Below are 449,151 nucleotides of genomic sequence, written 5' to 3'. Positions count from 1 at the left end.
CGAACTGGTCCGAGACACTGGCGGCACGTCGCGCTACTACGACGTTCGTGAAGCCGTTCTCGGCAGCGAGGACGACCCGAAAGGTCGACTGTACACCCTCCGCGACGTGACCGACCGCCGCCAGACCGAAGAACGGTATCGAACCCTGCTGGACCGGTCGCTCGACATCATCACGGTCATCGACGAGACCGGGACTATCACCTACGAGAGCCCTTCTATCGAACCGGTACTCGGCTACGATTCGGCCGACCTCGTCGGCGAAAGCGCCTTCGACTACATCCACCCGGAAGACCGCGAGGCGGTGTTTACAGTCATCACTGAGGCACTGGACGACCCCGGCAAGGAAGACGGCGTCGAGTTCCGGTTTCGAGACGCCAGCGGGAGTTGGCGCTGGCTCGAAGCCCGTGGCCGAAACCTGCTGCACGACCCGGTCGTCGAGGGACTCGTGGTCAACTCCCGCGACGTGACCGAGCGCAAACAGCGCCAGCAACTGGTCGACGTGATGCGCCGACTCCTTCGACACAACCTCCGGAACGACATGACGCTCGTGCGTGGCTACGCCGATGCGCTCGCCAGTGACGCGAACGCGAGCGACCGGACCGAGTACGCACGGACCATCGCCGAACTCGCCGAGAAGACCGTCGACCGGAGTGATACGCTCAACCGGACCATCGACGACGTCGCTGCGGCCGACGACAGTGAGTGCGACTTCGCGGCTATCGTCGGGGCGGCTGTCGACCGTGTCCGACATACGCATCCGTGCGCGGTCGTCGACGTCGACGTCGAGGACGACATCGCCGTCCGGGGCGGTCGCTCGCTCCAGCTCGCCGTGGAAGAACTGGTCGAGAACGCGGTCGAACACGGCTCCGATACCGGGAGCCCTACGCATAGCTCGGCGGAGACAGCCGAGTCGGGCGTCACCGACGGTGGTGACGACGAACCTGTGGTGGTCACGCTGCAACGCGTGGACGAGCACGCAGTGCTGACCGTGGCCGACGACGGCCCGGGCATTCCACAGGCGGAACTCGACCCACTGCTGATTCAGAGCGAGACGCCGCTCGAACACACCAGCGGATTGGGTCTCTGGGTCGCCAATTGGGTCGTCCGACGCCTCGGTGGTGACATCAGCTTCGACAGCGAGCAGGGGACGCGAGTCGTGGTTCAGCTTCCGTTGGCCGACACGGCACAGTAAGCGGCGACACAGCAGGCCGCGACACGACCGCGGTCGACAGGATCAAAAGTGGGTCGACCACGGACGGAGCGACAGTGGTTAGTTGGCCGCCCGACTAGCCCGATTCGATGAGTCTCGCACGCGACGCGGCACTCGACCGGGTCGAGGAAATTCTGGACATGGTCGACGACGAACCGATGCCGGTCCCGGTCCGCGAGGTGTGGGTCTACGGAGACGTGGCACTCGGCCTCGACCCCGTCGACCGCCTCGACGTCTACCTCACGAAAGACATCCTGCTGGGTGGCGATGCCTCTCGTGCCGAGGAGTTCGAAGCCAGCCACGGCATCAAGGGCGTCGGCCAGACCGTCCGCGACGAGTGGGCCGACGAGTTTCCACAACACCTCCGCGCGAACGCGAACGGCCATGCCGCGCCGGAGAAGTGTCTCGCGGCCCACCTGCTCTCTGACGACGAACCGGTCCACCTCGAAGTGTGCAACGCCAGTTTCGAGGACAACGTCACCCAGCGACTTGCTGGGGCGAAACGCCGCGAAGACTGGACGACGCTGCTCGACCCCCGCGGTGTCTGTCTCTGGGTCGACGGCCAGCGCAGCGACGAGGCGATGCGCAAGCTACGCGAGTCCGAACTCGCCCTGCCGACGCTCTCGCGGGCGCTCGGCATGCTCGGGCTGGAGGAAGCACAGGCCGACGAGGCCGCGAAGGAACTCCACGCGTGGCGCGAGCAGCAAGAGGGCGCGACGGTCCGCGGCGACGTTGTCTAACTGAACGCAAGGCTACCGGATGGCGAACAGGCGACGCAGTTCCGACCGCGAGGTATCGCGTCGCGCGACCGCTGTCCTCCTCGCGGCTGTGTTCAGTGGATGACGGTGGTGGACCCGTCTTCGGATAAAAATAGTCGGAGGCGCGCCGAACGGTCAATTGGTCCGCGATTACGCTTCGAAGGCGTCTTCGAACCAGAACGCACCATTCCGCTGGATGACTTCGCCGTCGACCTCGATGTACGAGTCCTCGCTCATGTCGACGATCATGTCCATGTGCATCGCCGAGTCGTTCTTCTCGTTGCCCTCGCCGACGGTGTCGTCGTAGGCGCGGCCGAGCGCGAGGTGGACGGTGTCGCCCATCTTCTCGTCGAAGAGCATATTGTACGTGAACTGGTCGATGTCGCGGTTCATCCCGATACCGAGTTCGCCGAGGCGCTTCGCGCCCTCGTCGGTGTTGAGCACGGCAGCGAGGACTTCCTCGTTCTTCTCGGCTTCGTACTCGACGACTTCACCCGCTTCGAAGACGAGGCGGACGCCGGTAATCTCGCGGCCCTGGGCCATGAGCGGCTTGTCGAACAGCACCTCGCCCTCGACGCTGTCGGGAATCGGCGCGGTGAACACTTCGCCGCCGGGGAGGTTGTGCTCGCCGTAGTCGTTCTTCATCGGGTTGCCCGCTTTGGACATCGTCAGGTCCGTCGTCTCACCGGAGACGATGCGGACCTCGTTGGCGTCGTCCAGCCGGTCGACGACCTGTTGCTGCAGTTCGCGCTGAGCATCCCAGTCCTTGTTGACCGCGCCGTAGACGAACTCCTCGTAGGCGGGTGTGCTCATCTCGGCCTTCTGCGCGTCGCCTGCTGCGGGGAACTGTGTGCCGACCCAGCGCTTCTCCATGACGGCCTCGCTGATGGGTTTCTGGAGTTTCGCCATCGCGGCGTTCTTCTCCGGCGGGATGTCGCTCGTCTCGTACTTGTTCTCGCTCGCGCGGAGTCCGATGAGCACGTCCGTCTCGTCGACGAGCGCCTGGAGGTGCTTCGGGAGTTCCTGCTCTTCGGGATCGATGCTGGAGAGCCACGCCCGCATCGCCTTCGGGTCCTGCGTCAGTTGCATCGGGGAGGCACCGACTTCCCCCAGTTTCTCGTACACGGCCCGGGCGAGTTCCTGCGCTGCCGGCGGGCCCGCCACGACGACGTGGTCACCCTGTTCGACGCTGACGGAGTGGTTGACGATGATGTCCGCGTGTTGTCGGATTCGTTCGTCCATGTCCCTGTCGTGGAGAGGGTGACGTGTAAGGGTTTGCAGAACGGTGGTTCTGTATGGGTTCTGCCAGGTACGGGCGAGAAAATAGGTGCACTATTCGTAACCGATGCTAGGGGCGGGTTGCGTTGCTTCCCCGCTCACAATCTCGGGGAAGGCGGCTGAAGGGAGACTTTTCCGCTATCCTTCGAATCCGTCTTCACGGCTCACTTCGTTCGCCGTTCAGATACGCGGTTCTCGCTCGCTCCGCTCGCTCCGAACCGCGCTACTGCTCGCGGCTACGCCGCTCGCAATTCCGAGGGCCCTCACTCCGTTCGGCCCCTCGCTACTCCTCGAACCTGAACGTCCCATCGCGCTGGACGACTTCGCCGTCGACTTCGATGAACGAATCCTCGCTCATGTCGACGATCATGTCCATGTGCATCGAACTCTCGTTGAACGGCTGGTCTTCGGGCACGGTGTGGCGGATGGCCTGTCCGATGGCGAGGTGGATGGTGTCACCCATCTTCTCGTCGAACAGCATGTTGTAGGTGAAGCGGTCGATGTCGCGATTCATCCCGATACCGAGTTCGCCGAGGCGACGGGCACCCTCGTCGGTTTCGAGGACGGCAGTCAGCACGTCTTCGTTCTTCTCGGCCGAGTGGTCGACGACTTCGCCGCCTTCGAACTTGAGCCAGACGCCGGTCATCTCGCGACCCTGTGCCATCAGCGGCTTGTCGAACAGCACCTCGCCCTCGACGGAGTCGGGCACGGGCGCGGTGTACACCTCGCCGCCGGGTAGGTTGAGTTCGCCGTAGTCGTTGGCCGTGACCATCCCCTTCACACTCATGCGGATGTCGGTCGTATCTCGACTCTTGATGCGGACTTCGTCGGCGGGGTCGAGGATTTCGACCATGTTCTCCTGGAACTCGCGCTGTTCGTCCCAGTCCTTGCCGACGGCGCGGTAGACGAAGTCTTCGTAGGCCTCGGTGCTCATCTCGGCCTCTTGCGCGTTGCCGGGTGCGGGGAACTGGGTCCCGACCCAGCGCTTGCTCAGTCGCTCTTCCTGAATCGGGTGTTGCACCTGCCCGTAGGCAGTCAGCGTCTCGGGGTCCACGTCACTCATCTCGTTCGTGTTCTCGCTCCCGCCGATGAGGATGACTACGTCTGTCTCTTCCATCTGGGCGAGCGAGTGCTCGTTCAGGTCGAAGTCGTCGCTGTCGGACGCTCGCATGAACGCGCGGGCGGCCCGCGACGACCGCATCGAGAGTGTCGGCCGGGCACCGATTTCGCCCAGTTTCTCGTGGACGGCGACGACGAGGTCCTCGGCGACGGGCGGTGCAGCGACCAGCACTTTGTCACCGGGTTCGACGGCGACGGAGTGGTTGACGATGACGTCTGCGTGTCGTTCGATTCGTGGGTCCATACCTGCCCTGTGTTTGGTATCGAAAAAAGGGTTCGCCGAACGACTCTTCGGTCAGTGAACTGATTGGTCTGCCGCCGGTTCCGCGTCCGTTCGCCGAGTTTCGAGGACCTGTCCTGCATCGTCGAGCGTCGCTTCGAACGTCTCACCATCGACGGTACAGGCGATGCGATAGCGCGGCGGGTCCGACGCAATCTCCTCGGCCGGAGCCTGCACGATACCGAGGAGCCACGGGTGTGCGTCTCGCACGTCGATGCCGTGGTCGCGGTAGAACGTGGCGAGGTCGGGGTCGTGGAGTAGGGAGATACCGAGCGAGGAAGTCGACTGCATTCCACAGCGCCCACACGTCGAGACGAGTGCGTAGAACTCCGAATCGTTGAACGTGAGCATCGACACCCCGTTCTCGATGGTGGCGTAACACTCTGGGCAGACTTCGCGAGTGTGCAGCATCAGCCGCCCGTGCGTCAGGTCGAGGGCGAAGTCGAGCAGTTCGGTGACCGTCCGACCCACGGCGGCAGCCGGTGGCACCGGCGTCTGGAACAGTCGGTGGGCGCACTCGCAGGTGACGGTCAACTGGCCGGACTCGTATTCGACCGCCATCGGTACGTCACAGATGGGGCACGGGTCGTCCAGCGAGACGGGGTCCAGTGCCTCGGCCTCGTCGAGTGTTCCGGCGAGAATCGCGGCGGCGACCTGGCGACCTGCGTAGTTCAGTTCGTAGCCCGCGTCTGATTTCTCGACGAACCGGTCGCGGAGCTTCTGGAGGTGGTAGTTGAACCGCCCGGAGTCGTCCACATCGACCCGGTCACGTAGGGCGGAGAACGAGAGGGTGGGCTGTTCCGGGTCCTCGCGTCGGGCCGCGACGAGCGCCTCGACGATGGCGATTCGGGTCGGGTCGCTCAGTGCGTCGAAGGCGTCGGAGTGTTCGAACGTATCGTCCACGCCGCTCGTTGGTGGGCGCAGGCGAAAAAGTGTTTGACCCGCTCACGCCGACAGGGAGCGTGTCGGGGAATCAGAGTGTGTCGGGAAGTCGTCGGTGGGGGCGGGGAGTGTGTCCGTCTTCGGAATGGATGTCGGTGTCGGACAGTGCATGGTGCGTGAGGGGGATTCGCGGTCGGGTCGCCGGGTTATCGCATCGACTCTAAGTCGTAGCTCACGTTCGCCTGAATCCACGCTTTGAACTCGCCGTTCTGGTAGATGACGGTTTCTTCGTCGGAGATGTCGAACGCACCGAACAGTGCGTCTTCCGCGTCGGTACCGGCTTCGACTGGCATGATTTATTCTTTGAACCGGGGTTGATTCAGTACCGACCCTATTCGGTTCGGTTACCCGGATGGAACCAGCACCTGCGTGCCCAGTGTGACCTACGTCTGTATCCCAGCCAGTCAGACAGTACCGACCGTGACGAAGAAGGGGACAGTCTCCTGCCGGCGGTACGATTCGGTCTGCATCTGTTCGATGACGTCCCGACCCATGGCGCGCCAATCGGCGCGAAGGTCGTCGTACTCTGCGCCAGAAAGCGTCCGCCGGAGTTCCGTTTCGTCGCTGGCGAGGCTCGCACCACTCGCTTTCTTCGCCGCCGCGTCGAGGGCAACTTGCGAGTATGGCGGTTCGACAGTTCGGGTGTGGTCGTACCGCCGCGTCCGGACGTTCGCAAGACCGGCGTCCGAGAAGAGGTCACTCGCGTCCGCGCCGAGGGCCACGTCGGTAGCTACGCCGTCGAGATACGCCGCGCGAGCCTGCGCTGCCAGCGTCGACTCGGCGTCGACCGTCGACTCGACGGTCACGAGGCCGTTGTCGGGTTCGACCGCGGCGACTGCGTCGCTCGCCACGCGACGGAACTCCCGAACCGCGGCGGCCGGGTCGGGCAGGTTGATGAGCAGTGCTTGACACACCACGAGGTCAAAGCTGTCGTCGGGGAACGGGAGCCGGGTCGCGTCGCCAGCGACGACCGGGCCGACCTCGTTCGCGTGCGCGAGCAGTCGGGTGTCGGCGTCACAGCCGACGACCTCGCCGTCGGTCTCGTCGGCCAGCACGGCCGTCAGTTTCCCCGTCCCACAGCCCACGTCGAGGATACGGTCGCGCGAATTCAGGTCGAGCGGTGCGAGCGCGTCGCGTGAATCTGCCCACATCCCGTCGCGGGTCTGGTCGAGATACTCGGCGTCGAATCGGCGCACGGGCGCGCTTGGAGCGGGCGAGACAAAAACGAGTCGGTGGGGAGCGTTGGCCGGGCGGAGCGCGAAGCAGGAGCAAGCACGGCGACGAGTCAGTGCCGGAGATTGGCCGCGATAGCCGTGATTGCGATGGCCCCGGCGACGACGCCGACTGGGCTGATGCCAGTCACACGGTACGCGTCGGACGGTGCGGTGACGGAGACTGGTTTCGACACGTCGCCAGAGAGTGGCTCACCGTGCGACCCACCCACGTCTTCCGGGGGCGGTATCGAGTGTGACCGGTCGTGCGTGCTACTTCCGTCAGGTGCCATCCCACTGGCGTCCACCGGCGTGGCACCCGCCGTCGGGATGAACGAGATACCCGCCGCGGCCGCGAGCAATAGGGCCGCGAGGACGACGAGGACCGAACGAAACGAGGGCATACACTCTACACTGGCGTACACTGATAAGGCACCTTCCCTGGCTAAAAGAAGTCTTTTAGTAGGGGTGAGAGACTGTCTCTATTCCCGTAATTTCTTGACGCGGTCGATGTTCCACGCGAAGCCTTTGCCGTCCTCAGTGGGCGTCTCCAGCACCAGCGGGACGTCCTCGATGAGGTCGTGGTTGACGAACGCGCGCATGCCCTCCTCGCCGATGTAGCCCTCGCCGATGAGTGCGTGTTCGTCCTTGTTCGTCCCGCACTCGTGTTTCGAGTCGTTCAGGTGGACGCACTTGAGGTGTTCTGCGCCGACCACGTCGTCGAACGCCTGCATGGTCTCGTCGACAGCTTCGGGCGTCGAGAGGTCGTAGCCCGCCGCGAACATGTGCGCGGTGTCGAGACACACGTCGAGGTCCTGGTCGCTCTTCGCCAACACGTCGGCGAGATGTTGGAAGTCGCCGCCCAGTTTCGTGCCCGACCCGGCGTCGGACTCGATGAGGACGGTCACGCCGTCCGGAATCTCGAGTTCGTCGAGCGCGCTGGCCGCGTTGTCGAGGCCGCCTTCGACGCCCGCACCCGTGTGCGCGCCGAGGTGGACGTTCACGTACGGAACGTCGAGTTTCGCGGCAGCGTCGACTTCCTTCTGCATGGAGTCGATGGACTTCGCGCGAAGGTCGTCTTTCGGCGTACAGAGGTTGACGAGATACGAGGAGTGGATGACCCACGGCCCCACGTCGTTCTCCGACGAGAGGTCGCGGAACTGCTCGGCTTCGTCGTCGCCGATGTTCGGGTCTTGCCACACCTGCGGCGAGTGTGTGAATATCTGTCCGCAGTTCCCGCCGTCGTCGAGCTGGCGATTGACGGCCTTGTACACGCCACTGGCGATGGACTCGTGCGCACCGACTCTGAGCATACACGGGGGTTGGCCGGGGGGCAAAAAGGCGTATCGAAGCGCCGTCGCTCGGCGATGCGGAACAGGTCGTGCAGAGGTGGGCTGCACGGGATGGGAGTGTCGCGCAGTGGGTAGGGCTGCGCGGGTCAGGTGGGATGGGACAGAACGCAGCGGGTGAGACTGCGTGGGGGTTTTCGTGCAGTGGTGGGCTGCACGATGGGGGTGGCGCAGTGGGTAGGGCTGCGCGGATTTGTGGGGTGGAGCGTGTGTCGACTGGCTATGCTGACTGGTCCGGAACGGCGTGGATTAGGTGGGCGAGCCGACGTCCGGCTCCGAGACGGCGTCGTCTAAGCCGTCCATGCGAGCCTCCTCGAAGAACTCCTCGTCCTCCTCGGTGGCGGTGTCGTGACTGACGCTGTCTTCTTGCGTTTCGGTCAGTTCCGTCTGACCGGTGAGCTTCTGGAACAGTGCGGCGGCGTCGGGTGCTTCTGACTTCGACATACCTCTGCCAATCAGTGCCAAGTGGATGACGATACAGCCTACTCAGGTAGGGTCTTCTCGATTCCCGTACCATGTAGGGTTCTTATACTTATTCGCTGCAAGGTCGGTCGCGTCGGCGACCTCGCTCTCGGCCCACGCGCCCTCGTCGGCGTCGGCCCACTCGGCCAGTTCGGCTTCGAGTGCAGCGACCGCCTCGTCCCGGTCTATCCCCGATTCTGCCCGGATACTGGTGACGCGGTCGGTGAAATCGTCGACGCTGGGCTTGCCTGCGAAGACCCCGCAGTGACGCTCGGGCGCACGGTCGAACGAGAGCGACCCGTGCTGGATGACGGCGTCGCGCTGGCGGTACTGGGCGTTGCCAGAAATCTTCAGTCCCGACGCGAGCACGTCGTGCGCGGGGTGGATGTCCCGCAGGTAGCACGCCGGTTCGTGGATGGCGGGGTAGGGCTGGTCGGCGAAGTCGGCGTCGACGCCCATGCGCGCGAAGGCGTCAAGCACCGGTTCACACAGCAAGTCGTAACAGTCCATCAGGTCGCCCGGCAGTTCCTCGGCGGGCGCGATGATGGAGTAGGAGATGTCGGCGTGCTGGTCGTGGTAGATGCCGCCGCCGCCGGTCTGGCGTCGTGTCACGTCGATGCCTTCGCGTTCGCAGAACTCCCAGTCGACGCTCTCTTTCGCCTGCCCGTAGCCGAGCGAGAGACAACTCGGTTCCCACTGGTACACGCGCAGTGTCCGCACGCCGTCTTCGCTGGCCGACTTCGCAGCGATTTCGTCGAGCGCCATGTTCGTCGGGCCGTCCCACGCCTCTTCGCGAATCAGCCGCCACTCCCGCGATGCGACCTCGGTCATGCGTCGGGCTTGGGACCCCCGGACCATGGCGGTTCCGGGACGACGTTCGGGCGGACGACGACAAGGTTACAGTCGACGCGGGTGAGGTGTGTTCCATGGAACTCTCCGTCCACGGTGGCTCGTTCGACATCGACGAGTCACTCCTCGGGGCCGGTGCAACGGAGGTCGAGGCGCAGGTCCGCGAGTACGAACGCGGCGAGCGCGAGTCGTTCGACCTCGACGTCGACTTTCCCGACGACTTCACCGGGCGCGTGATGCGCGCGATGTGCGAGATACCCCGCGGCGAGACGCGAACCTACGGCGAGGTCGCAGAATCACTCGACACCAGTCCGGTCGCCGTCGGACAGGCCTGTGGCCGCAATCCGGTTCCGGTCGTCGTGCCCTGTCACCGCATCGTCGGCACCGACTGGCTCGGGGGCTTCTCGAACGAGACCGAAGGCGAGCGCGTCGACCTCAAACAGCGACTCCTCGAACACGAGGGTGCGCTCCCTGCCGGCGAGGCTGGCGATGCTAGCGACGCTGGCGAACAGACGACACTCGCCGACTCCTTCTGAATCGGCTCGGTTCTTGGGCGGCAGACCCGCACCATTCAATAGCACGGCCACGACTCTCGGTCACATGACCGCCGACACCGCCGACCGGGAACTGCTCCGCGCCACGCTCGACGTCTGGCACCCCGACTGCTGGGGTATCGAGTCCAGCGAGCAGACGGGCGCGTGCGTCGTCGGCCACGGCGCGGCCACCGACGGCCGCTCCGCCTACGAACATTGCACCATCTACGGCGACTCGGCGGACAACCTCGAACAGGCCGTCGAGGCCGCCTACGACTCCTCGTTCATCACGGCTATCGACGACCTTGGCGACTGTCGCCGGGCGACACTCGACACGCCCGCCATCGGGCAGGCCGCCCGCGACGTGTTCATCGAGTACGAAGCGACTGACGGCGTCGGCGCGGCCTTCGTCTCTCGCGGGTTCGTCCTCGACAGCCACTACGAGGTTCGGGCCGGTCGCGAGACGTGGAACCTGCTCGTGCGCACGACCCGCGACGAGTTCGGGCGTACGGTCGACGCCGTCTCGGAAGCCCTCGACGCCGACATCACACTGGACCGACTCGCCCCCGCCGAGCAGGCCCCGCCACCGGAGCGTCCGGACCCGCACGCGCAGGTGCTCACGCCCCGCCAGCAAGAGGCACTCGCGCTGGCCCGTCGCCGCGGCTACTACTCGTGGCCCCGTGAGGTGACCACCCGCGAACTCGCCAAAGACCTCGGCGTCTCGAAGACGACTTTCCTCGAACACCTGCGCCGGGCCGAAGCGACGTTGTTGGGACCGAGTGACGGACCGAAGTGACACCGATTTCCCCGGATTCAGGTCGACGCGAGCCGTCGCAACCGGTTTGGCGCGCGCTGGTTCGCGTGACCGAACGAAGTGAGGTTCGCGAGTCAGCATCGCGCGAGGGATGTGGCCAGAAACGTAGTTTCTGGCTGCTAACCGGAATCTTCGATTCCGGTGATGACGAAGTGAGCCAGAGCGAAGCGACGGCGAACGAGGAATCGGTTGGGGAGGTAGTGGCTGCGGTATCTTCCGCCGGCAGTCGTGAACGAAGACTCGCCACAGAGACGGATTTCGACGCCCGAGCTCACTGCGAAATACATCGACGCCCGTACCAACCACGACTCTCGCGGACATCCGTCCATGGGAGGGTGACCTTCACACCCCACGCCACCAACATCGTCGTAATGACCGACGCACCACCCGCGACCGATACACCGAATCTCCAGACCATCGGCATCCTCGGCGGTATGAGCGCCGAATCGACCGTGACCTACTACCAGCGTCTGAACGCGGGCGTCAACGAAGCCCTCGGCGGCCACCACTCGGCCCCTGTCCTCATCAGCAGCGTCGACTTCGGCGTCGTCGAGGCGTGCATCAGCGACGGGCGGTGGGACGACGCGGGAGCCTATCTCGCGGAGAAGGCGCAGGGACTCGAAGCCGCTGGCGCTGACTTCGTCATTATGGCGACGAACACGATGCACCGGGTCACGCCAGCAATCACCGAGGCCATCTCGATTCCGTTCTACCACATCGTCGATGCGACGGCCGACGCGGCGCACGCTGCAAGTGTCGAGACCGTCGGTGTCCTCGGGACGAAACCGGTCACCGAAGCCGGGTTCTACGGCGACCGCTTCGAGGAGAACGGCATCGACGTGGTGCTGCCGGACGCCGAGGCCCGCCACCGACTCCACGATATCATCTTCGACGAACTCACGCAGGGAATCATCACCGACGAGTCACGCGAGGCCTACGTCGACATCATGGCCGACCTCGTCGACGCGGGCGCGGAGGGTATCGTCCTCGGCTGTACCGAAATCGAACTGCTCGTCTCAGAAGAGGACTTCGACCGCGTGTCGCTGTTCGACACGACCGACCTGCACGTCCAGCGCGCGCTGGAACTGAGTCTGTCCGAGGAAATCCCGACGCCGACGCCGGCACCCTGAACGAGAACAGTCGGCTGGGTTCGTTACTCCGGGCCGTTCTCGCGCCGCACGCGGTAGTCCGGCAGCATGTCGTCTTGCATCACCTGCGAGCGGCCGCCGTCGACTAGCACCGACTCGCCGGTGACGTACCCGGCGTCGTCGCTGGCGAGGAAGGTGACGACGCCAGCCACGTCTTCGGGCGCGCCGACCCGACCGACTGGATGTATCGATTCCAGGTACTCGCGGTACTCGGGCTCCATCTCGTCGGTGGTCCGGTCGATGGCGACCCAGCCCGGATTCACCGTGTTCACGCGCACGTGCGGGCCGAAGTCGAGTGCCATCGCGCGAGTCATCCCGTTGATGCCCGCCTTCACGGCGTTGTAGGGGAACAGTTCGGGCATCGTGAGGAACGCGTGGTTCGACGAGACGTTGACGATGGCTCCCGCGTCCATCCGCGCGTATGCGTACTTCGCACAGAGCCAGTACGACCGGAAGTCGGTCTCCAGTACGAACTCCCAGTCGTCCATCGTGGCTTCGTCTGCGCCCGTGTTCGTCTCGACGCCGGCGTTGTTCACCAGCACGTCGATGCCGCCGTAGTGCTCGACGGTGGCGTCGACGAGGGCCGTGATGTCGTCCGGGTCGCGCATGTCCGCGCGGACGAACGTCGCTTCGCCGCCGTCGTCCTCGATGGCCGCGACGGTCTCCTCGCCCGCTTCGACGGTTCGACCGGTGACGACCACGGTCGCACCTTCGCGTGCGAAGCGTTTCGCGATGCCTTCGCCGATGCCGCGGGTCGAGCCAGTGACGAGGACGGTATCGCCTTCGAACCGGCCGGTAGCGTGTCCCGACATGTTACCACTCCGCGACGCTGCCGTCGTCGTGACGCCAGACCGGGTTGTGCCAGTCCACGTCGCCGGCCTGGTCGCGCACGTGGGCTTCGTCTATCTCGATACCGAGGCCTGGCCCGTCGGGCAGGTCGATGTAGCCGTCGTTGAACTCGAAGACGGACGGTTCTTCGAGGTAGTCGAGCACGTCGCTCGTCTCGTTGTAGTGGATGTCGAGGCTCTGTTCTTGAATCAGCGCGTTCGGCGAGCAGGCGTCGACCTGGATACAGGAGGCGAGCGCGATTGGGCCGAGCGGGCAGTGTGGCGCGAGCGCCACGTCGTAGGCCTCGGCCATGTCGGCGATCTTCTTCACCTCGGTGATGCCGCCGGCGTGGCTCAGGTCTGGCTGGATGACGTCGACCGCACCCGACTCGAACACCTCCTTGAAGTCCCACCGGGAGAACATCCGTTCGCCCGTGGCGATGGGTGTCGTGGTGTGCTGGGCGATTTCGGGCAGCGCGTCGTTGTGTTCGGGCAGCACCGGCTCCTCGACGAAGAACGGGTCGTACGGTTCGAGCGCCGCAGCGAGTTTCTTCGCCATCGCCTTCGAGACGCGCCCGTGGAAGTCGACGCCGATATCGACCTCGTCGCCCACGGTCTCGCGGACGGTCGCCAATCGCTCGACCGCGTCGTCGATGGCGGCCGGATTGTCGACCCGCCGGAGTTCCGGCGTGGCGTTCATCTTCAGCGCCGTGAACCCGGCGTCGACCTTTTCGGCAGCCGCCTCGGCGACGCCCGCGGGCCGGTCGCCGCCGACCCACTGGTAGACACGGATGCGGTCTCTGGCCTTGCCGCCGAGGAGTTCGTACACTGGCGCGCCGAAGCGCTTCCCCTTGATGTCCCACAGCGCCTGGTCGATGCCGGCGATGGCCGACATGAGGATGGGGCCGCCGCGATAGAAGCCGCCGCGGTACATCGTCTGCCAGTGGTCCTCGATGGCTGCGGGGTCCTCACCGAGCAGGTACGTGTCAAGGAGTTCCTCGACCGCAGCCTTCACCGTCCGCGAGCGACCCTCGATGACCGGCTCACCCCAGCCGACGAGGCCGTCGCTCGTCTCCAGTCGGAGGAACAGCCAACGCGGTGGGACCTCGTACAGTTCGTAATCGACGATATGCATCTACCGGCCCTCCGTGGTCCGGACTGGCCCCAGTGTTGCGGTTGGAGCCACTCGCTCTGTCGTCGTTGTCATACCGTATTCTCCCAGCGGCACCCGGAAAAGCGTATCCGGACAGGCGACACCTGCCTCGGCGGCGGCCTTCGAGGCCTCAGAGTAGCCGAGGTTCGGCCGAATCTCCACATTTGCTATCGCAGCATATGGTTTATGCACTGGCTTAGCGCCCCGACGCGGGGGGCTTTTACCCGCCGCCCGGCTACATGCGGCACATGGTGCAGAACGTCGCTCCACTGATGACCGACCTCGAAGCCGAGGACTTCTATCTGCTCTCGGGCGTCGAGCAGGGGATGCGATTCTCCGAGTGGGTGCAGCGAGAGAAGATTCCGGACTTCTCGCGACTCACCATCGAGAACGTCGACTATCGGCTCGACCGCTGTCTCGACCGCGGACTCATCCAACGCAAGACCATCCAGTACGTCGGCTACAAACTCACGCCGGAGGGGTACGACGCGCTCGCGTTGCACACCTTCGCCGAGCGAGAGACTATCCAGGGCTTCGGCTCCTCACTCGGGGTCGGCAAGGAATCCGACGTGTACGAGGTCCAGTCGTACAAACCGCTGGCACTGAAGTACCACCGCGAGGGCTACACGAACTTCCGCGAAGTGATGCGTGAGCGCGACTACACCAGCGACCGCGACCACGTCTCGTGGCTCTACACCGCGCGCAAGGCGGCCGAGCGCGAGTACGAGCGACTCGAAGAGTTGTACCCCGATGTCTCGGTCCCACGGCCCATCGACCACAACCGCCACGCCATCGTGATGGAGAAGATGGCGGGTGTCGAACTCTCGCGTGCGAAACTGGAGGACGATCAAGTCGTCGGCGTCCTCGACCTGGTTCTCCGCGAGATGACGACGGCCTACCGCGAAGGCTACGTCCACGCCGACATGAGCGAGTACAACGTCTTCATCGCCGAAACCGGCGTCACGGTGTTCGACTGGCCACAGGCGGTCCCCACCGAACACGACAACGCCGACGAATTCTTAGAGCGCGACCTCCGCAACATGGTCGGCTACTTCCGGCGGAAGTACCCCCAGCACGTTCCAGACGTGGATATCTCGAGCGTGGCTGCGGCCATCGTCGACGACTCGTTCGACAGCGTTCGCGCACACACGAAGTAGACCCGAGCTCCCGCGCTCGGCGTAGACGCTCACGAACGCGAGTATTCGGGGTCCTACGCAATTATTCGGCGCCCTACGCGAGCAACCGTCGGCGCTACCCGCGACATTCGACTCTTTCTCGGTCGGTATCGCACGTCGGCCAGTATCGTCTATGCCGACAGTGCCGATTGTCGTGCTGACCCCACGACCGAGGTGCTCAGCACTGCTAGTCGGTTCCGTGTCGGAAAACTGCCCAGCGAACGAACTCGATACCGTGTTTCCCGTCGTCGTCGGCTTCACGAAGTCGAGAACGGACGCGAACGGACTTGTGGCCTCGCTCCTCGCCGTCTTCCAGAATCGAAATGAAATCTGGCCCGACGACGCAGTACACTGTATACGACTATACGAAATGGCTGTGGGCCATCCGACCCTGCCTGCTGTCGCTGTGAGTTCCGTTCTGGACACGGTCAGTGCAGGAAAGCGCCTAGATCCATGTGCCTTCGTCTCAATCGTCTACCACGATGACCGAGGTGGTACTCATGGTCGGCACTCGCAAAGGCGCGTTCTTCCTCGAATCCGACGACGACCGGACGGACTGGTCGGTTCGAGGACCGAAGCTGAAGGGGTGGGAAGTCTCGGACCTGCTGTACGACGACCGAGACACGCCACGGCTGTTCGCCGCGATGGGGCACTTCGTCTACGGCCCGGCGATTCACCGTTCGGACGACTTCGGCGACACGTGGGAACAGGTCGCCCAGAGTCCGGCATACGCTGAAGACAGCGACTTCGAACTGAATCAGGTCTGGTGTCTCGAACCCGGTCGGGAGCAGGACCCAGACGTCCTCTACGCGGGCGTCGACGAAGCGGGGCTGTTCGTCTCTCGCGACGGCGGCGACACCTGGGACCACGTCGAGGGGTTGGCAGGTCACGAGACGCGAGACCGATGGTACCCTGGGAACGGCGGCCTCTGCTGTCACTCGGTCCTCACGGACCCGGAGGACCCGGACCGTCTGTGGGTCGGCATCTCGGCCGTCGGAGTGTTCCGAACCGACGACGGCGGCGAGTCGTGGACACTCGCGACCGACGGTCTGGAGTTCGTGACGGATGAAGACGACCACGGCGGTGTCGGGTCCTGCGTCCACAGCCTCGCCCAGGACCCGAGCGACCCCGAGCGAATCGTCCAGCAGAACCACATGGGTGTGTTCAGAACGACCGACGGCGGCGACCAGTGGGAAGCCATCGGCGATGCCCTCCCGTCCTCGTTCGGCTTCCCCATCGAGATGCACCCAACTGACCCGGACACGTTTTTCACGTTCCCGCTGGAGAGCGACGAGTACCGGATCGCCGAGGGCGGTGAACCGGCCATCTATCGGACGACCGACGGTGGTGACTCGTGGGACCGATGTGCCGACGGCCTGCCGACCGATAGCTGGGTGACGGTCCTCCGGCAGTCGATGGCGGTCGATTCGCTGGACCCAGCAGGTATCTACGTCGGCACGACCGGCGGGAGCATCTTCTACAGTCGCGACGGGGGCGACTCGTGGGCAGAAATCGACTGTCACCTGCCGCGAATCACGAGCGTCAGTGCGGTCGTGGTCGAGTAGATGAATCGCGTCACCGTCCGGATTCCCGGACTCCTGACACGGTTCACCGACGGGGCGCGAACCAGCACGGTCGACGCGTCCACCGTCGAGGACTGTGTCTCGGCGCTCGTCGACACGTATCCGGCCCTCGAAACGCACCTCTTCGACGGCCGGGGCGACCTCCGGTCACACATCCACCTCATCTGCAACGGCCGCCGAATCGAGTGGCCGGCGCCGACCACGATTTCGCTCGACGATGGCGACGAGGTGGTCTTCTTGCAGGCAGTGTCGGGTGGGTAAGCCGTCGCAGCGGCCCACACGACCCTCCTCGTCGAGTGCTACGTCACCGCCGAACACGAGTCTACCGTGACAGGAAGATTCGCTCGGATAATACGGCAGACGGCAAAAATTACTGCTGCATGAAAAGTTATTAGCCAAATACTGCCGTTTTCGTAAAGCATGAACAACGGGGAACACTCGAAGCGCTTCGAGACGCTCGCAGTCAGTCGTGGCGAAGAGCCGACGCCCGGTGAACCACAGGTCGGTGACGTCGTCTCGCCGATTCATCTCTCGTCGACGTTCGCCCTGCCGGGGCTAGACACCTCGATGAGCCTGGAGGACATCGACCCCTCGAACGGCGAGTTCGTCTACTCGCGGCTCTCGAACCCGACCAGACACGCACTCGAAGAGCGACTCGCGGCGCTCGAAGGCGGTGAACACGCGTTCGCGTTCTCTTCCGGGACGGCCGCCATCGCGTCGGTCGTCATGTCCGTCGTTCGCCCGGGCGACCACGTCGTCGCGTTCGACGACCTCTACGCCGGGACGCGCCGGATGCTCGAAGACCTCTTCGAGTCGCGCATGGGCGTGGACGTCTCGTTCGTCGACGCGACGGACACGGACGCAGTGGCCGACGCCGTTCGACCGGAGACCTCGCTCGTCTGGATGGAGACACCCACGAACCCGCGGATGAAGATGTGCGACGTGGCGGCTATCGCCGACATCGCCAACGAGGCCGAGGCAGTTTTCGGCGTCGACAACACGTTCATGAGTCCGTACTTCCAGAACCCGCTCGACCTCGGTGCGGACGTGGTCGCCCACAGCACGACGAAGTACCTCAACGGCCACTCCGACTCCGTCGGTGGCGCGGTCGTGCTGAACGACGCGGCGCTCGCCGACCAACTCTCGTTCGTCCAGCAGATCGGCCTCGGCGACATGCTCTCGCCGTTCGACAGCTATCTCCTCCTTCGTGGTATCAAGACCCTCCCACTGCGAATGCGCGAACACGAGGCGAACGCGACGGTCATCGCGGAGTACCTCGAAGGGCACGACCTCGTCGAGTCGGTGTACTACCCCGGCCTGAAGAGTCACCCACAGCACGACCTCGCACGCGAACAGATGCACGGCTACGGTGGCGTCCTCAGCTTCGAACTCACGGGCGACATCGACGACGCGAAGGCGTTCCTCGAAACGCTGGAGGAGTTCACTCTCGCCGTCTCGCTCGGTGGGGTCGAATCGCTCATCGAACTCCCGGCGGGGATGACCCACGAACCGCTGCCCAAAGCAGAACGCGAGGCCATCGGTATCACCGACACACTGATTCGCGTCTCCGTCGGCATCGAACACGTCGAAGACCTCGTCGCCGACCTCGACCGCGGGTTCGACGTCCTCGAAGACCGCCTCTCAGTCGTCAACCGCTGACCCCGTAGACTAACTCGTTAGGCGATACAACTAACAAGGGGAAGTTTCAAAGGTGCCGAGACCCATGATTAGATATAACAAATGTCTCGGCAATCGGACAATACCGTCGGGCTCGAAATCATTGCCGAGCTATCGCTGACACACGAGAGTCTCGCACTGTCCAACGTCGTCGCAACACACCCCGATGTCGACATCGAGATTACCGCACAAGCACCGGGGACGATGCAAGAGTGGCTCCTGTTCTTCACTGCCGGAGAGACCGACTTCACGGAGTTCGAGTCGTCTATCCTCACGGACCCGACGGTCGCAGAGCCGTCGCTCGTCTCGGTCCTCGACGACCATCGGGTGTACCGAGTACGCGTCGAGTCTGGCATCCACGTCGCGGGCGTCCTCGCGGACCTCGGCTTTCGCGTCCTCCAGATAGAGAGTGACGGTGAAGGGTGGCGGTTTCGCGTGCAAGGACCGAACCAGCGCCGGTTAGCGACCTTCTTCGAATACTGCGAAGAAGCTGGAATCGGGTACACCCTCGACCGGCTGTACGAGACGACGACGACCACCGACCTCGCCCAGCCAGCCTCGACGCCCACGCCGTATCAGGACACGCTCGAACTCGCCCACGAGGGCGGTTACTTCGAGGTGCCACGTCGCATGACGCTCGACGACTTGGCGGGTGAACTCGACATCTCCCGACAGACCGCGTCGGAGCGGGTCAGACACGGTGTCCAGTCGTTGCTGGACGAGAGCTACTAGTTTCGAACCGAAACGAACTTGCTTGCGACCCCCCGAACCTCGCGCAGTGACAGACGACGAACCAAACTTCCTCGCTCTGTATCTCACACGCTTCGCGACGGGGTTCGGCTTCGCGTCGCTGGTCGTCTTCTTGCCGACGTACATCAACCTCTTCGAGCCGTCGGGACTCGTCATCGGCCTGTTCACGACGGGATTCACGGCCGCCCAGACGCTCGCGGTCGTTCCGCTCTCGTGGGCCGGTGACCGGTACGACAAACGACTCGTCTTACTCGCGAGTCTCTTACTCGGCGTCGTCGCCTACGTCGCGTTCGCGGCCATCGCCGTCTTCGACGGCGCGGAACTGGAGTTCGTCCTCGCACGTGGTGTCCAAGGCATCGCCGTCACCGGGTCGGGCCTGATGTCGCTCTCGCTCGTCGGGGAACTCGCGGCGTACGACGAGCGCGCAGAACGCATCGGGAAGGCCAACGCGTGGCGGTTTGCGGCCGGCATCATCGGTGGTCTCTCCGCCGGCGTGTTGTACCAGCAGTACGGGTTCACGTCGGTGTACGCCATCATCGTCGTGCTGCTCTGTGCCGCCGTCTGTTTCGTCTGGCTCGGGCTCCCGGAGGACGAGACTCGCATCGAGGGCTTTCCGTTCTCCGACCTCGCACTCAACGAGCGCATTCTCACACTGACGAGTTTCCGCGCGCCGTACGCCGTGGCTGTCACGCTCGTGCGGACGTGGGTGCCCATCTACGCCGGAGTCGCCGCCGCACAGGGTGGCCTCGGCTACGTCGAGGGGACGCTCGCCGTCGCGGTCGTCTACACCTCGGAAAAGGCGACCAACATGCTCCTCCAGCCGTACACCGGCAAGCTATCCGACAGCTTCGGCCGCGCGTTCTTCGTCATCCTCGGCGGCTCGATGTACGCCGCTGTCGCCGTCCTCGTCCCGTTCTCGCCGCTGGCCGGTGAGGCGCTCGGTCTCCCGTCGACGTACCCAATACTCGGCGACCTCTCGCCTGCGTTCCCCGTCCTCGTCGGGCTGAACATGCTCCTCGGCGTCGCCGACTCCTTCCGCGAACCAGCCAGCATGGCACTGTTCGCCGACGAGGGGACTGACGGCGCAGGCGTCGCCTCCAGTTTCGGCGTCCGCGAACTGGTCTGGCGACCGGGGAGCGTCGGCGCGCCGCTGCTCGGTGGAATCCTCATGACCGGCGTCGGCATGCAGTGGGTGTTCATGGTCGGCGGCGTCTCGGCGATGGCCGGCGTCCTCGCCTTCCTGAGTTCGCTCTGGTACACGCAGGGGGCAGAAGCACTGACAGACTGGTGAAAATAGGAGCGGGGACGCGGCGTGACCGATTCAGGCGACCGACGAGTCGCCCTTACTGGTTCCTTCCGACTGCTGTAACGTCTCCGCACGCGGGAGCGAGACGACGAACTCGGTGCCGCCGTCGGTGCGGTCACGGACCTCGATTTCGCCGTCGTAGGCGTTGAGCGTCTCTTTGACGAGGTAGAGTCCGAAGCCAGTTCCGGAGCTTCGAGAGCCCTTCTTGCCCTTCTCGAACAGGTGGTCTTTGATGTCTTCGGGGATGCCGGGGCCGTTGTCCGCGACGACGACGTCGACGGTCGGGCCGCCCGAGGTTTCGACGCCGACGGCTATCTCTGGCGTCTCCTTGTCGTTGTGTTCGACCGCGTTGACGAGCAGGTTCTCGAACACCTCCGGCAGGAGGTCGTCCGCGGCGACTTTCACCGGCGGGAGCGGGTTCGACAGGGTGACCCGGGCGTCGTCGTAGGCGGTCCGAACCTTGGTAATCTCGTTTTGAAGCGTCGCGTCGAGCGTCACCGGTTCGAGTTCGTGCGACTCTTCTTCGACGAGGATACGCATCAGCGAGCGCATCGTCTCGACGAGGCCGATCATGTCGTCGAGTCGCGTCTGAACCGTGTCGAGATGGCGTTCCATGTCCGGGGTGACCGAGCCAGTGAGGATGTCGGCACGGGCGTGCGCCACGTTCAGGCCGTTCAGCAGGTTGTGTCGCAGGAGCCGGTTGACGTACTCCAGTCGTTCACGCTCGTGTTCGAGTTGCCGACGGCGTTCTCTGAGCTTCTCCTCGCGCTCTATCGCACCGAGCGCGAGGCCGACGATTTCACCGAGTTGGCCGACAACGTGGCGCTCTCTACCGAGGAAGGCGTCGTCGCGGTCGGCGTACAGCGTCAGGACGCCGTAGAACTCGCCCTCGTAGTGGATGGGAATCGCCGCGGCCGACCGGTACGTGAGGTCGTCGATACGCCCGCGTATCGGCGCGTCGTCGCTCAGGTCCGAGTCCGACTCGAACTGCATCTCACCGGTCTCGAACGCGCGCCCCGGCGGGTCCTCACCGGAGGGAAGCGTGACTCCGTCGAGGTCCTGTTCGGTCGCTGCTTCGCGGACACGAATCTGTTCGTCGTCCGTCGGCGCGCCGATCCAGGCGAACGAGTACGATTCTGAGGCCTCGATGCGGTCGACGACGAGCTGTTCGACCTCTTCACGGGTCGATTGGTCGGCGAGTGCGTGGTTGATGTCCGTCACCACGTCGCTCAACTGGTTGATGGCGGCGAGCCGCTCGTGCTGGCGACGGAGTTCCGTCTCGTGTGAGATTCGCGCGATGGCCGTGGCGAAGACTGCCGAGATGTTCTCTAAGAACCGCCGGTCGGTCGTCGATATCGTCGCCACGTCGGCGACGTGGACCAGCAAGACGCCCCAGAACGTACCAGCGGAGCCGATGGTGACCGCGATGGCGTCGTCGTCGGGACAGCCAGCGAGGTCGTGGTTCGATGCTGGCACCGCGTCGTCTTGGAGGACGGAAAGCGGGTCGATGATTTCGGTCGCAGCGCTCGCCAGTGTCTCGGCCTGTATTTCGGTCACGTGTTCCGAATCGCCCAGTCCGACCGAGAACTGCGCTTGGAGCGTCTCGCCGTCTGCGGCGAGTTCGTACACCTCACAGGCTGCCGCGCCGAGTGTCTCTACCACTCGTTCCGTGGTCTCTGCGACCAGCGAGTCGAGGTCGCCACCTTCGAGTCCGCGCTGGCCGAGGTCGGCGAGGACACTCTGTTGTTGCACGCGAGTGTTCAGTTCGTGCTTTTGCTCGATGCGCTCGCTCACGTCGCGGAAGTACACGGAGAGACCACTGTCCGAGGGGAATGCACGGACTTCGAACCAGGTGTCGAGCGGTTCGAAGTACTCCTCGAAGTGGACCGCTTCCTGTGTCTCCATCGCTCGTCGGTACTCCCGTTCGAACGTCGTGTCGAGTGCTTCGGGGAACGCGTCCCAGACGCTCTCACCGAGGAGGTCGTCGGCGTCCATCTGGACGAGGCGCTCTGCCTCGTCGTTCACGAGCGTGAACGTCCAGTCGTCGTCGAGCGCGAAGAACGCGTCAGTGACGCGGGCGAACACTTCGGTGAGTTCGTCTTCGAGTTCTGCACGGCGCGTCTTGAGTCGCTTGCGGCGCTCTCGCTCCTTGGTGATGTCCTCGAACGACACGAGTGAGCGCTCGATGACGCCGCGGTCGTCTCGGATGGGGACGACACTGGAACGCATCCAGTGTCTGTCGCCACCACGGAGACTGACACGCCCTGTCCAGTCGAACAGTGGGTCACCTGTCTCGAACACGTCTCTCGCGGGACGCATCTCACCGCCAAGCGGTTCACCGTCTTCGGTGAAGAGTTCGACGACGTCGAACACCGATTCAGTCTCGTCTCCGAATCCGTACTTCGTCCTCGCTGTCGCGTTCGCTCGTCTGACGTAGCCCTCGCGGTCGATGACTAGCATACTCGTGGGGGCGGCGTCGAACACCTGTTCGACGAGCTGGTCGTTGAACACACGGCGGCGACGCGTCGCTTCGTCGCTGACCGCGTCACCGACCAGTGACGCCAACCGGTCGACTGCGTCGTCACTATCGTCGAGGACGTATTCGGTGACGTTCGCACTGATCGCACGCCGGGCCAACTCCGCGTCGTCCTCGGCTGTGTACAGCACGAACGGTCGTTCGTCTCCATCCTGTCGCAGCGTCTGGGCGAGTTCGAGCCCATCGCCGTCGGACAGGTCGTAGCGACTCACGACGCAGTCGGCGTCGGTTTGGCGCAGTCGGTCGAGTGCACCCTCGTACCCACGGGCTGTGGCCACGGTACCGTCGACGGCAGCTTCCACCTTCTCGACCACCACGTCGGAAGGGGACGCGTCGACGTACAGACAGCGAACCGACGCCTTCGTCGGTTCGTTCATACAGAGGGAGACAACGTATCCTACATAAAAAGGGGAGCCTACAGGGATTGGTGACTATCGTATATCCATCGCACACGCGACGCGCGCAATCGCACGTGCGAGGCAGGCCAGTCGAGACGAGACACCCCAGCGAACCGCAAGAGTCACCCTACCGCTTCCCTACCGTTCGGTCGTGCGACTTCCATCGAGACCCTGGCTCGTCCGTGGTGCCGTCCTCGTGCTGGTCGTGTCGCTGTTCGCACCAGCAGCCGTCGGCGCGATGACGTACGACCCCAGTGGACAGAAGGCCCTCCAGCCCGGAACGGTCACGAGTCCCGCCAACGGGACGACCGTGGTGAGCGTACAGGGGTACACGTTCAACGGACAGACGAACCCGAAGAAACCGGCCCGGCTCGTCGCCGCCGACGAGCGAGCCAACACGAAGTGGGTGTACAACAGCAGCGAAGGTAAGAACGCGTGGTTCTTCGACGTGGACCCGCTGCCCGGCGGGAACTTGCTCGTGGTCTCGCCACGTTCCGGCAAGACCGTCATCTACGAGTTGAACCCGGAGACTCGCGAACGCGTCTGGGAACGGACGTTCCCCTTCGAGGACACCCACGACGCCGACATGCTGAGCGAAGACGAACTCATCATCTCGCACATGCGGGCCTGGGACGGCGAGAACGGGGTCAGCGAGGACGAAATCGTCGTCTACAACCTGACGACGAACGAGCGAACGTGGGAGTGGAAGTACAAGAACCACTTCCCGGAGAACACCGACGGCGGCATGAACGCCGACTGGTCTCACAGCAACGACGTGGACCCAATCAGCGACGACCGCATCGTGCTGTCGCCGCGGAACTTCGACCAAGCCGTCATCGTCGACATGGAGACGAAGGAGGTCACAAACACGCTCGGTGAGGACGGTGACCACTCCATCCTCAACGAGCAGCACAACCCGGACTACCTCGTGAGCGAGAACGGGACGCCGACGATGCTCGTCGCCGACTCTGGCAACAACCGCATCGTCGAGTACGCCTACGAGAACGGCGAGTGGGTCCGGACGTGGACCGTCGGCCGCAACACGCTCAACTGGCCGCGTGACGCCGACCGACTCCCGAACGGGAACACGCTCGTCACGGACACGCTGAACCACCGCGTCCTCGAAATCACCCCGACCGGCGAGGTCGTCTGGGAGTACTACGCGACGTGGGGGCCGTACGACGCGGAGCGAATCGCCCACGGCGACGAGTCGAACGGCCCGACCATCCGCGACATGGGCAAGAGCGGGACGTACCCGATTACGGGGAGTGCAGAACTCACGGCTGGCGGTGACGAGAGCCTGACGTTCAAGCAGACGGTCCGGAACGCGTTCGCGGGCACACCACTCGACGGCTACGCCGACTCGTTCGCGCGACTCTGGGGCCACTACGCACCGTGGCTTCGCCCGGTGTGGATGACTGGCTGGGACATGGCGTTCGCCTTGTTCGGCGGCGTCCTGTTGCTCGGCTGGGTCGGCACGGAGTCGGTCCTCGGTGTGCGCCGACTGGCGGGTGACCGCTGGCCGACGTTCGGCATCCGCGACGGCATGCGTGAGCGACTCGACGACCTGCGAACGAAGTAAGGGTTCGGTACTCACTCCGAGTCGGATCTCTCGGACGATTTTCACGCGACTGAGAGGCGGACCATTCTGTCACGAACGATAATTCATAGTGCTGCCCTGTGAAGGTTCGATTATGCACAAGCCACTGCTTGTCACAGATTTCCTCGACCGAGCACGGCGGCTGTACGGCGACCACGAGGCGGTCGTCGGGACCGACGGCGAGCGTTTCACCTACGACGAGTTGGGCGACCGGGTGGACCAGTTCGCCGCCGCGTTGCAGGAACGGGGCATCGAGAAGGGCGACCGTGTCGCAGTGCTGGACCCGAACACGCACTACCACCTCACGGCGGCCTACGCCATCATGCAAGTCGGCGGCGTTCACACACCGCTGAACTACCGACTCACGCCGGACGACTTCGCGTACATCCTCGAAGACGCCGAGGTCGACGCGGTGTACGCCGACTACGAGTACGCCGAGAAGATAGAGGCGGTCCGTGACGAGGTGCCGACCGAGGTGTTCGTCACGAACGACGCCGACGCCGTGGCGGGAGAGTGGGAAGACTTCGAAACCGTCCTCGACGACACCGACGGTGAGTGCGAGCGACCCGAGATGAGCGAAGACGAAGTCGTCACCATCAACTACACGTCCGGGACCACGGGCGACCCGAAAGGAGTCATGCGGACCCACCGGACCGAGACGCTGCACGCCTACCTCGTCACCGTCCATCAGGAACTGCGTGACGACGACGTATACCTCTGGACGCTCCCGATGTTCCACGTCAACGGCTGGGGCCACGTCTACGCCGTCACCGGAATGGGCGCGAAACACGTCTGCACCCGCGGTGTCGAACCCGACGAGGTGTTCGACGCCATCCAGACCGAAGACGTGTCGTACTTCTGTGGCGCACCGACCGTGCTCAACATCCTCGCGAACTACTACGACGAACACGAGCCAGCAGTCACGGGCGCGAACCCGGTTCGCGTCGCCACCGCAGGAGCCTCGCCGCCGGAGGCGACCATCCGCGTGGTCGAAGACGAGTTCGGCTGGTACCTGAAACACGTCTACGGCGCGACCGAGACCGGCCCGCTCATCACGACATCGGACTTCCGGCGGTTCTTCGACGACGACGAGGACGCCCGCTTCACTATCAAGAAGCGACAGGGGATGGGCTACCTCGGCACCGAGATTCGCGTCGTCGACGAAGACGGCAACGACGTGGCCGAAGACGACTCCAGTATCGGCGAAGTCGTCGTCCGCGGCAATCAGGTGATGAAGGGCTACTGGAACCAGCCCGAAGCGACCGAAGAGGCGTTCAACGACCGCGTCGAGGGCTACTACCACACCGGCGACCTCGCCACGGTCGACGAAGACGGCGCAATCGCCATCCGCGACCGGAAGAAAGACATCATCATCTCCGGCGGCGAGAACATCTCCAGCATCGAACTGGAAGACACGCTGTTCGACCACCCCGCCGTCAAGGACGTGGCGGTCATCCCGTCCCCGAGCGAGCAGTGGGGCGAGACGCCGAAAGCGTTCATCGTCCCCGAGAACGGCGACGTGAACGACCCAGGCGTCACGCCGCAGGAACTCACCGACTTCACCCGCGAGCGACTGGCCAGCTACAAGGTCGTCCGCGAGTTCGAGTTCGTCATGTCGCTGCCGACGACGGCGACTGGGAAGGTCCAGAAGTACGAACTGCGGGCGAAAGAGTGGGAGGACGAGGAGGAGATGGTTGGACAGGGGTGAGACCGTCACCGAAAGCCGATAGACCCGCGACCGTCACCGACACGGATTCACGTCGTCCTTTGGCGCGGGCGCTGAGTTAGTGATCTCTCTGTCTCCGCGCCGGAGATACATCGCGTAGTGCTTGTCGTTGTACCGGAGGTAGGTCTTCACCTGCCGCGGTCGTTCGGCGAACGATTTGAACGCGACACCTCTCGTCTTGTCGGTCAAGCAGAGTCTGAGAACGTTCTTCTCCAGTGCTTGCTCGACGAGCGCCTGCTCCGCCGCCGGTAGCGTCGAGAACGTGAGAATCGACCCAGCCAGCGGTTGCCTGTCGGTCGACTGAATGACCAGCACGCCGTCGCCTCGCTCGCTCGAACCGAACACGTCGAGACAGCCCGCCAGTGCGAGCGCCCCGGTCCCTGCACCGACGCGAAGTAGGTCTCGGCGGGTGACGCTGGTAGACACGCTGTTAGGAGGCTGAGAGGTCGAATAAACCTTCTGCGGGGGTAATTACCGTCGCGTCGTCTCGGCGCCGTAGCCGGGTTCAACCGTGGCCTCGCGCTACAGCAACAGACAGAACACGAGAAAACCGACGCCGGCCACCGTTCCGAAGATACCAGCCCAGCGAGTCAGCGACACTTTCCAGTCGGCGGGCTCCACGCTGCCGCTCGACTTCCGCCCGATGGCGTCGAAGAACTCGTCCCACTTCGCCAGTTTGTACGGCCAGCGGGCCATCGGGGGTCCCCAGAAGAGGCCGGTGAACGCGAACACCGCGATTTCGCTGGAACACATCGGTACGTTGCTCCATACGTCGGTGAGGGTAAGTCTCTTCGGGAGCGTGAGTACGTTGCAGTCTCTAGGCCGACTACGAGGTGCGGTCCCGGCCGCGACTGCTCGTCGACGGCAGGCACCGAGCCCATACATCTTGGAGACAGATACTTGTCACCGCATGCCATGGGCTCTAGTGCATAGCTATGAAACCGTGCCACAGCTGTCAGGCGGTTATCGACGAGTACACTTTGGACAAACAACTCGAACCCCTGCGTGACCTCACAGTCGACGACTTCAACGTCTGTGCGGACTGTACGACTATCGTTGCCGATGCGTGCGTAGAGTGTGGCGGCGCGGTGTATGTTCCACGAGGTGAGTCCACCACTCCCGACTACTGTCCGGCATGTCGGTCGGACCTCCTCGTTCGGACCGGAAGCGACCCGGGCTGGACCCGTGGGACGCAGTCCCTCTAACCTGTCCTTCAGCCCTCGCTAACGACGTCTTTTTCACGTGATCGGCCAAGCCCACGGCTAGCAGTCCTAGTTTAAAGATAAGTGTCGTCTGTCACCGTCGCGAGCGACGGCGATGGTCGGTGTCCGTCGTTACTTCCGAACGACGTTCGTCGCGCGGGGTCCCTTCGGGGACGATTCGATGTCGAACTCGACTTCCTGTCCCTCTTCGAGGTCCGGGCCGCCGACGTCTTCCATGTGGAAGAACACGTCTTCGTCGTCGTCCACGTCGTCGTCGTCAGTCGAAATGAAACCGTAGCCGCCAGTGTCGTTGAAGAAGTCAACGTTGCCGTTTGCCATTACGGCAAAACACAACGGCCAGCGACGCATAACACTTGCGAGGGTCGAGGTACCACGACCCGTCACAGCGATCGAGCTGGTAAAAACGGTCGGAGCGTCCTCAGACTCGCGGCTGATACTCCATCTCGTCCGCGACGGCTTCGCCGATACCGGCCTCACACTCTTGGCGCACGAGGTACAGCGCGAGGTCGAGTCCAGCCGACACTCCGGCCGCCGTCAGCACGTCGCCGTCGTCGACGATGCGTTCCTCCTTCACAGTCGTGAACACACTCAGGTCGTCCATCGCCGAGTGGTGCGTCGTCGCGGGGCGGTTCGCCAGCAGGCCGCCCGCCGCGAGCAACATCGCGCCGGTACAGACGCTCACGACCAGCGTGTCGTCGCCAAGGGCGGCGAGCAGGTCCGGAATCGTCCCGTCTTCGAACTCGTGGCGGGCGCCCGGTTCGGTCGCCGGTTGGTTCCAGCCGCCGCCAGGGACGAGGACGATGTCCGTCTCGTCCTCGACTTCGGAGAGGGGTCCGTCTACTTCGATGGTGAGGCCGTGGCTCGCGGTGACCCTCTCGCGCTCGTCGACCGTGTGAAGCGACGCGGACACGTCGGCACCGAGGTCGCCGGCGGTCTGGAACACTTCGTAGGGGCCGATGGCGTCGAGTTCGTCGAAGCCGTCGTACACTAAGATAGCGACTCGCATGCCCCGAGCTAAGAGTGTAAGCCTCTTATCGGTCCGGGTCGAGACTCGTTGTATGAGCGACGACGACACCAAGGGCAACGTCATTCCGGGGTCCGACGAAGAACTCCAGACACCCGACGTGCGCGGCTACGACTATTCGGGCGAGTTCGACCTCGGTGAACTGCTCGAAGCCTACGCGACGACCGGCTTCCAGGCGACGCACCTCGCCGAAGCCGTCGACATCGTAAAGCGGATGCGCGACGAGGGCGCAACTATCTACTTGACCTACACCTCGAACATCGTCTCCTGTGGCCTTCGCGAGACGGTCGCCTACCTCTGCCGCGAGGACCTCATCGACGTGATGATCACCACCTCTGGCTCCATCACCGAGGACGTCATCAAGACGGAGAAGCCGTTCAAGATGGGACAGTGGGACGTCGACGAGGCGAAGATGCGCGAGCGCGGTATCAATAGATTAGGAAACATCTTCGTTCCCTCGGACCGCTACGTCTGGCTCGAATCCTACCTCAACGACTTCTTCGAGGACTTCTTCGCGGAGAAGAAGGTCCGCACCCCGGTCGAGTTCTCGCGCGAACTCGGCAAGACGCTCGACGACGAGAACTCCATCCTGAAAAACGCCGCCGACAACGACATCCCCATCTTCTGTCCGGCGCTCACCGACGCCGAAGTCGGTAACTTCCTCTACTACTACAAGCAGGGCTACGACTCCGAAGTCGGCATCGAGATTCTCGAAGACTACGACGACCTCATCGAACACGGCCTGCTCGCGGACAAGACCGGCCTCATCGTCCTCGGCGGCGGCATCCCGAAACACCACGCCATCATGACGAACCTGTTCCGCGGGGGTGCGGACTACGCGGTCTACGTCTCGACCGGCGTCGAAGGCGACGGCTCGCTCTCCGGCGCGCCGCCGGACGAAGCCGTCTCGTGGGGCAAGATCAAAGAAGAGGTCACGAACCACGTCGAAGTGAAGTCCGAGGCGACGCTGGTCACGCCCCTGCTTATCGCGGAAGCCTTCCAGAACTACGAGCCCGAGCCGGTCGACGAAGAGGCTGAAGCCGTCGAAGCAGACGACTGACCCGGTCGGGTTTCGGGCCTTTAGTCGCGATAGTGACTCAGTTCGTACTATCAGTCAATTCGTACTCACAGGGGCGTGGGATGAATGTGGAGTCCAGCCAGTCCGGACCGAACATACCGACCTCTACGTTCAATATCGCACACTCGGTCTCGGAGTCGATATCACCACTACTGGGTTCGAGCTGTTTCCAAGGGCCGTCGTTCAGCCGAATCGAGTAGGTGTACTCTGCAATCGTTCCCCACTCGGAACTCCGATGACGATAATACGTATCGTCGTATCCCCTCACCTTCGGCTCCAGTTCAGACCGGTCTTCGAATACCGTCGTCTCTCCATCCTGCATTTTCACGCGAACGGTTTGGGGCTCGTCTTTCCAGTTGATGACGCCGAACGCGAGTAGCTGAGGTGGTGACGATAAGAACCCGGTCACGGCCGAACACCCGGAAAGCGTTCCCACTCCGGCGACAGAGAGCGACTGGAGGACTTCTCGACGATTCATTGCGGTGGTTGCTATTGCAACGAGAGCGTAATATCAACGTGGGGTCGTCTCGACATAACTCGTTCCCGCATCCACCGACAATAGATTCGAGACCGAATGGTCTCTCCTCTCAATCCTCCAGCAGTGCCTCGTCACCGAACTCGGCACGCAACTCGTCGAGGTACGCCTGCTGTTCTCTGAGCGCCCGCGGCATCTCCGCGTAGACGTTCGCGAAGATGTCGTGCGGGTCGGTTTCGGTCTCCTCGGCCTCGGCAACCGCCGCGTCGATGCGCTCCTCGATTTCGGCTTCGATGGCCTCGACGCCCGCTTCGTCCAGTCGACCAGAGTTGAGCATGAACTGCTCGAAGCGCGGTACCGGGTCCATCTGCTTCCACTCCTCGGTGCGCTCCTCGTCGCGGTAGACGCCCGGGTCGTCGGAGGTCGAGTGCGCACCGAGACGGTACTGGACCGCCTCGATGAGCGTCGGCGCGGGGTCGTCGCCCGGATTCTTCGCGCGCTCTACGGCCTCGCGCGTGACCTGATACACCGCGAGTGGGTCCATCCCATCGACGCGGATGCCTTCGATACCGTAGGCGTCGGCCTTCTGTGCGATGGTCGCCGACGCGGTCTGGTTCTCCCGCGGGACCGAGATGGCCCACTGGTTATTGTTGCAGAAGAAGACGACCGGTGCGTCGAACACGCCGGCGAAGTTCAGCCCCTCGTGGAAGTCGCCTTCGCTCGTCGCGCCGTCGCCGAAGTGGACGAGCGCGGCGCGCCCGTCGGTCTTCAGCTTCGACCCCCACGCGAGGCCGGTCGCCAGCGGAATTTGCGTCGCGATGGGGTTCGTGATGGTGAAGACGTTCCGCTCGCGCAGGGCGGCGTTCCCGGTCTCCGAGCCCATCCAGTACTCCAGATTCTTCGACATGGAGACACCGCGGGCCAGCATCGCGCCGTTCTCGCGGTAGCTGGGGAACAGCCAGTCCTCGTCGTCGAGTGCGTGGACGCTCGCGACCTGTGCGCCCTCCTGTCCGTAGATGGGCGGGTAGGTGCCCATGCGGCCCTGGCGCTGGAGGGCGACTGCCTTCCGGTCGAACCGCCGCGCGAGTTTGAGGTCGACGTAGAGGTCGTGCAGTCCATCGTCGTCGAGTGAGACCGTCGCGCCGTCGACCAGGTTGCCGTCGGCGTCGAGCACGCGATACAGGTCGTCCGAGTCGGGAGAGACGAGGTGAGACATGTACGGCTGGGCGAACGAACGCCCGACTCGCCGATAAAACTGCCGCCAGACCGATGCGTTCGATGCGAATTTACGAGGAAGCGAGTTGTAGTTGGTGACTCTGAACAGTGGACGGATTACGACCGTGGTGTCGCCGTTTCTGGTTCGGGGAAGCAGTCCACAAATCACGATGGCAGATACCGCAGCCACACCCTCTCCATCCGATTCCGCTCCTCGTCATCACCGGAATCGACGATTCCGGTTAGCAGTCAGCGGCTCTGCCTCTGACGACATTTCGGGACTGCGTCCGGCAGGCAGCCAGAAACACGGTTTCTGGCCACATCACGAAACGGCTTTGCCGTTTCGAACGACTCCACTTCGTTCCGCTCCGGTACTCATCCCTCGTGAGAGCACGCTCTCACTTGCAGTCGTTCGCAGGCTCACGACGACCTCGCGCGATATCGGCTCGCAGCCTTCGGCATGCTCGCCAGCGCGCGCCAGACCGGTTGCGTCACCCCACGTCGAACGGTAAATTCGCAAACTCAGACCCGCGCCGCGAGTCGGCGCAGTTGCTCAGCGCCCATGTCTCGCAGTGGACTGCCGTGGCCCATGCAGGCGATTTCGAATTCAGGAGCACGCTCGGCGAGGTCGCGGATGCTCGCGGCAGACTGGTCGCGGTCGGCGTCGAAGAACCGGGGCACACGTCCGAGCGTCCCGTCGTCGTCGCCCGAGACGAGGTCGCCGAGCAGGGCGACGCCGAGGTCGGGACTGACGAACGCGGTGTGGCCGGGAGTGTGGCCCGGCGTCGAGAAGGCGACGAAGCTCCCGGCGCGGTCGCCGTCGGCGACCGATTCGACCGGGAGGTCGGGAAGCGTGACGAGTCGGCGAGAGACGTGTCTCGTCAGGAAGCCTTTCGCCCCAGCCGCGTCCGGTTTGCGGTCACCGCGCAGGACCGCGGCAGTGTGTTCACCGGCGACGATTGGTGCGCGCAAGTCTGGCTGAAGCTTCGCGTAGGCTCCCACGTGGTCCATGTCGTAGTGCGTGCAGAGGCAGCGGTCGATGTCGGAGAGCGTGTAGCCCGCGTCGCGGACACCACTCTCGATTTTTGCGGCGTCCCACGGCGTCCCGGCGTCGACCAGCGTGAGGTCGTCGCCGTCTTCGACGAGGTAGACACTCACGCCGCGACAGGGAATCTGCCAGACGCCGTCGGCGAGTCTCGTAGTCATAGCTGGGGCTACTTCGGCGAGGCACAAAGTCGTAGAGGAAGCGGTCGGTCGTCAGTTCACTGCACCAGCGAACGAGCCCTGCTGTTGTGCCGGACGTGCCCGTCGGACGGCGAGGATGAATCCGAGGTTGACGGCCAACACGACGAGGCCGACGACGAGCAGGCCGGTCGCCATCGCGCCGAGTCCGAGCAGGCTGTAGAAGCCGTGGACGGCCATCGCGCCGCCGTAGGCCCACGGCTCGTCACGGAACAGACCGTAGGCGAAGACGGCTTGTGCGGCGAAGAGGCCACTGAGGACGAGCGAGCCGATGCCACCGATCTGTGTGAGGATGCCGGCCAATCCCACGACTGCGACGAGTCCGTCGATGATGCCGACGACAGCGATGGAAGAATCTGGTGTGTCCATACAGACACAGTCAGATTCGGCCGGAAGAGGCCTTTGGTCTCCGCTCATGGGGGTTCACGCTGTGACGGTCGAGGCCGGCGGAGTGGCGAACAGGTGGCTTCTCCCAGTCCCGACGACGGCGAGCCACGCAACCGCTGGCCGTCGTCGGGCGATTTTCAGACGATAACCGGTCTGGCTGCGGTATCGGAGATAAACCATCGTCTGCCGACCGGCGACAGCAGTCGTTCCGGAATCCACGCACCTTCTTACCTTCCGGCCCTAGAGAGCGGCGTGACCACTCGTCGCGACCGAACCGTCCTCGCAAGCGTCGTCTTCGTCGTCTTGCTCGCGCAGGTCCTCCTCTACCCTGGCATCGACACGCTGGTCGCCGTCTTCGACGGTGGTTCGGCGTTGCAGTCTGGGATGTGGTTCCTCGCTGCCGAGTTCGCTGCGTTCGTCGCCTTCGCTGGGGTCTGGGGCGCACTGAGCGACGCGGCCGGCCGTCGGGCACCGTTCGTCGCGGCCGGTGCGCTCGGCGGGGCTATCGGCTACGGTGTGCTCGCGGTTCTCCCGTCCGTCGCGTCAGTCTCGTTCGGCGTCGTCCTGGTTATTCGGCTGGTGCAGGGCGCGGCCACTATCGGCGCGTTCTCGTTGGCGATGACGATGCTGATGGACTTAGATGGCGGCCACGGCCGTAACATGGGCGCGGCTGGCATCGCCATCGGTTCGGGGACCGCACTCGGCGCGCCGCTCGGCGGGCAACTGTACGAAATCGGCCCACTCGTGCCCGTCGCTGCGGCGAGCGTCCTTCTGTTCGTCGTCGCCGTCCTCGCGGCGGTAGTGCTCGTCGGCCAGGAGCAGCAGGTCGGCGACGCCGGCGGTGGCAGCGACGCGGGTGAAAACCACGAGTCGACGCTCTGGAGTGCCGTCACGGGCGTCCGCGATACACCCATTCTGCTCGTCCCGTACGCCTTCGGCTTCATGGATCGGCTGACTGCGGGCTTCTTCGCACTGGTCGGGACGCTGTACTTCCGCGAGGTGTTCGGCCTCGACCCTGGCACGACCGGGCTGATGCTCGCGCTCTTCTTCGCGCCTTTCGCGCTCTTACAGTACCCGTTCGGTATCGTCTCGGACCGCATCGGGCGAGTGATTCCGGTCGTCGCCGGGTCGACCCTCTACGGAATCGTCGTCATCGCGGTCGGCTACGCCCCGACGGTCCAGTTGGCCGGCGCAGCCATGGTGGCTGTCGGCGTCGTCGGTGCGCTGATGTCTCCCGCGACGATGGCACTCGTCACGGACTTCGCCCGCGAGGAGGACAGAGGCGTGGCGATGGCTGGCTTCAACGCCTTCGGAAGCACTGGTTTCCTCGCTGGTGTCCTCGTCGGCGGCACGGTCGCCGACCGCTTCGGCTACGAGGCAGCGTTCGTCACGGCTGGCGGATTCGAAATTCTCCTCGCGGTCGTCACCGTGCCGTTCTTTTTGCGACTGCGGTCTAGGGCAGTCATCGGCGCTGGTCAGTAGCGCGAGACCGACCAGCACACCCGACGGCGGTTCGACACGCTTAAAGACCGAGGAACGAAAACACACGATAACTCGCTGGACGACACGGGCACCAGTGGGCACCTGTCGACGACAGGTCATCGGAATGTGGTTCGCGACACGCGGACTGAACCGGCAAACGCCCGTGGTGATACACCATGACAAAAAGCTTCTACTCCCACATCAAGGAAGCGTGGCAGAACCCCGAGGACAGCAAAGTCGCCGAACTGCAGTGGCAGCGAAAGCAGGACTGGCGTAAAGAGGGCGCTATCGTCCGCGTCGACCACCCGACTCGCCTCGACAAGGCCCGCGAACTCGGCTACAAGGCGAAGCAGGGCGTCGTCGTCGCCCGCGTCTCCGTCCGTAAGGGTGGCGCGCGCAAGCAGCGACACAAGGCTGGCCGCCGTTCGAAGCGCCAAGGTGTCAACCGCCTCGGCCGCCGCAAGAACATCCAGCGCATCTCCGAGGAGCGCGTCTCGCGCAAGTACCCGAACATGCGCGTGCTCAACTCCTACTGGGTCGGTGAAGACGGTTCGCAGAAGTGGCACGAAGTAATCCTCGTGGACCCGAACCACCCCGCCATCCAGAACGACGACGACCTCAGCTGGATCTGCGACGAGACCCACAAGAGCCGTACCTTCCGTGGCCTCACCAGCGCGGGCAAGCAGAACCGCGGCCTGACGTTCAAGGGCAAGGGTACCGAGCACACCCGTCCCTCGAACTCCTCCGGCAAAGAGCGCGGTAACTAAGCCGACGACCGTTCTTTCGTTTTCTCTTCACTCGCGTAGCGACGACTGTTTCGGATATTCCAAACGAACGTTCCTGCGAAATTTCGAGAACCGAACCGTACTTCCCCGACCATGCGTGACGGTCCGGTGTGAACGGAGTCCTCCTCGCCGGGTTCGCCGCCGTCCTCTTTGGGACGTACCTGTTCGTCGTGAAGCGGTACTTCTCGGACTACGCGGTCCCCGTCTATCTCTTCGGCGTGTACACCGCGGCGGTCGCGTGCTACACACCCGTCGCCGTCGTCACGACCGACGGCGGCGTGCCGCTGCCACAGACGACACCGGCGTTGCTTGGCAGTATCGCCGTTTCGCTCGGCGTCGTCGCCGCGTTACTGGCGTTCTTCCACGCGCTGTCGCTCGGTGAGGTGAGTTACGTCGCGCCAATCAGTAAGGTCGTGCCAGCGTTCGTGCTTCCCATCGAGGTGCTGGCACTCGGCGAGCACCTCGGTACGTTGCAGGTCGCCGGCGTCGTCGTCGTGACGGTCGGCCTCTACCTCGTGAACTACGAACCTGGTGAGTTGTTGACCCCGCTGAAACGCGCAGCGACGGCCCGACCGGCCCAGCTCGCACTCGCCAGTGCGGCGACGTTCGGCGTGGTCGACGTGGGAAAGCGCGTGTTGTTGCAGGAGATGGCGGTTACACCGACCGCGTTCGTCGTCGTGATGCTGGCGACGACGCTGGCCGCAGTCGTCCCGCTCGCGCTACCGAAGATGGATTTCGACCGGCTCGCCGCCGACTGGTGGAAGTTCGCCGCGGTCGGCGCGCTGGTCGCCGGTGGCCAGCACATCGTGGCGATGGCGTTCACGACGCTGCCCGCCAGTGTCGCCTCGCCCATCGTGAACGCGCAGGCAGTCGTCGCGGTCCTCCTCGGTGGCGTCCTCCTCGACGAGCCACAGTTCCGGACCCGACTGGTCGCGTCGAGCGTGGCCATCGCCGGTGTCGCGCTCATCACGCTCGGGTGAGAAGAGACCGACCGGAAGGACCGCCACGTCTCAGGCGACGACGCGCTGCCACCGTTCTTCGAGTTCAGCACTCACCGTGACTGGGAGGGCCGCCAATTCGGCGTCCACGTCCACGTCGGCGAGTGCGGTTCGGGCGACGTGCGTGTGTGCCGTCTCGATGAGTGTCGCGAGGTACGAGACCCAGAGCAGCCAGACGGCGTGGTCGACGCCATCAGTGTCGACGACCCGGAACGAAGTCCAGCCGGCGTGGGGGTGGAGGTGGTGTGCGTCGGTGTAGCCGTCGACGATGAGCCGGTCGCGGAGCGGGTGTGCGAACTCGATGTCGACGAGGCCGGACCGATGGACGTGACCGAACTCGTGGGTACCGATAGCGAAGAGGCGACCGCCGTTTCGGTAGTCGTCGTCGGTTACGCACGGCCAATCGGACACCCTAGCGGCGATTCCGGCGACGAACTCTCCAGTTCCATGTGGGGCGACGACATCCTTCATGATAGTATAGACGCGCCCATTGAACATTACCGTCTCGTCGGAACGTCACAATGAAGTTAGATGTTTCTCTGAAGAATCGGCGACGAAGAAAGGAATCGAAGATGTCGAAGGACCTTACAGTTCGTCTTCGTCCGGGAAGCCGTCGAACTCAGTGATGTCGACGCCGTCGGACGTGACTTCACAGAGGACGAGACCGTTACCGGAGCCGGTGTCACGCTCTGCTGCGGAGCGGACCGCACGGGAGGCTGCGCGCTTGGCCTCGGCCATGGTCATGTCTTCGTGCCACTCGCCTTCGAGCAGGCCGTACGCGACCATCATGCCGGAGCCGGTGACGGTGTAGTCGTCCTTCATGACGCCGCCGGCCGGGTCGATGGAGTAGACGTGGCTGCCCTCTTCGTCGACCCCACCGATGATGGGGTTGATGGCGAAGAACGGGCCGCCGCGGGCGAAGTTGCCCGCGAGCGTCGCCAGTGCGGGGATGCTGATGTCCTCGCCGCGGCGGGCCTCGTAGAGGTTGACCTCGGCGCGGAGCGAGCGGATGAACGACTGTGCGCCGCCGACGCTGCCGACCAGCGTCATCGCACCGGTCGGGTGAATCTGCTCCACCTTCACGACGTTCTTGTTCGAGACGAAGCGGCCGCCGAGGCTGGCACGGCGGTCGGTCGCGATGAGGACACCCTCGTCGGTGGCGATACCGACCGTGGTCGTCCCGGTCTTGTTGACCGTGCTCTCGTCTCGTTCCTGATCTCTCCACTCGGCGTTGCCGAGTTCCGGTTCGTACGGGTTCGTGTTCTCTAGACTCATTCGTCGTCACCCTCCGACAGGAGGTCGAGTTCTTCCAGACGTTCTGCGATTTCGTCCGTGTTCAGGGTCCGGTACTGCTCGCCCTCGGTCTCGATGGTGGCGATGGCGAGACCTTCCGGGGCGAACCCGTCTTCGGCGTGCGTGGCCATCGCCTGGATAGCGAGGTCGATGCCGCCTTCGAGGCCGAGTTCGTCCGAGTAGTTCTCTTCGAGGTAGGACTGGGTCTCCTCGCGGTTGCCGCCGATTGCGATGGCCTTCCACTCGTAGGGGGTCCCCGAGGGGTCGGTCTCGAACAGACGCGGCTTGCCGTTCTCGATACCGCCGACGAGGAGCGCGACGCCGAACGGTCGTGCGCCACCCGTCTGGGTGTACTGCTGGATGTGGTCGGTGACCGCCTTCGTCAGCGTCTCGACGCCGATGGTCTCACCGTAGCGAAGCTGGTTGACCTGTGCTTCGCGGCGAGCCACGTCGATGAGCTGGCGGGCGTCGGCCACGTGGCCGGCGCTGGCGATACCGATGTGGTCGTCAATCTTGTGGAGTTTCTCGACGGAGTCGCGCTCCATGAGCGGCGAGCGACTGTGACGCTCGGCCACGAGGACGACACCTTCAGATGTTCGGACGCCGACGCTCCCTCTACCACGCTTTACCGCTTCGCGTGCGTACTCGACTTGGTACAGGCGACCGTCCGGAGAGAAGATGGTGATACCCCGGTCGTACGCCTGCTGCTGATTTTGTCCTTGCATTGTCTGCCTTTACCTGAGGTAAGGCTCTGCTTTTTAAGTACCTTTTGTGTTCCCCTCGAATCTCCGATAGTAAACAGGGGACGGCGCTGCGTGCCTGACCCGAGGAATCCCAGACTCATAATACCGCCGCACTCGGCAAGCCATCGCTTCGCACGACCGCCACGAATCCGCCGACGCACGAAGGTTTACCCACCCTCCCGTGCCACTCCGAACCATGGACGAGCGTGCACACGAGCCAGCCCACAGCGTCTGCCCGTTCTGCGGTGTCGGGTGTGGCATCGAGTACGACCCGCTCACCGGCAAGGCGACTGGTTGGCGCGGCCCCGTCAACCCCCGCGGGGAGGTGTGTCCGAAGGGCGTCGCGGCCTACGAGGCCGTCACCGACGCCGAGCGCCTCAGGGAACCATTGGTCCGGCGCGGGACCGCCCTCGCCCCGGCCTCGTGGGAAAAAGCGTGGACCTACATCGTCGACGAGTTCGCGAAGGTCCACGCCGACCACGGTCCAGACGCGCTGGCCTTCTTCGCGTCTTCGAACTGCACGAACGAGGAGAACTACCTGCTCCAGAAGACGGCGCGACTGTTCGGCACGAACAACGTCGACAACTGTGCGCGACTCTGTCACTCTTCGACGGTCGCCGCCATGGCGACTCGCTTCGGCGCGGGCGCGATGACGAACACACTTGACGACCTCCGCGAATCGGACTGCTTCCTCGTCGTCGGTGCGAATCCCGCCGCGAACCACCCGGTCATCTTTCGTTCGTACCTCCTCCCGGCCATCCGGGACGGGACGACCATGATTCACGTCGACCCACGGGAGACCGAGACGACGAAAGCCGCCGACCATCACCTACCCGTCCGACCCGGCTACGACATCCCACTGCTCAACGCGCTGGCTGCGGTGCTCGTGGAGGGCGGCTACGTCGACGACGAGTTCGTCCAAGAACGGACGACCAGGTTCGACGATTTCCGGACCTTCCTCGATGGCCTCGACCCCGCCGCCGAAGCCAAGCGCGCTGGCGTCGATTACGACGACCTTCGCACCGCGGCCCGCGCCTACGGCGAGGCCGACGCCGCGGCCATCTTCACCGGGATGGGCACGAGCCAGCACCACTGCGGCACAGACAACGTCCACGCCCTGCTCAACCTCGCACTCCTGACCGGCAACGTCGGCAACCCCGGCGCTGGCGTCAATCCGCTCCGCGGGCAGAACAACGTGCAGGGCGCGAGCGACGTGGGTGCGCTTCCGGACGTGCTCCCCAGCTACGAATCGGTCACCGACGCAACTGCCCGCGCGGCCGTCGCTGACGTGTGGGGTGTCGACCCCGACACGATGCCAGCGGTGCCCGGCCTCACCGAAGTCGAGGCGACACACGCTATGGGCGAGTCGGTCCACGCCGCGTACGTCTTCGGCGAGAATCCCGCTGTGACAGAACCGAATCAGTCTCGTGTCCGTGAGAAACTGGCCGACTGCTTCCTCGTCGTCCACGACCTCTTCCGGACCGAGACGACCGAATACGCCGACGTAGTCTTGCCTGGTAGCGCGTGGGCAGAGAAGGCAGGCACTGTGACGAACACCGACCGACAGGTGATGCGGATGCGCCCCAACACGACGACGCCCGGTGACGCGAAGACCGACCTCGAAACTCTGCAAGAACTCGGACGACGGCTCACAGACCGAGTCGGCCGCGAAGGCGGGGGCAGTCAGTTCGACTTCGACGGCCCCGAAGCCGTCTTCGACGAACTCCGCAGAACCTGCGCCAACTACGCCGGAATGAGCTACGACGGCATCGGCGATGGGAGCCAGCGATGGCCCTTCCCCGAGGGCGCAACCGAAGGAACCGGCGTCCTCCACGCCGACCGATTCGCGTCCGGTTCGAAGACGGCCGAGTTCCGCGTCGTCGAACACGTCGACCCGGTCGACTCGGTCGGCGACGACGAACTCGTCCTCACGACGGGGCGCGTCCTCCAGCAGTTCAACAGCGGGGCAGTCACGCGACGGTCCGACGTGTTGACCCGCTTGCGCGGCGAAGACTCGCTCCAGATGCACCCCGACGACGCGACGGCTCGGAACATCGAGGACGGCGACCGGGTTCGCGTCACCAACGACCGCGGCTCGGTGACGGTCGCGGCCGAGGTGACGGAAGCCATCCGCCGCGGGACCGTCTTCTGTACGTTCCACTACGCGGAACCACTCGTAAACATGCTAATTGGCGACGACCTCGATCCGGTGGCGAAGATTCCCGAGTACAAACACAGCGCGGTCCGCGTGGAGGTCGAACCGTGCGACTGACCGAGGCGCTGCCCAGTGAAGGGTTGGTCTGCGTCGTCGGCGCGGGCGGGAAGAAGTCGACCCTGTACGCACTCGCCAACGCGCTCGACCGGGCAGTCGTCACCGCGACGGTCCGCATCCCCGTCTTCGACGACCATGTGGCTCGCGTCGAAGTCACCGACCAGCCAGTCGCGGCGGTTCGCGCCGCGAGCGAGGCTGCCGAGACAGGCGACGGAAACTGGCCGCTCGGCCTCGTCCCCGAACAGGAGCGCCCGGACCGCTACCGCGGCTACGACCCAGAAACCGTCGCCGACCTCGCCGCGAACGTCTCAGTTCCGGTGCTGGTCAAAGCCGACGGCGCACGCAGTCGCTGGCTGAAAGCCCCGAACGAGCGAGAACCGCAGGTCCCAGCGACGGCCGACGCAGTGTGTCCCGTCGCCAGCGTCCGCGTCGTCGGCGAACCCCTCGCAGAAGAGCGCGTCCACCGGCCGGAGCGAGTCGCCGCCGTGACTGGCCGCGCCGTCGGCGACGAACTCACGGCCGACGACGTGGCGCGAGTGCTTACCCATCCCGACGGTGGACTGAAAGACGTACCCGACGATGCGACTGTAGTGCCGATTCTGAACATGGTGGACGACGCCGAACTCGCCGCGACCGCTCACTACATCGCAGCACGAATCCACGACTACAGTGACCGAATCGACCGCGTCGTCCTGACGTGCTTCGCCGACGAGGACCCGGTCGTCGACGTGGTCTGAGCCAGAATCCGTCTCCTACTGGAGGTCGTCCTGCTCGTTCACGTCGGTGAACGTCCGCATGTCCGGCACTTCGTCCTCGGTCAGTTCTGTGAGGGCCAGTCCGTCGAGCGCGGCCAGAATCCGGGCGTCGTCGCCACCGAGTGCGGCCTCGCAGCCGGCCCGCATCGCCTCGGTTCGGTACACGGCTTGTGTCGTCTGGAACCAGCCGTCGTCGGTGCGAACGAGCGCGCCGTCGTGGCCCGCCGCGCGCTCGAACAAGAGTTCGAGAAATGCCGGGTCGACTGCGGGCATGTCACAGGCGACGACAGCGGTGTAGGGCGCGCGGATTACGCGAAGTCCGGCCCAGATGCCGGCCATCGGCCCAGCGTCCGGCGCGGGGTCGACGGCGAGCGCCACGTCGTCCCGGCCGGCAAGTGCCTCGCGGAGTGCTGGCACCTGCTCGGCCCGGCAGTTCACCACGACGCCGTCGGTCACGCGCGAGAGTCGGTCGACGACCCTGCGGACCATCGGCTCGCCGTCGTAGTCGGCGACCGCCTTGTCTGCGTCACCGAAGCGGGTCGAGAACCCCCCGGCGAGAACGAGGCCGGCGCGTCGGTCGGTCATGCCCGGGACTGCGCCTGCGAGCGTGAAATACCCGCCGGGGGAACGGCCATCATCTCGGGCCTCCTACTCTCAGCCATGGAACACGTCGAGTACGTCTACACGTTCGGCATGGACGACGAGGAACTGGAGCGCCGACTGACCGAACACGGTCACGGCGTCCTCTCACTGGCAGACGGCGGTGACGCTTACGCAGTCCCAATCTCGTACAGCTACCAGGACGGCCGATTCTGCCTCCGACTGGCCGCCCGCGAAGGGAGCGAGAAGATGGCCTACGCCGACGCTACCGAGACGGCCTCGCTCGTCGTCTACGGTTCTGACTCAGCAGACGAATCGTGGAGCATCGTCGTACGTGGAGACCTCGTACGTGCCGACGACATCACCGAGACCGAAATCAACGAACGCTACCAGCCACTGCGCGTGTTCGGCGAGGACGTCGCCGAACTCGAGCCGACGGTCTGGGAGTTGCGCCCGAGCGAAGTCACCGGTCGGCGCACGGGCGGTGCCGACGCTGACGAGCCGAACAAGTAATTCTGCTGTCGTTCGACACCGACAGCCAGACCAGAACACTTACTTGAACGATTGAAGAATCGTTCAATCATGTCCGACACCCAGCGGCTGGAGCGACTCATCTCAGACGAGTGTGGCGACTGCTGTCAGGGCGACGTTGACGAGCGCGTCGCCGACCTGCGCGCACTCGACGACCGTGCGTCGACCGTCGACCCGTACCGCGACGTCGACCTGTTCTCGGCACTGGCCAACGAGACGCGCTATCGCATCGTCCGGTTGCTCGTCGCCGCCGAGGACGAACTCTGTGTCTGCGAGTTCGACCCACTACTCGACGTGAGTGAGAGTGCCATCAGCCACGCGCTGTCGAAGCTGACCGACGCGGACCTCGTCTCGCGCCGAAAAGACGGGAAGTGGCGCTACTACCAGAGTACAGCACTCGCGGAGCGACTGCTCGCCGCGGTCGACGACTCCGAAGCGGACACGGAGGTGTCCCGATGACGACCCTCGGCTTCGTCTGCGTCCAGAACGCTGGTCGCAGCCAGATGGCGACCGCCTTCGCAGAGCGCGAAGTCGCACGCCGGGACCTCGACTGGAACATCGTCACGGGCGGAACACTGCCCGCCGACCACGTCCACCCAGAAGTCGTCGAGTCGATGCACGAACTCGATATCGACGTCTCGGACCGGACGCCGCTCGAAGTCACCGACGAAGCACTCGAAGCCTGCGACGTGGTGGCGACGATGGGTTGCTCGACGCTCAGTCTCGACGCCGACGTGGACGTGCGCGACTGGGACCTCACCGACCCCGACGGGAAGTCGCCCGAGGAAGTCGCGGAGATTCGCGACGAGATAGAGCAACGAGTCATCGACCTGTTCGACGAGGTAGCCAGTGGCAGTCGGTGACCTCTGGGCGCTCGAACTCGTGCTGGCCGCGTTCGCCGGTGGCGTCTTCGGCGCGGCCGTCGGAGCGTTGCCCGCGTTCACCCTCACCGGCGTCCTCGTGGTCGTCGGGGAACTGTACGACCTCGGCCGCGAGACGCTGGCGACTGGCGCACCAGACCTCGCACTCACCGGCACGCTCGCCTTCGGCCCGGTGTTCGGCCCACACGTCAGCTTCGGCGGCGGTGCGGCGGCGGTCGCCTACGCCGCGAAGCAGGGCTACATCGACACCGATTTCGACTACCACGAGGCGAAGAACGTCACGCAGGGCCTCGGGACCCGACTCGACGTATTGCTCGTCGGCGGGGCCTTCGGCGTCCTCGGCCACTGGTTGGCGACCGCCTCGGCAGTCGTCGCCCCGTGGGACCCGGTCGCCTTCGGCGTGGTCGCGTCGGCACTCGCACACCGGGCCGTCTTCGGCTACTCGCTCGTCGGCGCGCGACGGGGCCTGCTCGACATGACGCCGTACGAGCGCGACGAGCCGAAACTCGCGGCCGATGGCGGGGCCGCGGTCGATGGCAACACTGTCGTCGACAGCTCCGCCGCCCGCCACACCGTCGAACCGTGGCTCCCGTACCAGTACAAGTGGCCGGGTGTCGCCGCGCTTGGCCTCGTCTTCGGTGGCATCGGTGGTTTCCTCACGTACCACACCGCGAGTGTCTTCCTCGGCTTCGGTGTAAGCGTCGTCTTGCTCGTGTACGTGGTCGCTGGCGTCGCCGACATCCCCGTCACGCATCACATGACGCTGCCTGCCGGATTCGTCGTCGTCGCGGCCGCCGGTGGCGCGTCCTCGCCCGGAGCACTCGCGGCAGCGTTGCCACTCTCGCAGGCGATTCTGCTCGGTGCGGTGGCCGGCCTGGTCGGCGCGGTCGTAGGCGAACTCGGCCAACGCGTCCTCTACGCCCACGCCGACACGCACCTCGACCCGCCGGCGGCGAGCATCATCGTCACGACGCTGTTCATTGGGATGCTGACCGCGGCGGGTCTCCTCGGTGACCCGAACGTCCTGCCGGACCCGGCGTGGCTGGCCTGAGAACTGGACTCGACTGGAGACAGCACTCGTCAGAGAACAGCACCCCTTTGACCGATCGGGTGGTAGCACCGAGCGATGACCGACCGAGGGAAGATAGACCGCGCGTTCTTCGACCAGCACATCTACCCGAACCTCGGAGCCGACCGCGACGACGTGGCCGTCGGGCCGCGACACGGCGTCGACTTCGGCGTGCTGGACGTAGCTGACCGCGCGCTCGTCACGGCGACGGACCCCATCTCCATTCTCCCCGGTCTCGGCTGGGAGCGCGCCGCGCGCTTCGCACTGGGCGTCGTCCTCGCCGACGTGGCCGTCTCCGGCATCCCACCGAGTCACCTCGCCATCGAGTTCACGCTCCCGCCCGAGATTCGCGACGAGGAGTTCGCCGCGGTCTGGACCGCGATGGCCGACGATTTGGACGACCTCGGCGTCTCCGTCCTCACGGGACACACCGCCCGCTACGACGGCTGTTCGTTCCCCTGGGTCGGCGGCGCGACGGTGTTGGGCGTCGGCCGCCACGAAGACGTGATTCGGCCGGACGGCGCGCAACCGGGCGACCACTTGCTCGTCACGCACGGCCCCGCGGTCGAGGCGACTGCCCTGTTCGCGAGCCTCTTCCCCGACCAGTTACGCGAGCGTGGCGTCGACGCCGACCTCGACCGACTCGCGGAGCGACTGCCACAGACCGGCCACGTCAGGGACGCACTCGTGGCGGCCGCGTCCGGGCCGGTGACCGCGATGCACGACGCCACCGAGTGTGGCCTGCACGGGGCAATCGCGGAGCTGGCGGCGACCGCAGATGTCCGCATCGACGTGGAGCGCGAGTCGATTCCGGTCGATTCGGACGTCCGAGCTGTCTGTGACGGCCTCGGCATAGACCCGTGGGCATCGACCACGTCGGGGTCGCTGTTGCTCGCGGTGGAACCCGACGGTGTCGATTCGGTACTCGATGCACTTCGAGGGCGAGACACACCAGTCGCTGCTGTCGGTCGAATTTCTGCAGGAGACGGGTTCTACGTCGACAGTGAACGCGTCGAACATCCGGACGAAGACCCCGCGTGGGATGTCTGGGGCGACCTCTCCGGACTGGCCGAGTAGTACCGCGTCAGTCAGCTAGCCTCGTCGACGAGCCGACGACCCTCCAGTTTCGGAAGGACCGCACGTGAAGAGAGCGACATCGCGTACTCTCGCACGTCTCGGCTCCTGACTTCGTGCTTGTCCGGGTAGTTCGGTCCCTTGGCGTACTCCAGTTGCTCGCGCCAGAGGTCGGCCTCGACAGGTGCGACCGGTAGGTCGGCGAGGTGACGCGCGATGAGCATCGCGCCGATGGTGTCCTCGGTCGCCGCGGCACCGTCCTTCCCGGCGGCGACGATGTGGACGGGGTCGTCACTCCCACGAAGGTGATTCCCGAGCGCGGCCGCGTTCGTGGTCGACCCGATGTACACCGACGTGTCGGTAGCACCGGCGAGTTTGTCGACGGCTCGACCCCCATTCGAGGAGGTCATCGCGACCGGCCGGCCGTCGAGGTCGAGCGACTGCACGTAGCTCGGCGAGTTGAAGAAGTCGTAGCCCTCGGTGGGTTCGTAGTTGGGCGTCGCGCTCCCGCCGATGACCGTCTCTGGCGTCGCGTCGCGGAAGTCGAACTCGTCGCCTCGCTCCTCGGTGATGTGGATGTAGTCGGCCCCGTTCGCCAGTAGTTCGACGACGGTGGTCGAGAAGTGCATCACGTCGACGACGACGTACGTTCCTGGGTCTGGGTCTGCCGGTACGTCCTCGATTCGTTCGACCAGTCGGTTCGTCAGAAAGTCGTTCCAGTCTGCTGTCCGTCCGCTCACGACTGTGCAGTCGGCACCGAAGGATAAGAGCGTGTCCTGACTCTCGCGCCGCGTGACAGATTTTGGTCGGTGGAGACCGAAAACGACCACCGGCTCCGGTGTCAGGGTTGGGACGATGGCTCTCCCGGCGTCGAGTGTGCTGCGCTACTACCTGTACAAGGCCACCAAGGCGGTGGAGTTCTACCGCCCGGTGATGTACCTCTACTTCCTGTCGGCCGACCTGACGTTCACACAGATTACGGCGCTGGAGGCCACGTACAACCTCGTGACGGTGCTCGGGGAAGTACCGACGGGCTACGTCGGTGACCGTGTGGGTCGACGGAACAGCCTCCTGCTCGGGACGGTCGTCATCACGCTCACGCTGGTCGGCCTCGGCTTCGCGTCGACGTTCCCAGCCTTTCTCGCACTCTACGCCTGCTGGTCGGTCGGCTACGCCTTTCGGTCCGGAACCGAGGACGCGTGGCTGTACGACACACTCACGACCGAACTGTCGGCCGACGACTTCGCGCGGGTTCGCGGCCGAGGCGAATCGGTCGCACTGCTCACTGGCGTCGTCGGGGCAGTCGTCGGGGGCTACCTCGGCGGCATCGACCTCCGCTACCCGTTCTGGGTCGCGGCTGGCATCACCGGACTGGGGATTCCGGTCCTCCTCTCGCTGTCCGAACCGAGTGTGGCCGACGACGAAGCTGGGACCACTGAAGTATTCTCGCTCCGCCGTGCGCTCGCCATCACCCGCGGTGTCCTCACTCAGCGCCGGGTTCGCGCGTTCGTCCTCGCGTACTCCGTCCTCTTCGCGGCCGTTCTCTACCTCGTGTTCATCTTCGTCCAGCCGGTGTTCGAGACGGTCGTGGTCGACGCTGGCCTCCCCGAGACCGAGGTCGAGTGGGCACTCGGCTGGTACTACGCTGCCATCAGTCTCGTCGGGGCCGGTCTCAGCTACAACGCGGGAGTCATCGAAGACTGGGTCGGCCTGCGCGCGTGGTTCTTCGGCCTCCCGCTCGCCGTCGGTGGCGCGCTCGTGGGGATGTGGGCTGTGCCGCTGCTCGCACTCCCCGTCATGCTCTGCATCCGTGGCGTCGCAGACACGGCGCGCACGCTCGCGAGTCAGTACGTCAACGACCGAATCGAGTCGACCGGTCGTGCGACCGTGTTGAGCGCGATGGCGATGGTCAGCGCGCTCGCCGTCGTACCGTTCCAGTTGGCGAGTGGTGTCCTCTCGGACCTCTCGTCGCCGCTGTTCGCGCTCGCACTCGCCGGTGCGGTCCTCGTCGTCGGGACGCTCGTCGTGTGGGCGTGGGAGGCCCCCATCGCACGGGCACGCTGAAGTCGATTGGACGGTCTTACTGCGGTAGTGTAGTCTGGCCGACGAAGCAGTCTGATTTCAGAGCGTTCCGCATCTACTCGCAACGAAGTGATTCTGTTCTGTTTCGTTTGGTTCCTCGCTGGTAACCTCGTATCCGCCGCGAAAGTTACTTTCGACAAAAATAACTAAGAAAGTATATATTCTCGCTCGTCGTATCGTACTACTGGAGATTCTACATGGCAGCGAACGATTCACAGCTCATCGAGCGGTACGGCGAGATACTGAACGCCATCATCGGCGGGGTCAACGAACAGGACCTCGACGGACTGGACGAGTACTTCGCCCCCGAACTGGAGACCGAAATTCCGTATGGATGGAGCGGCGAATACGTCTCGAATTACGACGAGTTCGCGGACCTGCTGTCGACGTACTTCGAGGCGTTCCCGGACTTCTCGATGCAGGCAGAGTCCTTCACCGCGAGCGGCGAGTGGACGTTCACCTGGGTCTCGTTCGCGGGCACCCACGAGGGCGACTTCTGGGGCTACGGCCCGACCGGCGAGTCGTTCCAGACGACCGGATTCTGGGTCAACCGCTTCGAGGACGAGTGTATCACCGAGAGTTACGGCTGGTTCGACATGTTCGACCTGCTGTGCCAACTCGGCTACGAGTTCTCGTTCGAGGACTGACCACGACTCACTCCCCACTGCCTCCTTTTCGTGGTTCATCACTCATTTGTACTACTGGGTAGTATCATCGTCGTATGACCACGCGACAGCCAGCGACCGAGACCCGGCCAGTGGCACTGACCGTCGCCGGCAGCGATTCCGGCGGTGGGGCCGGAATACAGGCCGACGTGAAGACGATGGAAGCACACGCCGCGTTCGCCACGAGCGCACTGACGAGCGTGACGGCCCAGCACACCCGCGGCGTCGAATCGGTACACGTCTTGCCCGAGACCGAAGTCCTCGCCCAGATAGACGCCGTCTGTGGCGACTTCGACGTACAGGCGGTCAAGACCGGCATGCTGGCGACCGAGGGCATCGTCCAGACCGTCACCGACCGACTCGCAGGACTCGATGGCCCGCTCGTCGTCGACCCGGTGATGGTCGCCACGTCAGGTGACAGACTGCTCGACCATGCGGCCGAGCGCGCCTACGAGTCGCTCGTCGCCGCCGCGACGCTGGTCACGCCCAACGCCGACGAAGCGGCGGTCCTGACCGATATCGAGCCGACGGACGTCGCGAGCGCCCGCGAGGCCGGCGCCGAACTGCTCGCGATGGGTGCCGACGCGGCGCTGGTCAAAGGCGGGCACGTCCCCGGTGACGAGGTCGTCGACGTCCTCGTAACGGCCGACGACACGACGACGTTCCGACATCCACGCATCGCCGACGCGACCACCCACGGCTCCGGTTGTACGCTCTCGGCCGCGATTACGGCCAGACTCGCACAGGGCGACGACCTCGAACCGGCCGTCGCGTCGGGAATCGAGTACATCCAGCGAGCGATTCGCTACGCGACCGACGTGGGGGCGGGTGACGGCGCAGTCAACCACTTCGTCGACGTGCGAAACGACGCGGCCGCCCGTGAGACGCTCGCAGCCGTCGAATCCGTCGTGGCGACGTTCGTCGACCACGATATCGCCGTACTCGTCCCCGAAGTCGGGATGAACGTCGTCGGGGCGCTTCCCACCGCGGAGACGCCCGAAGAGACGGTCGCGGTCGACGGCCGTATCACACGCACTCGCTACGGTGTCAGGCCGAACGGCGGTGTCCGCTTCGGCGCGTCGAGCCACGTCGCTCGGTTCCTCTGCGCGGCGCGCGAACACGTCCCCGACCGCCGGTTCGCCGTGAACTGCCGGTTCGGTGACGACGTCGACCGCGCGCTCGCCGACCTCGGCTGGCCCATCGCCGAGTACGACAGAGCCGACCAGCCGACGCCCGACGAAGAGGGGAACACGATGGGCTGGGCAGCACGCCACACGTTCGGCGGCGACGCGCCGACCCCGTACGCGGTCCTCGACCGGGGCGCGCCGGGGAAAGAGTCGATGTGCAAACTCGTCGCATCAGACGCTGACACGCTCACCGAACGGACGCTTGCGCTCTGTGAGACGTTGTCGGCATCGAGAGAGACGGGTTCGGAGGCAGCGTGACGCTCACGTCAGCAGCACGTCCTCAGCACGTGTGTCCAATCGTTTCGAACTGTGTGACCATGTCGTCGAGGCCCGAGACTGACGCTGCGAGTGTCTCGTGTAGGTGGTCTCGCCGTTCGCAGGCGTCGAGATAGCGCTCTTCGCGTTCCAGTTCGATGGACGACTTCTTCGCCGCGAGCACGGAGAGCGTCGCGACCAGTGACAGATACTCTCGAACCTGTTCGTCTTCGTCTCCGACCGAAAGCTGGAACTCTATCGCGTCTCGGAGCGTCTCCCTGTCGACCGGTTTGCACAGATAGTCGTCGAAGCCCAGGTCGAGCACGTCCACGTGGGGGTCGACCGCGGTCACCATGATGACTCGCGTCCGGGCCCCCGATTCGTGCAGTTGGGCCAGTACGTCGTCGCCCGATAGGCCGGGCATCCGGCGGTCGAGGAGCATCACGTCCACGTCGTCGTCGACCGCCTCCAGCGCTGCTTCTCCCTCGTACGCGACTCGCGTTGCGTACCACGTCCCCAGTCTGAGCGCGTAGGCATCGGCGACGGCTTGCTCGTCGTCGACGACCAGCACGCACGGTTCAGACTCAGCATCCATTGTCGTCACAGAGGAGACCATCAGCCATAGCTCTCGCGCCGCCGAACGCTCAGAGCCCGGCCGTCGCCAGCAAGAACGTCGTGACGATCATCATGAGTGAGACACCGGTCGACTGTAACAGGGCGACGTCGGTGGGAACCTCGAACAGCACACCCATGCCGAGTGTGACTAAAAAACTGAAGACAGCGTAGACGAGTGCGCGAACGAGTCGATTCGGGTCGGCGGCCATACGGCAACCGCGTGGCCGGGGCTGATAAATCGTCGTGTGATATCGAGTCGTGACTCGCGCGAACCCGCAGGACTTTACCGCGTTTACCGCCCACACTCTCGCATGACAGAGGCGACGGGTATCGTCGGCGAGTTCCTCGCACTCAAAGACGAGACCGAGGCGGACGTGTTGGCGATGCAGTGTGGCGATTTCTACGAGTTCTTCGCTGACGACGCCGAACTGGTCGCCGCGGAACTCGACCTGAAGGTGAGCAAGAAGTCCAGCCACGGCTCCTCGTATCCGATGGCCGGCGTCCCGCTGAAGGAACTGACGCCGTACCTGAAGGCACTGGTCGAACGCGGCTACCGCGTCGCCGTGGCAGACCAGCACGAGGCGAACGGCGACATCTACCGCGAGATAGAGAAGGTCGTCACGCCGGGGACGCTGCTGGAGACTACCGCCGCAGACGCGCAGTACCTCGCGGCTCTCGTCCGCGACGGGAGCGAGTTCGGTCTTGCGTTCGCCGACGTGACGACCGGCCGATTCCTCGTGACGAGCGTCGCGGACCCCGACACCGCCCTCACGGAACTGTACCGATTCTCGCCGGCAGAGGTCCTCCCCGGCCCCGACGTGCGCGATGACGAGGACTTCTGTGACCGAATCCGTGACCGAACTGGTGCCCGAATCAGCACGCACGTCGCGGAAGCCTTCGCCCCCGGAAAGGCCGCGCACACCGCCCGCGAGCACTTCGGCGAGGAGACGTTTGACAGCCTCGGCGTGACCGATTTGGCAGTGCGGGCTGGCGGGGCGGTCCTCGACTACGTCGCCGAGACCGGTACCGGCGTCCTCGCGTCGATGACGCGGGTCCAGCCGTACCACGGCCGCGACCACGTCGAACTCGACGCGACGACGCAGCGCAACCTCGAACTCACCGAGACGATGCACGGCGACCGGAAGGGCAGCCTGTTCGCCACCATCGACCACACCGTCACGAGTCCGGGCGGGCGACTGCTCAAGGAGTGGATACAGCGACCCAGACAGGACCTCGCGGTGCTCCGAGAACGACAGGAGTCGGTCCGCGCGCTGGCGGCCGGTGCGCTCGGTCGTGAAGACCTCCGCGACGTACTCGATTCGGCCTACGACCTCGAACGACTCGCCTCGAAGGCCGTGAGTGGCAGCGCCGACGCTGGCGACCTGCTGCGAGCACGAGACACCCTCGGCGTCCTTCCGCAACTCGCCGAGACCATCGATGCCTCGCCCGACCTGTCGGACTCGCCACTGGCCGCGGCCGTCGACCGGCCCGACCGCGAGGCGGCCGCGACGCTCCGCGAGGAACTGGCCGACGCACTGGTCGACGACCCACCGCAGACCGTCCGTCAGGGCGGGTTGTTCCGCCCCGGCTACGACGACGACTTAGACGAACTGCGCGAGCGCCACGAAGCCGTCCAGGAGTACTTCGACTCGCTCGCCGACCGGGTCAAACGCGAATACGGCCTGAGCCACGTCACGGTCGACCGGAACAAGACCGACGGCTACTACGTGCAGGTCGGCCGGTCGGTCGCCGACCAGGTTCCAGAGCACTTCGAGCACGTGAAGACGCTCAAGAACTCGAAGCGGTTCGTCACTGACGAACTCACCGAGAAAGAGCGCGAACTCGTCCAACTCGAAGACCGACGCGGCGACGTCGAGTACGAACTGTTTCAAGAACTGCGCGAGCGTGTCGCGGCGCAGGCCGAACTCTTGCAGGACGTTGGCCGCGCCGTGGCCGAAGTCGACGCGCTCCAGAGTCTCGCCACGCACGCCGTCACGAACGACTGGACGTGTCCGACACTCACCGAGGACCGAGAACTCGACGTGCGACAGGGCCGCCACCCGGTCGTCGAACAGTCCGTCCAGTTCGTCCCGAACGACTGCCGAATGGACCCCGAGAACACGTTCACCATCGTCACCGGGCCGAACATGAGCGGGAAGTCGACGTACATGCGCCAGTCGGCACTCATCGTCCTGCTGGCCCAGGTCGGCAGTTTCGTCCCGGCGAAAGAGGCCACTGTCGGGCTGGTCGACGGTATCTTCACCCGAGTCGGCGCGCTGGACGAACTGGCACAGGGTCGCTCGACGTTCATGGTCGAGATGCAAGAGTTGAGCAACATCCTCCACTCCGCGACCGAGGATTCGCTCGTCATCCTCGACGAAGTCGGCCGCGGGACCGCGACCTACGACGGTATCTCCATCGCGTGGTCGGCGGTCGAGTACCTGCACAACGAGATTCGGGCGAAGACGCTCTTTGCGACCCACTACCACGAACTGACGGCACTCGCGGACCACCTCGACCGGGTTCGGAACGTCCACGTCGCGGCGGACGAGCGCGACGGCGACGTGACCTTCCTCCGGACGGTTCGCGAGGGACCGACCGACCGGTCGTACGGGATTCACGTCGCCGATTTAGCCGGAGTCCCTGGGCCGGTCGTCGACCGAGCACGACACGTGCTCGACCGACTGCGACAGGAGAAGGCCATCGAGGCGCGCGGCGGGTCATCCTCGGGCGGTGGCACGCAGCAGGTCGTCTTCGACCTCGGGAGCGGGAGCATGGCCACTGCCGACGGTGGCGAGTCGCGCGAGGAATCTGGTGAAGACGGCGACGACGGCGACGACGAACCAGCACTCGACCCAGAGACCGAAGCCGTGCTGTCCGAACTGTCGGACCTCGACGTGAGCCACGTCTCGCCCATCGAGTTGATGGGGCAGGTGCAGGAGTGGCAGGAGCAGCTGAACCGAGAGAACCGAGAGTAACCGACTACCCCACGAAGGGGTTCTGCTCTTCGACCAGATTCGTCTTGTAGACCCCGCGGGTCGTTCCGAGCCGTCGGTCGTCCTCGTCGAGGAGTTCGACCTCGACGACGCCGGTATCGCTCCCGTAGCGGGCGACTTCCGCCTTCCCGTAGATGTCACCGGTGGCCGGACGCATGTAGTCGATACGCACGTCGAGGGTCGGTCCCGGATTGCCTTCGACCGAGGCGAGTGCGGCCGCCGACAGCGAGTCCGCCAGTCCGAACGCGACGCCGCCGTGGGCCAATCGTGTCGTGTCTGACAGTGAGTGGTAGTCTTCGAGTTCTATCTTGCCCTCGACGTAGCCCTCTTCGACGTGGGTAATCTCGACGCCAAGGTGTTCGCCGAACGGGTACCGCTCGTTGAATCGCTCCAGAACGTCCATGCGGGTGTCAGGACTCGGTGAAGAGATCTCACTGTTTCTAGGGTTTCGACCGATGGCGACGACGCCCGGGACGAGTCGTAGAGATGGCGAACAGGGACCACGTGGACGGCTGTTGCACGCGACGGCGTGGCCCACACCCGCCTCGACCGACGCGCGACCGGTTGTCAGGTCACGAGGGGGCTGGGTCGGCTTCCGGTATGAACCTCAGTAGAACGGGTCCATCTCGTCCAGCGAGACCATCCCGACTGCGTGGCAGACGAGGGCGACCCCGGCAGCCAAGATGGGGGCATACAACAGACCGGCGACGAGTGGGGCACCGTCGGGCCGGAACAGCGAGAGTGCGACCGTCCCGAGAACGAACACGGCCGCAGCACTGAGGACCAGTCCGAAGAGGCCGAGGACGAACCGGCTCGTCAGGTCACGACTCCAGTAGCTGTCGAAACGCACCGAGACCCGGGTAGAGAATCGCTCAGTGACGCCTCGGCGTGCGAGCCACTGCAGTGTGATGGCCGCTGCGAAGGCCGCTTCGAAGCCAGCGATCCACGGACTGGCCGAGCCGAACACGTACTCCCAGATTGCCAGCCCGGACAGGACTGACACGGAGAGCGCGTACCCGACGGTGACGAGCGTGTCGCCCTCGGTGATGCTGGTCGCGATGAGGAGCGTTCCGGTGACGGTGGACAGCGCGAATCCGACGAGCGACAGCCGACCGAGTGCTGTCTCTACGCCCATCGACATGTGGTCGTAGAAGAAGACCCCACCGCCAGCGATGAGGAACGAGCCGAGCAGCGTGTATTCGGGAACACGCGCCTCCCACCAGTCCCACTGCTTCATCGCGACGAAGCCGAGCGAGACGACCAGGTACGCGCTGTCCCAGACCGAGAGCGGGTCTCTGAACGGCTGGATGAACCCCAATAGCGAGATTCCGTGGAAGAGTAGCCACTTCTTCGTCGGCTTCTCGTCGAAGTCCATACTCGTGTTTTCTCAGTGTTTAGTAAGAATGGTCGATACATTCGGGATTCCGAACCGGTCCGTCGCTCGGCGTCGGCCGAGACGGCTGGGCGCACTGGCCGCGACCACGGTACGTTTTTTAGGTCCGGGTCGAAGGCTGTGCCAGCAAGCATGCCGGACACGGACATCCGCCGACTCGACCAGGCCACGATAGAGCGTATCGCGGCCGGTGAGGTGGTCGAGCGCCCGGCCTCGGTCGTCAAAGAACTCGTCGAGAACAGCCTCGACGCCGACGCGAACCGGGTCACGGTTTCGGTCGAAGAGGGCGGCATCGAGGGCATCGAGATTTCGGACGACGGCATCGGCATGAGCGAGACGGACGTTCGTGCCTCGGTGCAAGAACACACGACGAGCAAGATAGGCGACATCGACGATTTAGAGGGTGGGGTGTCGACGCTCGGCTTCCGCGGCGAGGCGATGCACACCATCGGGGCCGTCTCGAAGACGACCATCCGGACGAAACCGCGCGACGACCCCGCTGGCGAGGGGACAGAACTCGTCTACGAGGGCGGCGAGGTCGAGTCGGTGAAACCGACTGGCTGCCCGGCAGGGACCACCATCACGGTCGAGAACCTCTTCTTCAACACGCCCGCCCGGAAGAAGTACCTGAAGACGCGAGCGACCGAGTTCAGTCACGTGAACCGCGTCGTCACGCGCTACGCGCTGGCGAACCCGGACGTGGCCGTGACACTCGAACACGACGGCCGTGAGGTGTTCGCCACGACCGGACAGGGCAACCGTCGCTCGACCGTGATGAACGTCTACGGCAGCGAGGTCGCTCGCGCCATGCACCCGGTCGACCTCGACGCCGACGAAGACCCGCGTGAGGACCCACTCGACGCGGTGTCTGGCCTCGTCTCACATCCGGAGACGACGCGGAGCACCCGCGAGTACGTCTCGACGTTCGTTAACGGCCGGTACGTCACCTCGAAACTGGTTCGGGACGCGGTGCTCGATGCCTACGGCGGGCAACTGGCCTCGGACCGGTATCCCTTCGTCGTGCTGTTCCTCGAACTGCCAGCAGGCGAAGTCGACGTGAACGTCCACCCGCGGAAGATGGAGGTCCGATTCGGCGACGAGGCTGGCGTCCGCAGACAGGTCCGGAACGCGGTCGAAGACGCGCTGTTGGACGCTGGGCTGTTACGGTCGTCCGCGCCCCGCGGCCGGTCGAAGGCGGCAGAGGCGGAGGTCCGGCCGGAGTCGGATGTCGGTGAGGAGTCGGCATCGGCCGGCGATACTGTCGACTCGGCGGGAGCGACCGAACCGGCAAGAGAGGGCACTGCTGACTCGGACTCGGCTGCCGAGGGAAGTGGAAGTACGAACACGGCGAACACGACTCGCCAGACGACGGAAACGCAGTCGACGACTACGGAGCCGACCGACCGCTACGCCGACCAGGGCTGGGTACCACCAGCAGAGCGAGAATCGGCATCGTCAGGTGAGCAGACACGCCCGGACCCGGACGACCTCGGCGACTTCGGCCCGAGTGGGGGTTCGCTGGAAGACTCGGGAACGACGGAGGAGCGGACTGCCGACGACACCGACGAAACTGAGACCGACAGCGAGGGTTCCGAGGCCGAGACACGTACTGAATCGGTGACCGAAGACGCCGTATCCGGCCCGGAGCCCTCACAGGCCCACGGTTCGACTCGAACCGACTCGGCTCGGAAGTTCGGCGGCGGCCAGACACAGACGACGCTCGGGGGCGTCGAGGCGACCGACCCGAACGACTACGAGACGCTCCCGTCGCTCGACGTGCTCGGGCAGTACCGCGAGACGTACCTCGTCGCCGAATCGTCCGAAGGACTCGTCCTCGTGGACCAGCACGCCGCCGACGAGCGGGTGAACTACGAGCGCCTGCGGACAGCCTTCGCCGACGGCGTGACAGCGCAGGCGCTCGCCGCGCCGGTCGACCTCGAACTCACCGCGGGCGAAGCCGCCGTCTTCCCGGACTACCGGGACGCACTCGCCGAACTCGGCTTTCGGGCCGAGCAAGGCGACGGAAACGAGGTTCGGGTCACCGCAGTCCCAGCTGTCTTCCGGAAGACGCTTGACCCCGAGGACATCCGCGACGTGCTCGCGGGATTCGTCTCGGAGGAGGCTGGCGGCGACGAGACGGTCGACGAACTCGCCGACGCCTTCATCGCAGACCTCGCGTGCTACCCGTCAATCACGGGCAACACGTCGCTGACCGAAGGCTCAGTCGTGGACCTGCTCGCCGCGCTCGACGACTGCGAGAACCCGTGGGCCTGCCCGCACGGCCGCCCGACCGTCGTCAAGTTCGGCGAGGGAGAAATCGAGGACCGGTTCGAGCGGGACTACCCGGGCCACGGCGGGCGACGCGACCGCTGAGAGCGTCGCCACGTCCGCTCACCCGCGACAGCACGCGACACACCACCGGAACGTGTTTTTCCCGACAGGTCGAACCCGTGTCGTATGCGAGTCATCGACGGCAGCGACGGCGGCGGCCAGATTCTCCGGTCGTCGCTCACCCTGTCGGCACTCACGGGGGAGCCTGTCCGCATCGAGCACATTCGAGGGTCGCGCCCGACACCTGGCCTCAAGCCACAGCACCTCGCGGCCGTCGAGACCATCGCGGCCGTCTGCGATGCGACGGTCGAGGGGGCAGCCATCGAGAGTGAAGAACTCGTGTTCGAACCGGGCGACCTCACTCCCGGCGAGTATTCTGTCGACGTGGGCACTGCCGGGAGCATCACGCTCGTCTTCGAGACGCTGCTCCCGCTCGCGGTCGCCCTCGACGGCCCACTCTCCGTGACTGTCACCGGCGGGACCGACGTGAAGTGGTCGCCGACGATGGCACACTACCAGCACGTCAAACTCCCGCTCTGCAGGCGGTTCGGGCTGTTCGCGGCGGTCGAAGAGCAGCGAGCCGGCTTCTACCCACGCGGTGGCGGCGAAGCGACGCTTCACCTCGCGCCCTCGGACCCGGACCCCATCGCCATCCCCGAGCGTGGCGAGTTGCAGGGAGTTCGCGTCTACTCGACCGAGTCGGCGGACCTCGCAGGAGCGAACGTGGCGGCGCGGCAGGCGACTGCTGCCGTGCCCGACCTCGACGTACCGACCACCGAGCGCGTCGTCCGGACGGTCGACTCGCCGTGTGCCGGGTCCGCAGTCTGTGTCCGACTGGACTACGCGGAGACGACGGCGGGGTTCGACACGCTCGGCGAACCAGGGAAACCGGCCGAAGACGTCGGAAAAGTCGCCGCGACCGAGGCCACCGAATTCCGCGAGCACGCGGCTTCCCCGGTCGTCGACGAGCACACGGCGGACCAGCTCGCACTCCTCCTCGCGCTCTGCGGCGGCGAGTTGCGAATCCCGCGTGTCACGCCGCACGTCGAGACGAACGTATCGGTCATGCAGGCGTTCGGCTACGAGGTGCGGGTCGCAGAGCACGACGCCGGCGCAATTCTTTCCGCCTGAGGAGGGGACACTTATACTCGGCCCGTCCGTCCACGCGAGCATGATGCGTGCGAGTAGGACTGTCGTACAGCAGGGTGGGACCGTGCAATCAGGAGCGGGTGAGACCGATGAGTGACGACCTCGTCACCTTCGGCGAGTCGATGTTACGACTCTCGCCGCCGGACGACGGCCGGGTCGAGACGGCGCAGTCGCTGGAGGTTCACGCGGCTGGCGCAGAGTCGAACGCGGCTATCGCGGCCGAGCGCATGGGCGCGGTCGCGTCGTGGATGTCGAAGCTCCCGGACAATCCGCCGGGGCGGCGAGTCGCCAACGGCGTTCGCCAACACGACATCGACGTGGACGTGGTGTGGGCCGACGAGGGTCGCGTCGGGACGTACTACCTCGAACACGGTGGCAAGCCGCGTGGGACAAACGTCGTCTACGACCGGGCGGAATCGGTCGTCTCACAGGCTGAGGCGGGCGAGTTCAATCTGGACCGCATCCGACAGGCCAGCGCGTTCTACACGACTGGCATCACGCCCGCGCTGTCGAAGACGGCGCGCGAGACGACGATGAACCTCATCGGCGTGGCCCGCCAGGCCGGGACGATGACCGCGATGGACGTGAACTACCGGGCGAAGCTGTGGACGCCCAAAGCGGCGCGTTCGACGCTCACGCGTCTCTGGAAGGGCATCGACGTGCTCATCATCGGGATGAAAGACGCAGAGCGCGTCCTCGACTACGAGGGCAAGCCCGAACAGCTCGCACATCACCTCGCCAGCGAGTACGACTTCCAGACGGTCGTCGTCACGCGCGGAGCCAACGGCGCGCTCGCGTGGCACGACAACGTCATCCACCGACAGGACGCGTTCGAGACGGACACGCACGACCCCATCGGCTCCGGTGACGCCTTCACGGGGGCGTTCCTCGCGCGGCGGCTCTCGGGCGACGACGTGCCGAAGTCGCTGCAGTACGCCGCGGCGACCGCGGCGATGAAACGGACCATCCCTGGCGACGTGGCCACGGTCACGAAGCGGGAGGTCGAACAGGTCATCAGCGAACGGGCCGGCTCTATCTCGCGGTAGGGCGCTCGGTGCCCGTAGCGGCGAATCGATTTATCGCGGTCCAGTACGGACGTTCTCGTATGACTTTTGTCGTGCCTTACGACGACGGCCCGCTCTCGCGGGCCGCACTGGACCGCGCCGTCGCGTTGAGCGAGCCACTGGACGAGGACGTCCTCGTCGTGACCGTGGTGCCCAACAGTGACGCGTACGCGAGCGACCACGGCTGGCTCGACGCCGACACGCCGTTCTCCATCGAGGCGGCGGCCGAAAGCCTGCGAACGGCCGTCGCGTCCCTCGCCCCAGACGCCTCGTTCCAGTACGTGCGTACCGGCGCGTCGCCGTCGCCCGGAACCATCGCGACCAAGCTCCGACAGGTCGCTCGGGACGCCGACGCGTCGGTCGTCTTCGTCGGGAGCGACGACGCAGGACGACTCGTTTCCTCGCTCGGAAGCGTCGGTAGTACAGTCGCCGCGGACGACGAGTACGACGTGTACATCGTCCGGCACCCGCTGGAACGGACGGACTGACAGACGGACTGACGGCAGCACGCACCGCCCCGCCGGCACTCTCAACGTCGGGAGAAGGTGCAACCCACGCACACGAGGCCAACGGCTTTAGCCCTCGCTGTCGACCGTTTCGACCATGCCACACGTCGCTATCATCGGTGCGTACGGGAGCGCAGGCGCGGCCGTCGCGGGCGAACTCGCCGACGAGCCCGGCGTCGAACTGACGCTCGTCGACGACGGGGAGCCGGGCGGTGGTCTCTGTATCCTGCGAGGTTGCATGCCCTCGAAAGAGGTCCTCTCCGCGGGCGCACACCGGTTCCAGGCCCGACACGACCACCGGCTGGTCGGCGACCTGCCCGACGTGGACTTGGAACGGGTCGTCGCCACGAAGGACGAACACGTCTCCTCGTTCGCCGAACACCGCCGGTCGTCGATTCACGAACTGGCCGAACGAGAGAACGTCGAGTTCGTCCACGACACGGCGCGGTTCGTCGACGACCGGGTCATCGCGGTGGGTGGCGAGACTATCGAACCAGACTACGTCGTCATCGCCACGGGGTCCGTCCTCAACGTCCCCGAGTTACCCGGCATGGAGGACGTGTCGTTCATGTCGAGCGCGGACGTGCTCGATGCGACCGACCTCCCCGACTCGGGCCTCGTGATGGGCTTTGGCTACATCGGTATGGAACTCGTGCCGTACATCGCGGAGGCAGGTACCTCGCTCACCGTCGTCGAACACGACGACCGACCTATCGACGAGGCTGACGCGCCGTTCGGCGACGCTGCACTCGACATCTACGAGGACAACTGGGACATCGACGTGCTGCGGAACACCCACGAGAAGCGACTCGAACAGATGGACGACGGCGGGGTTCGGCTGTACGTCACCGACGAAGACGGCGACGAGCAGGTCCACGAGGCCGACGAACTGTTCCTGTTCACTGGCCGCCACCCGAACTTAGACAGTCTCGACCTCTCGAACACCGCACTCGACCCCGAGGCGGACTGGGTCGAGGACACGATGCAAGCGCGCGACGACGAGCGTGTCTTCGTCGTCGGCGACGCCAACGGGCGAGAGCCGATTCTCCACGTCGCCAAAGAACAGGGCTTCACCGCGGCCGACAACGTCCTCGCGCACGACCGCGGCGAGGCACTCACCCATTACGAGAACGTCCACCACCACGTCATCTTCTCCGGCCTCGGTGTCTACCCGTTCGCCCGCGTCGGCCACTCGAAGGAGTCGGCCGAAGCCGCCGGCCTCGACTTCGTCCACGTGTCGCGCGAGGCGAGCGACGACGGCGTGTTCAAGACGAAAGACGTGCCCGAAGGGTTGGCCTCGCTCGTCGTCGACGCCGACGACGGGACCGTTCTCGGCTATCAGGGGCTGCACTACCACGCCGACGTGATGGCGAAGACGATGCAACTTGCCGTCGAGATGGGCCTCGACGTGCGCGAGGTGCCGGACCGGTCCTACCACCCGACGACTCCAGAAATCCTCGACGGCCTGTTCCGGGAGGCTGCCGACTCGCTGGAGTAGCCCTAGAAGTAGCGATAGTCATGGTCGAAATTGTGTTGGATTTTGATACGTCTTCGAATCTTGATGGTGTTTTCGATGAAATATTGTTGTCATTTGCTGTGGTGTTGCTTAACATAAATCGCCTCTATTCCGGGCAGTCCTCCACGTTCTGTAAATTCCCTAATATGGCCAGGAGGGCCGAATATGGGGGTTTAAGCACGAATAAATCATAGCGTGCCATGACCGCTCAACCGCTCTTATTTCATTGGGTAGCTACAGACTATCTCACCTTGACATAACTTTATATTGGTAATACACCTATGTTCTGATGCTTATGGCAACCCGAACAACGCCAAACGCAGACCGCATGTACAGTCAATTCGAGCGATTCTACAACGACATGGGCCGGTTCTACGACATGATGCGAGAGAACTGGTACGACTTGCCCACAGACTACGACGGTCGTGGTGATCGATCGTGGGACGAGTCCGGCCGTGGCCGGTCCGAGTACGGGCCGCGAGGAGGCTATATGCCTCGATTCTTCGAGGGCTATCCGATGGGCTCCTACGGCGCGTATGGCTACGCACCGTACGGCTACGAACCCAACGGCGGCTACCAGGGTCAGAGTATGAGCTACCAGGGCCAGGGTGCCGGCTATCAGGGCCAGGGTGCCGGCTACCCGGGCTACAAGCCGCAAGGGTTCGAAGGCAGCAACGGCGGTTACCAGGGAGGCTCCTACCAGGGCCAGGGCGCCGCCTACCAGGGTCAGGGAACCACCTACCAGGGCTACAAGCCCCAGGGCTACGAGGGCGGTAACGGCGGCGACTACCAGGGATACGGCTACAACGCTCCGCAGTGGTACGGCAGCCGCTCGCAGGGCCAGTACTCCCCGTACGGCGGCTACATGCCCGGTGCGTCCGGTGGCTCGGGACGCCGCGACATCGAGGGAACCGTGCTGTACGCTCGCCCGGGCTGTGAGCTCATCGAGCGCAGCGACGAGTGCGTCTTCCTGCTCTACCTGCCGGGCTTCGAGAAGTCCGACATCGAGTGCACCTACGAGGACGGGTACTTCTACGTCGACGCCCGCCGCGAGGGTCGTGACGGTGCCGACAACTACTGGATGCGCCGCGCCGGCCGCGTGAGCGAGCGCGTGTACATCCCGCGTGACATCGACACCGACGAGATCAGTGCGACCTACCGCAACGGTGTCCTCGAGGTCCACCTTCCCTTCGGGTCAGGGTCCCGCAGGACTGGGACCACGGTCTCCATTCGCGACTAAGCGACACGCAGAGTGGATTCGACTTCCCTGACAAATCGTGGCCGCGAGACGTGAACCCGCGGCCACGTTCGTAACGATTATTTTGTTTTCTGCTCTACCTAGTTAGAAGACATTTTTTACCGTATCCTTCCAAAATAGACTTTAGAACTGTGTTAACAGCTGTCCACACATATTTATCTACTTATGGGTTGTACTACTGTTCGATCACCATGGCATTCAACAGATTCGACGACATGAACCGCGTATTCGACGACATGAACCGTATGTTCGAACAGATGCGTGCCGGCCGAATGGGCATGACACCCGAGTACGACGGCCGATACGACGACGAAACCGACTCGGGCCGCAACTGGCTCGGTATGCGTGGCTACGACCGAAGCGGCATGAGCCTCACCGAGGACGAGGGCTGCTACGTCTGCGTTCTCGACATGCCGGGCTACGAGAAGTCCGACATCGACTGCACCTACGAAGACGGCATGCTCTACGTCTCCGCAGAGCGCGCGGCCGCTGAGTCCGCCGACAACGTCTGGATGCGCAGCGCCCGCCGCATGAGCGAGCGTGTCAGCATCCCGCGCGAAATCGTCTCCGACGACATCAGTGCGACCTACCGCAACGGTGTTCTCGAAGTCCGCATGCCGCTGGTCGAAGCGGAGTCGCGCCGCTCGGGCCGCAGCATCGACATCAACTGAGTCGATTCGCTCGACCGAGGCGAACCCTCGGTCGGGGCCGAATCTGACTCGGTCATCAGGTCCACGTACCTCGCTGTTCTTTTCGGCTGTGCAGTTTCCTACCCAGCCACGGGCGCCCGTGGCGTAGTTATCGATTTCCCGATGCGACGAGGAAGAAGCCGAACGCGACGCCGACGAGGCAGAGGATGGCACCGCTGATACCGTACAGCTCGGCCGCAGTGAACCGGAACTGATCGCCGTACTTCGTGATTCCGGCCGAGAGCAACAGCGTCACGCCGGAACCAGTCAACACCGTGGCGAGGTCGAACCCGGCGGGGTTTCCGATGTCTGCCATACCGTCTCTTCACTTGTCGACTGGATGCGGCTGGCCGTTGCGTGTGAAAGGCGGTTTTCCCCGCATTCGTGCGCCGTCGTCGCTTCGTGAAACGAATCCTTCTTTCCGACGGAGAAATTTGCAGTATATTTAATTTTATGGCCGGTGAGCGACAGGACATGGGACGGATATTGGGAACGCTGCTCATGCTCGTCGGTACCGTCGTGACACTCGGTTCCGGCTGGTACGTCGCGAAGGGGCCGTTTTTCGGCTACGCGACACCGCCACTGACACACGTACTCGCCGCCGCCGGCGTGTTCGTCGCCGGAATGCTCGTCTTCGCCTGGGGACTCGGCGGCCGGGTCACGGCGAACACCGGCGACGAGCGCGTGATTCCGAGCAACAAAAAAGTCTGATTCTCCGCAGTCGCCGACCGATTACGACCACTCCGCGTCCGAGAGCGTCTTCTGGACGAGTTCGTCGCCGACGGCCGCAGCCAGCGTCTCGAAGCCGGTCCGCTCCACCCGGTCGTTGGCGTTGGCGACCAGCCGCGAGACGATGAACTCCGGCGTCGACTTGCCTAACTCGTCGAAGCGGGGCTGGTAGTCGACTTCGAGTTCTAAGTCTGGCGTCAGGCCCTCCGCGAAGATACCGTCGACGCGGGCCTCCGGCCCGAGCGGTTCGAGGTCGTCCGCGAGGTGGGTGACGAACGCGCCGAGCGCGTCCCGGTCGACCGTCAGCGTCACGAGCCCGTGAAGCAGGTCGGCCGCGCTGCCCGGTTCCGTGATGGCCTCGAACTCGTCGACGAGCATCAGCGTCCGGCCGTCGCCGGTCAGCGGTGGAACGACCGATTTGAGCGTCGATTCGAGGACGCCAGCGTTGAAACTGGCGTGACGCCGATGGAACACCACGTCGTCGAACGTGGTGAGTTCGGTGCGGTCGGCCGGGACAGGGAGACCCATGTGCGCCAGCAGGACGACCTGACACACGGTTTCGAGCAGCGTCGTCTTCCCGCCTGAGTTCGCCCCGGTGACGACCGCGACGCGCTCGCCGCCCGGCGGGGTTCCGAGGTTGTGGTCGCCGAGCGCGTAGCGAATCGACTGCACGTCCTCGCCGCGGGAGACGAGGTCGAGATTTCGCGCGCTCTCGACGGCGACGGTCGCCTCGCCGGAAACGAATTCTGGCCGACTGAGGTCGTACTCGCTGGCGAAGCGCGCCAGCGAGAGCGAGAGTGCGATATCGCTCACGGCACTCACAGCCCGGTCCACGTCGCCGCGTGCGTCGCTGATGGCGTGCTGGAGGTCGACGCGTACCTCGCGTTCGCGGTCGTCCACCGCCTCGCGGAGCGACGAGGAAAGACTTCTGAGGGTCGAACTCACGAAGTCGGTCACGTCGCGGGCGTCTTCCGACACGGCGTCTCGGACGAGTTCGCTATCCGCGCCGGTCTCCGCGCGAACGTGGTCGACGAACGCCTCACTGAACTCGCCGGTCGTGCGCGCCCCGTCGTCTCGGACCCGCTCGATGACCGAATCCGCGTTCGCGTCCATCGTCTCGATGGCCGCCCGCGCGTCGCGCAAGCGGTCGAGTCTGTCGTCAGCGCCTTCGGAAACACGCCCATCACGCAGCGCACCGAGTGCGGTCGCAGCGTCCTCCAGCCCCTCACGGTCGAGGTCGGCGAGCGGGGCGAACACCCCGCCCGAGACGCCCGTGTCGAGGAGGTCCAGTGCGGCTTCGACCGCCGCTTTTTCGCCACCGCCGGCGTCGTCGTAGGCTTCGAAGGCGGCGAGGACGGTTGCTGGTTCCTCCGCGTCGAGCGAGTCCCACGTCTCGCGCGCAGTGGTCACGTCGTCCAGCCGTGCCTCCATCGCGTCTTGCGAATCGAGCGGCGTAAGCACGCGGATGCTGTCGGCCGCGTCCTCGGTGACCGCACGGCGACTGGCGAGGTCGATGAGGTCTTTGTACACCGACCGCGCGTCGCCCGTCGACAGCACGTCCATCCCGGCCCCACCGGTCGCCCGTCGGAGGATGCGCGTGGCCCGACCGCGGGCGAGTCCGGTCGTCACCAGCGTCCGAACGTCGGCCGACTCGATGGCCTCGATGGCGCGGTCCTCCCCGAGTTCCGACGCGAGGAGGTCGCGCGTCTTCGGCCCGACACCCCAGTAATCGTCGAGTTGCGTCATCGATTGTCACGGTATGACCAGAGCGGGATACGTCCGCCGATATCGACCGGGTGAGAACATCCCATAACTTTGAACGGCGGTAGAATTTTTCACCCGGCGTGCGAACTGTGACACATGACCACAGCCTTCGACCCCGACGGCGGTATCGACCCTGAGAGTCGGTCGTACCGCTACTACCGGAACGCGGTCGAGCGCCACTGGGACCCCGCCGACGTCGACCTCGACACGGACCGCGAACACATCCAGCGACTCGACGACCCCACCCTGACGCGACTGCGCGCGACGCTCGCGCTGTTCGGTGCGGGCGAGACGGCCGTCACGGAGGACCTCGCGCCCCTCGGCGTCGTCCTCTCCGACGTGAACGACCAGTTGTTCGTAACAACGCAGCTGTACGAGGAGGCCAAACACGCCGACTTCTTCGACCGGTACTGGAGCGAGGTCATCAACCCCGAAGAAGCCCGACGCGGACAGGAAGAGACTGACCCACGCGACCCGAAGTGGTTCACCGACGCCTACAGAGAACTGTTCGAGCGAAACGACGCCGCGATGCATCGCCTGCTCGACGACGACTCACCACAGGCCCGTGCCGAGGCGTACTGCCACTACCACCTGACCATCGAGGGTATCCTCGCTCAGACCGGCTACTACGGCGTCCAGCACAGTTTCGACGGGAGCGTCGAGGGCGTCCCCGAACTGCCCGGACTCGTCGACGGCTTCCAGCAGATTCGCTCGGACGAGGGTCGCCACGTCGGCTTCGGCATGGCGAAGCTGAAGGAACTGGTCGACTCGGATAAGGTCGACCCGCAGGAACTGTACGAGTTGACGACGGAACTGGCGTTGCTCACTCAGCGCGTCGTCTCCGGTGCGGCCGCCGAGGACCAGCCGGGCGTCGCGCCCAGCGGACTAGCGGCGTACGCCGCTCGGAAGCATTCTGAGCGTATGAGCCAGATTACGGAGTCGAGCGAGGTGATTCCGACTGTGGACGAACTGGTCCGCGTCGACGAGTAACTTGAACGTTTCGTCGGTCTGCCGGGACAGCGACACTGGTCACGCCCCTTTATCTGCAGGCCGGGAAGGAGAGCGTGATGGACTCGCGACGTTTCCCACGCCCGACGCGACGTGCTGCCCTCACCACTCTCGGGACGACCGGTCTGTCGGCGCTCGCCGGCTGTGCGGCTCTCGGTCTCGGTACCACCGACTCTTCGAACGAGCGTTCCGGTGCAGGCGGCACCGACGACTCAGGAGCGCCGACTGCGAACGGCTCGTCTCAGTCCAGTAGCGACGAGTCGAACAGTACCACGGTCCGGACCAGTTCCCAGACGACACCACTTGGCGTGTCGCTCGACGGGAACCCCGTGCAGGGGTCGGCGGACGCACCCGTCGACCTCTACTACTGGAGCGACTTCCAGTGTCCGTTCTGCAAGCGCTTCGAGGTGAACACTCGGCCGAAACTCGTACAGGACGCGGTCGCCGGCGGGACCGTCCGACTCGTCTATCTAGAACTCCCGAACATCGGGTCGGCGTCGTTCCGTGCTGCCGCCCACTCGAAGTGTGTCTGGCGGCAGGTCCGCGACGACGACCCATCGGTGTACCTCGACTGGCACGAGGCCGTCTTCGACGCCCAAGAGAAGCCGAACTCCGGGTGGGCGACGAAAGAACGACTCTTGGGTATCACCGAATCGGTCGACGGGGTCTCACGCGACGCTGTCGCGTCCTGTCTCGACGGCGAGAAACAGTCGGTGAAGTCGTCGATGCGTGCGGACGTGGACCGGGCGAAGGACCACAGCATCGCCGTCACGCCGTCGTTCCTGTTCCACGACCGCGACGCCGACGAGACCCAGACCATCAACGGGGCACAGCCGTACACCCGGTTCGCCAGCGTCGTGAAGTCGATGACGGGTGAGTGACTGTGGCGGTCTCGGACAGCCGGTTCCGGTCGTTCGGCACGGACCTCTGGGCCGCCGTGACTTACCCGTTCGGGTCACTCGGCCGCGCCACCGCCGCCCTCGCGGTCGCCGTCCTGACGTACTGTGTGCTCGTGCTGAGCACCTTCCCGTCGTACAGCGCCCAGATGCTCGGCGCTGGCCTCCACTACTTCGACACGGTCCTGGTCTCGCTGACGCGCCTAACACTCCGTTCGAACGGGCAGTTCGCACTCGCACTCATCGTCGTCTACGCGTTGTTGACGGGCATCGCAGTCGTCGATGCCGTCGCCCAGATACGTACCCAAGGACTCTCCGGAACGAGCGGACTCGGGGGCACGATTCCGGGACTCCTCGCGTCCGGCTGCGCCGGTTGTGGGGCGGGCGTCCTCGGCCTGTTCGGCTTCGCCGGGGCGCTCGCTGCGATGCCGTTTCACGGGGACCTCCTCCGCGTCGGCGGCGTGCTGTTGCTCCTGTTCTTCCTCGGGAGAGCCGGCGACCCGACGACGTGTCGGCTCCGGTGACGCGACGTGGCCGACTCACCGATACAGCGAGAGGGCGACGGTTCCGAGTCCGACCGTGGTGAGACAGGTCGGCAGGTAGCCACCGAGCGGTTTCGTGACGCCCAGTGCCCCGTACAGGCTGCAGTCTGCGGCCCCGCCGAGGCTGATGAACACGAAGCCGATGGCGAGGTAGAGCATCGGCTCGCTCTCGTTGCGGCGATAGCCACGATAGCTCTGGACCGCGACGAACAGGCCGAGTGCGACCGCGAACAGTTTCGCGGCCAGCAGCGGTGTGCTCATCCGTCGTCACCTCGGACACCGCGCCAGAGACTGGTGAATCGGTCCGCCGCGTCGGCTTCCCCCGTCGACTGGTCGTCTTCGTCACCCTCGACCGTCGCGGCGAGGTCACCGTCGTCGAACTCGAATTCGACCCGTGAGACGGTGGCCTCGTACACGGTGTGGTGGTGGCCCTCGGGGTCCGGGCGCGTGTACGACCGGAGTAATCCGTGATCCGAGAGGTCGTCCACGCGCCGGTACACCGTCGAACGCGACATGTCACAGGTCTCACTGAGTTCGCTTGCAGACATCGGTTGGGCACTCGTGCTGAGCAGTATCGACCGCGCGTACTCGTCGTGTAACAGCGCGAGGAGGTCGGCGGGGTGGGTGCTCACTCGTGTACGGTTACTCCACAACTACACTTAACCATTTACGACCGGCTCCCTCGACGCGGGCGTACACTCATTACGCCACCGTGGGAACAACTGACACATGCGAGCCGCAGTCCTCACCGAGCACGGCGAACCACTGGAGATACAGGATGTGGACTACCCCGAACCAGCCCCCGACCAGGTGGTCGTCGAGACACGCGCCTGTGGCGTCTGCCGGAGCGACTGGCACGCGTGGCAGGGCGACTGGGGCTGGGTCGGCGCGCAGGCACCACCTGGGCAGGTCCTCGGGCACGAGCCCGCCGGGGTCGTCGCCAGCGTCGGCGAAGACGTGGAAACGCTCGCAGCGGGCGACCGCGTCGCCGTCCCGTTCCACCTCGCCGACGGTACCTGTCACCAGTGCCGAACCGGCCACGCGAACGTCTGCGAGAGCGTGATTCCGCTCGGCTTCGCCGACGTGGCCCCGGGCGCGTTCGCCGAGGCGTTCCCCGTCCGAAAAGCGGACGTGAACGTGGCGAAGTTGCCAGACGGCGTCGACTTCCGCGACATGGCCAGCCTTGGCTGTCGGTTCATGACGGCGTTCCACGGCCTCGCTCACCGCGCCGACCTCGCGCCCGGGGACTGGGTCGCAGTCCACGGCTGTGGCGGCGTCGGCCTGTCGGCGGTCCACATCGCCGACGCCCTCGGCGCGAACGTCGTCGCGGTGGACATCCGCGAGGACAAACTCGAAAAGGCGCGTGAACTCGGCGCGCGAGAGACGCTGAACGCGGCGGATTCGGAGCGTGTTCCGAGCGACGTGAAAGCACTCGTCGGTGGCGGCTGTGACGTGTCGGTCGATGCGCTCGGCGTGCCCGAGACGTGCCAGAACGCCATCGGGTCGCTCGGCCGTCGCGGCGAGCACGTCCAAATCGGGCTGACGACGGGGAACGAGCAGGGGAACCTGACGATTCCGAGCGACGCGATGGTGATGCAGGAGATAGACTTCCTCGCCTCCTTCGGCATGCCGCCGACCGACTACGAGGAGATTTTCCGGATGGTCGATTCCGGAAAGCTGGAACCGGGACGACTGGTGAGTGAGGAACTGTCGCTCGACGACGTGCCCGAGACGCTGTCGCGGATGAGCGACTTCGACACCGTCGGGATTCCGGTCGTCACCGAGTTCTGACGCGGCCTGGTCCGCGTGGTCGGCTCACTACAGCTCTCGAACGTCGCCCGTATCGTCGGTACTGCTCACGACCCACGCGAACTCGTTGTTCGCGTCGACCCGTCCACCGAGGAAATGTCCACGCTGGCTGTTTGATTGGGTCGGACTGAACGAGACTCGATTGTGTGGTGGTTGCTCGTCGTCGACAGTGAATTCGACGAGATACGTGGTGTCGAAATGGAAGGCTTCTTCGTACGTCTTCGTCTCGCCGGGTTCGAGCCACGCGCCCGCAGTCTGGCCGCGAAGCCACGGATACTCGGACTCGCTGTCGTTCTGCGGTCCCGTATCGTCGCCGACACTATCGCCGACGGCGATGACGACGAACTCGACCGAGTGCGGCAGGTCGTGCTCGTTCACGAACTGGATACTCCCGGCTGGCGGTTCGCCGGAACCGGAGACGGTGTCGTTACACCCTGCGAGACCGGCAGTCGCGGCGGTCCCGAGTGCTGCGAGTAGTCGACGGCGACTGGTGGAGGGCATCTACGTTCGACTTCACCGCAGCCACAGAAAATACTGTCGGTATTTCTATATTTGTCGCACCAATGTCGGTAGAATCCCGGGTGGATATCTTCGAGACGCTCGACAGTTCACTCGCCGTACGTCTTTTCGATGTACTCCAGAATGTTCGCCGATTCGTTCATCGTCACGCCGTAGTCGTCGTCGACGAGCACGGGAACTGCGCGCTGTCCGGAGACGCGTTTTACCTCGTCGCGCTTCGAGTGCAGGCCCTCGACCCAGACGCTCTCGTAGTCGATACCGCGTTCTTGCAAGTCTTCGTTGACCTTCTCGCACCACGGGCAGCCTTCCAGTTCGTACAGTGTGAGTGCCATGGGCAGGCCTACGACGGCCATCGGAAAACGCCTTGCGGGGAATCGCCTGCCAGCCGCCAGCGGTGCGGACCCGAACAGTGACGTGAGTTCGGGTGAACCCATCGCGTATGAGCGACCTCATCGGGCACCTTCTGGGGTTTCGGAAGTTCATCGCGGTCGTCGTCGGACTGGGGCTGACACTCGCACTATTGCTCGCGTCCGTCGCCCTCAACGAGACCGGGATGGCCCTCGTCTACCTGCTGGTTTCCTTTGTCGTCATCGTCGTCGTCGTCGGCTGGGTCTACCTGCGAATCGTCGCCAAGGAGAGTGCCGAGGTCCGCGACCCTGCGCCGGAGTGGGAGCGGCGTGAAGACCGCTGACTCGCGTCCTCAGGCAGTCGAAACGGTCGTGTTCACAGTAGTACTGTTCCCGTCGTCGACGCGGACCACTTCGATGGCGTTGACCATCGGGTGATTCGCCGCGCCGTGGCGGAACGTGACGCTCAGCATGTCGTCCGCTGGCGTGACTTCGAACGACACCATCCCGCCGGTGTCGTCTCCGAAGCGGTCGATGGTGTCGAAGTCGGTGAGGACCGACTCGCCTTCTGCGGTCACGTCGAACACTCGGTCGCCGGGATTGCTCGTCTTGTAGTAGCTGTCGTAGACGTACAGCCGGACTTCGTACGTCTCGCCAGCCTCTGCGTCGAACGCCCAGCGCATCTCCTCGCCGCTGCTCGGGTCCCAGCGCTCGCTCTCCCAGAGTTCGCCGGGCGTTCCGGCGGGCACGGAAGCGTCGATGGTTCCTGGCTGCGCGAGGCCAGTCGACGCACGGCCGCCAGCGACGAGATACTGGCTCGGTGAATTGCTCGTGTCGGCGCTCCAGTCTGGCCCGCCGTCGGTCGCCGCGACGGTAGACCCGGCCGCATTCACGCGGTGGACTATTTCGTCCTCGTCGGGTGCATCGGGCGCGTCGGCTACCTTCACGACTTCGATGGCGTTGGCCATCGGGTTGTTCGCGAGTCCGTGCAGGAAGTCCACGTCGAGGGTGTCGTCGCTCGGCGTGACCGTCACTGACAGCACCGTGCCGGTGTCGTCGCCGTAGCGCTCGATGACGTCGAAGTCGGTGACGGACTCGTCTTCGACAGCGAGGTCGAACACGCGGTCACCAGGAGCACTCGTCTTCCAGTAGCTGTCGTAGACGTACAGACGAACTTCGTACGTCTCGCCAGCCTGCACGGGGAAGTCGTAGCGCATCTCCTCGCCGCTGCTCGGGTCCCAGCGCTCGCTCTCCCAGATGGTGCCCGGCGTCCCGGTGGGTACCGAACCGTCGATGGTTCCGGGCTGTGCGAGGCCGGTCGACGTGCGTCCACCCGAGGTCAGATACTGACTCGGCGAGTTCGCGGAGTCGGCGGTCCAGTCCGGCCCGCCGTCGGTCGCCGAAACCGTGGGACCGGCCGCGTTCACCCGGTAGACGACTTCGCCCTCGGCTGGCTCGTCCGAATCCGTGTCTCGAACTGTCACGGACACCGTGTCGCTGTCGGTCGCACCCGAACCGTCGGTCACCTCGACTGCGAACGTGAGCGTCGTGTTAGCGTCGACGCTCGGGGCGTCGAACGTCGGGGTCGCCGCGGTCGCGTCTGAGAGGGTGACACCGGTGCCGCCGTCGTCGACCACTGTCCACCCGTAGGACAGGCCGTCACCGGTCGAGCCGGTCGCGTCGAGTTGGACACCTGCGGTGCCTTCGTCGACCGACTGGTTTGCACCTGCGTCGGCCGTCGGGCCGCCGCTATCGCCGCCACCGCTACCGCCGTCACCGACCTGCACGACTTCGATGGCGTTGACCATCGGATTGTTTGCCGCGCCGTGCAGGAAGTCCACGTCGAGGCTGTCATCCGTCGGCGTCACGGTGAACGAGACCATCGCGCCGGTGTCGTCGCCGTAGCGCTCGATGACGTCGAAGTCGGTGACAGCGTCGCCTTCGACGGCCAGGTCGTACACGCGGTCACCCGCTTCGCTCGTCTTGTAGTAGCTATCGTAGACGTACAGCCGGAATTCGTACGTCTCACCGGCCTGTACGGGGAAGTCGTAGCGCATCTCATCGCCACTGCTCGGGTCCCAGCGCTCGCTCTCCCAGACTGCGCCGGGCGTGCTGGAAGGGACCGACGAGTCGATGGTTCCCGGCTGTGCGAGACCGGCCGACGCGCGCCCGCCCGAGGTCAGGAACTGGCTCGGGGAGTTCGCGCTATCGGCGCTCCAGTCCGGCCCGTCGTCGGTCGCGGCGACCGTGGGACCGGCCGCGTTCACGCGGTGGACGACCTCGCGCTCGGTGGGGTCGTCCGGCTCGTCTGGTTCGTCTTCGACGAGCGAGACAGAGAGTCGGTCCCACGACGCCGAGAACGTCGACGAAGCACCGTGAGCGGTGCTGACGAGACCGACTGCGGTGCCCTGCGACGTGTCGGTGACCCAGGACGCCGGCACGGCGAACGGCTCGTCGAAGGCGACACGCTGGCCGCCGTCGATGGCGTATTCGGCGGTCACCGCGACGTGGTCGGTCCCGTCGTCCGGCGTCGGGTCGGTCGTCGGATCCACGGTCAGGTAGAGGTCGGTGGTCTGGCCGCTGCCGACGACGGCCGGTTCGGACAGCGTCGTCGTCTCGGCGACGCCGTCGACCTCACGGACGACCTGCACGCCGCCAGTGGGGTTTCCGTCGGCGTCGGTCGCAGTCGCGGAGATGCTGAGGTAGTTGTCCTGGTCACCCGGGCCGAACTGGATGCCGACCGCCTGCCCGTTCTCGGGGGTCATGTCGTCGGAGAACGGCGTGACGACGGTCCCGTGAATCTCGAACGGATTGGCCGGGGCGGCGACCCCGTACTGGAAGCCGTAGGTCAGGGAGTTCTCGTCCCCGAGGGCCGTCCCGAACGGCACCTCGTCGACGGACATCTTCTCGGCGGCCCCGCCAGCGCGGACCTTCGAGGCGTTGTACAGGGCCGAATACGGGCGTTCACCGTCAGTCAGCAAGCCGGTGAACCCAAGGCCGAACAGCGAGTTCGGGTGTTGTCCCGGCTCGAACTGCCGGTCGACCGGGAGCGTCGTATCGAGACCGTTCGCCGGGTCGATGGCGAACGGGTCGACCGCGTCACTGAGGCCGTCCTCGTCGTCGTCGCTGTCGAGCGAGTCGGGCACGAAGTCGTTGTCCCTGTCTGCCGGTTGCGAGGCCTGCGAACACGGATTCGTTCCGACTTTGTTCTCGTCGCCGTTGGTGTAGCCGTCACCGTCGTCGTCGGCTTCTGGGTCGTACGCCGGGTCTGACGGGTCGTCGGCGATACAGGCTGCACTGGCACTGCCGTCGTAGTCGTTCGGTTCGAACACCGTTATCTCGTTGCTGCCGTAGGTGGCGGCCCACACGGTGCCCGGGAACGTCTCGTCGTCACCCTGTGCGTGGACGTCGAGCGGGTTGTTCCCGATGTGTTCGAATATCGGTGCGGACGCGACGACGCCGGTCCCGGATGCGTTCAGTTCGACGCGCTGGACTGCGCCCGTGTTCCACATCGCCAGCAGGAGGTCGCCCTGCATCTGTCCGCCGAAGTTCGAGGCGGTGTAGACGTCCATCCCCTGCGGCGACGGGTCGTACACTTCGAGTGCAGCGCTTTCGGAATCGCCGGTCGGCGACCGATAGTCACACTCGGCCGAATCGTGCAGACCGGCCTCGACCGCCGCGCCGAAGGTGCTGTTCGGGTTCCCGCGGGTCGGGTTCGGGTGGCCGTAGTAGCCATCCTGCTCGACACGGTAGAGGCCTGGTGGCGAGAACTCGTCCTGTTCGTTCTGTTGGTTCGTACAGATGCCGGCCGGGCCCTCGTCGGCGACGATGCCACCCCAGCCGGGGTTCGCGCTGTTGTCGGTCGCGTACAGCGTCCCATCCGGCGTCAGCGCCACGTCGTAGGGGTTCCGGAATCCTGCAGCGAACACGTCGACGGGACTGTCTGCGGTCCACATCGCCATGTTCTGGCCGTCTTGCCCGCCGAAGGGGGTCTCGGTCCCCTGTAGCGTCGGCAGGTCGTACAGGTACGTCGCGTTCGAATTGGCGGCGTCTTTCGCTGCCAGTCCATCGAGCTGGTCGAGGTCGACTTCGATGACCGCAGCAGTGAGCGCGTACTCGGGCGTCAGCGCGAAGTTGTCCGAGGGCGCGCCCTTGTTCGTGTGGCCGCCCTGCCCGACGTAGAGGACGTTTCGCTCGGCGTCGTACTCCAAATCGTTCGTCGCGTGATTCAGTTCGGAGCGGGGCAGGCCGCGGACGAGCATGACGTGGTCCCAGCCGCCGTCGCTCGCTCTCGTCAAACGCGAGACGGTCCCCGAGTTCGTGTCGAGGCCGCTGTCTGCGTGGCTGCTCCCGGCACCGACGCGCGGGTCGCTCGATGTGGCGTAGACGACTGGGTTCGACGCGTTCCCGACGACGGTGATGCCGGTGACCTGCCGGGTCGTGACGTTCGGGTTGTACGTCCCGTCGTCGTCGTGGTTCGGGATTCGTTGGACTTCGTCGATGACCTCGGTATCGGTCACGGTGTAGTTGTTCGGGCCCTCTCGCGTGATGGTGAACGCCTTGATCGCGCCAGTCATCTCGGCAACGTAGAGCCTGCCGTCCGGGCCGAAGTCGAGCGACGTGGGGTTCGCCAGGTCGATACCGTCCAGTCCGCTCAGTCCGAAGCCGACCGGCACGGTCTCGGAGCCCTCGCCAGTGAGTTCGACCGGCATCGGTGAGTTCGACCCGCTGTGGTCGATTTCGAGCGTCCCGTTGGCGTTCGTCGCGGTCGTCGGTGCGAACGTCACCGGCACGGTGGTCGACTCGCCCGGAGCGAGCGTCACGTTTCCAGTGAACGCGGTCGTGAAGGCGTCGTCGCCAGTCGTGGTCGCACCGTTCAGCGTGATGTTCGTGTCGTTGGCCCCGCCGAGATTCGTGACGGTGACTCGCTTCGTCACCGTCTCGTTCGTGACGACGGTTCCGAAATCGACGCTCGACCGGCCACCGAGTCTATCCGGTTGTGGCTCCACCGTCGCCACTTCGATGGCGGCGACCTGCGGGTTCTCGACGACGTGTGCGAAGTCCACGTCGACCGTCCCGTCGCTCGTGACGTTCGTCGACACCATGCCGCCGGTCTGGTCGCCGAATCGGTCGACGATGTCCACGTTCGAGAACGTCTGATTCTCGAAATTGACGTCGAAGACGCGGTCACCCGGCTGGTTCGTGCCGCTGTAGGAGTCGTAGAGGTAGAGTCGCACTTCGACGCGCTGGCCCGCCTGCACGTCGAATTCGAACTGCATCTCCTCGCCGCTCGCCGGGTCCCAGCGCTGGTACTCCCAGATGGACGCCGGTGCCCACGCCGGCACCGAGTCGTGAATCGCGTCCGGTGGCGCGGGGGCGCTCTTCTGTTCGCCACCGGCGACCAGATACCGGTCGTCGGTCTCCCAATCCGGGCCGTCGCCGCCAGCGATGCGTGGCCCGCCGACGTTCGTCCGATAGATCACGGCCCCTTCGGACGATGGCAGTGTCGTCGGCGGCGACTGTGTCGACGTGGTCGATGCCGTCGTCTCTAGCTGTGTAGTCCCAGACTGTACCGTGGTGGTCGGTGCTGCGACGGCACCGGTGCCGACGACCGTCGACGTTACCAGCAGTAACGCCACCATCACCACCGAAACTCCGTTAGCTGTGTTTCGTCCCATTCTCGTACTCCCCAGTAGGTCGCTCAAATCGACGACCAGTGTCGTTGTAATTATATACTTGATAATATGCCATCTCGACTCTCCCGCCGCCGCCGCTTGCCGGTAAGGAGCGATTACTCACGAAAACGAACGCACGAATCGGAGTACTGTCCGGTCGGCTTCACCCACGCGCGTCTCTCGTTTTACTCAGCCGTAAGTCAAATACGCTTGACTTATACGATATAGAACGGTTCTGGAGACGATATACTTCTCGTCGCTGCGACCGCGAGTACCGTATTGGTGCCAGTGTGGCCGCGTCAGTAGCCGTTCGTGATTCGCGTGTGTGCGCCGATGAGGGCACCAGAGAGGTCGAGATTGTCGAGGTGTGTCTGCTCGTCGATGATGGAGTCGTGAATCTCCGTCTCCTTGATGGTCGCATCGGGGAAGATGACCGACCCTTCGATGGTGCTGTCGACGATGGTCGCGTCGGCCATCACGTGGACGTTGTCGCCGAGCGTCGACCCCTCGATGGTCGCCGACTCGTGGATGTAGTTCTCCCCATCGAGGTACCACGCGACGGCGTCGAGGTAGGACTCCGGCGTCCCGATGTCGAACCACGCGCCCTCGAAGGTGTAGGCGTACGTCGTCTCGCGGTTCTGGAGCCACTGGACGAACCAGCCCGGTTCGTCCGGGTTGTTGTCGCCGGCGAGGTACTCGTCGAGGAGGCCGACCGTGTCGGCGGTGAAGGCGTAGCAGGCGATAGAGACGAGGGTGCTGTTCGGGTCGTCGGGCTTCTCCTGGAAGTCGACGATGCGCTCGCCGTCGAGTTCGACGAGGCCGTAGGACTTCGCGAGTTGTTTCGAGCCCACGTCGTAGGCGGCGAGCGTCGGGGCGTCTTTCGCCTCGAAGAAGTCGATGAAGTCGGAGACGTCGAAGCTGATGAGGTTGTCACCCGCGATGACGAGCAGGTCTTCGTCGACGCCTTCACGGTCGACGAGTTGGGCGAGTGCGCCGACGACGCCGAACTTCTCGTCTTCCGCGGAGGTGTCTTCGACGGAGAGCTTCGGCTTCTCGAAGTCGCTGTCGGCGAGGTGGGCTTCGAACTCGGGCGCGAACTTCTCGTTCGTGCTGACGAACACCTCGTCGACGCGGTCGTCGTCTTCGAGTTCCGCGAATATCTGGTCGATGACGGTCGAGTCGCCGACGGGGAGGAACATCTTGGGCCGATTTTTCGTGATGGGCCACAGTCGAGTCGCATACCCCCCAGCGAGGACGACAGCTTTCATACTCGCGGCTTCAATAGCCGTTACTAAGTCCTTTATCCTTTCTGACGCACAACCAGAGAGTGTGGCAACCCGACTCGTGGGCGTGAATACCAGCGTACGGCGGGAGGACCCGAATTGATTCGGTGTCCCTGCCCACTTTCGTGGGAACAAGACGTTTACCGTCTCGGTTCCCACACTCTGGCATGCGCCAGGCTGACGAAACCACCCGCCAGCGCATCACCGACAGACTGCGACAGGGCGCAGACACGCCCAGCGGACTCGCGTCCGAGTTCGACGTGACGGCCGGCACAGCCCTCCGGCACGTCGAGCACATCTCGCGGTCGTTAGACCACGCCGACGAGCAACTGCTCGTCGCGCCCCCCGAGTGCCGCGAGTGTGGCTTCACAGACTTCGACGACCTCCTCAATCGGCCATCGCGCTGTCCCGACTGCAAGAGCGAGGCCATCGAGGAACCGGCGTTCCGCGTCGACTGAGCGTCGAGACGAGGCCATCTCCTCGCTATACGCCGTCGAACCCGATTCGACCGCCGCCAGAAGAGAGATCTACGTCGGTCGCTTTCCCGACGTGGTCGAATCGGTAGTCGTCGTCCGTGAGGTACACGTCGCCGTCGTCGACCGCGATATCGACGGGTTCGAGCACCGCGCCCTCGCACGGGCCGTGCGTGCAGACGCCATCGTCCTTGCGGAACGTCGCGGCGTGGCGGGTACAGACGAGTTCGTCGTCTCTGACCTCCGCGCCGGAGCCTTTGTCGATGCGCACGTCGGTCCAGTGCTGACAGTAGTTGCGCCACGCGGTGACGGTGCCGTCGTCGAGTTTCGTGAGGACGACCTCTCGCTCGTCGAACCCCTCCATCACGGTGAAGAGGAAGGTGCCGTCGACGGGTACCTCGTCGACGGCCGTGATGTGGCTACCCTCGTCCATAGTCCGCGTTACGCGGCCGTTGGTTTGAACGCCACGATTAGTGCGAGATTCTGTGTTAGTGTGTTTTCGTGCTGTTCTGTGAACTGCTGTCGGTGTGGACACAGACTGTCCTGTCAGTTGTTCCACCGGGCAGTTCACGACTCACGACGGTACATGACCGCAACCGCACAGCACCGCGTCCACAGCCTCCCCATCCGATTCCGTCCCCAGAAATCAGAGATTTCTGGTGTCTCGGAAACCGACGGTTTCCGACGAGTCCGCAGAATCTGTGATTCTGCGAGATGCTCACGAGACGCATTGCGTCTCGTGACCGGTCCTCACCGCCACTCGCTTCGCTCGTTACGGCTGCGGTCCTCATCCCTCGCGCGATGTCGCCTCGTGGCCCTCGCTTCACTCGGGCACACTCGAAAGCGCGCACCATGCCGGTTGGTCGGGTCGAGTCCCAACAGTCCACACGACGGGATGGTGACACACGTTTATGCGATGCGCACGAATTTTTACGTAATATGACAGACCTGCTCGTCTACGGGTCCTACGGCTACACGGGTCGGCTCATCGCCGAGAAGGCGGTTTCGAAGGGGCTGAACCCTATTCTCGCGGGACGCGACCCCGAAGCCGTCCACGACCACGCGGAGGAACTCGACTGTCGTGCTCGCGTGTTCACCGCCGACGACCACCGGACCGTCGCGGACTTCTTAGAAGGCGTCGACGTGGTTCTCAACTGCGCCGGGCCGTTTTCGAAGACGGCCGATCCAGTCGTTCGGGCCTGCATCGACGTCGGTGCGCACTACCTCGACATCACCGGCGAGTGGCAGGTGTTCGAGGCCATCGCCGCGCGCGACGAAGCCGCGAAAGACGCGGGCGTGATGCTCCTGCCCGGCGTCGGCTTCGACGTGGTACCCTCGGACTGCCTCGCGGCGCACCTCCACGACCGACTGCCCGAGGCGACCCAGTTGAGACTCGCACTAGGCTCGCTCGGTGGGATGTCTCGCGGAACCGCGCTCACGATGGTCGAGAGCCTCGGCGAAGGCGGCGTCGTCCGCGAGGACGGTGTCATCACCGAGGTTCCGCTGGCCGAACACGACCGCGAGGTCGAGTTCAGCTACGGCGAGCGAAGCGTGATGTCCATCCCGTGGGGCGACGTGTCCACGGCGTACCACTCGACCGGCATCCCGAACGTCGAGGTGTACAGCGAGACCCACCCGAAGACCATCGCTCGCCTCCGAAAACTCCGCAAAATCTCCCCGATTCTCGCCGCCGGCCCCACCCAGAAACTGCTCAGCCTGCTCGTCAACTGGCGCGTGAAGGGCCCGGACGAGGAGCAACTCCACGAGGGCCGCGGCGAAGTCTGGGGCGAAGCGACCGACGGCATCGACCGCGTCGTCTCGCGACTGCACACGCCCAATGGCTACGCGCTGACGCGCGATACCGCCGTCCTCACCGCGAGGAAGGCCCTCCGCGGGAACGTCAAACCCGGTTTCCAGACGCCGTCGACGGCCTACGGGAAAGACCTCGTCCTCGAAATCCCGGGCGTCGAGCGCGTCGACGTCGGTGGAATTTAAGTACGAATCCGCGGCCACCGTCGGCGTGTCCTGACCCCCTGCCGCACACGGTGGCGCGGTTGTGCGACGTGCTCGTGTGCGATTCTGAAACCGGATTCACGTCGCCTGTTCGCCAAAACGAGGTTGCGAGTCAGTCCTGCGTAACCGATTCTTCGCCGTCTGAGAGTCGCTCGCCGCCGTAGTGACGACGCTCGACGAGGTCGTCGAACCGGTTCCGGAGCAGGTTCGTCACTGGGCCGCCGCCGACTGCCATCCCGTCGACCGTCTCCACAGGCCTGATCTCCCACGTCGTGTTCGTCAGGAACGCCTCGTCTGCGGTTCGCACGTCCTCCGGCGAGTAGCGACCTTGCCACACCGGAACACCCTCCTCCCGCGCGAGGTCGAGCACCACCGTACGAGTGATACCCGGCAAGAGCGGCAGGTCTGCCGTCGGCGTGTGCAGGCCGTGTTCGTTCACGAAGAAGAGGTTGCTCGTCGCGCCTTCGCAGACGTTCCCCTCCTGGTCGCGGAGCAGGGCTTCGTCGACGCCCTCGACGAGTTCGTTCCGCGCGAGGATACCGTTCAGGTAGTTGTGGGTCTTCGCACCTGGCGGAAGCGAGTTCGCCGGGGGCTTTCGCGTCTTCGTCGTCTGGAGCGTCGCCGAGCCGTCCCACACTGGGTCGCTCTCTGCGCCCCCACGCGGCAGTGGCTTCACCACGACGATGACCGTCGGGTTCACGTCCGGCGACGGCGTGAGCTTGCCGGATTGCACGCCGCGCGTCACCGAGAGCCTGACGTAGGCCTCTTCGAGGTCGTTCGCGGAGAGCGTCGCGTCCACCCGCGCACGGAGGTCGCCCGACTCGACACCGGGGTCGAACCCGAGCGCGTCGCACGAGCGGCGCAACCGGTCGACGTGGGCTTCCCACTCGAACACGTCGCCGCCGTAGGCGCGCATCGTCTCGAACGCGGCGTCGCCGTAGCGAAAGCCACGGTCGTCGACGCTGACGCTCGCGTGCGCTGCTGGGACCAGTTCGCCGTCTACGTGGTAGTGCATTCGTCGAGGAAATTCTTGACCAGTCGTTTGCCCACCCGTAGCGACAGGTGTGCGCCGGATTCGGGTTCGCTCACGTCGCCCGTGAGGATGCTCTCGGGGTGGAACTGCACGCCGACGTGCGGTTTTTCGCGGTGTCGAACCGCCATCAGCACGGATCGCTCGTCGGCGGTCGTCGCCGTCTCCACGAGTGAGTCGGCCAGTCCGTCGCGCTCGACCGACAGCGAGTGATAGCGTCCGACGCGGATCTGCTCGGGGAGTTCCGTGAAGATGCCCTCGCCATCGTGGCTGATGACCGAGGGCTTGCCGTGGACGACATCGGGAGCGTGGACCACAGGTGTCCCGTTCGCCAGACAGAGCGCCTGATGGCCGAGACAGACGCCGAGCGACGGGTACGCGAGGTCGCGGAAAACCGGCACGGAGACGCCAGCTTCCTCGGGCGTGCCCGGCCCCGGTGAGACGACGATGGCGTCGGGGTCGAGTTCGCGGATGTCGTCGACGTCGATGGCGTCGTTCCGTCGCACGACGACTTCGTCGGCGAGCTCGCCGACGTACTGGACGAGGTTGTACGCGAACGAGTCGTAGTTGTCGACGACGAGGACTTCGGTCTCAGTCATCGCTCGCCTCCCCGACCGTGAGGCCGGCCCGGTCGCCGAGGGCTTCGTCGACTGCGGTGACGAGTGCCCGCGCTTTGTCGAGCGTCTCTTCGTACTCACGTTCGGGCACCGAGTCGTGGACGATGCCCGCGCCGACGCGGAGGAAATATTCGTCACGATGACGCACGAGCGTCCGGATGACGATATTCAGGGTGGCCCGGTCGTCGAAGCCGAAGATGCCCATGCTGCCAGTGTAGGGGCCTCGTCTGGTGGCTTCGAGTTCGTCGATAATCTCCATCGTCCGGGGCTTCGGCGCGCCCGTGATGGTCCCGCCCGGAAACACCGCAGCGATGGCGTCGGCGAGTGATTCGCCGTCGCGCAACTCGCCGGTCACGTCGGAGACGAGGTGCATCACTTCGGAGTAGCGGTCGACGCGGCGGTACTCCGCGACGTCGACGCTGCCGTACTCGCTGACCTTGCCGAGGTCGTTGCGTTCTAAGTCGACGAGCATCGCGTGTTCGGCGCGCTCTTTCTCGTCGCTCGTGAGGTCGACCGCGAGGTCGCCGTCTTCCTCGGGCGTGTTCCCTCGCGGGCGGGTACCGGCGATGGGTTCCGTTCTGATGTAGCTGCCGTCGCGTTCGAGCAGGAGTTCCGGACTCGCGCTCACGAGGTCGACACCGCGGAACTCCAGCAATCCAGAGTACGGGGCTGGGTTCACGGTCCGGAGCGCGTCGTAGGCGGCGACCGGGTGGACCGCCGCCGGCGCGACGAGTCGCTGTGAGATGTTCGCCTGGAAGGTGTCGCCGTCGTGGACGTACGCTTTCACGCGGCGGACTCGGTCGGCGTAGGCGTCGGGGCCACAGTCGCTCTCGAACGTCGCATCGTGGGTTTCGGTGCGTGGGCGACCGATGCTGGGGTCGCCGTCGGCGATTCGTTCGGCGAGGTCGAGCGCTCGCTCTATCCCGCGGTCGTACGCGGCATCAGGGTCGTCGCCGACCACGGGACACGCCGTAATGCGGAGCGTCGTCGGCCCGTCGTCGTCGGGCGTTTCCCACGCGGCGAGGCGGTCGTACACCGCGAGCTGCAAGTTCGGTACGCTGCGGTCGTCTCTCGCCTCGCTCGGAAGTGCTTCGAGTTCGCGGACGGTGTCGTAGGAGAGCCAGCCGATAGCGCCGCAGGGAAACGGCACGTCACAGTCGCCTCGAGCCAGCGTCTCGCCGTCGAGGACGCCTTGCAGGGCGTCGAGCGTCGGCGATGTGGTTTCGACATCGCTGTCGTTTGCTCGTCGGCAAGCCGACCCGGGTGAGACGGTCAGCGTCTCGATTGGGTCGACTCCGAAGTAGCTCCAGCCGGGTTGGCCACCGGTCGTCTCCAGATACGCGTTCCACTCGCCGTCGTCGGCGCGGGCGCGCCGATACGCGTCGAACGGGTCGGCGACGCGAACCGACACTTCCACTGGAACACGCGCCGCGGGGGAAGCGGCCGAGGCCGCCGCTTCGAAGGAGCGACGGCTAGTCTCGACGCGTGGGTCTGTCATGGCCGGAGGAAAGAGAACTGCACGTAACCGTGTTGCGGTCCTCGCGCTACCGACGGGCGCGAGCCCGTTCGATCCAGCCTTCGACGCGAGCCGCCGCGATGTCCGTCTCCTCTGCGACTTCGTCCGGGTCGGCGTCGGCCAGTTGCGCGACGGTGGTGATGCCCATGTCGGCGAGGCGGTCGGCGTACGCTGGGCCGATGCCTTTGATGTCCTGTACCGGTTTGGAGTCGTCTTCGGGTTCGAGTTCCGGTTCCGGTTCTGGTTCCGGTTCAGCGTCGATTTCCGCCGCTGGTTCCACTTCAGGTTCGACTTCTGCGTCGACCTCGGATTCGACTTCCGCGACTTCCGTCTCGGGTTCTGCCTCGACGACGCCGGTGTCGACGTCCTCGTCGGTGTCGGCCGTTGTAGTGTCCGTATCCGCGGATACCGTTTTCGCAGACGCCGCGACGGCGTCTTCGGCGGTGTCTGCGTCCTCGGTTCTCTGCATTGCCGCGTCCGTGTCAGACTCACTTCGGTCGGGCGTCTCGGTCGTCGGTTCCACCCCTGTCGCACCGGTGTCAGCCGACTGCTCGGGCGGCGAGTCGGACTCGCGCCGCTCCTTCTCCACCGTGACGCCGACGTCACGAGAGGACCGCGGCTGCGAATCGTCGCCTAGCCCCAGCAGCGACTTCAGCTTCTCGAGCAGTGCCATTACACGGGGATATCGGGTCACGATACTTAAACCCGCGACATGCGGGACTATCCGACATACGTTTATCTGTCGTATAGCGGTTCTAACGACCCCGCTACCTGTCGCCTCGTAAGTTGGTCCGCAGGGCGTCGTTCATCGCATCGATTGGGGCTTCGAGTCCCGTCCAGCGTTCGAACGCTTCCGCACCCTGATAGAGGAGCATCCACGCGCCGTCGACCGTCGTCGCGCCGGCAGCGGCGGCGTCTCGCAGCAATCTGGTCTCGAGCGGGCTGTACACCGCGTCGAGAACGACGAGGTCACTGTGAAGACAGTCAGCGGGTACTGGTGTCGCGTCTTCGTCCATGCCGACGCTCGTCGCGTTGACGAGTACGTCGGCCGCCGGGACCAGTTCACCGAGCGCGTCGAGACCGTGCCCTGCTGCGCCGGGAACCGCAGCTGCGAGGTCGGTCGCGCGCTCGACGGTCCGGTTGACGACGTGGACCGTGCTCCCAGCGTCGGCCAGCGCGAACGCAACTGCGCGGCCTGCACCCCCCGCTCCGACGACGACTGCAGTCGCGCCGTTGAGGTCGGCGACACCCTGTTCACGGAGCGACCGCAGCGCGCCGCCAGCGTCGGTGTTGTGGCCGGTCGGGCGCTCGCCTGTGAAGTCGATGGTGTTCACCGCACCGATGCGCGCGGCGAGGTCGTCCGGTTCGACGAGGCCGAGCACGTCCTGCTTGAACGGGATGGTGACGTTCAGCCCGCTGATGCCGAGCGCTTCGGCACCCTCGATTGCGCCGTCGAGGGCCGCCGGGTCGGGTTCGAACGTCACGTACCTGGCGTCGAGTCCGTGTTCGGCGTACGCCGCCTCGTGCATCGGTGGCGAGAGCGAGTGGCCGACCGGGTTTCCCACGAGTCCGAAGACCTGCATACGCTGTGGGCACGTGTCGGTCGGTGAAAAGTCGTCCGTCGCGTCGGGATATTGCGCGAATCCAGTCCGCCGTTCACCGGGTGGGGTGGACGACGAGCACTGGCCGGTCGATGGTTCTGAGGACGCGCTCTGTTACACTCCCGAGCAACTGCCCGGCGAGGCTCGACTCGCCGGTCGAGGCCATGACGACGAGGTCGATGTCGTGGTCGGTGACGTAGTCGACGATACCCGCACTCGGGACTCCCTTCAGCGCCGCCGCTTCGACCACGAGGTCTTCCCCGCCGCGGGCGCGACAGTCGTCGACGAATTCTGTCAGTCCGTCGCGTGCCGTGGCGAGCAACCCATCGACGTATTCCGTATCGACGCCACCGGCACTGAACGGGCCGGCTTCCCTGCGGACATCGACCAATGTGAGGACGTGCAGGGCCGCGTCGTAGCGGGTCGCGAGGTCGACTGCTGGTGGGATTCCAGCAGTTGCGGCGGTGCTCCGGTCGGTCGGCAGGAGAATCGTCTGGAAGTCGTCCACTGGCGTTTCGCCCTCGGGAACCGTCAGGACGTTTCGCCGGGTGCTCCGCAGGACTCGTTGCGTGACGCTGCCGAAGAATCGGTCTCTGACACCGGTGTGGCCAAGTCTCCCCATCACGATGAGGGCTGCATCTATCTCGTCGGCGACGGTGACGATGGCTTTGACAGGATGTCCAGCGACGAGACGTGATTCGACCGGAACGCCGGTGTCGGCACCGAGTTCGACGACCGCGTCGAGGGCTCGCCGTGCGTCCGCTTCGTCGAGTCCCCCGTTGACCGCGGTGATGGCAGTGACGTCGCTGCCGTACGTCGCCGCGATTTTCACACCGGCGCTTGCAGCGCGAGTGGCGCACTCACTCCCGTCGACTGCGATAAGGACTCGGTCGAACATCGCTCCTCTAGAAATTGGTCGACTTGCTACAAAAGGGATATTGCAGTCTGCCGAGGTAACCAGTTCCGCGACTGCTGTGGCCCGTTTTCCGGCGTTCGTCCACGTCGACGCTCGGTGGGTGGCTCGGGGCCCCGAGTTCGCAGCGAATGTCACACGCGGGTCGCGGTTTCGCACTCCCAGCCGTGGACGTTGCTGACACGCCGCTATCCTCGGCAAATCACAAGCGTTACGTTCGCGTTCGCGGTCGGTTTTGGTATGTTGAAGCAACGGCTCCAGCACCCGCTGGCCGCCCTGGTCTTCGCCGCCTTACTCACCGCTCCATGGGTGGGTGTGGAGGTGCTCGGTGGCCCCGATGCACTCGGCCTATCGCCTCTCGGGACAGTCGCAGTGAGTGGTCTCTCGGTCCTCGGCGCGTCCTTCATGCTCGCGTGGGGGGCAGAGACGGCCGAGAAAGACGTACCGCGTGCGTTCGCAATCGCTGTTCTCGCGGTACTTGCAGTTGCCCCGGAGTACGCAGTCGACGCACTGTACGCCTTCGGTGCCGGTAACGGCGGCGCGACCGCCGAGGCCTGTGAGCAGTTCACGAAACAGCAGATAGAGAACGGTGCGACGCCGGTCGCCGCCGCCTGTCACGACGCGAACCTCGCCGTGGCGAACATGACGGGTGCGAACCGCATCCTCATCGGCCTCGGCTGGTCCGGTATCGCGCTGTTCACGGTGTATCGAGCCCTGAGTTCGAACGACCCCGCGGTGAACCGGAAATCGGGCTTCCTCGGGAGCAGCGTCTCGCTCGACCGTGACCTCGGCCTCGAAATCGTCTTCCTCCTCGCGGCGACCATCTTCGCGTTCGCCGTCCCGCTGAACGGCGGTATCGGCGTCGCCGACACAATCGTCCTCCTCGGACTGTACGTCGCCTACATCGCCATCATCGTCCGCGGCGACGTCGAGGACCACGAAGAGCAGGTGGGCGTCCCGGCGTATTTGCAGGCGCTCCCGTTCGGCTACCGCGCCCTGTCCTCCATCACGCTGTTCCTCTACTCTGGACTCATCATCTACACGGCCGTCCACCCGTTCGCACACGGGCTGGAGGTAATCGGTGAGAACGCGGGCATTCCGCCGTTCTTCATGATTCAGTGGATTGCCCCGCTGGCCTCCGAGAGTCCGGAACTCATCGTCGTCGCCTACCTCGTGAACAAGGCGCGCTCGACCGCCGGGTTCAACGCGCTCATTTCCTCGAAGCTGAACCAGTGGACGCTCCTCATCGGGACGCTCGCCATCGTCTACAGCTTCGCACTCGGCGAAATCGGCTCGCTCCCGTTCGACGACAAACAGTCGGCCGAGATCTGGATTACGGCCGCACAGAGCCTGTTCGCCATCGCCATCATCACCAACTTCGAGATTAGTCTGCGCGAAGCTGTCGCGCTCCTCGTGCTGTTCGTCTCGCAGGTCGCCATCGAGTACGGTATCATCGTGTTCGCAGCGAGCGATACGGCAGCTACAAACCTGAGTATGGACTTGCTGCACGGCTACACGGTCGTCTACCTCGTCCTCGCTGTCGCACTGTTCGTGCGCCGCCGGGAGGCACTCGTCGGTATCTTCTACTCGACGGCGGACCGCGTCGGCGGCGAGAGTCCCGCCGCGGACCACTCGGACTGACGCAGGCGAGTCGTCGGTCCGCCGCGAACAGGTCCCGCGACCGACCCGACATTCACTTGTTTTCCTGTCGCTAACGCCCGGCCGTGATTGCCATCGTCGTGAGCTGCGCCGATTCGGCCTCCGAGCACATCGGCGAGCACCTGCTCGATTTGGCCGACTGGGACCGGCACGAAGACGAGTCGCTGGCGGACGCCGACGGTGGCGGGACAGTGTACCGGACAGACGGCTTCGAGTTGCGCGAGTTCGACGGCCTGCACCTCGAACTAGACGACGTAGCCGACGCTTTCGACGACCCCGACTTCCTCGTGTTCGCGTCGCGCCACGCCGGTGACACCGGTGCACTCTTGACCGCGCACTTCACGGGCAACTTCGGGCCGGCCGAGTACGGTGGAGCCGACGACGCGCTCGCCGAGACCTGTCCGAACGCCCACGCCGAACTCGTCGCGGCGTTCGACCGACACGCGCCCGACGAGTACGAGGTCGGGATGGAGTGTACCCACCACGGTCCCAGTTCGGTCGGTGTCCCCTCGATGTTCGTCGAGTTAGGTAGTGACGAAGAACAGTGGTCAGACCCGGCCGGTGCCCGAGCAGTCGCCCGTGCCATCCTCGACCTCCGAGACACCGATGCGCACCGCGAGCGGACCGTCGTCGGCTTCGGTGGTGGCCACTACGTGCCGCGGTTCGAGCGAGTCGTCCGAGAGACCGAGTGGGCCGTCGGGCACATCGCGGCCGACTGGGGCCTCGACGCGATGGGCCACCCGGCCGAACACCACGACGTACTCAGACAGGCCTTCGAGACGAGTGGAACCGAGTACGCACTGGTCGACGGTGAGAAGCCGGTCTTGCGCGACGAACTCGACGCCATGGGCTACCGAGTCGTCAGCGAGACGTGGCTCCGCGAGGTCGACGGGCACGACCTCGACCTCGTTTCGACCGTCGAAGACGCGCTGTGTTCCGTCGACGACGGTCTCCGCTTCGGCACCCAAGCGAGTGCCGACGCCGATCGGTCGGTCGTTTCCCTTCCAGCCGACCTGTTCGACGCTGTGCAGGGAATCGACCGCGAGCGGACACGCGAACTCGTCGCGGCGCACGCGGTCGCCTTCGAGACGGTCCAGAACGGGAGCCGTGTCGCTGGCCGGGCCGCACTCCCCGACGGTCGGTTCGACGCGCTCGTCGACGACGTGCTCGACCTGCTCCGCGAGAAGTACGACGAAGTTCGACGTGAGGACAGCGTCGTGGTCGCGACCGAGCGCGGATTCGACCCGGAACTGGCCGCCGCCGCGGGTGTGCCCGAGGGGCCAGCATTCGGCAAACTCGCGGGCGGGCAGGCAGTCGAGGTCGACGGGACCGCCGTCGCGCCCGAAGACGTGTCGAGCGAACGGACCGACCGCTTCGCATTGTCCGGTGACCAGTAGTTACTTTCATTTTGTCTCGTCTGCGTCGAATCGTCTGACGACCGTCCGACAGTGGGGGGAAAGGTAATTAACCTCCATAAAATAATGAGGTGTTAAGGATGGACTCCATTGTCGAAGACGCTATCGACGAGGCCGAAGGCGGGTCTGCGCAAGACACCGCCGACCGCTCCGGGGGGAGCGGCCAGACGGGCGAACCAAAGCGAACGGGCAAGATGACCGACGACGAGCTGCAGGACGTTCTTCAGGAACTCCAGACCGACATCACCGTCGTCGGCTGTGGCGGTGGTGGCGGCAACACCATCGACCGGATGCACGAGGAAGGCATCCACGGCGCGAAACTCGTCGCCGCGAACACCGACGTGCAACACCTCGTCGAAATCGAGGCGGACACGAAGATACTGATGGGCGAGCAGAAGACCGGCGGGCGCGGTGCCGGGTCGCTCCCACAGGTCGGCGAAGAAGCCGCTCTCGAATCGCAGGAGGAAATCTACGAGTCCATCGAGGGCTCCGACATGGTGTTCGTCACCGCTGGTCTCGGTGGCGGTACCGGCACCGGGTCGGCTCCCGTGGTCGCCAAGGCGGCCCGCGAATCCGGCGCACTCACTATCTCTATCGTCACGACACCCTTCACCGCCGAAGGCGAGGTCCGTCGCACGAACGCGGAAGCCGGTCTCGAACGACTCCGCGACGTGAGCGACACGGTCATCGTCGTCCCGAACGACCGCCTGCTCGACTCGGTCGGCAAACTGCCGGTCCGCCAGGCGTTCAAAGTCTCGGACGAAGTGCTCATGCGCTCGGTCAAGGGCATCACCGAACTCATCACCAAGCCCGGCCTGGTCAACCTCGACTTCGCCGACGTTCGCACCGTGATGGAACGCGGTGGCGTCGCGATGATCGGTCTCGGCGAGTCCGACTCCGGGTCGAAGTCGACGGACTCCGTGAAGGCGGCGCTCCGCTCGCCGCTGCTCGACGTGGACATCTCCGGCGCGTCGTCCGCGCTCGTCAACGTCACCGGCGGCAACGACATGAGCATCGAAGAGGCAGAAGGCGTCGTCGAGGAGATTTACGACCGCATCGACCCCGACGCCCGCATCATCTGGGGGACCTCCATCGACGAGACGCTCGAAGGCAGCATGCGCACGATGATCGTCGTCACGGGCGTCGACTCGCCCCAGATTTACGGCCGCACCGAGGAACAGCAGGCCCAGCCCCAGCAGCAACAGGCTAACGCCCAGCAGGACATCGACTTCGTCGACTGACTCGGTCACCGCGGACTAACTCGTTTTTCGTCTCTTCGAAGCTGTCGAGTCGTGACTCCACCTGCGACGCTATCAATAGATAGAAAAGCACGGATGACGAAGCCGCCCGCATGCAAGTTCCCAAAGACCTGAACTCCTACGTCAGAGTACTCAAAATGGCGAGTACTCCCTCTTGGGAAGAGTTCTCCCAGATCGCCAAGATTGCCGGGGCCGGCATCCTCTTCGTCGGCCTGATGGGCTTCACCATCGCCTTCATCATGCAGTTCATCCCCGCATAACACAATGCCTATCTACGCCGTCAAGACGACCGCGAGCCAGGAGCGAACGGTCGCAGACATGATTATGAACCGGGAAGAGCCGACGATTCACGCTGCGCTCGCTCCCGATTCGCTCACGAGTTACGTTATGGTCGAGGCCGAGGACTTCAACATCATCGAGCGCGTCCTCGAAGAGATTCCCCACGCCCGCTCCGTCATCCCCGGCGAGTCCGACATCTCGGAAGTGGAGCACTTCCTCTCGCCGAAGCCGGACGTCGAGGGCATCGCGGAGGGCGACATCGTCGAACTCATCGCTGGCCCGTTCAAGGGCGAGAAAGCGCAGGTCCAGCGCATCGACGAGGGCAAGGACCAGGTCACCGTGGAACTGTACGAAGCGACGGTCCCGATTCCGGTTACCGTGCGTGGTGACCAGATTCGGGTGCTGGACAGCGAGGAGCGCTGAGCGGAGCGAAGCGGTCCTCGTGAAGCCGAGCGGCGTAGCCGCGAGACAGCGAGAACAGTTTCTTCTTCGGTGGCATCGTCGTTCGCCTCGTCTTCGAGGAGTGGTAGAGCTAGCAATATGTTAGGTGATGAGATGATTAGTGCACCGGCCATCTCGTAGACAATGTCCGGAATGCGGCATCGGTCAAAGGTGCGTCTCACTCTGGCACTCTGTTCGCTACTCGTCCTATCTGGTTGCCTTGGAGGGGTTTTCGGTAATTTCGGCAGTCAAGACGAACCGGTGAACGTCATCGTCGAGAACGGCGCGGATTCGACACAGGTGTTCGAGGTCGTGCTCGTTCCGATTTCTGACAACGTCACGATTCACCATCCAGAGGGACCTACCCGGTCGCGTGTAAATCATACCGTTAGTGAAGGATTTTCGAACGTGAACTCGGGTCCGTACCGGAATTTCGAGGATGTTCTGTTCCCAGAATCTGCTCGGCGACACGGCAATTATACACTCACGCCCGGAGAAACGGTCCGAAGAAACGTCACTGAGTTCTCTTCAGGGTTAGCAATCGTCGTCGTCGTTCACCAAGAGGATGGAGGAATAATCGCCTTTGCGAGCGGAACTTGTACGGATAGCGTGTTTCACGCGCTGAACGTTTCGAGTTACCCGAACCCCGATAATGGAGTCAGCATCGTCCAGACCTGCGGGTGAGTGGTTCGCTGCTGCAAGTGCTACTCGACTAGCTACACGTCGATTTTCACGGCCGCTTCGACCCTACGCCCCACCGAGCCGCTCGACCACGGCTTGCAGGTCGGCGTGTTCTTCGACAAGGTCCTTTATTTCTTCACGCTCTCTGACTTCGGCGGAACTCGCGCCGTAAGAGCGGACGTACTCCGCGCGGGAGTGTTCCGTGAACGCGTGGCGGATGGCGAGGTAGCCGTCGGGGACGACGACGCCACACACCTTGCACTCCTTTCGCTCGTGTTCTGCGCTCTGGTGGACGATGAGGTCTTCGACGAGGTCGTACGTCCCGTTGCACCCCTCGATTCCGCATTCCCACGGCATTGATTGTCGGGAATACGAGAGAGTCCTATTTGATTGTTATCCCCAATCCCGAAAGCGGAACCCCTAAAATATCCGTGGCGGTACATCACTGCGTGAGTGGGAGCGACGGATTCAGGGTGGACATGCACGTCAAAGTCCTCGACGAGGCGGTCGTCGAGCGGGCGAAAGCCCACGATATCGACGCGCTCGTCTACGCGCCGCACTTCGTCAGGCTCCCAGAAATCGAGCGACGGGCAGCGCACTTCTCCGACGACGACCTGCTCGTCCTGCCGGCGCGCGAAGTGTTCACCGGGCCGTGGCGCAACCGGAAACACGTCCTCGCGCTCGGGCTGTCGGACCCGGTTCCGGACTTCATCTCGTTGGAGGGAGCGATGCGCGAGATAGACCGACAGGATGCGGCGGCGCTGGTTCCGCACCCGAAGTTCCTCAACGTGAGCTTCAGCGAGCCCGACGTGAATGAGTGGAACGGGCTGGTCGACGCCGTCGAGACGTACAACCCCAAACTCCTGTTCGGGACGGCCGAGACGGCGCGCGAAATCGCCGAGAACACCGACCAGTCACCGTTCGGGTCGTCGTACGCCCACCTTCGCCGGAGCGTCGGTGAGGTGTGGACGGAGTTCGACGAGTCGTTCGACTCGGGCGCGGCGTTCGTCGACGCGCTCAAAGACGGCCTCACGGGCGAGGTCGAACGGAACACGGGACTGAAACACAAACTCCACTGTCTGGCCGAGTTCGCACACCTCGGCTGGGAGAACTCGTGGCAGAAGATAGACCGACTGTTCTTGCAGGGGACCGAACCGACTCACCCGCGTCACATTGCGTACAAGGGGCGGTTCGACGACGTGGCGGTGTACTGATTCCGGCTGACTACTTCAGGGGCCGACTCAGATGAGCCCGGCCAGCCCGAGCGTCTGCGTCGCATTTCCGAGTTCCAGCGACGCCCACGGCACGTGGTAGACGAGCAGGTAGCAGACGACGAGTTCGAAGCCGGTGATGACGACGGTCATCAGGTCGGCGTGGTCGCTCTTGACCGCGACGCCGATGGGCAGGCCGTACTCCTGCGAGTAGGGGTAGAACAGGGCGATACCCCGCTTGCTCCCCATCACGTCCAACACGTAGTGCGTGAGGACGCCGATCCAGACGTACTGGAGGTTGCCATCGAAGGCCATCGGGAACGCGATGAAGACACCCAGCACGCCGAGGTTGTGCAGCGTCTTCCGGTGTTTGCCGAACTCGGTGTCGACGTCGGGAAAGAGTGCCCCGAGTGTGACCGGGAGCCCGACTTCGACGATTTTGACGAACGTCGCCTCGGTCCCGGCCGGTTCGAGGATGTAGCCGAGGCCGATGCTGAGCAACACCGCGTTCATCACGTGGCCCTTCTTGTTCATTCCTGCCTCGTGAGTTCGTCGAGGACGTTCGTGAGCGCCTGTTCGACGGTCTTCTCGCGAACGGTCTCGCGGTCGCCGTCGAACTCGTAGCGTTCGACCGTCGCGTAGGAGGATTCGCTGCCCCACGGTCCCGCGTAGGCGACGCCGATGTACACCGTCCCGACGGGCGTCTCCTCGCTGCCCCCGGACGGCCCGGCGATGCCGGTCGCCGAGACGCCCCACGTCACGTTAGCCGTGTCGCGCACGCCCTGCGCCATCTGGCGCGCGACCGGCTCCGAGACTGCGCCGTGCGCGTCGAGGTCCTCGCGGTTCACGCCGAGTCGTTGCTCCTTCGCGCCGTAGGCGTACGTCACCAGCCCCTGCTCGAAGTAGTCAGACGAGCCGGGGACCTCGGTGAGTCGTGCACCGATGAGGCCACCGGTGCAGGACTCGGCTGTCCCAATCGTCTCTCCGCGCTCGCGTAACGCGTCGCCCAGTCGTCGTTCCACAGGCTCCATGTCGGTAGTCGAAGAGAGCATCCGATTTAGAGGCAGTGGCTTTCGTGTGGATCTCCTGCTGTTCTCTCTCCGGTCTCGGGTGACAGCTTGGAGAATCGCGTCACTGTCGTCGCTGGAGTTGTGGGTGTCGAGAAGCAGACCTCGAATGCCGACGGAACATGACCGCACCTCCCACGTATCCTCCGCCACAACCTCCCCATCCGATTCCTCACTCGGCTCACTCCGTTCGCCTCATTCGTCATCCCTCGCGCGATTTCGGCTCGCGGCTTCGCTCCGCGAAGCACACTCGCCAGCGCGCGCCACGTGGTTCGGTTCGACCAGCAACGAAAGAACGACACTGGATGCGGTCGCACCCTGTGGTATGGAGTACGACAAGCCGCTGTTCTTCGAAATCATGTCGTACGCGGTCAACGCGGACCGCGACGTGGTCGACATGGTGAGCGGAAACCCGGACTGGGAGCCACCGCAGTCGCTCCGTGACGGCCTGCACGACTACGCCGACCGAGAGACGCTGGAGTTCCAGTACCCGCCGTCGGAGGGCCTTCGGAGTCTGCGCGAGGAGGTCGCCGCCCGGCGGAACGTCGACGAGTCACAGGTCGTCATCACGAACGGTGGGGCCGAGGCGAACTACCTCGGGATGGCTCGGGCGCTGGAGCGCGGCGCGGGCGACGAGGTCATCCTGACCGACCCTGTCTATCCGTACTACCCCGGCAAGACCACGATGCTCGGTGGCACACAGCGATTCGTCTCGGCCGACGACGAGGGTCGCCTCGACCCCACTGATGTGCGTGAGGCTGCGAGCGAGGACACCGCCGCTATCGTCGTGAACACGCCGAACAACCCGACCGGCGCGGTGTACGGCGAGGAGACGATGCGCGAACTCGTCGCTATCGCCGAGGAGTACGACGCCATCCTCGTCAGCGACGAGGTGTACGACCATTACGACCTCTCGGGGCGCTTTACGAGCGCGCTCGCGTTCGACTCCGACCACCGAATCGTCACGAACTCGTTCTCGAAGACGTTCGCTATCACGGGCTTCAGAGTCGGCTACGCCATCTTTCCGGAGGAACACGTCGAGGCCGCCAAGTCGCGGCACATGCTCGTCAACATCTCGGCCTCGCGCCCGGCACAGGTCGCCGTCGATCACGCCTTGCGCGAGACTGACCCGGCGTACTACGAGGCGAATCGGGAACTCTTGCGCGAGCGCGTAGAGACGTTCACCAACGCCCTCGACGAGGCAGGAGCCGAGTACAGCCGCCCGGATGGCGCGTTCTACGTGATGGCCCGCTTCGGCGACACCCCGGGCAGCATCGAGAACACGAAACGACTCATCGACGAGGCCGGTGTCGCCGGGATGCCCGGCGAAGCCTTCGGCGACTCGCGCACGGACTGGTTCCGGTTCGCGCTCGTCTCGCCCCGCGTCGAGGAGGCCGCAGACCGGCTCGCAGACTACTTCGACTGACAGGACACAGCCTCATGGAGTGCCCGGCCGAGCACTCAGACCGGGAAGTACACAAGCCCGCGTGCGATACTCGGGCGTATGAACGACATCACCGTCGAGCCAGTCGACGAGGTCGAGGACGCCGACGCCGGGGACAGCGGGGAAGCCGCTGGCGACACCCACGGCGCGGTCGACGTTGGCGTCGCCGACGAGACGCAGCGACAGACCACGGACGACGTGGCCCTCGACGGCGTGGACGCGCCGGACTACGTCCTCTACGGTGGCAAAGGTGGCGTCGGGAAGACGACGATGGCCGCCGCGACGGCGCTCGCCAGCGCCTCTGACGGGTCGGCCACGCTCGTCGTCTCGACGGATCCCGCGCACTCGCTCTCGGACACCTTCGAGTGTGACATCCCCGCAGAGCCGACGCGCATCCGCGACGACGTGCCGCTCTACGCGGCGGAAATCGACCCCGAGGTCGCCATCGAACAGGGAACCGCAGTGTTCGGCGGTGGCGCTGGCGGGCAGGGAGACGCCGGAGCCGGTGCTGGTGCGGGTGCAGCCGGTCCCGGCGGTGCAGGCCCACAGGGCGGCCCGATGGGTGGCCAGAACGGCCCGATGGGCGGGCTCGGCGACCTTTTAGGTGGTGACGGCGGCCCGATGGAACAGCTCATGGGCGGCGCGATGCCCGGTGCGGACGAAGCCGCCGCGATGCAGCTCTTCTTGCAGTACCTCGACGACCCCCGGTTCGACCGCGTCGTCGTCGACACGGCTCCGACTGGCCACACGCTGCGACTCCTCGAACTCCCCGAGTTGATGGACTCGATGCTCGGTCGGATGCTCAAGATGCGTGAGCGACTCAGCGGAATGATGGACGGCCTCAAGGGGATGTTCGGCGACGCGGCCCAGCAACCGGACGACGGAATGCCGGACGACCTCGAAGCCCTCCAGAAGCGCATCGAGAAGCTCCGGACCATCTTGCGCGACCCGACGAAGACAGACTTCCGCGTCGTCATGGTCCCCGAAGAGATGAGTGTCTTCGAGTCGAAGCGCCTGCTCGCGCAACTCGACGAGTACGGCATTCCGGTCGGCACCGTCGTCGTGAACAAGGTGATGGAAGACCTCGCCGACGTGACCGACAAACTCGACCCCGACGAGTTCGTCAAGCCGAATCTGGACTCCTGTGAGTTCTGCCAGCGACGCTGGGACGTCCAGCAGAAAGCCCTCGGTGAGGCACAGGACATCTTCCGTGGCCACGACATCAAGCGCGTGCCGCTCTTCGCGGAGGAGGTCTGTGGCGAGCGGATGTTGCGTATCGTCGCCGCCTGTCTGGACTGACTAGTCGGGTTTCGGCGTTTCTGAGACGGTTCTCTCTTCGTTCGTCGTCGGCCGCGGTTGGTCAAAGAACTGGTCCACGACTCCCCACTCAAAACGACCGCACAGCACCGCAGCCACAGCCTCCCCATCCGATTCGGTAACAAAAATCACAGATTTCTGGTTCCTCATCCCTCGCGCGTCCTGGCGGTTTCGCGCGTGGCGCGAAACACGCTCGTCTACGCGCCAGAACGCCAGTTCGGACTCTTTCGACGGGAGAGAAAGGTCACCCATCGACGCCCCACGGTTCAAGTACTAGGACGCGGCCAGCGTCGCCGTGCGCTAACCAGTCATCTCGCGCTGTCCAGCGGTTGCACGGTACAGCAGCGCGAGAACGGTCCGTATCGTCTGTTCGCCACACATTGCCACCGTCACCCGCACCAGCGACGGCTCACGTCGCGAATTTCTGAACCAGTCGGAACAGCGTGTCTCGAACGCTGTCGGGCAGGAACCGCGCCATGATGAAGTACTTCGTCCCGGTGCCGACGGGGTAGCGCGCGTCGGGCTCCGTGCTGCTCGCTGCGTTCAGGATGGTGTCTGCGACTTCTTCGGGGCCGACGGACATCGGACCGCCGCCACTGACGAGGTTCGCGTCGTCGTACATCTCGTAGAGGTCGCTGTAGGCGTCTGAACGCGGCAGACCGTCGATTTCGTCGTCTGCGCGCTCGTAGAACGCCGTCTCGACTGGCCCCGGTTCGACGACGACCACGTCCACGTCGAACTCGGCGACTTCGCCTCGGAGCGCGTCGCTCAGCCCTTCGAGTGCGAACTTCGAGGAGGAGTAGACCCCAGAACCGGGGAACGTGATGCGCCCAAGCGCGCTGGAGATGTTGATGATGGTGCCCTGTTCGGCCTCACGCATGTGCGGCAGCGCCGCGCGCGCCAGGCGATGCGGCCCGTACAGGTTCACGTCGAACTGCTTGTGCATCTTCTCGGTCGGGACGTCCTCGACCGGTCCCATCTGCGCGAAGCCAGCGTTGTTCACGACGCAGTCGATGCGGCCCGACTCGTCGACCATGCGGTCGACGACGCGCTCGACCTGCCCACGATCGGTCACGTCGAGTTCGGCCGTCTCACAGCCGATCTCGGCGAGGTCTGTGATGTCGTCGGTGTCGCGAGCCGTCGCGTACACCAGCCAGCCTTCGTCGTTGAACGCCTTCGCAGTCGCGCGGCCGATGCCGGACGAGCAACCAGTGATGAGTACCGTCTCCAGCTTCGGCTCCGGGCGGCCAGCCGACGCCCCACCGTCCGCAGTGTCCGCCGTCTCGTCGGCGGTCGATTCGCTCATGGACCGGCGTTCTCACGCCGGGTACCTAAGTGTCGATGGTTTGTTTCGCTTCGTCGGCGTAGCTGTCGGCCAGCCGCGTCGGTTCAGGGAGCTTGTAGCGCGTCGAGAGCCGCGCCACCCAGTCGGCAGCGGTCTCCGGTCCGACGCGATGGCCCGGACTGACGTACAGCGGGTTGATGTGCCGGTCCGGGCTATCGTACTGGCGCGTCTGGACAGCGTAGCCGACGACTGTGCCCGGCGGCGCGTCCATCCGGCTGTTGGCCTCGATAGCGACGCGCGAGCCTGCAGGCAGGTTCTCAGTCGAACTGACTGGGTTCCCACAGAGCAGGCTCTTCGCGACGCCGACGCTCGGCACGTCGAGAATCACGCCCATGTGTGTCGCCAGTCCGGCCTGTCGGTAGTGGATACGCCCGCTTCCGTCGAAGAACACGAGGTCGGGGTCCGAGTCGAGGGTCTCGAACGCATCGAGGATGGGCCCGCCTTCGCGGAACGAGAGCAAGCCCGGAATGTACGGGACTGAAAGCGGCGTCACGGCGTAGGTTCGCTCCACGACTGTCTCGCCGCGAGTGACGACGATGGCGCTCACTGCGCGGTCGTCCAGAAACGCCTGGTCGACGCCCGCGACGAGCGGGCCAGTCTCGGAGCCGACTGTGTCGGGGTCGAAGTCGAAATCGTCCGCGAACAGGGCGGCGTCGGCCACCTCGCGCTGTTGCGCTTCCCAGACCTCGCGGTCGGCGGCTGGGTCGGGAACGAATTCCTCGCGCATCTCAGAACGGGCCGCGACGACGGCCGCCGCCACCACCGAAGCTGGTCTCGCGCGGGAGGTTGATCTGGTCTTTGACGTGCTGGCCGTACAGGAGGCCGAGGATGAGGCCGACGAGGTGGGCCTGGTGGGCCACGTTCGGCTGGAAGCCAGCCCCGAGGATACCGGTGACGCTCAGCAGCGCGTACAGGCCGGTGATGAGCCAGATCGGCGCTGGGAGGATGAACCAGATGAGGACGGTGAGGTTCGGCCGGATGATGGTCAGTACGCCCATCATGGCGAGTGCCGCACCGCTCGCACCGAGGAGGATGGTCGGGTTTCCGGTCAGGAGAGCGAAGCCGACCTGCCCGAGCCCGGCGAGCGCGCCGCTGCCGAGGAACAGGAGCGTGTAGTCACGTGAGCCGATGTACTCCTCGACCAGTCGGCCGAAGAAGAACAGCACGATGCTGTTGCCAGCGATGTGGTAAAATCCATCTGCGTGTGCGAAGATGGAGGTGAACCACGCCCACACGTACTCTGGGTGGGCGCTCTGGAGCGTGAAAATGTCGTACCAGAGTTCTGGATTCTCCGACCCCGTGTACGGCGAGATGCCTGTTAGCGAGGGCAGAATGTACCACTGGAGCGCCCAGGTAACCCACATCAGTGCGAGGAACAGGTAGGTCATGTTCCCGCGGAAGTAGCTCATGAGGCCGCCACTGCCGAACCCGAGGCTGGACAGTACACCCCCCGAGCTCTCGCCCTTGCTGGTCGCACTTCCCGACCCACCTTCGTTCCACACGCCCTGTGGGTCGTTCCACTGCAACCCGGGGCAGTCGTGGTTTTCCGGCAGGCGATGTTTCCCGCAGAACTTCTCGCCGCACCGGTTGCACGTGTACGGCATACTCACGTGGTCGCCGCACTCGTCGCATTCGGCCATTGCGGCAGGCTAAGAAGGCAGGACGCAAATGCGTTTGGGAACGGGTGCTGTGTGGTAATTTCGGCAGATTGGGCTCGTGGACGATACTCGCGTCTCGTCGAATAACCTGACAGCGGTGCTATCGGTCGTCGAGGGTCGCAGAATGGGGTGAATCGTGCGGGCGCGCTGTGAACGCCCGCCGATGTTCGTAACGGATTTCCGGGAATTGGATCAGTCTGATGCCTTCTGTCGAAGGTACTGACCGACCGCCATGTCGGGTCTGAACGAACACACGTCGCGAGCGTCGGCGGCGGTCCGGGGATGGAACGGGCCGAGCGGTCGCGCGCAGCGTGTTTGGGCCGACATGGCTGCCTGGGAACGTGTGTTCCCTATCGAGTAGGTGGGACGGTGAGACGGTAAAGGTATCAACGAGTACGAACGTCGAATCGAGTCTCGATACGGGGGTGAAAGCGCGCGGCGGCGGCGTCACGGGAGGGTTTTTGCCGGGGCGGACCGGAGTATCGGGTGTGAAAGCGTACGAGCAGAAGCGACTCCTCGCGCGACTCGACCGCGAGGGGGCGACGGTGGGGGCGACCATCCCGGACCGTATCGAGGTGCAGGGTGAAGAGTTGGACCTGCACGAGTTCGTCTTCGAGATAAAACGACGGGACACGATTCCGCCGGGCGAGCGCGACCGGGTCCAGCAAGCGAAGCGAAACCTGCGGCGCGAGCGCTTGCAGCGCAGACAGCGCATCGAGGACGACTGGGAGGCGCTGTCGGTCGAAGAAGGCGAGGAACTCGTCGAGGCCGTCATCGGCATCGACCGGGCGCTCAACGCGCTTGAAAACCTCGGCACGACCAACCTCGAAGGCGAGGCGAAGGCGAAGGAGGCGGCGGACCAGAAGCGGTGGATGAGCTTCCTGAAGAAGGCGCTGGGCCACGGCGACGACGGCCCGCGCTGAGTACACGACGACTGATTTCGATTTACCATGGCACTGCAAGACGACGTGGCGGCGAGACTGGAAGAGATGGCTAACCTGCTGGACGCCCAGGGCGTGTCGTACAAGCCCAACGCGTACCGGCGCGCGGCCGAGAATATCCGCGACTACTCGGGGTCGTTCGACGACCTCGTCGCCGACGGACAGGACGCGGTCGAAGAACTCGATGGCGTCGGCGAAGCGATCGCCGCGAAAGTCGTGGAGTACGCCGAGACAGGCAGTATCGACGAACTCGACGAGCTTCGCGAAGAGTTGCCAGTCGAGATGGGCGCACTCCTGCGCGTCGAAGGCGTCGGCCCGAAGACGGTCGGCACGCTGTACGAAGAACTCGGTATCGAGACGCTGGACGACCTCGAAGCGGCCGCAGAGGCCGGGAAGATTCAAGCGGTCAAGGGCTTCGGCGCGAAGACCGAGCAGAACATCTTGGACAACATCGACTTCGCTCGGTCGGCCGGTGAACGGACGCTGCTCGGCGACGCCCGGCCGGTCGCAGACAGCATCGTCGCATATCTCGAAGACTTCGACGCCGTCGATTCGGTCGAAGTCGCCGGCTCGCTCCGACGCTGGAAGACCACCATCGGCGACGTGGACGTGCTGGTCGGTACCGAGTCTGGCGAACGTGTCGTGGACGCCTTCACCGACTGGGACCGCGCCGACCGCGTCATCGAGGCCGGGACCGAGAAGGCGGCCATCCGCGCGGAAGGCATGCGCATCGACCTGCGCGTCGTCGTCGACGAAGAGTTCGGGTCGGCTCTGCAGTATTTCACCGGGAGCAAGGAACACAACGTCAAACTGCGGAGCTACGCCATCGACCGCGAGATGAAAATCAACGAGTACGGCACCTTCGACGTGAGTGCGGTCGACGACCCCGACGCGGGCCAACGCGTCGGCGAGCGCGTCGCGGGCGACACCGAAGAGTCGATGTACGAGGCACTCGGACTGCCGTGGATTGCACCGGAACTCCGCGAGGACCGCGGCGAGATTACGGCGGCTGCGAACGGCGAGTTGCCGGCCCTCCTGACCGAAGCCGACATTCGCGGCGACCTGCACACGCACACGAACGCCTCCGACGGGAAGAACACCATCTCTGAGATGGTCACTGGCGCGGCCGAGTTCGGCCACGACTACATCTGTATCTCCGACCACGCGACCGGACCCGGCGTCGTCGGTGGTGTCGGTCTCTCCGACGAGGAGTTACTGGAACAGATAGAGGAAGTGCGAGCGGTCGCCACCGATGCACCCATCGACGTGTTCACCGGCGTCGAAGCGAACATCGACGCCGACGGTGATCTCTCGGTGGGCGACGATGTCCTGGCCGAACTCGATATCGTGGTCGCCTCGCCACACGCCGCACTCGATGGCGACGGGACCGAGCGACTGGTCACGGCGATGGAACACCCATCGGTCGACATCTTGGGCCACCCGACGGGACGCCTGCTAAACCAGCGTTCCGGCCTCGACGTGGACTACGACACGCTCGCCGAAGCCGCAGTCGAGACCGGCGTCGCGCTCGAAGTGAACAGCAACCCGCATCGACTCGACCTCTCCGGCGGCCCGGTCAAAGCGGCCATCGACGCCGGGGCGACAATCGCCGTCAACACGGACTCGCACCGGCCCGAGACGTTCGAGTTCGTCCGATACGGTGTCCACACCGCCCGGCGCGGGTGGGCCGAAGTTGCTGACGTGCTGAACGCCCGTGACGCCGACGGTGTCCGGGACTTTTGTCACTGAACGGGTTCTTTCGATGGCCCGGTACCTCCTCGACGCGATGCTCGGAAATCTGGCGGTCTATCTGCGACTCTGTGGCCACGATACGGTGTACGCACTGGATAGGGACATCGAGGCCGACGACCGGTTGCTCGAACTGGCCGCCGCGGAGGGGAGGGTGCTCGTCACTCGTGACGAACAGCTCGCGGCTCGTGCCGCCGCCGCGTCGTCTCGTGCTGCACCGGGGTCGATTCTGCTTCGCACACGCGAGACGGAAGACATGCTGCGCGAACTCGCGTCGGCGGGCGTCGCACTGTCGCCGACCGACGAACCGGCGTGGTGTGGGCGCTGTAATGGCGAACTCCGCCGAGTCGAGCGAGACGGCACCGCGGCAGTTCCGGAGTACGTCCCCAACGAGAGCGAGAACCACCGACTCTGGCGTTGTCGCGCCTGTGGGCAGTACTTCTGGAAGGGCGGGCACTGGGACCGAATGGTTGCGACGCTGGACCGGGCGCGAGAGTGCTGAAAACGAGACCGCTTCGGTGTCGTTGCGTCCTCAGTTGTTCGGCTCCCACGCCGAACAGGCTTCCATGTCGTCCATGAGTTCGTCGTGCTTCCCGCAGTAGGGCTGCATGCCGCGGTTCGTCCGTACGTAGTCGAAGTGCGCGCAGTTGCCGCAGTAGCGGTCCGCGAGGTTCTTCGGCTCCGGTTCGGGCGTTGGCTCGGTGCGCATGACCTCCGCGCCGTCGTCCAGCGGGGAACTGATGTCGTTCGTCGCCGCGCCGCCGTCGCTGGCTGCGCGGTTTCGCGCTGCGGGATGGGCCGGCGTGTCGTTGCGCGGCCGCGAGCGCGTCGGGTTCGGGTGCTGGCGGTTCGTCTGCGTCTCGACGTTCCCGTCCGGCTGTTTACCGAACATACCGACGCTCCCGTACTTCGCAGCGTCTGCGACCGCTCCCTCGGGCAATTCTTCGGCCTCGGCGACCCGTTCTTCGGGGACCTCGACGTAGCGCGTCTCGCCCTCGCGGGTGACCTGCATCGTGACGGTTCCGCCAGGGTCGTTGCGCGTCTTGAACGTCACGACCGCACTGAACAGACAGCCGATGGCCGTGAACACACCGAGGAAGTACACGACGGAGACGAGCAGCGTCAGGCCCACGTCGGCAGTGGTCGAGCCGATCCAGTCGTTCGGGTAGACCCGGCTGAACAGTGCGACGCCGAGTACGCAGACACTCGACGCGATGGCCGCGACGGCGCGGATGCGCCGACTCGCCGGCAGTACCGTGAACACGCCGACGAGCACCGCTGGCACGCCTAATCCACCCATGATTCCCGCGATTCGACGCGACCCGTACAGGTCGATGCCGAACCCGGAGAGGACTTCGGTCGCCCCGACGACGATACCGAAGACCGTCAGCAAACTCCCGACGACGAACAACGCCACACCGAGGTAGAACCGTTGGCGGTTCTCTACCTCCCCCACGTTGTCCTCGTACACGTCCGTGAGGCTAGTCATGTCCCTTCGTTACCTCTCATCACACAAAACAGTACGTCAGACAAATCGGTTCGAAATGGAGACTGGTTCACCGTCGGCGACGGGATTTTCACGACCACTCTGGCGCGCGCTGGCGAGCATGTCGAAGACTGCGAGCCATAGTCGCGCGAGGGATGAGGAACACAGCGGAACGAAGCGGAGCGAAGTGACGCGAGTACCGCAGTCGGTTGGGGTGGGTGTGGCGAGGGACGCGGGGGAGGGTTGCGGTGCGGTCGTGTTCCATCGTGATTCGTAGACTGCTCTTCGTCACCAGCAACTCCAGCGACGACAGGGCCGGAATTCGTGAACGAACCGTCGCCGCCGGTCCCGAGAACAACGAAAACCGCAGTAAAACCCAGCCTACGAACTCAATAACCCACAATCGACGACGGAAATGGAAGCGAAAGCTTGAATCGACGGGGTTGCCAACGCCCGCACATGGCTGACGACGAGGAAGCGGAAGAAGAACCCGCCGTCGAACTCGGGGAGGGAGCAACCGTCGAGGGTGCGCCGCTGGCACAGGTCTCGTCGCGACTGACGTGGCCCATCAAGCAGAGCCGCCTCGCCGCGCTCGAAGGCGACTCGACCATCCGAACGCCCGACGGTCCCCAGACCATCGCCGATGTGCTCGAACACGTCGACATCACGTACTTCGAGAAGCGCCAGGAGTTCGAAGCAGCAGTCCGTGACGTCATCGGACGCGGTCCCGTCGCGACCGAAGACGAGTAAGCACTCGTGTTCTCGACGGTCGTTCGCAGCGTCGGTGACGCCGTTGCATCGGTACGCGAGCGACTGTCTTCTGCGGGTCCGGAATCGCTCGCACCGTCGAACCTGACGTGGACGCAGAAGTCGCTACTTCTCGGTGCGGTACTCTCGGTCCTCTGGATGACGTACACGCGCCCCGGCCTCGAAGAGCGACTGGTCACCGACACGCTCATCTTCTTCGTCGGGCCGATGGCGCTCGCGCTGACGCACGGGAAGAACATCGGGTACAAAATCGACCGGGCGGCGATTCGCAACACGCTGTTACTCGCGGCGTTCGTCCTGCCTTTCTACATCGTCGGGTCGTCGCTGCCGGGTATTCGGTCGTTCTACCCGATGTGGGAGACGAGCGCGGCGCTGTCGGACTTCGTCCCGCACGCCATCAAGCAGTTCTGTCTGGTCGTCGCGGTCGAGACGTACTACCGCGGGCTGCTCTGTGTCGGCGTCGGCGACCGCTTCGGCGTGAAGGCGGCGTTCATCAGCCCAATCGTCTACGCGCTGCACCACGCGGGCAAGCCGCCCATCGAGGTCGCGCTCTCGGGGCCGACGGACGTGCTGTTCGGCGCGGTCGACTACAAGAGCGACTCGCTGTTGCCCTCCATCGTCGCCCACGGGGCGGGACTCGTGTTGCTCGACTGGCTCGTGCTGCACGAGCCGCTCATTCCGCCGGAGACGGTGGTTAGCTGGCTGCGGTGGCTGCCGATTCCGCTGTGACGTGACGGTGGCGATTTCGGCTGTTTCTCACACCATGTGGACGATCGCGCGCTTCCCCCGGTAGAGTTCCGGCAGGTCGCCGATGCCCCAACCGACGCCGGTCGTTTCGACGTAGAAGTAGCGCCGGCCATCGCGTTCCCAGTAGTAGCCGGGTGAGTCGTCGGCGGCGTACACCCCGACGGCCATGTGCCCCGGTGGCTGGACGAGGACGGCGTCGTAGCCGAAGGGTGGGGACTGGAGGACACTCGCGAGCAGGATGCTCGAATCCTCGCAGTCGCCACCGCACTCGACCAGTGTCTCCAGACTGTACTTCGTGTAGTCGTCGAAGCCTTTGCTCAAGTCGTCGGGCACGTACGGGAGGTGCTGGACGAAATCGACGAGGAACTCGACCTGGTCGCGTCTGTCGATGAAGCCGTGGCGGCGCGCGGTCCGGGCCAGAACCGTGGCGATTTCGGGCGCGAAACCGGCGGTCATCTCGTAGTCGACGAACTCGGGGCGAGCGCGGCCGTGGTCACGCCGGACTGCCTGCACGTACGCCGCTTTGAACACGAAGAACTCGGTCTCCCACGGACGCCCTTTCGTCCGTCCAGAGAACGTGAGTCGGAACGCGCCTTCGACGCTCTTGCGGCGGTGATGCGGGCCCGAATCGTCGGCCAGCGCGTCGAGTTCCGGCGTACTGGTGCGCTCGATGCGGCCGTCTGCGTCGAGGACGAACGGGTCCGTCTCGTGGACGTAGGCGACTTCGTCCGGGACGACCGTGGCGAAATCCTTCCCCGCAGGGAGTGCGAAGACGGCGAACTGGAGCGGGAGACCGGTCGGGACCGTCGAACAGTCGACTGGAACGGTCACGTCCTGCGGGTTCGAGTCGCCGAGCGTGTCGTGTTCCCCGAAGGCGAGAACGTCGCCGCCGGGATACTCTCGAACGACGGCGAGCAGCGACGCTCGGTCGAGGTCGAGGCTGGCGAACTCCACGTCCGACGGGACGAGGTGGACGCCGACCCCGCGAGAACTGTAGTCGGTGACGTGTGAGACGGTGAACCCCTCGGGCACGGTGATGCTGTTCGGCGGTGGCGTCGCGGGGTCCCAGTGCGGTTCAGTCACCGCGGGCCGCGTCTCAGCGCCGGCACCGGCGTTCGGTGTCGAATCCGGGAGCGGGCCGGTCGTGTCTCCGTCACCACGGAGGTCGCTCGCGGCCTTTCGAACCTCCTGCAGGCAGCCAGCGAAAGTCGACAGCGCGAGTGTGCCAGCACCTGCCAGTAGTCGGCGACGTGAGAGGCAGTAATGATGGCTGGCGTGGCGGCGACGAGCGGTGGACTGCCGAGTGAGAACCTTCCGACAGGGGACGGAGCGGTCGCTCTCACGCTCCGTCTCCTCTCGCGACGACTGCTCGGCTGGTCGCCGTGCCATACGGTAAGTACGTTACCGACCGGGAAGAACGGTATCAGCGGTTCGCTGGGGATTCGGGCCCCGAAACGGCCGGTCCGTGACTACTTGTGACTACTCGCCTTCGGCACGCGATCCGGCCTCGGGGTCGGGTTCCTGTACCCACACCGTCTTGCGGTTCACGAACTCGCGGATGCCCTCACCGGCGAGTTCGCGGCCGTAACCGGACATCTTCACGCCGCCGAAGGGCAGGCGCGGGTCGGACTTCACGAGTTGGTTCACGTAGGCACAGCCGGCCGCTAGCTGTCGAGCGACCTTGTCGCCGCGCTCTAAATCGCTCGTCCACACGGACGCACCGAGACCGTAGTCGGTGTCGTTCGCGAGTTCGACGGCTTCCTCTTCGCTGTCGACGCGGAACACGGCCGCGACGGGGCCGAACGTCTCCTCGCACGCTGCGGCGGCGTCGCGGGGCACGTCGGTCAGTATCGTCGGCGGGTAGTAGTACCCCTCGCGGTCGAGCGGTTCGCCACCCATCGCGCAGGTCGCGCCAGCGTCGATGGTCGACTGGACTTGCTCGTGCAGGTCCTCCATGAGGTCTTCGCGGGCCTGCGGGCCAACCTCAGTGTCTTCCTCCATCGGGTCGCCCACGGTCCACGACTCCATCTCGGCCATGAACGCTTCGAGGAACTCGTCGTACACGTCGTCGTGGACGATGAATCGCTTGGCGGCGATGCAAGACTGGCCGCTGTTCTGGAGCCGGGCGTGGGCCGCTTTCTCGGCGGTCGGGCCAACGTCGGCGTCGTCGAGCACGACGAACGGGTCGGACCCACCGAGTTCGAGTACGGTCTTCTTCAGTTCCTCGCCGGCTGTCGCGGCGACTTTCTTCCCGGCGAACTCGCTCCCGGTCAGCGCCACAGCTTTGATGCGGTCGTCGCGGATGACTTCTTCGGCGCGGGACCCGCCGATGAGGAGCGTTTGGAAGGCCCCCACGGGGAACCCGGCTTCGAGGAACACGTCCTCGATGACCATCGCACACTCGGGCACGTTCGACGCGTGTTTGAGCAGGCCGACGTTGCCGGCCACGAGGTTGGGCGCGGCGAACCGGAACACCTGCCAGAGCGGGAAGTTCCACGGCATCACGGCCAACACGGGGCCGAGCGGCTGGTACGTGACGTAGGTGTCCGCCTGCTCGGCCGCGCCGATGGTCTTGTCCTGCAGATACTCGGGTGCTTTCTCGGCGTAGTGTTCACACAGCCACGCACACTTCTCGACCTCGGCACGTCCCTGCGATATTGGCTTGCCCATCTCCTCCGTCATCAACCGAGCGTACTCGTCTTCGTTCTCGCGGAGCACGTCGGCGGCGTCGCGGAGCAACTGTCGGCGCTCCGTCATCGGAACGTCGCGCCACGAGTCGAACGTCGCTGTGGCACGCTCCAGTGCACGGTCCACCTCGTCGTCGGTGTGTTCCTCGACTGTGCCCAACTGCTCGCCGGTTGCTGGGTTGACGCGGTCCATGTCCGGGACTACTCGCGGGAGTCGCATGTAGGTGGGGCCATACCACGCAGGCCGACGAAAAGCCAACCAACGTGGCTCCCCGAAGACGGAGAATCAGAGGTCGTACAGGTCGTCGTACTTCTCGCGAACGTGGACGAGGTAGTACTCGGCGGTCAGCGGTTCGCCGGTCGCTTCCTCGATGAGTTCGTCGGTCGTGTACCGGCAGCCGTGTTCGTGGACGTTCTCGGTCAACCACTCGTGCAGCGGGTCGAAGTCGCCGTCGCGGATGTAGTCGTCGAGGTCGCCGAGGTCTTCCTCCATGGCGGCCTCCAACTGTGCGGCGAGCACGCTGCCCACGGTGTAGTTCTGGAATCCGGCGAAGCTGTACGACCAGTGAATGTCCTGCAGGCAGCCCGCAGCATCGGTTTCGGGTTCGATGCCGAGGTAGTCGGCCATCTTCTCGTTCCACATCGCGGGAATCTCGTCGACCGAGAGGTCGCCTTCGACGAAGGCGCGGTCGATTTCACACCGGAGGATGACGTGCATGTGGTAGGTCACTTCGTCGGCTTCGACGCGAATCAGGTTGTCCGGGCGGACCTTGTTGACGGCCTGATACAGTTCGTCGGCGGTCACGTCGTCGTGCTGTGGGAAGCGGTCGGCGAATTTGGGAAGGAACGTCTCCCAGAACGCGCGGGTCCGACCGACGTGGTTCTCCCAGAATCGGCTCTGGGACTCGTGGACACCGGAGGAACGCGGTTCGCCGAGCGGGTTCGCGTAGGCGTCTTCGCGCAGGCCGAGTTGGTACGTCGCGTGGCCGAACTCGTGGATGGTCGCGGTGAGCGCGTCCAGCGGTTCCTCGTCCTTGCACCGGGTCGTCACGCGGGCGTCGAACTGGTTGCCGGACATGAACGGGTGCGGGGCGGTGTCGAGGCGGCCGCGGTCGAAGTCGAAGCCGAGGAAGTCGAGGGCGTCCCGCGACAGGGCCATCTGTGCCTCGTCGTCGTACTCGCCCTCGAACGGCCACGCGACTTCGCTGTCCGACTCCCGAATCGCGTCGATGAGGTCGGGCAGTTCGGCGCGCAACTCGTCGAACACCTGCTCGACGCGCGAGAGCGGGAGGTACGGTTCACCGTCTTCGAACATCACTTCGTAGGGCGATTTCGCGTCGTCGATGTGGCCGGCGCGCTCGCAGTGGATGTCGCGGAGTTTCGAGAGCGTCGGTGCGAATCGCTCGAAGTCGTCGTCGGCCTTCGCGGCCTGCCAGGTCTCCTGTGCGTCGGCTTGCGTCCGGGCGAGTTCGTCGACGAGTTCGCTCGGCACGTCGGTCTCGCGGTCGTACTCACGGCGAATCTCTCGGACGACGGCTGCCTCGTCGTCGTCGAGCGAGTCGGCTTCGGCCGCGTCGAGCAGCGCCGCGGTCTCCTCGTCCACGAGCAACTCGTGTCGCGTGGTCGAAAGCGCCGCGAGTTGTTGCGAGCGCGCGGGTGTCCCACCGCTCGGCATCATCACCTGCTGGTCCCAGTTGAGCAAGCCGGCGGCGTTGCGGAGGTTGGCGAAGCGACCGTAACGGTCACAGAGGTCGTCGTATGCGGCCATGTCTCTCTCGCCGCGCGGAACGGTACTAAAGCCACGGGCTGAGTGAGACTGGGGCAACGAGCGGTGGACGAAATACGTGTTCCACCGTCCGAAGACGGCGAAAGCGGGAGAGAAACTCCGGCTTACAGGTCGTACAGTTCGCCGTACTTCGCTTCGACGTACTCGACGAAGTAGTCCGCCGTGAAGTCCTCGCCGGTGGCCTCACGCACGAGGTCGTCCGTCGTGTAGCGCTTGCCGTGGGCGTGGACGTGCTTGCGGAGCCACTCGCGGAGGTCGTCGAACTCACCAGCGCGGACCTGCGAGTCGAGCGTTTCGAGGTCGTCGCTCGCGGCGTCGTAGAGTTGTGCGGCCATCACGGAACCGAGCGAGTAGGTCGGGAAGTAGCCGAAGCTGCCGTGGCTCCAGTGGATGTCCTGCAGGCAGCCTTCGGCGTCGTTCTCGGGGCGGATACCGAGGTACTCCTCGTACTTGTCGTTCCAGGTCTCCGGGATGTCCTCGACGTCGAGGTCGCCCGAGATGAGTTCCTTCTCGATTTCGAAGCGCACGACGATGTGCATGTGGTAGGTGAGTTCGTCCGCTTCGACGCGGATGAGGTTGTCCTCCTTCACCGTGTTCGCAGCCTCGTAGGCGTCGCGCGTCGTCGCGTCGCTAAGCTGGTCGAATCGCTCCTGCATCGTCGGGAGGAACAGCTCCCAGAAGTCCTCGGAGCGGCCGATGTGGTTCTCCCAGAGGCGGGACTGCGACTCGTGGACCGAGAGGTCACGCGACTCGCCAAGCGGCGTGCCGTAGTGTTCGTCCGGCAGGCCGAGCGTGTACTGCGCGTGGCCGAACTCGTGGATGGTCGACGTGATGGCTCCGAGCGGGTCCGCGGCGTCGAACCGGGTCGTCACGCGGGCGTCGAACTGCGTGCCGGTCGAGAACGGGTGCGGTGCCTCGTCGATGCGACCGCGGTCCCAGTCGTAGCCGAGCGTGTCGAGCACGTCGCGAGAGAGGTCCATCTGGACGTCCGTGTCGAACTCGCCCTCGAACGGGGTGGCGAGGTCGGCGTCGGACTCGCGAATCTGGTCGATGAGCGGGACGAGGTCCTCGCGGAGTTGCGTGAGCATCTCGGCGGCCGTGTCCATGCCGAGGTACGGCTCGTAGTCCTCGAACAGCACCTCGTAGGGGTCCTTCTCGTCGTCGATGTGCGCCGCGTACTGGCGCTTCAGCTCGACCAGCTTTTCGAGGGTCGGCGCGAAGATGGAGAAGTCGTCCTCGTCCTTCGCTTTCTTCCACTTCGGGTGGGCCTCGGAGGTCGTCTGCGAGATCTCCTGCACGAGTTCGGTCGGCACGCGTGTCGCTCGCTCGTAACGTCGTCGAACCTCACGGACGACCGCTTCCTGCTCCTCGTCGAGGTCTGCTGCCTCCAGTTCGTCGAGATACTCGCCCATCTCGTCGTCGGTCAGCAGTTCGTGCCCGAGCGCGGAGAGCGTCGAGAGTTGCTGCGAACGGGCTTGAATGCCGTCGTCGGGCATCATGACCTCCTGGTCCCAGCTCAGCACCTGCTGGGCGTTACCGACGTTCGTGATACGCTTGACCTGCGAGATGAAGGCGTCGTAGGTGTCACCCACTTCGTCCGTGGCGGCTTCAGTTGCCATGCCCCTACCTTTTCGGTTCGAAACTATCAATCCCGCGGTGCGGGCCTCGCTACCGCCCGACACAGTGTTGCAGACCGACGAGCGCGGTCAGAGTCGGTCCCATCGACCGCTTATCGTTCCGTCGTCGTTGCCGAAGACGTAGGCCGCCTGTTCGGACGAACTCGACGTATCGAGTGCGTACTCGACCGTCGAGTCGTCGAACTCGACCGTCACGTCGTGCACGTGTTCGTCGAGTGCGAATCGGAACGTCGCACCGGTTCCAGCCCGGAGTTGCCACGTCTCACTCGCCTGCCAGTCCGTCTCCCGATCCGTGATGGAGACGGTGACCTCGACTTGTGCTTGCCCGAAATTCACCACGTCGAGGGAGTGGTCGCGAGGATAATCCCGGCCGAGTCGCTCGCCGACTGTGACCTGTTGCATCGCGTTTGAGTCGACTCGCGTGAAGGTTCCGTCACTGACCTGGTACAGTCCCTCGGTGACGCCGTCGCCTTCGACTTCGTCGCCGCTGTAGCTATAGCTCTCTCTGACGGCGACGAAGAACGCCGTGTTGGTCGCTGTGATGACCGTCGAAGCGTCGTCCGCTGTCACGCCGTACGCCGAGAACGTCTCGTACTGACAGCCGTCGTTGTAGGCCACGGCGTACTCGTAGGTTTCAGCGAAGCCGCGTGCGGTGCCGGCCGTGGGGTTCGTCGGTGGCTCTGGGTATTCGGTCGGACAGTCGCTATTTGGTTCGGTCGTCGTTCGTGGGTCGCCCGTCGAGTCACGGGTCGACGACCCAGTGCTGTTGCTTCCAGCCGGGTCGCTCGCTGTCCCGAGGCAGCCCGAGAGTACAGGGAGCGCGAGACCGAGGGAGCAACCGAGGTTACGGAGGACACGTCGGCGGGCGGGCATAGCTCTGACTCCGTATTCTTCATCGAGTGTCTAAATAATTGACATAGGTGCAGTAGCGATTGCACCTAGTCTCGTCTCTCACTCACGACCACGATTCGGCGAGTTCGAGGTACGCCTCGTAACACGTCTCCAGCACGTCGAGACTCACGCTCTCGGTCTTCGTGTGGGCTTCGCCCGGTTCAGACGGGCCGCAGATGATGCACTCGGTGCCCGCTTGCGCCAGCCACCCGGCGTCGGTAGCGTGCGGTTTCGTCACGTGCTGGCCGTCGCCGGACTGGACCGCCTGCACCGCCGAGAGTACGGCGTCGGCGAACTCGTCGTCGCCACAGCGCATCGGTGGCAAGTCCTGCTCGACGGTCCACGACACGCCGTCGATTTGCTCGACTCGTTCGAGGGCTGCGCGCTCGCCTGGGACCGTTCGTTCGTCAACCGTAACGGCACAGGACTCGGGCACGACGTTCCACGCCGACCCGCCCTCGATTTCGGTGACGACGACGCTGCCTTCGAGTTCCTCGCCCGCGACTTCGGTCCGTGGCCAGTCGAGGTTGCGAACGATGTCGACCGCGTCACAGGCACGATAGACGGCGTTCTCACCGAGGTGAGGGTCGCTCGCGTGGGCCGCACTTCCCTGCGCCGTAATCGTACTCCCGCGGCGACCTTTGTGCGCGACGGCCACGTCGAGGATGCCCGGTGGCGAGGCGTAGCCGGTCGATCCCTCGGCGACGAGCGCGTGGTCCGGCGCGAAGCCCTCGTCGATGGCGTAGCGCGCGCCGATACCGCCCAGTTCTTCGCCGACGAAGGAGATGAAGACGAGTTCGCAGTCTGGGCTGGTTTCGGCATCTCGGAACGCCAGCAGCATGGCTGCGTCTGCGCCTTTCATGTCGGCACTGCCGCGGCCGTAGAGGCGACCGTCTTCCTCGGAGACGACGTAGCCGCCGTCGTCGGTGACCTGCGAAGCGTCTGGCGGGACCACGTCGTGATGGCCGACGAGGGCGAGCGTTCGCGCGTCCGCGTTCTCGCCGCCCTTGCGAGCGAAGACGTTTCCGCCGCGGCCGTCGGCGGCACCGGCGTCGTCGCGGGTCACGTCGGCGTCGGTGTGTTCGCGCAGCCACTCCGCCATGTAGTCGCCTGCGGCGGCCTCCGCCTCGTGGCTCGGAATCGAGACGAGGTCGCGGGTCAGGTCGGCGAGTTCGGTCATAGCGTGGTCGACGTGAGCCGAGGTGAAAAGTGCGGGCGTCGTTTTCGGGGTCTCTGGACGACTGTGGCTGTCCAACCGGTATGGCGCGCGCTTTCGAGCGTGCTTCGCGCAGCGAAGCCGCGAGCAGAAATCGCGCGAGGGATGACGAACGAGGCGAGTGGAGTGAGCCGAGTGAGGAATCGGATGGGGAGGTAGTGGCTGCGGTGCTGTGCGGTGCGGGAATATACCGTCGTGACTCGAGAACTGCTCTCCAGAACCAACAACCGTGACATCTGGGTCGTGATTCGGGAACTGCTTCTCGACACCAGAGTCACCACCAACACCCGTCCAAACGTCCACGACATCGCAGTATGCCCAGTGCTATCGTGCCTGTTCGCGTCCGTGGCCTTAAGAACGGGCGGGGTCCTACATGCGAGCATGAACGTTGTTCCGGACACGAGCGTGGTCATCGACGGCCGCGTGTCCGAGAAGGTAGCCGACGGCGACTACGAGGGGGCGACTATCTCTGTCCCCGAAGCCGTGGTCGCCGAGTTGGAATCGCAGGCGAACGCCGGGTACGACACCGGCTGGGAAGGGCTGGAAGAACTCCAGCGCCTCGCCGAACTCGCCGACGAGGGGACCATCTCCCTCGAATACGTGGGCAAGCGCCCCGACGACATGGACATCAGCAAGGCCGACGAGGGCGAAATCGACGCCCTCATCCGCGACCTCGCGGCCGACATGGGCGCGACCTTCCTCACCAGCGACGTGGTGCAGGCCGAGGTCGCCAAGGCGAAAGGCCTCGACGTGGAGTTCGTCTCCGCCGAAACGCGCTCCATCGAGCGCTTGCAGGTCGAGAACTACTTCGACGAGGACACGATGAGCGTCCACCTCCGAGCGGGCGCAGTTCCGAAGGCCAAACGCGGGGCTATCGGCGACATGCACTACGTCGAAATCGCAGACGAAATTCTCGACGAAGCGACCATCCGCGAGTACGCCGACGAGGTCGTCGACGCGGCGAAGGAGTCCTCCGAGGGCTTCCTCGAACTCTCGCGTAACGGCATGGACATCGTCCAGTTCCGTCACTACCGCATCGCGGTCGCCCGCCCGCCCTTTTCGGACGGTATCGAGATTACGGCGGTCCGACCCATCGCGCAGACGGACATGGAGGACTACGAGCACTCGCAGGAACTCAAAGACCGCATTCTGGAGCACCAGCGCGGTATCCTCATCTCGGGTGCGCCCGGTGCGGGTAAGTCCACCTTCGCGCAGGCGGTCGCTCGGTTCATCTCCGACAACGACTATTCCGTCAAGACGATGGAGAAACCGCGTGACCTGCAGGTCGGTCCCGAAATCACGCAGTACACCGAACTCGACGGGCAGATGGCCAACACGGCCGACGCGCTGCTGATGGTCCGACCGGACTACACCATCTACGACGAAGTCCGGAAGACGAACGACTTCGAGGTGTTCGCGGACATGCGCCTCGCGGGCGTCGGCATGATCGGCGTCGTCCACGCGACGCGGGCCATCGACGCACTACAGCGCCTCGTCGGCCGGGTCGAACTCGGCATGATTCCCCAGGTCGTCGACACCGTCGTCTACATCGAAGCCGGTGAAATCGCGAAGGTGTACGACGTGAAGACCGAGGTGAAGGTGCCCGCCGGTCTCACCGAAGAAGACCTCGCCCGGCCCGTCATCACCATCAACGAGTTCGAGACGGGTACGCCAGAATACGAGATTTACACCTTCAACCGGCAGGTCGTCACGGTCCCGCTCAAGGAAGACGAGGGCCGCAAAGACTCCGGCGTCGACCGCATCGCCAAACAGGAGATAGAGCGCGAGATTCGCTCCATCGCCCGCGGCCACGTCTCGGTCGACCTGAAGAGCCAGAACACCGCGGTCGTCTACGTCGAGGAGAACGACATCTCGGCGGTCATCGGCAAGGGTGGCGGCCGCATCACCGACATCGAGAACCGCCTCGGCATCGACATCGACGTGCGCACCCACGACGAGAACCCGCACTACAACACGGGTGGCTCCGGCGGTAACAGCGGTGGCGGCACGTCCGGCGGCGGCAAGTCTGGTGGGTCGGCACAGGACACTGGCCAGCTCGTCACGCCCGAAATCACGTCTCGGCACATCGTCATCCCGGTCGACGGCCACACCGGGGAGACGGTCGAAGTCCGCGCCGCTGGCGACTACCTGTTCACGGCGACGGTCGGCCGGGGGGGCGAAGTGCAGGTGTCGCGTGGCTCCGCCATCGCCGACGAACTGGAGCGCGCCATCGACCACAAGAACTCCATCACGGTCCACACGGCCTGAGAATCGGACCGAGAGCCGCTTTCTGCAATCAGTCGGTGCGCGACGTGTCGAGAATTATGCGACGCGCCGGTCGTAGATGAACAGACCGAAGCCGACCAGTAGCGCGAGGTCACCGACAAGACCGAGCCCAGCGAAGGCCGGTACAACCGTCAGCGTGGCGAGACCGTCGTAGAGGAGGAGAACACCGCCAATCAGCAACGCCACACCTGCGGCGAACAGCGTCCGAAGCGCCGTCCCGAACTGGAGTAGCCACGCCGCGAACCCGAGGACGACCAGCCCACCGAACAGCGTCGGTGCGGCGTCGGTCGCTGGCGAGTCGAAGACGGCCGACGCGGCGAGGAGGACGACGCCGACGGCGAGGACTACTGGCAAGGTGTACTCGCGTTCGAAGGGGTGCATGCGGCAATGCTCGACTGCGGGGATGATGGCTGTTTCGGCAGGTTTAGCCCCCATCCTGTTCCCGACAGGCGACGACCGCTGCTAGTCGTCGGGGAAGCAGCGCAGCCCCAACCGATGAGTCGCTCCGAGAAATCCGCCACCGAGACAGCCACCGAGAAGAGTCAGCCCACTGGCGAGGATCGCACGACGTTGCATATCTGTCTTCTTGCAAACAACTACAAGTGCTTTCTGTCGGCGCTCGCCCGCCGTCGGCTACTCGTCGTCTTCTACGTTCGGGTCGTTCAGGTAGTCGTTCGCGCGCCACATGAACGTCGTGAACGCCGCGAGATAGCCCGCACCGGCACCGACCCAGCCGGCAGTCGCCCCGAGCATCCCTTCGAATGCGGCCGCCAAGCCGAGGCCGACGATGATGGCGGCGAACTCGACGAAGACGAGGTCACCGAACTTGGCCGCGCCAGAGCGGTCGTCGATGTAGCCGTCTAAGTCGAAATTGCTCCCGACGATACCGAAGACGAGCAGGCCGACAGGCGTCGAGACGGCGATTCCCAGCGCGGTCCGCTTCGCTTCCGAGATACCTTCGATCGGTGTCGCCTGAATCGTCCCGGCGATGATACTGGCGAGAAAGAGCGCGATGACGACGATGACGACGCGTTTCGGCTTCATGGCGTGGCCTACGACAGCGGGAGGCCAAATGCGGTTCGGTGTGTGTCCGAGAGAGCGACGGGTATTTTCGTTGCTGCGTGTGTCGACTCGACCGGTTCGATGTCGTGGATACACTCGATGGTCGACGTCGCTGCTGTCGGCTTCTTCCTGCTCATCGCAGTCGCGTGGCAGCGTCGCGTCCTCCAGTTCTACCGCGACGGGCGGATTTCCGTCCGCTCTCTCTCGCTGTTCACTGTCCTCACGGTCGTCTTCCTCGCTTCGACCGGAGAGTTGTTTCTGCACAGTTCTGCTGCGGGGTATCCACCCAGTGCCTTCGTGCTCAACGGGTGTCTCTTCCTGATGGCCGTGGTCGACGTTGCAGCGAGAAACGGGCGCTTTTGACTACGCTCTACCGACTTCGAACTCGCCGACGACGAACGTCTGTTCGCCCCGGTCGAGGACGACGGTGACGGTATCACCTGCCGAGATACCTGAAATCGTCGTCGAGTCGCCCTGTGTAAGTTCGTCACTGGGGTCGATGCTGAAGTCGGTCTGTGCCCACGTCGTTCGGCCGTCACCGACGAGTATCTCGACGTTTCCGGCACGAAGGGAGTCGCCGCCGTCGTGTGTGATGGTCAATTCGGACCCGTCGTGATGGTCGAACGCCAGTTCGGTCTCCGGCGGGTCGATGGGGTCGGCCCCGCCGTAGACGTACGCCCCGGCGACGCCGAGGACGCTCGACGCGATCATCACGAACACGGCCGCGATGACCCACATCCGTCGCTGGCCACGGGGCTGTTCCGGCGGTGACGAACCGTCTGCCATACCCGGTTGTCGTCACCGACCGACAAGAAGGATACGGCCAGTCGAGACAGCAACTGCTCAGCGAGCGTGAAAGACGAAAGGAGAGTCGAGATTATTCGGCGGCGCAGGCTTCGCCACCGGACTCGGCTGCCATGACCTCCTCGTCGATTTCGTAGAGGCTCTGGCGAGCGTCGGCGAAGTAGACGTCCTGGTTGACCAGGTCGATATCCTGCAGGCGTTCGAGTGCATAGCGGACGGTGCGTGCCGAGAGCATAGACTCCTCGACGATCTGTTTCTGTGTGAGTGGCCCGTCGTACTCGAGAACTTTGAATACGAGTTTCGCACTCGGTGGTAACTCCTCGAGTTCTTCCCCAGTTGTAGCGGCCATCGTTACGAATCGAAAGCGCCCACGTTCTTAAAGATTCACCCCAACGAGATAGCCCTAAACGACCGAGTTTGGCCGTTCGGGGCGACGACGTTCCGACGGAGACCGACAGTCTGTAAGCGAACGCCTTTTTACGCACGCTCTCGGACCAACGTACATGGCTACCGACACAGCTGACCCCGAGGTCGACGCGGACCGTCAGCACTTCGAGACGGTAACCCGCACGACACTATCGGCGGTGGCGGGTGTCGCGGCGGCGTTCGCCTCGTCGCAGCTCACGGCCGGTGCGGCGACCCCGGAAGCTGCTGCGTTCAATCAGACCGCACAGTTCGTCGTCATCCTCGCCATCATCGTCCAACCGCTCGTACAGCGGGTAATCGGTGTGTACAAGGACGACTTCGGCGCGAAAGACTTCCTCTTCATCGCGTTCATGACCTTCTCCTTCTGGTTCGTCACCTGGGGAATCATGCTCAGCGCGCAGGCCAACTGACAATGGCAGATGACAGTATCGCGGTCGTGGACTTGGAGCGCTGCCAGCCCGACCGCTGTAACTACGAGTGTAAGAACTTCTGTCCCCCGAACCGGACGGGGAAGGAGTGCATCACGCTCCGCGGCGAGGACACCGTCGACGGGAAACCCGACCAGGTCCGCATCTCCGAGGAGATTTGCCTCGGCGAGACGTGCGGTATCTGTGTCGAGAAGTGTCCCTTCGACGCCATCGAGATCATCAATCTCCCGCAGGAACTCTCGGAGGAGCCGGCACACCGCTACGGCGAGAACGCCTTCTCGCTGTACGGCCTGCCCGCCCCCGAAGACGGGCAGGTGACGGGTATCCTCGGACCGAACGGTATCGGGAAGACGACCGCGGTTCGCATCCTCGCGGGCGAGATTCACCCGAACCTCGGCGACTACGGCCGCGAGCCGACGTGGGAAGACGTCCTCGAACGCTACCGCGGCACCGAGCTACAGAACTACCTCCGCGAACTGCGTGACGGCGACGTTACAGTCGCGCGCAAGCCACAGTACGTCGACCAGATTCCGCGCCAGTTCGACGGCGTTACCCGCGAACTGCTCGACTCCGCGGACGAACGCGGGGTCGTCGACTACCTCGCGGAGCGGCTGTCCATCACGCCGGTCATGGACCAGGCCATCGACAACCTCTCCGGCGGGGAACTCCAGCGTGTCGCGCTCGCCGCGACGCTCGCCCGTGACGCCGACTTCTACTTCCTCGACGAGATTACGCCCTACCTGGACATCGGCCAGCGCGTCACCGCGGCGCGACTCATCCGCGAACTCGCGGAAGAGGAGAACCGGTCGATGCTCGTGGTCGAACACGACCTGGCAATCCTCGACCTGCTCGCGGACAACCTCCACATCGCCTACGGTGAACCCGGCGCGTACGGTGTCGTCACGACGCCGAAATCCGTGCGAAACGGCATCAACGAGTACCTGAAGGGCTACCTCGAAAACGAGAACATGCGTATCCGGCCGAAGGCCATCAAGTTCGAGGAGCACGCGCCCCGCACCGTCAGCAAGGGCGAGGTGCTCGCGGAGTACCCGGACATGTCGATGAGTTACGGCGAGGGCGAGTTCAGTCTCGAAGTCGAGGGCGGTGCCATCCACGACAACGAAGTGCTCGGCATCGTCGGCCCGAACGGTATCGGTAAGTCGACGCTCGCGAAGATGCTGAACGGCTCCATCACGCCGGAAGGGGGTGACCTCGACTTCGAACTCGATATCTCCTACAAGCCACAGTACATCGACATCGACCAGCCGATGCGCGTCGACGCGTTCCTCGCGTCGATTACGGACCAGTTCGGCTCGTCGTACTGGGAGACGGAGATCGCGAACCCGCTCCAGCTACACCGTATCATGGAGCAGAACCTGAACGACCTCTCCGGCGGTGAGCGCCAGCGTGTCGCCATCGCGGCCTGTCTCTCCGACGACGCCGACCTCTACCTGCTTGACGAGCCCTCGGCCCACCTCGACGTCGAACAGCGCGTGCAGGCCACGCGCGCAATCCGTCGCTACGCCGAGAGTCAGGACGCGACGGTCATGGTCATCGACCACGACATCTACATGATCGACCTGCTCGCCGACCGCCTGATGGTGTTCGACGGCGAACCGGCCGAACACGGTCACGCCGGCACGCCGCAGGCCATGCGCTCGGGCATGAACGAGTTCCTCGCGAACCTCGACGTGACGTTCCGCCGTGACGAGCGCACGAAGCGCCCACGGGTGAACAAGCCCGACTCGCAACTCGACCGCCAGCAGAAGTCCGACGGCGAGTACTACTACTCCGGGTAAGACCGAACTGACTGGAACCGAAGGCGTCAATTAGACACGCTCCTTCCTCCCGGTCGTGAATCGGTTCCGTCACGCCCTCCGACGCGTCCGTCCCGCGTTCGCCCGTCTACGCGAACCAGATGGGCGTATACGTCTGTTCGCGCTTCTCGCACTCGTCTGCCTGCTTATCGCACTCACCGGCTACCTCACTGCACCACAGCACCCGCAGTTGACGGTGGACGACGATCGTCCCGAACACAACACACTCGTCGGCCTGCAAGGCTACGCCGACGAGGGTCGCGCCGTCGAACTCAGTCCAACAGGAGAAGTCGTCTGGGAGTACCGCGCGGATGACGTGTTCGACGCCGAGGCCGTGAACGAGACGACGGTGCAGGTCTCCACGGCGGAGACTGTCGCCGACGAGAGCTGTCCCGAACCGTACGCGAGCGACGACTACGACGGCTGTGTTCGTAACGCGCTCAAACACGTCGACCGCGACACGAAAGACCTCGTCTGGGAGTACGCGTGGTACGACGTGGAGAAGCACGAACACGAACTCCACGACGCCGACCGGTACCTCGTCGACGGCGAGCCACGCTACGCCATGGTCGACATGGGTAACGACCGCGTGTTCGCGGTCGATTCGGCGGGCGAAATCGTGTGGCAGTGGAACGCCTCGGACACCTACGAGCGGCCCGAGGGGATGGACGTTGAGGGCGACTGGACGCACGTGAACGACGTGGACCGGGTCGAACCGGGCGTGTTTCAGGTCAGTCTGCGCAACTTCGACACCGTGGCCGAACTCCACGTCGCCGACGACGGCTCCGTCTCGGTCGAACCGGTCCTCGGCCCGAACCAGTACGAAGGACAGGCCGGGCCGCTGTACGAACAGCACAACCCGGACCGACTCGACGACGGCTCGCTCCTCGTCGCCGACAGCGAACACGACCGCGTCGTCGAGTTCGACCCGAGCGGCGAGAAGGTGTGGGAAGCCGGCGGCAGCGCGACGTTCGACTGGCCGCGCGACGCCGACCGCCTCCCGAACGGGCACACGCTCGTCGCCGACTCGTACAACGACCGCGTGGTCGAACTGAATCAGAAGGGCGAGGTCGTCTGGGCGGTCCGAACCGGGTCGCTCCCGTACGAAGCCGACCGTGTGACCCCGCGCGACCCCGCGGCCGCCGACGGGAGCGCACCGGGGCCGTCGGCGAGCGAAGCCGCGTTCGAACGCAACGTCGAAGAGACGTGGTCCGTGAGTCGCTGGCTGGCCTTCGGCGTCTCCGTGGCGAAGTACGTCCTCCCGAACGACATCGCTGAACAACTCTACCCGCTCGTCGCGGCGCTCCTGTTCGCCGCCGTCGGCCTGCTCGACGCGGGCGTCAGGCGATGGCGACGCTCGGCGAACTGAGCGGTCGAGCAAGCCGTCGCTGACCGTTTTCGACGAATTTCTCACGACCACTCTGGCGCGCGCGGTGTTGGCCATCGAGCATTGTGAGATGGCCAACTCGAACCCGCGCGAGGGATGAGCACCACAGCGGAACGAAGTGGAGTCGTTCGAAACGGCTTTGCCGTTTCGTGATGACGAGAGAGCGTTGCTCTCTCGAACCACGTGGAGCGCAATCGGTTGGGGAGGTTGTGGCTGCGGTATGTACCGTCGTGATTCGTGGACTGCTTGTCGAACGCAGAAGCCGTCGCAATAGCGTCGTGACTCGTGAACTGTGCGCCTCCACAGGAATCAGCAGCGCGAACACAGACGACAGCAATCGAACGAACCGCTGCTTAGTTCGGCCGTCGTCTGAGTAATTCGGCCGTATCTTCGAACAACGCCGGCACAGAGAGCGCCGTGTCCGGGGCGAAGTAACAGAGGGTCCCACAGTCGGGGTCACCGTCGGGCGTGACCCAGACCGCGGTTCCGCCGTCGGTCGTGACCAGCGCACCGGTCGACGAGCTATCGCCGTCGCTCCCGACCGACCCCACCGAGACGCCACGAACCGAGTCGTACAGCCGCGCGGCGAGTTCGTCCGTAAACCCGCTGCCGTCACGCTGGTAGACGACGTCGACGCTGTCGGGCGAGCAGTGCGCGACGCCGCGCAGGCCCCACTTCGTGCGGGACTGGACCACGTCGACGAACAGGTCGTCGGAGTAGTCGGCGACAGCAGAGAGCGCCTCGATGGCGAGCGAATCGTCCGTCGCGCCGCGGCGGAGGAACTCGCTGGTGAACTGCTCCATGTACCGGGTCGCGAGTTCCTTCGCGGCCGGGAACGAGTCGGTGAGACCGACGGTCAGCGGCGTGGTGAACTCCGAGGAGAACAGGCGATGGACCCGGACGAGGTAGCCACTCGGCTCCATCTGACTCGCACGCGAGCCCGGCGAATCGTAGCGCGGGAGTACGCTGACGGTCAGGTTCCGGGGTTCGTAGAAGTATTCGACGCCGTGACGACCGTCGTACTCTCGCTGCCAGCCGGCTGGCAACGCGCCCTCAGCCACGAGTTAGAGCACCTGTCGCTGGCACGAACCACAGAGGTTCTCCTCTTTCACGTCGACTTCACGAACCGTGGGCGAGAAGTTCATCACGCAACGGTTGTTGTCGCAGTGCTCCAGCCCCATCGTGTGGCCGATTTCGTGGACGATTTCCTTGCGGATCCTGTCCTCGAAGACGGCTTCTGAACTCCGGTGAGAGAACCCACCGTCGCTGGAGGTTTGGAGGCGATACGTCGAGACGACGCTGCCGCTCCCGTCCAGATAGGCGAGTCCGAAGACGTAGTTGCGGCGACGATAGAAGAGGTCCTTCGCAGTGACCGCGATGTTTTTCTGTCCACTGCCGACTCGCTCGGCCAGTTGGATGAACTCTTCCGCTGAATATTGGTTCCGCTTCGGGTCGTAGGCCCCACTCGGTAGCGACTGCGGCTCGTGGACAGTTACGTCACAGCCATAAACCGACCGAAGTCCCTCAGATGCGGCCCGCTTGACGTGAGCGGGCACTTCCCCCACGGGAACGATGTCGACGAGCATAGGAACCGATAAGTCACCTTCGGGCATAAATATCCCGCCATGGCGACCGATTCCACCGCCGCACTCGTCGACCGCCTCGCCGTGTTCGAGCGGGTCGTAGAGGTCGGTATCGGCCATCGAACGGACGTCGCGGCCGAACTGGCCGAGCGCGGGGTGACGGTCACCGCGACGGACGTTCACCCGCGAGACGTTCCGGGCGCGATACACTTCGTGCAGGACGACGTGACCGCTCCGACGCCGTCGGTGTACGCCGATGTCGGCGCAGTGTACGCGCTCAACCAGCCGCCAGAGCTTCACCAGCCGACCGCGGCTGTCGCGCGGCGCGCGGGCGCGCAGTTCCTCTTCACGACGCTCGGCGGCGACCAGCCCGCGATTCCGGTCACGCGCGAGACGATTCCGGGTGATACGGTGTTCGTCGCGAGCGACGGGCCAGGCCGGTAGTCACGGCCTCGTTGCCCAGTTCGTCGGTCCCGCGTCGGGAAATCGGCAACTCACGGTGGTGCCGATGTGCAGTTCGGCACTCGGTGAGCCGTGGTTCCCTCGGCACTCCCGTCGCTCCGTTAATCCCTTTACCCACCGTGCCGATTCCGATACCATGAACGCCGACACGGTCGTCCTCGACATCGACGGGGTACTCGTGGACGTGGCGGACTCCTATCGCCGAGCCATCCTGGAGTCCGTCGAACGCGTCTACGGGCAGACGATTCGCAAGGAGGACATCCAGTCGTTCAAAGACGCAGGTGGGTTCAACAACGACTGGGAACTGACGTACGCCGCGGCGCTGTACGTGCTGGCAACGCGAGAGGGGATGGACCTCTCACTCGACGAGTTCACCGACGAGATTCACCAGCACGGCGGCGGTCTCGACAGCGCGGAACTCGCTGTCGGCGCGGCGGTCGGTGCCAACGCGCTCGAACGAATCCGCGACGAGTGGGACAGAGAACGACTGCGTGACGTGTTCCAGCAACTCTACCTCGGGTCCGACCTCTATCGGAGCATCGAAGGCGGCGAGCCGGACATCGACTGCGAGGGCTTCATCCACGACGAGCCGGTCATCATCGAACCCGAGACGGTCGACGCACTGACCGAGAACTGGAACGTCGGCGTCGTCACCGGGCGACCGGCGGACGAGGCCGACATCGCGCTCGCGCGCGTCGGACTCGACATTCCCGACGAACATCGATTCACGATGGACGACTGGGAAGCGGGCAAGCCCGACCCGCACGCGCTCGTCACACTGGCGGAGCGTTTCGACAGCGACTCCATCGTGTTCGTCGGCGACACGCTCGACGACGTGACCTGTGCGCGCAACGCCGCGGCCGAAGACACCTCACGCGGGTACACCGGTATCGGCGTGATGACGGGCGGCCTCGCCGGCGTCGAGGGCAAAGAGAAGTTCGTCGCCTACGGCGCAGAGGCAATTCTCGAAGACGTGAACCTGCTCCCAGGTCTGTTGCAGGGGTGAGTAACACCCGCCAGATGGACCGTCCGTGTGGACGACCCACCGACAGCCCGCGACGGAAAGATTCTCGGTCCGGGTGTCGGTAGAGGGACGTATGTCAGGTTCGCCGCCCGTCAGCCGCACGTTGCCGCCACTCGCGTTGCTCGCGTTCGCACTGGCGGCCATCTTCTCCCCGACCGACCTCTCTTCGCAGCTACTGTGGTACGGCTCCGGCCTGGTCCTCGCCGTCGTCGGTGCGGTGTGGTTCGCACGGCAGGGCTCCGACGTGCTCTCCGCGACCGTCGCCGACCTCTGGCTGTTCGCGATGCTCGCGTTCGCCGTGGTGTTCCTCAGTCTCGTGATGCTGCCCGAACCGGTGTTGTCGCCGCTCGAAGGCGTGCTGGTCACGGGGCTCGTCGCACTCGTCGCGGGCGGTATCTCCTTTGCGGGACCTGCCAAGCCGATTCGACGGCTCTTGCAGGGACAGCAATAACCCTTCGAACGTTCCCGAATTCGGTAGTCTTTTGCCGATTTCTCTCCCCAGTGGCGTACCATGAGTACTCGCCGTACCCGACTCGCGTGGGCGCTCCCGCTCGGTCTCGGCCCAGCCGTCGTCGCCGGGTCGACGTTCAGCCCACCCGAGACGACTATCTCTCTCACGTACGTCGGCGCGCTGTTACCGCTGACGCTGGTTCTCGGCTACCACGTCGCCACGATGGAGACGCCGAAGACGGGTCGAAGCCCCGGCCGCCTGTGGCTGTTCACCAGCGTGTTGCTCGTGTTGCTCATCGGCGTCGGGGCCGCGTTCACCCGCTTCGACCAGGCACTCCTGTGGGACCTTCGCGGTGACTACCAACTCGGCGCGGTCGCAGCGTCGATGGCCGTCGTCTGGCTCGTCGCCGAAGGAGTCGCGTACTTCGGCGGCTTCGAGCGAATCCGTGGACTCGTCCCCTGAATCGCGCACCGATTCTGTGGCTCGTGATTGCGACTCGAGTTTGCGGCACGAACTGTCGACTCCGAACCCTTATTTCGCGCCCGGTCCCACCTGTTCGGTATGCGAATCGCACTACTCGGCGGAACTGGCGACATCGGGCAGGGGCTCGCGCTTCGGTGGGCCTACGACACGGACCACGAGGTTATCATCGGCTCGCGCGACCCGGAGAAGGCGCGAACAATGGCCGAAGAGTACGAGACAGAACTCGACAGCCGCGGCGTCGACACGAAGGTGCAGGGCTTCGTCAACGAGATGGCAGCCGACCGCGCCGACGTCATCGTGCTCGCGGTCCCGCCGTACCACGTCGCGGACACGGTCGAGAGCGTCGCCGACAAACTCGATGACGACGACATCCTCGTCTCGCCTGCTGTCGGCATGAAGGGCGACGAAGACGGGATGCACTACCACCGGCCGAAGGCTGGCTCTGTCACCGCGCTCGCGGCCAACGCCGCCCCGGACGGCGTCTCGACAGTCGGTGCGTTCCACAACCTCTCAGCTGACCGACTGGCCAACCTCGACGCAGAACTCGACCTCGACACGCTCGTCATCGGCGACGACCCAGACGCGAAGGACATCGTGACTCGTCTCGCCGACGAAATCGAAGGTCTCCGGCCGCTCGACGCTGGCCCATTGGCGAACGCGGCCGAAGTCGAGAGCGTCACGCCGCTCGTCATCAACATCGCGCGCTACAACGACGGGATGCACGACGTCGGCGTCAAGTTCGAGTAAGTCGGAGAACTGTCACGAACGCTCCGCACGAAAAAACGGCGCAGTGGAGGTCGGGAAGCCGCCCCTGTGTCGACGACTTCCGAGCGACCAGCGACGGGTGAGTTCGCCCCCCCTTCGGACGGATTCCCCCTTTCTTCTCGCTGCCACCTCCATCTCGACTTTCGTCTGTTCTGGAAGCGCTTCGCCTCCACGTCCGTACGGTGGGTCTCAGCAGGGACGAGGGTTGCCTTCGAGTTCGAGAGCCCACGGCTGAGTTACTGTGAGACCGTGTGAGCTAGAACAGTGAGGCCGGCGATGCTTCCCTTCTGCTCGTCGTGCGACACTCCGAATACGACCGATTACCATCACCAGTCCCGGCCGCAGTGGCTCACGACGCTGTGACTTGCGGAGAAAATACAGACGTACGTCCTGTTTACGCGCCAGCCTTCTCCAGCGCGTCTTCGAGGTCTTCGCGCTGGGTGACACCGACGAAGCGCTCGACGACGCCGTCGTCGTTCTCGATGATGAGCGTCGGGAGCGAGCGTACCTGATACTCGTTTGCCACGTCCTGTTCCTCGTCGACGTTGATCTTCTCGACTGCGAAGCGACCGTCCCAGTCGTCTTCGAGCTCTTCGAGGATGGGGTCCTGCGTCTTGCACGGGCCACACCAGTCCGCGTAGAAGTCCTTGAGCGTGACTGCCATAACGAATCAGCGTTCCCTCGCGCCGCGCATAAGGGTTTGGTTCGGCGATGGAACGGCGTCACAGACGCACGACCGCGGCTGATTCTGTCGGTGGCTTCACTCGGTCGCTGGGGCGTCGCTGTGTCGAAAGGTTTAGAGTCACGCAGATTGGATGGACCACCATGAGCAAGGGCCAGAACTCCGGTGGACTCATGTCGAGTGCCGGACTCGTCCGCTACTTCGACGCCGAGGACCGAAACGCCATCCGAATCGACCCCAAGACCATCGTCGCGTTCGGGGTCTTCTTCGGCGCGCTCGTCCTCGTCCTGCGCGTCGCGCTGTAAACGCGGTCGACGCACGGAGGACGCGAACTTTTTTGCCACCCAGTCGCTACCGGCAGGTATGACACTCACTGCGGGCGTCGTCGCGGTGCAAGGCGACGTCTCCGAACACGCCGACGCGATTCGCCGGGCGGCCGACGCGCACGACGAGGACGTGGTCGTCCACGAGATTCGTGACGCGGGCATCGTCCCGGACTGTGACCTCCTCTTGCTTCCGGGCGGGGAATCGACGACCATCTCTCGCTTGCTCCGTGACGAAGGCATCGACGAAGAGATTCGTCAGCACGTCGCCGACGGGAAGCCCCTGCTCGCGACCTGTGCGGGCCTCATCGTCTCCTCGACCGACGCGAAAGACGACCGCGTCGCGACACTCGACCTGCTCGACGTGACGGTCGACCGGAACGCCTTCGGCCGGCAGAAGGACAGCTTCGAGGCCCCGCTCGACGTGGACGGCCTCGACGAACCGTTCCCGGCCGTGTTCATCCGCGCCCCGCTCATCGACGAGGTCGGCGACGACGTCGAGGTGCTCGCGGAGTGGGACGGAAAACCGGTCGCCGTCCAGCAAGGGCCAGTCATCGGCACCTCGTTCCACCCTGAGCTTACGCCCGACGTCAGAATCCACCGCCTCGCGTTCTTCAAGGAGTCAGCGGAACCACTCGCTCGATAGCGAAAGAGAGCGCAGGCTTTTCACGGTGGCCCCCTTCGGTCCGGCTATGGATGCAGCAATAGACGCAGTACGCGTCGCCGGGACACAGGACGGTCCCGTCCCGGTCGTCGTCCTCACCGTGGACGACGAACCCGACGAGATTCTCCCTATCTTCATCGGCTTCGACGAAGCTATCGCAATCGTGCGAGGACTGGACGCCGAGGACATCGGCCGCCCCCTCACCCACGACCTGCTGCTCGACGTGATGGAAGAACTCGGCGGCCGCGTCTCCAAAGTCGTCGTGAGCCGTGTCCAAGACGGCACGTACATCGCCGACCTCCACGTCCAGACGCCCCGCGACAACGTCGTCGTCGACGCACGCCCGAGCGATTCACTCGCCCTCGCCGCCCGCACGAACGCCCCCCTGGAAGTCGCCGAAGAAGTGTTCGAAGACGGCCGCCGCCCCCGCGACGACTTCGACATGCTGGACGACATCCGCGACGTCGCCGACTACGCCTGAGCCATGACCGACGACACCGACGAAATTCTCGACGACCTGTTCGCCGTCATCGAAGACCGCAAGGAAACGCTGCCGGAGGACTCCTACACCGCGAGTCTGTTCACCCACGAGAAAGGCGAGAACGCGGTGCTGGAGAAAATCGGCGAGGAAGCGACCGAAGTGATTCTGGCCGCGAAAGACGACGACCACGACGAACTCGCCTACGAGAGCGCAGACCTCGTCTATCACCTGCTCGTACTGCTCTCGATGAAGGACATGGACGTGAGTGAGTTGCGGGACGAGTTGGCGAGTCGGCGGTAGTCTGTTCGGGAAACATTTTCAGGACGTGACGTTTTCTGGACCGGTACCGTTTATCGGGGTATGGGCCGGCGAGTCACGCTGGACGAGGTTCACGTCGCTCAGTACTCGCTGAAGGTCTTCGGTAGCAGCGACAGGTCTTCCGTACTGAACCTCCCCCGGACCGAAGACTTCGGTTCCGAAACCGCGATGATACTCACCGCAGCAGCCAAGGCTGGTCACTACGAAACGTTCGACCCACCTACAGAACTGGTCCAGTGGCTAGACAGACACGAAACGAACCCGTTCCACGACTCGCCTCTGTATCTCCGGCACGAAGGAGCGTTCTATCGCGTCGACGCCACTGGCCCGATGCACGTTTTCACCGTGACACCGGAACCAGAGGCGAACTCAGCCGACGTAATCTCGATGGACGCTCCCGAGATTCACGAAAGAGCGGGCCAGCACTCCCAGTTGCTCTCTCGGCTCAGGCCGGTGGTCGAAGGGATGCGAGATAAATACCGGACTCGGTGGCGGCCAGCAGTCGAAGTCTCGTTTCTCGATGGACTGCTCGTCGAGGGGCTGTCAGGCGTCAGGCGAATCGAACATCACGTCGAGAACGAGGGAGACCCGTTTGTTCTCACCGTGACTCGCGTCGACGAGGAAGAAGCGCGTGGGTACAGGACGGTACAGGAGTCGGAGTTGACGGAAGACCACAAAACTGTGCTGCGGGCTGCGAAACCTGTCTGGGAGTACGACCGCTACCAACTCGACTCGCCACCCGAGGGTTTCGTCGAGGTGCTGGGTGGTGCCGAGTACGTCTACCTCGACGGGCAACTGCACTCGGTGGACGTACAGGAATCACGGCCAGACTGGTTCGACTTCGCGGTCGAGGTGCTCGACCCGGAGATAACCGAGGACGACCCGGCGACACTCCGGTTCTCCGTGACGAACGTCGCCGGTCGAACGTTGGAGGTTTTCGGCGGCATCGTTTTCCCGTTCTTCATCCTGCGCGCCTACAGAGACGGCGACGACGCTGCTGAGTACGTCCACCTCTGGAACGACGAGTACGACGGTCGGTGTCACGTCGACGAAGATGGGAATCTTGGTGCGTTCCCAGACCTCGGGACCGAAGCCGAGGTCGAACCAGGAGAGACCCTCTCACAGACGTACTCCCTCCGCCACCGCGACTTCGAACCGGGGGCCTACACGACGACGGGGTATTTCACCGCGGAACGCTCGCCGAAGGCGACGCTGGACACGTCTCACCCGTTCCCGTTTCGCGTCAGGTTCACCGTCGAAGATACCTCGTACGCTACGGAAACCGACTAGTAACCAATGGCCATTACCAAAACAAACTTCTGTGAACTAGGGTAAGATTCCAAATATCTTTTCAGGCTCGCCGTGCCACGACTTCCCACGCCATGCAACCCAACAGGCGTTCATTCCTGAAGTCGACCGGCGCGACGCTCGGTTCAGTCACCCTGCTCGGCGCGACGGCCTCCACCGCTTCGGCCTCGGTCCACGACCGGTGGGAACCGGCCGATTCGAGCAACTACTCCAACGCGAGTCGCACGTCGAGCGACATGCGCTGGCTGGTGATGCACACCGTCGAAGGCTCCTACGAGGGGTGCATTAGCTGGTTCCAGAATCCCGACGCCAACGTGAGTTCGCACTACGTCGTCGGCAACCAGTCCGGTCAGATAACGAAGATGGTGCAGTTGGAAGACATCGCGTGGACGCAGGGCAACTGGGAGTACAACCAGACCGGCGTCTCCATCGAGTTGGAGGGCCACGCGAACGAGACGAACTTCAACGACACCATCTACCAGCAGGCCGCCGAGGTGGCTCGGCACGTCTGTGACACCTTCGGCATCCCGAAGCAGCACCCGACGTACGACCTCGCGCCGTGTTCGGCGTACTCGGGCGAGGGCGGCATCATCGGGCACAATCAGGTGCCCGACCCGAACGACTGTTCGCAGGTCACCGGCGGGAAGTACGACCCCGGCAACACGTGGGACTGGGACTACTTCATGTCGCTCGTGAACGACGGCTCCGGCGGCGGTGGCGGCGGGGGCGGCTGGTCCGACGGTGACATCGTCCACTGCACCGCGGACCTCAACACGCGCGAGCAACCCGGCACCGGCTCGCCCGTCGTGGCGACGATGCCGACTGGGTCGAACGCAGAAATCGTGAACGGACCCACGGACAAAGACGGCTACACCTGGTGGGGCCTGCACTGGCTGGATGACGACATCTGGGGCTGGTCGGTCGAAGCGTACCTCGACGCCGGGTACGCCTGACCAGACAGTTGTCGGGAGCCGACCGGGGCTCCTGCGGGTTCCGACCGGGGCTCCTGCGGGTTCCGACCGGGGCTCCTGCGGGTTCCGACCGGGACGTTCGAGTGCGATGCGGACTGTTTTCGTGGTAAGTTATGCGAGTCTTGAGCGAACAGCATCGCAGCGAGCACGTCGACGCCGTTACAGATTGGTGATGCACTCTTTTAGCGACGGCTCCCCCAAAGCATAATGAATGTGTTTATTCTCAAAATTTTATGACTAGTGGTGAATGTTCTACTCTTTCCTGCTTTGGTGACATTCAGAATGGTGGATTTGTGGGTCTATTGTGGGATAAATCCTCGGGGGTCATTTACACTTAACCCCGCCACCAACTTATCTGGTTTCTTAGAAGATTAACTAAATTCCATTTCTCCACCAGATTTCTCATGCCGCATGTTTATCCACATTTCGCTGCGATATCGAATTGCATCCCTTCGGACGCAATCTACAATGAGTCAACAATATCGTGACGAAGACCGGGAAGAGTCGACGCAGGAACAGCGACGAGAGGCAAGCTTGCAGGAAGAACAGGCACGAGAGAGAGACGAGAGTCGGCGAGCACAGGACCAACAGCGTGCTGAACGGCGCGGCCAACCGTCGTCCGAGATGCGCCCGCCAGAGAGACAGGGCGGGTACGTCGGCGGTGAGTCGAGCGGGCAGGTCGGCTACGGACCAGGGCCGCAGGGCCAGCAGGGTGCCCAGTGGCGCGGTCAGATGCAGTACGGACCACAGCAGCAGCAGCACGGACCACAGCAGCCACCGCAGGGCCAACAGTTCGGTCGACAGCCGTCGTACGCGCAGGCGAACGGCCCGCAGTGGCGTGGCCAGATGCAGGCCGGTCCGCAGGGGTACGGTAGCCCCCAAGCGACTATCGAGGGTCGCTTCGACTCCGGGGGACGCGCCCAAGGGAACGGCCGCCAGCAGGGACGAACGACGTTCGAGGAGACGATGACGTTCCCGGTGACGCAATCGATGCAGTTCCTCCGGAACCTCGGCCAACTGTCGATGGTCGGGTTCAACGTCATCGAACAGATGCAGCGCCAGAGCAACCAGGTGACGCGGTCCATGCTGCACGGGTACCTCCGGAGCTTCGACGAGGTGACGCACGAAATCCAGCAGATGGCGCCACCACAGATGCACGTCGAGACCCAGATGGGCGGCCAACAGCCGCAGGGCCACCCCGGTTATCCACAGGAGCAGGGCTTCAACGGCGGTGGACGCTGGCAGGCGTCTGGGCGATTCGGCGACCAGCAGGCCCAGTCCGGGACGCAGTACGACCAGCAAGGGAGACTGCGTGAGCAGCAGATGATGGGTCAGTACGACCAGTCGATGTCGCAGCAGGAGCAGTACGGTGTCGGCTGGCAGATGTCCCGCCAAATGGGTGGGCAACCGCCCCAGGACATGGAGGAGTCTGAACAGCGCGGCCCGAGTGAACGCCCCGAGGACGAGCAGACGAAGCAGAGTTCGAAGTCGTCAGACGACAACTAGCGGGTCCGTCATCGGGAGCGATTCGCTGTCGGTGGGGTCGCTCTCGACAGGAGGGTCGCTTCGTTCTTCCCCCTCGCCCGATTCGGTCCGAACAGGGCTCCGTACAGCCGGATGAACGCGCTTTTATGCCCGGCTCGCATAGCACCCTCCATGATTTTCGAGAACCTTCCGACCACACCGCGGTCGGAGGAGCTCATCGACAAGGCGTTCTCGCGGGCTTCTCGCACCGGGCGAGCGAAGTCCGGCCACGACGCCCAGACGTCGATGCTCCAGACGGCCTCCAACATCCTCTCGGACAACTTGGAGAACGTCGTCACCGCGTGGCCCGACTTCGACGACGTCGACCCGTTCTACCGCGAACTGGCCGACGCCGTCGTCAGCGCCAAGGCGAACGAAGCCGCCGGCGCGAACGACCCGGTCCTCGGTGGCGTCGACGAAATCCGCAAAGCACTCTCCGAGGTCACCTGGGCCTCGCGCAAGACCGCAGACATCCGCCGCGAGTACGAGGGTCGCATCCGCAACAACGACATCGAAACCGCGCGGAAGTTCCGCCGGCAGGCGTTCGCCCGTCTCGCCGACGTGGTCGAGGAAATCGAGGACGACCTCCTGCTCATCGGACAGGCGCGTGACGCGCTGAAGGGGCTGCCGGACATCCGGCCGGACGAACCGGCCATCGTCGTCGCCGGCTACCCGAACGTCGGCAAGTCGTCGTTCGTCAACTCGGTCACTCGTGCAAGCAACGAGACTGCCTCGTACCCCTTCACGACGAAGGGCATCGGCGTGGGCCACTTCGAGCGAGACCGCGTCCGCTACCAGATTATCGACACGCCGGGCCTGCTCGACCGGCCGGCCGACGAACGCAACGAAATCGAACAGCAGGCCGCCTCCGCGCTGACCCACCTCGGCGACTGCCTCATGTTCGTCCTCGACCCGAGCGGGAACTGCGGCTACCCGCTCAGTTCGCAGTTGGAACTGCTCGATTCGGTGCAAGAACAGTTCCAGGACGTTCCGGTTCTCGTCGTCGCGAACAAGGCCGACGTTTCCCGTGACGCCGACGCCGACTACTACATGAGCGTCACCGAAGACGAGAACGTCGACGAGGTGCTGACGGCCGCTGTCGACGCCACCGGCTTCGAGCCGAAGCTGCCGTTCGAGGAGTAACGAATACGCTCGTTTTCTGTCGCAGCTCAAAATACCGAGACCGTTCTACCGCAGTACTCCGCTACCGTAGTCGTCGACTGGTAGCGGCTACTGTACTTACTGCACTTCGTACACGATGTTGACCGACACCCGAACCTCGACTGGGCCGGGTTCGAGCGTCGTGCTGGCCGCTGCAGCGCCGTCTTCCGCGCCACGGTAGTACACCGGGTACGGCGTGACCGAGTTGCCCGAAACGGTCGCGCTCTTCAACTGGACGATGCTGAGGTCTGCCGCGGCGACGAACGCGTCGGCGTCAGCCTTGGCGGCGTCGACAGCCTTCGTGATGGCGTCGCCACGGAGTGCTTGCTGCTGCTCGTCGCTCAACTGGAAGGAAACACTGTCGACGCGGGCGGCCCCGTTCTGGACGGCGAGGTCGATTATTTCACCAGCCTGTGCGACGTCCGCCGTCGTCACGTCGTAGGTGTGGATGGCGCGGTAGCCGACCAGTTCGCTCGACCCGTCTTTGTAGTTGTACCGGGGCGAGAGGTGGTACGTGACGGTCTTCACGTCGTCGTCGGGAATCCCAGCGGCGCGGAGCGCGTCACGCATCGACGTGGCGTCCTCCGCGGTGAACGTTCGCGCTTCGTCGGCGGTGCGACCGTCGCGCTCGACCGTGATGCGGATGACCGCTTCGTCCGGTGCGGCTTCGACGGTTCCGACACCACTCACCGAGATAGTCTGCTTCGTGTCGGCGGCGTCGCCGTCTACATTGGATGCGGCATCACCGACCGGCGAAACGCTTCCGAGGCAACCAGCCATCGCGACCAGTGCCACCACGAGCACGGCTGCAAGCTTCAGCTTCATTACGGTAGAGATACGCCAGCTATCGGGATTAACAGTGCAGTACCGACCGCTCAGGGAGTTACGCGAGACTCCAGCGGTTCGCTGAGAGGTGTGGTTTCTGTCCCGTCTGGTCGACGCCGACGGGCCCTGCTCGGTAACTCGACTGGTCACCCGCACCGGGCGAGTCGACTGCCGTCCCGTTCGTCGCTGGTTCGCCACCGGAGGTCTGGTACTCGACGAATCGGACTTCGACGGTCACGTCGTTCCCGTCGATGACCGCGTCGTAGATTCGCTGAGCCATGTCGGGGTACGTCTCGTCTGGTGGTTTGGCCACGGAGACGACGACGCGCTCCGGTCGCGGGTCGAACGCTCGCTGGTAGAGGTTCTCCTCGTGGACGAGCGACACTTCGACGAGGTGTGCCTCTGGGTAGTCGTTGAGGGCCTCGTCGACACCCGCGCGCATATCGTTCTCGATGTCGGCCGTCTTGTAGGACATGTAGGTGACGCCACCGAGGAAGACCGACAGGATGGCGATTGACCCGACGAGGATGGCGACACGCTTGATTGCAGCCGCCCGTGCTTCGTCCAGCCTGAACCAGTGCTCCGGTCGGTAGCCGGAGTACCACAGCGTCGCGGTCGCCGCGAGGTTGATGGAGAGGACGTTCACCATGACGAGGACCGTCGCCCCCAGCACGACCAGCGGTTTCATGTAGGCGATACCGATGCCGATGACGGCCGTCGGCGGAACGAGCGCGACGGCGATCATGACGCCGACGAGCGAGGCCGAGACGCCCGAGCGCAGCGACATCGCGCCGGCGATACCCGCCCCGAGGGCGACCGCGAGAGAGAGCATGTCCGGGCGCAGACGCTCCTGTACCTGCCCGACCAGCAAGATGTCCATCGGCGGAATGAGGTGGAGCGTTCTGAGGATGGCAGTGAACGCGGCCGCAGCGACGATAGCCACGACGAGTCCGAGAATCTGCAGTCGCGCACCGCGGGCGAACAGGTCGGCGTCGTCCAGCACCGTCCCGACGCTGGTCGCCATCGCCGGGCCGATGAGCGGCGCGATGACCATCGAGCCGACGACGACAGCCGCGGAGTCGAGCAGGACCCCGGCCGTCGCGATGACGACGCTCACGACGGTCAACAGGACGTAGGAGGGAATCTCCGGGGCCATGTTCTCTGCCTGCGTCTTCAGTTCCTCGCGGGCGATGCGGTCGGACCCCTCCGACTCCGCCTCGAAACGCTCTTTCAGTCGCTCGAACTTCTTCGAGACGACCGTCTCCGCGTCGAGGACGACCGTGTAGGACTCGCGTTCGACGCCTGCCTCTCTGAGTTTCTGCAGAACGGGTTCGACGGCGCCGACCGGGAGCGGAAACGAGACGACGCCGGTGTACTGGCGGCCACTCGTCTCGTCCGTGAGGACGTAGTCGATGCCTTCCTCGTCCAGCAGGTCGAGGATGGCCTCGCGTTTGCCCGCCGGAATCATCACCTGTACGAGTCGCACGTCTGATTCGACGCGCAAGTGATAGAAATAAGCCCCGGCTCGCGGTGCAGTCGTCGGGTCTCGAATCGGTGCTTTCGGGCCGGTTCAGGGTACGAGGCCACGTCCCGTCCGCAAGAGCCACTTCGTCGCGGGGAAGAGGCGACGCCCGTGTCTGAACCGGTTGAAACCGTGGCCGGTCAGGCCGACGAAGACGATGCCCGTGAGCAAGACGGTGAACCAGAGGGCAGTCGTGGTCGGGAGTGCGAGGACGGCCACGAGGAAGCCGACGACTCCGGCGAGCATCGTCGGCACCAGCGCGTCGACGACGCCAAGCGAGAGGGCTGCGAGTGGTTCACCGAGTGCCATGGGTGGGTCGAGGGTCGCATCCGAAATAGTCCCCACGCTTCCGAAGGGGGCCGTCGCGGGTCGAGGCGCAACCGAGCTAGCCAGCCCGACGCCACAGCTTTCGTCTCTCACGGTGACGTGTGGATAGCGATGACCTACTGTCTGGAACCGGGTGTGTGGGAGCGACGGGAGGAGGACGACGACCCGACGGGCGAGCCGACAGAGACACTGGTGGTTCGGGAGTGTCTGGATGGCGCATGTCACCAGACCGAGCGCGAGACCGATGCGGGCGCACGGCGTCTCGGCCTGACGTTCACCGACCCGTCGACAGACGAATGGGCTGAGACGCGAGCCACGGACGACGGGGAACTCGTGGAGATACGCGGACAGTTCGACGACGGGCGGATACGGGCGACCGGTCGCCGGGTCACCAGTAGCGGAACTGCACAGCGCTATCGCCAGACGCTCACGGTCGAGGACGACGGCTCTGTTGCGGTGGTCGAGGAGGCCGCGGAGGCGAATACTGACGAAGACTGGTCGATATCTGGGAGGGCTCGATACGTCCGAGTCGACGACGCGCCATCCTCACCGGAACCGACTGCGGAACCACTGGAGACCGCGACCGCCGGGACCGGAAGCACGACCACCGGCACCGCGACGCTCGACTCTCGCCGACAGTTCGACTTCTGGGTCGGCGAGTGGGACGTCTCGACGGTCGATGGAAACCCGGCAGGCCGGAACGTCATCGAGTCCGTCCTCGACGGGTACCTGCTCGTCGAACACTGGGAGAGCGCCGGCGGCGGTGCCGGTCTCAGCCTCAACTGCTACGACGCGGCCGCAGACGAGTGGCTCCAGACGTGGGTCGACTCGACCGGTGGCTGTATCGAGACACGTGGGACGTTCCGCGACGGCGCGATGCGCCAGTCTGGGGTTCTGGTCAACGGCGACGGAACGCGACAGGACTACCGCGGGACGTGGACGCCCGAAGCCGATGGGACGGTCACGCAACTCCTCGAAACGTCCGACGACGGCGGCGAAGCGTTCGACGAGTGGTTCCACGGGACTTACGTCCGGTCGACCGAGTAGCCCGTCTGTCCCGACTTTGTCTCGACGAGTGCCGCCACGCAACCCAACCAGACACGCTTTTCCCCCTCCCCCGGCTACGACCGTCCATGTTCGAGACCCGCCCAGACCGTGCAAGCGAAATCGTCCTCGTCGGGCGGTCCAACGTCGGGAAGTCGACGTTGATGCGCCACTACACCGGCAAGTCGTTCGACACGGGTGGCAAACCCGGCGTGACACGCTCGCCGAATCACTACGACTGGGCATCGGAAGACTTCGTCCTGACCGACCTGCCGGGCTTCGGTTTCATGTCCGGTGTCGAAGAAGACCGTCGCGAGGCCATCAAAGACGACATCGTCCACTACCTCGACGACTACGCCGACAACTTCCTCGCTGGCATCCTCGTCGTCGACGGCAAGAGCGTCATCGACATCATCGACCGTCACTCCGGCCCGGACTCCATTCCCTACGACGTGGAGATGTTCCACTTCCTGCAAGAACTCGGCACCCCGACCATCGTCGCCGTCAACAAGATGGACAAAGTCGACGACCGTGACGACCGCCTGAACGACCTCTGTGACCGCCTCGGCCTCTACCCGCCCTGGAAGCAGTGGCAGGACACCATCGCGCCGATTTCGGCCAAGCGTGACCAGACGGCAGCCCTCGACGAAGCGATTCGGACCGTCCTTCACGAACAGAAGCGCGACGACCTCCTGAAGTTCTTCTGAGTCACGTAGCAAGCGTTCTCCGTGCGGTTCTCTGACACACGATGGCCGACGGTGATAAGTGCCCGGGCACGACAGTCAGCCAACATGAGCGACGCGACCTACGCCGTCAACGTCGAGGCGGCCATCTTCCGTGACGGCGAATACCTCCTCATCGAACGCGCAGCGAGCGAGTCTCACGCTGCGGGCCTGCTCTCACTCGTCGGCGGGACAGTCGAAGAAACCGACCACGAGACCGGCGCGCTAGAGGCGACGGCCCGCCGAGAAATCCGCGAAGAAGTCGGCGTCGCCGTCACGGACCTCTGTTACGTCCAGAGCAACGCCTTCGTCACCGACGAGGGGACGCCCTGTCTCAACGTGGTCTTCCTCGCCCGCCACGACGACGGCGACGGAACCATCGAAGCCCCTGACGAGGTCGCCGACGTCCACTGGCTCACGCCGGGAGCAGTCGAGACGAACCAGGACACACCCGAGTGGACCGCCGCGTTCGTCGCCCTGGCAGAACAGCGCCGACAGTCACTCGACTGGACCTGAACAGACTACTCGACCGTCTCGAAGTCTTTCTCCATTACCCGAACCGGTAGTGCAGCCGTCACGCCGTCGCCGCTCGTCTCGACCGTCTCCTCGTCGACGACCGACCACCCTGCCTGTTCGTAGAACGGAACTGCGTTAAGTGACGCATACAGGTAACAATCGACGTGCCCGTCGGCGCGGGCTATCGATTCGAGGTGGTCGAGTAACGCCCGCCCAACACCTCGCCGGGCGAAGTCTGGGCTGACGTACACCGCCCGTACTTCACCGTCTTCGAGTCGGAGGTGGCCGTACCCCGCGAGTTCGTCGTCGAATTCGGCGACGACGAGATATTCGTCTTCCTCGCCGACGGGATACCGCTCCGGCCGTTTGTTGCCCGCCCACGCACGGACCTGCTGCTCGTCGTAGTGTGTCCGCCCGAGTCGCCTGATGGATGCCGCGTGCATCGTCGCGATTGCCTGTCTGTCGTCGCGTGTCGCAGGCCGGAGGGTGACCATATCGGACAGTCGTCGCTTGACAGTAAGAGTGCAGCGACCGTACAGGTCTGTGTGCAGGACTGGTCGACGTGTAGAACGGGCGGCTCGGGATTGATGCCTCGTCACAAGGGGCTCAGTGGGGGTAACCTTCGTCACCGCCGCCCATCGGTCGCTTGGACCGGTTCCGGTTTCCCTGTTTCGACTCAGCCCGTGGTTCAAGTACCAGTCCGGCGCAGGTCCGGCGTGCGCTGAGAAGTGCCGTCCGGCGAGCCGAGGCGAGTGTGCGACACGCCGCCGGACGATGGAGTCACGTGCCGCCTATTCGCAACCCCATCGGCCCAGTGATGTCTCTCCGTCTCACTCCTGCCAGTCCTCGAACGTGGCGAGTTCCTCGGCCAGTTCCCGAACCTCGCGTGGTGAGCGTTCGCCCTGTTCGGTGACGATGGCGTCGACGAGGTGTCCCGGAGTCTCGTCGAACAGCGGGTTGAACACCGACAGCGGTGTGTCACCCTGATACACGTCGGAGCGGCGGCCAGTCTCCAGGTTCACTGTCTCCGCCGTGCTGACCTTGTCCGTGGCAGCGACGACGTACAGTGGCAGTTCCTCGTGCGCGGCCGCCAGCGCCGTCGTTCGGGTACCGGTCTTGTTCACGACTGTCCCGTCGGGGAGGACGGTATCCGCGCCGACCAGTATCGCGTCTACGTCTTCGGTCGCCAGCACCTGCGCGACGGCCGCGTCGGGGACGAGTGTCACAGGGAGGTCGTCGAGCAGCGATTCGGCGACGGCCACGCCTTCGCCGCCGGGCCGGGATTCGAGGACGAACACTTCAGTCGGGTCGGCGTCCTGCAAGGCGCGAAGGACCGTACTCGACCGAGAGAGCGTCAGCACCGACCGACCGCCGACGAGTGCCGACGCTCTGACTGCGGCGTCGGTGTCGGCGGTCGCGGCGCGTTTGATGCCGTCGATGGCTTGTTGCTCGACGCTCTCGGCAGTTCGGGTTGCGGTGGACAGCGTCCGGTTCACCCGGTTGTGCAGGACGGCCATGCTCGGGCGTGCGCGAACCAGTCGCGCCCCGAGGTCGGCGAGTTCGTCCCACGCTTCCTCGTCCTCGGCGTCTTCCGAGACGAGCAGTCCGGCTCGGTCACGAAGCACTTCCAGTGCGCGGAGCGACAGGTAGGCTGCGCCGTGCTCGCTGTCCGCGGTCACGCTCCGGACCGACGGTGCGACACGTTCGTACGCCGTCCACAGTTCCGGGACGGTGTCCTGTCGAAACAACTCGGTCGCCGGAACCCACTCGAACTCGGTGTGTTCTTCGCTCAACGTCACGTCACCATCGGCGGCGTCGAACAGGTACGGGTGGACCACCCAGTCTCGGTCGAGGTCCTCGTCGGTGAACCGGACGGGCATGCCGGAGCGGACCAGCGTGACACTCGACTCGTCGAGACCGGTCTCCTCACGAATTTCGACCAGCACCTGCTCGTCGGGGTCGTTCTCGGCGAAGCCCGAGACGCCGCCCCATCGGCCGGCATACGTCCCGACAGCGTCGCTCCGTCGCAGTAGCAACAGCTCACCTTCGTTCCGGAGGAACGCCGTTACGACGTGGGTTCCGTCGCTCATACACGGAGCGATGGCCGCCTGCATCCTCAACGTTCCCCTCTGTCTCGGCGGGATTTTTCACCACTGAACGTGGACTGGTAGCCATGGTCAGACTCGCCATCATCAGTGACACGCACGTCCCATCACGAGCGACAGCGATTCCGGAGTGGGTCCGGACGGAGTGTGAGCGAGCGGACCACGTGATTCACGCAGGCGATTTCGACTCACCCGAGGCGTACGAGACGGTTCGCGAGTACGCGCCGGCACTCACCGCCGTCGCTGGGAACGTCGACCCTGACTCGCTCGATCTTCCCGAGGTTGCGACGGTCGAACTTGGGGATGTCACGTTCGTCGTGACGCACGGGTCCGGACCGCTCGATGGATATCGAACACGCGTCGTCGAGACAGTTCTCGACCACGGTGGGACGGACGCGGTCGGCGTCTCGGGCCACACCCACCAGGTACTCGACGAGACGATTCGTGGTGTTCGAGTGTTGAACCCGGGCAGTGCGACTGGTGCAGAACCAGCAAGTAGGACGACGATGTACGTCGTGACCATCGAGGGCGGTGAGGTGGATGTCGAACTGCGAGAGAGCTAGTACAGGTTCGTGAGTAGTGTTCGAGAACGAGAAAGAGGGGGACTGACAGCGTCTCCAGAGAGTGACGAAGCGGTGAGAGCAAACTGCAGCAGTTAGCCAACGAACGGCTCGTTCAGAATTTCATCGTAATCGGCGTGTTGCCAGCACTGTTCCAGTGGGCCGAACACGATACGTTCGCACGATGTCCCATCTTCGCACGTTGCCCCGCATCGTTTTTCTCGAGCGCTTGTCTCCGCTGTGAGTGGCATACACCGAAACCAACTAATGTATAATATATGAGTATGTCGTACGTTCAGATGATTTCATTCGGTTTAACATAGGGTATCGGGGCCGTATGCGGCCGAAAATGGGTTAATAGCGGGTTCTAACTGCGTAAGGGGCAATTACCGGTGTGCGTTGCTCTCAGATGGTTGGAAATCTTGGTAGGGGAAACATGGCAGAACGAGTTATGCAGTAACTACTCCACGAATACTGATTCGACGGCTGCGCTCCGAGGCACGAGTCGGACGGTCAGGATTCGTTTCCAGATCTGTCCCGAAGGGCGGGCACGTCACGTCGACGTACTGTGGAGGGCGGGAGGACGCCGCGTCGAGATAGGCTCCGAGTCCCCGGCACGCGTTTCCAGCATCGGGGGCCTTTTTGCCCGCGCTGTCACAGGAGGGTGCATGGAACTACTACCCGTCCCCGACGTGCCCGAGATTCGGGAGGGGGACGACCTCGCTGCGGTCGTGACCGACCGGTTCGACCTTCAGCCCGACGACGTGGTGGTCGTCGCGTCGACGGTCGTCTCCAAGGCAGAGGGCCGGTTCGCGGACCTCGATGAGTATCCGTCTGGGCCCCGTGCGAGAGAAATCGCGCAGCGGCTCGAGGCCATCACGGGCGAGGAGAAAGACCCGCGTTTTGCACAGGTGGTCCTCGAAGAGTCGACCGAACTGGTGATGGAAGAGCCGTTTTTACTGACAGAGACGCGGTTCGGCCACGTCGGGGTCAACGCCGGTATCGACCGGTCGAACGTCCCCGAACACGACCTGCTGTTACTCCCGAAGCGACCGTCTGAGAGCGCGGCACGCATCCGTGAGGGGCTGGCGGACGAGAATCCCGTCGTCGTGACGGACACGAGCGGGCGACCGTTCCGCCACGGCCAGACTGCGGTCGCCATCGGTTGGGCGGGAATGTCCGCGAGCCGTGACTGGCGCGGCGAACACGACCGGGATGGCCGGGAACTGGGCGTCACGGTCCAGTGTGTCGTCGACGAACTCGCAGCCGCAGCGAACCTCGTCGCCGGCGAGGGGGCGGGCGGCACGCCGGTCGTCGTCGTGCGGGACTGGGAGTTCGGTGACCACGAGGGGCACGACGACGTGTTCCGTGACGTATCGTCGGACCTCGTCCGCCAGGCGCTCCGGGGGTGGGAGTTCGATGGCTGACCTCGGGAGACTCGGCATCGAACTCACGCCAGAACACCCGATGGACGAGTTGGTGGCGACGGCACGAGCCGCCGAAGACGCCGGTTTCGACACGGTGTTCGCGTCGTCACACCACTTCAATCGCGACCCGTTCGTCGTCTGCGACCGTATCGCCCGTGAGACGGCCCTCGACGTGGGACCGGGCGTCGTCAACCCGTACGAGACGCATCCAGTTTCGCTCGCGTCGCGAATGGGGACACTCGACGAGACGACCGACGGTCGCGCCGTCTTCGGCATCGGTGCTGGCGACCGCTCTGCCCTGTCGAACCTCGGCTACGACCACGACCGACCGCTTCGGCGTGTGCTGGAGACGTTCAAAGTCGCAGAGCAGTTGTGGGCCGGCGAGCGCGTCGACCACGACGGGACGTTCCGAGCGCAGGCGGCCGAATTGAACTTCGACGTCGGCGAGATTCCGGTGTACGTGGGCGCGCAGGGACCCCACATGATTCGGATGGCCGCGAAACACGCCGACGGCGTGCTGTTGAACGGTGCACACCCGCGGGACTTCGCGTGGGCGGCCAACCGCGTCGCCGAAGGACTGGACGAGCGGCCCGATTCGCGGGGCGAGTTCGACTTCGCGGCGTTCGCCAGCGTCTCTGTCGCTGAGGACGAAGGCGCGGCGCGGGCCGCCGCACGACCGCCCGTCGCGTTCATCGCGGCGGGTGCGGCCGACCCGGTCCTCGACCGACACGACATCGACCACGGGGCGGCGCGGGCAGTGGGCGACGCCCTCGCCGATGGCGACTTCGACAGCGCGTTCGGCGCCGTCACGGAGCGGATGCTCGACGCGTTCTGTATCGCTGGGACGCCGGGCCAGGTCGGTGAGCAAGTCGCCGCAGTCCTGGAGTACGCGGACAGTTTCGTCGCTGGCACACCGCTCGGGCCGGAACCGACGCGTGCCCCGGCGCTCATCGCCGAGGCTATCGGGAGAGTCGACTGAAAACGAGTCTCGGCTCTATTCCATCTCGTCGGGGCGCGGCGGCGAGCGGGTGAAGCCACCGAGGATTCCACTGCCGAGACCGCCGAGGGCGAGGAGGCCGAAGCCGCCGGCAGAGACCGTGATGAGCAGTCCACCGATGGCCAGCAGCGCCAACGAGAGCGGGTCGCCGTTCTGGGCGACCTGCGTGAACCCTTCGATCACCTGCTCGATGTTGTGGACCGGGTCGGTCGCGCTCTGGAGAACGACCGACGTGAGGCCGAGTGTCATATCTGCACCTTCGAGTGCTGGTACTTGGTTCTGTCCGTTGCGCTCAAGAGCGTCCGGGATGTAGCCCACTGCGTGACACGAGACGCTTCACTGGGGGACTTCGGTGTCGGCGACGAGGCGAGTGACGAGGGCGACGAAGCGACGAGTGGCGATGCTCGGGCCACGTCGACGGAGCAGGCCCAAGCCGGCGACGAGCCGGCTCCCGTCTCACCCGCCGTCTCGACCTACTGCTGGGAACCGACCGGCCGAGACTGTGGCACCTGTGGTGAGTCCGTCGAGCGTCTCTGGCGAGATGGGCCAGAGTTCGTCTGCGAGTCGTGCAAGGAGTGGTGACTTGCTACCACCCTGCAGCCTGCTGTTTTTCGCGTTCTCACCGCCGACGGTAGCCGGCCGATTCGTCGCCAAAGTGTGTGTGGTGCTATTGCACAGCAACGTTACAAGCCTGCGCCCGTAAGAGGGCGATAGGATACGACGTGGGTCGGCCGACTGGAGGGTAGCGCGCACCCCTCGTGACAACGAGGAACAAAAAGCATATGCGCCTGAGTCGCGCACGGCGTGACAAGCGGCCCTCCACCCGGATAGCGACCGAGTCGGTCGGTCCGCCCTTTCACCATGACGGACGCCAACACACCAGATGCTGCCCAGCAGACGAGTCGTCCTCAAACTACGCTCGACGCGTTACCCGTCGACGACGCCGCCCAGACGAGTCGTGACGTCATCGAGAACGTCGAGAACGTCATCGTCGGGCATCACGAAGAGATAGAACACGTCGTCACGACGATACTGGCACGCGGGCACGTTCTCCTCGAAGACGTCCCCGGTGTCGGGAAGACCATGCTGGCACGCTCGATTGCGGCCTCTATCGACTGTTCGTTCAAACGCGTGCAGTTCACGCCCGACCTCCTCCCCTCCGACATCACGGGTGTGAACGTCTTCAACCAGAAGACGCGCGAGTTCGACTTCCAGCAGGGACCGGTGTTCGCGAACATGGTCCTCGGCGACGAGATCAACCGTGCCCCACCGAAGACGCAGTCCGCCCTGCTCGAAGCGATGGAAGAAGAGCAGGTCACTATCGATGGCACGACCCGCAAACTCCCCCAGCCCTTCACGGTCATCGCGACGCAGAACTCGGTCGAGCCGAACCGGACCTACGAACTCCCGCTCGCCGAGGTCGACCGCTTCATGAAGAAACTCCACCTCGGCTACCCGGACCAACGAGAGGAGTCCGAGATGCTCGCCCGCATCGTCGGTGAACATCCCATCGACTCGCTCGAACCCGTCACCGACATCGAGACCATCCGCCGAGCGCGCAAGACGGTCGCCGAGATATCGGTGAAGGAAGCGGTCCGTGACTACGGAACGCGCCTCTCGGCCTACACCCGCGAAAACGCCAAACTCGGCGTCTCCCCGCGTGGGACCATCGCCCTCTTCCGCGCGGCACAGGCTCGTGCCGTCCTCGAAGGTCGTGGGTACGTCATCCCAGAAGACCTGCAAATCGAAGCCCCTCGCGTCATGAGCCACCGCATCCGGCTCGCAGCGAGTGGTCCCCGAGACCAGGGCGTCCAGGTCGTCGAGGACGCACTCGAAACCGTCCCAGTCGAATGATACTCACGAAGCGCGGTATCGGGGCCACTCTCGTCGTGGTGGCTGGCATCGCCATGGCCGTCCAGTTCGGGTCACGCCAACTCGGTGCTATCGTCATCCCGGTGCTGGTGGCGCTACTCGGTGCCGGTATCCAGCTCGTCATCACGGGACGGCCCGAGGTGACGCGACGACTCCCAGACGAGGGATTCATCGGCGAGAAGCGAACCGTCGGCCTCCAGTTCGACCTCTCGTCGCCCGTCGGTGCTCGCGTCCACGACGAGGTCCCTGCAGGGCTCCGTGGCATCGGAACCACCATCGACGGCACCATAGGGTCGAACGAACTGACGTACGAGATAGAGTACCTCCACCGTGGCGAGCACGCACTCGGTCCCCTCACCGTCACGGTGAGAGACGTGCTCGGCCTCGCCGAACGAACCTTCACATACAGCATGCGCGACACCGTCCTCGTCTACCCGCAGGTGTACACCCTCACCGGGTCGACCAGACACGACTTGAACCTCCTCCCGGAGGGTTCGCCCGAACACAACCGTGAGGAGTTCGACGCCCTCCGCGAGTACGCACGCGGTGACTCCCTCCGTGACGTTCACTGGAAGTCCAGCGCGAAACGACCGGAAGACGACCTCGTCGTCAAGGAGTTCATCGCCGAGAACGACCTCGGTGACGTCCGAATCGCGGCCGAGGCGGCCGACGACTGGGACGACGAGATGGCCGAAGCCGCGGCGAGCATCGCCCTCTATCTGCTCGATGCGGGCATCGCAATCGGCCTGACGACGCCAGCGGGCGAGATAGACATCGACGTCGGCGCAGACCACCGCGAAGGTGTCCTCCGGACGCTCGCTACTGTCGGCCCAGGACAGGTGCCAGATTCGTACCGCGACGAGGCCGACATCGTCATCGTCGCCAGCGAGCAGTCCGGCATCACCGTCCGGTTGACCGACAGTGAGGTCCCGTTCGATACGTTCGTCGGCGACGAGGCCTCACCCGTCGAGACGCCGGAACAGGCGGGGGTCACTGCATGAGTACCGAGACCTCTCGACCGCAACGCGCGGCGACGGCACAGGAGTCCGAAGTCGAGGAGGTGAACTGGTTCCGCCTGCTCGCACTGAGCGGACTGGCCGTCCTCACCGCGACGTGGGTGACGGTCCTGTTCAAACTGACGCAGGTCGTCGGCGGCTCGACGACGCTGTTGCTCATCGTCGTCGGCTGTATCGCCCTCGCGGCGGTCCTCTCTCGACTCGTCGACGAGGCGGTCGCGGCACTACTGACCGCGCTGTTACTCGTCGGTAGTTACGGTTTCTACATCCTGTCGACGCCGAACGGACTACAAATCTTGTTACAGGCGTGGGACAAGATAATCGCCGACACCATCGCACTGCTCACCGGACTGACCGTCCTCCGACTCAAGGAAGCACACCTCTGGATTCTGGGCTTCGCACCCGCACCAGCGTTCTTCTCGTGGTACCTCGCGTTCCGTCGACGATACGTGCTGGGTGCAGTGACCGGCGGGCTGGCCTTCCTCGTCCTCATCCTGACGGGTGACGCGGCGACGTACCTCGGCAACGAGGGCTGGCTGCTCCGCGGGATGCTGTTCGGCGGCACGCTCGGCGGCATCGCCATGGTCGGGTTCGGCGAACTGGAGAAACACGACGGCTCGCTCCTGCAAGCAGACGTCCTCGTCGTGCTGTTCACGCTGATGCTCATCGCCTCTGCCATCCAACTTCCGTTCACTGGGCAAGCATTACGTCTGGTCGACGGCAGCCCGAACACGGTCGAGGGGAGCCTGACCGACGCTCCCGGTGAGACCACGATCCAGGGGCGTATCGAACTCTCGCCCGAGGTTCGCTACACCGTCAAGATGGACGAACCACAGTACATGCGGGCAGGCATCTACGACAGATTCACCGGCGGGAAGTGGATACGGACTGGCAGTACACAGCCCTATCCGAACGGGCTCGACGAGCCGCCCGGAAACACGACGCGAATCAGCCAACTCGTCACGGTGAAGACAGACCTCGGTATCATGCCCGCGGCGAACCAGCCAGTCCGCGTCGACGGACAGGTCCAGCAGTTCACGCGAGTGACGGAACACGGCGGCATCACGTCGACCGTTCGCTTCCAGACGAACGACTCCTATCGAGTCATCAGCGAAATCCCGGTCGACGACCCGGAAGTGCTGAACGACGCCGGTACCGACTACCCTGACCAGATTTCGCAGGTGTATCTGGCCGGGAACAAACAGCCGGACTTCACCGACGAGTTCGAGTCAGAGACACAGGCTATCGTCGACGAAGCTGGCGCAGAGACGCCCTACGAACGGGCGGTCGCCATCGAGGAGTGGCTAGAGACGAACAAAGAGTACTCCCTCGACGTCGAGCGTCCGTCGGGGAACATCGCGAACGAGTTCCTCCTGAACCGAGACGAGGGCTACTGCGTCTACTTCGCGACGACGATGACGATGATGCTTCGCGCACAGGACATTCCGGCCCGGTACGTCATCGGCTACGTCCCCGGCCAGAAAGTCGACGAGAACGAGTGGGTCATGCGTGGCCTCAACTCCCACGCGTGGGTCGAAGTGTACTTCCCCGACACCGGCTGGGTCAAGTTCGACCCGACGCCGTCTGGCCCCCGTGAAGACGCCGAAATCGACCGCATCGAAGGTGCGCGAGAAGACGGTGACGCGAACGTCGACACCGGTGACAGCGAGGACATCCCGCTGACGACCACGACCGAGATTCCGACCGACCGGACCTCGTCGAACTTCACCGCCGGAAACCAGACGTTCCGCAACCCGAACCTCGGCAGCCAGTTCCAGACGGCGGACGGGAACTTCACGCCGGTTCCGAGCGCCAGTACCGGCGAGACGACACCCGGTAGCGGTAGCGACGGGTTCGACTTCGGGCCGGAAGAACAGCGGCTGTTCGCGTTCGGCCTCGTGGCGATGGTCGGCCTCGTCGCGTCGGCCCACCGTGCCGGCGTCACCGGCGCAGTCCAGCGCGAGGCGAAGATGCGCTGGCAGGGGACGCGACGCGAACCCGACACGGACGTGGTTCGGGCGGTCGAGCGACTGGAACTCCTGCTCGAACGGAAGTATCGCCTTCGCCGGCCACGGGAGTCACCGCGGACCTACATCGAACGCCTCGGTGTGTCGGGGCTCGACTCGCGGGCTGGCCGAGTCGGTGAACTCTACGAGAAAGCGGTGTACGGCCCCGGCGTCAGCCGCGAAGAGGCCGACGAAGCCGTCGAGTTGGTCGACCGAATCGTGCGATCCCACACGCCGTTACTCCGGCGCTTCTCGCAGTAACGGGCCGGCCGGTGTCACATCGGCTGACCACTCTCTTCGGGGCTTCTGGAAACACAGTGTCACCGAGGCCGGTGAGGCCGTGCTTGTCGACACTGTTTTGTACTTTGTATTCATATTTCCGGGCGTAAAATGTCCGAGGTATGCTCGACGTGTGGATTGCCCGAGGAACTCTGCGTCTGCGAAGACGTCGCCAAGGGTGACACTGAACTCACAATCCGCATTGACGAGCGCAGATACGGGAAAGAAGTAACGGTAATCGAAGGGTTCGGGACGAAAGACGTCGACCTCGACAGTCTGTCGTCTGATCTCAAATCGAAGTTCGCCTGTGGTGGCACGGTCGAAGACGACCACATCGAACTCCAAGGAAATCACTCCGGTCGCATCGAGGACTTCCTCCGCGACCGCGGCTTCAACGTCGCCTGAACTCTCTCGGCCTCGTGTCTTTCGTGACGCTACAGTCCCCGTAGCGACGGCTTCGCCGTCGACAGCATCAGAACGGCGCGGCTGGGCCTTCGTCGCTTTCTGCTTCGTCGTCGGTTCCAGCGACGAGCGAGCCGTCCCACGCGGTCAGTCCGCCAGCCATGCTCTCGACCCTGCCGTCGAACCCCTGGTACGACGCGATGAGGTTCGCAGCCTGCACGCTGGACTTCCCATGCGGGCAGACGGTCACGACGTGTTCGCAGTCGTCGAATCGTTCGACTGCACTCGTCAGCCGGGGGAACGGGAGGTTGGTCGACCCCGGAATGTGGCCCCGGTCGTAACTCTGCGGGTTGCGAATGTCGACGACGCAGACGTCTGCGCCCTCGTCGAGGAGCGCTTCGACGTCGTCCGGACTGATTTCGCCATCCATCGGTGTTCCGGGGTTGGCCGTGGCTGCGGATAAGCGTGCTGGAGCAGGCAGCGCCGTGTCCAGCCGCACGCGAGGGTTTATCCCCGAGGCAGCGGCCAGCGTCGGCGATGTACTAACGAACTGCCTCCGTCGCACTGGGCGGGTGTACGGTCGCCCGACGGAGTGAGTAGCACGACCGTCTGTTCGCCACGAGACCGCGGGAGAAATGCTGCAGAGAGTGACGACGTTGACACGCCGCCTACAACAGGCCGTCTTCTTTCGCCAGTAGCAGCCCTTCGATGGTCGCGTCGTTCGTCGGCTGTTCGCGGGCCTTGGCGATCGCGTCCTCGATTGGGACCGGCTTCACGGTCAGGAACTCGTTACTGTCGAGGTCTCGCTCGCAGGGCGTCAGCCCCTCCGCGAAGACGATTCCGCGGCGGTGCCGGAGCACACCGGTCGAGCACCAGTACTCCTGCAAGAGCGAGACCCCCGCCGGTTCGAAGCCGGTCTCCTCGCGGAGTTCGCGCTCGCCCGCCATCGTGAAGGATTCGCCGTCTTCGACGATGCCGGCAGGGAGTTCGAGATGCGTCTCACGGATCGTCGGTCGGTACTGTTCGACGAACAGTATCTCGTCGCCGGTCGTCGCCACGACGACGACGGCGGCCGGCAACTCGGCCCAATAGTAGTCTTTCTCGCTCCCGTCGGGTTGTTCCACGCGGTCGTAGCCGCCTGTGTACCAGCCGGTTTCGTACTCGGTGACCGACTCGATGACCGGCCACTCGCCGTCTTCAGGCATCGTCTCCACGTGTGATTGCCAGGCGGTAAGTCGTACCGTTTCGTCGGACGTACACCGTGTCCTCCTCGACCGCCTCGGGACTGTGTGCTTCGAGTTCACCAAATTCGTCGAACGGCGAGTGCGCGAACGACTCCTTCAGACCGAACGGGCCCTCGTAGTAGCTGCCGGAGCGGCCGTCGGAGAGCGCAGCCGTCGTGTAGGGATGTCGCCGGTCAGAGAGGGCAGAGCCGTTCACGGTCGGATGGTCCGTTTCGACGGCGGTCGCGGTGACGTGGTACGGCTCACCGCTCTGGAGCATGGCGGGGAGCGCGCCGAGCGCTAGCACGGCCACGACGAGACCGACCAGAATCAGCGGATAGCGCTGTCGCATGGCGATTCCTTCGGACGGTGTGTAAAAGGGGGTTTCGTCGCCAGTGTGACTCAGAGTCGGTCGCGGTAGAGGCGACCGAGTGCCTGTCTGCGCAGCGTCCCCACGGCGGCGTCTTCTTCCTGCTGGAACGTCGCGGCGACGGCCTCGCCAGCGAACGGTGCCGCGTGCCAGACGACGTTGTCGACGTTCTCGTTCCCGGCTTCGAACACCTCGCCGTCGAAGTCGTCTCGCCACGCTTCGTACTCCTCGCGCGTCCCGACGTGGACGGCGAGTTCGGCGGCGAACAGTACGTCGCGGGCAGTGGCGACGACGTCACTGTCGACGCGCTCTGCGTACTCCTCGCGGTCGAATCCCATCGTCTTCGCGACCTCCTTGACGACGAGTTGTGCGGTCGGGCCGACCGACTCGTAGGCGTCGCGGGCTTCGTCTTCCGTCTCGGGCGTCAGACTGCCGACGGTGTGCATGGTCAGGAGTCGTGTCGCCTCGGGTTACTCGGTTTCGGTGTCGGTCTCGTCGTCGGCAGTCGACTCCTCGGCTGCGTCGTCGCCCGCATCGTACATCTGGCGCGTGAGTTCGCGTGCTTCGTCGAGGACGTCCGACTGCGAGGCGGTCAGGTCGCCGCGACCGGCCGCGCCAGCGCCACCGACCTGGTCGGCCACCGCGTCCTCGAACGAGCCGTGGTCGTGCTCGTGCTCGTGGTCGTGTGTCGTGTCGTCGAACACGCCCTCGAACTCGGCTTCGTCGACGTGTTCCGAGACGACCGGCGCGAGCGATTCGGGGTTCGACTGCTCCCAGTCGGGGGCGTGGTCGTCGAGCCACTGCTCGTGGTCGTCGGAATGGAGCATCGCGGTGAACGCGAGGTGGTTCGCCAGGTGTTCGGCGTCGGCGTGGGGAACCTCGCACACTGGACAGGCGTATCCCATATGCGAGGACAGGGGAGCGACGCCTAAAACGGAAACGGTGCCGGTCGCGCTACAGGTTTCTGACCATCACGAGCGCGTCCTCGTGGTCGTCGTAGTAGCGAGGCACTCGCCGAAGCACTTCGAAGCCGAAGTCCTCGTACAGCGACTTCGCGGTCTCGTTGCTCTCTCTGACTTCGAGTTTCACCGACGTGGCGTTCTGCGTCGAGAGCGTCGCGATGGCCCGCGCGAGAAGTCGGCGGCCGATGCCGCGGCCGCGACGGTCCGGGTGGACGGCGATGTCCTTGACGTGCCCGAGGTTGTTGCCGTGGTTGGGAACGCAGTCGGCGACGACGTAGCCCGTCACTTTCTGTCCCTCCGTCGAGACGAGAAAGCCGGGTTCGCTCAGGAATCGCTCGAACGCTTCGTACGGCCACGGCTGCGGGAAGGAGGACTTCTCTATGCGATAGATCGCCAGCAGGTCGGCCCGTTCGGCTGGCCGGATGTGTTCGTGGTCCGTCGGGTCGGGGACCGAGGTCGTCACACTGTGGACGTTCGGTCGCCGTACGTATCAATGACCCGGGTAGCCACATCGAACGTCCAGTAGAGGACGCAAACGGCCAACACGAGGACGGTCACCTCGGTCGGTGTGGTGAGCAGTCCGAGGGAGACGATGAGCGTCGTCGCACAGGCCGGCGGGTGGACAGTCCGCGTCGCGTTCATCCCTGCGGTCGTCCCAGCGACCGCGAGCGACCCGGCGAGTGCGAGTCGCGCGGTGGCTGGAGAACCGGGTGCGACGGCCGCCGTCGCGACCAACCCACCTGCCAACAGGTGGTGCGCGAGGAAGCCGGCCGCGGCACCGACCGCGTGGCCCCCGACGACGCGACGCGGTCCGGGGTCGGCGTCGCTCGCGAGGACGAACGCCGTCGGCCCGAGGCTCGGGAAGACGAACGGCAGACCGGTCACCCACGCGAGCAGGCCACAGACGGCGAAGAGGCCGCCAGCGACGAGGCTGTCGAGTCGGGACATCTGGACCGGAGTCGTCGCTCGTGGGTGTTGAACGCGTCGAAAGAACGTAGAAATTCGAGGTGTGGGTTGCCGCGCTCAGTCGTCGGCAGGGGCAGCGCCGCCGGTGGCGTGCTCCTTCGTCCACGCGAGCTTGCCGCCGAGGGCGAGCATGTCGCGCTCACGCTCGGAGGCGTCGAGCGTCGCGGTGAACTCCCAGTCGTCGTTGACCTTCACGGTGAACTCTTCCTGGCCGGATTCGACGCCTTCGCGGACGTCGTCGACGACTTCGAGGTCGTCGCCCTGGTCCAGCTTCGCGTACGTGTCCTCGTCGATGAGGTACGGCACGATACCGAAGTTGAACAGGTTGGCGCGGTGGATGCGTGCGAACGACTGCGCGAAGACGCCCTCGATGCCGAGGTACATCGGACACATCGCGGCGTGCTCACGCGAGGAGCCCTGCCCGTAGTTCTCGCCAGCGACGAGGAAGCCGCCGTCGGCGTCGAGTGCGCGCTCTGCGAACGTGTCGTCGACACGCGAGAGCGTGAACTCGGAGAGCTTCGGGACGTTCGACCGGTACATCAGGATGTCCTGCGTCGCCGGGATGATGTGGTCGGTCGTGATGTTGTCGTCCATCTTCAGGAGCGCCTCACCGTCGAGCTTCGCGTCGAGTTCGTCCTTCAGCGGGACGTCGCCGATGTTCGGGCCTTTGACGAGTTCGTCGTCGACGGCCTCCTCGGGCGTGATGAGGTCCGTCTTCGAACCGTTGTACTTCTCGGGAAGTTCGAAGCCGGGGTCCTCGAGGTCGCCGAGTTCGTCGGCGAGGTCGCGCGGGTCGATGATTTCGCCCTTGATTGCGGCTGCCGCGGCGACTTCGGGGCTGCAGAGGTAGACGGAGTCGTCCTCGATACCGGAGCGACCCTCGAAGTTGCGGTTGAAGGTACGCAGCGAGACGGAGTCCGAAGCCGGCACGTGACCGATGCCGATACAGGCACCACACGTCGCCTCGGAGAAGTTGACGCCAGCGGCCATCATCTCCGCGACCCAGCCCTCACGGGCGAGTATCTCGGAGGCCTGCTTGCTGCCGGGCGCGACGATCATCTCGGTCTTCTTGTTGACCTCGCGGCCTTCGACCATCTTCGCGGCGGGGAGGATGTCCTCGTAGCCACCGTTCGTACAGGAGCCGACCATGACCTGCTCGACCTGCTCGCCCGCGACCTCGCGGACGGGCACGACGTTGTCCGGCATGGACGGGCACGCGATGAGCGGCTCGATGTCGGAGAGGTCGACGACGATGGTGTCTGCGTACTCGGCGTCATCGTCGGGCGTGACCTCTACGTAGTCGTCTTCGCGGTCCTGCTTCGCGAGGTACTCCTTCGTCTTCTCGTCGGTCGGGAAGATAGAGGAGGTCGCGCCGAGTTCCGTACCCATGTTCGTGATGGTGGTACGCTCCGGCACGGAGAGGGTCTCGACACCGGGGCCGGTGTATTCGAGAACCTTGCCGACACCGCCCTTCACGGAGAGGCGGCGAAGCATCTCGAGGATGACGTCCTTCGCGGAGGACCACTCGGGCAGTTCGCCTTCGAGGCGAACGTTGTGGACTTCCGGCATCTCGATGTAGTACGGCGCGCCACCCATGGCGACGGTGACGTCGATGCCACCCGCACCGATGGCGAGTTCACCGAGGCCACCGGGCGTCGGCGTGTGGGAGTCCGACCCGAGCATCGTCTTGCCGGGTGCGGCGAAGTTCTCCTTGTGGACGTTGTGACAGATGCCGTTGCCGGGGCGAGAGAAATACGCGCCATACGTGCCCGCGGCGGAACGGAGGAAGCGGTGGTCGTCCGTGTTCTTAAAGTCGAACTGGTAGGTCTGGTGGTCACAGTACTGGGCGGCGATTTCGGTCTGGACCTCGTCCAGCCCCATCGCCTCGAACTGCAGCCACACCATCGTACCCGTCGTGTCCTGGGTAAGGACCTGGTCGATCTCGATCCCGATCTCCTCGCCTGTCTCGAGTTCACCTTCGACGAGGTGATCTTCGAGAATCTTCTCGGTAAGAGTCTGTCCCATAGCGTCCGAAAATCCACCACCCGCGACCATAAATCCAGCGTGTCGTGGATGGACGACCGTGCAGAATTCGCGGTCTGTGCTGTCGATTCGCGCAATCCTTGCCGGGTCGCCGTTCGAACTCGTCTCGGGTAGCGATTTGTTACAGGGAAGTTCGGCTTGCACGACGAGTAGTGAGACAGCCGGGTGGCGCGCGCAGTCGGCTGGGGAGGGTGTGGTGCGGTGCTGTGGCTGTGTGGAGGCGGTCATGTTCCATCGGCGCGAGTGAACTGCCCTGCCGAACGAGACACAGCACCGACGAGAACTGACCGAGAAATCCCGACAATGACAGCCGAACGAACACCACCGAGTCGAATCGACGATACGCACACCGGCCTGAACTCGCAAGCTACTTTCTACCCCACAGAAACAGACACCACATGTACCGAGCAGGCGCGTTCGTCGCAGAACACGTGACACCGACGACCGACGAGCAGGTCCAGCCGAACGGCGTCGACCTCACCCTCGACACCGTCTTCGAACAGCGTGAACCCGGCCGCATCGGCCGCGACGGGAAAGAGGTCGGCGACCGGAGCGAAGTCGATTCTGAGCAGTACGAGGACGACTCGCCGCCGACGTACTACCTCGAACAGGGGGGCTACGTCGTTCGCTACGCAGAGCGAATCCACATCCCCGAGGGTCACGTCGGCTTCCTCTACCCGCGCTCGTCGCTGCTCCGAAACTCCTGCATGCTCAACACCGCCGTCTGGGACGCGGGCTACGACGGTCGCGGCGAGGGTCTGCTACAGGTCCACCACGACATCGAACTCGAAGAAGGTGCACGAATCGCGCAACTCGTCCTCGCGGAAGCCGACCACGTCGACGAGTACGACGGGAGCTACCAGAACGAGAATCTGTAGAAAAGGTCGACCCGACTGCTTACGCAGAACTGTTCGTCGTCATTCCGGCGCAGGGACCGGGGTTGTTTTCGTTCCCGACTGCCGCCCCGGGCAGCGTAATCTCGTGCTTCGTCCCGTAGTCCGAGAACGACATCTCGACGCTCATCGTCGCTTCGCGGCCGTTGACGATGTACTGCGCGTCCATGTCCGACTTGAGGAGTCGCTTCGAGTCCGTGTCGACGTACTGCGTGTAGGTGACGTTCTGGAACTCGACGTTCTCGACGTCGCCCACGAGTTGGTCGATAGCGCTCTTGTCCGGGGTGACCTCGACGACGTAGACGTCTTCGCCGTTCAGCGTCCCGTTGTAGACGCTCGCTGAAGAGTCGTTGAGCAGATCCTGCTGGGCGCTCATGTTCGCGCCACCGACCCACGGACTCCGGTCGACCGGTTGTTGCTCCCACGAGTCGTTGACGTGGGCACACTGCTGGTCGTCGAAGATGAACACTCGCGTGACCTTCGTCGTCTTCGTGGAGTTCGTCTTGACCGAGGTCTGCATCGGGTTGGCCGACATCTTCTGTGCCGAGACGTTGACCGTCCCGACGGCTTCGGTCGTCATGCTGTTGTCGCCGAAGGCGACCGTCGTGACCATCGAGTAGTTGTAGGCGTTCACGGCCTCCATCTGGGCTACTGCATCGGCTTTTATCTGCTCGCTATCGGGGACCTCCTCTTCGCCGTCGTTGCCGAGGAAGAATCCACAGCCGGCGAGTGAGACGAGGAGCGCGAGGGCGAGCGCGGTGAGTGCGTGTTTCCTGCGATTCATTAGATATCGGTCGCTTGCCACTCGATAGTGGCCAGATGGCTACAACCTTTTTGGTCCGCTGTCGTCGCAGGCTTGAGTTTTTCCTGTCCGTGACGGAACGTGGTTTCGGCGTGGTGTGTCGTGATCGTTGGTCCGTACTGTTGGGTTTATAACTGCTGTTAGTGTCGAGTAACAGTTTCTGATTTCTTACGCTGTCGTCGCGATTGCCGGTGTCGAGAAGCAGTTTACGAATCACGACGGTAGAAGACCGCAGCCACACCCTCCCCATCCGATTGCGCGCTTCCCTTCGTTTCGCTCACGCTCCACTCCGGTCCAGTGCTCATCCCTCGTGAGAGCACGCTCTCACTGGCCTGCAGAATCGCGCCGCGATTCTGAGACAGCGCGCGCCAGAGTGTTCGTCCCGACGAGCAGCGTCACAGCTCGAAGTACCGGTCTGCGTGGCGAGCACAGCCGGGGTTGAAGTCGCCGCCGCAGTCGGAACACGTCGAGTCGCAGTCGAGATACTCGGACACGGTCAGCAGGTGCCCACACCGACCACAGAGAACGCTCACTGTGCCGCATTCGTCTCGCGGAACCACACTCGCCTCGTGGTCGGCGACGGCTGCGTGACACTGGAAACAGGGGAAAAAGCGGTCACAGCAGTCGAACCGGAGCGCGACGACGTCCAGTTCGGTGTCGTAGTGGGCACAGCGAGTCTCCGGGTCGACTTCGACGCCGAAGACGGGCACACCGTGTATTTCTCGCACGTCTCACTCTCGGCGCGCCAGCGTGAGGAGTCTTACTCCTCGTCGTCGCCGGCGTCGTCGATTCCATATTCGCCCGGCAGCACACCGAGCAGTCGGTCACGAACCGCGAACGCCGTGCTGCCGGCTCCGACGACACCGAGCGCGCCGAGGCCGCCCGAGGTGACCCCCAGCACCGTGTTCTCCTCGGTCGTCCCCGGGAGTTCGGTCCACGACTCCCCGTCACGGCTGTACTCGATCGGGCCGAAGTCGTAGCTCGCGGTCGAGTCCAGCCCACTGGGTGCTTCGACGAAGTAGCTCAGGTCGCCGCCGTCGGTCGGTGCGTCGAACGTCACGGTCGTCCGGCCGTTCGTCGTCTCGGTCGTGACGGGGTCGCCACCGACGACGGTCCACTCGGCCGGAATCTCGTCGCGGACGGACACCTCGATGTCCGTGGCGACCGTGAGGTCGATGCGATTCGTCTGCCCGGCAGTAAACGTCGAGCCGTCGTCTGCGCGCTCGGCCACGACGCTCGTGCCGCCGTCGGCGTCGAACGGTATGCACTCGTGCCGGAGCGCATACACGCCGGAGTTCACGTCGGCGGCGAAGGTGACGCCGTCGCGCTCTCTCGCACCCCACGTGAACGGGGCCGCTTCGTTCAGACCTTGCATCTTCGACGACTCGGGGACATCCTCGTGTGGGAGGTAGAAGCCCTGCTCACGCAGGAGCCAGTCTGCAGTGTCGATTTCGAGGTACCGGACCCCACCGTGGTAGTGCGCGAGGTGGACCCAGCCGTCTTCACTCACGTCGAAGTTGTGCGGGCTGAGCGTGAAGTTCTGGAACGAGGTCTCGGCGAGGAGTTCCCACGAATCCATCGCGGCGAGATTCGGGGAGCCGTCGTACCCCTCGTCGAGCCCGTCGGCGTCGACCAGATACAACTTGCCCGAGGAACCGCCGTCGACGCTCGGCGTCTCCTGGCCGGCGACGACAACGCGCTTGCCCCCGAGCAGTTTCGGGGCCGGTTCCGAGTAGTGACACCGACCCATCTCGAACCGGCCGATCTCCTCGATGTTCGCCGGGTCCGAGAGGTCGAGGACGCACAGACCAACGTCCCAGTACGACAGGTAGCCCGTCGGTTTCCCCGTGCGGGGGTCGTCCTGAATCGTGATGTCGTGGATGTACTGCGTTCCGCCGGTGCCGACGCCGCCGTCACCGTCGGTCGTCCAGCGGTTCACCAGCGCGAACTGCCCCGTGGTCCGGTCGAAGTGGAGGACGTACAGGCCCGCCGTCCCGTCAGCTTCGAGGTCCTTGCACGCGAACACGTAGTCCTCGCCGCCGATGCGGTGGTAGTACGCGTTGTGGCTCCCGGTCGTCCACCCGGTGTACGCGCCGACGACCTCCGGATTCCCCTTGTCCTGCACGTCTACTGCGACGACGCTGCCGGCGGTGGGGTCGGTCGACTCGCCCTCGTCGCCGGGTGTCGGGTCGGTCTCGTTGAACAGCGCTGTGTAGGGCTGTTTGGAGAGGAAGACGTACGCGCCGTCGTCGGAGACTTTCACGTCCATCACGGCCGCAGCGGGGTCGTCGTTGCGGACGAACGAGAGCACCGAGAGTTCGGCGTTCCGAAGTTCAGAGAACGACTCTGCGTCGGTGAAATCCGAGATGTCGAGAATCGCCATCCCGCGGTCGTTCGTCGGGTCGTCCGACGAGAAGAAGCCGACGTAGGCGAAGTCGCCGTGGACCGCGATTTCGGTGACTGCGCCGTAGTGTGGGTCGTCCGCACTCCCGGAATTACTCGACGTGCCGACCCCGCCGAGGCTGTGGTAGTCCAGTTTCTCGACGCTCTCGCTGGCGGTGTGCTGGCTCGGGTCGGTGTGGTCGTGGCCGTCGCCGGTCGTCGCGCCGTCGCTGCCGCTGGAGCCGATGCCGTCGTGGGCGCTGGCGACGCCAGTCGCCGCGAGGCCGAGGGTACTCGCGGCCGCTGTCTTGATGACGGTTCGTCTATCGAATTCGGTGTCGGTGTCGTCTGTCATGGGTTGGGGTATGGAAAACGGGGTGCTGGTGTGGGAATCATGGTGACGTGGAGTGCGTGATTCGCGGCCGCTCAGGTCGATTCGCCGAGGACCGTGTTCGTCTCGGTGCCCCCGAATTCGACCCAGTCGTCGTCGGTCTCGTCGCTTCGGGCCGACGCCGGGCCGAAGGTGTACTGGCCGGTGTTTTCGGTTCCGGCCGGCGCTTCGACGAGGTAACGGAACGTCCGGGACTCGTCGGCCGGGTCGACGCCGTCAGCGAAGTAGACGTGTTGCACGTCGCCAGCCTGTTCGACACTGGCCACGTCGGGCGATTGCTCGGCGAGGACGGTCCACTCGGCCGGCACCGTGTCCCGAATCTCGGCCGCGTGACTCGTCGCGCCGACGGTCACCTCGACTTCGTTCGTCTGGCCGGCGGTGAACGCCGAGCCGTCGTCGCCGCGACTCCCCGCGACGGAGAGCCACGTCGGCGTGTCCGACGAGACGAGGTCGACCTCGTGGAACCAGGCGAAGTCGCCCGATTCCGCGCGCTGGACGGCGGCCGCCGCGTCGACAAGTCCAGCTCCGGCGTTCCACGGCGTGTAGCCGGCGTGGGCATCCCGCGCGGTCGCCTCGACCGTGTTGATGACCTGAATCGGATGCGGGTCGTAGCCGTTTGCTCTGGCCGCGTCGACGACCAGCACGCAGATACCGGCCGCGCCGGGACAGGCCATGCTCGTCCCGGTCATCGGCGTGTAGAACGCCTCCGAATCGGGTTCGAGCGCGTCGAGCGGGTCGGTCGGGCCGCAGGTCGCCACGATGGAGTTGCCGGGCGTGGCGACGCCGGGACGGTAGAGGCCAACCGGTCGGTAGCGGTTCGGTTCGCCTCGCAGCTCCTCGATGCCTTCGTAGTCGATCTCGTAGTCGACGACGACAGACACCATCGGTTCGACCTCGACGAAGTACGTCTCGCCGCCGTCGATGTCCGTGGTCAGGGTCCGATGCTGGTGAACCGGCTCTTCGCCCATCTGGGCCACGATCGTCCCGCCTCGGCTCCCTCTCCGGACGGAGACGCGGACCTGCTGCCCGTCGGGTTCGATGTCGAGCGTGAGTTCGAGTGTGTCTGCGTTGTTCGGTGCCTGCCACTCCCAGAAGTCGCTCCCCGTGCTGGTCGTGGTGCCCGCGGTTCCACTCTGCGCTGCGGGGCCGACTTCACCCGTCCACGTTCCCGTATCGACGAGGAACTGCCCGGAGTCGACCGCGGCGTGATACCGCCACAGTCGCCAGAGTGCGGTTCGGCGGTCGTAGTTCGTCTCGCGGTCCTCGTCGGGGGTTCGCCCACGCGAGGAGAAGTCCGTGATGGCCGTCGTGTCGTCGGTCGCCGCGACCGTGAGCACGTGTGGGGCCTTCCCGAACCGCGAGAGGGTGTCCGCGTCGGGGCCGGAGTTGCCGGCCGCGAACACGGGGACGATTCCATCGCAGAACGCCTCCCACGAGGCGACGTTGACCGGGTCGTTCGGGTTGTATCGAACGTCCCGGGCGACACCGTATGAGTTCGACACCACGGCGGGGTCGAAGTCCACGTCGTCGTCGCGGGCCCGCGTGAGCAGGTGGTCCCACGCGCCGACGACGTACGGGAGGTACACCGCCGCGTTCGTGGAGTACACCGACAGGCGCGCGCCGGGTGCCATGCCCTTGTACTGGCCGTCGCTCGCGCTGCCGTCGCCGCCGACGATGCCGGTGCAGTGCGTGCCGTGGCCGAGGTCGTCGGTGTCCGCACTCGCGCCGAGGTCGAGCCACTGGGCGTCCCGGGATTCGAGCGGTTCGTCGACCCACTGCCAGTTGGATTCGAGTCGCCCCTCGAAGTCGGGGTGCGGGCCGCTGAAGCCGGAGTCGATGACGACCGCGTCGACGCCGGAGCCGTCGTAGCCGAGGTCTGCCTGCACGGCATCGACGCCAGTGATGCCGCGGGAGTCGTCCGTGAACCACTCCAACTCCTCGGCCTTCTTCACGCGGCGCACTTCGTTCCAGTCTGCCACCGTGGTCAACTGGTCCGGAGTGAGCGCGGTGTAGGTCATCGGCAGTTCCGAATACTCGTGTTTCCCGACCGGCAGGTCGAGGTCGTCGAGGCGCGACATCGCCTCGCGCGAGTCGAAGACGACGATGCCTTCGAGCGGGGCCTCGCCCGAGAGGTCGAACGCGTCGTCGAGGACGCTCGCGTCGACCTGTTCGTCGGCAGCGCCAGCCACACCGCTCCCGAGCGGGAGCGCCGCGGCTGCACCGAGTCCGCCGAGGGCTTTCAGGACGCTTCGTCTGGCGATGGAATCGTGAGTCATGGCTGTGGTGTGACCGCTACGGCTGCGAAATCGTCACGTCCGAGAAGCTACCGAAGTTCCCGTTCTCCGCACGCTGGACCGAGGCTACGGCGTCGACGAAGCCGGCACCGGCACTGGCCGGGTTGTAGTCCGAGTTCGCCTCGTACGCCTCGGCTTCGATGGTGTTCAGCAGGTCCATCGGTGCGGGCGTCCCGTGGCCGTTCTGGCGAGACGCGTCGATGACGAGCGCGGCGATGCCGGCCGTGGCTGGACAGGACATCGAGGTGCCGCTGATGGCCGCGTAGTACAGTGAGTCGTCGGGGGCAGTCGCCTGCAGCGCGTCGGCCGGGGACATCGTGCTGTTGACGAGGTTACCCGGCGCGGCAACGCCGTTGCGGTACAGGCCGACTGGGCCACTCGCGCTGCCGGAGTCGTAGTAGCTCTGGAGGTTCGACAGCGCGGTCTGGCGGTCGAAGTTCGCGCCAGTCGAGGCGGCCCGGCCGCGCGAAGAGAAGTCCGTGACAGCCTTCCCGTCGGTCGTCGCCGCGACACTCAGGACGTGTGGGGCCTTCGCGTAGTCGTTCAGCGTGTCGTAGCCCGGCCCAGAGTTCCCGGCGGAGAACACTGGGAGGAGACCGCTGTCGAAGGCGTTCCACGTCGCGGTCTGGAGCGTCCCATCGGGGTTGTAGTCGTCGGCACTCGCGGCCCCGTACGAGTTCGAGATGAGGTCCACGTCGTCGACGTGGTTCGCGAGGATGTGGTCGTACGCGGCGGCGGCCTTGAGGATGCTCACGGCCGCGCCCGAGGAGTAGACCGTCAGGCTCGCGCCGGGTGCCATCCCGCTGTCCTCGCCGTTCTGCGTGCCGTCGCCCGCGATGGTCCCGGAACAGTGCGTTCCGTGGCCGATGTCATCGGTGTCGAGCAGCGTGCCGCCGTCGGCCCAGAGCGTCGGGTCGCCGAGCGGGTTGCCGAGCCACTGGTAGTTGTGTTCGGCGGAGTCGATGAGGTCGGGATGGTCGCCGTCGAGGCCGGAGTCGACCACCGCGACGTGGGTCGACGAGCCGTCGTACCCGAGGTCTCCGCGGACCGTGTCGACGCCGGTCACGTCACGCACGTCGGCGTTGTGGTAGTCGAGCTCGCGGTTCGCTTCGACGTAGCGGACCGAGTCCCAGCCGGCGACCGTTTCGAGTTGAGAGCCAGTCAACAGCGAGTAGCCAACCGGGAGCACGTCGAAGCCGAGGAAGCCCTCGGCGAGGTCGAGTGACCCTAGCTGGGACACGTCGTCGTTGCTGTCGAAGACGACGAGGGCTTCCTGCAGGTCGCCGCTCGCGAGGTCGAGTGCGTCGTCGAGCAGGGTGCTATCTGCCGTCGCTGTACTCGCGCCGAGACCGAGGCCGCCGAGCGCGAGTGCGCTGGCTCCGGTCGTCTTGAGGAACGAACGGCGGTCGAAGGTCGAGTCGTGCGTTGTGTCGTCGGTGGAGTCGTCGTGCATTGGAAATCGTTGGGGTGTGTCGGTGGGATGCCTGTGAATCGTGCGGCGGGGACGGGTGCCCGCCACGAGGGGGGTGCGTGTGAACGGCGAGGCCGCGTTGGACCGGCGGCGCGGAGCTACCGTAGCCGCCGGGCCTCACCGTCGTCGTCGGCCGCGGTCGACACGATGGTGTCACCGCGGGACGTGCTGCGGGTCGGTCGAACCGCTCAGGTCGACTGCGCGACCACGAGGTTGGTCTCGCCGGTGCCCGAGACGGCGACCCAGCCGCGGGCTTCGCTCGGTTTGACCTCCTGCGGACCGAACTGGTAGGCGTCGGACTCGGTCACGGCGTCCGGGGCCTCGACGAAGTAGGTGTAACTGGTCTCGGTGTCGGCGGCGGCCGTCTCGGTGAAGTAGACGTACTTGACGCCGTCCGTCTCCTCGACCCGGTCGACGTCGTCGGAGTAGTCGGTGAGGATGGTCCAGTTCGCCGGGACCGCGTCACGGACCTCACTGTCTTCGGACGGGTTCGCCGTCACCGTCACCTGGTTCGTCTGGCCGCCGGTGAAGGCGGAACCGTCGTCGCTTCTGGTACCCGAGACGAAGAAGCCCGCCTCGGTGCTCACGTCGAGCGAGACGTGCGCCTGCACGTCGTAACCGTTCACGACGCCGGGGACGTTGACGAGCTTGGCGACGACGAAGTACGTCTGCTCGTCGCTGTCGCGCGGGATGGCAACCGTCGCGCTGGCGTCGCCCTGCAGGCCCTGCGCCCGGGCGACGATGTTGGGTTCGCCGTACTGCGCCGGGTTCTCGGCGTCGTAGACGAACAGGTCGACGTGCGGATTCGCCGCGGCCATGCCCTTGTTGCCGCCCGAGTAGTAGTCGAAGCTGACCGAGACGTCGAGCGTGCCCGGACCGGCCTGCACGTAGCCAGCGACGGCGCGCTGGTCGTCTGGCAGGTTCATGCCGAGCGTCTCCTCGCTCGTGCCCGAGAGTTCGCGCGTCACGGCGTCGACGGCGGCGTCGGCGTTCACCCGACCGAAGCCCTCGTACGGGTCGCGGCCGCCGAACTCGTAGGTCGCCGGGTGAGCGCGGTGGTACGGAGCCGCGGTGAAGGCCGTCTCGCTCGCGGTGGCGAGAATCGTCTGCTTGAGTCGGTACACGTCGTCGAGGTCCGTCTCGTCTGGGTGTGGGAGCGCGATGCTCGCCGGGGCGTCTTCCTCCATCGCCTGCGAGACGAGGCCCGCGACGCCCGTGGTGAACGGGGTCGCCATCGAGGTCCCGGCCTTGCCCGTGTAGTCACGGATGGGTGCCTGTTCGGATTCGGCCGTGTCCGCGTTGCCGGTCTTCGCGGCGTTCACCGTGTCGTCGACGTAGCCACCGGGTGCGGACACGTCGGGCTTCATGTAGACCGACCCGTCGTCCTCGTCGATGCCGCCGATACCGCCGGAGGAGTACGCGCTGAGGCCGTCGAGTGGGCTGGTCGCCGTCACCGAGATACATTCGTCCGCGATGGCTGGCGAACCGTTCCCGTTGAGTGGGGTCGCGGCGTTTCCGGCCGCGGCGCAGGTGAGGATGCCAGCCTCCGCGATGTCCTTGATGCCCGCCGGAATGGAGTCGAGGATGCCGCCGAGCGACCCGAGCGGGAGGCCGCCGGTGTAGCCCCACGACATGTTCACGGCGCGCATGTTGAACATGTCCGCGAAGTCCTCGGCGTGTTCGGCGAGGTGGCCTGCCGGGCCGGAGAGACCCTGCATCCCGACGAGGTTCTGGTTCGGCGCGACGCCAGTGTGGAAGCCGACCGGGTCACCGACTCGGTCGCCGTCGGTGCCATCCGGGTCGACGAACGCGCCGACGCTGATGGATTCGAGGTTGCCCGTTGACGCCAGTTCGCCGCCAGCAGCGCGGGCGATGATAGTGTACGTGCCCGTCGTTTCCGCAGGGGCTTCGACGACGACGTTGTCCGTCAGGCCGGAGTCGCTGGTCACCGTCGCCGAATCGAGTTCTTGCCCGTCGGGGCCTTCGACGAGGAGTTCGATGGCGGTCCCGTACGCGGAGCCGAAGACGCCCGTGCCGGCGTCTGCCTGTATCTCGTACTGGCGAGTGTCGCCGAGCGTGAGCACGTCGCCCGGTTCCTCGGTCGTCACCGAGTCCGGGTCGATGGCACTCGCACGGCCGGAGCCGGCCATAATCGAGGCACAGTGGCTTCCGTGTCCGTTCGGGTCGCGTGGCTTCTTGTGCAGGCCGTAGCGACTACCGGCGTCGAACCAGCCGACGGTCTTCGGCGCGTCGGGGCCAGTGCCGACGCCGTCGAAGACGACGCTCGGGTCGGCCGCTTCGAACTCCCCTTCGTAGGTGTAGTAGCTCGCCGATATCTGGTAGTCGGCGGTGACGTTCAGGTACGTCTCGACGACGAAGCGGTACGTCTGCCCGGCGTCGACGTAGTTGTCGATGGCTTCTGGCTGGCCGCCCGTGGCGGACGCGGCGACGCGCTCCCAGCCGCTACTCGTCTGCTGTTCGAGGTAGAATTCGAGGTCCTCGCCATTGCCTTCGACGTTGTCCGGGGTCCAGGTCAACTCGGCATCGATGCCTTCCGATCCGGTCGCGGTCGTGAACTCGTGAGTCGCCGTCGTCGGGTCGGCCAGCGTGCCCGGACCGATAGTGCCGGAGAACGATTCGCCCTCGCCATCGAGGGCGACGCGTTCGCGCTCGGTCTTCGGGATGACGAGGTCGCCGTCCCGCACGGTCACGCGGACGCCGTTCCACGGCCCGAGGTCCGGGTGTCTCGCGTCGATACCCGAGTCGGTCAGTGCGACAGTTCGGTCAGGGCGGCCGCGGTAGCCGCGGTCCCAGACACGACTCGCTTCGCGTGCCCGCCAGTTGAAGAACGCGGGGTCGAGGCTCCCGTTCGCCCCAGCTGCGGCCGTGTTCGCGCCGAGGCCGAGCAGGCCCGCGCCGGCGACCGCGCCTGTTGTCTTCAGCAAGTTACGTCGAGAGAGACCACCACGGTGTTCGTTATTCTCTGTCATTCCCTATCTAGTCGAATCGGATACGCACTGTTGAAGGGGGGTCCAAATGCCTGAGGTATCCACCGCGTTCACCCGTCGTGTCTCTTGTTCAATCAATAGTCGAAGCGGTGCAGTACCGCGGTTTTCTACCTCTAAATACCGGTCTGGTAGTGAAAGTGAAAAGACGATGCCTCGACACTGCCGGTTCCAATCCTTATTGCGAAATGAGTGGTAGACGGGCTAAAACGTCTCATTTCTGGGACTGTGGCCCTTGTTGGAACACGGTACCACGGCACAGTGTGTGATACCTAAAGCATTAGGAACGGGCCACCGCTGTAGTCGTCGCGGCGTCGAACAGCGCGTCGAGCAACTTGCGCTCGGCCACACGGAGATGCTGGTGGAAGGTCGGCGGCGACACGTCGAGCAGGTCGGCGAGTTCGTCGCCGGAGTTCTCGCGCGGCCAGTCGAAGAAGCCGGCGCGGTACGAGGTCAGCAAGACTTCGCGCTGTCGCGCCGTCAGGTCGCCGTCGACGGCGTTTTTAAAGCTTACAGTGCTGGTGGTCTCGCGGTCGATTTCGCGCTGTGACAGCAACTCCACGTCGATGACCTCGTTCGTCCGTGTGAGTACCTCGGAGACGGCGGCGTCTCGTGGTACTTCGACCACGATACGGGCGTCACCGTCGCCCACGGTCACGGTTCGGACCGTCCCGCCGAGGTCGGCCATCGTCTCGGCCAGTGACACGTCCTCGACTGGCACCTGCACGAGACATTCGTCCTCACGCTCGGCCAGAATCTCGATGTGCGACGGCGCCCGCTCGGCGAGGTCGTGGATGTTCGCCACGGCGTCGCCACGGACGGTGTACCGCTCGAACAACTGCCCGCCCTCGCGACTGACTGTCCCCGTGAGTTCGAGTCGCGCGTCGGTCTCGTCGGCGACCTCCACGATGAACGCCTCGGGGTCGACGATGCCGAACTGGAGTTCGGTCACGGTGTTCGTCACGAGTGCCTTTCGCGTCTCGGCGGCGCTGATGGCGTGGCCGACCGTCTCGCCGAGTTCCGCGAGTACCTCACGCTCCAGTGGTTCGAACGCGAACGGCCGCGGTGCGTAGACGCAGAGACAGCCGTACACCGTGTCGCCGTAGACGATGGGTATGGCCGCGGCGGACTCGTAGCCACGGTCGAGGGCGGCCTCACGCCACGTCGTCGTCATCGGGTCCGCGGCGATGTCCTGTGCGAATCGGACCTGTCTGTCGCGGACCGCGGTCACGGCGGTCACGGTCTCGCTCTCGCGGTCACCGGCGGCGGGGCGTTCTTGCAGATAGTCGACCCCGTCGCCAGCCCACGCGGTCGGTTCGACTCGGTCACTATCGGCGTCGTACTCGCCCACCCACGCGAAGTCGTAGGGGTCCGCCGCCGCGAGCCTGTCACACACCGTCTGCTCGATTTCTTCGCGCGATTCGGTCCGCAACAGGGCACTCGTCACGTCGCGGATGACCCCGTTGACCCGGTTCAGCGTGTCGAGACGGTCGGCCTGCTCGGCGAGTTCGCGCTCGCGGCGCTGCCGGTCGCGGATGTCGCGCCCGATGGCACAGATGCACTGGCGGTCGCCGTCGTCGACGAGCGCGCCGGTGAACTCGTGGGGTATCTCGTCGCCGTCGCTCGTCTGGAGCGGAGCGGTCTCGACCGCTCGGCCCTGCATCACGACCCGGCCGATCGCGTTCTCGATGGTCTCGACTGCCTCGTCGGGGAAGAAGTCGGTCGGACGCATCTCGGCGACTTCGCTGTCGGCGTATCCCGTCGCTTCGACGAGTTCTCGGTTCCAGCGGAGGAGTTTTCCGTCGAGGTCGAACAGGACGACGAGGTCGCCTATCTCGTCGAGTGCTTCACGAACGAGGGTCGTCTCTCCCTCGTCGGAGTCGGTTCGCTGTCGGCAGACGCTGTCGACGGTCGCTGCGAGGTGGGCCGCCTGGTCGGTCGAACGGTCGCCCGCCGGGAACGTCGCAACCGCCCCGGCATCGAGTGCCGTCGTGGCGTCCGACTCGCGGTCGTACAGGAAGACGACGGGCGCTTTTGCACCGAGTCTGGCGACGAGAGCGGCGACTGTGTGTCTGTCGAGTGCCCCGCAGACGACGCAGTCGACCTCGGCGTCGAGAACTGTGGTCGCCGTCGATAGGTCGTCGACGACCGTCGTGTCGAGGTCGCGCGTCGCCAGACACGACGCGACAGCGTCCCCATCGTACGCTCCGGCGACGACGAGAACGTCGGTGTGACTGGACATCGGAGAGTCATCAGATTTTGCATGTATGGCGTAATGTCTTCGTACCCCAAGTGCGTAGGAAACGAACCGTCTCAGCCGTCGTCGCAGCGGCTGACGGTCGAGCGAACCGGGAGAAGTAGATGCGTGTTGGCGTCGTTATCGGTTCCCTACGTCGCTATCGAACCCGCCATCGTTACTCGTTCTGGAGGTCTTCGGTGAGCGTCTCGCGTACCAGCGTCTCCATACCGCGACGGAGTCGTTCTGAGGCGGCCTGCCCGGAAACGCCCACGTCTTCACCCAGTCCGCGCAGCGTCGTCTGCCGCGGGATTTCGAAGTAGCCGACTTCGACGGCACGGGTGAGAATCTCCTTTTGCGCGGCGGTGAGGTCTGCGTCTGCGCCGTTCCGTTCGATACTGCCGCTGTGGATGGACTCGACGGTCGGTGTCAGGCCGACAGTGGCACAGGTGTCACGGAACGCGGCGAAGGCGTCGCGGTCCGGGAACAGCATCTTGACCGTCCAACCGCTGCCCGCCGTGGTCGCGTCGAGCAGGACGCCGTCGTTCTCGACGACGCTCGTGTACGCGTCCACGTCGGGAATCGAATCCGGGCAGTTGATGCGGTAGAGGCGGCGATTTCGCTCCGTCGCGAGCACTGTACTGGAGACTACTGTCTCGTCCTGTTCGAGTGCAGCCTCGAACGCCTCGAACTCTCCGCCGATGGCCCAAAATACGGCACGCAGTGGAATCGATTCGGTCGTATCGAACTGTTCGAGTGAGACTTGCATCTCAGGGACCGCCGAGAGCGAAGACCGTAGAAGGTGGGAGTCAAGATGTATCCGAACAAACATATGGTGCTATTATATTCCTCGTGTTGTTGACATAGTGTGGTGGGTGAGTCGCCTGTTTCACAAGTTACGACACCACTCGCGTGACGACGTTCGCTATTACCGGTTCAACGTGTTATACACATATGAATGATGCATGGATATACAGGCAATTCGCTTAAACAGGCTGCTCACACTTTCGATTGGTCTGTTCCGGTTCCGAATTAAACGGAGAGAGAGCGATTGTACACGATAGTCACGAATTCCTCTCTTTTCTTTCATATGGGGGTAATCGACCGACCTTGTCTGTGCAAGCATCTCTGGACGTATATCGACGTGTTCCCCAGACGCGACGGCGATACAGTGTGTCGGGAAATCTGTAATTAATCGTTGCTGAATAGAGTCGCTTTCGAGATTAGACTCCTCGTTTTTGTGAGTGGAACACTATTTCTGTGTCAATGGTGTCCGTCTCGTCCGCCACGACGTTCGTCAGAACCGTCGCCGGTGAGGTCAAATCGAAGAACGTCACCTTCCTCGCGGGGAGCATCGCGTACAGCGCGTTCGTCTCGATGGTCCCGCTGCTCCTGTTCGTGATGCTGGGCATCGCGTTCTTCGCGCCGAATCTGCAAGCAGACGTCCTCGAACTCGCGACCACCAACGTCTCTCCGGTCCTCGAAGACTTCCTCAGACAGATGTTCGAGAGCCAGTCGGGCGATGCGGCCGGGTCGTCCGTCCTCGGCTTCCTCCTCCTCGTCTGGGGGGCGCTCAAGATATTCCGCGGCCTCGACACTGCGTTCTCAGAGATTTACGAGACTGACACGCAGAACTCGCTGCCCTCGCAGGTGCGCGACGGACTCATCGTCCTCGTCTCACTCGTCCTCTCGGTCGCTGCGATAATCGTCGGGACGAGTGTGTTCGGGACGTTCGCCGGACGCATTCCGTATCTCGGTGTGGCCGTCCCACTCGTCCTCAGCGCTGGGTTGGTCCTCGCCTTCCTCCCCATGTACTACGTCTTCCCGAACACGGACGTGTCGGTGCGCGAAGTCCTCCCCGGCGTCTTCGTCGCCGCGTTCGGCTGGGCACTGCTACAGGGCTTGTTCCAACTCTACGTCGTCCTCGCGATGGGTGGCAGCCCGACCGACCTCGTCACCGGTATCATGCTGTTGCTCACGTGGCTGTACTTCTGTGGCGTCGTGTTGCTCGTCGGCGTCGTGGTCAACGCCGTCTACGGCGGTTACGCTGGCAGGACCCCCGGTTCGGCACGGGCGACGACGACGGCCGACTGAGTCGGCTCGGATGCCATCGGTCGACTGAACGGGCAGCGCCCGACCGCGGGCCCCGACCGTAGTGGAACCCGACATATCTACCCCCTCGATTAGCGTCGGTTGCGGATGAACGATTATGTATGTCAGTCGGATTTCATCGTGTCACCGACGCCTATCGTCGGCACGGCCCCGTCGACCTCGCGCGGGTGGGTATCACTGCTGCGCGCTACCGCGTCGAAGACGAGTTTTGGTCGACCCGCGGCGCGCGGTCCGTCACTATCGGTGACGTGAGCGCCAGTTTCACCACGAGTACCGTCGGCGAGAGCCGCATGGTCCGAAATCTCCCGTCGATGGAGTCCGAGATGCTCGGTGACCTCCTCTCCGAACTCCGGGCCGAGGACGTGTACTACGACGTAGGCGGGCACATGGGCCTGTTCGCCTGTCTCGCCGCAGAACGCACGACTGACGGCACCGTCGCCACGTTCGAGCCATTCCCGCCCATGCGGAAGCTCCTCCGCGAGAACGTCCGTCGCAACGACGCCGACGTGACGGTGTTCGACGTGGCGCTCTCGAACGAAACCGGACAGGCAACGCTCGACAACCCGTTCAAGCAACAGGCGGACTGGAGCGGCACGGCCTCGCTCGACCCGAACAGTGAAGACGGTATCACGGTCGAGACCGTCGTCGGCGACGACCTCGTCGCCCAGACCGAGGTGGCGGCACCGACCGTCGTCAAGATAGACGTGGAGGGAGCCGAACCGCTCGTCATCGAGGGACTCCGGGAGACACTCGCCCGCGAGGAGTGTCGACTCGTCTACTGTGAGGTCCACGAACCGACCGAGACTCGTCGGTCGACCGTCGACTACGGCACCGACCCCGACGAGGTACTGACGATGCTCGACGACCTCGGCTTCGACGTGGAGATTCTCACCGACCGCGGGAACGACCGCCACGTGAAGGCGGTTCGGCGGTAGTCGATTCGGCAGCAACCGAATGGCGCTCCCGCACCCACGAGGGTGCGTCCCGCCACCCCGTGACACCCCCGACATGTGAGGTGACCCGTATTACCTCCCTGAATCGGTAGCTAGCGTATGCAAACTCATCTGCTGGACGGCGACGACGTGGAGAACTACTCCCCGATGACGACACTCGTGAGCGCCATCGAAGACGCGTTCGCGGCCTACCAGACCGGCGACGCGCAGATGCCGCCGAAGTCCTACATCGAACTGCCCGAGTACAACGGCGACTTCCGCTCGATGCCGGCTTACATGGACGCGGGTGACTGGGACGCTGCGGGCATCAAGTGGGTCAACGTCCACCCGGACAACCCCGAAGACCACGACCTGCCGACCGTGATGGGGACGATGATCTACTCCGACCCCGAGACCGGCTTCCCGCTGGCCATCATGGACGGGACCGAACTCACGATGCGCCGGACCGGTGCGGCCGCCGCCGTCGCCACCGACTACCTCGCCGTCGAGGACGCCTCCTCGATGGGTATCATCGGTGCTGGTGTCCAGTCCTACACGCAGCTCGAAGCCATCGCCCAAGTGCGCGACATCGAGGAAGTAGTCGTGAGTGACCTCGACGACGAGCGCGTCGCCGCCTTCGTCTCGCACTTCGAAGACGAGTTCGACATCCGCAGCGGTTCCATCGCAGAAGCCGCGTCCTGCGACGTGCTCTCGACGGTGACGCCCGTTCGTGAACCCGTCGTCTCCGCCGACGACCTCGGCGAACACACGCACGTCAACGCCATGGGTGCAGACGCGGAGGGCAAACAGGAACTCGCGACCGAGGTCTTGCAGAACGCGAAAGTCGTCATCGACGACTACGACCAGACCACCCACTCCGGCGAAATCAACGTCCCGTTCCACGACGGCGACCTGACTGACGACGACATCGACGCACAAATCGGCGAAATCGTCACGGGCGAGGCGAACGGCCGGACCTCGGACGACGGCGTGACCGTCTTCGACTCCACTGGTCTCGCCATTCAGGACGTGGCCGCCGCACACGTCGTCTACGAAGCCGCGAGCGCCGAAGAAGAAGAGACGCAGACACCGTCGCTACTCTCGGTCGGGAACTGAGAAGCACCGCGGTCCACGCCAGCAAACGCCAGCAAATCGCTCTCACTCGATTCTGTCGTACACCGTATTTCCACACTTTCTGCACTGTCGCGGCTCGCGCCAGTACGTCTTCCCACACTGGGCACAGCGCCAGTTCTTGAACCGGTCGAGGAGTCCCATTCTGTCGCACGTACGAACCGAGCGGGCAAGAGGCAGTGGGTGCCAGAACTGTTCCGCTCTTTTTCACTTTATTCAAGGTGAACGTCTTAATCTCCGGTGACGTGACTACTGTGAGGTACTTGATTCGCGGACTCCACAGCCGCAATCGGTTCCAAAATCCATATGAAACAACAGATTTCGTTCAGCGAGAAAGACGAGGGGAAGCGGGTCGTGAACGCCGAGGGCGAGACCGTCGGCCGTATCGTCGACGTCCGTCACGGGACAGCCTACGTCGACCCCGACCCGAGCGTCTTCGACACCATCAAGTCGAAACTCGGCTGGGGTGACGTCGACGAGGACACCTATCCGCTCCAGAAGGCGGACGTAGCCACGGTGACCGACGACGAAGTACGACTGGTACAGTTCTGAGGTGTGATGATGGCACTGAGCGTCCACGACGTGGTGCAGGCCGCGATACCGCTCCAGTTCAGCGGTGACTTCCTGTCGTACGCGATCGTATTCTTCATCTTGGCCATCGTCGCGTACGCAGTCGGTGCGAGAGGCATCGCCGGGCTATCGATGAGCATCGCGAAGATACTCATCATCGTCTTCCTGGTGTTGGCCATCATCGCGCTGGTGTTGTGACCGACGGCCGGTGTGGCCCACCGGTCGCGACCTCCTTCTTCGACTACTACCGCGCTTCAAGGCGTCACGACGAGCTTCCCGAGTGAGTCACGTCGCTGCATCGTCGCGAACGCCTCGCCCGTCTCCGCGAGCGAGAACGTCTCGTCGACCTCGGGTTGGAGGTCTCCGTCGGCGACGAGGTCGACCAAGCGGGCCAGTTCCGGCTGCGTCCCCATCGTACTCCCGACGACTTCCTTGTGGCCGAGGAAGAGGTCGGGAACGTCGATTTCGGAGCGCCCGCCAGCCGTGCGGCCACAAATGACCATCCGGCCACCACGGCGGAGCACGTCCAGTCCGAGTTTCGTGTACTCGCCGCCGAGGTGGTTCATCACCGCGTCGGCCGTGCCGATGCCGTCGACTTCGGTCCGCAGGGTTTCGGGGTCGGTCCCCTCGATAGCGTGGTCGAGGCCGAGCGATTCGAGGTGGTCGAGTTTGGCCGCCGAAGACGACGTGCCGATGCTCGTCGCGCCGAGAATCGACGCCAACTGGACGCACGCGACGCCGACGCCACCGGTCGCACCTGGAACGAAGACGAGGTCACCCGGGCCGACGTCAGCCTTCCGGAGCATGTGGAACGCGGTCAGATAGGCCGTCGGGAGACACGCGGCCGTGGTCGCGGACACCGAGTCGGGAATCGGCAGCAGGCGGTCGGCTTGCACCAGTGCGGTGTCGGCCAGCCCGCCGTGATACAGCGAGAAGTTCTCGCACAGGTTCTCCGGGCCCTCTCGGCAGACGCGACAGGTCCCACACGTCTCGTTCGGACAGAGGAGCACGCGCTGGCCGGGTTCGACACCCGAGACGCCGTCGCCGACCGACTCGACGACACCCGCCACGTCGAGACCGCTGACGAACGGAATGTCGTCCGCGGCGACCATCGCCGAGTCTCCTTCGAGAATCCAGAGGTCGTGACGGTTGATGGAACAGGCTTCGACCGAGACGACGGCCTCGCCGTGGCCGGGGTCGGGGTCCGGTTGCTCGATAGTCTCGACGCCGTCGGGGCCGACGAGTTCGGTGAAGGCTGCGGCACGCATGCGTCGTGGTTCGGGTGGAAAACGGTTAGAACTGACGCGGTATCGCCACCTCCGGCGACGTGTGTTGGGAGGTGTGCGGCCGCGTGTTCTCTCGCGACACTGCAATATTTTCTCCGTACAACACGTACCCTCTCGGATGTCTTCGACTCCGTCACCCGACCAGTACGACGAGGATGGCGTCCTCAAGAAAGAACACTACAAGCGCGAACTCTCCCGCCTGCAAGAAGAACTCGTCACCCTCCAGCACTGGGTGCAGTCCGAAGGCCTGCGCGTCGTCGTCGTGTTCGAGGGCCGCGACGCCGCCGGCAAAGGCGGCGTCATCAAACGCATCACGCGGCGACTGAACCCGCGTGTCGCCCGCGTCGTCGCCCTCGGGAAACCGACCGAGCGCGAGCAGGGCCAGTGGTACTTCCAGCGCTACGTCGAACACCTGCCGAGCGCGGGCGAAATCGTCTTGTTCGACCGCAGTTGGTACAACCGCGCCGGCGTCGAGCGTGTGATGGGCTTCTGCAGCGACGACGAGTACGAACGATTCCTCGACGAGTGCCCCCGGTTCGAGCGCATGCTCGTCCGCGATGGTATCGTCCTCATCAAGTACTGGTTCTCCATCAGCGACGACGAACAGGAACGACGCTTCCAGAAGCGAAATCAGGACCCGAAACGTCGCTGGAAACTCAGCCCGATGGACCTCGAAGCGAGAACGCGGTGGGAGGAGTTCTCGAAAGCGAAAGACGTGATGTTCGAACACACGGACATCCCCGAAGCACCCTGGTTCGTCGTCCACGCCGACGTGAAACGACACGCCCGCCTCAACTGCATCAGCCATCTGCTGGCGCAGTTCGAGTACGAGGACCTGACGCCGGAGCCTATCGAGCTACCGCCGCGTGAGGAGCGTGGCGAGTACGAGCGACCGCCTATCGACTCGCAGGAATGGGTTGAAGCGAGGTTCGGTGAGAATCCGGGTGGGTACTTTGAGTGATGAATTATCGATCAAAACATCTCTTAAGGAAGTTCAATCGGAATCTAAATGACCCTTTGTCGCTTTCTTCTTCGGAACCAAGTTGCGGGCCTCCAGTACTTTTTCTTCAATTTTCTCAACTGAGTCCTCATCAATGACGCAATAGTCTTCGGAGGTACGCAGTTGGTCTTGGAATTCTGTTCTGAAGGCGCTTTGTACTTTCAGGTATTCTCTAATGAAGTGGTAGTTTGAGTCAAAAATTTGGTATAAGCTTAGAAGGCTTTCTATAGAGAGAAAAATCACAGGCACATCAATATTCTCCGAATTTTGTGTGAGACTGAACCACTCATTTACTGTTTCGGCGACATGCTGGAATTGTCCTTCTCTGAAGATATCAGAGATGAATATATGACCGTCGATCGTGCCCCCATCCTTAAGCACCTCTGAGATATAATCGTCGTTGTTCTCAGATAAAATATAGTATGCAACTTTGTTTTTCTCGCTAGCATCAAGGTTGTAGCCATTAGTGTCGTAAGTCAACTTGGGGTCGTAGCTAGCAACTAAATAATCATTATCTCCGTCTGGAACAATCAGACACCCATCTGTCTCTTTTTTACCTTCTCTTCCCCACCGCTCTGTGAAGAGAAACATCGACTTGAGTAAATAGAACACGTCTCGTTCAAAGTCATTGTAATTGTACTCCAATTTTAATTCAGTACGCTCGTCAGAGGACGCTTCTTCTATAGTCCCGTCTTCGACCTTTTGCTGAAGTTCCTGTAGCCTCTCTTGTGCTTTATTCGCTTGTTGCCTAACCCGGTTTCTCAGATTGGATTGACTCTGTCTGACCGCGTTTACAAATTGAGCCTCTGGATTTTCACCCTCAATGAAATTGTATAGGTTGATTGTCCCGAAGTTCTCTCTCCCCCGTATTTCGGATGTCCCATATGTGATTAGAACACTTTCGAGAAGGTACTGTCCTATTCTGCGGGGAATATCCCCGTTCCCCAAGCAGTATACAAAATATTCGTACCAATGTCCGTCCATCGCTGTCCCAGCAGTTTCAACAAGCTGGAATGAGGATTTGAAATAGCTATTCTGGTCTATTTCTTCTGTTTTAAAGTCTAGCTGTAGTAATCGGGAACCGTCGCCCCCTCGAACATCAGTAGAAAAGTCATTAAATACTGATGCGATTTCCTCATGAATCCTTTGTTCATTGATCTCTATGGACAAACTGGGTTGCCCTCTCATTAGATAAGTTCCACATTCTGGACAATTGTCAACGTCTGTGAATATTTGAACGGTTCGATTACATTTATAGCAAACTCGTTCGTCTTGACCTGTTGCATCTACGAACTTGTCTATGAATTCTTGGGAGCCTACATCCAGAGAATCATAATATTTTCTGTATATATCTTCGTTACAGGTGAGTATCTGGTTTATAATGTATTCTTTATGATGCTGAACGTCGTACGGATATAAGCTATCAAACGAAATTCCAACTTTACTTTCCAAAATCTGCCTCACGTTCTTCTTTTCGTTCTCAGGGAGACTACTATCGTCAATATCGAAATAAAAGCCGTCATCGACCCGTTCAATGGCTATTTTTACTTTAACTCCCGACTTCTCATGCTCGTATTTAATATAATCTAAGTTTGCTAGGTTATCTTTCTCGATTATCTCGCCACGGATTGATGAATTATTAATATCCTCATGAACTCCCTTGGGATTTGATATGGCAAGAGCGGATCCATCTGGTAAATTCGTAGAGTTAAACTTTGCTTCAATGAGTGTCAGTGTCGACAACTCGGAATCGAATGCTGATGACAGATTTTCAAGTATAGGTTCATCTGTAGGCTCTGGCTTGACCTCATTCACCTCCTCTGAATCAGTGAACTCTTCTGAGAATCTATCTAGCAATTTTACTGGACCACGCACCTCAACGTACTCTTCTGTCTCAAAAGAACGAATATAGACCGGTTTGGCTTCTGTCTGTACTTCACTCTGAATTACATCTGATTTTTGTAAGGATCTGCGATGCTCTTCAGGAGCCCATACTAACGAAAAACCGTCTTCCAGTCTCCGAACAATATATCCATCTTCTTGCTCTAAGCGGTCAAGTTCCCCACTTAGACTATTTTCTAGAACAAATCTTGCCCCGGTACTTTTTCTTCTCCACTCATGCTCAGCATAAAGGTAGAATAGTATGGACTCTGCCTCTTCCATAGAGTGGTTCTCAACCTCCTTTATTAAATCCGAAACTGAATTGTGATGGAACCTGACTAAATCTTTCTTGTCACTTGAGAATCTCCTAATTAAGTTTTCTAAGGTTCGGTCACCTTCTGGAACCCGGTCATACTTCCTACCGAGCAGTTGGCCCCACAAATCGCTGTTATTTTCTAAACTAGTTTTGTGTTCCTCTGTCATGTTGGTTGCTCCAGATGATGAATCCAAGTACCAGCTATGAGAAACTGTATATACAAAATAGTTTTTGCATATCGAATGAATCAGGGAACAAGCTAGTTCGTGAAAGAACGGACCCGACGGGATTTGAACCCGCGACATCTTGGTCCGGAACCAAGCACTCTGTCCACTGAGCTACGGGCCCTCAATCACGTGTAGTGAACCAGCCGTCATAACCGTTGTGAAGCAGACAATGACGAGACGTGACGCTGACCCCCTTACTCGTCGTCTCGGCCACCGTCAGCCACCGACGGCGACGGCCCGGGAGACTCCTCGATGACCGTCTCTTTCCACGTCCCTCTCGTGAACCACAGGCCAGCGGCGATTGCGCCGACGACGTTGCCCATGGCCATCCCGTACCAGAAACCGGTCGGGCCGAGGCCGAGGCCAGCAATCCCGAGGACTGGTACGGGGTCGAACGCGAGGTAGGAGACGGTCGCGACGCGGCCGATCCAGAGTGTGACGAGCGAGAACGCCAGCGCGGTTCGGGTGTTCCCGGCACCGCGGTACGCGCCGAGGATGACCTGGAGGACGCCGATGAAGGCGAACTCGACGGTCCGAATCTGGATGTACTCGGAGCTGAAGCTGATGGTGGCCGCGGCGTTCTCGATGTCGTTGTTGACGAACGCGTCGACGAGGACGTTCGGGAACAGATAGACGAGGACGGCGACGACGAGTAAGGTCCCGGCGCTGACCTTCGCGGCGAGCCAGACCGCGCGTTCTGCCCGGTCTGAGTTGCCCGCACCGAGGTTCTGGCCGACCATCGTGTTGGTCGCTCTGCCGAGGCCCATCGCGGGGAGGAAGATGAGCGAGGCGATGCGGTTGCCGAGGCCGTAGGCGGCGACGACCGGCGGGGCGAACTGGACGATCATCGCGGTCAGGGTGACCATGGCGAACGCGCTGGCGGACTGTTCGAGCGCGCTCGGGACGCCGATGTTGACGATGTCTTTGATGACGCCGAAGTCGGGTTTGAGGTGGTGCAGTCCCACGTCGGGCCCGGCGTCGGTCATGAACAGGATGTAGAGCCCGAGGACGGTCCCGAGGGCACGGGAGGCGACCGTCGCCAGTGCTGCACCAGTGATGCCCATCTCGGGGATGTAGCCCGGCACGCCGAAGATGAACAGCGGGTCGATGACGACGTTGAGGGCGACGCTGGCGAGCATGACCCGCATCGGGGTCTTCGTGTCGCCGTAGCCGCGCATGAGCGCCGAGAAGACGAAGAAACCGAACATGAAGATGATGCCGAGGAAGAACACCTCCATGTAGTCGGCGGCGAGGGGAATGACGGCCTCTTGCGTCTCGCCCTGACTCGGTAAGAGGGCGAGCATGTCTTCGGTGAGGAAGTAGCCAAGCAAGCCGAGGCCGACGGCGAGGACGGAGACGAACGAGAGCGTCTGCCCGGCGACTTTCCCGGCCGAGCCATCACTCTTCGCGCCGGTGTACTGGGCGACGAGGATGCTGCCCGCGGCGGTGAACCCGCCCGCTAGAGAGATGAGGAGGAAGATGAGCGGAAAGCCGAGGCTGATGGCGGCCAGTGCGTCGGTGTCGTACTGACCGAGCCAGAACGTGTCCGCGATGTTGTACGTGACCTGGAGGAGTTGCAGGGCGACGATAGGCCACGCGAGTCGGAACATCGGACGCGCCAGCCCACCCTCGGTGATACTATCTGTAGGGGTGTTGCTCACTGTATTTCGAAACGAAATAGTCTCGCATCAATCTGGCGAATCGATTCGGTCAGTTCGACCGGTGAGCGACACGGACGAGCTCGTCGAACCGTGGTTCAGGCGGCGCTGTCGCTCAGGGGGAATGACGGTCGTGAAAGGAAGAGATGGGAGAGAGTTGCCGGACGAGACTACGGCGTCTCGTTCGTCTCCAGCGTGAGGTCGGCCTTCGGGTAGGCCACACAAGTCAGCACGTACCCCTCTTCGAGTTCGGGGTCGTCGAGCATCTCCTGATTGTCGTGGTTGACGAAGTCGCGGGAGTCACCGCCCTGCACGTGACCCGCACAAGAGACACACTGTCCCTGTCGGCACGCGTACGGCAGGTCCCAGCCCTCGTCCTCACCGGCTTCGAGCAGCGTCTCGTTGTTGGCGACCTCGATGGTCGCGCCTTCTTTCGTGTACTCGACGTCGAAGTACTCGACCTCGTCGTCCGGGATATCGGCCGGGCTGAACGAGTCTTCGTCTTCCTCGCCCTCTTCCAGTTCGCCACCTGCGTCACCGGCCGCGACGGCACCAGCACCGCCGCCGCTACCGATGGCGCGGTTCATCGGCTCGGGGAAATCAGTCTCGGGGACGGATTTCGCACGCTTTTCGAGGACGTCCTGTGAGATGTCCTCGGTCGGGGTCCAGGCGGTCCCTCGCAAGAAGTGCATGATGACGGCGAGGACCGTCAGGGAAAGCCCGAGAGCCAGTCCCAGTTCGTTAACCATGTGTGAGCAGATTTGGAGGGCGGGTTTAATTCTGTTGTGATTGCTCGTCGGCCGCCGGGGGTCGACTTTGCGGAGAGAAACCGAAGAAGACGGTCGAACCGACGCGACTGCTCACTCGGTGCTGGGCCGACTCGCACTGTACTGCTTACGGTAACACTCGAGCAGTTCTTCGAGGAGGAGTGCGTCGCGGGAACTCGTGGTGTAGTGGTGGTCGATGAAGTCCTCTGCATCCTGCACTTTGCCACGAAGGACGAACCGGCGGACGGTAGCGACGGACTCGAAGAACGGGAGTCCGGACTGCGGCCCTTCCGCAGGTTCGATGAGTTGTTCGTTCGGGAAGACGTCGGCTTTGATGTCCTGAAAGTCGACGGTCGACGGTTCGTAGCCGTCAGAGAGCTGTTCGAGGATGTACTCGGAGGCGAATCGGTAGAACTCGGACTTGCTCTCGAAGACTCCCTCCTCGACGAGCGACTCTATCTCCTCGACGGTCGATTCCGAGAATCGGACCGTACTCTTTACCATACCATCTGATGTCTCCGAGGCGGTACATAAATTATCGGGCTCAGAGGACAGTGTCGACCGGTTGACCCCCACCGTCTCGACTATCTCGACTATCGACCCACTGCGGGTGGGTGGCCTTGTTCCGCCCCTGCGAAGTCGGTCCGGGGGGAGAGTATTAGTGTCGGCCCTTTGTTAGAGAGGGACATGCAAGGCGTGGTGGGTCGGTGGTCGTTCGAATCGGTCGTCGGAGACAGCGCCAGCCGGGGGACAGTCTCTCGACGACCCGGAATCGGCCGATGACGGCCGGCGACGGTGGGACCGCCGATAGCTCCGGACCCAGCGACAGTGCCGGCTCCGGCGACAGCGTCGGCTTACTACAGGCGGTCGCCATCGAGGTCGGTCTCATCGTCGGTGCCGGACTGTTCTCGCTGACGGGCGTCGCGACGACGCTGGCCGGCACCGCGGTCCCGCTCTCGTACGTGTTCACGTTCACCGTCGTCGCGATGAGCCTGGTGCCGACGGCGGCACTCGCGGCGGCCCGGCCGGTCACGGGTGGGAACTACTGGTACCCGAGTCGGCTCTGGTCGCCGCGGATCGCCTTCCTCACGGCGTGGGGTCTCTCCATCAGTATGTTCGGCGGCGGCCTGCCGGTGTACGCGCTCAGCTTCGGTCGCTACGTCGATTCGCTCGTCCCGGTCGACCCGGTCTTCGTCGGCGTCGTCGTCCTGACTGCCTTCTACCTCGTCAACCTCGCGGGCATCGACGTGGCCGCGAGCGTCCAGTTGCTCCTGTTCGTCACGCTGGTGGTGAGCCTCGTCGTGTTCGTCGTAGTCGGCGCACCAGCAGTCGACACCGCAAATTTCCAGCCATTCCTCTCGAACGGCGTCACCGGCCTACTGACCGGCGCGGGCGTCCTCTACTTCGTCTGTCTCGGCGCGAACTTCATTGTCGACCTCGGCGAGGACGTACAAGCCGCGACGGTCACCATCCCGAAGTCGCTCGCGGTGAGCATCCCGCTCGTGTTCGTCCTCTACGTCGGGACGGCGCTCGTCGCGGTCGGGTCAGTCGGCGCGACCGGCCCATCTTCGATGGCCGGCGCGACGCTTTCGGTCCCGGCCGAGGCCGCGCTCCCGCCAGCACTGGCGACGTTCTTCGTCGTGGGCGGCGCGCTGTTCGCCATCGCGACCAGCATCAACGCCGTGTTCATCATCGCACCGAAGTACATGGTCGTCCTCGCCGACGACGGCTTCTTCCCCGCGGCCCTGGCCGAGACGAACGACCGGTTCGGCACGCCGCACTGGGGGCTCACGCTCGTGTTCGCGCTCTCGCTCGCCTCACTGCTCAGTCCGCTCCCGGTCGCGGACCTCGGCTCACTGCTCGGCTTCGGCGGCATCGTCCTCATCGTCCCGATGATGGTCGCCGCGGTCCGCTTCGTTCGGCGCTCCCCCGAGCGATACGCTGCGACGCCGATTCCGGTTCCAGCCACTCTGACGGTCGGACTCGCGGTGACGGCCGTCTGCGCGAACGCGGTCCTACTCGTGTTGCTCGCCAGTCAGAGTCCACTACTGTTTGCGGCGTGGGCGGGTCTGACAGTCGGCGGCGGTGGCGTATACTACCTCGCCCGACGACAGTACCTCGACAGCCGCGGAATCGCCCTCCTCGACGGCTTCGACGAGGAGTTTTAACCCCTCGACTCGTCGCCCCGGACATGTCGAACGATAGCACGAGTCGCGGGGCGCTCACCGACTACCGAACCGGCGTGGTCGGCGCGGGCGTGATGGGCCGCGACATCGCCGCCCTGCTGGCGAACGGCGGTGCCGAAGTCGTCCTCGTGGACGTGGACGAGGACGCACTCGCGGCGGCAGAGCGGTACCACGACGGCGAGGTTGGGGTGGCGCTCGCCGACGCGGGGCTGGCAGACGCTGGACAGGCCGAAGGAGACGACGCTGCAAACGTCACCAATCGTGTCCACTACGCGACCGACCTCGACGCCCTCGCCGACTGCGAGTTCGTCGTCGAAGCTATCAGCGAGAACCTCGACGCGAAACACGGCCTGCTCGACGGCCTCGAAACCGTCCTCGCACCAGACGCCGTCGTCGGAACCAACACCTCGTCGCTGACCGCGAGCGACGTGGCGGCCGCGGCCGACCACCCCGAGCGAATCGTCCTCTTTCACTTCGCCAACCCCGCCATTCCCAGAGACATCGTCGAGATTAACGGCGAGCGCGCCAGCGACGACGCCCTCGACCTCGCCGAGACGGTCGCACACGGGATAGGCAAAGAACCGTTCAGACTCGGCACGGAACGCCGCGCAAACGGCCTCAGTCGACTCTCTGCGTCAATCAAGTGCGCCGGAACGTGGGAACTGCTGGACGCGGATGCGGCGGCCATCGAAGTCGGCTCGCGAAACATGGGCTTCCCGCGCGGCCCGCTCGCGTTCGTCGACCTCATCGGCATCGACATCCACCTCGCCACGGTCGACAACCTCGCCGCAGAGTACGACGGGCGATTCGCCCCGCCGGAGTCGGTCCGAGAGCGCATGGAAGCCATGGTCGCCGATGGCCGCGCCGGCGCGAAAGACGGCGAGGGCTTCTTCGTCTGGGACGACGGCGAGGCGGTCTTGCCAGATGTCGAGGAGCCACACGATATCCAGCCAATCGTCGCTGCACTGGTGAACGAAGCCCACCGAATGGTCGAAGACGGCGTCGCCGACGAGGAGACACTGAACGAGATTCTGAAACGCGGCAGTGGCGGCGCAATCGGCCCGTTCGACATCGAGTCGATGGTCGGCGGAGACGTGCTGCGCGACGTGCTCGAACGCCGGTACGAAGCGACGGGAGCCGGCGTGTACGAGCCAGCCGACTCGCTCTGAAAAATTTCCTTCTTCCTCAGTCGGTCAGCACCGGCGGCACCGCGCCCGGATTGACCCGCACGTCGAGCAGCGTCGGTCGGTCACGGTCGAGCGCGTCGGCGAGTTCCGGACCGATGTCGGCCGGGTCCTCGACGACGCTTCCCGCACAGCCGAACCCGCGAGCGACGGCGGCGTAGTCGGTACCGGCTTCGAAGTCGGTCGAGATGTCGACGCCCCAGTTCAGCATCTGGCTGGCCTTCGAGGAGGCGAGCGACTGGTTGTTCCAGACGATTACCACGACCGGCAGGTCCTCGCGGACCGCGGTTTCGAGGTCCGAGATGTGATAGCCGATGCCGCCGTCGCCAGACACCGCGACGACCGGTCGGTCCGGGTCGGCCGCCTTCGCACCGATGGCCTGCGGGAGCGCGCAGTTGATGCCGTCGCTGCCCCGCGCCTGGATGTAGCCGATGCCCGGTTCGCGGACCTCGTAGAAGGCCCCGGTGAAGAAGCCGGGGAAGGAGGTCGCCGAGACGAGCAGGCCGTCGTCGGGGAGCGCGCCCTGTATCTCGGCGACGATTCGGGCCGGGTCGATGGGCGTCTGGTCGCTCTCCAGTCGCCCGGCGAAGTCCGCTCGCCACGACTCGCGGTCGGCGGCGACCTGCTCGATGCGATCAGCGCGGTCACCGAAGTCGACCGGGACGACTACCTCGCGTAGCGCCTCGACGGTCGCCCGAAGGTCGGCCTGCACGGCCACGTCGGTCTGGTAGTTTCGCCCGAGCCAGTGCGGGTCGAGGTCGACGTGGGCCAGCGTGGCGTCCTCGGGAATGAGCGACCAACCGACGGTCGACAGTTCGCCGAATCGACAGCCCAGTCCCAGAATCGCGTCGGCCTCGGTCACGAGATCGTTCGCCACCTCGCAGTAGCCCCAGCGGCCGACGACGCCGCCCGCATACGGTTCGTCCTCGGCGACGACGCCTTTCCCGTTCATCGAGGTGACGACCGGCGTGTTCGTCTCGGCAGCGAGCGCGCTCACTGCGTCGGCAGCACCGGCCCGGAGCGCGCCTTCGCCCGCGACGACGACCGGCCGCTCGGCGTCTGTCAGCACGTCGGCGAGTGCGGCCACGTCGTCGTCTGCCGGTGCGGGTCGGCCAGTGGCGAACTCCAGTGAGAGCGAGTTGCCACCGCTCGTGCCAGTGTCCGTTCCCGTTCCCGTGTCCGTTTCGCCGACGAGCACGTCCTCGGGCAGGTTCACGTGTGTCGGACTCGGGACGCCGCTGACGGCTTCACGGGCCGCGTTCCGAACCGCCTCGACCACCCTGCCCGGTGTCTCCGGGTCGTAACTCGCCGAGACGTACGCGTCGAGAATCGCTTCGTTGTCCGCGTCCTGAATCGCCTCGCGGCCCCGGAACGCCCGGTCGTTGTCGCCGGTAAGCGCGAGGACCGGACTTGATGCACCCTCGGCCTCGGTCAGACCGACGCCAGTGTACGCCGCGCCGGGGCCACCGACGCCGTCGCAGACGCCGAGCGTGCCTGTCACGCGAGCGTAGGCGTCGGCCATCATCGCCGCGCTGGCCTCGCTACGCGGGTGGATGTGTCTGATTTCGGAGTCGGCGAGCGCCGCGTAGTACGGCTCCATCTGTTCACAGGGAAACCCGAAGACGACGGAGACACCGCTGGCTTCGAGCGTTCCGACGAGGTCCTCCGCCGCGGTCATCGTCGCTCACCGGTTTCGGTAGCTGCTGACATACAACACGACGCGCAGGGGCCGGTGAAAAGTGTATCTCCGCTGATGGTCGTCGTCGAGTGAAATCGCTCCTCGCTACTCCTCCTACTCCTCGCGTGCGACCTCGTGGCGACCGAACCCGTAGCGAAGTCGGTTCGCCAGTCGACGCGAGAACCGGCCGGACGCGGGCGCACGAGAGCCGAAGCGCTCGGAGAGCGACTGGTAGATGAGGGGGACCGGCACTTCCTGCTCCAGTGCTTCCTGCACGGTCCACGTGCCGGTCGACCCGCCCGAAACGTGGTCTGCCACGTCGCCGAGGTCGTTGCCCTCCTCGCGGAACGCTTCTTCACAGAGTTCGAGCAGCCACGACCGGATGACTGCGCCGTTGTTCCACGTGCGAGAGACGGCTTCGAGGTCGAGGTCGTAGCGACCGTTCGCCAGCAGTTCGAAGCCTTCGCCGTAGGCCTGCATTAGCACGTACTCGACGCCGTTGTGGACCATCTTCACGTAGTGACCGGAGCCGGCGGGACCCATACGGTCGTGGCCGGCGGGGCCAGTCGCCACTGCGTCGAAGACGGGCACCAGTTCGTCGTAGGCCCACTGCGGGCCGCCTACCATCAGCGAAAAGCCGAGTTCGGCACCGGCCGGACCACCGGAGGTACCACAGTCGAGGTACGCCGCGTCGGTCGAGTCGGCCCGGCGCACCGAGTCCTCGAAGTGCGAGTTGCCGCCGTCGACCACCACATCGTCCTCGTCGAGCAGCGGTTCGAGGTCGTCCAGCGCGGCGTCGACCGGTTCGCCGGCCGGAACCATCAGCCAGATGCGCTTGTCGTCGCCGAGTTCGTTCGCCAGTCCGCGCACGGAGTCGGCGGGGGTCGCGCCCGCTTCGGCAGCGGCGGCGACTGCCTCCTCGTCGAGGTCGAACGCGACCACGTCGTGGCCCGCGTCGAGCACTCTGTCTACTACGATACGGCCCATTCGGCCGAGTCCGATGACGCCCAGTTGCATGGCTCAGGGTGTTCGGGCAGGCACCGTAGGGGTTGTGATTAGTGGCGACGTTCGTTGCTGGAACTCAGTAGCCTGCTGTCGTGCCCTGCGCCGACGCAGACTGTCCCTTGTACACGTCACGGACGCTGTAGACGTAGCCGACGATTAGTAGTCCGACGAACAGGCCGAAACCACCACTGACGAGGTCTCCGACGGCGAGTTGGAGGAGGCTGGTGAGCAGTCCGAGGGTGTAGAGTACCATCGCGCCAGTCCAGGCCCACGACTTGACCGTCCAGAGTCCCCAGACGATGGCGAAATCGATGAAGACGAACGTACCGACGAACATAATCGCGATTATCCCGATCGGACCAACCCCCAGTGTCGTGACTATTGCGAGTAAAAAGAGCAAGTTGAGCAAGACTTTGATGACACACAGTGCTTTGATGCCTGGTGGTGCTGACCGGTTCGTGGCCATAGGTAGAAGTTGTTGACTTTCAGTAATAATGCTGGAGCCTACTGTTTCACAATCGACACAATACGTCGCCGTGGAAGTGCTCCAGTCTGCTGTCACACGAGTTGCAACTCAGTCCTGTTTTCGGTTCAGTACCTACTTATCGGGGTCGCTGGGACTGAGAGTGGCCCCTGATACTCGCGGCGGACGCTGTAGAGGTACACCGTGACGGGGACACCGGTGATGAGTCCAACTAGGCCACCGACTGGATTCCCCGCGAACAACGAGACGATACTGGCCCCGACTCCGAGGGCGAAGAGGAACATGGCGACCGACCACGCCCACCGCTTCATCGTCCACAGTCCCCAGAGGACGACGAAGTCGGCGACAGTGAAGACGAGCAGAAACATACCAGCCGCGGGCCCTGCACCACCCACCCCACCCGCAATGAGCAGAATTATCGCGACGAAAACGAGGAACGTGTCGAGGAGACCTCGGACGAAGCACAGCAGTTGGATGCCCGTGGGGGCCGAACGACGACGATACCGATACATGTCGAATCACAGACTGCTGAGTGAGATGAACATTACCCTGATTTTCTGGTCGCGCCAGCCTCGCCAGACTGTTCGAAGCGGTCGCGAACGCTGTGCATGTACGCGAGAGCGACCCCCGCGAAGACCATCGAACCAGCCGCCTCGGCCGGTCTCCGAATCATCGTGAATAGTGAGACCAATAGCGCGATGGTGCCGACCACAGTTACCGTCCACCACGCCCACGTCCGAAGTGTGTAGAGTCCCCGAGCGACGAGGACCGCGAACACGGCGTACCCGTACAGGAACACGCTGTTGAGCGTCGCCAGTCCTCCGTCGCCGACTTGAAACAGTGCTTCGAGCAGCACGGCGACGGCACCGAGGACTACCACACCGCAGAGGACCACGATACCGACAGGGGGAGACGGAGCGTCTGACATAGTGGCTCGCTACGTCGACGAGTTGGCCCTGTACAGGTCACGATAGCTGTACACGTACTGGAGGATGAGCCCATTTATCAAAATGCTGAGTATGCCGCCGAGTGGGTCACCAGTAAAGACCCGAACGAGGTGTCTGGCGAGGACGAGACAGAAGTACGCCACCGTGATAGACCAGGCGACGGGGACGATGCGCCAGAGTCCCCAGATGACCGGGACGCTAGCGACGTGGACCACCAGCCAGAAGGCGCCTAACAGCGAGTCTGGGCCACCGACTCGCCAGGCCCCGAAAATACCGGCTACGGCGAGAAGCCCCCAGACGATGCAGATAATCGCGATACCGAGTGGCGGGGTACGGGTATTTGACACATCCAGCATTCGATACCCTACTTGTAAAAATTTTCTGCACGCCGCTCGGGAAGAGCAGTGCACGACGGCTGCGGCGTCGCGACTGGCGCACCCGCGCCGACAGCATCGCCTCCCACGCGTCACGAGTTCTTTCCCGTTGGCAAAGCGGTTTCACGCCGGCTGTCGAACGCCACCCATGAGCATCGAGGCTATCTTCGACGCGATGCCGTACGCCGAACACCTCGGCATCGAGATCTCTGAGGCTGCAGACGGCTACGCTGCGGGGTCGCTCGAACTCGAATCCCACCACTCGTCGGTTCCCGGAACGGTCGTCGCCCACGGCGGCGTGGTCCACTCGTTCGCGGACCACCTCGCTGGGGCCGCCGTCATCTCTCTCGCGCATCGCCCGACGCCGACCATCGACATCCGCATCGACCACCTCTCGCCAGCCACGGAGGACCTCGTCGGCGAAGCCGAAGTCGTCAGAAACGGCAACAGCGTCGCGACGGTCGACGCGACGGTCGAGACGGAGTCAGGACGACAGGTCGCGACGGCCCGCGGCGTGTACAAGACCTCTGGCGGCGACGACGGGTCGGCCTGGATGGGCAACCAGGAGTCGTTTCCGACCGAGGAGTGAGCAGCCCGTAGACGCGTACTTTCAGTTCTCCCGACACCCGGTACGGACGGCCGGATTGGGCGGGGTTTTTCCCGGTGGACGACGAAGCGACAGCCATGCTCGGTTCCCCAAAGATTCGGAAGTTGGTCGCCGGAGCGACTGCCGCGTACGGTCTGGTCAGTCTCGTGCTCCCGCGTCAGACGACGAAACTGACGCAGCGGCTCGTACTCGGCCGTAGCTACGAGAACGTGAAAGAACTCGAACCGAAGGACTGGTACGTCGAGTCGACGCGTGCCTCCGGACTCGGGATGCTCGTCGGTGGCCTGTTCGGTTTCATCCTCGCCGACCGTGCCGAGGACAAAGCGGCCGCTGCTGCCGCGAAAGAGGCTGAAGAAGGCGACTTCGACGAAGCGGACGACGACGAAATCGAACCGGTCGAGGTCGACCTCGACGACGCCGCCGACTTCGAGGACGACGCAGACGACGACAGCGTCGACGTGGATGTCGTCTAATCGGTGACTACCCGCGGCGGTCAGTGACCGAAGTTACGTCACGCCGCCGCTCTCGCGTTCGTACCGCTCGAACACTTCGTTTTCTGCGATGTCGCGCAAGTCCTCGACGACCGTCCAGACCGTCTCGAAGCCGACGTAGTACGGCGACGGCGCGACCCGAACCACGTTCGGTGGCCGGTAGTCGACGACGACGCCGCGGTCTTTGAGCACCTGACTGATGCGGTAGGCTTCCGGATGTTCGATGGCGACGTGGCCGCCGCGGCGGTCGGGGTCGCGTGGTGTGCCGACCTCGTAGCCACAGTCGGTCAGTCGCTCGTCCGCGAGATGGATGAGGTAGTCGGTCAGCGCGAGTGACTTCTCGCGCAAGGCCTCGATACCCGCGTCGTGGGTCACGTCGAGTGCGCCGTCCAGCGGCGCGGCCGACAGCACCGGAATCGTCCCGATTTGCCAGCGACCCGCGTCTTCGGCGGGCGTGAACTCGTGGGCCATCTCGAACTGGGTCGCCTTGTCGTGGCCCCACCAGCCAGCGAGTGCCGGGTCGGCGTCGAAGTGTCGCTCGTTCACGTACAGTCCCGCGACTGCGCCCGGTCCAGCGTTCAGGTACTTGTACGAACACCAGACCGCGAAGTCGACCTCGTTCTCGTCGAACTCGTGCGGGACGACGCCGACGGAGTGCGCCGCGTCGAAGCCGGCCAACGCGCCGTGGTCGTGCGCCAGTTCGGCGATGCCTTCCACGTCGAGCAACTGTCCGGACCGGTAGAGGACAGTCGGCATGAACACGATGTCCACGTCGTGTGATTCGAGGGCGGCCGCGACTTCGTCGGTCGTGACGGTTCGCCCGTCACCGCTCTCGACTGCGACGAGGTGCTCGTCGGGGTCCAGTCCGCGCTGGCGCAACTGGGCCGCGATGGCGTAGTGGTCCGTCGGGAAGTCGAGGTCGTTGACCAACACGGTCTCGCCGTCACAGGCGTCCAGCATCGACCCGATTAGCGTGTGGATGTTCACCGTCGTGGAGTTGCCGACGACGACTTCCGACTCCTTCGCGCCGACCAGCGGTGCGAGTCGGTCGCCCAGTCGCTCACCGTAGTGGAACCAGTCTGGCTCGGCGTCGGTCCACCCGCGAATCGCCTGCTCTTTCCACTGCGCTACCGCACGGTCCAGCGCCGCCTCGGCGTCTGTCGAGGCGAGTCCGAGTGAGTTTCCGTCCATGTAGCGCTCGCCGTCGGGGACGTAGAACCGTTCGCGTAGTTCCGACAGCGGGTCTGCTGCATCGAGGTCCCGTGCACCCTCGCGGTCCGTCGGCAGGTCGTCGAGTGGTCCGCTCATACTCCCGCGTTCGGGGGCCGCAACGAACCGTTTTCGGTCGTCTGCGGGGCGATTCGGTGTGGGAAGTGGATGTCGAGAGGAATACTCGGTGGCGACGACGGCTTCACAGCCGGTCTGGCGCACGCTGGCGAGCGTGCCTGAGCGACAGCGAAGGTCGCGAGGTGTAGCCGCGCGGGGTCGTCGTGAGCGTGCGAACGACTGCAAGTGAGAGCGTGCTCTCACGAGGGATGAGCCGGCTCGCCGGAGGCGAGCGGCGAATCGGATGGGGAGGTCGTGGACGGAGGGTGACGTGGGGGGTGACGGTGCGGTCATGTTCCGTCGGCGCTAGTGAATTGTGACTCGATTCTTCCATCAATGACGACGACAGGAACACACAGCAGCCATCCGTTCCCACTCGAACCCACAGCAGACCACATCGACTCAAGTGCCAGCCACCGAAACGACGAGTAACAGTGTCCGAACTCGACCCGGAACTCGCTGCTGCCATCGAGCCACTCCGCGACCTCCCGGCGTGGTCCGACTGCACCGTCGAGGACGCTCGAACACTCGAAGACGAGACGTTCGGTGGTGCTGCAGTTCCAGACGACGACGAGCTGACGACCGAATGCCGGACGATTCCCGCCGCCGGCCACGACATCTGGGTGCGGCTCTATCGCCCGTCGTCGCTCGACACGCCCGCACCCGTCCTTCTGTTCGCCCACGGCGGTGGCTTCGTCCTCGGGACGCTCGACTCCGCGGACGACCTCGCGCGCAGACTCGCCACGGCGACCGACCACGTGGTCGTCTCGGTCGACTACCGTCTCGCGCCGGAACACCCGTATCCTGCTGGACTGAACGACGTGACGACGGTCGCGGCGTGGCTGCTGGCGGAGGCGGCCGATCTCGGTATCGACCCGGACCGACTCGGTGTCGCTGGCTCCAGCGCGGGAGCGAACCTCGCCGCCGGGGTCGCGCGTCGCTTCCGAGACCGGCCCACATCGCTGACCTGTCAGGTGCTCTTCTACCCGATGCTCGACCCCGGTCTCGACCGGGCATCGCACCGCGAGCAGGCGACTGGTCCGCTGCTCACGCGCGACGACCTCGCGTGGTTCTGGGACCTGTATCTGGACGACGACCAGTCGCCGAATCTGGAGACCGTCACCGACCCACTGATTGCCCCACTCGCAGCCGACGACTTCACCGAACTCCCGCCGGCCGTCGTCGTCACGGCTGGGAACGACCCGCTCCGTGACGAGGGGCGAGCGTATGCGGACCACCTCGACGAGGCGGGCGTCCCCGTCGCCGACCTGCACTACCCCGGCGCGTGTCACGGTTTCCTCTCACTTGCCGACGAGGTGACGCTGGCAGCCGACGCCTGGGAGGACCTGTCGGCAGCCTACTGTGCGTACCGAAACGAGTAACCCGAACACAGCCGAGGGGTGACACGATGACGACACTCGGGCAGCCACTCGTCGACCTCTTGTTCGTCGGCATCGGCGCAGCCTGTCTCTGGGTCGGCGCGGTCGTCCTCGTCGAATCGGCAGTTCGCCTCTCCTGGCGACTCGGTATCCCGCCCCTCGTCGTCGGTCTGACCGTGGTCGCGTTCGGGACTTCTGCGCCGGAGTTCGTCGTGACCGTCAACGCCGCACTGTCGGGAGAGACGACCGTCTCGGTCGCCAACGTCGTCGGCTCGAACGTGTTCAACCTCGGGTTCGTCCTCGGTGGCGTCGCACTCATCAGGGCACTGCCGGTGTCGTACGACCTCGTCCAGCGCGACGGCGCAGTGTTGCTCGTTGCGACCGTCGCGACCACGGCGTTCCTCGCCGACGGACTGCTCGACCGAGTCGAGGGTTCGATACTGTTCCTCGGTCTGTTCGCCTACCTCTCGCTGCTCTTCGCGTCCTCGACCGACGAACCGGTGCCGGGGACGATGCCGGGTGCCCCCGAACCAGACGAGGCGCTCGAAGCGACGAGCGAGTTCGACCTACTCGACCCGCCGAAACTCGTCGGGAGCCTCGCCGTGGTCGTCGCGGGCGGGCACCTCCTCGTCGAGGGCGCGACCGGCATCGCCAGTGCCGCGGGCATCTCCGCCTGGGTCATCGGTGCGACCGTGGTCGCCGCCGGGACCTCGGCACCGGAACTCGCCACGTCGCTGGTGGCGGCGCGGCGGGGGAACGCTGGCATCTCGGCAGGGAACCTCATCGGCAGTTCCGTGTTCAACCTGCTGGGCGTGCTGGGACTGGCTGGCACGCTCCGACCACTCCCGGTCGACCCCTCGGCGCTCCCGAGCAGTCTGGCACTGCTCGCGCTCTGTGTGGTCGTCGTGGTGTTGCTCGGGTCGGAGGAGGAACTGGCCCGCTGGGAGGGCGCACTGCTCGTTCTCGTCGGCCTGACGAACTGGGCTGTGGGAATCGCCCTGTAGTGTCACTGTCGCGGCCACTGGCTGTCGCCGTCGCGGCCACTGGCCGTCGTTGGCTGTCGCTAGCCGCTTTCCGTGCCGATAAACCGCTGGCGACCCTGCTCTCTGTATGAATCAGTCACAGCGGCCAGTCTCTCTCACGGGCGGTGACGAACTCGACCGACTCGTCGCGTCGGAACCGCTCGTCCTCGTCGAACTGTACACGAAGGGCTGTGGCAAGTGCCAGTCGATGGAACCGGTACTCGGAAACGTCGCACGCGTCACCGACGCTACCGTCGCACTCGTCAATCCTGGTGACGACCTGACACTGCTGGACCGATTCGACGTGCGAAGCGTCCCGACGCTCGTCCTCTTCCGAGACGGTGAGCCGGTGGCGACGCTCGCCGACGGGTTCGTTCCGACCGACGAAGTCGTCGCGTTCGTCGAGCGTAACAGCGACAGCTGAGTCCATCGAGCGGCGACGAGTCGACGGAAAACGAAATGAGAGAGCCCATCCGATTCCGGGCACCCCTGCAACGGAATCGAACAAGAAAACGGAGCGACTGGACGCATAAAGCCTTGGTGGCCGACTTGTCCCTATTCGAGAACGTTCACCGTCGCTCGACCAGCGCGTCCTCGCGCGGGCGAACCCGGACTGCTTCGACACGCTCCGCCAGTGTCACCGCATCGGTCAACTTCGCCGCCTGTTCGGCGTAGATCGTGAACAGGGGGTCGTCGGGCGTCACCTCGTCGTCCACCCGGCGGTGGAGGTACAGCCCGGCACCCGTATCCCGCGGTGCCCCGGCCCGACGGGCGATGTCGCTCACGAGTCTGTTGTTCACGTGCGTGACGACGCCCTGCCTGTCGGCGGTGACGACCGCCGTCTCGCCCCCGGGTTTGAGGTCGGCGGGCGACACGTCCGGAACTCCGTTCTGGGCGGCGACGATTTCACGGAACTTCGCCAGCGCGCGACCGGAGTCGAGGACTTCCGCCGCGTTCGCCGGCAGGTCACAGCACTCCAGCAGGATGTCCGCGAGGCGGACCGACTTGAGGCGTAACTCGTCGGGGCCGTCTCCGTCCAAGACACGCAACACGTCGCGGGCTTCGAGGATTGGGCCGATACCCCGGCCGATGGGTTGTTCCCCGGTCGTGATGGTACACTCGATGGTCAGGCCGATGTGTTCACCGACGCGCCGAAAGTCGTCGGCGAGTTCGCGCGCCTCGACGAGACTCTGCACTTTCGCGCCCTCGCCGTAGGGCAGGTCGATTACCACGTTCGTCGAGCCGGCGCTCTTCTTCTTCGAGAGGACGGAGGCGATGAGTTGCCCGTGTGGGTCGAGCGACAACGGCGTCTCGGCGCGAATAATCTTGTCGTCGACGGGCGAGAGGTTGACGCTCCCGCCCCAGACGAAACAGCCGTTCGTCTCCTCGACGATTTCTCGTACTTCGTCCATCGAGAACGCCACGTCGCAGAACACGGCCATCGTGTCGGCGGTCCCGGCGGGGGAGGTCACCGCCCGTGAGGACGTCTTCGGAATCTTCACGCCCGAGGCGGCGACGATGGCAACGACGATGGGTGTCACGCGGTTGCCCGCGACGCCGCCGATGGAGTGCTTGTCCGCGACGATGGGGTCGTCCCACTCGACGACTTTGCCCGCCTCGGTCATGGACTCGGTCAGGTGCGTCGTCTCCGCGAGCGACAGACCGTTCGCGTACACTGCCGAGACGTACGCACCCAACTCCACGTCGCTCAATCGGTCCGCGTCGATATCCTGCACGATGCTGGCGATTTCGGACGCGTCGAGCTCTACGTCGTCCAGTTTCTTGTGGATGTACGCCACGGAGTCTGGCTTCGGCGCAGCGTCGACTTCCACGTCGCCGGTGACGTGACGGAGTCGTTCGGTGACCCCGACACAGCCACACGAGACCAGTTCGTCGGTCACCTCGACGATGCCGGTGGCAGTTCGGTCCTCGGCCCGTATCTGGACGCGGTCGAGCGGATTGACGCCGAGTTCCTCGGCGTCCGTGACGTTGAGTAGGACGGTGGGGTGGCGCGTCCCGATGTCCACTGGCGTGGCAGTCAGTCGCATAGCTGAAGGGAGGTGGCGGGTGACCAAGGCGTTCCGGGTCGGCGGGCTGCGCCCGTTGGCCCCGCAGATTCGTCAGTCGTACCGGCCGGTCTCCGCGCCGCAGTTGTCACAGGAGAACACGACACCGCCAACCGTCTGCTCGGCGATGGCCGGTGTACGCTCCCCACATGCGGGGCACTCGCGTCGGAGGTCAGTCGGCCCCTGCTCGCGTGGTGCGCCGAGGGCGAGCACGCCGAGTCGGTCGTCGCCACGGTTCCAGCCGCGCTGCCACTCGCCCGGGGCGAACCGAATCAGTTCGCCGGTCTCGACCGACACCTCGCCGTCTTCGGTGTCGAACGTCGCCGTCCCCGTCAGGACGTAGAACACCTCCTCTTGCTCGTGATGGCGGTGGTAGCAGTAGCCGATGCTCTCACCGGGAGCGCGTTCGTGATAGTTGAGCGCGAGGTTGGTCGTCCCGAGGGCGTCGGAGAGACCGTGGAAGACGCGCGGGTCGGTCGACTCGCCGACCAGTTCGTCGAGTGCAGTTTTGTTCATCCCTCAGAGGTTCGCCCGCGGCGGCGAAAGCGTTCTGGTCGTTGCTGCCGCGGACGACGCGCGTAAGGACACGGCGAACGACCCAGCGGCGACAGGCCCAGACACGGCGCAGCAAGCCAGACTGTACGACCGTGAAGGAACGTCGATGTCTGCACCTGACAGCGATGTCACCTGGTACTGTCGGCGTCCGCGAGCGCTTATTGCCCTCCCGTTCCTCGCATCGAACGACGCGGCGGAACACCGATTCCGCCGAACTCGCTACACCCCCGAGAGACATCCATGTCAGAGAAATCGACCTACCTCACCGAAGTCGACGCCGACGAATCGTACGACGAACTCCCCGACGACGAGACCATTGACGAGACGGTTGAAAACCTCGAAGCGCGCGGCTTCGACGTGGTCGTCGTCGACAGCGCCGACGAGGCGCTCGAAACCGTGACAGCCCAGATTCCCGCCGACGCGTCGGTCATGAACGGACACTCCACGACGCTCGAAGAGATCGGCTTCGTCGACTACCTGAACGAGGGTGACCACGACTGGGAGAACCTCGCAGGACAGGTCTGGAACATCGACGACGACGCGGAGCGAGACGCCTTCCGCCGGACGGCCCAGACCGCGGACTACTTCCTCGGGAGTGTCAACGCCATCGCGAAGTCGGGCGAACTCGTCGCCGCCGACGCGTCCGGGAGTCGCATCGGCGCGTATCCATTCGCCGCCGGCAACCTCGTGCTGGTCTCCGGCGTCAACAAGATTGCCGAAGACCTCTCGGCCGCGATGGCCCGCGTCGAGGAGTTCGTCCTCCCGCTCGAAGACGCCCGTGCGCAGGAAGCCTACGGCGTGGGGTCCGTCGTCGCCAAACAACTCATCTACCGCCACGAGACCGAAGAAGGCCGAACGACGCTCGTCCTCGTGAAGGACGACCTGGGCTACTGAGTCGAAGGTAACAACGACCGGATAGAAACTCGTCCCGGTCGCCGCAGCGGGCTCGGTTACCCCACCGCGCCAGCTATCTCGTCTGGCACCCTATCTTCAAGTTAGTGAAACCTATCGTCCAGCAACCGCCTTCTCGTCTGGGTGGTCGATGAGACACGGCCCGTCGCGTACCGACGACGCGATTCAGTTCGAGCCTGCAGACGACGCCCGCGACCCGATGGTCCGACTGTTCACCGAGTACGGGCGCGAGGACGGCTGGCTGTTCGTCCTCGGCGTCGTCACGAGCGTCATCGCCCGGTTCGTCGGGCTCGTCCCACCGCTGGTGCTCGGTGTGGCCATCGACGCGGTGTTCGACCTGAACGCGGACGTTCCGTATCGACTGCCGCTCGTCCCGCAGGCGTGGATACCGACCGACACCGTCGCGCAGTTGTGGCTCTCGCTCGGACTCATCGTGAGTGCGTTCGTCCTGAACGTCGTCTTCGGTTGGACACAGGGTGTCAGTCTCTCGCTGTTCTCGAACCGCGTCCAGCACCGCGTTCGGACCGACACGTACCGGGCGATGCAGGGCCTCGACATGGCCTTCTTCGACGACAAACAGACGGGACAGGTCCTCTCTGTGCTGAACAACGACGTGCGGAACCTGAAGCAGTTCCTGAACGGGACGGTGTCGAGCGCGTTGCAACTCGTCGCCAGCGTGGTCGGTATCGCCGCGATGCTGCTCTACCTCAACTGGCAACTCGCGCTGGTCACGCTCGTCGGCGTGCCACTGCTGGCCGGGTTCACCGTCTGGTTTATGCGGACGATTCGACCGCTGTACCGCGCACTCCGTTCGAGCATCGGCGACCTGAACACGCGACTGGAGAACAACCTGAGCGGAATGGAGGTCATCAAGACGGCCAACACCGCCGACTACGAGGACGGCCGCGTCACGGACGCCTCGCGGGACATCTACGACCGGACGTGGGCCGTCGTCAAGCTGGAGTACCTCTATCAGCCCGGGATGGACCTGCTCGCCGGCCTCTCCTTCGCCGCGACGTTCGCCGTCGGCGGCTATTGGCTCGTCACCGGGCAGACCAACCTCCTCGTCGGGGAGTTCATCACGTTCCTGTTCATGACGCAGCGGTTCGTCGACCCGCTGGCTGGGACCGGCCGGTTGGTCGACGCCTACGAGAACGCCCGTGCCTCCGGCGAGCGAATCTTCGGCCTGAAGGACCTGCCCGTCGCGGTGGGCGAGCGTGAGAACTCAGTCGTCGTAGACCCGGAATCTGTCCGTGGCCGCGTCGAGTACGACCACGTCGACTTCACCTACGACACCGGTGAACAGGTCCTCCACGACGTGACCTTCACCGCGGAACCGGGCGAGACGGTCGCCTTCGTCGGCCCGACCGGTGCAGGCAAATCGACCGCCGCGAAGCTCTTGCTCCGGTTGTACGACGTGGACTCCGGCGAGGTTCGCGTCGACGGTCACGACGTGCGTGACCTCTCGCTCGACAGCCTGCGCGAGTCGGTCGGCTACGTGAGTCAGGACGTGTTCCTGTTCGACGGAACCGTCAAGGAGAACGTCGCATACGGGAGTTTCGACGCCACCGACGAGGAAATCGTCGCGGCCGCGACCGCCGCCGAAGCACACGAGTTCATCGAGAGTCTCCCAGACGGCTACGACACCAGAATCGGGGAGCGCGGTGTGAAGTTGTCTGGCGGGCAGCGCCAGCGCGTCTCGCTTGCGAGGGCGATGTTGCAGGACCCTGCGATTCTGGTTCTCGACGAGGCCACCTCCGCGGTCGACACCGAGACCGAACTCGCGATTCAGCGCGCACTGGACCGACTCACCGAGGACCGGACCACCTTCGTCATCGCCCACCGACTCTCGACGGTGCGCCACGCCGACCTGATTCTGGTCGTCGACGGCGGTCGCGTGGTCGAACGCGGTGACCACGACGAACTGGTCGCAGAGGGAGGACTGTACGCGACACTCTGGGGCGTGCAGGCGGGCGACTTCGACGGCGCAGTGTCGGAAGAAGCGAGGCAGTTGTTGTCGGACGGCGACGGCGACGAATCGCTACGCTGAATCGTCGTTCTCGTCGCTTCCGTCGCCCCCGCCGGTTGCGAGCATCTGCAGGGCGTTGCTGATTTTCGAAAGAACCTGTTCCATCCCCTCGATACCGTGGCGCTCGGCGAGATACGTCGGGTCGTTGTACGTCACGTTGACAGCGCCGTCGGCACACCAGACGACCAGCTTCTGCGGGAGGTCGATGGCGACGCTTCGGGACTCCTGCATCAGTTGCGTGCCGATGGCGGGATTGCCGAAGATGAACAACGTCGTCGGCGGCAGGTCCTCGTCGACGGACTCGGCGTTGGCGGCGTGGTCGACCGTCGTCATGAGCGTCAGTGGACTCTGGTCGATGCGGTTCTCGATGGCGTCGACGGTGGCCTCGAAACTATCGTCACTCTCGACGGTGACCAGGCCACTCTCTGCGAGCGTGTCGAGTTCGGCTGCTCGGTCGTCGAGTGGTTCGTCGTCGCCGGAACCAGAGCCAACCCGACCGGCGGCCGCGACGCCGCTGGTCGCACCGAGGCCCGCCACGAGACTCGCAACTTTCATGAACTGTCGCCGGTCGGTCTGGTCGTCTGCCATGTACGCGTCTTCGGCCGCCAATTGTATCAATCAACTTAAATTCACGGTTTCGAATGATATCGGTCGTCGCCAAAGCCGCGCCGTCGCAGTCGCGTCGGACCGCTCACAGCCAACCGCGCAGCACAGCGCCGAACCCGGCTGCCCCGACGCCGAAGGAGACGATACCACCGATGCCGGTGAGCGCGAGGCCGCCATTGATGACGGCCGCGACGAGCAACGGTTTCAACCAGCCGTCGTCACGCCCGACCAGTCGCTCCGCGATGGCGAGGAAGGCGATTGCCGCCCCGATGGCCCAGACGAGTGCCGCCACGAGCAGCAGCGGAATCGCGAGGAAGACGCCGATAATCGTGATGACGAGCAGTATCGTCACGACGAAGAGTCCGAGGAGCAACACGATACCGTAGATGAACGAGCCGATTGGTTCACCGGCGACGCGGCCCATCATCTTCTCCGTGAACTCGGGTGCCAGTGCGACCAGTATCGCACCGACGAGCAGCGTGGTCAGGAAGGCACCGACGGCACCGCCGAGCAACCCGAAGGTCGGGTCGAGGTTGACAGAGACGTTCGGTCCATCCGTCTGGAGGAACAACCGGGTGAGGTCGTAACTGTACATGAGTACTACTGGTCCTCTGTGGAGAAAACGGCTCGTCTCAGTCCATCTCACCGAGGTTCTGCAGCGTCTTCCAGTCCGTTTCCGTACTCGACGAGTGCGACGACTGCAGCACCGACTGCCCCGCTGACGAGCAGCCACGTCGTCTGGGCAGCAACCTGTGACTCGGTCGTGACGGCGACCAGATGCGAAACGGCCGCGAACCCGAGACACCCGAGGGCGAAGACACCAGCGCGGTTCATGTCCGAACGTTGAGACAGCACGCTGATAAAGATTGGTCCCACCCCCGGCCTCCTCGACTCGCACACAGGACGCTGACGAGTCGTGACAGCCCGCCAGAGCCGGAATCTTGAAACGATAGTCTGCTGAGGCGTTTGCATGGACCGGAAGCTGCGGCTGTCGCTGGTGGTGCGCATGGCCGTCGCCGTGGTCACACTCGGCGTGTTTTCGGTCGTCTACGCCGTGTTCACGGGCGTCGTCATCACGGCGATACTGTCGGGCGTCGTCGCGTGGATCGCGATCCACGCTGTCGACGCCGCGATGTCGATTCCCCGACTCTCGGCCGCCCTCCCACTGCCGGACTGGTCGTCGGTCCTCTTCGCCGTCGGCTCACTTGCACTCTTCTGGTGGACTCTCCGATACCTGAAAGATGGACTCGGCCGTAGCCGCAATCCAGAGTACGACCCCGACGCCTTCGGTGGCTACGCCGACGATGTCTACGACTTCGCGAATCCCGAGTACGAGGCACCGCCCGTCTGGAAGCGGGTGGGTGTCCTGTTCTGCTTCCTCGGGAGTCTGTACGAACTGGTCGTCGAGTCCATCGTCGCCGTCGAACTGGTCCTCACCAGTCTCTTCACCACCCCGCAGTTAGTCGTCGGTCTGCTCGCCCTCGGCTTCCTGCTCGGCATCCGATTCTTCGTCCGCGGCGTCAAGGGAACGATACGGTCGCTGCAAAAGCGGACCATCTCGGACGCGGTTCCCGCCGACGAGGTCGACCCGAACCTCGATGGCACGATCGGCAGACTCGCTCGACAGGCGAACGTGCCAGCACCGACGGTGCAGGTCACACCACGCCAGCGACCCGAGGCGTTCACCATCGGCTCCGGCCCCGATGCACTGCTCGTCGTCTCGCAGGGCTTGCTCGACGTGCTCCCCGACGACGAACTCGAAGCCGTTCTCGCCCACGAGGTCAGCCACCTCGCGAACGGCGACAGTCGGGTAATGGCTGCCGCGCTCGCACCCATCGTCTACGCCGAAGAACTGTTCGAATCGGATAGCGCCGACTTCACAGACCTGTTCTTCATCGTGCCCCGAACGATTATCTACCGCATCGGACAGTTCGGCGTCGCGGTGCTCTCGCAAGGCCGCGAGTGGGCCGCCGACGCTGGCGCGGCGGAACTCACCGGCTCGCCGTCGTCGCTGGCGAGCGCGCTGGTCCGACTGGACGACAGGCACAGCGTTCCCACGCAGGACGTTCGCCGGGCGACGGACGCCTTCGCGGTCCTCGACGTGGTGCCGCCGACCGGTCCCGCTGGCCACGACTGGCCGTTTCGGACGCATCCACCGACGAGGGCGCGGGTGGCGCGGTTGCAGCGGTTGGCTGACGAGATGGAGTCGGCGTGAGGAAATGCGGCGAGAACCGACCGTTCTTTAAGTCGTTCTGGTCACAACGGCTCACAGTGAAGCATTCTACGGGCGTCACACTCGACGAGCGACTGCTGTTCCTCAGGTGTCGAAAAAGGGATCTGCGACCGCCCGCTCTCAGCGCAGGAACCCGAGTACCCGATAGTCGTGGTCCGGTTTGTACCGCCGGAACAGCAGACTGTTCGCGAGCACGGACACCGACGAGAGGGCCATCGCTCCTGCTGCGAGGGCCGGTTGCAACAACCCGAGTGACGCCAGCGGAATCATCGCGGTGTTGTAGCCGAGCGCCCAGAACAGGTTCTGCTTGATTTTCGAGAGCGTCCCCTCGGAGACCCGGATAGCCTTCACCACGTCCCGCGGGTCGTCGCGCATCAGGGTCACGTCGGCGGCTTCGATGGCCACGTCGGTCCCGGAGCCGATGGCCGTGCCGACGTAGGCGGTGGCGAGTGCGGGCGCGTCGTTCACGCCGTCGCCGACCATCATCGCCTTCGTCCCATCCGATTCGATGTCCTCGACTGCGGCGGCCTTGTCGTCGGGCAGGACGCTCGCCCGGACGTTCTCGGGGTCGATACCGACCTGTTCGGCGACGGCGCGGGCCGTGCGCTCGTTGTCGCCGGTGATCATGTGGACTGAGACGCCGCGGTCGCGCAGGGCCGTGACGGCCTCCTTCGAGGACTCTTTCACGGTGTCAGCGTCGGCGACGACGCCGACGACGCGTTCGTCTACTGCAACCAACATCGCCGTCTTCCCGTCGGATTCGAGCCTGTCCATCGCGTCGCTGGCTGGCTCGGGGTCGATACCGGCGTCTTCGAGCAGTTTCCGGTTGCCGACCCGGACCTCACGGCCGTCGACCGTGGCGACGATACCCTGTCCGGGGACGTTCTCGAACTCCTCGGCGTCGGCGAGGGCGATATCGCGCTCTTCGGCCCCTTCGACGATGGCCTGCGCGAGCGGGTGCTCGCTGTTGCGCTCGGCGGAGGCGGCCATGCGCAGGACGAACGCCTCGTCCACGGTTTCGGGCGCTGCTTCGGTCGCACCGGCGCCGTCTGCCCGCTTCTCGTCGACGACGACCACGTCGGTCAGGCGCATCTCACCCGTGGTGAGCGTGCCCGTCTTGTCGAAGACGACCGTGTCGACGTCCTTGACGCGCTCCAGCACGTCGCCGCCTTTGAACAGCACGCCGTTCTGTGCGCCGATGGTCGTCCCGACCATCGTGGCCGCGGGCGTGGCCAGACCGAGGGCGCACGGACAGGCGATGAGCACCGCCGAGGCGAACACGACGATGGCGAACTCCTGTGCGCCGATGCTGGCCGGGCCGCCCAGGATGACGCCCCACAGCGGGAGCGAGTCGACGAAGCCGGCCAGTGCCTCGGGCGCGAAGTACCACACAGTGCCCCAGAACAGCGCGTTCAGGATGACCGCGGGGACGAAGTACGCCGAGATGCGGTCGGCGAGACGCTGAATCTCGGGCTGGCGGGACTGGGCCTCCTTGACCGTCTGGACGATTTGCTGGATGGCGGTGTCCTCGCCGACTTTCGTCGCTTCCACGACCAGCACGCCGTTCTCGTTGATGGTCGAGCCGACGACTTCGTCACCGGGTTCTTTCGACACCGGGACGGACTCGCCGGTGACCATCGACTCGTCGACGGCGGACTCGCCCTCTCTCACTACCCCGTCGGTCGGAATCTTCTCGCCTGGGCGGACCTTCATGCGGTCGCCGACTTCAACTTCGTCGAGCGGGACCTCTCGCTCGTTTCCGTCCTCGTCGACGAGCGTCGCGGTGTCGGCCTCCATCTCCAGCAGCGAGCGCAGGGCCGCGCTGGCCTGCCCTTTCGAGCGGGCTTCGAGGTAGTTCCCGAGCGTGATGAACACGAGGATGAGCGCGGCCGTGTCGAAGTACAGCCCCGCGCCTTCGACGCCGAAGACGAGGACGGCGAGGCTGTAGACGTACGCCGTCGACGACCCGAGCGCGATGAGTACGTCCATGTTCGCCCTGCGGTTCTTCACGAGCGACGTGTACGAGTTGACGTAGAACGGCTTGCCGAGCAGGTACTGGACCGGCGTCGCCAGCGCGAAGGCGACCCAGCCGAGACGGAGTTCGGTGCCCGGAACCGTCTCGGGCAGGAGGCCGGGCGCGAAGAAGTGCTCCAGTAGCATGAGCAACAGCGGCGTGGCGAAGGCTGCGCCGATGAGAGTCAGGCGCTTTTGTTTGCGAATCTCGTCCTGGCGGGCGGTCTCTCTGGCGTCGTCTTCGTCTTCGCCCTCCTCCTCGTGGACCGGCGTGTAGCCAGCGTCTTCGATGGCCGCGTCGATGTCGTCGCGGGAGACCTCTCCCGGAAGGTACTCGACGGTGGCCTCGTCGGTGGCGAAGTTCACGTCCGCGCGGACGACGCCGGGTAGACGCTCCAGCGCCTCGGCGACGCTGTCGGCGCAGTTCGCGCAGGACATGTCGGTGATCCCGACGGTGCGTGATTGCGAGACGGGGTCGTACCCCGCGTCTTCGATGGCGTCGAAGACGGCCGCGAGTGAGGTCTGAGCAGAATCGTAGGTGACCGTTGCCTCGTCGGTCGCGTAGTTCGCGTTCGCGTCGGTGACCCCATCGAGCGACCGGAGGGCGTCCTGTATCGTGCCCGCACAGTTGGCACAGGACATCCCCCCGACGTCGAAGGTGACGGTGCGTTCTGGCATCTTATCTGTACCTATGGGGTACTCGTTCAACCGGGTTGTGCTTCAGAAATATGGGGACAGACGCGGGCTGAATTTTGGAACCGAAAGCAGTATTCGTGATTCGCGCTCGACTCAGGTTCCGGCTTCCAGTCGGTCGTACCGGTCGCGAAAGCGTGACTCGCAGGACGAACAGCAGAAGTTGTACACGTCGTCGCCGACGCGGGCCGAGACGCCCTCGCTCGTCACCGTGTTTCCACACTCGGCACAGTCGAGGGCGAACTCGGTGCCGCCGAGGCTGGGCGACCACGACACGTCGGAGAGCAGCGTCACGTCGAGGTCACGAACGAGCGTCGTGTCGGTCACGGACACCAGCCAGCGGTCCACCGCCCGGTCGGGCACCCGGGCGTGAAACGTCACGTCGCCCTCGGCGCTCGTGAAGACGTGTTCGACCGCGTCGGCTTCCCGCAAGTCGTTCCGCACCGCGTCGGCGGTTCCCGGTTCGAGTGCGAGTTCGCACAGCACCGGCGTCCCTTCGCGGAGTTGTGAGCGGTCTACGTCGACCGTAAACCCGCGGACGACGCCGACTTCCTGCAGACGTTTCACCCGGTCGGAGACGGCCGGGCCGGAGAGGCCGACTTCGTCGCCGATGGCGGCGAACGAGCGACGGCCGTCCTCGGTCAGTAATCGGAGAATCTCCATATCAGTCTCGTCGAGGTCGCGCATAGGTGGGTCTCGACCCCGAAGACCAAAAGTCTCGTTGGCTTCGTAGTTTGGAACCGAAAGCTGGGTTGCCTGTGGTGTCGTGACCGACCCCGGAGAGACGGGCCAGTGCCGAGGGCCTACTGCCGCGACTTCGCCACCGCGAGAGAGGTGAAAAAGCCGTAGTAGGCCACGAAATCGGCGGCCAGACAGACTGGTACGCCTACGAGGGCCCTTGCAAGACTTCGAACAAGAGCGACACGAGCGTCTCCCACGCGAGCGCGAACGCGAGGTCGACGGCCATCCCCGCGTCGTGTTCGCGGGTGTGGGGGTGTGGTTCCGAATCGCGGCAGCGCGGCCGGCCCGCTCGTGGTCGGAGACGGGACACCGACGAGGGGAACACACAACCGGTCGACATGGCTGCGGAACTGCGATATCCGTCACGTGCGTACTGGTTCCATGAAGGTATTCGAGACGCACCTGCCGGGCGTTGGCAAACGCTACACCATCTCGTTCCCGACCGGCGGCGAGTTCATCGTCGTGTTGCACACCGACGGGCGCAGACAGACCTTCTGGCGAGAGGAGGACGCAGCCGACAGCCAAGAACTGTTCGAGACAACCGAGTCACAGGCACGCAAGCTCGCCGAGATATTCGACGGAACGTACTTCGACGGGGACGACCACCTCGAAGAGGCACTGGAGAACGCGCGGATCCGCTGGGTGAGCGTGGGCGAGGATTCACCGGTCGCGGGGCAGACGATTCGAGACACCGGGGTTCGGAGCCTGACAGGGGTGTCTATCATCGCCATCCAGCGCGGCGAAGCCACTCTCTCGAACCCGGCCTCGGACACCGACATCCGGGCCGGGGACGTACTCGTCACCGTCGGGTCGGACGAGTCTCACGACGAGTTCGCCCGTCTGCTCGCCGGGAGCTAGGTTCATCTGTCAAAGAGACCGATATGGTACCGTGGTCGAGCCGAACCTCCTCTTCACTGCCGGCCTCGTCTTCTGTCTCCTCGCCGTCGGAGCGGCGGCCGCACTACGGCTCCGCCAGTCCGTAATCCCCGCGTACATCCTGCTCGGGATACTCATCGGACCGTCCGCGCCCAGAATCGGCGGCGTCTCGCTGACGCTGCTCGACGGGCCGTCCCTCGTTCGACTGCTCGCGGAACTGGGCGTGGTCTTGCTCCTGTTCTTCGTCGGGCTGGAGTTGAGCCTCGACCAGCTCACCTCGAACCGACTACAGTTCCTGCGTGCCGGGGCCGTCGACGTCGGTATCAGCCTTCCACTCGGTGTCCTCCTCGGGCTCGCGTTCGGGTTCTCGCTACTGGAGACCGGCTTTCTGGCCCTCGTCGTGTTCAACTCCTCGACGGTCGTCATCGCGAAGTCGCTCATCGACCTCGGGTGGGTGGTCGACCCGGAGAGCCAGGCCATACTCGGCGTCATCGTCATCGAGGACGTTCTCACGGCGCTCGGATTCGCCGTCCTGTCCGTGTTCCTCCTCGGCGGGGCGGATGTCGGGGCCATCGCGCTCTCCGTCTCCCGGTCTGTCGCGTTCCTCGTCCTCTTGCTCGTGGCGGCCTACGTGGGAGCGACCCTGCTGGAACGCGCCTTCGGGACGAAGTCGACGGAGGTGTTCCTCTTGGGAGTCCTTGGGCTCGGCGCCGTCGTCGCGGGTGCGGCCCTGATGGTCGGGGTCAGCGAGGCCGTCGCAGCCTTCGTCGTCGGGACGGCCTTCGGCCGGACCCCGCACGTCGAGCGCGTGGAACGACTCGTCGCGCCCATCCGGGACCTCTTCGCCGCAATGTTCTTCTTCGTCATCGGGCTCCAGACGAACCCGGCCGCGTTGTTCGAGACGGGTGGGTTCGTCGCCATCGCCGTCGTCATCACGGTCCTCGGGCAACTCGTCAGTGGCTACCTCGCCGGGCGTGCCTACGGCCTGGACCGGTCCCGCTCTGTCAGGGTCGGCTGTGCCCTGACACCCCGTGGTGAGTTCTCGCTGGTCATCGCCGCGTTCCTCGCGACCGCGGGGACGACAGTCGTCCTCACCGAGACGATTCCGGCGTTCACCGTCGGCTACGTCCTCGTGACGAGTATCCTCGGGACGGTTCTCATGCGCCACAGCGAACTGGTCGACAGGTTGGTGCCCGTGTTCACCGGCAGGAGCGACAGCTAGCCCGGCCAGTACGTCGAGCAGCGCGGTTCGTTCGATGGCGAAAACGGAAGAACAGGGGAACTACTGCCGCGACTTCGCCACCGCCAGCGAGGTGAAAAAGCCGTAGTAGGCCACGACACCGGCGGCCAGACAGAGCTGGTACGCCCACGACGGCCCTTGGAGGACTTCGAACAGAAGTGACACGAGCGTCACCCACGCGAGCGCGAACGCGAGGTCGACGGCCATACCGTTGCGGTTCTCGCCGACGTGCGCACGGACTCGGTCGGCCAGACTGCTCGCGGTGGTCGCGTCGCTACTCATCGTCGGCCTCCCGTCGCTGGTCCACGACGAGGACGGGCCGGTCGGTCTCGCGCAGGACGTGTTCGGTGACGCTGCCGAGTATCGCCCGGGTGACGCCGGAGCGACCGTGACTGCCCATCACGACCATCCCCACGTCGAGGTCGTCTGCGGCGTGTGAGATGACCGTCGCGGGCCGCCCGGCGCGGAAGTGTTCTTCCGCGACGAGGCCGAGCTCGCGGGCCTGCTCGGCGACCCTGCCGGTGGCCGTCCGCGCCTTGTCTTCCAAGTCTTCCATCTCGCCGAACTTGCCGTTCTGGACGCGCTCGACCTGTTCCGGGCCGAGCGTGATACCCATCGAGGTGGTGTCTACGACGAAGAGGACGTGGACTTCCGCGTCGTAGAGTTCGGCCAGTTCGAGCGCCTTCTCGACGGCGGCATTCGCCGTCTCGCTACCGTCCGTGGGGATGAGGATTCGTTCGGTCATGGTTAGTCGTCTGCGGGGCTGTTACCGCCCGAGTTGCTGTTGACTACCTGTTCTGCGGACTCCATGCGCTGCATTGGTTCGGGGCTGTGACACTGGCGGACCAGCATCTTGATGTCCTCCGGCGGGTCGTCGGTCGCCAGCGAGACGCCGACGATGACGAGGAAGACGATGGGGACCGCGACGAGAGCCGACGAGGTCGCGGGGATGATGTTCGCGAGCGCCGGCGAGAGCGTCTCGCCGTCGATGAAGCCCACGTACTTCGGCAGGACTTCGTTGATGATGCCGAACAGCGAGAAGCCGAGGCCGGTGAGCATCCCGGCGATGGCCCCCTTCCGGTTGGTGTTCTCCCACCAGAGACCGAGGAAGAACACCGGGAACAGCACGGAGCCGGCGATGGCGAACGCCATACTGACGAGTTCACCGATGAGTGCCGGCGGATTGAGTGCGACGGCGGTCACGAGCACACCGAGGGTGACGATGGTCGCACGGCCGACGAGGAGCTGCTGGCGCTGGGTCGCGTCCTCGTTGATGATGTTCGTGTAGATGTCGTGCGCGGCGGCGGACGACGCGGCGATGAACAGTCCGGCCGTCGTCGCCAGCGCGGCGGCGACCGCACCTGCAGCGACGAGGCCGACGAGCCACTGCGGCAGTTCCGCGAGTTGGGCCGTCAGGACGACCAGCACGTCGGACTGGGTCCCGGTGAACAGCGCGTCACTCGGACTGACACCGGACTCCTGGGCGAGGATGCCACCGAAGGCCGCGTAGGCGGCGGTGCCCCAGTACAGGAGACAGATGAAGAACAGCCCCCAGACGCAGGACCAGCGGGCGGTTCGTTCGTTCTCGACGGTGTAGAACCGGACGAGGACGTGCGGGAGGCCACAGGTCCCGACGATGAGGGTGAACGCGGTCGCCACCCACACGAAGTACGAAGCGTTGGCGAACGGTGCGGAGAACTCGGCCGAGAGCTGGTTCGCGACGTAGGTCGCTTCGTTCCCGAACTCGATGTAGGGCAGGACGGTCGAGTAGCCCTGCGCCCAGCCGACGGCGTACAGGCCGACGAGGAACGCGGCGATGAGGATGACGTACTGGACGGCCATGTTCTTCGTCGCACCGAGCATCCCGGAGAGTGCGACGTAGACGATGGTGATGCCCATCAAGAGGATGACGCCGTTCGTGTAACTCGTCCCGAACAGGTAGATGGACATCAGGCCCATCCCGCGGCCTTGTCCGACTGCGTAGACGAAGCCGATGAGGATGGTCGTGAACGCGGCGATGGCGCGCGCGCCGTCGGAGTAGAACCGGTCACCGACGAAGTCAGGTGCCGTGTACTTCCCGAAGCGGCGGAACTGTGCGGCCATGAAGATGAGCAGGATGAAGAACCCGGCCGTCCAGCCGACGAGGTAGGCCAGGCCGTAGTACCCGCTCAGACCGATGAGGCCAGCCACCCCGAGGTACGAGGCAGCGGACATCCAGTTCGCGCCGATGGCCATCCCGTTCTCCAAGTTCCCGATGGAACGTCCGGCGACCCAGAGGCCGTCGGTGTCGGCCACGCGGAACACGTAGCCGATGCTCAGGAACAGGAGCAACATCCCGGCGGTGATGAGCGCGGGAACGGTCTTGAACCCGGCGTCGAGGCCGGTCTCGCCCATCTGGAGGAACACGTCCTCCATCACAGTTCTTCACCCCCATCGGCTGCGACGGCCTGTTCGGTCTGCTCTTCGACCTCGTCCTGATGCTCGATACCGTACTTGTCGTCGAGTGCGTCGCGCTGTCTCGCGTAGACGACCGAGAGGAGTAGTGCTCCCGCCGGCGCGCCGATGGCGGTCAGGAAGAAGTGCAACTGGAAGCCGATGACGGTCGTCTCGGTCATGAAGCCCGGTGCGATGGCGGTCGCGGTCACCGGGCCGAAGACGAACAGCACCCACGCGATGAACGTCCCCCAGACCACCTTCAGGTGGTCGCGCATGAACGGAGTCGCCGGCTTGAGGATGTGTATCTTCTCGTCCAGATAGTCGGTGTTGCGTTCGCGCGCCGCCGCACCGCCGTCGGTGCGGAGCGAACTGTCGTCGGCCGTGTCGGTGGTGTCGTGCGTGTCGTTATCTGTCATGGTTCGTGTCGAGTGTGTCGACTCGGTCGCGTCGCTGTCGTCTGAAAAATCGGTTGGCTGGCGGTGCTCAGTCGTCGCGGACCTTCGCGGCGATCTCCTCGACGATGTCCGGGTTCCGAAGCGTCGAGGTGTTCCCCAACTCGTCGCCGTTCGCCACGTCTTCGAGCAGGCGGCGCATAATCTTGCCAGAGCGCGTCTTCGGCAGTTCGGGCGTGAAGACGACGGCTTCGGGCCGAGCGATTGGCCCGATTGCGTCTTCGACGCCCTGGATAATCTGCTGGCGGAGGTCGTCGTCGCCCTCGTAGCCGTCTTCGGTGATGACGTAGGCGTAGACCGCCTCTCCCTTCACGTCGTGCTTCCCGCCGACGACGGCGGCTTCTGCGACGCCGGAGACGCCAACGATTGCCGATTCGATTTCCATCGTACCGAGGCGGTGACCGGAGACATTGATGACGTCGTCGACGCGGCCCAGTACCGTGATGTAGCCGTCGTCGTCTATCTTTGCACCGTCTTCGGGGAAGTACACCCAGTCGTCCGGGTCGTCGCTGTCTACGTCCGAGTATTCGCGCCAGTACTCGTCGATGAATCGCTCGTCGTTCTGGTAGAGCGTCCGGAGCATGCCGGGCCACGGCTTCTGGACCGTCAGGTAGCCTGCCCGTCCGGGTTCGACCTCGTCACCGGCACCGTCGACGATTCGTACGTCTACGCCCGGGAGCGGCGGGCCAGCCGAACCGGGCTTCATGTCGCCGACGCCGGGGAGCGTGGTGACCATCATACCGCCTGTCTCGGTTTGCCACCAGGTGTCGACGACCGGGCACTCCTCGCGCCCGATGTGCTTGTAGTACCACTTCCACGCCCGCGGGTTGATGGGTTCGCCGACGGTGCCGAGCAGACGCAGGCTGGAGAGGTCGTGCTTCTCGGGGTACTGCGAACCCCACTTCATGAACGCGCGAATCGCGGTCGGGGCGGTGTAGAGCTGGGTGGCTTCGTACTCCTCGATTATCTCCCAGAGCCGGTCCTGTTCGGGGTAATCTGGCGTCCCCTCGTACATCATCGTCGTCGTCCCGAGCGCGAGCGGGCCGTAGACGATGTAGCTGTGGCCGGTGATCCAGCCGATGTCTGCCGAGCAGAAGTACGTGTCTTCGGGCCGGATGTCCAGCACGGACTGTGAGGTCCACGCCGCCCACGAGAGGTAGCCCCCCGTGGTGTGCTTGACGCCCTTCGGCTGGCCGGTCGTCCCCGAGGTGTACATCAGGAACAGCATGTCCTCGGCGTCGCGTTCGACCGGGTCAACTTCCGCGCCCGCGTGGTCGGCCACGAGGTCGCCGTAGTCGTGATGGTTGTCGGCCATCGGATGGTCGTACACGTCGCCGAGACGGTCGACGACGACTACGTCGGAAACGTCGTGTTCGACGCCCGCGAGGCCGTCGTCGACCTTCTCCTTGTGGTCGAGGTAGTCGCCGCGGCGGTAGTACCCGTCACAGGTGACGAGGTACTCGGAGTCGGCCGCGTTCATCCGTGTCGCGAGCGCGTCGGCGGAGAACCCGGCGAAGACGACCGAGTGGGGCGCGCCGATGCGGGCACACGCGAGCATGGCGATGGGCAGCTCGGGTACCATCGGCATGTACATCGTCACGACGTCGTCCTCTTCGACCCCGAGGTCGCGGAGTGCCGCCGCGAATTCGTTCACCTCACGGTGGAGTTCCTCGTAGGTGTAGCTCCGGTCGGCCTCGTCGACCGGTTCACCGACCCACTCGATGGCGGTCTCGTCGCCGCGCTCGGCGAGGTGTCGGTCGAGGCAGTTCGCGGAGGCGTTGAGCGAGCCGCCAGTGAACCACTCGAAAAAGGGCGGGTTCGAGTCGTCTAAGACGGTGTCGTACTCGTCGTCCCAGTCGAGCAGGTCGGCTGCCCCCTCCCAGCACTCCGGCCAGTTCTCCTCGAACTCGTCGTAGATGCCGTCGTCCGAGACGTTCGCCTGCTCGACGAATTCCGCCGGTGGTTCGAACCGCTCCTGTTCTGCGAGTCGTGCTTCCAGTTCGACGTCCGGACTGTCCTCTGACATGGTTCGAGTTCACAAGGTGCAGGGCTCCGTATAAGTACGCCAGCTAATTATCCTACTAATCAGAAAAATGGTGATAGAATCGTTCTCTGTGCCGATTCACCGACTCTCCGACGACGGACGCAGTCGACCCCACTGCCGTCGTTCGTCAGCGACGCTAGACAATTAGTGTCTTCTATCGTGTACAAGGTGTGCTAGTCCCTCCTTATTGGTCGACCGGCCGCTCGGTGTCGTCGAACACGGCAGTCAGGACCTTCTGCTGGGCCTTCCGCAGGTGGTTGTGGAGCGTCGGCGACGAGATGCCCATCGACCCGGCGAGGTCTTCGGCGGTACTGCCCCGCGGCCACTCGAAGTAGCCCGCGAGGAACGCCGCCCGCAACACCGACCGTTGCTTCTCTGTCAGGTCGTCGTGAACGACTCGCTGGACTCGCGCCGACGTGTCCACCGGCTCTTCGACCTCTCGCTTCGACAGCAGTTCCGCGTCCGGGAACGTCTCGGTCACCGTCTCGACGATGGCGCGCACGTCTGTCCCGGCGGAGAAGACACTCTCGACGCGTGCGGCACCACCGTCGACCACGAGCGACCGGACGGCTCCACCGCACTCGACCAGTGTCGGCCCCAGCGCACCGTCGCCGACGACGAACTCGAACAGCGACCGGTCGCCGTAGTCCCGGACGAGTCTGGCGGCCTGGACGGCGTCGGCGGCGTCAGCTTGTGCCAGTACGTCCTCGGCACTCGCGCCCTCGACCGAGACGAAGTGGAGCAACGAGCCTGCTTCGACGGGGACAACGCCGTCGACCTCGATTCGGCTGTCGAGTGCGGTCGCACAGTCGACGAGGAACGACGCTCGGTCCGGGCAGCGGAACGTGAGTTCGACGCCGGTGTCCGCGAGCAGCAATCGCTTTCGCTCGACGGCCGTGAGCGTGCGTCCGATTCGTCGCCCCACGTCCGTGAGCAGGCGTCGGGTGAGGTCGTCGACCGTGCTGGTCGCAACACAGAGCAAGCCGTGGACCGTCTCGCCTGCACGGAGCGCGACCACGCACAGAGGCTCCGTCGTTGCACCTGTGTCGGTCGCTGCCCCTCGATGGACCACGGCGTCGGTCGTTCCCGCAGACAGGGCAGACAGCGCGTCGGTCTCGGCGATGGCGGCAGCAATCGACGCCGACGAGCGTGTCGTCGTTCCCGCCTGCGCTCGCGGTTGGCCGCTCTCGTCGCAGACCCACACCGCGGTAAAGCAGTCGGTGAGCGCGTCACAGGCGGCTTGCTCTACTTCTGCCTGCGTCGAGACGGTGGCGAGGGCCTCGCTTACAGATTCGACACAGTCGACGAGGGCTTCGAACCGACGACTGGGCGTGTCGGCGGTGGCAGTCGTGGGCGCGGTTGGCGCGGTGGAGTCGCTGGCGTCGGCGGCAGCAGTCGCGTGTCCCCGGCCCTGAACGGGTACTGGTTGGCTGTGAGTCGGCTGTCGAGTGTCCGTCCGAACCGGCGTCTCGCTTCCGAACGCGTCGAAGATGTCTGTAACCGTCGGATTCGACAGGAACGGGTCGAGACTTTCGAGGCTCTTCCAGCCACCGACGGACCGGACGACGGTCGGGTCGACGCGGGCTTCGTTGAGTAGTCGATGCGCGAAATGTCGCCGTAAATCGCGTGAGGACACCGACTGCAGCCGTGTCGACTCGGTCCGGCTGGCGACCGTCGAGACGAGCATCTGGAGTCGTCGCGCACCGACGGCGAACAGTTCTTCGTCGGGAGTGCGCCCCTCCGCGTTGGTGAACTTCTGCAAATCGTGTGCGACCTCGCTGGGGACGTAGGCCAGCCGAGTCGGGGGCTTCGGACCCTCACCTTCTCTGACCGTGAGCAGATAGTGCGTCTCACCCTGCCGGGCACGTCGTTCGAGGTCACCCGGCCGGAGTCGCGCCATCTCGGCCGGGCGAAGGCCGACCAGTCCGGCCAGCGAGACGACGAGGTCTTCGCGGTACGTCGTCGCCGCGTGGCGGAGTGCGTAGAACTCGGCCGTGGTCAGTTCGTCACCCATCGCGTGTTTCGCGTTTCTCGGAGAAGACGAATAAATATTCGGCAGTAGTTCGCAAGGACTCGCGTAAAAACGTCGGCAGTGGCGGTGATTCCGCTGTCTCGCATTTCGGACACACGACGAAGCCCGAAACCGCGACGACTTACTCTTCGACGAGTGACTCCAGTTCGCCGACGACCTCCGGATTGCGGAGCGAACTCGTATCGCCCGGCTGTTCGCCGTTGGCGATCGCTTCGAGGTAGCGACGGAGAATCTTGCCCGACCGGGTCTTCGGGAGCGCGGCAGTGAAGGTTATCTCGTCGGGCGTCGCGACCGAGCCGATGTCGGCCTCGATAGCCGCCCGAATTCGTTCGCGTAACTCGTCGGTGCCGGCGACGTTCGCCGCCGGGCTGACGTAGGCATGGACCGTGTTGCTCTCGCGCTCGTCCACGCCGCCGACGACGGCGGCTTCGGCGACGCCCTCGACGGCGACGATGGCCGACTCTATCTCCGACGTTCCCAGTCGGCGCTCGCCCACGTTGACCACGTCGTCGAGTCGGCCGAGAACCGTCACGTAGCCGTCGGCGCTCACCACGGCCCCGTCACCGGTCCGGTACTGCCAGTCTGCCCCCGTCGGAAGCGAGACTGGCTGGCCGGGCCACGGCTGCGTGACGACCAGTTGGCCGGACTCGCCGTCGGGGACTGGGTCACCAAACTCGTCGACGACCGCGACCTCGATACCGGGCAGGGGCTTGCCGACGGTTCCCGGGCGCATCTCGTCGACGGCCGGGAGTGTCGAAATCATCATCCCGCCGGTCTCGGTCTGCCACCACGTGTCGACGATGGGGCACTCGCCGCCGCCGACGTGTTCGTGATACCACTCCCACGCGGTGGCGTCGATGCTCTCGCCGACGGTGCCGAGCAGGCGCAGGCTGGAGAGGTCGTGTCTGTCGGGGAACTCGCCGCCCCACTTCATGAACGCCCGAATCGACGTGGGTGCGGTGTAGAACACGTCGACTGCGTGGTCTTCGATGACTTCCCAGTAGCGGTCCTTCTCCGGCGGGTCTGGCGTCCCTTCGTAGAGGACCGTCGTCGCGCCGAGCGCGAGTGGTCCGTACACGACGTAGGAGTGACCGGTAATCCAGCCCACGTCGGCCGTACACCAGTGGGTGTCGCCCGCTTCGAGGTCGAGGACGGCGTGGCTGGTCCACGCGACGTGCGAGAGGTAGCCGCCAGTCGTGTGTCGAACCGGCGTCGGCTCGCCGGTCGTCCCGGACGTGTAGATGTAGAACAGCAGGTCGTCCGCCTCGCGCGGGACTGGCTCGACCGTGCACCCCTCGAACTCCTTGAGACAGTCGGCGAAGGTTCGATGGTCGCCCGTCGTCCCCGAACCGAGTCGTTCGAGGACGATCTGTTCGACCGATTGTGGAACCGAGAGCCGCGCGTTGTCGGCGGTGCTCTGGAGGTCGACGGCGTCCCCGCCGCGGTAGTAGCCGTCGCAGGTGACGAGCAGTTCGGAGTCGGTGTCTGCCATGCGGGTCGCCAGTGCGTCGGCGGAGAAACCGGCGAAGACGACCGAGTGCGGTGCGCCGATGCGGGCACACGCCAGCATCGCCACGACCAGTTCCGGGACGACCGGCATGTACAGCGTGACAACGTCGTCTTCTTCGACGCCCAGGTCGCGCAGGGCGGCGGCGAAGGCGTTCACGTCGTGGTGGAGGTCGGCGAACGTGTACGTCCGCGTCTCGCCGAGTTTCCCCTCCCAAACGAGGGCCTCGTCGTCAGCCCGACCGGCGGCGACGTGTCTATCGAGACAGTTCACCGACGCGTTGAGTCGCCCACCGGGGAACCAGCGAGCGCCGTCTCTCGCGTCGAAGACGGTATCGCACGGTCGTTCCCAGGTCAGCAGGTCTGCTGCCCGCTGCCAGCACTCGGGCCACTCGCGCTCGAACGCGCGGTCGATACCCGAGTCGACGACGTTCGCCTGTTCGACGAACGTCGTCGTCGGGGACCGTGCTGCACTCCGTTGGGACTCACTCCCGTCCGCCATTCGTCTCGGACTTAGGGAGGTCCGCGCAATAATCGTTCGGCTCTCCAGTGGTCCTTACCAGAGGACTCCGCCGCGGACGATGAGGACTGCGACGACCAGCAGCGCCACTGCCACGATGCTCGCACCGTAGAGGAAGGGTTTCGCCTCTCTCGCGGGCGTCCGAACTTTCCGCTGGTCGAAGCCGTCGGCGAGTTTGCTCGCGGCGACCTCACACAGACCGGTGAGGACGAGCCACAGTCCGAGCATCGTCAGGACGAGGTGGCCGCGCGGACTCCCGAACAGTGAGATTCCGTCACCGCCGCCGACGGTGTACAACGTCCCGGCGAGGTGGCCACCGGTCACGAACATGACGAGCGCCGAAGCGCGCGTCACCCACCGGAACTTGCCGACGACCGTCTGCATCGGGTCGGCGTTGACGGTCCCGTCGAGTGCGGTCGGAAGCACCGCGAGGGTGAGAAACAGCACACTCCCCGCCCAGAACGACGCGAAGACGCTGTGAGCGGTCCGCATCACGAGGTCGAGTATCTGCATCGCAGTTGCCATACGCGGCCGGTGTGACGGGACCGGAGTAAACGTACCTATTCCGCGTCGGCGGTGCAGTCACGACAGAGCAACTCGATAGTCGCCGTCTTCGACCCGATGACCGTCTCTAAGTCGTTGACCGGCCGGGTCTCGCCACAGCCCTCGCAGTCGGCCATCGGCTGGGACACGTCACCGAGTAAGGAGTCCACGTCGAAGTCGTCCGCCTGTCGGCTCTGGGACTCAGCTGCTGTGTCCGACTGGGCGGGCGTTTCCGACTCTGCCCTCGCCGCCTGCTCGGCGTCGGTGGCAGCGTCGAAGCCGGTGTCGGTGTCGAAATCGGTTTCGAGTTCACTGTCGAGGACGCGAGAGAGGGCGTCAGTGAAGAATTCGGCCGCGAAATCGTCGGGGAGTCCGGCGTTCCCGTACAGTGTCGTGACGAGGTCGTCGTGCAGTTCGTCCGGTGAGAGTCCTTCGTGGCGGGCGACCGCGGCGAGCGCGTCGGCTTCCCGGTCGTCCCGGCCACGGAACGTGGTGGGGTCACGAACGTATCTGTCGACGACTGCACGGAGACGACGGCGAACGACGGGGTCGGCCCCCCAGCGTGTCGGGAAGGCGTCGTCGATGCGGCGGTCGCGATCGTCTTCCGGCGCGGCGGTCCACTCGCCGACACCGTCGTCTCCGCCACTCGCGGTCGACCCGTCGACCGGACTGGCCCGACTGACCGACACCGGGTCACCGATGGCCGCCGCGTCGCTGACTCTCCCTGTGTCGGTCGATGTCGACCGGACCGAGTCCGCCGCCCCCGGGTTTCGTGGTGGCTCCAGTCGGTCGGCTGCGAGGTCACAGAGCAGGGTCAGACTCTCCTGTGCGGAGGTCGGCTCGTAGCCACGACACTCGACGAACAGACGGTCGATCTCTGCGGCCACCGTGTCCGGGACCGTCAGTTCGACCTGTTCGGTAGGATTCTCGTCGTCGTGACCATCCATCATCACATTGCTGGACAGCCACCCGTATAAATTTCACTGAAAAGTTCTGGTAAACATCGGTGCTTACCGTTGAGCGTCCAAGATACGTCGGCCGTGATAGCGGGAGAATCGCGCCGCCGCGACGGGGTGCCCGGGCTGTGTGGGGAATACCGTTATACCGACGCGGTGTGAAGAACGGCCGGACTCGGCGCAATCACTGCCTATGTGGAGCAGAAATCGACTCAAACTGTTCGCCCTCGCACTGGGTATCCTCCTCGTGGGGACGACCCTCGTCTCACCGACGGTCACGACGCCGGTCGCCGACCCGCCCGGCGAGCAACTCGTCCCGCTCGGCGAGAGCGAGACAGCCGTCTGGCCCTACGTCAGTCCGGCACAGACATTCCAACGGCGGGCGAGTTCGGTCAACGTCGTGGTACAGGGCGACGCCGATCGGGTTCGCGAGCAACTCCAGTCCGGCGAGGACCCGTGGAACACGACGAACGCAGCGTTCACCGAGGACGAAGAGAGCGACCGCGTGTTGGCCAACCAGACGAACGTCACGTGGTCGGACGCGCTCGGCGCGAAGCGCTACCTCTACTACCGAAACGCCAGCGGCGGCCAGTGGGCTGCACAGTCGTATCAGTTGCAGCGGGGCGACTACTTCGGCGGACAGTACCACGTCCGCGTGTACGGCATCGAGGGTGAAGACGCGAACTGGACCGTGATGCAGGCGCACGCCGAACACTGGGACTGGTTCACGCTCACGCACACCGTCGACAGCCTCGAAGAAGCCCGTGGCGATATCGAAGCCGACTACATGACCGAGAACCGGAGCGAACGCGTCCGGCGGGTGTTCTACGGCAACGGCGACCGCTACGACCACGACGGCTGGTCGACGGTCGTCTACCTCTTGCTCCTCCCGGCGGTCGGCGCGGTCACCGCACGAGCGAACGCCCGGCAGGCGTTCGACCGACTCTGGACGCGGCGTACTCGACACCGAATCGCGCTGTTCCTCGGCGTCCCAGCAGTCCTCCTCGGCGTTCGATTCGCCGGCATCACGCTGGAGAACCTGCTGTCGGTGCCGCCGGACGCCATCGTCGCCGTCTGCTATCCGATACTCGTCTTCGGCGTGCCAGGCGTCGCCTACTACGTCGGGAGCAGACTCGACCCGGTCGACGGGTTCCTCTTCGCCAGCCTCGGCCTCGGGACGGGCATCGTCGTCGACTACGGACTCATCGGCATCTCGGTGTTGCCCATCGAACTCGTCCTCCACCGCGTGGGCTGTGTCGTCGCCATCGGCCTCGTCGCGGCCGGTGCGACCCGCCTCGACGAGTTCGACTTCGACGCACGACTGCTCGTCGGTGTGGCGCTCTGGGCGGTGTTCGTCGTCTCGGCGCACGTGGTCTGACTTTTTGTGTACGGGGTGAGAGGAAGGACGCATGAAGGGTCTCCCTACAGGGGTGGCTTCGTGACACCCAACGGCAATCACGTTCGCCGCATCGCGACGACGGAACTCCGCCGCGCGGTCAGGGTCATCGTCGGCAACCGGATACAACTCGCGTCCATGGGTCTCGTCGCGCTCATGTTCGGGGGGCTATCGCTCGCCGCAGGCTACGGCTTCTCGTTGCTCGGGGAGGAACTCCTCGCCGGTGGGTTGACCGACATCCCCATCGGTGGCGGTGTCGTCGGGGCCGCTCGTGGTGTCATCGGCCTCGCGTTCGTCGGTATCTTCGTCATGAGCGTCGTCCGAACCGTCGCCAAACGGGCGACCGTCGACGAACCGGCCTCGCTGTTGCTCGCGAGTCGTGTCCGGGACATCGTCCCCGCGTTCGTCCTCGCCGAAGTCGCCGGCTTCGTCATCTGGCTCGTGGTCCCCATCACGGCCGTCGTCGTCGGTTTCGCCTACGGCGCGCAGGCACCGCTCGTCGCGCTCGTCACGCCGGTTGTCTTCCTCGGTGTGGCCCTCCCCGCCGTCTACCTCGGGTTCTTCGTCGGCTTGCTGGTCCACTACCTCATCACGCGCTACCCACCGCTGGCCAGACATCGAACGGCACTGATCGCACTCGCTGGCGTCGCGTACTTCGGCCTCATCTTCACGGGTGCGTTCAACGACCTGACAGGGGCGCTGTTCGAACCGATGCAGTCCTCGCCGCTGTCGTGGTACGCCGACCTGCTCTTACTCGGCGCGCCGAACGTCTCGGTGTCGGTCGCCCGTATCGGTGCGGCCGTCGCAACGACGCTCGTTGTCGTTCCGCTCGTCCACGTCGCGTCGGTCCGCGTCGCCGACAACAACTGGTTCTCAGACCCAGCGCGCGACGACGACGAGGACACTGGGCCACGGTACGAGTCCGACCGCGACGGGAGCCTCGCGACTCGCCTCCTTCGCCCGCTCGACCGGCCGACCCGGGAAGTCGTCCGCATCGCGTGGATTCGCACCCGTCGTGCCCCCATCAAACTCCTCTACCTGCTCTACCCCCTGTTCGCGTTCATCGCGCCGTTGCAGGAAATCATCCAGACCGGCGACGTGCCGGCACACGTCCCGTTCCTGCTCGCGGCCTACGTCGCGTGGGGCACGGCGATGGCGTTCACGCTCAACCCGCTCGGCGACGACGGCCCGGCGCTGCCCTCGATGCTCACCTCACCGATGACCGGCCGACAGTTCATCACCGGCCACGTCCTCGCCGGGGCCATCGTCGGCGTGCCAATCGCGGTCGTCCTCGTCGGCGTCTCGACGGCTATCAGTCCGCTCGTCGACGACCCGCCGATGGCCGCCGCCGCGCTCGCCGTGGGCGTCCTCGGCAGTATCTTCGGGCCGCTACTGGCTGCCGGTTTCGGCATCGCGTTCCCCCGCTTCGGGAGCGTGAAAGTCGCCGGCAACAGAAAAGCGGTCGTCCCCAGCAAGAGCGCGATGCTCGTGTTCTCGCTCGCACTCGCGGCCGTCGGTGCGGCGGCAGCGTTGACCTTCGAACCCGCCATCCGTGAACTGGCGGCGCTCGTCGTCTCCCTGGGCGTCACCTTCTTCACGCCGTGGGAACTGTCGGTCGCAGCGTCGACGTTCCGCCCCATCGGCATCGCCGTCCTCGCGCTGGGACTCGCGTCACCGGTCGCGTCGTACGTCTACGCCGTACGGACGTTCGAGAACTACACCCTCACCTGAGCGCTCCGGCCCGCCGGCGCGCTTCCTTCTCAGCGGAACTGCTCCGGCGTCAGTTCTGGTAACCGTTTTCGAATCGCCGTGTAGAACAGCGAGACGGCCAGTCCCGCGAGGACGAGTCGCTGCACCCAGCCGTCGAACACCAGCAGGCCGGGCACCGCGAGGAGTGCCCCGACGACGAAGTCCTCTGGCGCGCCGTCGTACCGGATGTATCGCCGCGGAGCGACCCACCGCTTCCACGGGTGGACGTACACACCGTGCGGCGAGGTCGCCTCCCACGGCCGGAGTTCGAGGCCACCGCCGAGCACGTCGCTCGCTGAGTGTATCGCGGCCGCAGCGAGGAACACGGCGAGACCGACCGTCGCCGCTGACGGCCAGAGGACCGCCGCAATCGTGGCCGGAACCGTCGCTACCGAGTACCAGACCGGGAAGTGCAACGTCTTACGGTGGACCGCCGCGAGGTCGAAGTCGGGGAAGGTCCCGCCCGCCAGCCCCGCGAACGCCGCGACGATGCCGAACTCGGGCGCGACCGCGTTCACCGCGACGGCCAGAAGGAGTCCCACGAACGCGTGGGTGGTCGCCATCATTTGCAAAAGCGTACGTTTCACCGAGGCAAAACCCTGTCCCCGGCAGCTTTTTGGTCAGAGCAGGTCCAGTTCGCTGAGGTCCGCTTCGAGGGCGTCGCGGTCCGACTCGTCCATCTTCCGGAGCGGGTCACGGAGCGGTCCAGCCTCGAACCCGCGCAGCGAGAGCGCGGTCTTCACGCCAGCCATGTACGGGCCGCGCTTGAGCGCGTCGCGCACGTCGTACACCTCGCTCTGGAGTTCCCGAGCACGGGCTTCGTCGCCCGCGTCGTAGGCTTCGAACAGGTCGACGACGAGTTCGGGGAAGACGTTCGCGACGGCCGAGACGAGACCCGCACAGCCGACTTCCAGCCCGGGGAACAGCAGCGAGTCCGAGCCAGCCATGAACGTGAGTTCGGGGTGGGCGTCGATGGCCTGTCCGAGCCACGGCACGTCCTTGCTGGAGTCCTTGATACCGGCGAGGTTCGGAATCTCGGCGAGGTCGTCTACGGTGTCGAGCGACAGGCTGTTACCCGTCTTCGACGGGATGTGGTAGACGTACACCGGCAGGTCGACCGCGTTACAGACGCGGCGGTAGTGCCGGAGTGCGGCCTCGTGGTCGACCGGGAAGTAGTACGGTGTGACGACGACGAGGCCGTCAGCACCCGCGCGCTCGGCCGCTTCGGCGCGGTCGACGGTCCGTTTCGTACTCGGCGAACCGACGCCCGCGATGACGGGCACCTCGCCGCCGACCTCGTCGACGACCGCTTCGACGATGTCGTCTCGTTCGTGGCCGTCCAGCAGTGGGAACTCACCGTTCGTCCCGAGCGGGAAGACGCCGTGCGCGCCGCGGTCGACCACGTACCGGGCGTGGGCCGCTGTCTGCTCGTAGTCGACCGACTCGTCCTCGTTGAACGCGGTTACCGTCGGCGGTACGACACCGTGGACGTCGAGCGGGTCGTCGGTGCCAGACTGGGGTGCGTTGTTGCTCATACGTGTTACTTACGCGGATTCGAGTTAATTCTTGTCCTGGCTCACCACGGGGCGAAGTCAGGGTCGACGACGCGCTCTTTACGGTCGATGGTATCGATTTTCGCCACGTCTTCGTCGTCGAGCGAGACCGCGAGCGACTCCCAGTTGTCGCGGATGTGGGCCTCACCGGTCGCTTTCGGGATGGCGGTGACGCCCTTCTCGCGGAGCCACGCGAGGCTGACCTGCGCTTCCGACGCGTCGTGTTTCTCTGCAACGTCCTGAATCTCCGGAACGTCGAACACCTCGCCGCGGGCCAGGGGTGAGTAGGCGACGAGGTTCACGTCGTTCGCCTCGGCGTACTCGCGGAGTTCGTCCTGCGGGAGCAGCGGGTGACACTCGACCTGATTGGCGAACACGGGCGCATCGAGTGTCTCGCGCGCTTCGTCGAGATGCTCCGGCTCGAAGTTCGAGACGCCGACGTGGCGAATCTTCTCCTCGTCGTACAGCTGGTCGAACGCGGCCAGTGTCTCCTCGGCGTCGTAGGTTCGCGACGGCCAGTGGACGTACAGTAAGTCGACGTAGTCCACGCCGAGTTTGTCCAGACTCTCTTCCGTCGTCTCCAGCACGTCGTCGTGTTCGAGGTTGTCGATCCAGACCTTCGTCGCGAGAAAGACGTCATCGCGGTCCACGTCGGCTTTCGCGATGCCGTCGCCGACCGACTCCTCGTTCCCGTACGCCTGCGCCGTGTCGATGTGACGATAGCCCATTTCGAGGGCTGTGGCTACACTGTCGGCACACTGCGCTTCGTCCGTGTTCTGCCACGTCCCGAGGCCGAGCATCGGCATGTCGTCTGCGAGCGGGGCGCTCTCGACACTGCGCTGTTGCTGGTCAGTCATCGTGTTTGGGTGCAAGGCTGGCCCAGAAAAGTGGGTTGGGAAAGCGGTAGACTGTGTACAGCTGACCGGTTCCGTGAACGAGTGTTGATGGACGGAGCACAGTCCTCACGCGCCGCTGTACTCGACGACGCTACTACCAAGAACGCGCAGAACAGTACGGCGGACTGATAGCCGGGTCCGTATTCGAAATCCACCACCGCCACCGACTTCCACCAGGCGCGCGACCGCAGCGTACGCCCCGTGTGTCAGTCTGTGTGGGTCGCTCCCGCCGCGTATCGTCTCAGCTGATGAATTTGTTGTCTCGCCAGTTCACACCGTTACTGGCGGCCTTGCTCTCCTGTCGCCCCTCGACGACTTCGATGGTCGCGGGCCGGTCCTCGCCGTCGACGATGCGCGTCGCGTCGAGGTCGCCGTCCTTGGCGGTGATGGCAGTGAGCGTGCCTTTCTCCGCCTGGCGCGCGATGTTACAGAGTACCTGGAACATCTCGTACTGGAGCAACGAGTTCTGCAGGACCGTCTCGCGGTCACCTTTGAAGGCCGCGAATTCGACGAGTTCCGAGGGAATCTCTTCCTCTTCTTCCTCGCCCCAGCGCGGACCCCGACGGTCGTCGGGTTCCTCTTCGTACACCCGGTTCTCCGTCACGCTGGCCTTCAGCTGTGCGGTCGGGGTGTACTTGCTCACGTTGTTGTTGGCCGCAACGGCCTTCAAAATCAAGGTGTTGTTCCGTCGAGTTACGTCGACGGCGGTGATGCCGTCGGGAAGTTCTGGGTCGTCGTCCAGGTACTCTCGAACTGTTTCGAGGGGTAGTTCAAGTGTCGAGTGCAACCGGTAGACGTGGCCGGATTTTTCTGCTGACATGTGTGAAGGGGGGTGTCACGGCGCAGTCGTGTCGCCAGCCGCTTACCCAACAATAGGGGCGTAGAGTTTAAATGACCTGCTGTTTATTTCACTGGGAAAGTTGAAAAACGACTAGGTGGTCCTAGCTATTCAAGGTGTGGGTTATCCTTGCAAGGTCTCTCCTAGCTCGCCACGTTCGTCGAGTTCTGCGAGCACGTCACTCCCGCCGACGAACTCACCGTCGACGTAGGTCTGGGGAATCGTCTCCCAGCCACTGTACTCCTTGAGTGCGGCGCGGAACTCCTCCAGCGACTGGAGCACGTCGACGGTCTCGTACTCCTCGCGGTGTGTCCGGATGAGGCCGAGTGCGCGGTCGGAGTAGCCACACTGGGGCATCATCTCGGTGCCCTTCATGAACAGGACGACTTCGTTGTTCTCGATGGTGTCTTTCACGAGTTCGTCGACTTCTTCCTGCGGGAGGCTCTGGTTCGGGTCGAACGTCATAGGGCGAGGTAGGGAACCGTCGCTGAAAGGCATTACGTCGCTATTCTCGGTTGAGGCCGAATTTGTCGGTGCCAGTAGTCCTGTCGGCGTCGCTGATGGAGCGTTCGAGAAGCAGTTCACGAATCACGACGGTACATGACCACACCGCGTCCTCTCCCTCCCACAGCCACAACCTCCCCATCCGATTCGCGTCACTCACTTCGTTCGTTCCGCTCATCCCTCGCGCGATATCTCCATCGCGGGCCTCGCTCTCGCTCGGCCACGCTCGGAAGCGCGCGCCAGAGTGATCGGGCAGAAACAGTCGCCACGGAAATTCCGAAAAGTCGTCGCCGTCTCGCGCGCGCTTACTCGTCGCTACCGACTGTGATGACCTGCAGGAGCGAGTAGACGGGGATGTCGGCGACCTCGTCGAGGCCCTGCTTGTCCACGAGGACGCAGGCTGCGACCGGGTTGCCGCCCTGTTCGCGGATGGCTTCGATGGTCTCGGTCATCGTCGTCCCGCTCGTGATGGTGTCGTCGACGACGTAGCAGTCGCGGTCGCGAATCTGCGCGAAGTTGCGCGAGAACGAGCCACCGAGGTCGTCGAGGTCCCCCTCTTCCCACTGGTGCTTGCGCGGCGCGTACGAGGCGAGGTCGGTGTCGAGTTCGCGCGCGATGTGGGTCGCGATGGGCGCACCGGCTTTCTCGATGCCGACGGTCAGGTCGACGTCTTCGCCTTCCTTGTTCAGGAGGTCGGCCATCGCCGAGGTGACGGCTTCGAGACGGAAACTGTCGCGCCCGATGGCAGACCAGTCGACGTGGATGTCCTGATGGCCGCCTTCGGGGACTTCGGCTGCGGGGTCGGCGTCACCGGGGGCGGCACCGGACCGTTCGACGAGCCAGGAAGCAGTCTCACGGGAGACGTTGAGTTCGTCGGCGATTTCTCCCTTGGAGAGACCGCGCTCGGCTAACTCGGCTGCACTCTCGATGAGATCGTCAACGTTCTTCATATGCGGCTGAATTCGACGGCCGTTTTTATAGTGCTATCGTCGTCCGCAAAGGCCGCGTCGAGGTCGTCCAGCCCGTAGATTCCGGTCACGAGGTCGTCGTAGAACCACTCGGGGAGGGCTTCGAGGCGGTCCACGGCCGCCTGGAAGTGCCGGACGTTGGAGTTCACGCTGCCGACGAGCGCCTTGTTGTGCAGCACGAGTTCGCGGTGGATGCGGCCGCCGTCGACTTCGAACTCCCAGTCGCCGGGGACGCCGAGGAGCGCGCCGACGCCGTTTGGTGCGAGCGCTTCGACGGTGTCGAAGGCGTGTTTCGCGTAGCCGGTCGCCTCGTAGACGAAGTCCATCGATTCGTACTCGCCGGGAATCGCGGAGACGGGTGTCTCGCGCGAGTCGATGTAGGTGCCACCCAGTTCTTCGATGAGGTCGATGGTCGGGTCGGGGCGGCTCCGCCGGCCGAGACAGTAGGTGCGCTCGAAGCGGTCGCTGGCTTCGAGCATGGCGAGGGTGAGCAGGCCGAGGCTCCCGTTGCCGAGGACGAGCGCGGACTCGGGGTCCCACTCGAACGCCGAACGCGCGGCGAACGCGTGTTCGAACGCCTTCTCGGAGATGCTGATGGGTTCGACGAGGAAGCCGAGTTGCGCACGCTCGCGCGGAAGGTCCACGAGACTCTCCTCGGGACTGGTGAAGTACTCGCTCATGAATCCGTGCGCGCCGACGATGCCACGCTCGACGTACTCCCCGTCGGGGGCCATGTCCGCCTCGCCGCGCTCGAAGTAGTCGTTGGTGCCGTTCGGCGGACGACGGACGGTCGGCACGACTACGTCACCCTCCTCGAACCGCGTCCCGTTCGGGTCCTCGACGACGCCGACGGCTTCGTGCCCCAGGACGAGGTGGTTGGACCCGTCCGGGAATCGGCCGTGGCCGCCGTTGATGACTTCGTGGTCGGTCCCGTCGATACCGACCCGGAGCGTCCGGACGAGGACCTCACCCTCGCCCGGTTCGGGCCGGGGTTTCTCGATGACCGTCGGTTTTGTCTCTCCCTCGCGGACGACGACTGCGTTCATACCTATGGCAACGCACCCCACCGACAAAAAGATTTATTCTATCACGAGTAAACAATCAGTATGCGGTGGGTGACTCGTGGATTGCTACCAGTCCTCGGTCACAGTCCCATGTGTATGCGGTCCACGAGTGTCGCAACGTTGCGTGCCATCATCCACCGTTTTACCCACGGCACGAGTAGGTGTCACACAACATGGAACGATACGACCTCCTCTACCGGCTGTACGACGATTTCGACACGGCGACCTTACGCGACTATCAGGAGTTCGTCGACGTGTTCCCGCCCGTCGACTCGCGCGTCGCACTGGAACACTGGCAGACCGCGAGCGACGAACTGGAGAGTCGAAAGAGCGAGGTCCGCGAGGCGTTCGCCGCGGGCGAGACGTTCGCCGAAGTCGCGGCGCGGGCGACGCGCGACCAGGCCTTCACCGCACTCGACCTCTTCTCGAAGTACGGCGCAGCTGTGAACGTGTTCGTGCTGGACGTCGACGAGACGCTTCGCTCCGCGGGCAACACCGACAACGAGATTCCACGCGAGACGCTGCACCTCCTCACCGAGTTCTACGAGGACGGCGTCCCCATCGTCATCTGCACGGGCCAGACGCTGGAGAACGTGAAGGGGTTCATGATTCAGGGCCTCGGCAGCGAAGTCGTCCACTCGGGCGACCTGAGCATCGTCTACGAGGCGGGCAACGGCGTGTTCACGCCGGGCCACGGCGCGGAGACGAAGCAACTCCTCTACGAAGACTTAGACGAGAGCGTCCGCGACGTGTTCACCGACGTGCGCGCCCGCGTGCTCACCGACGCGCCCGAGTCCATCCGCCACGGCTGTCACTTGCAGGGGAACGAATTCAATGTCACCCTGAAGCCGAACTTCGAGACCGGGAGCAAACGCGCTCGGAACGTCATCGACGAGGGCCTCATCTACCAGTTAGACCTCGTCGGCGAATCGGTCGCGCGCGCCACCGACGAAGACGCCACCGACGCAGTCCAGTGGTCGCGCAAGTTCTACGCGAACGCCGACCCCGAGATTCGGAGCGTCCTCGAACAGGACGGCGGCTTCCCCGACGTGAAACTCGACGAGATTCCCGACGCGGTCATCGAGATGTTCGAGCGCATCGACGTGGCCTACTACGAGGCCGACGCCGCCGAAGTGACCAGCCTCGAACTCGACAAGGTCGCTGGCGTCGAGGCCGCCTTCGACGTGCTCGACGTGGAGGACCCGTTCGCCCTCGTGATGGGCGACTCGAAGTCCGACCTGCGCGTCATGAAGTGGGTCGCAGAGAACGGCTCCGGCATCGGTGCAGCCCCGGAACACTCCTCCAGCGACGTGCTCGACCACGTGCTATCGACCGACGAACTCGTCTTCGACCGCGGGAAATCCGCCGAGATGCTCCGGACCGTCTACGCCCTGAACCGACTGGCGAACCTGCGCTGGAACGGCGACTAAGCGATTTTTGCCCGGCGACGAGATTTTCACAACCGGTCTGGCGCGCGCGGATTCGCGTGTCGAAGACCGCGAATCAAAAACGCGCGAGGGATGACGAGCGAGGCGAGCGGAGTGAGCCGAGTGAGGAATCGGATGGGGAGGGTGTGGCTGCGGTCATGTTCCATCGGCAGTCGTGGACTGTTCGGCAAGCAAGAGTCCTAACGAATAGCACCAATCCCGCCATCCGATGATTACAGAACCGGAATTCTCGAAACCGAGAACAAACAGTAATGATACCGATAGCGAACGAAGGGCGAAGACATAAATCGCCGTCGCGCACTGTTTCGACGCAATGGCAGGCGTCGTCGACGAGATACGGGTCGACCTGATTCGACTGCACGAGACGTGGATGGAACTGGTCTTTCCCCGCCAGCGAACGTCGGGAAGTTCGGTCCTCGGGAAGTGGAAACCGTCGACCACTGGCGAAACGGTCGCGTACCGGGGCTGGGGCGCACTGGGCGCGCTGTTGGTCGCGCTGGCGTATCCCTTCGCCCTGTTCGGCGTCGTCGCGCGCTGGGGCGTGTACAACGTCGACGACTTCTCCGAGTATCTGGGGCTCATCGGTTCAGTCCTGCTCGTGGCCGTGCTGTGGGGCGCACTCTCCGCACTCGCCCGGTTCCAGTTCTCCACAGAAGGATTCATCGCGGTCGCGGCGGCGGCGACCGTCGCCACGCTGTCGGCCGCCCTCGCGGTGGTGTTCTCCCGTGTCGGCGGCCGAATCACGTCCATCGTCGTCGCCTACCCGCTGGCGATGACGGCCGTCTTCCTCCCGCCGGTCGTCGCGGCGTTCTACTCGCCGACGCTCGGTGAGGTGGTGTTCACCGAGAGCGAGTCCATCGCCGCGTGGTTCCTCGACAACGTCGTGGCTGTCGGCGGCATCAACGAGTACCTGCGGACGCAGTACGACCTGACCGGCGTGGCCTACATCGGGATGTGGCTCGCGGTGTCGATTCCGCTCGGCTGGCTGCTCGGCGTGCTAGTGACGCTCGCCGAGATCGTTCGGCCGTCGAACTGAGAACTGTCGGAACAGGGTCGAGAACAGGTCGTGGGCAGGTCGAGAAACAGCCGATTTTTCAGGCCGGAGCCGCCGTGCTTTCGTCGGAGAGCCAGACGCCGCAGGCTGCGCCGAAGGCGACCAACCCGAACCCGAACACTCCCGCTGCGTAGTGGAACTCGACACCGAGGCCTTGTGCGAGCATGAGCGTGCCGAACGTCGTGCCGCCGGCGAGGACGCCAGATGGGTGGCTCTCGTCGAGGCCGTCACCCCACACGAGTTCAGGGTACTCCCAGAGAATCGCCGCCGTCATAGTGAAGATAACGAACACGCCAGTGAGGAGAACCGCGGACTGTGAGTCCAAAGCGGCGAGACCAGTCGCGACGACTCCGACGACGACCGCAAGTGCATAGCGGAGGAGTTGCGTCATACTCGCGCGTTCTCGTCGTGGTGTCCTAAGTGTATGCATCGTGACCAAAAAGCGACGAGATAGGTACGTCCCGACCAGTGTGAGCGGCACGTTTCGACCGTACTGCCGATTCCGTGGCTGTTATTCACATGCAAGACATACGTTTCGTATGGAGTTCGACCTCACCAGAACCGCAGTCGTCTTCGTCGCCATCGTGGCGCTGGGCGTCGTCGGTCTCATCGCGTCGCCCGTGCCGATGGAGACTAGCACCATCCTCATGATGGTCACGCCCTCGATGCTCGTCTTCGGAGCCATCTGTCTCGCGTTGGGCGTCAAACACGGCGAGTGGCGCGCGGCCCACGCCACCGCGCCGTCGACCCCGAGTACGGCCGACGACTAGAACGGAAAGTCATTTCTGCCGACCAATCGAGTTTCGAGCAATGAGCGACCCGCTAGAGCAACTGCTGGGCGGCATCGACCCGACGACGGTCGGCCGGGGATTCGCCGTCGTCGACGCGCTGGTCGGTCTCGTGTTCGTCGCGAGTCCACTCTACCTGCTGACGGACGCCGACCCGTCGGCCGCGGGCATCGTACAGGTCGTCCACGGCATCGCCGTCGTCTTCGGACTCTCGCTCCTCGCGCTCTCGTGGGTCGGTCGGCACGGGGCACGACCGTTGGCCACGATGGGGCCGGCGCTTTTCGGCGTCCTCTTACTCGTCCTCGGCCCGGTGCTCGACTACGTGCCCGGGCAACTCTCGTGGGCAGGGCTGGCGCTGGCCGGTGTGTTCGCCGTCACAGTGCCAGCGCTCTGGGTCGCGTATCGAGACCGGCCGGCCGAGTGACGGCCGTCAACCGGGCGAGTGAAGAAAGTGAAAGGTGGTGCGCTCAGTTCAGTGGTCGTCTTCGCGCCACTTGTGTTCGCACTCGGTGCAGATGAAGAAGCGCGTCTCGGACTCGTCGGCCGAGCGAATCTGTTGCATGTACCAGTACGCTTCCTCGTTGCTACACTGGGGACAGCGAGCGTCGGTGCGCGCGAGGCCCTTGTCCTCGGCGTCGCTCACGTCGACGACTTCGCTGACCTCCTGTGCCTCGGTCGTCACCATCGACGCTTCGGCGACGGAGTCGCGGGCTTTCTCGTGGCCGCAGCTCCCGCAGACCCAATAGTCTCCCTCCGTTTTCATCATCGAACCGCATTCGTCACAGAACTCCATTGCTAGCAGGTCATACGCCGGTCGGGAAACTTAAGATACCCGCTTCACCCCTCCCCTACTCGATTTACCCTTCTCCTTCTGACTGCCCCGGCTCGCCGACGGCTTCTATCGGGAGCATACTCTGGAGTTCGAGGTAGAGGTCGTCGGGCGAGTCGAACGAATCGCTCTGGGTCTCGGAGACGACCTCCCCGAGGTTCGTCTCGCCATCGGCGAGGGCGACTGTGATGTCGGACAGTTCGACGGCCGCGTCGTCTCGCATGACGGGATACGAGAGGTCGTCGAGGACGCGTTCGAGGTCGTTGAGCTTTACCTGTTGTGCCATACGCCACCATACGACGTGAAGACGCTTGACTGGTGTGGCCTGAACTCGCCAGGCAGAACTACCAAATAGCGGTCCTGCGTACCGCCGCCTGATGACTCTCTCGGACGAGGCCCGCGAGCGGCTGGCAGACATCGTCGAACTCCAGCCGACAAAGAACGCGGAACTGCAGGAGCGGTGGGGGTTAGAGAGCGGTAGCGAGGTCCATCAGTACCTCGAGAACGAGTTGAAGGACTACTACTACCGCGACGACAACAGCCTCATCCGGGCGACGGCCGAGGCGAACGACATGGTCGACGTGGAACCCGGTGTGCAGGCCGACGAGGACGCAGGCGGCGTCCCGAGCGCGGTCAGCGTTCCGGAGCTACAGGCGCACATCATCGCGGTTCTGGCCGGTCCCGACGAGGACGGCCAGAGCGTCGTGAGCGTCCTCAACGACCTTCGCGAGGAGTACGGCGACGACCCCGAAGTCGACGACGTTCGTTCGTCGCTCCAGTCGCTCCGGCGCAAGGGCGTGGTCGAAGTCGTCTACACGACCGTGCCGACGTTCCGTCTCGCCGTCGCCCGCGACGAAGTGGAAGTGAGCGTCTCGTCGGCGTGATTCCCGCACTGACGACCGACCGGTTATGACCGTCGTCCTCTGCGGCATCGGCGCGGACACCACCAACGTTTCCTTTCACGATTCTCGCGTCCCGCGCATCGGCGACGACGGCCGGTTCGAGTACGTCCCGATTCCGGAGAAGACGCACGAGACGGCCGAACCGCGGACCTACGGCGACCTGAAGTGTCGCAACAGCGACGCGACGATGGCCGAGACCATCGCCAGCCTGACGCCCGACCCCGATGGCGATGGCGCGCGACTCACCGACCCAACCGAGATTGCAGACTATCCGCCCCACCACGACCCGAACTTCGACGCCCTGACCTACGGCGAACACCGGCCGGGCTACGTCTCCCGACTGGCGGACCTCGTACCCGACGAGGACGCGGTCGGGTTCTACACCGGACTGGAAGACGCCGATGGCCGGTTGCATCGCTATCTCGTCGGCTGGTTCCCGGTCGCGCGAAAGACCGTCGTCGAACCCGACGACGACCCCGAGACGAAGCGCGAGAAACTGGCTCGTCATCCCGACAACGCCCATACGCTGCGGGCGGTCGGTGGTGTGCCATACCGCAACGACCGCCGGGTCGTCCTGCTGGATGGTCCCGAAGTCGGGGACGATGCCAGCGAGGGCGCAAGTGACTGCGGCCTGTTCGAGCGTGCTGGCCCACAACTGAGCGTCTTCTCGGCGTTCGGCGGCGAACGACGCGGCTACTACCTCGCCGACGACTTCGCCCGGGACTTCTCCGTCGTGAAACCGGCACACGACCCCGACAGTGACGAACGAGGCGACAAAGCAGGCCTGACGCGGAAACCGGCCGTCGTCTGTGACTTGGATGTGGAATCGTTTCGAGCTGTCCTCTCGGACTGATACCCCTCGATTTATCATCAGTTCGTATAAATCACGGGCCATGTCCGAAGGCTATCGTGACCCGTGGCCGCCGCTCTACGCACTTTTGCTAGCGAATATCCTCTACGCGAGTGTCGAGAGCGCCCGCTACAGTTTCGACTTCCCGGCGACGCTGTTCCTCTGGTTCGGCATCTACGCCGGGATGCTCGGCGGTGGAATCATGTTCGCCGTAGCGATGTGGCCCCGTGTCGTCGACTTCTTCGAGGGAGGCCTCCTATCGACCGAGACAACCTAATTTTGCGACAGAGAGTAGACAACGCACTCACTCGTCTGCTTCCAATCCGGGTCGCCGACGCGCCCGCCGCCCCGCCAACAACGCCTTCACCCGTTTTCCCGGCCCACCTTCGATGGGCCAGCCCTTCGTCCGCCAGATGGGCGGTTCGGGTTCGAACTCGCCACACCGACCGGAACACTCGCCCGCGGTCGGGCAGTGCCCTTTCGTCGCACACCACGGCATGAGCGGGCCATCGGCACGAAGCTCGAAGTGCCGACAGTCCGGGCGCATCGTGTCGACGTACGACCGCCAGCCGCGTTCGTACGCCCGCTCTGCGATTTCGGCGCGCTTCTGCGCTTTCCACTCCGGGTCGGCGTACTCGAAACTCGCTGCTGAGGCGTCGAACTCGCCGCCGTCGGGTCGGTCGAGGATTCGCGTTCCGGGGTCGGAAACGGCGAGACTGCCAGCGTGCCAGGCCACGTTGGCGGTGGTGGTCGCTGTGCCGGTCATCTCAGCGGTTCCAGCAACAACGGTCAAAATCCCGGCTTCGACGGGCATCCCCTCGAACAGCACCGGCTCGGCACGCTCGCCGGTCTCGCGCGTGGCGACCCACGCCTCGTCGGCCAGCGAGAGTGCCACGTCGTACTCCACCTGCGCGAGCAGTTCCCGGGCCGCACTCGCGTCCAGGTCCGGTTTGTTCTCGATGGCGACGATTCGCTCGACCCAGTCCGGGTACGCCCACTTTCGCCGAATCTCGATTCTGTTCCCCTGCTTTCGATCGTCGACGATACCGCGGTCGCTCGCGGTGTGGATGGCCTCGCGGACGTAGCGCCACGGGTAGCCGGGGTCCGGCAGGCAGTCGCGGTAGTAGGTCCAGCCTTCGGGCGCGTTCCGGACGACGTGGAGCAGGTCCGAGTCGAGCGCCGCGCGCCCGAAGTTCGCCCGCTGGCGCAGACCCTCGGGGTCGCATTCGAGGACGATGGTGTCCCAGCGTCGCCGCCGGGTGCCGAGTTGGCGCGCGACGAGGATTTCCGAATCCGTCTCGCCCTCGGGCGGCCAGTTCGCCTCGGCCCAGCGACAGACGCGCAACTCGAACGCGAACTCGGAGTCGTCGCCGGGAAGCATAGCCGAGTCTGGGTTCGGGTGGGTCGAAGGCGTTTCGGTGTTCGGTATCGTCTTGGTTCGCTCCGGTCGTCGTCGGGACTGTCAGTGTCGACGAGCAGTTCACGACTGCCGATGGAAGATGGACCGCACCGCCACTGCACAGCACCTCGACCTCCCCATCCTCCTCACTCGACTCCGTCTCGTTCGTCCCTCGCGCGGACTCGCGGCCGAGACCGCGAGTCTTCGCGCGCCAGAGTGTATGGTGGGTCCCGTCACGAGGACGGCGAAAGTCCTCATCGTCGAGGCAGTCGCTCAGAGATGTAGAACGAAGGGGGATAAAGAATCGAGACGGCCCGCGGGGCCGGTGGCGGGCTAGATGCCGCCGTTCTTCTCTAAGTCGTCGAGAAACTCGTGTGCGTCTTCGAGTATCTCACGTGGACCGTCCTGGGTGACGGTGTTTATCGCCTGGTCGTAGTCGCGCCACTGCAGGTCGCGGTGTTCTTTCGACAGTTCTGCCGACGCCTCGTAGGACTTCGCAATGAACAGGTGGACCGTCTTGTGGATGGTCTTCCCGTTCGCCTCGAAGACGTAGTCGTAATCTTCTCTGAATCCGTCGATGAGACGGAAATCGTGGATGCCTGCTTCCTCTTTTACTTCTCGAATGGCCGTCTGTTGGAGTTCTTCGTCCCCTTCGACGCCGCCCTTTGGAAACTCCCAGTCGCCCGGGCGACTCTTCAGCAGTAGATACTCACGCCGGCCCCGCGTGTCCCGGTAGAGGATGGCACCTGCGCTCGTAGCTTCGACTGCCATTACCCATTGGTAAACAAGCACCCGTTAAGAGAATATCGGAGCGACCGCGCCAGCGATTCGTCCGGCGCGTCTCGCGGCCATCCACGAACACATCTCAATGCCTTTTTGACGCTGAACGCCCACACACAATACAACCGACAATGAGTTTCGTCACACGTCTCACACTACAGAGCGGCGATAGAGCCGTCCTCGAGTCCGTCGTCGAGGACATCAGCGAGACAGTCTCCCGGAAGGGAGCAGAGATGAAGGGGCCGCACTCGTCGCCACCGGAGCGACTGCACGTCCCGCTGCACAGCCGACCCGCGGCCGACGACGACGCCGAGGCAGAGCCGAGGACGTTCGGCAACTGGAACTACACCGTCTACAGCCGCCAGATAGAGATCGTCGGTCACGACGAACTCGCACGCTCCGTCGCCGGGCGCGACTTCCCGCAGTCGATTCACGTCGAAGTCGAAGTCGAGCAGATTCGCTCGATGGGGTCGTAAGTCGACTGCGCGACCGTCTTCGACTCGCGCTGTCGGCTACTCGTCTCGTTTTTCTCGCTCTCCCTCGCTCTCTTTCTCTGCTCAGTCGTCGCGTGACGGTTTGCGTGAGTTTTCTGTCGGGTCTCGGACGGCCTGGCGGTCCGATGTCTCGTCTCCTTCGCCCGGTGTGCCGTCCTCGGGGTCGTCGTCCGGGTCGCCGTACTCCCAGCGGAGGTTGACCGACGCGTCTCGTTCTTCACCGCCGAGGGGGCCGGGGCGCGCGACGTGACGAGTGTGGACGGTCGTCTCGGTCGGTGGCGGGAGCTGGACCGTCCCGCGCTCGGTTTCGACGACGATGCGAGTCGCCGTCCCTCGCAACTCGTCCAGTTCGTCGAGGTCTGCCACGAGTCGTTCCCAGTCCTGCGGCGGTGGGTCAGAAGTCCACGAAATCTCGTCGGCTGTCTCGGTCCGCCCGGCGAGCACCGCGTTGATGGTCGCTCCGAGCAGGATGATGACGCCGGTGACGTACAACCACGTGACGAGCAACAGGACGGTCCCGATGACGCCGTACGTCTGCGACGCAGCGATATCGACGTAGTACTTGAACGTCGTCTCGACGGCGGTGAGACCGACCGCAGCGAAGACGGTTCCCGGGAGGACTTCGCGCACGGTCACTGGCGCGTCGGGGAAGACGTAGTACATCGGGAACAGCGCGAGCGAGACGCCGCCGAACAGTGCGAGGTAATCGACGACCGGGTCGTAGGGGGTCGCCGAGTCGACGGCGAAACTGGTTCCCGCGGCTGCGGCGACCACGACGGCGAGGACGACTGCGACGAGGACGATTATCCCGTCCACGACGTGGCCCACGACGCCGCCGCTCTCTTCGACGTGGTAGATGTCGGAGAAGGCGGTATCGAGGCCGCGGAATATCTTGAGCATCCCCCACAGCAGTGTCACGGACCCGACCACGGTGATGCTGGTGTCGTCGGTCGCGGCCGTGACCGCCTTGGTGAGGACTTCGGCGTTCGTCGGCGAGACGTACCCGCCGACAGTGCTGACGACGGCCTGCCCGAGTGCGGGCTCGCCCGCGAGACGGAACGCCGAGGCGACGACGAGCAAGAACGGGATGAGCGAGACGAACGCGTGGTAGGCGATGCTCCCCGCCATGAACGTCACGTTCTCGGCGCGGACCTCCCGGTAGATGCCACGGCAGACGTCGCGGACGCGACCGCCGAGGGCTGTCATCGGTCGAACTCCGTGTCCGAAACGGGAAAAGTGGCGGCCTACACAGCTAGAACGGGAAAATTCGCGGTTTCGTGATGTTCATCCTCTCGATACCGTTCCGGTCGGCGTCACCCGCGACGACGCCACGACAGGACGACGCGGCCACCGCGCTCGCTCCCACCGAGGAGTTTCGGGCGACTGATTCGCTCGCTCTCGGCCTCCGCCGTGTCCGGTGCGGGCAGCGTCACCTCGCAGTCGCCGACGCGGACCGTCACCGGCCCGCCGTCTTGCAAGGCTTCGTCGAGCCGAGCCAGGTCGTCGTCGAGTGCGTCGTGGTCGGCCTCGGTCGTGGCCGCGACGTTCCACGACAGGGCGGCCACGTCTTCCGAGCGTCCGGCAAGCACCGCGTTCAACGCCGCGCCCACGAGCACCACCAGTCCCGAGAAGTACAGCCACGTGACGAGCAGCAGGATAGCCCCGACGACACCGTAGGCGTCTGCTTTGCCGGCGACAGCGACGTAGAACTGAAACACAGACTCCAACGTCGCCCACCCGGCCGCTGCGAACACGGCCCCAGGGACGACCTCGCGGAGCGTCACGTCCTCGTCCGGGAAGACGTAGTACATCGGCAGAAAGACGAGCGTGAGTCCGGCGACGAGCATCACGAAGCCGAGCGATTGTCCGACGAGCGACCCGTCGACCGAGACGAGCGTCCCCATTCCGGCCGCGACTGCGGCGGCGAGGCCGACCGCGACGAACACGACCAACCCGTCCGAAAGTTGGTCGGCCAGCGTGTTCTCCGCCTCTGATTCGTAGATGTCCGAGAAGGCGGTGTCGAGGCTTCGGAAGATTTTGAGCGTCCCCCACACCAGCGCGACGATACCGACGATGGAGACGCCCGCGCTCGCCGTCGCGCGCTGGACCGTCTCGGTCAGTAACTCGCCCGCGTTCGGCGAGAGGTACGACCCGATGCTGAACACCACGTCGAGTGCGAGTCGCTCCCCGCCGATGGCGGTGAGCGCGGCGAGCAACACCAGCATGAACGGGAGCAGCGAGATGAACGCGTGATAGGCGATGCTCCCCGCCATGAAGGTGAGGTTCTCGGCTTTGACCTCGCGCTGGACGGCGCGTACGACCTCGATTACGCGACTCGGTTTCACCCAGTCACCTACGCCTGCTGGTAGGATAAAGCTCGCTTCGTCGCTCCCCGGAGGAACTATTTCCGTCTTGCCCGAAACTCACGACAGATGTCGCACGACGACTCCCGCCGCAGAACCGGTTCACTCCGGGCCGTCCTCCTCACGATGCTGCTGTACTCGGTGACGGCGACGCTGGCCGTGGCGGTCGGCACCGACCCACTGACCGAACTCGCCGTGGTGAACCTCATCTTCGGTGGCCTGCTGCTAGTGTTTTTACGAAACCACGCGGGTGGTGACGGACTCGGCCCCGAGTACTACGTCGGTGCGTTCATCGTCCCACTCGTCGCCGGGGCTGCGTACTACATGCGCCACCAGTCCGCCGAAACCTGATTCTGCGACGACATCACCGAACACGCACCGCACGCCGGTGTCTGTCCCGTTAAGTACGTCCGGTGCGTCGCCCCGCGTATGGTAGACTCCGACTGGTTAGTGTCGCTGCGGCGTGAGTTCCATCGTCGCCCAGAGCCCGCCTGGCGCGAGTTCTGGACGACGAGTCGCGTCGTGGAGGAACTTCGACGACTGGACGTAGACGAGCTGTACGTCGGCCCGGAGACACTCGCGGCCGACGACCGAATGGCGGTTCCCGACGACGCCGAACTCGACACGTGGTTCGAGCAGGCGCGCGAAGAGGGTGCAGACGAGGAGATTCTCGACCAGCTCCGGGGAGGCAACACCGGCGCTATCGCCGTCATCGACAAGGGCGCAGGGCCGACAGTCGGCCTGCGCGTCGACATCGACGGCCTGCCGATTCGCGAGTCCGACGAGGACAGCCACCACCCGACGGCGAACGGGTTTCGGTCCGAACACGAGGGCTACATGCACTCCTGTGGCCACGACGGGCACGCGACGCTCGGTCTCGGCGTCGTCAAAGCAGTACAGGAGAGCGACTTTGCTGGCACCTTGAAGGTCTTCTTCCAGCCCGCAGAGGAGGTCGTCGGCGGCGGCAAGGCGATGGCCAACTCCGGCCACCTCGACGACGTGGACTACCTCTTCGCGGTCCACCTCGGCCTCGACCACCCGACCGGCGAAATCGTCGCCGGTATCGACGACTTCCTCGCGGTGAAGCACCTCGACGTGACCTTCACCGGCGCGCCCGCCCACGCGGGGGCGAAGCCCGAGGAAGGCAAGAACGCGGTCCAGGCGCTCGCCACGGCGGTCCAGAACCTCTACGGCATCGCTCGGCACTCCGACGGCGCGACGCGGGTCAACGCGGGCAAGCTCCACGCCGGGACCGCCGCGAACATCGTGCCCGAACACGCCTTCATGGAGTGTGAGGTCCGCGGCGAGGTGACCCACCTCAAAGACTACATGGACGAGCGCGCGACGAGCGTCCTCGAATCGGCCGCCGCGATGCACGACTGCGAGGTCGAGGTCGAAGTCGGCGGCGAAGCACCCAGCGCGACCAGCGACCAGGAACTCGTGGACCTCGTCGGCGACATCGCGAACGAGAACGTCGACGTGGACAGCCTCGTCGAGCGCGACGCCCTCGGCGGCAGCGAAGACGCGACCTACCTGATGGAAGCCGTCCAGCAGAAGGGTGGCCTCGCCTCGTACATCTGCGTCGGCACCGACCACCCCGGTGGCCATCACACGAGCACGTTCGACGTGGACGAGCACAGTCTTCCACTCGGCGTCGACGTACTCGCGTCAGCCATCGAGCGGGTCGCTGCAGAGCGTCCCTGACCACGCGATTTCGCTTTACGCATCCGACGCCTCTGTTTAGGTATGAGGGAACGAACCGACCCTGCAGCGACGCGTCGGGACTTCCTCAGGTTACTGGGGGGGACATCGGCGCTCGCACTCGCATCGACGACGACCGCACAGGAGGGGACGACACACACCGTCGACATGACCGACTCGTTGGTGTTCGACCCGGACGACCTCATCATCGCACCGGGTGATACGGTCCGCTGGATAACCGTCGGCAACGTCGGCCACACCGTGACTGCCTACGAGGACGCGATTCCGGACGCTGCGGCGTACTTCGCTAGCGGCGACTTCAGCAGCGAGTCGAACGCTCGGAACAACTACCCGCGCGGAAGCGTCGAGAAAGGGGAAACGTACACGCACACGTTCACCGAGCTCGGGTCGTACGAGTACTTCTGCATCCCACACGAGAACGTCGGGATGGTCGCGAAACTCGAAGTCCGTGAGGGCGGTGCACCGGCGGAAGAACCGGCCACGTCGCTCCTCCCGGACAGCGCGCTGGCCATCGGTGCGGCGATGGTGTCGGCGATGCTCGCGGTACTCGGACTGGTGTACGTCTTCATCCACTTCGGCGGGAACTACGAAGGAGAGGACGACGAAGGTCGTCGCGGCGCGGTCTAGTACTTCGCTTCCGCGCCGGTCGTCTCGTAGACGTTCTCCATCAGGGAGTCACGTCGGGACTGCCACATGCCGAACTCGCTCGGCCGCGAGGGGTACTCCTCGTAGTGTGCGAGCAGTTCGTCGGCGCGCTGTTTCGTCTTGTAGAACTGGTAGATTTGGCGCCAGTAGCCGTAGCTCTTCATGGCCAACTGGAGTTTGAACATCGTGCTCATCTGCGTGCTGCCCTCGTACAGCGCCTCGGCGAGTTTCTCGCCCGGGAGCGCGGCCATGAGGCCCATCAGGTCGTCGACGTCGACCGCGGTCGAGAGGATGTTGTACACGTCGAGGGCGGCGAAGCGACCGCCGAAGTGGTCCATGACGCGCTCGTTGTAGTTCCACAGCGCGGCCTCGCTCACGTCGCCGGATTCGAGCGCCTCGATGGCTTGCTCGCCCGCGTACTTCCCGCCGTATGCTGCGCCCGCGATGCCGCCGCCGGTCGTCGGGTTGACGTGCCCCGCCGCGTCGCCGATGGCCATGTAGCCGGGCGCGACAGCCGAGTCGTAGGGTCGCCGAGTCGGCAGTGCCGCGCCGAGTTTGTCCTCGACGCGCGCGCCCTCGAACTCGGGCCGGTTGCGCAGGTCGTACTTCAGGTCCTCGACGAGCTTCATCGGCTCCTCGGTCATCTGGAAGCCGAGACCGGCGTTTATCTCGGTCTCGGTGCGCGGGAAGTACCAGAGGTAGCCCGCGGCGCGCTCGGTCGGCTTGAAGACGAGGGCGTCGTCCCACTCGACCGGTTCCTGCACGTGGACGATTTCACGGTAGGCCGAACAGAACTGCGAGTAACTGACGTTCGTGTCGAACGTGGAGTCCGTGAACTGGACTTTGTCCTGCAGCAGCGAGAGCGCGCCCGCGCCGTCGATGGTCAGCTCGGCCTCGTACTCGACGACCTCGCCCTTGCGCTTCGCGCGCAGGCCCGTGACGGTCCCGTCCTCGGCCTGCACCACGTCCTGCACGACGGTGTCGTAGTGGAAGGTCGCACCCGCCTGTTTGGCTCCCTTGATGATGAGGCGGCCGTACTCCCAGCGGTCGATGACCGCGAGTTCGCCAGGCACGGGGATTTCGAGGACGGTGTCCTCTTGCGGAATCTCGAAGCGGCCGTGGTCCACGCCCGTGTTGGTGAACGCCGACTGAATCTGGGACTTCGGGATGGCCTCGGGGAAGGCGTCCGCACCCTTCAGCGCGTCACCGCAAGCGATGTGGCCCGCTTCTTGCTCGTCCTTTCGCTCGACGACCACCACGTCGTATCCCGCTCCAGCGATGGTCGCAGCCGCGTAACAGCCCGACGTTCCGGCCCCGACGATGGCCACGTCGAACGAATGCGTCGTCATGGATTGCCGTGTTCGCCGCAGCGAAAAAACGTTTGCCACCTGATTCTGTCGTCGCGCTGAACCCACAAAAGGGATAAAGAGTTTTGGTCCGGACTGGTGAATTCGCCAGCATGACCGACTACACCGTCGAATTCGTGGGGACGGGCGAGGAGATTACGGTCTCCGACAAACAGACCATCCTCAAGCGGTGCATCGAAGAGGGAATCGCACAGGAGTACTCCTGCCGGGTGGGCATGTGTCTGGCCTGCTCCGCCAAAATCGTCGAGGGTGAGGTCACCCAGCCCGCCGCGCGCGCCTTCACCGACGAGGAGAAGGAGGAGTACGCCCTGACCTGCATGGCGCGCCCGCAGTCCGACCTCGTCCTCGAACGCGGCGTCTACCCGCCGAGCATCGAAGAGGACGCTGCCGGCGTCTCGGAGTCGGCCGCGGCAGACGACTGATTCGGTTCTTCGTTCTCACTCAGTACACGTCGTTCACGTTCGGCAGACTGTCGGGTCTGTGTTCCGAGAACCACTCCGCCGCGAAATCGACGAGTTTTGGCTGGTCGCACAGTCGCGCCGTGGCCGCACCGACGGGACCGATGCTGACCACGTCCGGGTTCTCCGCCTCGAACGCCCTGCCGGCGTCCGGGAAGTCGTCCGAGAACACTTCGAGGTCGGCGTAGCGTAGCCACGTTCGCTCGCCGTCTTCGAGAATCGGTGCCCCGTTGGCCTTCAGTTGCGGGGGATGCTCGTCACGGTACTCCGCGAGGTGAAGCGACGTGTTTCGGTCGTAGCCGACGCCGAGGAGCAGCACCTTCCCGCCGAGGTCGTACACGCGGGCCAGCGGGGACTCCTCGCCGAGCGGTTCGTCGTAGCTGTGGTCGGCGGTGACGGATTCGGCGTCGGCACCCCACGCGGCGAACGAGACCGTCGGGTGGCGACTGCGAATCACACCGGGGTACGTCCGGAAGGTCTCCGGAATCACGCCCATGCCGCGCGTCGGGGTCACGGCGGGCCGATAGGCGGGCATCGTCTCCCGGATGCGCTCTTTCCAGTCGTCGGGGACTGGCGGGTTCTCCCAGTAATCGGGGTCAGAGTAGCCGCCGGAGTGGGTCGGACAGACGACCGTCCCGGCGTCGGTGACGGCCGCACAGAGTGCGTCGACGACGGCCGGAGGACCGCCACAGACCCACCCGAGTGCGGAGAGCGAACTGTGCACGATGATGGTGTCGCCCGGTTCGACGCCGAGTTCGTGCAGGTCGCTCACGAGCCGGTCGACAGTTATCGGGTCGCTGCTGCGGTCGACCGCGTCTTGTTCGCTCATCGTGTCGCCGCGCAGTTGTTCGGTCCGAGTTCGACTTCGAAGGCGTCCGCATCGGAGAGCGACTCGCGCCCCAGATTCGCGTCGATGATACGCTCGTAGTTCGCCGGTTGCGGCGGCATATCGGCCAGGACGAACTCGACGAAGTCGTCCTCACGAAGTGACAGTGCGTCGAGTCGGTCGCGCACCTCGCCGATGGTCGCCGTGTAGGTGCCGTCGTCGGCACGGGGCGAGTTCGGGCCGTAGTGCGCCGGCGCGAGTCGGACACTGTCGGGGTAGGTCAGCACCTTCTCTTGCAGCGTGTGGTAGAGCTGTCGGGCCGCGTCGGGCGCGCCCTCGTCGCCGTCTTCGAGGTCGGGCCGGGCGACGCTGTCGAGGAACAGCCCGTCGCCCGCGAACAGCACGCCGTCGTACTCGAAGGCGGTCATCTCGCTGGTGTGGCCCGGCGTGTGAATCGCTTTGAGCTGGGCATTGCCGACTGACAATGCTTCGCCGTCTGCGACCGGTCGCACGTCGAACGCCAGTCCGCGTTCTCTGGCGAGTTCGGGCAGGACGGGTTCGGCATCACTCTCGGCGGCCACCGCCCGGACGCCGGAAACGTGGTCGGCGTGGACATGCGTGTCGACGGCGTAGCGGATGTCGGCCCCCCGTTCGTTCGCGTCTTCGATGTACCGGTGGGTGAACGCGCGGAGCGGGTCGACGACGACGGCCTCGTCGCCCACGACGACGAGGTAGCTCAGACAACCGCTCGCGGGGCGGTCGTACTGGATGACGGTGCCTGGGACGTCGTCGAGTTCACGCGCGACCAGCAGTTCCGCCCACGCATCCATCCCACCGGCGAGGTTGTAGGCGTCGACACCGGCGTCGACCAGCAGGCCAGCCGCGTGTCGACTCGCTTCTCCCTCACCACACACCGCGATTATCGGTTCGGCCACGTCTGCGACGAGATCCGCCGCGGTTCCCTTGACCTCTGCCTGCACGAACTTCACGTGCGGAATCTGGCGCGCGGTGACCGACGGCCCGTCGACGTGCCACGACTCGAACTCGTCCCGGTCGCGCACGTCGAGAATGGTGACGGCTTCACCCGCCAGCAGCCGCTCGTGGAGCACGGCCGGCGAGACCGACGGCACCGACCCGTCGGATTCGGAGTGTACGCTCATGCCACACCGGTACGAGCGTCGAGAAAATAAACACCCCGTCATAGTGACCCACGGTAACGTTCAAGCCGCCGGCAGAAGTTGGTCCGGTATGGACGCGACCGCGTTACGTGAGGCCGTCGAATCGGCGAAAGCGAACGAACTCGACCGCCTCGGCTCCTCGAAGCTCCTCATCGCGCTGACGGACGCCGAACTCGACGAGCCGTCGATACTCCGCGCGGCCGCGATGAGCGAGTACCTCGCCCGCGAGACGTTCGCGGCGTGGGCCGCCAGTGAGGACCAACCGGACGCCCGCGACGTGTTCGAGGAGGTCGCCGAACAGGAGGCCGAGCACTACGACCGCGTCGTCGAGTGTCTGGGGACACGGGCAGAGCCAGACAGCGTCGGCCCACTCCACACCTACCTGCGAAACCGAGACGACACCATCGAGCGAGTCGCTGCGGGACTGCTCGGACGCGGGCTGGTCAGTTCGAAGACACACCTCCAGATAATCTCGTTCTACGTCAACGAGGCCGACGAGAACCGGGCGAACTTGTTCCGCGACCTCCGGAGCGAGACCGAGGAGGAAATCGACATGGGACTCGCGCTGCTCGACGACCTCTGTACCGACGACGAGGACTGGGAGCGCGCACAGGCCGTCGCCGAGTACGTCGTCCAGCTCGCGTACGACGACTACGCCGATTCCCTCACCGAACTCGGCGTCGACCCGAAGCCCATCTGTTGAGACCGTTGGCTGCCCGTCGTCGCCGCGATTGGTCGTCTGGACTTCAGCCAATGGGAGTTAGAGAGTCGAGAACGTGACGAACAGCGAGCTCGGCGGTGCGAGAATCGAAGTGAAGACGAATTCGGCGGTGGCCGCCGAGTAGGACGGCGGTACCATCGCCCTGTCGACCTGAAAAAGCCGGCGCGTTCCCACACCGTCCTCAGCGAGCGCGTCGTCTGAGCGCGGCGAGGAGGACACCTTCTGGGTACAGTGTCGCTGGTGCGACGCCCAGCAATCGCGCGCTCCCACCCGGGTGGGAGTACCTGTCGAACCCGGCGACGCTCACCCCGCGGACTCGAACGTCGAGCGTCGCGCCGCTGGCGGCGAGTCCGTCGAGCAGTCGCCGAATCGGCCACTGGCGGTTCGCTCGCTGGAGTCGTCTGGCGACCCGGAGCGTCGGCGCGTCCACGACGACTGTCCGACCGTACCCCGTCACGGTGACGACCTCGTCACCGAGTCGAAGGCGAAGGTCGGCATCGATGCGTAGGTCCTCACCGAGTCGACTCTCGGTGTCAGTCGCCCCGGTGTCAGTCACCCCTGTCTCTGTGCTCACTGCTCCGAGGTCGTGATGGTCAACGAGCCATCGAGTATCCACTCGGCGTGTTTCGCGTCGGACCCGGCTTTGCTCGGCACCTGCACGTGCATCTCCTCGAACTGGTAGGTTATGGCTGCACCTCGCCCGGTGAGGCGGTCGTAGAGGGCGATTCCGAGTTCGGGCCACGTGGTCGTCTCGTCGAGCGTCTCTCGTTTGGGCATCTCTGCTTCTGCCATTGCAACCGACTCTAGGCGGTCCAGGCGCATAGAGTCGCGTTGCAGAAGAGAGACAGTTCGGGTAGTTGTTTTCGAAAAATCGGGTGGTGATGGCCGGTTCCACCCGGCTTCAGTCGTTCCGGGCGAACGTCAGGTAGCCGGTGTGGCCGACACCGCGGGTGCTCGGTCGCGAGCCACGCTCGTCGAAGTCCATCTCGCGCTGGATGGTCTCGTACGTGGTCACGTTCGAGAGGCCGACTTCGCGGGCGGCCATGGCGGCCGCGCGCGTTTGCTCGACGAACGGTGAGTAGACCGCGATGTACCCACTGCGGACGAGCAGGTCGTCAGCGTGTTCGACGACGGTCGCCGCGTCGCCAGTGTCGAGTGTGATCACGTCGAACTGCCCGAGGTCGTCGAGGTGCTCGGTCAGGTCGCCGGTACGAACGTCGACCTGGTCGTCGACGCCAGCGAGTCGCATGTTCTCGCGAGCCACGTCAGCGAACTCCGCCTTTCGCTCGAACGTCGTCACGTCGGCACCAGCACGGGCCATGTACGCCGAGAGGACACCGGTACCAGTCCCAGCGTCGAGGACGCGGTCACCGTCGCCGATGCCGGTCTCGCCGATGACGAGGCCGATGTCTCGGGGCATCATCGGCGCGCCGGTGCGCTCGAAGTGCGTGAACAGGTCCGGGCCACGCATCGGCCGGACGTGGAACGCTTCGCCCAGATGGCTCTCTAAGGTCTGGCCTGGTTCGACGTCATCGGGGACCTGCACGACGCCGAGGTCAGTCTGCAGTTCGTCACCCGGCGGGACGAGGTATTCACGGTCGCCGTGGACCAGCAGGACGCTCACTGGAGGTCGTTGACGGCCGCTGCGAGGTCGCCGTCGTGGGCTTCCAGTGCTGCTCGGGCGTCGTCTGCGCTCGCGCCGGTCTGGTCGACGACGAGTTGCACGTCGGACTCGGGGATGTCGGAACCGCCCGACTCGACATCAGCGTCGCCGCCTTCGATGGCGCTCGCGCCGCCTGCGCCGCGTTCGCGCTCTTCGGGCGAGCCGACGATCTGGTAGGTTTCCTGCCCGCGGGCGTCCATCTTGGTCACCTGCGCGTCGTCGAAGACGAGGTCGAACTCTTCGGTTCGGATGATGACCTCCTCCGCGTCGACTTCCTCGACGTCGATACCCATCTGCTTCATCATCTGCTTCATCTTGCGGGGGTTCATGCCGCCGCCTCCTCCAAACATACCTGAACGCTCTCGGTGTACCGGCAAAAGGATGACGAACCGTACCACCTGTCGGTCGACCAAGGGTACCGGTCTGGGGCACGGAGTGGTTCATCCTGCTCGGGCGCGTACGGGTGGTATGGACGTGGTCATCGGAGCAGGTCCACTGGGGGGAGCCGTGGTGCGCGAACTGCGCGCCCGGGGGCGGCTCGTCCGGGCCGTGAACAGGGAAGGGATTGGAGAACTGCCAGCGGAGGTGCCAGTCGAGATGGCAGACCTTCGGGACATCGACGTGGCGACACGGGTGTTGCGTGACGCACATACCGTCTACCTCTGCCCGACAGTGGCAGCGACCGACGGGCCGGCAGCACTCGTGACGCTGGTCGAGGGTGTCATCGAGGGGTCGGCAGCTGCGGGCGCGGTCGTCGCCTACGCCGACACGCTGGCCGCCTACGGCCCGAGCACGAACCCGTACCGTGAAGACATGCAGCCGGCAGCGGTCGGCGGCTGGAGCGGCGCACGTGCCGACGCGGCAGAGACGCTACTCGCGGCGCACGCGGCCGGGCGAATCGGTGGCGTCGTCGTCCGGACGAGCGACCTGTTCGGACCGGGCGTGCGTGACTCGCCGTTCGGCGAGCGCGTGTTCGGGCGACTGCTCTCGGGCAGGTGCGCGCTGGTCCTCGGCGACCCCGACGTGGCTCACGCCGTGACGTACGTCGAAGACGCGGCACGGGCACTCGTCACGGTCGCCGAGCTGCCGGCCGCCCTCGGTCAGGTGTGGCACGCACCGTCTCCGTCGGCGGTCACGCCACGGGAGTTCGTCGAACTGGCCGCTGCGGCGGCCGAAGTCGACCCGCGACTCCGTGAGTCGTCGAAACTGAAGACGTTGCTACTCGCACCGTTCTCGCGGCGCTATCGACAGCTCCGAGAGTTCTGGTACACGTACGACGATTCGTACCTCGTCGACGACCGAAAGTACACCTCGACGTTTGGCGAGGTCGCCACACCGCTCGAAGACGCCATCGAACTGACGGTCGCGTGGTTCCGCGACGGTGGCCAGCCGGCGACGCTCGCGCGGCCGCGGCCAGTCGGGTAGTCGTTGGGAGGTCGTCGTCGCGGGCAGGTCGAATCAAAAAAATCGAAACTACTGGTCTCTACTCGTCTGCGCCGTCTCGGACGTTGACGGCCATGCCCGAGTCGAAGTCCTGCATCGCTTCCGCGGCGAGTTCCGCCCGCCCGACTGCGAGCAGGTGTCCCTCGTAGTGGACGACGAGCACCTCGTCGCCGGGGCGAATCTGCGAGTCAGCCTCGCGCACGAACTTCGCGAAGACGTTCTTCCCGTCGCGGACGAACGGTTCGCTGTCGTCACCGACGACGACTCGACCGGTCGGCGCGTCGAGTGCCTCGTGCAGTCGGTGGCCACCTTCGATACCCAGCGTGAATCGGCCGTCGGTCCCGTAGCTGACGACTCGGCCCGCATCGGCGATAATCTGTTCTGGTCGGCCCGACGAGGTCCGTTTCACCGTCAGCGCCTCAGCAGGTGGGAACAGTGCCGTCCCGCTCCCACGGCCGAACTGGTAGTCGGCCAGCGTCCGCAGGTCGGGAGCGTCGTCGAAACTGTCGGCAGTCATGGCCTCGCGTTAGGTGCGCCGTCGTGAAAGCGTGTCGGAGCAGCCGTGAGTCATACACGGTTTTAAACGACATTCGGTATCATGCCCCTAGACACTCGGTACCATTATTCTCACGAGTTCCGTAGGCGAAAGTTATAATCTGCTGGCCTCCCATTCACCAGTATACAATGAACACCACGAAAGTAACCCTCGGCGCGGTGCTGCTCCTGGTCAGTTCGGCCATCCTGCTGTACCTCGGGACACCCGGCGCGAACCTGCCCATCATGCTCGGTGGCGCAGCGTCGCTCGCGATGGCTGCTGGCGCACTGCTCGTCGGCACGTCCGAAGGCGGCCGCCCGGTCTAAATTTCGATTCTTCTTCGTTTCGATTCGATACGCCTGAGCGACTGTGTTCGTCGGAAACCGTTCTGGAAACCGTACTTTTTCACCCGGTTATTTTCAGTGTAAGACGGGTCAAACCCCGATTAACCGTGCAATAGTGACGATTATGCGGGATATATCCTTTGACACCCCTCGTCTGGGTCGACCTGCATGGGTGATGAAGGTTCCCCCGCGATGAAACGACGCGATGTCCTGAAAACGACCGCTGCACTCGGTGCGAGCGGCTTTGCCCTCCACGGATTTTCGACTGCGACCGCCTCCGACGGCACGCCAGACGAGACCCTCTCACCCTCGGCGTGGCCGCAGTTCGGCCGGAGCGGGCGCAACAACCCCCGAACTGACGTGGAACTGACCAGCTACCCCGAACATCCACGCTTCGGTCACAAGTGGTCCGCCGACCCCGGTGACGCGAACGGGTTCCCGGGGCAGGCGGTCGCCGCCGACGGTGTCGTGTACACGGTCAACGCCGTTGGCACGGTCACCGCCCGGAATCTCGACGACGGCACCAAGCTGTGGTCGACCGATAAACTCGGTCGCTGTTACTCGACGCCGGCGGTCGTCGACGGCACGGTCTACGTCCTCACCACGACGCAGACGGTCGCACTCGACGCGGCCAGCGGGTCGACGAAGTGGTCGGTCGACCGCGGTGGCTACGCCTCGCCGACCGTCGACGGTGACACGGTGTACATCGCCGGGCAGTCGTCCGGTTGGGGCGGACAGGACGAGGTGTACGAACCGAAAGAACTCGCCGCACTCTCGACCGCTGACGGGAGTACGAACTGGGTCGTATCGAGCGACGCGATGGTCGACACGACGCCAGCCGTCGCCTACGGGCGCGTCTACATCGGTACGGAAGCTGGCATCTGGGCCGTCACCGCGAGTGACGGTGAGACCGTCTGGACGACGGATTTCGGCGACGGCCACTCCACGACGGTCACCATCGAGGACCAGGGCGTGTACGGCCAGTCCGCCGGTACCGTGTTCGCTCTCGACGTCGAATCCGGTACCAAGCTCTGGACGCGCTCGCTCGGTCCGACGCCCGCCCCGCGTGCTGGCTCCAGCGCCAACAGCCCACGCTGGTTCGCCGACGCGGTGTACACGGCGGCCGTCATCGACGACATCGTGTTCGTCACGGTCGACGATGCCGACGAGGAGTACGACTCTAGGACCCTGTACGGCCTCGAATCCGACACCGGCGACACTATCTGGACACACTCCGGAGCACGCCTCGTCGACGACCGCGGCGACGTACTCACGGCCCCGGTCGTCACGAACGACACGGTGTACTTCTTCAGTCGGGCGAGCGCGGACGATCCCGAGAACGAACTCACGGAGGACGTCGACCCCGTCCTCCTCCAGGGGGTCGAGCCGAGCAATGGATTCGTCCACGATACCTACACCATGCTCGACTACGTCGACTCCGCTGGCGACTACAACGCGTTCGCGCCGGTGTCCGTGGTCGACGGCACGCTCCTCGCTACGTCGTACATCGAGAACGGCACCGAGGGCAAGCTCGACGTGTACGAAGCCATCTCCGACTCCGAGACGGAGGCGACCTATCCGAAGGAGGTGACGCTCGAACCTGAAGGTGCGCCCAACGAGTGTGAGGAGACGGTTCTCACCGTCGACTTCCCACAGAACGAGGAGGGGTACGACCGGTATACGACCCTCCTCTGGTACATCGACGACGAGTACCGCGGGACGACGAAAGGACAGTATCACGGGACCGACGTGAGCGTCGACCTCGACGCTGGTCGACACACGGCTCAAGTCCGCGCGTACGACCGCTGGGGACGGACTGACGCAGCAGAAACAGAATTCGTCGTCAGCAAGGACTGCGAGAGTCCGACGAGTGTCGACATCGCGGTCGAGACCGAGAACCCGACCGTCGGCGAGCCAGTAACGTTCGAAGCCGACGTGACCGGTGACGCATCGACGCTCGAATACGAGTGGAAGATCGCCTGTGGTGACGACGTCGACCACACCGGCAAGACGATTCAGCACACCTTCGAGAAGCCGCTCGAATGGGGTGTCCGCCTCATCACGACCGACACCGAGACTGACGAAGAGTTCGTCGACTACACGACAGTGATGGTCGAAGACGCAGAGTAAGCAGGCTCTCGCTCTATCTTGTCGCGGCATCCGCACTCCTTTTTTCTGTTCCTCCCATCGCTCCACTCCTCGTGAGTGCCGTTCGTGCTCGCTCCCGGTACTGTTTCAGCGCTCGCTCCCGACATCGTGTCGGGAAAACGCTCGTTTCAGTCTGGGATAGTCCGGTTTACCAACAATATATCATTTACCACCCGGTGTCTGGGTCGACTCGCATGGGTGACGAAAGTCCCTCCGCGATGAAACGACGCGACGTCCTGAAAACAACCGCTGCACTCGGTGCGAGCGGGTTCGCCCTCCACGGACTCTCCACTGCCACTGCCTCCGGTGGCGCTCCCGACGAGACGATTCCAACCACGTCGTGGCCACAGTTCGGCCGTGACGTGTCCAACACTGGCGCGGCCGACGTGACGGTGACCGCAGACGACACGCCGTACCTCCACCGGCGATGGTCGACGGCCGAAAGCGGCGCCGGCGGCGTGCCCGGACAGGCCGTCGTCGCCGACGGTACCGTCTACACAGTGACTGCGAGTGGTGACCTCACCGCGAAAGACCTCGAGAGTGGTACGCAACGGTGGTCGACCGCCGTCGCGGGAGACATCAGTTCGACCTTTATCGGGGCAGACGTCCTTTCGACGCCTGCACTCGATGGCGGTGTCCTGTACGTGGTTTCTCGGAAACAGACGGCCGCAGTCGAGGCCGCGACCGGGTCCATCCTCTGGACGGTCGACCGCGGCGGCGTCGGCTCGCCAACGGTCGTCGGCGACACCGTGTACGTGCCCGGGCGGTCTCCTGGAATCCGCGACGACGAGGACCGGTACACGTTCGAACCGAAAGAACTCGCCGCGCTCTCTATCGCCGACGGCTCGACGAAGTGGTCCGTCACGGCCGAGACGCAGATTCGAACGACGCCAGCAGTCACCGACGGGCACGTTTTCGTCGGCATGGAAAACGGCGTACTGGCGGTCGACGCCGAGTCTGGCGAAACCGCGTGGACGACGACGTTCACCACGGCTGACGAGCATCCCTCGACGACCACGGTCACCGTCGCCGATGGAACGGTCTACGGCCAGACGAGCGATACGGCGTTCGCACTCGATGCGGCGTCCGGTTCCAAAGTCTGGACGCGCGCGCTCGGTCCCGAACCGACTGGCCGTAGTGTGCTCGCGCCGAGTTTCCTCTCTGCCGCCGTCGACGGTGACACGGTCTACATGACCGCCGACGACGGCACGGGTACGCACGAAGACCGGACGCTGTACGCGCTCGACGCCGAATCCGGCTCGACGAAGTGGACACAGGACGGGTCGTGGTGGGAGAAAGGAACCGGCCACATCCTCACCGCCCCGACGCTCGCCGGCGGGAGCATCTACGTGTTCGCACAGACTGGTGTCGAGGATCCGGACGCCGAGGACCGGTTGCAGGTCGGTGACGCCGCCCCGGTCCGACTCCTCGAAATCGACGCTGCCGACGGCAGCATCACGACTGCCTACACGATGTTCGAGTATCTGAGCGACGCCGGAAACTTCCCAGCGAGGACCCCGGTCAGTGTGGTCGACGATACAATCGTCGCCACCTCGCACGTCGGCAACGGCCTGTCCGCCGACGGCATCGACGTGTTCGAAGCCATCGACGAGACGCCGCGCGAACCGCCGAAGACGGTGACCGTCGAGGCCACCGGCCGGCTCACCAAGTGTACGGAGACAGTTCTCGAAGTGGACTTCCCCGCCAACGAAGACCGGTACGACCGCTACACGACGATGCGCTGGCACGTCGACGGCGAGTACCTCGGAAGTTCGAAAGGGTTCATCCACGGGACGAGCGCCAGTATCCAACTCGACGCTGGCGACCACACCGCGACGGTCATCGCCGCCGACCAGTGGGGCCGGAGCGAGATGGCCACGACCGAGTTCACCGTCTCCGAACAGTGCGACCCCGAGACGGAGTCGGTCGGTATCGCAGTCGACACCGAAGACCCGAGCGTCGGCGAGCAGGTCAAATTCCACGCTGTCGTGGAAGGTGACGACGACCTCCAGTACAAGTGGAAGGTCGCCTGTGGCGACGAAGTCGACGACACCGGCATGAATGGCGAGTACACGTTCGAGTCGGCCGGTGAGTGGGGCATCCGCCTCACCGCGACCGACACCGACACGGACGACGAGTACACGGCGTACACGACGGTGGTGGTCGACGAAGCCGAGTAACCACCGAACGGTTCACGGTGCTGGCGGTTGCGCACACTTCGTTCACACTTTTTCGTCGGCGGCGGTTCACAGCGTCAGACAGCGGTTAGCCGAGCAGTCGTGAAAATTCGGTCGAGTCTGATTCGTCGCCCCGATTCGTTATTGGTTCCCGTACTATTCCGTCGTGTTAGACCGGATACAACCGGCAAAAACGTGTGTTTGAGGCTGAAACAGTCCCGTTTATCAACTGTATAGTAGTTACCGTCGTCTGACTGGTATGTAGTACATGCCTGACAACGGTCCCCTCCAGACGAACCGGCGAGGATTTTTGACGATGGCCGCAGCCCTCGGCGGCAGTGCGCTCGCGACCAGTGGGATGGCGACTGCCGTCGACGGTGGCAATCAGGCGGCGACGCCAGCCGCGGCCGAGGGACTACTCGAACCGGCGTGGCGCGTCGAGACCACGGCCGAAGGCTCGATGACGAACCCAGTCATCAGCGACGGGGTCGCCTACCACACCGAACGCAACGCCGACGGTGGGCTCGCGGCGTACGGCCTCGACGACGGGAGCGAACTGTGGCGGATTCCCTCCGGCATCAACGACGAGCACGAGACGTTCGTCGCGAAACCCGCACTGGTCGACGGTACACTCTACGTCGGCAGCACACACTACACCTACGCGGTCGACGCCGAATCAGGTGCGGTCCTGTGGCGACATGACGTGGGCGGTGTCGACCAGCCGACCGTGGCGAACGGGCGCGTGTTCGTTCGGACCGGCCCGTACCCTGACCACGGTCGTCCCCCCAAATCGCCCCAGCCCCGGCCGACGAAACTCGTCGCACTCGACGACGAAGACGGGTCGGTCGTCTGGCAAACGCGACTGGTCGGTGAGGACTCGATGGGCGTCCCGAAATCGAACGGGGTCGTCACCGACGCGGGACTCCTCCTCACGTACGATGGCTCGGAATCAGATTCCCGTGCGGGGCTACAGATTTTCGACGAAGCGACCGGCGGGACAGTCTGGCTCGACTACGTCGACGACAACCTCCTCGCACCGGTCGTGGCGGACGGGACGGCGTACCTGGCCTCCGACGACGGGCCAACTGTCATCGCCCACGAAATCGCCTCCGCGTCGGAACGCTGGCGTCGGGACATCCCGGGGAAGTTCAACCGGGTGATGACCCTCCAGGGAGACGGCTTGTACGTCCTCGACTCGTACGAGAAACTGTATCGACTCGACCCCGAAACCGGGGACCTTGACTGGGCGGCCGACTCGGTGAACAACGGCCCGGACGAAGTCGGCGAACTCGCCACGGTTCCACGACTGGCGAACGGCTACCTCGTCGCCGGCGACCGTGAGGAGAACTTGCTGGTACTGGACGCTGCGACGGGTGAAATCGAATCCACGTACGCACTGGGCGACACGCTCATGGGCGTCCTGACGGGGCCGCCGACCGTCTCGGACGAGTACGTCCTCACGACCGTCGAGAACATCCCGTACAACGACTACCGGGACAAGCAACCGCTCGTCGCGCTCCAGTGGACCGAGTCCAACGAAGGAGGCGGTGACGACGGCGACGACGGCGACGACGAACCGGCCAAGCCGAGCGACGTGACGCTCATGGCGGGCCAGACGACCGTGAAGACGGCAGACGAAGTCACGTTCACCGTCGAAGCGACGGGTGATGTATCACTCTCCCCCGGCGTCGATGTCGAGTGGGAGTTAGATGGGGGTATGACCGACGGGGGGCGGCCGTGCGGTACCTCGGTCGCGGTGGCATTCGTCGAGGAAGGGACTTACACGGTCGAAGCGACCGTCGTCGACCGCGGCGAGTCGTACACGGCGACCCAGGCTGTCGAGGTGGAACCGGACTGTTGACTGGCTGAACGACCCTGTCTCACTCGCAGCTATCCTTTTCTTTCACTGGTCGAGATGTGAAGGCTTATTTCGGTACTCGCCACTATTCTGTGTCAATGGTCGAAGCCATCGCCGTCGCCAGTGGGAAGGGTGGGACTGGCAAGACGACGGCGACGCTCGCGCTCGGCATGGCCCTCGCCGAAGACTACGACGTGACCGTCGTCGATACCGACACTGGTCTCGCAAATTTGTTGTTTCACACCGGCCTCGAAGACGCCGACGTGACGCTGCACGACCTCCTGTTCGACGACGCCGACGTGTCCGTCGCCGACGCGACGTACGACCGTTTCGGTATGCAGGTCGTCCCCTGTGGCACCTCGCTGGCCGACTTCCGTGAGGCCGACCCGACCCGCCTCCGGGACGTGGTCGCCGACCTCGCCGCCGACACCGACGTGCTATTGCTCGACTCGCCGGCAGCAATCGGGAGTGTCAGTGCTGTGCTCCCGGTCGTCCTCGCCGACCGGATGGTCGTCGTCCTCCAGCCGACAGTCCCTGCACTCTCTGATGGGCTCAAAGTGCAGGAGTACGCCAGAGCCTACGGCACGGGCGGTGCAGGTGTCCTGTTCAATCGGGTCCACGACCCCGACGCAGTCAGTCGCATCACAGCCCAGACCGAGCGCTACTTCGACGGGCCAGTACTGGCCAGCGTCCCCGATGCCGACGAGGCACGCGCCGCCAGAGACGCCGGCAAGCCGTTGCTGGCACACGCGCCGGACTGCCCGGCGGCAGCCGCGTTCCGCGACGCTGCAGGTCGAATCGAGTTACGTGACGAGGAACCGGGCGACGTGGCCGACCGGTTCCGAAGCGCCGTCATCCCACAACAGCCGTGAAGCTCCCACGCGGCGACCTCGTGCAGTCGCGTGTCGTCGCGTCACCAGCGGCCGCACTGGCCGACGCGCTCAACCGCCGACTCGACGGGTATCTCGTCCTCGAACCGCAAGACACGCTCCTGTTCGAGGGCGACGAAGACGGGGCTGGCGTCGTCACGCTCGACGCCGGCGTTCCGGTCCTCGCGTACCACCTCGGCACCGACCGTGGCGGAGTCGCCGCGCTGACCACGCTGGCCGGCCCTGGCCCGTTCAGTGCCGACCTGTACGCGGTCGAACCGGGCACACTGGCCGACGCACACGAGAACGAGGAGTTGCGCGTCACTCCCGGGGCACCGGCCGAACGACTGGCCGACGACGCGACGCTCGCCAGTCGGACCCGCGATGCGGCACCGAAACACCGCCTCGACGCCGCCGGAGAGGACGATGTGGACCCACTCGAGGCGTTCCTCGCCGACACAGACCAAATCGCCGCGATTCAAGAGCAGGCCGAAGCCGAGGCGGCCCGTCGGGCCGAAGAGTGGGGACTCACGGACGTACTCGACGAAGAAAACGAGTAAGGCGAAGCGAAACGGTTCACTCAGGGCCGAAGGTCGGAAAGGTCACCGACGGTCGGCGCGTTCACGACGGTCACGCTCGTGCCGTCGCGTTCGATGCGGAAGGCGTCGGCGAAGCCACCCTCGCGGATGACCCAGACGCCCGACCGGACCTCCTCTGCGCCGTGGCCTTGCAAGACGGTCTGATACGTCGATAGGAACTCACTCGCGTCGTTCTCGCTGGCCCACTTCGTCGTCCAGACGTAACCGTACTCACCACCTTTCTGGTACGGTAACACCGCGTCGCCGACCCAGCCGGTCGACGCCGGACTGCGGTAGTCGTACGTGTCGAAGTCGCCCGACTTCTCGCCGAAGCTGCTGGTGTCGATGGCGCTGATGTTGTACTGTCTGCCCTGATACCAGAACATCGTGAAGATGGACGCCTCACCGACCGTGTCCGACCCTTCGTCGAACGTCTCCCAGCCGTTTTTCGCACGGTCTTCGACGGTCACAGACGCCGGGGCGACGCTCGGGTCGACGTGGATAATCTCGCTCGACGAGGTCGGCGGGTTCTTCCAGAGGTCGTTCACCGCGTCCCAGCCACCGGCTTCGACCTGCTTGTGGATGAACCACGGGCCGTCGGAGTACGGCTGGAAGATGGTGACGAGGATGCCGAGATTCACGTCGCTGTTCCCACCACCGGACTGGGTGGCTGGCGTCGTGACACAGGCCCATTCGGCACTCGCACAGCGGTTCGAGTACAGTGCCTCGATGTAGTTCGCCTCGCCCTCGATGAGCCCGTTGTACGCGAGTTGCAGGTCTTGCGTCTTCGCGTTCCTCTGGAGCTTCTTCAGGTCGAAGTGCTGGTCCTGTAGGGCGTGGGTGAGTTCGTGGATGAACGTCGTGTTGCTGACGACGAGCTGGTCTGGCGTGTCCGAGACGATGACGATTGTGTCGGAGCCGGTCCGGTAGTAGCCGAGGACGGCGGACCCACTGACCGTGTTGAACTCGGCTTCGATGGGCTTGCCCTCTTCAGAGATGAACAGGGACTCCCACACCTGGTCGTTCCACCGGTTCTTGCTCTCCCCTTGTCCCTCCTGGTTCGCCGAGCGGTTCTGGTGGTCGGTCCGACTGATGACTTCGACGGTCACCGGTCGTTTGAACTCCAGTTGACGGAGTTCCTCGACGCGGGCCATCGACCGTGCGAGCCACACCTCGCGCTCGCTGTCGTTCAGGCCATCGGACTGGTCGACGGTTATCGACTCGTCGTACCAGTAGCCGTTTTCCCACCCAATTCTATCCTTTGCGGGGTCCGAAAAGTCACCCCGCTCGCGCGCAGGGGCGTCTCCGCCGCCGCCGAGGCAGCCAGCCAGGACGACGAACAGGACGACCACGAGCGAGAGCCGTGCTATCGCCTTCACGAAGGGAGTACGACGTCTGCAACCAAAACAGTATCTGGCCGACAGAATTACGGTCGGAAATGTGGAACTAAAATTTATCCTATGTATCTGTGCGGGGTGGACCTTTGACATTACGGGTCGGACCAATTCTATGGGGGACAAGCCTTTACCGCTCGATACAGTATTAAAATTGCTTCAGCGATACGTGTGCCAGCAGCGGTGCACAATTCCACTACATGGGAGAATCTAACGCCACGGACCCACGGGCCACCTTGACCACAGGTCCGCCTGACGAAACGGACCGCAGTTCCTTCGGAGCGGCAGCACTCGACGCGCTGCCGACGCAGATTGCGGTCCTCGACACCGACGGGACTATCGTCTACACCAACGAGGCGTGGCGAGACTTCGCTATCGACAACGGGTTCGAAAACGACCCCTCGATGCTCGGCGAGAACTACCTGGCTGTCTGTCGGGACAGCCAGGTTCCGGACGGCGAGGCCACGGCGGCGGGCATCCGCGCCGTCCTCGGCCAGGAACAGCAGTCGTTCGACTACGAGTACCCCTGCCACGGCGAGATAGAACGCAGGTGGTTCCTGATGCGGGCGCTTCGCTTCGAACACGACGGCGAGACGTTCGTCCTCGTGTTCCACCTCAACATCACGGACCGGAAGAAACACGAACAGGAAGTAGAACGACGGAACAGACAACTGGAACAGCTCAATCGCATCGGCCGACTCATTCGGGAGATAATCGGCTCGCTGCTCGACGTCTCTCGACGCGAGGACATCGAAGATATCGTCTGTCGAGAACTCGCCGACGCCCGGTTCTACAGCCTTGCGTGGGTCGTCGACCGCGGCATGGACGGACGCATCCAGCCCCGTGCCGGGGCCGGCGCAGACGAGTTCCTCGACGCGATGGAAGAACTGAACCGGACCGCCCTCCAGCGCAGTACAGTCGGCGACGCGCTGGACGGCCACGGCCCGGTCGTCGAACGCGACGGGAGCGACCCGTTGCTCACGTTCGGGCACGAGCAGGGACTGGAGTCCTACCTCGCGCTCCCGCTCACCTACCGCGACGCACGCTACGGCGCGCTCGTCGTCCACTCGGACAGACAGGAGGCGTTCACCGAACTGGAGCGCGACGCGTTCGCCGTGCTGGGCGACATGCTCGGCTACGCGCTCAACGCGGTCGAGTCGCGCGAACTCCTCCACGGCGAGTACGCGACCGAACTCCGGGTCCAGATCGAAGACGCCGACGCCCCGCTCGGCACGCTCTCGCGGTCGATTCCCGGAGCGCTCGAACTCACGGGCAGCACGACGGCCAACGACGGCCTGAAGCTGTTCGTCGAGGGGACCGACGTCGACGCAGAGACGGTCGTGGACAAACTCGGCTCACACGACGACGTCGACGCGGTGAACGTCCTCGGCGAGAACGGCGAGCATTGCCGCTTCGAGGTCAGCATCGAACACGGCTCGCCGATGTTCGCGGTCGCGGAACGTGGCGCTGCGGTCCGTGGCGGTACCATCGAGGGCGGCACGTACACGCTGACCATCGAGATGGCCTCGACGGCCGATATCGCGGAACTCATCGGCCATCTCCAGTCCGAGTTCGACAGCGCAGAACTCCGTGCGAAACAGCGCGTGGAGCGTCACGCGTCGACCGTCAGCGAGTACTGGGACCGCCTCGAAGAGCGACTCACCGACCGCCAACTCGCCATCCTCGAAGCCTCGTTCTACGCGGGCTACTTCGAGTGGCCGCGAGAGGCCGACGGCGGCGACGTCGCCGAGTCGTTCGACATCTCACCCCCGACGTTCCACGAGCACATGCGCGCCGGGCTGAGCAAAGTGATGGAAGAGCTGTTCGAACGGCGGTAACTCGACTTTTTTGCGGGTGGTCGTCGACGCGTGAGCGATGGCTGCCGAGCGAGGCGACGAAGCCGCCTACTCTCGAACCATCGAGGAAGTCGGCAGAAACGAAAATAAGAGCAGAAACAACGACGAACGAAACGCGACCTACAGATACCCGAGTTCTTTCAACTGTTCTTCGACCTCTTCGTCGAAGTCATCGTCCTGTTCGGTGCCTTCTGCCTCTTGCTTGTACGCCTCGATACTGTTCCCGAACGCCTCGGTCGCCCACTCGGGAATCTCGGCGTCGTCGTCGACTTCCTCCTGCCAGCAAGGGATGTCGTGGTCGATACGGTACTCGTAGCTCTCCCCCAGCGAGTTCCACTCGTACTTCGTCTCGCCGATGTAGGCGACGCGCATCATGCGGTTCCAGTACGCGAGTTCGTCGTCGGAGAAGTCGCGGTCCCACGTGGCGTTCTCGCCGCCGAGCAGGCCGATAGTTTCGCTCAGCATGCGGTCGTCGACGAGGTCTTCTGAATAGGGCTCCTCGTTCGCCAGTTTGACGATGAGGTCGCCGAGCAGGCAGTGCGAGAAGTAGTCGTCGACCCGGCTCGGCCAGCCCTCGGGCGGATTGATGATTTCACACGGCGTGTGGACGATGCCTTCGGACATGCTGCTCGTGTGGTGGAACTTCCCGTCGTCGGAGGCGTAGCCGAGGTTGTGGCCGTGGTCGGAGATGACGACGAACGAGATTTCCTCGTCGGAGGCGGCCTGCATCCGGGCGATGGTGTCTGAGACCTTCCGGTCGAGGTAGTCGATGGAGGCGTTGTACACGTCGCGGTAGTAGCGCGTGTACCGGTCGGTCGCCGCGCCGTCGGCGTTCAGCTCCCACTTGTTCAGCTCCTTCGAACTCCACGAGTTCGGCACCTCGTGCATGCTGGTGTCGTGCTGGACGAGGTTACGAAGCGGCGTGTGGGCGTCCATGTAGTTCGCGAAGAGGAAGAACGGCTCGTCGCCCTCGGCGGTTTCGAGTGCTCGCGCAGAGATGTTCTTCGCCCCGTCGTCGACGAACTCGGGGATGGGGAGCTTCTTCACGTGGTGACCGGTGAACGCCCAGACGCCGTTGGCAAAACTCTTCGCGGGTTCGTCGTGGGACAGACACTCCGAGAGGAAGCCGAGATACCGCTTCGCCGCGTTCGGCTCGTCGGTGTTCTTCATGTACTCGTCGACGGTGATGGCCTCGGTGAACAGCGACTCGGCGGTGTGTGAGCCGATGGAGAAGTCGCCGAACTCGTCGAACCAGGCGTCCAGCCCGAACGCCGGGTTCATGTAGGAGTTCGCGCTCAGGCCGACGGCGCGGTGGTCCGGAAGTCGGCCGAGGAAGGTGTCGCTCCGGTCGAACTGCCCGAAGTCGAAGCCGGCGTCGAAGGACTCGGCGTGGACACCGTGCTGGGAGGGGAGTTGGCCGGTGAAGATGCTCGTGTGACTCGGCAGGCTCCACGAACTCGCGGCGCGCGCCTGCTCGAACGACGTGTCGGACATCTGCCGAAGTCGCGGCGCGAACTCGTCGAACGAGTCCTTTCGCACCGTGTCGAGGACGATGAGGGCGACGTTGCGGGTCATCGGCTAGCACCCCAGGTAGACGCTCGAATCTGCATGTAGGCCTAGTCACGCCCGCTGGCCATTCCTATCGAGGCCCTAAGTGTCACAGAATCGGTGGGACGGCGGCCTGACGGGCTATCCGAACCGGCCCGGTGTCACGACGACGCGGTCAGCGAGTCGTACACTGAGACGAGCTCTTCGGCGTCGCGGTCCCAGTTGAACCGTTTCGTGACGGCCGCCTGTCCGTTCTCGCCGAGTCGTGTTCGCAGGTCGGCGTCCTCGGCGAGCCGAGTCATCGCTTCGGCCATCGCGTCCGGGTTACCCGCTTCCGCGACGAGTCCGGACTCTGTCCCGCCCACGACGCGCTGCAGCGGCGGCACGTCGGAGACGAGGACTGGCTTGCCGAGTGCCATGTACTGGAACAGTTTGTGCGGGAGCGTCGTGTTCGTGTGCGGCGTGTCCGCGTGCGGGACCAGGCACACGTCGCTCGCGGCCATGTAGTTCGGCACGTCTTCGAAGTCGACCCACCCGGTGAACGTCGTCGCGTCCATCACGCCGTGGCGCTCGCAGTGCGCGTCGAATCGCTCGCCGTAGCGGTCGTTGCCCGGCGCGCCGACCATCAGCAGGCGGGCGTTCGGGGCCTCTTCCATGACTTTGGCGAAGCCTTCGACCACGGCTTCCAGTCCCCGGTGTGGCGCGTACTTGCCCACGTAGGAGACGACGAACTCGCCTTCGTAGCCTGCCACTGGCTCCGCGTCGGCGTCGAACCAGTCGCGGTCTAAGTCGACCGTGTTGCCGACGACGGAAACTCGGTCGTCGGCTGCCGCGCAGTCGTCGAGGTAGTGGCGTCGGCCCTCCTCACAGACGGCGAGGACGTGGTCGGCTCGGCGAACCGCTCGGCGCTCGATGCGCTTCCAGCGCCGAATCGGGAGCGCGGCGTACTTCGACAAGAGGCCGACGTTCGAGAGCACGTCTTCGCGGGCGTGCATCCGCCGCCACTGGCGAATCGCCTCGGGATAGTTCTCGTGCAGATCGGCGACGACTTGCGCGCCGATTTCGTCGCCGACCGAAATTCCGGTCGGAACGAGGGGCAGGTCGTGGACGTGAATCGCGTCGATAGCCTTCTGTGCGTGAATCGACCGAAGCGCGTCGGCCCAGAATCGGTGGCGCGTCGTGACGAGGAAGCCGAGTGAGAGTCGTTGGCGCTGGAGCGAAGCCAAGTCTGATTCCGAGACGCGACACACCTCGATACCGTCGAGGGTCTCACGCGCCGGTCGGTCGTCGCCGCCGCGACAGAGCAGCGTCACCTCGTGGCCGGCCGCGAGCAGCGCCCGTGCCTCCTTCTCGACGCGAACGTCCCGCGGGAACGGCTTCCGCAGGACCATGCACACGTGCATTTCCGATACGGTCGAACGGTCGGCGGTTAGTTCTGTCGTCGAACCAAGATGGGTTCGTGGTCTCGAAGATGGAACGTCGTGGGCCGAGTCTGCCGTGCGACTCGGCGACGAGAGCCGTCACAGCCGCTCTGGCGCGCGCTTCCGAGTGTGGCTGAACGAGAGCGAGGCGACGGAGTCGCCTCGGCGCGAACGGGGAACGGAGTGACCCGTGAGGAAGTGAAGCTCGCGAGGAGAAATCGCGCGAGGGATGAGCGAGTGGTGCGAGGCGACGAAGTCGCCTCGTTGCGAACGGGGAGTAGAACGACCCGTGAGCGGAACGAGCGAATCGGTTGGGGAGGTAGTGGCGGCGGTCATGTACACCAGCGTTCGTGAACTGCTCGTAGACGCGAAAATAAACCGTGATGAGAGCTAACACGGCAAAAATGGGAACGCCAAGAGTCGACACGAGGACTCGATTTGGCTCAAGAACAAAGACGGTAGACGTTGCACGAATCCGTAATGAGTGCAGCGGCAACGACGACGACACCTCCCACACCCACAGGCGTGAATCGTGGTTGACCTCGACCGGGCGAGCATCGCCCTGTTCGGTTCGCGCGTCACGTCACAACTGCTCGGCTTCGCCAGCGTCGTCTACTTCGCGAACGTCATCGGCGCGGACGGCCTCGGCGTCTACTTCACGTTCGTCACGGTCGTCAGCGTGACGAGCGTCTTCGCCAAATTCGGCCTGCCCGGTGCGGTCGTCAAGCGGATGAACCAGTCCGACGACGCCCACGAGCGCGGCGTCTACCTCTCCAGTGCGTTCATCCTCTTGCTCCCGCCATTCCTCGTCACGGGCGCGCTGATGCTCGTCTTCGGGCCGCAGTTGACGAACTACGTGAGTCTCACCGCGGCCGCGCCGCTGGCCGTCGCCGCGGTCGCACTCGGTGTGAGCGCGAACCTGCTCATCGCGGCACTTCGTGGTGAGGCGCGCGTCTCGACCTCGGCCGGGGTCGAACTGCTCGATCAAGTCGTCCGCCTGAGCGTGAGCGTCGGCCTGCTGTTCGCGGACTACGGCGTCGTCGCGCTCGTCTTCGGGCACATGGCCGGGAACTTCGCGCGGGCGACTGTCTCGTACGCGCTGCTCGACGCGAGATTCGCGTTGCCCACCCGCGAGTCCGCGACCAGCCTCTTCGACTTCTCGAAGTACACCGTCGGGATGAACCTGAGTTCGCTCGCCTACAACTGGACCGACACGCTCGTGCTGGCCTACTTCGCGTCCAAGGCGGTCGTCGGGGTGTACGAGACGGTGTGGATGGTCAGCGCCGTCACCCTGCTCGCGGCGCGCGTGCTCGGCGTCGCGCTCGCGCCGACGATGACGCGCTGGCACGAAGACGGCCAGACCGAGCTCATCGAGACGGCCTTCTCCACCGCGGTGACGTTCGCGCTCGTGCTCGTCTTCCCGGCTATCGTCGGTGCGACGGTCCTCGGCGACGACTTGCTCGCGACGCTGTACGGCTACGAGACCGGCGCGACCGTCCTCGTGATTCTCCTCTGCGGGCAGGTCGCCGCCGCGGTGAAGAACATCACGCAGAACACGCTGTTCGGCATCGACCGCCCGGACCACGTGTTCTGGACGAACGTGCTCTCGCTGGCGGCGAACGTCGGCCTGAACCTCATCTTGGTACCCGAGTACGGGATGTTCGGGGCCGCGGCCGCGACCCTGGCGACTGCCGGCGTCGCCGCCGTCGCGCAACTGGCCTACCTCCGGCGGTACATCTCGGTCGGCATCGACCGAACCGCGCTCGCGTGGCAAGCCGCCGCCTCGCTCGCCATGGGCGGGGTCGTCGCCGCGCTCTCGGGCGTGTTCCCGCTGGAGACGATTGTAGGTCTGCTCGCGCTCGTCGGCGTCGGTGCGGCCGTCTACGGCCTCGTCGTGCTGGCGAACGCGGAGATGCGCGGGCGGTTGCTCGGCGCGGAACTGTGGTGACGGCCCGACCCGGTTAGCCTCCCTGTTTTTCAGCCCCCCACTCCTTCTCGGAGACGATACTATCCAATGTCGCGTAACGTCGTCGTCGTCTGTCTCGACACCGTCCGGAAGGATTTCTTCGACCGGTACGCGACCCGCCTCCGGGCGAAGGCGGACGTATCCTTCGAACAGTGTCGGGCCGCGAGTTGCTGGAGCGTCCCGAGTCACGCGAGCATGGTCACCGGTCAGCTTCCGTCCGAACACGGTGCGACGGCGGCCAGTCCGCGCCTCGACGCGCTGGCCCACGAAGACACCCTTCGCGCGGATTTGCCCGACTACCACTTCCTGGGTATCAGTTCGAACATCTACGCCGGGTCGGCGTACGGCTTCGACCACCTGTTCGACGAGTTCGTCGACGTGACCCGCGACCACCGCTACACGGACGCGCTCGACGTGCCGACGTTCACGAAGGAAGCGACCGAGCCGGGCCTCTCTCGATACCGCGACGTACTCCGAGCCTGCCTCGACCACGACCGCCCGAAAGAGAGCCTGCTGAACGCGGTCGCCGCGCAGGTCGACCAGCTGTGGGACACCGGCCCGTTCGACGTGCCCGCGCCGTTCGACGACGGCGCGGCGTCGGCAAAGCGAGTCCTCGTCGACCGACTCCGGGAGCGAGACGAACCAGTCTTCGCCTTCGTCAACCTGATGGAGGGTCACGAACCCCACCGCGACAGTCTCAGGTACCAGCGCAGTCTGTACGACGTACCCACCGGCTGGCGCTCAGACGACCTGCAGACGTGGGACGCGGTCGCCCCCGACAGCGAGACCGAGCGAGAAATCGACCGCTATCGCGACGTGTACGGCGCGTCCATCGAGTACCTCGACCGGCAGGTGAGCGACATCGTGGAGAAAGTACAGGCCGTGACCGACTGCGAGACGACCGTCGTCGTCACCGCAGACCACGGCGAAAACCTCGCGTTCGAGGCCGACGACGGCCACCTCGGACACATTTCGAGTCTCACCGAAGGTGTCCTGCACGTGCCACTGCTCGTCTTGAACGCGCCCGATGGCTACGAGCGCGTCGAGACCGGCTACGTCTCACACCTCGAACTTCGGCGACTGGTCACCGGCCTCGCCGCGGGCGAGACACCCGACGTGACCGCAGAGCAGATTCCTGCCGAAGTGCTGGCCATCACGCCCGGGAACGACCCCCTCGAAGAAACCGACCCAGAATACTGGACCCGCCGAATCCGCGTTGCCTACGACGGCGACACGAAGTACGAGTGGGACAGTCTCGGCGGCGAGTACCGTGTCTCGCTCGACGCGGCGAACCCGAACTGGCAGTCGCGCGAGGACGCGGCCGAGACGAGTGACGCCGACGCGGAGAGAATCCCGACGTGGGCACGCGAACAATTCTCGACACCACTCGACGACGTAGACCTCGACGAAGACGCGGCCGGCGACGACGACGTCGACGACGCAGTCGCCGAGCGACTCCGCGACCTCGGTTATCGGTAGAGAGTCGGTAAGAACGGCCGCTTTCTCTCGGCGTTTGAACATGATTGGTTCCTCACTTATCGTGCTAGTCATGGTATCGGGAGTAACGAATGCGTGACAAGGTTCTACAGCGGTGGGTCAAACAACCTCCTGCGACACCGAACGTGCAGTACCTCCGAGACGCCGAGCGACTCAAGTCGTGGGAACAACTGGGTGACCGAGAACGGGTGCTGGACATCGCCTCCGAGTCGAACGTCACGGCTGGACTCGCCGCCGAGGAAGTCGCCCGCATCGACTTCTCGCCCGACGCCATCGACCACGCGCGGGACATCCTCGGCGACCAGGTGGACCGGTACGAGGTGGCTGACCCCGAAGTACCCGAACTGCCCTTCCCCGACGACTACTTCGACGGCGCGGTCTCCATCGGCCCGTACGACTGGAAGTTCCTCGACATCGACGCGCTGACCGACGAGGTTCGGCGGGTACTCGCTCCTGACGGACTCTTCTCGTTCTCCGTCCCGACGCCGCGCTCGCCCTACGCGACCCGCGGGCGCAACCGCTTCCGGTACTACGACCCCGACGAGGCACTGGACATCGTCGCGCCGGACTGGCGCGTCGCGAAGTACGACCTCGTCTGGCAGTACCCGTACAAAGCGCACCTGCTCATCAACTCGATGCCGAACACGATGCAAGAACCCATCGTGGACCTCGCGTGGCGACTCACCGACGAACTGACCGAGCGCGACCGGTGGGACGACGCGTCGTACATCGTCATCGGCGCGACGCCGCTCGGCTACAAGTCCTACCTCGACCGCGGCCTCGACTGTCTGTTCCGGTCGACCGACGAGAACGGCCTTTGGGACGACGACGAGTCGAAGTTCATTCGCGGCCTCGACTACGAGTTCGACGGGAAGACGCCACCGGGCGGGACGGTTCGCTCCGCCAGCGAACTCGACTGGTCCCGCGACGACAGCGTCCAGTGGCGGTACGCCCCCTTCGCCGTGATGGGCGCGATGGCGTGGCGAACGTCCGAACGCGGCGACGACCGCTTCGACGAGAAAATCGAGGACGCACTCGCCTACTTCGAGGCAAAATTCGGCGACGACCCTGGCCGCATCGGGATGCCGAGTTACGGCATCGGCCCGCTCGTGATGGGCTTCACGCTCGCCGACCAGGTGTTCGAGGCCGACTACCGCTCGACTGCTCGCCAACTGTTCGAGTACTCCCGCGAGGAATTCGACTTCGACCACGCCGAGGATAGCCTGCTCGCCTTTGGCTGGTCGTACCTCTACGAACACACCGAAGACGACGACGTGCTCGCGGCCATCGACGACGCGCTCTGGGAGATAAACGAACGCCTCGACCCCGCGACGGGCACGTTCAACTTCGACAACGGGACGACGCGTCGCCACCAGAACCAGATGTACACCATCTGGGGGCTCTCCCGGGCTATCGAGGTCACCGGCAAGACGGGCTACCTCGACAGCCTCGAAATCGTCCTCGAACACACCGTCAACGTCCGGATGCGAGACGACGGCGCGTTCATCTGGGAGGACGTGAGCAAGGGACAGAAGGCCTGGGGCGACTACAAAACGGACAACTGGGGTCACCGACCCTTCCACTGGCGCTACCTCTACGAGTGTCATCAGACGTTCTTCGTCAACGCCGTCGCGCACTACTACGCCGCGGGCGGCCAGAACGACTACGACAGCGAGGTCGCCCGCGCGATGGCGTGGATATACGGCGACAACGACCTCGGCGAGGACCTCGTCGAGTTGAGCGGTCTCGGCGTCCCGATGCGGTTCGTCACGACCGGCGGCCGGATGGACGTCGGCGACCAGATGTACAAGGGGTCGTACGAGGTTGGCTCCTACGTGATGGCGCTGACGAACTTGCTAGCGGGGCCACTTTGATGCGTATCGACCAGTCAGACAGCACCACCACCGACACGTCTCTCCCGGTCGACGACGCCAGTGACACTGCGGCCGTCGAACCCGACGCAGACGTCTGCGTCCTCGGTCTCGGCCACGTCGGCCTCCCGACTGCGCTGCTCGCCGCACAGGAGCACACAGTCGTCGGCGTCGACATCGACCAGTCGCGCGTCGACGCCATCGAACGTGGCGACCTCCCGATGGACGAACCCGACATCGACCAGTTGTACGAGCGTGTCGCTGCCGACTTCAGCGCCCAGACCACGGTCGCGGACGCGGACGTGTACGTCATCGTGACGCCGACGCCGGTCGACGCCGAGCGTGCGGTCGCCGACGTGAGCTACGTCGAGGCTGCCGCCGAGATGATCGCGCCGACGCTGTCGCCGGGCGACCTCGTCGTCCTCGAATCGACTGTGCCGCCGGGGACGACCGAGCGACTCGTCGCCCCCACGCTCGAAACCAGCGGCCTCTCTCGAAGCGAGTTCCGCCTCGCGTTCTCTCCGGAGCGCGCGAGCCCGGGCGAGACGCTCACCGAGATGGTCGAGAACAGTCGCGTCGTCGGTGGCATCGACGAGGAATCGGTCGACGCGGCCTGCGCCTTCTACGATTCGTTCGTGACGGGAGCGGTTCGCCGAACGGTCCCACGCGTCGCGGAGTTCGTCAAACTGGTCGAGAACACCTTCCGCGACGTGAACATCGCGCTGGCCAACGAGTTCGCACTCGTCGCCGAAGAACTCGGGCTCGACGTGCACGAAGCTATCGACCTCGCGAACGAGCACCCGCGCGTCGGCATCCACCATCCCGGTCCCGGCGTCGGCGGCCACTGTATCCCTGTCGACCCGAACTTCCTCTCACAGCACACGACGCGCGACCGACTCGTCTCGCTCGCCCGCGACGTGAACGACTCGATGCCGGCACACGTCGTGCAGGGCGTCGAGGACCTGCTGGACGGCGACACCGACGCGACGGTGACGCTCCTCGGCGCGGCCTACAAGGGCGGCGTCGGCGACACGCGACGGACACCGACGCGAACGCTCGTCGACCTGTTGGCGGGCCTCGGTGTCGACGTTCGACTGCACGACCCGCACGTCGACTCGTTCCCAGTCGACCCCGAACCGCTCGCCGAGGCCGTCGCCGGGAGTGACTGCCTCGTCCTCGTCACCGACCACAGCGAGTACACGGCGCTGGACCCGTCCGAACTCGGCGAGGTGATGGCCACGAAGAACCTGTACGACACGCGCGGACTACTGGACACACCATCGTGGGAAGCGGCGGGCTTCGAGGTCGCGGTGCTCGGCGACGGCCGGACGCAGGAATAAGCCGCTGTTCGGGTTCAGTTCTGTTTTTGGTTGGTCACGCGGTTTGCTCGACCAGCTCCTCGTACAACTCGACCAACTTCCGACCGTCGTGTTCCCAGTTGTACCGGTCTGCGACCGCCTGTTGCCCGTTCTCGGCCAATCTGGCGACTTCGTCCGGATTCGTCCCGAGGTCGGCCAGCGCCGACCCCATCGCCTCGGCGTCGCCTGTGGGGACGACCACGCCAGCATCGGCGTCGTCGACGACACGTTGTAGCGGCGGCACGTCGGTCACGAGGACGGGTTTCCCCATCGCCATGTACTGAAACAGCTTGTGCGGGACCGTCGTGTTCGTGTGCGGCGTATCGGCGTGCGGGACCAGACACACGTCACAGGTCGCGATGTAGTCGGGGAACTCCTCGAAGTCGACCCAGCCGGTGAAGGTGACGCGGTCGGACACTCCGGCCGCGTCGGCGGCCGCTCGAAGCGATTTCTCGTACGGCTCCGACCCGGCACCGACGAGCAGCAGTCGTGCCGCTGGCACCGCTTCGGCCAGTCGCTCCATCGCCGCGACGGCGGTGTCGAGGCCGCGGTGGACGCCGAAGGTCCCGACGTAGCCGACGACGAACTCGTCCTCGTAGCCCGGTTTTGGTTCTGCAGCCGCGGGGTCGAACATGTCGCGGTCGACCGTGTTCGAGACGACGGCCGTCCGATGCGGGAGCGCGGCACAGTCGCGTTGGTAGTGTCGTTCTGCCTCCTCGGTGACGGTCACGACGCGGTCTGCGTCTTTCACGCAACTGCGTTCGATGCGTTTGTACCGCCACGTCGGCTTGCAGAGCCAGCGAAGCGCGAACAGTGGGTCACGGGCGAGCGACGACGGCGAGTGCGGTTTTCGCCACTGGCGGATGGCTTCCGGGTAGTTCTCGTGGAGGTCGGCGACGACCGGGACACCGGTTCGTCGCCCGACTAGTACCCCTTCGCGGACCAGCGGTAGGTCGTGGATGTGGATGGCGTCAGCGTCCATCTCCCGAACGAGGGTCGTCAGTGCGCGTACCCACCGCGGGTGGACGTTGACGAGCATGTTGCCCACGGCACTGGCGTAGCGCCCGGCGAGTTCGAGCCTCGTCTCCGTGTGGAGTCTGACGACTTGCATCCCGTCGACGTGTTCGCGTTCGGGTTCGTCGGGTCGGCCGCGACAGAGCAGCGTCACGTCGTGGCCGGCGGCGACGAGTGACTTCGCTTCCTTCTTGATTCGCACGTCGGGCGGGTAGGTGTGCCCGAGGACCATGCAGACGTGCATCGGTCACGCCACCTCCTCGGAGACGGCCACAGTCATGCGAGTTCGGGCGCTGGTTCCAGTTCGGCCAGCGTTCGGTCGACGATTCGTTCACCTGCTCGGCCGTCGCCGTACAGTTCCGGGTGGCCGCGCATCGACTCGAACACGCCATCGTCGGTCAAGACCGTCGCCAGTCTGTCGCCGACCGTCTCCGGCGTGACGAGTTCGTTCACCCCGGCATCGACCGTCTCTGGTCGTTCGGTGTTCTCCCTGACAGTCAGACACGGCACTTCGAGGATGGCGGCTTCCTCTTGCACACCACCGGAGTCCGTGACGACGACACGCGCGCTCGACAGGAGTTGTAGGAAGTCGAGATAGCCCAGCGGGTCGACGACCCGCAGCGACCCAGACGGCCCGTCCTCCCAGTCGTCGATGGCGTCTCGCGTCCGCGGATGTGCGGGTAAGACGACTGGACAGTCGGCCGTATCGAGCGCCGCGAGAATCGCGTGCAACCGGTCGGTGTCGTCGGTGTTCCCCGGCCGGTGAATCGTCGCGACGGCGTACGATCCGGTGCTGAGGCCGAATTCGTCGAGTATCGTCGAGGCGCGGGTGGCGATGCGTGCGTTCTCCAGACAGGCGTCGACGACCGTGTTGCCGCTGACGAAGACGTTCGTGTCGATGCCCTCTTCTTGGAGGTTCTCCGCTGCCACCTCGGTCGGCGCGAACAGCAGGTCGGACACGCCGTCTGCGAGGACCCGGTTCACCTCTTCGGGCATCGACCAATCGCCGCTCCTGATGCCCGCTTCGACGTGGGCGAACGTCGTCTCGCGCTTACTCGCCGCCAGCGCCGTCGAGAGCACGGCGTTCGTGTCGCCCTGTGCGTACACCACGTCCGGCTCGTACTCGGTGAGCACGTCGTCGATGGCGACCAGCCCGTCGGCGGTCTGTTGGGCGTGTGAACTGCTGCCGATGCCGAGGTTCTCGTCGGGCGCAGCGAGGCCGAGTGTCTCGAAGAACACTCCACTCAACTCCTCGTCGTAGTGCTGGTTCGTGTGAACGAGTGTGCTTCGGACGTCTTCTCGCGCTTCGGCGGCGCGAATCACCGGTGCCATTTTGATTATCTCGGGCCGGGTCCCGACGACGAAGAGAAGATGTCGTCTCTCGGAGTCGCCCGAAATAGAACCGTTCATTGCTACCGCTTTTCAGAGAAGTGGTTTTTATCTTTCCCCAACATGGTTCTGTAAACGGCAGTTCTTACCGGCTCTCGGCCGAGTCCCGGCGTCGATATTCGTTCACGAAGGTGTGAGATACCGTGCGACATAGATTTTTCGTCAGTGGCTACTACGTCGCTCACGTGGTCAGCTGGAACGTGCCGAAAGAGGCATTGGGTGCCCGTCAGTACACGCGGAACATCGGCGAGGTGCCGATGTGGAATATCACGTCGAATTCGAACAGCCCCAGCCGACCGCGACGTCCGCTATCTCACCGAGTGGTCCACCTGTCCCCCGATTTGGTGGTCGCACTCCTGTCCGAGCTGACTGGCGCTGTCTGTATTAGCTCCCACACTGAAGAAAATATCAGCACAAGAGAAACACTTGGCACAGCGGTGTGTTCATGGCGTGAACACTCGAAAGGAGTGGGATAGACGGTCCGAGAACCCAGAATATACGGGGAACACGTCACCACGTGCTCGTCTTGAACACCGTTCATAGTGTGAACTATATACGTCACAGTGACACACGTAATTCACAGAAGTTTTTTGTAATCTGGCGTATGAGATATGCGGGAGTCGCGGGTAGTCGCGTCTCGGATACATATGGATTTGGAACAATTTACACGGGAGAATGCCCCGCAAGAGGGTGGAGACGTATTTCAGCTGGAAAGTTCAAAGATGCTCGACATCAACCTGAACGGGACGGTCATGGCGAAGACCGGCTCGATGGTCGCCTACGAGGGCGACATCTCCTTCGAGAGCAAGTCCGCGGGTGGGCTGAAGGGTATGCTCAAGTCGAAGGCGACCGGTGAAGGCTCGAACCTGATGCAGGCGACCGGCAGCGGTCACCTGTACGTCGCCGACGACGGCAAGGAAGTCCAGATTCTCGAACTCGACGCTGGCGAGGAGATCAGCGTCAACGGCAACGACGTGCTGGCGTTCGAAGAGAGCGTCTCGTGGGACATCAAGACCATCGGTAGCATCGCCGGTGTCTCCAGCGGTGGGATGTTCAACGTGTTCCTCAAGGGGCCTGGCACGGTCGCCATCACGACGCACGGCAAGCCGCTCGTGCTGCCGACGCCGGTGACGACGGACCCCGACGCGACGGTGGCCTGGAGTGCGAACGTCTCGCCGAGCGGGAAGACCGACCGCAACCTCAAGACGTTCATCGGCAAGACCTCTGGCGAGACCTTCCAGCTCCACTTCGGTGGCGAAGGTGGCTTCGTCATCGTCCAGCCGTACGAGGAAGTCGGCCCGCAGCAGTAATCCGGCCGGGTGCTGTCGAGGGGAACGTACCGAACTTTCGTTTTTTTGTGCTACTGGTGGAAGAGCGACCGCGTTGGGGGCCGCATCACCGACGCTCGGGCACGACTTCGATTGTCTCCTGTGGCCGGGTCGTCACGTCGACCGACAGGTCGAGCGTCGTCGGGTCGAGGTCGTCGTCGCGCAGGCCGAAGCGCAGGCGTTGCCCAATCGTGGCGAGCACCAGTTGCCCTTCGACCATCGCGAACCCTTCGCCGATGCACTTGCGCGGACCGCCACCGAACGGGAAGTACGCGAACCGTGGGCGCTCTCGCTGCTCACCCAACCATCGCTCCGGTCGGAACTCCTCGGGGTCGTCCCACCAACGCGGGTCGCGGTGGATGGCCCACTGCACGGGGACGACCACGTCGCCCGGTTCGAAGTCGTACCCGGCGACGCTGACCTCGCGCGTGGCCTCTCTGGGCAACACCGGAATCGGTGGATACAGCCGCATCGCCTCCGTGAACACTGCCTCGGTGAATTCGAGGTCGTCGAGGTCGGCCATCGTCGGTCGGTCGCCGCCGAGCACCGAATCCAGTTCGGTGTGGAACTTCTCCTCGACTTCGGGGTGCGTCGCCAGCGAGAACCACGTGAACGTGAGCGCCGTCGCGGTCGTCTCGTGGCCCGCGAACAGGAGCGTCATCATCTCGTCGCGGATGTCGCCCGGGGGCATCGGTTCGCCCTCGTCGTCGGTCGCAGTGAGCAACAGCGAGAGCATGTTGTCGTCGGGGTTCGCGTCGTCGGTCGACAGCCGCGCCTGCTCGTCGTCGACGAGTCGCTGGACGAACTCTTCGAACGTGTCGATACCCGCGTTGTACCGCCGCCAGAGCGGAATCGGGACCCACTTCGGCACCGTCCGCGCGAGCACCTGATTCGACGGTTCGCCCGGCTTCTCCAAATCCCGAATCGCCTGTCTGATGCCGCGCTCTTCGAACGCCACGTCGGTCCCGAACAGCGACCGCAACAGCGTGTCGAGCGTGAGCATGAGCATCTCCTCTTCGAGGTCGTACGCCTCGCCGGGTTCCCAGCGCGCGAGTCGTTCCTCGGTCTGGTCGACGACGGCAGGCGCGTAGGAAGCTATCTGGTCGCGGAAGAACGCCGGTTGCATTCGCGTGCGCTGGCGTCGCCACCGCTCGCCCTCGCTCAGGATGAGACCGTCGCCGAGGAGCGCGCCGAGTCGGTCGCGCATCAACTCGGCTTTCCCGAAGGCGTCGCCGTTCGTGATGAGCAGGTCGCGGACTGCCTCGGGGTCGGTGACCATCGTCATCTCGCCGAACCCGGCGACCGAGATGGTGACGAAGTCGCCGTACTCGTCGCGCAGTCGCTCGAACAGGGCGGCCTGCTCGCGCGCGAGTTGCACGGTGTTTCCGAGAAGCGGGATGCCGTCGGCACGTGGCGGCCGTGACCGGTTCATGGGCGTAGCTATCGGTCGGAGTAATTAGGTGTGGTGTCTGTGAGTCGTCATTTGGTCGTGCGGAATCGGCGTTTCTGTCGATTTGTCGCTGGTGGTGCTGGTTTCGAGTAGCAATGCACGAATCACGACGCTGTCGTCGTCGGGGTTGCTGGTGGCGAGAAGCAGTTCACGACTGCCGACGGTACATGACCGCAACCACACAGCACCACGTCCACAACCTCCCCATCCGATTCGTCAGTCGTCACTTCGTTCCGACTGACTCATTCCTCGCGCGACTATGGCTCGTGGCCTCGCGCTGGTCGCGCGAGGCACGCTCACCAGCGCGCGCCAGAGTGTCAGTGTCGGCGTCGTCGCCGACCGGTACTCGACGACTGACCCACACAGAAATATACACAAACGTGTGCAGAACGATTTCTGACACCACGATATTCCAGCACCTATTTGTATTTTCCAGCCGACTCCGCGGTCGTATGACTGTCACTATCGTCGGCTCGCAACTCGGCGACGAAGGCAAAGGTGGTGCCGTCGACTTGTTCGGCGAAGCCGCCGACGTCGTCGTCCGCTATCAGGGCGGCGACAACGCTGGCCACACCGTCGTCTTCGGCGACGAGACGTACAAGCTCTCCCTGCTCCCGTCGGGCGTCGTCCGCGGGACGACCGGCGTCATCGGCAACGGCTGTGTCGTCAACCCCGAGACGCTGTTCGACGAACTCGACGCGCTCCGTGAGCGCGGTCTCGACCCCGACCTCTGCGTGGCCGAGCGCGCCCACGTCATCATGCCGTACCACAAAGTGCTGGACGGCATCGAGGAAGCGGACCGCGACGACAACGAAGTCGGGACGACCGGCCGCGGTATCGGCCCGACCTACGAGGACAAGGCTGGCCGCCGCGGGGTCCGAATCGGTGACCTGCTCGACCCCGAAGTCCTCCGAACGCGACTGGAGTACGTCGTCCCGCAGAAGCGCGCCCTCGCCGAGGAAGTCTTCGGCGTCGACGCAGGCGACGCGTTCGACGTGGAGGCCATCTTCGAGACGTACCGAGCCTTCGGCGAGCGACTCGCCGAGGAAGGACTGACCGTCGACGCCGGCGCGTACCTGCAAGACCGAATCGACGACGGCGACGAACTGATGTTCGAGGGTGCACAGGGCACGCTCATCGACATCGACCACGGAAACTACCCGTTCGTCACGTCCTCGAACCCGAGCGCGGGCGCGGCCTGTACCGGCTCCGGCCTCGGCCCGACCGTCGTCGGCGACGGCGATGTCGTCGGCATCGTGAAGGGCTACCTGACCCGCGTCGGCAACGGCCCGCTTCCGACGGAACTGGCCGGTGTCGACGGCCAGACGCCCGACTACGACAGCGATGCAGTCGACTCCGACGACCCGGAGGAAGAACTGGCCACCTACATCCGCGACGAGGGTGGCGAGTACGGCACCGTCACGGGCCGCCCGCGCCGCGTCGGCTGGCTGGACCTGCCGATGCTCCGCCACGCCGCGCGCGTCAGTAGTTTCACCGGCATCGTCGTCGGTCACGTCGACGTACTCGCTGGGCTGGAAGAGGTCAAAATCGGCACCAGCTACCGACTCGACGGCGAGCAAGTCGACACCGTCCCGCCGACGACCGAGGCGTGGGCGCGCTGCGAGGTCGAGTACGAGACCTTCGACGGCTGGCCAGAGGTCGACTGGGATTCGGTCGTCGCCGACGGCTACGAGGCCCTGCCCGAGAACGCACGAACGTATCTGGAGTACGTCGCCGACGAACTCGCGGTCGACCTCTACGCGGTCGGCGTCGGCCCGGGTCGTGAGGAGACCGTCGTGCTGGAGAACCCGCTGGAGTAAGCTGCGACGACTCTCGGTAGCACGACTCGCCCCGCGGGAACCCTTTTCACTCGGTCGACAGAACGAACGCGCATGGTCGACGCCCGCGACTATCACGAACGCTCGAAGCACTCCCCACAGAGCGTCCGCGAGACGGATTTCTCGCTGGACATGTCGAACCGCCCGAACCCGTCGAAGGTGTACGCCGACGTGCCCCGTGTCTCACTCGGGGCGGTCGGCAAGCCAGCAGCGACACCGGCACTTTCGGTTATTGCGACGACGACACCGACGCCCGCAGGGACAGCGGCCGACGAGAACAGCGACATCGACCTCGCGACCCTGTGCCACTACGCGGCTGGCGTGACGAAGACCATCGAAGTCCGCGGCGAGCAAGCCAGTTTCCGGGCCGCCTCCTGTACCGGAAAACTGTACCACATCGACCTCTACGCGGTGACCGGTGACCTCGACGACGCCGACGCCGGTGTGTACCACTACGACCCCGAGTCCGACGAGTTCCACGTCCTCCGCGAAGGCGACTACCGCGGCGTCCTCGCCGCCGCCAGCGGTGGCCAGTCCGGCGTCGCCGACGCGCCCGCGACGCTGGTCGCCACGTCGATGTGGTGGCGAAACGCGTGGAAGTACCGCGAACGAACCTATCGACACGCCTTCTGGGACTCGGGGACCGTCCTCGCGAATCTCCTCGCTGTCGCACACGGCAGCGGCCATCGCGCAGAAGTCGTCACTGGCTTCGCCGACGACCCGGTCGTCGACCTGCTCGGCCTCGACCCCGAAGACGAGGCACCGCTGGAACTCGTCACAATCGGGGCCGGTGATTCCGTACCCGCCGCGCCCGCAGTCGACCACATCGACCCCGCCGTCGAACTCGACTCCGAGCCGGTCGACTACCCGATTCTCCACGACGCGTGGGAGCAGAGCACCCTCTCTGACGGCGACGCCCCGAGCGAGTGGCGCGACCGGTTCACAGACGCCGAACCGGTGGACTTCGGAACACACGAACCGGGCGACGGCGAGACGATTCAGCTGACCCCGGTCGACGCCGATACCGCCTCGGCGCGCCCCATCGGCAACACTATCGAACGACGCGGCTCGCTCCGCGAGTACAGCCACGAATCCATCAGCGACCGCAAACTGGCGACGATTCTGGACCGGGCGCTCGGCGGCGTCCCGATGGACTGCCTCGGCGGCGACGCGCCCGACTCGGTGCTCGATTACTACGTCGTCGCCCACGCCGTCGACGGGATTCCGCCGGGGGCGTACCAGTACCATCCCGAAGCGTCGACGCTCGAATCGGTCGGCTACGTCGACCGCAACACTGCGGGCCACCTCGCGCTCGGGCAAGGCGTCGTCGGCGACGCCGCGGTGAACGTCTACGCGATGGCGGACGTGGACGCCATCGTCGAGCAGGTCGGGAACCGCGGGTATCGCGTCGCGCAGTTGGAAGGCGGTATCGCGCTCGGGCGGCTGTACCTCGCTACCTACGCCCACCGCGCGCTGGGCGGGCGCGGCTTCACGTTCTACGACGACCTCGTGACCGAGCACCTGTCGCCGCGGGCGGCGAACCAGACACCGATGTCGCTGTTCGCGTTCGGCAAACCGGAGAAGTAGGGGAGGGAAAGCAGGCGGCCCGACCGGGTGTGTGAGTGAGTCGGGTTCGGGCCGGCCTGTTCTTGGAGCCGTAACTCCGCCTCAGTCGTCAGCAGGCGCGGCCGACTTCGTCGACAGCGACACCGGTTCCGCGTCGATATCGAGTTCGTCGAGGGCGACCTGTGCGGCCTTCTTCCCGGAGACGAGCATGGCACCGAAGGTCGGACCCATCCGCGGCAGGCCGTAGGCCGTGGCGACGGCCATCCCCGAGGCGACGAGGCCATCGTGGACCAGTCCGGTGTACTCCACGACTTCGTCTTCGCTGCGGCCGACCCACATCGAGTCGTGGCCCGGCGAGTCGTGGCCGGGTGCGCCGTAGGTGTCGTCGCTCGTTTGGTCCATGACCTGTCCACGCTCGCGGGCCGCTTTGATGCCGGGCGCGTCGAGGACGCCGGAAGACTCGTCTTCCGAGCCGCCACTCGCTGCGCTCGCGGCAACGCCGCGCTCGTCGAGTTTGTTGATGGCCATCGCGTCGTGGCCGGTCGAGTCGATGACGAGGTCGGCCTCGACGGCGACCGGGTCGACGCAGGTAATCTCACGCGGGAGGGCGTGGACCGGCGTGTAGTTCATCACGATGCCGGCGACGCGGTGGTCCTCGCGGACGACGATGTCCGTGAACTCGGTCATGTTCTGCATCTTCGCGCCGGCGTCGCAGGCTGCCTTGATGAGCGCGGAGCAGGCGTGTGGGCCGTTCGCCACGTACAGGCCCTCGGCGTCGCGTGCCTCGTGGTTGGACACGTCGAGGTCGTCGAGGATGCCCTGCGCCGGGTCGCGCACGGTAATCTTGTTCATCAGGAAGCCACCGAGCCAGAAGCCGCCGCCGAGGTAGTTGTTCTTCTCGACGACCATGACTTTCACGTCGCGCTCGGCGAGTTCTTTCGCGGCCATCAGGCCCGACGGGCCGCCGCCGACGATGATGACCTCGGCGTCTGTGAAGTCGAGGAACTCCTCGCTCCACTCCTGGCCGATTGCGCGCGTTACGTCTGCTTCGCCAACGTCGCTGAACGAGTCGAAGTCTCGCATACCACCTAGTGTTACCACCAAGTGATTAATACCGTTTTCGGTCAGGCTGCCGAAAGAACGAAGCGAAGGAACGGCGAGGAGAGAACATGGTCAGCGACCGACTCGTCCGGTGGCGACTCGTGCTCGTCGTCGTCGCGGTAACTGTGTGTCTCGTTGCTGTCGGCTCCGTCGCCCAGCGAGTCGCGGCTATCGGTCCGTCCGGTGAGTCGTTCGCACTCGTCCTCGTCGCCGTCTTCGTCGGGACGCTCGTGCTGTTGCTCCCGCTCGTCGTCCTCGGCCTGTACATGAAACCCAGCAAGTGGCACTTCGGGTGGCTCTGAGAAGTCGTGAGGATGCTGCGAGCAGACTTACCCGACAGTCCGAATCATCTCCAACAGGTCGTCCCGGTACGTCCCGGGTTCCGCAACGACCGACGGAGCGAGTTCGTCCAGTCCGTCCACTGGGTACGCCCCGCCCGCCAGTGCGAACGACCCGCCATCGGTCCAGACGGCCAGCCAACCGTCTACCGTGACCACGCTCCCAGTCGCGTGCTCCGAAAGCGGATACTCGGCCGTGTATCGACGCAGTCGCGCACGGTCACCACCCGAAAGCCGCATCCGCTGACTCCGGCCGTCGTCGATGTCGCGAAAGCCGCGCTCGCGGAGGTCGTCGGCGAACGCGCGACGGGCCGACGAGACCACCGTCGGGTACACCGACGCCGTGCCGATGCCGGGCGCGAGCGGCGGCGTGAACGACAGGTCCGTGGTGAAGAAGAAACGCCACGGGAGGTCGAGGTCACCGTCGGTCGCCTCGCAAACCGCGTCTCGGAGTGGCCCGTCTTCGTACAGGCTGGTGTGCCCGACGACTTCGGCCGCGGGCATCCGAAACACCGTCTCACTCGTCTCCTCGACCAGCCGCCAGCCGGCTTCGAGCCGCGTCGCGGGGAGTGCTGCCGGCATCGAACTACACGCCCTTGGTGCCGTCGACGGTGTGGAGGGTGAACGAATCCAGTGCGACGACTGCCCAACTGCCGGCGAGCGAGCCACGCTCGAAGACGTGTTCCGGGACCAGTGGCATCGGGACCGGGGTGAAGCCGTTCTCGCGCATCGCCCGGATGCTCCCGAAGAGACCCACTTCTGAGCCGTCACGGCGGTAGACGTGGAACTGCTTGTCCTCGCCGCGCTCGTACGAGAACGGGAAGGCGTCGGCTCGCGGGCACGACAGCGCGTCCACGTCCGCGAAGACGGCGATTCGCTCGCCATCGCCAGTCAGGACGACTTCTTTGCGGTCACTCCCGGTCCGCCCGTCGAGTTCTGCCTCCTCGGGGTCGACTTCGCGCCAGACGTACTCTCCGGCCTGCGCGAGCGCGTACCGGCCGTTTTCGAGTGGTACCCGGTCCGGACCGTTGAAGAACGTCCGGCAGCGCGTCTCGGTCTCCTGTGCGACGCAGTACGGCGCGTCGAGGACGTGCAAGGCACTGCCGACGGCTGCCTCAGACGGGACGACGAACAACACCGACTGCTCCCGTGCGAGCGCGTTCGCCAGCCGCGGGACGAGCGTCTCGGCGTCGACCGACCCCGCCGCGACCGATTCCACCACTATCGACGTGTCTTCGCGCAGGAGTGCATCGGTGTCGTTCGGTCGTTCTCCGACCGTTCGCCCGCCACCGCCAGGAACCTCGTACCCGGCGCGCCGAAGCACCGCTGCACCGTGGTTTTCGTCAGTCGTGTATCGGACCATGGGAACAGTTAGCACCCGTGGCAGTATGAACGTTCGCCGCTATTCGTTCGGTATCGATTATCGATTGATTCTGTCTTGTCTGTCTCCGTCGTTTCGTGTGTTCGTGTTGCCAAGCAGTTCACTGTTGCCGACGGAAAATAACCGCAGCCACTACCTCCCCAACCGATTGCGGTACTCGCGTCACTTCGCTCCGCTCCGTGACGCTGTGTTCCTCATCCCTCGCGCGACTACAGCCCGTGGACTTCACTTCGTTCAGTCACACGGGCCAGCGCGCGCCAGGGCGAATGAGACGGAATCGACGAACTAGGATAGAGTCTTTCCTCAGTCGAACTTCCCGTTTCGAATCGCCGACTCGGCCTCGTCAAGCGCCGCCTCGCGGTCGAACGACTCGACGATGTCGCGCAGTTCCGCGTCGCTCGCGTCGGCGAGGTCGCGGGCGTGGTCGGTGATGTTCGGGACCGCGCGAAGCACGTTGTCGACGATGGGCACCGTCGCGGTTCGGGGCGAGCGAGAGCCGGGGTTGAGATCGATGACGAGTTCGGTTTTGCCCATCGCGGACAGCGCCTCGGCGCGGTCGCCGTCTTCGAGCGGGACGAGGACCACGTCGGCGTCGTAGATGCCGTCGGCGTCGACCTTCGCGCGCTCGTGGTCGATACCGGGGATGCGCGCGTCGGCGGTCAAGCCCTTTACGTCGGTCGCGCCGTGTTCGCGCATGTGCTCGGCGATGCGTTCGATACGCTCCTCGGTGCGGTTGAACAGGTTCACCTCGATGTCCGCGCCGGTCGCCTCGGCCAGTTCGACCGTCTCACCCGGACAGAGCGCGGCGACGTTCCCGTTGACCGAGATGACAGCGTGGTCTGCGAGCAGGAAGTACGCGGCGGCAGCGCGCTCGGCGGCGTCGGCGCTCTCGATGGTTCGTTCGCCGAGCAGGTAGTCGAAGGCTTCGCCGCGGCCCTGTGCGATGAGGCCCTGTCTACTCGTGATGCCCTTGTCGACCCCTTCCTCGATGCGGTGTCGGGTCAGCAACGAGAGGTAGCGCGGGTGGCTCTCGGGGACCTCGACGTGTTCGCTCATGGTTCCCGGTAGAACCGCACCCGAAAAAATACGTCCGTTTTCCGCTGTCCTCGACCCCCGCCTAGCGACTCACTCCGTGAACGACACCCAGCCCTCAGGCGCGTGTTCTTTCACGAGCGTCATCTCTTTGCGGGCTTCGGGCCGCGTCTCGTGCGGTTCGATGCTCTCGGCGAGGGTTTCGCCACCCTCGTCGACCAGCCGCCAAATCCAGCCGCCCTCCTGCATGTGGAGTTCGAACGCGGCGTCGTCGATTTCGAGGACGCTCGCGGCTCCCACGAGGTCGCGCATGTCCGCGACGGAATCACGGGCAGTCTCACGCGAGTCGAACAGTTCGGCACAGACGGCGGTCGGCTGCTGGTTCGCGTCGAGCAGCCGCCAGCGCCAGTCGTCGCCGTCGCGGAACAGTTCGAACGAGGCGTCGCCGAAGTCGACGCGTCCGGCCTGTGGCGCGAGGCGGCGGAGGCGTTCGACCTCGTCTGCCAGCGACTCCCTACTCGGGTGGTGCGTCGTCCCCTGTGCGAGTACGTCGCGGTCCTCGTCGGAGAGGGTCCAGCGCCAGCCGGACTCCTCACGCGTGAGCCAGATGACCGCTGAGGCGATGGAAAAGACGGGCGCGTCGGCCGCGTTCTGCTGAATCGTGGAGACGACGGACTCTATCGCTCCCTGCGTCTCGGCCGGACTCGCACTCTCGGCGACGAGGGTGCGCTCGCGGTCGAGCAGGCGGAAGCGCCAGTCGTCGTCTTCGCCGACTATCTGCATCGCAAACTTCCCGATGGCGTACGCGTCGGCGGTCGCGGCCACGTCGCGCAGTCGTTCGATGGTCTGTTCGAGGTCGTCACGAGTCGTGTGCGACGCCTCGCCGTCGGCGACGACCGTCCCGTCGACCGTGACGAAACGCCACTGCCAGTCGGCCGCGTCGGTGTACGCCTGCCAGATGGCGTCGGCCATGGTCCGCACGTCGGCCCCGAGGTTGTCACGCAACTTCGAGAGCGCCTGTCGCGCATCGCCGCGCGTGTCGTGCATGCCCGGCCCTTCCGCGACCATGTGACCGGCCTCGTCGATGAGCCGCCAGCCCCACTGGCCGTCTTCGTTACGGAACAGTTCGAACGCGGCAGTATCGATTTCTAACATCTCTGCGTCGGGTGCCTTGTCCTTGAGCGTCATCATCGCGCCCGTCGCGGCCGAGCGCGAATCGTGTTCGGCACCAGAGTCCGCGAGGACGGCACCGTCTTCGTCGATGAGCCGCCAGCGCCACTCGCCGTCGTCGGCCTCGTACACCTGGAACGCGGCCTCCTCGAACTCGATGAGGTCCGCGTCGGCGGCCTGCTCACGCATTCGCTCGATGGCTTCGGTCGCGGCCGCGTCCGACTGGTGGTCGAACGTCGAGTCCGCGAGGACGGTCCGGTCTTCGGTGACCAGCCGCCAGTGCCACGCCGGGTCCGCTTCGGGACCGCTCGCCTCGCCACCGGGGTACACCTCGTACGACGCGCCGTCGATTTCCACGAGGTCGGCCGCGCGTGCCTCGCTCGCGATTGCCCGCGACGAGCGCTCCGCCGCGGCCCGGTCGCCGTGTGCTGCGTTGCTTCGCGCGACGACACTTTCGGTCGCGTCGACCAGTCGCCAGCGCCAGCCTGCGGGCGTCTCGTGCAGTTCGTACGTCGGCGTCCCCGCGACGGTCACGGAGGCGTCGCCGACCGACGGGAGGACGTCTTCGACCGCGGCTTCGGCCGACCGCCGGCTGTCGAAGGCGTCCGTACTCGTGGCGAGCAACTCGTCGTCGCCGTCGACGAAGCGCCAGTCCCACGTGCCGTCGTCGCCCTCGCGGATTTCGACACCGACCGACTCGACCGCGAGCGCGCGAGCGTCGCCGAACTCGCCCGCCACCGCCATGGCGGCCGATTCCGCGTCGTCGTGTTCCGGGAAGTCGTCGACCCCGCGTGCGAGCGGGTTCCGGTCCGCATCGAGCAACTTCCACGTCCAGCGGTTGTGGCGCTCGGTGTAGCTGAACGCCGCGCCGTCGATGTCGAGGATTTCAGCACCCGGACCGTCTTCCTTGACGAAGCTGACCGACTCCTCGGTCGCGTCTCGTTCCGGATATCGCTGGGTTCCCTCTGCGACGACACTCCCGTCGTCACGCATGAGGACCCAGCGCCACTCGCCCTCGTCGCTCTCGTACAGGCGGAACGCCGCCGTCGTGATTTCGAGCAAGCCGGCTTCGTCGATTTGCCCTTTCACCACGTCGATGGCGTTCTCGGCGTCGGGTCGCGTTCCCGCCGTCGCCTCGCTGCTGGCGAGTGCGTCTTGCTGGATGATGCGCCACGTCCAGTCGCCCACTTTGTTGCGGAACACCGCGAACAGCGCGCCCCGCATCGCCTCGCCCACCATGACCGGGGGTTGCTCGCCGTAGCCTTCTTCCTCGACGAACATCCCCTTCCGGCCGGTCAGGACGGGCACCAGTGCCGTCACACCGGCCAGAATCGCGTTGCCGGTCACGTACGTCGCGATGACCATCGGACTCTGGTCGACGACACCGTCCGGCCCCCAGTTCCTGGGGTAGACGGTCGTGAAGAGGACGACGCCGACCAGAGCGATGGCCAATCCTACGACCGATGCCTGTATCGCTCGCCTGCGTACTGGTAACAGCAACACGATACCGAACAGGCCGAGCGAGAGGCCGACCGCAGCGATAGACCAGGCCACCTCCTGCAGCACGAATTGGTCGCCCGCCATCATCCCCGGGACGAGCAGATAGAAGAGAACACCGCCGATTCCCACGAGATAGCCGGCGATGAATATCCAGTAGCCGTACACTTCTCGCGTCGATTCAGGTTCACCCACGTAGCGTTCGTACAACCCAAACAGTGTGTTGCGAACGTCAGTATGCGTCGATATGCCCACAGCCCCATCTATCTCCGATTTATAATAAATCCTTCAACGGCAACTGTGCCTAATTTTACGAAAATAAAACGTACAATTACGCAAGACAGTATAGGTGTTGTGGCCATTTCGTCTTGCGGTTTCCGCTAATAAATTATTTTATAATAGTTGTTTGTCTAGTCTCTCGAACAGGTGTTACTCCGCCACAGACTCGGAAAACAGACTGGTAGCAGGGTTCAGGGCCGCGCTGGCAAGGACTGGATGCTTCCCGTCCCCGTGGCGACGACGACTCGATCTCCCACCCCTTCGATTGCGAAGGACTGGGCACCGCGAAGGTGCGCACGCAGGTCGCCCGACGCCGCGTCGACGGCGTACAGCCTGTACCCCTGGTCGCCGAACGCTTCGACGACGACCGTGTCGGCCGTGGCTGCCGCGGGCCACGCGTTCTGGTACGGTGGGTCGATCGTCCACTTCGCGTGCCCGTCGGCGTTCGCGTAGGCAGTCACGGCGTCCGCAGCCATGCCAGAGCTCGAGTACAGTGTCTCGCCGGACGGACTCGTCACGAAGTCACCGCCGTAGGCGTCGGCCTGCCACCGAATCGTCCCGCCCGCGCCGACTGCACTGAGGCTCGGCCTGTCGATGTACAACACGTCGTCGACCGCGAGCGAGTGGTAGCCGCCAGCCTCGTGCGACCACCGCTCGCTTCCGTCAGGCGCGAACCCGGCGATTCGATTGCCCGCCTCGCTCCGCTGGAGGAGGTATCGCCCACCCGACGCGACCGCGAGCGTAGTGTTCCCTGATGGCAGCTCGCGGTCGCCCTGCTTCTTGCCGTCGTGACCGAACGCGAGTAACCGGTCGTCGGCGACGAAGTAGACACCCTCGTCGTCCACACCAACCATCGAGTCGGCCGCAGTAACCGTCTTTTCCCACCGTACTTCTCCGGAATCGGCATCGACTGCGAGCACACTCGTCGGGCGGGGGTCCGGCTGGTCTTCTGAGTGTTCGGGCACGAAGAACTCGGTCGACTGGACGAAGACGGTTCCCTGGAAGACACCGACGACACCGAGCAGTTGGTCTCGTTCGAGCGTCCACCGCCGTTCACCCGTGTCACGCGCCATCGCGTGCAACGTCGTCCACTCGTGTCGGTCCGCGTTTCCGTTGACGCTGTACACCGACTCTTCGGTCAGCGTGACGCCCCACTGGTCGTCTCCCTCGTTGTGGCGCACGTACGAGTACTCGACGGCTTCGCCCTCGTGTTCGGTCTGCCACAGCACCGTTCCGTCAGCGGGGTCGACTGCCGCGGTCGCGGATGAATTGTCGCCACTACCATCGTCGCTCAGCGTGACGTACAGTGTTCCTTCGAACGGGTCGACGCCGAGCGCGTTGTCGTAGTTCCAGCCCTGTATCCACTGGTACTCCCAGCCCGGGACCGTCTCATCGTCGGTATCCGCCGTCGACTCGTCTGTCGAGCGGGAGGTGGTCGTTCCTTCGGACGTCGGTGGAGAAGTCGTTCCCTCGGATGTCGACGGGGTAGTCGTTCCTGTCCCTGACCCGGAATCGTCTCCAGAGAGACAGCCAGCGACACCTGAGAGGAAGACACCGCTCGCCGCGAGGACTGCTCGACGGTCATACATACATCGAATCTCTGACCAGTCCGGTATAAGCTTTCAGCTGACTGAAAATCTCACTTCAGCATCGCACCGGCCGGGTGCGTCCCACAGACCGACGCGTCGTACCCGGCATCCGAGAGGCCGGTGCCGAGTGCGAACACCGTCTCGCCGAGCATCGCCATCGACGCCTGCCCGCCCGCGTCGATGACGTCTTCGACCACGCGAGTCACCTCCGGCGTCAACAGGTCCGCTTCGCGGGCGAACCGGCGCGACGCGTAGATGAAACTCGTGAGCGTCGGCTCTTTCACGACTCGCGAGAGTGCCCGTTTGCCCGCCTCTTCGAGCAGGTCAGTGTCCCCCGCGAGAACCTCCGCCGTCGAGAGCTGCCCGAGGTTGAGGTACTCGATGCGCGCGCGGGCGGGAATCGCGTCGAGCAGATTGTGTCCCGGCGCGCCCGGTTCGAGGCGAATCGGGACGCCACCGCGGGCCTGGGCGACCACGTCGCCGAGGCCGGTGCCAGCCTGTACCTCCGCACCGTGCGCGATGGTCACGAGTTCGTTCTCGGAGAGCTTTCGGTCGAACAGTCGATTCGTCGCCAGCGCGGTGCCGAGTGCCATCGCGCCGGAGACACCGAAGCCTGCCCCGAGCGGGAGCGGCGTCTCCGCCTCGACGACCGCACCGGCGTCCAGCGTCCGCAGGACGTTCTCCACGGAGTCGACCGTGAGTTCCTCGCCGTTCAGCAGCATCCGCGGCTCCTCGCTCGGCGTGACGGTCACCTCGACCCCGTCGGTGAGTGTGAGACCGGCCCCCCGAGAGCCCGCCTTCGTCGGGTCGTCGTCCGGGTGCGGGCTGAAAAATCCCGTGATGTGGCCCGGCACGAACGCACGCGCGCTGTCGCTCATACTCAGAGCGTCGGCGACCGCGTCGTTAAATCGTTATCATCTATTCCGCGAGTCGGACGTGCGGGTTCGGGTGCTGGTCCGCGTCTTCCGCCAGGACGCCCTCGGCGCGTAACCTCTCGATGCGCGCCTGTGCCTCGTCGGGGTCGACGCCGCCGATGACGGCCATCGCATCGAGCAGGAAATCCTGCGGCACGCCACGGCCAGCCCCGCCCATCGACGTCCGGGCGTCGTCGTCGCCCCGCCCCGCTGTCAACACCTCGACGTAGAGTCGGACGTCCGTCTCGCCACCGAGTCGTTCGTGCCACTGCTTCGGGAAGACGCTCACCCGGCCGTCGCCGACGCGATAGTACCCGTCGCCGACCCACGACTCGTCACTGTTCAGTCGCTCTTCGACGAGCTCTTCGAACTCGTTCGGGTCGAACGGCACGTCCGGGCCACCGGCCATCTCGTCACGGACCGCTGTGACGTACGCGTGCAGCGTCTCGCGCGTGATACCCGGTCGTTCGGTGTCGTGGCGTCGTTCGACCATCGTCACGAGTTCGCGAGCGAGCAGACTTCGGCCACGTTCTGCTGCCTCCTCGATTACAGGTTGCTGGAGTGTGACCATCGGTCCAACCTCGGTCCTGCTGACAGTTGAACGACCTGCCAACGTGTTTGGCTGTCGCTGGGGTCGTCGAGTCGGCGTCGAAAAAATCGTGTCGCGGTTGGTCGTCTCGCGGGCTCCCACGCCCAGAAACAGCGCACTCCATCGCTCACGGCTCCTGCGGTCGCCGTTCGTGAATCCGAGGTCGCTGCGCGACCTCGCGCCCTACGGCGACAGACGCTGTCTGTCTCGCGGGAACAGCACAGCCTCCCGAATGTTGTCGAGTCCGAGCATCGTCATGATGAGACGCTCGCCACCGAGGCCCCAGCCAGCGTGCGGCGGCATGCCGTACTTGAACATCTTCGTGTAGTACTCGAACTCGTCGGGGTCGAGACCCTGCTGTTCGAAGCCGGCGACGAGTTCCTCGTAGCGGTGTTCGCGCTGGCCGCCAGAGACGAGTTCCATGCGCGGGTGCATGAGGTCGAAGCCGGTCGAGGTCTCGGGGTCCTCGTCGAGGTCCTTGATGTAGAACGGCTTGATTTCGCTGGGCCAGTTCGTGATGAAGTAGTGCTGGCCGACGTCCTCGCCGAGCGCGCGCTCGGCTTCGGTCGAGAGGTCGTCGCCGTAGACGAGCATCTCGTCGAGTTCGCCGGTCGCGTTGACACGCTCGATGGCCTCCTCGTAGGTGAGACGCGGGAAGTCGCCGTCCGGCACGTCGAACTCGTCTTCGAGGCCGAGCAGTTCGAGTTCCTTCGCGCAGTTCTCGGAGACTGCCTCGTAGGCTGCCTTGACGAGCCCTTCGACCACGTCCATCGCCTCGGTGTGGTCGTGGAACGCGCCCTCGAAGTCGATGGAGGTCGCCTCGTTCAGGTGGCGGGGCGTGTTGTGTTCCTCGGCGCGGAAGATGGGGCCGATTTCGAAGACCTTCTCCAGGCCGGAGCCAGCCATCAGCTGCTTGAACAGCTGCGGCGACTGGTTCATGAACGCCTCTTCACCGAAGTAGGAGATGGGGAAGAGTTCGGTGCCGCCTTCGGTACCCGTGGCGACGATCTTCGGCGTGTTGATCTCCGTACAGCCGACGGTGCGGAAGTGCTCGCGGACCGCGCGAAGGACCTCCGAACGAATCTCGAAGATGGCCTTCACGTCGGGCTTACGCAGGTCGAGCGTGCGGTTGTTCAGACGGGTCGGGAGTTCGGCGTCGACCTTGCCGGACGGGTCGAGGGGAAGCTGCGGGTCGGCCGGGGCGATGACCTCGAACGATTCGGGAACGAGTTCGAAGCCGGTCGGCGCGCGGGGTTCTTCTTTGACAGCGCCGGAGACTTTGACGACAGACTCGCGCGAGGCGTCGAGACCTGCCTCGACGAGGTCTTCGTCCATCTCGTCTTTCTCCAGTTTGACCTGCAGCTTGCCTGTCTTGTCCCGCACGATGAGGAACGCGATGCCACCGAGGTCGCGGACTTCGTGGACCCAGCCAGCGACGGTCGCTTCCGTCCCTGCTTCCACGTCCGCTGTGTACGTTCTGTTCTCCATGTCGATTGCTTTCCGAGGCTCGGTCTTAAATGACTTCGTTTCGTGCGAGCACACCCACCGAAGGTATTTACGCCTCCTTCTGCCGTGCTGTCTCGGTCAGTAGTCGTCGAGGTGTTCGTCGAGTAACTGGCCGACGCCGCGGCGAATCCGCTCGGATACGGCCTGGCCGCTGATGCCGAGGGTTTCGCCCACGTCCTGTAAGTTCGCCCGGCGAGGAATGTCGAAGTAGCCGAGATTCAGCGCGATTGTCAGTGCCTCGTGCTGGCCATCCGTGAGCGTCTCCGTGGGCAGCGGTTCGTCCCTCGGCCCGTCGCGTACCCAGTGAATACGAAACCGTGTCTCCGTGTTCTGCAAGCAGTTTCGGGTCACGACGAGTGCTTTGCGCTCCGGGAACCGGAGTCGAAACGTCCACCAGCCGCGGGCGTACGACCCGTCGAGCAACTGTCCGCGCAGTCGCACCCAGACGGGGTGGAGCCGAACCTGCGCTTCCGCCGTCGTGACGTACTGGAACAGGGCCGCATCGTCCGAGACACCGAGTCGCTGCACGTCGGTGACGGTGGGGTCGTCGTCCATCGTTTCCGCGAACGTCGTGCTATCGACTTCGGACACCCAGACGGCGACGTTCCGGTGTCCGTCGTCTCTCGCGGCGATGTGGTCGATACGGATTCGTGCGGCCGGCAGGGCTGCGACCGTGTCACCAAGCACGAGTTGGTCCGGAGAAAGCGAGAACTCGGTGACGATAGTCATGATTGCAATATCGTCGTGGAAACACTAATGTCCTGCCGTTATCTTCGGAATCGAAGACAGTTCTATAAACGGTCCGTTGCCCGCCTATGCGGCGTCGTTTGCCGCCTCGACCGTCTCTGCGACGGCGCCGACACCTTCGTCGTGGACGAGGTCGCCGACGACGATGACGTCCGACAGTTCGGCCATCTCGTAGGCGCTGTCGTAGTCGTGGATACCGCCGCCGTAGAACATCGTCGCCTCCTCCAGTGCGTCGTGGGCGGCCGTCACCATCTCGGGGTCACCCATCGTGCCGGAGTATTCGAGGTAGATGATCTCCTGCCCGAACATCTGCTCTGCGACTTCGGCGTACGCAGCCACGTCGTCCGGGTTCAGGTCACAGTCCGCTTCCGTGTACTCGGCGACGCTCGCGTCGTCGTTGAGCACGATGTACGCCTCGGTCGTGGTCCGCGCCCAGTCGAGGTCCGCCAGTCGGAGCCACTCCTTGTGGGCACCCGTCACCCAGAACACGTCGCCCGCGTTGAACACCGTGGGGACGAGGTAGCCGTCGAGTTGGTCGGTGTCGACCACCACGTTCGGCATACTCGGTTCCTGATACAGCGGGACGCCGTGGCCCGCGCACTCGTCGATGAACTCTGCGACTTTGTCCTCGGTCATGCCGAGCGTCCCACCGATTTCGATGGCGTCGGTCCCCGTCGCACACACGTCCTCGAACGTGACCCCGTCTGGTAGTTCCTTGTCTGGGTCGAGTTTGAGGATGTGATTCCAGTCCTCCCACGGTCGCTTCATACGGATGCGAACCTCTCCGTCGGCTAAAGTCCCTTCGATACGTCTAATAGCGGATTCAGGTCGCCTGCTCGACTGCCGTGCGTAGAAAAATCGCGAGACGAATCGCAGGTTCAGGCTTTCGCCTGCCAGCCGCGAACCCGGTCCGCACTGACACCTTCGACTTTACCGGCCACATCGTCGGCGTCGGCGCTCTTCAGGTCGTCGAGGCTCTCGATGCCGGCCGCTTTGAGCTTCTCGGCGGTCTTCGTGCCGATGCCCTCGACGGCTTCGAGGTCGGTGCCCGAATCGCTCTCTCTGGCCTGATACTCGCGGTAGTTGCAGATGGGACAGCCGAGTTCCCACGGGTCGCGGTCGGAGTCCTCGTACTCGACGTGGACGTGGAACGCGCCGTGTTCGTCGCAGACTTCGTCCTCGATGACGACGACGTTTCCACGCCGGGGCAGCGGGACGGAGTACTCACAGTCGGGGTAGCGCGAACAGCCGACGAGTCGGGAGCCGTTCCGGAGCGTCTTGATTCGCAACTCGCCGTCGTCGTGCTCTTCACCACACTCGGGACACTCGCCGACCTTCGGGCCTTCACCGGCCGCGTCGGCCTTGCACATCGGACAGCCGTGAACGAACGTCTGGCGACCGGCGAGCATCTTCACTTGGTGCATGTCGTGCTCCTCGCAACTGTCGTCCATGATGAGGGGCTTGCCCGTGTTCGGTAGCGGGAGCGTGAACTCACAGTCCGGGTAACCGTCGCAGCCGATGAAGTACGACCCGCGCCGAGACCGGCGGACGAGCAGGTCGTCGCCGGATTCGGGACACGGTCCGACCGTCTTGTCCGCCTTGAGGCTCTTCTGGAGCTGGTCGCCGATCTCCTCGCGCGAGTCGCGCAACTGGGCGAACACCTCTTCGAGCATCTCGCGGGACTCGTCGGTCACGTCTTCGAGCGAGGCCTCACCCGCTGCGATGCGGTCCATGTCCTGCTCCAGTTGGGCCGTCATCTGCTCGGAGACGATGCGGTCCGCGTAGTTCTCGGCGGCTTCGACGACCGCCGCCGCGAGCCGGGTCGGCTGTGGCGGGTCGCTCTCGACGTAACCACGGTCGTACAGCTTTTCGAGGGTCTCGTGGCGCGTCGCTTTCGTCCCGATGCCCATCTTCTCCATCGTCTCGATGAGCCGCGACTGGCCGTACCGCCGCGGTGGCTGGGTCTGTTTGGCCTCGAACCGCACGTCGGTGACGGCGAGTTCTTCGCCCTCGGTGACGTCCGGGACGTGGTTCTCGGACGTGTTGTAGTACGGATAGACCGCGTGGTAGCCCGCTTCGACGAGTCGTTTGCCGTTCGCCTTCAGCAGGTGGTCGCCGACTTCCGAGACGACTTTGAGGTGTTCCCAGACCGCGGGTTCGGCGACCGTCGCGTAGAAGCGCCGGACCACGAGTTCGTACACCTCCCACTCGTCCTCGTCCACGTCGCCGCCGGGCACGGGAATCTCACCGGTCGGGTGGATGGGCGGGTGGTCGGTCGTCTCCTTCTCGCCACGGGTCGGTTCGATGTCCTCGATTTCGAGGAGTTCCTCGGCGGATTCACCGAGTTCCGAGTGCCCGACGAACTCGTCGAGCAGTTCCTCGGGCTCTAAGTCGTCCGGGTAGACCGTGTTGTCCGTTCTTGGGTAGGTAATGAACCCGGCTGTGTACAAGTCCTCGGCGATGCTCATTGCTCGCTTGGCAGAGTAGCCGAGCGAACTCGCCGCTCGGATGAATTGCGTGGTGTTGAACGGGGCCGGGGGCGTGTCGGTCCGGGTGCGCCGGTCCACGTCCGTGACCGTCGCACTCGTCGCGTCCTGCAGGTCGGCGAAGACGGCCTCAGCCGTCTCCTCGTCCCAGACGCGTTCGGCCTCGTTCCCGTCCTCGTCGAGGAAGTAGTACTGGGACTCGAACTCCTCGGCCTCGTCGCCCTGGCCTTTCTGGAGGTCGGCGAACATCTCCCAGTAGTCCTCGGGGTCGAACGCCTCGATTTCGCGCTCGCGGTCGACGATGAGCTTCAGCGTCGGCGACTGCACGCGCCCGACCGAGATGAAGTCCTCGCCGAGTTGTCTCGCAGCGAGCGAGAGGTAGCGTGTCAGCGCCGCCCCCCACACGAGGTCGATTATCTGGCGGGCCTCACCCGCCGCGGCAAGGTCGAAGTCGAGGTCGTCCGGGTTGTCGAACGCCTCGGTCACCTCACGCTGCGTGATGGAGGAGAAACGAACCCGGTCGATGGGCACGTCGTCGTTCACCTCACGGACGAGTTCGTAGGCTTCCTTCCCGATGAGTTCACCCTCGCGGTCGTAGTCAGTCGCGATGGTGACACGGTTCGCCTTCCGAGAGAGCAGGCGCAGCGTGGCGACGATGTTCTCTTTCGTCGGCGTCTTCTGGATGCTCGCGTCGATGAGTTCGTGCGGTTCCACGTCGCGCCAGTCGTTGTACTCCGGCGGGAAGTCCACGCCGACGACGTGGCCAGATAGACCCACGCAGCGTTTACCGCCCCACTTGTACACGTTCACGCCGTTCTTGCGCTCCGTGTCCATGGACTCGCCACTCAGAATCTCCGCGATTCGTCGTGCGGCGTTGTCCTTCTCTGTGATTATCAGTTCCATACCCCACCTCCGGCTCGGCAGTCGGTCATTGGCGAGGAGTACGCCAGTTCGCGTTCTAAAGGTTTCGGGGGTCGAAAACCGCACGACGTGAGTGGGGCAAGGCGCGCCTGCGTACGCCCTCGCGCGGGCGCGACAGGTGTCCGTAACGCGGTTCTACCCGACGAAGGTTCAGTTCGACTCGATGACGACCGCACCTTTAATATCGATTCGAGCCCCGCCGTCGGCGCTCTCACAGACGGAGACGGTCCAGTCGTGCGCGTCGGCGATTGACTCGACGATTGCCAGCCCGAAGCCGGACCCGGCGTCGCTCGTCGAGAAGCCGTGGTCGAACACGTCGGTCTGCTCGGCGTCCGGGATGCCGACGCCGTCGTCTGCGACGTAGAAACCGTCGTCCCCGCAGAACCCGACACGAACTTCGGTCGCACCCCTCCCGTGTTCGATGACGTTCCGGAACAGGTTCTCGAACAGTTGCTGGGTTCGACTCTCGTCACACCGAATCGCGCCCCTCGCTTCGACCGAGAGGGTCGCCTCGGGTGTCTCCACCGCGTTCCACGCCCTGACCGCGAGTGACTCCACGTCGCAGATGTCGAGCCCCTGTACGGCGACGCCGTGCTGGGCCAGCGTGAGTAAGTCCTGTACGAGTTCGTCCATCCGGTCCAGCGCGTCCTCGACGTTCTCGACTCGTGTGACGTCGTCCATCTCGATAGCGAGCTGTGCGTTCGTCTTCGCCACCGCGAGCGGGTTTCGCAGGTCGTGACTGACGACGCCAGCGAACGCTTCGAGGCGTTCGTTCTGTCGCTCCAGTCGCTCGCGCTGTCGCTGCAGTTCCTGCTCGCGCTCACGCTGCGGCGTGATGTCGGTGTAGATGGCGTAGCCGTACCGCCGACCGCTGGACGGCGTGATGGGCACGTCTCGGAGCAAGAACTGTCGCTCGCCGTCGACCGTGAGTCGTCGGACCTCCGCGTCGAGTGGCTCGCCGCGCTGGACGCGTTCGTTCAGTTCACTGGCCTCGTCGGTCAACTCTGCGGGGACGATGAATTCGTCCAGTCGCTCGTCGACGACCGTCTCGGCGTCGTAGCCGAATATCTCTTCGAACGCGGGGTTCACGTCTGTCACGTACGGCTCCGGCCCATCACGGAGTTCGTAGGCGATGGTCGGTTCGGGGATGTTCTCGAACAGCGCCGCGAACCGGTCGCGCTCTTCCTGTCGTTCGCGCTCGTGCGCCACGGCATCGACCGCGCGCTCGATTCGCTCGGCGAGGAGTGGGAACCGGTCTGTCCCAGTGTCCTTTCGGAGGTAGTCGTCGACACCTGCCGACAACCCCTCGCTCGCGATGGATTCTGAGCCCCTGCCGGTGAACAAGATGAACGGCAGGTCCGGTTTCTGCTCTCGGACTGCCTCGAACAGTTCCAGACCGTCCATCGTGGACATCCGGTAGTCACTCACGACGCAGTCTACGTCGTCGAGTCGGTCGAGGGCGGCCTTCGGGTCGGGTTCGGGACACATCTCGACCCGGTCGCTTGCGGCTTCGACGGCCCGCTTCGTGAGGTCCAGAAAAGACGGGTCGTCGTCGACGTGGAGGACGCGAACGTCGCCGGTACTGCCGCTCTGCATAGCCAGTACGAAGAGCGTCGGTGTGAATAACTTGTTGGCCAAACGAAACGTGTTGGTGCGTGTGGACGTAGCACTGACGGCTCAGTGGAGTGAGGACTCAGGGAACGAGAGGTACAGGATTGCAGCAGTAGTCAGAGACCGACCCAGGAGCCGATTCTGGCCAGTCCTCGCTCGGCGCGCCAGACGAGACGTTCCGCAGTCGCGGGGACGTGTTCCGGTACTGTGACCGACGCAGAGCCCATCTCCTGGATGCGATATGTTCGGACGAAGTGAGTGTGGTCGCCGTCAATTGATTCGATGACTCGGAGGACGTGCGGCGTCGGGCCGAGAGCGACGACGACATCGACGCGGGCAGTTACATTCTCTGGTACCGAGATGCCAAACGTACCGAGCGCTGCGGCACTGGTGTACGTCACCGTCATTGCGGAATCGTTTCGCTCGACTGCAGACGGTTTGAGTCGCCCTAACGGCGTCGCGCTGTGGACGACGTCACCCGCCGAAATCCAGGTGTACGTCTGCGCGTGTGGTTGTTGTCGATACCAGTCGCCCGGGGTTTCTTCGTACCAGCTACTTTCACCGATCGTGTACGTCGATTGTGCCGGGTCATCGGGCGTCGTGTTCGTCTGGAATCCGCCGGCCCACAGTTGCCTCGACGCTCGCTCGCTCCCTGGTTCGAGAGTCAGCCGTTTGACGATCCCGTGTCGGTAGTAGCCTGACGTCTCGTTCGTCTCCGTAATCCACACCTCTGTGACGTGCGGTCGCTTCTTGAGGTCCGCGAGGCTATCCGCGACGACTTCGGCCGGTGGGTCGTCCGCCGACACGGTGGGTCCGTCGTCTGTCACTGGTGCTGGACCGATTACCGTCGCCGTCACCATGAGGACGAGGAGACAGAGCCAACTGGCTGCAAGGACTGTCGTGTACCCTCGAAGCGCAGAACGAAACCATCCTGGTGCAGCCTCACTGTCTCGGCTGGGCAGCCTGTCCCTCGGCTGTGCTGTTCGTGCGGCGATTCGGTCACGGATGGGACGCCAGTCGACGAATCGGTGAGCGACGAATGCACTACTTACGAGACTACTCCCGAGGAGCAGTACGACAACCCAGCCACCGGAGGCGAGGGCGTCCCACCCGAGACTAAGCCTGAACAGGATGGTCTCCGGTTCCGGAGGATACGTCTCGAGTGGTCGGTCGATGTCGGTCGCCCCGTAGTTCGAGAAGGAAAACGCCAGTCGTCCCGTCTGGACGTCCCCGGTAAAGTAGTCGTTCCACGACCCGTGGACCCGCGCCCAGTCGATTCGCCCATCGGGTTTCGAGACCTGTATGCGCATCGATGCCGAGAGATTGCGCGCGTTCACCCCTGAAAAGCCCGTCAGTCCAGTCACCACACCTGTCTTCGAGATACGGTAGACGACCGCACTCTCGTTTTCTGCCACCACGGTCACGCTTCCGGCGGGGACGGACGGCTCCTGGCCGAATGCGTTCATCCCGGGGTCGTAGCCGTAACCGGATTCTCGCGCCCATGGGTCATCCGTTCCATCACTGTAGGACATTTTCAGGTGGCCCACGGTCGATTCGCTGAACGACCGGGTCCAGTCCGCTGGCTTCGTCCTGTCAGCAGACCAAATACGTCCGTTTCGCTTCTGATATCGGCGGGCTCCGTTGTCCACCACAACTTGCTTGACCATTCGAAGGGTTGAAATTTCGCTCGCGGTGGCCTCGTATCGCTGTTCGTACCGGTACTCGCGTGTCTGCAGGTCGTGGACTGCGTCGTTCAGGACCTCGTGCGGTTCCTCGCTGAAGTCGACGCCGTTCGCGTCGGCGATCGGGGCAGCGTAGAAACTGGCGACGTAGACGACGGCGAGGAAGCCAGCGAGTCCGACGACCGAGAAAATTCCCAGTCGTCGTATCGCCTTCCCAACACGAGCGCGCATACTGCACGCTCTCTGAAAGTTCGTGTAAGTGTTTCGGCCCGAGAAAGAAGCAGTAGAAAAGCGCAGACAGCAGGTACCCAGCTTACTCGTCCAGTCGCGCCCGCAGTTTCTCGTTCACGGTCCCGGGGTCGGCACTGCCCTGCGTCTTCTGCATGACCTGGCCGACGAGGAAGTTGAGTGCGCCGCCTTCGCCCGCGTAGTAGTCCTCGACAGCGTCGGGGTTCTCGTCGATGGCTTCTTCGACCGCCGTCGCCACGGCGTCGTCGCTGGTCTTGCCCAGCCCTTCGCGCTCCACGACATCGTCCGGGGCGTCGCCGTCGTCGAGCATTCCTCTGAGAACGATTTCCTCGGCGTTCTTCGTCGTAATCTCGTCCGTGGCGACGAGTTCGACGAGTCGCATGAACTCGTCGAGGCGGTCGGCCACGTCCGTGATGGCCATGTCGCGGTAGTTGAGTTCGCCCAGCAGGTTGTCGGCGACCCACGTCGCGGCGAGGTCCGGGTCGAACTGTTCGGCGACGTCCTCGTAGAAGTCCGCGACCTGTTTCGTGCTGGTGAGCTTCGAGGCGGCCTCGCGGTCGAGTCCGTACTCCTCCTGGAAGCGCTCACGCCGCGCGTCGGGCAGCTCCGGGATGTCGATGCGCTCTTTCCAGTCCGAGACCTGCAGCGGCGGGAGGTCGGCCTCCTCGAAGTAGCGGTAGTCCTTCTCCTCTTCCTTCGAGCGCATCGAGACCGTCGACCCGTGCGTCTCGTTGAAGTGACGCGTCTCCTGTGCGACGGCCTTGCCGCGCTGGACGAGGTTCTTCTGCCGGTTGCGCTCGTAGGCGAGGGCCTTCTCCGCGCCCTTGTGACTGGAGATGTTCTTGACCTCGGTGCGGTTCGCGTTCTGCAAGGTCTCCTCGGAGATGCTCCCGTCCTCGGCGATTTCGTCTGCCGGGACGATGGAGAGGTTCGCGTCGACGCGCAGGCTGCCGTCGCGCTGGCTGTCGAAGACGCCGAGGTATTCGAGGACCTCCGTGAGTTTGGCGAGGAACGCCCGCGCCTCCTTCGGGCTGCGGAAGTCCGGCTTCGTGACGATCTCCATCAGCGGCGTCCCGGCGCGGTTGTAGTTCACCAGCGTGTACTCCGCAGAATCGATGTCGCCGCCGACGTGCTGGAGACTGCCCGGGTCCTCTTCGAGGTGGGCGCGGCGAATGCGGATGTCCTTGCGCTCGCCTTCGACCGAAATCTCCAGCGTGCCGTCCTTGCAGACGGGTTCGTCGTACTGGGTGATCTGGAAGTTCTTCGGCAGGTCGGGGTAGTAGTAGTTCTTCCGGTGGAAGCGCGTCTCCTCGGGGATGTCGGCGTCGATGGCCTTCCCGATTTTGACGGCGGCTTCGACCGCGCCCTCGTTCAGGACGGGCAGCGCGCCGGGGAGGCCGAGACAGACGGGACAGACGTTCGTGTTCGGTTCCTCCGTCGGTTCCGTCGGACACCCACAGAAGATCTTCGTCGCCGTCTCCAACTGGACGTGTACCTCGAGGCCGATGACGGCCGCGAGTTCGCCCCGTTCGGCAGCCTGCGCAGTCATTGGGCGTGGATTCGGTGTGTGGTGGTTAAAGCGTGACGGGTTCTGATTTTGGTGTGCGTATTCGGAGTTGGTGGTCTCGTATCAGCGTTCGAAGCTGCGGCTGGTAGTTTCGAAGAGCAGTCCACTAGCGCCGATGGAACATGACCGCCGCCACACCCTCCCCATCCGATTCGCTCCACTCACTTAGCTCACGGATCGCTTTGCTCCCCGTTCGCAACGAGGCGACACAGTCGCCTCGCACCGTTCGTGTCGCTCATCCCTCGCGCGATGTCGTCGCCACCACTCGCTCACATCCGTTCACTCGGGTAGCGACAGCGCGCGCCAGAGTGAACGCGAGGGAACCGGTGTCACGCGGTTGGTCGGTTACTCCCTGCCGACACCGTCGCCGAGGACACCGATGCAGCCGAGGGCGAAGCCGAGAATCATCGCGACGACCGCGAACCTCGCGATCAGCCCTGACGACGCGAGCACGACGAACCCGCCGAAGACGACCAGCAACAGGCCGAGTTGATAGAGTTGCGACACCATAGAAAACTCGTCCTTCGGCCCGGCTATAGGCCTTCCTCACTGTCCTCACGGTTCGACTCGAAGTTCGACCCTGTACGCGCCTTTTTCTACGACTCCGACGAATCACCGAGCAGGAATGAACCGTCGCCGTTTCCTCCGCCGGGCGTCAGGACTGGGGAGTTGTGTCGCGCTGGCCGGGTGTCTGGAGTTCGGCGAGGACCCGCCGTCGACGAAGGGGCCGGACGACCTGCTCGTCACCAGTCTCTACGCCCGCCCGAGTGACGACGACGTGAACCTCGCGGTCGAGATATACCTCGACCGCACGGCCCCGACCGAACTGGCGGTCGAAGGCGAGATTTCGGTCGACGAGAGTACGGTCCGAGAGGCGCGGACGATACTGCTCTCGGGGGAGCGAAAGCGTGTGACGCTCCAACTGCTGTTCACCGACGTGGTGAAACACCCGAGTATCCCCGAGAACGTCCTCGCCCGTGCCCGCGTCGGCTACGAGGAGGACATGTCGGAGTGGTACGAAACGGGCGTCTGAGCCACGTCCGTCGCCGGTTCGTGCCACGAGGGACGACCTCGTCGCCGACGTATCACATTCTTGTTGGATGTCTGACGCAGGTTTATGGTTCCTGACGCACGCGATGTGTGTATGGCGAAGAACAGGGTGGAAGACCTCGAGGCCACCGTCAACGAACTGGAATCTACCGTTCGCGGACTCACCGAAGAACTCGTCGAAACCAAAGAGCGCGTCCGGATTCTCGAAGCCGAACTCGAAGCCGACCCGCGCAGTGTCGCGCCCGACACGTCGAAACAACAACAGGAGATGCTGACCCCGGAACCGGGTGCCAGCGAAGCCGACCAGTCCGACGTGGAGGCGGCCGCCGCCGACGCGAACCCGTCCGAGGAGACGGCCGACGACGACGAGAGCGAGGAGTCCGGACTCGGTGACGACATCATCGTCGCCTGAATCGACTGACAGACTTTCGTGCCGCGCTGGCCGCCATGGCTGGGATTCCCGTGGTTTCCGGCAGGCACTCGTTTCATATCACCGACGAGTGACGTGTCTGACGTATCCTTAAGGTACTCCAGCACAGGAACACAGACGATACCGAGGCGGTCGCCGGTCTGAGACGGTCGGCCACCGGATACAAGCGACACCGCTATGAATCCGGAGACTGTAGCCGCCGGAAACCGAGCGACCTCCGGACTCGGACCCACACAGACCACCGGAGCACCCCCACTATGCACATAAAAGAGCTCGTTCTGGACAACTTCAAGAGCTTCGGCAGGAAGACGCGGATTCCCTTCTACGAGGACTTCACCGTCGTCACCGGCCCCAACGGCTCCGGCAAGTCGAACATCATCGACGCCGTGCTGTTCGCCCTCGGCCTGGCCCGCACTCGCGGCATCCGGGCTGAGAAGCTGACCGACCTCATCTACAACCCCGGACACGACGACGGCGAGCGCGACGGCGCCACCCGCGAGGCCATCGTCGAGGTCATCCTCGACAACACCGACCGGACGCTGGAGCGTACACAAATCGTCAACGCCGCCGGGTCGGACGACGTCGGCGACGTGGACGAAGTCCGCATCAAGCGCCGCGTCAAGCAGACCGAGGACAACTACTACTCGTACTACTACCTCAACGGCCGGTCGGTCAACCTCTCCGACATTCAGGACCTGCTCGCACAGGCGGGCGTGACCCCGGAAGGGTACAACGTCGTCATGCAGGGCGACGTGACCGAGATAATCAACATGACGCCCTTTTCGCGTCGTGAAATCATCGACGAAATCGCGGGCGTCGCCGAGTTCGACGCGAAGAAAGACGCCGCGCTGGAAGAGTTGGAGGTCGTCGAAGAGCGAATCAACGAAGCCGAGTTACGGATTTCAGAGAAGCGTGGGCGACTCGGCCAACTCGAAGACGAGCGCCAGCAAGCCCTCAGGTATCGCCGTCTCCGCCGCGAGAAGGAGACCTACGAAGGCTACCTGAAGGCGGCCGAATTGGAGGAGAAACGCGAAGACCTCGCCAGTACCGAAGACCGCCGCGAGTCGAAGCAAGCAGAACTCGACGACCTCCACCGTGACCTCGACCAGAAGCAGGGAACCGTGGTCCGGTTGCAGGAAGACCTCGAAGACCTGAACGCCGAAATCGAGCGCAAGGGTGAGGACGAACAACTCGAGATAAAGCGCGACATCGAGAGCCTGAAAGGCGACGTGGCGCGCTTCGAGGACAAGATCGAGGCGAGCGAAGAAGCGATTCAAGAAGCCGAGAACAAACGCCGCGACGCCTTTGTCCAAATCGACCGCAAGCAAGAGGAGGTCGACGACCTCGCCAGCGAGATTCGCGAGACGAAGGTGCAGAAGTCCTCACTGAAAGCCGACGTGGCGACGAAGCAGGGCGAACTCGCCGAACTCCAGGCCGAAATCGACGAAATCGACACCGAGTACGACGAGTTGAAGGCCGACCTGCAGTCGAAGAAGGCCGAACTGGAAGAAGCCAAAGACGAGAAGAACGAACTCCAGCGCGAGAAGGACCGCCTGCTCGACGAGGCGCGTCGCCGGTCGAACGAGACCAGCGAAATCGCCGACGACATCGAGGAAGCAAAGGCCAGCAAACCGGACCTCGAAGCCGACATTTCCGACCTCGAAGACGAACTGGAGAAAGCGCGACGGAACGTCCTCAACATCGAGGGCGTGCTGGACGACCTCAAAGCCGAGAAACAGGAACTGCAGGGTGACCTCCAACAGGTCGAGGACAAACTCCGCAAAGCACAGTCGGAGTACGCCGAACTCGAAGCGCAGGCCGGACAGTCGGGCGACAGTTCGTTCGGCCGTGCGGTGACGACGACGCTGAATTCGGGCATCAATGGCGTTCACGGCGCAGTGGCCCAGTTGGGCAGCGTCGACCCCAAGTTCGCCACCGCGTGTGAGACCGCCGCGGGCGGGCGCATGGCGAACGTCGTCGTCCGCGACGACGTAATCGGCCAGCAGTGTATCGAGCACCTCAAGTCCCGCAATGCGGGCCGAGCGACGTTCCTGCCGATGAACAAGATGCGCGACCGGTCGCTCCCGAGCGCGCCGGACGCGCCGGGCGTCGTCGACTTCGCGTACAACCTAATCGACTTCGAGTCCCAGTACGCGGGCATCTTCAGCCACGTCGTCGGTGACACGCTCGTCGTCGACACCCTCGACACCGCGCGGGACATGCAGGGCAAGTACCGACTGGTCACGCTCGACGGCGACCTCGTCGAGAAGTCCGGTGCGATGACCGGCGGGTCGTCGAAAGGCTCGCGGTACTCCTTCGACGCCTCCGGCGAAGGCCAGTTGAAGCGGGTCGCCGAGCGCATTTCCGACCTCGAAGACGAGCGACAGTCGCTGCAGAATGACGTCCAGAGCGTCGACTCGCGCCTCGACGACGCCCGCGACCGAAAGACTGAGGCGACCGATGCGGTCCGGTCCATCGAATCGGACATCGAGAGCAAGCAGGCGGAACTCGACTCCATCGACGAGCGGGTCGCCGACCTCGAAGCCCGCCGCGAAGAACTCGACGCCGAGCGCGAATCGGTCGACGACGAGATGCAAGAAATCGAGTCGGACCTCGGCGAGTACAAGGCCCAGATTTCGGACTTAGAAGCCGAGGTGGCCGACATCGAAGGAGACCTCGCCGACTCGGACATCCCCGAACTCACGGCGAAGATGGACGAGAAGAAGGAGGAAATCGACCGCATCGAGGACCGGATGGACGACCTCGACGCGAGCCTGAACGAACTCCAGTTGGAGAAGCAGTACGCCGAGGAGTCCATCGAAGACCTCCACGACGACATCGAGACGGCCCAGAACAAGAAAGCCGACCACGAGGAGCGTATCACCGGCTTCGAGGAATCTATCGAAGAGAAAGAGGAAGAACTCGAAGGCAAGCGCCGGAAGGTCCTCGAACTGGAGAACGAACTCTCCGAACTCAAGGAAGAACGCACGTCGCTCAAAGCCGACCTCAAAGAGGCCGAGGCGGCGCGTGATTCGGTCCAGAAACAGGTCGACGCCGTCGAGAGCAAACTCAGTTCGATGGCCGAGGCCGTCGAACAACTCCAGTGGGAAATCGAGAGTCTCGAAGCCGAGGTCGGCGACTACGACCCCGACGAGATTCCCGACCACGACGAGGTCGTCCGCATGACGGCCGCCTTCGAAGAAGACATGACCGCGATGGAACCGGTCAACATGAAGGCCATCGACGACTACGACGCGGTCAAGTCGGACCTCGACGAACTCGTCTCCGGTCGCGATACGCTCGCCGAGGAGGCAGACGGCATCCGCGAGCGTATCGAGTCCTACGAATCTCAGAAGAAGGAGACCTTCATGGAGTCGTTCGAGGCCATCGACGAGAATTTCCAGGAGATTTTCAGCCGGCTCTCCGCGGGCTCGGGCCACCTCCACCTCGAAGACGAGGCGGATCCCTTCGACGGCGGTCTGACGATGAAGGCCCAGCCGGGCGACAAGCCCATCCAGCGTCTCGACGCGATGTCCGGCGGCGAGAAGTCGCTGACCGCGCTCGCGTTCATCTTCGCCATCCAGCGCCACAACCCGGCTCCGTTCTACGCGCTGGACGAAGTCGATGCATTCCTCGACGCGGTCAACGCAGAACGCGTCGGCCAGATGGTCGACGAACTCGCGGGCCGCGCGCAGTTCGTCGTCGTCTCGCACCGAACCGCGATGCTCGACCGGTCCGAGCGAGCAATCGGTGTGACGATGCAGCAGAACAACGTCTCGGCGGTGACCGGCATCGACCTCTCTGACGGTAGCGGGGAGGTCGAAGAGGAGGTACCAGCCGATGACTGAGGAGGGATCTGACGGAAATCCTGAGGACCTCCTGAACATTTCCGGCCACGAAGACCGCACGCCGCCGGGCGAACTGGACGACCCGTTCGGTATCGACGAGGACAGTGAAGCGGGCGCAGACGCTGACGACGAACTGACCGACCCGGACGAGTTCTACGCGGGCGACGCCGACGACTTGGACGAGGTGCTGGACGACGGCGAAGACGACGAAGAGACCGAGGTCACAACCGACGAGACCGACGCCATCGACGACGTGCTCCCGGACGACGACGCAGTCGACGAAGCCGACGACGGCGAAGTCGAACCGGTCGAGTTGCTGGTCCAGTTGGCCAAACGTGGCGACATCGACCCGTGGGACATCGACATCGTGCGCGTCACCGACGAATTCTTGGACGCACTCGAAGAGGTCGACTTGCGGACTTCCGGCCGCGCACTGTTCTACGCGAGCGTCTTGCTCCGAATGAAGGGTGACGAGTTGATTCACGGGAGCGACGACAACGAGGAAGACACGCTCGAACCGTGGGAGCAGCCGTTCGACGACGAACCGCCGGAGAACCCGGACCCGAACTTCGACCCGGTCGAAGGACTCGAAGAAGAGATGGAGCGCCGTCTCGACCGCAAGCAGGCGCGCGGGACGCCGGAAACGTTGGACGAACTCGTCCGGGACCTGCGCGACGCAGAGCGCGGGACGTGGTGGAAGCAACGGCGCGAGTACGACACCAGCCAGTCGCCGCAGGGCTTCCAGCGCGGGACGCAGACGCTCGACTACCACGCGGGCGACGACTTCCGTGCTGGCGACGAACCGACCGAAGACGAGGTGACGGGCACGACCCACGAGGAGGACATCGAGGAGATAATCGACGACGTGCGTGCTGCGCTGAGCGACCACTACGACGCGGGTCGCGCGGAGGTACTGTACGCCGAAATCGACGTCGTCGGCGGGACGCGGGTTCAGACGTTCCTCGCGCTGCTCTTTCTGGCACACCGTGGACAGGTCAAGCTCCAGCAAGACGAACTGTTCGGCGACCTCTGGGTCCAGGACCCGTCGGCGGCACGCGTGTCAGAAGAGGCTATCGCTGACTGAATATTTTTGATATGTCTGCGTCTGGTACGGAAGCGTGATATCACTCACGGCCCTATCATGCAGGCATGGGGGTCATCGCGGAATTCACGGTCGACGGTGACGACTTCGCACTGAAAACACCGGAGTACACCGACTTCGAGGTCGAATTCGAGTCGGCGGTTCCGGTCGGAACCGAAGTGCTTCCGAGTGCGTGGGTCTGGGGGTCCCACGAAAAATTCGAGGACACGCTCGACACGTGTCAGTATATTCAGAGCTATCGGGCTGTCGAAACTGTCGGCGAGAAACGGCTGTATCGATTCGAGTGGGACGAGGCCGTTCACGACGTCCTCTCCTGTTTCGTCGAGACGGACGGGACGGTCCTCCGGATACGCGGTGGGGCACAGTGGCGCTTCACGGTGCGGTTCCCCGGCGACGCCAACGTGAGCCACTTCCACTCGATGTGTCGCACACGGGGAATCAGCCTCGAATTGCACCGGCTGTCGCACGTCACAGAGGCCGAAGCGACGAACGACAACGAGTATGGGTTGACTGGTGAACAGCGTGAGGCACTCGTTTACGCCGTCCAGACTGGTTACTTCTCCATCCCACGGCGCTCGACGCTCGACGACATCGCGAAGCGGTTCGACATCTCGAATCAGGCCGCCTCGGAGCGAATCCGGCGAGCGACCGAGAGCGTGCTCCAGCAGGCACTCGGCGACGAACTCGACGTTCTCGTCGAACAGCAGGCGCGCTGACTCGCTCTGGCACCTTCGTGTGGCCGCGGTTTCGACGTCGTCGTCGCCCCGAGAGACGACGCGAAACGCAAGGCGGCGTACACGTTGTTTAATACCGGTTTAGATAGCAAGCAGTGTGACCAAGGGGTCATACCGAGTATATACTGTTGACCGTCGTCCCGCCGAATCGGAGGGGGAAGGGGGCGGCGGTCTGGGGGTGCGACGCCTCCTCTGACGCCACCTCGTCGGAGAATCGTTCGCACCGCTCGAACGCCACGGCAGGCCGACTGGCCCCACATCGCATCCACCGTCAGTCGAAGCCCATCATCACATCCGTCAGGCGTCACCGCAATTCGCTTGCACCGTCGGCCTGCCGCCGGCGTTCACCGTTTTCACACGATACAGAGCAACTGCGACGTGGCAGTCTCATCGACGACGCGTCGACACGGCCGGTACGAATATTCATGGTGATGGTCGTGAAACGTCTGGTAGATGGGATTGTTGCGTGGGTCTGACGACGGCGACCGCGCCGAGGCGCTGTGTTCGCTCGCGAAGTCCGACCCGGCGAGTGCCGCCGACTCAGCCGACGAACTCTATTCGTTCTTCACCAGTAGCGACACCGACGTACTCGCGGCGGCCGCGGACACCTGTTATCACCTCGCCTCGTCACACCCCGACGTCGTCACGCCGGCTATCGACCAGCTACTGTCGGCACTGGAAGACGGCGACGCAAGCGTCCGGCGGCGGGCCGCCGACGCGCTGTGTGAACTGGCAGACTCCGAGCCGTCGGCGTTCAGCGCGTGGGTCGAGTCGATGACGCAGTACCTGTCGGCCGCGGACCCCTACGTCCGAGCGACCATGACGGGACTGTACGCGCGACTCGCCGCGTCCGGCCCCAGCCGCGTGCTGGCCGTCGTCGACGACATCGCCGCAGTGGTAGACGACGATGGCGACTGGGACGTGCGCGTCTACGCGACCGGGGCACTCGCCGACGTGGCCGCACGCTACCCGGAGTCGGTCCTGTCCGTGGTCGACGACGTGGTCGCGAACGCCCGAGAACCGATGCCGGCGCTCCAGATCGCTGCGGTCGAACTGCTGGCCGCCGTCGGTGTCGACTCACCCGGTGCGGTCCGCGACGACGTGGACGACCTGTTCGCGTCGCTCTTACGAGACGGCGCGAGCGGGCCGCGCCGCGCGACCGCACTGGCGGCCGGTCACCTCGCCTGTGCCCAGCCACAACTCTTGCCCGGGGCGCTGGACGCACTGACGACGACACTGGCCGACGACGACCAGGAGGTGGCTCGGGCCGCGGCCCGTGCCTACGTCGCGGTCGCTCGGGCACAGCCGGGCGCAGTGGCCGTCTCGCAGGAGGTTCGCCAGCGGCTCTGGTGGCTGGCCGATGACCTCGACCTGCGGCTCGAAGACCTGTTTTCGGACATCGGCTAACCGACGACGAACAGTCGTTCAGTCGAGTACGGGATGTTCTCTCTCGAACGTCGTCAGTCGAGTCGTTCTCGTGCCCTGTCGAGACGCGTCTCGGTGTAGTCGTCGCGGCGGGCACGCCGCCGTGCAGTCTCTTCGACGCCACGGACCGTGTTGACTGCGACGGTCTCGACGAACTGCCCGGACAGCACGCACCTCTTGGTGTCGTGGCCGGAGGAACAGAAGTAGGGGTTCGAGAGGCCGGTCGCGTCGTCGTCTTTCAGTTCGCGCCCTTTCGATAGCGAGAGCTCCATCAACCCGAGATTCACCGTCCGCGACTGGCGACCTCGCGACGGGAACCAGCGGTCGTCGTCGGCTTCGACGATGTAGCCGTCGCCACAGAGCGGGCAGACCGAGCCAACCGCGTGTTCCAGTGTGTCGAGAAACTCCGCGGCGGCGTCCTCGTCGCATCCGAGCTGGGTGGCTGCGTGTGCGGCCAACGTCGCCTCGTCCATTACCCCGAGTGGAGTGGTGCGACAGTAAAAAGCATATGGTGCTGTCGACAGTCGATTCCGGTCAGTTTGGTAGTGGTGCTTGGCGTCGATGCCGTGAGTGTCCGTTCGGACGAGCAGTTCACTAACGCCGGCGGAACACGACCGCACCGCCCCTCCCGCACCTCGCCACAACCTCCCCATCCGATTCCGCTCCTCGCTCACCTTCGGTTCGCTGTGGTGCTCATCCCTCGCGCGGTATCGTGCTGCGGGTCTCACTTCGTTCGACCACCCAGCACAGCGCGCGCCATGCCAGTTGTGTAAAAACCGTATGTCCCCAGAAAAATCGGCCCGCGAACCGCTGTTTGCTACTCAGTCGAGGTACTCACCAGCGAGCAGGTCGACGCGCTCGCGGGTTTCGTCCGGGATGGCCTCGCTGGGCGTGTTGATAGTGCCTTCGAGGGCGGACCAGGCCCTGCTCTCGAATTCCTCGGGCATCGAGCGCACGGCTTCCTCGACGACCGCGTTGATGGACTCCTGGTTGGCTGCGGCGTTTTCCAGGACTTCGTCGAGCGTGACCTCGTTGTCGGTCTTCCAGACGTCGTAGTCCGTGATGCCGGTGACCGTCGCGTAGCTCATCTCCGCTTCGCGGGCGAGTTTCGCCTCCGGAATGGCCGTCATGCCGACGACGTCCCAGCCCTGCTCGCGGTAGAATTCGGATTCGGAGCGAGTCGAGTACTGCGGGCCTTCGATGCAGACGTAGGTACCGCCTTCCTCGACGTCTGCGTCGATGTCGGCGCGCTCGGCCGCCGCGGCGAGGTGCTCGGCCATCGGCGGGTCGTAGGGGTCGGCAAAGCCCATGTGGACGACCATGCCGTCACCGAAGAAGGTGTGCTCGCGCTGACTCGTCCGGTCGAAGATCTGGGTCGGGACGACGAGCGTCTGCGGCGGCAGGTCCTCGCGCAGGCTGCCGACTGCGTTCGTCGCGATGATGCGGTCGACGCCGACGGACTTCAGCGCGTAGATGTTCGCCTTGTACGGCGCGTTCGTCGGGGTGTGCTGGTGGTCCGGCCCGTGTCGCGGGAGGAAGGCGACCTCCTTGCCCGCGAGTTCGCCGAGCGTAATCTCGTCCGAGGGCTCGCCGAAGGGTGTCTCGACACGTTGCTTCTCCACGTTTTCGAGTGGCAGGGCCTCGTAGATGCCGCTGCCGCCGATGACGCCGATGGTCATACTGCCACGGTCACGCGGCGCGGATAAAACGGCTACGAGTCGTCCGCCGAGGACGCCTCGTGGTCGCGGTCGAACCCGTATCGCAGGTCGACCAGCCAGCGCCACAGGGCGAAGGCGGCGTTTCGATACGCCAGCAGGTAGGCGAAGGTCGCCGCACCCAGAAGGGTCAACACGGGACCGAGCAGTAACCGCGGGTTGCCCTGCACCGAGGACATCGGCGGAGACAGCACCTCTTGCAGGACGAAAAAGAAGGCTGCGAACTCGACCGAGAAGATGGCCGCCGTCTTCGCGTCCTCGCCGTCACCCGCCATCAGGAACGCGGTGAGGGTCACGAGGAGGATGCCAACGAAGCCGGGAGCCGACACGAGCGACTGCTCGCTGAGCAGCCAGCGAACCGGGTAGGTCGCCAGCCAGCCCGGGATGAGGAGCGGAATCGACCGCCCGGCCCGAGCGAGGAGTCGGTCGGAGCGCTTGTCGTAGTCGCCGACGCTCACGTGTTCGGTTGCTTCGGTTGCTTCGGTTGCGTCGGTCGGCGTCTGCTCGTTGTCTGTCTCGACTGCTCCATCTGTTCTCTCGTCGTTGTCCGAGTCCGCGACCGGTCGCTCTTTCTCGGCCGTCTCCTCACTCATCGACGGCCACCTCCAGCGCCGTGAGACCGGAGTCTCGCAGCGCGAACAGGTGGCCGTCGGCGTAGGCGATGTCGTGTACCTCGTCCTCGCCCGCTCCGCCGGGAAGCGGGTGGCGAGACCGAACCTCGCCGGTCTCGGGGTCGAACACGCTGACCCCGGCGTCGTGGTGACAGAACAGGCTATTTTGGGTGCGGACCACCCCACCGATGTCACCGTCGATAGCGTGGGTCCACACTTCTTCCCCTGTGTCGACTCGCAGCGTGATGAGGGCGGTGTCGTACCAGAACACGTGGACGAGGTCGCCGTCGGTCACGAGCCTGGCGAGTTTCGAGTCGGGTTCGACCCGCCAGCGGGTCTGCCCGTCTTCGATGTCGAGCGCCTGGACGACGCCGTATTCGAGACCATCGTTTTTGACTCGCCCGACCACCAGCAGGGTATCCTCAGTCAGTGCGAAGTCTGGTATCTCCGCCTCGATCTCCTCGGTTCGCCACCGTTCTGACCCGTCCCGCGCGTCGATCGCGACGACGGGTCCCGAGTGGAGAGCGCCCGCCTCCGTGGCGTACACCACGTTCCCGTCGGACGCGAGCGGGGACAGGCGGGCCATCCGCAAGGAAGGATCTTCCGTCACCCAGTGCCGGAGACCGCTCGTCACGTCGTATGCAGTGAGTCCTGCCCGGTCGGGGAGGAACACGACCGACCCGACAGGGAGGTACGTGTCGTCGAAGGCCTGTCCGACGCGGAGTCTCGGCAGGTCTGGCAGTCGCCACTCGAACGCCCCGGACGTGTCGAGTGTCTGGAGCGCTTGGTCGGTCGGACAGAAGACCCGGCCGTCGGCGACCGCCGGTGTCCCCTCGAAGCCGTCCGAGTAGCCCTCGGCGCTGGCGACCGTGGTCGGGCCGTGTCGCCACGAGACCGTCCCGGTCGCGGCGTCAAAGGCGAGCAATTCGTGAGAATCTGCCGAACTGTACGAGTCGCCGACGACTACCGTCCCGTCGGCGACGGCGAATTCGGAAGCGAAGTTCCCGTCCAAGTCGGTTCGCCACGCTGTTCCGGTGATGCCGCCGTCCTCGATGGGGACGAATCCCCGTCGTCGGGGCGTCCGGCCGGGCATCGGCCACGCCGCGGTCGACGCCTCGAACGAGGTGTCGAGCTCGTCGCGGAACAGCGACGGGCGGACGTACTGGCCACCGGCGACGGCGGCCGACCCGACGAGGAGGAGTTCACGTCTGGAGAGCCAGTGCGCGGGACCGTTCATGATTCAGACAGCATTTCGTAGTGATAAATATCTCTCGGTGCGGACTATCACGGCTCGTCGGCCCGGTGGTCGTACCTGATGGACCCGACGAACCGACCGAACTGCCGGGCGAAGTGCTCGTCGCCACCGCGATAGGCGACGACGTACGCGACGAGTATCGCGGCGAGAAGGTTGGCGAGAACTGGGGCGAAGACTATCGGCGGTCCGGCGAGGGTGTTCCCGAACTGCCCAGCGGTGTAGGCCAGTGCCGAGAATAGGAGTGATGTCACCCCCGCGAACAGGAAGAAGCGACTCGTGTCGTACGACTCGTCGGCGATGAGCACAGCGAGGATGAAGACTACACTGTTCAGTTCCGACTGCGCGAATGAGAAGTACGTCCCGACGACGAGGACGATTGGGAACAGGACGACGCTGAGTGGGAGCATGATGACGAATCCCCAGCCGATGCGGCCGAGAAGGCCCATCTCAGGCCACCTCCAGTGCCACGACGTGCGTGTCGGTGACGACGTACAGGCGGTCGTGGGCGACGGCCAGTGGTCCCCCGCTGGCAACCGCCCCGGCACGGAGGTCGATTCGGTTCCGAAGCGACCCGTCATCGCTGTCGAGGACGAGCAGCGACTCGCCGTCGTTGACGACCAGTCGCTCGTCGGTACAGACAGGGCTGTGCGTGTACCTCCCGAGGGCCGCCTGTCGCTCCCACCGGACGTCGCCGGTGGTCGCGTCGAGTGCTCGAATCGTCCCATCGTCGCCGGCCGGGTCGGGGAGGTAGACGGTCTCTCCGTCGGTGATCACGCTCGAACCAGTTCGGCTCTCACGCCGCCAGCGGACCTCGCCCGCGGCGGGGTCGAACGCGACGAGCGCGCCACCGCCATGCCCGTGTTCCAGGAGGAACGCGAGGCCGCCGCCGTACGCGCCGGTCGTCGTCGGGCCGGGCGAGAGCACGTCGAGCGTCGTCTGGGTCGGTGTTCGGTCGTTCACGTCGACCACGCCTGCGGCTCCACTCGCCAGCAGGCAGACGACTCGGCCGTCCCCAGCGACGATAGGGTTCCAGTTCGACTCCTTGGAGACGTGCCACTGTTCGACGCCGGTCTTCGGGTCGTACGCCCCGACCCCCGCGTCTTCGCCGACGCCGAGGAGCGTGTCGCCGAGCGGGAGTCGCCTGTAGAGTCGGCCGGAACGATTCCACCGGCGGTCGCCCGTCTGCACGTCGGCCCCAGCGGGACCGGTGTCGGTGGCGAAGACGACCGTTCCATCGACGAGCGACAGCGCGCCGACACGGTCCATCGCGTACCCGCTCCAATCAGCCCGGTTCGTCCAGCGTCGCTCGCCTGTGTGAGCGTCGAGGGCGACGAGCCTGTTCACCTCGTTCGTGACGAGGGTGTCGGCACCGACGACCAGTCCTCGGACCGTACTGCCGCCTGCCGGGATGGCGGTTTCCCACACGGTCTCGAACTCGTCACCGAGTGCGGTCTCGACGTAGCCGTCTCGGCGTGCCGACCCGCCGTCGATAGGCCACGGCGCGCCAGGCGCGTCGAGGTCCGGCGTGCCAGTGAACAGGTCCGGTGTGACGGTCTGTCCGGCCAGTCCGGCACCGGCCGCCACGAGGAGGAGGTCACGTCTCGAGAGCCACTGCGCGGGACCACTCATGATTCAGACAGTATTCTGTGGTGATAAATATCTCTCGGTGCTCGCCGTCCGCAATCATCGTCACAAATGCCGAGTTCGGGACTCGTCGACTCAGAGGTCGACTACGAGTCCGTCGTCGTCGTCCCGTCGATACGTCGTCTCGAACGGGTCAGACCGCTCACGCATCGTCTCTCTGAGCCACGCCGCCTGCTCCTCATCGGCGCGGGAGACGCCCTTGTCGATGTGGGTGGGGACGAGGCGAACCGAGCCCAGTTCGTCGCCGTCGAGGGCGACTTCGAAGAGGAAACTTTCGTCGTTCTGCACCCGGTTGACTACGCCGAAGTCGTCGACGAAGTTGCCGGTGTCGTGGAGGACGAGTCCGTCCCCGTACTGCTCTACGGCCTGCACGACGTGTGCGCTGTGGCCGTGGACGATGTCGACGCCCTGGTCGACGAGCCAGTGACCGAAATCGACGTGGCGGTTGGTGGGTCGCTCGGTCCAGTTCTCACCCCAGTGGACCGAGACGACGAGAACGTCCGGGTCGGTCGACTTCGCCCGTTCGAGCATGTCACTGACGACCCATCGCGTCCGTTCGTTCTTGCGGTCGGCCACTGCGTAGGCGATACCTGGGCTGTCGGCGGTCGCAGCGTACTCCTTCGCGTGTTCGGAGACGGAAACTGCGGCGAAGTCCAGGCCGTTCACCGAGAACGTGGCCGGTTCTCGCGCCGCGTCGACAGTTTCGCCAGCACCCGCGACCGTGATGTCGGCGACCGAGAGATGGTCGATGGTGTCGACCAGCGCGTCTGCCCCGTAGTCCATCACGTGGTTGTTCGCCAGCGAGGCGAACTGCACGTTCCCGGCGCCGAGTGCCGGGACTGCCCACTCGGGGTCACCTCTGAAGTAGTACGACCGGTCGGGGAATCGCTCGCCCTTCTTCGAGAGACAACACTCCAGATTGCAACAGACCGCGTCGAGTTCCTGTAGCCGCTGGTGGAGGTCACCCCAGATGCTGGCCGGGTCGACGCCGTCCTTTCCGTACACGTCGTCGAGGTCGCGGCCGACCATGGTGTCACCCCCGAATCCGACGACCGTTCGGTCGGTGGCTTCGAGCGTGCTCGGCGACTGCTCGGTCGCCGTCGGCCGTGTCGTCGATGTCCGCGTCGGTCTCGGCGTCTGTGTCGACGATTTGTCATCTTCACCGCCGCCCGGAATGGATGGGCTCCCGAGGCAGCCGCTGACGGCCATGGCCGCGAGAAGCGCTCGTCGGCTACGTCCTTTCGTCTCGATATCGTGTCGTTCGACGCTTCGGCTCTTGGGCATTTTGTTTGTTCAACTAACGTTTCCGGGTTAGGAGGCCCCTACCGGGCGAAAGCGGCCGTTCAAAGTTCTATTGGTGATTGTCATAGGTTCGGTTTCTTCAGAGACTCCCTCGTCAACTGCAGCGCGAATTTCGAAACTGTTCAGTCGTCGTTTCGCGGCGGGGTCCGCCGCCGCCGGCAGCCGTGACAGATGCTATCGTCCCCTAGGAGTCTTGATAAGAGTAGAGACCGTTTCGATTCGTAATGGTAGAACCGAAGGTCAAAAACGACATCACCGAGGGTGAACTCCTTCGGCCGATGGTTCGGTTGGCGTGGCCGATGGTGGCCATCCAGCTATTGCAGGTCGCGTACAACCTCGCCGACACGGCGTGGCTCGGGGCGTACTCCTCGAACGCGGTCGGCGCGCTGAGCCTCGCCTTTCCGCTCATCTTCTTCCTCATCTCGGTGGGCGGCGGGTTCACGGCGGCCGGTGCCATCCTCGTCGCACAGTACACAGGAGCCAAGAGTGACGGCTCCGCCGGCCTCGTCGCTGGCCAGACGGTCACCTTCATCGGCGCGCTGTCGATACTGCTCGGTCTCGTCGGCTTCTTCGTAACCGACGCGATGCTCGGCCTCTTGCCCGCCGACCCGGAGACGAAGGCGCTCATCATTCCGATGGCCGCGGACTACATGCGCATCTTCTTCCTCGGGATGCCGTTCCTGTTCGGCTTCTTCGTGTTCGTCTCGCTGCTCCGCGGCTACGGCAACACGAAGACCCCGATGCGCATCATGCTCGTCTCCGTCGTCGTGAACGTCGTCCTCGACCCGCTGGTCATCTTCGGCGTCGGGCCGTTCCCCGAACTCGGCATCGAAGGGGCAGCCATCGCGACGGTGCTGGCCCGCGGCGTTGCCACGGTGCTCGGCTTCTACATCCTGTTCGCCACCGACGTTGGCCCGGAGATTCGCCGCGAACACCTCGCGCCGGACCTGCCGACCATCCGTGACATCGTGCGCGTCGGCGTCCCGAGCGCGGCCGAGCAGTCGATGTCTTCGCTCGCGTTCATCTCGCTGACCGCGATGGTGGCGACGTTCCCGCCCGCAGTCGTCGCGGCATATGGTCTCGGCAACCGCGTCATCTCGCTCGTGTTCCTCCCCGCGATGGGGCTGGGACAGGCGACGAACACCATCGTCGGCCAGAACCTCGGCGCGGAGCGACCGGACCGGGCCGAGCGTGCGGTGTGGATTGCGGCGAAGTTGGCGGCTGGTGTCCTCGCCGTCGTCGCGCTGCTCATCTACGCGTTCCCGACGGTCATCCTTCGGCCGCTGATGAGTGCCGACACGGCGCAGGCCGCGGAGACGCTGGTGTACGGGAGTGAGTACCTCCGCGTCGTCGCCATCGCGTTCGTCGCGATGGGACTGTTCCCCGTGTTCCTCGGCGCGTTCCGCGGTGCGGGCGACACCACGACCGCACTGGTGTTCTCCGTCGTCGCGCTGTGGCTCGTTCGCGTCCCACTGACGTACTACCTCGTGTTCGACCTCGGCTGGGGCACGACCGGTATCTGGACTGCAGTCGCGATTGGTGACGTGATTGGGGCTATCGCCGCAATCCTCTGGTTCACGCGTGGGACGTGGAAGAAGTCCCTGGTGGACCGCGAAGTGGACGACGTCGACGTGGCGACCGACGGTGGCGTCGACGAAGAATAGGCCAGCCCCGCGCCACCTGCTGTTTCTGCTACTCCTGCTGCCCGCGAACGTCCTCGTACGCGGCTCTCGTCGCGTCGAACAACTCGCGGCCGAACGCCGTACTGATTCTCGGCTCTGCTGTGGCGAAAAACTCGTCCAGATGGTCGTACTCCGCGAAGGCGTCTGATGCACCCGGTTCGTACCGATTCTCGCGCTCGTACACGACTGCCTGCAGGCACATGTCGACGAGGTCCATGTCCTTCACGAATCGCGCCTCCGGCGAGTCTCGCGCCTCGTACTCGTGCCACAGGTCGCGCACGTCGGCGAAGCCGGCGAGCAAGTCGTCGATAGCGGCGGCTTCTGCGTCGGCTTTCTCAGTAGCATCGTACGTCTCGGCAGATTCGTCGGCTCGCGTCGCCCAGTCGCCCGTCTCGGCTTCGGCCACGTCGTGGACGACGGCCATGCGGAGTGCGCGGTCCGAATCGACCCCGGCCTCGTCGGCGAACAGGAGCGTCAGGTAGGCGACGCCCCACGAGTGCGCGGCGACCGACTCCGGGTCGGCGATACCGCGGAGTTGCCAGCCGGTTCTGGATTCGTCTTTGAGTGCGAACGCGCGAAGCAGCGCAGAAAGGTCGGTCGCTTCAGTCGATTCGGTCTCGTCCATGCGATAGTCGGCAGCTCAGACCAGTTGCCACTCGCGGCCGACGCGCTCGGCGATACCGCGGCGGTCCATCTCGGTGAGGACCTCGGTCAGCCGGTTCGGCTGGGCGATCTCCATCTCGATGCGCTGGAGGTCGTGGTCTTCGGCGAGGTAGTGGCGGATGTCTGCCTTCGTGAAGCGCTCTTCGTCGACGCGCTCCATGAGCCCGGAGATGATGTCGATCATGTCCTCGATGAAGTTCCACGGGTAGACCATCCAGGCCCACTCTTCGAGGCGCTCGCCGATGTAGTCCGGTTCGAACTCGCTGGTCTGCAGGAGTTGGAGGGTTGCGGTCCGGACCTCGCCGGGGTTTCGCTCCTCGACGTACTCTTCGGCGCGCTTGATGGAGCCACCGGTGTCTGCGATGTCGTCGATGATGAGGACGTCCTTGCCCTCGACGCTGCCTTCCGGCATCGGGTAGCGGACCTGCGGCTCGTCTGCTTTCTGGGCGGTGCCGACGTAGTGTTCCATCTTCAGGCTCGTGAGGTCGTTCAGCCCGAGGAAGTCACAGATACATCGTCCGGCGAACCAGCCACCGCGCGCCAGTGCGACGATGACGTCGGGTTCGAACTCGTCTGCCTTCACGTCGTTACTGACGTCTCGGCAGAGCCCGTAGATGTACTCCCAGTTGGTGATGGTGCAGTTGAAATCGTCCGGGAGGTCGCTCATACTCTCGACTCCCGTCCGTCGCCACTTAACCGTTTACAGGTCGATTGCGGCGGTTCTCACACGAGAGGCGGTCTCATTCGATTCGCGTGAACATCCCCCGCGACGCCGGCGCGGTGTACTCGAAGCCGAAGCGTTCGTAGAATCCCTCCACGTCGGCCATGAGGTTGACGTACGCCCCCGATGGCGCGTGCTCGTCGAGGTAGTCCATCAGTGCGGCTGTAATCTCGGTGCCGAGGCCTTGCCCCTGACAGTCAGGATGGACCGCGATATCGACCAGTTGGAAGACGGTGCCGCCGTCGCCGACGATGCGGCCCATGCCGACGACCAGTTCCTCGGGGTCGTCGGTGTCGTCCGTCTCGACCACTGTCACGCCGAAGATGCTGTTCGGCAGTCCCTGTCGGGCCGCGTCGAGTGCTCGTGGAGCCATGTCGGCTGCCTCTCGTAGTGCAAGATATCTCTCAGGTGTCGGTAGTTCCTCACGGAGTTCGAAGGGCATACTCGGTAGGCGGCCGCGGGGGTCGTAACCGTACCGCCCGCTGGGTCGCCGACGGGCGTGTCACCCGAACTCGCTTCGAAGCGACCCCCGGTCTATCTTCCCGGTCGCAGTTCGCGGGAACTCGTCGACGAAGATGACGCGTTCGGGCACTTCGTGACTCTCCAGTTTGCGCTCACAGACTCGTTTGATGTCTGCTGCCGAGACGGCACCTTCGCTGCGACGCTTCACGATGGTGGTCACCGTCGTCCCGCGAACGTCGTGCGTCGAGTCGATGATGGCGACCTTCTGGACCGGTTCGATTTCGTAGATGACCTCCTCGATTTCGTGCGGGTAGATGTCGCCACAGCCAGTGGTGAACATGTCCTCGATGCGGTCGACGACGTAGAGGAACCCGTCGTCGTCCTGCCAGCCGATGTCGCCCGATTTGAGCCAGCGCTGGCCGTCGCGCTCGACGAAGGCGTTCTCGGTGAGCTGGTCTCGGTTGTACTGCGGCGTGACGGTGTCGCCGCGCCAAAATAGCTCGCCGCGCTCGCCCTGTGCGACGGGCTCGCGGCTTCGCAAGTCTTCGATACGGACGTCGACCGCGTTCGCTATCGGTGGGCCGACGCTGCCCGGTCTGCGGCCGTCGGCTGTCGGGCTGTTCATCGTCGCCAGCGGCGTCGTCTCGGTCATCCCGTAGCCTTCGAGGAGTGTGCAGTCGAGCAGTCGCTCCACGTCGTCGATTCGCCGTTTCGGCATCGGTGACCCGCCGACACCGACGTACTGGAGACTCGTGAGGTCGTACTCGTCGATTCCCTCGTAGTCGAGCAACTCGACGACCATCGTCGGAATCAGGAAGGTGTAGGTGACCTCGTTGGCCTCGATGGCAGCGAGAACGGCTTCGATGTCCCACGATTCGAGCAGGTGGTTCTCGGCTTCGAGCGCCAGAAACGGCGTCGTGGTGATGTTCAGGCCGGTCACGTGGAAGCACTGACAGACCGTGAGGGCAACGTCGTCGCGGGACCACTGATTCGCCTCGATGTAGCCGGCCGCGTTCGCCGCGAGGTTTCCGTGGGTGTGGTAGACGCCCTTCGGCGCGCCGGTCGTCCCGGAGGTGTACAGCAGTTCGGCGAATTGGCCGGCCCGGCGAGGAACTGGGTCGTGTGTCGGTGCGCCCGCGTCGCGCAGGTCCGAGTAGGTGTGGCGCGCGCCGTCGACCCCGGCGAGGTCGGCATCGTGGTGCTCGCTCGTGACGACGGCGACGGCCTCGCTGTCGGTCAGGACGTACTGAATCTGTTCGTGGGTGAAGCGCCGGTTGACCGGGACCGCCACAGCCCCGCGCTTGAGGACGCCGAGGTACGTACAGACGAATGCGACGCTGTTGGGCATGCTGATGGCGACGTGGTCGCCCGCGTCGACGCCGTGACTGGCGAGCGCGTCTGCGACCCGGTCTGACTCGTCGGCCAACTCCTCGAAGGTGCGCGTCCCGCGCCGGTCACCGACCGCGGTGGCAGTCGGCGTGTTCCGTGCTGCACGGTCGACGGCGGTGGCGAAGTTCACGAACGATGGTTTGATTCTATCGTGGAAGTCACTTTTTCGCAATATTTGATACGTTAACCGAGCAACACGAACTCGGAGAACCGGCCGGACCGGGCAGTACCCCAGACGACCGATTTTCGTTCGGCATTACCGGACAAGTGCCGGAACCCGTGTCTGCGCCGCGGTCAGTCCTGTGAGAAAATCAGATTCGCCTGTATCTCGTCGGCGGATTCCTGCACCGATTTCACGAACGTCGTCTCCTCGATTGGGCCATCGAGACCGCTCCGTGCGGTGTAGATAGCGATGGCACCGTGGACGGTCTCACCGGTGACGATGGGTGCGGCGACGCCGACCATCCCGGGAATCAGTTCCTCGTTGTCGACAGCGTATCCAGCCTCGCCGATTCGGTCGAGTTCCGTTCGGAGGGCTGGTTCGTCGGTGATGGTCTCTCGCGTCCACGCGGGCAAGCCGTGGTCTGTGACGATTCGTTCGACAGTCTCGTCGTCTTCGTTCGCGAGTATCGCCTTCCCCGGCGCGTTCGTGTGGAGCGGCGGTCGTCGCGGGTACGTCGTGGCGTTCTGTGTGAATCGCTCTCGCTGCGACTGCGGCGCGAGCAGAATCGCGGATCGCCCGTGTTCTGCCGTCACCAACTGGACGTACGTGCCCTCGCCGACGGCGTCCGACAGAGCGAGCGTCTCGTCGCGGCCCTGCACGAACAGTTCGTTGGCGTTCCGGGCGCGTTGGCCGACGTGGAGATACCGCGTACTAAGTCGATAGCTGCCGCCGTCGTTCACGACCGAGCCGACGCGCTCCAGCGTCCGCAGGTGGTCGTGTGCCGTGCTCTTCGGGATGCCGACTGCGTCGGCGACCTCGGTCACGCCGACCGTTCCTCGTTCGACGAGGACGTCGACGATGTCGTGCGAGCGCTTGACCGCCGAGACGGGGTACTCGGTCATACGCCGACTTCGGCGGACTACCGCTTAGTTCGTCCGGTGATACCGAACAGAACACAACCTCTCGAAAATCACTTCTCGAAGAATAACCAAAATAATTACCTGACAGAATTATTGTTTATGTACTGAATTGGGTGAGAATTGGGTGAGTGATATCTGCAGTATTTTTCGTATATTTTGTAGCAATAATAGCAGTACGGTACGGGTCCGAATGGAATTATCCAATACGTGAAAAGAACCGATTCCGAGTGTACTCTGAAAGCTTACAAAAATATTATCTAAGGGTGGTCCAACGGTAATTGTGTAGAAGGTGTCACAGAATATCATGCACGATTCCAACGACACGTCGGCGACGCGCCGCGGAGTCATGAAAGGCATCGGTGGCCTCGCCGCGTTGTCCATGTCCGGTGCGACCTTCCCCGAAGCAGAGGCAGCCATCACCGACTCGCTCCCGAGCGACCCGCACACGGCGGACACGTATCGGGCCATCGTCGATGCCATCCTCCCGCGCACGCCACAGCTCGAAGCCGAACTCGGCCCGGAACACGTGCCTGGCGGCCTCGACGTGGAACTCGAGAAGTTCCTCATCTGGGACTTCAACCACTTCCAGGAGATTCGCGCAGAGATGGTGACCCAACCGGGCCTGCTCGGTGGCGTCCCCGAGGACAAGATGCCGGTCAGCATGTTCGAGACGGTACTCGACGACACCGGTGCCGGGTCGGCACTCGACGCCGTGTTGGACCTCGCAGACCTCACGCTCCTCGAACTCACCGACCTGCTCAGTAGTCTCGGGTTGACGACCGACGAACTCGAAGCACACCTCACTTTCGGGGACTTCGCCCGCATGGACGTCTCGTTCGCCACCGATATCGAGACCGAGACCGGGCCCGCCGAGTTCGACCTCGTCGTCGAAACCGCGAACGACACGGTCCACCAGGTGCTCCAGAACTACCCCTACGCCCCGGCGTTCACCATCGTCTTCGACATCATCGCGGCCGAGTTCATCGCGCTCGGGAAGAACGAAGACGCCATCGAGCGCGACCGAACCGAGTTCCCCGGCGGCGGCACCTTCACGCAACTCTCGCGTGAGGACCGCCTGCGCTGTCTCTGGACTATCGTCGATGGAAGTGTCGTCGACGACCTCGATGAACTGCTGTCGCCGCTCGTGCCCGACGTGGGTATCCTGAAGTACGTCGTCATGGCCGTCAACGGCCTGCACGGCTTCGGCTACTACACCGAGTGGTCCGGCCTCGGCGAGACGAAGACGAACACGCCGAACGAGCGCGAGATGCAGAAAGACGCCGGGGAAGTCCAGAGCCGCCAGCAGTCCGGCTATCCCGGCCCCGCGCCAGGCTACGCGGCGAACTGGCGACACGCGGTCGACGGCGGCTTCGACGACCCCGACGCGGACGAATTGAACCTCCCCGACGACCTGACCGGCGATGACGTGGTCGACGGCATCGGGGGTGGGACCGAATGAACGACCCGGACGTCGTCGTCGTCGGTGCCGGTGCGGACGGCCCTGCCGCGGCGTGGAAACTCGCCCACGACCACGGTCTCGACGTGTTGCTGCTCGAAGGCGGCCCGTGGCACGGCAACGAGCAGTGGCCAGAACCGCACGCTGACGCGGGCGGGACGGTCAGTACCGACCCGAACGACCTCGACGGAAAACTGCTCGACGAGCAGTTCACCCACCGCGAGGCCGACGCGAACGACCCGACGTACGGCTATCTGCGCGTCGGCCCGGCCGACCACTCTCGCGCGCCGTGGTTCCGGAACCTGCACCAGAACGCGTTCATCTGGCAGATTTCGGCGGTCGGTGGCACGTCGCTGCACTACTTCGCCAACCACCCGCGAGCGTATCCGACGGCCATCGACGACCAGGGCCACTGGCCCATCGACTACGAGGAACTCGTCCCGTACTACCAGCTCAACGAGGAGCTGACGAGTACGCAACAGGCCCCGATGACCGCCAAGGAAGAGGTGTTCATCGAGGGCGCGACGAACGCGGGCTACCCGCTCCTCGAGTCGAAGAACGTCACCGAGACGGGCTGGCGGCCGCAGGCGAACGCGGTCGAGGTGCCCGGTCGTGAGACCTCGACCGGCGAAGAACTCGACGCCGACTATTCGGGCTCGTTCAGCTACGACGACGGCTTCCGCGGCGACACGCTCGTCGGCGACCACTTCCAGGGCTCGTCGACGCCGGTCGACGCACCGGTCCGCGACAAGGCCCGGAAATCGAGTAACGTCGGCTACGTGCCCCGCGCACTCGACACCAACGAGAACGACTCGATGGGCAACGTGGCGCTCCGGCCGAACGCCTACGTCACGAACATCGAGACGGACGATAGCTGGGGCTCCAGCGAGGCGACCGGTGTCACCTTCCGCGACTCGTGGTCCGGCCAGAGCCAGACCGTGAACGCGGACGTAACCGTGCTCGCTGGCGGCTGTATCGAGACGCCGCGGCTCTGGCTCAACTCCGGCCTGCCGGACGACGGCTGGGTCGGCAAGGGCCTCACCACGCACTGGTTCGACTGGGTCGTCGGCGTGTACGACGACGACGCCGTCGCCGAAATCAACCCGGAAGAGGAGCACATGGACCCGTACGTCGGGCAGAACTCCGCTGTGCGCTTCGACAAGCCCGGCATCGGCGGCATGGAGGACATCGGGATGTCGCCGGGCCTCGTCTCCTACGCCGACTATCTGTTCAGCCAGGCTGGCTACAGCTTCGACACGCCGGTCGACCCGGACGAACCGTGGGACACCCGCGGCTACGTCGTCGGCGAAGAACTCAAGCGTCGGATGTCGAACTACAAGCAGTCGAAGGCGCTGCTCATCCTGACCGACGACCTGCCCCGGCAGGACAACGGCGTCTCGCTGGACAACACCTTCAGCGACGAACACGGCCCGGTCCCGAAGGTGAAGTACGAACCGCACCCGGACGACGACGCGAAGCGCGACGAGTTGTGTCGCATCGCGGCACGTATCCACCGCGAGGCCGGTGCCTCGCACGTCCACCGGTGTGACTGGCCGCCGCTCCTCTTGCACATGCAGTCGTCGATGCGCATGGGCAAGGTGCTCGACGAGAACGCCGAAGCGTACAACGTCGACCGGCTGTTCGTCGCGGACCACTCCGCGCTGGCGAACGGCCTCGGCGGCCCGAACCCGACGAACAGCGGCCAGGCGCTCGCGCTCCGCACGGCGGACAAGATAGCTGACTTGTACTTCTAAAAGATAGGGCACAGCACTCCCACGGCGGCATACGTTTCTCCGGCAGTTCGTGCGGCGACGGTCGCCGCACAGCCACTACGTTCGAACTGCTCACCATCGCGTCACTTTCAAGTGAGACGAACCGCAATCGCTGGCAATGTCTCTGCAAACTGAGTTCCCGAGTTCGTGGGCTGACCCGCGCTACGTCGCGGCGGTGGTCGGTGTCCTCGCAGTCGGTGCTGTCGGCGTGTTCACCGGGACGAACCCCGGCGGCCAGTCCGGCGCGACGTTCGCGTTCCTGTTCGGTGTGGTGCTGTTCGCGGCCGCGAGCGCGCCCGTCGTGGCAGAACGATTCCTCTGAGTCGGTAGTCCCGAACCAGCGGCCACGGTCGACGCGCCAGATTCTTTGCACGACCTGTCTTCGTGCACATCATGGAGACCTACCGGGTGTTGCAGGTGGACGCGTTCACGACGGAGCCACTCGCCGGGAATCCGGCTGGTGTGGTGCCGGACGCCGAGGGACTGACCGACGAACAGATGCAGAAGGTAGCCGCAGAACTCGCGGTGTCGGAGACGGCGTTCGTCTTCGAAAGTGACGACGACGAGACGGATTTCCACGTCCGGTACTTCACGCCGACGCAGGAAATCGGCCTGTGCGGGCACGCGACGGTCGGGACGTTCGGCCACCTCTACGAAGACGGCGTGGTCGAGGCCGACACGTACAGCGTCGAGACTGCGGTCGGCGCCATCGACGTGACCGTCGAGAACGACGGAACGGTCTGGCTCACGCAGGACTCAGCACAGATTCGTGAGGTCGAACTGGACTACGAGCGAGTCGCGTCGGCGCTCGGTGTCGACCCGGCCTCACTCATGGACGTGGGGGCGGACCTTCCGCTCGCGGTCGCCTCGACCGGGGTTCGCTACCTGCTCGTGCCGGTGAACTTCCTGCAGCACCTCGGTGGCGCGAGTCCAGACCTCGCCGCGATTTCGGAACTGAGCGAGGAACTGGACGTGACCGGGGTCTACCCGTTCACCTTCGACGCGGTCGGGCCGGAGTCGACCCTGCACGCCCGGATGTTTGCCCCCGCGGCTGGCGTTCCGGAGGACCCGGTGTGCGGTACCGGCGCAGGTGCCGTGACGGCGTATCTGGACCACTACGGTGCGTTCGCCGACGAGTTCCCCGAAGAAGTGGTCATCGAGCAGGGCCACTACGTCGACAGAGACGGCGAGGTCCGGGTCCGACTCGACCCGGTTCGCATCGGTGGCCGGAGCGTCACCGTGCTGGACGGGTCGCTGGTCGTCCCGGAACTGGAAGAAGACGAAATTCTGGAAATCTGAGTCTCAGCGGAGCGGGTCGTCCTCGTCACCCTCGTCGGTGGCCGACTCGGTGGTCCGGTCGCTGGACCGCGACTGGTCACTGCCAGTAGCCCGGTCGCTCGCAGACGACTGCTCACCCTGCCGTGACGTTCGCTCTTCGCGGAACGACCGCGAAGTAGTGCCGTCGTTACCGCTCGTGTTTCTGCTGTCCGTGTTGCTGTCGCTTGCTGCCGAATTGCCGGACGAGGAGCGACTCCCGCGACCGCTCGAACTGCCGCGGCCTGACTGGCCGGATTGTGCATCGTCGCTCCCTGCGCCAGTGGTGCTTCCGCGCGACGAGCCACGACCACCGGCCGTGTCCGTGCTCTCGCTACCCGACGACGCACTGCTCCCGCTGGCGCGGCGCGACTGTCGGGACTCGCGCTGACTGGTCGAACTGGCGGCGCTGCCACCCCCGGAAATCGACCCGCCGATTCCGTCGTCGCTCATGTTCTTGCGCATCTGCGAGCGGAGGTCGGCCTCCATGCTCGACAGCTGGTCGTTGACCACGTCGAGGACTTCGCTCTTCAGTTGCTGGTCGGTCTCTGCAGCCCCACCGACGGCCATCGCGCGGTCGACGGTGCGGACCATGGCGATGGACTTCCCGACTTGCCAGACGAACAGTCCGACGAGCGTCAGGACGACGAAGACCATCAGGTTGGCCGTCTCCCTCGCTCGGCTGAAGTCGTCGATGACGTACTGTGACGCCTCGGCGAGTCCGAGATAGACTCCCAACGCGATGAACAGCGCGCCGACGGCGAACGAGAGGAACGCCAGCGCCCGGTAGTACGAGACGAGTTTAAGCGTCTGCTTGGCATCCATGGCCGGAGAGTCACGGTCGCTGATTATAACGCCACCGGCTACGTTGCTTGTCACCAACCGTGTCGCGGTGGCATCCGTTGGGGGATGTCCCCCGGTGACATTCCTCACTGGAGTGATGCAACCGCCGGTCGTGGTCGTCGTGCAGCAGTGTCGAAACACTGAGGGAAAGGTTACTCGGTACCGAGTACTTGATTTCTAAAAACCGGTGTTTTCTGCCTTTCCAACTGCATATTAACTCGATTTCGAGTGTCCCCCATTATGGTTTGTCGGAATCTTCTTGTGCTGTCACGGAATCCGTCAGCATAGGAATGGCAGTACTCTGGCTGGACGAAATCCGCTCTGACGATCTCGAATCCGTCGGTGGCAAAGGTGCCTCTCTCGGTGAGCTGACGGCCGCGGGACTTCCGGTCCCGCCGGGGTTCGTCGTGACAGCGGACACGTACCGAAAATTCATCGAAGAAGCGGGAATAGACGAAGAACTGTTCGAGGCAGTCGACGTGGACGTGGACGACTCTGCCGCGCTCGCCGAGGCCGAGTCGCGCGCGAGCGAACTCATCCTCGACGCCCCGTTCCCCGAATACCTCAAGGAGGAGATTCTCGGCGCGTACGCGAACGTCGACGACGGGGAAGCGTTCGTGGCTGTGCGTTCGTCCGCGACCGCGGAAGACCTCCCGGACGCGTCGTTCGCGGGCCAACAGGAGACGTTCCTCAACATCACCGAGGAGGAACTGCTGCAGAAGGTCCGCGAGTGCTGGGCGTCGCTGTTCACCCAGCGCGCCATCTACTACCGCAAGCAGCAGGGATTCGACCACGAAAGTGTGAACATCGCCGTCGTCGTCCAGTTGATGGTCGACGCCGAGAAGTCCGGCGTCATGTTCACCAGTCACCCCTCGACTGGCGAACCCAAGATGATCATCGAGTCCGCGTGGGGACTCGGTGAGGCAGTCGTCTCCGGTTCCGTCTCCCCCGACAACTACGTCCTCGACCGCAAGAAGGACGAAATCGTCGAGGTGACAATCGCGGACAAGAAGATGATGATGGTCAAAGACCCCGACACGGGCAAGACCACCGAAATCGAAGTCCCGGACGACAAACGCAACGCTCGCGTCCTCTCCGACGAAGAAATCGGGAAGCTGCGAGAACTCGGCGAGACCGTCGAAGAGCACTACGACACGCCACAGGACGTGGAGTGGGCCATCGTGGACGGCGAAGTCTTCATGCTTCAGTCCCGACCCATCACGACCATCGCCGAGGGCGCCATCGGCGAGGCCGACGAGACTCGCGTCGACGAAGAGGTCACGGACGAAGCCACTGCCAGTACGGATGGAAGCGGTACGGCCGCGGCGCAGGGTGCGTCCGGCTCGGACGTCCTCGTGCAAGGTCTCGGCTCCAGCCCCGGCATCGCCTCCGGCGCGGCCCGCATCGTCAAAAAGCTCGACGAACTCGACAAAGTCGGCGAGGGTGACATCATCGTCACCGAGATGACCACGCCGGACATGGTGCCCGCGATGAAGCGCGCCGGCGGCATCATCACCGACGAGGGTGGCATGACCAGTCACGCCGCCATCGTCTCGCGCGAACTCGGCGTCCCCGCCGTCGTCGGGACCGCCAACGCCACGTCCATGCTCTCGGACGGCCAGATGATTACGATGGACGGCGACAAAGGCACCATCCGCGAAGGTGCCGTCGAGACGGGCCAGCAAGAGCGCGAACCCGTCGAAGAGGTCCGCCCGCAGTCGCCCGTCAAGCCGATGACCGCGACCGAGGTCAAGGTCAACGTCTCCATCCCGGAAGCCGCAGAACGCGCCGCCGCGACCGGCGCCGACGGCGTCGGCCTGCTCCGCATGGAGCACATGATTCTCTCGACGAACAAGACGCCCCAGAAGTACATCGACGACCACGGCGAGAAGGCGTACGTCGAAGAGATAATCGACGGCATCCAGGGCGTCGCCGAGGAGTTCTACCCGCGACCGGTCCGCGTCCGCACGCTCGACGCGCCGACCGACGAGTTCCGCCAGCTCCAGGGCGGCGAGGACGAACCCGAGGAGCACAACCCGATGCTCGGCTACCGCGGCATCCGCCGCAGCCTCGACAAGCCGGAACTGTTCAAGCACGAACTCGAAGCGTTCCGTCGCCTGTTCTCGATGGGCTACGACAACGTCGAAATCATGTTCCCGCTCGTCAACGACGCCGAGGACGTGATTCAGGCCCGGAACCTCATGGAGGAGGCTGGCGTCGACCCAGACAAGCGCAAGTGGGGCGTAATGATCGAAACGCCCGCCTCCGCGCTCTGCGTCGAGGACATGGCCGAGTGCGGCATCGACTTCGCCTCGTTCGGGACGAACGACCTCACCCAGTACACGCTCGCCGTCGACCGGAACAACGGGAACGTCGCCGACCGATTCGACGAACTCCACCCGGCCGTGCTCGAACTCATCGGCCAGACCATCCGCAAGTGCCGCGAGCACGACGTGGCCACGTCCATCTGTGGACAGGCCGGCTCGAAGCCCGAGATGGTCCAGTTCCTCGTCAACGAGGGCGTCTCGTCCATCTCCGCGAACATCGACGCCGTCCGCGACGTCCAGCACGAGGTCAAGCGCGTCGAGCAGAAGCTGCTGCTCGAATCGATTCGCTGAACGCGGGACCGACCTGCGACGATTTTCCGATTTTTCACCCGGCGACGTGAGCCGCCGTAGTCGGTCTGGCACGCGAGGGATGAGCACCGCAGCGGAACGAAGTGGAGTCGTTCGAAACGGCAAAGCCGTTTCGTGATGTGGCCAGAAACCGTGTTTCTGGCTGCCTGCCGGACGCAGTCCCGCAATGTCGTCAGAGGCAGAGCCGCTGACTGCTAACCGGAATCGTCGATTCCGGTGATGACGAGAGAGCAAAGCTCTCTCGAACCACGAGGAGCGAAGTCGGATGGGGAGGGTGTGGCTGCGGTCATGTTCCATCGGAGATAGTGACCTGCTCGTCGGAATGAGATTTTCCACGATAACAGACGAAACCACAGTCGCCGATACTGACTCAAAACCACGAAAAAGTTTACTTAATTCGTAAACTTTTCGCGGGCCAACGTCCCGGTAGTATAGTCACTTCAGCGTATCGTGCTCACTCCTTTTTTACGAAGCTGGCACTTCTCTGTACGTGAAATCGACAGCCAGCGCAAGCGTCGCAGTCGCGCTCATCGTCGCCCTCGCGGGGTGCATGGGTAGCCTCGGCGCGATCGCCGGAGCGGAGTCGGCCGCCTACCCGCCGGGGGTAGACGAAACAGGCGTCACGGACGTCAGCGAACTGCTGTACGCCCACGAGGAGGCGCTGTACACGAACGGGTTCGAACTCACCGCGAATGTGGCGACAGAGACGACCAACGACACGATGGAGTCGACGACGACCGTCTCGGTCAGCCCCGATGGGACGTTCCTGCTCACCCAGAACGACATGGCCGGTGACGACACCTTCGAACGCGTCGTCTACGGCGACCAGCAGACGGCGTACGAGCGCCAGACCTACGGCGACGACGTGACCTACAGCGGGTACAACGTCGAAGCGACGTACGGTGAACTCACTCGCCTCGACCTCGTCGCTGGCCTGCTCGATTCGGTCCCGTTCGAAGTGACCGAGTCGAACGGCGTGACCGTCCTCGAAGCGACGGACGCGACCATCCGCAACGACGACGGTGACAAGGCGACTGTCACCGCGACGGTCACTATCCGCGAAAACGGCCTCATCGAATCGCTGACGGCGGACGTGCAGTCCGGCAGCGGTGACGAGGCTATCACGAACACCATCGACATGACCGTCGAGACGGGCAACGTCGCCGTCTCGAAGCCTGGCTGGGTCACTGCGAAGGCATCAGAGATGACGATGGTCGACCTCTCGTTCGCGCTGGAGAACGGCGCGCTGGTCGTCACCCACGAGGGCGGTGACGTGATTCCGTCCGGTAGTGAACTGTACGCGCAGTTCGTCGACGACGATGGCGAACAGGACATGGTCGTCGCAGTACTTGACCAAGACCTGAAGCCGGGACAGAAAGTGACGGTGTACAACGGTGAGGACGTGCTGACGACCGCCTATATCGGCCAGCACGACAAGCCGGACGACACGACGGCCATCACCGGTAACGTGCAGGTGTCCGTCTACAACGGCCCCGAGACCGTCGAAATCGGGTTCGTGACGAGCGACGAAGAGTGAACAGAGCTTGTCAGTAGCGGATTCAGCACCGGCATCTCGGTGTCGGCACCTTCGAACCGTATTTTTTCGAGTTGATCACTGTCCCGACAGCCGAGGCTATCGGGAATGACGAGGAGAAACCAACCGATGCTGGGGGACGCCACCAGGAACACGACAACGACGAGCACTCCCGCTGTCGTCGCGGCCTGAGCCAGCCTTCGACAAACGCAATCCCTAAATTCCACAGGACGCACCGTATGGATATGCGCGGCCAGCCACAGGATTTCGACCGGGTACTCTCTTCGATGTGTACACCGCCCCACCCGGTCGCTCGCGACGCCGCCGAACGCTTTCTCGCGACGAATCCCGGCGACCCTGGGACGTACCAGACCGCTGCCGACCTCGAAGACCGTGCCGTCGACCTACTCGGCGAAGTCGTCGGCCTGTCGGACCCGACTGGCTACATCGCCAGCGGCGGGACCGAGGCGAACATTCAGGCCGTTCGGATGGCGCGAAATCGTGCGGTCTCGTCCGACCCGAACGTCGTGGTCCCCGAGAGCGCGCACTTCTCGTTCCAGAAGGCCGCGGACGTACTCGCACTCGAACTCAGAATCGCGCCGCTGACCGACGACTACACCGTCGACCTCGGCGCGGTCCGGCGCTTCTGCGACGACGACACCGCGGCCGTCGTCGGCGTCGCCGGCTCGACCGAGTACGGGCGCGTCGACCCCATCCCCGAACTCGGCGACATCGCCGACGAGAACGACGCCCTGCTCCACGTCGACGCGGCGTGGGGCGGCTTCGTCCTGCCCTTCACCGACCACGAGTGGAACTTCGACCACGCCAGCGTGGACACCATGACCATCGACCCGCACAAGATGGGCATGGCGGCCATCCCCGCGGGCGGCCTGCTCGCGCGCGAGCCCGAACTGTTCGACGCGCTCGCCGTCGACACGCCGTACCTCGAATCCGCGAAGCAGGCGACGCTGACCGGCACGCGCTCCGGCGCGGGCGTCGCCAGCGCGGCGGCCGTGATGGAAGAGTGCTGGCCCGAGGGCTACCGCGAGAACTACGAACAGGCGCGGGACAACGCGGCGTGGTTCGCCGACGCGCTCCGCGAACGCGACTTCGACGTGGTTGAACCCGACCTCCCCATCGTGTCGGCCGACGTGCCGACCGACCTGTTCGAGGAGTTGCGTGACGAGGGCTGGCGCGTGTCCAGAACCGCCGACGACGAGATGCGCGTCGTGATGATGCCCCACGTCACCCGCGAGGTACTCGACGCGTTCGTCGCCGACCTCGACCGGCTTCGCCCCACCGCGAACATGAACACTTAGGTCGGGGGACTGCAGAGACGAAAGCAGACTTGTGGTGACCGAACTCGTCTCGGTGGTGGACCTCTTCGCAAACCTCCCACTCGGATTGTTCCCGAGCGAAGAGGCAATCAATCAGTTCTTCGAACAGTTGACCGGTTGGCTCGGCCTCGTCATCATCTGGGTGTACTCGTTCCTCATCGCGTTCATCCTTCCACTGCCCAGCGAAGTCGTCCTGATTCCCGAACTCCGTCTGGGCCTGCCCGATTCCATCGAACTCGGCCTCATCATGGTCTTCAGCGGGCTGGGCAAAGCCTGCGGAAGCCTGGTCGCGTTCCACCTCGGGCAAGAGGCGAAGGAGGCCGGCCCTGTCGTCCGGTTCCTCAAAAACTCGCGCGTCAACGTCGTCGAGTGGTCCGAGAAGAAGACGATGGTGCTGGCGAGGAAGTACGGCTACGTCGGGCTGGCGATGGCCCTCTCCGTGCCCTTCTTCCCCGACACCATCTCCATCTACGCGTTCTCGGTGCTCGAAGAGGACTACCTGAAGTTCGCGCTGGCGACGTTCACCGGGAGCGTCGGTCGACTGGTCATCTGGGCCGCCGGTGCAGAGGCGGTGTTCCACGTACTCTGACCCTGGGACACGCGTTCCGACGTTCTCTCCCGGCGAGAATCTGTCTACTGGGTTATCTCCTCAGCGAGCGAATGGTCTCACATGAACCTACGCATCAACAGCAGACTCGTCAGCGGTGGCGTCGTCGTCCTCTTCGGTGTGTTGCTCCTCCTGAGCACTACCGGGACGTACGAGACCGAACAGCTCTGGCAGTTCGTGCCCAGCGTGTTCGTCCTGCTCGGCGTCTGGGCCATCGCCCAGAGCCGTGGTGCGAACCTCGTCGGGCCGGCCGTGCTGATACTCGTCGCCGGTGCTGTCCAACTCGCCGCGCTCGACCTCGTCACCGAGGACCTCGCCGCGACCTACTGGCCCGTGCTGGTCATCCTCGTCGGCCTGACCATCGTCTTCGGTCGCCAGCTTCGCACCCGGGCGGTCACGACCGACGCCGAGACGCTCGACGTGTTCGCCATGTTCGGCGGCGTGACCAAGCGCGCAATCGGCAAGTCGTTCGCGCAGGCCGACGTGACCACCCTGTTCGGTGGCTCCGAAATCGACCTTCGAGGGACGGAACCGGTCGGCACCGCACAGATAGACGTGTTCGCGCTGTTCGGCGGCGTCGAGATTCACGTCCCCGAAGAGTGGACCGTCCGGATGGAGGTCCTGCCAGTCTTTGGTGCGGCCGAGGACGAGCGCCCGCGGGTCATCCGTGAGGACGAACACGGGCGGCGGGTCGGCGGCGACGAGGTCGACCTCGTCGTGACCGGGTTGGTCGGGTTCGGTGGCGTCGAGGTGAACTGACTGTAGAGGTACTCGGCGGCACTCGTTTTTCGAACGAGACGATTCAGAGACGCAGGAAAACACTCCTTAGTCCCGAACAACCGCTCGGAGACCGAAAAACGCGAGCACGAGACCCATCGATGTTACCCAGACACCGAAGAGGAAATTTTGAGTGGTTAGTATCACCCACACTCCCAACGATGCGATTACGAGAGCACCAAGAATCACTACCTTCCGTATCGCATCTGTGTTCTCTTTGAGACGGGCGATTCCGATGATAACGCAGAGAACACACAGACAGAGTGCACCGCCTCCGAGAACGGAATTGTCATCCGTGGCCAGAAGGATGGCGGTGACGAGGATACTGCCGACGACTCCGAAACTGATAGCCAGGATACCGACTAGTCTCTTGTATATTTTCAGCCAACTCATACGATTAATCTGGCCGAACCGACAAATAAACGGCTCCCCTATCTGTCGAGCCCGAATCGCCGTTTCGTCCTCTCTGACCAGCTACTGTCGGTGCCAGGTCTGAGTTCTGGTCGACACGCGAACCCCCGCCACCCAAACCCATTAACCCCACCCCGACCCATCCTACGCTATGCCCTACGACATCGAGCGGTATCTCCACATCCGGAGCGCGTCGAGTGCGTCGTTCTCGGCCGACGGCGAGCGACTCTCGTTTCTGATGGACACGACGGGCGTCTCGCAGGTGTGGACCATCGACGAACCCGGTGGGTGGCCGGACCAGCGGACCTTCTACGACGAGCGCGTGACGTTCGCCTCGTGGTCGCCCGAACACGACGAACTCGTCTTCGGGATGGACAAGGGTGGGAACGAGCGCCAGCAGTTCTATCGCCTCGACGGCGACGGCGGCGAAGAGGTGAACCTCACCGAACACCCGGACGCGAAGCACCGCTGGGGTGGCTGGAGTCACGACGGCGAGCGATTCGCGTTCACATCGAACCGTCGGAACGAGGCCGTCTTCGACGTGTACACGCAGGGACGCGGCGAGACGGGCAACGAGGCCGAGCTAATCTACGAGGGCGACGGGTGGCTCACGGCCGGCGGCTGGAGCCCCGACGACAGCAAACTCGTGGTCTCACAGGCGTACTCGAACTTCGACACCGACCTCTACGTCCTCGACCTCGCCTCGGGTGAGATGGAGCACGTGACGCCCCACGAGGGCGATGCACGCTACTACAGCGCGGAGTGGTCGCCCGATGGCGACGCGCTGTACGTCACGACCGACGTGGAGTCGGACACGCTCTACCTCGCGCGACTGGACCTCGACAGTTACGAACTGGAGACGGTGGTCGACGGTGGCGACTACAACGTCGACGGTATCGCGCTCGACCAGGAATCGAACCGCTTCGTCTACTCGCGCAACGTCGACGGCTACACCGAGATTTCCGTCGGCGAGTTCACCGGGCCGACCGAGTTCGATGCGCTCCCGTCACCCGACCTCCCCGGCGGTATCGCGGGCGGCGTCTCGTGGGGACCCAATGCCGACCAGTTCGCTATCACGGCGACCGGCGCGGCGGTGAACACGAACGTCTACGTCGTCGAGACCGAGACCGGCGAGACCGAGCGCTGGACCTACGCGGCGACCGCGGGTATCCCGGAGTCGACGTTCCGCGACCCCGAACTCGTCCACGTCGAGAGTTTCGACGGACTGGACGTACCGGGCTTCCTGACGCTCCCCGAGGACTACGACGACGGGCAAGTCCCAATCATCGTCTCCATCCACGGCGGCCCGGAGGCACAGCGACGGCCGTCGTTCAACCCCATCAAGCAGTACTTCCTGAACCGCGGCTACGGCTATTTCGAGCCGAACGTCCGCGGGTCGTCAGGGTACGGGAAGGCCTACGGCCACCTCGACGACGTGCGAAAGCGGATGGATTCGGTGAAGGACATCGAGGCCTGCGTCGAGTGGCTGCACGACCATCCGGCGGTCGACAACGAGCGATTGGTGGCGATGGGTGGCTCCTACGGCGGGTTCATGGTGCTCTCGTGTCTCACCGAGTATCCGGACCTGTGGGCTGCGGGCGTCGACGTGGTCGGCATCGCCAACTTCGTGACGTTCCTGGAGAACACTGGGGAGTGGCGGCGTAAGCTCCGCGAGGCCGAGTACGGCTCGCTCGCGGACGACCGCGACTTCCTCGAATCTATCTCGCCCATCAACCACATCGACGCGATTCGCGCCCCGCTGTTCGTCATCCACGGCGAGAACGACCCGCGCGTGCCGGTCGGTGAGGCCCACCAAATCGTCGAGCAGGCCCGCGAGCAGGGCGTGCCGGTCCGCGAGCTTATTTTCGACGACGAGGGCCACGGGCTGTCGAAACTGGAGAACCGAAAGGAAGCGTACTCTGCGGTCGCAGAGTTCCTCGACGAACACGTCTGACGCGGAACCGAGACGACGGCAGGTTCGCACAGCACACCATTCGGCACCCTCTTGTGACAGACCGCCGACGGTCGGCCCATGGAACTGCGAGAGTTCGCCGTCGGCCTCGTCGTCGGTCTCGCGCTCGTCGCGCTCTTGGCCGTCGGCGTCGGCTGGGAGGAACTCCTCGCGAAGGTCCTCGCGGCAGACCGGTCGATGGTGCTCCTCGCACTGGCCGCATCCGTGGCGACGGTCAGCTCGTACGCAGCCGCGACCTACGTCCTCGTCCGGCAGATTCCGGGCGCACCCGGCCCAGGTCGCTTCGGTCTGCTGTACTTCGCCGGGGTGTTCACGAAGCAGGCAGTGCCGCTCGGTAATGCGGGTGGCCCCGCGCTACTCGCCTACATCTTCTCGCGGTACTCCGACGCGCCGGTCGAGCGGACCTTGTTGGCGACGACTGTCGCCGCCGTGTTCAGTTTCGCGGCGAGCGTCGTCGTCGCCGGCGGCGGGTTCGCCGCGGTCGCCCTCTCCCGGCCGCTCCCGGGCTGGTTCCTCCAGTTGGCCGCCGTGCTCACGTTGGCCGTCGCGCTCGCGTTCGCCGGACTGGTCGCACTCGCACTGCGCCCTGGTGCGCTGGAAGATGCGGTCCGCAGCATTGCTGCCGCAGGCTACCGATTGCTCGGGCCACACTCGGCGCGACTCGAACGGAACCTGAATCCGGTGGTCGTCGACGCCCGTATCGACCGATTCGTCGAGACGGGCGAGAACGTCGCGCACGCACCGCGCGCCGTCGCCATGTCGTTCGGTTTCTCCGTGCTCGGCTGGCTGTTCGCGGGGGCGACGCTCTCGCTCTCGCTCGTCGCTGTCGGACTCCAACCCGACTTCGCCGCGGCCGCGGTCGCGGTCCCCCTCTCCGGTGTGGCGAACGCCGTTCCACTGCCCGGCGGCCTCGGCGGTGTCGAGGTGACACTGGCGGGACTCGTCTCGCTCCTCGGCAGTGGTGAGACAGCCACGGTCGGCGCGGCCGTCGTCATCTTCCGAGTCGCCTCGTTCTGGTTCCGCCTCGCAGTAGGTGGCATCGCGGCGCTCGCGGTACTCGGGAGTTTCGGCGTGGGAGACGCGGCGCTGGCCGACGTCGAAGAGAGCACAGAAGAGCAGTGAGTACCGCAGTCAGGTCAAGACGAGGCCGACCAGTCCAGCGAGCGAGGCGAGAATCAGCAGGCCACCGAGGATGTAGCCAGCCGTCGCATCGAACGAGCGCCGGGTCGTGAGGCTGATGTACCAGAGGACGGCGGCTTCGAGGCCGGCGGCGTCGTCTCTGTCTACTTCGCGAAGCGCCTCGTGCAGCTTCCCGAGTGAGATGAGCCCGATGCCGAACAGGAGTCCCATGAGGGGCACGGCTCCTTTCGCGAGCCACGTCGGCACCGCGGTCGAATTCGTGAGGAAGAGCAAGCCGATCGTCCCGTATATGCCGACCGTGTGAACACCAGCTACCGTGAACACGTATTTCGTGTCGTAGTCGGAGTCGCTGGTGAGCGACGACGACGTCGACGACGTTTCGATGTTACCCATTACGCTTCGTCCACGTCTGTATCCGTGAATACCTTGGGGTGCAGGTCGATGCTTCTGGGTCACCGCCGGCGGGCGTTCTGCGGCCGGGCGACAGGAGGCCGACCACTCAGGTGATGACCAGCCCGACGGTCCAGAACAGCGAGAACAGGACGGCTGCGCCGCCGGCGACGTACAGATACGGTCCCGCAGCGCGGAATCGGAACGTCACGAGTTCGACGAGCGCGAGTGCGATGGTGACCACCAGCGAATCCACGTCGTCCTGGTCGTGTTCGTCGAACGCGTGGCGCATGTGCCCGAGGGCGAGGAGTGAGACGCCGAAGAGTCCGAGCGCCACCGGTTGCGTCGCGGACTGGATTGCCTGTGGCACCGTGTCGGTCCCGCCGACGATGCTGGCCGCGACGGCCGCGGCGAAACTGCCGAGACACACGGCGAGCATCGCGAAAATGTGGCCCGCATCGTGGTTGACTTCGCTACCGAGGCCGGAGTCGGTCTCGATGTTACCCATACGACCCCACGAGAGGCGAGCGGTGAGAATCTTGGGGTTCGTCCCCACGAGACGTGACGAGGGGCGAATTCGGTTCCTCAGCCGATGACGCCGGTCTTGCGGGCGACTTCGCGGGCCGCGCGCTCGTTCATCCCGTCGCCCAGAATCGTGTACCGGTCACGAATCGTGTGACAGGTCGTGAGTGCCTCGATGACGGTGTCGTCGTCGATGCCCAGTTCGGCGGCCGTCGTCGGCGCGTCGATGCTCTGCAGGGCGTCACGGATGTCCGTCCAAATGCCGCGGTCGCCCTCGTGCAGGTACGCGGTCATGATGGACCCGACGCCGACCTGATGGCCGTGAAGCGCCTGATTCGGCGCGAGACGGTCGAGTTGGTGGCTGAACAGGTGTTCCGCGCCGGATGCGGGGCGCGAGGAGCCTGCGATGGACATCGCGACGCCGGAGGAGACGAGCGCCTTCGTGACGACCCACGCGGACTCTTCGAGGCCGGGTTTGACGAGCGGCGCGTTGTCGACCAGAATCTCCGCCGTCATTTCGGAGAGCGCAGCCGCGTACTCCGAATACTCCACGTCTTTCAGTCGGTTGGCGAGTCGCCAGTCCATCACGGCCGTGTAGTTCGAGATGATGTCGGCACAGCCCGCCGTTGTCAGTTCCCACGGGGCCTCGGCGAGCAGTTCCGTGTCGGCGACGACCGCCAGCGGCGGGTCGGCGGCGACGGAGTGTCTGGTGTCACCTTCGGGGACCGACCCGCGCCCGGAGACGATGCCGTCGTGGCTGGCCGCGGTCGGGACCGAGACGAAGCCGCGACCGATGTGGTCTGCGGCCATCTTCGCGATGTCGATGGCTTTGCCGCCGCCGACGCCGAGCAGGAAGCCGGCGTCCATCTCCTTCGCGATTTCGATGACTTCCTCGACCGCCTCGAAACTCGCCGACTCGACGACGACCGTCTCCGCGTCGACGCCGTTCTCCGCGAACTGCTCGACGATGGCCTCGCCAGCGATTTTCCGCGGTGTCGGACTCGTCACGATGAGCGGTCGCCCGTGGAGGTGGAGTTCGTCGACGGCCTCGACCGTCTTGTCGAGGACGCCGTGACCGACCACCACGTTCCGTGGCAGGCGAATCCAGGTCGATTTTGTGAACATACCACGCCAATGGCTACCGGTCGGGAAAGGAGTTACGCGATTGGAACGAGGGGGATTTGCCCCCGACGGTGGCCCACTCAGGCCGGGTAGCCGATGAAGAAGCGTCGCTCGACGAGCAGGCCATCTTCCTCGAACGTGAGTATCAGCCAGTGCTCGTCGTCGCTGTACTCGTAGTCGACGTAGTCCTCGGGACCGTACTCGACGAACGCGTCGGCTTCGTCGTCGTCACGCACACAGAAGGTCGGTTTCTCCCCCTTCATGTGCATGCTTGTCACTGTGGCAGGATAGCCACTGTCGGCGGTCCGGTGAGGTATCACTGACGGACGACGTATCCGGCTGGTGGCCTACAGCGTGTCCAACACGCCCAGAAGTCGCTCTTCGTTCTCCCGGCCGGGGTCGTGCTCACTGCCGTCGCGCTCGGAGTCGAGGTGGTCGTCGACGGCCGCCTGCATCGCTTCGTCGAGCGCTGTCGACTCCCAGCCGAGGTCCTGCAGCTTGTTCGTGTCCAGCACGTGCGGGTAGTCTCGGTAGAGGACGTAGTCGTCGCCGGAGAGGTCGCCGATGGAGAGTTCGCGCTCGGAGGCGTGGACGACTTCCACGTCCGTGTCCAGACTGTCGGCAACCAGTTCGACCATCTCCTCCAGCGTCACGAGTCGCTCGTCGCCCACGTTGTACGCCTCACCCGCCTCGCCTTCTTCGGCGACGATTCGCAGCGCGCTCGCCACGTCCTCGACGTAGGCGCGGTGCCAGACGTTCGTGCCGTCACCGGGGACGACGATGCGGTCGTACTCGTTCACTCGCGAAATCCAGAAGTCCAGACGTTCGGAGTAGTCGTGCGGGCCGTAGACGATGCAGGGGCGGACGGCCATCGCGCGAACGTCGTTCTCCGCGGCGGCGGCGAAGACGGCGCGGTCGCCCTCGGCCTTGCGGTTGCCGTAGGTCTCGTCCGAGTCGTCTTTCGCCTGCTCGTCGGTGCAGTCGCGTAGTGGGGTGACGCCCTCGCGCTTGGGAATCTCCTCACGGCCGTAGGAGTCGCCCGAGGAGATGTAGACGTAGGCGTCGACGTCCGAGAAGACGCGACAGGCCATACGGACCTCGCGCGGTTTGTAGGCGACGCAGTCGACGACGATGTCGTGGTCGGCCTCACGCGCCGCCACGGCGAGGTCGGCGTCGTCGGTTCGGTCGCCTTCGACGTGGGTCACGCGGTCGTCGTCCGCGAAGGGGTTCTCGTGGTTGCCGCGATTGAAGATGGTGACCTCGTAGTCGTGGTCGAGCAGTTCAGAGACGGTGTGGCGGCCGATAAATCGGGTGCCGCCGATGACGAGCGCAGTGTCCATGCACGAGGCGATGGGAGCGGTGAGAAAAACGGTGGTGATTGTGGCTGGCGGCCGAGCGACGTTCTGGATGGAAGACTCTCTCTGGGCCCAAACCCACACCAGAAAATACGACCGTCGAACGACGACGAGTCGACTATTGCTGCTTGGAACGCTCCGCGACCTCGACGATCTCGATGTCCCAACTGGGGTCACCGTTTTGTCCGTCGATTGCCCAACCGCCTTCGAGCAGCACGCCGTTCTCCTCGGCACGTCGAACGAGGTCGATCAATTCCTCGTGAAACTGGTCTCTTGGGTCGATTGTCTCACGCTTACTCATGGTTCCTTCTCGTAATTCCGGATATAGACGGGTAGCTCAGCATGGTATTTAGCTTTGTTGTGATTTTTCGAGTTACAGTACTCCTCGGCCGACGAACCTTCCAGTGAGACGGTCAAATCAGACGATAGCTTGGCGGTGACCGCCACACGTTAGTGGGCCGTGTTCGACGACTGCCACGATTTGAGTACCGGTAAATACGTCGTCACCAAGACGTTCTGGCTTCCCTTTCCCCAGAGTCCAGATGGCTGTCCATCGCCAGAAGAGATGACGAGGACGGCACGCTCACCGACGAAGAGGAACGATTTGATGGCCGACCCAGACCAGATGCCTGCGGAGGGGACGACCGAAATCTCCTCGATAGCGTCTTCGGACGGGTCGTCGAACGGGTCCTCGACCCCACCGATGGTGACGTCCACGCCTCGACGGACTGCCGCGCAAATCGCCCGGCCAATCGAACGGGGAACGTCGCCATCGACCGCGACGAAGACGACGCTCTCCGTCGCGTCGTCGATGAGCTCGACCGCCCGGCCCGCGACCGAATCTTTGCCCTTGCTGACCCAGACGCCATCGACCCGCTGATTGCCATCGAGTGGTGGGAAGGTGTCGAGGATTTCGAAGAGGTCGGTGACGGCCCGTTCGTACTCCCGCTGGAACCGTCGTCGCGTCGTCTCCTTCGACGTCGGAAAGAACTCCTGTGGATTGTTCCGGCGAACCTCGACCAGCCCGTAGTCCTGGAGTTCTTCCACTGCGTCGTACACCTTCGTCCGTGGGACCGACGACGAGTCGCTGACGTCCCGAGCCGTCCCACCACTGATACGATAGAGGGTCAAGAAGGTTCGCGCAGCGTACTTCGTGAGACCGAGCTTGTTGAGCAGTGAAACTGCCTCGTTCACCGCCTCGATTGGCGGACTTTCTCGGTTTTTGTTGACATCAGTCATCTGTTGAAAGGCTGATGGCTTGTGGGTCTGGTTAGTTCGACATCGAACGGGACGAGAACATCTGGCACCTTGCACTACGTTGCGCCGTCAGTAGGTAATAGTGTTTTGTGACTATTTGAGTAACAGCGGTCGAATCCGCTCGCTCGTATATTCTGTCGTAACTTTCGTCGTTACAAAGATGAAGACCTAAAACTGCGCGTCCCGAATCGGACAGTATGGAGACTGTGGCGTCCGAACGGTTGGTCCATCCAACCGCCGGGCGCACCTGCTCGGCCGTCCGCAGAGTTGGTTCACGATGAGCCACGAGGAAACGAACGGGGGACGAGCAGTCGAACTGTTACAGCAGGTCGGACTCAAGGAGTACGAATCGAAGGCGTTCGTCACGTTGACCGGGTTACCCGAAGGGACCGCCCGTATGATAAGCGACCAAAGCGGTATTCCACGGCCTCGCGTGTACGACGCGATACGAGTGCTGGAGTCGAAGGGGCTGGTCGAGACACAGCACACGACGCCACAGAAGTTCCGCGCGGTCCCAATCGACGAAGCGATATCGATTCTCCGGCGACAGTACGAGGCACGCTTCGCGGACCTGGACGACGCCCTCAAACAGGTGGAATTCGAGCAGGGGCCGATGGAGCGTTCGTCCGAGGAGGTGTGGAGCCTGACCGGGACCGGAGCAGTGACCAGCCGGATGCTACGAACGTTCGAAGACGCCGAATCAGAGATCGTCCTCCTGTTCGGTGACGATGGGCTGCTCACTGCGGACTTGTTCGAGAGCCTCCGTGACGCGGTCGACCGGGATGCGGACGTGACGATTGGGGTTCTCGACGACGGCAGTCGCGGGCGAATCGAAGAGTCTGTCCCGGGCGCGAGGGTGTTCGCGTCCGGACTGGACTGGCTCAGGGCCGACGACGACGAGGAGTCACAGGTCGGGTGGTCCTCGTGGACGGAAGCGTGATGTTGGTGAGTTCGCTGGGGCCACACAGGAGTCCGGGCGAGGAATCGGCGATATGGGCAGAAGGCGTCGGAAACGGGCTGGTCGTCATCGCCCGTCGGTTGTTGCGCGCCGGTCTTGGGGACGGGGACGTAAGCAGTCGATGACCGGGCAGCGACGCTGGCCGGTCAGTCGTCGCTCGTGGCGAACCCGGCGACGCCGCCGTCGCCTTCGAGCGCGGCGCTCTCGGGTAGCGTCTCGCGCACGTCTTCTGCGTCCTCTTCGACCAGCACGCGCTTGTACGCGTCGGGCATGACCTTCACGAACGAGTCGAGCGTGGCCTCCCAGTCGTCGAGCAGTTCCTTCGCGCGCTCGGAGCCGGTGTAGGCGACGTGGTTACGGACGAGGCGGCGCAGCATGCGCACGTCGCGCTCGTCGAGGTCGTGGTCGACGTGGACCATTCCGGTGTTCACCTTGTCCGTGAACTCGTCGTCTTCGTCCAGCACGTAGGCGATGCCGCCGGACATGCCCGCGGCGAAGTTCTTCCCGGTATCGCCCAGCACGGCGACGACGCCGCCGGTCATGTACTCACAGCCGTGGTCGCCGACGCCTTCGACGACCGCGGTCGCGCCGGAGTTACGCACACCGAAGCGTTCGCCAGCGACGCCGTTGACGTAGCACTCGCCGTCCGTCGCGCCGTAGAGTGCGACGTTGCCGATGGCGACGTTCTCGCTCGGGTCGTAAGCGGCGTCGCGCGGCGTTTCGACCGCGAGACGGCCGCCGGAGAGGCCCTTGCCGACGTGGTCGTTCGCGCTGCCGACGAGGTGGAGCGCCACGCCAGAGGCGAGGAACGCGCCGAATGACTGCCCGGCGGTGCCACGCAGGGTCACGTTCACGGTGTCGTCCGGCAGGCCGTCTTCGCCGTGTTCGCTGGAGACGGCGTTGGACAGGCGCGCGCCGACCGTGCGGTCCGTGTTCGACACTTCGCCCGCGAGCCCGACCGGCTGGCCGGTTGCGATGGCGTCGCCCGCTTCGTCGAGCAGGTCGTGGTCGAGGTGGTCGTCGAGTTCGTGGTCCTGTTCACGGACCTTCGTGCGCGGGCCCGAGCCTACGTCGGCGAGCACCGACGAGAGGTCGAGGCCGCGGGCCTTCGGGTGGTCGGTCTCGCGCTGGGTCAGGCAGTCGACCCGGCCGATGGCCTCTTCGACCGTCTCGAAGCCGAGTTCTGCGAGAATCTCGCGCAGTTCCTGCGCGATGAACGTCATGTAGTTGATGACGTGTTCTGGCTCGCCGGGGAAGCGCTGGCGCAGGTCTTCGCGCTGGGTCGCGACGCCGACCGGACAGGTGTTCTTGTGGCACTGCCGAGCCATCACGCAGCCGGAGGTGACGAGCGCCGCAGTCCCGAAGATGTACTCCTCTGCGCCGAGCATGGCGGCGACGGCCACGTCACGGCCGGTCTTCATGCCACCGTCGGCGCTCACGCGGATGCGGTCGCGCAGGCCGGTCTGGCGGAGCATCTGCGTGGCTTCGGCGAGGCCGAGTTCCCACGGGAGGCCAGCGTGCTTGATGGACGTTCTGGGCGAGGCACCAGTCCCGCCGGAGTGCCCGGAGATGTGGACCACGTCGGCGTTCGCCTTGGCGACACCGGCCGCGATGGTGCCGATACCGGCTTCGGACACGAGCTTCACGTTGATGTCTGCATCCGGACTCGCCGCCTTCAGGTCGAAGATGAGCTGCTTGAGGTCCTCGATGGAGTAGATGTCGTGTAGCGGCGGCGGCGAGATGAGGCCGACGCCGGGCGTCGCCTTGCGGACGTGGGCGATCATCTCGTTCACCTTCTCGCCGGGCAGGTGGCCACCTTCGCCGGGCTTCGACCCCTGCGCCATCTTGATTTGCAGTTCGTCGGCGTTGGCGAGGTAGGTAGACGTGACGCCGAAGCGCCCGGAGGCGACCTGCTTCACGTTGCACTCCTTTTCGGTGTTAAACCGTTCCGGGGGTTCACCGCCCTCCCCAGAGTTCGACTTCCCGCCGATGCGGTTCATGGCGATAGAGTTGTTCTCGTGGGCTTCGGGCGACAGGCTCCCGAGCGACATCGCCGCCGTCGAGAACCGCTGGACGATTTCGTGGACCGGTTCCACGTCCTCGACCGGGATGGACTCGCGGTCGGACTCGAATTCGAGCAGGCCGCGAAGCGTCTGGAGTTGTTCGGACTGGTCGTTCACCTGCTCGGCGAACTCGCCGTAGCGTTCGTAGTCACCCGAGCGCACCGACTGCTGGAGTGCTCCGACCGACGCGGGGTTCCACTGGTGGTGGATGCCACCCGAGCGCGGTTCGTACTCACCGGAGCGGTCGAGTTGCGGGTCTTCGCCGTAGGCCACTTCGTGCCGTTCGCGCAGGTCCGACTCGATGGCGTCGACGCCGATGCCCTCGGTCCGGTTCTCTGTGCCTTCGAAGTATTCGGCGACGAAGTCCGAATCGAGGCCGACGGCTTCGAAAATCTGGGCACCCTGATAGCTTTCGACCGTCGAAATGCCCATCTTCGCCATCGTCTTCAGCAGGCCCTGCTCGACGGCTTGGACGTACGCCGCGATGGCCTCGTCGAGTTCCGCGCCGTCGGCTCCGGCCGTGAGGTCGGCGATGGACTGGAACGCGAGGTAGGGGTTCACCGCGTCCGCGCCGTAGCCCACGAGCGTCGCCACGTGGTGGACGGTGCGCGGGTCCGCCGACTCCACGACGATTCCGGCGTGATTGCGCAGTCCGTTGCGCACGAGGTGGTGGTGGACGCCGCCCATCGCCAGCAATGCGGGGACGTGCAGGCGGTCCGCGCCGGCGTCACGGTCCGAGAGGACGACCACGTCCGCGCCGTCGCGGATGGCTGCCTCGGCTTCGTTGCGGATACGTTCGACTGCGGATTCGAGGTCCCCGTCGAGCGAGAACGTCGTGTCGACCGTCGCCGCGGACAGGCCGTTCGTCTCGATTCCTTCGATGGCCGAAAGCTGGCCGTCGGTGACGACGGGTGACTCGGCGACCAGTTGCCGGGCGTGCTCGGGCGACTCGGCCAGCATGTTGCGCTGGTGGCCCATCCGGGTCTCCAGCGAGGTCACGAGTTCTTCGCGGATGTAGTCGAGCGGCGGGTTCGTCACCTGCGCGAACAGTTGCTTGAAGTACGAGAACAGCGGCCGGTTGTAGTCCGAGAGCACCGACAGCGGCGTGTCGTCGCCCATCGACCCGACCGGGTCCTTGCCCTTCTTCGCCATCGGTTCGATGACCTGGTCGAGTTCGTCGTGGGTGTAGCCGAACGCGGCTTGCATCGCACGCAGGTCGCCCGAGAATTCACCGGGCGTCAGGTCCTCGTCGGCCTCCTCGTCGAGTCGGACCTGTTCGTCGGCGAGCCACTGGCCGTAGCGCTCGTCCGTCAGGTCGTCGAAGACTTCGGCGTCGGGAACGACGCGCCCCTCGTTCGGGTCTGCGAGGAACAGTTGACCGGGCTGGAGACGGCCGCGCTCCTTGATTTCTGATTCGTCGATGTCGAGTGCGCCAGCCTCGCTCGCCATCACGAGGCGGTCGTCGGTCGTCACGTCGTACCGGCACGGGCGCAGGCCGTTGCGGTCGAGGGCTGCCCCGACGCGTTCGCCGTCGGTCGCGGCCACGAGCGCAGGACCGTCCCACGGCTCGACGAGCGAGGCGTGGAAGTCGTAGAAGTCCTTGCGGTCGGAAGCCATCTCGTCGTCGTCGCGCCACGCTTCGGGGACGAGCATCCGCAGGGCGTGGGGCAGGTCACGCGTCTGCGTGAGCAGTTCGAGCGCGTTGTCGACGCTCGCCGTGTCGGACTGCTCTGGGTCCTGAATGATGGGCTTGACTGCGTCGAGGTCCAACTCCTCGGTTTCGAGGTCGGTTTCGCGCGCCCGCATCCAGTTCACGTTGCCCTGAATCGTGTTGAACTCGCCGTTGTGGACGATGCCGCGGTACGGGTGTGCGAGGTGCCACGCGCCGAGCGTGTTCGTCGAGAAGCGCTCGTGGACCATCACGAACGTCGAGGTGACGCGCTCGTCGCGGAGGTCCGCGTAGTAGCTCGGGACCTGTTCGCCGGTCAAGAGACCCTTGTACACGACGGTCTTGCGGTCGAGCGAGCAGACGTAGAAGCGACCGGAGCCGTCGAGGTCGGCAGCCTCGACGCGGTTCTCCAGTTCGCGACGCGCTTCGTACAGTGCGCGGTCGAAGGCGTCGGTGTCGCCCGCGGCGTCGCTCCCGTCGGCCGGCGCGACGAAGCACTGCCAGACGTCCGGCTCCGAGTCGAGTGCGGTCTGGCCGAGGCCGTCGTTGTCGGTCGGCACGTCGCGCCAGTGCAGCACTTCGACGCCTCGGTCGGCGAAGTGCGCCTCGACGACCGACTGGAGTTCCGCCCGGGCATCGGTGTCTTGTGGGAAGAACAGTGACCCGACCGCGTACGGGTCGGGAAGGTCGACCGCTACCTCGTCGTCGAAGAAGGCATCCGGTCGCTGCAGCATGATTCCCGCGCCGTCGCCCGTGTTCGGTTCTGCGCCAGTCGTTCCGCGATGTTCGAGGTTCTGGAGCAACTGGAGTCCATCTGCAACCACGTCGTGGTCGGTCGTGCCGTCGAGGTTCATCACCACGCCAACGCCGCAGTTGGACCGCTCGTCCGCAGGGTCGGCCAACCCGTCGCTGGCTGGGGCTGCCCGGTGTGGCTGATTCATGTATACACGGCACACAGACTCGTATAAGAGCGTACTCCTCAATGACTAAGGGTATTAATAACACATACTAATGTGTTTAATGAGTATGGATGCATTTCGTTCGAGAATCGAGTATGTTCGACAACGAGCAGTACCGAGTGGTGATAGCTCCCTCAGCCTTCGACGACGGAGACGCCGGTGACCTCGATTCTGACGCCACCAGTCTCGCTCTCTGTCACAGACAGGTCGAAGCTGTGTGCCTCGGCGATTTGGGTGACGATAGCCAGTCCGAGCCCGGTCCCGGCAGCACTCGTCGTGTAGCCCGGTTCGAAGACGGCGTCCCGTTCGTCGACCGGGATACCGACGCCATCGTCGGCGACGTAGAACCCCGCCGCCGGCGCGTCTGTTCGTACTTCTCCGAGCGAACCGACCCGAATCTCGGACACGTCGCCCCCGTGAACGATGGCGTTCCTGAACAGGTTCTCGAACAGTTGCTGGAGCCGACTCTGGTCGGCTTCGACGCACAGGTCGGTCTGGACTGAGAGTGACGCATCTTCGGTCGCGACGGCACCCCACGCCATTCGGGCGGTGTCGGCGATGAGTACCTGACTGAACTCGTCGACCGTGCGCCCGTCCCGGGCAAGTGTTAGTACCTCACCGACGATGTCACGGATGCGCCGGTGGCCGTAGCGAACGTCCTCCGCGTACGATTCGTCGCCCGTCTCGACGAACATCTCGAACGAACCAGTGGCGACGTTCAGTGGGTTCTGGAGGTCGTGTGCCACGACGCCGGCGAACTCGTCCAATCGTTCGTTCTGCCGTTCGAGTTGCTTCCGGTTCGCTCGCAGTCGCTCTTTCTGTTCGACCTGATTGAGTGCGGCCGTCGTGTTCTCGGCGAGGATCTCTGCGAACCGGATGTCCGTGTCGTCGAACGACCCGGCGATCTTCCCGATGCCGATGACGCCGTACTCCCCAAGCGGGACGTACATCGCCTGTGTGAACGCCTCGCGCTCGAACGGGTCACCCTCCTCGATGTCGTCGACGACCGTCTCTCCGCTGGTGAACGCCACACCGTGGGGCGTTCCATCGACCGCGTAGGGCGGCCGCGTCTCGATGTCGTCGACTGCCGCACCGAACGTCACGTGGCACAGTTCGTTCGCGTCGGCGTCGTACTCGCGCACGCCCACGCCGGGGAACCCGAGTATCTCGTTCGCGGCGCGGCCACACTCGGCGTACACCTCGGTCAGGCTGTCGGCTGCCATCAGGGTTCGTGTCGCCCGATGCAGCGCCTCGACGGTCTCTTCGTATCGCTGGCGTGTCCCGACGTCGCGCAGCGACCAGACGGTCCCGGCCCGCTCGCCGTCGACGACGTACGGTGACAGGTTCACCTCGTATCGCTGTGCCGGGCCGTTGCCGTGGCAGATGCCGGTCCTGAACGACGCGCCGTCGGTGTCGCCCTCGTTCAGTACTGACCGTGCCGATTCGAAGAGAGACGCAGTCCCCTCGACGAACAGCCCAGACTCGACGAGCGAATCGAGTGAGTCGCCGACCAGTTCGTCGACGCTGGTCCCGAAGACGACCGAACTGCTGTCGTTTCCACCGACCAGTGTCAGTTCATCGTCGAACACGAGGACTGCGCCCGGGAGTGAGTCGAGAATCGATTCGGCTTCGCTGGCTACCATACTGATTGCCTCCGGATTCCTCTCAAACCTTGCGACTGAGTGTAATGTGTGTGTCGGTCGTTTGCCGGCTCCCCACATCGTCGGTCCTGCACGACTCACCCGTCGCCGAGTGCGACCTGTTCGAACGAAATACACGTACCGCCATCGGTCGCGCTGTCGACCACGACCGTCCACCCGTGTGCGTGGGCGATTCGTCGGACGATAGACAGTCCGAACCCCGTCCCGTCTGGACTGGTCGAGTAGCCAGTCTCGAAGACAGCGTCGCGCTCGTCGGGTGCGATACCGACGCCATCGTCGGCGACGAAGAAGCCTGCATCCCGGGTCCCGACCGTGATCGTGGTCGCGTCCTCACCGTGGAGTGCGGCGTTCACGAACAAATTCTCGAAGACGTGTCTGAGCCGTTCGGGGTCGGCGGCGAGCGTCGTGTCGTCGCGGACTGTCAGCGAGAGGTCGCCCACCTCGACGCTCTCCCACGCTTCGCGGGCGGCCGTACGCAGTTCGACCGTCGAGAGGTCGTCGACCGTCCGCCCGTCGCGAGCTAGCGTCAACACTTCGTCGACGATGCGGTCCATCCGGTCGAGCGCGCTCCGAGCGTCGGCGGCGAAGTCTGGGTTACCGGTCTCCGTTACGAGGTCGACGAATCCTCGTGCCGCCGACATGGGGCTCTGGAGGTCGTGTGCGACCACGCTAGCGAACTCGTCTAGGCGTTCGCGTTCTTCCTCCAGTTGGCGACGCTCTTCGACGCGCTCCAGTGCAGTGTGCGTGTTCGCTGCCAGCACTTCTGCGAGCGAAATATCGCGCTCGGTAAACTCGCTATCGACCACGCCCGCACTCAACACACCGTACTCGCCCAGTGGAACGTACATCGTCTGAGAGAACACCTCGCGGCCGAACGAATCGTCCGCCGCGATGTCCGTTACGAGTGTCTCACCGGCCCGGAACGCCCGTCCGTGGGGTGAGTCGTCGACCGGATACGCCGGTCGCTCCGACACGTCGCCGACCCGGCCGCCGAAGCCGACGTGGCGCAACAGGTCGCCGTCGGGGTCGTACTCTCTGATGCCGGTCCCCGGAAACCCGAGTACGTCGGTCGCCGACTCGCTGGCGACGGTGAACACTGCTGCGCGGTCGTCGGCGCGCATCAGCCGCCGTGTCGCGGCGTGTAGTTCCCCAAGCCGACCGTGATTCTCAGCCGTTCCCAGTCGTGTCTCGTCTGTCGTGCCCATCGTCTCTCCGACCGTGTCGCTCGGTCGGGCGCAACTGACACCTGTGACTACTTTGCTCTTACCAAAGCGTGAAAGAAAGTTGTCTGTCGTCTGGTAGAACCTATCGCCGCTCAGTACGACTTGGCGAAGTAGGCGATTTCGGTCGCCTCGTCGCCACACATCGTACACTCGTTGGCGTCCGGCGTCTCCTCCTCGTCCATCGGGAGCATCACGATTTCTGCGTGGACCTTCTCTTTGACTGCCGCTTCACAGGCTTCGTCGCCACACCACGGCGTCTTTACGTAGCCACCGTGCTGGCCGATGGTCCCGAGAATCTGGTTGACCTCGTCGACCTCGCGGATGTTCTCTTCGAGGTTCTCCTCGGCCGTCTCGTACAGTTTGTCGAATACGGCGTCGAGGTGGTCCTGCGTCGCGTCGACGATGTCCGCGCGGTCTTCGACGACTTCCTCGCCGTCGGGGCGGTGGACCACGGTGACTTCCTCGTCTTCGACCTCGTAGCCGCCGATTTCGAAGCGGACCGGGACGCCCTTCAGCTCCCACTCGTTGAACTTGAAGCCGGGATTGCGCTCGTCGCGGTCGTCGAGGTGGACGCGGATGTCCTTCTCCTCCTGCAGTTCCGCGGCGATTTCCGAGGAGTACTGGAGCACTTCGTCCTTGTTGTCCTCGTTGTAGATGGGGACGATGACGACCTGTTCCGGCGCGACGGCGGGCGGGAGCACGAGGCCCTGGTCGTCGGAGTGCGTCATGATGAGTGCGCCGAGTGCGCGCCACGAGAGTCCCCACGAAGTCGTCCACGCCGTCTCTTCCTCTTCGTCCTCGTCGGTGAAGGTCACGTCGTACGCCTGGGCGAACGACTGGCCGAGGTGGTGCGAGGTGCCGCCCTGCACGGACTTGCCGTCGGGCATCAGCGCCTCGACGGTCGTCGTCGTGTTCGCGCCGGGGAACTTGTCGTGGTCCGGCTTGCGGCCGCGCATGACCGGGATGGCGAAGACCTCCTCGTAGAGACGCTCGTACTGGCCGAGGCGCATCATGACCTCGTCCCAGGCGTCGTCCTCGGTCGCGTGTGCGGTGTGGCCCTCCTGCCAGAGGAACTCCTTGGTGCGGAAGAACGGCTTCGTCTCCGTCGCCTCCCACCGGATGACCGAACACCACTGGTTCAGCTGCATCGGCAGGTCGCGGTGGCTGCGAACCCACTGGCTCATGAACGGCGTGATGATGGACTCACTGGTCGGGCGAACCGCGAGTCGCTCTTCGAGTTCCTCGTGGCCGCCGTGGGTCACCCACGCGACCTCGGGGTCGAAGCCTTCGACGATGTCCTTCTCCTGTTCGAGGTAGCTCTCGGGGATGAGGACCGGGAAGTAGCTGTTCTCGACACCGGTCTCTTTGAACCACCCATCCAGATGGTTCTGGAGGCGCTCCCAGAGTTCGTAGCCGCGGGGGCGCGTGACGATGAACCCACCCATCGGCGCGTAGTCCGCCAGCTTCGCCTTCTGGACGAGTTCGGCGTACCACTCGCCTGTCTGGTGTTCCTTGCTCTTGGTCATCCCGAGTTCCTGCTCTCCACTCATTGTAGAGGAAAACTCGTGTGTGTATCTTAAACCCCGTGAAGGTGTCCGGCGAGAGCATATCGACGACACGACCACATGTCGTCTGCTTCCAGTCGGGAACCGCCTTACCTGACAGTGAGTTTATACGCTCTCCCGACCTCCCTACGACAGATGATTTCCGACCAACCAATCACGGAGGAGTGGCGATGACGAAGGTACTCACAGGGGACTGGCGTGTCCTCGGTATCCACCGTGGTGGTCGGTCGCTCCTCCTGAAACCGCTCGACGGACAGGAGATTCCCGACGAGTTCCGACTCGGCGCGGCGACCCGGGTGGGCCGGGCGAACTACGGCGGCGACGTACAGAGGACTATCGACGAACTGGTGCCCGGCAACCGCATCACTGCGGGCGTCTATCCTGGTGAGCCGGGACGATTCACCACGGTCGACCTCGTCGACGACCAGCGTCTCGTCGTCGCCGATTCGGTGACCGCCACGCCGCGATTCGTCCAAGACCTCTGGGCCGAGGCCGACTCGTCCTACGACGGCGACGGGCCGCTCGCGCTCACTCGGTCGCTCGACGTCCCGGACACCGTCGCCGAAGTGTACGTCGCCGCGAGTACCGCGGTCAGCGACGACGACCTCTGGTGGGCGTTCGTCGGCGGCGAAGTCGACGAATCGCTCTTCGAGGGGTTCGACCACGCCGAGGGTCGGCCGGCGGAATTCCTCGCGGCGAACCCCGACGGAACGCCGTACTTCTGGGTCGTGAAGTTCGGCGACCGAGACACGGACGCGGCGCTCTCGCTGGCGCGTGGGACCGGTATCGTCGAACCGAATCAGGACATCGAGGACGCCGTGCAGGCGGCACTGGCAGAACACGGCTTCGCGGACGCAGTTCGGCTCAACTGACGGTCGACTATCGCTTTTCTCTCACTGCGGGTAGTGGTTCGCCAGACTCTATCTCGTAGTCGAGCAACTCGTCGCCGTCGGCGTCGAAGTCGAAGCGGCCCAGTACTGTCTCACCCGCGAGCAGGTGCGGGAGCCAGATTCGGTCGTCGTCCCACATCTCGTCGTACGGAATCGAGTCGACGTGGAACCACTCTGGGTCCGCTTCTGGCGTCTCGGTCGGCGTCCCCTCGAACGAATCCGTGAGGTAGCAGTGACAGCGAAACAGCGTGTCGTCGCCGAAGTAGAACAGCAGGTCGCCCAGTCGCGTCGGGTCGTGGACCTCGATTCTGAGTTCTTCGCGGACCTCGCGGACGATGGCCTCGCGCGGCGTCTCGCCGGGTTCGACCTTCCCGCCGGGGCCGTTGTACAACCCCGCACCGAGGCCGCGTTTCTTCTCGATGAGCAACACCTCGTCGTCTTCGCGGACGAAACACAGCGTGGCTTCGTCGACCGCTTCGCCCGTGTCGGTGTCCGTTTCCGTATCCTCGCCCATACCTGTACTCGGTCGGGCGCGACAGTTAGCCGTGACGTTGCCGGTCCAGAAACCAGACGAGGCCTGCCACCGGGATGGCGACCAGTGACGGCCAGAGACTCGAACTGAGGTACACGTCCAGCGAGGGCAACTGTGCCCACGTGAGTGGGTAGAGGTACGGCGGGGCGACGCCGCTCGCTCTGACGACCATGTAGTCCATCAGGACGTGGAGGCCGACTGCGCCGAACAGCGAGCCGAGGACGACTCGTCGTTCTCTGGGCGGAACCAGCAGCGACCCTGCGAGGACGAAACACGTCGCCGCGCCGACCGTCTGGAGCGCGTACCACGAGCCCTCGACGCCAGCAACTGCGACTCGGGTCGACCCGGTGAGCATGTACGCTTTCGCCGCGTCTGGAACGACTGCGCCGACCATCGCCATCGGGACGTGTCGTGACGCGAGCCAGTCCACTCGCCACGAGAGGACGGTCGCAGCGACGTAGGCGGCCAAGACGTGCGTCAGGAGGTCACTCATCGTCGCCACCTCGGGGGACGAACCGGAGTTTTCGGGGCTGGAACTGCCAGCGCGAGACCGTGAGTGTGAGCGTCAGGACGACCGCGAGCGCGGAGATGACGAGCATGTACGTGACGCCTCGTTGGTTGGACACCACGATTCGGTCGGGGTCGATTCGGTCGTCGGGTCGCGCCGTGCCATATACCTGTACCGTGTCGCCGACCGCAACGGCCGCCGGTCGCTCGGTGACGCGGACGAGGCCGTAGTCCCCGTAGAGGCCGGTGAAGCCGCTCTCGTTCGCAGCGACGACGTCGACCCAGAGGTGGACCTGCTCACCGTGGGAGGACTCGAACGACGATTCGAGTTCGCCGTCGGTCGGGTAGGCTGACTGCGCCCGCTCGTTCCCCGCGTAGTCGACCATCGCGCACCCGACAACACCGAGACAGCAGAGAATCAGACAGAGTCGGACGAGGGGCCGCTCGAACATGTGCTGCCCTGTCGCGGCGGGCGACTAACCGTTTGCGGTCGGCTCAGGGGTCGAGTGTCGAATCGGTTCAGTCGTCGAGTCGGTCTCGCAGTACGTCGGCGAGTATCGTCCGGTGACAGCGTTTCTTGGCCGTGTTCTCGTAGCAGACGAGGACGAGATTTTCACCGCGGCGGAGGCGCGAGACGACCGAATCGACGGCGTCGCGTGTCTCTGGAATCTCACTGAGGGCCTGCCGATATCGGACTTCGAAGTCGGTCTGCTCCCACGCCATGTTGTGCGCTTCTTCGCCGCAGATACCACTTCGTTTCAGGTCTTCCTCGGCAGTCTTCGTCTCGTCCAGCAGGTCGGCCGGCGGACCGAGCGCAGGGACGTTCTCGTCGACCGCAGCCGAGAACCAGCGCGTCGGTCTGCGGACCACGCCGACGAGCGTCTCGTTCTCGGTAGGGACGAACAGGTCGTGCTGGAGGGCCGCGACGTAGGTGTCGCGGACGGTGCCGGAGTCGCCGTCGTCAGCGCCGGGCCCGGTGTTGGAGTCGGTCATGGTTCGTCGTCCACTGGGTCGACCGCGAACGGTGACTCGCGTGCGGTCCAGCCCCATCCCGGAATCACTTCCTGAAAGCCGGCCGCGAGTGCGGCGTCTAAGTCGTCCGCGCCTGCAGCGTCGCCCTCGTCACCGTGAGTCAGCAGGTCGGCATAGTGGAACGTGGCTTCGCCGAGCATCTGCAACGGCTGTTTGCCTGCGATAGTCCCCGCAAGTTCTCGTCCCAGCATCTCGTCGACGACGAAGCCGGGGTAGTCGCCCTCTACGTCTAAGTCGCGCAACAGGGCGACCATCGCCGCGACGTTGACCGCCCGGTCGCCGTCGGCGAACAGGGTGTCCACTGCATCGTGATACTGTTCGACAGACACGGAATCGACCGGGACCGCGAACCGTTCCGACAGGTCGGCGCGAACCTCGTTGATGAGTGGCACGACGGTCGACGCTCGGTTTCGGACCCAGTCTCGCTCTTTCGTGACTCGCTCTGCTGTCAGTTTCATACGGACGGTTTCGATGGCAAATGGCCTGAATATTGCGAAGGCTTTTATAACTCGGAAGGTATAGCGTCGGGTAAGCGGGTTCTCCCCGGGACATCCCACACGGACTAGCGTCTGTGAGGGTCCCCACCGCAGGTACCAGAAATGTACCAGGACGATACTTCAGACTTACAGCACACTACGTGCGACCGCTCGTCTCCCTCACAGCGAGGCGGCCACGGCACTCTCGCGTCCGACCAGGACGTGACAGCCGGATCCCGAGGAGACGTCCGACGACGCGGGGGCATCTGCCTCCCGCGACCGGACGACACGCTACCGCATTTTCCCGAGATATGAGTTCCGTAGACCAACAACTCGAAGAACTACGAGCAGAGATTATCAGCGAGATTCCCAGCGACATCTCGGTCTCCGCGGTCAAGTACGAAGGCCCGGAGCTCGTCGTGTACACACGCGACCCGAAGAAGTTCGCCCAGCAGGGCGACCTCATCAGGAAACTCGCCTCTAAACTGCGAAAACGCATCACCGTCCGGCCGGACCCCGACGTACTCTCACCCCCGGAGTCCGCCCGCGAAGACATCATGAACGTCATCCCGGAAGAGGCGGGTGTCACCGACCTCGACTTCCACGCCGACACCGGCGAAGTCGTCATCGAGGCGCAAAAGCCCGGGATGGTCATCGGCCGTCACGGGTCGACGCTTCGTGAAATCACCCAGAAGGTCGGCTGGACGCCCGAAGTCGTCCGCACGCCGCCTATCGAGTCCTCCACCGTCTCGAACGTCCGGAACTTCCTCAAGCAAGAGCGCGAGGACCGGCGCGACATCCTCGAACGGGTCGGGCGACAGATTCACCGCGAGGAGATGTCGAAGGACGAGTGGGTCCGCATCACGACGCTCGGCTGCTGTCGTGAAGTCGGTCGCGCCTCCTTCATCCTCTCGACGCCCGAGACGCGCATCCTCATCGACTGTGGGGACAAGCCCGGTGCCGAAGACGAGGTGCCGTACCTCCACGTGCCCGAAGCGACGCCGCTCAACTCCATCGATGCGGTCGTCCTCACACACGCCCACCTCGACCACTCCGCACTGGTCCCCCTCCTGTACAAGTACGGCTACGACGGTCCCATCTACACGACCGAGCCGAGCCGTGACCTGATGGGCCTGCTCACGCTCGACTACCTCGACGTGGCAGCCAAAGAAGGCCGCACCCCGCCGTACGAGTCCGAGATGGTTCGCGAGGCCATCAAGCACACCATTCCGCTCGAATACGGCGACGTGACCGACATCGCGCCCGACGTGAAGCTCACGTTCCACAACGCGGGCCACATCCTCGGCTCCGCCGTGAGCCACTTCCACATCGGCGATGGCCTCTACAACGTGGCCTTCTCCGGTGACATCCACTACAAGGACACGCGCCTGTTCAACGGCGCGGTGAACGACTTCCCGCGCGTCGAGACGCTCGTGATGGAGTCGACCTACGGTGGTCGCAACGACTATCAGACCGACCAGCAGGACTCCGAGAACACACTCATCGAGGTCATCAACGAGACCCACGAGAAGGGTGGGAAAGTCCTCATCCCGGCGTTCGCAGTCGGTCGGTCGCAGGAGATCATGCTCGTCCTCGAACAGGCGATGCGCAACGGCGACATCCCGAGCATGCCCGTCCACTTGGACGGGATGATTTGGGAGGCGACGGCCATCCACACCACGTACCCCGAGTACCTGCGTGACGACCTCCGGGACCGCATCTTCCACGAGGACGAGAACCCGTTCCTCGCCGAGGAGTTCAACCACATCGACGGCGGCGAAGAGGAGCGACAGGACGTGGCCGACGGCGGCCCTGCCATCGTCCTCTCGACCTCCGGTATGGTCACTGGCGGCCCCATCATGTCGTGGCTCCGCCACGTCGGTCCCGACGAGAACTCACGGCTCGTCTTCGTCGGCTACCAGGCGCAGGGGACGCTCGGCCGACGCATCCAGAACGGCTGGGACGAGATTCCGGTCTCGGAGCGCGGCAACGGCGGCGGTGGCGGCAGTCGCGGCAACACGATGAAGATGAAGATGGACGTCGAGACCGTCGACGGCTTCTCCGGTCACGCCGACCGGCAGGGACTGATGGACTTCGTCCGGACGATGAACCCGCGGCCCGAGAAGGTGCTCTGTGTCCACGGCGACGAGTCGTCGGTACAGGACCTCTCCTCGGCACTCTACCACGAGTTCAACATGCGGACGTTCGCGCCGAAGAACCTGGAGACGTTCCGGTTCCGCTGAACGTTCCGGACTGACGCCCCCACAAGATACTTTCCGTTCCTGTCGGTACGTCGGTACATGCCCTCGCCCTCCAGGCGACACCTCCTCAGCAGCACCAGCGCCGCGCTCGCCGGTTCTTCCCTCCTCGGACTGACCGGCTGTCTCGGCACGAGCACCGATGGCACCGACGAGTCGCGACCCAACGAGTCGGCTACGGACACGAACGAATCGACCAGCGACGATGCCGTGGTCCTCCAAGCCGAGACCGACCTCGTCACGAGTCAGGAACCCATCCACGTCCTCTCGACTGGACTCCGTGACTTGCTCGTCGCTGCCGCGCGCTCCGGTGAGACGCACCGCGCGACGTTCGACCGCGGCGTCAGGTCGCCTCCGAACCCGGTGCTCCCCGCCCACCCGACGGTCCGCTTACGGGGTGTCGACGAGTCTGTCGCCGACACCTACGACCTCGCCGTCGAAGCCGGCGCACACTACGAACTGCAACTCTCGGCGGAACGAGTCGACGACGTTCCGGCCGATGCGGACGTGACCGGTCCCGAGAACCTCTCCGGCGACCAGCGTGCACTCGTGCACGATGCGGTCCGGGGCGACCACCCGACGGTCACGCCGGAGACCGAACTCGGGTCGTGGGTCCGCCACGAGTTCCTCGACAGCTACGTCCGTTTCGACGGGAACGTATACGGCGGTTACGAGGTGCAACAGACCGATTCCGCGTTCTTCAGTGACACGGTCTGGTACGTCCTCTCACTCTCGCCCGCCTCCGACGCGGAGAACCCGACAGTTCTCGACTGTTCGTCCATCGACACCGAGGTACGCGACCGACTGTCCAGTGTCGTCGGCGACGCCGGGAGCTTCCCCAAGACGATTTCGTCGCCGTCCGACTCAATGCGGGCGTTCGCACAGGACGACCCACTGGTCACGACCCACACGAACGTCTTTCGCGTCACGACGAGGCCCGAGGATTCATAGGGCAGACCGCGGCCAGTCTCGGCGTGCTGTGACGACCACTGCACGGGTAGTCGCGGTCGTGTGACGCTCCACCCGTGCAGCCCGGTGAGAGCGTCGCCTGTTCGCCCGATGCTGAGCCGATAGCCACTGCACTGTCACGCCACGACCGCAATGCCTATCGGACCACCTCGACACCTCCGTACATGTTCAACGCTCCCGTCTTCTGGGCGCTCCTCGCCATGGTCGCCTGGGGCCTCTGGGCGGTCGTCGCCGACGTGGCCACCCGGACCGTCTCGCCGACCGTCGCGATGATCGTCTCCTACCTCGTCGGTACCACGCTGGCCGTCGGCTACGTCCTCAGCCGACCGGAGAGTGTCAGCTACACCAGAGACGGTCTCCTCGTCGCCGCAGTCGCCGGCGTCTTCTCCGGTATCGGCGCGGTCGCGTTCTACGCCGGCCTCGAAAGCGGAGACGACACAGGACTGGTCACCACCATCTCCGCACTCTACTTCGTCGTCGCCGCAGCCATCGCTATCGTCGCGTTCGACCAGTCGTTCGAACTCCGCGACGTGGCCGGACTCGGCTGTGCCGTCCTCGCCGTCGTCTTGCTGTCGAGTTGAGCCACGAGCCACGAACCGCGGTTCTCTGTGAATTCAGCGGTCAGGCGGTGTCGGGTGCCGCTGGGAGCGTGAGCGTCACGGTTGTCCCGTTGGCGACCGTCACGTCGACGGTGCCGCCGGCGTTCGTCGTAATCCAGTTGACAAGCCACAGCCCCAGCCCGCTGCCGTGGTGGAGCGGCGTCTCCACGCCGGTTTCGAGGATGGTCCGGTCGTGCGCCGAGAGACCGGGGCCGTCGTCCTCCACGACCAGGTCGACCAGCAGTTCGTCTTGGCGGACCGTCGCGGAGACGACGGCTGCCTCGTCGGCACTGCCGTGTTTCAGTGCGTTCACGCACAGCTCGCGGAGCGCGAGTTCCAGTTCGTCACCGAGTGCGACCCGAACGTCGTCTGGGACGTCGATGACGACGTGGCCGTCCGACTGTCGGCTCTGTGCGTACGAGAGCGCCCGCTCGACGACCGGAGCGAGTTCGACCACGACGGCCGACCCTTCCCAACGTGCGGCCTGTCTGAGCGCGTGTGCTTTCTCGCTCAGCGCGGCGAGGTCGGCAGCCGTCGCTTTGATGTTCTCGAGGTAGAGTTCAGCCTCATCGCCTCCGTGTTCGGCCGCTGTGTCGGCCGCCTCCACGTCGTCGAGCGCCTCGACGTAGCCCGAGATGGCCGTGATGTCGTTGCGGAGGTTGTGCCGAAGCACGCGATTGAGGACCTGCACGACCTCTTCGCGCCGCTGCGTTTGTGTCACGTCACGGGCCGCACCGTGGATGCCCTCGACTTCGCCGTCGACGACCAGTGGTGCGATGTTCAGTTCGAGGACGAGTCGCTGGTGCTGTCGCCCGGCGACGGTAAGCTGCACGTCGTGGACCGCCTCGCCGTCGAGGACGCGCCTGAACATGTCGAAGGCCTCGTCGAGGTCGCGTGCGACGACGAGTTCTGCGAAGTGCATCTCGTCGAAGGCGTCGGTTGGCAGCCCGAGCGTGTCCACGACCGACTGCGAGACGTACTCGAACTTCCCGTCGGTGTCCATCAGGAACAGCAGGTCGAAACTCGTCTCGGTGATGCGCCGAATCAGTTCGTCACGGTCGGGCGCGTCGGTCGAATCTGCGGCCGCAGCGTGGTCGCGTTCTATCGTCTCTCGGACCGCTGTAGCGACGTGTTCGGGGTCGACCGCCGTCGTCGACGACGGGACGTAGGCGTCGACGCCAGCAGCGACGGCGTCGCTCGCCAGTTGTTGGTCACCATCGACGGCGACGAACACGACCGATGTGGCCGGACTGACCGACGCGAGGTGTGAGAGCGCGTCGACCGTCGGCGGGTCGTGGACACAGACGAGACAGTCCGCCGGACGGTCGTCCTGCTCGGCGGACTCAGTCGTCACAGTCGCGTCCAGTCGTGTGGCGAGTTCGTCGCGGAGCCACGTGGCCGGTTCGACGACTCGAACTGTCGCGTCGGTCCCAGCCCGTAGCGTCATCTCGTGTCGTGATTCGCGCCGGGGGTGAAGTACCTGATGGCAGTCCAGAAAACTCGTAAATCGGCCACCGCTACGCCCACTTCTCAGTTCCTGAAGTAGACGTAGAAGTGGTGGTCCTGACAGTCGCCGTGGACCATCCCGTCGTAGACGGTGTCTGCCTCGAGCGGTTCGATGCGTGCCTCCGTCACTGTCGATCCGCTCGGGATGAGGGCTGCGCCTCGTCTCCCACACCCTGTGAACGGGCAATCGACGTGCTGGAGGACGGGCCCTTGCGTCCGTTGTTGCTTCCCCTCAGTCTCGTACCGTACCCCCGACGTATCTCTGGAATTCACGTGTCTCACCTCACCCGATAGACTCACTAACGTCGGTCACGAGCCACGTTCCCCCCGGGTGGCAGGCGCATCGGTCGACGAGCGTGTCGGGCAGAGTGTATGTCGGCCTTCGTCAACCGCAGATATAACTGAGACCCTGATAATCCCATCCCCTCAGTCACTCGACAGTCTCTGCCGGGTCGACGAACTCACCCGACGCAGGATAGATGCCGACCTGGTCGCAGTAGTCGGCCAGTGGACACGCTTCCGGGTCGTCCAAACACGCCGGTTTTCGGGCGGTGCAGTACTCACGGCCGAACTGGATCATCGCCGTGTGGCCGAAGCCACACTTGTCGGCGGGGACGTCCCGTTCGAGATATTCGCGTACCTCCTCGTGGTCGGCGTCCGGCGGTGCGAGTCCCATCCTACGAGCGATGCGGTGGACGTGCGTGTCGACGGGGAAGACGCCGCCGCGGCCGCCAGCGAACAGCAGGACGCAGTCGGCGGTCTTCGGGCCGACGCCGGTCACAGAGAGCAACGTCTCGCGGACTTCGGCCGGGTCGCCGTCGCGGACGTAGTCGTCGAAAGCGGCGGTCGAGCCGAACTCGTCGAGGACCCACTCGGCGGTCCGGCGGATGACTTCGGACTTCTGGTTGTACAGCCCCGCCGAGGCGATGGTCTCGGCGATGTCGTCCTGTCTCGTCTCGGCCAGCGTTTCGGCGAGCGAGTCGGCCGGGCCGAAGCGAGCCATCAGGTCGTCGTGGGCTGGTTGACTCGCCTTGTCGCTCGTGTTCTGACTGAGGATGGTCCGGACGAGACACTCGAAGCCGGCCTGTCCACCGTAGGCTTTCTGCCAGTACTGTTCACCGAGGCGGTCGACCACCGCTTCGGCGCGGGTGTCGGCCTCGCCGGGTTCGAACTGTGCCTCGGTACCACCACCGCCCGGCCCACCAGAGATGTTCTCTGCGGGTTCGTCGTCGGCCATGTACGGGGGTTACGGGTCGAGCGAGAAAACGGGTCGGGTCGCCGTCGTACCAGCCAGGTCACCAGTCGTCGAACGTGGGGGCCGACTGCTCGACTTCGAGGACGATGCGAGCCTCGGCACCGTCGGCGAGCGCGTCGACGAGATCGCGGTCGAAGCCCTCGGCGGCGAACGGAGCGGCGAGCAGGATAGTCCGGTCGTCGATGTAGTCGGAGGTTCGGCCGACCAGACTACGGTTGTCGGTAAGTTCGAGGTCGGGGTGGCCGAGACCGGGCAGCGAGTCGCTGTAGCCGCCGGCTTCGATGGTGAACGTGATGCGTGCGCCCTGCTGCTGACAGGCTTCGCGGAACTCCGGGTCGAAGTCGGCGGGCGAGCGGTCGGCACCGATGGCGAGGATACAGTCGCCGGCCTCGGTCAAGAAGTCGTCCGTCGTGACCTCGAAGGTGCTGGTGTGTTCGGCAGAGACGTTCTCGTGACCGTGGGCATGGATGACCTCTTTCATGCGGCGGCGTATCCGACGCGGGGGCTTAACCCTCGCGGAGCACGGTCACTCCTCTCGGACGACAGTCACGGTGACGGCCCCACAGTCGCACTCGTAGGCGCGGCGGACGCCGCCAGTGGTCCGCATCGTCAGCATCGTGCTGTCGGTGTCGAGTGTCGCATCGCACCCCTCACAGGTGCTGGTCAGACGTTCGAGCATAGTTCGTACCACGACCCGTCCCACTATCAGTGTCCGCCAACTGGACAGTGAAAGTGAAAGTAGAAGGGCGACACGTCGCTGAAGCAGTCGACGTATATTGGGAACAGGTCACAAGACATTTCGTGGTTCGGGACACTCTCGGTGTCGTATGGTGAGCCAGTGGCAAGGTGGGGTCGTCGCGGGCGGGGGTGCGGATGGACCGCCGTCGGTCGAATCCTGGGAGCCTGTAACGGTCCCGGGTCGAGCCGAACAGTTCGCCGACGCGGACGCAGTCGCGTACCGGCTTCGCTTCGGCGACCCGCGGTCGAGTCCCGGCCAGCGCGCGCTGTTCGACTTCCGCGGGGTGTACGGCGACGCTCGATTCTGGCTCAACGACGAATTGCTCGGCGAGCACGAGACGTACTTCGACCAGGCACTGTTCGAGTTCGAACCAGCGAGCGAGAACGAACTCGTGGTGGAGTGTCGCCGGCCGTCCGACGGGTTCGGTGGCGTGTACGAGACCGACCACGTGCCGGCCGAACTCGCGGTGCCTGGCATCTGGTGGGGTGCCCATCTCCGGCTTCGCCCGGCGTCGTACCTCGTCGACCTGACGGTGAATCCGCGTGTGACCGACGACGGTGCGGTCATCGACGTAGCAGTGAGTATCGACGCCGGTGAGACACTCGACGAGTCGGTGACGTTGTCGCTCCGGCCGCAAGGGTTCCGAGGCGGCGGCGCGATGGAACGGGCCCGTGTCGAGGCCGCTGCTGGTGAGCGTATCACCGTGACGCAGACACTCGACCTGCGCGACCCTGCACTCTGGTGGCCACGTGGGTTCGGCGACCAGCACCGATACACCGTCCGGGCGAAGTTCCGAGACCACGAGCGGACGGTGACGACCGGCGTCTGTCCGGTCCAGTACGCGGGTGGCCTGTGGGCGAACGGCGAGCGGGTCCGGACTCGCGGGGTGAACCTCCTGCCGAGCGAGGAGCCACTGGCCGACCTGAAACGCGCAATCGAGGCGGACTGTAACCTCGTCCGCGTTCACGCACACGTCCTCCCGCAGTCGTTCTACGACGCCGCGGACGAGGCAGGCGTACTCGTCTGGCAGGACCTGCCACTCACCGGTTCGGAGACCGTCGACACCGGGCGGGGTGCGAGGCTGGCACGGACGCTGACCGGACAGTACGACCACCATCCGTCGATGGCGCTGTACGGTGTCCACGACGACCCGCTCGACCCCTTCCCGGACCAACTCGGGACAGGTCGACTCGACCGACTACGGTTCAAGCGGCGCGTGTCGGGGACCGAGGTCGACCGGTCGGGAGCCGACGACATCGCTGCGGCGTTTCCGGTCGACGCGAACGTCTTCCCGGTGTGTGGCGCACCGGGGACCGACCCAGATGCGGCCCACCTCTATCCCGGCTGGTCCTACGGCGACGCCGACGCCATCGACTGGCTCCTTGAGACCTTCCCCGAATTCGGTCGCGTCGTCACCGAGTTCGGTGCTGGGTCGCTCGCCGACCCCGCCGCGAAGCCAGACGGTCTCGACCTGCGACGACACGAGGCAGCGGTGGACAGCACAGACCCTGCAGTCTCGCAGGCGAGACAGGCACGGACGATAAAGCGAGTCGCCGAAGCCCTGCGGTTGCACGGTAGCGACGTGGCTGCTGCCTTCTGTCTCCGTGACCTCGCTCCCGGCGGTGGCATGGGGCTGCTGGAGCAAGACGGGACAGCGAAGCCTGCCTATCGCGCGCTCGCCGACTCGTTCCAGCCAGTCGCGGCGCTGGCCGAGGGGCCGGTGTCCGGAACGGTCGACGTGACGGTCGTCAACGACACGCCGCAGCAAGTCGACGGCACGTTCTCGTGGCAGGTCGACGGCGCTGGTACCGCTGGCGAGTCTATTCCAGTCGTCGTCGCACCCGGCGACGGCGAACCCGTCGGAACCGTCTCGATACCCGACACGGCCGACGAACTCTCACTCGTCGTGGAGTCGGCGTATGGACTGAGCGAGAACATATATCATTTATAAACGCCAGTAGTGTCCGTGGTACCACTTTACACACCACAGGGCCCTGCTGTCTACCGATTTCGGATATTCAGCCAATCGGCATATTTTTATAACTGGGTGTGTTATTAGCTGATACCAGAACGCCGCCGGTGTTCCGGTAGCATCGTTAGCCGACCAGAATGACACGGAATCTTGTCCCCGAGATGTCGCAGGCAGTTAGCGATTGCTACCGTCCGGCGCGGGACGGAATCGAGGTACGAACACAATGGCTGATTCGATAGACACATCCAAGAACGTAGAACTCACAGAAGACGACCTTGAGAACAAATCCAAGGGTCAACTTATCAAACTCGCAGGGCAGCTGCGAGACCGACGTAACGAGCTCAACCAGATGGCTTCTGAGCGCGCGTCCAGTCGTGACGATCTGAACGCGAAGACGCGCGAAAAGGTAGACGAGGCACAAGAGCACCGCGAGCAGCGCGACGAGCTCAACGAGGCCGTTCAGGAGCACAAGAAGAAGCGTAACGAGCTCAACGCCGAGGCCAACGAGCACTTCGACGAGGTCGAGGAGATGAAGTCCGACCTCGAACTCGACGACGGCACGGACCTCGAAGACCTCGAGTCCGAAATCGAAGACCTGGAGTTCAAGCAGCAGACCGAAGTTCTCTCCGCGGAGGAAGAGCGCGAACTCATCGAGAAGATCGAGGGCAAGCGTGAGGAGTACGCCTCGCGCAAGGAGAAGATGGGGCAGAACGACGACCTCGACGGACTCGTCGACGAGGCCGAGGAGATTCGTTCCGAGGCGTCCAAGCACCACCAGAAGGTCACGGAACTCGCAGACCAGGCGCAGGAACACCACAACCAGATGATCGAGGCCTACCGCGAGGCCGACGACATCCGTGACGAAGCCGACGAGATGCACGAGAAGTTCGTCGAGGCCCAGGAAGCGGCCGACCGTCACCACGAGGACTTCGTCCGCGTCCAGAAGCGCCTGCGCGAGATGGACAAGCAGGAGGAGAAGGCAAAGCAGTCCGAGCGCGACCAGAAGCGCGAGGAAGTCGAGGCCGAGGCCGAGGAGATCTACCAGAAGTTCAAGGAAGGCGAGACCCTCGACACCGAGGACCTGATGAAGCTGCAGAAGGCAGGCCGCCTCTAACTGCGTAATCGGGGACTCTCTATCTGCTGTCGGACAGTGTAGGGCCGTCCGAGAGGGGGTGAGGGGATTCGTCTCTCGCTCGCGGCAGATTTTTGTACACAGTCGTGTTCGATTCCGATAGTGGCTACGCTGGTTGTCTGTGTCGACCGGACCGACGACATCGGTCGGAAGACGGGGCTGAAGACACCGGTCGTCGGCTGGGAAGCGGTTCGCTCGCTCGTGACCGACGTGGGGTTGGCAGACCCGGAAGACTCGAGTGTCAACTGTTTACTGGAGACGCTTCGTGTCGCCCGTGACTTGCGCGACGCCGACGAAGAGACGGTCGTCGCGGTCGTCTCGGGGTCGACCGAGACGGTCGTCGGCGCGGACCGGTCCGTCGCCGCCCAGTTGGACGAACTCATCGACCGGTACGACCTCGATTCCGCCGTCGTCGTCATCGATAGTGCACAGGACGAACGACTCGTCCCCGTCGTCGAGTCGCGACTCCGTGTCGATTCGGTCGACCGAGTGGTCGTCCGGCAGGCACGCGACATCGAATCGACGTACTACATACTCAAACAGTTCCTCGCGGACGAAGAGTTGCGCCAGACCGTCCTCGTCCCGCTCGGGGTCGCCCTCGTGGCGTTCCCCGCGCTGGCGCTGTGGCAGGGACCAGCAGTCGGCGCGGCGACCATCACCGCCATCGTCGGCCTGTTCTTGCTGTACAAGGGTTTCGCCATCGACGACGTGTTGAAAGAGGGGGCGGCCCAGACCCAGACGGCGCTCTATTCGGGCAACGTCTCCGTCGTCACGTACGTCGTGGCGGCCGGGTTGACGATGGTCGGCTTCTTCGTCGGCGCGCTCGGTGTCCAGGGAATGGGCGACCAGCAAGGAGTCGTCCTCCCGGCGATGCGATTCGTCTTCGACGCCATCCCGTGGCTGGCGATGGCGGGTGCGACCGCGGGTATCGGTCGGTTGCTCGACGAGGCAATCGGCGAGGACACCGTGTCGAGTGCGACGTTGAACCTGCCCTTTACGCTCGTGTCGGTGTCGATGGTCGTCCGTGGCATCTCGGCGTACTTCCTCGAACGGGCGGACGTCATCGGCCAACTGGTCGTCCCGCAGATTACCGTCGGGGAGCGCGCAGTGCTCGGGCCGGTGATGGTGACGGCTGGTGAACGACTCGCCGTGTTCGTCGGCGTCGCGGTCCTGTTGGCGCTCGTCGGCGTCCGAGTCGCGTCTATCTTCTCGGGAACGACCATCGAGGAAGCGGAGTTAGAGCAAGGGTCGTAGTTCGCGCGGCCGAGCAGGTCCGTCACACGTTTAGTCCCCCAGTGCTCTCTTCGAGGCATGACCGCAGAGGGTTCGTGGGTGAGCCTGTTCTCCGGCGGAAAGGACTCCTCGTGGGCGCTGTATCGCGCACTGGAGGAGGGCCTGCCGGTCTCGCACATGCTCACGGTCCACCCCGAGGGCGAATCGTACATGTACCACGTTCCGGCGACTGAGCTGACCTCGCTCGCCGCCGAGAGCGTCGGCCTGCCGCACGTGAACGTCACGCCCGAGGACTTCGACGCGATGGCGGCCGAGGATTCCAGCGTGCAGGGCGACGCCGAACTGGAGCCGCTGGAGGCGGCCCTGTCTGACCTACAGGGCGACCTCGACGGTGGTCTCGCCGGCGTGACCGCGGGCGCCATCGAGAGCGAGTATCAGACCTCGCGCATTCAGGGAATGGCCGACCGACTCGGCTGTGACGTGTTCGCCCCGCTGTGGCAACAGGACCCGGACGACCTCGCGACGGCGATGCTCGACGCCGGGTTCGAAATCACCATCATTCAGGTCGCTGCCGGCGGCCTCGACGAGTCCTGGCTCGGTCGGACGCTCGACGCCGACGCAGTTGCGGAGTTGCAGGACCTGCACGACGAATACGGGGTCCACATCCTCGGCGAAGGCGGCGAGTTCGAGACGTTCGTCACGGACGGGCCACACATGGACCGTCCCATCGAACTCGACTACGAGACGGTGTGGGAGGGAACCCGCGGCCACGTGCAGATAACTGACGCGCGACTTGGCTAATCGCGGCGGGTCTCTCGCCCCGTTTCGACACCATAAGTGTCGGTAAATTGACTCTGTCGCCGACTTCCGCGACCCGTACACTTTATCGCTCCGAACACCCACACTGGAACATGACCGAATCCGAGGGTTCGCCACTGCACGTTTGTGTCGTGGCAGAAACGGATACGTTCACGGCAACCCTCGCAGACGCGTTCGACGGAGTCGACGCCACCGTCGACGCGTGTAGCGACATCGACGAGTGTTTCGAGACTGCGAGGTCGAGTCTCGACTGTATCGTCTGTAGCGACGGCGTCGACGACTGTCTGGCTGCCCTGCGTGCGGTTCGTGACACGACTCCCGACCTCCCGTTCGTCCTCGTTGCACGCGACGGCGACGAAGCACTCGCCAGTGCCGCGATTCGCGCCGGCGTGTCAGATTACGTGGTCGTCGACGACCAGCCGACATCGGTGGTGGCGAGTCGTGTCCTCGACGCGGTCACGACGTATCGAGACCGCCGCGACAGACACAGACGGACCAGCGAACTCGACGCGGGCGAACGAGCGTTACGAGACGCCTACGAAATCATCACGAACGTCGACAACTCACTGGAAGAGCGGGTCGACGACCTGCTGACCGTGGTCCGCGAAGCCGTGGGAACCGACTACGCCACGCTGTCGCGGGTCCACGACGAGACGTACGTGTTCGAGGCCGTCGACGCCCCGAGCGACGCAGACCTCATGGCGGGCGATTCGATACCGCTGGCATCCACGAACTGCGAGCGCGTCGTCGAGACCCAACAGGCGCTCGTCCTCGACGACGTGGCGGCCGACGCACCCGAACTCGCCGACCGGGCTGGCAACGCCGACTGGGGTATCTCCTGTTACCTCGGCGCGCCGGTCACGGTCGGTGGCGAACCGTACGGGACCTTCTGTTTCTACGACAAGGAGCCACGAGAGGAGGCGTTCACCGACTGGCAAGAGACGTTCGTCGACATCTTCAGTAACTGGGTCAGCTACGAACTCGAACGCCAGCGCTACGTCGACCGACTGACCGCACTCGACGAACTCAACGGCGCGGTTCGGGCGGTCAGCAACGCGGTGATGAACCAGACGTCTCGTGCAGCCATCGAGTCGACCACCTGTCGCTCCCTCGCCGAGAGCGACTCCTACGAGTTCGCGTGGATCGGTGCGGTCGACGACGAGACCGGTCTCGTCGAACCGCTCGCAGAATCAGGGACGAACGGGTACCTCGACGACATCAGTATCTCCGTCGACACCGAGTCCTCGGCCGGTAGAGGCCCGACGGCGCGAGCCCTCGACACGGGGGAGGTGCAAGTCGTCAGGAACGTCACGACCGACGAATCCTACGCCCCGTGGCGCGAGGCGGCGCACGACCGCGGCTTCAACGCGTCGGCTGCGGTCCCCATCGGCTACGAAGGCCACCACTACGGCGTGTTGAACGTCTACACGAAGCGAACGACCGCGTTCGACGAGAAAGAACAGCGCGTCATCAGCCAACTCGGCGAACTCGTCGGACTGGCAATCACGGCGCTCGAACGAGAGGCGAAGATGCTGACGCGCGAGCGCCAGTACCGGACCCTCGCGGAGAACATCCCGGATGGGTCGGTCACGCTGTTCGACACCGACCTCCGGTACGTGACGGTTGCGGGGTCGCTCTACGACGGCGAATCGTTCGATGCAGCGGCCGTGCGCGGGGCGCGAATGACCGACGTAGAGAGTGTCCTCCCCGGGCAGGGTCGACGGGTCACGAGTGCTTGCCGGGCCGCACTCGGTGGCCAATCGAGTGACCTCGAAATCGAGGACGACGAGACGACGTATCGGGTAAAAGTCGTCCCGCTCATGGACGAATCGGGTGAGGTCACCGGCGGCATGACGCTGACACAGGACGTGACCGAGCGAGTCGGACACGAGGCACAACTCGAACACGAGCGTGAGCGCCTCGAATTCATGAACCGCATCATCCGGCACAACCTGCTCAACGGGATGAACGTCGTCCTGGCACGGACGGAGCTACTGGACGGCCACGTCGACGAAGAGATGGCGGCTCACCGGGAGACCGTCGAGACGCGAGTCGACGAGATGGTCGACCTCATCGAGACGATGGGAGGGTTCATGACGGCTATCGGCCGCGGCGGCGACGGCCACCAGCGGGGGTCGGTCGTGCTGGCGCCGGTCCTCGAACAGGAACTCGAACGGGCACGGCGAACGACGGACGGCGCGGAGTTCGAGTCGCCGAATCTCCCGGCCGTCGAGGTGTTGGCGGACGACCTACTGTCGACCGTGTTCGAGAACCTGTTGACCAACGCCGTCCAGCACAACGACAAGTCGTCCGCGGCCGTCAGCGTCGACGTCGACGTTCGGGCGGACACCGTGGTCGTGAGCGTCGTCGACAACGGTCCCGGCCTGGACGACGAACTCCGACATGCGGTGTCCGACACTGACCGGACCGGATTTTCGAGTCCGGGGACAGGTTTTGGCCTCTACCTCGTCCGCGAGGTTGTCGACAGTTACGGTGGCTCAGTCAGCGTCGCAGCGAACGAGGGGTCAGGGGTCACGGTGGATGTGACCCTCAAGCGGGCCTGAGGCGAAAACGCCGTCGGCACCCGAACTGAATTTCCGAGACCTAGACACTCTTTATCGGGACGTGTGAATCATCGACCGACGATTCTCGTAGTTCTCGCCACTAGTGGTAAACTTTTACTACGCTACGAGTAAATGGCTGAGTATGGGAATTGATTACACGAAGCTCCACGACCCGAACGCGGAGTACACGATGCGCGAACTCTCCTCGGAGACGATGGGGGTAACCGCGAAGCGCGGCGGCGGCCGCGACGTGGAGATCACCGACATCCAGACCACGATGGTCGACGGGAACTTCCCGTGGACACTCGTGCGAATCTACACCGACGCCGGCATCGTCGGCACCGGTGAGGCGTACTGGGGCGCTGGTGTCCCGGAACTCATCGAGCGCATGAAGCCGATGGTCGTCGGCGAGAACCCGCTCGACATCGACCGCCTGTACGAACACCTCGTCCAGAAGATGTCCGGTGAGGGCAGCGTCGAAGGCGTCACCATCACCGCCATCTCCGGCATCGAAATCGCACTGCACGACCTCGCCGGGAAGATTCTCGAACTGCCGGCCTACCAGCTCCTCGGCGGCAAGTACCGCGACCACATGCGCGTCTACTGTGACTGCCACACCGAGGAGGAAGCAGACCCCGAGGCCTGTGCCGACGAGGCAGAGCGCGTCGTCGAGAAACTGGGCTACGACGCCCTGAAGTTCGACCTCGACGTGCCCTCCGGCTTCGAGAAGGACCGCGCGAACCGTCACCTCCGCCCCGGCGAGATTCGTCACAAGGCAGAGATCGTCGAGAAGGTCACCGAGCGCGTCAAAGACCGCGCCGACGTGGCGTTCGACTGCCACTGGACGTTCTCCGGTGGCTCCGCCAAGCGCCTCGCTGACGCCATCGAGGAGTACGACGTGTGGTGGCTCGAAGACCCCGTCCCGCCGGAGAACCTCAAGGTACAGGAGGAGGTCACGAAGTCGACGACGACGCCCATCACGGTCGGCGAGAACCGCTACCGTGCGACCGAACACCGTCGACTGCTGGAGAACCAGTCCGTCGACATCGTCGCCCCCGACATGCCAAAGGTCGGTGGCATGCGCGAGACCCGGAAAATCGCGGACATCGCGAACCAGTACTACGTCCCGGTCGCGATGCACAACGTCTCCTCACCCGTCGCGACGGTCGCCAGCGCCCACGTCGGCGCTGCGGTCCCCAACTCGCTCGCCGTCGAATACCACTCCTACGAACTCGGCTGGTGGGAGGACCTCGTCGAAGAGACCGTCATCGAGGACGGCTACATCGAGATTCCCGAAGAGCCGGGCCTCGGCGTCACGCTCGACGAAGACGTCGTCGCCGAGAACATGGTCGAGGGTGAGACTCTCTTCGACGAGGCGTAAGCCGAAGTCACAATGTTCGACGAGAGTGAAACGACTCGTCGGGCCAGCGAATCACTGATTCGCGGGCTTCTCGAAAATTGCTGTTGCTAGTGTCCATCGGCCACTAAATCGGCCGTTTCACCTTTGTATTCGAGGGTCCTTTTATGCTCCCGAGTGCTTCAGAACGGGTTTGTCGCAGCGCTAGTACTCGCCGGCACGGTGAGTCTGGTGCTCACGGGGGTCGGTATCCGTCGATGGGGGTCACCGCGAGTGCGCTGGTTCACCGTCATGATGGCGTGTATCACGGTCTGGTCCATCGCGAACGCGATTCGGTTCAGCCAGACGACGCTCGATGCGTATCTGTTCTGGTTCAAGGTGAGCAAAGTGGGTATGCTCCCGGTACCGGTCCTCGCGCTGTTGTTCGTCTTCGCGTACATCGGCTATGATCACTGGGCCGGGTGGCCGCGGGCGGGCCTGTTGCTCGCGCATCCAGTCGCACTGTTCGTCGTGTACTGGGTGGATAGCTCGCTCATCTGGGCCAGCGTCGAGCCGGTGTCGGGGCCACCGGTGTTCCGAACCGAGATTACGTACACGGCACTGTTTCACGCCTCGTACGCCTACTTCTACGTCCTCATCGCGGTGGGTGTCATCCTACTGCTCCGGGAGTTTCACCGACAGCACCCGCTCCACCAGTATCAGACCGGTGTGGTCCTCGTCGGGCTGCTCGTCCCCGTCGTGGGGAACCTGCTGTGGTTCGTCGAGTTGAGCCCGGTCGAACACTTGGACCCGTCGCCGTTCTTGCTCACGGTGACCGGCGTCGCGTTCGGGATGAGCCTGTTCTGGTACGACCTCCTCGACGTGGTGCCAGTCGGTCGCCACGACCTCGTCTCGGTAATGCGCGACGGGTTCGTCGCCGTCGACTACCGCGGACGAGTGGTCGACGTGAACGGGGCCGCGTTGAGTGTGCTCGGTGTCGACTCGACTGACCTCGTCGGCGAACCGGCGAGTGCAGTCCTCCCGTTCGACTCCGGAGCCGTGGAAGATGGCGCGGTCGGCCGGAAATCGGCGAACGAATTCGTCACCGAAGTCGACGGTGAGCGACGGGTGTTCGAACTGCGCCGGTCCGACGTGACGTCACGGCGCTCTCGGGTCGCACAGCTGTTCATCTTCCGTGACGTGACGGACCGGTACGAGGTCGAACGTCGCCACAGTCGACTCCTCGAAGAGTCGTCGGACCTCGTGACCGTCTTCGACGAGAACGGGACCATCGATTACGTCAGTCCCGCGGTCAAACACGTCCTCGGGTACGACCGGGAGGAGTTACAGGGGACGAACGTACTGTCAGTCACGCACCCGGACGACCGAGAGCGACTCCGGTCGCAGTTCGAGACGTACCTGTCGCCGAGTGGGACCGAACTGACGGTCGAACATCGGTTGCGACACGCCGACGGATCGTGGTGTCTCGTCGAGTCGAAGGCGCGAAACCTCCACCACGACCCGTTCGTCGGCGGTATCGTGGTGAACTCCCGAGACATGACGGCTCGGCGCGAGCGCGAACGACGACTCGAACGCCAGAACGACCGACTCGAACAGTTCAGCGGGGTGGTGAGCCACGACCTTCGGAACCCACTCGGCGTCGCGCAGGGCTATCTCGAACTGGGGCGTGAGACAGGTGACGACGAACTCTTCGACGAAGCCGACAGTGCCCTGGACCGGATGGAACGACTCATCGACGACCTCCTGACGCTCTCGCGGGAGGGTCGAAGCATCGATGCCACCGCGACCGTCGAGTTCGCCACTGTCGTCCGACAGGCGTGGGTCAACGTCGACTCCGGGTCGGTGTCGCTCGTCGTCGAGAACGGCGACCTCCTACTCGCGGACGAGTCCCGTCTCTGTGAACTGCTGGAGAACCTGTTCCGCAATGCGGTCGAACACGGCGACGAAGAGGGCATCGTTCGGGTCAGGCGGACCGAGTCCGGGTTCATCGTCGAAGACGACGGGCCAGGGATTCCCGAGAGCGAGCGTGACGACGTGTTCGACTTCGGCTACACGACGGCCGCCGGCGGGACCGGCTTCGGACTCAACATCGTCCAGCGAATCGCCGAGGCGCACGACTGGTCCGTGCACGTCGGCGAGAGCGAGTGGGGCGGCCTCCGCCTCTCGTTCGACGGAGCCACGTCGTCCCTCTCTGGGGAATCGCCGGCGAGTCAGAACGACGACTGACACCGGCGACAGCCGCCGGGGGCCAGTTACATGAAGCCGAGGTCGCGCAGTCGACGCATCCGTGACTCCGTCTCGATCGCCCGGCCGGCGCGTTCCGGTGACCCATCGCCGGCGACGACCCACGCAGGACGGTCACCGGCCCGGCCGGACCCGCTGGCCGTGCCGATGCTCCGGTAGCCCTCGAAGTACTTCTGCGAGACTGGGAGGTCGGTCACCGTGATGTCGGGTGGCAGGTCCTGCTGGTCACGTGGGACGTGTCCCAGCGGATAGCCCTCGACGACATCGGGCACCAGCTTGCCCCACGTCACGTCCCACACGTCTCGTTCGGTGAGCGCGAGCAACGGGTGAACCCGGTCGTGCGGCACCGGCGCGTCGTGGCGCGGGCTGAAGAACGTCTCGTCCGAGCGAGCGGGCAGTTCGTCCCAGCGAACGCCCGTGAACACCCCGTCGAAGCCGTGGTCGCGCAACAGATCGGACAGTACGAGCGTCTGGAGCAGGTGCGCCCCCTCCGGCGAGTCCGGCGAGACGACGAACTCGTCGCGGTCGTAGCCCAGCACGGTCCGCAGTTCCCGCCGTGCGCGTCGTGGCAGGGCGTCGACCGGGACGAGTTCCCCCGGTTCGAACACCGAGAGTTCCTCGTTGCGCGCGACGAGTAAATCGAGGTTCCACCGCTTCGACCACCGCTCGACGAACGCCGCTTCGGCCGTGAAGTGGTCGAAGTGGTCGATGAAGACGACCGGCGGCGTCGGAACCCCGCGCTCTGTTGCAACCTGTCGCACGAGCCAGAGCAACAGCGTCGAGTCCTTTCCACCGGTCCACAACACGACGGGGGCGTCGTAGGCGTCCAGTGCGGTCTCGACGACCGCACGCGCCTGTGCGAGTCGGTCGTCGAGCGTCGGGTAGTCGGCCGCAGTGTGGCCACTCCCGAGGCTGTAGTCGATACGGGGGTGCATACCCCTAGAAAGGCTGTCAGAAGGTGTATCGCTGTCGGCGAGTAGGGTGCCCGCTACCGATTACATGTAGCCGAGGTCACGCAGGCGCTCCATCAGGTCTTCTTTGTCCTGGGCGCGGCCTGCGCGCTCGGTCGTGTTCTCCAGGTCCTGCAGCCACGCGGGCTTGGCCTCGGCCTTGTCGGTCGAGACTTCGGACCCGAGCGAGCGGAAGCCCTCGAAGTACTTCGGCGAGACGGGGATGTCCTCGTGGGTCAGGCCGTTCGGCAGGTCGTCGTAGTCCTGCGGGACGTAGCCGTCGTCCGGGTACTCGTCGACCGTGTCCGGCACTACGAAGTACCAGAACGCCTCCCACACGTCGGCCTCCATGAACTGGAGGATGGGTTGAATGCGGTCGTGGGGCGGGTAGATATCGGGGTCGTGACGCGGGCTGAAGAACGTCTCGTCCGCGCGTGCCTCCTGTTCGTCCCAGCGAATACCGGAGATGATGCCGTCGATCTCCTCGGATTCGAGGGTGTCGTTCAGTGCGACGGTCTTGAGCAGGTGGTTCCCGACGTAGGTGTCGAGCAGGAACGGGAACGTCTCCTCCTCGTATTCGAGGATGTTGCGAATGTGGTGCTGGTTGTGTTCCGAGAGCGCGTCGACCGGGATGTCGTCGCCCGGTTCGAGGTCGTTCTCGTCGACGTACTCGCCGACGTCGGTGTTACGCGCCCACTTCACTTCGAGGTCCCACTCGTCGGCCCAGTGCCGGACGAAGTCCATGAGCTCGTCGAAGTGCTGGTAGTGGTCGATGAACACCGTCGTGGGAAGGTCGAGGTCGTACTTCTCTGCGACCTCCTTCACGAAGTAGAGCGTGAGTGTGGAGTCCTTGCCGCCGGTCCACATCACGGCCGGGTTCTCGTACTCTTCGAGGCCCTTTTTCGTCACGTCGAGCGCCTTCTCGAGTTTGTGCTGGATGGACGGGTAGTCCTCGGGGGACTCGCCTTCACCGTCAGTGTAGTCGACGTCGAGGTAGTCGGGGAACTCGGACATCTGTAATTAGATGTAATTACGGCCCTGCCAAAGTGCTTTTTGGGGCCGGAAATCTCTTCGGGGTTTCCCGTATATGCAAAATTCGGCATTTATGGAGTCTGTGGAGGAGTTTTTCGTTTTCGAGAGTCGTGTTGTCATGGCGCATTCTGATAAATCTGTCGGCCGTTAAGAGTTCGATTTCGGTGTTCGACGTGACCCTTCACTACCGGCATGGCGCGCGCTGACGAGTGTGTCTCGCGAAGCGAGACCACGAGGTGTAGCCGCGCGAGGGATGAGCCAGAGCGAGCGGAGCGAGGTCTGGCGAATCGGATGGGGAGGGTGTGGCTGCGGTCATGTTCCATCGGCGCGAGTGAACTGTTCCTCGGAACCGGAATCATCGACGACAGGCCCCCTTCGAGTCAGCGACGACGTGCAGAGACCCCAACCACGAAGGCCACCGACAATCCCCCTGATAGCCGGAAGGTACTTGCCTCCGAATCCGTATCCTCAGTGCATGCATGCGAGGCGGAAACTCGTCGCCGTGGTGGCGGTGACGGTTCTCCTGACGAGTGGGTGTTTAGGCTTCGTCACGGGTGACGAGGCCCTAGAGTACGGTGCGAATCAGGCTGTCGTCGCCGACAGCGCCCTCGGGCCTGACGGCACCGGCTACACCGAGACCGCGGTCGAGAACCGGACGACCATCGTCGACGGCGAAGAGGCCGGTATCGGCAACCGGACCATCAAGGTCCACAATCAGGTCGCGCAGTACGAGAAGAACGACGACTTCATCGACGAGAAAGTCGGCATCTTCGCCGTCGTCTCGACGCACCAGACCGACGTGGTCGGCCAGCCGATGAACCCCGTCAAGGACATGAACAACTCGGCCGTCCTGAACCAAGTTCTCGGCCAGTACGAGACCTCCTACGGCGAGGTCACGGACATCCAGCGCGACGGTGAAACCGACGTCACGATGCTGGAAAAGGCGACGACCGTCGGCGTCTACACCGGTCAGACGATGCAAGACGGCGAACCGACCGAGGTCAAAATCTACGTGACCATGGTGAAACACGGCGAGGACTTCGTCATCGCCATCGGCGGCCACCCGACGAAACTGCCCAACGAAGAGGCCGACGTGCTGACGATGATGGAGAACGTGCAGCACAGCACTGACGACGAAGAATAACCGCGACGAGTCCGATTTTTCAGTTCCAATCGTCGACAGCACGAGCGGTTCGAAGAACCCGAGTGCTGTCGTTCACTGGGAACGAGCGAAGCGAACGGGCGAAGCCCGTGAGCCAAGTGAGTGACCAGCCTTTTTGGCCGAGCTTTTTGCCCGAGCGGGTCGCGAACGAAGTGAGCGACCCCGAAGGGGAAAAAGGGCGTTAGTAGAACTCGCGAACCAGGTCCATCGTCCCCTCGGCCGCTTCCTCGGAGATGTCGGACATGTTCTCGTTCACGCCGTGAATCTCGTGGTACGGGACGCTCTCTTCGTCCTGGTAGAGGACGCCCATGTACTCCTTGTCGCCTTCGAGAATCTTCTGCTTGGCCGCTTCACGGTCGCTCGGGTCGTGGCCCTCTTCCTTGAGGTCGACGAGCGAGTCGCGGAAGTAGTCGTACGTGTCGACGTCGTTGAACGTCACACACGGACTGAAGGTGTTGACGAAGCCGAAGCCGTCGTGCTCGATGGCTTGCTGGATGATCTCGGCGTGGCGCAGGGCGTCGGAGCTGAACGACTGGGCGATGAACGTCGCACCGGCGGCGAGTGCGAGCGCGAGTGGGTTGACCGGCGGCTGCTGCGGGCCTTCCGGCGTCGTGCTCGTCTCGAAGTCGGAGCGCGAGGTCGGCGAGGCCTGCCCCTTGGTCAGCCCGTAGATGCGGTTGTCCATGACGACGTAGGTCATGTCGGGGTTCCGGCGAACGGCGTGGACGAAGTGCCCAGCACCGATGGAGTAGCCGTCACCGTCGCCACCCGCGACCATCACTTCGAGGTTCGGGTTGGCGAGTTTGACGCCCGTGCCGACGGGCAGGGCGCGGCCGTGGACGCCGTGCAGCGCGTAGCTGTGCATGTACGTCCCGATTTTGCCGGAACAGCCGATACCGGCGACGACGAACGTGTTGTCGGGGTCGTTGCCCGTGTTCGCCAGGGCCTTCATCATGCCGTTCATCGTGCCGAAGTCACCACACCCGGGACACCAGGTGGGCTGCTTGTCGGACTTGAAGTCGGTGAATCGAACGTCGGAGCTCATGCTTGTGCCTCCTCGATAGCCGCAGCGATGTCGTCTGCGAGTTCGTCCGCCTTGAAGCGGATGCCGTTGTACTTGTTGATGCGGTCGACGCGTTCGAGCACGTCGTGCTCGATGAGGTCGGCGAACTGGCCGGTGGCGTTACACTCGACCACGATGACCTCGTCCGCGGCCTCGACCTCGTCCGAGAGGTCCGGGCGCGGGAAGATGTACGGAACCGAGAGGACCCGCACGTCGACGTCTCGCTCGTCGAGGTAGTCGAGCGCCTCGATGAGTGCGCCTTCGTTCGACCCCCACGAGATGACGAGGTTCTCTGCATCGGGGTTGCCGAACTCGCGGTAGTCGAAGTTCTCCCGTTCGCGTGCGGTCTCGACCTTGCGGTAGCGCTTGTCGACCTGCTCGATACGGACGTCGGTGTCCTCGGTCCGGCGACCGAGCGCGTCGTGTTCGAGACCGGTGCTCATGTGTGCGCCCTGTTCCGTGCCGGGGAAGGCACGCGGCGAGATGCCGTCCTCGGTGGCGGCGTGGGGCTGGAAGCGACCTTCGTCGTCGAGCCACTCCTCGATGGAGTCGTCGTCGACGACGTTGCCGCGTTCGATTTCGACTTCGTCCATGTCGAAGGTGTCCGGCGTGAACGTCTGCTCGGTGACTGCGAGCGAGAGGTCGGCCAGCAGGTAGACGGGCGTCTGGTACTTCTCGGCGTAGTTGAACGCCTCGACCGTCTTCCAGAAACACTCGGAGATGGTCGTCGGGGCGACGACGAAGCGCGGAATCTCGCCGTGGCCGCCGTACAGCGCCATGTTGATGTCGGCCTGTTCTTGCTTCGTCGGCATCCCGGTCGAGGGACCGGAGCGCATCACGTCGACGATGACCAGCGGCGTCTCGCTAGTGGCGATGAGACCGAAGGTCTCTGCCATCAGGTCGATACCGGGACCGGAGGTCGCGGTCATCGAACGGGCACCGGCGCGCGCCGCGCCGAGGGCCATGTTGATGGCGGAGAGTTCGTCCTCTGCCTGGACGACGTGACCGCCGAACTTGTCGATGCGACCGGTCAGGTACTCCATCACGTTCGTCGCGGGAGTGATGGGGTAGCCGGCGTAGAAACGACAGCCAGCGGCGATGGCGCCCATCCCGATTGCCTCGTCACCGTTGAGGAGGACGTAGTCTTCGTCGGTCGTGTCGAGGTCGTAGTCCGTCCCGAGGTCGTAGTGCTCGGCGACGTACTCCTGTCCGAGGCGCGCGGCCTCTTTGTTGTTCTCGACGATCTTCTCGCCCTTCGAGCCGAAGCGCTTCTCCAGCGCCTCGTCGAGGTTCTCGATGGGGAAGTTCGAGATTTCACACGCGGCACCGAGCGCGACGATGTTGCGCATGATTGCGCCGCCCGCGTCTTCCGCGAGCGATTTCAGGGGCACGTCGACGGCGTGCATCTCGTCGGGCACGTCGGCCTCCCACGAGCGCTCGCCGTCGTAGATGACGACGGAGTCGTCGTGGAGTTCGTCGAGGTTCTCGTCGATGGTCCGCTGCGTCAGCGCGACGAGGAGGTCGAGTCGGTCAACGACGCTCTGGACCGGGTCGACGGCGGTTCGAATCTTGTATGCTGTGTAGCCACCTCGGATGCGGGACGCGAAGTCCTTCGAGGTGAATACGTGTCTTCCTGCACGCGACAGGGCCTGAGCGAAGATTTTGCCGGTGGAGTCGATGCCGTCACCGGCCTCTCCGCCGACAGCCCAGTTTAAGTCCTCGGCCATGTTGGCGACGGATACCCAGCGTGGGAGTAAAAGGGTTCTGAAACACGGGGGAATCGGCCGGAAGGGAAGGCATTTACGCGATTACGGAATAGCCGAAACTATGGACGAGACGACAGTCAGCGTCGCGGCTGTTCGGTCGGTCGGTTCGGACACCATCGCACTCGACCTCGAAACGCCAGACGGGTTCGACGCCCTCCCCGGGCAGTTCGTGCTACTCCGCGCCGAGGTCGACGGTGAGGAGATGAACCGGTACTACACGCTCTCCTCGCCGACCGTCGACGAGACGTTCGAGATTACCGTCGGCGTCGACCCTGATGGGGACCTGTCGCCGTGGCTGGCCGACCTCGACACCGGTGCCGAGGTCCGCATCGAAGGCCCCTATGGGGAAGTCTGCTACGACGACGAGGGCGACGTGGTCGTCGTCGCGGGCGGTCCGGGTGTCGGCCCGGCCATCGCCATCGCCGAGCGCGCGGTCGAACACGGTCACGCGGCGACTGTCGTGTATCAGGACGACGACCCAGCACACGAGGACCGACTCGACGCGCTCGCCGACGCAGGCAGCGAGGTCTTCATCTTCGCCGACGACGCAGACGACGAACTCGCCGAGGCAGTCGGTGCCGCAGCCGAGGACGGCGACGTGTACGTCTTCGGGTTCAAAGAGTTCTGCCAACTGGCCGTCGACGCGCTGGAAGCGGCTGGCCTCGACGCCGACGAGGCGAACGTCGAGAGCTTCGGGTAGGTCGGCTGACCAGTGCCGACAGGCAGTCGACTGAACGGGAAGTTGGCAACCCATTTGTCGGCAATCTGTTCCGGTTTGATAGGTCGTCGAATCGGTCGCTCCTCCCCCCTGAGTGGTCGCCAATCCTGAACTCCCAATTCTTCCTAATTTCGGCGTTTCAGCTTCCCTAACGGTCTTTTAGGAGAAGGTAGAATAGGTGGGTATGCGACGCCGACAACTGCTCACCGCAATCGGTGGTACCGCATACCTCGCAGCAGTCGGCTCCGTTGGGGGAGCCGTGGGGGCTGACGATGGTGGATACGATGACACGCGCTCGTTCGGAGGCGGGCCGGGCTTCGAACTCGAAGCCGAACCGAAGGGCGGCACCTTCCCGGAAGATGCCGAGCCCTTCGCACGAGCCACGCTCGGCACGCGCGAGAGCGTCGACTTCGCGGACAACACTGCGCCGCGCGTGGTCCGCATCTGGAACGACAGTGACGAAGAACGGCGGATCGGGTTCCGCGTTCGTGACCGCAGTCGGGTCCGTCTCTGGCAGATCCGCTCGTTCCCAGCCAACGGCTGGCTCGAACTCACCGTGAACACGCCCGCGAAGTACGTCGTCGCCATCGACGTCTCGGGCGCGGAGGCAGCCGAAATCGGACTCGGCGCGTTCGACTGTAACGCGTCGACCACGTCGATTCGTGTCGACGTCGGCGGTATCGTGAGTTCGACCAGTGAGTCGACGCTCATCGGGTGTCCGTCGTCCGAACTCGTCGACGCGACGGTGACGTCTGAGACCGGTCGCTGTGGCACGCTCGAAGCCGCGACGGTCTCGCGCGAAAACGAGGAGGTACTGGTCGACGGGACGGTCCTGACGCCGAATCCGTGCTACACCGCCCGCATCGAATCGGTCGACCTGCGCGACGACCGGCTGACCGTGACCGTCGGCGCGACGCCCGCGTCCGAGGCGGCCTGCGTCGAGTGTGTCGGGCACGTCCCGTACCAGTCGCGGATGCGCTTCGAGAACGCCTACCCGAAGCGCGTCGTCGTCGACCACGAGGTCAACGGCCGCAAGACGCGCATGTTCGACGACGAACTCGACTAATCACTCGGTCACGGATTCGTCGTAACAGACGAATTCCACACGATTTTCTTCGGGGTCAGAGAAGTAGAGCGACCGCCACGACACCCACTCGTGCGTGGCGAAATCGAGGTCGATGCCCAGTGATTCGAGTCGCTCGCGCTCCGTTTCGAAGTCGCTCACGTCGATGGTGAACGCGAAGTGGTCGACCGTCGTGCGGGCCGGGTCGGGCGCGACGTAGTCGTCGCTTCCAGCGCGGTCGAACAGGGCGACGATTTGCGTGTGGCCGCCGTGGCCCTCGCGCAGTCGGAAGAAGGTGCTCGTGTCGAATCGTTCGAGGACGGAGAGGCCGACCACGTCCCGGTAGAACGCCGTCATCTCGTCGAGGTCGTCGACGCGCAGTGCCAATTCGCCGATCTCTTTCACAGTGGCTTCGCTCGTGGTCATCGCTGGAAGAACGCGCGGTGTCCGCCTCACCGTTTCGGTCGGGTCGACAGCTGCGCCGCGGTCAGGTTTGTTGGCATGGCACGGACCCGACAGCCGACGCGAACGCCGCGGCGTGGTCGGCGACGAACGTGCGCAGGTCGCGCGGTTCACGACCGAGTACGTGCGCTACGTCGTCCGTGACTCGACTCGCGAATCCCAGACGGGCGGTCGTGTAGATACCGACCATCGCGAGGACGAATCCGGGCGACGCGTCTCGGCCACGCCACCGCCGAGCGAACGCGAGTGCAGAGGGGGACGGATAGGTAATCTCCCGGCCGAGTACGTCCGAGAACACGTCGGCGGCTTCGTGGTACGTGAGTGAGACCGGTCCAGTCACGTCGTACGCGCAGTCGACGTGAACACGGTTTTCGAGTGCTGCTGCGGCGACCGCCGCGACATCGCGCGCGTCGACGAAACTCGTCGCGCCGTCGCCGGCCGGGACGAACAGTTCGTCGTGGCCGCAGATATCCTCTCGCTGTGTCGTCAGGAAGTTCTGCATAAAGAACGACGCTCTCACGAATGTGTACGTCATCCGTGACCCGGCGACCGCCTTCTCGATGCGTCGGTGGGGCAAGAGTGGGTTCTTCTCCGCACCGAGGACGGAGAGGACGACACAGTGTTCGACACCCGACCGGGCCGCGGCCGCGACGAACGGGATGACATGTCGGCCGACGCGGGTCGCGGTCGGTGGTCGCAGGAGGAACAGTCGGTCGACGTTCTCCAGTGCGAACCCCCACGTCTCCGGTCGTTCGAAGTCGAAGGTGACGGTCTCGGCGGCTGCTGGCAGGTCGGCAGTCGGTGGATTCCGGACTGCTGCGCTGACGGGAACGTCGTCGTCGACGAGTGCACGCACCAACGGTGCCCCGACAGTCCCTGTCGCGCCGGTCACGAGGACGAGTCCATCCATAGTCGAGAGACGCATCCCGGCTACCTGAGGGTTCTCCCGGACTGTCAGGGATATGATGACCTCGCTCGCCAGCGGGTCGCGCCGTACCGTCGACGCCGTGCTCCGCCCTCGCACGTCGCGTAACGAAGTGTATAGCCAGTACATTCATCAGCGCCCTCCGCCGATTTCGAGTGAAGGATGTCGCCCGCTCGTTACAACGCCAGAGAGGTCGCCAGACGGGTCGGTCGTCTCACGCGCGAGTACGACGACGTGACCGTCGTCACGGAGCGCGAGGAGCCGAGCGGGGAGTTCGACGACCTCCGGGCGCACGCCGAGGACGGCTACATCGGCGGCGCGTACTGTTGGACGGTTCGAACCGCGGACCAGGTCGCAGGACCCGGAGCAGGAGACGGATGCGTCCGAGACGACACCGAGGAGGCGCGCGAAGCGCGAGAGCGCGTCTTGCTCGGGATGGGCCGCGAGCGCGATAGCTGGTGTCCACCCGGCGGCGGCCTGCGGGGCTACGACTCCGACGAACCGGGCAGCGGCGAGACGTTCGAGCAGACCGCGACCCGGGTCGTTCACGAGGAGACCGGCATCGACTGCGAGCCGACCGACTGTGTGTTCGTCCACTGGGCCATCGTCGAAGACCCCTGTTCCGCCGACGAGGTCCACCTCGCGTACGTCGTCTTCGACGGCGCGTACTGCGGCGGGAGCGTCGCCATCGAGTCCGACCAGCTAAACGGCGCGGCGTGGTTCGCCGACTTGCCGCCGAACCTCCACTACTTCGCCCAGCGTCGCGCCGACGCGTGGCCTGTTGAAAACAGGTAGTTTCTTGTTCACTTGCTGATTCGATACGGAGTCCATGCCGCCCCAACACAATGCCGACGAGGTCCAGCGCCGCATCGACCGCCTCCGAGACGAGTACGACGAGGTGATGGTCACCCCTGACCGTGACGAGCCGCTCGAAGATTTCGCGTCGCTTCGTGACTACGCCGAGGACGGCTACATCGGCGGAGCGTACTGTATCGCGGTACGTCGCCCCGAACAGGAACACGACCTGACGGAGTCGATGCCCGACGACGCACACGGCGTTCACGACCACTGCCTGCTGGCGAAAGGTCGTGGATCTGACCAGTGGGGGCCGCCCGGCGGCGGCCTCGAAGGGTTCGACCCAGCGGAACCGGGCACCGGTGAGACGTACGAAGAAGCGGCGGTTCGAGAGGTCGAAGAGGAGACGAACGTCCAGTGTGAGATTCGTGACGACAGTCGCGTGAATGTCTATCACCTGGTCGTCGAGGACTCGAAGAGTGCGGCCGAAGTCCACCTCGCGTACGTCGTCTTCGAGGCATCCTACGTGGGCGGGCACATCGAAATTCAGCCGGGTGAACTGAACGGCGCGGCGTGGTTCGCTGAGTTACCAGCCGCACGGCACCCCTCGCTTCAGCGGTGCGCCGCGTGGTGGCAGGACGTATGACGACGGACCCCGGTTTCGCGCGGGACTGGGGTGACCACTACCGACACGACGAGACGTTCGAGGTCTCCGGCGACCGGTTCGACGAGATTCGAGCGACCGCCGAGGACGGCGCACTCGGGGGTGCGCGAGCCGTGGTCCGACACGACGGCCACCTGCTGCTCTGTCGCGTGAAGACCGACACCGACGGCTGGGACTCGGTCGGCGGGAGTGCCGAACCGGTGGACGAATCGCTCGAAGCGACCGCTCGCCGGGAGGTGCGCGAAGAGGTCGGCCTCGACGTGCGACCCACCGCGTTGCTCGGCGTCAACCACTTCACGTTCGTCTCGGAGAACGAGCGCGTCGCCGGCCGTTGGCCGACGTTCGCTGCGACGGTGTCGGATGGGGAACCCGGCGAACCGCCGTCGCTGAACGTGCAGACAGAAGAACTCCACGAGGCCCGGTGGTTCGAGACTATTCCGGCGAACGTGAACCGACACGCAGCGCCGATGATTCGTGCAGTTTTGGAGAAATAGCGACGGGTTCTGTTTCAGTGCTGGACGAACTCCAGCAGGACACCGTGGGTGTCTGCTGGATGCATGAACGCCACGTCGTGACCCCACGCGCCGGTCCGTGGTTCCTCGTCGATGAGCCGAACATCGTGCTCACGGGCAGTTTCGAGCGCGGCGTCGATGTCGTCGGTGGCGACGGCGAGATGGTGCAGGCCGTTCCCGTTCTTCGCCAGATAGCGGGCGATGGTCCCCTCTTCCGAAAGCGGTTCGAGCAGTTCGAAGTAGCCGTTGCCACAGTCGAGGAAGACGACGCGCATCCCGTCGAACTCCTCCTCGTGAACGAGTTCGAAGCCGAACAGGTCGGTGTACAGTGCGGCCATCTCACCCGCGTCCTCGGTCGCGATGCCGGCGTGGTCGAAGTGCATACGTCTGCGGACGAGCGCCCGAGCAAAGAAGGTACAGACTCGCCGCGGACAGGGTGAAACAGTTCTCTCAGCTTGACGAACTGTTAAGCGAACTATGACTAATGGTCAAGTATGAAACGACGAGCCATCCTCGCCAGTGTCGCCGGACTCGGCGCGATGGCGGGCTGTCTCGGTGACACGGGCGGCGGCGACTCGACGACGGGGACGACCCGGACACCGACAGGAACGACGCAGCAGTCACCCGACACCGCGACGGCGACCGACCGGCCGACCGAGTCGCCCGACTCGGAAACTGAGACGACCACCCAGCCCGAAGACGAATCGGGGACGACCGAGGACGATGGCGAACCCGAAGACGATTTCGAGTGGGACCCCGCGTCCGACGACCCGTTCAAGACGTTCGACTTCGGCGACCGGAGTGCGGTCGCCTTCCCGGACAACAACCGCCCACTGACGGTCCGAATCTGGAACATGGCCGACGAGGAGCGCAAGATTTCGTTCGACGTCGACGACACCGGTTCTGCCGCGGTCCAGGGATACAAGATACCGTTCCCACCGAACGAGTGGATGGAGTTGTCGATACTGGTACCATCGACGTACACGCTCGCGGTGTCGACGGACGACGAGTCAGAAGACCGTGTGCAGTACGACCACGGCGACTTCGACTGCAACGAGACGGTCTCTTTCGTCGGCATCGATGCCGAGAACCGAGTCCGGCAGAAGACGCAGACGACGCTGGTCGAGTGTCCAGACCCGACGGTGACCACGACCGACCTGACCGACGGTGACGGAGCGTGTGCATCGGAAACGCGGTCGAGTGCCAGCGTTACATTCGGCGACGAGACCGTGACGGTCGACGGCGAGTTCCAGACGGGAGACCCGTGTTACGACCTCGAACTCGCGGACGCGAACTACGACGCCAAGACCGACGAACTCGTCCTCACGGTCGCGGCGTCTGATACCGGGGACGAATGCATCGAGTGCGTCGGTCTCGTTCCGTACGAAGCCGCCGTCGGCTTCAAGTACGACTTCCCGACTCACGTCGCGGTGCAGCACCAGCAACAGGGTGAGACGACGACTGTCGCGCGGGCGACCCGGAACGCAGCCGACTGAGTGCCCGAGAGACGCACTGAATCCTCACTGCCGCGAGACGGGGAGTTATCCCGTTCCCCGTCGACCCTCCTGCCATGCAACCGGCCGACCTCCGCGAGGACGTGCCAGCCCTCGACAGCACCGTCTACCTGAACACCGGCGCGAGCGGTCCGAGTCCACGCCGCGTCACCGACGCCGTGGAGTCGTGGTACGAGTTTCAGGAGTTCGACGCGCCCGGTGGCGAGGGGATGTACGTCCCCGCGTTCGACCTGTTCGACGACGTACGCGAAGTCGTCGCGGACCACGTCGGGGCGCGCGACGAGGAAATCGCACTCACGACGAGCACGACCGACGGCATCGGCCGATTCGCGCTCTCGATGGACTGGAACGAGGACGACGTAATCGTCAGAACCGACGACGAGCACGCCGCCGGTATCCTCCCGTGGCGTCGCCTCCGCGAGGAAGTCGGCGTCGAGGTTCGCGTCGTCGAGACCGACGCCGGACGAATCGACCGCGACGAGTGGAAAGACGCCGTCTCGGATGCGACGCTCGCCACCTTCTCCTCTATCTGCTGGACGACCGGCTATCGCACCGACGTGGCCGAACTCACCGACATCGCGCAGGACGCCGGTGCACGCGTGTTGGTCGACGCGGTCCAGTCGACCGGTCAGCACGCCTTCGACGTACACGAGTGGGGTGCGGACGCAGTGGCCGGGTCAGCCCACAAGTGGTTGCTCGGGCCGTGGGGCGCGGGCTACTTGTTCGTCGAATCGGACTTCGCCGAGACGCTCAAACCTGTGCAACTCGGCTACCGGAACCTGAAAGACCCCTACGCGGAGCCATACGAGTTCGAAGCCGGCGCGAAGCGATTCGAGTTCGGGACGGTCGCGCCCGCGCCCTACGCGGGTTTGCGCGAAGCCATCGAGATGATGGAGGACGTCGGACTCGACACCGTGGAGGACCACATCGCCGACCTGACGGACTTCCTCAAGGACGAATTGGGCGACGACCGACTCGTCTCACCGCGCGAGTATCACTCCGGACTGGTCGCCTTCTCCGACGACGACCCCGAGGCGACGGTCGAGCAGGCGGCCGAACAGGGCGTGAAGATTCGCTCGATTCCGACGAAGAACGTCGTCCGGGCGTCGCTGCACGTGTTCAACACGCGCGACGATGTGGACGCGTTGCTGGACGCCATCTGACGGGAAACGGAACGAATCAGAAAGAGAGCCGACTCAGACCGTGCCGCCGGGGTGGTACTCCCCGAACACGTCGCGCATCACGTCACAGACCTCGCCGACCGTCGCGTACGCCTTCACGGCGTCCACGATGTACGGCATCACGTTGTCGTCGCCCTCACAGGCCTCGCGTAGCGCGTCGAGTTTCGCCTCCACGTCTTCGTCGTCGCGCGCCTCGTACACGTCCTCCAGTCGACGAATCTGGCGCTGTTCGTCCTCTTCGGTGACCTCCTGAATGTCCATCTCCGGTTCTTCGTCGATTTCGAACTCGTTGACGCCGACGATGACGCGGTCGCCCGACTCGATCTCCTGCTGGCGGTCGAACGCGGTGTCCTGAATCTGGCGCTGGACCCACTGGCTCTCGACGGCTTTGCGCATGCCGCCCTTCTCGTCGACGGTGTCGATGAGGTCGAACGCTTCTTCCTCCAACTCGTCGGTGAGGGCTTCGACGTAGTAGCTCCCGGCGAGCGGGTCGATTGTGTCGGCCGCGCCGGACTCGTGCGCCAGAATTTGCTGGGTGCGGAGCGCGGTCCGAACCGACTGCTCGGTCGGGAGTGCGAGCGCTTCGTCCTTCCCGTTCGTGTGCAGGCTCTGCGTGCCGCCGAGGACGGCCGCGAGTGCCTGATACGCGACGCGGACGACGTTGTTCTCGATTTGTTGGGCCGTCAGCGTCGACCCGGCGGTCTGAGTGTGGAACTTGAGCTGCTTCGATTTCGGGCTCTCGGCGTCGAAGCGTTCTTCCATTATTTTGGCCCACATCCGACGGGCGGCGCGGAACTTGGCGACCTCCTCCAGAATGTTGTTGTGGGCGTTGAAGAAGAACGAGAGCTGTGGCGCGAAGTCGTCGACTTCCAGCCCGGCGTCGAGCGCGGCCTCGACGTACTCGATGCCGTCGCCGAGGGTGAACGCGAGTTCTTGGGCGGCAGTCGACCCGGCCTCGCGGATGTGGTAGCCCGAAATCGAGATGGTGTTGAACTTCGGGGTCTCGTCGGCACAGAACTCGAAGATGTCCGTGATGACGCGCATCGACGGTTCCGGCGGATAGATGTACGTGTTCCGCGCGATGTACTCCTTGAGCAGGTCGTTCTGGATGGTGCCTCGAAGCTCTTCACGCGGCACGCCCTGTTCGTCCCCGACAGCGATGTACATCGCCAGTAGGACCGACGCTGGCGCGTTGATGGTCATCGACGTAGAGACTGTGTCGAGCGGGATGCCGTCAAAGACGGTCTCCATGTCGTCCAGCGTGTCGATGGCGACGCCGGACTTGCCGACCTCGCCCGCCGACATCGCGTTGTCAGAGGCGTAGCCCATCTGCGTGGGTAGGTCGAACGCCATCGAGAGGCCGGTCTGGCCCTGGTCGAGCAGGTAGTGAAAGCGCTCGTTCGTCTCCTCGGGCGTCCCGAAGCCGGCGTACTGGCGCATCGTCCACAACCGGCCGCGGTAGCCGGTCGAGTAGACGCCGCGGGTGTACGGGTCCTGCCCCGGGAAGCCGAGGTCGTCCTGATAGTCGAGGTCGGCCACGTCGTTTGGCGTGTACAGCCGGTCGACCTGCTGGCCCCCTGTGTCGGTCTCGAACTCGTCTTTGCGCTCGCCGAATCGGTCGAGCACCGGGTCGACCGACGCGTCTTGCCACGCCTCTTTCGAGTCGCGGATGGCGTCGAGGTCGTCCTCGTCGAACATACGAAAACCGACGGCCACCCCGGCCTTAACCGTTTTCGAACCCCCGGCCACTCAGACAGCGTCGTCGGGAGTGTGCTCAGCCGCCATCCGACCCGCTTCGTCGGCGTAGCGGTCTCGCTCCGCTGGGTCGTCGACCGGCCCGAGGTTCGAAAGCGGAACGTCGAGGCCCGCCCGCGTCACACGATGGTCGCCGGTGAAACTGGTCAGTGCACGCTCACGCCGGTGGTAGAATCGACCGTCTTCGGTCGCGTACACGAGGATGACGATGTTCTGTTCGTCGTCGGAGTACGTCCGCTCGACCAGCCACATCCGCTTCGTCTCTCCGGTCTCGTGTTGTTTCACCATACCGTGGTTTCGCGGTCGAAACCCAAACCGGTATCGGACACTTTTTGCGAGTCCACGACCCAGTTCCGAACATGGACGCGCCGATTCCGGACGACGACGAGGGCGAGGACCTCGGACCGGCAGGCGCACCGATTCCGGACGACGACGACGAAGTCTCGCGCAAGCAGGCGTTCATCTACATCCTCCCGTTCTTGCTGCTCGGCCTCGCCGACGTCGTCCTCCTCCTCGGCTGGGGACTCGACCCGCTCTGGGGCTTCATGATTCTCCCGCCGATACTGATGATCAGCTTCCTCGGTTGGATCGCGTTCAAGTACGGCTTCGTGAGCGACCATCAGGACTACCAGTACGCCGACGACGAAGAAGAGCCGAGCGTCGACTGACCTACGCACTCGGGCAGTCCACGGTCACGGTCCCAGTCGTCTTCTCAGCTTCCCGTATCGTACTTGTAGGTCGCCTTTTCCGTGTCGATACCGAAGTCGTCGGGCGAGATTTCGTCGGGAACGTCTCGCTGCCTCGCCGCACCCTTGAACCGCTCACGAAGCCGAGACGGCATCGTGAACGAATCGACGTCGAGTCGCATCGACTTGGCGTCCGGCGCAGTCTCTTCGCGTTTCTCGACGATTCGCTCTTTGAGTACCTGCGGGAGGTCGTCTTCCGGTAGTCGCTCGAAGCCGAACTGCACGAGGTAGCCGCCTTCGTCGGTGAGCGAGTACACTACGTCGAATCCCTCGTCGTGTGCGTACTCGACGAGTCGCTCGATGACGTGTGCGCCGACACCCTGCCCGCGCCAGTCGTCCAGCACGCCGATGCTCGTCAGTTCACAAACGTCGTCCTCTTCGCCCTCGCGGCGGCCGCTCTGTTTCCGGTCGCCGTCGCTACTGGTGTAGGCGCGGATGCGGCCGAATCCGGCCTTGTCACCGGATTCTTCGTCGACGGCGATGACGTAATCGCGGGAGCGGAACGCCGAGTCGTCGAGACCCATCGCCTCTATCTGGTCCAAGAGCCAGACCTCGTCTCTGTTTTTGGCATCCCGAACGTACATGCTAATTGGTAGCTCTTCGAAGGCAATAGCCGTTGTCCCCACGGCGACGGGGAATCTCTCTGGACAGGGCCCAGTCGTCGGTTACTCGCCCTGCCGAACTGCGTCGACGATGGCCGGCCAGGCGTCGGTCGCTAACTCCGTGTCGCCGAGCGCGGACCCACCGAATCCGGGGACACGCTCGCGATAGTCCCGGTACGGCGCGCCGACGCCGTGGCCAGCGTCGGGATGGTCGAGATGAATCGTCTCCCGGTCGGCCTGTCGCCGCCACAGGCCGATTCGCTCGCAGAAGGCAGTCGCGGGCCAGACCGTGTCGTGGCCACCGGAGACGACGGTCACGTCCGGAACATCTGCCCACGGGAGCGCGGCAGCGTCCATCTCGTCTAAGCTGGCTTCCGAGAGTGTCCGTTCGAAGAAACTCGACTCTTCGTCGTCGACCGATTCCTCACTCGGAAGTGGGAGACAGGAGACCGACTCGCCGTCGCGGTGCCACCGTGCCGTCGCCGGTTCTGTCCCCGCGACCGGGAACGCGTACGCCGTCGGCGCGTAGGCGACGACCGTATCGACTGCGCTACGACTCGCACCGAGCAGTGCTGCCGCCTCGGTTCCGCGGCCGACACCGACGAGCGACAGCGGTGTTGACACGTCGTCTCGCTCGGTCAGGCTGTCGAACGCGCCTTCGATGGCGTCGAGCGAGATGGACTCATTGTCTTCGTCCCCACCTTCGACTCGCGCGGTGTCGTAGTCGGGCACGAACACAGCGACGCCCGAACTGGCTAGTCGCTCGGGCAGTCGGTCCGCCATCTCCGTCTCCGGGTCTGCGAGGAACACGACGGCCGGCGAGGCGTCGTCACCCGGTGGGTGGAATAGCGTTCCACCAGCGACCGGTTCGTCGTCGGCCGCAACAGTCTCGGTCTGCAGGTCGGGCGAGACCAGCGTCCGAATAGTCTCCCCGTGGAGCAGTTCGCCGTCGACCTTCGCGGAGACGGCGATAGAGACCTGGCCAGACTCGTCGAAGATGGCGTACGGGAACAGGTACTCGTCCTCGGGGCGGAGTTCAGCGAGCGGCATCGGGCCGCCGAGGTCGCCGCCGCGACGGAGCGTCGCTTTCGTCGTGTCCAGTTCGCCATCGGTCGTCGTGGAGTAGACGGCGGTCGCTTCGAGTTCGCGGTCGGCGTCGTCGGTCACCGTGAATCGGACAGACACGTCCTCCATGACGGGACCGTCCGTCAGGCGGACTGGAAGCGGGTCGCCGACTGTCGTCTCGGTCGGGAGCGAGAGTTCGGGCATGGGCGGGGATTGCCCGCGGGCGGGGGTAAGGGCGACGGTCGAAGTCGACGTGGGCGAACCCGCCCGAAAAATGAGGGCAATTTTTGTGGTCTCCGCGAGTTCGCTCGCACATGGAATCACTGGAGGACGTGTCCGAGGTGGCCTTCGAACCGTCACAGGAGTTCATCGAGTCCACGAACGTCTGGGAGTTCATGCAGGCGTTCGACATCGCGGACTACGACGACCTCATCGAGCGAACGACGACCGAAGTCGACGGCGTCGACGAGAGCGGTGTCGACTGGTTCTGGGACGAACTCGTTTCCTACCTCGACATCGAGTTCTACGAGGACTACGACACGGTCCGAGACGACAGCGAGGGCCCGCAGTTCACGGACTGGTACCCCGGTGGTGAACTCAACATCGCCCACAACACACTGGACCGGTGGGCCGAACTCGACGAACCGAAGCGCAACTCGGTAGCCTGCATCTGGGAGGGCGAACCCGGTGACGTGCGCGAGGTCACGTACCACGACATGTACCGGCAGGCGAACATGGTGGCGAACTACCTCGAATCGGTCGGTATCGAGACGGGCGACACCGTCGGCCTGTACATGCCGATGGTCCCCGAAGTCGTCTCCATCCTCTACGGCTGTTTCAAAGTCGGTGCTATCGCGGTGCCTATCTTCTCCGGCTTCGGTGTCGACGCGACGGCGACGCGCATCTCGGATTCCGAGTGCTCCGTGCTGTTCACCGGTGACGGCTTCTACCGCCGCGGCGGCGAAGTCACGCTGAAGGGCGCAGCAGACGAGGCCATCGAAGAGGCTGGCCACGTCGAACACACCGTCACGTTCCAGCGACTCGGCCACGAACCCGGCGAGGACATGTCTTGGGACGACGGCCGGGACCGGACGTGGGCCGACGCCGTCGAGACGCAGGACGACTACTACGACACGAAGTCGCTCGATTCGAGTCAGGAGTCCATGCTGCTGTACTCCTCCGGGACGACCGGCAAGCCGAAAGGCATCGTCCACACCCACGCCGGTGTCCAGCTGCAATGTGCGAAAGAACTCTACTTCGGCTTCGACCTCAAGCCAGCCGACCGGTTCTTCTGGGTCTCCGACATCGGCTGGATGATGGGGCCGTGGACGCTCATCGGCAACCACACGTTCGGCAACACGATGTTCATGTACGAGGGTGCGCCGGACCACCCCGAACCCGACCGGTTCTGGGAGATGGTCGACCGCCACAAGCTGACCCAGTTTGGCATCTCGCCGACGGCCATCCGCGCGCTGCGAAAGCACGGCGACGAGTGGCTGGAGGGTCACGACCTTTCGAGCCTCAGAATCCTCGGGTCCACTGGCGAACCGTGGGACCCCGAGTCGTGGCAGTGGTTCCTCGACAACGTCGGCGGCGGCGAGGCGCCCATCATCAACATCTCCGGCGGGACCGAGATTTGCGGCTGCTTCCTCATGCCCATGCCCATCGACTCGCTCAAGCCCTGCACGCTCGGTGGCCCGGGCCTCGGCATGGACATCGACATCGTCGACTCCTCGGGAGAATCCATCAAGGACACCCACGAGCGCGGCTTCCTCGTCGCCCGCGACTCCTGTCCGAGCATGACGAAGTCGCTCTGGTCGGGCGACGAACGCTACCTCGAAGAGTACTGGTCGTCGTTCGAGGACCCGCCGATGTGGGACCACGGCGACTGGGCGCAGATGGACGAAGACGGCTTCTGGTTCCTCCACGGCCGCGCCGACGACGCGCTCAACGTGGCCGGTCGGAAGGTCGGTCCTGCCGAGGTCGAAGGTGCACTCATCGACCACCCGTCGGTCAATCAGGCCGCGGCGGTCGGCGCACCGGACGACACGACCGGCACGGCCGTCGTCGCCTACGTCATCCTCGAAGACGGCACCGAGGAGACCGACGACCTCAAGGACGAACTGCGCGAGCAGGTCGGCGACGAGTTGGGCAAACCGTTCCGCCCGCGCGAGATTCTGTTCGTCGACGCGTTCCCGAAGACGCAGTCCGGGAAGATCATCCGACGTGCCATTCAGGCGACGTACACTGGCGAAGACCTCGGCGACATGTCGAGTATCGAGAACCCCGGCGCGCTCGACGACCTCGACGACGCCCGGTAACACGACCCTCCTAAGGCGTCCCGAATTCCGTTGGCACTCGCTTCTGCCCAGTCACGTGACACTCGTGCTTAACCGATGGCGACGCGTACTCTGTGTGTGACTGGACTGTCCCCGGTACGACTGCCGGTGGTCGCGCGAGCGAAGCGCTGGTCACTCACACTCACTGGACTCGCGGCGATCGCCCTCTCACTGTCGTACTACGCTGCCAACCACGACGCCCCGCTGTACGACGGGCTCGTGACACTCGTTCCGCTGAGCGTCGCCTGCTGGGTCGCACTGGTCGGGTACCGGGTCGGCCACGCCGCCATCGACCCGAACCGCGTCTGGCGACTCACCGACCGGACGGTTCTCGGCGCGGCCGTCACCGGGGTCGGACTCGTCTCGTTCGTCCTCCTGTTCGTCTCGTCGGTCCTCGGTCCAGACGCGGTCGTGACGTTCCTCGAGTACACCCTCGACCTCGGCGGGACAGTCCTCGTTCGAGACGTGTTGCTCCACGTCCTCATCGCCATCGTCGTCGGGGCCGGTGGTGGGCTCCTCGTCGGACTGTACGAAGACCGGATGAGCGAACGTGCTCGCGAACTGAAGCGCGTGAACGAACGCCTCGACGAGTTCGCCGCCGTCGTCAGCCACGACCTGCGAAACCCGCTCACTGTGGCCGAACTCAACCTGCATCTGGCCCGCGAGACCGGTGAACAGGAACGCTTCGAGGCGGTCGAACGGGCACACACCCGCATGGAAGAACTCATCGACGACGTGCTCACGCTCGCCCGAGATGGCGACGAAGACCTCACGCCGTCGCTGGTCGACGTGAGTGAGGCTGCGCGCGACGCGTGGGAGACGACCGACACCCGCGACGGCACGCTCGACGTGAAACCCGTGGGGACCTTGCGGGCGGACCCGGCGCGACTCAAGACGTTGTTCGAGAACCTCTTTCGAAACGCGCTCGACCACGGTGGCCCGGAGACGACGGTCGAAGTCGGGCCACTCGCGACGGGCGGGTTTTACGTCGCCGACGACGGGCCCGGGATTCCAGCCGACGAACGTGCGCAGGTGTTCGAGGCAGGCTACACCACTAGCAAAGACGGTACCGGATTCGGTCTCGCCATCGTCAAGCGAATTGCCGAGGCACACGGTTGGCAGGTCGTCGTCGCCGACCCGGCGCAGTCACGAGTACCTGTCAGTGAGTCCGGATTCCTCTCTTCACCGATATCGACTGAACCGGTGACCCACGCTGCTGACCTGTCCGGCGCACGGTTCGAGTTCCGAACTGGGTGAATGCTACCATAGCGCATCGAACACTCAGCAGCCATCGCGTACCTCATCGGACTCACCGGAGTCGTCGCCGTCGCACTATACTTCCTGAACGGCGTACAGAACGGAACGATGCCGTGGAACAACCTCGACCTGAACATCGTGAACTTCACCTTCCTGTTCCTCGGGCTGACCCTGCACGGGACGCCCGCGGTGTACATCGAGGTGATGAAAGCAGCCGCCGAGAACGTCTGGGGCATCATCCTCCAGTTTCCGTTCTACGCGGGCATCATGGGCATCCTGGGCATCCTGGGCATCATGGCGTACGCGCCTGGAGGGTCGACCTCACTGGCGACGCAGATCGCCGAGGGGATGGTCGCCGTCTCCCCGGACGGGGCGCTCCCGGCAATCGCATTCCTCACGGCCGGTATCGTCAACATGTTCGTCCCCAGTGGCGGGGGCGAGTGGGCAGTCGTCGGCGAGCCGCTCGTGCAGGCCGCCAAAGCGTCGGATACGTCCGTTGCGCGCGTGCCCATGGCCGCCTCGTGGGGTGACGCCTGGACCAACATGATTCAGCCGTTCTGGGCGCTGCCGCTGCTCGCCATCTCGGGCCTGTCGGTCCGCGACATCATGGGCTACTGTGTGCTGGTACTGGTCGGTGCGGGTACCATCGTCATCGTTGGCATCACACTGTTGCCGATGTAGAGAGCGGTACGCAAGAATCAGAGCACGACCGAATCGAGTTCGAACACTCGTTTTTCGGGACAGTCGTCGTCGCCACGAGTGACTGCCACGTCACCCTGCGTCTCGTCGTCGGGGAACAGTATCTCGCTCCCGGCGAGCAGGGGTGCGAGAACGCCCGCACCGAGCGTCCGTGGGTCGTCGAGTGACGTACGAACTGCGACCTGCTCGTCGCCTGCCAACGAGAGCGACTCGTGTGCTGTCTCCGCCCACTGGAGCAACTCCGTGTGGGAGTAGCCACGAGTACCTGCGAGCAGTATTTCGGTGTCGGGAAGACACGGTTCGGGCGGCATCGTCGGGTTCTCGCTCCACACTTCACCTTCCCAGTAGTGATGTGCCGGGTCGGTCGAGTCGTCGCCATAACCGACGTACTGTGCGCCTGCTGGGAGGGCGTACGACGCCAGTTCGTCGTGTGGGGCGACGAGGACTCGTGCGTCGTCGAGTGCAACCGTCCCAGTCGCTTCATCGGCCCAGTCGAATCGCGTCCGTGCGCCGAGCAACGACGCGCCGAGGAACGCCAACACCGGCTGTGCACGTCGCTCTGAGACGACTGCCACGGTCGACCCCTCTCGGACACCCTGATGGTGCAAGAAGTTCGCAGCCTTCCACGCCGTCGTCAACAGCCGGCGGTAGTCGTATCGCTGGACAGCGGTCCCGGCGACGAACAGGGCGGGGGCGTCGCTCCGTCTGTCCCGGGCGAGCACGTCGGCGAGCGTCTCCATGGCCCGCGGTTCGCCCTGCCGGGAGAAAATGTCCGCGGTTCGCGTCTCAGCCGTCGATGCGGACGCGAATCGGCTCGTCCGCCACGTCCTCGTTCTGCTGGTCGTCGTGGGCGACCAATCGTGCCGCGAAGAGGCCAGCGGCGACCACGCCGAGGGCTGCCCCCGCGACCAGCCCCCGGGCGATGTTCCGGTTCGCGTCGTAGTGGACGAACCGCGTCTCGCCGTCGGCGATTTCGAGCGCACCGACCGGCGTCGCGACGACACCACCGCCGAATCCGCCGCCGACACCGCCGTCTCGGTCGTCTTCGCCGACGCCGCCACCGAAGCCATAGGCGACGCGCGCGATTGGGACGACCGTCCGGTCATCGCGTTCGACCGGGTCACCGTAGACGGTTCTGACGTGTGCGCTGTCGCGGAGCTGTTCGACGGTCGACTGGAACGATTCAGAGAACCTCATATCTGTGATACGTCACCGGACGAGATAACGATTCTCGAACCCTGAATTTCGTCCCACGAAGGCCCACTCAGCTGATTGGCCAGTACTTCTTTATGTGTCTTTCACAACGTGTCCGATTAGGATTCGATGACACGACGGATAACGGTGGGTATCGGTCGAGAACTGTACAACGCGCTGTTCAACCCGTCACAGTTCGTCAGAGCGAGGACGAGTTCGTACACGCAGACGAACGTGGGGACGTTCGTCGAGGTCAATCGCCTCGTCGTCGTGTACGTGCTGAACTTGCTGATGTACGCTATCCCGCTCACTCTCGCTGGGGTCGGCGTCCAAAAGAGCCAGCCAGCGCCGGCGTGGTTCGAGGCGTCGGTGTTCGCAGCACTCGCCGACGCCGACGCACTGTGGCAGTTCTTGACTGCGCTACTGGAGAACTGTTCGTTCATCACCGTCGCGCTGGTCATCACGCTGTTGAACTACCACGTCGCGATGGCGCTGTCGCTGAACTCGAAGGGCATCTTGCAGACGTTGCACACCGTCGTCTACACGACGAGTGCGTACCTCGCGGCTATCTTCACGCTGGTCATGTACCTCTCGACCAGTCCGGCCATCGAAGTCGCCGACGAGATAGTCATCAACGTCCAGAAGTCTTTCTTCTACTTCTTCATCGACGCGACCGGCTCCGGGCTGGCCCTGCCGAGCGGTCGGCCGGAACCAGTCGTCATGGCGAACCTGACGCAGGAGGGGAAACTCGCCATCGCTGGGCTGGTCATCTCGCTGTTGTACTACCTCTACTCGCTGTACCTCGGAGCACGGCTCAACCACGAGACCACGCGCAGTGGCGCGTTGCTGGTCATCGCCGCGGTCGGCGCGGCACCGGCCATCTACGTGGTCGGCATCATCTTCGCGAACATCAACGGAATGATTTAAAATGTCAGGAAACACGCAGTCGGCGGACGAATCGACGCGGGAACACGGACTCGGCTCGGAGATACTCAGAACGACGACGCCATCGACGAAACTGGTCACCATCTACATGGGTGTCCTGGCAGTAGTCGGCCTCGGCCTCGGCGTCTACTTCCTCACGAATCCGGGTGCCCTCGGCGAACAGGGCTACGGCGAAATCGCCGGCTGGGTCGTGCTGTTGCTGACCGTGGCTGGACTCGTGCGACTCACGGTCGCGTATCTGGTCCTTCAGCGGACTGAGTACCACGTCACGACCGACTCGGTCCGCCGAGAGTACGAACTGTTCTACAGTGAACAGTCCCGCGAACTGCCGCTGTCGAAGATTCGTGGCGTCGAACTCCGCCGTGGCCGCCTGCAAGCGATGCTCGGCTTCGGGACGGTCTCCTTCCTCGCCGCCGGGACCAACCGCAGCATCGGCTACATCGACTTCGACAACACCGACCAGCCGCACGAACTTCGCGCGACCGTCCTCGAACTCCTCGACGACGAGCCAGACCGGACGCCGGTCTCGAAATCGACGACTGCTGGTACGAACAGCGAACAGGAGTCTGACGCGCCCCGCGGAGAAGCAGCAGAAGCGGACGCGAACCCGAACTGATTCAGAACGAGTTCTTCAGTTTCTTCCAGAAGCCCTGCTTGACCTCGACCTCTTCGCCACCAGCCTCGGCGAACGCCTCTAGTGCCTCGCGCTGTTCTTCGTTCAGGTCGTCCGGCGTCACGACCTGTACTTGTACGTAGAGGTCGCCGTAGCCGCTCCGGCGCAGTCGCGGCATGCCTTTGCCGCGGAGACGCAGCGTCTCACCGCTCTGGGTGCCCGCGTCGATGTCCAGTTCGACCGTCCCACCGAGCGTCTCTAACTCGATGGTGTCGCCGAACACCGCCTGCGGGAACGAGATGGGCAGTCGATAGATGAGGTTGTCACCGTCGCGCTCGAACTTCTCGTGGTCGCGGACGCGGACTTCGATGAGCAGGTCACCTTTCGGTGCGCCCGGGTCACCCGGCGCGCCTTCACCGCCGAGGCGAACTTGCTGGCCGTCCTGGACACCGGCCGGAATCTCGACGGTGAGCGTCGTCTCCTCCTGCACGATACCCTCGCCGCGACAGTCGTCACAGGTCTCGTCGTACAGTTCACCCTCGCCCCCACACTGGCGACAGGTCTGGGTCTGCTGGACCCGACCGAGCGGCGTCTGCTGGACGCGGGTCACCCGGCCCTGCCCGTTACATTCTGAACACGTCTCCGAGTCGGCATCGGGCGGATGACCGTGGCCTTCACAGGTCTCACAGTGTTCCGGACGCGTAATCGTCACCTGCTTCTCGACGCCCTCGTACACGTCGTCGAGGTCGAGGCCGACGCGTGTTCGCAGGTCCCGGCCCGGCTGGGGGCCACGGTCTCGCTGACCGCGACCCTGTCCGCCACCGCCGAAGAACTGCTCGAAGATGTCGTTGATGCCACCCATCCCGCCGCCGCCCATCCCGCCGCCACCGAAGCCTCCGGCACCGCCCATGCCGCCGGCCCCCTGGTCGAAGCCGCCGCGCTTTTCAGCTTCGGTGAAACGGTCGTGGCCGAGGCGCTCGTACGCCTGCCGTTTTTCCTCGTCCGTGAGGACCTCTTTGGCCTTCTTCACCTGTTTGAACTTCTCCTCGGCGTCTTCCGCGTCGGAGACGTCTGGGTGATACTCCGCTGCCTTCTTGCGGTAGGCCTGTTTGATGTCGTCCTCGGACGCGTCCCTGCTCACGCCGAGTACGTCGTAGAAGTCCTCGGTCATTCGTTACTGCCCGATAGTTCGTTGGGACACTTGAAAAGAACGGGTTCGTCGTCAGCGTCGGCGACCGACGCGGACCGCAGCGAGCTTACTCTTCTTCCTCGTCCACGCCGCTGGACCTACGGCCCAGCGAGCAAACGACGGGTCGTTTCACTCCTCGTCGTCGACATCCTCGAAGTCGGCGTCGACGAAGTCGCCGTCCTCGTCGTCGCCACCGGGCGCAGCACCGCCGCCCATGCCGCCAGCACCGCCCATGCCACCGTCGGATGCGGCGGCCTGCTGGTCGTACATCTGCTTGCCGATCTCCTGCAGTTCCTTCGAGAGGGCCTTGGTGGCCTCCTCGATGTCCGCTTTGGAGCTGTCGGAGTCTTCGACGACGGCCTCGACGTTCTCCATCTCGGCTTCGATGGTGTCACGGAGGTCGTCGTCGACGGCTTCTTCGTTCTCTTCGAGGAGCGTCTCGGCGCGCTGGAGCGTCGCCTCGGCGTTGTTCTTCGCCTCGATGCGCTCACGGCGCTCGCGGTCTTCCTCGGCGTGCTCCTCTGCCTCTGCCTGCATCTGGTCGATTTCGGCGTCCGAGAGGCCAGCACCGCCTTCGATGGTGATGTCCTCGCGGTTGCCCGAGCCCTTGTCCTCGGCGGAGACGTTCACGATGCCGTTCTCGTCGATGGAGAACGTGACTTCGATCTGGGGCGTCCCTGCCGGGGCCGGCGGGAGGCCGGTGAGGTGGAACTCGCCGAGCAGTTCGTTGTCCTGTGCCATCTCGCGTTCACCCTGGAAGACGCGGACCTGCACGGAGGTCTGGTTGTCCGCGGCCGTGGTGAAGATCTTCGACTCCTCGGTCGGGATGGTCGTGTTCTTCTCGATGAGGCGCTCGAAGAGGCCACCCTTGACCTCGATACCGAGCGAGAGCGGCGTCACGTCGAGGAGGACGATGTCGTCGACTTCGCCGCCGAGCACGCCACCCTGAATCGCCGCACCGAGTGCGACGGCTTCGTCCGGATTGACGTTCTTCTTCGGCTCGGAGCCGAGGATTTCGGTGACCTTCTCGTGGACCTGCGGCATGCGGGTGGAGCCACCGACGAGCAGCACCTCGTCGATGTCGTCCGTGTCGTAGCCCGCGTCGTCGAGGGAGGTCTGGGTCGGCTCGACGGTGCGGTCGATGAGGTCCTGCGAGAGACTCTCGAACTTCGCGCGGGTCAGGCTCTTCTCCAAGTGGATGGGACCGTCGTCCGTCGCGGTGATGAACGGGAGGTTGATTTCGGTCTCCTTGCGCGAGGAGAGCTCGATTTTGGCCTCCTCTGCGGCGTCCTTGAGACGCTGGAGGGCCTGGCGGTCCTCGCGGAGGTCGATGCCGTGGTCCTCCTCGAACTCGTCGGCGAGCCAGTCGATGATTGCGCCGTCCCAGTCGTCCCCACCGAGGTCGTTGTCTCCGTTCGTGGCGACGACCTCGTACACGCCCCCGCCGAGGTCGAGGATGGAAACGTCGAACGTCCCACCACCGAGGTCGTACACGAGGATAGTCTGGTCAGAGTCGTCTTCGAGGCCGTACGCCATGGCGGCAGCGGTCGGCTCGTTGATGATGCGCTCGACGTCGAAGCCAGCGATTTCGCCGGCGTCCTTCGTCGCCTGACGCTGGCTGTCGCTGAAGTACGCGGGCACCGTGATGACGGCCTTCTCGACGTCCTCACCGAGGTACTCCTCGGCGTCTCGCTTGATCTTCTGGAGGATCATCGCCGAGATTTGCTCGGGTGTGTAGTCTTCCCCGTCGATGTCGACCGTGTAGTCGCCGTCGCCGATGTGGCGCTTGATCGACGCGATGGTTCGCTCGGGGTTCTGGATGGCCTGGTTCTTCGCCGGTTTCCCGACGAGACGCTCACCGTCTTCGGTGAACGCCACGACCGAGGGCGTCGTGCGGTTCCCCTCGCTGTTTACGATGATTTCGGGGTCCCCACCTTCCATGACGGCGAAGGCAGAGTTCGTCGTCCCGAGGTCGATACCGAGAATCTTGTTGCTCGCCATGTTAGGGGCTACTACCTCCTTGGTCGGTTTAAAACTTGCTTTACTCTACCAACCAACGAATTAAAGCCACTAACAGGCCGAACGCACCGTCGAGAGAGTAATTTTCGCGTTAGAACGGTTTGGGTTTACTCTTCTTCGTCGAGTGCGTCACTCACTTCGCCGTCGCTCGCTTCGGCCTCGCCGTCTTCCCCCGCGCCGTCGTCGCCTTCTGCTCCAGCGTCCGCCTGGTCCGCCGCTGTCCCGGGCTGCGCTTCGGACTCGGCTGCGTCTGCCTCGGCATCCTCGTCGGCCGCCGAAGACGCTTCCGTGGCATCGTCTGCACCTTCGTCACTCTCGTCGACTTCGCCACCGAGGGCGACCGCGTCCGACGAGGGGTCGTAGTCAGCCCCGTTGCTGACGGTCACTTGCGCGGTCTGGATGACCTTCCCGGCCATCTCGTAGCCGGGCCGATACACGTCGACGATGGCTCCATCGGGTTGTTCGCTGTCGACTCGGACCATCACTTCGTGTCGTTGCGGGTCGACGTCCGACCCCGGTTCGGGTGACACCTCCTCGACGTTCTCGTCGTCGAGGATACGGTCGAAGTCGCGCAGCGTCGCCTCCACGCCGTCGCGGATGTCCGCACCCTCGCCCTGGTCGAGCGCCCGGACCAGATTGTCCCGGACCGGGACGATGCGCTCGACGAGGTCTTCGGTCGCCCGTTCTTTGACCTGCGCTTGCTTCTTCTTCGAGCGTTCTTTGTAGTTCTTGAAGTCGGCCTGTTTCTGGACCAGTCGCTGTTTCAGACTCTCGCGTTCGGCCCGAAGGGTGTCGACCTGGTCGCTGAGGTCGTCGACCTGCTCGTCCAGTTCCTCGTTCTCGCCCTTCAGTTCGAACGCTCGTTCGATGAGCGACTGTACTTCACTGGCGAGCTGTTCGTCGTGCGCCGCCACTCGGTCGACGAGGTCGTCACCCACGGGCGACATCGGTGTGGACGAATCGTCCGACTCCGTCGAGTCCGCTGCGTCTGACTCGTTCCCGGCCGTCGTGTCGTCCGGTTCCACGGCGTCGTCAGCGTCGTGTTCCGACTCGGTGACGGGCTCGTCCGCATCCGGTGACTCGTCGGCTGGAGATGCCTCGGCAGCCTCCGGCTCTGCCATGGAGGCTGTCGTGTCCGTATCCTCGTCTCCGTTCATGTGCGGAACAAAACCCGCCGGTCACCAAAAGGGTTCAGGTACGCGGCGGGACCAGTCGCATGGCTTCGATGTCGAATCTACTCTCCCGGAAACCTCGGCCCGCACTGCTTATGGCACACGACCGGATACCACCAGCCAGTGACGGTCACCCTCGCATACGAGAACGGGACGATTCGCGTCGACAGCGATGGGACTCGCGTCGACGGCGACGACACGACGCTCACCAGTCTCTCGTGTTCCTTCGTAGAAGCCGACCCGCGCAGTGGGACCGTTCGGGCACCGGGCCATCGATACACCGCCCTCTGTGCCCACCTCGACGAAGCCGGCATCGCCTACGAGGATACGGTCCTGGACCTGCCGACGCTCGATGGACTCGACTCGACGTACAAACTCCGTGAGTACCAGCAAGCGGCGCTCGACGCGTGGGAATCGGGAGCCGACGACACCCCCTCGGAGGCTGCCGATACGACCTCGGAGGCTGCCGACACACCGCGACTGCCTCGCCGTGGCTGTCTCGAACTCCCGACTGGGAGCGGCAAGACCGTCATCGCCATCGCGGCTATCGAACAGTGTGCGACGCCGACGCTCGTCGTCGTCCCGACGCTCGACCTCGTCGACCAGTGGTGCGAAGAACTCGCAGCCGAGTTCGACCGCCCCATCGGGCAACTCGGTGGCGGCGAACAGCGCGTCGAAGCCATCACGGTCTCCACCTACGACTCTGCGTACCTCCGCGCCGAGGACCTCGGTGACCGATTCGGACTGGTGGTCTTCGACGAGGTGCACCACCTCGGTGGCGAAGGATTTCGAGACGCCGCGCGCCTTCTCGCAGCACCGGCAAGGCTCGGTCTCACCGCGACCTTCGAACGACCGGATGGCGCACACGAGACTATCGAAGAACTCGTCGGTCCGCTGTGCTACCGACTCGCCGTCGACGACCTCGCGGGCGACCACCTCGCCAACTACGACGTGAAGCGACGAACGGTCCCGCTCACTCCCGACGAACGCGAACGGTACGAGCGAAAGCAGGGCGTGTTCACCGACTATCTCGCCAGCAGCAACATCCAGTTGCGCTCCGGCAGCGACTATCAGGAACTCGTGAAACGCTCCGGGACCGACCCACGAGCGAGAGCAGCGCTACTCGCCAAACAAGAAGCGAAACGCATCATGATGGGAAGCGAGGCGAAAATCCACGCCCTCGAAGACGTCCTCGAACGCCATCGTGACGACCGCGTCATCTGCTTCACGGCACACAACGCGCTCGCCTACGACATCTCCGAGCGATTTCTGATACCGGCGATTACCCACCACACCGGGACGGCAGAACGACGTGAGATTCTGGAGCGGTTTCGCGACGGGCGGTACTCCCGGGTCGTGACCTCGAACGTCCTCGACGAGGGTGTCGACGTTCCCGACGCCAACGTCGCGGTCATCCTCTCCGGGACGGGCAGTGAACGCGAGTTCACGCAGCGCCTCGGCAGAATCCTACGACCGAAGGCTGACGGTGGGCGCGCGCTACTGTACGAAATCGTGAGTGAGGAGACCGCCGAGACACGAGTCGCGAACCGGCGGCGCGGGTAAGGCGCGGCTACGCCTCCCGCCAGTCGAACGAGAGGTCGCCGTCTTCGGGGAATGTGAACTCGTAGTCTGCTGTCTCGCCGCCGGCCAAGTCGACCAGTTGCGTCTCCTCTCGCTCCTCGTCTGGCCCTTTCCACGAGACGACGAGCGTCGAACTGGCCCGGTCGGCACCGGTGTTCTCGACCGTAACGACGACGACGAACTCGTCTTCGCCCGGTGGAATCTCGAACGTGAGGGAGAACGCCCCGGTTCCCATGGACTTGTCCTCCGTCGGCTGTCCGTACCCACCGGTCCCGGGTGGTTCTCGCTTCGCGCCGGGCTGGTCGAGCGGCGGGTAGCCTGCACAGCCGGCGAACAGCGCGAGTCCGGCGGCGAGCGAGCGACCGAAGGCACGACGACGCATGCTTCGCGGCTTCGATATGCCGGTACGAAACTTTTGTGACTCGCTCCCGGCCGAGTGATACCCTTTTTCCGCTGGGCCGCGGAGACGGCGTATGCTCACGAAGGACCTCCTTCGGGTGTCCCGGGCCGGCGGCGGCTACCAGCCGCAGTTCGCCGACGAGACCGACGAACGTCTCGCAGCCCGGGTCCTCGGCGTCTTTCAGGGTCACGTCGGGGAGACGTGGGGCGACCTGCAGGACGGGCTGACCGCCCTCGAAGGCGACGCGGGTGACTTCAAACTCGTCCGCGGCTTCGCCAAACTGGTCGAGCGCGAGGCGACTATCGAGACTCGTGCGCCGCTGCCCCCAGAGCGCGCCCGCCGCGCCGCATTCACCGCAGCCGAATCCGTCGGCGTCGTCACTCAAGCGGACCGAGACGCAGCGCTCGCGGCCGCGGGCGACAGCCTCGGCGTGGAAGCTGAAGAGGTAGCGGCGTCGCTGTACGCCGACCTCGACGACCGCCAGGTCGTCACCGACGTGGACTGTCCGTGGTCGCCGACCGACCTCGTCACTCGCTACAACCTGTCGCTGGCCCAGACGGCTCTGTTCGACGCGACCGAGGTTCGTGTCCGGAGCAAGGACCCGAAGGCACTCGTCTCGGCGGTCAAACGACTGCGGCTCATGTACGAGATTCGCAAGACAGCGGACGGTCGTGAGGTCGTCGTCACCGGCCCGGACGGACTGTTCCGGAACTCACGGCGGTACGGCACACGATTCGCCCGACTCCTGCGAACCGTCGCCAAGACGGCCGACTGGCGACTCGTGGCGACCATCGACGACAGAGGGACCGAGCGAGAGTTGGTACTCTCCGACACTGACCCGGTCCGCATCGCCGGTACAGAGCCAGTGGCCGACGTGGGCTTCGACAGCGACGTCGAGGCCAACTTCGCGACCCGGTTCCAGTCGCTGGACCTCGACTGGTCACTCGTCCGTGAGCCAGAACCGCTCGCGACCGGGAACCGTGTGATGATTCCGGACTTCGCGTTCGACTGGGCTCCGGGAGGTGCTGAGGGCGACGAGCGCGAAGACAGCGCGGCCGCTGACGATGCCTTCCGAATTTACTTCGAGGTGATGGGTTTCTGGACGCCCGAGTACGTCGAGAAGAAACTCGCCCAACTGCGCGACCTCGAAGCCGTCGAGATGCTCGTCGCGGTCGACGAATCGCTCGGCGTCGGCGAGGACATCGAAGCACTCGACCACCGGGCGATTCCCTACTCCGGTGGCCGCATCCGGGTCAAGGACGTGCGAGACGTGCTCCGTGACTACGAGGCCGACCTCGTGGCGGCGAGTGCCGCGGCGCTGCCGGACGAGGTCACCCCGGACGACGACGTGGTGACACTGGAGACGCTGGCGGGCCGATACGGCGTCAGTCAGTCAGCTATCGAGGGCAAGCAGTTCCCGGAACACGAACTGCTCGGACGAACGCTGATTCGGCCAGCAGTACTGGAGTCCGTCGGGGCAGACCTCGCTGCAGGGATGTCACTCGACGAGGCAGAAACCGTCCTCGACGAGTACGGTCTCAGTGACGCGAGTACGACGCTCTCGGTTCTGGGCTACCGGGTCGAGTGGGAGGGGCTCGCCGGCGGGACCCTTCGCGCAGTCGAGGAGTCGTAGCTGAGCGCGGTCGCTAGACGGTCTGGCTGCGATGTGGCAGACGAAAAGTGGCTGACAGACGGCACCGTGTTCGGTACGGAACCGAGGTCCACAGGCTCGCGTACGCCGTGCCGTACGACCGCAGCACGTACGCGAGTAGTCGAATCAGAGCACGACGGTGCTGGCCGCGTGCTGGTATTTGAAGCCCTGTGTGGCCGATGTCGAGTCTTCAGTAGGGCGGTGACTCGGCTTTGATGATCTCTGAGAGGTCGTTCATCTCGCTGTCGAGGAGGACGACGAGGTCGTCGAGCGTGACGATGCCGACGAGTTTCCCGTTCTCGGTGACGGGCATCCGGCGGACGCTCCCTTCGCGCATCTTCTCACACAGTTCGGCGACACCCGCGTTCGCGTCGATGGTGACTGGGTCGTTCGTCATGACTTCGCTCGCGGTGACTGCCGCCGGGTCTTTGTCCCCACCGACGACTTTCAGGGCGATGTCACGGTCGGTGACGATGCCGACGGGTTCCTCGTTCCGGTGGATGACGACCGAACCGACGGCCTTCTCGGACATCTTCTTCGCGATGTCCCGAATCGACGTGTCGGGGTCGGCTGTTACCACTGTGTCGAGCTTCCGGGCGATATCCATGGTTGGCATGTTGTCTCCCCTTCCGACGCCTTCGGCGTCGTGCAGCTAGAGAGGGCAGAGACGAAGAAGTATGTTGGCACACCTCATGAAAAGAATGTCTCAGCCAGTGCTGTCACCGGCCAGAAGCCCACACTATTGACGTTCTCCAGACTCGTTCTGACTACCGAATGTCTCGCTGGCGTCGGTTCGACCCTGCATCGCTTGCTGTCCTCGGACTCCTCGGTATCCCGTCCGTATTCGACCACGGCCCGGACTGGTTGCGCTTTTTCCTCTTGTTCCCGTTGCTCTCGCTCGTACCGATGCTTCGTACCCTGCGCCGAGGTGGGGGCGAAACAGACGAAAACGACCCACTGGGCTATAGTCGTAAAACGACAGTCCGGTTTCTGTTCTCACAACTCATTTTCGGCATCACGCCGTGGGGCTTTCTGACCAGTATCGGCCAGCTGGTCGGCCAACTGGTCCCGCTCGCTCGCCACCGCGGGTCGCTCCCGTCGCCGGAGACGTACGACCAGCGGACCACGTATCGACTGCCGTTCGACGGCGACTGGCTCGTCGTCAACGGCGGCGTGACTCGTTCGGAATCACACTCGTGGTCACTGTACGCGCAGCGATACGCGCACGATTTCCTCCAATCAGTCGATGGGTCGACCCACATCGGTGAGGGTGGAGACTGCGAGGCGTACCATTGCTTCGGCGAGCCGATTCTGGCCCCTGCCTCGGGAACGGTCGTCACGGCCGCAGACGGGCTTCGGGACCACCCACGACCCGGTACTGGCTGGACCGAGTGGCGAACGTGGAACATCCTCGGCAATCACGTCGTCGTGGACCACGGCGACGACGAGTACAGCTTCCTCTGTCACTTGCAGCAGGGTAGCGTCTCGGTATCAGCCGGTGAGACCGTCGAGATGGGCCAGCGAGTCGGCCGGTGTGGTAACTCGGGGAACTCTTCGGAGCCGCATCTCCACTTCCACGTACAGGACCACCCGAACTTCTTCCTCGGTGCTGGCGTACCGGTCGCCTTCGGCGAGTTCGAGCGAGAACGAGACGGAACGAACGAGTCAGTCGAACCGGACTATCTTACGGGCGGTGACACGGTTCGCGTCCGGACTGCACAGATGCACACGCAGTCGAGAGAGAAGCCGCAGTGAACTCGGACTCGCGTCTCAGAGACTTCGCTGGCGACCCTTCGGGACGACCGACCGAAGCTCTCCGTAGAGGAACAGGCCGACGCCCATCGGTTCGCGCTCGCCCGCGAGTTCGTGGGCGGCGATGACGTAGCCCCAGTCGCCGTCGTAGTCGAGTTCCTGGTCCTCGCCGGCGGCGAACCGACGCGCTTCCTCGGGTCCGAGGTCGATGACGTTCTTCGTGGCGTCGACGCCGAAGCGCTGGACGGCGTCGGTCGTCGGCTTCCAGTGCTCCTGTCTGGTTCGAAGGAACACCATCCCGAGACCTTCGACGGTGACGCCGTCTGGCACGTCGCCAGCGAACGCCCAGATTTTGCCCTTGCCCTTCTCGTAGAAGGTGTGGTTTTCGAACGTCTCCGGCGGCACGTCGAAGCGTTCGTCCCACCAGTCGACGACTTCCTCGCGGGTCGCGCGGCCCTCGACTTCGCGGTCTTCCGCGGTGGCCGGCAGTCGGGCGAAGCGGTTCCCGTCGTTCGTCTGCGTGGTCTCGTCGCTCATCCTTCCACCTCCAGTTTCGCGGTGAAGAAGCCGCCAGTGTCGTTGTGGTGCGGGTAGACTCGCTTCGCGTTCGCGACCTGTGGGTCGAATTCCTCGTCTTCCCACTCGGTGATGCCGTCGACGTGTTCGAGGGGCAGGTCGTAGTCGACGACGCGAACGTCCTCAACGTCGAGCACGTGGTCGAGGACTCGCTCGTTCTCCTCCGGCGCGAAGGTACACGTCGAGTAGACGATGGTGCCGCCTTCGCGAGTCATCTGGATGGCTCGTCGGAGGACACCCTTCTGGATGCCCGCGACCGATTCGACGTGGCCGAGGTTCCAGTTGTCGAGGGCGTCCGGATTCTTCCGGATGGTGCCCTCACAGGAACAGGGTGCGTCGACCAGCACGCGGTCGAACTCTTTGCCGTCGAACGGTTTCAGCGAGTAGCTTCGGGCGTCTTGATTCGTCACGACGGCGTTGGTGACACCGAGTCGTTCGCAGTTGAACCGGAGCGCCGACAGCCGACCGAGGTTGTTGTCGTTGGCGACGAGCGTCCCCTCGTCGTCCATCTCGGCGGCGAGCTGTGTCGTCTTCGAGCCCGGTGCGGCACAACTGTCGAACACGCGCTCCCCGGGCTGTGGGTCGAGCACCATCGGGGGGATGGCGGACACTTCCTCTTGCCCCGTCGTCCAGCCGTGAAAGCCCGGCCACGTCGCGCCCGGCTTGTCGGTGTCGAGCGTCATGACGTGGGGGTGCCAGTCTGGCTGTTCGTACTCGATACCTGCCTCGTCGAAGGCCTGGGTCACGCGCTCGACGCTGGCTTTCAGCGTGTTCACGCGGACCGCCATCGGCAACGGCCGTTCGCACGCGGCGAGGAATGCCTCGAAGTCGTCTACGATGTCTCGATACCGTTCGAACGGCTCCATGCGGCGGGATTCGAGAGACGGGGGTTTGTCGCTTTCGAAGCCGCGGGTCCCGGGCCGCTGGCACTGGACTGTGGCGGTTTCGGGGGTGCCTTTAGGTTCGCCCGGGTCCGAGTGTGTCATATGGGACACGTGAAGCGACGAGCGGAGATGGACCTCCAGGGTGCGATGCTGGTCGAAGGACTGCCGGGTATCGGTCTCGTCGGGAAGATCGCGACGGACCACATCGTCGACACGTTCGACATGGACCTGTACGCGACGGTCCACTGCGAGGGACTCGCGCGCATCGGTGTCTATCACGAGGGCGACCCCGAAGTTTTCTCGCCGGTTCGCATCTACGCCGACGAAGACCGCGGCCTCGTTGCGCTCCAGAGCGACGTGCCGGTGAACTCGAGTGCTGTCAGTCACTTCTCCGAGTGCCTGACGAAGTGGATAGCGAGCGAGGGCGTGACGCCCATCTACCTCAGCGGAATGGCGGCGGAGAAAGACGGCGTCCCGAAACTCCATGGCATCTCGACGGGAGACGGCGCAGCCTTGCTCGAAGACGCAGAAATCGACCGGCCGCCTGAGAACGGCGTCGTCAGCGGCCCGACCGGTGCGTTGCTCAACAGCGCCGTCGAGCACGGGCTGGATTCGGTCGGACTGGTCGTCGAATCGGACCCACAGTTCCCCGACCCTGAAGCCGCCCGCGTCCTCATCCAGCAGGGCATCGGCGTCCTCGCCGACGTGGCGGTCGACGTGGACGAACTCGTCGAGCGAGCGGAAGATATCCGTGAGCAGAAGGAACAACTCGCCCAACGGATGCGCGAAGCCGAGGAGGAAGAGAGTTCGCAGGCGCAGCCGCTCCGGATGTACCAGTAAGGCGTCGTCACAGTTCGGGGCAATTCGATTTATTGCCGAAGAGTCCAATCCGAAGACGAGATGCACGAGGCACCCCAGCGTGTCCTGCTCGTCGGGACGGACTGCCTCCTCGAAGCGACCGCCGAGCGACTCGACTAGCCCGCGACGGGAAGGTCGTGAGTGCCCCGACGAGCACGAGATGACAGCCGCCGTGACGTGGCACGGTGACATGGACCACATCAAGAGTTATCCGGTCTCCCTGCGCGTATCAGGGTATGACGGAGTTCTCAGACCGCATCGAGCAGGTCAGCATCAGCGGCATCCGAGAAGTCTTCGAGGCGGCGGGCGAGGACGCGATCAACCTCGGGCTGGGCCAGCCCGACTTCCCGACGCCGCGGCACGCCCGCGAGGCGGCTATCGCGGCCATCGAGGACGGGAGCGCGGACGCCTACACGTCGAACAAAGGGACACTCGAACTACGAGAGGCGCTGTCGGCGAAGTACGACCGCGACTTCGGCCTCGACATCGACCCCGAGGACTTCATCGCCACGGCGGGTGGCTCCGAAGCGCTTCACATCGCACTGGAGGCCCACGTCGACCCCGGGCAGGAAGTCATCCACCCGGACCCCGGCTTCGTTGCCTACGACGCCCTCACCCGCATCGCTGGCGGGGAACCGAAGCCGGTCCCGCTCCGTGACGACCTCACGCTGGACCCGGCGACCGTCGAGGAGCACATCACCGACGACACCGCGGTCTTCATCGTGAACTCGCCCGGCAATCCGACCGGTGCGGTCCAGAGCGAGGCAGACATGCGCGAGTTCGCGCGCATCGCCGACGAACACGACGTGCTCTGTATCTCCGACGAGGTGTACGAGTACATCGTCTTCGAGGGTGAACACCGCTCGCCGCTCGAATTCACCGAGTCCGACAACGTCGTCGTCGTCTCCGCGTGTTCCAAGTCCTACTCCATGACCGGCTGGCGTCTCGGCTGGGTCACGGGCGCGACCCGCCGCGTTGAACGCATGCTTCGGGCACACCAGTACGTCCAGGCGTGTGCCTCGGCCCCGGCACAGTTCGCCGCCGAAGCGGCCATCTCGGGCGACCAGACGGTCGTCGACGAGATGGCGCAGGTGTTCGAAGAGCGCCGCGACCTCGTGGTCGACGGACTGGAGGACATGGGCCTCGACGTGCCCACGCCGACTGGCGCGTTCTACGTCATGCCCAAGGTTCCCGAGGGCTGGGTCGACGAAGTCCTCGAACGAGGCGTCGTCGTCGTCCCCGGCGAGGCCTTCGGTGAACACGGTGAAGGCTACGCACGTCTCTCCTACGCGACCAGTACGGAGGAACTCGAAGAGGCCCTCGAAATCATGCGTGAGGCGACGCGAGCCGTCCGCTAAGGCTGTTTTCAGCACCCAAACCTACGTACTTAGGGAGAGAATCTTTTATAATTCTGTGGCCTATCGTTGTCTGAATGGCAACAGAGCTGTCCGCGGATTCTGAGTCCGAACTCGGCACAGCGGCCCCCCTGGTCCTCGTGGTGGACGACGACGAGGACCTCGCCGATACGTGCCGCTACTGGCTGGAGGACGACGACTACCGAGTCCGTACGGCGTACAGTGGTGAGGATGCGCTGGAGGTTATCGATTCTGAGGTCGATTTAGTACTGCTCGACCGGCGGATGCCCCGCCTCTCCGGCGACGAGACACTCGACCAACTTCGCGAGAAGGGGTTCGACTGCCCCGTCGCGATGATGACTGCAGTCGCACCGGACACGGACATCGTCGACATGCGCTTCGACGAGTACCTCGTGAAGCCGGTCAGCAAGACCGACATCCTCGACGCGGTGGACGAACTGCTCGCTCGCTCCGAGTTCTCCCAAGAGGTGCGCGAGTACTTCGCCTTAGAGTCGACCGAACAGGCGCTGTCGACCCGTGACCGCGAGGAACTCCGCGACGCGGGAGCCCTCGTCGACCTGCGAAAGGAACTGAACGCGGCGTACGGCGACCACGAAGCGGAGATTGAGCAGCGCGAACTCCAGCTCGAACGACTCACGCACGTCAACAGCGTCATCCGGACCATCGACCGCGTGCTGGTCGAGGCGTCGACCCGTGAAACCATCGAGCGCGAGGTGTGTGACTCGCTCGTCGGGACCGACTCCTACCGCGCGGCGTGGGTCGCCGAGTACAACTCGCACTCTCGCGGCGTCAACCCGCGATTGGCCGTCGGCACAGCGTCCGAGGACATCGTCGTCGACCCCGACGGACAGGTCGACGAGCGTGTCTCTGACGCGGTTTCGAACCAGCAGGTGCAGGTGCTCACGCAAATCGACCCTGGCCACGCAGAGGCAGTGTTCGGCGATGCCGCCGAGGCGGACCAGACCTCGGCCGTCGTCGTGCCGCTCTCGTACCGTGAGAAGGCCTACGGCGCACTGCTCGTCTACACCGTCGCCGGCCACACGTTCAGCGACCACGAACTCGAAGTGTTCGTCGACCTCGGCCAGAAAATCGGTAACGGCATCAACTCCGTCGAGCAACGCAAACTCCTGCTCGCAGACACCATCGCCGAACTGGAGTTCCGCCACACGGACACCGACGACCCGCTCGTCTACATGTCCCAGCAGACCGGGGGCACCATCGCCCTTCGCGGTGTCGCCTCGACCGACGAGTCCGGACTGACCTGCTTCATCGAACTCACCGGAAGCCCGGCCGAAGAACTGCTCGAACTGGCCGCAGGGATGGATACGGTCGGCAAGGCTCGCCTCGTCACCGAGGGCGAAGAGTCGTTGTTCGAGCTGACACTGTCCGAGGCAGCCATCGAGACACTCTCGGGCGTCGGCGCGACGGTCAACACCTTCCGCGTCGAGAACGGCGAAGGCCGCCTCGTCGCAGAGGTCGCCCCTGACGCCGACCTGAAGGCGATCGTCAGTGCGCTCCAGACGCGTTACCAGAACGTCGACGTGCTCTCGAAGCGTGAGGTCGAACGCTCGGTCCAGTCCACCGAGTCGTTCCGGCAGGGACTCGGCGACAAGCTGACCGACCGGCAGCGGACCGCACTGGAAACCGCGTTCTCTGCGGGCTACTACGAGTGGCCGCGTGACAGCACGGCCGAGGAAGTCGCGGAAGCGATGGGCATCTCGGCACCGACGCTGCACGAACACTTGCGCGCTGGCGAGCGGAAACTCCTCGAAGCGTTCATCGAGGAGACGGAGTAGCCACGGACTGCGCGCGGACACCCCACGGACAGCTCACCCCACCGATTTTTGACGACTTCGTGCGAAGACGTGACATATGTCGCTCGCCAGCCACGGCTCGGGCCTGGTCGCCGCCACTCGCGCACTTGCCTCGCAGGTCCATCCCGTGTTCATGCTTCCGGCGGTCGCGGCATCTCTGTTCGGGAGCGTCCTCGCGGCCACGTTCGACCCCGTGGCTGGCGTCTTACACGTGATTGCAGTGTTCTTCGGGCTGTACACCGCGCACCTCAAAGACGGCTACGTCGACTTCTACATCCGTGGGGAGGACGACGAACATCCACTGACAGCTCGCGGCTGTCGGCTCGCCCTGGCCGGCGCGACGGTCGGGTTTCTGACCTGTCTCCTCGGCCTCTGGCTGGCGGTCGGACCAGTGGCCGCGGCCATCTCGCTTCCGGGGTGGCTCGTCGGCTATCTGCACGCGCCACAACTCGACACGAACCCGGTCACGGCGACGATGGGCTACCCACTCGGTATCGTGCTCGCGCTGTGTGGCGGCTACTACGTCCAGACGACTACGCTGACACCGGTCGTCGTCGCCTTCGCGACCGTCTTCCTCGTCGTCCTCTCGGGCATCAAAGTCGTCGACGACGCCGGAGATTACGCCTACGACAAGTCTATTCAGAAGCGAACCGTCGCGGTCGTCATCGGGCACGAGCGCGCGCGACACCTCGCGTTCGGCCTCGTCGGGGCGGGACTGGTGGCCGTCCTCGGCCTGACCGCGATGGGGGTGTTCCCGCCCTCATCTGTGGCTTCCGTCCTCGTCTTCCTCCCGGTCGCGTGGTTCGCCTGGCGCGGGACGGACGAACTCGCGACGATGCTGCTGATTCGGGGCTGTTACGTGTTTCTAGCAGCCCTGACGGTCGCAGTGTACTACCAGCCGTTGTCGTGACCACAGATTTTTCTCACACTCACGAGAGGGAGCGACATGGACCTTCTCACAGACGACGACGTCGTCACCCGAATCGACGTGGTCGACACGGTCGCCACGATAGAACTCGCCCTGCGCGAACACGCGAACGGGACGCTCCACGCGCCGCCGCGCTGGAGCATCGACGTGGCCGACGGTGGCCTGCGGTTCACGTGCGGCGCGGCGACCGGCGACCTGTCGGCACTCGGCTTCCGGGTGTACGACACCTTCGCGACCGACTCGCCCGAGCACACGCAACTCGTCTGCGTCTTCGACGCTGACACCGGCGCGTTCCGCGGGCTGATTTCGGGGTACGAGGTCGGGGTCATGCGGACCGCGGGTATCGATGGGGTCGCCATCGACCGGTTCGCTCGTGACGACGCGAGTACACTCGGTGTCCTCGGCGCAGGCACGCAGGCGAAAGCGCACGCCGAGGCCGCCGCGGCGGTCCGTAACATCGACACCGTTCGGGTGTACAGTCCGACGCCGGCCAGCCGCGAGGCGTTCGCCGACGAGGTCGGCCCGAACGTCGATGCGACCATCGAGGTGTGTGACGGTCCGGAGTCGGTCGTCCGCGGGGCCGACGTGTTGGTCTGTGCGACGAACAGCGAGGAACCGGTGTTCGACGCCGACTGCCTGGACGCGGGCACCCACGTCACCACCGTCGGCCGAAAGTTCGAAGACGCCCACGAACTCCCACTCGCAGTCGTCGACCGGGCAGACGCCATCGTGACGGACTCGCGGGCACAGGTCGAGGCGTACCACGAGACGGTCGCACCGTTCTTCCTCGACGACGACCAGCGGGCACGGATGCGCGAACTCGGTGCCGTAGTCGTCGGTGACGAACCAGGCCGGACCGGTGACGACGAACTTACGCTGTTCTGTTCGGTCGGCCTCGCCGGAACGGAGGTCGTCCTTGCCGACGAAATTCTCCGTCGCGAGTAGGGCGCGTTGTGAGTAAGGCGGTTCGCCGCTACTGGTGTGCTCGCTTTCGCTGCTCGCGCGACCACGTGGTCCGCCGGCCGAACAGCGCGCCGACGACCGTGAAGAAGAACGGGTACGCGAGTCCGGCGAACGCGATTGCCAGCCACGGACTCGGACCGACTTCGCCCGAGACGGATTCGAGTGCCGGCACATCACCGGAGAGTTGGAGCGTCGAGACGATCATGAACACGACGGCCATGAAGAAGTAGCCGACGAACACCGCGAGTGCGGCGCGCCACCACTGCGTGTTCTTCGGCCGGCGTTTGGCGACGGCGTAACTTACGACGACCAGCAGCGCGGGTGGGAGGAAGAACAGTCCGAGCAACTGTGAGTTCTCCGCGGCGAGCAATATCAGCGTGTTCCCCGACTGTGCGAACGCCTCGTTCGGGCCGAACGTGACCGCGTCCGTCGGGACGAGGTGTGCGTTGTAGTACACCCACGCCGAGACGCGCCAGCGGCCGATGGCGGCCACCGCCTGGGCCGCTTCGCCGAAGTACCGCATCCTGACGAGGAAGTGAACGAGGCCGAGGCCCACCAAGAACGCCAAGGCTCCGACGGTCCCACCCTTCACCCACAGGAACAGCGTCGCGACGCTGTCCCGTTCGGTCTCTCTGACCAGTTCTCTCGTATCGTGCACGCCTGCTGCCCTCTTTTCGCAGTACAGACACCACGGTAGTATCAAACTGCCGGACCAGAAACGGCGCCGTAGGGCCTCACCAGTCGCTATAGCCGTTGATTCCCCGATGGAGTTACTTCTCACCAGCCCATGGACGAAGACGATGCTCCTGTCCATCGAGAACGAGGTCGACCCGGACGCACGCTACCTCGGCGAGGCACTGCGAGAACTCCTGCCTGCGTGTGCGGTCCACGACGCCGTTCGAGACGGCGGGCGACCACCGCAGGAAACGCTGCCCGCCGATGGGTTCGACGCGCTCTCTGGCGTCGTCGTCGGTGGGAGTACCGCGGGTGTCTACGAGGCCGACGACCACCCGTGGATGCGCGAGGAGGCCGAATTCGTACGGGAGTGCGTCGACCACGGGGTTCCCGTCCTCGGCGTCTGTTTCGGCCATCAGCTGGTGAACGAGGCGCTCGGCGGGCGAGTCGAACATCACGGACTCGACCACCGACTCGTCTCGGCAGACCTCGCCGACGACCCGCTGCTCGACGGTGTCGATTCGACGATTCCGGCGGTCCACGGCGACCGGGTCGTCGAATCGGGCGACGGGATGGAACCGCTCGCGTCGACGGCCGACTACGAGTTCTTCGCCACACGCCACCGTGACGCGCCGGTCTGGACGACGCAGTTCCACCCTGAGTTCACGCACGACCTGCTTGCCACGATTCGCGCCGACTTCGGCTGGACCGACGACGGCGACCTGTCGTGGGACGACGTGACCGCACACCGGGTGCTGCCGAATTTCGCACGGCTGGCGACTAGTGGTAATGAATAACCGAGAGCTGAAGGCTCACTTCGCCGTCGAGACGATTTTTATCACGTCGCCCTCGTCCAGTTCGTAGCTGTCGCCCACGTCTCGTCCCGACTTCGCGTCGACCGCGTGGAGGTAGCCGTCGCCGATGTCTGAGTGGACGGCGTAGGCGAGGTCGACCGGGGTGGACCCACGGGGGAGCAAGAACGCGTCGGGCAGGACGTTCCCCGAGCCGTCGGTCCACTTCGAGGCGTCCTGCACCGGGAAGGCCGTCAGGTGGTCGAGCAGGTCGTAGACAGCGTAGTCGAGCGCGTCCTGCACGCCGGTCCCGCCCCACTCGTCCATGGTGGCGCGGAGGCCGTCGAGGGCCTGTCGCTGCGCGTCGGAGACGCCCTCGCCGAGTTCGAACGCGTCGTCGCCGGGGTCGTAGTCGATGGCACCGGCCTCTGCGCCTTTGCGAAGCGCGAGTTCTCCTTCGGCCGTCGTCGGGATGACGGGTTTCTCGGAGTCGAGGAGTCGTTGGAGGTTCGCCGGGTCAGCCACGTCGGCCTTGTTGGCGGCGACGATGATGGGCTTGGTCCGGGCGCGAATCTCGCGGGCGAGTTTCTCTCGGTCCTCGGCGTCCCACTGGATGGGGTCCTCAGGGTACTCCATCCCACGCAGCACGGTCTGGATGTCGGCGTTCGACGCGCCGAACCCACTCAGCAGGTCGGTCAACGACTCGTCCATGTCGAAGTCAGGTGAGCGCGACTTTCGCTCGACCGACTCCCAGTTGCGGTCGACGATGCCGGTGAGCCACATGTCCATCTCCTCCTCGATGAAGTCGATGTCGTCCATCGGGTCGTGACTGCCTGGCTCGACCGGTTCGCCTTCGGCGTTCGTCGCCCCGGAGGCGTCGACGACGTTGATGATGACGTCCGCGTTCGTCAGCGCGTCGAGGAACTGGTTGCCCAGCCCACGGCCCTCGTGCGCGCCCGGCACGAGTCCAGCCACGTCGATGAGTTCGACGGGGACGTATCGCTTGCCGTCGTGGCAGTGTTCGTCGCCGCAGCGTTCGTCGCGAGTGAGACAGGGACACTCGGTCCTGACGTGTGTCACGCCGCGGTTCGGGTCGATAGTCGTGAAGGGGTAGTTGGCGATGTCCACGTCGGCCAGCGTGGCTGCCTTGTAGAACGTAGACTTGCCCGCGTTCGGCTTCCCGGCCAGCGCGATAGAGAGCATGGCATCACGTAGCGCGCCACTGGAAAATTGCCTTTCGGTCACCCGACACACGAGGACGACGCGCGGACCCGTCACTCGCACTCCGGAGTAACCATCGTCGCCATAGTCACCATCGCCCCGTAGTCACTAAACAGACACGTGTCACCACGGTACTGACTCACAGAAACCACGCGACTGCGACACGATGAGACATTTTTCCGAAACCCGTAAAGTCACCTCACCGAAACGTCTGGCAGAATGCGACGACGCGACTTCCTCGCTGCGAGTTCGACCGGTATCGCCCTCCTCTCCGCAGGCTGTGTCTCCTCGATGGGCCTCGGCGCTGGTGGCGCAACGACCGAGTCTGACCACGGCACCGACACGTTCACGGACCGGCCCACGCGGACGACACCGCGCATCCCGAACGTCGACTTCACCATCGTCCGAACCGACGACGGACGGGTCAAAGTCGTCCACATGGAGGGTCTGCAGGTCGAACGGAACGTCACCGCCACGGTCGGCGTGACGGTCGACGGCGAGGCAGTCCCCGTCGTCGACGACAACGACGAGTCCCACACGTACTTCGCGGCCCGTGAGTCGGCACTGGCCGCCGACGAAACCGCGGCGACGCCGTTCCCCATCTCGGTCGGCAACCGCGTGTTCGTCGACGCACCGACCGAGGCGACGGTCGCTGTCACGTGGGTCGGGGCCGAAGGTCGGACCGCGGTTCTCGAAACGAAGACTGTCGAGTAGGACAGCGAATCGGTTCGCTGACTCTCTCTTTCTCTGTCATTCCCCTGCGAGGACGATACGACGAGCGACTGCACTCGCAGTCGTCACGACGACCGGACAGTAGACACCCCTAACTAGTGGGTGTCGGTGCATGCTGTCACGGTACAGTGTATCAACAACCGCGTTACTGCGGCACGATGGTCTGCGAATCCGTAAGTGGTTAAACTGGTCGGTACAGAGAGAGAACAGACATGCAACGCCGCACCTTCATCGCCGCTGCTGCGACCGGACTCGGAGCCCTCTCTGCTGGCTGTATGGGAGCTGACAATGCCGACTCGACAGGCACCAGTGAGACAGACGATGGAACGGGGACGGACCAGACGGACGGAACGAGCACCGGAACCGAGACGACGACTGGCGGGTCATCGTCGGCAGATATCGTCATCAGTTCTACCGACAGCGGACAGGTCAAGGTCGTCCACATGGGTGGCGCACAGGTAACCGCCGACGAGGCGAAGACCGTAAGCGTCACCGTCGACGGCGAGGCTGCGACGCTCGTCGGCCGCGACGGCAACGAGCACGCCTACTTCGCTGCGAAGGAATCCGCACTCGGTTCGGAAGAGACCGCCGCGACCAACTTCCCCATCTCCGTGGGCAACTACGTCCTCGTGAGCGCCGAAACTGGTTCGAAAGTCGCCGTCGTCGCGACCGGCGCTGACGACGAGACGACGACGCTCGCAGAGAAGACGGTCGAAGGGTCCGACAGTGGAACGACCACGACGGGTACCTCGACGACCGGCACCAGCACGGGAACCACGACGACTGGAACCGAGACCACGACTGGCACCAACACGACGACGCAGTCCTGATCGCCGGTCCTCGGTCCGACGACACAGCCCACGATTGCGATTACGATTTTTCGACACCGATAGCTCGTGAGCCTGCTGGCCGTCCGTGGAGTAGCGGAGAAGCGACGCCGCTGCCGCCGCTAGCTGGAAATCAGAAACGTGGAAAGGCCGGAAGAACCGCGAGAATCGTCGGTCGACGAGTCACTCGATGTCGCGACTCGCCAGCCCCTGCATCGTGATGTTGCCGCGAGCGCGCATCGTCCCGTCGACCTCTGCGCCCTTCGAGAGTTCGAGGTCGGAACAGGACACGTCGCCGAGGACGAGCGCGCCGGGGGCGATGCGGACCTCGCCCTTGCGGGTGGTCACGTCGCCGTGGACGCGTGTGCCCTCACCGATGAGGATGTCTCCTTTCGCGCGGAGACTACCGAAGATGTTGCAGTCCTCGCCGACCTGAATGGTCTCGGCGCGGACGTTCCCGTGCAGGCGACAGTCGTCGCCGATTCGTGCGGGGGTCGAGACGCGCCACGCGTCGTCGTTCACGGTGGCGTTTCGCGGAATCACGAGCGGGTCCTGGTCGGGGTCCTCTTCGTCGGTCATCTCGTTGACGAGTTCCTTGGCAGCTTCCTCCTCGCCGACGAGCATGAGCTGTTTGATGTAGACGAACAGGAAGACGATGGTGGGCATCGGGTTCCGGATGACGATCCAGCCGTTGGCCTCGAAGCCCTCCTCGATGTCGACTTCGTCGCCGATGTCGAGGTCACCCGAGACCATGAGCTGGCCGCCGATGTGGGTCCGCTCGCCGATGAAGGCGTCGCGGCCGACGAGGACGTTCCCGCGCACGTCGGACCACATGTCGAGTCGGCAGTCGGCCTGTGCTTCGAGGCCGCCACCGATCTGGATGCCTTCGCCACCGAGGACGTTCCGCCCGCGAATCCCGAACTCCACCGTCGACCGACCCCCGATGAGTACGTCCCCGTCGGTCACGAGGTCGTGTTCTGCGACCGTCGTACCGTCGGGAATCGAGAGTTCGTCGAGTGGGTCCGTATGCAGCGACACACACCACTTTCGTCCCCTCCCGGTATTAAACCCCTCGGCGGCGTCAGACGCTCGTCGGACGGTTCGTACGCTTTTTAATCGGCAGTCACATCTGGCCGAACATGACGACACTCGCGTTCGACGAAGACGGCTGTGATGTGGTGTATCAGGGGACAGAGTTCCGACTGGAGAAAGCCCTCATCGAAGAAGCCACCGGCAAGGCGTACCACGACGTGACGGACCACGAGGTCCTCAAGATAGTCGAGAAGAACCCAGAACTCGGCGGCGAACCGCGCCGCATCGGCGACATCCTAAAATAGCCTCGCACACCCAGGCGACGCCTTTAGGCCGACCGAAACCCTACCCGCCACCGAATGCGAAAGCAGGAGCTTCTCCACCTCCACCAGTTGCTGAGCAAGGTGCGAACGTTCCTCGAAACAGAGGAGTCGGTTCCCGCCGACGCGTTCCGGGCCTACGACGACTTCGGCGTCGGTCCGAACGCGTTCAACCGCCAGAAAGACGACCACGAGCGAGCGATTCGACACCTGCTCGACGGCATCGTGACCGCGCTCGAAGCGCGTGAAGAACTGCCCGTTCGTGACACGGTGACGGTGTAGAATACGACCAGTGCGGCCGACTGATTCCCCCGCGAGGGTGCGGGTCAGTCGTCACAGCCAGTATCCACATAGCGGTGGGTCCTGTTCTCGGGACGGCGATGACTGTCCGTGACGGCCAGTCGTCCTTCCGTGTCGGTCAGTCGTCCTCGTCGCGACGATTACTCGCCGTCTCGAACCCGAACTCGGCCATCTCTCGCCCGCGTCGTTCTTCCAGTGCCGCGATGGCTTCCGGGTCCGGGTTCGCGTCGTCGGTCACCCGCGCCCACGAGTTGTGGACCTTCGCGTGACACCAGCGACAGAGGAAGACCGTGATTTCGTGACTCGTCTCGCGTCCCGCGTCGGCGTAGGAGAGGTGGTGTTCTTCGAGCAGCGGGCGGTCGGCCGACTCGTGGGCCATCCGCTTCTCTTCGAGGCCACAGCGGGCACACTCGCGGTTCGACGCCGTCGCCCGAAAGTGCGGGCAGTCGGCCCAGGTCCAGTCGTCGTCGGTCTGGGTGGCGGCGTCGGCGGCGGCGACCGGACACGCGAAGTCGCCTTCGCGGCGCGCCTCTGCGAACTCTGGGTCGTGTTGCGGGTACTCGAACGCGTACCGGCAGGTCCCGTCGCCCGTGAGGTGGTCACAAAGTCCCGCGTGGTCGTAGGGGTCGTCGACGCCCACGGAGGTCCCGGTCGGTGTCTTCTCCATGCTCGGCTGTTGGTGGTGGTTGGGCGGTGGTCGGTTTGAATCGTTTGGGTACCGATTCGGGTGGTGTCGTGGTTCTCGCGTCGGTCGTCGTCGAGTAATTCGGGTCGGCTGAAGCGGTGTTTCAGGCTACGTTGGCGGTCGTCGTTCGAGAATTGCCGCCGAGAAGCAGACTTCTACTGCTGGTGCACATGACCGTCGCCACAACCTCCCCATCCGATTCCTCACTCGCCATCGCTTCGCTCCGGCTCACTCGTCATCCCTCGCGCGATTTCTCCTCGCGGCCGTCGCTTCGCTTCGGCACGCTCGAAAGCGCGCGCCAGAGCGGTGGTGAAGGGTCGCGACGAAATCATCAGTTCGCTATCATCGCGAGAAGAACCGTCCGAGCACTCCGGTCCGGCCGACCTGCCGGTAGGCGTCCCACAGTGGGTCGCCGGTGGTCCCGATATGGGGCAGGCCCAGTTTCGACGCGCGGTCGTCCTGTCGCCGAAGCGGTTCGACGACCGCGGGCCACTCGAAGTCCCAGAGTTCGGGTCGGTCGCCGGTCCAACCGGTTCGGTCCAGTACCGCGCTCGCGGCGCGGCGACCGGCCTCGTTCGCGGACTCCATGCTGGCGAGGTCGGTCTCGGTCCGGACGTAGTCCGCGGCGAGGACGAGGTTCGGGCAGTCAGTCGCGGCAACGGGTCGGTGTTGGCGGGTGTCAACGGTGTTGACGAGTAGGGTCGAATCGTTGCGCAGTCCGCCCCGTTCCGAATCCCACGAAAGCGCCGGGTCGAGGTGCGCGTCGAGTCGGTCGTCGTCGCGGAGCGTGTCTTCACCCAGATGGGCCTGCAACTGCGCCCAGACCTCGTCGAGAAGTTCGGGTGGCTCGCACTCTCGGGCCGGTTTTCCGTACAGGATACCGGGCGTGTCCCACTCCGAGACGATGACGGAGAGAACGCCCTCGCAGTCGTCGTAGGCGTCGAAGTCGTGGTCTGGCCAGAATTGGCGCTGGCTGACCGCGGTGAGTGCCCACGGTGCGTCGTAAAAGACGCCGTGGCCGCCGAGGTCTCGCAAGCCCTCGCGGAGGTAGAACTGCACACCGTTCATCCAGCCGCGGTCGAGGTCTCGCACGCCGGCCAACAAGGGCGCAGCCGCACAGAGGTCTGGCGTCAGCAGTCGACAGACCACGTCGCCGGGCACCGCTAGGACGTAGTGGTCGGCGGTCACCTGCCGGGTCTCGGCGGCTTCCCCGTCGTCGAACTGAACCGCGACCCCACTGACTCGATGCCCATCAGAGTCGATACCGGTGACCGTCGCGTTCGTGTGCAGTGTCACGCCCTGATCGCGGAGGTGGGCGACCCACGGGTCGATGAATCGGTCGTTGGTCGGCCCGTCGAGCAGTCGGTCGGCGTCGAGAGCGGGGTCGAACAATCCGCGAATCATCTGGAGGTAGATGCGCCCGATGGTCCGGGCGCTCGACACCTCGGGGCGCATGGCGACGAGCGACTGGGTCAGGCCGTAGCCGAGGAACGTCTGGTACGCCGGCGACATCTCGTCGGCGCGGACGAACTCCCACCACGAAGTCTGCTCGTACTCGGTGTCCCAGCGGTGGTCGCCGCTGGTCAGCATCGTCAGCAAGCGATTCGCGAAGAAGGCTGCCTCGTCCCGGGGAACCTGCGAGTGAACGACGTGTTGGACTCGCTCACGAATCTGGGACACGGTTCGCGGCGTCGCTAGCGGGAACTCTCGACTCGGGCCGTCGACGACCGACTGGAGCATCGTCTCGGTCGAGACGAGGTGGTCGAGCACACTGCCCCGGTCGGTCGGAATCCGCCGCATCGTATCCGGAAGGTGCTGGTAGAACCCCGGGACGAACCGGAAACCGTGTTCGGCTGGCAGGGCCGCCCCGCCGTCTCGGGGGCCTGGCATACTGCGGGCTTTCCCCCCGAACCGGTCGTTGTGTTCGTACACGGTCACGTCGACCCCACGATTCCCGAGTTCGTGGGCGGCAGTCAACCCTCCAATACCACCGCCGAGGACCGCGACCGTCTGGTTCCCTGTCATGCTGTTTCGGTCGTCCCCCACTTGGGACACGGTCGCCATGAACGTTTCTCGGCAGAGCCAGCACGCTCAAGTGCCACTCGGCTGTCTCTTCACCAAGATGGATGCTTCGCGTCTCGTCGTCGCCGTCCCGCCCAGCGCAGACGGTACCGGACCGAGAACGCTGCTGACGGACGAAGACGGGTTCGAGGTGGTCCGCCCGGCCGACCGGTCGGCGCTCCTCGATGCGCTGGACGCTGTCGACTGCATAGTCAGTCCGACGAACCCGGCCAGTGGTGACGTGTTCGGCTTACTCGAGGCAGTTCGCGCACGGGAGCCGTCGCTTCCGTTCCTCGTCGGGGCAGTCGACGGCTCGGACCGACTGGCTGGTGACGGGTCGACGCCCGGAACGACGGAGTACGTCCCGCTTTCGTCCGAGGCGTCGAACGATGAACTGGCGGCGCGAATCACGGACTCTGTGACGCGCCAGCGCGCGATTCTGGAGACGGGCGAGTACGCACAGTTGTTCGAGCGGTTGCTCGAAACCACGCCGAACTCCGTCGTCGTGGTCGACCAAGAGTGCGAGATACTCTTCGCCAACGAACGGCTGGGGCGAAATCTCGGCGTCGACCCAGCCGAACTGGTCGGCCGACAGTACACCGACCCGTTCTGGGAGATTACGGACCGGTCGGGCGACCCAGTGCCGATGGAAGACCGAACCGTGCCGCGGGTGTTAGCGACCGGAGAACCGGTCGAGGGCGAGGTCTACGGCGTCGATGCACCCGGCAAGCCGCCCCGATACGTCTCCGTGAGTAGCGCCCCGATTTTCGGCCCGAACGGATCGGTCGAGGCCGTCATGAGCATCAGTACGGACGTCACGGCGCAGATCACCCACCAGCGCGAACTGGCCCGGTACGAGGCAATCGTGGAGAACGTCGAAGACGTGGCGTTCGTCATCGACCAGACGGAGACGCTCCAGTTCGTGAGCACGCGGAGCGACCTGTTGTTCGGCCGGTCGCCCGACGAACTGGTCGACAACTCACTCGACGACTTCGTGCACCGGTTCGAAGCCGTCGGCGACACCGAGTTCGCTGAAGAGTTCGGCGACCTACACCATGCCGTCCAACAGATTTTGGCAGGCCACAGCCACCTCGAAGAAGTCGAACTCGACGTTCCGGTTCACGACGGGTGGATGACGCTCTCGTTCCGCCTGTTCGAGTGGGACGCGCCCGACGGCAGTCGAAACGTCGTCGGTCTCGCACAGGACGTGACCGACCGCGTCGGTCGGGAGCGTCGGCTCGCCCGGCAGAACCAGCAACTGGCGGTCCTCAACCGGGTGTTGCGTCACGACATCCGAAACGACGCGAACGTCGTCCTCGGCTGGGGTGAGTTGCTCCGCGAGTACATCGACGACCCCGAGGGCGAGGAACGACTCGACATCGTCCTGGAAACGGGCCAGCACGTCATCGACCTCACGCACGTCGCGGCCGACCTCGCCACGGCCATCGCGGGCGAGGACGAGATGCCAGCGAAGCCAGTCGACCCCTGTGACGTCTTACAGTCTGAACTGTGGAAGCTCCGTGAGAAGGAGCCAGCGGCCACTTTCGTGGGCCTCGACGACGATGCGTGTCCCCCAGTCGTGGCGACCGAGATGCTCTCGTCGGTGTTCCGGAACTTGCTCGGGAACGCGGTGAGGCACAGCAACCGCGAGCACCCCAAGGTCGTCGTTTCCGCTGATGTCGGCCCGGAGACGGTCCGATTCCGCGTCGCTGACGATGGGCCGGGCGTCCCAGACGAGCAAAAGCGGGTCATCTTCGGCGAGGGCGAGAAGGGACTCGACAGTCCGGGCACCGGGATGGGTCTCTACCTCGTCGACCTCATCGTCACGGAGTTCGGCGGGTCGGTCTGGGTCGAGGACAACGACCCGCGTGGCGCGGTGTTCGTCGTCGAACTCCCGCGAGCAGACCGCGCCGATGGCTTCGACGAAGCGACGAACAGCACCAGTACTGACGACCCGACCGACCGCGAGTGAGAAGGCCTATCCCCTCGTAGTACCCAGCGACAAGTCATGACCGACGAGGACGCGCTCAGAGACCGTATCGGCCAGTTCCTGGCGCGGAACTTCCCGCAGATAGAGCTCCACGGCGGGAGCTACGACGTGGCTCACCTCGACGCCGAGGAGGGGTCCGTGACGGTGCTCCTCACCGGGGCCTGTGACGGCTGTGGCATCTCTGACCTCACCATCTCGGCGGTTCGCTCTCGGCTCCTTTCGCAGTTCCCAGAACTCACCGACGTGACGGTCGAAACCGGCGTCGGCGCGGAAGCCGGTCCGATGCAGGACGATTTCTCCGACGTGCCGTTCTGACCGCCACAGCGCGAACGCACCACGGCACAGCTTTCGATACGAAGCCAACCACTTTATCGGCAGCAGTCGAAGCGAAGGCAGTGCGATTGGTCCACAGTGACGGCCACACGACCCGCTCGCTCGCCGGCACCGTCGAGACGGCAGACTCCACGCTCACGCGAGCGAAGGGGCTGATGTTCCGGCGGTCGATTCCCGACGACTACGCGCTCGTCTTTCGCTTCGACCAGCCGAAATCCCGCGACGTGCACATGCTGTTCGTCCCGTTCCCCATCGACGCCCTCTGGCTCGTCGGCGACGAAGTCGTACACAAGAAGCGCCTGCGCTCGTGGGTCGGCCTCGGCCGTGGGACGGCGGATACGCTCGTCGAACTCCCGGCAGGTGCGGCCGACGACGTCGAAGAAGGCGACATCGTCACGTTGCGAGAGTAGCCGCCACCCACCACAAGACTTTCATCCAAGCTTTGGGACATTTTCGGCGTGAATCGAAGACGGTTCCTCGCCGCCACTGCCGGCGCCCTCTCCATCGGACTGGCCGGTTGCGGCCATCCTCCCCCACACCTGTACCTCGACCTCGCCGAGGCGGATGACGACTCCCTCCGCAAGTGGACGACGATGCAGACGACCGAGTTGCGTGGTCGCCGCCGCATCGTAGCCAATCGACTCCTCGCCGACGAGTCGACGACGTACCTCTCGCGTTCCGACAACCCGGAACTCTCGGGCGGGACACAGCTCAGCCACGGCGACAGTGTCTCGACCGTCGAGACGACGAACGTCGGAACGGAGACACGAGATGGGTATCAGGTTACGGTCAACTACTACCCTGACGAACCAGCGCCGGAGGACGCGTCGGTCCTCCCGTTCGAAGACCTCTCTCAGGTCGAACGCCGACTGTTCGAAGAACTCGACCTGACGTTCATGCACGAGTACGCCAACGGTGAATCGACGAGCGAATCGCGCGTCTTCCCACCCGACGAGGCGTACGATGACACGACGCTCCTCCCCACTTCGGCGTCCGAAGCACTCGAAACTGGCTACGACTACCTCCGTTTCGAAGGGAGGGACTACAGACTAGAGCTGAAGTGGCAAACGTCGAAGACGTGGCACCGATTCGAGTACGCCATCGATGACCAGACCACGACGAGTGCGCACCTCTCGTCGCTTCGTCGGCAGTATCGGTTCACGCTGGACTCCGGGTCGCTCTCTGAGCGACAGCGCGAGATACTGCTGACGGCTATCGACGGCGGCGACGACAGCCTGGGCTACCACGAAGACGACCCGATATCGGACGCCTATCAGGGGCTGGTCGACTCGTTCCAGCAACACATCCACTTCGAGCCAGCCAGTGGGAGGCACAACTGGCTGGTCACGTACGACGGCGACGACTACCTCGCGTCGATGCAGGACGAGACCGGGTCAGTTCTCGACTACTGACGACGGACGGGTGACGGCCAGTCCACCCGTCACTCGTTCTCGGGCAATTCTTGCACGTCCGACAGACGCACCTGTCGGACGGTGACACCTTATACCACTCCCGGCCCTCCACTCTGTTGGCAACCACAATGACCGGTGACCGATTTATTCGGGGGTTCCCCCGAACACACACAGCTGTCCGATTCTGACGTACGATTCCTGGACACAACGCTTCGTGACGGCGAACAGGCACCCGGCGTCTCGCTGACGCCCGAGGAGAAAGTAGACGTAGCAACCGCGCTCGACGCGGCCGGCGTCTCGTTCGTGGAGGCGGGTAGCGCCTGCACCAGCGAGAGCGAGCGCGAGACGATTCGGCGCGTCACGTCGCAGAACCTCGACGCGACGGTGACGAGCTTCGCTCGCGGTCTCGCGGGCGACATCGACAGCGCGCTCGACTGTGACGTGGACGGCGTGAACCTCGTCGTCCCGGCCAGCGACCGCCACGTCGAGACGAAAGTCGGGTCGTCGCGCGAGGCTGTGCTGACGAACACCGCAGAACTCGTCGAGTACGCGAAAGACCACGGCCTCTGGGTCGAGGTCATCGGGGAGGACGGCTCCCGCGCCGACCTCGGCTTCCTCGACGACCTCGCGGCGGCCGCGATGGACGCCGGTGCAAATCGTGTCTGCTACGCCGACACGGTCGGCCACGCGGGACCGGAGCGCACCGCGGAAGTCGTCGAGACGCTCGCGGCGCACGGGCCGACGAGTGCGCACACCCACGACGACCTCGGCCTGGGCGTGACGAACGCCCTCGCCGCGATTCACGCGGGGGCCGACCTCGTCCACGCGACCGTAAACGGTGTCGGCGAACGCGCGGGCAACGTCGCACTCGAAGAGGTCGTGATGGCGCTCCAGCACGTCTACGGCGTCGAGACCCTCGACACCACGAAACTGGCCGACCTCGGGCAGGTCGTCTCTCGGACGACCGGCGTCCGCCCCGCACCGAACAAGGCCGTGACTGGGGCGAACGCGTTCGCCCACGAGTCGGGCATCCACACCGACGGGACGCTCAAGGACGACCGGATGTACGAACCGTACCCGCCCGAACAGGTCGGGCGCGAACGGCGCATCGTCCTCGGGAAGCACACGGGCCGTGCCGGTGCGCGCGCGGTCCTCTCCGAGTACGACGTATCGGCGACCGACGACGAACTGGACCGGGTCGTGGCTCGCGTGAAAGACCTCGCCGAGCGGGGCAAGCGCGTGACCGACTCGGACCTGCTCGCCATCGCCGAGGACGAGACGGACCACGAGCGCGAGCGCCGTGTCGAACTGCTCGAAGTCACCGCGACCTCTGGCAGTTCGACCCCGGCTGCGAGCGTCCGATTGGCCGTCGACGGTGAGGAGACAGTCGCCAGCGGAACCGGCTCCGGGCCGGTCGACGCCGCGGTCTCCGCGGTCCGCTCCGCACTCCTCGACGTTGAGGACGCTCACCTGACCTCGTACCACGTCGACGCCGTGACCGGCGGGACGAACGCCGTCGTCACGGTCGAAGTGACGATGGCCCGTGGCGACCGCTCGGTGACCGTCGCCCACAGCGACGCGGACATCACCCGCGCCAGCGTGAGTGCGATGGTCGACGCGCTCGACCGACTCCTCGCCGAGTCGAACGAGAAAGCGGTCCCAGCAGACGACTGAGTAGGATGGCGATGATGACGACGGCGATGTACCGACCAGTCGGCGCGACCGACCTGCACGGTTTTTTATCCCAGAACCTACAACAGTATTCTGTGGGATGAGCTACGACAGTCCGACACAGACGCCGGCGCGGGCGCAATTCGCCGACGAGACCCGTCCGCGAAAACGCATCGCCGACGAAACTGACGGCGTGGTCGAGCAGTTACGGGAGACTCTGGGGGCCGACCTGAGCATGGTCGCACTGTACAACGAAGACGTCCTCGAACTGCACTACGTTCACGAGACGGTACGCGAGCAGTACGACCAGAACGGCCTCGACGCGCTCGCATCCGACCTCTGTCTCGACGCACGAATGGGTGACGCGTATCAAGAATCGCTCGTCCAACTCGGTCAACTCAACTTCGTCGTCACCGGCTTCGACGACGGCCTACTCGCCCGAATCCCGCTCGACGACCGAACGGGCGTCGCGGTCACGACGAACCTGAACGCGGGCGACAAAATCGCGACAGAAGTCCCAGAGGTCGTCGCGGCACACGACGTGCGCGTCGAGTCGAAGAGCAAGCAGTGAGAGCAATCGGTGGCGTACCGTTCTCAGATTCGCACGACTGTACTGGAAAGTGATGCGTCTACGTGGCGGCATGCCATTCTAACTGACGGTCAAAACCGGGGAAATCAGGGTCTCAGCCGAGCGACTGTGTCGCGTCGGCCGCCTCCAGCAGTTCCTTGTAGCGGTTGCGGATGGTCACTTCGCTGACGTTCGCCACCGAACTCACGTCGTTCTGGGTGACGCGCTCGTTGACGAGCAGCGACCCGGCGTAGACGGCAGCGGCGGCGAGGCCGACGGGCGACTTCCCGGAGTGGAGGCCCGCCTCTTTGGCGGTCCGGAGGAGTTCGCGCGCCTGCATCTCTGCCTCGTCGGAGAGGTCTAAGTCGCTGGCGAAGCGAGCGACGTAGCTCTCCGGGTCGGCGGGCTGGACTTCGAGGCCGAGTTCGCGGACGATGTAGCGGTACGTCCGCTTGAACTCCATGTCGTCGACGCGGCTGACCGCGGCGACTTCGTCGAGCGAACGCGGCGTGCCAGCCTGTCGGGCCGCGGCGTACAGCGACGCCGTGGCGACGCCTTCGATGGACCGCCCGGGAAGCAGGTCCTCTTCGAGGGCGCGGCGGTAGATGACCGACGCCGTCTCGCGGACGCTCTCGGGCAGGCCGAGCGCGCTGGCCATCCGGTCGATTTCACCGAGCGCCTGTTTCAGGTTGCGCTCTTTCGAGTCTCGCGTGCGGAAGCGCTCGTCCCAGGTTCGAAGCCGCTGCATCTTGCGACGCTGGCGGCTGCTGAGTGCACGCCCGTAGGCGTCTTTGTCCTGCCAGCCGATGCTGGTCGACAGGCCTTTGTCGTGCATCATTTGGGTCGTCGGCGCGCCGACCCGCGACTTCTTGTCCTTTTCGCTGCTGTCGAACGCGCGCCACTCCGGTCCGCGGTCGATGCTGTCGGTCTCGACGACGAGGCCACACTGTGAACAGACCGTCTCACCGTGTTCTTCGTCGTTCATCAGGCGGCCGCTGCACTCCGGACACGTCTGTGTCTCGCGTTCCGACGGGGTCGTCTCTGTCTCTGCACTGTAGGTGCGAATTCGTGTGTCGGACATCGTGGGGGGAGGGCAAGGAGTCCCTTCGGTCGGGACGCTTCTTGCTAACCGGAGGTAACCGACATCAGAATATAAGCCTTTTGGCAAAACTTATGTGTCTGCAGGAGTTTCCAGCTTGTCGATACGGTCCGAGACGGCCGGGTGAACGTCGAGGAGTCGGGTGGTCGTGCCGGTTGGTTCGAAGATGAGTTTCCGGTCGAGCAACACCTCCAGTGCGCGAACCATCGCGTCGTGGCTCACCGCGCGAGCGGCGTCCCGGTCGGCGACGAACTCGGTGCGCCGGAGCGTCCAGAACCACAACACGGCGTAGGGAACGATACCGAAACCGACGAGGCGAACGATATCGGTCAGGCCGAACTCGACGGCGACGAGCATCGGGACGACCAGCAGTGCGACTAGCCCGAAACGCATCGCCACGTGGTTTCGGCGGTGATGGGAGACTTCGTGGGCGACGACGGCCGCAAGTTCGTCGTCGGAGAGCAACTCGAACACTGTCTCCGTGAGGAAGACGTACCGGAAGCCGGGGACGACGCCCGCGGCGAACGCGCAGCCGACTCTGGTCCGCGGGTCGACGACTCTGAGGCGGACGCCGTCGGGGAGCACGTGCGAGATTCGTGCTCGTTCGGCCGTGGTCGGCTCTCTCGTTCGCAGTCCGACCGAGAGCGACAGCGGCGACAGCGCCACGCTCAGCAGGACGACGGCGAGGGCCCCGGCGATTCGCGGCCAGCCACTCGGGACGACCCGGACGAAGGTGACGATGGTGGCGATGACGACCGTGACCGCGATTGCACGGACGACGACCCACCAGAGGACGAACCCCGCCGAGATTACCCAGTGGCGGACCTGTCCGCGGTAGGGTGCGACGGCGAGGGCCGTGGCCGTAATCGAGGGGAGCACGGCGAAGACGAACACGCCAGCACCGACGACGACCGGCGCGAGGACCTGTGGCAGGTCGGCGAAGAACGCCTGTAAGCCGAGCGCAGTGCCGGCGACGCTAGCGAGGAAGAGATTCACCACGAGCGCGACGGTGTAGCCGAGACGCCGCAAATGACGAAGTCGAACTGCCGTGACCGGCTCCCGCACCTGCTGCTGTAGGAGTCGTGCGGCGACGTAGCGAACGGCCACGTACCAGCCGGCCGCAACGAGGAGGTGGACGAGGAGACCGAGGACCAGAGACACTGTTCGAAGGTTCGACTGCTGTGTTGTTGAATGTTACCACTATTGGGGTGTCTGTCGGGATTTCTCGAAAATAAAACGTCTCTGACGGCAGTTGGGTGCTACGCCGAATCAGCCTCGGGTGCTACGCTGAGTGAAACCTCAGGAGTCACCATCGGCCGTCGTGCTCGGCTCCTGGTCGACCGTCTCTGCCGAGACGTCGCCTTCCACACTGGCGTTCTCTGCGAGAATCACGGTGCCGTCCGTGGTCAGGTCACCCTCGACGACGCTCTCGGAACTCAACAGGACCGTCCCGCGCGTCGTTACGTCCCCTTCGACTTCCACGCCAGCGCCGCGAACCACGTTCGCCACGTCCATCTGGGTTCCCTGTTCGAACGCCGCACGGCTACCGTCGAGGTCGACACCCAGCAGTACGTCACCGTCTGCGAGTACGTCGCCGTCGACCTCCACGTCGGAACCGGTGACGACGGCACCCCCAGCGACGATGTCGCCTTCGACTTCTGTCCCGTCTTCGAGAATTACGTGTCGTTCGGCGAACACGTCGCCCTCGATAGTGACACCACTGGTGACGTAGAGGTCGCCGTCTGAGGTTACGTCAGCATCCGTGTCGCTCGTGACGGTCGTCGTCGCCACATCTCTCGTGACAGTCCAGTAGCTGGCCTCTGTCGAGTCTCCGCACGGGTCGTCCTCGGCTTCGACGCCGCCGAGTTGTCGGCTCGATTCTGCACTCGTGCGTCTACCGACGAGTGCGACACCGCCGACAGTACCGAGTACCGTGAGAACTTTCCTACGCAAGACAGCTGTGTTCATGGTTATCACTGTACATAGATTCCCTGGCGAGATAAGCTGGAAGTAACTCCGGGCGGAATGTCCAACCGCGTGGGTGTACCGAAGGTGGCTATAGGCCATGCTAACGCGGACGGTGAACCCGCTGATGTCACGAGTCGGACTATCACTCACCCTTATAATCCTAATGGAGTAAATATGCTACACAGTGGTGTGGTATGTGCCCCCAACACATATATGGGCAGACTGCGGATTGTTAGCTATTCCGATGTACGGGGAACTGCCACTACAAACAGGCGGGGCGGACGGACTGTTCCCACGCGGAACACGGGTCGAAATCTTCGACGAGATCTTCATCGTGTTCCTCGCGCTCGGCACGCTGGTCGGCGTCGTCGTGCTCGGGTACATGGTCTGGAACGCCTACAAGTACCGAGACCACGAGGGGCGTGGGGAGCGTGACGAGTACGAGGAGGGTCGCCCAATCTTGGGTGAGGTGCCGACGGGTGGTGGTCACGGGCGAAAACTGCTCCTTTCGTTCAGTATCAGTGCCATCATCGTCCTCTCGCTCATCCTCTGGACGTACACCGCGTTGCTGTTCGTCGAGAGTCCACCGACTGCCGCGGCGAGTCCGTCCGACCCGGACGCCGCCGAAGAGATGCGCGTGAACGTCACCGGCTACCAGTTCGGCTGGAAGTTCGAGTACGAGAACGGGGTGACGACCGACGGCACGCTCCGGGTACCGGCGGACCAACGGGTCAGGCTGGTAGTCACGTCGAGCGACGTGTTCCACAACTTCGGCGTCCCAGCGTTACGGACGAAGACCGACGCCATCCCCGGACAGACGACCGAAACCTGGTTCGGGCCGGTCGAAACGGGGACCTATCAGGCGGTCTGTTACGAACTCTGCGGCGCAGGCCACTCCTACATGACCGGCGAGGTGGTCGTCATGGAGCCGGAGGCGTTCGAGCAGTGGTACGCGAACCAGTCCGCAGAGAGTGAGAATCAGTCCGGCAACCAGACCGAAAACGGCAGCAGTTCCGGCAACGCGACGACCACCACGACCGGCAGCGAGGACCTGTCGCGGCCCGGTGACATCGCCGCCACGAGCAGTATCGCACACGTGAACGCAGACCTTCAGGCGAGGGCCTTCTCCGCATGACCGACGCACACGACTCCGATGGACGTACCGACCCGGATAGGCACGGCGACCGACCGCCAGCCGACGGCGAGACACTGCCAGACGGCGGCACGAAGTCGGCCGACGGTGGGGCGATAGTCAGTCGCGACGACCTGCCGCTTCCGCCGAGCGACGACCACGCGGAGGAACACGGCCTACCGCCGATGTACTCTATCAAGCGGTGGTTCGTCACGACCAACCACAAGGACGTGGGCATCCTCTACACCGTGACAGCCCTGTTCTTCCTCGTCTTCGGCGGCGTACTCGCGCTCCTGTTCCGCCTCGAACTGTGGACGCCGGGAGCACAGATTATGCAGGCCGACGCGTACAACCAGGCCGTCTCCATCCACGGGCTGATGATGGTGTTCTGGTTCCTCTCACCGTTCGCCTTCGGCTTCGCGAACTACGTCGTGCCGCTGCAAATCGGCGCGAAAGACCTCGCGTTCCCGCGACTGAACGCGCTGTCGTACTGGCTCTATCTGGCGTCGGGCATCCTCGTCGCCGTCTCGTTCTTCCAGGGTGGGTCGTTCGCCGGTGGGTGGACGATGTATGCCCCACTGAACTTGCCAGTGTACACACCGAAAGTCGGGAGTTCGACCGCCGTGTTGGCGTTGTTACTGTTCGTCGTCTCCGTCACGGTCGGCTCGGTGAACTTCCTCACGACGATACATCGCATGCGGGCGAAGGGAATGACGTTGCGGAAGATGCCGTTGTTCACGTGGAGTATCCTCCTCACGGTGTGGATGATGCTGTTCGCGTTCGCGGCCCTGCTCGCAGCGCTGATGCTGCTCTCGTCTGACCGCCTGCTCGGGACGACCTACTTCGCGGCGACGAGTCCCGGCGGCTCGATGCTGTGGGCGCACCTGTTCTGGTTCTTCGGGCACCCCGAGGTGTACATCGTCTTCTTCCCCGCACTCGGCGCGATGGCGGAGATTTTCCAGACGTTCTGTGGCCGCAGAATCGTCGGTCGGAAGTGGTTCATCGGCTCGATGTTGCTCGTCGCCATCCAGAGCTTCGTCGTCTGGATGCACCACATGTTCCTGACGAGCATCAACCTCCAGATAAAGACGCTGTTCATGGCGACCACCATCGGTATCTCACTCCCGTTCGACCTGATGGTCTTCGCGCTCATCTACACGATGCTGAAGGGGAAGATACGCTTCAAGACCCCCTTCCTGTTCGCGTTCGGCGCGCTCGTGCTGTTCATCCTCGGCGGCATCACCGGCGTGTTCCTCGGTGCGGTCGTGCTGGACTACACGCTTCGTGGGACGTACTGGGTCGTCGCCCACTTCCACTACGTGATGGTCGGCGGCGTGACGGGACTGGTCGCGGCCCTCTACTACTGGTTCCCGAAGATGAGCGGGAAGATGTACGACGAGTTCCTCGGGAAGGTCCACTTCGCGATGTACTTCGTCGGGTTCAATCTGCTCTACTTCCCGATGTTCCTCGCGTGGGAGACGCCGCGGCGTGTCTTCCAGTACGCGCCGGGACTCACGGGCTTCCACCAGCTATCGACCATCGGGGCGTTCCTGCTCGGGTCGTCGTTCCTCGTGATGTTCTACAACCTGTTCACGAGTCTGTTCAACGGTGAAGACGCCGCTGGTGACCCGTGGCGCTACGTCTCGACCGCCGAGTGGACCGTCTCCTCGCCGCCGCCGCTGGAGAACTTCCCGGGCACGCCGAGCTACGAGAGCGGCAAACTCGAGTTCGAAGGCGTGACGACCGGCAGCAGTGGCACGGCGACGGCCGATGGCGGTGAAACGGCCACCGACGGCGGCGAACCCGTGACCGATGGCGGTACGGACACTGACGACGGTGGCGGCGGTAGTGGCGGCGGCGGTGGCGGCGGTAGTATCGGTAGCGGCGGCGGCGGGAGTGGCGGAAGTGGTGGCGGCGGCGGTGGTGATAGCGGCGATGGCGGTGGCGGCGACACCGCGACTGACGGCGGCACCGCAACCGCGATGCAACCGGCGAGTACCGAGCCAGCCATCCACGAAGAGGAAGAACACGAAGACCACGCGAGTATCTGGCCGTTCGTGATTAGCGTCGGCGCGTTCTTCCTCCTGTTTGGCCTGTCCGGGCTGGATAGTGGCAGTTTCGCTGCGGGCATGGCTGGGACCGTCTATATGGGCCTCACTGGCGTCGGACTGGTCGTCCTTGGTGGCGGCCTGTTCGGCATGACGACGGAACCGTTCCACGGGCCCGAAGGCGGTATCGGCGAAGCGTGGCCGTTCGTCGGCGTCGAGAACACGAAACTCGGGGTGTGGATCTTCCTCGCCTCAGACGTGGTGCTGTTCGGTGCCTTCATCGGCGCGTTCGTGTTCTCGCGCGTCGCCTACGGCTGGGCGGACTGGCACCACGACCTCATCCCGGCGGAACACGTCGTCCTGCCCGGGCTCATCAACACGTACATCCTGCTCACGAGCAGTTTCGCCATCGTGCTGGCGCTCGTCGCCGCCGACCGCGGGAGTCGTGGCGGCGTCATCGCCGCGATGTCGACGACGGTCGTGCTGGGTATCGCGTTCCTCATCAACAAAGGAATGGAGTGGTTGCACCTGTTCCACATTCACTCCGAGGCGTTCCCACAGGGCTGGGACATCTCGACGAACATCGCGTCGACGACGTTCTACGTAACGACCGGGCTCCACGGCCTGCACGTCATCATCGGCCTCGTCATCGCGCTGTGGATGATTTACAGGGCGTGGCACGGGGCCTACCTCGACGACGACAAACCCATCGAGTACTTCGGGCTGTACTGGCACTTCGTCGACATCGTCTGGCTGTTCCTGTTCCCGCTGTTCTACATCTTCTGAGGTGACCAAAAATGTCAAAACTAAAACTGTACACGGTGATATACGTGGTCCTGTTCGTCCTCGCGACGGCGCAGGTAGTGGTAGAGATGCTCGGCTACCTCGAAACGGCGTACTGGACTGCCTTCGCGGTCATCATGTTGATGTCGTTCGCGAAGGCGGCGGTCGTCGCCGGCTGGTACCAGCACCTCACCGACGAACCGCGGTCGGTCACGACGATGATACTGATGGGGTTACTCGCAGCAGTCGCACTGACTGTCGCAGCATCGTACTCGATACTGTAGCGAAACCAGCCTCGTTCCGACTCAATCCTTCTGTTGTTGCTGTGCCAGTTTCAACTCACTCACGTCCTGCTGGAATCCGACGTAGTGGGTGACGACACCGTCGTCACAGACCGGTGCGACGCTCACTCGGTTCCAGAAGGGCGTCTTGTCGACTCGGTAGTTCAACAGGTCGACAGTCAGTGACCGCTCCTCGGCAATCGCCGTCCGCAGAGCGTCCACGGTCTCCGTGTCGGTGTCCTCACCCTGTAAGAACCGACAGTTCCGACCGACGACGGTATCGCGGTCGTACCCGGTGAGGCGAGAGAACCCATCGTTCGCGTAGAGTATCGGGTTGTCCTGCTGGTTCGAGTCGGTGATGACGATGCCGATGGGCGCGGCGTCCATGGCCCGCTCTTTCAGCGAGAGTTCCGACTGTAACCGTGCTGCGTCCGTTCGTTCGTGCACGGTACAGACGAACGATTGCTCGGGTTCGCTGTAGGTGGCGGTCAGTTCGACCTCGACCGGTGTTCCACCTTCACCGACGTGGGTTACGACGCCTCGCCACCGGTCGGTGTCGTCGTGCTGGGTCCGGAGCGCTTCTAGCTGATCGTTCACCGTCCTGTTGTCGCCTTCGAGGATACAGAACGACTCGCCGACGAGTGAGCCGCGCTCGTAGCCGTAGAGTCGTTCGAAGGCGTCGTTCACGTAGATGAAGTGTTTCGTCTCGTCGAGGATGGCGATGCCTTCTGTCGCCGTCTCCAGTGCCCTGAGACTTCGTTTCGCGTGTTTCTCGGCCCGATTTCTGGCGACCGCGTTCTCGATTCTGTTGGCGAGAATGGTGTACTGTTCGCTCCCACCGCGCTTCTGGAGGTAGTTCGTCACGCCCCGTTCGATGGCCTTTCCGGCGACTGCTTCGGACCCTTTCCCCGTGAACAGGATGAACGGCATGTCGGGATACTGTTCGCGAACCGCGACGAGGAACTCGAGCCCGTCCATCTCCGGCATCTGATAGTCGCTCACGATGCAGTCGACGGGCGCGGTGTCGAGATAGTCGAGCCCGGCTTTCGCACTCGACTCGGTCACGACCTCGAACTCGGAGTCCGCCTCCGTGAGGTACGCCGTGACGAGGTCGCCGAACGCGGATTCGTCGTCGACGTGGAGGACACGAATCGGGTCGGCGGGCTGTCGTCCCAGGAATGTACCCCCATCAGCCATCGAACAGATGAGTGAGTGAAGTGACACACTGCTCCGACCAAAGTCCATGCAAGAAGGAGGGAACGAACGGGCTTAACTCGGTGGCCCAAACTCCGTCACCAGGTCTGACACTCGGTCAGTTGTCGACACCCACGCAGGTGTCTCGAACGTTCGTCGCCAGCGACAATACACTCGCCGTCAACAGCGCGATAGCCCCGACGAGGAACACCGTCGCGAGCGGCGAGTCAGGGTCAGTGAACGCCCAGTAGAGCGGACTCGCGGAAGCGCCGAACGCCGCACTCGCAATCCCGTAGAACGCGGGGGCACAGCAACAACAGGCAGTCGCACCGGTCGTGGCGATGGTGCCGGCGACGCCTCGAACCGAACTCGACGCTGCGGTGTCCGTCGGCGTCACGCCACCGTCGGTCGCCGCCGATTCGGACTCGTGCGTCGGCTCCGGGTCTGCGTCGTCCCGGGCGAGCCAGACGGCCGCCCCGAGCGTCGCGTTCAGCCCCACGAGTCCCGCGAGTATCGTGAGAATCAACGCCGTGCCGACCGAGAGGGCGGTAAACAGGGGTACCGACGGCCAGTACGCCTCGACGGCTGGCCACATCACCAGCGGACTGGCGAACTCGGTGACGACGACGAACGATTCGCCGCCAGCCTGTGGGACCTGGTCGGGATTGACCGAAAGCAGGCCCGAAGAGACGGCGAAGAAGACGGCGAAGCCGAGACCGGCGAGGCTGCCGACGAGTCGGGCGCGACGGTCGGTGGCCCCGATTGCAGGCCACACCTCGGTCCAGACCACGTAGCCGAGGACGACCGGAAGGGCGAGGACGAGTGCGTAGCCCAGCGGGTGGAAGACGGTTCCGTGGGGGACGAGCTCCGGATAGGCGACCCAGAAGCCGAGCACTGCGCCGAGCAGTGGATACGCGTGGTGGTCGCCCCAGCGGGTGTTGTACAGCACGACGCTCGCGGTGGCGATGGCCATGCCGGCGAAGAACGTCAGTGCGGGGTAGAACGTACGTGGGAGAGGCGTGCTCGTGATGGGTTCGACCTGTATCTCGACCAGTCCGACCGCGCCGAGCGCCGTCAGGACGGTACCGGCGGCCACAGCGAGTCCTGCGGCCCGCGTGGAGAGGCCAGTGCTGGTCCGGTCGAGGACCACGACCACGCCGAGGATGGCTGCTCCGAGTAGGAACAGCGTGAGCAGGACGAAGTGTGGCACGCCTGCGTGGACGGTTCCCTGATGGGCTTGAGCCGACGGGACGGCCGAGAGGCTCGCAATCGCCACGACGAGTGTCGTGATAGTGCGTCGGGTCGTCGAGTCGGCGAGACCGGGGCGTGAGACCGTCATAGTGCCAGCACCACCATGTACACCAGCACGAGTATCGCGTAGAGCCCACCCAGTGCGGCGATGACCTTGAGGTGGAACAGGAACAGTTCGTCCGTCTCCTCGTCCTGTGCAGCCTCGTAGGCCGCCTGCTCGTGTGGGTTGAGGTCGTCACCGTGGCGGTCTCCGAGGTGGAGTGCGTGTAGATGTTCGGTCGGGAACGGGCGACCACAGTGGTCACAGGTTGCGGCCGGCTGCTCGTCGGCGTCGAGGGTGGTCGACGTGTCTCGACCCGTCGACTGGTCAGCCGTCGCTGTCTGGGTGGGCGATACCTCCTCGGAGTGTGGATCGATTGTAGCCATGGTCAGAGGAACGGGGGCGGCGAGTACGGCTGCGCGATTATCCACATGCTGGTCATCGTGTAGCAGATGGTGACGACGGCGAACGAGTACTGGCTCCGGATGGGTTGGAGTTTGCCAGTAAAGGTCTCGAACGCGATGGCGTGAGCCACCCAGATAGCGACGAGGTGGCCGAGGATGACGAGAGCGAGCTGGACACCGCCCCACCAGTCCGGCAACACGGCGATCTGTGGCGACGGCGGTGGGGCGAGTGGGTTCGCCGCGATGCCAGTCAACGTCGGCACGAACGTGACGAAGTAGCCGAGGAAGTGCGCGAGGTGATAGGCCGCCGCGATGGGGACCAGCGCCCAGACGAACCGGCGCTCGATGACTGACACCGAGACGAAGCTGCCGGCAGTCCGGCGGGACACTCGCGCGGCGAGCCGGTAGATACCGAGGAACGCGAGGAATCCAGCGATGGCGACGACGAGGTACAGCAGGTACGCCAGCACCATGGGCGGGTCGGACCCGAGGATGGCGCGGGCGAAGCCGTCGAACGAAGCCGTCGAGACGAGGCCGTCGTACGTCGTCACCCAGACGAGTGCGACGACGAACACCACGTCACCCCGAACCGCGTCGTCGTAATCGTTGGCGAGGACGCCTGCCGGCAGGCCGACCGAGAGGCGACCGTCGATGCGACGAACCGGTGCCAGTCGACCGTAGGTTCGGAACACGCGGGATATCGGGTCGACGCGCTCGAACCACGAATCGCCGTAGGTGATGGCCCCGACGAGCGTGACCACCGAGTAGGCGAGAACGACCCAGACGAGCAGCGAGGGGACCGACGCCAGCGGACTGATCACTTCGAGGTACACCATCGCGAGCAGGCCGAGTGCAGCAACCCAACCCGAGGAGACCGGAAGGTCAGTGAGTTCTCGCCCGCCGAGACTGCCGAAGACGCCCGCGATGGTTCGCCACGGGTTCACGACCGACCACGTGTCGCCCACGAGGTACACCGACGCGGTGTAACCAGCCCACCACCCGGCCCAGATACCGACGACTGCGAGGTTTCGGGTGGGGTCAGTCGGGCCGACGAAGCCGACGACGACGAACAGGAGGAGGATCGCCACACTGGCTACGCTGAGGCCAGTGACGGCTGCGCGCCACACCGACGCTGGCGTGGGTACCAGCACGCCGAGTGCGTTTATCCACCGGATGAACTCGTGGTCGGTGGCGAAGCTCGTGAACAGGAACGACGCACCGATGATGCCGCCACCGGTGAGGACGACGAGCCAGAACGGAACTGGAACCGAGGTCAGCGGTCCGCCGAGTGAGCCCATGTGGGCGAGCACCGGGTCGGCGAGGAGCGTCATCGTGAAGACACAGGCGACGGCGGTCAACACGAGACGCGCCCGGGCCGACCGTTCACTCGGTCTCACGAGCACGCACCCCCGGGCGGTAGTACAGCAGCGCCAGTGCGACGACGAACACCGCCGTCGAGACGTCCATGCCGTAGGTGTACACGGTCGTCAGCATGGCCGCGGACCCCCCCGTACTCGTCGCCAGCGACGAGAGGAGTGGGACCGCACAGCTGACACACGAGAACAGCGCCACGAGGCCGGTCGCCGTCGCCGCCAGTGAGTCGAGCACCGTCGCGTAGACGAGGTAGGCCAGCGCGAGGTAGCCGACGACCCGGAACGGAACGAGCGCGAGGTGGCCGTGCTCGCTCGCGTACGTGAGGGTGGGCCCCCAACCCGGCGACGGCAGCGAGAGCGAGAGGCCGACCGGACCGTGGGCGCTCCCGCCGGGATGGACGCGGACCATGCCGACGAGCCACGCCAGCAGCAGGAAGTAGCCGACTGCGACCGCGATGGCGACCAGTCGTTGTCGACGCGGCGCGGAGAAGGGTCGCGTGGTGGCGACGGCAGCAACACCGAGGTTTATCCAGACGAACGGGTAGAGGACGTACCGAATCGACGTGACCGTCGCGCTCGTCAGCTGGAAATAGGCGACGACCACGAACAGTTCGAGCGAACAGAGTAGCGCGAACCATAGCACTCGCTCGCTCGGCAGCCCATCGCCCGTCTGCGTCGCCGCGTTCGACGCCATCTCAGAGGAGTAGCTTCACCGCGACGGCGAGCGTGAACAGTGCGCCGAACGCCCACGCGCTCACCATCGCTGCGGTTGCGCTCGGCAGGCCGCGGTTGCGACCCGACCGGTACGTGCCGAACAACACCCACCCCGCGAGGATCAGCGCCAGCAGGCCGCCGAGAGCCATCGCGACCAACCCCTGCTGCTCTGGCGAGACGCTCACGTAGGCGACGGCGCCGCCGGCCAACCCACCGACGATGGCGATGAAGCCGAGGATCCAGACGGTGAGGCTCCCCGACAGGCGCCGGTACAGCGGTTCGCCGTCTTTCGCCATCGGGGTGTACTTGCGCATCTTGTGCGCGTTGAGGTACACGAGGACCCCGACGAGGAAGACACCCATCACCACCGATGCCCCGATAAGACTTGCCATGTTGATAGTTGTCAATTGGCGAGGAGGGCCTTTAAAAATATCGTCGGTCTCGGACTGCGGTTCGCCGCCGACGGGAACCTATTTCTCCGCCCCGGCCGGACCCACTCGACATGGTCTCTGAACTCTTCGACGCGGACCGCTGGGAACCCATCGACCTCGCCGACGATTTCGCCGACATCACCTACCACCGCGCGGTCGACTCGGGCACGGTCCGCATCGCGTTCGACCGGCCCGACGTGCGCAACGCGTTCCGTCCGGGGACGGTCGACGAACTGTACCGGGCGCTCAACCACGCGAAGCGCCAGACTGACGTGGGCTGTGTCCTGCTCACCGGCAACGGCCCGTCCTCGAAAGACGGCGGCTGGGCGTTCTGCTCCGGCGGCGACCAGCGCGTCCGTGGTGGGTCGGGGTACGAGTATCAGGGCGACGACGCCGAGAAGGAATCCGCATCGAAGTCGGGCCGCCTGCACATCCTCGAAGTCCAGCGCCTCATCCGCCACATCCCGAAGCCGGTCATTTGCGTCGTGCCGGGATGGGCCGTCGGTGGCGGTCACTCGCTCCACGTCGTCTGCGACATGACGCTCGCTTCGGAACAGCACGCGAAGTTCCTCCAGACCGACCCCGACGTTGCCAGCTTCGACGGCGGCTTCGGCTCGGCCTACCTCGCGAAGCAGGTCGGCCAGAAGAAAGCCCGCGAAGTGTTCTTCCTCGGGAAGACCTACGACGCTGAAGAAGCGGCAGACATGGGCATGGTGAACGAAGCAGTCCCACACGAGGAACTGGAGGAGGTCGCACTGGAGTGGGCCGAGAGCATCAACTCGAAGTCGCCGACCGCCATCCGGATGCTGAAGTACGCCTTCAACGCGACCGACGACGGTATGGTCGGCCAGCAGGTGTTCGCAGGCGAAGCGACCCGCCTCGCGTACATGACTGACGAGGCGCAAGAGGGCCGCGACGCTTTCGTCGAGAAGCGCGACCCCGAGTTCGACGACTACGAGTGGCACTACTGAGTCGGGACGTGGTCGCGCGAAGTGACACGGAATCGAAACAGAACCCGAAAGCGTTTGGTCCCCCGCAAACGCTTCGACAGTAAATGGCAGTCGACGGGGCGGCCGCTGACTCGCGCGAGCAGTCATCGAGTGCGACGGATTCGACGGACAGAGCAGCGAGCAGTCTGCCCGGATTCGGTGGTTCTCGACACACCCTCGTCGCCGTCGTCGCCCTCACGCTAGTCGGTCTCGGCGCGAGACTGCTCTGGCTCGGCCAGCGAACCGCCCACTGGGGCGAAGGCCGACTGAACTACGCCGTCTTGCGCTACGCGGAGACGGGCGTGTGGGAGTACCGACCGGTGCTCCACGGGCCGCTCATCGCGCACGCGAACGAATTGCTCTTCTCCACGCTCGGCCCGTCGGATGCGACTGCTCGGCTGTTCGTCGCGGTGGTCGGCGGCCTGTTGCCACTGTCGGCGTGGCTGTTCCGTGAGCATCTGCGCAAGACCGAAGTCGTCGCGCTCGCAGGGTTGCTCACCGCGAGTCCGCTCCTCGTCTACTACTCGCGGTTCGCTCGGAGCGACGTGCTGGTGGCGACGTTCATGTTCGTCACGCTTGGCTGTCTGGTCCGCCTGTGGGACACGCGAAAGCCGCGGTACCTGTACGCGGCGAGCGTCACCGGCGCGCTCGGTGTGGCGTCGAAGGAGAACGCCGTGCTGTACGTGCTCGCGTGGGCTGGTGCTGGCTTGCTGCTGCTCGACCATCGCCTCCTCTGGCGACGCGCAGCGTACGACCCGGTTCGAGACCGGCTCGCTCCAGTGCCAGATTGGCTCCGCGAGCGAGTCGACGAGTCAGTCCTCCTGTTCGCCGTGCTCAATCCGCTGGTCGTCTTCGGGCTGGCTGGCGGCATCTCGCGACTCGAAGCGGCCATCGTCCTCGCCGTCGCGCTGCTCGGCGCGCTCTGGGCCGTCCCCGACATGGGCGAGCAGTATCAGGCGACGGCGACCATCGGCGCGTTGGCCGCGACCGGCACGCTGTTCGCCGACTGGTCGGTCGTCCTACTGTACACTGCGGCGTGGCTGGTCGCCGGGGTCTTCGTCCTCGGGGTGCTCCTCGATGGGACTCGATTCGACGGCTCGGTACGGAACTGGCGCGTGCCGTCGGTTCTTGCGACTGGCCTGTTCCTCGTGGTGATTACGCTGCTCTATGCGCCCCGAGGCGACGAAGGGCTGTTCGCTGCCCTGACGACCCCGAGCCTGCTTCCGGGCGTCGTCGACGCGGCCCTGTTCCAGAGTTGGGACGACGCGACCGCGCTCTGGTACGGCAAGGCACAGGACCAGAGCCTGCTGGACTTCGGACGCTACTTCGTGAAGCGGTTCGTCCTGGCCGTCCCCGCCATCGCGGCGTTCGGCATCCTCGGCGCACTCGCAGACCGGTACGGCCACGACGGGCCGCGAGACCTCGTCTCGCTGGCGAGCTACTGGGGACTGGCGAGCCTGCTCGCGTACCCAATCGTCGTCGCGGTGAAAGCACCGTGGTCGCTCACGCACGTCGCGGTCCCACTCGCGATTCCGGCCGCGGTCGGCGTCGCGCTGGTGTGGCGTTGGGTCCGCGAAGCGGTGGCTGACCGACAGTTCGTCACCGCGAGCCTCGCCGTCATGGTGCTGCTGTTCGGGGCCGGCCTCACCGCGGGAATGGCCGTCGAGACGAGCTACCTCCATCCGGCCGGGCAGTCGAACGCGCTGGTCCAGCCGGGTCAGCCGGGCAGCGACCTGCACCCGGTCGCGGACCGCATCGAGGCGGCCGCCGCGGCGAATCAGGACGGCCCGGACGTCCTGTACTACGGCGAGTTCTTCCTCGTCGAGAACGAGTCTGCCGGGCAACAGTTACCGGTGACGAACGACGGCGAGTTCCAAGACGGGGCGTGGACCGTGGTGTCGGAGAACGTCAACTGGTACCACCGACTGCCCCTGCCGTGGTACACGGCACTGGCCGACGCGGAGACGACGAGCGCGCGGAACGCCTCCCAGTTCGCCGCGGCGATGGAGTCCAACCCGCCGGTCGTCGTCACGCGAGCGATTCACGCCGACAGCGTTTCGAAGCGGCTCGGCTCGGCGTACGACCGCTACCCCATCGACCTCACAGTGAGAGGCACGTCGACTGTCGTGTTCGTGAACGAATCGGTCGCCGGGCCAGAGAGCAAGCGTTAAGCGCGGAGCTATTGAACCGCCGCCTATGACACCGACCCTGCCAGGGCCGACGCTCGGGGTCGTCGGCGGTGGGCAACTCGGCCGAATGCTCGGCGAGGCCGCCGGCCCGCTGGGCGTCGACGTTATCGTCCTCGACCCGACACCGGACTGTCCGGCTTCTGCGGTCTGTCGGGACCAAATCGTCGCGGACTTCGACGACCAAGCGGCCATCCGAAAACTGGCCGAGCGCGTCGACTTCCTCACGTTCGAGATAGAACTCGCCGACCAGGAGGCACTAAACGAGGTCAGCGACGCGACCGGCGTGCCGTGTCACCCTGACCCGGCGACGCTCGAACTCATCCACGACAAACTCCACCAGAAGCGTGCGCTCGACGACGCCGGGATTCAGGTGCCCGAGTTCCGCGCGGTCGAGACGGCCGACGAACTGCGCGACGCCATCGACGAACTCGGTGCGCCCGCGATGCTCAAGGCGCGAACCGGCGGCTACGACGGCCGCGGGAACGTGCCGGTCCACTCGCGCGACGAGGCTGCCGAAGCCATCGAGGCGGTCGCTGGTCCGGCGATGCTCGAAGCGTTCGTCGACTACACGCGTGAGGTCTCGGTCATCGCGGTCAAAGGCGACGACGAAGTCGCGACGTTCCCTGTGGGCGAAAACATCCACGAGGAAGAGATTCTGCGCGAGACGGTCGTTCCCGCACGCTCCGACGAGGACGTGTTGGCCCGCGCCGAAGCAGTCGCCCGCGACGTCCTCGACCTGATGGAGGGTCGCGGCGTTTACGGCATCGAACTGTTCGAGGACCAGGACGGCGAGATTTCCGTGAACGAAATCGCGCCCCGCCCGCACAACTCCGGGCACTGGACCATCGAAGGCGCACGCACCTCGCAGTTCGAACAGCACGCCCGCGCGGTGCTCGGGTGGCCGCTCGGTTCGACCCACCTGCTCGCGCCGACCGTCTCGAAGAACATCCTCGGCGACGGCGACGAGTCCCGGCCCGCGGAACTCTCGGGTGTCGAATCTGTTCTCTCGACGCCCGGCGCGGCGATGCACTGGTACGGCAAACGCGAGGTCCGTCCCCTGCGGAAGATGGGCCACGTCACTCGCGTGGCGACCGACGACGACTCGACCGACGAACTGCTGGCGGCGGCGCGCGACCTCGTCGGCGAACTCGACTTCGACTGAGACAGTTCCATACCACAACCAATGACCGACGAACTCGACTCACTCATCGACGACCTGCACGCGGAAGCACAGCGCGACCGACCAGCCGCTGAAACGCCCGACATCGGCATCGTCATGGGCTCGGACTCGGACCTCGACGTGATGATGGGGTCGGAGACGGGCCGCCCCGGCGCGTACGACGCGCTCGTCGACGAACTCGGCTTCGCCGAGGTCACCGACTACGACAATCCGCCGGAAGCGCGCTTCACGTTCGAGACGTACGTGACCTCGGCGCACCGGACACCCGACCTGATGTACGCCTACGCGGAGACCGCCGAGGACCGCGGCCTCGACGTGATAATCGCCGGGGCTGGCGGGAAGTCGGCCGACTTGCCGAACATGACCGCCTCCATCGCGTATCCGCTGCCGGTCATCGGCGTCCCGGTACAGGAGAAGTCCGTCGACTCGGTCATCGGGATGCCACAGGGCGCGCCGCTCACTGCGGTCGACGCTGGGAAGTCGTTCAACGCCGCGCTCTCGGCCGCGATGATTCTCGCGCGCCAACACGACGACCTCCGAGAACGGTTGGTCGACTATCACGAAGGGCTCAAAGGTGACGTCGCGCGGGTGTCGCGTGACCTTCACGAACTCGGAACGCCCGGGTTCGCGTCGCGCCGAGACTGACCGACTGCACGCCCCCGGCCGATTTTTCCACGCTCGTTCGGCCTGTGACTGACCTCGTTCGGGAGCGACAGGACAGCCCCCGACTTTCTGCGGTCCTATTTATACTGTCGTTGTGGTTCGGCACATCCATTTTACGGGGGACACACCCCGGAGAAAACCCGAAAATCGCAAGAATCAACCCTTATATGGGTGCGCTTCAAAGCCTCGGATGTTACGGAGTAAACGGCATGAATCCATGGATAGCCATTGGGGCGTTGGCTCTGGTTGGGTTGCTGATTCCGCTCGCTATGATGACGGTGTCAGCACTCCTCAGACCGACAGTACCTGAGAAGAATAAACGCGCCACCTACGAAAGTGGCGAGATCCCCACCGGCGGGACGCGCATTCGGTTCAACATCCAGTACTACATGGTCGCGCTCCTGTTCGTCGTCTTCGACATCGAGACCGTCCTCATTTTCCCGTGGACGGTTATCTACGGTTCTGCTCTCGAAGGCGGCGTCAGTCTCGTGGCCGCACTGGTGCCGATGCTCGCGTTCATCGGTGTGCTGGTAGTGGGTCTCGCGTGGGCATGGCGCAACGGCGCAGTCAAGTGGGCGAAGAGTCCACGCGCCGAGCAACGTAAGGGAGCACAGGCAGAACGATGAGCAGCGATAAACCTACAGACCGTACGAGTACAGACGCGCTGACCAAGACCCGCGACGCGCGAATGGGCGAGGGTCTCGACGACCGGTTCAACTCGAAGCTCCGTGAGGCGTTCGGCTCGACGCCGTTCATTCTCACGAAGTTCGACAAGTTCATGAACTGGGTCCGCGGGTCCTCGATGTTCATGCTGCAGTTCGGTATCGCGTGCTGCAGTATCGAGATGATTCACACGTACGCCATCAAGCACGACCTGGACCGCTTCGGTGCAGGTGTGCCGCGGGCTTCTCCGCGACAGGCGGACGTCATCATCGTCCCCGGAACCATCGTCTCCAAGTTCGCACCACGCATGAAGCGTGTGTACGACCAGATGCCGGAGCCGAAGTTCGTCGTCGGGATGGGCTCGTGTACCATATCCGGCGGTCCGTTCCAAGAGGGCTACAACGTCATCAAGGGCGCAGAAGAGGTCATCCCGGTCGACATCCACGTCCCGGGCTGCCCGCCGCGTCCGGAGGCACTCATCTACGGCGTCGCCAAACTGCAAGAGCGAATCGCCAACGGTGAGTCCGCACCGGTGACCGTGAAGCCGTACGAACTGGAACAGTTCGGCGACATGGAGCGGGACGAAGTCGTGGACAAACTCGCAGACCAGATCGACGAGGACACACTCGCAATGCGCTACAACTGGGCTGATTCACCATGAGCCTGGAGAAGCCAAGCGAACGGATGGTTACGTCGGAGGGCAACGTCGACGGCGACGCCGTCCTCGACCTGCTCGGCGACAAGGTCCTCGACACCGAAGAACATTTGAACGCCGACCAGTCGGTCGTCGTTCGGCCGGACGAGGTCGAAGAGACCCTGCTCGCGCTTCGCGACCAGGCCGGGTTCGACCACTGTGCCTGCGTCACGGCACAGGAGTACGAGGACCGTTTCGAGTCTATCTATCACCTGCGGAAGTACGACGACCCGACGCAGGAAGTCAGCGTCGTCGTCCCGACCTCGAAAGATGCCCCAGTGAGCCAGTCCGGCAACGCGGCCTACCGCACCTGCGACTGGCACGAACGCGAGGCGTACGACCTCGTCGGCATCCAGTACGAGGACCACCCGGACCTCAAACGTATCCTGCTGCCCGAGACGTGGCAAGGTCACCCGCTCTCACAGAGCTACGACCAGAACGGGCCGCAGATCGTCACGCTGGGCGAGTGGGACAACCCGCTCAAGGAGGACCACAAAGCCGACGACGCGGACACGATGTTCCTCAACATCGGCCCGCACCACCCGGCGACCCACGGCGTCCTGCACGTGAAGACCGTCCTCGACGGTGAGCAGGTCGCAGACGTGGAGTCGGACATCGGCTACCTCCACCGCTGTGAGGAGCAGATGTGTCAGCAGGGGACCTACCGGCACCAGATCATGCCGTACCCCGACCGCTGGGACTACGTCTCCGCGGGCATCCTCAACGAGTGGGCCTACGCCCGCGCGGCCGAGGACCTCGCAGACATCGAGGTACCGGAGTACGCACAGATCATCCGGACGATGTCCGCCGAGTACTGCCGTATCGCGGCACACATGCTCGCGCTTGGGACGTTCGCACTGGACGTGTACGGCGACTTCACCGCCATCTTCCAGTACGCGTTCCGCGACCGCGAAGTCGTCCAGAACA

At 64.6% G+C, this 449,151-nt stretch carries 437 protein-coding genes, 1 tRNA gene and 2 pseudogenes (2 of these 440 running past the window's edge); 210 read left to right on the top strand and 230 right to left on the bottom strand.

The annotated features are described in order from the left end of the window. Together ACSC1P_RS15950 and ACSC1P_RS15945 are read left to right on the top strand one after the other, a co-directional pair. A protein-coding gene (locus ACSC1P_RS15950) for a histidine kinase N-terminal 7TM domain-containing protein (RefSeq protein WP_435361188.1) crosses the window boundary here: on the top strand, window positions 1-1,192 show its 3' portion. The gene continues 884 nt to the left of window position 1, outside the view; the window shows 1,192 of its 2,076 coding nt (coding positions 885-2,076); the start codon falls outside the window, past its left edge; the stop codon is at window positions 1,190-1,192. A 107-nt stretch (window positions 1,193-1,299) separates the two neighbouring features. Further along, a complete protein-coding gene (locus tag ACSC1P_RS15945) occupies window positions 1,300-1,950 on the top strand; it encodes a DUF7095 family protein (protein ID WP_435361187.1) in 651 nt (216 codons plus the stop codon). A 168-nt stretch (window positions 1,951-2,118) separates the two neighbouring features. Here ACSC1P_RS15945 and ACSC1P_RS15940 read toward each other — a convergent pair whose 3' ends face one another. The 9 genes from ACSC1P_RS15940 to ACSC1P_RS15900 form a co-directional block, all read right to left on the bottom strand. Then, window positions 2,119-3,210, bottom strand: coding sequence for an aminopeptidase (locus tag ACSC1P_RS15940; RefSeq protein WP_435361186.1), 1,092 nt, complete (start codon window positions 3,208-3,210; stop codon window positions 2,119-2,121). A 319-nt stretch (window positions 3,211-3,529) separates the two neighbouring features. Next, window positions 3,530-4,609, bottom strand: coding sequence for an aminopeptidase (locus ACSC1P_RS15935; RefSeq protein ID WP_435361185.1), 1,080 nt, complete (start codon window positions 4,607-4,609; stop codon window positions 3,530-3,532). A 51-nt stretch (window positions 4,610-4,660) separates the two neighbouring features. Further along, window positions 4,661-5,548 (bottom strand): winged helix-turn-helix domain-containing protein, encoded by an 888-nt coding sequence (locus tag ACSC1P_RS15930; protein ID WP_435361184.1) that lies wholly within the window; start codon window positions 5,546-5,548, stop codon window positions 4,661-4,663. Window positions 5,549-5,733: 185 nt separating this feature from the next. After that, window positions 5,734-5,880 carry a hypothetical protein gene (locus ACSC1P_RS15925; protein ID WP_435361183.1) on the bottom strand — a complete coding sequence of 49 codons (147 nt, stop codon included), beginning with the start codon at window positions 5,878-5,880 and terminating at the stop codon, window positions 5,734-5,736. A 111-nt stretch (window positions 5,881-5,991) separates the two neighbouring features. Beyond that, a complete protein-coding gene (locus tag ACSC1P_RS15920; protein ID WP_435361517.1) occupies window positions 5,992-6,738 on the bottom strand; it encodes a class I SAM-dependent methyltransferase in 747 nt (248 codons plus the stop codon). 134 nt (window positions 6,739-6,872) lie between these two features. After that, window positions 6,873-7,202 (bottom strand): hypothetical protein, encoded by a 330-nt coding sequence (locus ACSC1P_RS15915; RefSeq protein WP_435361182.1) that lies wholly within the window; start codon window positions 7,200-7,202, stop codon window positions 6,873-6,875. A gap of 78 nt (window positions 7,203-7,280) precedes the next feature. Further along, window positions 7,281-8,111 carry a deoxyribonuclease IV gene (locus ACSC1P_RS15910; RefSeq protein ID WP_435361181.1) on the bottom strand — a complete coding sequence of 277 codons (831 nt, stop codon included), beginning with the start codon at window positions 8,109-8,111 and terminating at the stop codon, window positions 7,281-7,283. A gap of 285 nt (window positions 8,112-8,396) precedes the next feature. Further along, window positions 8,397-8,591, bottom strand: coding sequence for a hypothetical protein (locus tag ACSC1P_RS15905; RefSeq protein ID WP_435361180.1), 195 nt, complete (start codon window positions 8,589-8,591; stop codon window positions 8,397-8,399). Window positions 8,592-8,633: 42 nt separating this feature from the next. Continuing rightward, entirely contained in the window at window positions 8,634-9,440 is an 807-nt protein-coding gene (locus ACSC1P_RS15900) for a lipoate--protein ligase family protein (RefSeq protein WP_435361179.1), read from the bottom strand. 95 nt (window positions 9,441-9,535) lie between these two features. Here ACSC1P_RS15900 and ACSC1P_RS15895 point away from each other — a divergent pair, with 95 nt between their 5' ends. The 3 genes from ACSC1P_RS15895 (at window position 9,536) to ACSC1P_RS15885 (ending at window position 11,935) form a co-directional block, all read left to right on the top strand. Further along, window positions 9,536-9,994, top strand: coding sequence for a methylated-DNA--[protein]-cysteine S-methyltransferase (locus tag ACSC1P_RS15895; protein ID WP_435361178.1), 459 nt, complete (start codon window positions 9,536-9,538; stop codon window positions 9,992-9,994). Between the two features lie 64 nt (window positions 9,995-10,058). Next, entirely contained in the window at window positions 10,059-10,787 is a 729-nt protein-coding gene (locus ACSC1P_RS15890; RefSeq protein ID WP_435361177.1) for a helix-turn-helix domain-containing protein, read from the top strand. A gap of 389 nt (window positions 10,788-11,176) precedes the next feature. After that, window positions 11,177-11,935, top strand: a complete 759-nt coding sequence (locus tag ACSC1P_RS15885; RefSeq protein ID WP_435361176.1) for an aspartate/glutamate racemase family protein — start codon at window positions 11,177-11,179, stop codon at window positions 11,933-11,935. 23 nt (window positions 11,936-11,958) lie between these two features. Here ACSC1P_RS15885 and ACSC1P_RS15880 read toward each other — a convergent pair whose 3' ends face one another. Continuing rightward, window positions 11,959-12,765, bottom strand: coding sequence for an SDR family NAD(P)-dependent oxidoreductase (locus ACSC1P_RS15880; protein ID WP_435361175.1), 807 nt, complete (start codon window positions 12,763-12,765; stop codon window positions 11,959-11,961). A gap of 1 nt (window position 12,766) precedes the next feature. Continuing rightward, window positions 12,767-13,915 carry a galactonate dehydratase gene (dgoD, locus tag ACSC1P_RS15875; RefSeq protein ID WP_435361174.1) on the bottom strand — a complete coding sequence of 383 codons (1,149 nt, stop codon included), beginning with the start codon at window positions 13,913-13,915 and terminating at the stop codon, window positions 12,767-12,769. Between the two features lie 266 nt (window positions 13,916-14,181). Here dgoD and ACSC1P_RS15870 point away from each other — a divergent pair, with 266 nt between their 5' ends. The 6 genes from ACSC1P_RS15870 (at window position 14,182) to ACSC1P_RS15845 (ending at window position 20,409) form a co-directional block, all read left to right on the top strand. Next, a complete protein-coding gene (locus ACSC1P_RS15870) occupies window positions 14,182-15,090 on the top strand; it encodes an RIO1 family regulatory kinase/ATPase domain-containing protein (RefSeq protein WP_435361173.1) in 909 nt (302 codons plus the stop codon). A gap of 500 nt (window positions 15,091-15,590) precedes the next feature. Then, a complete protein-coding gene (locus ACSC1P_RS15865) occupies window positions 15,591-16,673 on the top strand; it encodes a WD40/YVTN/BNR-like repeat-containing protein (RefSeq protein WP_435361172.1) in 1,083 nt (360 codons plus the stop codon). Continuing rightward, entirely contained in the window at window positions 16,674-16,952 is a 279-nt protein-coding gene (locus ACSC1P_RS15860; RefSeq protein WP_435361171.1) for a MoaD/ThiS family protein, read from the top strand. A 159-nt stretch (window positions 16,953-17,111) separates the two neighbouring features. After that, window positions 17,112-18,350, top strand: a complete 1,239-nt coding sequence (locus ACSC1P_RS15855; RefSeq protein ID WP_435361170.1) for a trans-sulfuration enzyme family protein — start codon at window positions 17,112-17,114, stop codon at window positions 18,348-18,350. 81 nt (window positions 18,351-18,431) lie between these two features. Further along, window positions 18,432-19,100, top strand: coding sequence for a helix-turn-helix domain-containing protein (locus tag ACSC1P_RS15850; RefSeq protein WP_435361169.1), 669 nt, complete (start codon window positions 18,432-18,434; stop codon window positions 19,098-19,100). 46 nt (window positions 19,101-19,146) lie between these two features. Then, a complete protein-coding gene (locus ACSC1P_RS15845; protein WP_435361168.1) occupies window positions 19,147-20,409 on the top strand; it encodes an MFS transporter in 1,263 nt (420 codons plus the stop codon). 30 nt (window positions 20,410-20,439) lie between these two features. On the opposite strand, the gene ACSC1P_RS15840 is transcribed toward ACSC1P_RS15845, so the two are convergent. Further along, window positions 20,440-23,337: a PAS domain-containing protein gene (locus tag ACSC1P_RS15840; protein ID WP_435361167.1), complete on the bottom strand. Its 2,898-nt coding sequence runs from the start codon at window positions 23,335-23,337 to the stop codon at window positions 20,440-20,442. Window positions 23,338-23,509: 172 nt separating this feature from the next. On the opposite strand from ACSC1P_RS15840, the gene ACSC1P_RS15835 reads away from it, so the two are divergent. Then, complete coding sequence (locus tag ACSC1P_RS15835) at window positions 23,510-24,940, top strand: aryl-sulfate sulfotransferase (protein ID WP_435361166.1); 1,431 nt, start codon at window positions 23,510-23,512, stop codon at window positions 24,938-24,940. Window positions 24,941-25,052: 112 nt separating this feature from the next. Then, entirely contained in the window at window positions 25,053-26,666 is a 1,614-nt protein-coding gene (locus tag ACSC1P_RS15830) for a long-chain-fatty-acid--CoA ligase (RefSeq protein WP_435361165.1), read from the top strand. 33 nt (window positions 26,667-26,699) lie between these two features. On the opposite strand, the gene ACSC1P_RS15825 is transcribed toward ACSC1P_RS15830, so the two are convergent. Both ACSC1P_RS15825 and ACSC1P_RS15820 read right to left on the bottom strand, forming a co-directional pair. Further along, window positions 26,700-27,110 (bottom strand): hypothetical protein, encoded by a 411-nt coding sequence (locus ACSC1P_RS15825; RefSeq protein WP_435361164.1) that lies wholly within the window; start codon window positions 27,108-27,110, stop codon window positions 26,700-26,702. Window positions 27,111-27,206: 96 nt separating this feature from the next. Further along, the gene (locus ACSC1P_RS15820) at window positions 27,207-27,437 is read right to left on the bottom strand and encodes a DUF6199 family natural product biosynthesis protein (RefSeq protein ID WP_435361163.1); all 231 of its coding nucleotides are present in this window, start codon (window positions 27,435-27,437) and stop codon (window positions 27,207-27,209) included. A 182-nt stretch (window positions 27,438-27,619) separates the two neighbouring features. Between ACSC1P_RS15820 and ACSC1P_RS15815 the strand changes: the two genes are divergently transcribed. Next, window positions 27,620-27,889 carry a DUF7571 family protein gene (locus ACSC1P_RS15815; RefSeq protein WP_435361162.1) on the top strand — a complete coding sequence of 90 codons (270 nt, stop codon included), beginning with the start codon at window positions 27,620-27,622 and terminating at the stop codon, window positions 27,887-27,889. A gap of 129 nt (window positions 27,890-28,018) precedes the next feature. On the opposite strand, the gene ACSC1P_RS15810 is transcribed toward ACSC1P_RS15815, so the two are convergent. Together ACSC1P_RS15810 and ACSC1P_RS15805 are read right to left on the bottom strand one after the other, a co-directional pair. Then, complete coding sequence (locus ACSC1P_RS15810) at window positions 28,019-28,225, bottom strand: cold-shock protein (RefSeq protein WP_435361161.1); 207 nt, start codon at window positions 28,223-28,225, stop codon at window positions 28,019-28,021. A gap of 100 nt (window positions 28,226-28,325) precedes the next feature. Further along, window positions 28,326-28,913, bottom strand: coding sequence for a DJ-1/PfpI family protein (locus ACSC1P_RS15805; protein WP_435361160.1), 588 nt, complete (start codon window positions 28,911-28,913; stop codon window positions 28,326-28,328). 52 nt (window positions 28,914-28,965) lie between these two features. On the opposite strand from ACSC1P_RS15805, the gene ACSC1P_RS15800 reads away from it, so the two are divergent. Next, window positions 28,966-29,991: a deoxyhypusine synthase gene (locus tag ACSC1P_RS15800; RefSeq protein ID WP_435361159.1), complete on the top strand. Its 1,026-nt coding sequence runs from the start codon at window positions 28,966-28,968 to the stop codon at window positions 29,989-29,991. A gap of 37 nt (window positions 29,992-30,028) precedes the next feature. Here the strand turns inward: ACSC1P_RS15800 and ACSC1P_RS15795 are convergent, their stop codons facing one another. The 4 genes from ACSC1P_RS15795 to ACSC1P_RS15780 form a co-directional block, all read right to left on the bottom strand. Next, window positions 30,029-30,487 (bottom strand): hypothetical protein, encoded by a 459-nt coding sequence (locus ACSC1P_RS15795; protein ID WP_435361158.1) that lies wholly within the window; start codon window positions 30,485-30,487, stop codon window positions 30,029-30,031. Window positions 30,488-30,596: 109 nt separating this feature from the next. Beyond that, window positions 30,597-31,700, bottom strand: coding sequence for a pyruvate dehydrogenase (acetyl-transferring) E1 component subunit alpha (gene pdhA / locus ACSC1P_RS15790; RefSeq protein WP_435361157.1), 1,104 nt, complete (start codon window positions 31,698-31,700; stop codon window positions 30,597-30,599). 521 nt (window positions 31,701-32,221) lie between these two features. Further along, complete coding sequence (locus ACSC1P_RS15785) at window positions 32,222-32,905, bottom strand: MBL fold metallo-hydrolase (RefSeq protein ID WP_435361156.1); 684 nt, start codon at window positions 32,903-32,905, stop codon at window positions 32,222-32,224. 51 nt (window positions 32,906-32,956) lie between these two features. Further along, on the bottom strand, window positions 32,957-33,310 hold the full coding sequence (locus ACSC1P_RS15780; RefSeq protein WP_435361155.1) for a hypothetical protein: 354 nt from the start codon (window positions 33,308-33,310) through the stop codon (window positions 32,957-32,959). 270 nt (window positions 33,311-33,580) lie between these two features. On the opposite strand from ACSC1P_RS15780, the gene ACSC1P_RS15775 reads away from it, so the two are divergent. The 3 genes from ACSC1P_RS15775 (at window position 33,581) to ACSC1P_RS15765 (ending at window position 36,575) form a co-directional block, all read left to right on the top strand. Beyond that, complete coding sequence (locus ACSC1P_RS15775) at window positions 33,581-34,810, top strand: MFS transporter (RefSeq protein WP_435361154.1); 1,230 nt, start codon at window positions 33,581-33,583, stop codon at window positions 34,808-34,810. A gap of 176 nt (window positions 34,811-34,986) precedes the next feature. Continuing rightward, window positions 34,987-35,577, top strand: a complete 591-nt coding sequence (locus ACSC1P_RS15770) for a 50S ribosomal protein L15e (protein WP_435361153.1) — start codon at window positions 34,987-34,989, stop codon at window positions 35,575-35,577. 128 nt (window positions 35,578-35,705) lie between these two features. Further along, on the top strand, window positions 35,706-36,575 hold the full coding sequence (locus tag ACSC1P_RS15765; RefSeq protein ID WP_435361152.1) for a DMT family transporter: 870 nt from the start codon (window positions 35,706-35,708) through the stop codon (window positions 36,573-36,575). Window positions 36,576-36,605: 30 nt separating this feature from the next. Here ACSC1P_RS15765 and ACSC1P_RS15760 read toward each other — a convergent pair whose 3' ends face one another. The 3 genes from ACSC1P_RS15760 to psmA all read right to left on the bottom strand — a co-directional run bounded on the left by ACSC1P_RS15760 (window position 36,606) and on the right by psmA (window position 38,611). After that, on the bottom strand, window positions 36,606-37,064 hold the full coding sequence (locus ACSC1P_RS15760) for a luciferase domain-containing protein (protein ID WP_435361151.1): 459 nt from the start codon (window positions 37,062-37,064) through the stop codon (window positions 36,606-36,608). A gap of 114 nt (window positions 37,065-37,178) precedes the next feature. Continuing rightward, window positions 37,179-37,868, bottom strand: a complete 690-nt coding sequence (psmB, locus tag ACSC1P_RS15755; protein ID WP_435361150.1) for an archaeal proteasome endopeptidase complex subunit beta — start codon at window positions 37,866-37,868, stop codon at window positions 37,179-37,181. Next, the gene (psmA, locus tag ACSC1P_RS15750) at window positions 37,865-38,611 is read right to left on the bottom strand and encodes an archaeal proteasome endopeptidase complex subunit alpha (protein ID WP_435361149.1); all 747 of its coding nucleotides are present in this window, start codon (window positions 38,609-38,611) and stop codon (window positions 37,865-37,867) included. Before psmA ends, psmB begins: the two co-directional genes overlap by 4 nt. Before the next feature lie 214 nt (window positions 38,612-38,825). On the opposite strand from psmA, the gene fdhF reads away from it, so the two are divergent. Continuing rightward, window positions 38,826-40,901, top strand: coding sequence for a formate dehydrogenase subunit alpha (fdhF, locus tag ACSC1P_RS15745; protein ID WP_435361148.1), 2,076 nt, complete (start codon window positions 38,826-38,828; stop codon window positions 40,899-40,901). Continuing rightward, entirely contained in the window at window positions 40,892-41,638 is a 747-nt protein-coding gene (gene yqeC / locus ACSC1P_RS15740) for a selenium cofactor biosynthesis protein YqeC (protein WP_435361147.1), read from the top strand. Before fdhF ends, yqeC begins: the two co-directional genes overlap by 10 nt. Before the next feature lie 15 nt (window positions 41,639-41,653). Here the strand turns inward: yqeC and mobA are convergent, their stop codons facing one another. Continuing rightward, window positions 41,654-42,241: a molybdenum cofactor guanylyltransferase gene (gene mobA, locus ACSC1P_RS15735; RefSeq protein WP_435361146.1), complete on the bottom strand. Its 588-nt coding sequence runs from the start codon at window positions 42,239-42,241 to the stop codon at window positions 41,654-41,656. 75 nt (window positions 42,242-42,316) lie between these two features. Here mobA and ACSC1P_RS15730 point away from each other — a divergent pair, with 75 nt between their 5' ends. The 5 genes from ACSC1P_RS15730 to ACSC1P_RS15710 all read left to right on the top strand — a co-directional run bounded on the left by ACSC1P_RS15730 (window position 42,317) and on the right by ACSC1P_RS15710 (window position 45,814). Beyond that, window positions 42,317-42,769, top strand: a complete 453-nt coding sequence (locus tag ACSC1P_RS15730) for a pyridoxamine 5'-phosphate oxidase family protein (protein ID WP_435361145.1) — start codon at window positions 42,317-42,319, stop codon at window positions 42,767-42,769. Between the two features lie 69 nt (window positions 42,770-42,838). After that, window positions 42,839-43,246: an ArsR/SmtB family transcription factor gene (locus tag ACSC1P_RS15725; protein WP_435361144.1), complete on the top strand. Its 408-nt coding sequence runs from the start codon at window positions 42,839-42,841 to the stop codon at window positions 43,244-43,246. Beyond that, a complete protein-coding gene (locus ACSC1P_RS15720; RefSeq protein ID WP_435361143.1) occupies window positions 43,243-43,650 on the top strand; it encodes an arsenate-mycothiol transferase ArsC in 408 nt (135 codons plus the stop codon). The genes ACSC1P_RS15725 and ACSC1P_RS15720 overlap by 4 nt, the downstream gene beginning before the upstream one ends. Beyond that, window positions 43,637-44,719 (top strand): DUF7973 family transport facilitator, encoded by a 1,083-nt coding sequence (locus ACSC1P_RS15715; protein ID WP_435361142.1) that lies wholly within the window; start codon window positions 43,637-43,639, stop codon window positions 44,717-44,719. Before ACSC1P_RS15720 ends, ACSC1P_RS15715 begins: the two co-directional genes overlap by 14 nt. Before the next feature lie 75 nt (window positions 44,720-44,794). Next, window positions 44,795-45,814, top strand: coding sequence for an AIR synthase family protein (locus ACSC1P_RS15710; RefSeq protein ID WP_435361141.1), 1,020 nt, complete (start codon window positions 44,795-44,797; stop codon window positions 45,812-45,814). 11 nt (window positions 45,815-45,825) lie between these two features. Here ACSC1P_RS15710 and ACSC1P_RS15705 read toward each other — a convergent pair whose 3' ends face one another. Further along, entirely contained in the window at window positions 45,826-46,551 is a 726-nt protein-coding gene (locus ACSC1P_RS15705) for a 2-phosphosulfolactate phosphatase (protein WP_435361140.1), read from the bottom strand. A gap of 115 nt (window positions 46,552-46,666) precedes the next feature. Between ACSC1P_RS15705 and ACSC1P_RS15700 the strand changes: the two genes are divergently transcribed. The 3 genes from ACSC1P_RS15700 (at window position 46,667) to thiD (ending at window position 50,003) form a co-directional block, all read left to right on the top strand. Further along, window positions 46,667-47,875 carry an MFS transporter gene (locus ACSC1P_RS15700; RefSeq protein WP_435361139.1) on the top strand — a complete coding sequence of 403 codons (1,209 nt, stop codon included), beginning with the start codon at window positions 46,667-46,669 and terminating at the stop codon, window positions 47,873-47,875. Window positions 47,876-48,090: 215 nt separating this feature from the next. Next, window positions 48,091-48,540, top strand: coding sequence for an ester cyclase (locus ACSC1P_RS15695; protein WP_435361138.1), 450 nt, complete (start codon window positions 48,091-48,093; stop codon window positions 48,538-48,540). A 74-nt stretch (window positions 48,541-48,614) separates the two neighbouring features. Then, on the top strand, window positions 48,615-50,003 hold the full coding sequence (thiD, locus tag ACSC1P_RS15690) for a bifunctional hydroxymethylpyrimidine kinase/phosphomethylpyrimidine kinase (RefSeq protein ID WP_435361137.1): 1,389 nt from the start codon (window positions 48,615-48,617) through the stop codon (window positions 50,001-50,003). Between the two features lie 22 nt (window positions 50,004-50,025). Here thiD and ACSC1P_RS15685 read toward each other — a convergent pair whose 3' ends face one another. Continuing rightward, window positions 50,026-50,595, bottom strand: coding sequence for a response regulator (locus ACSC1P_RS15685; protein ID WP_435361136.1), 570 nt, complete (start codon window positions 50,593-50,595; stop codon window positions 50,026-50,028). A gap of 49 nt (window positions 50,596-50,644) precedes the next feature. Continuing rightward, window positions 50,645-50,824 carry a hypothetical protein gene (locus ACSC1P_RS15680; protein WP_435361135.1) on the bottom strand — a complete coding sequence of 60 codons (180 nt, stop codon included), beginning with the start codon at window positions 50,822-50,824 and terminating at the stop codon, window positions 50,645-50,647. A 102-nt stretch (window positions 50,825-50,926) separates the two neighbouring features. Between ACSC1P_RS15680 and mutS the strand changes: the two genes are divergently transcribed. Then, window positions 50,927-53,593 carry a DNA mismatch repair protein MutS gene (mutS, locus tag ACSC1P_RS15675; RefSeq protein ID WP_435361134.1) on the top strand — a complete coding sequence of 889 codons (2,667 nt, stop codon included), beginning with the start codon at window positions 50,927-50,929 and terminating at the stop codon, window positions 53,591-53,593. Window positions 53,594-53,597: 4 nt separating this feature from the next. Here the strand turns inward: mutS and ACSC1P_RS15670 are convergent, their stop codons facing one another. Next, the gene (locus tag ACSC1P_RS15670) at window positions 53,598-54,014 is read right to left on the bottom strand and encodes a PaaI family thioesterase (protein ID WP_435361133.1); all 417 of its coding nucleotides are present in this window, start codon (window positions 54,012-54,014) and stop codon (window positions 53,598-53,600) included. Between the two features lie 204 nt (window positions 54,015-54,218). After that, entirely contained in the window at window positions 54,219-54,986 is a 768-nt protein-coding gene (locus ACSC1P_RS15665; RefSeq protein WP_435361132.1) for a hypothetical protein, read from the bottom strand. Window positions 54,987-55,136: 150 nt separating this feature from the next. Here ACSC1P_RS15665 and mutL point away from each other — a divergent pair, with 150 nt between their 5' ends. The 7 genes from mutL (at window position 55,137) to ACSC1P_RS15630 (ending at window position 63,499) form a co-directional block, all read left to right on the top strand. Beyond that, complete coding sequence (gene mutL / locus ACSC1P_RS15660) at window positions 55,137-57,377, top strand: DNA mismatch repair endonuclease MutL (protein ID WP_435361131.1); 2,241 nt, start codon at window positions 55,137-55,139, stop codon at window positions 57,375-57,377. A gap of 84 nt (window positions 57,378-57,461) precedes the next feature. Then, window positions 57,462-58,466: an RNA 3'-terminal phosphate cyclase gene (gene rtcA, locus ACSC1P_RS15655; protein WP_435361130.1), complete on the top strand. Its 1,005-nt coding sequence runs from the start codon at window positions 57,462-57,464 to the stop codon at window positions 58,464-58,466. A 107-nt stretch (window positions 58,467-58,573) separates the two neighbouring features. Further along, entirely contained in the window at window positions 58,574-59,530 is a 957-nt protein-coding gene (gene kdgK1 / locus ACSC1P_RS15650) for a bifunctional 2-dehydro-3-deoxygluconokinase/2-dehydro-3-deoxygalactonokinase (RefSeq protein WP_435361129.1), read from the top strand. Between the two features lie 59 nt (window positions 59,531-59,589). After that, on the top strand, window positions 59,590-60,036 hold the full coding sequence (locus ACSC1P_RS15645) for a universal stress protein (RefSeq protein ID WP_435361128.1): 447 nt from the start codon (window positions 59,590-59,592) through the stop codon (window positions 60,034-60,036). Between the two features lie 115 nt (window positions 60,037-60,151). Then, a complete protein-coding gene (locus ACSC1P_RS15640) occupies window positions 60,152-61,552 on the top strand; it encodes a dihydrolipoyl dehydrogenase family protein (protein ID WP_435361127.1) in 1,401 nt (466 codons plus the stop codon). A 313-nt stretch (window positions 61,553-61,865) separates the two neighbouring features. Continuing rightward, window positions 61,866-62,810, top strand: a complete 945-nt coding sequence (locus ACSC1P_RS15635; protein ID WP_435361126.1) for an Hsp20/alpha crystallin family protein — start codon at window positions 61,866-61,868, stop codon at window positions 62,808-62,810. A 209-nt stretch (window positions 62,811-63,019) separates the two neighbouring features. Beyond that, window positions 63,020-63,499: an Hsp20/alpha crystallin family protein gene (locus ACSC1P_RS15630; RefSeq protein WP_435361125.1), complete on the top strand. Its 480-nt coding sequence runs from the start codon at window positions 63,020-63,022 to the stop codon at window positions 63,497-63,499. Between the two features lie 127 nt (window positions 63,500-63,626). Here ACSC1P_RS15630 and ACSC1P_RS15625 read toward each other — a convergent pair whose 3' ends face one another. Further along, a complete protein-coding gene (locus ACSC1P_RS15625; RefSeq protein ID WP_435361124.1) occupies window positions 63,627-63,833 on the bottom strand; it encodes a hypothetical protein in 207 nt (68 codons plus the stop codon). A 158-nt stretch (window positions 63,834-63,991) separates the two neighbouring features. On the opposite strand from ACSC1P_RS15625, the gene ACSC1P_RS15620 reads away from it, so the two are divergent. Continuing rightward, entirely contained in the window at window positions 63,992-64,228 is a 237-nt protein-coding gene (locus tag ACSC1P_RS15620) for a hypothetical protein (protein WP_435361123.1), read from the top strand. A 21-nt stretch (window positions 64,229-64,249) separates the two neighbouring features. Here ACSC1P_RS15620 and ACSC1P_RS15615 read toward each other — a convergent pair whose 3' ends face one another. Further along, the gene (locus ACSC1P_RS15615) at window positions 64,250-65,992 is read right to left on the bottom strand and encodes a MutS-related protein (protein ID WP_435361122.1); all 1,743 of its coding nucleotides are present in this window, start codon (window positions 65,990-65,992) and stop codon (window positions 64,250-64,252) included. 114 nt (window positions 65,993-66,106) lie between these two features. Between ACSC1P_RS15615 and ACSC1P_RS15610 the strand changes: the two genes are divergently transcribed. From ACSC1P_RS15610 to ACSC1P_RS15600, 3 genes are all read left to right on the top strand, one after another. After that, a complete protein-coding gene (locus ACSC1P_RS15610) occupies window positions 66,107-67,000 on the top strand; it encodes a ribonucleotide-diphosphate reductase subunit beta (protein WP_435361121.1) in 894 nt (297 codons plus the stop codon). A gap of 77 nt (window positions 67,001-67,077) precedes the next feature. Then, window positions 67,078-67,899 carry a DsbA family protein gene (locus tag ACSC1P_RS15605; protein WP_435361120.1) on the top strand — a complete coding sequence of 274 codons (822 nt, stop codon included), beginning with the start codon at window positions 67,078-67,080 and terminating at the stop codon, window positions 67,897-67,899. A 2-nt stretch (window positions 67,900-67,901) separates the two neighbouring features. Further along, complete coding sequence (locus ACSC1P_RS15600) at window positions 67,902-68,438, top strand: hypothetical protein (protein WP_435361119.1); 537 nt, start codon at window positions 67,902-67,904, stop codon at window positions 68,436-68,438. A 15-nt stretch (window positions 68,439-68,453) separates the two neighbouring features. Here the strand turns inward: ACSC1P_RS15600 and ACSC1P_RS15595 are convergent, their stop codons facing one another. Next, window positions 68,454-68,717: a DUF7521 family protein gene (locus ACSC1P_RS15595; protein ID WP_435361118.1), complete on the bottom strand. Its 264-nt coding sequence runs from the start codon at window positions 68,715-68,717 to the stop codon at window positions 68,454-68,456. Next, the gene (locus ACSC1P_RS15590; protein ID WP_435361117.1) at window positions 68,714-69,088 is read right to left on the bottom strand and encodes an ArsR/SmtB family transcription factor; all 375 of its coding nucleotides are present in this window, start codon (window positions 69,086-69,088) and stop codon (window positions 68,714-68,716) included. The genes ACSC1P_RS15595 and ACSC1P_RS15590 overlap by 4 nt, the downstream gene beginning before the upstream one ends. 97 nt (window positions 69,089-69,185) lie before the next feature. Here ACSC1P_RS15590 and ACSC1P_RS15585 point away from each other — a divergent pair, with 97 nt between their 5' ends. Continuing rightward, window positions 69,186-70,247 (top strand): zinc-dependent alcohol dehydrogenase family protein, encoded by a 1,062-nt coding sequence (locus tag ACSC1P_RS15585; protein ID WP_435361116.1) that lies wholly within the window; start codon window positions 69,186-69,188, stop codon window positions 70,245-70,247. 27 nt (window positions 70,248-70,274) lie between these two features. Here the strand turns inward: ACSC1P_RS15585 and ACSC1P_RS15580 are convergent, their stop codons facing one another. Then, window positions 70,275-70,766 carry a hypothetical protein gene (locus tag ACSC1P_RS15580; protein WP_435361115.1) on the bottom strand — a complete coding sequence of 164 codons (492 nt, stop codon included), beginning with the start codon at window positions 70,764-70,766 and terminating at the stop codon, window positions 70,275-70,277. A gap of 107 nt (window positions 70,767-70,873) precedes the next feature. Continuing rightward, window positions 70,874-71,116: a glutathione S-transferase N-terminal domain-containing protein gene (locus tag ACSC1P_RS15575; protein WP_435361114.1), complete on the bottom strand. Its 243-nt coding sequence runs from the start codon at window positions 71,114-71,116 to the stop codon at window positions 70,874-70,876. 107 nt (window positions 71,117-71,223) lie between these two features. On the opposite strand from ACSC1P_RS15575, the gene ACSC1P_RS15570 reads away from it, so the two are divergent. Beyond that, window positions 71,224-71,475, top strand: a complete 252-nt coding sequence (locus ACSC1P_RS15570; protein ID WP_435361113.1) for a hypothetical protein — start codon at window positions 71,224-71,226, stop codon at window positions 71,473-71,475. Between the two features lie 9 nt (window positions 71,476-71,484). Here ACSC1P_RS15570 and ACSC1P_RS15565 read toward each other — a convergent pair whose 3' ends face one another. Both ACSC1P_RS15565 and ACSC1P_RS15560 read right to left on the bottom strand, forming a co-directional pair. Next, window positions 71,485-76,773, bottom strand: coding sequence for a malectin domain-containing carbohydrate-binding protein (locus tag ACSC1P_RS15565; RefSeq protein WP_435361112.1), 5,289 nt, complete (start codon window positions 76,771-76,773; stop codon window positions 71,485-71,487). A gap of 332 nt (window positions 76,774-77,105) precedes the next feature. Continuing rightward, window positions 77,106-78,074 carry a nucleotidyltransferase family protein gene (locus tag ACSC1P_RS15560; protein ID WP_435361111.1) on the bottom strand — a complete coding sequence of 323 codons (969 nt, stop codon included), beginning with the start codon at window positions 78,072-78,074 and terminating at the stop codon, window positions 77,106-77,108. A 182-nt stretch (window positions 78,075-78,256) separates the two neighbouring features. Between ACSC1P_RS15560 and ACSC1P_RS15555 the strand changes: the two genes are divergently transcribed. Further along, window positions 78,257-78,547: a transcriptional regulator gene (locus tag ACSC1P_RS15555; RefSeq protein WP_435361110.1), complete on the top strand. Its 291-nt coding sequence runs from the start codon at window positions 78,257-78,259 to the stop codon at window positions 78,545-78,547. Between the two features lie 25 nt (window positions 78,548-78,572). Here ACSC1P_RS15555 and ACSC1P_RS15550 read toward each other — a convergent pair whose 3' ends face one another. Next, window positions 78,573-78,995: a Rieske (2Fe-2S) protein gene (locus ACSC1P_RS15550; RefSeq protein WP_435361109.1), complete on the bottom strand. Its 423-nt coding sequence runs from the start codon at window positions 78,993-78,995 to the stop codon at window positions 78,573-78,575. Window positions 78,996-79,501: 506 nt separating this feature from the next. On the opposite strand from ACSC1P_RS15550, the gene ACSC1P_RS15545 reads away from it, so the two are divergent. After that, complete coding sequence (locus ACSC1P_RS15545) at window positions 79,502-80,557, top strand: saccharopine dehydrogenase family protein (protein WP_435361108.1); 1,056 nt, start codon at window positions 79,502-79,504, stop codon at window positions 80,555-80,557. A gap of 130 nt (window positions 80,558-80,687) precedes the next feature. On the opposite strand, the gene ACSC1P_RS15540 is transcribed toward ACSC1P_RS15545, so the two are convergent. The 6 genes from ACSC1P_RS15540 to ACSC1P_RS15515 form a co-directional block, all read right to left on the bottom strand. Beyond that, window positions 80,688-81,590 (bottom strand): aminotransferase class IV, encoded by a 903-nt coding sequence (locus ACSC1P_RS15540; protein WP_435361107.1) that lies wholly within the window; start codon window positions 81,588-81,590, stop codon window positions 80,688-80,690. Then, a complete protein-coding gene (locus ACSC1P_RS15535; protein ID WP_435361106.1) occupies window positions 81,575-82,204 on the bottom strand; it encodes an anthranilate synthase component II in 630 nt (209 codons plus the stop codon). The genes ACSC1P_RS15540 and ACSC1P_RS15535 overlap by 16 nt, the downstream gene beginning before the upstream one ends. Further along, complete coding sequence (pabB, locus tag ACSC1P_RS15530) at window positions 82,197-83,720, bottom strand: aminodeoxychorismate synthase, component I (RefSeq protein WP_435361105.1); 1,524 nt, start codon at window positions 83,718-83,720, stop codon at window positions 82,197-82,199. Before pabB ends, ACSC1P_RS15535 begins: the two co-directional genes overlap by 8 nt. Before the next feature lie 46 nt (window positions 83,721-83,766). Next, window positions 83,767-84,411: a helix-hairpin-helix domain-containing protein gene (locus ACSC1P_RS15525; RefSeq protein WP_435361104.1), complete on the bottom strand. Its 645-nt coding sequence runs from the start codon at window positions 84,409-84,411 to the stop codon at window positions 83,767-83,769. Window positions 84,412-84,505: 94 nt separating this feature from the next. Then, on the bottom strand, window positions 84,506-85,321 hold the full coding sequence (locus tag ACSC1P_RS15520) for a shikimate dehydrogenase (RefSeq protein WP_435361103.1): 816 nt from the start codon (window positions 85,319-85,321) through the stop codon (window positions 84,506-84,508). A gap of 73 nt (window positions 85,322-85,394) precedes the next feature. After that, a complete protein-coding gene (locus ACSC1P_RS15515; RefSeq protein ID WP_435361102.1) occupies window positions 85,395-86,237 on the bottom strand; it encodes a universal stress protein in 843 nt (280 codons plus the stop codon). A gap of 255 nt (window positions 86,238-86,492) precedes the next feature. Here ACSC1P_RS15515 and ACSC1P_RS15510 point away from each other — a divergent pair, with 255 nt between their 5' ends. The 6 genes from ACSC1P_RS15510 (at window position 86,493) to ACSC1P_RS15485 (ending at window position 91,989) form a co-directional block, all read left to right on the top strand. Further along, entirely contained in the window at window positions 86,493-87,893 is a 1,401-nt protein-coding gene (locus ACSC1P_RS15510; RefSeq protein WP_435361101.1) for a calcium:cation antiporter family protein, read from the top strand. Window positions 87,894-87,976: 83 nt separating this feature from the next. Beyond that, on the top strand, window positions 87,977-89,308 hold the full coding sequence (locus tag ACSC1P_RS15505; RefSeq protein WP_435361100.1) for a D-aminoacyl-tRNA deacylase: 1,332 nt from the start codon (window positions 87,977-87,979) through the stop codon (window positions 89,306-89,308). 98 nt (window positions 89,309-89,406) lie between these two features. Then, entirely contained in the window at window positions 89,407-90,567 is a 1,161-nt protein-coding gene (gene ftsZ, locus ACSC1P_RS15500; protein ID WP_435361099.1) for a cell division protein FtsZ, read from the top strand. Between the two features lie 110 nt (window positions 90,568-90,677). Further along, window positions 90,678-90,845, top strand: coding sequence for a protein translocase SEC61 complex subunit gamma (locus ACSC1P_RS15495; protein ID WP_435361098.1), 168 nt, complete (start codon window positions 90,678-90,680; stop codon window positions 90,843-90,845). A 4-nt stretch (window positions 90,846-90,849) separates the two neighbouring features. After that, entirely contained in the window at window positions 90,850-91,287 is a 438-nt protein-coding gene (locus tag ACSC1P_RS15490; RefSeq protein ID WP_435361097.1) for a transcription elongation factor Spt5, read from the top strand. A 279-nt stretch (window positions 91,288-91,566) separates the two neighbouring features. Further along, the gene (locus tag ACSC1P_RS15485) at window positions 91,567-91,989 is read left to right on the top strand and encodes a hypothetical protein (protein ID WP_435361096.1); all 423 of its coding nucleotides are present in this window, start codon (window positions 91,567-91,569) and stop codon (window positions 91,987-91,989) included. Between the two features lie 63 nt (window positions 91,990-92,052). Here ACSC1P_RS15485 and ACSC1P_RS15480 read toward each other — a convergent pair whose 3' ends face one another. Beyond that, window positions 92,053-92,343 (bottom strand): DUF7565 family protein, encoded by a 291-nt coding sequence (locus ACSC1P_RS15480; protein ID WP_435361095.1) that lies wholly within the window; start codon window positions 92,341-92,343, stop codon window positions 92,053-92,055. A 92-nt stretch (window positions 92,344-92,435) separates the two neighbouring features. On the opposite strand from ACSC1P_RS15480, the gene ACSC1P_RS15475 reads away from it, so the two are divergent. Further along, a complete protein-coding gene (locus tag ACSC1P_RS15475) occupies window positions 92,436-93,200 on the top strand; it encodes a PHP-associated domain-containing protein (protein WP_435361094.1) in 765 nt (254 codons plus the stop codon). Between the two features lie 27 nt (window positions 93,201-93,227). Here ACSC1P_RS15475 and ACSC1P_RS15470 read toward each other — a convergent pair whose 3' ends face one another. Both ACSC1P_RS15470 and ACSC1P_RS15465 read right to left on the bottom strand, forming a co-directional pair. Beyond that, on the bottom strand, window positions 93,228-93,731 hold the full coding sequence (locus ACSC1P_RS15470; RefSeq protein ID WP_435361093.1) for a metal-dependent hydrolase: 504 nt from the start codon (window positions 93,729-93,731) through the stop codon (window positions 93,228-93,230). Beyond that, window positions 93,728-94,228 (bottom strand): CinA family protein, encoded by a 501-nt coding sequence (locus tag ACSC1P_RS15465; protein WP_435361092.1) that lies wholly within the window; start codon window positions 94,226-94,228, stop codon window positions 93,728-93,730. Before ACSC1P_RS15465 ends, ACSC1P_RS15470 begins: the two co-directional genes overlap by 4 nt. Before the next feature lie 361 nt (window positions 94,229-94,589). Here ACSC1P_RS15465 and ACSC1P_RS15460 point away from each other — a divergent pair, with 361 nt between their 5' ends. Then, window positions 94,590-95,690: a pyridoxal phosphate-dependent aminotransferase gene (locus tag ACSC1P_RS15460; protein WP_435361091.1), complete on the top strand. Its 1,101-nt coding sequence runs from the start codon at window positions 94,590-94,592 to the stop codon at window positions 95,688-95,690. 78 nt (window positions 95,691-95,768) lie between these two features. Then, window positions 95,769-97,007, top strand: a complete 1,239-nt coding sequence (locus tag ACSC1P_RS15455; protein WP_435361090.1) for an ArsA family ATPase — start codon at window positions 95,769-95,771, stop codon at window positions 97,005-97,007. A 427-nt stretch (window positions 97,008-97,434) separates the two neighbouring features. Here ACSC1P_RS15455 and ACSC1P_RS15450 read toward each other — a convergent pair whose 3' ends face one another. From ACSC1P_RS15450 to ACSC1P_RS15440, 3 genes are read right to left on the bottom strand one after another with little or no spacing between them, the layout of a single operon-like run. Then, a complete protein-coding gene (locus ACSC1P_RS15450) occupies window positions 97,435-98,331 on the bottom strand; it encodes an SDR family oxidoreductase (RefSeq protein WP_435361089.1) in 897 nt (298 codons plus the stop codon). 25 nt (window positions 98,332-98,356) lie between these two features. After that, the gene (locus tag ACSC1P_RS15445) at window positions 98,357-99,097 is read right to left on the bottom strand and encodes an endonuclease V (protein ID WP_435361516.1); all 741 of its coding nucleotides are present in this window, start codon (window positions 99,095-99,097) and stop codon (window positions 98,357-98,359) included. Window position 99,098: 1 nt separating this feature from the next. After that, entirely contained in the window at window positions 99,099-100,010 is a 912-nt protein-coding gene (locus ACSC1P_RS15440; RefSeq protein WP_435361088.1) for a rhomboid family intramembrane serine protease, read from the bottom strand. Between the two features lie 506 nt (window positions 100,011-100,516). Here ACSC1P_RS15440 and ACSC1P_RS15435 point away from each other — a divergent pair. The 3 genes from ACSC1P_RS15435 to ACSC1P_RS15425 are packed head-to-tail and all read left to right on the top strand — an operon-like array spanning window position 100,517 to window position 103,220. Beyond that, window positions 100,517-100,951 (top strand): DUF5788 family protein, encoded by a 435-nt coding sequence (locus tag ACSC1P_RS15435; protein WP_435361087.1) that lies wholly within the window; start codon window positions 100,517-100,519, stop codon window positions 100,949-100,951. A gap of 27 nt (window positions 100,952-100,978) precedes the next feature. Then, window positions 100,979-102,718 (top strand): DNA polymerase/3'-5' exonuclease PolX, encoded by a 1,740-nt coding sequence (gene polX / locus ACSC1P_RS15430; protein WP_435361086.1) that lies wholly within the window; start codon window positions 100,979-100,981, stop codon window positions 102,716-102,718. Between the two features lie 13 nt (window positions 102,719-102,731). Further along, on the top strand, window positions 102,732-103,220 hold the full coding sequence (locus tag ACSC1P_RS15425) for a Mut7-C RNAse domain-containing protein (RefSeq protein ID WP_435361085.1): 489 nt from the start codon (window positions 102,732-102,734) through the stop codon (window positions 103,218-103,220). 30 nt (window positions 103,221-103,250) lie between these two features. Here ACSC1P_RS15425 and ACSC1P_RS15420 read toward each other — a convergent pair whose 3' ends face one another. Beyond that, window positions 103,251-104,207 (bottom strand): cell division protein CdpA domain-containing protein, encoded by a 957-nt coding sequence (locus tag ACSC1P_RS15420; RefSeq protein ID WP_435361084.1) that lies wholly within the window; start codon window positions 104,205-104,207, stop codon window positions 103,251-103,253. Window positions 104,208-104,663: 456 nt separating this feature from the next. Here ACSC1P_RS15420 and ACSC1P_RS15415 point away from each other — a divergent pair, with 456 nt between their 5' ends. Beyond that, window positions 104,664-104,954: a DUF5789 family protein gene (locus ACSC1P_RS15415; RefSeq protein ID WP_435361083.1), complete on the top strand. Its 291-nt coding sequence runs from the start codon at window positions 104,664-104,666 to the stop codon at window positions 104,952-104,954. 156 nt (window positions 104,955-105,110) lie between these two features. Beyond that, window positions 105,111-105,701 carry a CPBP family glutamic-type intramembrane protease gene (locus tag ACSC1P_RS15410; RefSeq protein ID WP_435361515.1) on the top strand — a complete coding sequence of 197 codons (591 nt, stop codon included), beginning with the start codon at window positions 105,111-105,113 and terminating at the stop codon, window positions 105,699-105,701. A 27-nt stretch (window positions 105,702-105,728) separates the two neighbouring features. Here ACSC1P_RS15410 and ACSC1P_RS15405 read toward each other — a convergent pair whose 3' ends face one another. The 6 genes from ACSC1P_RS15405 to ACSC1P_RS15380 all read right to left on the bottom strand — a co-directional run bounded on the left by ACSC1P_RS15405 (window position 105,729) and on the right by ACSC1P_RS15380 (window position 113,900). Then, on the bottom strand, window positions 105,729-107,108 hold the full coding sequence (locus tag ACSC1P_RS15405; protein ID WP_435361082.1) for a hypothetical protein: 1,380 nt from the start codon (window positions 107,106-107,108) through the stop codon (window positions 105,729-105,731). A 90-nt stretch (window positions 107,109-107,198) separates the two neighbouring features. Further along, window positions 107,199-108,599, bottom strand: a complete 1,401-nt coding sequence (locus tag ACSC1P_RS15400) for an NAD-dependent succinate-semialdehyde dehydrogenase (RefSeq protein WP_435361081.1) — start codon at window positions 108,597-108,599, stop codon at window positions 107,199-107,201. Between the two features lie 93 nt (window positions 108,600-108,692). Further along, entirely contained in the window at window positions 108,693-110,174 is a 1,482-nt protein-coding gene (locus ACSC1P_RS15395; RefSeq protein ID WP_435361080.1) for a carboxypeptidase M32, read from the bottom strand. Between the two features lie 122 nt (window positions 110,175-110,296). Continuing rightward, window positions 110,297-111,811: a carboxypeptidase M32 gene (locus tag ACSC1P_RS15390; protein WP_435361079.1), complete on the bottom strand. Its 1,515-nt coding sequence runs from the start codon at window positions 111,809-111,811 to the stop codon at window positions 110,297-110,299. A gap of 87 nt (window positions 111,812-111,898) precedes the next feature. Next, window positions 111,899-112,702: a hypothetical protein gene (locus tag ACSC1P_RS15385; protein ID WP_435361078.1), complete on the bottom strand. Its 804-nt coding sequence runs from the start codon at window positions 112,700-112,702 to the stop codon at window positions 111,899-111,901. An 82-nt stretch (window positions 112,703-112,784) separates the two neighbouring features. Beyond that, window positions 112,785-113,900 carry a M20 family metallopeptidase gene (locus ACSC1P_RS15380; protein ID WP_435361077.1) on the bottom strand — a complete coding sequence of 372 codons (1,116 nt, stop codon included), beginning with the start codon at window positions 113,898-113,900 and terminating at the stop codon, window positions 112,785-112,787. A 417-nt stretch (window positions 113,901-114,317) separates the two neighbouring features. Here ACSC1P_RS15380 and ACSC1P_RS15375 point away from each other — a divergent pair, with 417 nt between their 5' ends. Beyond that, entirely contained in the window at window positions 114,318-116,204 is a 1,887-nt protein-coding gene (locus ACSC1P_RS15375) for a PINc/VapC family ATPase (RefSeq protein WP_435361076.1), read from the top strand. 54 nt (window positions 116,205-116,258) lie between these two features. Here ACSC1P_RS15375 and ACSC1P_RS15370 read toward each other — a convergent pair whose 3' ends face one another. Together ACSC1P_RS15370 and ACSC1P_RS15365 are read right to left on the bottom strand one after the other, a co-directional pair. Beyond that, window positions 116,259-116,603, bottom strand: a complete 345-nt coding sequence (locus ACSC1P_RS15370; protein ID WP_435361075.1) for a hypothetical protein — start codon at window positions 116,601-116,603, stop codon at window positions 116,259-116,261. Window positions 116,604-116,855: 252 nt separating this feature from the next. After that, complete coding sequence (locus ACSC1P_RS15365) at window positions 116,856-117,266, bottom strand: hypothetical protein (protein ID WP_435361074.1); 411 nt, start codon at window positions 117,264-117,266, stop codon at window positions 116,856-116,858. Between the two features lie 117 nt (window positions 117,267-117,383). Between ACSC1P_RS15365 and ACSC1P_RS15360 the strand changes: the two genes are divergently transcribed. After that, window positions 117,384-117,647 carry a hypothetical protein gene (locus tag ACSC1P_RS15360; protein ID WP_435361073.1) on the top strand — a complete coding sequence of 88 codons (264 nt, stop codon included), beginning with the start codon at window positions 117,384-117,386 and terminating at the stop codon, window positions 117,645-117,647. On the opposite strand, the gene ACSC1P_RS15355 is transcribed toward ACSC1P_RS15360, so the two are convergent. Together ACSC1P_RS15355 and ACSC1P_RS15350 are read right to left on the bottom strand one after the other, a co-directional pair. Continuing rightward, a complete protein-coding gene (locus tag ACSC1P_RS15355; protein ID WP_435361072.1) occupies window positions 117,648-118,070 on the bottom strand; it encodes a hypothetical protein in 423 nt (140 codons plus the stop codon). A 91-nt stretch (window positions 118,071-118,161) separates the two neighbouring features. Further along, entirely contained in the window at window positions 118,162-118,437 is a 276-nt protein-coding gene (locus ACSC1P_RS15350) for a MarR family transcriptional regulator (protein ID WP_435361071.1), read from the bottom strand. 154 nt (window positions 118,438-118,591) lie between these two features. Between ACSC1P_RS15350 and ACSC1P_RS15345 the strand changes: the two genes are divergently transcribed. Genes ACSC1P_RS15345 through ACSC1P_RS15335 form a run of 3 tightly spaced genes read left to right on the top strand, consistent with a single transcriptional unit; the run spans window position 118,592 to window position 122,128 of the window. Then, entirely contained in the window at window positions 118,592-118,924 is a 333-nt protein-coding gene (locus ACSC1P_RS15345; RefSeq protein WP_435361070.1) for an EMC6-like membrane protein, read from the top strand. Between the two features lie 2 nt (window positions 118,925-118,926). Further along, window positions 118,927-120,741, top strand: a complete 1,815-nt coding sequence (locus tag ACSC1P_RS15340; protein WP_435361069.1) for a ribosome biogenesis/translation initiation ATPase RLI — start codon at window positions 118,927-118,929, stop codon at window positions 120,739-120,741. Between the two features lie 55 nt (window positions 120,742-120,796). After that, window positions 120,797-122,128, top strand: coding sequence for an NHL repeat-containing protein (locus ACSC1P_RS15335; protein ID WP_435361068.1), 1,332 nt, complete (start codon window positions 120,797-120,799; stop codon window positions 122,126-122,128). Between the two features lie 371 nt (window positions 122,129-122,499). On the opposite strand, the gene ACSC1P_RS15330 is transcribed toward ACSC1P_RS15335, so the two are convergent. Continuing rightward, window positions 122,500-123,207, bottom strand: a complete 708-nt coding sequence (locus ACSC1P_RS15330) for a hypothetical protein (RefSeq protein ID WP_435361067.1) — start codon at window positions 123,205-123,207, stop codon at window positions 122,500-122,502. A gap of 3 nt (window positions 123,208-123,210) precedes the next feature. Then, entirely contained in the window at window positions 123,211-123,732 is a 522-nt protein-coding gene (locus ACSC1P_RS15325) for an archaemetzincin family Zn-dependent metalloprotease (RefSeq protein ID WP_435361066.1), read from the bottom strand. Between the two features lie 39 nt (window positions 123,733-123,771). Here ACSC1P_RS15325 and ACSC1P_RS15320 point away from each other — a divergent pair, with 39 nt between their 5' ends. The 5 genes from ACSC1P_RS15320 to npdG all read left to right on the top strand — a co-directional run bounded on the left by ACSC1P_RS15320 (window position 123,772) and on the right by npdG (window position 126,896). Beyond that, window positions 123,772-124,173 (top strand): UPF0146 family protein, encoded by a 402-nt coding sequence (locus ACSC1P_RS15320; RefSeq protein WP_435361065.1) that lies wholly within the window; start codon window positions 123,772-123,774, stop codon window positions 124,171-124,173. Window positions 124,174-124,327: 154 nt separating this feature from the next. Further along, entirely contained in the window at window positions 124,328-125,197 is an 870-nt protein-coding gene (locus tag ACSC1P_RS15315) for a TIGR01548 family HAD-type hydrolase (protein WP_435361064.1), read from the top strand. Between the two features lie 91 nt (window positions 125,198-125,288). After that, window positions 125,289-125,666: a hypothetical protein gene (locus ACSC1P_RS15310; RefSeq protein WP_435361063.1), complete on the top strand. Its 378-nt coding sequence runs from the start codon at window positions 125,289-125,291 to the stop codon at window positions 125,664-125,666. 60 nt (window positions 125,667-125,726) lie between these two features. Beyond that, the gene (locus ACSC1P_RS15305; protein ID WP_435361062.1) at window positions 125,727-126,128 is read left to right on the top strand and encodes a hypothetical protein; all 402 of its coding nucleotides are present in this window, start codon (window positions 125,727-125,729) and stop codon (window positions 126,126-126,128) included. Between the two features lie 99 nt (window positions 126,129-126,227). Further along, window positions 126,228-126,896, top strand: a complete 669-nt coding sequence (gene npdG, locus ACSC1P_RS15300; protein WP_435361061.1) for an NADPH-dependent F420 reductase — start codon at window positions 126,228-126,230, stop codon at window positions 126,894-126,896. A 412-nt stretch (window positions 126,897-127,308) separates the two neighbouring features. On the opposite strand, the gene ACSC1P_RS15295 is transcribed toward npdG, so the two are convergent. Beyond that, window positions 127,309-127,578: a thioredoxin family protein gene (locus ACSC1P_RS15295; RefSeq protein ID WP_435361060.1), complete on the bottom strand. Its 270-nt coding sequence runs from the start codon at window positions 127,576-127,578 to the stop codon at window positions 127,309-127,311. A 161-nt stretch (window positions 127,579-127,739) separates the two neighbouring features. Between ACSC1P_RS15295 and ACSC1P_RS15290 the strand changes: the two genes are divergently transcribed. The 8 genes from ACSC1P_RS15290 (at window position 127,740) to ACSC1P_RS15255 (ending at window position 134,328) form a co-directional block, all read left to right on the top strand. Next, a complete protein-coding gene (locus tag ACSC1P_RS15290; RefSeq protein ID WP_435361059.1) occupies window positions 127,740-127,901 on the top strand; it encodes a preprotein translocase subunit Sec61beta in 162 nt (53 codons plus the stop codon). A gap of 58 nt (window positions 127,902-127,959) precedes the next feature. Then, window positions 127,960-128,565, top strand: a complete 606-nt coding sequence (gene pdxT, locus ACSC1P_RS15285; protein WP_435361058.1) for a pyridoxal 5'-phosphate synthase glutaminase subunit PdxT — start codon at window positions 127,960-127,962, stop codon at window positions 128,563-128,565. A gap of 46 nt (window positions 128,566-128,611) precedes the next feature. Next, window positions 128,612-129,064 carry a bifunctional nuclease family protein gene (locus ACSC1P_RS15280; RefSeq protein WP_435361057.1) on the top strand — a complete coding sequence of 151 codons (453 nt, stop codon included), beginning with the start codon at window positions 128,612-128,614 and terminating at the stop codon, window positions 129,062-129,064. Window positions 129,065-129,067: 3 nt separating this feature from the next. Beyond that, window positions 129,068-129,364 (top strand): phosphoribosyl-ATP diphosphatase, encoded by a 297-nt coding sequence (gene hisE, locus ACSC1P_RS15275; RefSeq protein ID WP_435361056.1) that lies wholly within the window; start codon window positions 129,068-129,070, stop codon window positions 129,362-129,364. Window positions 129,365-129,424: 60 nt separating this feature from the next. Further along, window positions 129,425-130,672 carry a DUF8130 domain-containing protein gene (locus ACSC1P_RS15270; protein WP_435361055.1) on the top strand — a complete coding sequence of 416 codons (1,248 nt, stop codon included), beginning with the start codon at window positions 129,425-129,427 and terminating at the stop codon, window positions 130,670-130,672. A 92-nt stretch (window positions 130,673-130,764) separates the two neighbouring features. Beyond that, window positions 130,765-131,643 (top strand): N-acetylmuramoyl-L-alanine amidase, encoded by an 879-nt coding sequence (locus ACSC1P_RS15265; protein ID WP_435361054.1) that lies wholly within the window; start codon window positions 130,765-130,767, stop codon window positions 131,641-131,643. Between the two features lie 486 nt (window positions 131,644-132,129). After that, window positions 132,130-133,167, top strand: coding sequence for a hypothetical protein (locus tag ACSC1P_RS15260; RefSeq protein ID WP_435361053.1), 1,038 nt, complete (start codon window positions 132,130-132,132; stop codon window positions 133,165-133,167). 150 nt (window positions 133,168-133,317) lie between these two features. Further along, entirely contained in the window at window positions 133,318-134,328 is a 1,011-nt protein-coding gene (locus ACSC1P_RS15255; RefSeq protein ID WP_435361052.1) for an NOG1 family protein, read from the top strand. A gap of 96 nt (window positions 134,329-134,424) precedes the next feature. On the opposite strand, the gene ACSC1P_RS15250 is transcribed toward ACSC1P_RS15255, so the two are convergent. From ACSC1P_RS15250 to ACSC1P_RS15240, 3 genes are all read right to left on the bottom strand, one after another. Then, complete coding sequence (locus ACSC1P_RS15250; RefSeq protein WP_435361051.1) at window positions 134,425-135,171, bottom strand: SIMPL domain-containing protein; 747 nt, start codon at window positions 135,169-135,171, stop codon at window positions 134,425-134,427. Between the two features lie 58 nt (window positions 135,172-135,229). Next, the gene (locus ACSC1P_RS15245) at window positions 135,230-136,657 is read right to left on the bottom strand and encodes a TIGR00341 family protein (protein ID WP_435361050.1); all 1,428 of its coding nucleotides are present in this window, start codon (window positions 136,655-136,657) and stop codon (window positions 135,230-135,232) included. A gap of 84 nt (window positions 136,658-136,741) precedes the next feature. After that, complete coding sequence (locus ACSC1P_RS15240; RefSeq protein ID WP_435361049.1) at window positions 136,742-137,002, bottom strand: hypothetical protein; 261 nt, start codon at window positions 137,000-137,002, stop codon at window positions 136,742-136,744. A gap of 129 nt (window positions 137,003-137,131) precedes the next feature. Between ACSC1P_RS15240 and ACSC1P_RS15235 the strand changes: the two genes are divergently transcribed. The 3 genes from ACSC1P_RS15235 to ACSC1P_RS15225 all read left to right on the top strand — a co-directional run bounded on the left by ACSC1P_RS15235 (window position 137,132) and on the right by ACSC1P_RS15225 (window position 139,302). Then, entirely contained in the window at window positions 137,132-138,067 is a 936-nt protein-coding gene (locus ACSC1P_RS15235; RefSeq protein WP_435361048.1) for a hypothetical protein, read from the top strand. An 86-nt stretch (window positions 138,068-138,153) separates the two neighbouring features. Continuing rightward, window positions 138,154-138,771, top strand: a complete 618-nt coding sequence (gene engB, locus ACSC1P_RS15230; protein ID WP_435361047.1) for a GTP-binding protein EngB — start codon at window positions 138,154-138,156, stop codon at window positions 138,769-138,771. Window positions 138,772-138,855: 84 nt separating this feature from the next. Beyond that, window positions 138,856-139,302, top strand: a complete 447-nt coding sequence (locus ACSC1P_RS15225; RefSeq protein WP_435361046.1) for an NUDIX hydrolase — start codon at window positions 138,856-138,858, stop codon at window positions 139,300-139,302. A 5-nt stretch (window positions 139,303-139,307) separates the two neighbouring features. Here ACSC1P_RS15225 and ACSC1P_RS15220 read toward each other — a convergent pair whose 3' ends face one another. After that, the gene (locus tag ACSC1P_RS15220) at window positions 139,308-139,796 is read right to left on the bottom strand and encodes a GNAT family N-acetyltransferase (RefSeq protein ID WP_435361045.1); all 489 of its coding nucleotides are present in this window, start codon (window positions 139,794-139,796) and stop codon (window positions 139,308-139,310) included. Window positions 139,797-140,132: 336 nt separating this feature from the next. Next, a complete protein-coding gene (locus tag ACSC1P_RS15215) occupies window positions 140,133-141,392 on the bottom strand; it encodes an eIF2B alpha/beta/delta subunit family protein (RefSeq protein ID WP_435361044.1) in 1,260 nt (419 codons plus the stop codon). 83 nt (window positions 141,393-141,475) lie between these two features. Between ACSC1P_RS15215 and ACSC1P_RS15210 the strand changes: the two genes are divergently transcribed. The 3 genes from ACSC1P_RS15210 to ACSC1P_RS15200 all read left to right on the top strand — a co-directional run bounded on the left by ACSC1P_RS15210 (window position 141,476) and on the right by ACSC1P_RS15200 (window position 144,373). After that, window positions 141,476-141,970 (top strand): metallophosphoesterase family protein, encoded by a 495-nt coding sequence (locus ACSC1P_RS15210; protein WP_435361043.1) that lies wholly within the window; start codon window positions 141,476-141,478, stop codon window positions 141,968-141,970. 665 nt (window positions 141,971-142,635) lie between these two features. Beyond that, window positions 142,636-143,394 (top strand): coenzyme F420-0:L-glutamate ligase, encoded by a 759-nt coding sequence (locus ACSC1P_RS15205; RefSeq protein WP_435361042.1) that lies wholly within the window; start codon window positions 142,636-142,638, stop codon window positions 143,392-143,394. Continuing rightward, complete coding sequence (locus ACSC1P_RS15200) at window positions 143,387-144,373, top strand: 5,10-methylenetetrahydromethanopterin reductase (RefSeq protein ID WP_435361041.1); 987 nt, start codon at window positions 143,387-143,389, stop codon at window positions 144,371-144,373. Before ACSC1P_RS15205 ends, ACSC1P_RS15200 begins: the two co-directional genes overlap by 8 nt. Window positions 144,374-144,388: 15 nt before the next feature. Here ACSC1P_RS15200 and ACSC1P_RS15195 read toward each other — a convergent pair whose 3' ends face one another. Further along, the gene (locus ACSC1P_RS15195; RefSeq protein WP_435361040.1) at window positions 144,389-144,640 is read right to left on the bottom strand and encodes a DUF8024 family protein; all 252 of its coding nucleotides are present in this window, start codon (window positions 144,638-144,640) and stop codon (window positions 144,389-144,391) included. A gap of 72 nt (window positions 144,641-144,712) precedes the next feature. On the opposite strand from ACSC1P_RS15195, the gene ACSC1P_RS15190 reads away from it, so the two are divergent. From ACSC1P_RS15190 to ACSC1P_RS15170, 5 genes are all read left to right on the top strand, one after another. Then, window positions 144,713-144,973, top strand: a complete 261-nt coding sequence (locus tag ACSC1P_RS15190; RefSeq protein WP_435361039.1) for a DUF7573 domain-containing protein — start codon at window positions 144,713-144,715, stop codon at window positions 144,971-144,973. Window positions 144,974-145,252: 279 nt separating this feature from the next. After that, entirely contained in the window at window positions 145,253-146,245 is a 993-nt protein-coding gene (locus ACSC1P_RS15185; protein WP_435361038.1) for an AAA family ATPase, read from the top strand. Continuing rightward, a complete protein-coding gene (locus ACSC1P_RS15180; protein WP_435361037.1) occupies window positions 146,242-147,264 on the top strand; it encodes a DUF58 domain-containing protein in 1,023 nt (340 codons plus the stop codon). Before ACSC1P_RS15185 ends, ACSC1P_RS15180 begins: the two co-directional genes overlap by 4 nt. Then, a complete protein-coding gene (locus tag ACSC1P_RS15175) occupies window positions 147,261-149,546 on the top strand; it encodes a transglutaminase TgpA family protein (protein ID WP_435361036.1) in 2,286 nt (761 codons plus the stop codon). Before ACSC1P_RS15180 ends, ACSC1P_RS15175 begins: the two co-directional genes overlap by 4 nt. 129 nt (window positions 149,547-149,675) lie before the next feature. After that, a complete protein-coding gene (locus ACSC1P_RS15170; protein ID WP_435361035.1) occupies window positions 149,676-149,969 on the top strand; it encodes a translation initiation factor in 294 nt (97 codons plus the stop codon). Window positions 149,970-150,036: 67 nt separating this feature from the next. Here ACSC1P_RS15170 and ACSC1P_RS15165 read toward each other — a convergent pair whose 3' ends face one another. The 8 genes from ACSC1P_RS15165 to ACSC1P_RS15130 form a co-directional block, all read right to left on the bottom strand. Further along, complete coding sequence (locus tag ACSC1P_RS15165) at window positions 150,037-150,396, bottom strand: rhodanese-like domain-containing protein (RefSeq protein WP_435361034.1); 360 nt, start codon at window positions 150,394-150,396, stop codon at window positions 150,037-150,039. A 238-nt stretch (window positions 150,397-150,634) separates the two neighbouring features. Next, the gene (locus ACSC1P_RS15160) at window positions 150,635-151,171 is read right to left on the bottom strand and encodes an NUDIX hydrolase (RefSeq protein WP_435361033.1); all 537 of its coding nucleotides are present in this window, start codon (window positions 151,169-151,171) and stop codon (window positions 150,635-150,637) included. Then, window positions 151,164-151,541, bottom strand: coding sequence for a hypothetical protein (locus ACSC1P_RS15155; protein ID WP_435361032.1), 378 nt, complete (start codon window positions 151,539-151,541; stop codon window positions 151,164-151,166). The genes ACSC1P_RS15160 and ACSC1P_RS15155 overlap by 8 nt, the downstream gene beginning before the upstream one ends. Before the next feature lie 50 nt (window positions 151,542-151,591). Beyond that, window positions 151,592-152,005: a DUF5809 family protein gene (locus ACSC1P_RS15150; RefSeq protein ID WP_435361031.1), complete on the bottom strand. Its 414-nt coding sequence runs from the start codon at window positions 152,003-152,005 to the stop codon at window positions 151,592-151,594. Window positions 152,006-152,029: 24 nt separating this feature from the next. Then, window positions 152,030-152,464 (bottom strand): DUF5810 domain-containing protein, encoded by a 435-nt coding sequence (locus ACSC1P_RS15145; protein ID WP_435361030.1) that lies wholly within the window; start codon window positions 152,462-152,464, stop codon window positions 152,030-152,032. Window positions 152,465-152,513: 49 nt separating this feature from the next. Continuing rightward, on the bottom strand, window positions 152,514-152,984 hold the full coding sequence (rimI, locus tag ACSC1P_RS15140; protein ID WP_435361029.1) for a ribosomal protein S18-alanine N-acetyltransferase: 471 nt from the start codon (window positions 152,982-152,984) through the stop codon (window positions 152,514-152,516). After that, on the bottom strand, window positions 152,981-153,469 hold the full coding sequence (locus ACSC1P_RS15135; protein WP_435361028.1) for an HPP family protein: 489 nt from the start codon (window positions 153,467-153,469) through the stop codon (window positions 152,981-152,983). Before ACSC1P_RS15135 ends, rimI begins: the two co-directional genes overlap by 4 nt. Window positions 153,470-153,544: 75 nt before the next feature. Continuing rightward, a complete protein-coding gene (locus tag ACSC1P_RS15130) occupies window positions 153,545-155,512 on the bottom strand; it encodes an aconitate hydratase (RefSeq protein WP_435361027.1) in 1,968 nt (655 codons plus the stop codon). Window positions 155,513-155,922: 410 nt separating this feature from the next. On the opposite strand from ACSC1P_RS15130, the pseudogene ACSC1P_RS15125 reads away from it, so the two are divergent. Beyond that, window positions 155,923-156,408: pseudogene (locus ACSC1P_RS15125) on the top strand (deoxyuridine 5'-triphosphate nucleotidohydrolase); the annotation flags it as partial. A gap of 19 nt (window positions 156,409-156,427) precedes the next feature. Here the strand turns inward: ACSC1P_RS15125 and ACSC1P_RS15120 are convergent. The 8 genes from ACSC1P_RS15120 to ACSC1P_RS15085 form a co-directional block, all read right to left on the bottom strand. Beyond that, entirely contained in the window at window positions 156,428-157,207 is a 780-nt protein-coding gene (locus ACSC1P_RS15120) for a LolA-like protein (RefSeq protein ID WP_435361026.1), read from the bottom strand. A 413-nt stretch (window positions 157,208-157,620) separates the two neighbouring features. After that, window positions 157,621-157,953: a CHY zinc finger protein gene (locus tag ACSC1P_RS15115; RefSeq protein WP_435361025.1), complete on the bottom strand. Its 333-nt coding sequence runs from the start codon at window positions 157,951-157,953 to the stop codon at window positions 157,621-157,623. A 32-nt stretch (window positions 157,954-157,985) separates the two neighbouring features. Continuing rightward, window positions 157,986-159,962 (bottom strand): LVIVD repeat-containing protein, encoded by a 1,977-nt coding sequence (locus ACSC1P_RS15110; protein WP_435361024.1) that lies wholly within the window; start codon window positions 159,960-159,962, stop codon window positions 157,986-157,988. Window positions 159,963-160,033: 71 nt separating this feature from the next. Next, a complete protein-coding gene (locus ACSC1P_RS15105) occupies window positions 160,034-162,274 on the bottom strand; it encodes a S8 family serine peptidase (protein ID WP_435361023.1) in 2,241 nt (746 codons plus the stop codon). Between the two features lie 16 nt (window positions 162,275-162,290). Next, window positions 162,291-163,745: a S8 family peptidase gene (locus ACSC1P_RS15100; protein WP_435361022.1), complete on the bottom strand. Its 1,455-nt coding sequence runs from the start codon at window positions 163,743-163,745 to the stop codon at window positions 162,291-162,293. Window positions 163,746-163,951: 206 nt separating this feature from the next. Next, a complete protein-coding gene (locus ACSC1P_RS15095) occupies window positions 163,952-166,753 on the bottom strand; it encodes a S8 family serine peptidase (RefSeq protein ID WP_435361021.1) in 2,802 nt (933 codons plus the stop codon). Between the two features lie 295 nt (window positions 166,754-167,048). Continuing rightward, the gene (locus ACSC1P_RS15090; RefSeq protein ID WP_435361020.1) at window positions 167,049-169,010 is read right to left on the bottom strand and encodes a bacterio-opsin activator domain-containing protein; all 1,962 of its coding nucleotides are present in this window, start codon (window positions 169,008-169,010) and stop codon (window positions 167,049-167,051) included. A gap of 172 nt (window positions 169,011-169,182) precedes the next feature. Next, window positions 169,183-169,836: a helix-turn-helix domain-containing protein gene (locus ACSC1P_RS15085; protein ID WP_435361019.1), complete on the bottom strand. Its 654-nt coding sequence runs from the start codon at window positions 169,834-169,836 to the stop codon at window positions 169,183-169,185. A gap of 434 nt (window positions 169,837-170,270) precedes the next feature. On the opposite strand from ACSC1P_RS15085, the gene ACSC1P_RS15080 reads away from it, so the two are divergent. The 5 genes from ACSC1P_RS15080 (at window position 170,271) to ACSC1P_RS15060 (ending at window position 173,947) form a co-directional block, all read left to right on the top strand. After that, complete coding sequence (locus ACSC1P_RS15080) at window positions 170,271-171,098, top strand: YihY/virulence factor BrkB family protein (protein WP_435361018.1); 828 nt, start codon at window positions 170,271-170,273, stop codon at window positions 171,096-171,098. A 119-nt stretch (window positions 171,099-171,217) separates the two neighbouring features. Further along, window positions 171,218-172,051 (top strand): FkbM family methyltransferase, encoded by an 834-nt coding sequence (locus tag ACSC1P_RS15075; RefSeq protein WP_435361017.1) that lies wholly within the window; start codon window positions 171,218-171,220, stop codon window positions 172,049-172,051. Window positions 172,052-172,168: 117 nt separating this feature from the next. Next, window positions 172,169-173,164: an ornithine cyclodeaminase family protein gene (locus tag ACSC1P_RS15070; RefSeq protein WP_435361016.1), complete on the top strand. Its 996-nt coding sequence runs from the start codon at window positions 172,169-172,171 to the stop codon at window positions 173,162-173,164. 321 nt (window positions 173,165-173,485) lie between these two features. Continuing rightward, window positions 173,486-173,731 (top strand): DUF8593 domain-containing protein, encoded by a 246-nt coding sequence (locus ACSC1P_RS15065; RefSeq protein ID WP_435361015.1) that lies wholly within the window; start codon window positions 173,486-173,488, stop codon window positions 173,729-173,731. A 6-nt stretch (window positions 173,732-173,737) separates the two neighbouring features. Next, window positions 173,738-173,947, top strand: a complete 210-nt coding sequence (locus ACSC1P_RS15060) for a DUF1328 domain-containing protein (protein WP_435361014.1) — start codon at window positions 173,738-173,740, stop codon at window positions 173,945-173,947. 56 nt (window positions 173,948-174,003) lie between these two features. Here the strand turns inward: ACSC1P_RS15060 and ACSC1P_RS15055 are convergent, their stop codons facing one another. Next, a complete protein-coding gene (locus ACSC1P_RS15055) occupies window positions 174,004-175,017 on the bottom strand; it encodes an alcohol dehydrogenase catalytic domain-containing protein (RefSeq protein ID WP_435361013.1) in 1,014 nt (337 codons plus the stop codon). A gap of 136 nt (window positions 175,018-175,153) precedes the next feature. On the opposite strand from ACSC1P_RS15055, the gene ppk2 reads away from it, so the two are divergent. Continuing rightward, window positions 175,154-175,996 (top strand): polyphosphate kinase 2, encoded by an 843-nt coding sequence (gene ppk2, locus ACSC1P_RS15050; RefSeq protein ID WP_435361012.1) that lies wholly within the window; start codon window positions 175,154-175,156, stop codon window positions 175,994-175,996. Window positions 175,997-176,029: 33 nt separating this feature from the next. On the opposite strand, the gene ACSC1P_RS15045 is transcribed toward ppk2, so the two are convergent. The 5 genes from ACSC1P_RS15045 to ACSC1P_RS15025 form a co-directional block, all read right to left on the bottom strand. Next, window positions 176,030-178,399, bottom strand: coding sequence for a hypothetical protein (locus ACSC1P_RS15045; RefSeq protein ID WP_435361011.1), 2,370 nt, complete (start codon window positions 178,397-178,399; stop codon window positions 176,030-176,032). A 108-nt stretch (window positions 178,400-178,507) separates the two neighbouring features. Further along, a tRNA-Arg gene (locus ACSC1P_RS15040) sits at window positions 178,508-178,580 on the bottom strand. 73 nt (window positions 178,581-178,653) lie between these two features. Continuing rightward, a complete protein-coding gene (locus ACSC1P_RS15035; RefSeq protein WP_435361514.1) occupies window positions 178,654-180,069 on the bottom strand; it encodes an MATE family efflux transporter in 1,416 nt (471 codons plus the stop codon). A 218-nt stretch (window positions 180,070-180,287) separates the two neighbouring features. Continuing rightward, window positions 180,288-180,866: a 2Fe-2S iron-sulfur cluster-binding protein gene (locus ACSC1P_RS15030; protein WP_435361010.1), complete on the bottom strand. Its 579-nt coding sequence runs from the start codon at window positions 180,864-180,866 to the stop codon at window positions 180,288-180,290. A 111-nt stretch (window positions 180,867-180,977) separates the two neighbouring features. Next, window positions 180,978-181,388, bottom strand: a complete 411-nt coding sequence (locus ACSC1P_RS15025; RefSeq protein WP_435361009.1) for a ribbon-helix-helix domain-containing protein — start codon at window positions 181,386-181,388, stop codon at window positions 180,978-180,980. Window positions 181,389-181,591: 203 nt separating this feature from the next. Between ACSC1P_RS15025 and ACSC1P_RS15020 the strand changes: the two genes are divergently transcribed. Further along, on the top strand, window positions 181,592-183,052 hold the full coding sequence (locus tag ACSC1P_RS15020) for an APC family permease (protein WP_435361008.1): 1,461 nt from the start codon (window positions 181,592-181,594) through the stop codon (window positions 183,050-183,052). A 23-nt stretch (window positions 183,053-183,075) separates the two neighbouring features. Continuing rightward, window positions 183,076-184,239 (top strand): 3-hydroxyacyl-CoA dehydrogenase, encoded by a 1,164-nt coding sequence (locus ACSC1P_RS15015; protein ID WP_435361007.1) that lies wholly within the window; start codon window positions 183,076-183,078, stop codon window positions 184,237-184,239. A 16-nt stretch (window positions 184,240-184,255) separates the two neighbouring features. Here the strand turns inward: ACSC1P_RS15015 and ACSC1P_RS15010 are convergent, their stop codons facing one another. The 6 genes from ACSC1P_RS15010 to ACSC1P_RS14985 all read right to left on the bottom strand — a co-directional run bounded on the left by ACSC1P_RS15010 (window position 184,256) and on the right by ACSC1P_RS14985 (window position 188,715). After that, window positions 184,256-185,932, bottom strand: coding sequence for a thiamine pyrophosphate-binding protein (locus ACSC1P_RS15010; RefSeq protein WP_435361006.1), 1,677 nt, complete (start codon window positions 185,930-185,932; stop codon window positions 184,256-184,258). Between the two features lie 114 nt (window positions 185,933-186,046). Continuing rightward, window positions 186,047-186,949, bottom strand: coding sequence for a phosphogluconate dehydrogenase (NAD(+)-dependent, decarboxylating) (gene gnd, locus ACSC1P_RS15005; protein ID WP_435361005.1), 903 nt, complete (start codon window positions 186,947-186,949; stop codon window positions 186,047-186,049). Between the two features lie 64 nt (window positions 186,950-187,013). Continuing rightward, complete coding sequence (locus tag ACSC1P_RS15000; protein ID WP_435361004.1) at window positions 187,014-187,403, bottom strand: DUF2127 domain-containing protein; 390 nt, start codon at window positions 187,401-187,403, stop codon at window positions 187,014-187,016. Between the two features lie 125 nt (window positions 187,404-187,528). Further along, complete coding sequence (locus ACSC1P_RS14995; RefSeq protein WP_435361003.1) at window positions 187,529-187,789, bottom strand: hypothetical protein; 261 nt, start codon at window positions 187,787-187,789, stop codon at window positions 187,529-187,531. A gap of 176 nt (window positions 187,790-187,965) precedes the next feature. Then, on the bottom strand, window positions 187,966-188,349 hold the full coding sequence (locus ACSC1P_RS14990; protein ID WP_435361002.1) for a hypothetical protein: 384 nt from the start codon (window positions 188,347-188,349) through the stop codon (window positions 187,966-187,968). A gap of 9 nt (window positions 188,350-188,358) precedes the next feature. Next, on the bottom strand, window positions 188,359-188,715 hold the full coding sequence (locus ACSC1P_RS14985) for a hypothetical protein (RefSeq protein WP_435361001.1): 357 nt from the start codon (window positions 188,713-188,715) through the stop codon (window positions 188,359-188,361). Between the two features lie 175 nt (window positions 188,716-188,890). Between ACSC1P_RS14985 and ACSC1P_RS14980 the strand changes: the two genes are divergently transcribed. Together ACSC1P_RS14980 and ACSC1P_RS14975 are read left to right on the top strand one after the other, a co-directional pair. After that, window positions 188,891-189,331: a PaaI family thioesterase gene (locus ACSC1P_RS14980; RefSeq protein ID WP_435361000.1), complete on the top strand. Its 441-nt coding sequence runs from the start codon at window positions 188,891-188,893 to the stop codon at window positions 189,329-189,331. Window positions 189,332-189,426: 95 nt separating this feature from the next. Further along, window positions 189,427-189,822 (top strand): DUF6199 family natural product biosynthesis protein, encoded by a 396-nt coding sequence (locus ACSC1P_RS14975; protein WP_435360999.1) that lies wholly within the window; start codon window positions 189,427-189,429, stop codon window positions 189,820-189,822. Window positions 189,823-189,855: 33 nt separating this feature from the next. Here ACSC1P_RS14975 and kynU read toward each other — a convergent pair whose 3' ends face one another. Beyond that, a complete protein-coding gene (gene kynU / locus ACSC1P_RS14970; protein WP_435360998.1) occupies window positions 189,856-191,148 on the bottom strand; it encodes a kynureninase in 1,293 nt (430 codons plus the stop codon). Window positions 191,149-191,600: 452 nt separating this feature from the next. Between kynU and ACSC1P_RS14965 the strand changes: the two genes are divergently transcribed. From ACSC1P_RS14965 to ACSC1P_RS14955, 3 genes are all read left to right on the top strand, one after another. Beyond that, window positions 191,601-192,548, top strand: a complete 948-nt coding sequence (locus ACSC1P_RS14965) for an alpha/beta hydrolase (protein WP_435360997.1) — start codon at window positions 191,601-191,603, stop codon at window positions 192,546-192,548. Window positions 192,549-192,574: 26 nt separating this feature from the next. Beyond that, on the top strand, window positions 192,575-193,549 hold the full coding sequence (locus ACSC1P_RS14960; RefSeq protein ID WP_435360996.1) for a calcium/sodium antiporter: 975 nt from the start codon (window positions 192,575-192,577) through the stop codon (window positions 193,547-193,549). A 106-nt stretch (window positions 193,550-193,655) separates the two neighbouring features. Continuing rightward, entirely contained in the window at window positions 193,656-193,991 is a 336-nt protein-coding gene (locus ACSC1P_RS14955) for a thioredoxin family protein (protein ID WP_435360995.1), read from the top strand. Window positions 193,992-194,136: 145 nt separating this feature from the next. Here ACSC1P_RS14955 and ACSC1P_RS14950 read toward each other — a convergent pair whose 3' ends face one another. Further along, complete coding sequence (locus ACSC1P_RS14950) at window positions 194,137-195,615, bottom strand: AMP phosphorylase (RefSeq protein WP_435360994.1); 1,479 nt, start codon at window positions 195,613-195,615, stop codon at window positions 194,137-194,139. Window positions 195,616-195,687: 72 nt separating this feature from the next. Continuing rightward, complete coding sequence (locus ACSC1P_RS14945; protein ID WP_435360993.1) at window positions 195,688-196,149, bottom strand: cupin domain-containing protein; 462 nt, start codon at window positions 196,147-196,149, stop codon at window positions 195,688-195,690. 279 nt (window positions 196,150-196,428) lie between these two features. Between ACSC1P_RS14945 and ACSC1P_RS14940 the strand changes: the two genes are divergently transcribed. Further along, complete coding sequence (locus tag ACSC1P_RS14940; RefSeq protein WP_435360992.1) at window positions 196,429-197,082, top strand: lactate utilization protein; 654 nt, start codon at window positions 196,429-196,431, stop codon at window positions 197,080-197,082. Between the two features lie 217 nt (window positions 197,083-197,299). After that, window positions 197,300-199,150 (top strand): ABC transporter ATP-binding protein, encoded by a 1,851-nt coding sequence (locus tag ACSC1P_RS14935; RefSeq protein WP_435361513.1) that lies wholly within the window; start codon window positions 197,300-197,302, stop codon window positions 199,148-199,150. On the opposite strand, the gene ACSC1P_RS14930 is transcribed toward ACSC1P_RS14935, so the two are convergent. The 3 genes from ACSC1P_RS14930 to ACSC1P_RS14920 form a co-directional block, all read right to left on the bottom strand. Further along, a complete protein-coding gene (locus ACSC1P_RS14930) occupies window positions 199,142-199,717 on the bottom strand; it encodes a DUF302 domain-containing protein (RefSeq protein WP_435360991.1) in 576 nt (191 codons plus the stop codon). The genes ACSC1P_RS14935 and ACSC1P_RS14930 overlap by 9 nt on opposite strands. 103 nt (window positions 199,718-199,820) lie before the next feature. Then, window positions 199,821-200,330, bottom strand: coding sequence for a DUF8173 domain-containing protein (locus ACSC1P_RS14925; protein ID WP_435360990.1), 510 nt, complete (start codon window positions 200,328-200,330; stop codon window positions 199,821-199,823). A gap of 47 nt (window positions 200,331-200,377) precedes the next feature. Then, window positions 200,378-200,569 carry a hypothetical protein gene (locus tag ACSC1P_RS14920; protein WP_435360989.1) on the bottom strand — a complete coding sequence of 64 codons (192 nt, stop codon included), beginning with the start codon at window positions 200,567-200,569 and terminating at the stop codon, window positions 200,378-200,380. Window positions 200,570-200,705: 136 nt separating this feature from the next. Between ACSC1P_RS14920 and ACSC1P_RS14915 the strand changes: the two genes are divergently transcribed. Further along, on the top strand, window positions 200,706-201,950 hold the full coding sequence (locus ACSC1P_RS14915; protein ID WP_435360988.1) for a M48 family metallopeptidase: 1,245 nt from the start codon (window positions 200,706-200,708) through the stop codon (window positions 201,948-201,950). A gap of 138 nt (window positions 201,951-202,088) precedes the next feature. On the opposite strand, the gene ACSC1P_RS14910 is transcribed toward ACSC1P_RS14915, so the two are convergent. From ACSC1P_RS14910 to ACSC1P_RS14900, 3 genes are all read right to left on the bottom strand, one after another. Continuing rightward, a complete protein-coding gene (locus ACSC1P_RS14910) occupies window positions 202,089-204,659 on the bottom strand; it encodes a heavy metal translocating P-type ATPase (RefSeq protein WP_435360987.1) in 2,571 nt (856 codons plus the stop codon). 111 nt (window positions 204,660-204,770) lie between these two features. Then, the gene (locus ACSC1P_RS14905) at window positions 204,771-205,361 is read right to left on the bottom strand and encodes an AsnC family transcriptional regulator (protein WP_435360986.1); all 591 of its coding nucleotides are present in this window, start codon (window positions 205,359-205,361) and stop codon (window positions 204,771-204,773) included. 199 nt (window positions 205,362-205,560) lie between these two features. Next, complete coding sequence (locus ACSC1P_RS14900) at window positions 205,561-205,755, bottom strand: DUF8119 family protein (RefSeq protein ID WP_435360985.1); 195 nt, start codon at window positions 205,753-205,755, stop codon at window positions 205,561-205,563. 41 nt (window positions 205,756-205,796) lie between these two features. Here ACSC1P_RS14900 and ACSC1P_RS14895 point away from each other — a divergent pair, with 41 nt between their 5' ends. Together ACSC1P_RS14895 and ACSC1P_RS14890 are read left to right on the top strand one after the other, a co-directional pair. Next, window positions 205,797-206,273: a cation:proton antiporter regulatory subunit gene (locus tag ACSC1P_RS14895; protein ID WP_435360984.1), complete on the top strand. Its 477-nt coding sequence runs from the start codon at window positions 205,797-205,799 to the stop codon at window positions 206,271-206,273. A gap of 31 nt (window positions 206,274-206,304) precedes the next feature. Then, window positions 206,305-207,513 (top strand): cation:proton antiporter, encoded by a 1,209-nt coding sequence (locus tag ACSC1P_RS14890; RefSeq protein ID WP_435360983.1) that lies wholly within the window; start codon window positions 206,305-206,307, stop codon window positions 207,511-207,513. A gap of 60 nt (window positions 207,514-207,573) precedes the next feature. Here ACSC1P_RS14890 and ACSC1P_RS14885 read toward each other — a convergent pair whose 3' ends face one another. The 9 genes from ACSC1P_RS14885 to ACSC1P_RS14845 all read right to left on the bottom strand — a co-directional run bounded on the left by ACSC1P_RS14885 (window position 207,574) and on the right by ACSC1P_RS14845 (window position 218,014). Then, entirely contained in the window at window positions 207,574-207,813 is a 240-nt protein-coding gene (locus tag ACSC1P_RS14885; RefSeq protein ID WP_435360982.1) for a DUF8119 family protein, read from the bottom strand. Next, complete coding sequence (locus ACSC1P_RS14880) at window positions 207,806-208,276, bottom strand: universal stress protein (RefSeq protein WP_435360981.1); 471 nt, start codon at window positions 208,274-208,276, stop codon at window positions 207,806-207,808. Before ACSC1P_RS14880 ends, ACSC1P_RS14885 begins: the two co-directional genes overlap by 8 nt. Window positions 208,277-208,278: 2 nt before the next feature. Further along, window positions 208,279-209,946 (bottom strand): sodium:solute symporter family transporter, encoded by a 1,668-nt coding sequence (locus ACSC1P_RS14875; protein ID WP_435360980.1) that lies wholly within the window; start codon window positions 209,944-209,946, stop codon window positions 208,279-208,281. After that, the gene (locus tag ACSC1P_RS14870; protein WP_435360979.1) at window positions 209,946-210,383 is read right to left on the bottom strand and encodes a DUF4212 domain-containing protein; all 438 of its coding nucleotides are present in this window, start codon (window positions 210,381-210,383) and stop codon (window positions 209,946-209,948) included. The genes ACSC1P_RS14875 and ACSC1P_RS14870 overlap by 1 nt, the downstream gene beginning before the upstream one ends. A 67-nt stretch (window positions 210,384-210,450) precedes the next feature. Next, window positions 210,451-212,445, bottom strand: a complete 1,995-nt coding sequence (gene acs, locus ACSC1P_RS14865) for an acetate--CoA ligase (protein WP_435360978.1) — start codon at window positions 212,443-212,445, stop codon at window positions 210,451-210,453. Between the two features lie 202 nt (window positions 212,446-212,647). Then, entirely contained in the window at window positions 212,648-214,477 is a 1,830-nt protein-coding gene (locus ACSC1P_RS14860; protein ID WP_435360977.1) for a bacterio-opsin activator domain-containing protein, read from the bottom strand. Window positions 214,478-214,616: 139 nt separating this feature from the next. Further along, window positions 214,617-216,503, bottom strand: a complete 1,887-nt coding sequence (locus ACSC1P_RS14855) for an acetate--CoA ligase (protein WP_435360976.1) — start codon at window positions 216,501-216,503, stop codon at window positions 214,617-214,619. 54 nt (window positions 216,504-216,557) lie between these two features. Continuing rightward, on the bottom strand, window positions 216,558-217,034 hold the full coding sequence (locus tag ACSC1P_RS14850; protein ID WP_435361512.1) for a transporter: 477 nt from the start codon (window positions 217,032-217,034) through the stop codon (window positions 216,558-216,560). A 47-nt stretch (window positions 217,035-217,081) separates the two neighbouring features. After that, window positions 217,082-218,014 (bottom strand): hypothetical protein, encoded by a 933-nt coding sequence (locus ACSC1P_RS14845; protein WP_435360975.1) that lies wholly within the window; start codon window positions 218,012-218,014, stop codon window positions 217,082-217,084. Between the two features lie 199 nt (window positions 218,015-218,213). Here ACSC1P_RS14845 and ACSC1P_RS14840 point away from each other — a divergent pair, with 199 nt between their 5' ends. Next, the gene (locus ACSC1P_RS14840; protein WP_435360974.1) at window positions 218,214-219,398 is read left to right on the top strand and encodes a hypothetical protein; all 1,185 of its coding nucleotides are present in this window, start codon (window positions 218,214-218,216) and stop codon (window positions 219,396-219,398) included. 60 nt (window positions 219,399-219,458) lie between these two features. After that, window positions 219,459-221,147, top strand: a complete 1,689-nt coding sequence (locus ACSC1P_RS14835) for a hypothetical protein (RefSeq protein WP_435360973.1) — start codon at window positions 219,459-219,461, stop codon at window positions 221,145-221,147. 29 nt (window positions 221,148-221,176) lie between these two features. Here ACSC1P_RS14835 and ACSC1P_RS14830 read toward each other — a convergent pair whose 3' ends face one another. The 8 genes from ACSC1P_RS14830 to ACSC1P_RS14795 form a co-directional block, all read right to left on the bottom strand. Further along, window positions 221,177-221,731: a metal-dependent hydrolase gene (locus ACSC1P_RS14830; RefSeq protein WP_435360972.1), complete on the bottom strand. Its 555-nt coding sequence runs from the start codon at window positions 221,729-221,731 to the stop codon at window positions 221,177-221,179. A 54-nt stretch (window positions 221,732-221,785) separates the two neighbouring features. Continuing rightward, window positions 221,786-222,700, bottom strand: a complete 915-nt coding sequence (locus ACSC1P_RS14825) for a dihydrodipicolinate synthase family protein (RefSeq protein WP_435360971.1) — start codon at window positions 222,698-222,700, stop codon at window positions 221,786-221,788. A gap of 41 nt (window positions 222,701-222,741) precedes the next feature. Beyond that, window positions 222,742-223,575, bottom strand: a complete 834-nt coding sequence (locus tag ACSC1P_RS14820) for an aldo/keto reductase (RefSeq protein ID WP_435360970.1) — start codon at window positions 223,573-223,575, stop codon at window positions 222,742-222,744. A 280-nt stretch (window positions 223,576-223,855) separates the two neighbouring features. Next, complete coding sequence (locus ACSC1P_RS14815; protein WP_435360969.1) at window positions 223,856-224,434, bottom strand: DUF7110 family protein; 579 nt, start codon at window positions 224,432-224,434, stop codon at window positions 223,856-223,858. 141 nt (window positions 224,435-224,575) lie between these two features. Further along, complete coding sequence (locus ACSC1P_RS14810; protein WP_435360968.1) at window positions 224,576-224,917, bottom strand: glutaredoxin family protein; 342 nt, start codon at window positions 224,915-224,917, stop codon at window positions 224,576-224,578. 40 nt (window positions 224,918-224,957) lie between these two features. Next, entirely contained in the window at window positions 224,958-225,134 is a 177-nt protein-coding gene (locus ACSC1P_RS14805; RefSeq protein ID WP_435360967.1) for a hypothetical protein, read from the bottom strand. A gap of 127 nt (window positions 225,135-225,261) precedes the next feature. Further along, the gene (gene gfcR / locus ACSC1P_RS14800) at window positions 225,262-225,906 is read right to left on the bottom strand and encodes a transcriptional regulator GfcR (RefSeq protein WP_435360966.1); all 645 of its coding nucleotides are present in this window, start codon (window positions 225,904-225,906) and stop codon (window positions 225,262-225,264) included. Next, window positions 225,903-226,970, bottom strand: coding sequence for a glucose 1-dehydrogenase (locus ACSC1P_RS14795; protein ID WP_435360965.1), 1,068 nt, complete (start codon window positions 226,968-226,970; stop codon window positions 225,903-225,905). The genes gfcR and ACSC1P_RS14795 overlap by 4 nt, the downstream gene beginning before the upstream one ends. A gap of 191 nt (window positions 226,971-227,161) precedes the next feature. On the opposite strand from ACSC1P_RS14795, the gene ACSC1P_RS14790 reads away from it, so the two are divergent. Next, window positions 227,162-228,418, top strand: coding sequence for an HAD hydrolase family protein (locus tag ACSC1P_RS14790; protein WP_435360964.1), 1,257 nt, complete (start codon window positions 227,162-227,164; stop codon window positions 228,416-228,418). Between the two features lie 331 nt (window positions 228,419-228,749). Then, window positions 228,750-229,472 carry a hypothetical protein gene (locus ACSC1P_RS14785; RefSeq protein WP_435360963.1) on the top strand — a complete coding sequence of 241 codons (723 nt, stop codon included), beginning with the start codon at window positions 228,750-228,752 and terminating at the stop codon, window positions 229,470-229,472. A 58-nt stretch (window positions 229,473-229,530) separates the two neighbouring features. On the opposite strand, the gene ACSC1P_RS14780 is transcribed toward ACSC1P_RS14785, so the two are convergent. Then, a complete protein-coding gene (locus ACSC1P_RS14780) occupies window positions 229,531-229,881 on the bottom strand; it encodes a hypothetical protein (protein WP_435360962.1) in 351 nt (116 codons plus the stop codon). A gap of 148 nt (window positions 229,882-230,029) precedes the next feature. Here ACSC1P_RS14780 and ACSC1P_RS14775 point away from each other — a divergent pair, with 148 nt between their 5' ends. Next, window positions 230,030-230,260, top strand: coding sequence for a DUF7333 family protein (locus tag ACSC1P_RS14775; protein ID WP_435360961.1), 231 nt, complete (start codon window positions 230,030-230,032; stop codon window positions 230,258-230,260). A gap of 40 nt (window positions 230,261-230,300) precedes the next feature. Next, window positions 230,301-230,702, top strand: a complete 402-nt coding sequence (locus tag ACSC1P_RS14770) for a hypothetical protein (RefSeq protein WP_435360960.1) — start codon at window positions 230,301-230,303, stop codon at window positions 230,700-230,702. Between the two features lie 48 nt (window positions 230,703-230,750). Here the strand turns inward: ACSC1P_RS14770 and ACSC1P_RS14765 are convergent, their stop codons facing one another. Both ACSC1P_RS14765 and ACSC1P_RS14760 read right to left on the bottom strand, forming a co-directional pair. Next, the gene (locus ACSC1P_RS14765) at window positions 230,751-231,071 is read right to left on the bottom strand and encodes a transcription factor S (RefSeq protein WP_435360959.1); all 321 of its coding nucleotides are present in this window, start codon (window positions 231,069-231,071) and stop codon (window positions 230,751-230,753) included. Window positions 231,072-231,135: 64 nt separating this feature from the next. Continuing rightward, on the bottom strand, window positions 231,136-231,393 hold the full coding sequence (locus ACSC1P_RS14760; RefSeq protein WP_435360958.1) for a DUF5789 family protein: 258 nt from the start codon (window positions 231,391-231,393) through the stop codon (window positions 231,136-231,138). A 91-nt stretch (window positions 231,394-231,484) separates the two neighbouring features. On the opposite strand from ACSC1P_RS14760, the gene ACSC1P_RS14755 reads away from it, so the two are divergent. Genes ACSC1P_RS14755 through ACSC1P_RS14745 form a run of 3 tightly spaced genes read left to right on the top strand, consistent with a single transcriptional unit; the run spans window position 231,485 to window position 233,136 of the window. After that, window positions 231,485-231,991 carry a DUF5797 family protein gene (locus tag ACSC1P_RS14755; RefSeq protein WP_435360957.1) on the top strand — a complete coding sequence of 169 codons (507 nt, stop codon included), beginning with the start codon at window positions 231,485-231,487 and terminating at the stop codon, window positions 231,989-231,991. 25 nt (window positions 231,992-232,016) lie between these two features. Then, complete coding sequence (locus ACSC1P_RS14750; RefSeq protein WP_435360956.1) at window positions 232,017-232,862, top strand: Nmad3 family putative nucleotide modification protein; 846 nt, start codon at window positions 232,017-232,019, stop codon at window positions 232,860-232,862. 40 nt (window positions 232,863-232,902) lie between these two features. Then, window positions 232,903-233,136 (top strand): hypothetical protein, encoded by a 234-nt coding sequence (locus ACSC1P_RS14745; RefSeq protein ID WP_435360955.1) that lies wholly within the window; start codon window positions 232,903-232,905, stop codon window positions 233,134-233,136. Window positions 233,137-233,163: 27 nt separating this feature from the next. Here the strand turns inward: ACSC1P_RS14745 and ACSC1P_RS14740 are convergent, their stop codons facing one another. Beyond that, entirely contained in the window at window positions 233,164-234,240 is a 1,077-nt protein-coding gene (locus ACSC1P_RS14740; protein WP_435360954.1) for a DUF5787 family protein, read from the bottom strand. A gap of 351 nt (window positions 234,241-234,591) precedes the next feature. Next, a complete protein-coding gene (locus ACSC1P_RS14735) occupies window positions 234,592-235,029 on the bottom strand; it encodes a bis(5'-nucleosyl)-tetraphosphatase (RefSeq protein WP_435360953.1) in 438 nt (145 codons plus the stop codon). Between the two features lie 140 nt (window positions 235,030-235,169). Here ACSC1P_RS14735 and ACSC1P_RS14730 point away from each other — a divergent pair, with 140 nt between their 5' ends. Then, complete coding sequence (locus ACSC1P_RS14730; protein WP_435360952.1) at window positions 235,170-235,514, top strand: 30S ribosomal protein S10; 345 nt, start codon at window positions 235,170-235,172, stop codon at window positions 235,512-235,514. 81 nt (window positions 235,515-235,595) lie between these two features. Here ACSC1P_RS14730 and ACSC1P_RS14725 read toward each other — a convergent pair whose 3' ends face one another. Beyond that, entirely contained in the window at window positions 235,596-236,738 is a 1,143-nt protein-coding gene (locus ACSC1P_RS14725) for a YihY/virulence factor BrkB family protein (protein ID WP_435360951.1), read from the bottom strand. A 107-nt stretch (window positions 236,739-236,845) separates the two neighbouring features. Then, complete coding sequence (locus ACSC1P_RS14720; protein WP_435360950.1) at window positions 236,846-237,877, bottom strand: YihY/virulence factor BrkB family protein; 1,032 nt, start codon at window positions 237,875-237,877, stop codon at window positions 236,846-236,848. 87 nt (window positions 237,878-237,964) lie between these two features. On the opposite strand from ACSC1P_RS14720, the gene ACSC1P_RS14715 reads away from it, so the two are divergent. The 3 genes from ACSC1P_RS14715 to ACSC1P_RS14705 all read left to right on the top strand — a co-directional run bounded on the left by ACSC1P_RS14715 (window position 237,965) and on the right by ACSC1P_RS14705 (window position 240,244). Beyond that, window positions 237,965-238,246, top strand: a complete 282-nt coding sequence (locus tag ACSC1P_RS14715) for a hypothetical protein (RefSeq protein WP_435360949.1) — start codon at window positions 237,965-237,967, stop codon at window positions 238,244-238,246. A gap of 78 nt (window positions 238,247-238,324) precedes the next feature. After that, window positions 238,325-239,599: an amidohydrolase gene (locus tag ACSC1P_RS14710; protein WP_435360948.1), complete on the top strand. Its 1,275-nt coding sequence runs from the start codon at window positions 238,325-238,327 to the stop codon at window positions 239,597-239,599. 42 nt (window positions 239,600-239,641) lie between these two features. Next, window positions 239,642-240,244, top strand: a complete 603-nt coding sequence (locus ACSC1P_RS14705) for a plastocyanin/azurin family copper-binding protein (protein ID WP_435360947.1) — start codon at window positions 239,642-239,644, stop codon at window positions 240,242-240,244. Here ACSC1P_RS14705 and ACSC1P_RS14700 read toward each other — a convergent pair. After that, window positions 240,241-241,611 (bottom strand): geranylgeranyl reductase family protein, encoded by a 1,371-nt coding sequence (locus ACSC1P_RS14700; protein ID WP_435360946.1) that lies wholly within the window; start codon window positions 241,609-241,611, stop codon window positions 240,241-240,243. The genes ACSC1P_RS14705 and ACSC1P_RS14700 overlap by 4 nt on opposite strands. Window positions 241,612-241,721: 110 nt before the next feature. Between ACSC1P_RS14700 and ACSC1P_RS14695 the strand changes: the two genes are divergently transcribed. Then, the gene (locus tag ACSC1P_RS14695) at window positions 241,722-242,051 is read left to right on the top strand and encodes a 2Fe-2S iron-sulfur cluster-binding protein (RefSeq protein WP_435360945.1); all 330 of its coding nucleotides are present in this window, start codon (window positions 241,722-241,724) and stop codon (window positions 242,049-242,051) included. A gap of 19 nt (window positions 242,052-242,070) precedes the next feature. Here the strand turns inward: ACSC1P_RS14695 and ACSC1P_RS14690 are convergent, their stop codons facing one another. Together ACSC1P_RS14690 and ACSC1P_RS14685 are read right to left on the bottom strand one after the other, a co-directional pair. Further along, on the bottom strand, window positions 242,071-242,916 hold the full coding sequence (locus tag ACSC1P_RS14690; protein WP_435360944.1) for an AAC(3) family N-acetyltransferase: 846 nt from the start codon (window positions 242,914-242,916) through the stop codon (window positions 242,071-242,073). Then, window positions 242,913-244,073: an MBL fold metallo-hydrolase gene (locus tag ACSC1P_RS14685; protein WP_435360943.1), complete on the bottom strand. Its 1,161-nt coding sequence runs from the start codon at window positions 244,071-244,073 to the stop codon at window positions 242,913-242,915. Before ACSC1P_RS14685 ends, ACSC1P_RS14690 begins: the two co-directional genes overlap by 4 nt. Before the next feature lie 88 nt (window positions 244,074-244,161). On the opposite strand from ACSC1P_RS14685, the gene ACSC1P_RS14680 reads away from it, so the two are divergent. Further along, a complete protein-coding gene (locus ACSC1P_RS14680) occupies window positions 244,162-244,794 on the top strand; it encodes a rubrerythrin family protein (protein WP_435360942.1) in 633 nt (210 codons plus the stop codon). A gap of 199 nt (window positions 244,795-244,993) precedes the next feature. Here the strand turns inward: ACSC1P_RS14680 and ACSC1P_RS14675 are convergent, their stop codons facing one another. The 4 genes from ACSC1P_RS14675 to ACSC1P_RS14660 form a co-directional block, all read right to left on the bottom strand. Next, complete coding sequence (locus ACSC1P_RS14675) at window positions 244,994-245,386, bottom strand: hypothetical protein (RefSeq protein ID WP_435360941.1); 393 nt, start codon at window positions 245,384-245,386, stop codon at window positions 244,994-244,996. Continuing rightward, complete coding sequence (locus ACSC1P_RS14670) at window positions 245,383-245,604, bottom strand: hypothetical protein (protein WP_435360940.1); 222 nt, start codon at window positions 245,602-245,604, stop codon at window positions 245,383-245,385. Before ACSC1P_RS14670 ends, ACSC1P_RS14675 begins: the two co-directional genes overlap by 4 nt. A gap of 109 nt (window positions 245,605-245,713) precedes the next feature. After that, window positions 245,714-246,436, bottom strand: coding sequence for a methyltransferase domain-containing protein (locus ACSC1P_RS14665; protein WP_435360939.1), 723 nt, complete (start codon window positions 246,434-246,436; stop codon window positions 245,714-245,716). Beyond that, a complete protein-coding gene (locus ACSC1P_RS14660) occupies window positions 246,433-246,825 on the bottom strand; it encodes a nascent polypeptide-associated complex protein (RefSeq protein WP_435360938.1) in 393 nt (130 codons plus the stop codon). Before ACSC1P_RS14660 ends, ACSC1P_RS14665 begins: the two co-directional genes overlap by 4 nt. Here ACSC1P_RS14660 and ACSC1P_RS14655 point away from each other — a divergent pair. After that, on the top strand, window positions 246,725-247,900 hold the full coding sequence (locus ACSC1P_RS14655; RefSeq protein WP_435360937.1) for an NAD-dependent epimerase/dehydratase family protein: 1,176 nt from the start codon (window positions 246,725-246,727) through the stop codon (window positions 247,898-247,900). The two genes, ACSC1P_RS14660 and ACSC1P_RS14655, sit on opposite strands and share 101 nt — an antisense overlap. 58 nt (window positions 247,901-247,958) lie before the next feature. Here the strand turns inward: ACSC1P_RS14655 and ACSC1P_RS14650 are convergent, their stop codons facing one another. Beyond that, complete coding sequence (locus tag ACSC1P_RS14650; RefSeq protein ID WP_435360936.1) at window positions 247,959-248,435, bottom strand: PUA domain-containing protein; 477 nt, start codon at window positions 248,433-248,435, stop codon at window positions 247,959-247,961. A 167-nt stretch (window positions 248,436-248,602) separates the two neighbouring features. On the opposite strand from ACSC1P_RS14650, the gene ACSC1P_RS14645 reads away from it, so the two are divergent. From ACSC1P_RS14645 to ACSC1P_RS14620, 6 genes are all read left to right on the top strand, one after another. Further along, window positions 248,603-248,779 carry a hypothetical protein gene (locus ACSC1P_RS14645; RefSeq protein WP_435360935.1) on the top strand — a complete coding sequence of 59 codons (177 nt, stop codon included), beginning with the start codon at window positions 248,603-248,605 and terminating at the stop codon, window positions 248,777-248,779. 210 nt (window positions 248,780-248,989) lie between these two features. Beyond that, entirely contained in the window at window positions 248,990-250,927 is a 1,938-nt protein-coding gene (locus ACSC1P_RS14640) for an outer membrane protein assembly factor BamB family protein (protein WP_435360934.1), read from the top strand. 212 nt (window positions 250,928-251,139) lie between these two features. Continuing rightward, a complete protein-coding gene (locus tag ACSC1P_RS14635; protein WP_435360933.1) occupies window positions 251,140-253,125 on the top strand; it encodes an outer membrane protein assembly factor BamB family protein in 1,986 nt (661 codons plus the stop codon). Between the two features lie 265 nt (window positions 253,126-253,390). Continuing rightward, window positions 253,391-254,983, top strand: a complete 1,593-nt coding sequence (locus ACSC1P_RS14630) for an outer membrane protein assembly factor BamB family protein (protein WP_435360932.1) — start codon at window positions 253,391-253,393, stop codon at window positions 254,981-254,983. Window positions 254,984-255,078: 95 nt separating this feature from the next. Continuing rightward, window positions 255,079-255,852 carry a nucleotide-binding protein gene (locus ACSC1P_RS14625; RefSeq protein ID WP_435360931.1) on the top strand — a complete coding sequence of 258 codons (774 nt, stop codon included), beginning with the start codon at window positions 255,079-255,081 and terminating at the stop codon, window positions 255,850-255,852. Next, window positions 255,849-256,409: a DUF8054 family protein gene (locus ACSC1P_RS14620; protein WP_435360930.1), complete on the top strand. Its 561-nt coding sequence runs from the start codon at window positions 255,849-255,851 to the stop codon at window positions 256,407-256,409. Before ACSC1P_RS14625 ends, ACSC1P_RS14620 begins: the two co-directional genes overlap by 4 nt. Window positions 256,410-256,429: 20 nt before the next feature. On the opposite strand, the gene ACSC1P_RS14615 is transcribed toward ACSC1P_RS14620, so the two are convergent. Next, window positions 256,430-257,806: an Hvo_1808 family surface protein gene (locus ACSC1P_RS14615; protein ID WP_435360929.1), complete on the bottom strand. Its 1,377-nt coding sequence runs from the start codon at window positions 257,804-257,806 to the stop codon at window positions 256,430-256,432. Between the two features lie 215 nt (window positions 257,807-258,021). Between ACSC1P_RS14615 and ACSC1P_RS14610 the strand changes: the two genes are divergently transcribed. Then, window positions 258,022-259,659, top strand: a complete 1,638-nt coding sequence (locus ACSC1P_RS14610) for a bacterio-opsin activator domain-containing protein (RefSeq protein ID WP_435360928.1) — start codon at window positions 258,022-258,024, stop codon at window positions 259,657-259,659. A 138-nt stretch (window positions 259,660-259,797) separates the two neighbouring features. Here ACSC1P_RS14610 and ACSC1P_RS14605 read toward each other — a convergent pair whose 3' ends face one another. Both ACSC1P_RS14605 and ACSC1P_RS14600 read right to left on the bottom strand, forming a co-directional pair. Beyond that, window positions 259,798-261,252, bottom strand: coding sequence for a sulfatase-like hydrolase/transferase (locus ACSC1P_RS14605; protein WP_435360927.1), 1,455 nt, complete (start codon window positions 261,250-261,252; stop codon window positions 259,798-259,800). Window positions 261,253-261,386: 134 nt separating this feature from the next. Beyond that, the gene (locus ACSC1P_RS14600) at window positions 261,387-262,616 is read right to left on the bottom strand and encodes a glycosyltransferase family 4 protein (RefSeq protein ID WP_435360926.1); all 1,230 of its coding nucleotides are present in this window, start codon (window positions 262,614-262,616) and stop codon (window positions 261,387-261,389) included. Window positions 262,617-263,178: 562 nt separating this feature from the next. Between ACSC1P_RS14600 and ACSC1P_RS14595 the strand changes: the two genes are divergently transcribed. From ACSC1P_RS14595 to ACSC1P_RS14580, 4 genes are all read left to right on the top strand, one after another. Next, complete coding sequence (locus ACSC1P_RS14595) at window positions 263,179-264,594, top strand: oligosaccharide flippase family protein (protein ID WP_435360925.1); 1,416 nt, start codon at window positions 263,179-263,181, stop codon at window positions 264,592-264,594. Between the two features lie 66 nt (window positions 264,595-264,660). Beyond that, on the top strand, window positions 264,661-266,091 hold the full coding sequence (locus ACSC1P_RS14590; protein WP_435360924.1) for a sulfatase-like hydrolase/transferase: 1,431 nt from the start codon (window positions 264,661-264,663) through the stop codon (window positions 266,089-266,091). 89 nt (window positions 266,092-266,180) lie between these two features. Next, window positions 266,181-267,983: a class I SAM-dependent methyltransferase gene (locus ACSC1P_RS14585; protein WP_435360923.1), complete on the top strand. Its 1,803-nt coding sequence runs from the start codon at window positions 266,181-266,183 to the stop codon at window positions 267,981-267,983. Beyond that, complete coding sequence (locus ACSC1P_RS14580) at window positions 267,983-269,320, top strand: nucleotide sugar dehydrogenase (RefSeq protein WP_435360922.1); 1,338 nt, start codon at window positions 267,983-267,985, stop codon at window positions 269,318-269,320. The genes ACSC1P_RS14585 and ACSC1P_RS14580 overlap by 1 nt, the downstream gene beginning before the upstream one ends. Before the next feature lie 34 nt (window positions 269,321-269,354). Here the strand turns inward: ACSC1P_RS14580 and ACSC1P_RS14575 are convergent, their stop codons facing one another. Both ACSC1P_RS14575 and wecB read right to left on the bottom strand, forming a co-directional pair. Further along, entirely contained in the window at window positions 269,355-270,596 is a 1,242-nt protein-coding gene (locus tag ACSC1P_RS14575; protein ID WP_435360921.1) for a glycosyltransferase family 4 protein, read from the bottom strand. A 32-nt stretch (window positions 270,597-270,628) separates the two neighbouring features. Further along, window positions 270,629-271,762, bottom strand: coding sequence for a non-hydrolyzing UDP-N-acetylglucosamine 2-epimerase (gene wecB, locus ACSC1P_RS14570; protein ID WP_435360920.1), 1,134 nt, complete (start codon window positions 271,760-271,762; stop codon window positions 270,629-270,631). Window positions 271,763-272,388: 626 nt separating this feature from the next. On the opposite strand from wecB, the gene ACSC1P_RS14565 reads away from it, so the two are divergent. Further along, window positions 272,389-273,051: an AIM24 family protein gene (locus ACSC1P_RS14565; RefSeq protein WP_435360919.1), complete on the top strand. Its 663-nt coding sequence runs from the start codon at window positions 272,389-272,391 to the stop codon at window positions 273,049-273,051. Window positions 273,052-273,136: 85 nt separating this feature from the next. Here ACSC1P_RS14565 and ACSC1P_RS14560 read toward each other — a convergent pair whose 3' ends face one another. Beyond that, window positions 273,137-274,501 carry a cytochrome P450 gene (locus tag ACSC1P_RS14560; RefSeq protein ID WP_435360918.1) on the bottom strand — a complete coding sequence of 455 codons (1,365 nt, stop codon included), beginning with the start codon at window positions 274,499-274,501 and terminating at the stop codon, window positions 273,137-273,139. Between the two features lie 470 nt (window positions 274,502-274,971). Here ACSC1P_RS14560 and ACSC1P_RS14555 point away from each other — a divergent pair, with 470 nt between their 5' ends. Next, the gene (locus ACSC1P_RS14555; protein ID WP_435360917.1) at window positions 274,972-276,339 is read left to right on the top strand and encodes an adenylosuccinate synthase; all 1,368 of its coding nucleotides are present in this window, start codon (window positions 274,972-274,974) and stop codon (window positions 276,337-276,339) included. Between the two features lie 72 nt (window positions 276,340-276,411). Further along, the gene (locus ACSC1P_RS14550) at window positions 276,412-277,944 is read left to right on the top strand and encodes a SagB family peptide dehydrogenase (RefSeq protein ID WP_435360916.1); all 1,533 of its coding nucleotides are present in this window, start codon (window positions 276,412-276,414) and stop codon (window positions 277,942-277,944) included. Between the two features lie 81 nt (window positions 277,945-278,025). Here the strand turns inward: ACSC1P_RS14550 and ACSC1P_RS14545 are convergent, their stop codons facing one another. Next, window positions 278,026-279,006, bottom strand: coding sequence for a sulfide-dependent adenosine diphosphate thiazole synthase (locus ACSC1P_RS14545; RefSeq protein WP_435360915.1), 981 nt, complete (start codon window positions 279,004-279,006; stop codon window positions 278,026-278,028). A gap of 86 nt (window positions 279,007-279,092) precedes the next feature. Here ACSC1P_RS14545 and ACSC1P_RS14540 point away from each other — a divergent pair, with 86 nt between their 5' ends. Then, a complete protein-coding gene (locus ACSC1P_RS14540; protein ID WP_435360914.1) occupies window positions 279,093-279,326 on the top strand; it encodes a hypothetical protein in 234 nt (77 codons plus the stop codon). 27 nt (window positions 279,327-279,353) lie between these two features. Here ACSC1P_RS14540 and ACSC1P_RS14535 read toward each other — a convergent pair whose 3' ends face one another. The 15 genes from ACSC1P_RS14535 to ACSC1P_RS14465 form a co-directional block, all read right to left on the bottom strand. Continuing rightward, window positions 279,354-279,944, bottom strand: a complete 591-nt coding sequence (locus ACSC1P_RS14535; protein WP_435360913.1) for a DUF6517 family protein — start codon at window positions 279,942-279,944, stop codon at window positions 279,354-279,356. A gap of 4 nt (window positions 279,945-279,948) precedes the next feature. Next, complete coding sequence (locus ACSC1P_RS14530; RefSeq protein ID WP_435360912.1) at window positions 279,949-280,725, bottom strand: hypothetical protein; 777 nt, start codon at window positions 280,723-280,725, stop codon at window positions 279,949-279,951. Between the two features lie 321 nt (window positions 280,726-281,046). Further along, on the bottom strand, window positions 281,047-281,799 hold the full coding sequence (locus ACSC1P_RS14525) for a 4-phosphopantoate--beta-alanine ligase (protein WP_435360911.1): 753 nt from the start codon (window positions 281,797-281,799) through the stop codon (window positions 281,047-281,049). A gap of 69 nt (window positions 281,800-281,868) precedes the next feature. After that, complete coding sequence (locus ACSC1P_RS14520) at window positions 281,869-284,697, bottom strand: DUF1508 domain-containing protein (protein WP_435360910.1); 2,829 nt, start codon at window positions 284,695-284,697, stop codon at window positions 281,869-281,871. 215 nt (window positions 284,698-284,912) lie between these two features. Next, window positions 284,913-286,310 (bottom strand): outer membrane protein assembly factor BamB family protein, encoded by a 1,398-nt coding sequence (locus ACSC1P_RS14515; RefSeq protein WP_435360909.1) that lies wholly within the window; start codon window positions 286,308-286,310, stop codon window positions 284,913-284,915. 50 nt (window positions 286,311-286,360) lie between these two features. Further along, window positions 286,361-287,188, bottom strand: coding sequence for a pantoate kinase (locus ACSC1P_RS14510; RefSeq protein ID WP_435360908.1), 828 nt, complete (start codon window positions 287,186-287,188; stop codon window positions 286,361-286,363). A gap of 40 nt (window positions 287,189-287,228) precedes the next feature. Further along, entirely contained in the window at window positions 287,229-287,795 is a 567-nt protein-coding gene (locus ACSC1P_RS14505) for a hypothetical protein (protein ID WP_435360907.1), read from the bottom strand. 201 nt (window positions 287,796-287,996) lie between these two features. Continuing rightward, a complete protein-coding gene (aspS, locus tag ACSC1P_RS14500) occupies window positions 287,997-289,301 on the bottom strand; it encodes an aspartate--tRNA(Asn) ligase (RefSeq protein WP_435360906.1) in 1,305 nt (434 codons plus the stop codon). A gap of 96 nt (window positions 289,302-289,397) precedes the next feature. After that, window positions 289,398-290,048: a helix-turn-helix domain-containing protein gene (locus ACSC1P_RS14495; RefSeq protein WP_435360905.1), complete on the bottom strand. Its 651-nt coding sequence runs from the start codon at window positions 290,046-290,048 to the stop codon at window positions 289,398-289,400. Window positions 290,049-290,132: 84 nt separating this feature from the next. Continuing rightward, window positions 290,133-290,834, bottom strand: a complete 702-nt coding sequence (locus ACSC1P_RS14490) for a phosphoglycerol geranylgeranyltransferase (RefSeq protein WP_435360904.1) — start codon at window positions 290,832-290,834, stop codon at window positions 290,133-290,135. 110 nt (window positions 290,835-290,944) lie between these two features. Next, window positions 290,945-293,455: a DNA topoisomerase I gene (locus ACSC1P_RS14485; RefSeq protein WP_435360903.1), complete on the bottom strand. Its 2,511-nt coding sequence runs from the start codon at window positions 293,453-293,455 to the stop codon at window positions 290,945-290,947. 168 nt (window positions 293,456-293,623) lie between these two features. Further along, window positions 293,624-295,069 (bottom strand): PAS domain-containing sensor histidine kinase, encoded by a 1,446-nt coding sequence (locus ACSC1P_RS14480; protein WP_435360902.1) that lies wholly within the window; start codon window positions 295,067-295,069, stop codon window positions 293,624-293,626. 131 nt (window positions 295,070-295,200) lie between these two features. Continuing rightward, a complete protein-coding gene (locus tag ACSC1P_RS14475) occupies window positions 295,201-296,997 on the bottom strand; it encodes a hypothetical protein (protein WP_435360901.1) in 1,797 nt (598 codons plus the stop codon). Between the two features lie 82 nt (window positions 296,998-297,079). Next, window positions 297,080-298,564 carry an Asp-tRNA(Asn)/Glu-tRNA(Gln) amidotransferase subunit GatB gene (gene gatB, locus ACSC1P_RS14470; protein ID WP_435360900.1) on the bottom strand — a complete coding sequence of 495 codons (1,485 nt, stop codon included), beginning with the start codon at window positions 298,562-298,564 and terminating at the stop codon, window positions 297,080-297,082. 363 nt (window positions 298,565-298,927) lie between these two features. Continuing rightward, window positions 298,928-299,092, bottom strand: coding sequence for a hypothetical protein (locus tag ACSC1P_RS14465; protein WP_435360899.1), 165 nt, complete (start codon window positions 299,090-299,092; stop codon window positions 298,928-298,930). A gap of 115 nt (window positions 299,093-299,207) precedes the next feature. On the opposite strand from ACSC1P_RS14465, the gene ACSC1P_RS14460 reads away from it, so the two are divergent. The 6 genes from ACSC1P_RS14460 (at window position 299,208) to ACSC1P_RS14435 (ending at window position 307,153) form a co-directional block, all read left to right on the top strand. Further along, window positions 299,208-299,615: a hypothetical protein gene (locus ACSC1P_RS14460; protein WP_435360898.1), complete on the top strand. Its 408-nt coding sequence runs from the start codon at window positions 299,208-299,210 to the stop codon at window positions 299,613-299,615. A 111-nt stretch (window positions 299,616-299,726) separates the two neighbouring features. Continuing rightward, window positions 299,727-300,044 (top strand): DUF7518 family protein, encoded by a 318-nt coding sequence (locus tag ACSC1P_RS14455; protein ID WP_435360897.1) that lies wholly within the window; start codon window positions 299,727-299,729, stop codon window positions 300,042-300,044. Between the two features lie 275 nt (window positions 300,045-300,319). Further along, a complete protein-coding gene (gene smc, locus ACSC1P_RS14450) occupies window positions 300,320-303,910 on the top strand; it encodes a chromosome segregation protein SMC (RefSeq protein ID WP_435360896.1) in 3,591 nt (1,196 codons plus the stop codon). Beyond that, a complete protein-coding gene (locus ACSC1P_RS14445) occupies window positions 303,903-304,994 on the top strand; it encodes a segregation/condensation protein A (protein ID WP_435360895.1) in 1,092 nt (363 codons plus the stop codon). The genes smc and ACSC1P_RS14445 overlap by 8 nt, the downstream gene beginning before the upstream one ends. Window positions 304,995-305,059: 65 nt before the next feature. Continuing rightward, complete coding sequence (locus ACSC1P_RS14440) at window positions 305,060-305,728, top strand: helix-turn-helix domain-containing protein (RefSeq protein ID WP_435360894.1); 669 nt, start codon at window positions 305,060-305,062, stop codon at window positions 305,726-305,728. A gap of 471 nt (window positions 305,729-306,199) precedes the next feature. Then, window positions 306,200-307,153, top strand: coding sequence for a hypothetical protein (locus ACSC1P_RS14435; RefSeq protein ID WP_435360893.1), 954 nt, complete (start codon window positions 306,200-306,202; stop codon window positions 307,151-307,153). 53 nt (window positions 307,154-307,206) lie between these two features. Here the strand turns inward: ACSC1P_RS14435 and ACSC1P_RS14430 are convergent, their stop codons facing one another. The 7 genes from ACSC1P_RS14430 to ACSC1P_RS14400 all read right to left on the bottom strand — a co-directional run bounded on the left by ACSC1P_RS14430 (window position 307,207) and on the right by ACSC1P_RS14400 (window position 313,680). Beyond that, window positions 307,207-307,644 (bottom strand): hypothetical protein, encoded by a 438-nt coding sequence (locus ACSC1P_RS14430; protein ID WP_435360892.1) that lies wholly within the window; start codon window positions 307,642-307,644, stop codon window positions 307,207-307,209. Between the two features lie 348 nt (window positions 307,645-307,992). Then, window positions 307,993-308,850, bottom strand: a complete 858-nt coding sequence (mtnP, locus tag ACSC1P_RS14425; RefSeq protein ID WP_435360891.1) for an S-methyl-5'-thioadenosine phosphorylase — start codon at window positions 308,848-308,850, stop codon at window positions 307,993-307,995. Window positions 308,851-308,882: 32 nt separating this feature from the next. Continuing rightward, window positions 308,883-309,479 (bottom strand): hypothetical protein, encoded by a 597-nt coding sequence (locus tag ACSC1P_RS14420; protein WP_435360890.1) that lies wholly within the window; start codon window positions 309,477-309,479, stop codon window positions 308,883-308,885. Beyond that, the gene (locus tag ACSC1P_RS14415) at window positions 309,472-310,734 is read right to left on the bottom strand and encodes a PQQ-like beta-propeller repeat protein (RefSeq protein WP_435360889.1); all 1,263 of its coding nucleotides are present in this window, start codon (window positions 310,732-310,734) and stop codon (window positions 309,472-309,474) included. The genes ACSC1P_RS14420 and ACSC1P_RS14415 overlap by 8 nt, the downstream gene beginning before the upstream one ends. 47 nt (window positions 310,735-310,781) lie before the next feature. Further along, the gene (locus tag ACSC1P_RS14410) at window positions 310,782-311,198 is read right to left on the bottom strand and encodes a hypothetical protein (protein ID WP_435360888.1); all 417 of its coding nucleotides are present in this window, start codon (window positions 311,196-311,198) and stop codon (window positions 310,782-310,784) included. A 1-nt stretch (window position 311,199) separates the two neighbouring features. Beyond that, a complete protein-coding gene (locus tag ACSC1P_RS14405; protein WP_435360887.1) occupies window positions 311,200-312,381 on the bottom strand; it encodes an outer membrane protein assembly factor BamB family protein in 1,182 nt (393 codons plus the stop codon). A 90-nt stretch (window positions 312,382-312,471) separates the two neighbouring features. Continuing rightward, a complete protein-coding gene (locus ACSC1P_RS14400) occupies window positions 312,472-313,680 on the bottom strand; it encodes a CapA family protein (RefSeq protein ID WP_435360886.1) in 1,209 nt (402 codons plus the stop codon). 242 nt (window positions 313,681-313,922) lie between these two features. Here ACSC1P_RS14400 and ACSC1P_RS14395 point away from each other — a divergent pair, with 242 nt between their 5' ends. Beyond that, the gene (locus ACSC1P_RS14395; protein WP_435360885.1) at window positions 313,923-315,362 is read left to right on the top strand and encodes an MATE family efflux transporter; all 1,440 of its coding nucleotides are present in this window, start codon (window positions 313,923-313,925) and stop codon (window positions 315,360-315,362) included. 28 nt (window positions 315,363-315,390) lie between these two features. Here the strand turns inward: ACSC1P_RS14395 and ACSC1P_RS14390 are convergent, their stop codons facing one another. The 5 genes from ACSC1P_RS14390 to ACSC1P_RS14370 all read right to left on the bottom strand — a co-directional run bounded on the left by ACSC1P_RS14390 (window position 315,391) and on the right by ACSC1P_RS14370 (window position 319,680). Then, window positions 315,391-316,005 (bottom strand): HD domain-containing protein, encoded by a 615-nt coding sequence (locus ACSC1P_RS14390; RefSeq protein ID WP_435360884.1) that lies wholly within the window; start codon window positions 316,003-316,005, stop codon window positions 315,391-315,393. A gap of 15 nt (window positions 316,006-316,020) precedes the next feature. After that, window positions 316,021-316,710, bottom strand: coding sequence for a phosphoribosyltransferase (locus ACSC1P_RS14385; protein ID WP_435360883.1), 690 nt, complete (start codon window positions 316,708-316,710; stop codon window positions 316,021-316,023). Between the two features lie 73 nt (window positions 316,711-316,783). Further along, on the bottom strand, window positions 316,784-317,206 hold the full coding sequence (locus ACSC1P_RS14380; RefSeq protein ID WP_435360882.1) for a GNAT family N-acetyltransferase: 423 nt from the start codon (window positions 317,204-317,206) through the stop codon (window positions 316,784-316,786). A gap of 60 nt (window positions 317,207-317,266) precedes the next feature. Beyond that, the gene (locus ACSC1P_RS14375; RefSeq protein ID WP_435360881.1) at window positions 317,267-318,745 is read right to left on the bottom strand and encodes a class I adenylate-forming enzyme family protein; all 1,479 of its coding nucleotides are present in this window, start codon (window positions 318,743-318,745) and stop codon (window positions 317,267-317,269) included. Between the two features lie 164 nt (window positions 318,746-318,909). Further along, window positions 318,910-319,680, bottom strand: coding sequence for an IclR family transcriptional regulator (locus tag ACSC1P_RS14370; protein ID WP_435360880.1), 771 nt, complete (start codon window positions 319,678-319,680; stop codon window positions 318,910-318,912). Window positions 319,681-320,002: 322 nt separating this feature from the next. On the opposite strand from ACSC1P_RS14370, the gene ACSC1P_RS14365 reads away from it, so the two are divergent. The 4 genes from ACSC1P_RS14365 to ACSC1P_RS14350 all read left to right on the top strand — a co-directional run bounded on the left by ACSC1P_RS14365 (window position 320,003) and on the right by ACSC1P_RS14350 (window position 324,225). After that, entirely contained in the window at window positions 320,003-321,157 is a 1,155-nt protein-coding gene (locus ACSC1P_RS14365) for a hypothetical protein (protein WP_435360879.1), read from the top strand. Then, window positions 321,154-322,908, top strand: coding sequence for a GMC family oxidoreductase N-terminal domain-containing protein (locus ACSC1P_RS14360; protein WP_435360878.1), 1,755 nt, complete (start codon window positions 321,154-321,156; stop codon window positions 322,906-322,908). Before ACSC1P_RS14365 ends, ACSC1P_RS14360 begins: the two co-directional genes overlap by 4 nt. A 136-nt stretch (window positions 322,909-323,044) precedes the next feature. After that, window positions 323,045-323,248, top strand: coding sequence for a hypothetical protein (locus ACSC1P_RS14355; RefSeq protein WP_435360877.1), 204 nt, complete (start codon window positions 323,045-323,047; stop codon window positions 323,246-323,248). 71 nt (window positions 323,249-323,319) lie between these two features. Next, window positions 323,320-324,225 carry a PhzF family phenazine biosynthesis protein gene (locus ACSC1P_RS14350; RefSeq protein ID WP_435360876.1) on the top strand — a complete coding sequence of 302 codons (906 nt, stop codon included), beginning with the start codon at window positions 323,320-323,322 and terminating at the stop codon, window positions 324,223-324,225. A 3-nt stretch (window positions 324,226-324,228) separates the two neighbouring features. On the opposite strand, the gene ACSC1P_RS14345 is transcribed toward ACSC1P_RS14350, so the two are convergent. Continuing rightward, window positions 324,229-325,065 (bottom strand): NfeD family protein, encoded by an 837-nt coding sequence (locus ACSC1P_RS14345; protein WP_435360875.1) that lies wholly within the window; start codon window positions 325,063-325,065, stop codon window positions 324,229-324,231. Between the two features lie 308 nt (window positions 325,066-325,373). Between ACSC1P_RS14345 and ppsA the strand changes: the two genes are divergently transcribed. The 5 genes from ppsA (at window position 325,374) to ACSC1P_RS14320 (ending at window position 331,956) form a co-directional block, all read left to right on the top strand. Beyond that, entirely contained in the window at window positions 325,374-327,701 is a 2,328-nt protein-coding gene (gene ppsA / locus ACSC1P_RS14340) for a pyruvate, water dikinase (protein ID WP_435360874.1), read from the top strand. 508 nt (window positions 327,702-328,209) lie between these two features. Continuing rightward, the gene (locus tag ACSC1P_RS14335; protein ID WP_435360873.1) at window positions 328,210-329,256 is read left to right on the top strand and encodes a hypothetical protein; all 1,047 of its coding nucleotides are present in this window, start codon (window positions 328,210-328,212) and stop codon (window positions 329,254-329,256) included. Window positions 329,257-329,498: 242 nt separating this feature from the next. Then, window positions 329,499-330,572 carry a tyrosine decarboxylase MfnA gene (gene mfnA, locus ACSC1P_RS14330; protein WP_435360872.1) on the top strand — a complete coding sequence of 358 codons (1,074 nt, stop codon included), beginning with the start codon at window positions 329,499-329,501 and terminating at the stop codon, window positions 330,570-330,572. 55 nt (window positions 330,573-330,627) lie between these two features. After that, window positions 330,628-331,179, top strand: a complete 552-nt coding sequence (locus ACSC1P_RS14325; protein ID WP_435360871.1) for a YqaA family protein — start codon at window positions 330,628-330,630, stop codon at window positions 331,177-331,179. An 81-nt stretch (window positions 331,180-331,260) separates the two neighbouring features. Beyond that, window positions 331,261-331,956: a LiaF transmembrane domain-containing protein gene (locus ACSC1P_RS14320; protein ID WP_435360870.1), complete on the top strand. Its 696-nt coding sequence runs from the start codon at window positions 331,261-331,263 to the stop codon at window positions 331,954-331,956. A 66-nt stretch (window positions 331,957-332,022) separates the two neighbouring features. Here ACSC1P_RS14320 and ACSC1P_RS14315 read toward each other — a convergent pair whose 3' ends face one another. Continuing rightward, on the bottom strand, window positions 332,023-332,367 hold the full coding sequence (locus tag ACSC1P_RS14315) for a hypothetical protein (protein ID WP_435360869.1): 345 nt from the start codon (window positions 332,365-332,367) through the stop codon (window positions 332,023-332,025). 169 nt (window positions 332,368-332,536) lie between these two features. Here ACSC1P_RS14315 and ACSC1P_RS14310 point away from each other — a divergent pair, with 169 nt between their 5' ends. Further along, on the top strand, window positions 332,537-334,339 hold the full coding sequence (locus tag ACSC1P_RS14310; protein ID WP_435360868.1) for a S9 family peptidase: 1,803 nt from the start codon (window positions 332,537-332,539) through the stop codon (window positions 334,337-334,339). Between the two features lie 78 nt (window positions 334,340-334,417). Next, complete coding sequence (locus ACSC1P_RS14305) at window positions 334,418-335,479, top strand: lysylphosphatidylglycerol synthase transmembrane domain-containing protein (protein ID WP_435360867.1); 1,062 nt, start codon at window positions 334,418-334,420, stop codon at window positions 335,477-335,479. 9 nt (window positions 335,480-335,488) lie between these two features. On the opposite strand, the gene ACSC1P_RS14300 is transcribed toward ACSC1P_RS14305, so the two are convergent. The 7 genes from ACSC1P_RS14300 to ACSC1P_RS14270 all read right to left on the bottom strand — a co-directional run bounded on the left by ACSC1P_RS14300 (window position 335,489) and on the right by ACSC1P_RS14270 (window position 340,125). Beyond that, entirely contained in the window at window positions 335,489-335,890 is a 402-nt protein-coding gene (locus ACSC1P_RS14300; RefSeq protein WP_435360866.1) for a hypothetical protein, read from the bottom strand. Window positions 335,891-335,996: 106 nt separating this feature from the next. Further along, a complete protein-coding gene (locus tag ACSC1P_RS14295; protein ID WP_435360865.1) occupies window positions 335,997-336,395 on the bottom strand; it encodes a hypothetical protein in 399 nt (132 codons plus the stop codon). Window positions 336,396-336,472: 77 nt separating this feature from the next. After that, complete coding sequence (locus ACSC1P_RS14290) at window positions 336,473-337,534, bottom strand: NAD(P)-dependent glycerol-1-phosphate dehydrogenase (protein ID WP_435360864.1); 1,062 nt, start codon at window positions 337,532-337,534, stop codon at window positions 336,473-336,475. Window positions 337,535-337,611: 77 nt separating this feature from the next. Continuing rightward, window positions 337,612-337,794 carry a hypothetical protein gene (locus tag ACSC1P_RS14285; RefSeq protein WP_435360863.1) on the bottom strand — a complete coding sequence of 61 codons (183 nt, stop codon included), beginning with the start codon at window positions 337,792-337,794 and terminating at the stop codon, window positions 337,612-337,614. A gap of 84 nt (window positions 337,795-337,878) precedes the next feature. Continuing rightward, the gene (locus ACSC1P_RS14280; RefSeq protein ID WP_435360862.1) at window positions 337,879-338,871 is read right to left on the bottom strand and encodes an NAD-dependent epimerase/dehydratase family protein; all 993 of its coding nucleotides are present in this window, start codon (window positions 338,869-338,871) and stop codon (window positions 337,879-337,881) included. A 133-nt stretch (window positions 338,872-339,004) separates the two neighbouring features. Beyond that, window positions 339,005-339,187: a hypothetical protein gene (locus ACSC1P_RS14275; RefSeq protein ID WP_435360861.1), complete on the bottom strand. Its 183-nt coding sequence runs from the start codon at window positions 339,185-339,187 to the stop codon at window positions 339,005-339,007. 149 nt (window positions 339,188-339,336) lie between these two features. Next, window positions 339,337-340,125: a TrmB family transcriptional regulator gene (locus ACSC1P_RS14270; RefSeq protein WP_435360860.1), complete on the bottom strand. Its 789-nt coding sequence runs from the start codon at window positions 340,123-340,125 to the stop codon at window positions 339,337-339,339. Window positions 340,126-340,420: 295 nt separating this feature from the next. Here ACSC1P_RS14270 and ACSC1P_RS14265 point away from each other — a divergent pair, with 295 nt between their 5' ends. Next, the gene (locus tag ACSC1P_RS14265; RefSeq protein WP_435360859.1) at window positions 340,421-341,083 is read left to right on the top strand and encodes a TrmB family transcriptional regulator; all 663 of its coding nucleotides are present in this window, start codon (window positions 340,421-340,423) and stop codon (window positions 341,081-341,083) included. Window positions 341,084-341,247: 164 nt separating this feature from the next. On the opposite strand, the gene gltB is transcribed toward ACSC1P_RS14265, so the two are convergent. From gltB to proS, 4 genes are all read right to left on the bottom strand, one after another. After that, window positions 341,248-345,774 (bottom strand): glutamate synthase large subunit, encoded by a 4,527-nt coding sequence (gene gltB, locus ACSC1P_RS14260; RefSeq protein ID WP_435360858.1) that lies wholly within the window; start codon window positions 345,772-345,774, stop codon window positions 341,248-341,250. Between the two features lie 152 nt (window positions 345,775-345,926). Beyond that, on the bottom strand, window positions 345,927-347,435 hold the full coding sequence (locus tag ACSC1P_RS14255; protein ID WP_435360857.1) for a sensor histidine kinase: 1,509 nt from the start codon (window positions 347,433-347,435) through the stop codon (window positions 345,927-345,929). A 95-nt stretch (window positions 347,436-347,530) separates the two neighbouring features. Continuing rightward, the gene (locus ACSC1P_RS14250; RefSeq protein ID WP_435360856.1) at window positions 347,531-348,658 is read right to left on the bottom strand and encodes a sensor histidine kinase; all 1,128 of its coding nucleotides are present in this window, start codon (window positions 348,656-348,658) and stop codon (window positions 347,531-347,533) included. Window positions 348,659-348,768: 110 nt separating this feature from the next. Continuing rightward, a complete protein-coding gene (gene proS / locus ACSC1P_RS14245) occupies window positions 348,769-350,226 on the bottom strand; it encodes a proline--tRNA ligase (RefSeq protein WP_435360855.1) in 1,458 nt (485 codons plus the stop codon). Window positions 350,227-350,411: 185 nt separating this feature from the next. On the opposite strand from proS, the gene ACSC1P_RS14240 reads away from it, so the two are divergent. Next, a complete protein-coding gene (locus ACSC1P_RS14240) occupies window positions 350,412-351,113 on the top strand; it encodes a DUF6663 family protein (protein ID WP_435360854.1) in 702 nt (233 codons plus the stop codon). A gap of 7 nt (window positions 351,114-351,120) precedes the next feature. Here the strand turns inward: ACSC1P_RS14240 and ACSC1P_RS14235 are convergent, their stop codons facing one another. The 5 genes from ACSC1P_RS14235 to ACSC1P_RS14215 all read right to left on the bottom strand — a co-directional run bounded on the left by ACSC1P_RS14235 (window position 351,121) and on the right by ACSC1P_RS14215 (window position 353,660). Next, window positions 351,121-351,645 (bottom strand): 8-oxo-dGTP diphosphatase, encoded by a 525-nt coding sequence (locus tag ACSC1P_RS14235; RefSeq protein WP_435360853.1) that lies wholly within the window; start codon window positions 351,643-351,645, stop codon window positions 351,121-351,123. 25 nt (window positions 351,646-351,670) lie between these two features. After that, window positions 351,671-352,156, bottom strand: coding sequence for a hypothetical protein (locus ACSC1P_RS14230; RefSeq protein WP_435360852.1), 486 nt, complete (start codon window positions 352,154-352,156; stop codon window positions 351,671-351,673). Next, window positions 352,149-352,622 carry an OB-like fold-containing membrane protein gene (locus tag ACSC1P_RS14225; protein ID WP_435360851.1) on the bottom strand — a complete coding sequence of 158 codons (474 nt, stop codon included), beginning with the start codon at window positions 352,620-352,622 and terminating at the stop codon, window positions 352,149-352,151. Before ACSC1P_RS14225 ends, ACSC1P_RS14230 begins: the two co-directional genes overlap by 8 nt. A gap of 67 nt (window positions 352,623-352,689) precedes the next feature. Then, window positions 352,690-353,163 carry a DUF488 family protein, N3 subclade gene (locus tag ACSC1P_RS14220; protein WP_435360850.1) on the bottom strand — a complete coding sequence of 158 codons (474 nt, stop codon included), beginning with the start codon at window positions 353,161-353,163 and terminating at the stop codon, window positions 352,690-352,692. Further along, on the bottom strand, window positions 353,160-353,660 hold the full coding sequence (locus ACSC1P_RS14215; protein ID WP_435360849.1) for a DUF7984 family protein: 501 nt from the start codon (window positions 353,658-353,660) through the stop codon (window positions 353,160-353,162). Before ACSC1P_RS14215 ends, ACSC1P_RS14220 begins: the two co-directional genes overlap by 4 nt. Before the next feature lie 329 nt (window positions 353,661-353,989). Between ACSC1P_RS14215 and ACSC1P_RS14210 the strand changes: the two genes are divergently transcribed. From ACSC1P_RS14210 to ACSC1P_RS14200, 3 genes are all read left to right on the top strand, one after another. Next, window positions 353,990-355,921, top strand: a complete 1,932-nt coding sequence (locus tag ACSC1P_RS14210) for a beta-CASP ribonuclease aCPSF1 (protein ID WP_435360848.1) — start codon at window positions 353,990-353,992, stop codon at window positions 355,919-355,921. A gap of 57 nt (window positions 355,922-355,978) precedes the next feature. Continuing rightward, on the top strand, window positions 355,979-356,887 hold the full coding sequence (locus tag ACSC1P_RS14205) for a DUF7979 domain-containing protein (RefSeq protein WP_435360847.1): 909 nt from the start codon (window positions 355,979-355,981) through the stop codon (window positions 356,885-356,887). A 182-nt stretch (window positions 356,888-357,069) separates the two neighbouring features. After that, window positions 357,070-357,486: an EamA family transporter gene (locus tag ACSC1P_RS14200; RefSeq protein WP_435360846.1), complete on the top strand. Its 417-nt coding sequence runs from the start codon at window positions 357,070-357,072 to the stop codon at window positions 357,484-357,486. Window positions 357,487-357,526: 40 nt separating this feature from the next. On the opposite strand, the gene ACSC1P_RS14195 is transcribed toward ACSC1P_RS14200, so the two are convergent. The 5 genes from ACSC1P_RS14195 to ACSC1P_RS14175 all read right to left on the bottom strand — a co-directional run bounded on the left by ACSC1P_RS14195 (window position 357,527) and on the right by ACSC1P_RS14175 (window position 360,944). Further along, window positions 357,527-358,951 carry a sensor histidine kinase gene (locus tag ACSC1P_RS14195; protein WP_435360845.1) on the bottom strand — a complete coding sequence of 475 codons (1,425 nt, stop codon included), beginning with the start codon at window positions 358,949-358,951 and terminating at the stop codon, window positions 357,527-357,529. 83 nt (window positions 358,952-359,034) lie between these two features. After that, entirely contained in the window at window positions 359,035-359,283 is a 249-nt protein-coding gene (locus ACSC1P_RS14190) for a hypothetical protein (RefSeq protein WP_435360844.1), read from the bottom strand. 157 nt (window positions 359,284-359,440) lie between these two features. Next, window positions 359,441-360,247, bottom strand: a complete 807-nt coding sequence (locus ACSC1P_RS14185; protein WP_435360843.1) for an endonuclease III domain-containing protein — start codon at window positions 360,245-360,247, stop codon at window positions 359,441-359,443. A 58-nt stretch (window positions 360,248-360,305) separates the two neighbouring features. Further along, entirely contained in the window at window positions 360,306-360,746 is a 441-nt protein-coding gene (locus ACSC1P_RS14180; RefSeq protein ID WP_435360842.1) for a DUF371 domain-containing protein, read from the bottom strand. Window positions 360,747-360,791: 45 nt separating this feature from the next. Beyond that, window positions 360,792-360,944 carry a hypothetical protein gene (locus ACSC1P_RS14175; protein WP_435360841.1) on the bottom strand — a complete coding sequence of 51 codons (153 nt, stop codon included), beginning with the start codon at window positions 360,942-360,944 and terminating at the stop codon, window positions 360,792-360,794. Window positions 360,945-361,092: 148 nt separating this feature from the next. Here ACSC1P_RS14175 and ACSC1P_RS14170 point away from each other — a divergent pair, with 148 nt between their 5' ends. The 7 genes from ACSC1P_RS14170 to ACSC1P_RS14140 all read left to right on the top strand — a co-directional run bounded on the left by ACSC1P_RS14170 (window position 361,093) and on the right by ACSC1P_RS14140 (window position 372,307). Beyond that, window positions 361,093-362,955 carry a hypothetical protein gene (locus tag ACSC1P_RS14170; protein ID WP_435360840.1) on the top strand — a complete coding sequence of 621 codons (1,863 nt, stop codon included), beginning with the start codon at window positions 361,093-361,095 and terminating at the stop codon, window positions 362,953-362,955. Between the two features lie 244 nt (window positions 362,956-363,199). Next, window positions 363,200-364,090, top strand: coding sequence for a coiled-coil protein (locus ACSC1P_RS14165; RefSeq protein WP_435360839.1), 891 nt, complete (start codon window positions 363,200-363,202; stop codon window positions 364,088-364,090). 120 nt (window positions 364,091-364,210) lie between these two features. Continuing rightward, window positions 364,211-365,362 carry a DUF373 family protein gene (locus ACSC1P_RS14160; protein WP_435360838.1) on the top strand — a complete coding sequence of 384 codons (1,152 nt, stop codon included), beginning with the start codon at window positions 364,211-364,213 and terminating at the stop codon, window positions 365,360-365,362. Between the two features lie 57 nt (window positions 365,363-365,419). Then, window positions 365,420-366,142 carry a diphthine--ammonia ligase gene (locus tag ACSC1P_RS14155; RefSeq protein WP_435360837.1) on the top strand — a complete coding sequence of 241 codons (723 nt, stop codon included), beginning with the start codon at window positions 365,420-365,422 and terminating at the stop codon, window positions 366,140-366,142. Window positions 366,143-366,252: 110 nt separating this feature from the next. Then, on the top strand, window positions 366,253-368,724 hold the full coding sequence (locus ACSC1P_RS14150; protein WP_435360836.1) for a GAF domain-containing protein: 2,472 nt from the start codon (window positions 366,253-366,255) through the stop codon (window positions 368,722-368,724). Between the two features lie 142 nt (window positions 368,725-368,866). Next, window positions 368,867-370,105 carry a mandelate racemase/muconate lactonizing enzyme family protein gene (locus tag ACSC1P_RS14145; RefSeq protein ID WP_435360835.1) on the top strand — a complete coding sequence of 413 codons (1,239 nt, stop codon included), beginning with the start codon at window positions 368,867-368,869 and terminating at the stop codon, window positions 370,103-370,105. A gap of 153 nt (window positions 370,106-370,258) precedes the next feature. Next, complete coding sequence (locus ACSC1P_RS14140) at window positions 370,259-372,307, top strand: histidine kinase N-terminal 7TM domain-containing protein (RefSeq protein WP_435360834.1); 2,049 nt, start codon at window positions 370,259-370,261, stop codon at window positions 372,305-372,307. A gap of 26 nt (window positions 372,308-372,333) precedes the next feature. On the opposite strand, the gene ACSC1P_RS14135 is transcribed toward ACSC1P_RS14140, so the two are convergent. Together ACSC1P_RS14135 and ACSC1P_RS14130 are read right to left on the bottom strand one after the other, a co-directional pair. Next, entirely contained in the window at window positions 372,334-373,260 is a 927-nt protein-coding gene (locus ACSC1P_RS14135) for a phosphoadenosine phosphosulfate reductase family protein (RefSeq protein WP_435360833.1), read from the bottom strand. A 60-nt stretch (window positions 373,261-373,320) separates the two neighbouring features. Continuing rightward, window positions 373,321-374,289, bottom strand: coding sequence for a phosphoadenosine phosphosulfate reductase family protein (locus ACSC1P_RS14130; RefSeq protein WP_435360832.1), 969 nt, complete (start codon window positions 374,287-374,289; stop codon window positions 373,321-373,323). Window positions 374,290-374,782: 493 nt separating this feature from the next. Here ACSC1P_RS14130 and ACSC1P_RS14125 point away from each other — a divergent pair, with 493 nt between their 5' ends. Further along, on the top strand, window positions 374,783-375,451 hold the full coding sequence (locus tag ACSC1P_RS14125; RefSeq protein WP_435360831.1) for a DUF6517 family protein: 669 nt from the start codon (window positions 374,783-374,785) through the stop codon (window positions 375,449-375,451). Window positions 375,452-375,650: 199 nt separating this feature from the next. Here the strand turns inward: ACSC1P_RS14125 and ACSC1P_RS14120 are convergent, their stop codons facing one another. Both ACSC1P_RS14120 and ACSC1P_RS14115 read right to left on the bottom strand, forming a co-directional pair. Then, on the bottom strand, window positions 375,651-376,514 hold the full coding sequence (locus ACSC1P_RS14120; RefSeq protein WP_435360830.1) for a 2-oxoacid:ferredoxin oxidoreductase subunit beta: 864 nt from the start codon (window positions 376,512-376,514) through the stop codon (window positions 375,651-375,653). Continuing rightward, on the bottom strand, window positions 376,511-378,259 hold the full coding sequence (locus ACSC1P_RS14115) for a 2-oxoacid:acceptor oxidoreductase subunit alpha (protein ID WP_435360829.1): 1,749 nt from the start codon (window positions 378,257-378,259) through the stop codon (window positions 376,511-376,513). Before ACSC1P_RS14115 ends, ACSC1P_RS14120 begins: the two co-directional genes overlap by 4 nt. Before the next feature lie 100 nt (window positions 378,260-378,359). On the opposite strand from ACSC1P_RS14115, the gene ACSC1P_RS14110 reads away from it, so the two are divergent. Continuing rightward, complete coding sequence (locus tag ACSC1P_RS14110) at window positions 378,360-378,998, top strand: ferredoxin--NADP reductase (protein WP_435360828.1); 639 nt, start codon at window positions 378,360-378,362, stop codon at window positions 378,996-378,998. Between the two features lie 202 nt (window positions 378,999-379,200). Beyond that, window positions 379,201-380,082, top strand: coding sequence for a hypothetical protein (locus ACSC1P_RS14105; RefSeq protein WP_435360827.1), 882 nt, complete (start codon window positions 379,201-379,203; stop codon window positions 380,080-380,082). Here the strand turns inward: ACSC1P_RS14105 and ACSC1P_RS14100 are convergent, their stop codons facing one another. After that, complete coding sequence (locus ACSC1P_RS14100; protein WP_435360826.1) at window positions 380,083-380,505, bottom strand: VOC family protein; 423 nt, start codon at window positions 380,503-380,505, stop codon at window positions 380,083-380,085. A gap of 61 nt (window positions 380,506-380,566) precedes the next feature. Continuing rightward, window positions 380,567-381,451: an NmrA family NAD(P)-binding protein gene (locus tag ACSC1P_RS14095; protein WP_435360825.1), complete on the bottom strand. Its 885-nt coding sequence runs from the start codon at window positions 381,449-381,451 to the stop codon at window positions 380,567-380,569. Between the two features lie 177 nt (window positions 381,452-381,628). On the opposite strand from ACSC1P_RS14095, the gene ACSC1P_RS14090 reads away from it, so the two are divergent. From ACSC1P_RS14090 to ACSC1P_RS14080, 3 genes are read left to right on the top strand one after another with little or no spacing between them, the layout of a single operon-like run. Further along, window positions 381,629-382,261 carry an NUDIX domain-containing protein gene (locus ACSC1P_RS14090; RefSeq protein WP_435360824.1) on the top strand — a complete coding sequence of 211 codons (633 nt, stop codon included), beginning with the start codon at window positions 381,629-381,631 and terminating at the stop codon, window positions 382,259-382,261. Window positions 382,262-382,295: 34 nt separating this feature from the next. Beyond that, complete coding sequence (locus ACSC1P_RS14085; RefSeq protein WP_435360823.1) at window positions 382,296-382,907, top strand: NUDIX domain-containing protein; 612 nt, start codon at window positions 382,296-382,298, stop codon at window positions 382,905-382,907. After that, entirely contained in the window at window positions 382,904-383,419 is a 516-nt protein-coding gene (locus tag ACSC1P_RS14080) for an NUDIX hydrolase (RefSeq protein WP_435360822.1), read from the top strand. The genes ACSC1P_RS14085 and ACSC1P_RS14080 overlap by 4 nt, the downstream gene beginning before the upstream one ends. A gap of 14 nt (window positions 383,420-383,433) precedes the next feature. Here the strand turns inward: ACSC1P_RS14080 and mce are convergent, their stop codons facing one another. After that, window positions 383,434-383,820, bottom strand: coding sequence for a methylmalonyl-CoA epimerase (mce, locus tag ACSC1P_RS14075; RefSeq protein WP_435360821.1), 387 nt, complete (start codon window positions 383,818-383,820; stop codon window positions 383,434-383,436). A gap of 111 nt (window positions 383,821-383,931) precedes the next feature. Between mce and ACSC1P_RS14070 the strand changes: the two genes are divergently transcribed. Both ACSC1P_RS14070 and ACSC1P_RS14065 read left to right on the top strand, forming a co-directional pair. Then, window positions 383,932-384,933, top strand: a complete 1,002-nt coding sequence (locus ACSC1P_RS14070) for a hypothetical protein (RefSeq protein ID WP_435360820.1) — start codon at window positions 383,932-383,934, stop codon at window positions 384,931-384,933. A 74-nt stretch (window positions 384,934-385,007) separates the two neighbouring features. Continuing rightward, window positions 385,008-386,114 (top strand): aminotransferase class V-fold PLP-dependent enzyme, encoded by a 1,107-nt coding sequence (locus tag ACSC1P_RS14065; protein WP_435360819.1) that lies wholly within the window; start codon window positions 385,008-385,010, stop codon window positions 386,112-386,114. Window positions 386,115-386,147: 33 nt separating this feature from the next. On the opposite strand, the gene ACSC1P_RS14060 is transcribed toward ACSC1P_RS14065, so the two are convergent. Together ACSC1P_RS14060 and ACSC1P_RS14055 are read right to left on the bottom strand one after the other, a co-directional pair. After that, window positions 386,148-387,830, bottom strand: a complete 1,683-nt coding sequence (locus ACSC1P_RS14060) for an acyl-CoA mutase large subunit family protein (RefSeq protein ID WP_435360818.1) — start codon at window positions 387,828-387,830, stop codon at window positions 386,148-386,150. A gap of 51 nt (window positions 387,831-387,881) precedes the next feature. Further along, on the bottom strand, window positions 387,882-388,175 hold the full coding sequence (locus ACSC1P_RS14055; protein ID WP_435360817.1) for a DUF7967 family protein: 294 nt from the start codon (window positions 388,173-388,175) through the stop codon (window positions 387,882-387,884). Window positions 388,176-388,246: 71 nt separating this feature from the next. On the opposite strand from ACSC1P_RS14055, the gene ACSC1P_RS14050 reads away from it, so the two are divergent. Continuing rightward, on the top strand, window positions 388,247-388,555 hold the full coding sequence (locus ACSC1P_RS14050) for a DUF8142 family protein (RefSeq protein ID WP_435360816.1): 309 nt from the start codon (window positions 388,247-388,249) through the stop codon (window positions 388,553-388,555). 44 nt (window positions 388,556-388,599) lie between these two features. On the opposite strand, the gene ACSC1P_RS14045 is transcribed toward ACSC1P_RS14050, so the two are convergent. Continuing rightward, a complete protein-coding gene (locus ACSC1P_RS14045; protein WP_435360815.1) occupies window positions 388,600-389,217 on the bottom strand; it encodes a GNAT family N-acetyltransferase in 618 nt (205 codons plus the stop codon). An 81-nt stretch (window positions 389,218-389,298) separates the two neighbouring features. Next, on the bottom strand, window positions 389,299-390,504 hold the full coding sequence (locus ACSC1P_RS14040) for a dienelactone hydrolase family protein (RefSeq protein WP_435360814.1): 1,206 nt from the start codon (window positions 390,502-390,504) through the stop codon (window positions 389,299-389,301). A gap of 110 nt (window positions 390,505-390,614) precedes the next feature. On the opposite strand from ACSC1P_RS14040, the gene ACSC1P_RS14035 reads away from it, so the two are divergent. The 3 genes and pseudogenes from ACSC1P_RS14035 to ACSC1P_RS14025 all read left to right on the top strand — a co-directional run. Beyond that, complete coding sequence (locus ACSC1P_RS14035; protein ID WP_435360813.1) at window positions 390,615-392,621, top strand: AMP-binding protein; 2,007 nt, start codon at window positions 390,615-390,617, stop codon at window positions 392,619-392,621. Between the two features lie 96 nt (window positions 392,622-392,717). Continuing rightward, a complete protein-coding gene (locus ACSC1P_RS14030) occupies window positions 392,718-393,896 on the top strand; it encodes a sensor histidine kinase (protein ID WP_435360812.1) in 1,179 nt (392 codons plus the stop codon). A 12-nt stretch (window positions 393,897-393,908) separates the two neighbouring features. After that, window positions 393,909-394,577 (top strand): annotated as a pseudogene (locus ACSC1P_RS14025) (TIGR00366 family protein); the annotation flags it as partial. 17 nt (window positions 394,578-394,594) lie between these two features. Here the strand turns inward: ACSC1P_RS14025 and ACSC1P_RS14020 are convergent. Both ACSC1P_RS14020 and ACSC1P_RS14015 read right to left on the bottom strand, forming a co-directional pair. Beyond that, window positions 394,595-395,335 (bottom strand): AMP-binding protein, encoded by a 741-nt coding sequence (locus ACSC1P_RS14020; RefSeq protein ID WP_435360811.1) that lies wholly within the window; start codon window positions 395,333-395,335, stop codon window positions 394,595-394,597. Between the two features lie 46 nt (window positions 395,336-395,381). Then, the gene (locus tag ACSC1P_RS14015; protein WP_435360810.1) at window positions 395,382-395,792 is read right to left on the bottom strand and encodes a GerW family sporulation protein; all 411 of its coding nucleotides are present in this window, start codon (window positions 395,790-395,792) and stop codon (window positions 395,382-395,384) included. Window positions 395,793-395,918: 126 nt separating this feature from the next. On the opposite strand from ACSC1P_RS14015, the gene ACSC1P_RS14010 reads away from it, so the two are divergent. Continuing rightward, complete coding sequence (locus ACSC1P_RS14010) at window positions 395,919-396,716, top strand: hypothetical protein (RefSeq protein WP_435360809.1); 798 nt, start codon at window positions 395,919-395,921, stop codon at window positions 396,714-396,716. Between the two features lies 1 nt (window position 396,717). Beyond that, the gene (locus tag ACSC1P_RS14005; RefSeq protein WP_435360808.1) at window positions 396,718-397,350 is read left to right on the top strand and encodes a PH domain-containing protein; all 633 of its coding nucleotides are present in this window, start codon (window positions 396,718-396,720) and stop codon (window positions 397,348-397,350) included. A 1-nt stretch (window position 397,351) separates the two neighbouring features. On the opposite strand, the gene dnaJ is transcribed toward ACSC1P_RS14005, so the two are convergent. The 3 genes from dnaJ to grpE form a co-directional block, all read right to left on the bottom strand. Further along, complete coding sequence (gene dnaJ, locus ACSC1P_RS14000; protein ID WP_435360807.1) at window positions 397,352-398,518, bottom strand: molecular chaperone DnaJ; 1,167 nt, start codon at window positions 398,516-398,518, stop codon at window positions 397,352-397,354. A gap of 147 nt (window positions 398,519-398,665) precedes the next feature. Then, a complete protein-coding gene (gene dnaK, locus ACSC1P_RS13995) occupies window positions 398,666-400,537 on the bottom strand; it encodes a molecular chaperone DnaK (protein WP_435360806.1) in 1,872 nt (623 codons plus the stop codon). A gap of 125 nt (window positions 400,538-400,662) precedes the next feature. Continuing rightward, complete coding sequence (gene grpE / locus ACSC1P_RS13990) at window positions 400,663-401,712, bottom strand: nucleotide exchange factor GrpE (protein ID WP_435360805.1); 1,050 nt, start codon at window positions 401,710-401,712, stop codon at window positions 400,663-400,665. Between the two features lie 138 nt (window positions 401,713-401,850). On the opposite strand from grpE, the gene ACSC1P_RS13985 reads away from it, so the two are divergent. Then, the gene (locus tag ACSC1P_RS13985) at window positions 401,851-403,290 is read left to right on the top strand and encodes a DEAD/DEAH box helicase family protein (protein ID WP_435360804.1); all 1,440 of its coding nucleotides are present in this window, start codon (window positions 401,851-401,853) and stop codon (window positions 403,288-403,290) included. A gap of 7 nt (window positions 403,291-403,297) precedes the next feature. Here ACSC1P_RS13985 and ACSC1P_RS13980 read toward each other — a convergent pair whose 3' ends face one another. Then, window positions 403,298-403,690 carry a hypothetical protein gene (locus tag ACSC1P_RS13980; RefSeq protein ID WP_435360803.1) on the bottom strand — a complete coding sequence of 131 codons (393 nt, stop codon included), beginning with the start codon at window positions 403,688-403,690 and terminating at the stop codon, window positions 403,298-403,300. A gap of 91 nt (window positions 403,691-403,781) precedes the next feature. Here ACSC1P_RS13980 and ACSC1P_RS13975 point away from each other — a divergent pair, with 91 nt between their 5' ends. Beyond that, the gene (locus ACSC1P_RS13975; RefSeq protein WP_435360802.1) at window positions 403,782-405,341 is read left to right on the top strand and encodes a DUF790 family protein; all 1,560 of its coding nucleotides are present in this window, start codon (window positions 403,782-403,784) and stop codon (window positions 405,339-405,341) included. 208 nt (window positions 405,342-405,549) lie between these two features. Here ACSC1P_RS13975 and ACSC1P_RS13970 read toward each other — a convergent pair whose 3' ends face one another. Further along, on the bottom strand, window positions 405,550-405,975 hold the full coding sequence (locus tag ACSC1P_RS13970; protein ID WP_435360801.1) for a CBS domain-containing protein: 426 nt from the start codon (window positions 405,973-405,975) through the stop codon (window positions 405,550-405,552). 158 nt (window positions 405,976-406,133) lie between these two features. Here ACSC1P_RS13970 and ACSC1P_RS13965 point away from each other — a divergent pair, with 158 nt between their 5' ends. Next, on the top strand, window positions 406,134-407,114 hold the full coding sequence (locus tag ACSC1P_RS13965) for a M23 family metallopeptidase (protein WP_435360800.1): 981 nt from the start codon (window positions 406,134-406,136) through the stop codon (window positions 407,112-407,114). A 15-nt stretch (window positions 407,115-407,129) separates the two neighbouring features. Here ACSC1P_RS13965 and ACSC1P_RS13960 read toward each other — a convergent pair whose 3' ends face one another. Beyond that, window positions 407,130-407,648 (bottom strand): DUF7122 family protein, encoded by a 519-nt coding sequence (locus ACSC1P_RS13960; RefSeq protein ID WP_435360799.1) that lies wholly within the window; start codon window positions 407,646-407,648, stop codon window positions 407,130-407,132. Then, on the bottom strand, window positions 407,645-408,553 hold the full coding sequence (locus ACSC1P_RS13955; protein WP_435360798.1) for an RsmB/NOP family class I SAM-dependent RNA methyltransferase: 909 nt from the start codon (window positions 408,551-408,553) through the stop codon (window positions 407,645-407,647). The genes ACSC1P_RS13960 and ACSC1P_RS13955 overlap by 4 nt, the downstream gene beginning before the upstream one ends. A gap of 120 nt (window positions 408,554-408,673) precedes the next feature. On the opposite strand from ACSC1P_RS13955, the gene ACSC1P_RS13950 reads away from it, so the two are divergent. The 5 genes from ACSC1P_RS13950 (at window position 408,674) to ACSC1P_RS13930 (ending at window position 414,492) form a co-directional block, all read left to right on the top strand. Continuing rightward, entirely contained in the window at window positions 408,674-409,411 is a 738-nt protein-coding gene (locus ACSC1P_RS13950; RefSeq protein WP_435360797.1) for a proteasome assembly chaperone family protein, read from the top strand. Between the two features lie 254 nt (window positions 409,412-409,665). Further along, complete coding sequence (locus ACSC1P_RS13945; protein ID WP_435360796.1) at window positions 409,666-410,787, top strand: pyridoxal phosphate-dependent aminotransferase; 1,122 nt, start codon at window positions 409,666-409,668, stop codon at window positions 410,785-410,787. Between the two features lie 74 nt (window positions 410,788-410,861). Then, window positions 410,862-412,601 (top strand): bacterio-opsin activator domain-containing protein, encoded by a 1,740-nt coding sequence (locus ACSC1P_RS13940; RefSeq protein ID WP_435360795.1) that lies wholly within the window; start codon window positions 410,862-410,864, stop codon window positions 412,599-412,601. A gap of 76 nt (window positions 412,602-412,677) precedes the next feature. Beyond that, on the top strand, window positions 412,678-413,529 hold the full coding sequence (locus ACSC1P_RS13935) for a UbiA family prenyltransferase (protein ID WP_435360794.1): 852 nt from the start codon (window positions 412,678-412,680) through the stop codon (window positions 413,527-413,529). Between the two features lie 36 nt (window positions 413,530-413,565). Next, entirely contained in the window at window positions 413,566-414,492 is a 927-nt protein-coding gene (locus ACSC1P_RS13930; RefSeq protein ID WP_435360793.1) for an ornithine cyclodeaminase family protein, read from the top strand. A 28-nt stretch (window positions 414,493-414,520) separates the two neighbouring features. On the opposite strand, the gene ACSC1P_RS13925 is transcribed toward ACSC1P_RS13930, so the two are convergent. Next, a complete protein-coding gene (locus tag ACSC1P_RS13925; protein ID WP_435360792.1) occupies window positions 414,521-415,168 on the bottom strand; it encodes a DUF7978 family protein in 648 nt (215 codons plus the stop codon). 106 nt (window positions 415,169-415,274) lie between these two features. On the opposite strand from ACSC1P_RS13925, the gene ACSC1P_RS13920 reads away from it, so the two are divergent. After that, on the top strand, window positions 415,275-415,982 hold the full coding sequence (locus ACSC1P_RS13920) for a type 1 glutamine amidotransferase (RefSeq protein ID WP_435360791.1): 708 nt from the start codon (window positions 415,275-415,277) through the stop codon (window positions 415,980-415,982). A 15-nt stretch (window positions 415,983-415,997) separates the two neighbouring features. On the opposite strand, the gene ACSC1P_RS13915 is transcribed toward ACSC1P_RS13920, so the two are convergent. Then, on the bottom strand, window positions 415,998-417,179 hold the full coding sequence (locus ACSC1P_RS13915; RefSeq protein ID WP_435360790.1) for a redox-regulated ATPase YchF: 1,182 nt from the start codon (window positions 417,177-417,179) through the stop codon (window positions 415,998-416,000). A gap of 237 nt (window positions 417,180-417,416) precedes the next feature. Between ACSC1P_RS13915 and ACSC1P_RS13910 the strand changes: the two genes are divergently transcribed. After that, window positions 417,417-417,911 (top strand): hypothetical protein, encoded by a 495-nt coding sequence (locus ACSC1P_RS13910; protein ID WP_435360789.1) that lies wholly within the window; start codon window positions 417,417-417,419, stop codon window positions 417,909-417,911. Window positions 417,912-418,141: 230 nt separating this feature from the next. After that, window positions 418,142-418,759 (top strand): hypothetical protein, encoded by a 618-nt coding sequence (locus ACSC1P_RS13905; RefSeq protein WP_435360788.1) that lies wholly within the window; start codon window positions 418,142-418,144, stop codon window positions 418,757-418,759. Between the two features lie 180 nt (window positions 418,760-418,939). Here the strand turns inward: ACSC1P_RS13905 and ACSC1P_RS13900 are convergent, their stop codons facing one another. Next, window positions 418,940-419,794, bottom strand: a complete 855-nt coding sequence (locus ACSC1P_RS13900) for a polymer-forming cytoskeletal protein (RefSeq protein ID WP_435360787.1) — start codon at window positions 419,792-419,794, stop codon at window positions 418,940-418,942. A gap of 101 nt (window positions 419,795-419,895) precedes the next feature. Between ACSC1P_RS13900 and ACSC1P_RS13895 the strand changes: the two genes are divergently transcribed. After that, window positions 419,896-420,093, top strand: coding sequence for a DUF5800 family protein (locus ACSC1P_RS13895; RefSeq protein ID WP_435360786.1), 198 nt, complete (start codon window positions 419,896-419,898; stop codon window positions 420,091-420,093). A 54-nt stretch (window positions 420,094-420,147) separates the two neighbouring features. Continuing rightward, a complete protein-coding gene (locus tag ACSC1P_RS13890; protein ID WP_435360785.1) occupies window positions 420,148-420,390 on the top strand; it encodes a UPF0058 family protein in 243 nt (80 codons plus the stop codon). 136 nt (window positions 420,391-420,526) lie between these two features. On the opposite strand, the gene ACSC1P_RS13885 is transcribed toward ACSC1P_RS13890, so the two are convergent. Together ACSC1P_RS13885 and ACSC1P_RS13880 are read right to left on the bottom strand one after the other, a co-directional pair. Continuing rightward, window positions 420,527-421,075, bottom strand: a complete 549-nt coding sequence (locus ACSC1P_RS13885) for a DUF7097 family protein (protein ID WP_435360784.1) — start codon at window positions 421,073-421,075, stop codon at window positions 420,527-420,529. A 360-nt stretch (window positions 421,076-421,435) separates the two neighbouring features. After that, window positions 421,436-423,118 carry a hydroxysqualene dehydroxylase gene (locus ACSC1P_RS13880; RefSeq protein ID WP_435360783.1) on the bottom strand — a complete coding sequence of 561 codons (1,683 nt, stop codon included), beginning with the start codon at window positions 423,116-423,118 and terminating at the stop codon, window positions 421,436-421,438. Between the two features lie 97 nt (window positions 423,119-423,215). On the opposite strand from ACSC1P_RS13880, the gene ACSC1P_RS13875 reads away from it, so the two are divergent. The 6 genes from ACSC1P_RS13875 to ACSC1P_RS13850 all read left to right on the top strand — a co-directional run bounded on the left by ACSC1P_RS13875 (window position 423,216) and on the right by ACSC1P_RS13850 (window position 429,131). Further along, a complete protein-coding gene (locus tag ACSC1P_RS13875) occupies window positions 423,216-425,126 on the top strand; it encodes a sensor histidine kinase (protein WP_435360782.1) in 1,911 nt (636 codons plus the stop codon). Between the two features lie 36 nt (window positions 425,127-425,162). Then, the gene (locus ACSC1P_RS13870) at window positions 425,163-425,459 is read left to right on the top strand and encodes a NifU family protein (RefSeq protein WP_435360781.1); all 297 of its coding nucleotides are present in this window, start codon (window positions 425,163-425,165) and stop codon (window positions 425,457-425,459) included. A gap of 80 nt (window positions 425,460-425,539) precedes the next feature. Further along, complete coding sequence (locus ACSC1P_RS13865; RefSeq protein WP_435360780.1) at window positions 425,540-425,887, top strand: DUF192 domain-containing protein; 348 nt, start codon at window positions 425,540-425,542, stop codon at window positions 425,885-425,887. A gap of 48 nt (window positions 425,888-425,935) precedes the next feature. Further along, the gene (locus ACSC1P_RS13860) at window positions 425,936-426,889 is read left to right on the top strand and encodes a hypothetical protein (protein WP_435360779.1); all 954 of its coding nucleotides are present in this window, start codon (window positions 425,936-425,938) and stop codon (window positions 426,887-426,889) included. 135 nt (window positions 426,890-427,024) lie between these two features. Beyond that, window positions 427,025-428,563 (top strand): 2-isopropylmalate synthase, encoded by a 1,539-nt coding sequence (locus ACSC1P_RS13855; RefSeq protein ID WP_435360778.1) that lies wholly within the window; start codon window positions 427,025-427,027, stop codon window positions 428,561-428,563. Window positions 428,564-428,660: 97 nt separating this feature from the next. Further along, window positions 428,661-429,131, top strand: coding sequence for a DUF7522 family protein (locus tag ACSC1P_RS13850; RefSeq protein ID WP_435360777.1), 471 nt, complete (start codon window positions 428,661-428,663; stop codon window positions 429,129-429,131). A 112-nt stretch (window positions 429,132-429,243) separates the two neighbouring features. On the opposite strand, the gene ACSC1P_RS13845 is transcribed toward ACSC1P_RS13850, so the two are convergent. From ACSC1P_RS13845 to ACSC1P_RS13835, 3 genes are all read right to left on the bottom strand, one after another. Further along, window positions 429,244-430,209 (bottom strand): transcription initiation factor IIB, encoded by a 966-nt coding sequence (locus ACSC1P_RS13845; protein ID WP_435360776.1) that lies wholly within the window; start codon window positions 430,207-430,209, stop codon window positions 429,244-429,246. A 90-nt stretch (window positions 430,210-430,299) separates the two neighbouring features. Then, window positions 430,300-431,388: a M48 family metalloprotease gene (locus ACSC1P_RS13840; RefSeq protein ID WP_435360775.1), complete on the bottom strand. Its 1,089-nt coding sequence runs from the start codon at window positions 431,386-431,388 to the stop codon at window positions 430,300-430,302. A gap of 138 nt (window positions 431,389-431,526) precedes the next feature. After that, entirely contained in the window at window positions 431,527-432,195 is a 669-nt protein-coding gene (locus ACSC1P_RS13835) for a bactofilin family protein (RefSeq protein WP_435360774.1), read from the bottom strand. 244 nt (window positions 432,196-432,439) lie between these two features. On the opposite strand from ACSC1P_RS13835, the gene coxB reads away from it, so the two are divergent. The 3 genes from coxB to ACSC1P_RS13820 all read left to right on the top strand — a co-directional run bounded on the left by coxB (window position 432,440) and on the right by ACSC1P_RS13820 (window position 436,442). After that, window positions 432,440-433,330: a cytochrome c oxidase subunit II gene (gene coxB, locus ACSC1P_RS13830; protein ID WP_435360773.1), complete on the top strand. Its 891-nt coding sequence runs from the start codon at window positions 432,440-432,442 to the stop codon at window positions 433,328-433,330. Between the two features lie 182 nt (window positions 433,331-433,512). Continuing rightward, a complete protein-coding gene (locus tag ACSC1P_RS13825) occupies window positions 433,513-436,161 on the top strand; it encodes a cbb3-type cytochrome c oxidase subunit I (RefSeq protein WP_435361511.1) in 2,649 nt (882 codons plus the stop codon). A gap of 11 nt (window positions 436,162-436,172) precedes the next feature. Beyond that, window positions 436,173-436,442 carry a cytochrome C oxidase subunit IV family protein gene (locus ACSC1P_RS13820; protein ID WP_435360772.1) on the top strand — a complete coding sequence of 90 codons (270 nt, stop codon included), beginning with the start codon at window positions 436,173-436,175 and terminating at the stop codon, window positions 436,440-436,442. A gap of 21 nt (window positions 436,443-436,463) precedes the next feature. On the opposite strand, the gene ACSC1P_RS13815 is transcribed toward ACSC1P_RS13820, so the two are convergent. From ACSC1P_RS13815 to ACSC1P_RS13790, 6 genes are all read right to left on the bottom strand, one after another. Further along, a complete protein-coding gene (locus ACSC1P_RS13815) occupies window positions 436,464-437,663 on the bottom strand; it encodes a PAS domain-containing protein (protein ID WP_435360771.1) in 1,200 nt (399 codons plus the stop codon). An 88-nt stretch (window positions 437,664-437,751) separates the two neighbouring features. Continuing rightward, entirely contained in the window at window positions 437,752-438,972 is a 1,221-nt protein-coding gene (locus ACSC1P_RS13810) for a hypothetical protein (RefSeq protein WP_435360770.1), read from the bottom strand. Further along, the gene (locus tag ACSC1P_RS13805; RefSeq protein WP_435360769.1) at window positions 438,969-439,310 is read right to left on the bottom strand and encodes a DUF7410 domain-containing protein; all 342 of its coding nucleotides are present in this window, start codon (window positions 439,308-439,310) and stop codon (window positions 438,969-438,971) included. The genes ACSC1P_RS13810 and ACSC1P_RS13805 overlap by 4 nt, the downstream gene beginning before the upstream one ends. Before the next feature lie 2 nt (window positions 439,311-439,312). Continuing rightward, window positions 439,313-440,725: a hypothetical protein gene (locus ACSC1P_RS13800; RefSeq protein ID WP_435360768.1), complete on the bottom strand. Its 1,413-nt coding sequence runs from the start codon at window positions 440,723-440,725 to the stop codon at window positions 439,313-439,315. Next, window positions 440,712-441,395 carry a DUF7546 family protein gene (locus tag ACSC1P_RS13795; protein WP_435360767.1) on the bottom strand — a complete coding sequence of 228 codons (684 nt, stop codon included), beginning with the start codon at window positions 441,393-441,395 and terminating at the stop codon, window positions 440,712-440,714. Before ACSC1P_RS13795 ends, ACSC1P_RS13800 begins: the two co-directional genes overlap by 14 nt. 1 nt (window position 441,396) lies before the next feature. After that, window positions 441,397-441,807 carry a hypothetical protein gene (locus ACSC1P_RS13790; RefSeq protein WP_435360766.1) on the bottom strand — a complete coding sequence of 137 codons (411 nt, stop codon included), beginning with the start codon at window positions 441,805-441,807 and terminating at the stop codon, window positions 441,397-441,399. 110 nt (window positions 441,808-441,917) lie between these two features. Here ACSC1P_RS13790 and ACSC1P_RS13785 point away from each other — a divergent pair, with 110 nt between their 5' ends. The 7 genes from ACSC1P_RS13785 to ACSC1P_RS13755 all read left to right on the top strand — a co-directional run. After that, window positions 441,918-442,817 (top strand): 1,4-dihydroxy-2-naphthoyl-CoA synthase, encoded by a 900-nt coding sequence (locus ACSC1P_RS13785; protein ID WP_435360765.1) that lies wholly within the window; start codon window positions 441,918-441,920, stop codon window positions 442,815-442,817. Window positions 442,818-442,900: 83 nt separating this feature from the next. Then, window positions 442,901-445,006, top strand: coding sequence for a flippase activity-associated protein Agl23 (locus ACSC1P_RS13780; protein WP_435360764.1), 2,106 nt, complete (start codon window positions 442,901-442,903; stop codon window positions 445,004-445,006). A 25-nt stretch (window positions 445,007-445,031) separates the two neighbouring features. Beyond that, on the top strand, window positions 445,032-446,186 hold the full coding sequence (locus ACSC1P_RS13775; protein ID WP_435360763.1) for a 5-(carboxyamino)imidazole ribonucleotide synthase: 1,155 nt from the start codon (window positions 445,032-445,034) through the stop codon (window positions 446,184-446,186). Window positions 446,187-446,207: 21 nt separating this feature from the next. Beyond that, entirely contained in the window at window positions 446,208-446,849 is a 642-nt protein-coding gene (locus ACSC1P_RS13770) for an AIR carboxylase family protein (protein ID WP_435360762.1), read from the top strand. 227 nt (window positions 446,850-447,076) lie between these two features. Next, window positions 447,077-447,493 (top strand): NADH-quinone oxidoreductase subunit A, encoded by a 417-nt coding sequence (locus ACSC1P_RS13765; protein WP_435360761.1) that lies wholly within the window; start codon window positions 447,077-447,079, stop codon window positions 447,491-447,493. Next, entirely contained in the window at window positions 447,490-448,191 is a 702-nt protein-coding gene (locus ACSC1P_RS13760; RefSeq protein WP_435360760.1) for an NADH-quinone oxidoreductase subunit B, read from the top strand. The genes ACSC1P_RS13765 and ACSC1P_RS13760 overlap by 4 nt, the downstream gene beginning before the upstream one ends. Next, window positions 448,188-449,151: the 5' portion of an NADH-quinone oxidoreductase subunit D gene (locus tag ACSC1P_RS13755; protein WP_435360759.1), read on the top strand. 707 nt of this gene lie beyond the right edge of the window; only the first 964 of its 1,671 coding nucleotides appear in the window; its start codon is at window positions 448,188-448,190; its stop codon lies off the right edge, out of view. Before ACSC1P_RS13760 ends, ACSC1P_RS13755 begins: the two co-directional genes overlap by 4 nt.

The organism is Haloarchaeobius caseinilyticus, assembly GCF_051207395.1.
In the GTDB taxonomy this organism is placed as follows: Archaea; Halobacteriota; Halobacteria; order Halobacteriales; family Natrialbaceae; genus Haloarchaeobius.
The sequence above is the reverse complement of the archived record's forward strand: the minus strand, read 5'-3'. Positions and strand labels throughout refer to the sequence as shown.

Excerpts from the sequence above, each read along its gene's own strand:
- grpE (WP_435360805.1), bottom strand. The coding sequence starts at position 401,712 with ATGAACGGAGACGAGGATACGGACACGACAGCCTCCATGGCAGAGCCG.
- ACSC1P_RS14755 (WP_435360957.1), top strand. The coding sequence starts at position 231,485 with ATGACTCTCTCGGACGAGGCCCGCGAGCGGCTGGCAGACATCGTCGAA.
- ACSC1P_RS15345 (WP_435361070.1), top strand. The coding sequence starts at position 118,592 with ATGGCTACCGACACAGCTGACCCCGAGGTCGACGCGGACCGTCAGCAC.
- ACSC1P_RS15525 (WP_435361104.1), bottom strand. The coding sequence starts at position 84,411 with ATGGCACTGCTCGAGAAGCTGAAGTCGCTGCTGGGGCTAGGCGACGAT.
- ACSC1P_RS15575 (WP_435361114.1), bottom strand. The coding sequence starts at position 71,116 with ATGGCACTCACACTGTACGAACTGGAAGGCTGCCCGTGGTGCGAGAAG.
- ACSC1P_RS15820 (WP_435361163.1), bottom strand. The coding sequence starts at position 27,437 with ATGTGTTCCAGCGAAATCGCGGTGTTCGCGTTCACCGGCCTCTTCTGG.
- ACSC1P_RS14765 (WP_435360959.1), bottom strand. The coding sequence starts at position 231,071 with ATGGAGTTCTGTGACGAATGCGGTTCGATGATGAAAACGGAGGGAGAC.
- ACSC1P_RS14630 (WP_435360932.1), top strand. The coding sequence starts at position 253,391 with ATGCCTGACAACGGTCCCCTCCAGACGAACCGGCGAGGATTTTTGACG.
- ACSC1P_RS14105 (WP_435360827.1), top strand. The coding sequence starts at position 379,201 with ATGCGACGCCGACAACTGCTCACCGCAATCGGTGGTACCGCATACCTC.
- ACSC1P_RS14270 (WP_435360860.1), bottom strand. The coding sequence starts at position 340,125 with ATGACTGATGTCAACAAAAACCGAGAAAGTCCGCCAATCGAGGCGGTG.
- ACSC1P_RS14055 (WP_435360817.1), bottom strand. The coding sequence starts at position 388,175 with ATGGTGAAACAACACGAGACCGGAGAGACGAAGCGGATGTGGCTGGTC.
- ACSC1P_RS13890 (WP_435360785.1), top strand. The coding sequence starts at position 420,148 with ATGCGAAAGCAGGAGCTTCTCCACCTCCACCAGTTGCTGAGCAAGGTG.
- ACSC1P_RS14695 (WP_435360945.1), top strand. The coding sequence starts at position 241,722 with ATGACCGACTACACCGTCGAATTCGTGGGGACGGGCGAGGAGATTACG.
- ACSC1P_RS15225 (WP_435361046.1), top strand. The coding sequence starts at position 138,856 with ATGAGCGACGCGACCTACGCCGTCAACGTCGAGGCGGCCATCTTCCGT.
- ACSC1P_RS15665 (WP_435361132.1), bottom strand. The coding sequence starts at position 54,986 with ATGGACTTCGACGAGAAGCCGACGAAGAAGTGGCTACTCTTCCACGGA.
- gnd (WP_435361005.1), bottom strand. The coding sequence starts at position 186,949 with ATGCAACTGGGCGTCATCGGACTCGGCCGAATGGGCCGTATCGTAGTA.
- wecB (WP_435360920.1), bottom strand. The coding sequence starts at position 271,762 with ATGAACGGTTCTATTTCGGGCGACTCCGAGAGACGACATCTTCTCTTC.
- ACSC1P_RS15640 (WP_435361127.1), top strand. The coding sequence starts at position 60,152 with ATGCCACACGTCGCTATCATCGGTGCGTACGGGAGCGCAGGCGCGGCC.
- ACSC1P_RS14905 (WP_435360986.1), bottom strand. The coding sequence starts at position 205,361 with ATGCGCGACCTCGACGAGACTGATATGGAGATTCTCCGATTACTGACC.
- ACSC1P_RS14495 (WP_435360905.1), bottom strand. The coding sequence starts at position 290,048 with ATGACTATCGTCACCGAGTTCTCGCTTTCTCCGGACCAACTCGTGCTT.
- ACSC1P_RS14685 (WP_435360943.1), bottom strand. The coding sequence starts at position 244,073 with ATGAGCGTACACTCCGAATCCGACGGGTCGGTGCCGTCGGTCTCGCCG.
- ACSC1P_RS14875 (WP_435360980.1), bottom strand. The coding sequence starts at position 209,946 with ATGGAGGACGTGTTCCTCCAGATGGGCGAGACCGGCCTCGACGCCGGG.
- ACSC1P_RS14150 (WP_435360836.1), top strand. The coding sequence starts at position 366,253 with ATGACCGAATCCGAGGGTTCGCCACTGCACGTTTGTGTCGTGGCAGAA.
- ACSC1P_RS15935 (WP_435361185.1), bottom strand. The coding sequence starts at position 4,609 with ATGGACCCACGAATCGAACGACACGCAGACGTCATCGTCAACCACTCC.
- ACSC1P_RS14460 (WP_435360898.1), top strand. The coding sequence starts at position 299,208 with ATGAACCGTCGCCGTTTCCTCCGCCGGGCGTCAGGACTGGGGAGTTGT.
- engB (WP_435361047.1), top strand. The coding sequence starts at position 138,154 with ATGTTCGAGACCCGCCCAGACCGTGCAAGCGAAATCGTCCTCGTCGGG.
- ACSC1P_RS14635 (WP_435360933.1), top strand. The coding sequence starts at position 251,140 with ATGGGTGACGAAAGTCCCTCCGCGATGAAACGACGCGACGTCCTGAAA.
- ACSC1P_RS15155 (WP_435361032.1), bottom strand. The coding sequence starts at position 151,541 with ATGCGACAGCGCTATCCGCTGATTCTGGTCGGTCTCGTCGTGGCCGTG.
- mutL (WP_435361131.1), top strand. The coding sequence starts at position 55,137 with ATGCCGGACACGGACATCCGCCGACTCGACCAGGCCACGATAGAGCGT.
- ACSC1P_RS15560 (WP_435361111.1), bottom strand. The coding sequence starts at position 78,074 with ATGAAAGCTGTCGTCCTCGCTGGGGGGTATGCGACTCGACTGTGGCCC.
- ACSC1P_RS14120 (WP_435360830.1), bottom strand. The coding sequence starts at position 376,514 with ATGAGCTCCGACGTTCGATTCACCGACTTCAAGTCCGACAAGCAGCCC.
- ACSC1P_RS14915 (WP_435360988.1), top strand. The coding sequence starts at position 200,706 with ATGGACCGGAAGCTGCGGCTGTCGCTGGTGGTGCGCATGGCCGTCGCC.
- ACSC1P_RS14950 (WP_435360994.1), bottom strand. The coding sequence starts at position 195,615 with ATGCGACTGACTGCCACGCCAGTGGACATCGGGACGCGCCACCCCACC.
- ACSC1P_RS14100 (WP_435360826.1), bottom strand. The coding sequence starts at position 380,505 with ATGACCACGAGCGAAGCCACTGTGAAAGAGATCGGCGAATTGGCACTG.
- ACSC1P_RS14080 (WP_435360822.1), top strand. The coding sequence starts at position 382,904 with ATGACGACGGACCCCGGTTTCGCGCGGGACTGGGGTGACCACTACCGA.
- ACSC1P_RS14750 (WP_435360956.1), top strand. The coding sequence starts at position 232,017 with ATGACCGTCGTCCTCTGCGGCATCGGCGCGGACACCACCAACGTTTCC.
- ACSC1P_RS15130 (WP_435361027.1), bottom strand. The coding sequence starts at position 155,512 with ATGGGACAGACTCTTACCGAGAAGATTCTCGAAGATCACCTCGTCGAA.
- ACSC1P_RS14090 (WP_435360824.1), top strand. The coding sequence starts at position 381,629 with ATGTCGCCCGCTCGTTACAACGCCAGAGAGGTCGCCAGACGGGTCGGT.
- ACSC1P_RS15340 (WP_435361069.1), top strand. The coding sequence starts at position 118,927 with ATGGCAGATGACAGTATCGCGGTCGTGGACTTGGAGCGCTGCCAGCCC.
- ACSC1P_RS15795 (WP_435361158.1), bottom strand. The coding sequence starts at position 30,487 with ATGAATCGTCGAGAAGTCCTCCAGTCGCTCTCTGTCGCCGGAGTGGGA.
- ACSC1P_RS14725 (WP_435360951.1), bottom strand. The coding sequence starts at position 236,738 with ATGACAGCCCTCGGCGGTCGCGTCCGCGACGTCTGCCGTGGCATCTAC.
- ACSC1P_RS13845 (WP_435360776.1), bottom strand. The coding sequence starts at position 430,209 with ATGTCCGACACACGAATTCGCACCTACAGTGCAGAGACAGAGACGACC.
- ACSC1P_RS14860 (WP_435360977.1), bottom strand. The coding sequence starts at position 214,477 with ATGGGTGACGAACTGACCACGGCCGAGTTCTACGCACTCCGCCACGCG.
- ACSC1P_RS14955 (WP_435360995.1), top strand. The coding sequence starts at position 193,656 with ATGAATCAGTCACAGCGGCCAGTCTCTCTCACGGGCGGTGACGAACTC.
- ACSC1P_RS14350 (WP_435360876.1), top strand. The coding sequence starts at position 323,320 with ATGGAGACCTACCGGGTGTTGCAGGTGGACGCGTTCACGACGGAGCCA.
- ACSC1P_RS15580 (WP_435361115.1), bottom strand. The coding sequence starts at position 70,766 with ATGCCCTCCACCAGTCGCCGTCGACTACTCGCAGCACTCGGGACCGCC.
- ACSC1P_RS14545 (WP_435360915.1), bottom strand. The coding sequence starts at position 279,006 with ATGCGAGACTTCGACTCGTTCAGCGACGTTGGCGAAGCAGACGTAACG.
- ACSC1P_RS15395 (WP_435361080.1), bottom strand. The coding sequence starts at position 110,174 with ATGGCCGCATACGACGACCTCTGTGACCGTTACGGTCGCTTCGCCAAC.
- ACSC1P_RS13930 (WP_435360793.1), top strand. The coding sequence starts at position 413,566 with ATGGACCTTCTCACAGACGACGACGTCGTCACCCGAATCGACGTGGTC.
- dnaJ (WP_435360807.1), bottom strand. The coding sequence starts at position 398,518 with ATGACCGAGGACTTCTACGACGTACTCGGCGTGAGCAGGGACGCGTCC.
- ACSC1P_RS14850 (WP_435361512.1), bottom strand. The coding sequence starts at position 217,034 with ATGCAGATACTCGACCTCGTGATGCGGACCGCTCACAGCGTCTTCGCG.
- ACSC1P_RS14445 (WP_435360895.1), top strand. The coding sequence starts at position 303,903 with ATGACTGAGGAGGGATCTGACGGAAATCCTGAGGACCTCCTGAACATT.
- ACSC1P_RS15255 (WP_435361052.1), top strand. The coding sequence starts at position 133,318 with ATGATTTTCGAGAACCTTCCGACCACACCGCGGTCGGAGGAGCTCATC.
- ACSC1P_RS14060 (WP_435360818.1), bottom strand. The coding sequence starts at position 387,830 with ATGTTCGACGAGGACGACCTCGACGCCATCCGCGACTCGAAAGAGGCG.
- ACSC1P_RS15035 (WP_435361514.1), bottom strand. The coding sequence starts at position 180,069 with ATGTTCCGACTCGCGTGGCCTATCGTCGCCCTGCAACTCCTCCAGGTC.
- ACSC1P_RS15480 (WP_435361095.1), bottom strand. The coding sequence starts at position 92,343 with ATGCCGTGGGAATGCGGAATCGAGGGGTGCAACGGGACGTACGACCTC.
- ACSC1P_RS14825 (WP_435360971.1), bottom strand. The coding sequence starts at position 222,700 with ATGAGCAACAACGCACCCCAGTCTGGCACCGACGACCCGCTCGACGTC.
- ACSC1P_RS13765 (WP_435360761.1), top strand. The coding sequence starts at position 447,077 with ATGAATCCATGGATAGCCATTGGGGCGTTGGCTCTGGTTGGGTTGCTG.
- ACSC1P_RS15830 (WP_435361165.1), top strand. The coding sequence starts at position 25,053 with ATGCACAAGCCACTGCTTGTCACAGATTTCCTCGACCGAGCACGGCGG.
- ACSC1P_RS15185 (WP_435361038.1), top strand. The coding sequence starts at position 145,253 with ATGACGGACGCCAACACACCAGATGCTGCCCAGCAGACGAGTCGTCCT.
- ACSC1P_RS14360 (WP_435360878.1), top strand. The coding sequence starts at position 321,154 with ATGAACGACCCGGACGTCGTCGTCGTCGGTGCCGGTGCGGACGGCCCT.
- ACSC1P_RS15565 (WP_435361112.1), bottom strand. The coding sequence starts at position 76,773 with ATGGTGGCGTTACTGCTGGTAACGTCGACGGTCGTCGGCACCGGTGCC.
- ACSC1P_RS14785 (WP_435360963.1), top strand. The coding sequence starts at position 228,750 with ATGGCAGGCGTCGTCGACGAGATACGGGTCGACCTGATTCGACTGCAC.
- ACSC1P_RS14045 (WP_435360815.1), bottom strand. The coding sequence starts at position 389,217 with ATGTACGTTCGGGATGCCAAAAACAGAGACGAGGTCTGGCTCTTGGAC.
- ACSC1P_RS15780 (WP_435361155.1), bottom strand. The coding sequence starts at position 33,310 with ATGGACACACCAGATTCTTCCATCGCTGTCGTCGGCATCATCGACGGA.
- ACSC1P_RS15815 (WP_435361162.1), top strand. The coding sequence starts at position 27,620 with ATGAAACCGTGCCACAGCTGTCAGGCGGTTATCGACGAGTACACTTTG.
- ACSC1P_RS15240 (WP_435361049.1), bottom strand. The coding sequence starts at position 137,002 with ATGGCACTCGGTGAACCACTCGCAGCCCTCTCGCTTGGCGTCGTCGAC.
- ACSC1P_RS15265 (WP_435361054.1), top strand. The coding sequence starts at position 130,765 with ATGCAACCCAACAGGCGTTCATTCCTGAAGTCGACCGGCGCGACGCTC.
- ACSC1P_RS13785 (WP_435360765.1), top strand. The coding sequence starts at position 441,918 with ATGGTCTCTGAACTCTTCGACGCGGACCGCTGGGAACCCATCGACCTC.
- mfnA (WP_435360872.1), top strand. The coding sequence starts at position 329,499 with ATGCGCGGCCAGCCACAGGATTTCGACCGGGTACTCTCTTCGATGTGT.
- ACSC1P_RS14355 (WP_435360877.1), top strand. The coding sequence starts at position 323,045 with ATGTCTCTGCAAACTGAGTTCCCGAGTTCGTGGGCTGACCCGCGCTAC.
- ACSC1P_RS13910 (WP_435360789.1), top strand. The coding sequence starts at position 417,417 with ATGCGACGACGCGACTTCCTCGCTGCGAGTTCGACCGGTATCGCCCTC.
- ACSC1P_RS13790 (WP_435360766.1), bottom strand. The coding sequence starts at position 441,807 with ATGGCAAGTCTTATCGGGGCATCGGTGGTGATGGGTGTCTTCCTCGTC.
- ACSC1P_RS14230 (WP_435360852.1), bottom strand. The coding sequence starts at position 352,156 with ATGAGTGACCTCCTGACGCACGTCTTGGCCGCCTACGTCGCTGCGACC.
- ACSC1P_RS14265 (WP_435360859.1), top strand. The coding sequence starts at position 340,421 with ATGAGCCACGAGGAAACGAACGGGGGACGAGCAGTCGAACTGTTACAG.
- ACSC1P_RS14475 (WP_435360901.1), bottom strand. The coding sequence starts at position 296,997 with ATGCGCGCTCGTGTTGGGAAGGCGATACGACGACTGGGAATTTTCTCG.
- ACSC1P_RS14395 (WP_435360885.1), top strand. The coding sequence starts at position 313,923 with ATGGTAGAACCGAAGGTCAAAAACGACATCACCGAGGGTGAACTCCTT.
- ACSC1P_RS15855 (WP_435361170.1), top strand. The coding sequence starts at position 17,112 with ATGAACAACGGGGAACACTCGAAGCGCTTCGAGACGCTCGCAGTCAGT.
- ACSC1P_RS15770 (WP_435361153.1), top strand. The coding sequence starts at position 34,987 with ATGACAAAAAGCTTCTACTCCCACATCAAGGAAGCGTGGCAGAACCCC.
- ACSC1P_RS14290 (WP_435360864.1), bottom strand. The coding sequence starts at position 337,534 with ATGTTCACAAAATCGACCTGGATTCGCCTGCCACGGAACGTGGTGGTC.
- ACSC1P_RS14185 (WP_435360843.1), bottom strand. The coding sequence starts at position 360,247 with ATGGCCGACGACGAACCCGCAGAGAACATCTCTGGTGGGCCGGGCGGT.
- ACSC1P_RS15905 (WP_435361180.1), bottom strand. The coding sequence starts at position 8,591 with ATGTCGAAGTCAGAAGCACCCGACGCCGCCGCACTGTTCCAGAAGCTC.
- ACSC1P_RS14390 (WP_435360884.1), bottom strand. The coding sequence starts at position 316,005 with ATGGACGAGACCGAATCGACTGAAGCGACCGACCTTTCTGCGCTGCTT.
- ACSC1P_RS15670 (WP_435361133.1), bottom strand. The coding sequence starts at position 54,014 with ATGGACGTTCTGGAGCGATTCAACGAGCGGTACCCGTTCGGCGAACAC.
- ACSC1P_RS15890 (WP_435361177.1), top strand. The coding sequence starts at position 10,059 with ATGACCGCCGACACCGCCGACCGGGAACTGCTCCGCGCCACGCTCGAC.
- ACSC1P_RS14235 (WP_435360853.1), bottom strand. The coding sequence starts at position 351,645 with ATGGGCGAGGATACGGAAACGGACACCGACACGGGCGAAGCGGTCGAC.
- ACSC1P_RS14510 (WP_435360908.1), bottom strand. The coding sequence starts at position 287,188 with ATGAGCGACAGCGCGCGTGCGTTCGTGCCGGGCCACATCACGGGATTT.
- ACSC1P_RS15065 (WP_435361015.1), top strand. The coding sequence starts at position 173,486 with ATGAAACAACAGATTTCGTTCAGCGAGAAAGACGAGGGGAAGCGGGTC.
- ACSC1P_RS14165 (WP_435360839.1), top strand. The coding sequence starts at position 363,200 with ATGGCTGATTCGATAGACACATCCAAGAACGTAGAACTCACAGAAGAC.
- kynU (WP_435360998.1), bottom strand. The coding sequence starts at position 191,148 with ATGAGCGGACCACTCGACGACCTGCCGACGGACCGCGAGGGTGCACGG.
- ACSC1P_RS15915 (WP_435361182.1), bottom strand. The coding sequence starts at position 7,202 with ATGCCCTCGTTTCGTTCGGTCCTCGTCGTCCTCGCGGCCCTATTGCTC.
- ACSC1P_RS14780 (WP_435360962.1), bottom strand. The coding sequence starts at position 229,881 with ATGACGCAACTCCTCCGCTATGCACTTGCGGTCGTCGTCGGAGTCGTC.
- ACSC1P_RS14930 (WP_435360991.1), bottom strand. The coding sequence starts at position 199,717 with ATGGCAGACGACCAGACCGACCGGCGACAGTTCATGAAAGTTGCGAGT.
- ACSC1P_RS15605 (WP_435361120.1), top strand. The coding sequence starts at position 67,078 with ATGGACTCGCGACGTTTCCCACGCCCGACGCGACGTGCTGCCCTCACC.
- ACSC1P_RS15870 (WP_435361173.1), top strand. The coding sequence starts at position 14,182 with ATGGTGCAGAACGTCGCTCCACTGATGACCGACCTCGAAGCCGAGGAC.
- ACSC1P_RS15695 (WP_435361138.1), top strand. The coding sequence starts at position 48,091 with ATGGCAGCGAACGATTCACAGCTCATCGAGCGGTACGGCGAGATACTG.
- ACSC1P_RS15585 (WP_435361116.1), top strand. The coding sequence starts at position 69,186 with ATGCGAGCCGCAGTCCTCACCGAGCACGGCGAACCACTGGAGATACAG.
- ACSC1P_RS15610 (WP_435361121.1), top strand. The coding sequence starts at position 66,107 with ATGACCACAGCCTTCGACCCCGACGGCGGTATCGACCCTGAGAGTCGG.
- ACSC1P_RS15105 (WP_435361023.1), bottom strand. The coding sequence starts at position 162,274 with ATGACTCACGATTCCATCGCCAGACGAAGCGTCCTGAAAGCCCTCGGC.
- ACSC1P_RS15860 (WP_435361171.1), top strand. The coding sequence starts at position 16,674 with ATGAATCGCGTCACCGTCCGGATTCCCGGACTCCTGACACGGTTCACC.
- ACSC1P_RS14135 (WP_435360833.1), bottom strand. The coding sequence starts at position 373,260 with ATGCACCCCCGTATCGACTACAGCCTCGGGAGTGGCCACACTGCGGCC.
- ACSC1P_RS13970 (WP_435360801.1), bottom strand. The coding sequence starts at position 405,975 with ATGCCAACCATGGATATCGCCCGGAAGCTCGACACAGTGGTAACAGCC.
- ACSC1P_RS15615 (WP_435361122.1), bottom strand. The coding sequence starts at position 65,992 with ATGACGCAACTCGACGATTACTGGGGTGTCGGGCCGAAGACGCGCGAC.
- ACSC1P_RS14170 (WP_435360840.1), top strand. The coding sequence starts at position 361,093 with ATGGTGAGCCAGTGGCAAGGTGGGGTCGTCGCGGGCGGGGGTGCGGAT.
- ACSC1P_RS14560 (WP_435360918.1), bottom strand. The coding sequence starts at position 274,501 with ATGAACCGGTCACGGCCGCCACGTGCCGACGGCATCCCGCTTCTCGGA.
- ACSC1P_RS13960 (WP_435360799.1), bottom strand. The coding sequence starts at position 407,648 with ATGAGCGACGAGACCACGCAGACGAACGACGGGAACCGCTTCGCCCGA.
- ACSC1P_RS13850 (WP_435360777.1), top strand. The coding sequence starts at position 428,661 with ATGAGCTACGACAGTCCGACACAGACGCCGGCGCGGGCGCAATTCGCC.
- ACSC1P_RS14980 (WP_435361000.1), top strand. The coding sequence starts at position 188,891 with ATGAGCATCGAGGCTATCTTCGACGCGATGCCGTACGCCGAACACCTC.
- ACSC1P_RS14065 (WP_435360819.1), top strand. The coding sequence starts at position 385,008 with ATGCAACCGGCCGACCTCCGCGAGGACGTGCCAGCCCTCGACAGCACC.
- ACSC1P_RS14380 (WP_435360882.1), bottom strand. The coding sequence starts at position 317,206 with ATGCCCTTCGAACTCCGTGAGGAACTACCGACACCTGAGAGATATCTT.
- ACSC1P_RS15885 (WP_435361176.1), top strand. The coding sequence starts at position 11,177 with ATGACCGACGCACCACCCGCGACCGATACACCGAATCTCCAGACCATC.
- dnaK (WP_435360806.1), bottom strand. The coding sequence starts at position 400,537 with ATGGCGAGCAACAAGATTCTCGGTATCGACCTCGGGACGACGAACTCT.
- ACSC1P_RS15450 (WP_435361089.1), bottom strand. The coding sequence starts at position 98,331 with ATGAGCGAATCGACCGCCGACGAGACGGCGGACACTGCGGACGGTGGG.
- thiD (WP_435361137.1), top strand. The coding sequence starts at position 48,615 with ATGACCACGCGACAGCCAGCGACCGAGACCCGGCCAGTGGCACTGACC.
- ACSC1P_RS14420 (WP_435360890.1), bottom strand. The coding sequence starts at position 309,479 with ATGAGTGAGGAGACGGCCGAGAAAGAGCGACCGGTCGCGGACTCGGAC.
- ACSC1P_RS14365 (WP_435360879.1), top strand. The coding sequence starts at position 320,003 with ATGCACGATTCCAACGACACGTCGGCGACGCGCCGCGGAGTCATGAAA.
- ACSC1P_RS15250 (WP_435361051.1), bottom strand. The coding sequence starts at position 135,171 with ATGAAGCTGAAGCTTGCAGCCGTGCTCGTGGTGGCACTGGTCGCGATG.
- ACSC1P_RS14715 (WP_435360949.1), top strand. The coding sequence starts at position 237,965 with ATGTCGCACGACGACTCCCGCCGCAGAACCGGTTCACTCCGGGCCGTC.
- ACSC1P_RS15925 (WP_435361183.1), bottom strand. The coding sequence starts at position 5,880 with ATGCCAGTCGAAGCCGGTACCGACGCGGAAGACGCACTGTTCGGTGCG.
- ACSC1P_RS14935 (WP_435361513.1), top strand. The coding sequence starts at position 197,300 with ATGGTCCGACTGTTCACCGAGTACGGGCGCGAGGACGGCTGGCTGTTC.
- ACSC1P_RS15840 (WP_435361167.1), bottom strand. The coding sequence starts at position 23,337 with ATGAACGAACCGACGAAGGCGTCGGTTCGCTGTCTGTACGTCGACGCG.
- ACSC1P_RS14485 (WP_435360903.1), bottom strand. The coding sequence starts at position 293,455 with ATGGAACTGATAATCACAGAGAAGGACAACGCCGCACGACGAATCGCG.
- ppsA (WP_435360874.1), top strand. The coding sequence starts at position 325,374 with ATGGCAGTACTCTGGCTGGACGAAATCCGCTCTGACGATCTCGAATCC.
- ACSC1P_RS14195 (WP_435360845.1), bottom strand. The coding sequence starts at position 358,951 with ATGACGCTACGGGCTGGGACCGACGCGACAGTTCGAGTCGTCGAACCG.
- ACSC1P_RS15270 (WP_435361055.1), top strand. The coding sequence starts at position 129,425 with ATGGGCCGGCGAGTCACGCTGGACGAGGTTCACGTCGCTCAGTACTCG.
- ACSC1P_RS15910 (WP_435361181.1), bottom strand. The coding sequence starts at position 8,111 with ATGCTCAGAGTCGGTGCGCACGAGTCCATCGCCAGTGGCGTGTACAAG.
- ACSC1P_RS14840 (WP_435360974.1), top strand. The coding sequence starts at position 218,214 with ATGTGGAGCAGAAATCGACTCAAACTGTTCGCCCTCGCACTGGGTATC.
- ACSC1P_RS15145 (WP_435361030.1), bottom strand. The coding sequence starts at position 152,464 with ATGGGATACGCCTGTCCAGTGTGCGAGGTTCCCCACGCCGACGCCGAA.
- ACSC1P_RS14280 (WP_435360862.1), bottom strand. The coding sequence starts at position 338,871 with ATGGACACTGCGCTCGTCATCGGCGGCACCCGATTTATCGGCCGCCAC.
- ACSC1P_RS15350 (WP_435361071.1), bottom strand. The coding sequence starts at position 118,437 with ATGGCCGCTACAACTGGGGAAGAACTCGAGGAGTTACCACCGAGTGCG.
- ACSC1P_RS15315 (WP_435361064.1), top strand. The coding sequence starts at position 124,328 with ATGAACGCCGACACGGTCGTCCTCGACATCGACGGGGTACTCGTGGAC.
- ACSC1P_RS14855 (WP_435360976.1), bottom strand. The coding sequence starts at position 216,503 with ATGGCGGACGGGAGTGAGTCCCAACGGAGTGCAGCACGGTCCCCGACG.
- mce (WP_435360821.1), bottom strand. The coding sequence starts at position 383,820 with ATGCACTTCGACCACGCCGGCATCGCGACCGAGGACGCGGGTGAGATG.
- mobA (WP_435361146.1), bottom strand. The coding sequence starts at position 42,241 with ATGACCGACCGACGCGCCGGCCTCGTTCTCGCCGGGGGGTTCTCGACC.
- ACSC1P_RS14070 (WP_435360820.1), top strand. The coding sequence starts at position 383,932 with ATGAAACGACGAGCCATCCTCGCCAGTGTCGCCGGACTCGGCGCGATG.
- ACSC1P_RS14205 (WP_435360847.1), top strand. The coding sequence starts at position 355,979 with ATGCCCTCGCCCTCCAGGCGACACCTCCTCAGCAGCACCAGCGCCGCG.
- ACSC1P_RS15520 (WP_435361103.1), bottom strand. The coding sequence starts at position 85,321 with ATGCAGGTCTTCGGACTCGTGGGAAACCCGGTCGGCCACTCGCTCTCG.
- ACSC1P_RS14525 (WP_435360911.1), bottom strand. The coding sequence starts at position 281,799 with ATGAGCGAACACGTCGAGGTCCCCGAGAGCCACCCGCGCTACCTCTCG.
- ACSC1P_RS14490 (WP_435360904.1), bottom strand. The coding sequence starts at position 290,834 with ATGAAGCGACCGTGGGAGGACTGGAATCACATCCTCAAACTCGACCCA.
- ACSC1P_RS14465 (WP_435360899.1), bottom strand. The coding sequence starts at position 299,092 with ATGGTGTCGCAACTCTATCAACTCGGCCTGTTGCTGGTCGTCTTCGGC.
- ACSC1P_RS14830 (WP_435360972.1), bottom strand. The coding sequence starts at position 221,731 with ATGATGGCGACCACCCACGCGTTCGTGGGACTCCTTCTGGCCGTCGCG.
- ACSC1P_RS15785 (WP_435361156.1), bottom strand. The coding sequence starts at position 32,905 with ATGACTACGAGACTCGCCGACGGCGTCTGGCAGATTCCCTGTCGCGGC.
- ACSC1P_RS15080 (WP_435361018.1), top strand. The coding sequence starts at position 170,271 with ATGGTGTCCGTCTCGTCCGCCACGACGTTCGTCAGAACCGTCGCCGGT.
- ACSC1P_RS14745 (WP_435360955.1), top strand. The coding sequence starts at position 232,903 with ATGTCCGAAGGCTATCGTGACCCGTGGCCGCCGCTCTACGCACTTTTG.
- dgoD (WP_435361174.1), bottom strand. The coding sequence starts at position 13,915 with ATGCATATCGTCGATTACGAACTGTACGAGGTCCCACCGCGTTGGCTG.
- ACSC1P_RS15210 (WP_435361043.1), top strand. The coding sequence starts at position 141,476 with ATGGTCAGACTCGCCATCATCAGTGACACGCACGTCCCATCACGAGCG.
- ACSC1P_RS15400 (WP_435361081.1), bottom strand. The coding sequence starts at position 108,599 with ATGGACCGCGTCAACCCAGCAACCGGCGAGCAGTTGGGCACAGTCGAG.
- ACSC1P_RS15160 (WP_435361033.1), bottom strand. The coding sequence starts at position 151,171 with ATGCCTGAAGACGGCGAGTGGCCGGTCATCGAGTCGGTCACCGAGTAC.
- ACSC1P_RS15445 (WP_435361516.1), bottom strand. The coding sequence starts at position 99,097 with ATGCGCGAGGAATTCGTTCCCGACCCAGCCGCCGACCGCGAGGTCTGG.
- ACSC1P_RS14305 (WP_435360867.1), top strand. The coding sequence starts at position 334,418 with ATGGAACTGCGAGAGTTCGCCGTCGGCCTCGTCGTCGGTCTCGCGCTC.
- ACSC1P_RS14430 (WP_435360892.1), bottom strand. The coding sequence starts at position 307,644 with ATGGACGAGGCGACGTTGGCCGCACACGCAGCCACCCAGCTCGGATGC.
- ACSC1P_RS14295 (WP_435360865.1), bottom strand. The coding sequence starts at position 336,395 with ATGGGTAACATCGAGACCGACTCCGGCCTCGGTAGCGAAGTCAACCAC.
- ACSC1P_RS14225 (WP_435360851.1), bottom strand. The coding sequence starts at position 352,622 with ATGTTCGAGCGGCCCCTCGTCCGACTCTGTCTGATTCTCTGCTGTCTC.
- ACSC1P_RS14480 (WP_435360902.1), bottom strand. The coding sequence starts at position 295,069 with ATGCAGAGCGGCAGTACCGGCGACGTTCGCGTCCTCCACGTCGACGAC.
- ACSC1P_RS15360 (WP_435361073.1), top strand. The coding sequence starts at position 117,384 with ATGGTCGACGTCGCTGCTGTCGGCTTCTTCCTGCTCATCGCAGTCGCG.
- ACSC1P_RS15405 (WP_435361082.1), bottom strand. The coding sequence starts at position 107,108 with ATGGCACGGCGACCAGCCGAGCAGTCGTCGCGAGAGGAGACGGAGCGT.
- ACSC1P_RS15045 (WP_435361011.1), bottom strand. The coding sequence starts at position 178,399 with ATGACAGAGGAACACAAAACTAGTTTAGAAAATAACAGCGATTTGTGG.
- ACSC1P_RS15800 (WP_435361159.1), top strand. The coding sequence starts at position 28,966 with ATGAGCGACGACGACACCAAGGGCAACGTCATTCCGGGGTCCGACGAA.
- ACSC1P_RS14910 (WP_435360987.1), bottom strand. The coding sequence starts at position 204,659 with ATGCCAGAACGCACCGTCACCTTCGACGTCGGGGGGATGTCCTGTGCC.
- ACSC1P_RS15460 (WP_435361091.1), top strand. The coding sequence starts at position 94,590 with ATGGAGTACGACAAGCCGCTGTTCTTCGAAATCATGTCGTACGCGGTC.
- ACSC1P_RS14515 (WP_435360909.1), bottom strand. The coding sequence starts at position 286,310 with ATGTATGACCGTCGAGCAGTCCTCGCGGCGAGCGGTGTCTTCCTCTCA.
- ACSC1P_RS14345 (WP_435360875.1), bottom strand. The coding sequence starts at position 325,065 with ATGGATGCCAAGCAGACGCTTAAACTCGTCTCGTACTACCGGGCGCTG.
- ACSC1P_RS15920 (WP_435361517.1), bottom strand. The coding sequence starts at position 6,738 with ATGTGGGCAGATTCACGCGACGCGCTCGCACCGCTCGACCTGAATTCG.
- ACSC1P_RS13895 (WP_435360786.1), top strand. The coding sequence starts at position 419,896 with ATGACGACACTCGCGTTCGACGAAGACGGCTGTGATGTGGTGTATCAG.
- ACSC1P_RS15135 (WP_435361028.1), bottom strand. The coding sequence starts at position 153,469 with ATGTCCCGACTCGACAGCCTCGTCGCTGGCGGCCTCTTCGCCGTCTGT.
- ACSC1P_RS13915 (WP_435360790.1), bottom strand. The coding sequence starts at position 417,179 with ATGCTCTCTATCGCGCTGGCCGGGAAGCCGAACGCGGGCAAGTCTACG.
- ACSC1P_RS15465 (WP_435361092.1), bottom strand. The coding sequence starts at position 94,228 with ATGGAGCCTGTGGAACGACGACTGGGCGACGCGTTACGCGAGCGCGGA.
- ACSC1P_RS15030 (WP_435361010.1), bottom strand. The coding sequence starts at position 180,866 with ATGGTTAACGAACTGGGACTGGCTCTCGGGCTTTCCCTGACGGTCCTC.
- ACSC1P_RS13875 (WP_435360782.1), top strand. The coding sequence starts at position 423,216 with ATGGATGCTTCGCGTCTCGTCGTCGCCGTCCCGCCCAGCGCAGACGGT.
- ACSC1P_RS14680 (WP_435360942.1), top strand. The coding sequence starts at position 244,162 with ATGGACGCGACCGCGTTACGTGAGGCCGTCGAATCGGCGAAAGCGAAC.
- ACSC1P_RS15700 (WP_435361139.1), top strand. The coding sequence starts at position 46,667 with ATGGCTCTCCCGGCGTCGAGTGTGCTGCGCTACTACCTGTACAAGGCC.
- ACSC1P_RS14530 (WP_435360912.1), bottom strand. The coding sequence starts at position 280,725 with ATGGTCCGATACACGACTGACGAAAACCACGGTGCAGCGGTGCTTCGG.
- ACSC1P_RS14655 (WP_435360937.1), top strand. The coding sequence starts at position 246,725 with ATGATGACCTCCTCCGCGTCGACTTCCTCGACGTCGATACCCATCTGC.
- ACSC1P_RS15165 (WP_435361034.1), bottom strand. The coding sequence starts at position 150,396 with ATGGATGGCGAAATCAGTCCGGACGACGTCGAAGCGCTCCTCGACGAG.
- ACSC1P_RS13775 (WP_435360763.1), top strand. The coding sequence starts at position 445,032 with ATGACACCGACCCTGCCAGGGCCGACGCTCGGGGTCGTCGGCGGTGGG.
- ACSC1P_RS15410 (WP_435361515.1), top strand. The coding sequence starts at position 105,111 with ATGACGTACACGCGCCCCGGCCTCGAAGAGCGACTGGTCACCGACACG.
- ACSC1P_RS14880 (WP_435360981.1), bottom strand. The coding sequence starts at position 208,276 with ATGACCGAACGAATCCTCATCCCCACGGACGGTAGCGAGACGGCGAAT.
- ACSC1P_RS15455 (WP_435361090.1), top strand. The coding sequence starts at position 95,769 with ATGAACGACATCACCGTCGAGCCAGTCGACGAGGTCGAGGACGCCGAC.
- ACSC1P_RS15325 (WP_435361066.1), bottom strand. The coding sequence starts at position 123,732 with ATGCTCGTCGACATCGTTCCCGTGGGGGAAGTGCCCGCTCACGTCAAG.
- ACSC1P_RS13825 (WP_435361511.1), top strand. The coding sequence starts at position 433,513 with ATGTACTCTATCAAGCGGTGGTTCGTCACGACCAACCACAAGGACGTG.
- polX (WP_435361086.1), top strand. The coding sequence starts at position 100,979 with ATGGCACTGCAAGACGACGTGGCGGCGAGACTGGAAGAGATGGCTAAC.
- ACSC1P_RS14005 (WP_435360808.1), top strand. The coding sequence starts at position 396,718 with ATGTCAGGAAACACGCAGTCGGCGGACGAATCGACGCGGGAACACGGA.
- ACSC1P_RS14085 (WP_435360823.1), top strand. The coding sequence starts at position 382,296 with ATGCCGCCCCAACACAATGCCGACGAGGTCCAGCGCCGCATCGACCGC.
- ACSC1P_RS13810 (WP_435360770.1), bottom strand. The coding sequence starts at position 438,972 with ATGACGGTCTCACGCCCCGGTCTCGCCGACTCGACGACCCGACGCACT.
- ACSC1P_RS15015 (WP_435361007.1), top strand. The coding sequence starts at position 183,076 with ATGTCGAACGATAGCACGAGTCGCGGGGCGCTCACCGACTACCGAACC.
- ACSC1P_RS15630 (WP_435361125.1), top strand. The coding sequence starts at position 63,020 with ATGGCATTCAACAGATTCGACGACATGAACCGCGTATTCGACGACATG.
- ACSC1P_RS15940 (WP_435361186.1), bottom strand. The coding sequence starts at position 3,210 with ATGGACGAACGAATCCGACAACACGCGGACATCATCGTCAACCACTCC.
- proS (WP_435360855.1), bottom strand. The coding sequence starts at position 350,226 with ATGAGTGGAGAGCAGGAACTCGGGATGACCAAGAGCAAGGAACACCAG.
- ACSC1P_RS14095 (WP_435360825.1), bottom strand. The coding sequence starts at position 381,451 with ATGGATGGACTCGTCCTCGTGACCGGCGCGACAGGGACTGTCGGGGCA.
- ACSC1P_RS15365 (WP_435361074.1), bottom strand. The coding sequence starts at position 117,266 with ATGAAGCCGAAACGCGTCGTCATCGTCGTCATCGCGCTCTTTCTCGCC.
- ACSC1P_RS13920 (WP_435360791.1), top strand. The coding sequence starts at position 415,275 with ATGGAGTTACTTCTCACCAGCCCATGGACGAAGACGATGCTCCTGTCC.
- ACSC1P_RS14885 (WP_435360982.1), bottom strand. The coding sequence starts at position 207,813 with ATGAGTAGCGACGCGACCACCGCGAGCAGTCTGGCCGACCGAGTCCGT.
- pdxT (WP_435361058.1), top strand. The coding sequence starts at position 127,960 with ATGACACTCACTGCGGGCGTCGTCGCGGTGCAAGGCGACGTCTCCGAA.
- ACSC1P_RS15090 (WP_435361020.1), bottom strand. The coding sequence starts at position 169,010 with ATGTCCAGTCACACCGACGTTCTCGTCGTCGCCGGAGCGTACGATGGG.
- ACSC1P_RS14960 (WP_435360996.1), top strand. The coding sequence starts at position 192,575 with ATGACGACACTCGGGCAGCCACTCGTCGACCTCTTGTTCGTCGGCATC.
- rtcA (WP_435361130.1), top strand. The coding sequence starts at position 57,462 with ATGCGAGTCATCGACGGCAGCGACGGCGGCGGCCAGATTCTCCGGTCG.
- ACSC1P_RS13980 (WP_435360803.1), bottom strand. The coding sequence starts at position 403,690 with ATGCGTCGTCGTGCCTTCGGTCGCTCGCTCGCCGCCGGACTCGCGCTG.
- ACSC1P_RS14845 (WP_435360975.1), bottom strand. The coding sequence starts at position 218,014 with ATGATGGATGGTCACGACGACGAGAATCCTACCGAACAGGTCGAACTG.
- ACSC1P_RS14455 (WP_435360897.1), top strand. The coding sequence starts at position 299,727 with ATGGCGAAGAACAGGGTGGAAGACCTCGAGGCCACCGTCAACGAACTG.
- ACSC1P_RS14400 (WP_435360886.1), bottom strand. The coding sequence starts at position 313,680 with ATGCCCAAGAGCCGAAGCGTCGAACGACACGATATCGAGACGAAAGGA.
- ACSC1P_RS15425 (WP_435361085.1), top strand. The coding sequence starts at position 102,732 with ATGGCCCGGTACCTCCTCGACGCGATGCTCGGAAATCTGGCGGTCTAT.
- ACSC1P_RS14435 (WP_435360893.1), top strand. The coding sequence starts at position 306,200 with ATGGGATTGTTGCGTGGGTCTGACGACGGCGACCGCGCCGAGGCGCTG.
- ACSC1P_RS14010 (WP_435360809.1), top strand. The coding sequence starts at position 395,919 with ATGACACGACGGATAACGGTGGGTATCGGTCGAGAACTGTACAACGCG.
- mutS (WP_435361134.1), top strand. The coding sequence starts at position 50,927 with ATGACAGAGGCGACGGGTATCGTCGGCGAGTTCCTCGCACTCAAAGAC.
- ACSC1P_RS14770 (WP_435360960.1), top strand. The coding sequence starts at position 230,301 with ATGAGCGACCCGCTAGAGCAACTGCTGGGCGGCATCGACCCGACGACG.
- ACSC1P_RS15420 (WP_435361084.1), bottom strand. The coding sequence starts at position 104,207 with ATGACTAGCCTCACGGACGTGTACGAGGACAACGTGGGGGAGGTAGAG.
- kdgK1 (WP_435361129.1), top strand. The coding sequence starts at position 58,574 with ATGAGTGACGACCTCGTCACCTTCGGCGAGTCGATGTTACGACTCTCG.
- ACSC1P_RS15555 (WP_435361110.1), top strand. The coding sequence starts at position 78,257 with ATGCGCCAGGCTGACGAAACCACCCGCCAGCGCATCACCGACAGACTG.
- ACSC1P_RS15680 (WP_435361135.1), bottom strand. The coding sequence starts at position 50,824 with ATGGCCGCCGACCCGAATCGACTCGTTCGCGCACTCGTCTACGCTGTC.
- ACSC1P_RS15070 (WP_435361016.1), top strand. The coding sequence starts at position 172,169 with ATGCAAACTCATCTGCTGGACGGCGACGACGTGGAGAACTACTCCCCG.
- ACSC1P_RS13795 (WP_435360767.1), bottom strand. The coding sequence starts at position 441,395 with ATGGCGTCGAACGCGGCGACGCAGACGGGCGATGGGCTGCCGAGCGAG.
- ACSC1P_RS14605 (WP_435360927.1), bottom strand. The coding sequence starts at position 261,252 with ATGACCCGCAACGTCGCCCTCATCGTCCTCGACACGGTGCGAAAGGAC.
- ACSC1P_RS15850 (WP_435361169.1), top strand. The coding sequence starts at position 18,432 with ATGTCTCGGCAATCGGACAATACCGTCGGGCTCGAAATCATTGCCGAG.
- ACSC1P_RS15085 (WP_435361019.1), bottom strand. The coding sequence starts at position 169,836 with ATGTTTGTTCGGATACATCTTGACTCCCACCTTCTACGGTCTTCGCTC.
- ACSC1P_RS15760 (WP_435361151.1), bottom strand. The coding sequence starts at position 37,064 with ATGAAGGATGTCGTCGCCCCACATGGAACTGGAGAGTTCGTCGCCGGA.
- ACSC1P_RS15195 (WP_435361040.1), bottom strand. The coding sequence starts at position 144,640 with ATGACACTCGGCCTCACGTCGGTCGTTCTCCAGAGCGCGACCGACCCG.
- acs (WP_435360978.1), bottom strand. The coding sequence starts at position 212,445 with ATGTCAGAGGACAGTCCGGACGTCGAACTGGAAGCACGACTCGCAGAA.
- ACSC1P_RS14565 (WP_435360919.1), top strand. The coding sequence starts at position 272,389 with ATGGATTTGGAACAATTTACACGGGAGAATGCCCCGCAAGAGGGTGGA.
- ACSC1P_RS14610 (WP_435360928.1), top strand. The coding sequence starts at position 258,022 with ATGGGAGAATCTAACGCCACGGACCCACGGGCCACCTTGACCACAGGT.
- ACSC1P_RS15470 (WP_435361093.1), bottom strand. The coding sequence starts at position 93,731 with ATGAACAAGAAGGGCCACGTGATGAACGCGGTGTTGCTCAGCATCGGC.
- ACSC1P_RS13945 (WP_435360796.1), top strand. The coding sequence starts at position 409,666 with ATGACGGAGTTCTCAGACCGCATCGAGCAGGTCAGCATCAGCGGCATC.
- ACSC1P_RS14730 (WP_435360952.1), top strand. The coding sequence starts at position 235,170 with ATGAGTTTCGTCACACGTCTCACACTACAGAGCGGCGATAGAGCCGTC.
- ACSC1P_RS14415 (WP_435360889.1), bottom strand. The coding sequence starts at position 310,734 with ATGAACGGTCCCGCGCACTGGCTCTCCAGACGTGAACTCCTCCTCGTC.
- ACSC1P_RS15490 (WP_435361097.1), top strand. The coding sequence starts at position 90,850 with ATGCCTATCTACGCCGTCAAGACGACCGCGAGCCAGGAGCGAACGGTC.
- ACSC1P_RS15865 (WP_435361172.1), top strand. The coding sequence starts at position 15,591 with ATGACCGAGGTGGTACTCATGGTCGGCACTCGCAAAGGCGCGTTCTTC.
- ACSC1P_RS15120 (WP_435361026.1), bottom strand. The coding sequence starts at position 157,207 with ATGAATCGCAGGAAACACGCACTCACCGCGCTCGCCCTCGCGCTCCTC.
- ACSC1P_RS15730 (WP_435361145.1), top strand. The coding sequence starts at position 42,317 with ATGGAACACGTCGAGTACGTCTACACGTTCGGCATGGACGACGAGGAA.
- ACSC1P_RS14015 (WP_435360810.1), bottom strand. The coding sequence starts at position 395,792 with ATGAGGTTCTCTGAATCGTTCCAGTCGACCGTCGAACAGCTCCGCGAC.
- ACSC1P_RS13820 (WP_435360772.1), top strand. The coding sequence starts at position 436,173 with ATGTCAAAACTAAAACTGTACACGGTGATATACGTGGTCCTGTTCGTC.
- ACSC1P_RS14300 (WP_435360866.1), bottom strand. The coding sequence starts at position 335,890 with ATGGGTAACATCGAAACGTCGTCGACGTCGTCGTCGCTCACCAGCGAC.
- ACSC1P_RS14050 (WP_435360816.1), top strand. The coding sequence starts at position 388,247 with ATGGACGCGCCGATTCCGGACGACGACGAGGGCGAGGACCTCGGACCG.
- ACSC1P_RS14020 (WP_435360811.1), bottom strand. The coding sequence starts at position 395,335 with ATGGAGACGCTCGCCGACGTGCTCGCCCGGGACAGACGGAGCGACGCC.
- ACSC1P_RS14760 (WP_435360958.1), bottom strand. The coding sequence starts at position 231,393 with ATGGCACAACAGGTAAAGCTCAACGACCTCGAACGCGTCCTCGACGAC.
- ACSC1P_RS15385 (WP_435361078.1), bottom strand. The coding sequence starts at position 112,702 with ATGCCCGCCCGCCGACGTGTCCTCCGTAACCTCGGTTGCTCCCTCGGT.
- ACSC1P_RS15810 (WP_435361161.1), bottom strand. The coding sequence starts at position 28,225 with ATGGCAAACGGCAACGTTGACTTCTTCAACGACACTGGCGGCTACGGT.
- ACSC1P_RS15495 (WP_435361098.1), top strand. The coding sequence starts at position 90,678 with ATGCAAGTTCCCAAAGACCTGAACTCCTACGTCAGAGTACTCAAAATG.
- ACSC1P_RS14320 (WP_435360870.1), top strand. The coding sequence starts at position 331,261 with ATGAACCTACGCATCAACAGCAGACTCGTCAGCGGTGGCGTCGTCGTC.
- ACSC1P_RS14130 (WP_435360832.1), bottom strand. The coding sequence starts at position 374,289 with ATGTCCGAGTTCCCCGACTACCTCGACGTCGACTACACTGACGGTGAA.
- ACSC1P_RS15260 (WP_435361053.1), top strand. The coding sequence starts at position 132,130 with ATGAGTCAACAATATCGTGACGAAGACCGGGAAGAGTCGACGCAGGAA.
- psmA (WP_435361149.1), bottom strand. The coding sequence starts at position 38,611 with ATGCAAGGACAAAATCAGCAGCAGGCGTACGACCGGGGTATCACCATC.
- ACSC1P_RS15375 (WP_435361076.1), top strand. The coding sequence starts at position 114,318 with ATGAACGTTGTTCCGGACACGAGCGTGGTCATCGACGGCCGCGTGTCC.
- ACSC1P_RS15725 (WP_435361144.1), top strand. The coding sequence starts at position 42,839 with ATGTCCGACACCCAGCGGCTGGAGCGACTCATCTCAGACGAGTGTGGC.
- ACSC1P_RS15200 (WP_435361041.1), top strand. The coding sequence starts at position 143,387 with ATGGCTGACCTCGGGAGACTCGGCATCGAACTCACGCCAGAACACCCG.
- ACSC1P_RS13760 (WP_435360760.1), top strand. The coding sequence starts at position 447,490 with ATGAGCAGCGATAAACCTACAGACCGTACGAGTACAGACGCGCTGACC.
- aspS (WP_435360906.1), bottom strand. The coding sequence starts at position 289,301 with ATGGAGAACAGAACGTACACAGCGGACGTGGAAGCAGGGACGGAAGCG.
- ACSC1P_RS15380 (WP_435361077.1), bottom strand. The coding sequence starts at position 113,900 with ATGACCGAACTCGCCGACCTGACCCGCGACCTCGTCTCGATTCCGAGC.
- ACSC1P_RS13870 (WP_435360781.1), top strand. The coding sequence starts at position 425,163 with ATGACCGACGAGGACGCGCTCAGAGACCGTATCGGCCAGTTCCTGGCG.
- ACSC1P_RS14820 (WP_435360970.1), bottom strand. The coding sequence starts at position 223,575 with ATGACTGACCAGCAACAGCGCAGTGTCGAGAGCGCCCCGCTCGCAGAC.
- ACSC1P_RS14275 (WP_435360861.1), bottom strand. The coding sequence starts at position 339,187 with ATGAGTAAGCGTGAGACAATCGACCCAAGAGACCAGTTTCACGAGGAA.
- ACSC1P_RS13835 (WP_435360774.1), bottom strand. The coding sequence starts at position 432,195 with ATGAACACAGCTGTCTTGCGTAGGAAAGTTCTCACGGTACTCGGTACT.
- ACSC1P_RS14945 (WP_435360993.1), bottom strand. The coding sequence starts at position 196,149 with ATGAACAAAACTGCACTCGACGAACTGGTCGGCGAGTCGACCGACCCG.
- ACSC1P_RS15535 (WP_435361106.1), bottom strand. The coding sequence starts at position 82,204 with ATGACTGAGACCGAAGTCCTCGTCGTCGACAACTACGACTCGTTCGCG.
- ACSC1P_RS15220 (WP_435361045.1), bottom strand. The coding sequence starts at position 139,796 with ATGGTCACCCTCCGGCCTGCGACACGCGACGACAGACAGGCAATCGCG.
- ACSC1P_RS15320 (WP_435361065.1), top strand. The coding sequence starts at position 123,772 with ATGGCGACCGATTCCACCGCCGCACTCGTCGACCGCCTCGCCGTGTTC.
- ACSC1P_RS13975 (WP_435360802.1), top strand. The coding sequence starts at position 403,782 with ATGCTCACGAAGGACCTCCTTCGGGTGTCCCGGGCCGGCGGCGGCTAC.
- ACSC1P_RS14440 (WP_435360894.1), top strand. The coding sequence starts at position 305,060 with ATGGGGGTCATCGCGGAATTCACGGTCGACGGTGACGACTTCGCACTG.
- ACSC1P_RS15100 (WP_435361022.1), bottom strand. The coding sequence starts at position 163,745 with ATGCACGACGACTCCACCGACGACACAACGCACGACTCGACCTTCGAC.
- ACSC1P_RS13955 (WP_435360798.1), bottom strand. The coding sequence starts at position 408,553 with ATGGAGCCGTTCGAACGGTATCGAGACATCGTAGACGACTTCGAGGCA.
- ACSC1P_RS13905 (WP_435360788.1), top strand. The coding sequence starts at position 418,142 with ATGCAACGCCGCACCTTCATCGCCGCTGCTGCGACCGGACTCGGAGCC.
- ACSC1P_RS14215 (WP_435360849.1), bottom strand. The coding sequence starts at position 353,660 with ATGAAACTGACAGCAGAGCGAGTCACGAAAGAGCGAGACTGGGTCCGA.
- psmB (WP_435361150.1), bottom strand. The coding sequence starts at position 37,868 with ATGAGTCTAGAGAACACGAACCCGTACGAACCGGAACTCGGCAACGCC.
- ACSC1P_RS14580 (WP_435360922.1), top strand. The coding sequence starts at position 267,983 with ATGCGTATCGACCAGTCAGACAGCACCACCACCGACACGTCTCTCCCG.
- ACSC1P_RS14220 (WP_435360850.1), bottom strand. The coding sequence starts at position 353,163 with ATGACCGACTCCAACACCGGGCCCGGCGCTGACGACGGCGACTCCGGC.
- ACSC1P_RS15710 (WP_435361141.1), top strand. The coding sequence starts at position 44,795 with ATGACCGACCGAGGGAAGATAGACCGCGCGTTCTTCGACCAGCACATC.
- ppk2 (WP_435361012.1), top strand. The coding sequence starts at position 175,154 with ATGTCTTCGACTCCGTCACCCGACCAGTACGACGAGGATGGCGTCCTC.
- ACSC1P_RS14870 (WP_435360979.1), bottom strand. The coding sequence starts at position 210,383 with ATGACAGATAACGACACGCACGACACCACCGACACGGCCGACGACAGT.
- ACSC1P_RS15175 (WP_435361036.1), top strand. The coding sequence starts at position 147,261 with ATGAGTACCGAGACCTCTCGACCGCAACGCGCGGCGACGGCACAGGAG.
- ACSC1P_RS14810 (WP_435360968.1), bottom strand. The coding sequence starts at position 224,917 with ATGACGTTCGACCCGAACCAGAGCCTCCCGCAGGAAGAAGTCGACGAA.
- ACSC1P_RS15805 (WP_435361160.1), bottom strand. The coding sequence starts at position 28,913 with ATGCGAGTCGCTATCTTAGTGTACGACGGCTTCGACGAACTCGACGCC.
- ACSC1P_RS14110 (WP_435360828.1), top strand. The coding sequence starts at position 378,360 with ATGGACGAGACGACAGTCAGCGTCGCGGCTGTTCGGTCGGTCGGTTCG.
- ACSC1P_RS14405 (WP_435360887.1), bottom strand. The coding sequence starts at position 312,381 with ATGAGTGGTCCCGCGCAGTGGCTCTCGAGACGTGACCTCCTCCTCGTG.
- ACSC1P_RS15075 (WP_435361017.1), top strand. The coding sequence starts at position 171,218 with ATGTCAGTCGGATTTCATCGTGTCACCGACGCCTATCGTCGGCACGGC.
- ACSC1P_RS14410 (WP_435360888.1), bottom strand. The coding sequence starts at position 311,198 with ATGGGCCTTCTCGGCCGCATCGGCTGGGGATTCGTCATCATGCTCCCA.
- ACSC1P_RS14370 (WP_435360880.1), bottom strand. The coding sequence starts at position 319,680 with ATGACCGAGTACCCCGTCTCGGCGGTCAAGCGCTCGCACGACATCGTC.
- pdhA (WP_435361157.1), bottom strand. The coding sequence starts at position 31,700 with ATGTCTCACCTCGTCTCTCCCGACTCGGACGACCTGTATCGCGTGCTC.
- ACSC1P_RS15235 (WP_435361048.1), top strand. The coding sequence starts at position 137,132 with ATGACCTACTGTCTGGAACCGGGTGTGTGGGAGCGACGGGAGGAGGAC.
- ACSC1P_RS14995 (WP_435361003.1), bottom strand. The coding sequence starts at position 187,789 with ATGTTTCTGCTCGTCTTCACTGTCGCCGACTTCGTCGTCCTCTGGGGA.
- ACSC1P_RS14795 (WP_435360965.1), bottom strand. The coding sequence starts at position 226,970 with ATGAACGCAGTCGTCGTCCGCGAGGGAGAGACAAAACCGACGGTCATC.
- ACSC1P_RS14705 (WP_435360947.1), top strand. The coding sequence starts at position 239,642 with ATGAGGGAACGAACCGACCCTGCAGCGACGCGTCGGGACTTCCTCAGG.
- ACSC1P_RS15515 (WP_435361102.1), bottom strand. The coding sequence starts at position 86,237 with ATGTTCGACCGAGTCCTTATCGCAGTCGACGGGAGTGAGTGCGCCACT.
- ACSC1P_RS14575 (WP_435360921.1), bottom strand. The coding sequence starts at position 270,596 with ATGCACGTCTGCATGGTCCTCGGGCACACCTACCCGCCCGACGTGCGA.
- ACSC1P_RS15055 (WP_435361013.1), bottom strand. The coding sequence starts at position 175,017 with ATGCGTGCCGCAGCCTTCACCGAACTCGTCGGCCCCGACGGCGTCGAG.
- ACSC1P_RS15025 (WP_435361009.1), bottom strand. The coding sequence starts at position 181,388 with ATGGTAAAGAGTACGGTCCGATTCTCGGAATCGACCGTCGAGGAGATA.
- ACSC1P_RS14735 (WP_435360953.1), bottom strand. The coding sequence starts at position 235,029 with ATGGCAGTCGAAGCTACGAGCGCAGGTGCCATCCTCTACCGGGACACG.
- ACSC1P_RS14670 (WP_435360940.1), bottom strand. The coding sequence starts at position 245,604 with ATGGCAGAAGCAGAGATGCCCAAACGAGAGACGCTCGACGAGACGACC.
- ACSC1P_RS13950 (WP_435360797.1), top strand. The coding sequence starts at position 408,674 with ATGGGACACGTGAAGCGACGAGCGGAGATGGACCTCCAGGGTGCGATG.
- ACSC1P_RS15355 (WP_435361072.1), bottom strand. The coding sequence starts at position 118,070 with ATGGCAGACGGTTCGTCACCGCCGGAACAGCCCCGTGGCCAGCGACGG.
- ACSC1P_RS15010 (WP_435361006.1), bottom strand. The coding sequence starts at position 185,932 with ATGACCGCGGCGGAGGACCTCGTCGGAACGCTCGAAGCCAGCGGTGTC.
- ACSC1P_RS14255 (WP_435360857.1), bottom strand. The coding sequence starts at position 347,435 with ATGGTAGCCAGCGAAGCCGAATCGATTCTCGACTCACTCCCGGGCGCA.
- ACSC1P_RS14645 (WP_435360935.1), top strand. The coding sequence starts at position 248,603 with ATGAACACCACGAAAGTAACCCTCGGCGCGGTGCTGCTCCTGGTCAGT.
- ACSC1P_RS13780 (WP_435360764.1), top strand. The coding sequence starts at position 442,901 with ATGGCAGTCGACGGGGCGGCCGCTGACTCGCGCGAGCAGTCATCGAGT.
- ACSC1P_RS15570 (WP_435361113.1), top strand. The coding sequence starts at position 71,224 with ATGAGCGACCTCATCGGGCACCTTCTGGGGTTTCGGAAGTTCATCGCG.
- ACSC1P_RS14590 (WP_435360924.1), top strand. The coding sequence starts at position 264,661 with ATGTCGCGTAACGTCGTCGTCGTCTGTCTCGACACCGTCCGGAAGGAT.
- ACSC1P_RS15620 (WP_435361123.1), top strand. The coding sequence starts at position 63,992 with ATGGGACGGATATTGGGAACGCTGCTCATGCTCGTCGGTACCGTCGTG.
- ACSC1P_RS14660 (WP_435360938.1), bottom strand. The coding sequence starts at position 246,825 with ATGTTTGGAGGAGGCGGCGGCATGAACCCCCGCAAGATGAAGCAGATG.
- ACSC1P_RS15370 (WP_435361075.1), bottom strand. The coding sequence starts at position 116,603 with ATGCACCCCTTCGAACGCGAGTACACCTTGCCAGTAGTCCTCGCCGTC.
- ACSC1P_RS14815 (WP_435360969.1), bottom strand. The coding sequence starts at position 224,434 with ATGTCAGCAGAAAAATCCGGCCACGTCTACCGGTTGCACTCGACACTT.
- mtnP (WP_435360891.1), bottom strand. The coding sequence starts at position 308,850 with ATGACCATCGGCGTCATCGGCGGCAGCGGCATCTACGAGGCCCTGCCA.
- smc (WP_435360896.1), top strand. The coding sequence starts at position 300,320 with ATGCACATAAAAGAGCTCGTTCTGGACAACTTCAAGAGCTTCGGCAGG.
- ACSC1P_RS15540 (WP_435361107.1), bottom strand. The coding sequence starts at position 81,590 with ATGCACTACCACGTAGACGGCGAACTGGTCCCAGCAGCGCACGCGAGC.
- ACSC1P_RS14550 (WP_435360916.1), top strand. The coding sequence starts at position 276,412 with ATGGTCGACGCCCGCGACTATCACGAACGCTCGAAGCACTCCCCACAG.
- ACSC1P_RS14925 (WP_435360990.1), bottom strand. The coding sequence starts at position 200,330 with ATGTACAGTTACGACCTCACCCGGTTGTTCCTCCAGACGGATGGACCG.
- ACSC1P_RS14690 (WP_435360944.1), bottom strand. The coding sequence starts at position 242,916 with ATGAGCGAACAAGACGCGGTCGACCGCAGCAGCGACCCGATAACTGTC.
- ACSC1P_RS15510 (WP_435361101.1), top strand. The coding sequence starts at position 86,493 with ATGTTGAAGCAACGGCTCCAGCACCCGCTGGCCGCCCTGGTCTTCGCC.
- ACSC1P_RS14775 (WP_435360961.1), top strand. The coding sequence starts at position 230,030 with ATGGAGTTCGACCTCACCAGAACCGCAGTCGTCTTCGTCGCCATCGTG.
- ACSC1P_RS15895 (WP_435361178.1), top strand. The coding sequence starts at position 9,536 with ATGGAACTCTCCGTCCACGGTGGCTCGTTCGACATCGACGAGTCACTC.
- ACSC1P_RS15215 (WP_435361044.1), bottom strand. The coding sequence starts at position 141,392 with ATGAGCGACGGAACCCACGTCGTAACGGCGTTCCTCCGGAACGAAGGT.
- ACSC1P_RS14145 (WP_435360835.1), top strand. The coding sequence starts at position 368,867 with ATGGGAATTGATTACACGAAGCTCCACGACCCGAACGCGGAGTACACG.
- ftsZ (WP_435361099.1), top strand. The coding sequence starts at position 89,407 with ATGGACTCCATTGTCGAAGACGCTATCGACGAGGCCGAAGGCGGGTCT.
- ACSC1P_RS14625 (WP_435360931.1), top strand. The coding sequence starts at position 255,079 with ATGGTCGAAGCCATCGCCGTCGCCAGTGGGAAGGGTGGGACTGGCAAG.
- ACSC1P_RS14700 (WP_435360946.1), bottom strand. The coding sequence starts at position 241,611 with ATGACGACGCATTCGTTCGACGTGGCCATCGTCGGGGCCGGAACGTCG.
- ACSC1P_RS14535 (WP_435360913.1), bottom strand. The coding sequence starts at position 279,944 with ATGCCGGCAGCACTCCCCGCGACGCGGCTCGAAGCCGGCTGGCGGCTG.
- ACSC1P_RS15170 (WP_435361035.1), top strand. The coding sequence starts at position 149,676 with ATGTCCGAGGTATGCTCGACGTGTGGATTGCCCGAGGAACTCTGCGTC.
- ACSC1P_RS14505 (WP_435360907.1), bottom strand. The coding sequence starts at position 287,795 with ATGGTCACACTCCAGCAACCTGTAATCGAGGAGGCAGCAGAACGTGGC.
- ACSC1P_RS14920 (WP_435360989.1), bottom strand. The coding sequence starts at position 200,569 with ATGAACCGCGCTGGTGTCTTCGCCCTCGGGTGTCTCGGGTTCGCGGCC.
- ACSC1P_RS15945 (WP_435361187.1), top strand. The coding sequence starts at position 1,300 with ATGAGTCTCGCACGCGACGCGGCACTCGACCGGGTCGAGGAAATTCTG.
- ACSC1P_RS14240 (WP_435360854.1), top strand. The coding sequence starts at position 350,412 with ATGACGAAGGTACTCACAGGGGACTGGCGTGTCCTCGGTATCCACCGT.
- ACSC1P_RS14895 (WP_435360984.1), top strand. The coding sequence starts at position 205,797 with ATGAAGGTATTCGAGACGCACCTGCCGGGCGTTGGCAAACGCTACACC.
- ACSC1P_RS14790 (WP_435360964.1), top strand. The coding sequence starts at position 227,162 with ATGGAACGATACGACCTCCTCTACCGGCTGTACGACGATTTCGACACG.
- ACSC1P_RS15000 (WP_435361004.1), bottom strand. The coding sequence starts at position 187,403 with ATGGCCACGAACCGGTCAGCACCACCAGGCATCAAAGCACTGTGTGTC.
- ACSC1P_RS15310 (WP_435361063.1), top strand. The coding sequence starts at position 125,289 with ATGTCAGGTTCGCCGCCCGTCAGCCGCACGTTGCCGCCACTCGCGTTG.
- ACSC1P_RS14155 (WP_435360837.1), top strand. The coding sequence starts at position 365,420 with ATGACCGCAGAGGGTTCGTGGGTGAGCCTGTTCTCCGGCGGAAAGGAC.
- gatB (WP_435360900.1), bottom strand. The coding sequence starts at position 298,564 with ATGACTGCGCAGGCTGCCGAACGGGGCGAACTCGCGGCCGTCATCGGC.
- ACSC1P_RS15900 (WP_435361179.1), bottom strand. The coding sequence starts at position 9,440 with ATGACCGAGGTCGCATCGCGGGAGTGGCGGCTGATTCGCGAAGAGGCG.
- ACSC1P_RS15305 (WP_435361062.1), top strand. The coding sequence starts at position 125,727 with ATGAGTACTCGCCGTACCCGACTCGCGTGGGCGCTCCCGCTCGGTCTC.
- ACSC1P_RS15060 (WP_435361014.1), top strand. The coding sequence starts at position 173,738 with ATGATGGCACTGAGCGTCCACGACGTGGTGCAGGCCGCGATACCGCTC.
- ACSC1P_RS15205 (WP_435361042.1), top strand. The coding sequence starts at position 142,636 with ATGGAACTACTACCCGTCCCCGACGTGCCCGAGATTCGGGAGGGGGAC.
- ACSC1P_RS14115 (WP_435360829.1), bottom strand. The coding sequence starts at position 378,259 with ATGGCCGAGGACTTAAACTGGGCTGTCGGCGGAGAGGCCGGTGACGGC.
- ACSC1P_RS14940 (WP_435360992.1), top strand. The coding sequence starts at position 196,429 with ATGTCAGAGAAATCGACCTACCTCACCGAAGTCGACGCCGACGAATCG.
- ACSC1P_RS14250 (WP_435360856.1), bottom strand. The coding sequence starts at position 348,658 with ATGGGCACGACAGACGAGACACGACTGGGAACGGCTGAGAATCACGGT.
- ACSC1P_RS13770 (WP_435360762.1), top strand. The coding sequence starts at position 446,208 with ATGACCGACGAACTCGACTCACTCATCGACGACCTGCACGCGGAAGCA.
- ACSC1P_RS14385 (WP_435360883.1), bottom strand. The coding sequence starts at position 316,710 with ATGAGCGACCTCCCGGACGATTTCAACTGCACCATCACCAACTGGGAG.
- ACSC1P_RS14585 (WP_435360923.1), top strand. The coding sequence starts at position 266,181 with ATGCGTGACAAGGTTCTACAGCGGTGGGTCAAACAACCTCCTGCGACA.
- ACSC1P_RS14540 (WP_435360914.1), top strand. The coding sequence starts at position 279,093 with ATGGTCAGCGACCGACTCGTCCGGTGGCGACTCGTGCTCGTCGTCGTC.
- ACSC1P_RS15625 (WP_435361124.1), bottom strand. The coding sequence starts at position 63,833 with ATGGCAGACATCGGAAACCCCGCCGGGTTCGACCTCGCCACGGTGTTG.
- ACSC1P_RS14310 (WP_435360868.1), top strand. The coding sequence starts at position 332,537 with ATGCCCTACGACATCGAGCGGTATCTCCACATCCGGAGCGCGTCGAGT.
- ACSC1P_RS15095 (WP_435361021.1), bottom strand. The coding sequence starts at position 166,753 with ATGACAGAGAATAACGAACACCGTGGTGGTCTCTCTCGACGTAACTTG.
- ACSC1P_RS15440 (WP_435361088.1), bottom strand. The coding sequence starts at position 100,010 with ATGGCCGAATGCGACGAGTGCGGCGACCACGTGAGTATGCCGTACACG.
- hisE (WP_435361056.1), top strand. The coding sequence starts at position 129,068 with ATGACCGACGACACCGACGAAATTCTCGACGACCTGTTCGCCGTCATC.
- npdG (WP_435361061.1), top strand. The coding sequence starts at position 126,228 with ATGCGAATCGCACTACTCGGCGGAACTGGCGACATCGGGCAGGGGCTC.
- ACSC1P_RS14180 (WP_435360842.1), bottom strand. The coding sequence starts at position 360,746 with ATGAAAGAGGTCATCCATGCCCACGGTCACGAGAACGTCTCTGCCGAA.
- ACSC1P_RS14040 (WP_435360814.1), bottom strand. The coding sequence starts at position 390,504 with ATGCCCGAACTCTCGCTCCCGACCGAGACGACAGTCGGCGACCCGCTT.
- ACSC1P_RS14210 (WP_435360848.1), top strand. The coding sequence starts at position 353,990 with ATGAGTTCCGTAGACCAACAACTCGAAGAACTACGAGCAGAGATTATC.
- ACSC1P_RS15545 (WP_435361108.1), top strand. The coding sequence starts at position 79,502 with ATGACAGACCTGCTCGTCTACGGGTCCTACGGCTACACGGGTCGGCTC.
- ACSC1P_RS15635 (WP_435361126.1), top strand. The coding sequence starts at position 61,866 with ATGGCAACCCGAACAACGCCAAACGCAGACCGCATGTACAGTCAATTC.
- ACSC1P_RS15295 (WP_435361060.1), bottom strand. The coding sequence starts at position 127,578 with ATGGCAGTCACGCTCAAGGACTTCTACGCGGACTGGTGTGGCCCGTGC.
- ACSC1P_RS15880 (WP_435361175.1), bottom strand. The coding sequence starts at position 12,765 with ATGTCGGGACACGCTACCGGCCGGTTCGAAGGCGATACCGTCCTCGTC.
- ACSC1P_RS15685 (WP_435361136.1), bottom strand. The coding sequence starts at position 50,595 with ATGGATGCTGAGTCTGAACCGTGCGTGCTGGTCGTCGACGACGAGCAA.
- ACSC1P_RS14175 (WP_435360841.1), bottom strand. The coding sequence starts at position 360,944 with ATGCTCGAACGTCTGACCAGCACCTGTGAGGGGTGCGATGCGACACTC.
- ACSC1P_RS15720 (WP_435361143.1), top strand. The coding sequence starts at position 43,243 with ATGACGACCCTCGGCTTCGTCTGCGTCCAGAACGCTGGTCGCAGCCAG.
- ACSC1P_RS13805 (WP_435360769.1), bottom strand. The coding sequence starts at position 439,310 with ATGGCTACAATCGATCCACACTCCGAGGAGGTATCGCCCACCCAGACA.
- ACSC1P_RS15150 (WP_435361031.1), bottom strand. The coding sequence starts at position 152,005 with ATGCACACCGTCGGCAGTCTGACGCCCGAGACGGAAGACGAAGCCCGC.
- ACSC1P_RS14315 (WP_435360869.1), bottom strand. The coding sequence starts at position 332,367 with ATGAGTTGGCTGAAAATATACAAGAGACTAGTCGGTATCCTGGCTATC.
- ACSC1P_RS15180 (WP_435361037.1), top strand. The coding sequence starts at position 146,242 with ATGATACTCACGAAGCGCGGTATCGGGGCCACTCTCGTCGTGGTGGCT.
- ACSC1P_RS13940 (WP_435360795.1), top strand. The coding sequence starts at position 410,862 with ATGGCAACAGAGCTGTCCGCGGATTCTGAGTCCGAACTCGGCACAGCG.
- ACSC1P_RS13885 (WP_435360784.1), bottom strand. The coding sequence starts at position 421,075 with ATGGAGAAGACACCGACCGGGACCTCCGTGGGCGTCGACGACCCCTAC.
- ACSC1P_RS14125 (WP_435360831.1), top strand. The coding sequence starts at position 374,783 with ATGCATGCGAGGCGGAAACTCGTCGCCGTGGTGGCGGTGACGGTTCTC.
- ACSC1P_RS14710 (WP_435360948.1), top strand. The coding sequence starts at position 238,325 with ATGGTAGACTCCGACTGGTTAGTGTCGCTGCGGCGTGAGTTCCATCGT.
- ACSC1P_RS13965 (WP_435360800.1), top strand. The coding sequence starts at position 406,134 with ATGTCTCGCTGGCGTCGGTTCGACCCTGCATCGCTTGCTGTCCTCGGA.
- ACSC1P_RS14200 (WP_435360846.1), top strand. The coding sequence starts at position 357,070 with ATGTTCAACGCTCCCGTCTTCTGGGCGCTCCTCGCCATGGTCGCCTGG.
- ACSC1P_RS14990 (WP_435361002.1), bottom strand. The coding sequence starts at position 188,349 with ATGTCAGACGCTCCGTCTCCCCCTGTCGGTATCGTGGTCCTCTGCGGT.
- ACSC1P_RS14285 (WP_435360863.1), bottom strand. The coding sequence starts at position 337,794 with ATGAAGGGGGAGAAACCGACCTTCTGTGTGCGTGACGACGACGAAGCC.
- ACSC1P_RS15550 (WP_435361109.1), bottom strand. The coding sequence starts at position 78,995 with ATGGACGAGGGTAGCCACATCACGGCCGTCGACGAGGTACCCGTCGAC.
- ACSC1P_RS15280 (WP_435361057.1), top strand. The coding sequence starts at position 128,612 with ATGGATGCAGCAATAGACGCAGTACGCGTCGCCGGGACACAGGACGGT.
- ACSC1P_RS14640 (WP_435360934.1), top strand. The coding sequence starts at position 248,990 with ATGAAACGACGCGATGTCCTGAAAACGACCGCTGCACTCGGTGCGAGC.
- pabB (WP_435361105.1), bottom strand. The coding sequence starts at position 83,720 with ATGACAGACCCACGCGTCGAGACTAGCCGTCGCTCCTTCGAAGCGGCG.
- ACSC1P_RS15595 (WP_435361118.1), bottom strand. The coding sequence starts at position 68,717 with ATGAGCACACCGCTGCTGGCCGCGAAACTGTTCGCGGTCGCACTCGGC.
- ACSC1P_RS14805 (WP_435360967.1), bottom strand. The coding sequence starts at position 225,134 with ATGAGCGGAACGAACGAAGTGAGTGACGCGAATCGGATGGGGAGGTTG.
- gfcR (WP_435360966.1), bottom strand. The coding sequence starts at position 225,906 with ATGAAGAACGTTGACGATCTCATCGAGAGTGCAGCCGAGTTAGCCGAG.
- ACSC1P_RS14900 (WP_435360985.1), bottom strand. The coding sequence starts at position 205,755 with ATGTCGACCGGTTGTGTGTTCCCCTCGTCGGTGTCCCGTCTCCGACCA.
- ACSC1P_RS14600 (WP_435360926.1), bottom strand. The coding sequence starts at position 262,616 with ATGGTCCTGCGGAAGCCGTTCCCGCGGGACGTTCGCGTCGAGAAGGAG.
- ACSC1P_RS15390 (WP_435361079.1), bottom strand. The coding sequence starts at position 111,811 with ATGGCAACTGAAGCCGCCACGGACGAAGTGGGTGACACCTACGACGCC.
- fdhF (WP_435361148.1), top strand. The coding sequence starts at position 38,826 with ATGGACGAGCGTGCACACGAGCCAGCCCACAGCGTCTGCCCGTTCTGC.
- ACSC1P_RS15290 (WP_435361059.1), top strand. The coding sequence starts at position 127,740 with ATGAGCAAGGGCCAGAACTCCGGTGGACTCATGTCGAGTGCCGGACTC.
- ACSC1P_RS14035 (WP_435360813.1), top strand. The coding sequence starts at position 390,615 with ATGGAATCACTGGAGGACGTGTCCGAGGTGGCCTTCGAACCGTCACAG.
- ACSC1P_RS15110 (WP_435361024.1), bottom strand. The coding sequence starts at position 159,962 with ATGACAGACGACACCGACACCGAATTCGATAGACGAACCGTCATCAAG.
- ACSC1P_RS13935 (WP_435360794.1), top strand. The coding sequence starts at position 412,678 with ATGTCGCTCGCCAGCCACGGCTCGGGCCTGGTCGCCGCCACTCGCGCA.
- ACSC1P_RS15415 (WP_435361083.1), top strand. The coding sequence starts at position 104,664 with ATGGCTGACGACGAGGAAGCGGAAGAAGAACCCGCCGTCGAACTCGGG.
- ACSC1P_RS14555 (WP_435360917.1), top strand. The coding sequence starts at position 274,972 with ATGACTGTCACTATCGTCGGCTCGCAACTCGGCGACGAAGGCAAAGGT.
- ACSC1P_RS13880 (WP_435360783.1), bottom strand. The coding sequence starts at position 423,118 with ATGACAGGGAACCAGACGGTCGCGGTCCTCGGCGGTGGTATTGGAGGG.
- gltB (WP_435360858.1), bottom strand. The coding sequence starts at position 345,774 with ATGAATCAGCCACACCGGGCAGCCCCAGCCAGCGACGGGTTGGCCGAC.
- ACSC1P_RS14650 (WP_435360936.1), bottom strand. The coding sequence starts at position 248,435 with ATGACTGCCGACAGTTTCGACGACGCTCCCGACCTGCGGACGCTGGCC.
- coxB (WP_435360773.1), top strand. The coding sequence starts at position 432,440 with ATGTACGGGGAACTGCCACTACAAACAGGCGGGGCGGACGGACTGTTC.
- ACSC1P_RS14975 (WP_435360999.1), top strand. The coding sequence starts at position 189,427 with ATGCTCGGTTCCCCAAAGATTCGGAAGTTGGTCGCCGGAGCGACTGCC.
- ACSC1P_RS14740 (WP_435360954.1), bottom strand. The coding sequence starts at position 234,240 with ATGCTTCCCGGCGACGACTCCGAGTTCGCGTTCGAGTTGCGCGTCTGT.
- ACSC1P_RS15645 (WP_435361128.1), top strand. The coding sequence starts at position 59,590 with ATGACTTTTGTCGTGCCTTACGACGACGGCCCGCTCTCGCGGGCCGCA.